The organism is Hymenobacter psychrotolerans DSM 18569, assembly GCF_900142395.1.
GTDB classification, from domain to species: domain Bacteria; phylum Bacteroidota; class Bacteroidia; order Cytophagales; family Hymenobacteraceae; genus Hymenobacter; species Hymenobacter psychrotolerans.
In genome coordinates this window covers 1-461,373 of record NZ_FRAS01000001.1, presented here as the reverse complement: position 1 = coordinate 461,373, position 461,373 = coordinate 1, and the positions used below count along the sequence as shown (strand labels likewise).

The 461,373-nt window shown below is 60.5% G+C and carries 378 protein-coding genes, 1 tRNA gene, 1 pseudogene and 1 riboswitch (1 of these 381 only partly in view); of the genes and pseudogenes, 191 read left to right on the top strand and 189 right to left on the bottom strand.

Annotated elements, in window-relative coordinates; genetic code table 11:
- Positions 1-94, top strand: partial view of an ArsR/SmtB family transcription factor gene (locus BUE15_RS01885; RefSeq protein WP_044014970.1) — the 3' end only. 215 nt of this gene lie to the left of the window's left edge; the window shows 94 of its 309 coding nt (coding positions 216-309); the start codon falls outside the window, past its left edge; it ends in the stop codon at positions 92-94.
- Between the two features lie 161 nt (positions 95-255).
- Here the strand turns inward: BUE15_RS01885 and hemA are convergent, their stop codons facing one another.
- Complete coding sequence (gene hemA, locus BUE15_RS01880) at positions 256-1,527, bottom strand: glutamyl-tRNA reductase (RefSeq protein WP_073280987.1); 1,272 nt, start codon at positions 1,525-1,527, stop codon at positions 256-258.
- 310 nt (positions 1,528-1,837) lie between these two features.
- Between hemA and BUE15_RS01875 the strand changes: the two genes are divergently transcribed.
- Positions 1,838-3,016: an ATP-binding protein gene (locus BUE15_RS01875; protein WP_073280986.1), complete on the top strand. Its 1,179-nt coding sequence runs from the start codon at positions 1,838-1,840 to the stop codon at positions 3,014-3,016.
- Here BUE15_RS01875 and BUE15_RS01870 read toward each other — a convergent pair.
- The 3 genes from BUE15_RS01870 to BUE15_RS01860 all read right to left on the bottom strand — a co-directional run bounded on the left by BUE15_RS01870 (position 3,013) and on the right by BUE15_RS01860 (position 5,773).
- The gene (locus tag BUE15_RS01870; RefSeq protein ID WP_073280985.1) at positions 3,013-4,140 is read right to left on the bottom strand and encodes a carotenoid 1,2-hydratase; all 1,128 of its coding nucleotides are present in this window, start codon (positions 4,138-4,140) and stop codon (positions 3,013-3,015) included. The genes BUE15_RS01875 and BUE15_RS01870 overlap by 4 nt on opposite strands.
- A gap of 48 nt (positions 4,141-4,188) precedes the next feature.
- Positions 4,189-4,941: a carboxypeptidase-like regulatory domain-containing protein gene (locus BUE15_RS01865; protein WP_073280984.1), complete on the bottom strand. Its 753-nt coding sequence runs from the start codon at positions 4,939-4,941 to the stop codon at positions 4,189-4,191.
- Between the two features lie 133 nt (positions 4,942-5,074).
- Positions 5,075-5,773, bottom strand: a complete 699-nt coding sequence (locus BUE15_RS01860) for a carboxypeptidase-like regulatory domain-containing protein (protein ID WP_139252081.1) — start codon at positions 5,771-5,773, stop codon at positions 5,075-5,077.
- A gap of 179 nt (positions 5,774-5,952) precedes the next feature.
- Between BUE15_RS01860 and BUE15_RS01855 the strand changes: the two genes are divergently transcribed.
- The 4 genes from BUE15_RS01855 to BUE15_RS01840 all read left to right on the top strand — a co-directional run bounded on the left by BUE15_RS01855 (position 5,953) and on the right by BUE15_RS01840 (position 14,166).
- Positions 5,953-7,719: an amino acid permease gene (locus BUE15_RS01855; RefSeq protein ID WP_396276079.1), complete on the top strand. Its 1,767-nt coding sequence runs from the start codon at positions 5,953-5,955 to the stop codon at positions 7,717-7,719.
- Positions 7,720-7,805: 86 nt separating this feature from the next.
- Complete coding sequence (locus BUE15_RS01850) at positions 7,806-12,446, top strand: AAA domain-containing protein (RefSeq protein ID WP_073280982.1); 4,641 nt, start codon at positions 7,806-7,808, stop codon at positions 12,444-12,446.
- Positions 12,447-12,514: 68 nt separating this feature from the next.
- Positions 12,515-13,084 carry a hypothetical protein gene (locus BUE15_RS01845; RefSeq protein WP_073280981.1) on the top strand — a complete coding sequence of 190 codons (570 nt, stop codon included), beginning with the start codon at positions 12,515-12,517 and terminating at the stop codon, positions 13,082-13,084.
- A gap of 107 nt (positions 13,085-13,191) precedes the next feature.
- Positions 13,192-14,166, top strand: coding sequence for a lipid A deacylase LpxR family protein (locus BUE15_RS01840; RefSeq protein WP_073280980.1), 975 nt, complete (start codon positions 13,192-13,194; stop codon positions 14,164-14,166).
- Between the two features lie 175 nt (positions 14,167-14,341).
- Here the strand turns inward: BUE15_RS01840 and BUE15_RS01835 are convergent, their stop codons facing one another.
- Together BUE15_RS01835 and dusB are read right to left on the bottom strand one after the other, a co-directional pair.
- The gene (locus BUE15_RS01835; RefSeq protein WP_084548752.1) at positions 14,342-15,304 is read right to left on the bottom strand and encodes a DMT family transporter; all 963 of its coding nucleotides are present in this window, start codon (positions 15,302-15,304) and stop codon (positions 14,342-14,344) included.
- 150 nt (positions 15,305-15,454) lie between these two features.
- On the bottom strand, positions 15,455-16,444 hold the full coding sequence (dusB, locus tag BUE15_RS01830) for a tRNA dihydrouridine synthase DusB (protein ID WP_073280979.1): 990 nt from the start codon (positions 16,442-16,444) through the stop codon (positions 15,455-15,457).
- 59 nt (positions 16,445-16,503) lie between these two features.
- Between dusB and BUE15_RS01825 the strand changes: the two genes are divergently transcribed.
- The 4 genes from BUE15_RS01825 (at position 16,504) to BUE15_RS01810 (ending at position 20,904) form a co-directional block, all read left to right on the top strand.
- Positions 16,504-17,547, top strand: coding sequence for a CPBP family intramembrane glutamic endopeptidase (locus BUE15_RS01825; RefSeq protein WP_073280978.1), 1,044 nt, complete (start codon positions 16,504-16,506; stop codon positions 17,545-17,547).
- An 82-nt stretch (positions 17,548-17,629) separates the two neighbouring features.
- Positions 17,630-18,577 carry a phosphatidate cytidylyltransferase gene (locus tag BUE15_RS01820; protein ID WP_211617567.1) on the top strand — a complete coding sequence of 316 codons (948 nt, stop codon included), beginning with the start codon at positions 17,630-17,632 and terminating at the stop codon, positions 18,575-18,577.
- Between the two features lie 136 nt (positions 18,578-18,713).
- Positions 18,714-20,003 carry a Glu/Leu/Phe/Val family dehydrogenase gene (locus BUE15_RS01815; RefSeq protein ID WP_073280976.1) on the top strand — a complete coding sequence of 430 codons (1,290 nt, stop codon included), beginning with the start codon at positions 18,714-18,716 and terminating at the stop codon, positions 20,001-20,003.
- Between the two features lie 220 nt (positions 20,004-20,223).
- Positions 20,224-20,904: a phosphatidylserine decarboxylase family protein gene (locus tag BUE15_RS01810; RefSeq protein WP_073280975.1), complete on the top strand. Its 681-nt coding sequence runs from the start codon at positions 20,224-20,226 to the stop codon at positions 20,902-20,904.
- Positions 20,905-21,084: 180 nt separating this feature from the next.
- Here BUE15_RS01810 and BUE15_RS22600 read toward each other — a convergent pair whose 3' ends face one another.
- The 4 genes from BUE15_RS22600 to ribD form a co-directional block, all read right to left on the bottom strand.
- The gene (locus tag BUE15_RS22600) at positions 21,085-21,474 is read right to left on the bottom strand and encodes an IS5 family transposase (protein ID WP_396276081.1); all 390 of its coding nucleotides are present in this window, start codon (positions 21,472-21,474) and stop codon (positions 21,085-21,087) included.
- A complete protein-coding gene (locus tag BUE15_RS22595; protein WP_073280973.1) occupies positions 21,471-21,848 on the bottom strand; it encodes a transposase in 378 nt (125 codons plus the stop codon). Before BUE15_RS22595 ends, BUE15_RS22600 begins: the two co-directional genes overlap by 4 nt.
- 27 nt (positions 21,849-21,875) lie before the next feature.
- Entirely contained in the window at positions 21,876-22,358 is a 483-nt protein-coding gene (locus tag BUE15_RS01795; RefSeq protein WP_073280972.1) for a GAF domain-containing protein, read from the bottom strand.
- A 114-nt stretch (positions 22,359-22,472) separates the two neighbouring features.
- Entirely contained in the window at positions 22,473-23,510 is a 1,038-nt protein-coding gene (gene ribD, locus BUE15_RS01790; RefSeq protein ID WP_073280971.1) for a bifunctional diaminohydroxyphosphoribosylaminopyrimidine deaminase/5-amino-6-(5-phosphoribosylamino)uracil reductase RibD, read from the bottom strand.
- Positions 23,511-23,599: 89 nt separating this feature from the next.
- Between ribD and prmC the strand changes: the two genes are divergently transcribed.
- The 7 genes from prmC (at position 23,600) to rfbA (ending at position 30,829) form a co-directional block, all read left to right on the top strand.
- A complete protein-coding gene (gene prmC, locus BUE15_RS01785) occupies positions 23,600-24,466 on the top strand; it encodes a peptide chain release factor N(5)-glutamine methyltransferase (protein WP_073280970.1) in 867 nt (288 codons plus the stop codon).
- A gap of 130 nt (positions 24,467-24,596) precedes the next feature.
- The gene (locus BUE15_RS01780) at positions 24,597-25,190 is read left to right on the top strand and encodes an acyltransferase (protein ID WP_073280969.1); all 594 of its coding nucleotides are present in this window, start codon (positions 24,597-24,599) and stop codon (positions 25,188-25,190) included.
- Between the two features lie 88 nt (positions 25,191-25,278).
- Positions 25,279-26,574, top strand: a complete 1,296-nt coding sequence (locus BUE15_RS01775) for a nucleotide sugar dehydrogenase (RefSeq protein WP_073280968.1) — start codon at positions 25,279-25,281, stop codon at positions 26,572-26,574.
- Positions 26,575-26,674: 100 nt separating this feature from the next.
- On the top strand, positions 26,675-27,700 hold the full coding sequence (galE, locus tag BUE15_RS01770; protein WP_073280967.1) for a UDP-glucose 4-epimerase GalE: 1,026 nt from the start codon (positions 26,675-26,677) through the stop codon (positions 27,698-27,700).
- A 37-nt stretch (positions 27,701-27,737) separates the two neighbouring features.
- Positions 27,738-28,793: a dTDP-glucose 4,6-dehydratase gene (gene rfbB, locus BUE15_RS01765; RefSeq protein ID WP_073280966.1), complete on the top strand. Its 1,056-nt coding sequence runs from the start codon at positions 27,738-27,740 to the stop codon at positions 28,791-28,793.
- Positions 28,794-28,885: 92 nt separating this feature from the next.
- Positions 28,886-29,893, top strand: coding sequence for an SDR family oxidoreductase (locus tag BUE15_RS01760; protein ID WP_073280965.1), 1,008 nt, complete (start codon positions 28,886-28,888; stop codon positions 29,891-29,893).
- 60 nt (positions 29,894-29,953) lie between these two features.
- The gene (gene rfbA / locus BUE15_RS01755) at positions 29,954-30,829 is read left to right on the top strand and encodes a glucose-1-phosphate thymidylyltransferase RfbA (RefSeq protein WP_073280964.1); all 876 of its coding nucleotides are present in this window, start codon (positions 29,954-29,956) and stop codon (positions 30,827-30,829) included.
- Between the two features lie 88 nt (positions 30,830-30,917).
- On the opposite strand, the gene chrA is transcribed toward rfbA, so the two are convergent.
- Together chrA and BUE15_RS01745 are read right to left on the bottom strand one after the other, a co-directional pair.
- Positions 30,918-32,126, bottom strand: coding sequence for a chromate efflux transporter (gene chrA, locus BUE15_RS01750; protein WP_073281172.1), 1,209 nt, complete (start codon positions 32,124-32,126; stop codon positions 30,918-30,920).
- 165 nt (positions 32,127-32,291) lie between these two features.
- Positions 32,292-33,269, bottom strand: a complete 978-nt coding sequence (locus BUE15_RS01745; protein ID WP_073280963.1) for an isopenicillin N synthase family dioxygenase — start codon at positions 33,267-33,269, stop codon at positions 32,292-32,294.
- Between the two features lie 132 nt (positions 33,270-33,401).
- On the opposite strand from BUE15_RS01745, the gene BUE15_RS01740 reads away from it, so the two are divergent.
- Positions 33,402-34,226, top strand: coding sequence for a hypothetical protein (locus BUE15_RS01740; protein WP_073280962.1), 825 nt, complete (start codon positions 33,402-33,404; stop codon positions 34,224-34,226).
- Positions 34,227-34,529: 303 nt separating this feature from the next.
- Entirely contained in the window at positions 34,530-38,057 is a 3,528-nt protein-coding gene (locus tag BUE15_RS01735; RefSeq protein WP_073280961.1) for a T9SS type A sorting domain-containing protein, read from the top strand.
- 410 nt (positions 38,058-38,467) lie between these two features.
- Here the strand turns inward: BUE15_RS01735 and BUE15_RS01730 are convergent, their stop codons facing one another.
- The 4 genes from BUE15_RS01730 to BUE15_RS01715 all read right to left on the bottom strand — a co-directional run bounded on the left by BUE15_RS01730 (position 38,468) and on the right by BUE15_RS01715 (position 43,968).
- Complete coding sequence (locus BUE15_RS01730; RefSeq protein WP_073280960.1) at positions 38,468-39,163, bottom strand: hypothetical protein; 696 nt, start codon at positions 39,161-39,163, stop codon at positions 38,468-38,470.
- A gap of 190 nt (positions 39,164-39,353) precedes the next feature.
- The gene (locus BUE15_RS01725; protein WP_073280959.1) at positions 39,354-39,938 is read right to left on the bottom strand and encodes a Riean_0653 family protein; all 585 of its coding nucleotides are present in this window, start codon (positions 39,936-39,938) and stop codon (positions 39,354-39,356) included.
- 299 nt (positions 39,939-40,237) lie between these two features.
- Entirely contained in the window at positions 40,238-41,005 is a 768-nt protein-coding gene (locus BUE15_RS01720; protein ID WP_073280958.1) for a T9SS type A sorting domain-containing protein, read from the bottom strand.
- Between the two features lie 845 nt (positions 41,006-41,850).
- A complete protein-coding gene (locus BUE15_RS01715) occupies positions 41,851-43,968 on the bottom strand; it encodes a hypothetical protein (protein WP_139252079.1) in 2,118 nt (705 codons plus the stop codon).
- A gap of 284 nt (positions 43,969-44,252) precedes the next feature.
- Here BUE15_RS01715 and BUE15_RS01710 point away from each other — a divergent pair, with 284 nt between their 5' ends.
- Positions 44,253-46,295 carry an OmpA family protein gene (locus BUE15_RS01710; RefSeq protein WP_073280956.1) on the top strand — a complete coding sequence of 681 codons (2,043 nt, stop codon included), beginning with the start codon at positions 44,253-44,255 and terminating at the stop codon, positions 46,293-46,295.
- 250 nt (positions 46,296-46,545) lie between these two features.
- Here BUE15_RS01710 and floA read toward each other — a convergent pair whose 3' ends face one another.
- Positions 46,546-47,547, bottom strand: coding sequence for a flotillin-like protein FloA (floA, locus tag BUE15_RS01705; RefSeq protein WP_073280955.1), 1,002 nt, complete (start codon positions 47,545-47,547; stop codon positions 46,546-46,548).
- A gap of 91 nt (positions 47,548-47,638) precedes the next feature.
- On the bottom strand, positions 47,639-48,106 hold the full coding sequence (locus tag BUE15_RS01700) for an NfeD family protein (RefSeq protein ID WP_073280954.1): 468 nt from the start codon (positions 48,104-48,106) through the stop codon (positions 47,639-47,641).
- Between the two features lie 131 nt (positions 48,107-48,237).
- On the opposite strand from BUE15_RS01700, the gene BUE15_RS01695 reads away from it, so the two are divergent.
- The gene (locus tag BUE15_RS01695) at positions 48,238-48,483 is read left to right on the top strand and encodes a hypothetical protein (protein WP_244535850.1); all 246 of its coding nucleotides are present in this window, start codon (positions 48,238-48,240) and stop codon (positions 48,481-48,483) included.
- Positions 48,484-48,553: 70 nt separating this feature from the next.
- On the opposite strand, the gene proS is transcribed toward BUE15_RS01695, so the two are convergent.
- Complete coding sequence (gene proS, locus BUE15_RS01690; RefSeq protein WP_073280953.1) at positions 48,554-50,029, bottom strand: proline--tRNA ligase; 1,476 nt, start codon at positions 50,027-50,029, stop codon at positions 48,554-48,556.
- A 197-nt stretch (positions 50,030-50,226) separates the two neighbouring features.
- Between proS and BUE15_RS01685 the strand changes: the two genes are divergently transcribed.
- Both BUE15_RS01685 and BUE15_RS01680 read left to right on the top strand, forming a co-directional pair.
- Positions 50,227-51,573: a hypothetical protein gene (locus BUE15_RS01685; protein ID WP_139252078.1), complete on the top strand. Its 1,347-nt coding sequence runs from the start codon at positions 50,227-50,229 to the stop codon at positions 51,571-51,573.
- A gap of 61 nt (positions 51,574-51,634) precedes the next feature.
- A complete protein-coding gene (locus BUE15_RS01680; RefSeq protein WP_073280951.1) occupies positions 51,635-53,188 on the top strand; it encodes an OmpP1/FadL family transporter in 1,554 nt (517 codons plus the stop codon).
- A gap of 81 nt (positions 53,189-53,269) precedes the next feature.
- Here the strand turns inward: BUE15_RS01680 and BUE15_RS01675 are convergent, their stop codons facing one another.
- Positions 53,270-54,238: a hypothetical protein gene (locus BUE15_RS01675; protein ID WP_139252077.1), complete on the bottom strand. Its 969-nt coding sequence runs from the start codon at positions 54,236-54,238 to the stop codon at positions 53,270-53,272.
- A gap of 129 nt (positions 54,239-54,367) precedes the next feature.
- On the opposite strand from BUE15_RS01675, the gene BUE15_RS01670 reads away from it, so the two are divergent.
- Together BUE15_RS01670 and BUE15_RS01665 are read left to right on the top strand one after the other, a co-directional pair.
- Positions 54,368-56,593: a S9 family peptidase gene (locus BUE15_RS01670; RefSeq protein ID WP_073280949.1), complete on the top strand. Its 2,226-nt coding sequence runs from the start codon at positions 54,368-54,370 to the stop codon at positions 56,591-56,593.
- Positions 56,594-57,919: 1,326 nt separating this feature from the next.
- Complete coding sequence (locus BUE15_RS01665) at positions 57,920-59,428, top strand: energy transducer TonB (RefSeq protein WP_073280948.1); 1,509 nt, start codon at positions 57,920-57,922, stop codon at positions 59,426-59,428.
- Between the two features lie 27 nt (positions 59,429-59,455).
- Here BUE15_RS01665 and BUE15_RS01660 read toward each other — a convergent pair whose 3' ends face one another.
- Positions 59,456-60,898 carry an aldehyde dehydrogenase gene (locus BUE15_RS01660; RefSeq protein ID WP_073280947.1) on the bottom strand — a complete coding sequence of 481 codons (1,443 nt, stop codon included), beginning with the start codon at positions 60,896-60,898 and terminating at the stop codon, positions 59,456-59,458.
- Between the two features lie 117 nt (positions 60,899-61,015).
- On the opposite strand from BUE15_RS01660, the gene BUE15_RS01655 reads away from it, so the two are divergent.
- Complete coding sequence (locus tag BUE15_RS01655; protein ID WP_139252076.1) at positions 61,016-62,770, top strand: YfhO family protein; 1,755 nt, start codon at positions 61,016-61,018, stop codon at positions 62,768-62,770.
- Positions 62,771-62,869: 99 nt separating this feature from the next.
- Here the strand turns inward: BUE15_RS01655 and BUE15_RS01650 are convergent, their stop codons facing one another.
- Together BUE15_RS01650 and BUE15_RS01645 are read right to left on the bottom strand one after the other, a co-directional pair.
- Positions 62,870-63,823: a glycosyltransferase family 2 protein gene (locus BUE15_RS01650; protein ID WP_073280945.1), complete on the bottom strand. Its 954-nt coding sequence runs from the start codon at positions 63,821-63,823 to the stop codon at positions 62,870-62,872.
- Between the two features lie 33 nt (positions 63,824-63,856).
- Positions 63,857-64,606, bottom strand: coding sequence for a class I SAM-dependent DNA methyltransferase (locus BUE15_RS01645; protein ID WP_073280944.1), 750 nt, complete (start codon positions 64,604-64,606; stop codon positions 63,857-63,859).
- Positions 64,607-64,820: 214 nt separating this feature from the next.
- Between BUE15_RS01645 and BUE15_RS01640 the strand changes: the two genes are divergently transcribed.
- The 4 genes from BUE15_RS01640 (at position 64,821) to BUE15_RS21415 (ending at position 68,866) form a co-directional block, all read left to right on the top strand.
- Entirely contained in the window at positions 64,821-65,360 is a 540-nt protein-coding gene (locus BUE15_RS01640; RefSeq protein ID WP_073280943.1) for a carbohydrate binding domain-containing protein, read from the top strand.
- A 110-nt stretch (positions 65,361-65,470) separates the two neighbouring features.
- Positions 65,471-66,004 (top strand): carbohydrate binding domain-containing protein, encoded by a 534-nt coding sequence (locus BUE15_RS01635; protein WP_073280942.1) that lies wholly within the window; start codon positions 65,471-65,473, stop codon positions 66,002-66,004.
- A 148-nt stretch (positions 66,005-66,152) separates the two neighbouring features.
- Entirely contained in the window at positions 66,153-67,376 is a 1,224-nt protein-coding gene (locus BUE15_RS01630) for a hypothetical protein (protein WP_211617563.1), read from the top strand.
- Positions 67,377-67,426: 50 nt separating this feature from the next.
- A complete protein-coding gene (locus BUE15_RS21415) occupies positions 67,427-68,866 on the top strand; it encodes a hypothetical protein (protein WP_139252074.1) in 1,440 nt (479 codons plus the stop codon).
- A gap of 56 nt (positions 68,867-68,922) precedes the next feature.
- On the opposite strand, the gene BUE15_RS01620 is transcribed toward BUE15_RS21415, so the two are convergent.
- Together BUE15_RS01620 and BUE15_RS01615 are read right to left on the bottom strand one after the other, a co-directional pair.
- Entirely contained in the window at positions 68,923-69,645 is a 723-nt protein-coding gene (locus BUE15_RS01620) for a glycosyltransferase family 2 protein (protein ID WP_073280939.1), read from the bottom strand.
- Between the two features lie 60 nt (positions 69,646-69,705).
- On the bottom strand, positions 69,706-70,497 hold the full coding sequence (locus tag BUE15_RS01615) for an SDR family oxidoreductase (protein WP_073280938.1): 792 nt from the start codon (positions 70,495-70,497) through the stop codon (positions 69,706-69,708).
- 195 nt (positions 70,498-70,692) lie between these two features.
- Here BUE15_RS01615 and BUE15_RS01610 point away from each other — a divergent pair, with 195 nt between their 5' ends.
- The 7 genes from BUE15_RS01610 (at position 70,693) to BUE15_RS01580 (ending at position 77,120) form a co-directional block, all read left to right on the top strand.
- Positions 70,693-71,235: a 3-hydroxyanthranilate 3,4-dioxygenase gene (locus tag BUE15_RS01610; RefSeq protein ID WP_073280937.1), complete on the top strand. Its 543-nt coding sequence runs from the start codon at positions 70,693-70,695 to the stop codon at positions 71,233-71,235.
- 36 nt (positions 71,236-71,271) lie between these two features.
- Positions 71,272-72,351 (top strand): amidohydrolase family protein, encoded by a 1,080-nt coding sequence (locus BUE15_RS01605; protein ID WP_073280936.1) that lies wholly within the window; start codon positions 71,272-71,274, stop codon positions 72,349-72,351.
- Entirely contained in the window at positions 72,348-72,995 is a 648-nt protein-coding gene (locus tag BUE15_RS01600; protein WP_211617561.1) for a hypothetical protein, read from the top strand. Before BUE15_RS01605 ends, BUE15_RS01600 begins: the two co-directional genes overlap by 4 nt.
- Positions 72,996-73,077: 82 nt before the next feature.
- Positions 73,078-74,328: a hypothetical protein gene (locus BUE15_RS01595; RefSeq protein WP_073280934.1), complete on the top strand. Its 1,251-nt coding sequence runs from the start codon at positions 73,078-73,080 to the stop codon at positions 74,326-74,328.
- Positions 74,329-74,354: 26 nt separating this feature from the next.
- A complete protein-coding gene (gene kynU / locus BUE15_RS01590) occupies positions 74,355-75,632 on the top strand; it encodes a kynureninase (protein ID WP_073280933.1) in 1,278 nt (425 codons plus the stop codon).
- Positions 75,633-75,867: 235 nt separating this feature from the next.
- The gene (locus BUE15_RS01585) at positions 75,868-76,506 is read left to right on the top strand and encodes a hypothetical protein (protein ID WP_170865164.1); all 639 of its coding nucleotides are present in this window, start codon (positions 75,868-75,870) and stop codon (positions 76,504-76,506) included.
- A gap of 14 nt (positions 76,507-76,520) precedes the next feature.
- A complete protein-coding gene (locus BUE15_RS01580) occupies positions 76,521-77,120 on the top strand; it encodes an alpha-ketoglutarate-dependent dioxygenase AlkB family protein (protein ID WP_073280931.1) in 600 nt (199 codons plus the stop codon).
- Between the two features lie 10 nt (positions 77,121-77,130).
- On the opposite strand, the gene BUE15_RS01575 is transcribed toward BUE15_RS01580, so the two are convergent.
- The 3 genes from BUE15_RS01575 to BUE15_RS01565 form a co-directional block, all read right to left on the bottom strand.
- Entirely contained in the window at positions 77,131-78,267 is a 1,137-nt protein-coding gene (locus tag BUE15_RS01575) for a putative sensor domain DACNV-containing protein (protein WP_073280930.1), read from the bottom strand.
- Between the two features lie 124 nt (positions 78,268-78,391).
- Positions 78,392-79,504 (bottom strand): TonB-dependent receptor, encoded by a 1,113-nt coding sequence (locus BUE15_RS01570; protein WP_073280929.1) that lies wholly within the window; start codon positions 79,502-79,504, stop codon positions 78,392-78,394.
- A gap of 36 nt (positions 79,505-79,540) precedes the next feature.
- Positions 79,541-81,037: a carboxypeptidase-like regulatory domain-containing protein gene (locus tag BUE15_RS01565; protein WP_073280928.1), complete on the bottom strand. Its 1,497-nt coding sequence runs from the start codon at positions 81,035-81,037 to the stop codon at positions 79,541-79,543.
- A gap of 688 nt (positions 81,038-81,725) precedes the next feature.
- Here BUE15_RS01565 and BUE15_RS01560 point away from each other — a divergent pair.
- Entirely contained in the window at positions 81,726-83,111 is a 1,386-nt protein-coding gene (locus BUE15_RS01560; RefSeq protein ID WP_073280927.1) for an FAD-dependent oxidoreductase, read from the top strand.
- A gap of 15 nt (positions 83,112-83,126) precedes the next feature.
- Here the strand turns inward: BUE15_RS01560 and BUE15_RS01555 are convergent, their stop codons facing one another.
- Positions 83,127-83,759 (bottom strand): hypothetical protein, encoded by a 633-nt coding sequence (locus BUE15_RS01555; RefSeq protein ID WP_073280926.1) that lies wholly within the window; start codon positions 83,757-83,759, stop codon positions 83,127-83,129.
- Positions 83,760-83,888: 129 nt separating this feature from the next.
- Positions 83,889-85,478, bottom strand: coding sequence for an RNA polymerase factor sigma-54 (gene rpoN / locus BUE15_RS01550; protein ID WP_396276078.1), 1,590 nt, complete (start codon positions 85,476-85,478; stop codon positions 83,889-83,891).
- Positions 85,479-85,767: 289 nt separating this feature from the next.
- Between rpoN and asnS the strand changes: the two genes are divergently transcribed.
- Together asnS and BUE15_RS01540 are read left to right on the top strand one after the other, a co-directional pair.
- On the top strand, positions 85,768-87,171 hold the full coding sequence (gene asnS, locus BUE15_RS01545) for an asparagine--tRNA ligase (RefSeq protein WP_073280924.1): 1,404 nt from the start codon (positions 85,768-85,770) through the stop codon (positions 87,169-87,171).
- Between the two features lie 48 nt (positions 87,172-87,219).
- A complete protein-coding gene (locus BUE15_RS01540; protein WP_084548749.1) occupies positions 87,220-87,918 on the top strand; it encodes a DUF4145 domain-containing protein in 699 nt (232 codons plus the stop codon).
- Here the strand turns inward: BUE15_RS01540 and BUE15_RS01535 are convergent.
- Positions 87,915-88,163: a hypothetical protein gene (locus BUE15_RS01535; protein ID WP_073280922.1), complete on the bottom strand. Its 249-nt coding sequence runs from the start codon at positions 88,161-88,163 to the stop codon at positions 87,915-87,917. The two genes, BUE15_RS01540 and BUE15_RS01535, sit on opposite strands and share 4 nt — an antisense overlap.
- Positions 88,164-88,266: 103 nt before the next feature.
- On the opposite strand from BUE15_RS01535, the gene BUE15_RS01530 reads away from it, so the two are divergent.
- Positions 88,267-89,193: a T9SS type A sorting domain-containing protein gene (locus tag BUE15_RS01530; RefSeq protein WP_073280921.1), complete on the top strand. Its 927-nt coding sequence runs from the start codon at positions 88,267-88,269 to the stop codon at positions 89,191-89,193.
- Between the two features lie 121 nt (positions 89,194-89,314).
- Here BUE15_RS01530 and BUE15_RS01525 read toward each other — a convergent pair whose 3' ends face one another.
- Both BUE15_RS01525 and BUE15_RS01520 read right to left on the bottom strand, forming a co-directional pair.
- Positions 89,315-89,767 carry a hypothetical protein gene (locus BUE15_RS01525; protein WP_073280920.1) on the bottom strand — a complete coding sequence of 151 codons (453 nt, stop codon included), beginning with the start codon at positions 89,765-89,767 and terminating at the stop codon, positions 89,315-89,317.
- Between the two features lie 189 nt (positions 89,768-89,956).
- Positions 89,957-90,649: a hypothetical protein gene (locus BUE15_RS01520; protein ID WP_139252071.1), complete on the bottom strand. Its 693-nt coding sequence runs from the start codon at positions 90,647-90,649 to the stop codon at positions 89,957-89,959.
- Between the two features lie 273 nt (positions 90,650-90,922).
- Here BUE15_RS01520 and uvrA point away from each other — a divergent pair, with 273 nt between their 5' ends.
- On the top strand, positions 90,923-94,060 hold the full coding sequence (gene uvrA / locus BUE15_RS01515) for an excinuclease ABC subunit UvrA (protein ID WP_244535849.1): 3,138 nt from the start codon (positions 90,923-90,925) through the stop codon (positions 94,058-94,060).
- Between the two features lie 112 nt (positions 94,061-94,172).
- Positions 94,173-94,595, top strand: a complete 423-nt coding sequence (locus BUE15_RS01510; protein ID WP_073280918.1) for a hypothetical protein — start codon at positions 94,173-94,175, stop codon at positions 94,593-94,595.
- Positions 94,596-94,699: 104 nt separating this feature from the next.
- On the opposite strand, the gene BUE15_RS01505 is transcribed toward BUE15_RS01510, so the two are convergent.
- The 6 genes from BUE15_RS01505 to queA form a co-directional block, all read right to left on the bottom strand.
- On the bottom strand, positions 94,700-95,341 hold the full coding sequence (locus BUE15_RS01505) for a DUF4142 domain-containing protein (protein WP_073280917.1): 642 nt from the start codon (positions 95,339-95,341) through the stop codon (positions 94,700-94,702).
- A gap of 203 nt (positions 95,342-95,544) precedes the next feature.
- Positions 95,545-95,781 carry a hypothetical protein gene (locus BUE15_RS01500; RefSeq protein ID WP_073280916.1) on the bottom strand — a complete coding sequence of 79 codons (237 nt, stop codon included), beginning with the start codon at positions 95,779-95,781 and terminating at the stop codon, positions 95,545-95,547.
- A 40-nt stretch (positions 95,782-95,821) separates the two neighbouring features.
- A complete protein-coding gene (locus tag BUE15_RS01495) occupies positions 95,822-96,397 on the bottom strand; it encodes a DUF4142 domain-containing protein (protein ID WP_073280915.1) in 576 nt (191 codons plus the stop codon).
- Positions 96,398-96,557: 160 nt separating this feature from the next.
- Entirely contained in the window at positions 96,558-97,271 is a 714-nt protein-coding gene (locus tag BUE15_RS01490; protein ID WP_073280914.1) for a TapB family protein, read from the bottom strand.
- A gap of 80 nt (positions 97,272-97,351) precedes the next feature.
- Positions 97,352-98,065, bottom strand: a complete 714-nt coding sequence (locus tag BUE15_RS01485) for a 2-C-methyl-D-erythritol 4-phosphate cytidylyltransferase (protein WP_244535848.1) — start codon at positions 98,063-98,065, stop codon at positions 97,352-97,354.
- A 128-nt stretch (positions 98,066-98,193) separates the two neighbouring features.
- Positions 98,194-99,246 (bottom strand): tRNA preQ1(34) S-adenosylmethionine ribosyltransferase-isomerase QueA, encoded by a 1,053-nt coding sequence (queA, locus tag BUE15_RS01480; protein ID WP_073280913.1) that lies wholly within the window; start codon positions 99,244-99,246, stop codon positions 98,194-98,196.
- Between the two features lie 183 nt (positions 99,247-99,429).
- On the opposite strand from queA, the gene BUE15_RS01475 reads away from it, so the two are divergent.
- From BUE15_RS01475 to BUE15_RS01460, 4 genes are all read left to right on the top strand, one after another.
- A complete protein-coding gene (locus BUE15_RS01475; RefSeq protein ID WP_073280912.1) occupies positions 99,430-100,692 on the top strand; it encodes an ABC transporter permease in 1,263 nt (420 codons plus the stop codon).
- Between the two features lie 195 nt (positions 100,693-100,887).
- Entirely contained in the window at positions 100,888-101,751 is an 864-nt protein-coding gene (locus BUE15_RS01470) for an LOG family protein (RefSeq protein WP_139252070.1), read from the top strand.
- A 176-nt stretch (positions 101,752-101,927) separates the two neighbouring features.
- Positions 101,928-102,572 (top strand): RBBP9/YdeN family alpha/beta hydrolase, encoded by a 645-nt coding sequence (locus BUE15_RS01465; protein WP_073280911.1) that lies wholly within the window; start codon positions 101,928-101,930, stop codon positions 102,570-102,572.
- Positions 102,573-102,632: 60 nt separating this feature from the next.
- Positions 102,633-103,808, top strand: a complete 1,176-nt coding sequence (locus BUE15_RS01460; RefSeq protein WP_073280910.1) for a lycopene cyclase family protein — start codon at positions 102,633-102,635, stop codon at positions 103,806-103,808.
- 15 nt (positions 103,809-103,823) lie between these two features.
- On the opposite strand, the gene BUE15_RS01455 is transcribed toward BUE15_RS01460, so the two are convergent.
- The 3 genes from BUE15_RS01455 to BUE15_RS01445 all read right to left on the bottom strand — a co-directional run bounded on the left by BUE15_RS01455 (position 103,824) and on the right by BUE15_RS01445 (position 106,305).
- Positions 103,824-104,564 (bottom strand): ABC transporter ATP-binding protein, encoded by a 741-nt coding sequence (locus BUE15_RS01455; RefSeq protein ID WP_073280909.1) that lies wholly within the window; start codon positions 104,562-104,564, stop codon positions 103,824-103,826.
- Positions 104,565-104,642: 78 nt separating this feature from the next.
- On the bottom strand, positions 104,643-104,864 hold the full coding sequence (locus BUE15_RS01450) for a DUF2795 domain-containing protein (protein ID WP_019948259.1): 222 nt from the start codon (positions 104,862-104,864) through the stop codon (positions 104,643-104,645).
- A 142-nt stretch (positions 104,865-105,006) separates the two neighbouring features.
- Positions 105,007-106,305 carry a DUF349 domain-containing protein gene (locus BUE15_RS01445; RefSeq protein WP_073280908.1) on the bottom strand — a complete coding sequence of 433 codons (1,299 nt, stop codon included), beginning with the start codon at positions 106,303-106,305 and terminating at the stop codon, positions 105,007-105,009.
- 314 nt (positions 106,306-106,619) lie between these two features.
- Here BUE15_RS01445 and ettA point away from each other — a divergent pair, with 314 nt between their 5' ends.
- From ettA to BUE15_RS01420, 5 genes are all read left to right on the top strand, one after another.
- Positions 106,620-108,287: an energy-dependent translational throttle protein EttA gene (ettA, locus tag BUE15_RS01440; RefSeq protein ID WP_073280907.1), complete on the top strand. Its 1,668-nt coding sequence runs from the start codon at positions 106,620-106,622 to the stop codon at positions 108,285-108,287.
- A gap of 126 nt (positions 108,288-108,413) precedes the next feature.
- A complete protein-coding gene (gene hsdR, locus BUE15_RS01435; protein ID WP_073280906.1) occupies positions 108,414-110,858 on the top strand; it encodes an EcoAI/FtnUII family type I restriction enzme subunit R in 2,445 nt (814 codons plus the stop codon).
- 144 nt (positions 110,859-111,002) lie between these two features.
- On the top strand, positions 111,003-112,424 hold the full coding sequence (locus BUE15_RS01430) for a class I SAM-dependent DNA methyltransferase (protein ID WP_073280905.1): 1,422 nt from the start codon (positions 111,003-111,005) through the stop codon (positions 112,422-112,424).
- A gap of 149 nt (positions 112,425-112,573) precedes the next feature.
- Complete coding sequence (locus BUE15_RS01425; protein WP_073280904.1) at positions 112,574-113,884, top strand: restriction endonuclease subunit S; 1,311 nt, start codon at positions 112,574-112,576, stop codon at positions 113,882-113,884.
- A 261-nt stretch (positions 113,885-114,145) separates the two neighbouring features.
- Positions 114,146-115,285 (top strand): Fic family protein, encoded by a 1,140-nt coding sequence (locus BUE15_RS01420; RefSeq protein WP_073280903.1) that lies wholly within the window; start codon positions 114,146-114,148, stop codon positions 115,283-115,285.
- A gap of 295 nt (positions 115,286-115,580) precedes the next feature.
- Here BUE15_RS01420 and BUE15_RS01415 read toward each other — a convergent pair whose 3' ends face one another.
- Positions 115,581-116,438 (bottom strand): hypothetical protein, encoded by an 858-nt coding sequence (locus BUE15_RS01415; RefSeq protein ID WP_073280902.1) that lies wholly within the window; start codon positions 116,436-116,438, stop codon positions 115,581-115,583.
- A 245-nt stretch (positions 116,439-116,683) separates the two neighbouring features.
- Here BUE15_RS01415 and BUE15_RS01410 point away from each other — a divergent pair, with 245 nt between their 5' ends.
- Both BUE15_RS01410 and BUE15_RS01405 read left to right on the top strand, forming a co-directional pair.
- Positions 116,684-117,325, top strand: coding sequence for a helix-turn-helix domain-containing protein (locus BUE15_RS01410; RefSeq protein WP_073280901.1), 642 nt, complete (start codon positions 116,684-116,686; stop codon positions 117,323-117,325).
- 178 nt (positions 117,326-117,503) lie between these two features.
- Complete coding sequence (locus BUE15_RS01405) at positions 117,504-117,920, top strand: hypothetical protein (RefSeq protein ID WP_073280900.1); 417 nt, start codon at positions 117,504-117,506, stop codon at positions 117,918-117,920.
- Between the two features lie 97 nt (positions 117,921-118,017).
- Here BUE15_RS01405 and BUE15_RS01400 read toward each other — a convergent pair whose 3' ends face one another.
- The 3 genes from BUE15_RS01400 to BUE15_RS01390 all read right to left on the bottom strand — a co-directional run bounded on the left by BUE15_RS01400 (position 118,018) and on the right by BUE15_RS01390 (position 121,171).
- Positions 118,018-118,659: a response regulator transcription factor gene (locus BUE15_RS01400; protein WP_073280899.1), complete on the bottom strand. Its 642-nt coding sequence runs from the start codon at positions 118,657-118,659 to the stop codon at positions 118,018-118,020.
- 264 nt (positions 118,660-118,923) lie between these two features.
- On the bottom strand, positions 118,924-119,886 hold the full coding sequence (locus BUE15_RS01395) for an SMP-30/gluconolactonase/LRE family protein (RefSeq protein ID WP_073280898.1): 963 nt from the start codon (positions 119,884-119,886) through the stop codon (positions 118,924-118,926).
- Between the two features lie 82 nt (positions 119,887-119,968).
- The gene (locus BUE15_RS01390) at positions 119,969-121,171 is read right to left on the bottom strand and encodes a family 43 glycosylhydrolase (RefSeq protein WP_073280897.1); all 1,203 of its coding nucleotides are present in this window, start codon (positions 121,169-121,171) and stop codon (positions 119,969-119,971) included.
- A gap of 681 nt (positions 121,172-121,852) precedes the next feature.
- Between BUE15_RS01390 and galK the strand changes: the two genes are divergently transcribed.
- Complete coding sequence (gene galK / locus BUE15_RS01385) at positions 121,853-123,022, top strand: galactokinase (protein WP_073281167.1); 1,170 nt, start codon at positions 121,853-121,855, stop codon at positions 123,020-123,022.
- A gap of 60 nt (positions 123,023-123,082) precedes the next feature.
- Positions 123,083-124,135, top strand: a complete 1,053-nt coding sequence (locus tag BUE15_RS01380; RefSeq protein WP_073280896.1) for a UDP-glucose--hexose-1-phosphate uridylyltransferase — start codon at positions 123,083-123,085, stop codon at positions 124,133-124,135.
- Positions 124,136-124,153: 18 nt separating this feature from the next.
- On the opposite strand, the gene BUE15_RS01375 is transcribed toward BUE15_RS01380, so the two are convergent.
- Positions 124,154-125,758, bottom strand: a complete 1,605-nt coding sequence (locus BUE15_RS01375) for a Na+/H+ antiporter (protein ID WP_073280895.1) — start codon at positions 125,756-125,758, stop codon at positions 124,154-124,156.
- A gap of 196 nt (positions 125,759-125,954) precedes the next feature.
- On the opposite strand from BUE15_RS01375, the gene BUE15_RS01370 reads away from it, so the two are divergent.
- From BUE15_RS01370 to treF, 3 genes are all read left to right on the top strand, one after another.
- Positions 125,955-126,362 carry a hypothetical protein gene (locus BUE15_RS01370; protein ID WP_073280894.1) on the top strand — a complete coding sequence of 136 codons (408 nt, stop codon included), beginning with the start codon at positions 125,955-125,957 and terminating at the stop codon, positions 126,360-126,362.
- 121 nt (positions 126,363-126,483) lie between these two features.
- Positions 126,484-127,575, top strand: coding sequence for a PAS domain-containing sensor histidine kinase (locus BUE15_RS01365; RefSeq protein ID WP_073280893.1), 1,092 nt, complete (start codon positions 126,484-126,486; stop codon positions 127,573-127,575).
- 54 nt (positions 127,576-127,629) lie between these two features.
- On the top strand, positions 127,630-129,195 hold the full coding sequence (treF, locus tag BUE15_RS01360) for an alpha,alpha-trehalase TreF (RefSeq protein ID WP_073280892.1): 1,566 nt from the start codon (positions 127,630-127,632) through the stop codon (positions 129,193-129,195).
- 6 nt (positions 129,196-129,201) lie between these two features.
- Here the strand turns inward: treF and BUE15_RS01355 are convergent, their stop codons facing one another.
- On the bottom strand, positions 129,202-131,004 hold the full coding sequence (locus BUE15_RS01355; RefSeq protein WP_073280891.1) for a M61 family metallopeptidase: 1,803 nt from the start codon (positions 131,002-131,004) through the stop codon (positions 129,202-129,204).
- Between the two features lie 169 nt (positions 131,005-131,173).
- On the opposite strand from BUE15_RS01355, the gene BUE15_RS01350 reads away from it, so the two are divergent.
- Both BUE15_RS01350 and BUE15_RS01345 read left to right on the top strand, forming a co-directional pair.
- Positions 131,174-132,598, top strand: coding sequence for a CehA/McbA family metallohydrolase (locus BUE15_RS01350; protein WP_073280890.1), 1,425 nt, complete (start codon positions 131,174-131,176; stop codon positions 132,596-132,598).
- A gap of 171 nt (positions 132,599-132,769) precedes the next feature.
- Entirely contained in the window at positions 132,770-133,432 is a 663-nt protein-coding gene (locus BUE15_RS01345; RefSeq protein ID WP_073280889.1) for an SOS response-associated peptidase, read from the top strand.
- 86 nt (positions 133,433-133,518) lie between these two features.
- Here BUE15_RS01345 and BUE15_RS01340 read toward each other — a convergent pair whose 3' ends face one another.
- The 3 genes from BUE15_RS01340 to BUE15_RS01330 all read right to left on the bottom strand — a co-directional run bounded on the left by BUE15_RS01340 (position 133,519) and on the right by BUE15_RS01330 (position 135,946).
- The gene (locus BUE15_RS01340) at positions 133,519-133,827 is read right to left on the bottom strand and encodes a hypothetical protein (RefSeq protein ID WP_073280888.1); all 309 of its coding nucleotides are present in this window, start codon (positions 133,825-133,827) and stop codon (positions 133,519-133,521) included.
- Positions 133,828-134,147: 320 nt separating this feature from the next.
- Positions 134,148-135,308 (bottom strand): S1 family peptidase, encoded by a 1,161-nt coding sequence (locus BUE15_RS01335; protein WP_084548746.1) that lies wholly within the window; start codon positions 135,306-135,308, stop codon positions 134,148-134,150.
- A gap of 50 nt (positions 135,309-135,358) precedes the next feature.
- The gene (locus tag BUE15_RS01330) at positions 135,359-135,946 is read right to left on the bottom strand and encodes an RNA polymerase sigma factor (RefSeq protein ID WP_073280887.1); all 588 of its coding nucleotides are present in this window, start codon (positions 135,944-135,946) and stop codon (positions 135,359-135,361) included.
- 132 nt (positions 135,947-136,078) lie between these two features.
- Here BUE15_RS01330 and BUE15_RS01325 point away from each other — a divergent pair, with 132 nt between their 5' ends.
- Entirely contained in the window at positions 136,079-136,321 is a 243-nt protein-coding gene (locus tag BUE15_RS01325; protein WP_073280886.1) for a hypothetical protein, read from the top strand.
- Positions 136,322-136,469: 148 nt separating this feature from the next.
- Positions 136,470-136,724: a hypothetical protein gene (locus BUE15_RS01320; RefSeq protein WP_139252069.1), complete on the top strand. Its 255-nt coding sequence runs from the start codon at positions 136,470-136,472 to the stop codon at positions 136,722-136,724.
- A gap of 71 nt (positions 136,725-136,795) precedes the next feature.
- Here BUE15_RS01320 and BUE15_RS01315 read toward each other — a convergent pair whose 3' ends face one another.
- From BUE15_RS01315 to BUE15_RS01280, 8 genes are all read right to left on the bottom strand, one after another.
- On the bottom strand, positions 136,796-138,595 hold the full coding sequence (locus tag BUE15_RS01315) for a hypothetical protein (RefSeq protein ID WP_073280884.1): 1,800 nt from the start codon (positions 138,593-138,595) through the stop codon (positions 136,796-136,798).
- Positions 138,592-140,832, bottom strand: a complete 2,241-nt coding sequence (locus BUE15_RS21410; protein ID WP_073280883.1) for a DUF4175 family protein — start codon at positions 140,830-140,832, stop codon at positions 138,592-138,594. The genes BUE15_RS01315 and BUE15_RS21410 overlap by 4 nt, the downstream gene beginning before the upstream one ends.
- On the bottom strand, positions 140,829-142,421 hold the full coding sequence (locus BUE15_RS01305) for a BatA domain-containing protein (RefSeq protein ID WP_073280882.1): 1,593 nt from the start codon (positions 142,419-142,421) through the stop codon (positions 140,829-140,831). The genes BUE15_RS21410 and BUE15_RS01305 overlap by 4 nt, the downstream gene beginning before the upstream one ends.
- A 468-nt stretch (positions 142,422-142,889) precedes the next feature.
- On the bottom strand, positions 142,890-143,399 hold the full coding sequence (locus tag BUE15_RS01300) for a hypothetical protein (protein WP_073280881.1): 510 nt from the start codon (positions 143,397-143,399) through the stop codon (positions 142,890-142,892).
- A gap of 35 nt (positions 143,400-143,434) precedes the next feature.
- The gene (locus BUE15_RS01295) at positions 143,435-143,974 is read right to left on the bottom strand and encodes a Riean_0653 family protein (protein ID WP_073280880.1); all 540 of its coding nucleotides are present in this window, start codon (positions 143,972-143,974) and stop codon (positions 143,435-143,437) included.
- Positions 143,975-144,325: 351 nt separating this feature from the next.
- Positions 144,326-145,198, bottom strand: coding sequence for a DUF58 domain-containing protein (locus BUE15_RS01290; protein ID WP_073280879.1), 873 nt, complete (start codon positions 145,196-145,198; stop codon positions 144,326-144,328).
- A 153-nt stretch (positions 145,199-145,351) separates the two neighbouring features.
- The gene (locus BUE15_RS01285) at positions 145,352-146,329 is read right to left on the bottom strand and encodes an AAA family ATPase (RefSeq protein WP_073280878.1); all 978 of its coding nucleotides are present in this window, start codon (positions 146,327-146,329) and stop codon (positions 145,352-145,354) included.
- A 35-nt stretch (positions 146,330-146,364) separates the two neighbouring features.
- Positions 146,365-146,988 (bottom strand): DUF4159 domain-containing protein, encoded by a 624-nt coding sequence (locus BUE15_RS01280; RefSeq protein WP_073280877.1) that lies wholly within the window; start codon positions 146,986-146,988, stop codon positions 146,365-146,367.
- 197 nt (positions 146,989-147,185) lie between these two features.
- Between BUE15_RS01280 and BUE15_RS01275 the strand changes: the two genes are divergently transcribed.
- A complete protein-coding gene (locus BUE15_RS01275; RefSeq protein ID WP_073280876.1) occupies positions 147,186-147,818 on the top strand; it encodes a porin family protein in 633 nt (210 codons plus the stop codon).
- Positions 147,819-147,895: 77 nt separating this feature from the next.
- Here BUE15_RS01275 and BUE15_RS01270 read toward each other — a convergent pair whose 3' ends face one another.
- From BUE15_RS01270 to BUE15_RS22450, 11 genes are all read right to left on the bottom strand, one after another.
- Positions 147,896-148,552: a hypothetical protein gene (locus BUE15_RS01270; RefSeq protein WP_073280875.1), complete on the bottom strand. Its 657-nt coding sequence runs from the start codon at positions 148,550-148,552 to the stop codon at positions 147,896-147,898.
- A 96-nt stretch (positions 148,553-148,648) separates the two neighbouring features.
- Positions 148,649-149,974 (bottom strand): TldD/PmbA family protein, encoded by a 1,326-nt coding sequence (locus BUE15_RS01265; RefSeq protein WP_073280874.1) that lies wholly within the window; start codon positions 149,972-149,974, stop codon positions 148,649-148,651.
- An 81-nt stretch (positions 149,975-150,055) separates the two neighbouring features.
- Complete coding sequence (locus BUE15_RS01260; RefSeq protein ID WP_073280873.1) at positions 150,056-151,702, bottom strand: TldD/PmbA family protein; 1,647 nt, start codon at positions 151,700-151,702, stop codon at positions 150,056-150,058.
- A 192-nt stretch (positions 151,703-151,894) separates the two neighbouring features.
- Complete coding sequence (locus BUE15_RS01255) at positions 151,895-153,547, bottom strand: TldD/PmbA family protein (RefSeq protein ID WP_073280872.1); 1,653 nt, start codon at positions 153,545-153,547, stop codon at positions 151,895-151,897.
- Positions 153,548-153,666: 119 nt separating this feature from the next.
- Positions 153,667-155,001, bottom strand: coding sequence for a TldD/PmbA family protein (locus BUE15_RS01250; RefSeq protein WP_073280871.1), 1,335 nt, complete (start codon positions 154,999-155,001; stop codon positions 153,667-153,669).
- A 96-nt stretch (positions 155,002-155,097) separates the two neighbouring features.
- Positions 155,098-156,747, bottom strand: a complete 1,650-nt coding sequence (locus BUE15_RS01245; RefSeq protein ID WP_073280870.1) for a TldD/PmbA family protein — start codon at positions 156,745-156,747, stop codon at positions 155,098-155,100.
- A 233-nt stretch (positions 156,748-156,980) separates the two neighbouring features.
- A complete protein-coding gene (locus tag BUE15_RS01240; RefSeq protein WP_073280869.1) occupies positions 156,981-158,450 on the bottom strand; it encodes a RagB/SusD family nutrient uptake outer membrane protein in 1,470 nt (489 codons plus the stop codon).
- 12 nt (positions 158,451-158,462) lie between these two features.
- Positions 158,463-159,668, bottom strand: coding sequence for a TonB-dependent receptor domain-containing protein (locus BUE15_RS01235; protein ID WP_244535847.1), 1,206 nt, complete (start codon positions 159,666-159,668; stop codon positions 158,463-158,465).
- Positions 159,669-160,003: 335 nt separating this feature from the next.
- Positions 160,004-161,038, bottom strand: coding sequence for a 5-methylcytosine restriction system specificity protein McrC (locus BUE15_RS01230; protein WP_073280867.1), 1,035 nt, complete (start codon positions 161,036-161,038; stop codon positions 160,004-160,006).
- Positions 161,039-161,040: 2 nt separating this feature from the next.
- Positions 161,041-162,360, bottom strand: a complete 1,320-nt coding sequence (locus tag BUE15_RS21240) for an AAA family ATPase (protein ID WP_170865163.1) — start codon at positions 162,358-162,360, stop codon at positions 161,041-161,043.
- 121 nt (positions 162,361-162,481) lie between these two features.
- Positions 162,482-162,607, bottom strand: coding sequence for a hypothetical protein (locus tag BUE15_RS22450; RefSeq protein WP_262987453.1), 126 nt, complete (start codon positions 162,605-162,607; stop codon positions 162,482-162,484).
- A 125-nt stretch (positions 162,608-162,732) separates the two neighbouring features.
- Here BUE15_RS22450 and BUE15_RS22150 point away from each other — a divergent pair, with 125 nt between their 5' ends.
- Together BUE15_RS22150 and BUE15_RS01220 are read left to right on the top strand one after the other, a co-directional pair.
- On the top strand, positions 162,733-162,873 hold the full coding sequence (locus BUE15_RS22150; RefSeq protein WP_211617559.1) for a hypothetical protein: 141 nt from the start codon (positions 162,733-162,735) through the stop codon (positions 162,871-162,873).
- Between the two features lie 196 nt (positions 162,874-163,069).
- Positions 163,070-165,562, top strand: a complete 2,493-nt coding sequence (locus tag BUE15_RS01220) for a M1 family metallopeptidase (RefSeq protein WP_073280866.1) — start codon at positions 163,070-163,072, stop codon at positions 165,560-165,562.
- A 56-nt stretch (positions 165,563-165,618) separates the two neighbouring features.
- Here BUE15_RS01220 and BUE15_RS01215 read toward each other — a convergent pair whose 3' ends face one another.
- On the bottom strand, positions 165,619-167,718 hold the full coding sequence (locus tag BUE15_RS01215) for a sigma-54-dependent Fis family transcriptional regulator (RefSeq protein ID WP_073280865.1): 2,100 nt from the start codon (positions 167,716-167,718) through the stop codon (positions 165,619-165,621).
- Positions 167,719-167,955: 237 nt separating this feature from the next.
- On the opposite strand from BUE15_RS01215, the gene BUE15_RS01210 reads away from it, so the two are divergent.
- The 5 genes from BUE15_RS01210 (at position 167,956) to BUE15_RS01190 (ending at position 173,387) form a co-directional block, all read left to right on the top strand.
- The gene (locus tag BUE15_RS01210; protein ID WP_211617557.1) at positions 167,956-169,257 is read left to right on the top strand and encodes a TolC family protein; all 1,302 of its coding nucleotides are present in this window, start codon (positions 167,956-167,958) and stop codon (positions 169,255-169,257) included.
- Positions 169,258-169,367: 110 nt separating this feature from the next.
- Positions 169,368-169,784 carry a universal stress protein gene (locus tag BUE15_RS01205; RefSeq protein ID WP_073280863.1) on the top strand — a complete coding sequence of 139 codons (417 nt, stop codon included), beginning with the start codon at positions 169,368-169,370 and terminating at the stop codon, positions 169,782-169,784.
- A 70-nt stretch (positions 169,785-169,854) separates the two neighbouring features.
- Positions 169,855-170,958: an HlyD family secretion protein gene (locus BUE15_RS01200; protein WP_084548741.1), complete on the top strand. Its 1,104-nt coding sequence runs from the start codon at positions 169,855-169,857 to the stop codon at positions 170,956-170,958.
- A gap of 108 nt (positions 170,959-171,066) precedes the next feature.
- The gene (locus tag BUE15_RS01195) at positions 171,067-172,638 is read left to right on the top strand and encodes a DHA2 family efflux MFS transporter permease subunit (RefSeq protein WP_073280861.1); all 1,572 of its coding nucleotides are present in this window, start codon (positions 171,067-171,069) and stop codon (positions 172,636-172,638) included.
- Between the two features lie 374 nt (positions 172,639-173,012).
- Complete coding sequence (locus tag BUE15_RS01190; RefSeq protein WP_170865162.1) at positions 173,013-173,387, top strand: carboxypeptidase-like regulatory domain-containing protein; 375 nt, start codon at positions 173,013-173,015, stop codon at positions 173,385-173,387.
- A gap of 80 nt (positions 173,388-173,467) precedes the next feature.
- Here the strand turns inward: BUE15_RS01190 and BUE15_RS01185 are convergent, their stop codons facing one another.
- Positions 173,468-174,493, bottom strand: a complete 1,026-nt coding sequence (locus BUE15_RS01185) for a hypothetical protein (protein WP_244535846.1) — start codon at positions 174,491-174,493, stop codon at positions 173,468-173,470.
- Positions 174,494-174,767: 274 nt separating this feature from the next.
- Here BUE15_RS01185 and BUE15_RS01180 point away from each other — a divergent pair, with 274 nt between their 5' ends.
- Positions 174,768-175,979, top strand: a complete 1,212-nt coding sequence (locus tag BUE15_RS01180; protein ID WP_244535845.1) for an alpha/beta hydrolase family protein — start codon at positions 174,768-174,770, stop codon at positions 175,977-175,979.
- 63 nt (positions 175,980-176,042) lie between these two features.
- Here BUE15_RS01180 and BUE15_RS01175 read toward each other — a convergent pair whose 3' ends face one another.
- The 5 genes from BUE15_RS01175 to BUE15_RS01155 form a co-directional block, all read right to left on the bottom strand.
- Entirely contained in the window at positions 176,043-176,417 is a 375-nt protein-coding gene (locus BUE15_RS01175; RefSeq protein ID WP_073280859.1) for a hypothetical protein, read from the bottom strand.
- On the bottom strand, positions 176,414-178,063 hold the full coding sequence (locus BUE15_RS01170; protein WP_073280858.1) for a TonB family protein: 1,650 nt from the start codon (positions 178,061-178,063) through the stop codon (positions 176,414-176,416). Before BUE15_RS01170 ends, BUE15_RS01175 begins: the two co-directional genes overlap by 4 nt.
- Positions 178,064-178,116: 53 nt before the next feature.
- Positions 178,117-180,555 carry a penicillin acylase family protein gene (locus BUE15_RS01165; RefSeq protein ID WP_073280857.1) on the bottom strand — a complete coding sequence of 813 codons (2,439 nt, stop codon included), beginning with the start codon at positions 180,553-180,555 and terminating at the stop codon, positions 178,117-178,119.
- Between the two features lie 105 nt (positions 180,556-180,660).
- Complete coding sequence (locus BUE15_RS01160) at positions 180,661-181,263, bottom strand: outer membrane beta-barrel protein (RefSeq protein ID WP_073280856.1); 603 nt, start codon at positions 181,261-181,263, stop codon at positions 180,661-180,663.
- 167 nt (positions 181,264-181,430) lie between these two features.
- On the bottom strand, positions 181,431-182,228 hold the full coding sequence (locus tag BUE15_RS01155; RefSeq protein ID WP_170865161.1) for a septal ring lytic transglycosylase RlpA family protein: 798 nt from the start codon (positions 182,226-182,228) through the stop codon (positions 181,431-181,433).
- Between the two features lie 399 nt (positions 182,229-182,627).
- On the opposite strand from BUE15_RS01155, the gene BUE15_RS01150 reads away from it, so the two are divergent.
- Both BUE15_RS01150 and BUE15_RS01145 read left to right on the top strand, forming a co-directional pair.
- Entirely contained in the window at positions 182,628-183,536 is a 909-nt protein-coding gene (locus BUE15_RS01150; RefSeq protein WP_073280854.1) for a DUF72 domain-containing protein, read from the top strand.
- Between the two features lie 55 nt (positions 183,537-183,591).
- The gene (locus BUE15_RS01145; protein WP_073280853.1) at positions 183,592-185,667 is read left to right on the top strand and encodes an IPT/TIG domain-containing protein; all 2,076 of its coding nucleotides are present in this window, start codon (positions 183,592-183,594) and stop codon (positions 185,665-185,667) included.
- A 34-nt stretch (positions 185,668-185,701) separates the two neighbouring features.
- On the opposite strand, the gene BUE15_RS01140 is transcribed toward BUE15_RS01145, so the two are convergent.
- Positions 185,702-186,649 carry a 3-oxoacyl-ACP synthase III family protein gene (locus tag BUE15_RS01140; RefSeq protein ID WP_073281162.1) on the bottom strand — a complete coding sequence of 316 codons (948 nt, stop codon included), beginning with the start codon at positions 186,647-186,649 and terminating at the stop codon, positions 185,702-185,704.
- Between the two features lie 158 nt (positions 186,650-186,807).
- On the opposite strand from BUE15_RS01140, the gene BUE15_RS01135 reads away from it, so the two are divergent.
- A complete protein-coding gene (locus tag BUE15_RS01135) occupies positions 186,808-187,380 on the top strand; it encodes a hypothetical protein (RefSeq protein ID WP_073280852.1) in 573 nt (190 codons plus the stop codon).
- 118 nt (positions 187,381-187,498) lie between these two features.
- A complete protein-coding gene (locus BUE15_RS01130; RefSeq protein ID WP_084548736.1) occupies positions 187,499-189,253 on the top strand; it encodes a PA14 domain-containing protein in 1,755 nt (584 codons plus the stop codon).
- A 60-nt stretch (positions 189,254-189,313) separates the two neighbouring features.
- Here the strand turns inward: BUE15_RS01130 and BUE15_RS01125 are convergent.
- A pseudogene (locus BUE15_RS01125) lies at positions 189,314-189,868 on the bottom strand (head GIN domain-containing protein); the annotation flags it as partial.
- Positions 189,869-190,184: 316 nt separating this feature from the next.
- Between BUE15_RS01125 and BUE15_RS01120 the strand changes: the two are divergent.
- Positions 190,185-190,655, top strand: a complete 471-nt coding sequence (locus tag BUE15_RS01120) for a nuclear transport factor 2 family protein (RefSeq protein ID WP_073280849.1) — start codon at positions 190,185-190,187, stop codon at positions 190,653-190,655.
- A 61-nt stretch (positions 190,656-190,716) separates the two neighbouring features.
- Positions 190,717-191,124: an alternative ribosome rescue aminoacyl-tRNA hydrolase ArfB gene (gene arfB / locus BUE15_RS01115; protein ID WP_073280848.1), complete on the top strand. Its 408-nt coding sequence runs from the start codon at positions 190,717-190,719 to the stop codon at positions 191,122-191,124.
- 131 nt (positions 191,125-191,255) lie between these two features.
- On the opposite strand, the gene mgtE is transcribed toward arfB, so the two are convergent.
- A complete protein-coding gene (gene mgtE, locus BUE15_RS01110) occupies positions 191,256-192,641 on the bottom strand; it encodes a magnesium transporter (protein ID WP_073280847.1) in 1,386 nt (461 codons plus the stop codon).
- Positions 192,642-192,964: 323 nt separating this feature from the next.
- Here mgtE and BUE15_RS01105 point away from each other — a divergent pair, with 323 nt between their 5' ends.
- Entirely contained in the window at positions 192,965-193,588 is a 624-nt protein-coding gene (locus tag BUE15_RS01105) for a redoxin domain-containing protein (protein WP_073280846.1), read from the top strand.
- Between the two features lie 74 nt (positions 193,589-193,662).
- On the opposite strand, the gene BUE15_RS01100 is transcribed toward BUE15_RS01105, so the two are convergent.
- Positions 193,663-195,090 (bottom strand): hypothetical protein, encoded by a 1,428-nt coding sequence (locus BUE15_RS01100; RefSeq protein ID WP_139252068.1) that lies wholly within the window; start codon positions 195,088-195,090, stop codon positions 193,663-193,665.
- Positions 195,091-195,514: 424 nt separating this feature from the next.
- On the opposite strand from BUE15_RS01100, the gene BUE15_RS01095 reads away from it, so the two are divergent.
- The 3 genes from BUE15_RS01095 to BUE15_RS01085 all read left to right on the top strand — a co-directional run bounded on the left by BUE15_RS01095 (position 195,515) and on the right by BUE15_RS01085 (position 199,119).
- Complete coding sequence (locus BUE15_RS01095) at positions 195,515-196,345, top strand: cyanophycinase (RefSeq protein WP_073280844.1); 831 nt, start codon at positions 195,515-195,517, stop codon at positions 196,343-196,345.
- Positions 196,346-196,496: 151 nt separating this feature from the next.
- Positions 196,497-197,792 carry an OmpP1/FadL family transporter gene (locus BUE15_RS01090; RefSeq protein ID WP_073280843.1) on the top strand — a complete coding sequence of 432 codons (1,296 nt, stop codon included), beginning with the start codon at positions 196,497-196,499 and terminating at the stop codon, positions 197,790-197,792.
- Positions 197,793-197,811: 19 nt separating this feature from the next.
- The gene (locus BUE15_RS01085) at positions 197,812-199,119 is read left to right on the top strand and encodes an SGNH/GDSL hydrolase family protein (RefSeq protein ID WP_073280842.1); all 1,308 of its coding nucleotides are present in this window, start codon (positions 197,812-197,814) and stop codon (positions 199,117-199,119) included.
- A gap of 74 nt (positions 199,120-199,193) precedes the next feature.
- On the opposite strand, the gene BUE15_RS01080 is transcribed toward BUE15_RS01085, so the two are convergent.
- The 3 genes from BUE15_RS01080 to polA form a co-directional block, all read right to left on the bottom strand.
- Complete coding sequence (locus BUE15_RS01080) at positions 199,194-200,222, bottom strand: YpdA family putative bacillithiol disulfide reductase (RefSeq protein ID WP_073281161.1); 1,029 nt, start codon at positions 200,220-200,222, stop codon at positions 199,194-199,196.
- A 70-nt stretch (positions 200,223-200,292) separates the two neighbouring features.
- Positions 200,293-200,712: a DoxX family protein gene (locus BUE15_RS01075; RefSeq protein WP_073280841.1), complete on the bottom strand. Its 420-nt coding sequence runs from the start codon at positions 200,710-200,712 to the stop codon at positions 200,293-200,295.
- A gap of 153 nt (positions 200,713-200,865) precedes the next feature.
- Positions 200,866-203,754 carry a DNA polymerase I gene (polA, locus tag BUE15_RS01070; RefSeq protein WP_073280840.1) on the bottom strand — a complete coding sequence of 963 codons (2,889 nt, stop codon included), beginning with the start codon at positions 203,752-203,754 and terminating at the stop codon, positions 200,866-200,868.
- Between the two features lie 194 nt (positions 203,755-203,948).
- Between polA and BUE15_RS01065 the strand changes: the two genes are divergently transcribed.
- A complete protein-coding gene (locus tag BUE15_RS01065) occupies positions 203,949-206,549 on the top strand; it encodes a T9SS type A sorting domain-containing protein (protein ID WP_073280839.1) in 2,601 nt (866 codons plus the stop codon).
- A gap of 20 nt (positions 206,550-206,569) precedes the next feature.
- Positions 206,570-207,202 carry a DUF1684 domain-containing protein gene (locus BUE15_RS01060; RefSeq protein WP_073280838.1) on the top strand — a complete coding sequence of 211 codons (633 nt, stop codon included), beginning with the start codon at positions 206,570-206,572 and terminating at the stop codon, positions 207,200-207,202.
- An 86-nt stretch (positions 207,203-207,288) separates the two neighbouring features.
- Here BUE15_RS01060 and BUE15_RS01055 read toward each other — a convergent pair whose 3' ends face one another.
- The 8 genes from BUE15_RS01055 to BUE15_RS01020 all read right to left on the bottom strand — a co-directional run bounded on the left by BUE15_RS01055 (position 207,289) and on the right by BUE15_RS01020 (position 218,252).
- Positions 207,289-209,715 (bottom strand): MG2 domain-containing protein, encoded by a 2,427-nt coding sequence (locus BUE15_RS01055; protein ID WP_139252067.1) that lies wholly within the window; start codon positions 209,713-209,715, stop codon positions 207,289-207,291.
- Positions 209,716-209,743: 28 nt separating this feature from the next.
- Entirely contained in the window at positions 209,744-210,874 is a 1,131-nt protein-coding gene (locus BUE15_RS01050) for a DUF4249 domain-containing protein (RefSeq protein WP_073280836.1), read from the bottom strand.
- Between the two features lie 276 nt (positions 210,875-211,150).
- On the bottom strand, positions 211,151-212,302 hold the full coding sequence (locus tag BUE15_RS01045) for a DUF4249 domain-containing protein (RefSeq protein ID WP_073280835.1): 1,152 nt from the start codon (positions 212,300-212,302) through the stop codon (positions 211,151-211,153).
- A 1-nt stretch (position 212,303) separates the two neighbouring features.
- Positions 212,304-215,072, bottom strand: a complete 2,769-nt coding sequence (locus BUE15_RS01040; protein ID WP_073280834.1) for a TonB-dependent receptor — start codon at positions 215,070-215,072, stop codon at positions 212,304-212,306.
- Between the two features lie 59 nt (positions 215,073-215,131).
- Entirely contained in the window at positions 215,132-215,890 is a 759-nt protein-coding gene (locus BUE15_RS01035; protein WP_073280833.1) for a hypothetical protein, read from the bottom strand.
- A gap of 406 nt (positions 215,891-216,296) precedes the next feature.
- The gene (locus tag BUE15_RS01030) at positions 216,297-217,136 is read right to left on the bottom strand and encodes a TPM domain-containing protein (RefSeq protein WP_073280832.1); all 840 of its coding nucleotides are present in this window, start codon (positions 217,134-217,136) and stop codon (positions 216,297-216,299) included.
- Positions 217,133-217,585 (bottom strand): TPM domain-containing protein, encoded by a 453-nt coding sequence (locus BUE15_RS01025; protein ID WP_073280831.1) that lies wholly within the window; start codon positions 217,583-217,585, stop codon positions 217,133-217,135. Before BUE15_RS01025 ends, BUE15_RS01030 begins: the two co-directional genes overlap by 4 nt.
- A gap of 88 nt (positions 217,586-217,673) precedes the next feature.
- Complete coding sequence (locus BUE15_RS01020) at positions 217,674-218,252, bottom strand: LemA family protein (protein WP_073280830.1); 579 nt, start codon at positions 218,250-218,252, stop codon at positions 217,674-217,676.
- Positions 218,253-218,456: 204 nt separating this feature from the next.
- Here BUE15_RS01020 and BUE15_RS01015 point away from each other — a divergent pair, with 204 nt between their 5' ends.
- The 8 genes from BUE15_RS01015 to BUE15_RS00980 all read left to right on the top strand — a co-directional run bounded on the left by BUE15_RS01015 (position 218,457) and on the right by BUE15_RS00980 (position 230,882).
- Positions 218,457-219,458 carry a sugar phosphate nucleotidyltransferase gene (locus BUE15_RS01015; protein WP_073280829.1) on the top strand — a complete coding sequence of 334 codons (1,002 nt, stop codon included), beginning with the start codon at positions 218,457-218,459 and terminating at the stop codon, positions 219,456-219,458.
- Between the two features lie 126 nt (positions 219,459-219,584).
- On the top strand, positions 219,585-220,955 hold the full coding sequence (locus BUE15_RS01010) for a hypothetical protein (RefSeq protein WP_073280828.1): 1,371 nt from the start codon (positions 219,585-219,587) through the stop codon (positions 220,953-220,955).
- A 176-nt stretch (positions 220,956-221,131) separates the two neighbouring features.
- Positions 221,132-221,524 (top strand): hypothetical protein, encoded by a 393-nt coding sequence (locus BUE15_RS01005; RefSeq protein WP_073280827.1) that lies wholly within the window; start codon positions 221,132-221,134, stop codon positions 221,522-221,524.
- A gap of 111 nt (positions 221,525-221,635) precedes the next feature.
- The gene (locus BUE15_RS01000; RefSeq protein WP_073280826.1) at positions 221,636-223,084 is read left to right on the top strand and encodes a hypothetical protein; all 1,449 of its coding nucleotides are present in this window, start codon (positions 221,636-221,638) and stop codon (positions 223,082-223,084) included.
- Positions 223,085-223,405: 321 nt separating this feature from the next.
- On the top strand, positions 223,406-226,873 hold the full coding sequence (locus BUE15_RS00995) for an acetate and sugar kinases/Hsc70/actin family protein (protein WP_073280825.1): 3,468 nt from the start codon (positions 223,406-223,408) through the stop codon (positions 226,871-226,873).
- Positions 226,874-226,976: 103 nt separating this feature from the next.
- Positions 226,977-228,464, top strand: a complete 1,488-nt coding sequence (locus BUE15_RS00990) for a hypothetical protein (RefSeq protein WP_139252066.1) — start codon at positions 226,977-226,979, stop codon at positions 228,462-228,464.
- Between the two features lie 133 nt (positions 228,465-228,597).
- Positions 228,598-230,058: a hypothetical protein gene (locus tag BUE15_RS00985; protein WP_073280823.1), complete on the top strand. Its 1,461-nt coding sequence runs from the start codon at positions 228,598-228,600 to the stop codon at positions 230,056-230,058.
- Positions 230,059-230,207: 149 nt separating this feature from the next.
- Positions 230,208-230,882: a hypothetical protein gene (locus tag BUE15_RS00980; protein WP_073280822.1), complete on the top strand. Its 675-nt coding sequence runs from the start codon at positions 230,208-230,210 to the stop codon at positions 230,880-230,882.
- A gap of 155 nt (positions 230,883-231,037) precedes the next feature.
- Here the strand turns inward: BUE15_RS00980 and BUE15_RS00975 are convergent, their stop codons facing one another.
- A complete protein-coding gene (locus tag BUE15_RS00975; RefSeq protein WP_073280821.1) occupies positions 231,038-232,174 on the bottom strand; it encodes a PepSY-associated TM helix domain-containing protein in 1,137 nt (378 codons plus the stop codon).
- A 137-nt stretch (positions 232,175-232,311) separates the two neighbouring features.
- Entirely contained in the window at positions 232,312-234,753 is a 2,442-nt protein-coding gene (locus BUE15_RS00970; protein ID WP_244535844.1) for a TonB-dependent receptor, read from the bottom strand.
- Between the two features lie 209 nt (positions 234,754-234,962).
- Between BUE15_RS00970 and BUE15_RS00965 the strand changes: the two genes are divergently transcribed.
- The 3 genes from BUE15_RS00965 to BUE15_RS00955 all read left to right on the top strand — a co-directional run bounded on the left by BUE15_RS00965 (position 234,963) and on the right by BUE15_RS00955 (position 238,066).
- Positions 234,963-237,143, top strand: coding sequence for a prolyl oligopeptidase family serine peptidase (locus BUE15_RS00965; protein WP_073280819.1), 2,181 nt, complete (start codon positions 234,963-234,965; stop codon positions 237,141-237,143).
- 63 nt (positions 237,144-237,206) lie between these two features.
- Positions 237,207-237,428: a hypothetical protein gene (locus BUE15_RS00960; protein WP_073280818.1), complete on the top strand. Its 222-nt coding sequence runs from the start codon at positions 237,207-237,209 to the stop codon at positions 237,426-237,428.
- 128 nt (positions 237,429-237,556) lie between these two features.
- Positions 237,557-238,066 carry a GNAT family N-acetyltransferase gene (locus BUE15_RS00955; RefSeq protein WP_073280817.1) on the top strand — a complete coding sequence of 170 codons (510 nt, stop codon included), beginning with the start codon at positions 237,557-237,559 and terminating at the stop codon, positions 238,064-238,066.
- 73 nt (positions 238,067-238,139) lie between these two features.
- Here BUE15_RS00955 and BUE15_RS00950 read toward each other — a convergent pair whose 3' ends face one another.
- From BUE15_RS00950 to BUE15_RS00910, 9 genes are all read right to left on the bottom strand, one after another.
- Positions 238,140-238,442, bottom strand: coding sequence for a DUF4286 family protein (locus BUE15_RS00950; RefSeq protein WP_073280816.1), 303 nt, complete (start codon positions 238,440-238,442; stop codon positions 238,140-238,142).
- Positions 238,443-238,585: 143 nt separating this feature from the next.
- Positions 238,586-239,035, bottom strand: coding sequence for a DUF6526 family protein (locus tag BUE15_RS00945; RefSeq protein ID WP_073280815.1), 450 nt, complete (start codon positions 239,033-239,035; stop codon positions 238,586-238,588).
- A 108-nt stretch (positions 239,036-239,143) separates the two neighbouring features.
- Entirely contained in the window at positions 239,144-239,524 is a 381-nt protein-coding gene (locus BUE15_RS00940) for a hypothetical protein (RefSeq protein ID WP_073280814.1), read from the bottom strand.
- A 64-nt stretch (positions 239,525-239,588) separates the two neighbouring features.
- Positions 239,589-240,836, bottom strand: coding sequence for an MFS transporter (locus BUE15_RS00935; RefSeq protein WP_073280813.1), 1,248 nt, complete (start codon positions 240,834-240,836; stop codon positions 239,589-239,591).
- Between the two features lie 115 nt (positions 240,837-240,951).
- Positions 240,952-243,399: a TonB-dependent receptor gene (locus BUE15_RS00930; RefSeq protein ID WP_073280812.1), complete on the bottom strand. Its 2,448-nt coding sequence runs from the start codon at positions 243,397-243,399 to the stop codon at positions 240,952-240,954.
- Between the two features lie 180 nt (positions 243,400-243,579).
- A complete protein-coding gene (locus BUE15_RS00925) occupies positions 243,580-244,149 on the bottom strand; it encodes a hypothetical protein (protein WP_073280811.1) in 570 nt (189 codons plus the stop codon).
- A 43-nt stretch (positions 244,150-244,192) separates the two neighbouring features.
- The gene (locus BUE15_RS00920) at positions 244,193-245,401 is read right to left on the bottom strand and encodes a YncE family protein (protein ID WP_073280810.1); all 1,209 of its coding nucleotides are present in this window, start codon (positions 245,399-245,401) and stop codon (positions 244,193-244,195) included.
- Positions 245,402-245,412: 11 nt separating this feature from the next.
- Positions 245,413-247,803, bottom strand: coding sequence for a TonB-dependent receptor (locus BUE15_RS00915; protein ID WP_073280809.1), 2,391 nt, complete (start codon positions 247,801-247,803; stop codon positions 245,413-245,415).
- A gap of 148 nt (positions 247,804-247,951) precedes the next feature.
- Positions 247,952-248,293: a hypothetical protein gene (locus tag BUE15_RS00910; RefSeq protein WP_073280808.1), complete on the bottom strand. Its 342-nt coding sequence runs from the start codon at positions 248,291-248,293 to the stop codon at positions 247,952-247,954.
- Between the two features lie 592 nt (positions 248,294-248,885).
- Between BUE15_RS00910 and htpG the strand changes: the two genes are divergently transcribed.
- Both htpG and BUE15_RS00900 read left to right on the top strand, forming a co-directional pair.
- Positions 248,886-250,718 (top strand): molecular chaperone HtpG, encoded by a 1,833-nt coding sequence (gene htpG / locus BUE15_RS00905; protein WP_073280807.1) that lies wholly within the window; start codon positions 248,886-248,888, stop codon positions 250,716-250,718.
- Between the two features lie 164 nt (positions 250,719-250,882).
- Positions 250,883-251,884, top strand: coding sequence for a toxin-antitoxin system YwqK family antitoxin (locus tag BUE15_RS00900; protein WP_084548731.1), 1,002 nt, complete (start codon positions 250,883-250,885; stop codon positions 251,882-251,884).
- On the opposite strand, the gene BUE15_RS00895 is transcribed toward BUE15_RS00900, so the two are convergent.
- Complete coding sequence (locus BUE15_RS00895) at positions 251,881-252,240, bottom strand: YraN family protein (protein ID WP_073280806.1); 360 nt, start codon at positions 252,238-252,240, stop codon at positions 251,881-251,883. The two genes, BUE15_RS00900 and BUE15_RS00895, sit on opposite strands and share 4 nt — an antisense overlap.
- Positions 252,241-252,511: 271 nt before the next feature.
- On the opposite strand from BUE15_RS00895, the gene lipB reads away from it, so the two are divergent.
- The 10 genes from lipB (at position 252,512) to porN (ending at position 262,790) form a co-directional block, all read left to right on the top strand.
- On the top strand, positions 252,512-253,273 hold the full coding sequence (lipB, locus tag BUE15_RS00890; RefSeq protein ID WP_073280805.1) for a lipoyl(octanoyl) transferase LipB: 762 nt from the start codon (positions 252,512-252,514) through the stop codon (positions 253,271-253,273).
- Entirely contained in the window at positions 253,270-253,686 is a 417-nt protein-coding gene (locus BUE15_RS00885) for a hypothetical protein (protein ID WP_073280804.1), read from the top strand. Before lipB ends, BUE15_RS00885 begins: the two co-directional genes overlap by 4 nt.
- 58 nt (positions 253,687-253,744) lie before the next feature.
- Positions 253,745-254,812, top strand: a complete 1,068-nt coding sequence (locus BUE15_RS00880) for an MraY family glycosyltransferase (RefSeq protein ID WP_073280803.1) — start codon at positions 253,745-253,747, stop codon at positions 254,810-254,812.
- Between the two features lie 11 nt (positions 254,813-254,823).
- On the top strand, positions 254,824-256,026 hold the full coding sequence (locus BUE15_RS00875) for a DUF4271 domain-containing protein (protein ID WP_084548729.1): 1,203 nt from the start codon (positions 254,824-254,826) through the stop codon (positions 256,024-256,026).
- Between the two features lie 74 nt (positions 256,027-256,100).
- Positions 256,101-256,931: a uroporphyrinogen-III synthase gene (locus tag BUE15_RS00870; RefSeq protein ID WP_073280802.1), complete on the top strand. Its 831-nt coding sequence runs from the start codon at positions 256,101-256,103 to the stop codon at positions 256,929-256,931.
- A 141-nt stretch (positions 256,932-257,072) separates the two neighbouring features.
- Positions 257,073-258,068, top strand: a complete 996-nt coding sequence (locus BUE15_RS00865) for a PorP/SprF family type IX secretion system membrane protein (protein WP_073280801.1) — start codon at positions 257,073-257,075, stop codon at positions 258,066-258,068.
- Positions 258,069-258,304: 236 nt separating this feature from the next.
- Complete coding sequence (gene porK / locus BUE15_RS00860; protein WP_073280800.1) at positions 258,305-259,324, top strand: T9SS ring complex lipoprotein PorK/GldK; 1,020 nt, start codon at positions 258,305-258,307, stop codon at positions 259,322-259,324.
- A gap of 96 nt (positions 259,325-259,420) precedes the next feature.
- Positions 259,421-260,227, top strand: coding sequence for a type IX secretion system motor protein PorL/GldL (gene porL, locus BUE15_RS00855; RefSeq protein WP_073280799.1), 807 nt, complete (start codon positions 259,421-259,423; stop codon positions 260,225-260,227).
- Positions 260,228-260,287: 60 nt separating this feature from the next.
- Positions 260,288-261,874 (top strand): type IX secretion system motor protein PorM/GldM, encoded by a 1,587-nt coding sequence (porM, locus tag BUE15_RS00850; protein ID WP_073280798.1) that lies wholly within the window; start codon positions 260,288-260,290, stop codon positions 261,872-261,874.
- A 43-nt stretch (positions 261,875-261,917) separates the two neighbouring features.
- Complete coding sequence (gene porN, locus BUE15_RS00845) at positions 261,918-262,790, top strand: type IX secretion system ring subunit PorN/GldN (protein ID WP_073280797.1); 873 nt, start codon at positions 261,918-261,920, stop codon at positions 262,788-262,790.
- An 87-nt stretch (positions 262,791-262,877) separates the two neighbouring features.
- Here porN and uvrC read toward each other — a convergent pair whose 3' ends face one another.
- From uvrC to porW, 3 genes are all read right to left on the bottom strand, one after another.
- Positions 262,878-264,686 carry an excinuclease ABC subunit UvrC gene (gene uvrC / locus BUE15_RS00840; RefSeq protein ID WP_073281158.1) on the bottom strand — a complete coding sequence of 603 codons (1,809 nt, stop codon included), beginning with the start codon at positions 264,684-264,686 and terminating at the stop codon, positions 262,878-262,880.
- Between the two features lie 171 nt (positions 264,687-264,857).
- On the bottom strand, positions 264,858-267,197 hold the full coding sequence (locus BUE15_RS00835) for a penicillin-binding protein 1A (protein WP_084548728.1): 2,340 nt from the start codon (positions 267,195-267,197) through the stop codon (positions 264,858-264,860).
- Between the two features lie 93 nt (positions 267,198-267,290).
- Positions 267,291-270,395 carry a type IX secretion system periplasmic lipoprotein PorW/SprE gene (gene porW, locus BUE15_RS00830; protein ID WP_073280796.1) on the bottom strand — a complete coding sequence of 1,035 codons (3,105 nt, stop codon included), beginning with the start codon at positions 270,393-270,395 and terminating at the stop codon, positions 267,291-267,293.
- Between the two features lie 252 nt (positions 270,396-270,647).
- Between porW and BUE15_RS00825 the strand changes: the two genes are divergently transcribed.
- The 10 genes from BUE15_RS00825 to BUE15_RS00780 all read left to right on the top strand — a co-directional run bounded on the left by BUE15_RS00825 (position 270,648) and on the right by BUE15_RS00780 (position 282,667).
- Positions 270,648-270,869, top strand: coding sequence for an AtpZ/AtpI family protein (locus tag BUE15_RS00825; RefSeq protein ID WP_073280795.1), 222 nt, complete (start codon positions 270,648-270,650; stop codon positions 270,867-270,869).
- Between the two features lie 141 nt (positions 270,870-271,010).
- Positions 271,011-271,385 (top strand): hypothetical protein, encoded by a 375-nt coding sequence (locus BUE15_RS00820; protein WP_139252065.1) that lies wholly within the window; start codon positions 271,011-271,013, stop codon positions 271,383-271,385.
- 33 nt (positions 271,386-271,418) lie between these two features.
- Positions 271,419-272,483 (top strand): F0F1 ATP synthase subunit A, encoded by a 1,065-nt coding sequence (atpB, locus tag BUE15_RS00815; RefSeq protein ID WP_073280793.1) that lies wholly within the window; start codon positions 271,419-271,421, stop codon positions 272,481-272,483.
- A 59-nt stretch (positions 272,484-272,542) separates the two neighbouring features.
- Positions 272,543-272,800, top strand: coding sequence for an ATP synthase F0 subunit C (gene atpE, locus BUE15_RS00810; RefSeq protein ID WP_044000749.1), 258 nt, complete (start codon positions 272,543-272,545; stop codon positions 272,798-272,800).
- A gap of 167 nt (positions 272,801-272,967) precedes the next feature.
- The gene (locus BUE15_RS00805) at positions 272,968-273,462 is read left to right on the top strand and encodes a F0F1 ATP synthase subunit B (protein WP_073280792.1); all 495 of its coding nucleotides are present in this window, start codon (positions 272,968-272,970) and stop codon (positions 273,460-273,462) included.
- Positions 273,463-273,569: 107 nt separating this feature from the next.
- A complete protein-coding gene (gene atpH, locus BUE15_RS00800; RefSeq protein WP_073280791.1) occupies positions 273,570-274,130 on the top strand; it encodes an ATP synthase F1 subunit delta in 561 nt (186 codons plus the stop codon).
- 5 nt (positions 274,131-274,135) lie between these two features.
- Positions 274,136-275,719, top strand: coding sequence for a F0F1 ATP synthase subunit alpha (gene atpA / locus BUE15_RS00795; RefSeq protein WP_073280790.1), 1,584 nt, complete (start codon positions 274,136-274,138; stop codon positions 275,717-275,719).
- A gap of 96 nt (positions 275,720-275,815) precedes the next feature.
- Positions 275,816-276,706, top strand: coding sequence for an ATP synthase F1 subunit gamma (gene atpG, locus BUE15_RS00790; RefSeq protein WP_073280789.1), 891 nt, complete (start codon positions 275,816-275,818; stop codon positions 276,704-276,706).
- 198 nt (positions 276,707-276,904) lie between these two features.
- Positions 276,905-278,617 (top strand): T9SS type A sorting domain-containing protein, encoded by a 1,713-nt coding sequence (locus BUE15_RS00785; RefSeq protein WP_139252064.1) that lies wholly within the window; start codon positions 276,905-276,907, stop codon positions 278,615-278,617.
- A 129-nt stretch (positions 278,618-278,746) separates the two neighbouring features.
- On the top strand, positions 278,747-282,667 hold the full coding sequence (locus BUE15_RS00780; protein WP_073280787.1) for a type IIG restriction enzyme/methyltransferase: 3,921 nt from the start codon (positions 278,747-278,749) through the stop codon (positions 282,665-282,667).
- Positions 282,668-282,807: 140 nt separating this feature from the next.
- On the opposite strand, the gene BUE15_RS00775 is transcribed toward BUE15_RS00780, so the two are convergent.
- The 3 genes from BUE15_RS00775 to BUE15_RS00765 form a co-directional block, all read right to left on the bottom strand.
- Positions 282,808-283,224, bottom strand: coding sequence for a hypothetical protein (locus BUE15_RS00775; RefSeq protein ID WP_073280786.1), 417 nt, complete (start codon positions 283,222-283,224; stop codon positions 282,808-282,810).
- Positions 283,225-283,339: 115 nt separating this feature from the next.
- Positions 283,340-283,969, bottom strand: a complete 630-nt coding sequence (locus BUE15_RS00770; protein WP_139252063.1) for a hypothetical protein — start codon at positions 283,967-283,969, stop codon at positions 283,340-283,342.
- A 115-nt stretch (positions 283,970-284,084) separates the two neighbouring features.
- Positions 284,085-284,807: an HAD family hydrolase gene (locus tag BUE15_RS00765; RefSeq protein ID WP_073280784.1), complete on the bottom strand. Its 723-nt coding sequence runs from the start codon at positions 284,805-284,807 to the stop codon at positions 284,085-284,087.
- 349 nt (positions 284,808-285,156) lie between these two features.
- Here BUE15_RS00765 and pafA point away from each other — a divergent pair, with 349 nt between their 5' ends.
- The 6 genes from pafA to rnk all read left to right on the top strand — a co-directional run bounded on the left by pafA (position 285,157) and on the right by rnk (position 291,240).
- The gene (gene pafA / locus BUE15_RS00760) at positions 285,157-286,866 is read left to right on the top strand and encodes an alkaline phosphatase PafA (RefSeq protein WP_073280783.1); all 1,710 of its coding nucleotides are present in this window, start codon (positions 285,157-285,159) and stop codon (positions 286,864-286,866) included.
- 87 nt (positions 286,867-286,953) lie between these two features.
- Entirely contained in the window at positions 286,954-287,538 is a 585-nt protein-coding gene (locus tag BUE15_RS00755) for an inorganic diphosphatase (RefSeq protein WP_073280782.1), read from the top strand.
- A 44-nt stretch (positions 287,539-287,582) separates the two neighbouring features.
- Positions 287,583-287,855, top strand: a complete 273-nt coding sequence (locus BUE15_RS00750) for a DUF6766 family protein (protein ID WP_139252062.1) — start codon at positions 287,583-287,585, stop codon at positions 287,853-287,855.
- Between the two features lie 57 nt (positions 287,856-287,912).
- Complete coding sequence (locus tag BUE15_RS00745) at positions 287,913-288,830, top strand: UbiA prenyltransferase family protein (RefSeq protein ID WP_073280780.1); 918 nt, start codon at positions 287,913-287,915, stop codon at positions 288,828-288,830.
- 436 nt (positions 288,831-289,266) lie between these two features.
- Positions 289,267-290,829: an FMN-binding glutamate synthase family protein gene (locus BUE15_RS00740; protein WP_139252061.1), complete on the top strand. Its 1,563-nt coding sequence runs from the start codon at positions 289,267-289,269 to the stop codon at positions 290,827-290,829.
- Between the two features lie 6 nt (positions 290,830-290,835).
- Positions 290,836-291,240: a nucleoside diphosphate kinase regulator gene (gene rnk / locus BUE15_RS00735; RefSeq protein WP_073280779.1), complete on the top strand. Its 405-nt coding sequence runs from the start codon at positions 290,836-290,838 to the stop codon at positions 291,238-291,240.
- Positions 291,241-291,302: 62 nt separating this feature from the next.
- Here the strand turns inward: rnk and BUE15_RS00730 are convergent, their stop codons facing one another.
- The gene (locus tag BUE15_RS00730) at positions 291,303-292,817 is read right to left on the bottom strand and encodes a bifunctional ADP-dependent NAD(P)H-hydrate dehydratase/NAD(P)H-hydrate epimerase (protein WP_073280778.1); all 1,515 of its coding nucleotides are present in this window, start codon (positions 292,815-292,817) and stop codon (positions 291,303-291,305) included.
- A 363-nt stretch (positions 292,818-293,180) separates the two neighbouring features.
- Here BUE15_RS00730 and msrB point away from each other — a divergent pair, with 363 nt between their 5' ends.
- Positions 293,181-293,639, top strand: coding sequence for a peptide-methionine (R)-S-oxide reductase MsrB (gene msrB / locus BUE15_RS00725; RefSeq protein WP_073280777.1), 459 nt, complete (start codon positions 293,181-293,183; stop codon positions 293,637-293,639).
- Between the two features lie 186 nt (positions 293,640-293,825).
- Complete coding sequence (sdaAA, locus tag BUE15_RS00720; protein ID WP_073280776.1) at positions 293,826-294,728, top strand: L-serine ammonia-lyase, iron-sulfur-dependent, subunit alpha; 903 nt, start codon at positions 293,826-293,828, stop codon at positions 294,726-294,728.
- Between the two features lie 86 nt (positions 294,729-294,814).
- Here the strand turns inward: sdaAA and BUE15_RS00715 are convergent, their stop codons facing one another.
- The 4 genes from BUE15_RS00715 to ispF all read right to left on the bottom strand — a co-directional run bounded on the left by BUE15_RS00715 (position 294,815) and on the right by ispF (position 305,715).
- The gene (locus BUE15_RS00715; RefSeq protein WP_073280775.1) at positions 294,815-301,420 is read right to left on the bottom strand and encodes a T9SS type A sorting domain-containing protein; all 6,606 of its coding nucleotides are present in this window, start codon (positions 301,418-301,420) and stop codon (positions 294,815-294,817) included.
- A gap of 499 nt (positions 301,421-301,919) precedes the next feature.
- Positions 301,920-303,329 carry a LutB/LldF family L-lactate oxidation iron-sulfur protein gene (locus BUE15_RS00710; protein WP_073280774.1) on the bottom strand — a complete coding sequence of 470 codons (1,410 nt, stop codon included), beginning with the start codon at positions 303,327-303,329 and terminating at the stop codon, positions 301,920-301,922.
- A 120-nt stretch (positions 303,330-303,449) separates the two neighbouring features.
- The gene (locus BUE15_RS00705; RefSeq protein WP_073280773.1) at positions 303,450-305,135 is read right to left on the bottom strand and encodes a M28 family peptidase; all 1,686 of its coding nucleotides are present in this window, start codon (positions 305,133-305,135) and stop codon (positions 303,450-303,452) included.
- A 100-nt stretch (positions 305,136-305,235) separates the two neighbouring features.
- Positions 305,236-305,715 (bottom strand): 2-C-methyl-D-erythritol 2,4-cyclodiphosphate synthase, encoded by a 480-nt coding sequence (gene ispF, locus BUE15_RS00700; RefSeq protein WP_073280772.1) that lies wholly within the window; start codon positions 305,713-305,715, stop codon positions 305,236-305,238.
- Positions 305,716-305,957: 242 nt separating this feature from the next.
- On the opposite strand from ispF, the gene BUE15_RS00695 reads away from it, so the two are divergent.
- The 5 genes from BUE15_RS00695 to BUE15_RS00675 all read left to right on the top strand — a co-directional run bounded on the left by BUE15_RS00695 (position 305,958) and on the right by BUE15_RS00675 (position 313,393).
- Positions 305,958-306,611, top strand: coding sequence for a TetR/AcrR family transcriptional regulator (locus tag BUE15_RS00695; protein WP_244535842.1), 654 nt, complete (start codon positions 305,958-305,960; stop codon positions 306,609-306,611).
- Positions 306,612-306,640: 29 nt separating this feature from the next.
- Positions 306,641-308,308, top strand: a complete 1,668-nt coding sequence (locus BUE15_RS00690) for a TolC family protein (protein WP_084548725.1) — start codon at positions 306,641-306,643, stop codon at positions 308,306-308,308.
- 95 nt (positions 308,309-308,403) lie between these two features.
- Entirely contained in the window at positions 308,404-309,525 is a 1,122-nt protein-coding gene (locus BUE15_RS00685) for an efflux RND transporter periplasmic adaptor subunit (protein WP_073280769.1), read from the top strand.
- 69 nt (positions 309,526-309,594) lie between these two features.
- Complete coding sequence (locus tag BUE15_RS00680; protein ID WP_073280768.1) at positions 309,595-313,020, top strand: efflux RND transporter permease subunit; 3,426 nt, start codon at positions 309,595-309,597, stop codon at positions 313,018-313,020.
- 94 nt (positions 313,021-313,114) lie between these two features.
- The gene (locus tag BUE15_RS00675) at positions 313,115-313,393 is read left to right on the top strand and encodes an acyl carrier protein (RefSeq protein WP_244535841.1); all 279 of its coding nucleotides are present in this window, start codon (positions 313,115-313,117) and stop codon (positions 313,391-313,393) included.
- Between the two features lie 84 nt (positions 313,394-313,477).
- On the opposite strand, the gene BUE15_RS00670 is transcribed toward BUE15_RS00675, so the two are convergent.
- Together BUE15_RS00670 and BUE15_RS00665 are read right to left on the bottom strand one after the other, a co-directional pair.
- A complete protein-coding gene (locus BUE15_RS00670) occupies positions 313,478-314,125 on the bottom strand; it encodes a YkvA family protein (protein WP_073280766.1) in 648 nt (215 codons plus the stop codon).
- Positions 314,126-314,290: 165 nt separating this feature from the next.
- Entirely contained in the window at positions 314,291-314,890 is a 600-nt protein-coding gene (locus BUE15_RS00665) for a C40 family peptidase (RefSeq protein ID WP_073280765.1), read from the bottom strand.
- Between the two features lie 306 nt (positions 314,891-315,196).
- Here BUE15_RS00665 and BUE15_RS00660 point away from each other — a divergent pair, with 306 nt between their 5' ends.
- Complete coding sequence (locus tag BUE15_RS00660; RefSeq protein ID WP_073280764.1) at positions 315,197-315,556, top strand: hypothetical protein; 360 nt, start codon at positions 315,197-315,199, stop codon at positions 315,554-315,556.
- 29 nt (positions 315,557-315,585) lie between these two features.
- On the opposite strand, the gene BUE15_RS00655 is transcribed toward BUE15_RS00660, so the two are convergent.
- Positions 315,586-316,320: an SDR family NAD(P)-dependent oxidoreductase gene (locus tag BUE15_RS00655; RefSeq protein ID WP_073280763.1), complete on the bottom strand. Its 735-nt coding sequence runs from the start codon at positions 316,318-316,320 to the stop codon at positions 315,586-315,588.
- 237 nt (positions 316,321-316,557) lie between these two features.
- Here BUE15_RS00655 and BUE15_RS00650 point away from each other — a divergent pair, with 237 nt between their 5' ends.
- Complete coding sequence (locus tag BUE15_RS00650) at positions 316,558-317,172, top strand: hypothetical protein (protein ID WP_073280762.1); 615 nt, start codon at positions 316,558-316,560, stop codon at positions 317,170-317,172.
- Positions 317,173-317,258: 86 nt separating this feature from the next.
- Here the strand turns inward: BUE15_RS00650 and BUE15_RS00645 are convergent, their stop codons facing one another.
- From BUE15_RS00645 to BUE15_RS00635, 3 genes are all read right to left on the bottom strand, one after another.
- Positions 317,259-317,699, bottom strand: a complete 441-nt coding sequence (locus tag BUE15_RS00645; protein WP_073280761.1) for a BLUF domain-containing protein — start codon at positions 317,697-317,699, stop codon at positions 317,259-317,261.
- Positions 317,700-317,837: 138 nt separating this feature from the next.
- Positions 317,838-318,380 carry a GNAT family N-acetyltransferase gene (locus tag BUE15_RS00640; protein WP_073280760.1) on the bottom strand — a complete coding sequence of 181 codons (543 nt, stop codon included), beginning with the start codon at positions 318,378-318,380 and terminating at the stop codon, positions 317,838-317,840.
- A gap of 87 nt (positions 318,381-318,467) precedes the next feature.
- Positions 318,468-318,540 (bottom strand) — tRNA-Thr (locus BUE15_RS00635).
- A 169-nt stretch (positions 318,541-318,709) separates the two neighbouring features.
- On the opposite strand from BUE15_RS00635, the gene BUE15_RS00630 reads away from it, so the two are divergent.
- The 4 genes from BUE15_RS00630 (at position 318,710) to BUE15_RS00615 (ending at position 321,041) form a co-directional block, all read left to right on the top strand.
- Positions 318,710-319,171 carry a hypothetical protein gene (locus BUE15_RS00630; RefSeq protein WP_073280759.1) on the top strand — a complete coding sequence of 154 codons (462 nt, stop codon included), beginning with the start codon at positions 318,710-318,712 and terminating at the stop codon, positions 319,169-319,171.
- An 83-nt stretch (positions 319,172-319,254) separates the two neighbouring features.
- Positions 319,255-320,001 carry an FkbM family methyltransferase gene (locus BUE15_RS00625; protein ID WP_073280758.1) on the top strand — a complete coding sequence of 249 codons (747 nt, stop codon included), beginning with the start codon at positions 319,255-319,257 and terminating at the stop codon, positions 319,999-320,001.
- Positions 320,002-320,015: 14 nt separating this feature from the next.
- Positions 320,016-320,300, top strand: coding sequence for a DUF4834 family protein (locus BUE15_RS00620; RefSeq protein ID WP_084548724.1), 285 nt, complete (start codon positions 320,016-320,018; stop codon positions 320,298-320,300).
- Between the two features lie 204 nt (positions 320,301-320,504).
- A complete protein-coding gene (locus tag BUE15_RS00615; RefSeq protein WP_073280757.1) occupies positions 320,505-321,041 on the top strand; it encodes a Riean_0653 family protein in 537 nt (178 codons plus the stop codon).
- A 17-nt stretch (positions 321,042-321,058) separates the two neighbouring features.
- Here the strand turns inward: BUE15_RS00615 and BUE15_RS00610 are convergent, their stop codons facing one another.
- Together BUE15_RS00610 and BUE15_RS00605 are read right to left on the bottom strand one after the other, a co-directional pair.
- Positions 321,059-323,689 (bottom strand): DUF5686 and carboxypeptidase regulatory-like domain-containing protein, encoded by a 2,631-nt coding sequence (locus BUE15_RS00610; RefSeq protein ID WP_073280756.1) that lies wholly within the window; start codon positions 323,687-323,689, stop codon positions 321,059-321,061.
- A gap of 98 nt (positions 323,690-323,787) precedes the next feature.
- Positions 323,788-324,687 carry a DMT family transporter gene (locus tag BUE15_RS00605; RefSeq protein ID WP_244535840.1) on the bottom strand — a complete coding sequence of 300 codons (900 nt, stop codon included), beginning with the start codon at positions 324,685-324,687 and terminating at the stop codon, positions 323,788-323,790.
- A gap of 128 nt (positions 324,688-324,815) precedes the next feature.
- Here BUE15_RS00605 and BUE15_RS00600 point away from each other — a divergent pair, with 128 nt between their 5' ends.
- A complete protein-coding gene (locus tag BUE15_RS00600; protein ID WP_244535839.1) occupies positions 324,816-325,331 on the top strand; it encodes a regulatory protein RecX in 516 nt (171 codons plus the stop codon).
- A 131-nt stretch (positions 325,332-325,462) separates the two neighbouring features.
- On the opposite strand, the gene BUE15_RS00595 is transcribed toward BUE15_RS00600, so the two are convergent.
- Positions 325,463-326,098, bottom strand: a complete 636-nt coding sequence (locus BUE15_RS00595) for a DUF4230 domain-containing protein (protein WP_073280755.1) — start codon at positions 326,096-326,098, stop codon at positions 325,463-325,465.
- A gap of 107 nt (positions 326,099-326,205) precedes the next feature.
- Here BUE15_RS00595 and BUE15_RS00590 point away from each other — a divergent pair, with 107 nt between their 5' ends.
- Positions 326,206-327,399 (top strand): hypothetical protein, encoded by a 1,194-nt coding sequence (locus BUE15_RS00590; RefSeq protein WP_073280754.1) that lies wholly within the window; start codon positions 326,206-326,208, stop codon positions 327,397-327,399.
- 13 nt (positions 327,400-327,412) lie between these two features.
- Here the strand turns inward: BUE15_RS00590 and BUE15_RS00585 are convergent, their stop codons facing one another.
- The 3 genes from BUE15_RS00585 to BUE15_RS00575 form a co-directional block, all read right to left on the bottom strand.
- A complete protein-coding gene (locus BUE15_RS00585) occupies positions 327,413-328,333 on the bottom strand; it encodes a 1-aminocyclopropane-1-carboxylate deaminase/D-cysteine desulfhydrase (RefSeq protein ID WP_073280753.1) in 921 nt (306 codons plus the stop codon).
- Between the two features lie 74 nt (positions 328,334-328,407).
- Complete coding sequence (locus BUE15_RS00580) at positions 328,408-331,014, bottom strand: YfhO family protein (protein ID WP_073280752.1); 2,607 nt, start codon at positions 331,012-331,014, stop codon at positions 328,408-328,410.
- Positions 331,015-331,139: 125 nt separating this feature from the next.
- Positions 331,140-332,024, bottom strand: a complete 885-nt coding sequence (locus BUE15_RS00575; protein ID WP_073280751.1) for an EamA family transporter — start codon at positions 332,022-332,024, stop codon at positions 331,140-331,142.
- A gap of 385 nt (positions 332,025-332,409) precedes the next feature.
- Between BUE15_RS00575 and BUE15_RS00570 the strand changes: the two genes are divergently transcribed.
- The 3 genes from BUE15_RS00570 to BUE15_RS00560 all read left to right on the top strand — a co-directional run bounded on the left by BUE15_RS00570 (position 332,410) and on the right by BUE15_RS00560 (position 337,186).
- Positions 332,410-334,908, top strand: a complete 2,499-nt coding sequence (locus BUE15_RS00570; RefSeq protein WP_073280750.1) for a bifunctional UDP-N-acetylmuramoyl-tripeptide:D-alanyl-D-alanine ligase/alanine racemase — start codon at positions 332,410-332,412, stop codon at positions 334,906-334,908.
- 187 nt (positions 334,909-335,095) lie between these two features.
- Complete coding sequence (locus tag BUE15_RS00565) at positions 335,096-336,490, top strand: alpha/beta hydrolase family protein (RefSeq protein ID WP_084548722.1); 1,395 nt, start codon at positions 335,096-335,098, stop codon at positions 336,488-336,490.
- Between the two features lie 75 nt (positions 336,491-336,565).
- Positions 336,566-337,186, top strand: coding sequence for an OmpA family protein (locus tag BUE15_RS00560; protein ID WP_073280748.1), 621 nt, complete (start codon positions 336,566-336,568; stop codon positions 337,184-337,186).
- Positions 337,187-337,259: 73 nt separating this feature from the next.
- On the opposite strand, the gene BUE15_RS00555 is transcribed toward BUE15_RS00560, so the two are convergent.
- Positions 337,260-338,120, bottom strand: coding sequence for a carboxypeptidase-like regulatory domain-containing protein (locus BUE15_RS00555; protein ID WP_211617554.1), 861 nt, complete (start codon positions 338,118-338,120; stop codon positions 337,260-337,262).
- Between the two features lie 258 nt (positions 338,121-338,378).
- Here BUE15_RS00555 and BUE15_RS00550 point away from each other — a divergent pair, with 258 nt between their 5' ends.
- Positions 338,379-338,645: a FeoA family protein gene (locus tag BUE15_RS00550; RefSeq protein WP_073280746.1), complete on the top strand. Its 267-nt coding sequence runs from the start codon at positions 338,379-338,381 to the stop codon at positions 338,643-338,645.
- A gap of 7 nt (positions 338,646-338,652) precedes the next feature.
- Positions 338,653-340,845 carry a ferrous iron transport protein B gene (feoB, locus tag BUE15_RS00545; RefSeq protein ID WP_084548720.1) on the top strand — a complete coding sequence of 731 codons (2,193 nt, stop codon included), beginning with the start codon at positions 338,653-338,655 and terminating at the stop codon, positions 340,843-340,845.
- A 14-nt stretch (positions 340,846-340,859) separates the two neighbouring features.
- Here the strand turns inward: feoB and BUE15_RS00540 are convergent, their stop codons facing one another.
- The 7 genes from BUE15_RS00540 to BUE15_RS00510 all read right to left on the bottom strand — a co-directional run bounded on the left by BUE15_RS00540 (position 340,860) and on the right by BUE15_RS00510 (position 348,098).
- Positions 340,860-341,570, bottom strand: coding sequence for an SAM-dependent methyltransferase (locus tag BUE15_RS00540; protein WP_073280745.1), 711 nt, complete (start codon positions 341,568-341,570; stop codon positions 340,860-340,862).
- Positions 341,571-341,637: 67 nt separating this feature from the next.
- Positions 341,638-342,414, bottom strand: coding sequence for an alpha/beta fold hydrolase (locus BUE15_RS00535; protein WP_073280744.1), 777 nt, complete (start codon positions 342,412-342,414; stop codon positions 341,638-341,640).
- A 61-nt stretch (positions 342,415-342,475) separates the two neighbouring features.
- Entirely contained in the window at positions 342,476-344,362 is a 1,887-nt protein-coding gene (locus BUE15_RS00530) for a sensor histidine kinase (protein ID WP_073280743.1), read from the bottom strand.
- Positions 344,363-344,565: 203 nt separating this feature from the next.
- Positions 344,566-345,180 carry a PH domain-containing protein gene (locus BUE15_RS00525; RefSeq protein ID WP_139252059.1) on the bottom strand — a complete coding sequence of 205 codons (615 nt, stop codon included), beginning with the start codon at positions 345,178-345,180 and terminating at the stop codon, positions 344,566-344,568.
- A gap of 6 nt (positions 345,181-345,186) precedes the next feature.
- Positions 345,187-346,245, bottom strand: a complete 1,059-nt coding sequence (selD, locus tag BUE15_RS00520) for a selenide, water dikinase SelD (RefSeq protein ID WP_073280741.1) — start codon at positions 346,243-346,245, stop codon at positions 345,187-345,189.
- A gap of 60 nt (positions 346,246-346,305) precedes the next feature.
- Complete coding sequence (gene mnmH / locus BUE15_RS00515; protein WP_073280740.1) at positions 346,306-347,340, bottom strand: tRNA 2-selenouridine(34) synthase MnmH; 1,035 nt, start codon at positions 347,338-347,340, stop codon at positions 346,306-346,308.
- A 44-nt stretch (positions 347,341-347,384) separates the two neighbouring features.
- Positions 347,385-348,098 (bottom strand): pyridoxine 5'-phosphate synthase, encoded by a 714-nt coding sequence (locus BUE15_RS00510; protein ID WP_073280739.1) that lies wholly within the window; start codon positions 348,096-348,098, stop codon positions 347,385-347,387.
- 154 nt (positions 348,099-348,252) lie between these two features.
- On the opposite strand from BUE15_RS00510, the gene BUE15_RS00505 reads away from it, so the two are divergent.
- From BUE15_RS00505 to BUE15_RS00440, 14 genes are all read left to right on the top strand, one after another.
- Positions 348,253-348,717, top strand: coding sequence for a GatB/YqeY domain-containing protein (locus BUE15_RS00505; RefSeq protein WP_073280738.1), 465 nt, complete (start codon positions 348,253-348,255; stop codon positions 348,715-348,717).
- Between the two features lie 99 nt (positions 348,718-348,816).
- Positions 348,817-349,347, top strand: a complete 531-nt coding sequence (locus BUE15_RS00500) for a CvpA family protein (RefSeq protein WP_073280737.1) — start codon at positions 348,817-348,819, stop codon at positions 349,345-349,347.
- Positions 349,348-349,410: 63 nt separating this feature from the next.
- Complete coding sequence (locus BUE15_RS00495) at positions 349,411-350,028, top strand: anthranilate synthase component II (RefSeq protein WP_073280736.1); 618 nt, start codon at positions 349,411-349,413, stop codon at positions 350,026-350,028.
- A gap of 4 nt (positions 350,029-350,032) precedes the next feature.
- Positions 350,033-350,809 carry an alpha/beta fold hydrolase gene (locus BUE15_RS00490; RefSeq protein WP_073280735.1) on the top strand — a complete coding sequence of 259 codons (777 nt, stop codon included), beginning with the start codon at positions 350,033-350,035 and terminating at the stop codon, positions 350,807-350,809.
- Between the two features lie 184 nt (positions 350,810-350,993).
- Positions 350,994-351,680 (top strand): CBS domain-containing protein, encoded by a 687-nt coding sequence (locus BUE15_RS00485; RefSeq protein ID WP_084548718.1) that lies wholly within the window; start codon positions 350,994-350,996, stop codon positions 351,678-351,680.
- Between the two features lie 12 nt (positions 351,681-351,692).
- Complete coding sequence (locus tag BUE15_RS00480; protein WP_139252058.1) at positions 351,693-353,168, top strand: POTRA domain-containing protein; 1,476 nt, start codon at positions 351,693-351,695, stop codon at positions 353,166-353,168.
- Between the two features lie 35 nt (positions 353,169-353,203).
- On the top strand, positions 353,204-354,097 hold the full coding sequence (locus BUE15_RS00475) for an NAD kinase (RefSeq protein WP_073280733.1): 894 nt from the start codon (positions 353,204-353,206) through the stop codon (positions 354,095-354,097).
- Between the two features lie 126 nt (positions 354,098-354,223).
- Positions 354,224-355,093: a DUF6089 family protein gene (locus tag BUE15_RS00470; protein WP_073280732.1), complete on the top strand. Its 870-nt coding sequence runs from the start codon at positions 354,224-354,226 to the stop codon at positions 355,091-355,093.
- Between the two features lie 37 nt (positions 355,094-355,130).
- Positions 355,131-355,895 carry a type IX secretion system protein PorG gene (porG, locus tag BUE15_RS00465; RefSeq protein ID WP_073280731.1) on the top strand — a complete coding sequence of 255 codons (765 nt, stop codon included), beginning with the start codon at positions 355,131-355,133 and terminating at the stop codon, positions 355,893-355,895.
- A gap of 70 nt (positions 355,896-355,965) precedes the next feature.
- Complete coding sequence (locus BUE15_RS00460; protein WP_073280730.1) at positions 355,966-356,712, top strand: isoprenyl transferase; 747 nt, start codon at positions 355,966-355,968, stop codon at positions 356,710-356,712.
- A 15-nt stretch (positions 356,713-356,727) separates the two neighbouring features.
- Positions 356,728-359,247 carry an outer membrane protein assembly factor BamA gene (gene bamA / locus BUE15_RS00455; RefSeq protein ID WP_084548716.1) on the top strand — a complete coding sequence of 840 codons (2,520 nt, stop codon included), beginning with the start codon at positions 356,728-356,730 and terminating at the stop codon, positions 359,245-359,247.
- A 38-nt stretch (positions 359,248-359,285) separates the two neighbouring features.
- Complete coding sequence (locus tag BUE15_RS00450; protein WP_073280728.1) at positions 359,286-359,963, top strand: OmpH/Skp family outer membrane protein; 678 nt, start codon at positions 359,286-359,288, stop codon at positions 359,961-359,963.
- Positions 359,964-359,999: 36 nt separating this feature from the next.
- A complete protein-coding gene (locus BUE15_RS00445; RefSeq protein ID WP_244535838.1) occupies positions 360,000-360,659 on the top strand; it encodes an OmpH/Skp family outer membrane protein in 660 nt (219 codons plus the stop codon).
- Between the two features lie 101 nt (positions 360,660-360,760).
- Positions 360,761-361,828: an RluA family pseudouridine synthase gene (locus BUE15_RS00440; protein ID WP_073280727.1), complete on the top strand. Its 1,068-nt coding sequence runs from the start codon at positions 360,761-360,763 to the stop codon at positions 361,826-361,828.
- A gap of 80 nt (positions 361,829-361,908) precedes the next feature.
- Here the strand turns inward: BUE15_RS00440 and BUE15_RS00435 are convergent, their stop codons facing one another.
- The 9 genes from BUE15_RS00435 to mazG all read right to left on the bottom strand — a co-directional run bounded on the left by BUE15_RS00435 (position 361,909) and on the right by mazG (position 370,073).
- Entirely contained in the window at positions 361,909-363,519 is a 1,611-nt protein-coding gene (locus BUE15_RS00435; protein ID WP_170865159.1) for a tetratricopeptide repeat protein, read from the bottom strand.
- 48 nt (positions 363,520-363,567) lie between these two features.
- On the bottom strand, positions 363,568-364,539 hold the full coding sequence (locus BUE15_RS00430) for a PstS family phosphate ABC transporter substrate-binding protein (protein WP_073280725.1): 972 nt from the start codon (positions 364,537-364,539) through the stop codon (positions 363,568-363,570).
- Positions 364,520-364,783 carry a hypothetical protein gene (locus BUE15_RS00425; protein ID WP_073280724.1) on the bottom strand — a complete coding sequence of 88 codons (264 nt, stop codon included), beginning with the start codon at positions 364,781-364,783 and terminating at the stop codon, positions 364,520-364,522. The genes BUE15_RS00430 and BUE15_RS00425 overlap by 20 nt, the downstream gene beginning before the upstream one ends.
- Positions 364,784-365,004: 221 nt before the next feature.
- A complete protein-coding gene (locus tag BUE15_RS00420) occupies positions 365,005-365,838 on the bottom strand; it encodes an energy transducer TonB (RefSeq protein ID WP_073280723.1) in 834 nt (277 codons plus the stop codon).
- A 213-nt stretch (positions 365,839-366,051) separates the two neighbouring features.
- Positions 366,052-366,882 (bottom strand): energy transducer TonB, encoded by an 831-nt coding sequence (locus BUE15_RS00415; RefSeq protein WP_244535837.1) that lies wholly within the window; start codon positions 366,880-366,882, stop codon positions 366,052-366,054.
- The gene (locus BUE15_RS00410; protein WP_317614834.1) at positions 366,879-367,340 is read right to left on the bottom strand and encodes an ExbD/TolR family protein; all 462 of its coding nucleotides are present in this window, start codon (positions 367,338-367,340) and stop codon (positions 366,879-366,881) included. The genes BUE15_RS00415 and BUE15_RS00410 overlap by 4 nt, the downstream gene beginning before the upstream one ends.
- 76 nt (positions 367,341-367,416) lie before the next feature.
- Positions 367,417-368,040: an ExbD/TolR family protein gene (locus BUE15_RS00405; RefSeq protein ID WP_073280720.1), complete on the bottom strand. Its 624-nt coding sequence runs from the start codon at positions 368,038-368,040 to the stop codon at positions 367,417-367,419.
- A gap of 65 nt (positions 368,041-368,105) precedes the next feature.
- On the bottom strand, positions 368,106-368,975 hold the full coding sequence (locus BUE15_RS00400) for a MotA/TolQ/ExbB proton channel family protein (protein WP_073280719.1): 870 nt from the start codon (positions 368,973-368,975) through the stop codon (positions 368,106-368,108).
- A gap of 258 nt (positions 368,976-369,233) precedes the next feature.
- The gene (gene mazG, locus BUE15_RS00395; RefSeq protein WP_073280718.1) at positions 369,234-370,073 is read right to left on the bottom strand and encodes a nucleoside triphosphate pyrophosphohydrolase; all 840 of its coding nucleotides are present in this window, start codon (positions 370,071-370,073) and stop codon (positions 369,234-369,236) included.
- Between the two features lie 168 nt (positions 370,074-370,241).
- Between mazG and glmM the strand changes: the two genes are divergently transcribed.
- On the top strand, positions 370,242-371,636 hold the full coding sequence (gene glmM, locus BUE15_RS00390; RefSeq protein ID WP_073280717.1) for a phosphoglucosamine mutase: 1,395 nt from the start codon (positions 370,242-370,244) through the stop codon (positions 371,634-371,636).
- 103 nt (positions 371,637-371,739) lie between these two features.
- Entirely contained in the window at positions 371,740-372,888 is a 1,149-nt protein-coding gene (locus BUE15_RS00385) for a cysteine desulfurase family protein (protein ID WP_073280716.1), read from the top strand.
- Between the two features lie 63 nt (positions 372,889-372,951).
- Here BUE15_RS00385 and BUE15_RS00380 read toward each other — a convergent pair whose 3' ends face one another.
- The 3 genes from BUE15_RS00380 to BUE15_RS00370 form a co-directional block, all read right to left on the bottom strand.
- Entirely contained in the window at positions 372,952-373,881 is a 930-nt protein-coding gene (locus BUE15_RS00380) for a DUF389 domain-containing protein (protein ID WP_084548714.1), read from the bottom strand.
- Between the two features lie 92 nt (positions 373,882-373,973).
- Entirely contained in the window at positions 373,974-375,161 is a 1,188-nt protein-coding gene (locus BUE15_RS00375; RefSeq protein WP_073280714.1) for a hypothetical protein, read from the bottom strand.
- Complete coding sequence (locus BUE15_RS00370; RefSeq protein WP_073280713.1) at positions 375,158-376,144, bottom strand: DUF2157 domain-containing protein; 987 nt, start codon at positions 376,142-376,144, stop codon at positions 375,158-375,160. The genes BUE15_RS00375 and BUE15_RS00370 overlap by 4 nt, the downstream gene beginning before the upstream one ends.
- Before the next feature lie 147 nt (positions 376,145-376,291).
- Here BUE15_RS00370 and BUE15_RS00365 point away from each other — a divergent pair, with 147 nt between their 5' ends.
- Positions 376,292-376,945, top strand: coding sequence for a hypothetical protein (locus BUE15_RS00365; protein WP_073280712.1), 654 nt, complete (start codon positions 376,292-376,294; stop codon positions 376,943-376,945).
- Positions 376,946-377,016: 71 nt separating this feature from the next.
- Positions 377,017-377,496 carry a PRC-barrel domain-containing protein gene (locus BUE15_RS00360; RefSeq protein ID WP_073280711.1) on the top strand — a complete coding sequence of 160 codons (480 nt, stop codon included), beginning with the start codon at positions 377,017-377,019 and terminating at the stop codon, positions 377,494-377,496.
- Between the two features lie 81 nt (positions 377,497-377,577).
- Here BUE15_RS00360 and hemH read toward each other — a convergent pair whose 3' ends face one another.
- Entirely contained in the window at positions 377,578-378,621 is a 1,044-nt protein-coding gene (gene hemH, locus BUE15_RS00355; RefSeq protein WP_073280710.1) for a ferrochelatase, read from the bottom strand.
- 224 nt (positions 378,622-378,845) lie between these two features.
- On the opposite strand from hemH, the gene era reads away from it, so the two are divergent.
- The 3 genes from era (at position 378,846) to BUE15_RS00340 (ending at position 381,641) form a co-directional block, all read left to right on the top strand.
- Entirely contained in the window at positions 378,846-379,745 is a 900-nt protein-coding gene (gene era / locus BUE15_RS00350) for a GTPase Era (protein WP_073281150.1), read from the top strand.
- A 185-nt stretch (positions 379,746-379,930) separates the two neighbouring features.
- On the top strand, positions 379,931-381,253 hold the full coding sequence (gene der / locus BUE15_RS00345) for a ribosome biogenesis GTPase Der (protein WP_073280709.1): 1,323 nt from the start codon (positions 379,931-379,933) through the stop codon (positions 381,251-381,253).
- Between the two features lie 148 nt (positions 381,254-381,401).
- Positions 381,402-381,641 carry a hypothetical protein gene (locus BUE15_RS00340; RefSeq protein ID WP_073280708.1) on the top strand — a complete coding sequence of 80 codons (240 nt, stop codon included), beginning with the start codon at positions 381,402-381,404 and terminating at the stop codon, positions 381,639-381,641.
- Between the two features lie 88 nt (positions 381,642-381,729).
- On the opposite strand, the gene BUE15_RS00335 is transcribed toward BUE15_RS00340, so the two are convergent.
- From BUE15_RS00335 to BUE15_RS00320, 4 genes are all read right to left on the bottom strand, one after another.
- A complete protein-coding gene (locus BUE15_RS00335) occupies positions 381,730-382,296 on the bottom strand; it encodes a hypothetical protein (RefSeq protein WP_073280707.1) in 567 nt (188 codons plus the stop codon).
- 149 nt (positions 382,297-382,445) lie between these two features.
- Complete coding sequence (gene murQ / locus BUE15_RS00330; RefSeq protein WP_073280706.1) at positions 382,446-383,246, bottom strand: N-acetylmuramic acid 6-phosphate etherase; 801 nt, start codon at positions 383,244-383,246, stop codon at positions 382,446-382,448.
- Between the two features lie 63 nt (positions 383,247-383,309).
- Positions 383,310-383,558 carry a cytochrome b5 domain-containing protein gene (locus tag BUE15_RS00325; protein ID WP_396276080.1) on the bottom strand — a complete coding sequence of 83 codons (249 nt, stop codon included), beginning with the start codon at positions 383,556-383,558 and terminating at the stop codon, positions 383,310-383,312.
- A gap of 23 nt (positions 383,559-383,581) precedes the next feature.
- Positions 383,582-384,766, bottom strand: a complete 1,185-nt coding sequence (locus tag BUE15_RS00320; protein WP_073280704.1) for a formimidoylglutamase — start codon at positions 384,764-384,766, stop codon at positions 383,582-383,584.
- A gap of 198 nt (positions 384,767-384,964) precedes the next feature.
- Here BUE15_RS00320 and BUE15_RS00315 point away from each other — a divergent pair, with 198 nt between their 5' ends.
- From BUE15_RS00315 to BUE15_RS00285, 7 genes are all read left to right on the top strand, one after another.
- Entirely contained in the window at positions 384,965-386,746 is a 1,782-nt protein-coding gene (locus BUE15_RS00315) for an AMP-dependent synthetase/ligase (protein WP_073280703.1), read from the top strand.
- 369 nt (positions 386,747-387,115) lie between these two features.
- Positions 387,116-387,592 (top strand): MarR family winged helix-turn-helix transcriptional regulator, encoded by a 477-nt coding sequence (locus tag BUE15_RS00310; RefSeq protein WP_073280702.1) that lies wholly within the window; start codon positions 387,116-387,118, stop codon positions 387,590-387,592.
- A gap of 145 nt (positions 387,593-387,737) precedes the next feature.
- On the top strand, positions 387,738-390,146 hold the full coding sequence (locus tag BUE15_RS00305; protein ID WP_073280701.1) for a 3-hydroxyacyl-CoA dehydrogenase/enoyl-CoA hydratase family protein: 2,409 nt from the start codon (positions 387,738-387,740) through the stop codon (positions 390,144-390,146).
- A gap of 40 nt (positions 390,147-390,186) precedes the next feature.
- Positions 390,187-390,555 (top strand): four helix bundle protein, encoded by a 369-nt coding sequence (locus BUE15_RS00300; protein WP_073280700.1) that lies wholly within the window; start codon positions 390,187-390,189, stop codon positions 390,553-390,555.
- A 46-nt stretch (positions 390,556-390,601) separates the two neighbouring features.
- On the top strand, positions 390,602-391,780 hold the full coding sequence (locus BUE15_RS00295; protein ID WP_073280699.1) for an acetyl-CoA C-acyltransferase: 1,179 nt from the start codon (positions 390,602-390,604) through the stop codon (positions 391,778-391,780).
- 330 nt (positions 391,781-392,110) lie between these two features.
- Complete coding sequence (locus tag BUE15_RS00290; protein WP_073280698.1) at positions 392,111-393,898, top strand: acyl-CoA dehydrogenase family protein; 1,788 nt, start codon at positions 392,111-392,113, stop codon at positions 393,896-393,898.
- Positions 393,899-394,045: 147 nt separating this feature from the next.
- Positions 394,046-395,470, top strand: coding sequence for a Glu/Leu/Phe/Val family dehydrogenase (locus BUE15_RS00285; RefSeq protein ID WP_073280697.1), 1,425 nt, complete (start codon positions 394,046-394,048; stop codon positions 395,468-395,470).
- A gap of 92 nt (positions 395,471-395,562) precedes the next feature.
- On the opposite strand, the gene BUE15_RS00280 is transcribed toward BUE15_RS00285, so the two are convergent.
- Positions 395,563-397,014, bottom strand: coding sequence for a hypothetical protein (locus BUE15_RS00280; protein WP_139252056.1), 1,452 nt, complete (start codon positions 397,012-397,014; stop codon positions 395,563-395,565).
- Positions 397,015-397,425: 411 nt separating this feature from the next.
- Here BUE15_RS00280 and BUE15_RS00275 point away from each other — a divergent pair, with 411 nt between their 5' ends.
- Positions 397,426-397,659, top strand: a complete 234-nt coding sequence (locus BUE15_RS00275) for a hypothetical protein (protein ID WP_139252055.1) — start codon at positions 397,426-397,428, stop codon at positions 397,657-397,659.
- Between the two features lie 67 nt (positions 397,660-397,726).
- Here BUE15_RS00275 and recG read toward each other — a convergent pair whose 3' ends face one another.
- The 4 genes from recG to mutY all read right to left on the bottom strand — a co-directional run bounded on the left by recG (position 397,727) and on the right by mutY (position 402,260).
- Positions 397,727-399,826, bottom strand: coding sequence for an ATP-dependent DNA helicase RecG (gene recG / locus BUE15_RS00270; protein WP_073280694.1), 2,100 nt, complete (start codon positions 399,824-399,826; stop codon positions 397,727-397,729).
- Positions 399,827-399,917: 91 nt separating this feature from the next.
- The gene (gldD, locus tag BUE15_RS00265) at positions 399,918-400,514 is read right to left on the bottom strand and encodes a gliding motility lipoprotein GldD (RefSeq protein WP_073280693.1); all 597 of its coding nucleotides are present in this window, start codon (positions 400,512-400,514) and stop codon (positions 399,918-399,920) included.
- A 127-nt stretch (positions 400,515-400,641) separates the two neighbouring features.
- A complete protein-coding gene (locus tag BUE15_RS00260; RefSeq protein ID WP_073280692.1) occupies positions 400,642-401,079 on the bottom strand; it encodes a single-stranded DNA-binding protein in 438 nt (145 codons plus the stop codon).
- 89 nt (positions 401,080-401,168) lie between these two features.
- Positions 401,169-402,260 (bottom strand): A/G-specific adenine glycosylase, encoded by a 1,092-nt coding sequence (gene mutY, locus BUE15_RS00255; protein ID WP_073280691.1) that lies wholly within the window; start codon positions 402,258-402,260, stop codon positions 401,169-401,171.
- A gap of 193 nt (positions 402,261-402,453) precedes the next feature.
- On the opposite strand from mutY, the gene BUE15_RS00250 reads away from it, so the two are divergent.
- From BUE15_RS00250 to BUE15_RS00240, 3 genes are all read left to right on the top strand, one after another.
- Positions 402,454-402,759 carry an HU family DNA-binding protein gene (locus tag BUE15_RS00250; protein ID WP_044014459.1) on the top strand — a complete coding sequence of 102 codons (306 nt, stop codon included), beginning with the start codon at positions 402,454-402,456 and terminating at the stop codon, positions 402,757-402,759.
- Between the two features lie 82 nt (positions 402,760-402,841).
- Positions 402,842-403,756: a tetratricopeptide repeat protein gene (locus BUE15_RS00245; protein ID WP_084548713.1), complete on the top strand. Its 915-nt coding sequence runs from the start codon at positions 402,842-402,844 to the stop codon at positions 403,754-403,756.
- Positions 403,757-404,077: 321 nt separating this feature from the next.
- Entirely contained in the window at positions 404,078-405,691 is a 1,614-nt protein-coding gene (locus tag BUE15_RS00240) for an Rne/Rng family ribonuclease (RefSeq protein ID WP_073280690.1), read from the top strand.
- 96 nt (positions 405,692-405,787) lie between these two features.
- On the opposite strand, the gene BUE15_RS00235 is transcribed toward BUE15_RS00240, so the two are convergent.
- Positions 405,788-406,462, bottom strand: coding sequence for a porin family protein (locus BUE15_RS00235; RefSeq protein WP_073280689.1), 675 nt, complete (start codon positions 406,460-406,462; stop codon positions 405,788-405,790).
- Between the two features lie 108 nt (positions 406,463-406,570).
- Between BUE15_RS00235 and gldB the strand changes: the two genes are divergently transcribed.
- Both gldB and BUE15_RS00225 read left to right on the top strand, forming a co-directional pair.
- The gene (gene gldB, locus BUE15_RS00230; protein WP_139252054.1) at positions 406,571-407,587 is read left to right on the top strand and encodes a gliding motility lipoprotein GldB; all 1,017 of its coding nucleotides are present in this window, start codon (positions 406,571-406,573) and stop codon (positions 407,585-407,587) included.
- A gap of 11 nt (positions 407,588-407,598) precedes the next feature.
- Complete coding sequence (locus BUE15_RS00225) at positions 407,599-408,816, top strand: glycosyltransferase family 4 protein (RefSeq protein ID WP_073280687.1); 1,218 nt, start codon at positions 407,599-407,601, stop codon at positions 408,814-408,816.
- 44 nt (positions 408,817-408,860) lie between these two features.
- On the opposite strand, the gene nth is transcribed toward BUE15_RS00225, so the two are convergent.
- The 4 genes from nth to BUE15_RS00205 form a co-directional block, all read right to left on the bottom strand.
- Positions 408,861-409,571: an endonuclease III gene (nth, locus tag BUE15_RS00220; RefSeq protein ID WP_073280686.1), complete on the bottom strand. Its 711-nt coding sequence runs from the start codon at positions 409,569-409,571 to the stop codon at positions 408,861-408,863.
- 160 nt (positions 409,572-409,731) lie between these two features.
- Positions 409,732-409,962 carry an anti-sigma factor gene (locus BUE15_RS00215; RefSeq protein WP_073280685.1) on the bottom strand — a complete coding sequence of 77 codons (231 nt, stop codon included), beginning with the start codon at positions 409,960-409,962 and terminating at the stop codon, positions 409,732-409,734.
- Complete coding sequence (locus BUE15_RS00210; RefSeq protein WP_073280684.1) at positions 409,901-410,536, bottom strand: RNA polymerase sigma factor; 636 nt, start codon at positions 410,534-410,536, stop codon at positions 409,901-409,903. The genes BUE15_RS00215 and BUE15_RS00210 overlap by 62 nt, the downstream gene beginning before the upstream one ends.
- Positions 410,537-410,826: 290 nt before the next feature.
- Entirely contained in the window at positions 410,827-411,249 is a 423-nt protein-coding gene (locus tag BUE15_RS00205; protein WP_073280683.1) for a hypothetical protein, read from the bottom strand.
- Between the two features lie 147 nt (positions 411,250-411,396).
- On the opposite strand from BUE15_RS00205, the gene BUE15_RS00200 reads away from it, so the two are divergent.
- Entirely contained in the window at positions 411,397-412,677 is a 1,281-nt protein-coding gene (locus BUE15_RS00200) for an MFS transporter (protein ID WP_073280682.1), read from the top strand.
- Between the two features lie 97 nt (positions 412,678-412,774).
- On the opposite strand, the gene BUE15_RS00195 is transcribed toward BUE15_RS00200, so the two are convergent.
- Both BUE15_RS00195 and BUE15_RS00190 read right to left on the bottom strand, forming a co-directional pair.
- On the bottom strand, positions 412,775-414,184 hold the full coding sequence (locus BUE15_RS00195) for an alpha/beta hydrolase family protein (RefSeq protein WP_084548712.1): 1,410 nt from the start codon (positions 414,182-414,184) through the stop codon (positions 412,775-412,777).
- Between the two features lie 62 nt (positions 414,185-414,246).
- Positions 414,247-415,728, bottom strand: coding sequence for an alpha/beta hydrolase family protein (locus BUE15_RS00190; RefSeq protein ID WP_073280681.1), 1,482 nt, complete (start codon positions 415,726-415,728; stop codon positions 414,247-414,249).
- Positions 415,729-416,125: 397 nt separating this feature from the next.
- On the opposite strand from BUE15_RS00190, the gene BUE15_RS00185 reads away from it, so the two are divergent.
- Positions 416,126-417,118 carry an aldo/keto reductase gene (locus BUE15_RS00185; RefSeq protein WP_073280680.1) on the top strand — a complete coding sequence of 331 codons (993 nt, stop codon included), beginning with the start codon at positions 416,126-416,128 and terminating at the stop codon, positions 417,116-417,118.
- 80 nt (positions 417,119-417,198) lie between these two features.
- Here the strand turns inward: BUE15_RS00185 and BUE15_RS00180 are convergent, their stop codons facing one another.
- The 5 genes from BUE15_RS00180 to BUE15_RS00160 form a co-directional block, all read right to left on the bottom strand.
- Positions 417,199-417,909 (bottom strand): DsbA family oxidoreductase, encoded by a 711-nt coding sequence (locus tag BUE15_RS00180; RefSeq protein WP_073280679.1) that lies wholly within the window; start codon positions 417,907-417,909, stop codon positions 417,199-417,201.
- 134 nt (positions 417,910-418,043) lie between these two features.
- Entirely contained in the window at positions 418,044-420,050 is a 2,007-nt protein-coding gene (locus BUE15_RS00175) for a LysM peptidoglycan-binding domain-containing protein (protein WP_073280678.1), read from the bottom strand.
- Between the two features lie 161 nt (positions 420,051-420,211).
- Positions 420,212-421,648, bottom strand: coding sequence for an Asp-tRNA(Asn)/Glu-tRNA(Gln) amidotransferase subunit GatA (gene gatA, locus BUE15_RS00170; RefSeq protein ID WP_073280677.1), 1,437 nt, complete (start codon positions 421,646-421,648; stop codon positions 420,212-420,214).
- A 14-nt stretch (positions 421,649-421,662) separates the two neighbouring features.
- The gene (gene tatA / locus BUE15_RS22550) at positions 421,663-422,064 is read right to left on the bottom strand and encodes a Sec-independent protein translocase subunit TatA/TatB (RefSeq protein ID WP_073281147.1); all 402 of its coding nucleotides are present in this window, start codon (positions 422,062-422,064) and stop codon (positions 421,663-421,665) included.
- Between the two features lie 17 nt (positions 422,065-422,081).
- Positions 422,082-422,300: a Sec-independent protein translocase subunit TatA/TatB gene (locus BUE15_RS00160; RefSeq protein ID WP_139252053.1), complete on the bottom strand. Its 219-nt coding sequence runs from the start codon at positions 422,298-422,300 to the stop codon at positions 422,082-422,084.
- A 383-nt stretch (positions 422,301-422,683) separates the two neighbouring features.
- Here BUE15_RS00160 and BUE15_RS00155 point away from each other — a divergent pair, with 383 nt between their 5' ends.
- Entirely contained in the window at positions 422,684-423,586 is a 903-nt protein-coding gene (locus BUE15_RS00155) for a GAF domain-containing DNA-binding protein (protein ID WP_073280676.1), read from the top strand.
- A gap of 233 nt (positions 423,587-423,819) precedes the next feature.
- Here the strand turns inward: BUE15_RS00155 and BUE15_RS00150 are convergent, their stop codons facing one another.
- The 7 genes from BUE15_RS00150 to BUE15_RS00120 form a co-directional block, all read right to left on the bottom strand.
- On the bottom strand, positions 423,820-425,211 hold the full coding sequence (locus BUE15_RS00150) for a murein hydrolase activator EnvC family protein (protein ID WP_073280675.1): 1,392 nt from the start codon (positions 425,209-425,211) through the stop codon (positions 423,820-423,822).
- The gene (locus tag BUE15_RS00145; protein ID WP_084548710.1) at positions 425,195-425,965 is read right to left on the bottom strand and encodes a lipoprotein insertase outer membrane protein LolB1; all 771 of its coding nucleotides are present in this window, start codon (positions 425,963-425,965) and stop codon (positions 425,195-425,197) included. Before BUE15_RS00145 ends, BUE15_RS00150 begins: the two co-directional genes overlap by 17 nt.
- On the bottom strand, positions 425,958-427,775 hold the full coding sequence (locus tag BUE15_RS00140; RefSeq protein ID WP_084548709.1) for a tetratricopeptide repeat protein: 1,818 nt from the start codon (positions 427,773-427,775) through the stop codon (positions 425,958-425,960). Before BUE15_RS00140 ends, BUE15_RS00145 begins: the two co-directional genes overlap by 8 nt.
- A gap of 113 nt (positions 427,776-427,888) precedes the next feature.
- Positions 427,889-428,899 carry a sugar nucleotidyltransferase gene (locus BUE15_RS00135; RefSeq protein WP_073280673.1) on the bottom strand — a complete coding sequence of 337 codons (1,011 nt, stop codon included), beginning with the start codon at positions 428,897-428,899 and terminating at the stop codon, positions 427,889-427,891.
- A 51-nt stretch (positions 428,900-428,950) separates the two neighbouring features.
- The gene (gene dut / locus BUE15_RS00130) at positions 428,951-429,385 is read right to left on the bottom strand and encodes a dUTP diphosphatase (protein ID WP_073280672.1); all 435 of its coding nucleotides are present in this window, start codon (positions 429,383-429,385) and stop codon (positions 428,951-428,953) included.
- Between the two features lie 92 nt (positions 429,386-429,477).
- Entirely contained in the window at positions 429,478-430,983 is a 1,506-nt protein-coding gene (locus BUE15_RS00125) for a polysaccharide biosynthesis C-terminal domain-containing protein (RefSeq protein ID WP_073280671.1), read from the bottom strand.
- Positions 430,984-431,037: 54 nt separating this feature from the next.
- The gene (locus BUE15_RS00120) at positions 431,038-431,829 is read right to left on the bottom strand and encodes an enoyl-CoA hydratase/isomerase family protein (protein ID WP_073280670.1); all 792 of its coding nucleotides are present in this window, start codon (positions 431,827-431,829) and stop codon (positions 431,038-431,040) included.
- Between the two features lie 198 nt (positions 431,830-432,027).
- Between BUE15_RS00120 and mscL the strand changes: the two genes are divergently transcribed.
- The 3 genes from mscL to BUE15_RS00105 all read left to right on the top strand — a co-directional run bounded on the left by mscL (position 432,028) and on the right by BUE15_RS00105 (position 434,137).
- The gene (gene mscL, locus BUE15_RS00115; RefSeq protein WP_073280669.1) at positions 432,028-432,450 is read left to right on the top strand and encodes a large conductance mechanosensitive channel protein MscL; all 423 of its coding nucleotides are present in this window, start codon (positions 432,028-432,030) and stop codon (positions 432,448-432,450) included.
- 133 nt (positions 432,451-432,583) lie between these two features.
- On the top strand, positions 432,584-433,570 hold the full coding sequence (locus BUE15_RS00110; protein ID WP_073280668.1) for a DUF3078 domain-containing protein: 987 nt from the start codon (positions 432,584-432,586) through the stop codon (positions 433,568-433,570).
- A gap of 108 nt (positions 433,571-433,678) precedes the next feature.
- On the top strand, positions 433,679-434,137 hold the full coding sequence (locus BUE15_RS00105; RefSeq protein WP_073280667.1) for a hypothetical protein: 459 nt from the start codon (positions 433,679-433,681) through the stop codon (positions 434,135-434,137).
- A gap of 389 nt (positions 434,138-434,526) precedes the next feature.
- On the opposite strand, the gene BUE15_RS00100 is transcribed toward BUE15_RS00105, so the two are convergent.
- The 5 genes from BUE15_RS00100 to BUE15_RS00080 form a co-directional block, all read right to left on the bottom strand.
- Positions 434,527-435,159 (bottom strand): hypothetical protein, encoded by a 633-nt coding sequence (locus BUE15_RS00100; protein ID WP_073280666.1) that lies wholly within the window; start codon positions 435,157-435,159, stop codon positions 434,527-434,529.
- A 236-nt stretch (positions 435,160-435,395) separates the two neighbouring features.
- The gene (infB, locus tag BUE15_RS00095; protein ID WP_073280665.1) at positions 435,396-438,434 is read right to left on the bottom strand and encodes a translation initiation factor IF-2; all 3,039 of its coding nucleotides are present in this window, start codon (positions 438,432-438,434) and stop codon (positions 435,396-435,398) included.
- A 122-nt stretch (positions 438,435-438,556) separates the two neighbouring features.
- Positions 438,557-439,852: a transcription termination factor NusA gene (gene nusA, locus BUE15_RS00090; protein WP_073280664.1), complete on the bottom strand. Its 1,296-nt coding sequence runs from the start codon at positions 439,850-439,852 to the stop codon at positions 438,557-438,559.
- 121 nt (positions 439,853-439,973) lie between these two features.
- Positions 439,974-440,444 (bottom strand): ribosome maturation factor RimP, encoded by a 471-nt coding sequence (locus BUE15_RS00085; RefSeq protein ID WP_244535835.1) that lies wholly within the window; start codon positions 440,442-440,444, stop codon positions 439,974-439,976.
- Positions 440,445-440,576: 132 nt separating this feature from the next.
- Positions 440,577-444,065, bottom strand: a complete 3,489-nt coding sequence (locus BUE15_RS00080) for a DUF7948 domain-containing protein (RefSeq protein ID WP_073280663.1) — start codon at positions 444,063-444,065, stop codon at positions 440,577-440,579.
- A gap of 196 nt (positions 444,066-444,261) precedes the next feature.
- Here BUE15_RS00080 and BUE15_RS00075 point away from each other — a divergent pair, with 196 nt between their 5' ends.
- From BUE15_RS00075 to BUE15_RS00065, 3 genes are all read left to right on the top strand, one after another.
- Positions 444,262-445,404 carry an endonuclease/exonuclease/phosphatase family protein gene (locus BUE15_RS00075; RefSeq protein WP_084548707.1) on the top strand — a complete coding sequence of 381 codons (1,143 nt, stop codon included), beginning with the start codon at positions 444,262-444,264 and terminating at the stop codon, positions 445,402-445,404.
- A gap of 110 nt (positions 445,405-445,514) precedes the next feature.
- Positions 445,515-447,062 (top strand): cysteine--tRNA ligase, encoded by a 1,548-nt coding sequence (cysS, locus tag BUE15_RS00070; RefSeq protein WP_073280661.1) that lies wholly within the window; start codon positions 445,515-445,517, stop codon positions 447,060-447,062.
- Between the two features lie 63 nt (positions 447,063-447,125).
- On the top strand, positions 447,126-448,148 hold the full coding sequence (locus BUE15_RS00065; RefSeq protein WP_073280660.1) for a M28 family peptidase: 1,023 nt from the start codon (positions 447,126-447,128) through the stop codon (positions 448,146-448,148).
- Positions 448,149-448,222: 74 nt separating this feature from the next.
- On the opposite strand, the gene BUE15_RS00060 is transcribed toward BUE15_RS00065, so the two are convergent.
- Together BUE15_RS00060 and BUE15_RS00055 are read right to left on the bottom strand one after the other, a co-directional pair.
- Complete coding sequence (locus BUE15_RS00060; protein ID WP_073280659.1) at positions 448,223-448,744, bottom strand: GNAT family N-acetyltransferase; 522 nt, start codon at positions 448,742-448,744, stop codon at positions 448,223-448,225.
- Between the two features lie 11 nt (positions 448,745-448,755).
- A complete protein-coding gene (locus BUE15_RS00055) occupies positions 448,756-449,661 on the bottom strand; it encodes a S66 peptidase family protein (RefSeq protein WP_073280658.1) in 906 nt (301 codons plus the stop codon).
- A gap of 99 nt (positions 449,662-449,760) precedes the next feature.
- On the opposite strand from BUE15_RS00055, the gene BUE15_RS00050 reads away from it, so the two are divergent.
- Positions 449,761-450,987 carry an alpha/beta hydrolase gene (locus BUE15_RS00050; RefSeq protein ID WP_084548706.1) on the top strand — a complete coding sequence of 409 codons (1,227 nt, stop codon included), beginning with the start codon at positions 449,761-449,763 and terminating at the stop codon, positions 450,985-450,987.
- Between the two features lie 134 nt (positions 450,988-451,121).
- On the opposite strand, the gene BUE15_RS00045 is transcribed toward BUE15_RS00050, so the two are convergent.
- The 4 genes from BUE15_RS00045 to BUE15_RS00030 form a co-directional block, all read right to left on the bottom strand.
- Entirely contained in the window at positions 451,122-451,643 is a 522-nt protein-coding gene (locus tag BUE15_RS00045) for a hypothetical protein (RefSeq protein ID WP_073280656.1), read from the bottom strand.
- Positions 451,636-452,667 (bottom strand): homoserine O-acetyltransferase family protein, encoded by a 1,032-nt coding sequence (locus BUE15_RS00040; protein WP_073280655.1) that lies wholly within the window; start codon positions 452,665-452,667, stop codon positions 451,636-451,638. The genes BUE15_RS00045 and BUE15_RS00040 overlap by 8 nt, the downstream gene beginning before the upstream one ends.
- 243 nt (positions 452,668-452,910) lie before the next feature.
- Positions 452,911-454,299, bottom strand: coding sequence for an O-acetylhomoserine aminocarboxypropyltransferase/cysteine synthase family protein (locus tag BUE15_RS00035; protein ID WP_073280654.1), 1,389 nt, complete (start codon positions 454,297-454,299; stop codon positions 452,911-452,913).
- A gap of 370 nt (positions 454,300-454,669) precedes the next feature.
- Positions 454,670-454,782: riboswitch (SAM riboswitch) on the bottom strand.
- Between the two features lie 350 nt (positions 454,783-455,132).
- The gene (locus BUE15_RS00030) at positions 455,133-455,420 is read right to left on the bottom strand and encodes a LysM peptidoglycan-binding domain-containing protein (RefSeq protein WP_073280653.1); all 288 of its coding nucleotides are present in this window, start codon (positions 455,418-455,420) and stop codon (positions 455,133-455,135) included.
- 247 nt (positions 455,421-455,667) lie between these two features.
- Here BUE15_RS00030 and BUE15_RS00025 point away from each other — a divergent pair, with 247 nt between their 5' ends.
- Complete coding sequence (locus BUE15_RS00025) at positions 455,668-456,084, top strand: lipocalin family protein (protein ID WP_073280652.1); 417 nt, start codon at positions 455,668-455,670, stop codon at positions 456,082-456,084.
- A 69-nt stretch (positions 456,085-456,153) separates the two neighbouring features.
- Here the strand turns inward: BUE15_RS00025 and BUE15_RS00020 are convergent, their stop codons facing one another.
- On the bottom strand, positions 456,154-457,245 hold the full coding sequence (locus tag BUE15_RS00020) for a lysylphosphatidylglycerol synthase transmembrane domain-containing protein (RefSeq protein WP_073280651.1): 1,092 nt from the start codon (positions 457,243-457,245) through the stop codon (positions 456,154-456,156).
- Between the two features lie 331 nt (positions 457,246-457,576).
- On the opposite strand from BUE15_RS00020, the gene dxs reads away from it, so the two are divergent.
- The 3 genes from dxs to BUE15_RS00005 all read left to right on the top strand — a co-directional run bounded on the left by dxs (position 457,577) and on the right by BUE15_RS00005 (position 460,991).
- Complete coding sequence (gene dxs, locus BUE15_RS00015; protein ID WP_073280650.1) at positions 457,577-459,520, top strand: 1-deoxy-D-xylulose-5-phosphate synthase; 1,944 nt, start codon at positions 457,577-457,579, stop codon at positions 459,518-459,520.
- A 5-nt stretch (positions 459,521-459,525) separates the two neighbouring features.
- A complete protein-coding gene (locus BUE15_RS00010; protein ID WP_073280649.1) occupies positions 459,526-460,275 on the top strand; it encodes a hypothetical protein in 750 nt (249 codons plus the stop codon).
- A gap of 167 nt (positions 460,276-460,442) precedes the next feature.
- Positions 460,443-460,991 carry a YceI family protein gene (locus tag BUE15_RS00005; RefSeq protein WP_073280648.1) on the top strand — a complete coding sequence of 183 codons (549 nt, stop codon included), beginning with the start codon at positions 460,443-460,445 and terminating at the stop codon, positions 460,989-460,991.
- A 43-nt stretch (positions 460,992-461,034) separates the two neighbouring features.
- Here BUE15_RS00005 and BUE15_RS21855 read toward each other — a convergent pair whose 3' ends face one another.
- Positions 461,035-461,190 (bottom strand): hypothetical protein, encoded by a 156-nt coding sequence (locus BUE15_RS21855; RefSeq protein ID WP_170865158.1) that lies wholly within the window; start codon positions 461,188-461,190, stop codon positions 461,035-461,037.
- Positions 461,191-461,373: the final 183 nt, after the last annotated feature.

Sequence of the window (461,373 nt, the reverse complement as noted above, 5' to 3'; positions counted from 1 at the left end):
GTTCAAAGTGGGTACCAAAATCTATTACTCGCTGTCCATTCCGAAGCTGCTCGATGTCATCGACTCGCTGGAAGAGTGCTGCGACACGATGTAGCAGCAACTGCTCCTTGTGCTCAAACCGAAAAAGACCGCCAGTTGACGGTCTTTTTTCGTTGGGATTAGCCGCCGCTCACGCAGTGCTCTGAACCTAAAAATGCCCTTGCTGTCTGACGGCAAGGGCATTTTGTTTGGAGCGGGACTACTCGGGCAATCCGGTTACGCGGTAGCGGGCTGGTTTTCTAGGTCAAACAGGTCGGTCAGCACGTCAATCAATTGGTCGGCTTCGCCCCGTTTGCAGGCGGCCTTGAGCTGCAGCACCGGCTGCTTAAGAATCTTCTGCATCAGGGACTTGGTCACCTCGTCCATGCGGCGGGCTTCCTCGGGGCTCATCTTCTTCTGAAAACGGTCCATTTCCTCCTGCCGGATGTGCTCCAGCGCGTTCTTGAGTCGCTGGATAGTCGGCGACACCATCATTTCCTTGGCCCAATCGTTGAGGCCGGCAATGCTTTCCTCGATGATGGCCCGCACGTGCGGCACAGCGGCCAGACGGCGCTCCAGAGCCGCCGAAGCCTTGCTCTGAATAGCGTCGATGTTGTACACCAGCACGCCCGGCACGGTTTCTACTTCGGCCTCAATGCTGCGCGGCACCGACAGGTCGATGAAGAACTTGTAGCTCAGCACGTCGAGGTGCTGCACCATCTCGCGGGTGAAGAAGGGAGTAGCGGCCGCAATGGACGATACTACCACGTCGGCTTCCTTCAGGCCCTGCACCAGATTCTCGAAATCCAGCACTTTCAGGCCGCACTCTTCGGCCAGCGCCTCGGCTTTCGAACGGGTGCGGTTGCAGATGGTCACGTCCTGGAACAGCTTGCTGTCACCGAAGTGGCGGCAGACATCGGCCCCGATTTCGCCCAGGCCCACCACCAGCACGCGTGGGTTGGCTACGTCGGCGGTCAGCTCCTCTACCAGCTCCAGAGCCGCGTAGGAAGTGGAGGCCGCGCCGTCGCGGAAAGTGGTTTCCTGCTGTACGCGCTTGTTGGTGAAGAATACGGTGTGCAGCAGGCGGTGCAAAAACGGCCCGGCGGCGTCCTCATCAGCCGACCACTGGTAGGCCTGCTTCACCTGGTTGCTGATCTGCAGGTCGCCGACCACCTGCGCGTCGAGGCCCATGGCCACTTCAAACAGGTGATGAACGGCCGCGTCGGCGTCGGTGAGCGTGTCGAAGTAGTTGGTATAGCTGCGGGCTGCGGGCAGGCCTTTCAGCTGGCCCAGCGCCTCAATGATAATGGAGCTATAGTCGAGGTCGGCGGAGTAGTAGACCTCGGTGCGGTTGCAGGTACTCAGCACCAGCAGGTCGGAAAGACCCAGGTCGTGGTGGAGCGTGTGCAGGAAGCGGCGGCAGGCGGCTTCGTCCAGTGCAATAAGCTCCCGGATTTCCAGAGGAGCTTTTTTGAACGACAGACTAACGGCCTTAAAGGGGTGAGGCATAGCGGGTGGCTACTGCAATTGTAGGGGGCAAAATTACGGCACAAATCGGTAGCGTGAAAACAGCCGGAAAGGTATCCTGGTTCGGCCGCTGGCGAAATGGCTTCTACGGGCTTCAAAAGCCCTTTTGCCGCAGATAAAGTGACAAAAATCATTCCGGCGGCGCGGTCCGGGCGGCGGCGGCGGGGCAACAGCGGCGGAATACTATGCGTTGTACCTTCGCCGGCACGGCCTGCTGCTCTCCCGTTTGGGGCGGAAGGCCGCCAGGTTGCTTCGGCGCTTTCGGGCGCTCCACCCGCGTTTTTGTATTCCTTTGATAGCCATATACGACCAGAAGTCCCGCATCAAGCTCCTGATAGTGGCGGTGGCGCTGCTGATTGCGGCGGCCACCATCATCTACACCAATGTGCTGGTGCAGCGCGTGTCGGAGCGCGAGCAGCAGCAGATTGACTTGTATGCCAAGGCCCAGCGCTTCATCATTAACTCAGAAGTAGACTCGAATACCAACTTCGTGTTCGAGGAAATCATCAACGCCAACACCACCATTCCCATCATCCTGACCGATGACGCCGGCAACATCGTGGACGGCAAGAACGTGGCCGTGCCCAAAGGGCTGTCGGAGAAGGCCGCTATTGCGTATCTGCACCGCGAAATCAAGGTGATGGAGCAACAGCACGCTCCCATTGTGGTGGAGCTTACCGGTACCCGCAACCGCATCTACTACAAAGACTCCGCGCTGCTCACGCAACTGCGCACGTACCCGTTGGTGCAGCTGGCCGTCATCGGCTGCCTGGGCGTAATGGCCTACTTCGCGTTCAGCTACTCGCGCCGGGCCGAGCAAAACCGGGTGTGGGTAGGGCTGGCGAAGGAAACGGCGCACCAGCTGGGCACGCCGCTCAGCTCCCTGATGGCCTGGCAGAGCTACCTGAGCGAGAGTGAGCGGTTTCGGGATGAGCCCATTGTGGAGGAGCTGAGCAAGGACATCCGGCGGCTGCAGATTATCACGGAGCGGTTCTCCAACATCGGCTCGGTGCCGGTGCTAAACCCCGAAAACATCCTGCGCACTACCCAGAATGCCATTGCGTACCTGCAGAGCCGGGTGTCGAAGAAGGTGACGTTTGAAATCAAGACCGACCTGCCCACCGACACGCCGGCGCTGGTGAACGTGCCGCTCTTCGACTGGGTGATTGAGAATATCTGCAAAAACGCCGTGGATGCCATGGATGGCCGCGGCAGCATTACGCTGCATCTGCGCCGCCCCGTCCGCGACAAAACCGCCATTGCCATCGATATTACAGACACCGGCAAAGGCATCCCGAAAAGCAAAATCGACAACGTATTTCTGCCCGGCTACACCACCAAAAAGCGCGGCTGGGGCCTGGGGCTGGCACTGGCCAAGCGCATCATTGAGAACTACCACGAGGGCAAGCTCTTCGTGAAGTGGAGCGAAGTAGGGCGCGGTACCACGTTTCGGGTGGTGCTGAAGGGCTAAATGCCCTCCGCTTTTTCCTTCTGCGACGCTATGGTTTCGGCGGCTTTGCGGGCTTTTTTGGCTTCCGGGCGGTTGGTGATTTCCACGTAGCTGTTGCCGGTTACGGGCTTGCCGTGGTGGGTGCCTTCTACGCGGCACATGCCTTCCCAGTAGTGCATCTTGATGCCGGCAAACAGCTTGAGCGTCAGTTCCTGCTCGGGCATAACGGGCGTCAGGGTCAGGTCGTAGCCTTTGCCGGGGATGCGCAGGCGCCACTTGCTGGGGTAGCGCAGCTTGGAGGTCGGGCTGGTCCAGTATTCGAGGGTTTCCAGCTGAAAATCAGCCTCATTCAGGTGGGTGTTTTGCGCATCGGCGCTGTAGTGCGAGCCGCCCCCAATGTGCTGGCCGGTGGCCCGGTTGTGCAGCTGATAGGCCATGATTTCCTCACGGGGCTCATCGAGCTGCACGCTGAACCAGTCCCAGCCCAGGTCTTTGGCCATCACGCTGTTGCAGTTCCATTGCCGGTCATACCACAGCTCGCCTTCCACCTCGCGGGTTTTGCCGCCCACTTCCATGGTGCCGGTGGCGGCCAGGCGCGGGTAGCTGTAGTAGCCCGCCTTGGCAGTGGGGCCGTACTGCTCGTAGCCGGTGCCGTTGTGCAGGAGCACGGCTTTGGCGGGCGTGGTGGTGAGGTTGATGGCCTGGCCCGCGTGGTCGGCCATGCGGGCCTGCAACTGGTAGCGGCCTTCCTGGCCGGTCAGGGTCCAGCGCTCAGCTTTTTTCTGCATACTGAGGCTGAGCGGCAAGGTAGGAGCCAGCAGCTGCGGCAGCCGCTCTACCTTATAGTCGTAGCGGAACTGCTTGGCCTGCGGGTCGGTGATGGCGAAATTCACCATCTGCCAGTCCTTTTTGCCGGTCACGTTGAAGTGGAAGAACACGTATTCCACCCCGAACGTCTCGCCGGTGGCTTTGTCGCGGAGGTGGCCGGTGAAGTACCACCACTCCAGCGAGTTCTGCTTGTGCACCGCTTCTTCCTGCGGCAGCTGGGCCCGCTCCGCAAACGTGTCGTGCTTATTGGTGGGCCTGAGGGCGCAGCCGGTGGTGGTGAGTAAGAGGACGAGGGTAGCAAGCAACAGATTCTTCATACCCCGGAATAAGGTTTTTGGGGCCGGAAAGGTTTGGCGCTGCTCAGGTTAAAAAGTCCGGAAAGGGCGTGAAATCCGATACCACAGGCTGCGTGGCGTGTACCAGCGTGATGATCTAACACCGCCGGCCACTATTATTAATTCCCCCACCAAGCCTTTCGTATCTGCCTCCAATTCAACTGTGGGGTAAGTGGCGGCCTGCTCCAGTGACATCACCTGAGTGACATATCCGACGAAGGAGTAGCTGACCTGTGTTGCAATTGTTCCGGAAACATTCAAGTCAAACGTGCCATCAGCGCTGGTAGCAACTCCAATAGTCGTGCCCGGCACCAGCACCGTCACGCCAGGCAGGCCTTCGCCGGATGCCTTATCCGTGACGCGGCCGCGCAGTATCTGGCGAGCTGTATCAGGAGCTTTCGGGGCAGCCCGCCGCAGCGCCTCCACTTTGCGCACGTCTTTGGCCTGAAAAACTTCGGCGGTTTGTAGCTGCTGACCCCGGCTTTCTTCGGCGGCTACTTCCCGCAGCCCCAGCACCGTAGCGGCCGCGGCCAGCCAGGTGCGCCAGCGCGGTGCCGGCGCCGGAGGCGGAAGCAGCGGCCGGCCCAGCTGGTCGGGGCGGAACCGGCCGCAGGGCGCGGCGGCGCGTTGGAGCAGCGCCAGAATTTCGGCGTCGGTTTTCTGGGTGAAATCCAGCACTACTTTGTCGCAGGCGGCGCAGTGGCGGCCCTGGGCGGCGGGTGTCATCAGGGCCCAGCTTTCGTGGCAGGGCTGCGGAACGGAGAGAGCAACGAGACGGGGCATAGCAGCGGGTTGTGAGGTCTGCCTGTTTGATGCCCACTTCATCGACATTCCATAAGGGCGTTGGAAAAATTTAAAAGAGGAGGGTTCCGGCAACCTGCCGGAACCCTCCTCTTTTAAGTCAAACCCTGCCTTGCTACTTGAGCGGGGGCTTCTGCGGGGGCTCGTGCTGCACAATGCGCCCCATAATCTGGCCCCGGCCGGGTACCGATTTCAGGCGCACGGTGAGCGGGGCCGGAGCCGGCGAGACTTTCACAGCTACCAGCTGCTTCTCAAACACGAAGGGGCTGGCCTGCACGCGCAGGCTGACGAGGCCGTTTTGCACGGGTGCCCACAGCTGCTGCATCGTGAAGCTGAAGTTGCCCTGCTCATCGGTTACGGCGCCGTAAGGCGTGTCGCCGATAAAGATTTCGGCGCCCGGCACACCCAGGCCGGTGGAATCGTCGAGGACGCGGCCCCGCACCGTAACCTGGCCTTGTGGGGCTTCGGCATGCGTGTCGGCTTGCTCGGTAGCGCGCGGTACTTCGCGGCGCGGCGAGAAGGCGGCGGCTTCTTCCGCGGCCAACAGCGGCTTCAGCCCTAGCAGGGCCACGGCGGCCAGCAGCCACTGGCGCCAGCGCGGCTGCGGCGCGGCTACCCGTGCAAACTGCCCGGCCCGGAAGAAGCCGCAGACGCTGCCGGCTGATGGGCGGGCCAGCCACGCCGTTACTTCGGCTTCGCTCATGCCGGAAAAGTCCACGACTTCGTGCTGGCAGCTGGCGCAGTGACGGCCATCGGCGGTGGGCGCCATGGCAGCCCAGGATTTGGGGCAGGGAGTTGGGACGGAGAAAGCCATAGGTCAGGGCAGAGGAAATGGAAAGGAAGACGCAGTTGCAGCTACTTACGCAGGCCGCGTCAGGCAAGCTACCGAAAACCGGGCCACGATGTCAACCGGCGCCTTTGCGGGAGCAGAAAGTAGCCTAGCCGCATTATTCTGTATCTTTTGCCCCTTATAACCTCTCTCGCCAGCCGATTTTGTCTACTCCGCTTCCTCCCTCACGCCTGAGCGGCCTGTTTCGCCGCAAAGAAGTATCCGACCTGCTCATCAACCCACCCGCCGACGCCGACCTGCACGGCACGCACCCCGGCGAGCATAGCCTGGCCCGACACCTCACCGTCCGCGACCTGACGGCGCTGGGCATTGCGGCCGTTATCGGGGCCGGCATTTTCAGCACCATCGGCAACGCTGCCCACGATGGAGGCCCGGCCGTGTCGCTGCTGTTCGTGTTTACGGCCATTGCCTGTGCGTTTTCGGCGCTGTGCTACGCGCAGTTTGCGGCCACTATTCCGGTTAGCGGCTCGGCCTATACCTACGCCTACGCCTCGTTCGGGGAGCTGGCCGCCTGGATTATCGGGTGGGCGCTGATTATGGAATATGCCGTTGGCAACATCGTGGTGGCCATTTCGTGGTCCGATTACTTTACCGGGCTCATGAGTGGTATCGGCGTCGATATTCCGATCTGGCTGACCATGGGCATGCAGAGCGCCCACAAGTATTACAACGAAGTGCTGGAGCTGATGCAGTCCGGCAAGCCGCTGGCTGAGGCCTCGGCGGCGCAGCTCGAAGGCTACAAGGCCTGGAGCGCCGCCCCGGAGCTGTTCGGCGGCCTGCGCCTGGTCATTGATCTGCCCGCCGGCCTTATCACGCTGCTCATCACGGCCGTGGTGTACATCGGCATCAAGGAATCCAAAAACGCCTCCAATCTGCTGGTGCTGTTGAAGTTGCTGGTGGTGGCTACGGTTATCGGGGTGGGCGTATTCTACATCAGCCCCGCCAACTGGACCCCGTTTGCGCCGAACGGCGTGGGTGGCGTGCTCAAGGGCGTGTCGGCGGTGTTCTTCGCCTACATCGGCTTCGATGCTATTTCTACCACCGCCGAAGAGTGCAAAAATCCGCAGCGCGACCTGCCCCGCGCCATGATTTACGCCCTCATCATCTGCACGGTGCTCTACGTTATTATCACGCTGGTTCTCACAGGTATGGTGAGCTACACGGAGCTGGGCGTGGGCGACCCGCTGGCGTTTGTGTTCCAGAAAGTCGGCCTCGACTGGCTGGCGGGCGTGGTGGCCGTGTCGGCCATCTTCGCCATGGCCTCGGTGCTGCTGGTATTTCAGATCGGCCAGCCCCGCATCTGGATGACCATGAGCCGCGACGGACTGCTGCCGCCGGTGTTTGCCAAGGTGCATCCCAGGTTTCACACGCCTTCGTTCAGCACCATCGTCACAGGCTTTTTCGTGGGCGTGCCGGCCATGCTGCTGAACATGGACCTGGTTATCGACCTGACTTCTATCGGGACGCTGTTTGCGTTTGCGCTGGTGTGCGGCGGAATCCTCGTCATTGATCCGCACGGCAAGTCCGATGCCCGCTTCAAGGTGCCCTACATCAACGGGCAGTATCTGGTGCCGCTGGTGCTGCTGGTGGGCGTAGTGCTGCTGTTCATGTACAATCAGGCGGGCATCGAGGAGTTCCGCAAGGCCCTGAGCAGCGGCTACGAAGAAGGCCGCCACTACATCCCGATGCTGGTGTTTTTCGTGGCCGGTTTACTGCTGGCGTGGTATTCGTTCCGCAAGCACCTTTCGCTGCTGCCCACGCTGGGCTTGCTCACCAACCTCTACCTGATGACCCAGCTCGGCATCAACAACTGGCTGCTGTTCTTCGGCTGGCTGATTATCGGGCTGGCCCTGTACTTCAACTACGGCTTCAAGAACTCGAAGCTGGGTCTGAAAAAGGCCGCGCGGTAAAGGCGAGGGTTGTATTCTTATCCGTCGAGTTCTAACTTGAATCCGGCAGGGCTTTGCGCAGGTGCAAGGCTCTGCCGGTTTTGCTTATGTCTTCTTCTGAATCGTTTGTGTTGCCTATTGAACGGGAGCGGCTGTTGGCCCTGCTAGCTTATACCAAAGAAAGCGTGCGGCTGCGTACCGCGCCGGTTGCCGATATAGCCAGCCACAGCTTCCACGCCCTGGAAACGCAGCTGGCCGGGCTGCCGGGCGTGTGGCTGCCGGCCCCAACCTCCGACGCAGACGCCGGGGGCGACGCCGACCTGTGGCTACGGGTGGAGCGCCTGAAAGAGCAGGCCCCACCCCCGATTACCGACCTGCGGCTGGCCCCGCTTACGGAACTCACTAACGACCCGGCGCAGCCGCCGGCGCTTCGGCTGCAGGTGCCCGCTCAGATGCTGGTTCGTTTGGGCCTGCTACCGGCCGCGGCCGCGGAGGTTCCCGAGTACGACCCGGTGGCACCGCAGCTACTGTTGGAGCTTCCCGAAGCCCCTCAACTAGCCGCTGCCCTGGACGAATACATAAAGCAGCACTGGCTGACCTGGTCTCTGAGCGAAACGCAGCGGCGGCGCACCATCGGCTGGTACTCGCGACTCTATGCCCTAAAGCAGCAGCTCGAAGGCGGCCTGACCGATACCGCGCTGGAGCTGGTGTGGGGCATGGGCGTGGCTGTGTGGCAGCTGCCCGGCGCCGTGGTGCGCTACCCGCTGCTCACGCGCTTGGTCGAGCTGGCTCTAAACCCCCACGATATGGCCCTGGAAGTGCGCCCCCGGCAGCTGACGAGCCGCCTGGAGGCCGACGTGTACGCCGCGCACGAGGTGGCTGGGCTGGCGCAGTTGGAACAGGACAGCCGCCCGCTGCTGGCCGCCGAACCCTACCTGTCGCCCACCGAGCCAACCACCTACCAGGAAGTTCTGCGCCGGGCCGCCACCGTGCTCGATGCCCAGGGCCGCTACCTGCCCGACGACGCGCCTAACCTCGCCCGGCTCCTGCCCAGCCCCACACCCCAACTGCAGGTAACCGACACGTGGGCTCTATATGCTCGCCCGCGCACCAACAATACTCTGCTGCAGGACCTGGAAGCCCTGCGGGCCCAAGTAGAGCAGTCGGCCATGCAACTGCCTGCCGCCGTAGCCGCGCTGGTGCGCGACCCGGCCACTTACCACACCGACCGGCCGCTGCCCTCGTTTCGCGGGTTGTCGCTGGTGGGGGAGTCGCAGCCGGGCGCGACCCCGCAGGAGCTGTACTTCCCCCTGCCGTTCAACGACGAGCAGGTGCGCATCGTGCAGCTGCTGGAGCACGCGCCGGGGGTGGTGGTGCAGGGTCCGCCCGGCACGGGCAAAACGCACACCATTGCCAACGTCATCTGCCATTATCTGGCCTTGGGCCGGCGTGTACTCGTCACGTCGATGAAAGACCCGGCCCTGGCCGTGCTGCGCGACAAGCTGCCGCCGGCGGTGCAGCCTTTGGCCATCAGCCTGCTGACCAGCGAGCGGGAGGGAATGAAGCAGTTTGAGCACGCCGTGCAGCGCATTGCCGAGGAAGTGCAGCGCCTCGACCCTGCCGCTACCAGCCGCCGCATCGAGCTGCTGGCCGCGCAGCTGGATGCCTGCCACAGTCAGCTGGCGCACATCGACCGGCGCGTAGGGCATTGGGGCCAGCAAAACCTGCAGCCGCTGGAGCTGGACGGTGAACGGGTGGAAGCGCAGGAGGCCGCCCGGGAAGTAGTAGCCGGGCTGGACCTGGCCGAATGGCTGCCCGACGCGCTGGACCCGACGCCAGCCTGCCGCCCCCAGTTCGACGACGCAGACATAACCGCGCTACGCACTGCCCGGGCCGAGCTGGGGGCTGACCTGCAGTACCGCACAGCGCAGCTGCCGGCACTGGCGGCGCTGCCCGAAGCACAAGAGGTGCTCCTTGTTCATCAGCAGCTTCGCAGCTCCCTGGCTCTGCAGGCGGCCGTAGCCAGCGGTGAGCTGCCGCCGTTGTCGGCCGGGGCCGACGACCCGCTGCAGCAGCTCACCGAAGTGCTGGCTCAGATAGCCGAGGTACAGGAGCGGCAGCACGCCACAGCGGCGCTGCCGTGGGCCGCCGCCCGGCAGGCCCGCCTCAATGACGCGCAAAACGACACGCTCTATGAGGTACTGGAAGCGCTGGGCGAAGAGCTCCGCGCCGCCTGGGCCGAGCGGCAGGCTTTTCTGGTGCGCCCGGTGCGCGTGCCGGCTGAGGCAGAGCGTGACGATGAGCTGCTTGGCGCCGTAGCCAACCGGGCGCAGGGGCGAAGTCCGTTTGGAGCGGCCGGCTGGTTTGGGAAAAGCGCGCAGAAGCAGCGGCTGGCGGAAATCAGGGTGCTCACGTCGGCGCCTGCCACGGCGGCCGACTGGGCACACGCCGAGCAGTACCTGCTGTTGCTGCGGCAGCTGCACGAGCTGGCGTTTCGCTGGAACGCGCTGGCCCCCGAGCTGGCGCTGCCGCTGCTGACCACCGCCGAGCCGGTACCTGCCATTCAGGAAGCCCTCCGGCTCTACGAAAGCTACGAGCAGCTGCGCGACACCCGCGCGGCCGAAATTCACCTCAACGCCGACCTGCAGCACCTGCTGCCCACCTGGGCACCGGCCCGCACCGCGGCGCAGCAGCCTGCCGTGCTGGAACAAGTGGCCGAGCTGCTGCGGCAGCACCAGGTCCGGTTGCAGTCGGAAGCCGCCTGGGCCGTGCGCGAGCAGTACGAAAACGCCCTGCACGGCACCACCGGCCCCATCAGCGAAGCCCTGCGGAGCTTTCTGGTCAGCGGCCTCGGGCAGGCCGGCCTGACCGAGGCCGCGCTGCGCCAGCACTGGGCCACGCTGACGCAGGAGCTGCGGCGCGTGCACACGCTGCGGCCGCAGCTGAACGTCGTGACCGAGCTGACCGAAGCTATTGCCCGTTCCGGCGCGCCGCGTTGGGCCGCTCAGCTGCGCGAACAGCCCGCCTCCGGGGCTACCGATGAGCTGCTGCCCGCCGATTGGCGTCAGCGGTGGCGGTTGCGCCGGCTCAGCTCCCATCTGCAGTCCCTGGATGCCCGCGCCGAGCTCCGGCAGCTGGCCCTCGTCCGTCTGCAGGCCGAAGCCACGCTGGCGCGCACCTATCAGGATATCATCGAGCAGAAAACCTGGCTGCAGCTGGCGCAGAATGCTACCCCGCAGGTGCGCAGCGCGCTGCAGGCCTACCGCAACGCCATTGTCAAGGTAGGTAAGGGAAAGGGCAAAAGTGCCGGCCGCTACCGCCGCGACGCGCAGGCGGCGGCCGCGGTGGCCAACGCCGCCATTCCCTGCTGGATTATGCCGCACTACCGCGTGTCGGAGTCGTTGCCGGCCGAGCTGGGCGCGTTTGATCTGGTCATCATCGATGAGGCCTCGCAGTCGAATCTGCTGGCGCTGCCGGCGTTGCTGCGGGCAAGCAAGGTGCTGATTGTGGGCGACGACAAGCAGGTGGGGCCGGGCTTCAGCGGACTGACGCAGGAAAAGGAATCGGAGCTGATGAGCCGGTTTCTGAGCACCCAGCCCGCGCTTTACCGGCCGCAGCTTTCACCCAGCCACTCCATCTATCAGCTGTTTCAGGTAGTCTTCTCCGATTCGCAGTTGCCGTTGCGGGAGCATTTCCGGTGCGTGGGGCCCATCATCGAATACTCCAAGCGCGAGTTCTACGACCATAGCCTGAACCCGCTGCGCTTACCCAAAGCCTCCGAACGGCTGGACCCGCCGCTGGTTGACGTGCTGGTGGAGGACGGCGTGCGGCTGGGCGACACCAATCCGGCCGAGGCGCGCTTCATCGTGGAGGAAATCAAAGCCCTGGTGGCCGACTCCGCGTTTGCCGGCCGTTCCATCGGCGTGATTTCGCTGCTGTCCGACAAGCAGGCGCAGCTGATCTGGGCGGAGCTGGAGCGGGAAATCGGGCTGGAAACCATGCTGCTCCACCAGATTGCCTGCGGCGACGCGCACACCTTTCAGGGCAAGGAGCGCGACATCATGTTCCTGTCATTGGTCGTTTCGGGCAAGCCGAAAGCCCTGGGGCACAAGGATGACGAGCGCCGCTTCAACGTGGCCGCCTCGCGGGCCCGCGACCGGATGTATCTCGTGCGTAGCGTGCAGGCTGATGAGCTGAGCCCGGCCGACCACCTGCGCCGGAAGCTGCTGGCGCATTTCGTGAGTCCGTACGCGCAGGACGAGCTCCGCGTAAGCAACCTGCGGGCGTTGTGCGAATCGGGTTTCGAGCGGGAGGTGTATGATTTCCTGACGGAGCGCGGCTACCGGGTGCAGCCCCAGGTGAAGGCCGGCCAGTACCGCATCGACCTGGTGGTGGAAGGCGACAACGACCAGCGCCTCGCCGTGGAATGCGACGGCGACCAGTACCACGGCCCCGACCGGTGGCACGACGACTTGCGGCGGCAGCGGGTGCTGGAACGGGCCGGCTGGCGCTTCTGGCGCTGCTTTGCCTCGGCCTGGGTGCGCTGGCGTTCCGAGGCCGAGCAGGATCTGCTGCGGCACCTGGCCGAACTTGGCATTGGCCCGGTAGCCGCTGCCGCGACGCCCAGCCAGCACACCGCTGCCCGCAAATACGTGGCCTTTCCACCGGAACCCACTGTTGTGGTATCCACTGCCGATGTAGCGCTAAGCCAGCTGCCGCTCACTTTTCCACCGCTTTTCGATAATTGAGTTGTTGAGGCTGTTCCTCATAACTATAGAACCGTCCTGCGCACCTCTGCGGCAACCTCACCAGAATAATGCTCCCACCTGAAGGCGAAACCATCCTGCTTACGTTGCGCCTGGCCGGCTCCGTACCGGCGCGGGCCGGCCGGAAGCTGCACGCCCAGCGCATAGCTGCTCAGCACGCCGCCACCTCCCCGGAGGCGCACCGCCGCGCCGAGAAGCAGTTTTTCGTGGGCTTTGATGCGCTGCTGGATGCCCGCACAGTAGGGCCCGATTATCTGGCGAAGGAAAAGGTGGCCGAAGCTATAGTTGGGGAATTGCTGATGCTGGAGGAGCAGGGGCTGCAAGTGCCGTGCTTCGTGCTGCTACCCAACCACCTGCACGCGGTGCTGCAGTTGCCGGCTGGCTCCGGCCTCTCGCTTTACAAAGCCGTGGACCTGCTGCACCAGCGCACTGCTGCCCAGGCCCGGCGCCTGCTGCGCGGCCAGCTCCCACCCGAAGCCGACTTCTGGCAAACCGGCTTCCACGAGCTGCCGATAGTGGATGAGCCGGAGCTGGCCCGCGTGCAGGCGTATCTGCTGGCTCATCCGCAACGGCTGCAGCTGCCCGAGCGGTTTCATGCCTGGCCCTACGTGCCGGAATAGTTGGTCAGGAAGGTGCCTGCGGAGTTGCGGTCTGATAAACCTGGCGGCCGGTAAGGCTGGCCACCCATGCAGATGCGTAGGTAGCTGCACACTTCTTTTCGGCCGATATGACGCGCTATTTCCGTGGGTTGTTTCTGGCGCTGCTCCTTGTAGCCGCGGCCCCGGCGTGGGCCCAGCGCCCCGACAGTACGCATACCAGCCCCGACCGGCTGCTGTTCTACACCTTCGCCAACGACGCCTTCTTCCGCACCGACTACTACTTCACCCAGGGCATGACGCTGGCGCTGGTGCTACCAGCCCTGCGCCACTCGCCGGCCAATTTCCTGCTGCGGCCAGTACCACTTGGTAGCACGCTGCACCACGGCATCCGGCTGCACTACGACGGATTCACGCCCCTGCGGATTCAGGACGACTTTATTCGGGTCGGGGACCGGCCCTATGCCTCGTATTGGTACGCCAGCTTCTTCCGGGTGGCCAGCCAGCCGAGCCGCCGCTACCGCCTCACTTCGGGCCTGAACCTAGGTTTCATGGGGCCGGCGGCCGGCGCGAAAGGTTTCCAGACCACCTTGCACGAGTGGCTGGACTCGCCTACCCCCCGCGGCTGGGACTACCAGATCCGCAACGACCTGGTGCTGGGCTACGAGGCGCGGCTGGAAACGCAGCTGTTGGCCGTGGGGCGCGGCGCAGAGCTGATTGGCGACGTCAACGCCTCCCTGAGCACACTATATACCTACGCCGGTGCTGGCGCCCGGCTTCGCGCCGGCCTGCTGCAGCCCTACGTCAGCAACCTGGGCGTGAGCCGCCAGCCCGATCAGCGGCGCGTCCAGCTCTACGCCGAAGGACAGCTGGAAGGCCGCATCATCGGCTTCAACGCCACGCTGCAGGGCGGCCTGTTGCGCTCCGACAACCCCTACACGTTGCCTGCCTCGGCGGTGCGGCGTGCGGTAGCCAAAGGCACCGGCACCGTGGGACTGGGCTACGCCGGCCTGCGCCTGACGGCTTCCGCCGTGTGGATTTCGCCTGAGTTCAGCGGTGCCCGCTCCCACCAATGGGTGCAGCTCGGGCTGGGAGTGGCGTTTTGAGTCGATGAAAACAGCCCGTCATTCCGAGCATGTGGCGCATTAAGCCAGTGTGCGCAGCCGGAGCCGAGGAATCTCGCTAGTGTAGCAATTTATACTACCACAACCTCAGCACGCCAGATTCCTCGGCAAGCTCGGAATGACGGGCTGCCTTGCTTAGTCATTCACCACCTGTCACTTACTTCGCCCGGTGAATGATGAACACGCCGGCCAGAATAATCACCATACCCAGCAGGTGCCACAGGTTGAAGGCCTCGCCATCGAGCACGCCCCAGGTAAGGGCCACGATGGGGATGAGGTAAGTGTTGGAAGCAGCGAAAAGCGTGGTGCTCTGCTGAATCAGCTTGTTGAAGAGCACCATGGCCACGGCCGTACTCATGGTGGCGAGCAGTGCAATGTAGCCCAGGGCCGTCCAGGCGCCCGGTATGGTCGCCAGCTTGTGCGTGAAATCGGAAAAGCCGAACAGGTAAAGCAGCCCCATCGGCCCGATGCTGAGCAGCGTGAGGCTGGTAACGGCCACCGGCGAAGGTCCGTGCAGGTGCTGCTTTATCACGTTCACGCTGATGCCGTAGCCGATGGTAGCCGCCACAATGTAGAGCCCGTACCAGGCGTTGGATTCGCCGGAAGGCGTGGCCTCGCCGCCGCTACCGCCCAGCAGCATCAGCACCACCGTGCCCACGAGGCCCAGCGCAATACCCAGCACCCGCAGGCTGGTGAGCTTCTGCCCGAACAGCACGGCGCCTACCACCAGCGTAAACACCGCCGTGAGGCCGTTCAGGACGCCCGCCAGCCCGGAGGCCAGCTTGGTTTCGGCGTAGGCGAAGAGGAACGCCGGAAAAAAAGTACCCACCACCCCGCTCAGCAGCAGCCACTTGTAGCGGCTGGAGTCGACGCGGCGCACGTTGCCGAGCGCAAACGGCAGCAGCAGTAGCGCCGCAATGCTCACCCGCGCCGCGCCCAGCTCCATGGCCGAAAACACCACCAGCCCCTTCTTCATCAGAATAAACGACGTGCCCCAGATGGTAGCCAGCACCAGCAGCAGCCCCCACGCCGAAGCCGAAATCCGCTGTGGTGGGGGCGGTGCCACGGGCGGCAGGGTAGGAGCAGTAGTTACGGCCGGAGCGGGAGGGGTGGGGGGCATGGGGAAAAGGAACTGGTTCCGGCGGAGCCGGAATAAAGAAAGAACGTCATGCTGAGCTTGCCGAAGCATCTCTACCGCAGTGGTAATCAGAAATTACTTTGGCGGTAAAGGTGCTCCGGCTAGCTCAGCACGACGTTCTGATGACAAAAGCTACCCGACCAATACCGGCTCGGCGGCAATGATTTCGTTCAGGATGCCGTGCACTTCGTCTACGGAGTCGGTTTCGACGAGGCGCATGCGCCACTGCTTGGCGCCTTCGAGGCCGCGGAAGTACTGGGCGTAGTGGCGGCGCATCTCGAAGATGCCCACGCGCTGGCCCTTCCACTCAATGCTCTTCTCAAAGTGCATGCGGCACATGTTCACGCGTTCCTCCACGGTGGGCGGGGCCAGCAGCTCGCCGGTCGCCACGTAGTGCTTCACTTCCCGGAAAATCCAGGGGTAGCCGATACTGGCGCGCCCGATCATCACGCCATCCACGCCGTAGCGGTTCTTGTACTCCACAGCTTTCTGAGGGGAGTCGATGTCGCCGTTGCCGAAGATGGGAATTTTGATGCGCGGGTTGTTTTTGATGGCCGCAATCAGGCGCCAGTCGGCGTCGCCCTTGTACATCTGCACGCGGGTGCGGCCGTGCACCGTCAAAGCTTCAATGCCAATATCCTGCAGGCGCTCAGCCACGTCTTCCACGTTTTTGGTGGTATCGTCCCAGCCGAGGCGGGTTTTCACGGTCACGGGCAGATGGGTGTTGCGCACTACGGCGGCCGTCATTTCCACCATCTTCGGCACATCGCGCAGTAGAGCGGCGCCGGCACCGCGGCAGGCCACCTGCTTCACGGGGCAGCCGTAGTTGATGTCGATGAGGTCGGGGCCAGCCAGGGTGCTGATGCGGGCGCACTCGCCCATCGTCTCCACGTCGGAGCCAAAGAGCTGAATGCCAATGGGCCGCTCGTAATCGAACACATCGAGCTTCTTGCGGCTTTTGGCGGCATCCCGGATGAGGCCTTCCGAGGAAATAAACTCGGTGTACATCAAATCGGCGCCGTTGGCTTTGCACACGGCCCGGAATGGCGGGTCCGACACGTCCTCCATGGGCGCGAGCAGCAACGGGAAATCAGGCAGGGCAAGGTCGCGGATGTAGACCACGGATAGAGGAGTTAGCGGATTTTACGCAAATTTACGACACTTCTAACTACCCGCGCCCCATGAAAGGTTTCGTGTCCAGCCGCCTGCATCCTTTTGCCAACCTGCTGCTGCTGGTGGGCCTGTTGCTGCTGGCCATGTGCGTGGCCGGCTTCGTGATGGCCGTGCTCAGCAACCTGTTTTTCGGAGTGGGGCTGCTCGAAATCGGCAATGTCACGAAAGACCCCTCCACCAACCCGCAGGGCTGGGGCGTTTCGATGCTGAGCCAGGGCGTGCTGCTGTTTGTAGGCTTTGGCGGGGCCGCGCTGGCCTTGCCGCTCCTCACCGGCTATTCCTGGAAAGAATACTTTATGCCGCGCCGCCCCATACCGGCCGTGTGGCTGCTGGGCGCGGCCGGGGCCGTACTTGTGAGCGTGCCGTTCATGTCGGGCCTGGTGGAGTGGAACGCCAACGCGCATTTTCCCGGCTTCCTGAAAGGTCTGGAAGCCGAGGCCCGCGAGCTGGAAGAACGGGCCCAGGAACTGACGCGCTACCTCACCCAATTCAACTCCGGTACCCGGTTCCTAGTGGGCCTGCTGGTTATTGCCGTGGTGCCCGCCATTGCTGAGGAGCTGGTATTCCGGGGGGTGGTGCAGCGGAATCTGGTGCAGTGGTTTGGCTCCCGGCACGTGGGCGTATGGCTGGCGGCGGCCATTTTCAGCGCCATTCACTTCCAGTTCTTCGGCTTCATTCCGCGCTTCGTGCTGGGGCTGGTGCTGGGCTACCTGTATGAGTGGAGCGGCAATATTCTGGTGCCCATGGCGGCGCACTTCACCCAGAATGCCTTCCAGCTGGTGCTGCTGTATGCCCAGCAGCGCGGCGCCTTCTCCTCCTTCGACCCCGACTCGACGCAGGCCTTGCCGTGGTGGCAGCAGCTTATTTCACTGATTCTGACCGGAGCCGCGCTTTGGCTGCTCTACCAGCGCACCCTGCAGCACACTACCGCCCAACTACCTACCGAGATGCACACGCTGGGCCGCGGCGGCGCGGCTATTACCAAGTCCACAACCCCGCCTCCCGCCGGCCGTACCCTCAGCCACGACGGCGTTGATATCAGCCGCGACTAACCGCGCATCCGGCTGGCAGCTACGCGGCCGCCTCCACTTCCCTGACCCAGGCGCGTGCCTACGTGCCGCTATTTCCTTCCCGTTGTCCGATCCTGCCTCTCCCGCTTCCGCCACTGCCACCGAACCCGTCGCGCCGGGCAAAAAACCAATGTCCAACCTCGGACAGCGCATTCTGTTCGGCGTCATCGGGGCCGTGCTGCTGCTGGGCTGCATCTGGTACAGCGCCTGGACGTTTGCCGTGTTCTTTGCGGCCGTGCAGATGCGCATGCTGTGGGAGTTCTACCGCATGATGCGGGAAGTGGGCTACAAGCCGGCGGCGCTGCTGGGCGGCGGCATCAGCCTCGTCATTTTTGCCGGAGTGCTGGGCATGGTAACCGTCAGCAACACCACAGATTCTATTGGCCAGGGCATGCACTATGTGGTCGGCGACGCCCGCTCGGCCGGCATCCTGCTGGCCGGCATCATTCTGCTCTTGCCCACCCTGCTGATTCTGCGCGAAATGGCCGCCTGGCCCCGCGAGAAGCAGGATTTCTCGCCCTTTTCCAATGTGGGCGTAGCGCTGCTGGGTCTGCTCTACGTGAGTCTGCCAATGAGCCTGCTGAGCGTGGTAGCATTTAATGACCTTGGCTACGACTACCGCCGGGTGCTGGCCCTGCTGCTGCTGGTGTGGTCGTCGGATATCGGGGCGTATGCGGCCGGTAAAACGTTTGGCAAGCACAAGCTGGCGCCCAAAATCTCGCCCGGCAAAACCTGGGAAGGCGCCATCGGGGGCTTCCTGCTGACGCTGGCCATGGGCTGGGCCATGGGCTACCTGCTGCCCGAACTCTCCCTGACGTACCGCCTCGTGGTGGCCGGCGTGGTAGCCGTATTCGGCCCGCTCGGCGACCTGGCCGAGTCCATGCTCAAGCGTAGTGTGGGCGTGAAAGACTCCGGCCGCATCATGCCCGGGCACGGCGGCCTGCTCGACCGGTTCGATGCTTTTCTGTTTATTCTGCCGGTGCTGGCGCTGCTGCAACTTCTGCTGGGGTAGCCGGTTGTTTTGCCGCCTCCTTCGGAATATGATAAACCCACTACCTTTGGTTTCAAATCCCCTGCAGCAGTCCTGAAATCCCCCCTTCAGGGCTGTTGTTTCATTCCAAATTTCCCACCCCAACCCCCAACCCCGTATGGCTGCCACCACGGTGTACAAAGAACCGGCTCCCCGCGTTGATGCCGAAAATCCCCTTGAATCCATGATGTCGCGCTTCAACGTGGCCACGGAAATCCTGGGCCTCGACGAAGAAACCTACGACGTACTCAAAGCGCCCGACAAGCAGGTTATCGTGCACATCCCCGTCACGATGGACAACGGCAAAGTGCGCGTGTTTGAGGGCTACCGCGTGGTGCACAACACCATCCTGGGCCCCTCGAAAGGCGGCATCCGCTACGATAAGAACGTGCACCTGGACGAGGTGAAGGCGCTGGCTGCCTGGATGACGTGGAAATGCGCCGTGGTTGACCTGCCGTATGGCGGAGCGAAGGGCGGCATCATCTGCGACCCGACCACCATGAGCGCCGGTGAGCTGGAGCGCCTGACCCGCGGCTACACCATGGCCCTGAAAGACGTTTTCGGTCCCGATAAAGACATTCCGGCGCCCGACATGGGCACCGGTCCGCGCGAAATGGCGTGGCTGATGGACGAATTCTCCAAAACGGTAGGCGCTACTTCGCCGGCCGTCGTGACAGGCAAGCCGCTGGTAATGGGTGGCTCGCTGGGCCGCACCGAGGCTACCGGCCGCGGCGTGATGGTATCGGCGCTGGCCGCCCTCAAGAAGCTGGATCTGGACCCTTCGCAGGTATCGGCGGCGGTGCAGGGCTTCGGCAACGTGGGCTCGTGGGCCGCGAAGCTGCTGAGCGAGCAGGGCGTAAAAATCAAGTGCATTTCCGACGTAAGCGGTGCCTACTGGAACGAGGAAGGCATCAACATTGAGGAAGCCGTAGCCTACAAGAACGCCCACAAAGGCCGCCTCGACGGTTTCCAGGGTGCCACGCTCATGGACAACGCCGACGACCTGCTGACCACTGACGTGGATGTGCTGGTGCCGGCTGCCGTGGAAGACGTTATTACGGAGCACAACGCCCACAAGATCAAAGCCAAGCTGATTGTGGAAGGCGCCAACGGCCCCACTTCCGCTTCCGCCGACCCCATCATCAACGAGAAGGGGATTATGGTAGTGCCGGACATTCTGGCCAACTCAGGCGGCGTAACCGTTTCGTACTTCGAGTGGGTGCAAAACCGCCAGGGCTTCAAGTGGACCGAAGAAATGGTGACCGAGCGCGCCGACCGGATTATGTCCGACGCCTTCGAGAAAGTGTACGCCACCAGCCAGAAATACAACATTCCGATGCGCATTGCCGCCTACGTGGTAGCCATCGACAAAGTAGCCCAGACCTACCGCTTCCGCGGCGGTTTCTAAGCTAAGCGGCGGTGCTGCTCAGGATTTCCTGATGCAAAGCGCGGCGTTTTCAGTGGCTAATTCGTACCATTGATAGGCCCGGACCTTACGGTTCGGGCTATCTTTGTAAAAAGAGTACCCTATTTTGCCACCGCAAGCAGGCGCCCCTGCTTCGCAATCCGACTGCTTAACCGGCCGCCGCTCCCTGCGCAACCCGTCTAATCGGCAACCTCTGCGATTCATGAAGATCCATAAAGAAGGACGACGAATACTGTTCTTTACGCTGCTGGCCCTGCTGGCCGTCAACCTGCTCCTGTTCCGGGTAAATGCGCGAAACCTGCTGTTCAACCAGATTTTCGCGGGGGCTTCGGTCATTGCGTTTCTGCTGTTGCTGCAGTTTTTCCGGAGCCCGGCCCGCCGCCTGTTCACCCACGAAGACCTGCTGGTAGCTCCCGCCGACGGCAAAGTAGTGGTGATTGAGGACGTGCACGAGCCGGAGTATTTCGACGACATGCGCAAGCAGATCAGCATTTTCATGTCGCCGATTAACGTGCACATCACCCGCAACCCGATTTCGGGAATCGTGCGCTACTTCAAGTACCACCCCGGCAACTACCTAGTGGCCTGGCACCCCAAAAGCAGCACCAAAAACGAGCGCACTACGGTGGTGGTAGAGTCGGAAGCGGGGCCGCTGGTGCTGTTCCGCCAGATTGCCGGCGCTATGGCCCGCCGCATTGTGTGGTACGTAAACGAAGGTGACGAAGTAAGCCAGGGTGAAGAGTTCGGCTTCATTAAGTTCGGTTCCCGCGTCGACATCTTCGTGCCCGTGGATACGGAGGTGAAAGTGCAGATTGGAGAGAAAGTGAAGGGCGGGCAGACGGTTATTGCGCAGCTGAAAACCGAAGCGCCAAGTCTATTCTAGACCACGGATTCCTGCGGAGTTCACGGATTTTGTGGCCGACTCCATTCCATATCGGCAGTTGCCGTCAGAACAAACCGAAAGAGCTTGCCAATAGGCAAGCTCTTTCGGTTTTAACCCTTCACGAAATCCGTACAATCCGGAAGAATCCGAGCGAATCCGTGGCCTAGGGCATACGGACAATTAGTCACACCAGCACAGGGCGGCGAAGAAGAAGCAAAAGCCGAGGAAGCTGGTGGCCGTTTTTTCATAGCGGGTGGCCAGGCGGCGAAAGTCCTTGAGGCGGTTGAAGAAGCGCTCCACCCGGTTCCGGCGGCGGTAGCGCATCCGGTCAATCAGGCGGCAATACGTGCGGTTTTTCTTGCTTGGAATCACCACTTCGGCCCCGGCTTGTTCGACTGCCTCGACGATGGCGTTGGTGTCGTATCCCTTGTCGGCCAGCACGTAACGCACCGGTCCCACGGCGTCGAGCAGCTCCAGCGCGCGGGTGCAATCGGCCTGCTGGCCCGGCCCCAGCAGCAAGGCGTGGGGCCGCCCGGCCTCGTCCACGGCCGCGTGCAGCTTCGTCGTCAGCCCGCCGCGGCTGCGGCCGAGGGCTTCGTCGCCGGTGCGCTTTTTTTTACCTGCCCGCTGGCCCGCTGATGTGCCCGCATGATGGTCGAATCCAGCAGTACGGCCTCCACGTCGGGCAGGCGCACGGCGGCAAACAGGCGCTGCCACGTGCCTTTCTGCGCCCAGCGCAAGGCCCGCTTGCGCACGGTGTCGTGCTTACCGAAGCGTGCGGGCAACACCCGCCAGGTGCCGCCGTGGCGCATCACCCATAGCACGGCGTTCAAAAACAGGCGGTTATCAGCCGCCGTGCGGCCCACATCGCCCGCTTTACCTGCCAACTGCGGGGAAAGTTTTTCCCAAGCGGCCTCACTCAGTTCATCTCCATCAAGTCCCATTCCCGCAAAGATAATTGTCCGTACGCCCTAGAACCAGCGCGCCGCCAGTGCCATGAGTTGCTCCAGCGCCTGCTGGTCGTCGTGGTCGAAGTCGTTGAGTTGGTCGCTGTCTACATCGAGCACGGCTACCACGTGGCCCTCTTTTAGAATGGGCACCACTATTTCCGACTTCGAGTCGGAGCTGCAGGCAATGTGGCCGGGGAACTGCTCCACGTCGGGCACGAGCAGGGTAGTGGCCTGCGCCCAACTGCTGCCGCACACGCCTTTGCCGTGCCGGATGCGGGTGCAGGCAATCGGGCCCTGGAATGGGCCCAGCACCAGCTCATCATCTTTCACGAGGTAGAAACCCACCCAGAAAAACCCGAAAGCCTGCCGAAGCGCCGCTACGGTGTTGGCAAGGTTGGCCACCAGGTCTGGCTCGCCGGTGGTCAGGGCCTCAATCTGGGGCAGCAGCTGGCGGTATTGTTCGGCTTTGGTGAGCGTCGTATCGAGGTGCAGTTCTTCGGCCATGAGGAAGAGAAAATCAGAAAGAATAAAGCAGGCAAGTCTGGCTCATTACTAGGCATGAGCTAAGGCTATAACAAAGATAGGGGCCGTTTGGCGGCCTGTACTCGGTCGGCCGGCTCAGTTCACGTACACAAACAGCTCATCGTCGCCGAGCCGGCAATGCTCGCGCAAGCCGCTCAGGCCCGGCTTCGGCGCCGATACGCCGCCGCCCAGCTGCCGGGAGCTGCGCAGCACCCGCAGCTCGTCCCAGAGCCCGTCTTTCAGCAACGAGTTGAGGACCGTAGGCCCGCCTTCTACCAGCACCGACTGCACGTTGCGCTGATACAAGCTGTTGAAAATCTGTGGGAACAGGTCTTCCGCCTCCGACAGCATCACATAGTCGACGTTGTCTTTGGCGGCCCGCTCGCGGTAGGTGTAGACCACCGTAGGCTGCTGGCCATTGAAGAGGTTGTGCGCCGGCGGTAGGCTCAGGTTTTTGTCGATGACCACGCGGGTGGGATTGGGGCCGGGCCATTCGCGCACAGTCAGGTGCGGGTTGTCGTGCAGGGCCGTGCGCGTGCCTACCAGAATAGCCTGCTCCTCGGCCCGCCACTGGTGCACCGCCACCCGCGCCAGCTCGCCACTGATAGGCACCGACTGATAATAGGGGCCCGCCAGATAGCCATCAGCCGTTTCGGCCCATTTCAGCACCACATATGGCCGCTGCTTCTCCTGAAACGTGAAAAAACGCCGGTTCAGCCAGCGACCTTCCTGCTCCAGCACCCCCGTTTCTACCCTAATGCCCGCCGCTCGCAGCTTCTCAATGCCTTTGCCGGCCACCAGCGGGTTAGGGTCGAGGTTGCAGACTACTACTTCCCGAACGCCTTTTTCAATGAGCAAATCAGCGCAGGGCGGCGTTTTGCCGTGGTGGGAGCAGGGTTCCAGCGTGACGTAGACGCGGCTGTGAGGCAGTAACGTCGGATCGGCTACGGCCGCCACGGCATTCACCTCGGCGTGCGGCCCGCCGTAGGCCTGGTGCCAGCCCTCTCCGATAATGCGGTTGTCGTGCGTAATCACGCAGCCTACCAGCGGGTTGGGGCGGGTATGGCCGGTGCCGAGCCGGGCCAGGTCCAGGGCGCGGCGCATCATAAGCAGGTCGAAATCGGGAGAGGGCATAGGCAGCGCACTAAGTCAGAATAATAAGCGAAATGTAACCCGAACTTTTAGCTTGTGCCACCCTGCGCCCATCCGTGTACCTTTGCTGCATGTCCACACTTCGCCAGCTCACTACCACCTTTGCCACTGCGCTGGAAGCGTGCTACCCCGCCCCGGAGGCCGCCAGCATAGCCGTGCTGGTACTGGAGCATCTGCTGGAAATCAGTCCGTTGCAGCGGCGCATGCAGGCCGATGCGCCGGTGCCGGAGGCGGTAGCCGAGCTGCTGCCGGCCATAGAAGCGCGGCTGCTGCGCCACGAGCCGGTGCAGTACGTGCTGGGCACGGCGCATTTTGCGGGTCTGGAGCTGGACGTAACGCCCGCCACGCTCATTCCGCGCCCCGAAACCGAGGAGCTGGTGCAGCTGATTGTGACCGAGCAGCGCGGCCGGAGCACTACGCTTTCCGTGCTGGATGTGGGCACCGGCAGCGGCTGTATTCCGGTGGCGCTGTGCCAGGCGCTGGAGCCCGCCCGTATCGTGGCCGTTGATATTTCGGAGGAAGCCCTGGCCGTGGCCCGCCGCAACGCCGCCCGCTACGGCTGCGAAATCGACTTCCAGCAGCTGGACATCCTGACGCAGGCACCCAGCGGCATTGCGCCGGGTACGCTGGATGTGCTGGTCAGCAACCCGCCCTACGTGCTGGAGCAGGAGCGGCCGCTGATGCGCGCCAACGTGCTGGACTACGAGCCTGCCACCGCCCTGTTCGTGCCCGACCACGACCCGCTGCTGTTCTACCGCCGCATTGCCCGGCTGGGTACCACGCTGCTGCGGCCGGGCAGGGCGCTTTACTTTGAAATCAACGAGCAGTTTGCGCCCGAAACAGCAGAGTTGGTGACTGGGCTGGGGTATAGCGAAGTGGAAATCAGGACCGATATTTTTGATAAAGCCCGGATGGTCAGGGCTACCTGGCGGTCCTGAGCCCGCCCCGCGCACCGGCCAGCAACCACTCCAGGCCGGGGTACTTGTGCTTCTGGCGGGCCAGATGCGGCAGATAAAGCCAGCTAAGGCCAAAAGCCTTACCTTTGCCGGCTGACTCGCCGTGCCCTTCATGATTCCTGCTTCTGCCTACTTCGCGCATCCCACCGCCGTCCTCGACGATGGTTGCCGCGTCGGCGCCGGCTGCCGGATCTGGCATTTCAGCCACCTGAGCCCCGGAGCCGAGCTAGGCGAGGGGTGCAGCCTGGGCCAGAACGTGTTTGTAGCCGACGGCGTACGCCTGGGGCGCAACGTGAAAGTACAGAACAACGTGAGCCTCTACACCGGCGTCGAGTGCCACGATGACGTATTCATCGGGCCTTCGGCGGTGTTTACCAACGTGCTGAACCCACGCTCCGCCGTGGTGCGCCGCCACGAGTACCAGCCCACCGTGCTGGAGCGCGGCGTCAGCATCGGGGCCAATACTACGGTGGTATGCGGTGTGCGGCTGGGCGAATATGCCTTCGTGGGCGCGGGCTCCGTCGTCACGAAAAGCCTGCCGCCCTACGCGCTGGCCTACGGCAACCCGGCCCGGCAGCGTGGCTGGATGAGCGCCTTCGGCCACCGGCTGGCGTTTGATGCGCAAGGCCGCGCCACCTGCCCGGAAAGTGGCGAGCAGTATCTCCTAACCGAGGGGCGGGTTTCCCGTATCAGCCCCGACTCATAACGCCGCTTTCGGCGCCGGCACCGGGCGCTGGTTTCCATAAAAGCAAGCACAAGACCTTCCGTCACCCAGATTCATAAGACCCTTCATCGTGTACGAGCAACTACTTCGCAAAGAGGCCAAGCTGGCCGTTATCGGCCTCGGCTACGTGGGCCTGCCTATCGCCCTCGAGTTTGCCCGCAAAATCAAGGTTATCGGTTTCGACATCAATGCGAAGCGCGTGGACATGATGCGCAACCACGTAGACCCCAGCGGTGAGCTGGAAACCAAGGATTTCGAGGGGTGCGACATCGAATTTACCGACTCGCTGGATGTACTGGGCGAAGCCCGCTTCTTCATCGTGGCCGTGCCAACACCTATCGACGAGCACGCCCAGCCCGACCTGCGGCCACTACTCGGCGCGTCGACCACGGTGGGCAAAGTCCTCAAGAAAGGCGACTATGTGGTGTTCGAAAGCACGGTATACCCGGGCTGCACCGAAGACGACTGCATTCCGGTAATGGAAAAGCTGTCGGGCCTGAAATTCCCGGAAGACTTTAAAGTCGGCTATTCGCCGGAGCGCATCAACCCCGGCGACAAAGAGCACACGCTGTCCAGCATCATTAAGGTGGTGGCCGGCTGCGACGAGGAGTCGCTCGACGTAATTGCCAAAACCTACGAGCTGGTGGTGAAAGCCGGCGTACACCGCGCCAGCAGCATCAAGGTGGCGGAAGCCGCCAAAATCATCGAAAACACGCAGCGCGACGTCAATATTGCTTTGATGAATGAGCTGTCGATGATTTTTGACCGCATGAGCATCAACACGTACGAGGTGCTGGAAGCGGCCGGCACCAAGTGGAACTTCCTGAAGTTCTCGCCGGGCCTGGTGGGCGGCCACTGCATCGGGGTCGACCCGTACTACCTGACCTACAAGGCCAAAGAGCTGGGCTACGACGCGAAGGTGATTCTGAGCGGCCGCACCACCAACGACAACATGGGCGCCTACATCGCACGCAAAACCGTGCAGATGATGATCAAAAAAGGCAAGGACGTTTCCAAGAGCCGCGTACTGGTGATGGGCGCCACGTTCAAGGAGAATGTGGAAGACATCCGCAACTCGAAGGTGGCCGACGTGATTCAGGAGCTGAAAAATTTCTCCGTCAACGTAGACATCGTGGACCCGCACGCCGATTCCGATGAGCTGCACCACGAGTATGGCTTCCGCCTGACGCCCGCCGGCGAAGTCCGCACCGACTACGACGGCGTGATTGTAGCCGTCAGCCACGCTCCCTACATGGCGCACGATGAGGCATACTTCCAGTCCATCACCAGCGAAAACGCGGTGCTGGTTGATATCAAAGGCCTGTTCCGGGGCCGGATACAGGAAATGCAGTACTGGAGCCTGTAATCAGAGAGTGAATGGTGAATGAGTGGTGTAGTGAATGCCGTTGGATGACGTCGTTCCTCTTCACTCATTCACTCCTTCACTCCTTCACTCATTAAACAATATGGAGCGCACGAAAATACTGGTTACCGGTGGAGCCGGCTACATTGGCTCACACGCAGTGGTTGAGCTGTACGAGGCGGGTTTTCAGCCGGTTATCGTGGATAATTTCAGCAACTCGCAGGAGTCGGCGGTAGCGGGCATCGAGAATATACTGGGCGTGAAGGTGCCGTTTCACCGCATCGACTGCAACGATGCCGAAGCCATGCGGGCCGTGTTTGCCGAGGAAGGCAGCCTGCGCGGCGTTATTCATTTCGCCGCTTTCAAGGCCGTCGGTGAGTCGGTGCAGAAGCCGCTGGAATACTACCAGAACAACGTAGGCTCGCTGCTGACGCTGGTACAGGTGATGCGCGAGTTTGGGGTAACGGCACTGGTATTCTCGTCGTCGTGCACCGTGTACGGCATCCCGGACCAACTTCCCGTAACCGAGCAGACGCCTACCAAAAAGGCTACTTCTCCTTACGGGGCCACCAAGCAGATGTGCGAAGACATCCTCAATGATGTGGCCGTTGCGCCCGGCAACGAGTTGAAAACCATTCTGCTGCGCTACTTCAACCCCATTGGGGCGCATGCTTCGGCCAAAATTGGCGAGTTGCCGCTCGGAGTTCCCAACAACCTGGTGCCTTTTATCACGCAGACCGCCGCCGGCCTCCGGCAGGAGCTGACCGTCTACGGCAACGACTACGACACGCCCGACGGCTCCTGCATCCGCGACTATGTACACGTGGTGGACCTGGCCAAGGCGCACGTAGTGGCGGTGCAGCGCCTGCTCGATGGCAAAGTCAATTCTGTGGAAACCTTCAACGTAGGTACCGGGCAGGGCAACACGGTGCTCGACGTCATTACGACATTTGAGCAGGTGAGCGGCCGCAAGCTCAACTACAAAGTGGGCCCCCGCCGCCCCGGCGACGTGCCCGCCATCTATGCCGATGTCACAAAATCGGTAGCCGAACTTGGCTTCCGGACTACGGCTACGCTGGCCGAAGCCCTGGAAAGCTCCTGGAAATGGCAGCAGGCGTTGATGAAATAAGTGACCGGCGCATACGAACATCAAAAATCAGTACACCATGAAAGTTATCATCACCGGCGGAGCCGGCTTCATTGGGTCGCACGTGGTGCGCCTGTTCGTGACCAAGTATCCGCAGTATGAAATTCTCAACCTGGATGCCCTCACGTACGCCGGCAACCTAGAGAACCTGCGCGACATTGAAAATGCGCCCAATTACCGGCTGGTAAAAGGCGACATCACCGACCAGGCCTTTGTTGATGAGCTGTTTGCCCGCGAAGAGCCCGATGCCGTGATTCACCTGGCGGCCGAAAGCCACGTGGACCGCTCCATCACCGATCCGCTGGCCTTCGTGAAGACCAACGTGCTGGGCACGGTGCACCTGCTGAACGCGGCCAAAAACCTGTGGAAGCCGCTGGGCTATGAAGGCAAAACCTTCTACCACGTCAGCACCGATGAGGTGTATGGCTCGCTGGAAATGGGCCCGGAAATGTTCACCGAGGACACTTCCTACGACCCCCGCTCGCCGTATTCGGCCTCCAAAGCTGCCTCTGACCACTTTGTGCGGGCCTGGTACCATACCTACCACATGCCCATAAAGCTGAGCAACTGCTCCAACAACTACGGTCCCAACCATTTCCCCGAGAAGCTGATTCCGCTGGCCATTCACCGCATCCGCACCAACCAGCCCGTGCCCGTGTACGGCAAAGGCGAGAACGTGCGCGACTGGCTGTTCGTGAAAGACCATGCCACGGCCATCGACGCGGTGTTCCACAAAGGCACCGTCGGCGAAACCTACAACATTGGCGGCGTGAACGAGTGGAAAAACCTCGACCTGATTCACCTGCTCTGCGATACGCTGGACGAGAAAACCGGCCAGGAAAAGGGTACGTCGCGCAAGCTCATCACCTTCGTGACAGACCGCGCCGGCCACGACCTGCGCTACGCCATCGACAGCAGCAAAATCATGAACGAGCTGGGCTGGAAACCGTCCGTCACGTTTGAGCAGGGCCTGAGCCAGACCGTAGACTGGTACCTGGAAAACGAGGAGTGGCTGGAGCACGTCACCAGCGGCGCTTATCAGGAATACTACCAGAAGCAGTACGCCGCTAAGTAATGTGCTGATTGATGATGGGTTGACGTGCTGAGTATAAGCACGCCAGCAAATCATCAGCACATCACCCCATCATCAATCAGCACACCAACAACGTGTACAATACTCCTTTTCACGACCAGCCGCTCGACAATCTGGCGTTTCTCGTAACCGGCGGCGCCGGCTTCATCGGGTCCAATCTGGTTGAGTATCTGCTCAAATACGGCGCGAAAGAAGTGCGCGTGCTCGACAACTTCTCCAACGGTTTTCGCAAGAATGTGGCACTGTTCGAGGGTAATCCGGCGCTGCGCGTCATCGAAGGCGACATCCGGGACCGGCAAACCTGCATCGATGCCTGCCAGGGCATTGACGTAGTGCTACACCAGGCCGCGCTGGGCTCCGTGCCGCGCTCCATCAACGACCCCATCACGAGCAACGACGTGAACGTGGGCGGCTTTGTGAACATGCTGGTGGGAGCCAAGGAAGCGGGCGTGAAGCGGTTTGTGTACGCCGCTTCCAGCTCTACCTACGGCGACCATAAGGCTTTGCCGAAAGTAGAGGACCGTATCGGCAAGCCGTTGTCGCCGTATGCCGTGACCAAATATGCCAACGAGCTCTATGCCGACGTGTTTGGCAAGACGTATGGCATGCAAATCATTGGCCTGCGCTACTTCAACATCTTCGGCCCGCGCCAGGACCCGAATGGGGCTTACGCCGCAGTTATTCCGCTCTTCATTGACGCAGTGCTGGAAGGCAAACGGCCGCGCATGAACGGCGACGGTGGCCAGACCCGCGACTTTACGTTTGTGGAAAACTGCGTGCAGGCCAACATCAAGGCGGCATTGGTGCAGAACCCGGAGGCTGTAAACCAGGTCTACAACGTGGCCGTGGCCGACCGTACGTCGCTCAACGACCTGTTCAACATCCTAAAGGAAGAAGCCGGCTCCGACATTACGCCCGAATACGGCCCCGACCGCGCCGGCGACATCCGCGACTCGCTGGCCGATATCAGCAAGGCCAACACGCTGCTGCAGTATCAGCCGCAGATCCGGATTCGGGAAGGCCTGCAGAAAACCCTGGCTTGGTTTAAGGAGAATCAGGCGTTTATTGCTGAGCGAAACTAGCACCAGTCTGCGCTCTGCCGTGTGCGCAGTCCAGATATCATAAAAAGCACGAACCCACAGATGAAAGGTATTATCCTGGCCGGCGGCTCCGGCACGCGCCTGCACCCGTTGACCCTGGCTGTAAGTAAACAGCTCATGCCCGTCTACGACAAGCCGATGATTTATTATCCGCTGTCGATTCTGATGATGGCCGGCATCCGGGAAATTCTCATTATCACTACTCCCCACGACCAGGAGCAGTTCAAAAAGCTGCTGGGCGATGGCCGGAACCTGGGCTGCAATTTCCAGTACGTGGTGCAGGAAGTGCCCAACGGACTAGCCCAGGCTTTCGTGCTGGGGGCGGACTTCATCGGCAACGACAAGGTGGCCCTGGTGCTCGGCGACAATATCTTCCACGGCGAAGGCATGGAAGAGCTGCTCAAGTCGAACAACGACCCCGAAGGCGGCGTGGTGTATGCCTACCATGTGCACGACCCGGAGCGCTACGGCGTGGTAGAGTTTGATGCCAACAACCAGGCCCTCAGCATTGAAGAGAAGCCCGCGCAGCCTAAGAGCAACTACGCCGTGCCGGGCCTGTACTTCTACGACAACGACGTGGTGCAGATTGCCCGCGACCTGAAGCCCAGCCCCCGCGGCGAGTATGAAATTACCGACGTGAACCAGGAGTACCTGCGCCGCGGCAAGCTGAAAGTGGGCATTCTGGGCCGGGGCACGGCCTGGCTCGATACGGGCACGTTTGAAAGCCTGATGCAGGCCGGCGAATTTGTGCGCGTACTGGAGCAGCGCCAGGGGCTGAAAGTTGGCTCCATTGAGGAGGCTGCCTACCGCCAGGGCTTTATTGATGCCGACCAACTGCGCAAGATAGCCGAGCCCCTGCGCAAAAGTGGCTACGGCGACTACCTCATGCGCCTGCCCGAGCAGCTGATGATGAAGTAGCCCGCTACAGTACGACCTATACACAGCTAAAGGCCGCCCATGGATTCCTGCCGGAGTCGTTGGGCGGCCTTTGTGGTTATTATTTGTTTCAAAACAATACGCCTGCCAGCAGGCCCGCCAGCACAATCAGGTAGGAGGGAATCTTTTCCCAGAGCAGCACCAGGAACGTAGCCCCGATAAGTCCCAGGTTGACCGGCGTATCGGGCAGGGGGTGGTAGAGCAGGAATACTGCGGCACATACCAGGCCGGCACTCACGGCATTAATGCCTTCCAGCGAGGCCTTCACCACCCGGTATTGCTTGAGCTGGTCCCAGAACCGAATCAGGAAAAAGATGAGCAGCGTGCCGGGCATAAAGATACCTGCCGCCGCCACCAGTGCCCCCACCACCTGGCCACCCAGGCCGTAGTCGCGCATGGCCAGCGCCCCGATGTAGGAGGCAAAGGCGAAGTTGGGACCCGGAAGTGCCTGCGTGAGGCCGTAGCCCGACAAAAACTCCGTCGGCGACAGATAGCCCTTAAACTCCACGAACTCGGCAAACAGCAGCGGTGCCAGCACCTGCCCGCCGCCAAATACGAGGCTGCCGTTGCGGTAGAAGTTCTCGAACAGCAGCACCGGCATGGCGCGGGTGTAGTGGCCAAGTACAGCTGCTGCTATGAACACGCCGCCCCACAGCATAAAATTCGCCCATTCGATATGCAGCGGCTGCTTCTGCGTCACGACGGCGTGCTTGCGGTAGCGGAACGTAGTAACGAGGCCGCCGCTCAGCAGCAGCAGCGGCAGCACCGACGGCAACTGAAACCGGTAGGCCAGCATAGCTGCTGCCACCATGAGGGCCACAGAGGTTTTGGTGTGGATTACCTTCTCGGAAATCTTGTAGGCCGAGTACGCCACAAAGCCTACCGCAATGGGCTGAATATACTGCACCAGCCGCGCCACCTGCTCTTTGTCGAGGTAGCTCATGGCCAGGCCCGCCCCCGTCATGATGCACACGGACGGCAGCATCCAGACCAGTAGCGTGAGGTAGGCCAGATTGGGGCCGCCCAGCCGAAAACCCACCGCCGTAATGGTTTGGGTAGAGCCCGGCCCGGGAAGCAGCTGGCACAAGGCCATGATTTCAAGTAGTTCGGCCGAGGTCAGGTAGCGCCGCTTTTCTACCAGCAGGCGCAGCATCATGGCCGTATGCGCCTGCGGCCCCCCAAACGAGGTGGCGCTCAGCAGCGCTACGTCTTTCAGGAAAATGATGCCCCGAAACCGACGGGTACGCTGCCCGCGTTGCCCACGGGGTGGCGGTGCCAGCGTAATTTCGTCGGGTGGGAGCACGGGCGGGGTGGAAAGCACGAACCTAATGTAACAGAAGCAGCGGGTTGCACCACTTGCCAGGGCCGGAATTATACCGGCTCTAGCATAAAAAAACCTCCGCCAGCCGAAGCCGCGGAGGTTTTCTCGTAAGGTAGGCGGTGCTTATTTCTTCTTGAGGCCCAGCTCAATCAGGCGCTCATTCAGGAATTCGCCGGCCGTAATGTCAGCCTCCTTTTTCGGGTTTTCATCCGTTACGCAGCTTTCCAGAGCCGCCAGGCTCATTTCGGAGCGCGGGTGCATGAAAAACGGAATGCTGTAGCGCGAAGAGTTCATCTTCTCGCGGGCTGGGTTCACTACCCGGTGAATGGTGCTTTTCAGCACACCATTGGTCAGGCGCTGCAGCATGTCGCCCACGTTCACCACAATCTGGTCAGGCAGAGCCGTAATCGGAATCCATTTGCCGTCGCGGCGCTTCACCTGCAGGCCATCAGCCGAGGCGCCCATCAGCAGCGTAATCAGATTGATGTCGCCGTGCTCAGCAGCACGTACAGCGTCAGCCGGCACCGAGTCGGGGTTTTCGATGGGGTAGTAGTGGATGGGGCGCAGGATGGAGTTGCCGTTGCGCACCTTGTCGTCGAAGTAGCTTTCGTCCAGGTTCAGGTACAGCGCAATGGCGCGCAGCACGTCTTTACCGGCCGCTTCCAGCGTTTTGTAGGTAGTACGCGAAGTATTGGCAAAGCTGTCTACTTCCTTGGGCCAGATGTTGTCGGGGTATTCGGCCCCGATGGGGTCGTTGGCATCATCCACTTCCTGGCCTACGTGGTAGAACTCCTTCAGGTCGCCGGTGTTGCGGCCTTTGGCATGTTCCTTACCTTTGCTCACGTAGCCGCGCTGGCCCGCCAGTTCCGGCTTCTCGTACTGCTGCTTCACATCATCGGGCAGCGAAAAGAAGGCTTTTACATCACTGTATAGCTTCTGGGTCTGCTCTTCGGTGAGGCCGTGGTTTTTGAGGGCTACGAAGCCGATGTTCTGGTAGGCTTCGCCAAGTTGTTGTACAAAGCGGGCTTTGCGCTCCGGGTCACCGGAGCGGAAGTCTGCGAGGTCGAGGGAGGGAATTTCTTCCAGCAGTTTTTCTTCCATCTTGGAAAATCACTATACTTTTAGACAATGAGTGCGTGCTGCGCAAGGTACTCAAAAAACTCAACGCTCTACCCGGGCCGGATGTTTCCGGACTGGGCCGGTAGCGGCCGTTTTACTTCCGGTTTTTCTTGTATGAAATCTTCTGTTTTGCTGCCGGCTCTGGCGGCACTGCTTGCTCTGGCCTCCTGCGACGCGGCTAAGATTCAGTCGGATACGTCTAACTCGGCTACCGCCGAAATGGTTACTACGTCGGCTGCCACTCAGGCCAAGAACGGCATCCGCCTCACGCCGTTCACCGATTCGCCCCGGTTTCCGGAGGCCCAGCTGACGCTCAAAACGCCGGTGGCCGGAGCCGTGGTGCCCAGCGGAGCCGTAGCCTTCGAGTACGGCCTGAGCAACTTCCTGCTGACCAAAATGACCGGCGGTATGCACGCGGGGCACCTGGCCAATTCCCAGAAGGGCCAGCACATCCACAACATCATCGACAACGAGCCTTACACGGCGCATTACGAAACGAAATTCACCAAAAACGTGGTGGACGGACAACACGTGGTGCTGTCGTTTTTGTCGCGCTCCTACCATGAGAGCCTGAAGCACCGCGGCGCCTACGATTTGCGCGTCATTACGGTGGGCAAGGCCGTGCCCGGCACTCCGGCTTTCGACGTGAAGGCACCGCACCTGTTCTACAGCCGTCCCAAAGACGTATATACTGGCCGCGACGCCGAGCGGGTCATGCTCGATTTTTATCTGGTGAATACCACGCTGGAGCCCGGCGGCACGCAGGTGCGCGCTACTATCAACGGCGCCGAGTTTATGCTGGACCAATGGGCGCCGTACATGATGGAAGGCCTGCCCATCGGAGAAAACACCGTGAAGCTGGAGCTGGTGGACGACAGCGGCAACCTGATTCCCGGCCCTTATAACTCGGTGACGCGCAGCTTCTCCATCCAGCCCTAATACTTCCTGCCGGAGCTATCCAGTGCCCAGACTGCCCATTTTCCGCTGGCCGGAGAATGGGCAGTTTTCGTGGTGGGAAGATGTGACGAGTACAATATTGTGGTATTCTGCTGTTCTGATGTTTATTTTAATGCATAGTTAATTCCTATAACTAGCGGTTTTATTAGTTTCACGCATCGGGACTTCTGTCCGCCCAGTACACTTACCACCCTTTTACCATTTTTCATGCAACACCTTTTACGCTTTGCAGGTAGGCCATCCGGCTTGCCTGCCCACACCCGTGTACGCATACTTGCGGCACTATTGCTCAGCCTCTGGCTGGGCGCGGCCCGGCCGGTTCTGGCGCAGGTTGATACTTACCAGTTTGCGGCCTCGCAGGGCACGTTCACCCCGCTGGTTGGCGGCACCGCCATTCCGGCCATGCTGGCCGATACGTACATCACCCCAACCGCGCTTCCGCTCGGGTTCACGTTCGTATTCGACGGCACACCCTTCACAGAAGTGAAAGCCTCGTCGAACGGCTTTCTGACCTTCAACGCCACAGGCACGTCCGGCATCACGACGCTGGCGGCAGCAGCCGCTACTAACCGTCCGCTGGTAGCCCCCCTCGGCGACGACTTGGACGGCCGGCCCGTAGGTGCTACGGCTGTAGCTTCTTACGCCACTACCGGTACGGCTCCCAACCGGGTGTTCACCTTCGAATGGCTGAACTGGGAGTGGCGCTGGAATGTAAACCTGGCGGTTATTTCCTTTCAGGTGAAGCTCTATGAAGGCACCAACCGGGTAGAGTTTATCTATCGTCCGGAAGCTAATCCCACCAATGCCACGGCTACGCTGGGTGCTTCCATCGGCTTGGCGGGTACAGGCACGGGCGCCGGCTCCTACTTGGCACTGAGCGATGCGGTAGCCTCGCCTACGACCAGCTCCACCACCGAAAACACCAACATCTTCACGATGCCGGCCAACGGCCAGGTGTACGCCTTCACGCCGGCCGCTCCGGCCGCCTGCCCAGCTCCGCGCGCCCTCATGGCTACTGTGCAGGGACTGGGCGCTACGCTCAACTGGACGGTGACGGGTGGCGGCGGCACGTTCCGCGTTGAGTACGGCCCGCAGGGCTTCACGCCCGGCACCGGCACGGTAGTAACCACTGCCACGCCTACCGCCACGCTCACCGGCCTGAACCCTACCACCACGTATGACTTCTACGTGACGCAGCTGTGCGGCGGCTCCAACGGCAACAGCCTGGTTTCCGGTCCTGCTAGCTTCACGACCCTGGCCAGCCCGCCTGCCAACGACGCCTGCACTGCTGCCGTTTCCCTGACGCCGGCTGCCGTATCGGCAGCCTGCACCAATGCTACCAGCGGCACGCTGCTGGGCGCTACCGCTACTCTCGGCCTGGCTGCGCCCGTTGGCACCGCCGATGATGACGTGTGGTACAGCTTCGTGGCGACTTCCCCGACCCACACCGTGACCCTGACGGGCTCCGGCGACTACGTGCAGCAGCTGCTGAGCGGTAGCTGCGGCACCCTGACCTCGGTAGCTTACTCCGACCCGAACGTGAAGATTTACACGGGCCTGACGGTGGGCACCACTTACTACGTGCGGGTGTACTCGTACAGCGCCACGCTGCCCACCGCTACGGCAGCACCCTTCACCATCTGCGTGACGACGCCGCCGCCGCCACCCGTTAATGACGACCCGAGCGGTGCTATTGCCCTGACCGTGAATGCCAGCTGCGTTCCGACTACCGCCACCAACGAAGAAGCCACCACCACCACCGTCAACGGCTACACCAACCCCGGCACCTCGCCCAACAGCTGCGGCATTGCCGCCTCGCCGAAAGACGTGTGGTTCACGTTCACGACGCCCGCTACGGGTGTGGCTTCCACGGCCGTGCGCGTCCTCGTGACGGGTGTGCCCGCCAGCCAGCTGCGCGCCTTCTCGGCCGCCAGCAGCGCCGGTCCGTTCACGCAGATTGGCTGTTCTTCTACGAGCTCTACCGTAGCGGCTCCGGCAATGGATCTGACGCAGCTCACGCCTAACACCACGTACTACGTGCGTGTGTCAGGCTATGGCTCTTCTGACACCCAGGGTGCCTTCACGATCTGCGTGACCTTCCCGCCCACTTGCGGCGACCCGCGCACGCTGACCTTCTCGAACACGACTCAGACGGCTACGCAGGTGAACTTCCTGCCCGGTGCTGGCCAGCAGACGTTCACCGTGACGGCTACGCCCGCCGCGGGCGGCACGCCCATCACGGCTACCGGCACGGCTTCGCCGATCCAGCTGACCGGCCTCACGGCCGGCACGCCCTACACCATCACGGTAGTGGGCACCTGCGCCGATGGCTCTTCTACGGCTACCCTGACCGGTACCGTGAGCACGCTCATCATCAACGACAACCCCGACGGGGCCGTGCAGCTCACGCTGGGCGCCGACTGCCTCACGCCCACCAGCGCTACGCTGGTAGGAGCTACCAGCACTACGCCGGTAGGCTACACCAACCCCGGCACGTCCTGCACACCTTCGACGGCCACGGCTCCGCGCGACGTATGGTTTAAGTTCACGACGGCTGCCGCCGGCGTAGGCTCTACCGAAGTTACGCTGACCACCACCGGCAACAACGCCAACGTACTGCGCGTGTTCTCGGCTGCCAGCAGCGCCGGTCCGTTCTCGGATGTGGCCTGCAAAAGCAGCACCGGCAGCACCGTAACCGCTGGTAGCCTCGTCGTGACGGGCCTCACGCCTAACACCACCTACTACGTATCGGTAGCGGGCTACACCAACACCACAGTGCAGAGCGCCTTCACCATCTGCGTACGCGGCAACTCCAGCTGCCCGCTGCCCGTGGGCCTCACGGCTGCCAGCACTACGGCCAATACGGCTTCGCTCACCTGGGCCGTTGCTGGTCCTACCCCGAGCGGTTCGTTTATCATCGAGTATGGCCCGCAGGGCTTCACGCCCGGCACGGGTGCCGGCACGGTGGTTACCAGCACTACCCTCAGCACCACGCTCACCGGCCTCACCGCCGACACGCAGTACTGCTTCTATGTAAGCCAGAACTGCGGCACGCTGAACGGCAGCAGCCAGCGCGTAGGCCCCGTATGCTTCCGCACTGATATTGCCCCGGCCAACAACGACGAGCCCTGCGTAGCTACTACCCTGACGGTAGGTGCCGCGCCGCTGAACGCTACTACCTTGGGTGCTACCACTACGCCCGTCAATGGCTATGACAACCCCGGTTGCACCACGGCCGGCACTCCCAAGGATGTGTGGTTCCGCTTCGTGGCCCCGGCTCCGGTGGCAGGTACTACTCCCAACATTGTAGTGAATGGCAACACGGCTGGTCAGGTACGTCTGTTCTCGGCGGCTACCTGCAGCGGTCCGTTCACGCAGCTGGCTTGCCAGCCCGGTGCCGGCCCCAACACGCAGGCTCCGGCCTTGGTGCTGCCCACCCTCACGCAGGGCAACACCTACTACGTATCAGTATCGGGCTACGCCTCCAACGATGCGCAGGGCCCCTTCACGATTGCCCTGGCTACGGCCCTGAGCAATGGCAAGGGTGAACTGCCCGGCGGCGAGGTAAGCGTATTCCCGAACCCAAGCCACAACGGCACGCTCAACCTGGCTATCCGGGGCGCAGGTGCCGTGAAAACCGCGCAGGCAGTGCTGTTCAACAGCCTCGGCCAGCAGGTACTCACCGAGACCGTAGCCGTGCGCTCGGGTGCCGTGCAGCAGGCGCTGCCGGTACAGGGCCTGGCCAAAGGCCTCTACACGCTCCGCGTGCAGGTAGGTGGCAACACCATCACCCGCAAAGTAGTCCTCGACTAAACGCGGCACCGCAAACGCCGGGGCGGCCTCGTCCCGGCGCAACAGAAAGCCCGCTGGCCTTGTGGCCGGCGGGCTTTTTTGTGTGCTCTGGCGTATGGCCGGTAGCGGCGAAGCGGTGGGGGCGCACCGGCACAGGGCTGCCGCATGCGGCGGATGGTTGCCGGGGAGCCGGAAGTGGCCCTCCGCATGCGGCGGGTGCTTTCCGGCAGGCCGGTGGTAGCTCTCCGCATGCGGCGGATGGGTTAGGGGAGGCCGCAAGTCGCCCGCCGCATGCGGCAGACGACCTCCGGCTCCTCGGCAAGCACCCGCCGCATGCGGCGGATGGTAGCAGGACAAGGCACTGGGAGTGGGAGCATGCGGCAGGCCAGTGGGCAGCAGTGGCCCGTCCGGTTGCCCCCGTACCGGTGGCGTTAGGCCATCATCTTAGGGGCCGCCTTCTTCTTGCCGCCGTTGCGGCTTTTTAGCAGGTGGTAGCCAAACAGGGCGCGGGCTTTGGCGGGCTCCTGGAAGAACTGAGCCAGCCCTACGCAATGCACCTGCCAGAGGGCGTCGCATAGCTCGCGCCAGTCGGTGCCGAGGGCGCTGATGGTTTCGGTTTCGGCCTGCCGGGTTTTGGTGCGGGCCGAGGTGGCCGTGGCCAGGGCCGCGAGCAGGGCATGGCCGTCGGTGCCGGCCTGGGCACCGAGGTCGGCGGCGTAGGCTTCCAGCTTCTTCACAAAGGCCTCGAAGCGGGTGGGCAGGTCTTTTTTAGCGGCTCCGGTGAGGTAGTCGAGGCCCTGGGGCAGAAACTCCCGCAGCGTGCCGGCCTGCTTGCGGTATTTGGGCACGAGCAGCACGTCGTGGGTGTCGCGCACGAATTCGTGGATGCGGGTAATTACCTCGTCCTGGGTGACGGTGCCGCCCTGCCCGGTGCCGGCCTGTCCGGCGCGGTCGGTCAGGCCCTTTTCCAGGTCCGCGACGAGCTGCTGAAACGGGGCGGTCAGCTTCTTGAGGGCCGCGCTGGGCGTGCCGGCCAGGGCCGTGGCCGTGTACTGGGCAAACTGCAGAAACACCGCCCGCGAGGCCCGGATATTAAGGAAATGATTCTCGTACTGTTCGTCGTACATGCGTGAAATAAATAAAGGAGGAGGGAGTACCGCGCGGCACCCGCCGCCCGGCCCCGGATAGGGCAATTGGAAAACTAAACGGCTGCTAAGGCGCGGCCAGGGACCCCGGCCGCCCCGCCCGCCTACTTATCAACCACACGAGTAGTAGTGTAGGCATAGCACTGGCTGAGTGAGGGGAAAGGAAATCAAGTTAAAATTTGACGTCGAAGCGGCCTTCGGTGATGCGCAACGTGTCGCAACCGGCCTTGACGAACGTCATCTGAAAGCGCCCCGCCGCTACCCGCGCCCCACCATCGAAGCGCGTGAGCGTGACCTGCCCGCTCAGTAGGCGAGCATCAGTGCTGTGAGCGTACACGCAGCTAGGATCGATATTAACAGCCGCCAAGCCATAGTTCTGCCCAGCCGGTATCTGGCCTTCGTTCACCAGTTGGAATTGCTGCCCGTCCGATAAATCACCTCGCAACGTCACTCCGATACTACCGAGTATATAATTTCTGTCCCGTGCATCTCCGGCAAAATAAAACCTATCGGCGGTGTTGCTACCTGTCCAAGAGCCAACAACTTGGATTAAACTAGGAGCCACATAGATAGTGCCGTTGGCCTTGAATCCTAGTGTTTGCTGGCCGCTCTGGGTTTCAGCGGGCAGTTCCGGCTCTTGGGGCCGGATGGTGTTCTTTTTGCACTGGCTTAAGCTCAGCAGAACCGATAACAGGAGGCAGTAGCGGAAGAATCGCATAGTAGTAAACGCAAAAGCCTGAAAAACAGAAAAGCCCATGCCACGGCCGGGCCAGTAGCAGGCCGGAGCAGTGTAGCAGGGGCAATAGGTGGCGGTAGGAGAAGCGGGGCGGAAAGTGTGGGGAAGATAGGAAGGTGGGGGAGGGAATACAAGCGTCTGCCGGATTGCTCTCATGACCCAACGCGTTAAGTAAGCGCAGCGGTAAATAGGTGCCTCAGGAGCAGATCGGCCCTGTGGCCCCGCCTGCTGCGTCAGCCTCCGGGCGTGACTGGGGCTGAACGGAATCATCTTACCCGTCTGGTGCAGGGTAGCGCCCTAACCCAACGCCAGGCTAACACCTACTCGGCCACCACGGCCAGCCGGCGCGTGGCCAGGGGCCGGCCGTCAGGAGTCAGCAGCGTGGCCGCGTACAGGCCTGGCGCCAGCCCGGCCAGCGGCACCACTACCTCCCCGCCGCTGCTGCCGCCGCGCAGTGTCAGCCGGCGCACGAGCCGCCCGGTGGCATCGGTCAGGTGCAGCGCGGCGGCGGTGCCGGCCGGCAGCTGGTAGCGCACGGTGGCCGTGGTGCTGGCCGGGTTGGGGAACAGCTCGAAGGTCAGCGGGGCAGCTGCGGTAAGTTGGGCAGGCGTAGCGGCCAGCAGCAGCGGCAGGCTGGGGCTCAGGTCGATGCGGGCGGCGTAGGCGCCGGTGTTGCCGGGGCTCTGGCAGCCCCCGGCCACGTACACGGCCCGCCCGCCGGGGTCGGCAATAAGGGTAGCCAGCTGGAAAGCATCGCACAGGGCCGTGGTGATGGGATAGAGCCGCAGCAGCCGGCCGCTGGCACTGATGTGGTGCAGCTGGTAGGTGGCCACGGGCGGGCGCGGCAGTTCCTCAGCGGCCAGGGCCAGCACCGAGCCGTCCTGCAGCTCCAGCATGCGGATGAACTGGAAGTACTGCCGGGGCAGGCCGCCGCGGTACACGTAGCTCCAGACCGGCTGCAGCTGGGCATTGACTTTGCGGAGAAAGGGCCGGCCCGTGTACACGTTCGGGGTCAGGGTGGTGTCGGCCGAAGCGGGCAGCAGCAGCCCCCCGTCTTGCAGCCGCAGCATTTTACTCAGGACATTCATGCTGCTGACTTCCCCATTGCCAGCTGGAGCAGGAAAAAAGGCCTGCTGTAGTGAATCTCCGGTAGTAGCGTTCAAGCGTAACAGCCGCATTTGTTGAGCCGGGGTGCGAGAGGATAGATAGTGTTGCGTCAGCACGATAAGGTCGCTGTTCAACAATTGTTGCATGTCTATCGGCTTTTCTCCATCAATCCCATAAGCGCGGTTCCAGATAAGCGCGCCCATACTATCTACTCGGCCAATGTGGGTAGGCTTCGCCGTAACAGGAGTAGGAAACCGATTAACGTACACACACAGGAAATACCCTTTGTTCGGAGCTCTTAGTAACCCTTGCGGGAAGGCATTTGCAGGAGGCAGGCCAGGATATTGTTGAATCGGGCTTTTAGTACCGGTCGCTGTAATACGCTGTACTCCCATGTAGCCGATAAGGGATGCGGTAGAACGCTGGCAGCCGACGTAAAGGAAAGTGCCATCCGTCTGTTGCAGAAATTCAACACCTCCGGAGAAGGACAGCATGCCCGGCCGTTGCCAGATGGTGTCGCCGGTGAGGGTGTTAAGCAGGTAATAATGGTTGCGGATGTCAATGGAATTGCCGGGTGAAGAATGAGCAAGTGAGGACCCAGCAATAAGAAGACGGTTTGCGGGCAGCGCGTAGCCTTCCAGCATATATTCAAGTTCCTGCTGATTCGGCACGGCTTTGTAGAGCCGCTCCCAGGTTAGACGCTGCGCACGAGCTGGCAACAGCAGGGTTAGCAGCAATAGGATAGAGGCAACGAAGCGCATCGGATAAACAGCTGGGATAGGCACTACATAACGGCCCCTAACCTGCATAATTCCGGGCACAAAACCTACCACTGCCGCAGGCGCCAGGCCAGGGCCACTTCGAAGTAGGGGTAGAGGTCGTGGGTGGTGCGGGCGAGGTCGTCGGGGGTGTAGCTGGTGCCCACGAAGGAGCCGGTGCCGGGGCGGTAGCGCGAGAGGGTGCGCAGCTCCTGCAGCCACAAACTGGCCGAGAAAGCCAGCGCGCCGGCGCGCCGCTCGTAGGCCACATCGGGGCCCTGCTGGCGGGTGAGGGCGCGCAGGTAGATGAGCGAGGTGCCGGCATCCTGCACCAGCGCGGCGCGGCTGTGGGTGCGCTGCTCCAGAAAGCGGTAGCCGAGGCGCAGGCTGCTGGCGCTGGCCACGGGCCGGCGGCGGCCGGTCCAGCCGTAGCGCAGGCCGCCGCGCAGGTCATGGGTGATGGTGGTATCAAGAGGGCTTTCCTTGAAGGCGGGCCAGCGCAGCAGCCCCACCCGATTTTCGCGGCGGGCATAGTCTACGGTGGCCAGCAGGCGGGGCGTGAGCTGGTACGTGAGGTTCTGCTGCTGCTCCAGCACCCGGCTGGCGCGGTTGCGCAGCTGCTCGCTGGCCCGGTCGCGCACCTGGTAGCTCACCCACAGGTGGTAGGTGCTCCGGATGCTGAACTTGCCCGGTGCCCACGTAAAGCCCGGCTCCCAGTGCAGCAGCCGGTCGGTGTAGTTTTCGGCGCTGAGGGCCGCCCGGATAAATACGAACTGCCGGTACTCGCCGGCCACGGCCAGGCTGGTGCGGAAGTTGCCGCGCCAGCGCCCGGTCCAGGTGAGGCGCAGGGCATGCTGGGCCTCGTCGCGGTCCTGCTGGTTGTCGCGGCTGGGGGCCGTCACGCGCAGCAGCTGGGCCGAACCGGTGAGCGACAGGGCGTGGCGCGGCGCGGGCAGCCAGGTCAGCTCGCCCTGCCACTGCGTGGTCTGCTCGTTGATGTCCTTGATTCGCTCCCGGGCCAGGGCGGCTTCATAGAGGGTAGATGTGAGGCTGCGGTTGTTGCTCAGGCCATAGGCGCGGTTCCGCTCGCGGTAGCCGAAAGCCAGCACGGCCTGCACCTTCTTGCTGCCCAGGCGCAGCTCTTGGCGGGTATCCAGCTCTCGCTGCCGGTAGCCCAGGTTCTGCAGCGTATCCGATTCGGCCCCGAGGCGGCGGTACTCAAAGGCCCGGCTGGGCAGCGCCAGCGCATTCACCGACCGAAACGACACCTTATCGGAGAGGCGGTAGGCCCATGTTACTTCCCCGGCCAGCGTGTCGCTCTGGATGCGCTGCACATTGCCGGGCACGTAGTCTTCGGCGCGGTGGGCGCGGTAGGTGCCGCGCAGCGTGCCGCTGGAGTATTCATCGAAAGTGTGCGCGTAGTAGCCTTCGGCCAGCAGGCGCTGCCATACGCGCGGCCCGAGCTGGGCGCGGGTGCCCAGCAGGCGCAGGGCCAGCGGCGGCGCGGCGGCTCCCCGCAGAAAAGCCAGCGTCGAGAAGTCCACGCCATACGCCACCCCGATATCCTGCCGGCCGTTGCGGGCGTCCTGCACCGCGCCCCCAAACCCAATCAGCCGCATCACCGACAGCGAATCGGTGGCCTGGCGGGGCAGAAAGCGGGGCAGGGCCTGCTCGTAGCCGAAGCGGGCCAGCCACAGGCCGGTGCGGGTGGCGTTGGCCCGGCTCTGCTCGTAGCGGATGAACTGCCCGGCGCGCCAGCCGCCGCCCAGGTCGAGGGTATGCAGGGCGTCGGCGGCATAGTCTTCGCGCACAAACGGCGGCTCCCCGCGTGAGTCGTAAATCCACTCGCTCAGGAGGCGGTAGCGCACCTGCTGGCGCTTATCGAGTTGCACGGTTCCCAGCAGGGCAGTGCGCTGGGCGTAGGTGCTGATGCCTACGCGCCGGGCCTGCACCGTAAGCAGCAGCAGAGAATCGGGCGGGGGCAACACGGTGCGGGCCAGCAGCGGCAAGGAGCCGGCATCTACCAGCGCCTGCGCCCGGCCCGGCCGCGCCAGGAGCAGCAGCCCCGCCGCAAGCAACAGGCCAAGGCCTGCCTGCCGCCACGTCACGCCTGCCCGCCTGCCGCCGGCGCACCCCGGGGCAGTGCCCGCACAGGCGGAACTTTTGGCGGCTAAAGGTAACTTCATGAAGGGCAGTCGAAAACAGGCGGTGGCACCGGAGCCTGGGCGTGGGCCAGTGTGGGCACACTATCGGGAAAGCAAGGTACTGCATCAGGACACCGGCTGCAACGGCCGGGCTATTTCCGGCATTCACCAAAATTTAACCCCGTCAGGAGGTTGGTATTCCTACCTTTGGGGTTCTTGTGGAGAGCCGCCGCAACTTAGCGGCCCTCCCTCACGTCTCAGTCAGTTCGAGACCATCTTTCCGGGTTTGGGCGGGAGCCGCAAGCCATTGTTTTGCCAGTCAGCTTATGAGTATTAAGAAATTACTGCTGTCGGTGGGGTTGGTCGTGGGAGTTGCGGGGAGCATGCAGGCACAGCATGCCGTGTGGGCTGCCAAAGTGGTGGCCGTATCATCGCAGAAGGCGGAGGGCAAAGAGGCCTTCTCGCCCGAAAAAGTATTGGGTGAGCCCAATGCCCAGCCCCTGGGCCAGGTCAGCAACGAGGCCTGGATTCCGCGCAAAGAAGGTACCTCCGAGTTCATCGAGGTGCGCTTCGGCAAGTCGCTCGTGGCGAAGCAGGTAACCGTGGTAGAGAACTTCAACCCCGGCTCGGTGGTGAAGATTGAGCTGGTGGATACCCGCGGCCAGAAGCACCAGGTGTACGAGAACACCAGCCCCGGCCCCATTCCGGAGCAGTTTCGGTCGTTGCAGGTTACGTTTTCGCCGGGTACCTACCGCACCATTGGCGTGCTCGTGACCATGAATACCAAGGCCGTGAACGGCGTCAACCAGATTGACGCTATCGGCATTGCCGACGTGGCCGAAACCATGGTAAAGAAGGAGTTTCGCAACGAAAATGAAGGAGTGAAATTCGACTCGGCCATGGTGAACCTGGGGCCGAACGTCAACTCCAAGTACGTAGATACGCACCCGGTTATCTCGCCCGATGGCCGCGTGCTGTTCTTTGCCCGTCAGGAGAGCCCGCAGAACGCAGGCGGTGCCCGCGACGTGCAGGATGTGTGGTACAGCACGCTGGCAAACGCGGCCAGCAAAACCTGGCACCCGGCCAAAAATATCGGTAGCCCCATCAATACGCCCGGGCCCAATGGCATGGCCTCCATCTCATCGGATGGCAATACGGCGGTTCTGATCAACGTCTACAACGAAGACGGTACCCTCGACCCCAAAGGCCTAAGCACCAGCAAGCGCACCAAAACCGGCTGGAGCCGCCCGGAGAAGGTGGTCATTGAGAATTTCTACAACGACGACCCGGAAAACGTGGATTACTTCCTGGGGCCCTCGGGCAAGGTGCTGCTGATGGCCGTGGACCGCAAAGACGGGCAGGGCGAGCAGGATATCTTCGTGAGCTTCCGCAACACCGACGGCAAAACCTGGAGCAAGCCCCGCAACCTCGGCCCCACGGTGAATACCAAAAAGCCGGAATTTGCGCCTTTCCTGGCCTCCGACAACAAGACGCTGTACTTTGCTTCGGAAGGCCACGGCGGCTACGGCAAGAGCGACATTTTCTACTCCAAGCGCCTCGACGACACCTGGACCAACTGGACCAAGCCCCGCAACCTGGGGCCCAACGTCAACTCTCCCGATTTCGACGCTTACTATGTAGTGTCGGCCGCCGGGGAAGATGCCTACCTCGTATCGGCCCGCAATGGCATGGGCGGCTCCAAGGATATTTTCCGCATTGGCCTTACGTCCCAGTTCAAGCCCGAAGTGGTGACGCTGGTGCGCGGCCGGGTGCTGGATGCAGCCACCAAAAAGCCGGTGCAGGCTGTTATTAAATACGAAAACCTGCTGACCGGCGAGGAAATTGGAGTAGCCGAAACCAACCCCGTGGATGGCTCCTACACCATTGTGCTGCCCTCGGGCGTGCAGTATGGCTACCGGGCTGAAGCCCCCAACTACCTGGCCGAATCCGACAACCTCGACGTGACGGACCGCCAGAAGTACTCCGAAGTGACGCAGGATTTGTTTCTGGTGCCCTTCGCGGTGGGCCAGACCATCAAGCTGAACAACATCTTCTTCGCCCAGAGCAAATACTATCTGCGCGAAAACTCCTACCCTGAGCTGCAGCGCCTTATCCGGACGCTCAAAGAGTACCCAACGGTAGAAATCAAGCTGGAAGGACACACCGATAACCAGGGCGACCCAAACCTGAACCTGAAGCTGAGCCAGGACCGCGTGAACGAGGTGAAGAAGTATATTGTTTCTAAAGGCGTTAGTGGCACCCGTATCACCACCGAAGGCTTCGGCGACAAAAAGCCCATTGCCAGCAACGACCAAGAGGAAACCCGCAAGCTCAACCGCCGCGTAGAGTTCCGGATTACCAAGAAGTAGATGGCCTCACCCCCCGGCCCCCCTCACCCATGGAGAGGAGGAGCCAGGCAACTCCAGCGCCATTACGTCGGCTGGCGCCTTCGCAACAGCTTGTCTGTTATCAAAATTGATAAAACGCAAAGTGCCCTTACCAGGAGGTAAGGGCACTTTGCGTTGAGGGGAGCGGTACTTGAGGCGCGAGCCGAAGGTGCTGCGCTGCCGCCGTCTGGCTCCCCCTCTCCATGGGAGAGGGGGCCGGGGGGGTGAGGCCCTACGACAGCCTCGTTTCGTCGCGGCCGGGCTTGCTGCTGCTGCTTTGGTTGCCGGGGTTGGCAATGGAGTCGCGCATGTCGGTGTCGGCCTGCACGTTGCGCATCTTGTAGTAGTCCATAATGCCCAGGTTGCCGGAGCGGAAGGCCTCGGCCATAGCCTTCGGAATTTCGGCTTCGGCTTCTACCACACGGGCTTTGGCTTCCTGGGTTTTGGCGCGGTTTTCCTGCTCCACGGCCACGGCCATAGCGCGGCGCTCCTCGGCTTTGGCCTCGGCCACTTTCAGGTCGGCGGTAGCCTGGTCTATCTGCAGCTTGGCCCCGATGTTTTCTCCTATGTCGATGTCAGCAATATCAATGGACAGAATTTCGAAGGCAGTGCCGGCATCAAGGCCTTTGCTGAGCACGAGCTTGGAAATCTTGTCCGGGTTTTCGAGCACCTCCTTGTGCGACTTCGACGAGCCGATGCTGGTCACGATGCCTTCCCCGACGCGGGCCAGAATGGTTTCTTCGCCGGCGCCGCCTACCAGCTGCGTGATGTTGGCGCGCACCGTGATACGGGCCTTGGCAATGAGCTGAATCCCGTCCTGCGCCACAGCGGCCACGTTGGGCGTGTTAATCACCTTGGGGTTTACGCTCGTCGTTACGGCCTCAAACACGTCACGGCCGGCCAGGTCGATGGCAGTGGCCTGCTTGAAGGTGAGCGGGATGTTGGCTTTGTCGGCCGAAATCAGGGCTTTGATGACGCTGGGAATGTTGCCGCCGGCTAGGTAGTGCGTTTCCAGGTCGTTGGCAGTCAGCTCCAGGCCGGCTTTGGTGCTCGTAATCATCGAGTTGACGATGAGCGACGGGGGAACCTTGCGCACCCGCATAAACGCCAGCTGAAACAGGCTGACCTTCACCCCCGAAAACAGCGCCGTAATCCAGAGGCTGATGGGGAAAAAGTACAGAAAGACCAGCAGAACAATGGCCCCGACAATGAGCGGAAAGAGAGGGAAGTCCATAGAACACGATGTAGCATTGGAGCTGGCCAACGCTGGGTGAAAAATCAGAAGTGACAGGCAATTCCTGCTCCTTAAGGCAACAAGCTAAGCCTTATACCACACTTTCCACCACAATCCGGTTTTGCTCGATGCGCAGCACGCGCACCTCGGTGCCGGCTGGCACAAACTCGCCGCGGGTAGTTACCTCCCGGCGGTTTTCCTCGAAGAGCACCGTGCCGGCCGGCCGCAACGCCGACAGAGCGCGGCCCGTGGTGCCGGGCTGCACATCGGGGAGGCGGGCATCCCGCACGTGCGAGTTGTTGACATCGGTGAGGGCGACGCGGGCCATGTTCTTGGGCTTGAGTCCTATATAGACCAGCAAGCCCGTAACGGCCAGCGACGAAACCAGCAGAATATGACCGGTGGCCGAGCCAAAGTCGCGGTACGCAAACCACACGCCCGCCGCCAGCAGCCCGAAGCCAATCAGCCCCACAATGGTGGTGCCCGGAATGAAGACGACTTCGGCGGCCAGAAAGAGCAGGCCAAAAAGCAGAAGCATTGCAACGGTAAGCCAGTCCATAGGAGAAAGGGAAAGTTGGTCAGGAAAAGATACGCAGAAAGCCCGCAGGAAAGGTAGAGAAGTGGCTATATGTTTTCCTGGTGCCGTGGCCCGGTACCTACCTGGCCCGTGCTTTTGCGTATCAGAGGCGCATGATGAAACAACGCGAAGTAACCGACCAGCACAATACCACCTGGACCTGCGTGCAGGCCTATGCCGCCGTAGAAAGCGCCGCCACCGAAGAAGCCATTGCCCGCAGCGAAACCGACTCCGGCGCCGTGCCGGTGGTGTGCACGCCCAGCGGCGGCGCCCAGACCGTGCGCCTGGAGCTCGAAAAAAACTGGCTCGATGGCCTCTCCGACGAAGAGCTTACCACCGCCATTTCGGCCGCCCGGTAGAAACCATTGCGCACAAAAAAGGCGTCCGGCTACTGTAACCGGACGCCTTTTTTGTGCTTAGCCGCAGGTGCTAGTAGGCCCGCGCGAAGTACACGCGGCGCTTGCTGGGCTTGCCGGTCAGGACGCAGGTGCCGTCCTCGTCGGGCTCATTCAGCGCGATGCAGCGGATGGTGGCTTTGGTTTCCTCCTTGATGCGCTCCTCGGTTTCGGAAGTGCCGTCCCAGTGGGCTACCACGAAGCCTCCTTCGCCTTCCAGCGCCTGCTTGAACTCTTCGTAGGTTTCCACGCGGGTGGTGTGCGTTTCGCGGAACTTCAGCGCGCGGCTGTAGATGTTGGCCTGAATGTCGTCGAGCAGCGTAGCCACACTGTTCACGATGTCGGCCAGGGGCAGGTTCATCTTCTCCTTGGTGTCGCGGCGGGCCACTTCCACGGTGCCGGCGTCCAGGTCGCGCATACCTACGGCCAGGCGTACGGGCACGCCTTTCAGCTCCCACTCGGCAAACTTGTAGCCCGGGCGCTCCGTGTCCCGGTCGTCAATCTTCACCGAAATGCCGCGCTCAATCAAGCCCATTTGCATCGGGCGGATACGCTCCAGCAGCTCATCGAGCTGGCCGGTTTTGTAGATGGGCACAATCACCACCTGAACGGGCGCCAGCCTGGGCGGCAGCACCAGGCCTTCGTCGTCGGAGTGCGCCATCACGAGGGCGCCCATCAGGCGCGTGCTCACGCCCCAGCTGGTGCCCCACACGTGCTCCAAGTTGCCTTCCTTGCTCTGGAACTGCACGTCAAACGCCTTGGCGAAGTTCTGGCCCAGGAAGTGGGAGGTGCCGGCCTGCAGCGCCTTGCCGTCCTGCATCAGCCCTTCGATGCAATAGGTGTCTTCGGCGCCGGCAAACCGCTCGTTTTCAGTCTTAACGCCTTTCACGACGGGCAGCGCCATCCATTCCTCGGCAAACTGCGCGTATACCTCCAGCATCTGGCGGGTTTCGGCTACGGCTTCTTCGGCGGTGGCGTGCGCCGTGTGGCCTTCCTGCCACAAAAACTCGGCGGTGCGCAGAAACAGGCGGGTGCGCATTTCCCAGCGTACCACGTTGGCCCACTGGTTGATGAGCAGCGGCAGGTCGCGGTAGCTCTGGATCCAGCCTTTATACGTGCTCCAGATGATGGCCTCCGACGTGGGGCGCACTACCAGCTCTTCCTCCAGCTTGGCATTCGGGTCTACGCGCAGCTTGCCCGGGTTGTCGGGGTCGGTCTGCAGGCGGTAGTGCGTTACAACGGCGCATTCCTTGGCAAATCCTTCCGCGTTTTTTTCCTCCGCTTCGAACAGGCTTTTGGGGACAAAAAGCGGGAAATATGCGTTCTGATGGCCAGTGCGCTTGAACATATCGTCCAGGGTGCGCTGCATCTTCTCCCAGATGGCATAGCCATAGGGCTTGATGACCATACAGCCCCGCACCGCGGAGTTTTCGGCCAGCCCCGCGCGCTTCACCAACTCATTGTACCACAGGGAATAATCTTCGCTCCGCTTGGGCAAACTTTTGCTCATGTTTCAGGTATCTTTGGTAAGTGGAAAAAGTTCCGGGTTTGGCCTAAGATTTGCGTTAGGAAATCCGGCACCGTTTCGGGGTCAAATTACGTTATTAAACCGGAGCCTTCCGCCACTGTCCGTCTGCTAGTTCAGGCAACCCTCTGGCATAGATGCCGCTCTTTCCTTTTGCCCGCCTTCTTTCCGTGTTAGCCGCCATGAAAAATTTCCTTCCCACTCTATTGCCCGCCCTCTCCCTGCTTGCGCTGGGTGGGTGTGCCGGCACCGCTGCTATTTCCTCCACGGAAAACGACGGCGTTTATTATTCTTCCCAGGACCGCACCACGCAGAATGCCCGGCCGGTAGCTTCCCGCTCATCGGCGGCCGAAACTACCACCGGCGACGAGCTCACCAACCCGGACTATGCCGGCGAAGGCAGCGCCTCCGCTTCGTCGGGCGGTACCGAGTATTATGACGAAGGTTACACGTATTCGTCGCGCATTCGGCGCTTTCACCAGCCCTACTACCGTGGCTTCGGCTACGGCTACAACGACTTCATCTATGCCGACCCCTTCTGGTACGGCGGCCCCGGCTACTACTCGGCCTGGGGGCCCAGCTACTACGGCGGCTACGACCCGTTCTGGGGACCGAGCTTCTACGGGGGCAGCTACGTGAACATCAACATTGGCTTCGGCTGGGGCCGTCCCTGGGGCTGGAACCGTTGGGGCGGAGGCTACGGCCGCGGCTTCTATGACGGCTACTACAGTGGCCTGTACGGCGGTGGCTACGGCGGCTATGGCTATGGCGGGTATGGCAGCTACTACGGCGCCGGTGGCTATGGTGTAGTAGGTGGCGGCGGCACGGTGCGCAACGTGCGTTATGGCCCGCGTAGCGGCCGCAGCGCCGAGGCAACCTCCACCGGCCGTGCCAACACGGCTACTTCTACCCCAGGTGGCCGGGGCCGCGTAAACCAGGGCGGTGTAGTGGCGCCCGGCGGTACTACTGCTCCTACCGGCGGTGTTGTAGGCTCAACTCCTGCGCCTACCACGCGCGGCAATATCCGCTCGGCCGAGGCCGTGCCCGGAGCCACGGAAAAGCCAGCCGTGCGCGGCAGCCGCGACATGCAGGTGGCCGACCAGGCGCCCGGCGCGGGCAGCCCTACGCAGAAAGCTCCTAACACCCGCTACCAGCCGCAGCAGGACGCTGCTGCCACCGGCGATGCTACCGCTCCTGGCCGCGCCGGGGGGGAAGGGCGCCGCTGGCGCGTAGCACCTGATGCTGCTACCGGCTCGCAGTCGGCACCAGCTTCCTCCGACTACTCGCAGCCGCGCCGCAGCCGGAGCATCTTCACGCCCAGCACGCCGCAAAGTGGCGGCGGCCAGACTGCCGACCAGCCAGTACGCCGCCAGCGTACGTTTGAGGCCCCTGCGCAGCGTAGCTACGAGCAGCCCAGCCGCTCGTTTGAGCAGCCTTCCCGCAGCTACTCGCCTCCCGCTAATATGGGCGGCGGCGGTGGCCGGAGCAGTGGCGGTGGCGGAGGAGGCGGCCGTGGCCGCGTCAACTAAGCCTGCTTTTTTAGAAGACTATCTGTGACAGGCCGCCCGGCGGCCGCCTTCCCATCCTCAGATGAAAAACGTTAAATACTGGCTTGCGCTGGCCTTTATGGGCCAGGCTAGCTACGGCTTTGCCCAATACGAAGTAGATGCGCTGCGCTTTTCGCAGACCCAGCCCAGCGGCACCGCGCGCACCCTGGGTATCGGTGGTGCCAGTTCGGCGGTAGGAGCCGACCTCAGCAGCCTCGTAACCAACCCGGCCGGCCTGGGCCTCTATCAGCGCTCCGAGTTCAGCTTCACGCCCGGCCTGGGCCTGGGCAGCACCGACAGCAAGGCTTTTGGCACCACCACCTCCGACTCGCGCAACAGCCTGCATGTAGCCAGCCTGGGCGCTGCCTTCGTGAACCGCCGGCCCGACTCGGATGGCAGCGACTGGCGCAACGGAACCTTCGCCATCGGCCTCAACCGCCTCAACGACTACAACCAGCGGTTCCGCTACCGAGGTACGCCGGGCCAAAACCAAGACATTTTACAAAGGTTTAATGACCCCAAGATTAGTGTAGCTAACGCCGATGACCAGTACATTAACGGATTCTATAATCTGGATGGACTGGCGTATGGTGCTTTTCTCACGAATCCTTTTACAGTCCCTGGACCAAACGGAAGCAATGTTGAAGTGCTGGGGCTAGCAGAAACTTTTGAGAACACCGGCCAGCTGCAGCAGGAAGAAACGGTGCTGACCACCGGCTCCCAGACGCAGTTTGACTTCGGCTACGGCGCCAGCTACCGCGACCGGCTGTACCTGGGCGGAGCCATTGGTATCGTGAGTTCGCGCTACAATTCCACGAGCGTAATTACGGCCTCCGAAGCTCAGCCCGATGGCAGCACGGCCTTCAACAGCCTCAACTACCGGGAGGTACTGGAAACCCGGGGCAGCGGCATCAACCTGCGGGTGGGCGCCATCTACCGCATCAACGATGCTGTGCGGGTAAGCGCCGCCGTGCAGACTCCCACCTGGATGCGCCTGACGGAAAGCTACAGTTCCAGCCTCAGCGCCACTTTCGACCGGCCGCTGGTCGTGGATGGGCAGAGCTACACCAGCCGCACCGCCACCTCCAGCCCCGGCGAATTCGACTACACCCTGACGACGCCCTTCAAAGCAACGGGGGGCGTAGCGGTTGTAATCGGGAAATACGGCTTCCTGAGCGGCGACGTGGAGTATCTCAACTACAGCAAGGCCCGCCTCGACAACGACAATAGCAACGACCTGGTAGGCGGCACCGACTACGACTTCAGCGCCAGCAACGACGCCGTGCGCAGCCTCTACACCTCGGCCGTGAACCTGCGGGTGGGCGGCGAGCTGCGCTTCGACATCTTCCGGGTGCGGGCCGGCTATGCCCGCTACGGCGACGCCTACAAGCAGAACGATTTCGACCGCACCCAGAACTTCTTCACCGGTGGGGTAGGGCTGCGCCAGAAAAACTTCTTCCTGGATGCCGCCGCCGTCTACGGCACCAGCAAGCGGTTCTACAGCCCCTACACCCTCAGTGAGGCCGGAGCCACGCCGGTGGTTAACATCGAAGGCAGCAAGTACACCACCACTGTCACGGCTGGTTTCCTGTTCTAGGCTCCAGTTAGCTGATTCAGCTTCCTACTGAAAAAGGCCGCTCCCAGGAGCGGCCTTTTTCATGGGACAAACTGCTATAGTCTACTTGGTGACGCGCACCTGCATGAGAATGGCGGGGACCGGCGCCGTTGCAAAGTCCTCAACCAGCAAGAGGCCGGTTTTGCCGGTCGTCGTGCGGAAAGCCACCACCTGGGCTTTGGAAAGTGAGCCGGTGCGGGTGCTGGGCGTGAAGGCCGTGCCCGCATCGAAGGCCGCCTGCAGCTCCGGAACGGTATCGGTGTTGCCGAAATCAGTAGCATTCAGGCTGGTGCGGCGAAACTCGGTGGCGCGTTTCCGGAGCCAGCCCGTAAGCGTAACTGTGGGGTCGGCGGGGGCAGCCAGGCCGGCTTGTCCGCCGGTGATAGGCTGGTAGACCAGGTCGATGGAGTCGCGGTTGGCAGTCTGGCTGGGGGAGGAGCCTACCGCAAACGCCGGCAGCACGATGCCCGACGACAGCATGGCGAAGCTGCGCGAGGTGCGGGCGCGCGGCGCTTGCAGGCGCATCGGGTAGCGGTGGAAAACCTGGGCCGAGTCGGTGTTGCGGAGCGTGAGCTGGTAGCCGCGCTGGCTGCTGCGGCCTTCCACGTCCTCCACCTGAAACGTCCACCGCTCGCGCCCGGTGGTGCTGCGTGTCACGGCTCTGTACTGAAACGCAATGGCCCGCTGGCCAGGCGCCAGCACAGAGTCCAGAAATACCAGCGGCTGGTTTTCCTTCGGCACCAGGTTTGGATCAAAAGCCGTAGCGACAGGGTAGGTGTACGGGTTGCGGGTGGGCGTGTAGTCGACCGTGATGCGCAGCCGCGTGAGAGCCGGGCCATTCACATTGTCGCGCGCTTCCGCAAACACCCGCGTCGTAAACGTGTCGGCCGGCAGGCTGCTCTGGCGGTTCGACGAAATAAAGGGCGGCGCCGTGCTGCCCACCAAATCGATGCGCGGACCGGGGTTGGGGTCGGGGTTGCAGCCGGCCAGCACCACCGGAAAAAGAAACAAAAGAAGCAGGCGAAGACGCATAGGTTCGGTAAAGGTCGGAGTTTCGGGCCGGATGTGGAAGACAGCCTTTCCGCCGGCCGCCGTGCAACCATGCAGGCGGCATTACCTACCTTAACGACTCCATTGCCTCCGTCATTTTCCTTGCCTCGCATGAAATTCCGCTCTTTTGGGCTGGCCCTGTGGCTGGCCACTGCCGGCCCCGCGCTGGTTCCGGCCCTGCTGACTACCACCCAGGCCCAGCAAAAACAAAACCTCACCCTCGAAGATATCTGGCAGAAAGGCACGTTTTCGGCCAAATCGGTGCCCGGCTTCAACTGGATGAAGGACGGGCGCTACTACTCCTCGCTCGACCAGGGCAGCCTCGTGCAGCACGACGTAACGACCGGCCAGGCCGTGCAGACGCTCGTGGCCGCCGCCGACCTCAAGCTGCCCGGCCAGGACAAGCCGCTGCCCGTCGATGGCTACAACTTCAACGCCGATGAGCAGCAGATCCTGTTCAGCACCGGCACCGAGGCCATCTACCGCCGCTCCAGCAAGTCCACGTTCTACATCTACAACCGCCAGACCAGGCAGCTCACGCCCCTGAGCAAAGCCGCCGGCAAGCAGCTCTACGCCACCTTCTCGCCCGATGGCAGGCGCGTCGCCTTCGTGCGCGACAACAACCTGTTCGTGACGGACCTGGCCACGATGCAGGAAACGGCCATCACCACGGACGGCGCTATCAATAAAATCATCAACGGCGGCACCGACTGGGTCTACGAGGAGGAATTCTCGTTTGCGCAGGGCTTCCAATGGTCGCCCGATTCGCGCTACGTGGCCTACTACACCTTCGACGAAAGCCAGGTGCCCGAGTACAACATGCAGGAGTGGGGCCCGCTCTACCCCAAAGACTACCGCTACAAATACCCCAAGGCCGGCGAGAAAAACTCCATCGTCAGCATTTCGGCTTATGATGTAGCGGCCGGCAAATCCACCAAAATGGACGTGGGCGCCGAAACCGACCAGTACATTCCGCGCATCCTCTGGACCCAGACCCCCGAGCTGCTCAGCATTCAGCGCCTCAACCGCCTGCAGAACAAGCTCGAAATCCTGCACGCCAACGCCAAAACCGGCCAAAGCAACGTCGTGCTGACCGACACCGACAAGGCCTACGTCGACATCACCGACGATGTGCGCTACCTGGCCGGCGGCAAGGAGTTCCTGTTCACCAGCGAAAAGGACGGCTACCGCCACCTCTACCTCTACAACATGAGCGGCAAGCTGGTGCGCCAGCTCACCAAAGGCAACTGGGAAATCACCGAAATCAACGGGTTCGACGAGAAAAAAGGCCTCGTGTACTTCACCAGCACCGAAGCCTCCCCGCTGCAGCGCCACCTCTACCGCGTCGATCTGAAAGGCAAAGGCAAAACCCGCCTCGGCGAAGCGGGCGGCGGCAACAACACCGTCAACATGAGCGCCGACACGCGCTACTTCCTCAACTACCACTCCGAAGCCGGCCAGCCCCAGGTCGTCAGCCTGCGCAACGGCCAGGACGGCAAGCTGGTGAAAACCCTGGAAGATAACGCCAGGCTGCGCCAGAAGCTCGGCGACTACAACCTCGGCAAGCTGGAGTTCATCAACTTCAAAACGGCCGAAGGCGTCGAGCTGAACGCCTCCGTGCTCAAGCCCGCCAACTTCGATGCCAGCAAGAAATACCCCGTGCTGATGTACGTGTATGGCGGCCCCGGCTCCCAGACCGTGAAAGATGATGCCGGCGGCGGCATTGCCTTCACCAACTACCTCTGGCACCAGCTGCTGGCCCAGAACGGCTACATCGTGGTGAGCGTGGACAACCGCGGCACCGGTGCCCGCGGCTCCGACTTCAAGAAAAGCACCTACGCCAACCTCGGCAAACTCGAAACCGACGACCAGGCCGCCGCCGCCCGCTACCTGGCCACGCTGCCCTACGTCGATAAGAGCCGCATCGGCATCTGGGGCTGGAGCTTCGGCGGCTACATGACCGCCCTGGCCCTCACCAAAAACGCCGACGTCTTCAAAATGGGCATCTCCGTGGCCCCCGTCACCAACTGGCGCTACTACGACACCGTCTACACTGAGCGGTTCCTCAAAACGCCCCAGGAAAACCCCGCCGGCTACGACGACAACTCGCCCGTGCAGCACGCCGACAAGCTCAAAGGCAAGCTCCTGCTCGTGCACGGCACCGGCGACGACAACGTACATTTCCAGAACGCCGTAGCCTTCACCGACGCCATGATCAAGGCCAACAAGGACTACCAGACCCTCTACTACCCCAACCGCAACCACGGCATCTACGGCGGCAACACCCGCCTGCACCTCTACCGCCAGATGACCGATTTCGTGCTCAAAAACCTCTAACCCCCGGTCCGCCCCCCGGTCCGACGGCGCAGCCGTCCGACCGGTCGCCGCACGCATCCTAAACAGTAAGCCCTCCGGCGTTAGGCTAACAGCCTACTGCCGGAGGGCTTACTGTTTAGGATGCGTGCGTTATATCCGTCGCGAAGTGAGTTGCGAAATGCATGTAGGGTGCGGGGCTTGCCCCCGCCCGCTGTTCGCGCCGACACACCGATTCTGTACAACAACAGGGAGAGGCAAGCCCCGCACCCTGCTTCAAAATAAGGACAAAGCCGCTCTGCAACAGTGTAGAGACGCGTATTCGCGTCTCCTCGTTGAACGACCCCAGTACAACCGGAACCAGGCGCTACTACGCCGATATAATCCCGCTGGCTATGTTAGAAATGTGCTTGAGAAATTGGAAGGGACCATGCACTGTAAAATGACTATCCTACTGAGCGTGTTTACTAATTTCATCTCCCAATTGCCGGTGAGGATATAGAGTACCTCTCCTGCAGAAATTGCAAATCGTAATTGATGTGTGGATCGGCTGGCAGATACACCACCTGTATAGTGTCGCCAGGGATATATCCGGGTTGCGATAGGGTGTGCCCCATATAAAGCTGCCCGTTGGCAGAGAAACGATAATAGTATCCCGTAATGCCCCTCATACCTATGTAGGGTTCAGTCAGTACTAGTGCTTTAGCTGAAAGCCCGGTGCGGGCCAGTTGCCCCTGTCGAACAGTTTTATAGGCACCACCAGCGAGCAGGTAAGCAAACGGAAATAGCATGGCCAACCACGGAATATGAATTCGGGATGGTCCGAGTTTTACCCACCAAAGTCCAGAAGAGTTAGGTTTCACAAGTTGGGTTGCTGAAGTGATGTATGTGCACGATAAAAGTACAAGAGGATGAAAGTAGATTCCCGCCGCACTCGCTCGGCTGCGCCGAGTGAGCCCTACGCCTGAGGGGCTGCGCCCCGAACCCGCCCGCACCACCCGCGCCCCATATACATCAACCAATCACCCACCACCTGCCAGATACCATAAACCGTCAGTCAGACACCATCTATCATCAGTCAGCAAGCATAAACCATCGGTCAGATAACGAAAAACGTCAGTCAGACATTATAAACCGTCAGTCAGATAACAAAAACCGTCGGTCAGCAAGCAGCTACCGTCAGTCAGCAAGCAAAAACCGTCAGTCAGGCAGCATCCACCGCCGGTCAGCACAATTCTTTCGCGGCTAAATGCCTATACTTGAGCCGTTGGCGCTACGCCGCTGGCTGAAAATTGCCGGCAGGGCACACGTAGCCTAGCCTTTTGTTCGTTTGTGCGTAGAACCCCAGCAATGCGAATACCCCGGCTACCCTCATTTCTTCTCGGCCTGGCCCTGCTGGCTGCCCTGCCCGCCTGCCAGCCCGATAAGCCCGCCAGCACCGGGCAGCACGCCCCCGCGCTGGCCGATTCCCTTGATTTAGACTCGCTTTCCGACCCCGTCGGCACCCTCGATACCACGCCCGTGCGCCGCGACTGGCACCGGCTGGCCCGTCCCACCCGCCGCAACGCACCCCTCATCGTGTACCGGAGCGTGCGCCGCGCCCCGGCCGGCCTCCAGGATACCGCGCCGCCCCCCGGCGAAGCCACCCTCTTCGACCTCGCCCGCAAAGCCAGCGAGTATTTCCAGATTGACCCCACCCAGGCCGCCGAAGTCCGCGGCCGCGACGGAACAATCGTCCGGATCAGTGCCGGCACGCTGGTTGATGCCCGGCAGAAGGCAGCCACCGGCCCCGTCTGGGTAGAGCTGAAAGAGTGCCTGACGCCCGCCGAAATGCTGCTCACCAACCTCAGCACCACCACCACCGACGGCCAGCCCCTGCAAACGGCCGGCATGGTGTTCCTGAAAGCCACCGCCGCCGGCCGCCCCCTGCAGGTAGCCGCCGGCCGTACCCTGCGCCTGGAGCTGCCCGCCACCAACGGCCGCCCGCTCCCCGACATGCGCCTCTACTACGGCCAGGCCGCCTCAGGCCCCGTCCGGTGGGAGCAGGCCCCCGAGTTGGCAGCCCCCGCCTCCGAATCCACCGAAACCATCTACACCGAGGCCCGCCCCATGCCCGCCTACGGCAGCGGCCCCGCCGACATCAACCGCCTGATCCGCTACCCGCAGGAAGCTCTGGCCAGCCGCACGCAGGGTGTGGTCTTCGCCTCGTTTGTGGTGGATGAAGGCGGCAAAGTCCTCAACCCCAAAATCCTCTACGGCCTCGGCCACGGCTGCGACGAAGAGGTGCTGCGCGTGCTGCGCCAGACCTCCGGCCGCTGGACGCCCGGCCAGCGCAACGGCGAATTCGTGAAAGTGAAAATGATGCTGCCCATCCGGTTTTCCTTCAACGAAGGCCAGCTCACCGCCCCCGACAGCACGCCGGCCGCTGCGCAGGAAGCCCCCGTTATGGCTGCCGCCTCGCTTCCCACTGGCGCCACGGAAGAGGAGCCCGCCGCCCCCGAGCCCACCGACCGGTACGTGTTCCACTGCAGCCAGCTCGGCTGGTTCAATGCCGACCGGCCGCTTTCCGGGGCCACCGGCAGCCACCAGGCCACCGCCCCCGAAACCGATGGCGCCACGTTTGTGCGTCTGGTGCTGCGCGGCGCTACGCCGTCTATTCTAGCCGGCCAGCCCACCGAAAGCGGCTATGCCTTCGAAAACGTGCCCGCCGGCCGCCGCGCCATTCTCATCGGCCTGCGCTACCAGGGCGGCACACCCTACCTGGCCTGGCAGGAAACCACCACCGGCCAGCAGCCCACGCCGCTGGAGTTCCAGGAAACGACCCTCGAAGAGCTGGAGCGCCGCCTGGCCCGCCTGTAGCAGTCGGTTCCAGCGGCCCCGCAGTCTTTATAGCTTCACCGTAACGCTCTGGGGCTCCGTGAAGAAGCGCAGCGCCTCCAACCCACCTTCGCGCCCCACGCCGGAGTTCTTCATGCCCCCGAACGGCGTGCGCAGGTCGCGGTGCAGCCAGCTATTGATCCACACAATGCCGCTGTGCAGCTCATGCGCTACCCGGTGCGCCCGGTTCAGGTCGCGGGTCCAGATGGTGGCGGCCAGGCCGTATTCGGTGCCGTTGGCCCAGGTCAGCACCTCTTCTTCCGAGTCGAACGGCGTGAGCGTTACCACCGGCCCGAAGATTTCCTCCCGGTTTACGCGGCAGTCGGGCGCCAGGCCCTCAAACACGGTGGGCTGCAGGAAGTAGCCTTCGGCGCAGCGGCCATCCAACGTGACGCGCTGCCCGCCGGCCAGCAGGGTGCCGCCTTCTTCGTGAGCCAGCGCAATGTAGCTCAGTACTTTCTCCAGATGCGCCTCGCTCACCAGCGCGCCCTGCCGGCTGCCCCCGTCCTGCGGGTCCCCGACGGTAAGAGCGGCCACGCCCGCCAGAAACTCCCGCTTGAACGGCTCATAGATGCTGCGCTCCACGAAAATACGGGAGCCGCACAAGCAAATCTGGCCCTGATTGGCAAACGAGCTGCGCAGGCTGGTGCGCACGGCCTCCGTCAGGTCGCAGTCGGCGAAGATGATATTGGGGTTCTTGCCACCTAGCTCCAGCGAGAGTTTCTTGAACATCGGCGCGGCCGTGCGGGCAATATGCTCGCCGGTTTTGGTGCCGCCCGTAAAGCTGATAGCCTTGATGCCCGGATGCTCGATAATCGGCTGGCCCGCGCCCGGCCCGGTGCCGTGCACGATGTTGAGCACTCCCGCCGGCAACCCTGCCTCTATGCACAACTCGCTCAGCAGAAACGCCGTGTAGGGCGTAATTTCTGAGGGCTTGGCCACCACGCAGCACCCGGCGGCCAGCGCCGGCGCAATCTTCCAGGTAAACAGGTACAGCGGCAGGTTCCAGGGCGAAATGCAGCCCACTACGCCCAGCGGGTGCCGCACCGTGTAGTTGAGCGCCACTCCTTCCTGGAAGTGGGTTTCGGAGGCAAAATGCTGCGCCGCTGTGCCAAAGAAGGCGAAGTTGCTGGCCGCACGCGGGATATCCACGCTGCGGGCCAGGCTTACGGGCTTGCCATTGTCCTGGCTTTCGGCCTGCGCCAGCCGCTCCAAATCCCGCTCTATCAGCTCACTGATGCGCACCAGCAGCTTGCCCCGGTCCTCAGCCGGCAGGCGGCGCCACGCCGGCAGCGCGGCCTGGGCGGCAGCCGTAGCGCGGGCCACGTCTTCCGCATCCGAATCCGGAATATGAGAAAACACCTGCCCGGTGGCCGGCTCGATGTTGGGCAGGTAGCGGCCGGCGGCGGGCGGCACCAGGTGGCCGTTGATGTAGTTCTGAAGCTGTAGCATAGCGGGGTGGGAGGGAAGGAGCAGCAAGGTAAAGCCAGCCGGTTTGAATAGCTACTTTTGCGTTACGCCGGCCGCTATACTGGGCAGGCTACTATTTCTTCGGCTACTTTGATTTCTATGAAAAACTGGCTGCGCCTGACGTTGGTCACGGGCTTTTACGGGCTGCTGTTTGTGGTTTTTACCTGGCCGCTGGCTACGCAGTTCACCACCGCCTTTCCCACCGTGCCGGGCCACGACTCGCTGCTCTACGCCTGGAACTTCTGGTACTTTCGCGAAGCCGTGATGAGCGGTATCAACCCGTTCCACACCGACTGGCTGCTGTATCCGTGGGGCTCTTCGCTCGTCATGCACGCCTATATGCCGCTGCTGGGCGTACTGAATTTGGTGCTCGACAACGCGCTGCTGACCATCAACATCGGGCTGCTGCTAAGCTATGCGCTATCCGGCACCGGTGCCTATCTGCTGTGCCGGCGCTGGGTGCGGAGTCCGGTGCTGGCACTGCTGGCCGGCGTGATTTTCGCCTACTCGCCCTACAAGCTCATGCGCCTGCCCGATCATTATAATCTGGTGCTGACGGCTACCGTGCCCTTCTACGTAATGGCGTTTCTGGATGCTTTTGCGTTCGAGCCCGGTCGGCTGCTGCCCCGGGTGCGCAGCTGGCGGGCCGTAGGGTGGTGCTTCGTGCTGGGCCTCATCACGCTGGCCTGCGACTATTACGTGACCTTTGGGCTGCTGTATTTTTCGCTGGCCTATGCGCTGTGGTACTGGCTGCGGCTGGGCTCCGTAAACTGGCGGCGCTGGCAAACCTGGCTCCGCCTGGCCGTGATTCTGACTGTCAGCCACATCCTCATCAAGCAGCTGCATCACTTTGGGGTGCCCGACAACGACGGGCCGTGGTGGGGCGGCGACGTGGTGAGCTACCTGATGCCGCCGCCCACCAGCCAGTTCCTCGATTTTGAGTGGGCTCAGCGCCTGTACCTGAACCCGAAGGTGTTCAACATGCCCGGCTCACTGGAAATGATTCTGTTTATGGGCTACTCGCTGCTGGCGCTGGGGCTGCTGCTGGTTGTGTGGCCAAACCGCCCGGCTTCTCTGCGCCGCCTGGATGCGGGTGGCCGGCCGCTGGCCTGGGTGCTGCTGTTTTTCGTGATGCTGACCCTGCCCACCCTGCGCATCTACGGCAAGCAGCGCCTCAATCTGCCCACGGGCCTGCTGCATTTCATTCCCTTCTTCAACAACATCCGTTGCCCCACGCGCTGGGTAATGATGGTGGGGCTGCTGCTGCCGGTGGTGTCGTTTAGTGCGCTGGAAGCCCTGTGGCGGCCCCGGCTGCGCCCTGCCCTGCAAACCGGACTTAGCGTGTTGCTGCTGGGTGTAGTGCTGTTCGAGTACTGGCCTAAGCCCATGCACCTTACGTCTACCGCCGACGTGCCCGCTGTGTACGACGAGGTGGCGCAGCTGCCGGGCACTACGCTGTTTCCAATTCCTTTCGGCATCATTGATGGCTACCGCAAGCTGGGCGAAGTGCAGACTGAGCAGTTCTTCTACCAGACGCGCCACCATAAAAAGCTGCCTATCGGCTACTTCTCCCGCATCAAGCCCGAAATCTTCGACGCCTTCCGGCAAGATACGGTGCTGGGCCGCCTGCTCACGCTCCAGACCCGGCCAGACACGCTGCCGCCGCCCTTGCCTACTACCACCCAGGTCCAGACTTTCCTGCGCACCTACCAGCCGGCCGCCTTCGTGGTGCACCCCGACTACCAGAATCAGCCTGTGCACCGCTACCTGTGCCAGATGCTGGCCCCGCTGGGCTACACCGAGCGGCAGATTGGCGGGTATCTGCTGCTGGCCAAGACAGGCAAGGCAGAGTGAGGCTGGCAGGGCGGGGCTATAGGAAATGAGAATACCAATAAATGCCAGCGCCACCCAAAATTCTCGGGTGGCGCTGGCATTTATCGGCCCAAAACAGGATTACCGCAACTGGCTGTCGGGAGGAGAGGTAGTAGGGATATTGGTGTCGGAAATAATGTACAGAGGCCGCTGGCGCACGTTGGCCGACAGCCGGGCAATATACTCGCCGATGATGCCGATGGCAATCAGCTGCACACCACCCAGAAACAAAATACTCACCATCAGCGAAGCCCAGCCCGGCTGGTAGTTGCCGCTCACAAAGCGTGCATACAGCGTATAGAGCATCACCACGAATGCTACCCCCGATACCAGAAACCCGCTGACAGTAGCTACTTTCAGAGGCACATCTGAGAAGCCGGTGATGCCGTCGAGGGCCAGCCGGATCATTTTGCGGTAGGTGTAGCCGGTTTCGCCGCCAGCCCGCTCCGCGCGGTCATATTCCACGAATGTCTGGCGGTAGCCAATCCAGGAAATCTGCCCCCGAATGAACTTGTTCTGCTCCGGCATCCGCTTCAGCGCGTCTACCACTTTGCGCGAAATAATGCGGAAGTCGCCGGTATCCACCGGAATCGAGATGTTGGTAATGCTGGCCAGAATGCGGTAAAACAGCTTGGCCGTCGTCTTTTTAGCAGCGCTTTCGCCCTGCCGTGAGCGGCGCTTAGCATACACCACCTCGTAGCCTTCCTGCAGCTTTTGGTAGAGCGGCACAATCAACTCCGGCGGATCCTGCAAATCCGCATCAATGATAACCACCGCTTCACCGCTGGAAAGATCCAGCCCGGCCGTCACGGCAATCTGGTGGCCGAAGTTGCGGCTGAAATCAATGTAGCGCACCCGCTCGTCGCGCAGGGCCAGGGTTTGCACCAGCTGCAGCGACTTGTCGCGCGAGCCATCATTGATAAAGATAAACTCGTAGCGCAGCCCCATCGGATCCAGAACTTCCCGTAGCCGGTCGTAAAGAGCCGGAATATTGGACTCCTCGTTGTAGATGGGAATGATGACGGAAAGGTCCAAGGCGGGACTAAGGTTAGGAAACAAGAAAAGCGCCTATGGTTTGCGGGCAATGGCAAATACGCTCACGCCGACCGGGAGGGGCGCGTGCTTGAGCAGGGTGTTTTCGGTTTTGAGCAGCCGGCTCAGGGCGCTGTTAATCCAGCCGGGAAACTGCTTCAGGTCGCCGGTATCGGTGGGCTCGGTTGTGGCGGGGCGGGGAAGTATTCGCTTGGCCAGCCGCATCATAGATGTCGGGAAAAAGAGCGTCGAGTTCCAGTACGAAGAGCGTTCCAAGTGTAAGCCAGCCTTCTGCAGTACACCCCGCAAATGCGCACCGGTATAGCGCCGAAAATGATGGTTTACCTCGTCGTGGCGGGTCCAGAGCATCTGAAAGGCCGGCACAAACACTATCATGCGGCCACCGGGGCGCAATACCCTGGACCACTCGCGGACGGCGCGCTCCTCATCCTCAATATGCTCCAGCACATCGGAGGCAATAAGCAAGTCAAATGAGGCATCGGCAAACTCCAACTGAGCGCCATCCATCACGGAAACATTTGGAATGCCTCGCTCCTTGGCCAACGCAATAGCGTTTTCACTGATATCAATGCCCGTAAGACGTTGGTAGCCATCAGCCTTGAGAATTTGCTGTAGCGGCCCGGCCGAGCAACCTATTTCCAGAATAGAAGCAGAAGCCGGAATCTGCAGGCTATGAATCAGCTTGCGGACAGCATCCCGGCGGCCCGTAAACCACCAGTGTTGCTCTTCCAACTGATGATATTTCTGCTCATAAGTAAGGTCCATCGTGCCGGGTGTGTTTTTTAAAGCCCGAAGATACAAGTATGAGTTTGAAGAGTTGATACTGCAGCGGATACGTAAGAAGCCTACAATACAACGATTTTTCGTGGACAGAGCTAGACTGATATTATGCACCCCATAGGAATATTGTAACTTTGGCGGCACGCGCCTTATCCATCTTTAAGGAGCAAGCCAGATTCCATTCTTTCCTGATTTTTTGATGAAACGCTTACTTTTCTGCCTATCTATAATAGGCCTGTCCGGGTGTGCTGACAAAGCTGAAGTTGACAGCAGCGTAATGATGTCTAATGATTTTGAATCCATTTATGGATGGTTGCCAGAGCCTCAAAATCCGACACTAACTACCGAGAAGGCGCATTCAGGCAAGTACTCTATCAAGGTAGATAACGTCTATGATTTCAGCATGACGTATAGAACCCCTCTAGGCCGGTTGCATAATTCGCGGATCAAGAAAATCAAGATTGAAGCCTGGGCATTTGTGCCAAGTGCAAAGACACCAGTTGCCTTGATTACGGTTATAGACCCTGCCGAAGCAAGTGACAAGTCGTTGCTATGGGAAAGCCTGGACCTGAACGTAGCCGTGAAAGGGGAGTTTGGGAAGTGGGTGAAGGTAAGCAAGGATATAACTGTGCCGGCTGAAGCAACCTTCAACAGCCGCTTATCCATTTACCTGTGGCGGAACGGTCCCGTGCCCGGCCCGACATACCTCGATGATATTGTTATTCGTCGCGAACCTTAATAGCGTGATTGGCAAAGCACCTGTGCCCGAGTTTCCTGGCCTCTTCTAGGTAAGGGCTCGGGTACTTAGCTGCTTTACCAGCTAGGTTTCATCCGTCTTATTGCTGGTTCATGGCAAAATTTGTGATTGTCTCCCTTGTTGCCGGTGGCCTGCTGTGTAGTTGCAGCCCTGAAAGCCCTGTTTCGGCAGACCTAATTAGTCAGAATGATTTCGAGTCGCTGAGCGGTTGGGTAGCTGCTGTGCCCCCAGGCCTGACCACGGAGCGGGCGCATTCGGGCAGCTATGCCGTTAAGGTCGATGCTGCCACAGAGTTTGGAGCCGGCTATACTACCACCTTGGCTGATGCCAAGCTGCAGCCCGGGCAAAAGCTGCAAGTGTCGGCATGGGCGCTGCGCACTTCTGGGGAGACCAATGCGGCTTTGGTAGTTCAACTACTTGACCCGGCCACCGGGCAGCAACTGGACTGGCATGGCCTGAGCCTAGTGGAGCAGATAAAAACATATAACCGGTGGATGCTTATTGAAATGCAGGTCCGGATTCCAGATAATGCCCCACCTCACAGCCTGCTGAAAGTGTATCCGTGGCGGTATCAGGCGGTGCAAGCGGCGTATTTCGACGATATACAGCTGCGCCGGAAAAACTGAACCAGTACCTGCTGAATGGTCAGCATCTGTGGCCATTCGCTCTTTTTGCTCTGCTGTGCGCGCACTATTCTCCTCGTTGCTTCTACCTGCCAACCTGCGGCAGCTGATTTACTGGCTACTAGCCGCCGAAGCTGCCTTATTCACGTTCATGCGGGGCGAGTTTGGTTACTACGGTAGTCCTGTGCTACTATACTTGGCGGGCGTTCTGGCTTGTGTGGCTACGTACCTGTACACCCGTCATCGGACGTGGACGTTGCCACAGGTGCCTGCCCGACCGCGCCCCTGGATTGCTATTCTACTTGCCATCAGTTTTGGTATATGGCTGTGCAGCGGAAAAATGCGGGAAGTTATCAGCAACTACCTGATTCAGATTTCTTCTTCCGATATCATTCCCGCGCTGAGTATTTACACTAAGCGGTTTTTAAACCACGAGCAGGTATATACTCCTTTTACGGATGAGCTTGGTTATTTTGCTCTGCCCACGTACCTGCCTGCTACCTGGCTGCCCTATCTGCTGCCCGAGTGGTTGCGCTTCGATTATCGATGGATGAGCAGCTTGCTGCTGCTGTTGGGTTTTGGCGCTTATGTGGCAATAGTGGCCCGCCTGCCCAAGTCTGCTCGCTATACGTTTCTGCTAACCTTCCTGCCTTTTGCCTTCACCTACGCCATCATCCGAACGGATGCCTCCATTTTTGGCTTCACGGTAGAAAGCATGATTGTAGGTTACTATTTTCTGCTGGTGGCGGGCATTCTGCTGCGTTCCTGGCCGCTACAGGTACTTGGGTTGCTGCTGTGCCTACTGTCCAGGTTTTCGCTGGCTATCTGGCTGCCGCTTTACTTTTTGCTGGTTTTCTTTCAGGAGTCGAAGCAGCGGGCATTTTTGATGGCAGGCGCCGTGCTGGTCGGGGTGTTGGCACTGTATATTGTGCCTTTCATGTCACAGGACTGGGGACTGTTTTTCCGGGTGCAGGCCGCCTACACCGATGTGGCCGTTGGCGAATGGCGACACCTCAATGACCAAGGGCTTCCGTACCATTTGTACAACGGAGTGGGCCTCGGTAACTTCTTTTTCCGATTTGCCGATGGCGAACTGGTCGACAGGATTCGGCTACTTAAAACAGTACATATAGCACTGCTACTGCTACTGACTGCAGCCGCAGGCGTAATTTACTGGCGCCAGCGACTCCTGCGCACTGACTATCGGATTTATGCGGTGCTGGTGCTTAAGCTCTACCTGATAACGTTCTACGCCTTTCTACAGGTTCCTTACAGCTACCTGGCGTCCGTTGGCATGTTTCTGTCGCTCTTTTTGCTGCTGCTGGTAGAAGGCAGCGGCCCGGGTGCTCTTGTCGAGAATAAGCATGGCTGCTAGTAACAGTGCATTTACTATAGTTTGGGCGAATAGTTGTTCTGATAACTGATATGTCAAAAATGCTTTCTGCAGCAAAAAGGGTATTGCTCTCTACCCGTATCAATGCATTTTGGATGTTTCTATTAGTATTCTTTATAAGCTTGATTCATGTGTCCACCTCTAAGTATTCTGTGCAGTATTATGACTCTGAGAATTATTGGTTCTTAGCTAAGTCGTTTGATTCCGAAAATGGCTTCTCTTTATATGGGTTTAAAGACTCTCTACGGGGGTACTTTTTTCCATTGCTACACTACCCTTTTGTAGTTTTTTCTCGTTGTTTTTTGGATAATAGTAATATAAGTGTTATAAAGTTTATTGGTTGCATTTATGCCGGAGTGACTTTTGGATTTGCTGCTCCAAAATTATGGGAAAAGGTTTCTGGGGGATATTTGTATTTCTGGCAGAAGGTGCTATTTTCAATGTTGTGCCTGTATTTTTGGAGGGACTATTTTAATTTCTTCCTCTCTGATTTTCCAGCTATTTTGGCCTTGCTATTGGCATTGATATCGTCTTATTATAACCGAAATATACTGTATGTGTTCTGCGCTGGAGCACTTGTTGCCGCCTCTGTATACTGTCGCCCAATTTATTTATTGGCAGTGCCATTTGTTCTATTATTAGTGCTTCATACCGATAGCATGCAGCAAGGTGTTCGTAGGTATGCAGATAAGGCCCTGCGGCTTGTAATTCTGGTAATAGCTTTTCTTTGTGTAGGGTATCCTCAGTATTTAATAAATAAAAAAAACTTTGATTCTTCTAAAATATTGCCTTTAGGGGAGAGTGAAGGTTATAAAGTAGGAAGTTCTAAGGATTTGTATTTATGGCAACTAAATCAGGGTCTGCAAATACAGCGTTATGAAACTAATGTTGGTAATCAATATTCTAAGCTTCAAGTCGTATTTGTTGACCAAGCTGGGTCTAGGATGTTAAGGGAAAATTATCTTCCCGAACTGGGGTCCTATGCGGAATATTTTTCCTTTGCCTGGCAGCATAATGCTGATATAGCCTGCCTTTACGCCCGCCACCTTTTCAATGGATTAGATTTGCTATACACCAGTCCGTATGTAAAAAACATTTATCAATCTAATATCTTCTTGTCTTGGCTACTGTATAGTGTCATATTTATCGCTCTTTGTCTATCCCTCAAGAAGATAACTCAGCTAAGCTTGCACCAATGGTTAGTGCTTGGGGCGCTACTCATAGTGTGTGCCGCTTCCGTGCCGATAGTAGTTGAAACACGCTTTTTTCTACCGTTGCATCTGCTGCTATATGCCATAGCTTGCTTTGGCTGGCCTTCGCGTCTTAGCCTTAAGCAGCAACCAGCTGAGCAGTGGCTGAAATATGGACTAGTATATCTTGTCTTTCTGTTAGGCTGCTTTACCCTATCGAGTAGTGTGCAGGCTACACTGGAACTGGGGCCACGGTTGCTTACAGAGAATCAGGTGCAGTAGTAAGCGCGTGACTCTTCCTCTGAACCGAAAGCTGAAGAATAGCGGCGTACAGATATCTACCCAAACAAGCCGTATTTGACAATGCAATAGATGGCACGAAACCCGTCGCGCCAGCCTATTTTCTTGCCTTCCGCGTACGTGCGGCCGTAGTAGCTGATGCCTACTTCGTAGATGCGCACGTCTTTCACCCGCGAAACTTTGGCTGTGACTTCCGGCTCGAAGCCGAAGCGCTTCTCTTGCAGCTTCAGGCCCTGCAGAATGTCGCGGCGGAAAAGCTTGTAGCAAGTCTCCATATCGGTCAGGTTCAAATCCGTGAACATGTTCGAGAGGAAAGTAAGCAGCTTGTTGCCGATGCTGTGCCAGAAAAACAGAATGCGGTGTGGGTTGCCGCCAATGAAACGGGAGCCGTACACCACATCGGCAAAGCCCTTCAGCACGGGCTTTAGCAGGCAGTTATATTCCTGTGGGTCGTACTCCAGGTCGGCATCCTGAATGATGATATAGTCGCCGGTGGCCTCGCGGATGCCAGTGTGCAGCGCAGCGCCTTTGCCTTGGTTAGTCGTATGGTGCAGCAGGCGCAGGCCCATTTCCGGGTGGCGGAGCGCATATGCCTCGATAGCTACCGCCGAATCATCAGTGGAGCAGTCATTCACCAGAATCACTTCCTTCCCGATATCATTAATCAGCTTTAACTCCCGCAACAGGTCCAGGATCTGGTGGATAGTGCGGGCCTCGTTGTAAACTGGGATGACGATGGAGAGGGTATTAACGGAAACCAAGGAAGGGCAGGCTTAACTGGGAATCAGTAAAGATAAATGACTGGGAGGCGCAATGAGGCGCTACAGGCTGCCGGTGCGGCCGCCATCCACGGGCACGTTGGTGCCGTTGATGTAGGCGGCGGCCCCGGATGCCAGGAAGGCTACGGCGGCGGCAGTTTCCTCCGCCTGCCCAAACCGGCGGGCCGGAATCAGCTTCAGCATGCCTTCTTCAATCTCCTCGGCCGATTGTCCGGTCTGGGCGGCTTTTTTCTCGATGAGCGAGGAGTGACGCTGCGTAAGGGTGGCGCCGGGCAACACGTTATTAACCGTAATACCATCGGGGCCCAGCTCGTTGGCCAGGGTTTTGGCCCAGCTGGCTACCGCGCCCCGAATGGTGTTCGACACGCCCAGGCCCGGCAACGGCTGCTTCACGGAGGTGCTGATAATGTTGATGATCCGGCCGTGGCGGCGCTGGCGCATGGCCGGCACGACTGCCTGGGTCAGGAGGTGGTTACAGATCAGGTGCTGCTCGAAAGCGGCCCGGAAGGCGTCGATGGGCGCGTCCAGGATAGGCCCGCCGGCCGGCCCGCCGGTGTTGTTCACCAGAATGTGGAAGCCTGCCGGATGCGCCGCCAGATACTCGTGCAGCCGCTGCGCCAGCTGCGCCGGTTCCGAGTAGTCTGCTACCAGATAGGTGTGTGGCTGGCCGTGGGGAGTAGGCAAGGCGGCGGCGGTTTCGCGCAGCCGGGCTTCGTCGCGGGCCAGCAGCGTGACGGTGGCGCCCAGGCGGGCCAGCTCCTCGGCTACGGCCCGCCCAATGCCCTGCGTGCTGCCGCCCACCAGAGCGTATTGCGAAGTAAGATCCAGATTCATGAAAGCGCGGTCGAAGTGAGCTTAAAAGTAGCAAAATACCCGGCGGACTGCGGCCTGACTAGCAGGAAACCGAGGCGCAGCCGGCTCCACTCCGGACCGGACAATGGAAAATTCGTGCGGGTTTTGCGTAAGTTCGGCCAAGCTGTCCGGCTTGCGGCCCGGCCGGCTATCCTTATACCCCAACCACCCTTCGCCATGCCCGTTGCCCGTCCTTTCAACTTCCAGAAGTGGATTGATGAACACCGCCATCTGCTCAAGCCACCCGTGGGCAACCAGCAGGTCTTCAAAGACAACCAGGATTTTATTGTGATGGTAGTAGGCGGCCCCAACGCCCGCAAAGACTACCATTTCGATGAAGGGGAGGAGCTGTTCCTGCAAATCGAGGGCGACATTGTAGTGAAGATTATTGAGGACGGTAAGCCAGTTGACATTGAAATTAAGGCGGGCGAAATGTTTCTGCTGCCGCCCCGCACGCCGCATTCGCCCCGCCGGCCGGCCGGTACGGTGGGGCTGGTGCTGGAGCGCTACCGCACGGCCGGCGAACTGGACGGCTTCCAGTGGTACTGCGAAAACTGCGGCCACAAGCTCTATGAGGAGTTTGCCGAAATCACGGACATCGTGACCCAGCTGCCCCCCATCATGAATGCCTTCTGGCAAAACGACGACCTGCGCACCTGCAAGCAGTGCGGCACCTACATGCCTGCTCCGGCGTCTGTAGCCGCGCCACCCGTCGAGTAACCTCCTTTTCCCACCCACCCAAGCCCACCCGCGGCAATGCTTTCTTCCGCTTCCCCTCACGCCGCCCACCCCGCTTCCGCTTTCCTCGCCGACACGCTTTCCATCGACATCCACACCCACATTCTGCCCGAACGCTGGCCCGATCTGCGCGAACGGTACGGCTACGGCGGGTTCATCCGGCTCGACCACCACAAGCCGTGCTGCGCCCGCATGATGCAGGACGACAAGTTCTTCCGCGAAATCCAGGACAACTGCTGGGACCCGCAAGTGCGGATGCGCGAGTACGACCAGTTTGGGGTGCAGGTGCAGGTGCTCAGCACCGTGCCCGTAATGTTTAGCTACTGGGCCAAGCCGCTCGATGCGCTGGACCTAAGCCAGCTGCTCAACGACCATATTGCCGATGTGGTGCACCGCTACCCTACGCGCTTCGTCGGCCTCGGCACCGTGCCCATGCAGGCCCCCGACCTGGCCGTACGGGAGCTGGAGCGGTGCATGAAAATCGGGCTGGCCGGCATCCAGATTGGCTCGCACGTCAACGACTGGAATCTGGATGCACCGGAGCTGTTCGAGGTGTTTGCGGCGGCTGAAGAGCTGGGTGCCTGCGTATTTGTGCACCCCTGGGACATGATGGCGCAGCAGAAAATGCCCAAATACTGGCTGCCCTGGCTGGTGGGCATGCCCGCCGAAAGCACGCTGGCGCTGTGCTCACTGGTATTTGGCGGCGTGCTGGAGCGGCTGCCGAAACTGCGCGTAGCCGTGGCCCACGGCGGTGGCACGTTTGCCAGCACCATCGGCCGCATTGAGCACGGCTTCCAGGTGCGGCCCGACCTGTGTGCCGTCGACAACAACGTGAATCCGCGCGAGTACCTGGGCCGCTTTTGGGTTGATTCGCTGGTGCACGACCCGCTGATGCTGGACTACCTGGTGAAGACGCTGGGGGCTGACAAAATCACGCTCGGCACCGACTACCCGTTTCCGCTGGGCGAGCTGACGCCGGGGGAATTGATTCATTCCATGCCTTTTCCGGATGAAATGAAAGCCAAAATGCTGGGCCAGAACGCGCTGGACTGGCTGGGGTTGCCGGAGCCCAAGGTGGCCCAAATTCTGGCGAGATGATGGATACTTGGTGCCGTATCTTTGCCTCAATGGCCTCTTCCAAACCTTCATTTACAACTCTTGCTTCATTCCTGCACAGTGCCTGCCAGCGGCGAACCGTATGGAGTTGGTATGGAGCCGCTCTGCTAGCTAGTGGCACAATGACCGGCTGCGACTCGGCGACTCCCAACCCTGACAAAGTGCTGGTGCAGGATAGTTTTGAGCCCGGAAACTCGGCCATAGCCGACCCGCAATACTTTAGCACGGAGCAAGCATATTCCTGGAAGCATTCTATAAAGCTAGGGCAAGGGCTGGAGTTTGGCACATTCTACAACGGCACTTGGGGCAGCTTGGGGCAGCATCGGCTACTACGGCTGCGCCTATGGGGCTGGTTGAAGAATCCGCAGCAGCGCTTAGCTTACCTGACCGTGGTAGCGCAACGGCCCAGTGATACTCCGGGTGGCCCGGCGGTGGTGAAAATCCGCCATCAATTCAACATATATGAAGTAATCCGCCGCTACCAGCAATGGGTACCTGCTTCGTTCACCGTGGAGCTTCCCGCTGATCTGCAGCCCACAGATGAAGTGGCTGTATACATGTGGGTGCCTGCAGGCCAGCCTGATGCGGTCTACATAGATGATTTCTCGCTTGAATACCTTGACTAATTCTGCCACGCCCCTGAGCGGACCCACCGACAATACCCCACTGACGTGGCGGCAATTGGCACTACTGCTAAGTGGGCACGCTGTGTTCCTGGTCATCGTGTACTCCGTGCTCTACACTCTGGGAATACTCGATTATGCTCCCGCTCCCGATACTATCATCAGGTGGGACGCAGGGTGGTTTGAATCTATTCGTACGAATGGCTATGTGTATGTTCCTGATGGGCAGAGCAATGTGCCCTTCTTTCCGTTGTTTCCCTATTTATGGCGCCTGCTAGGTGTTGAGGGACTAGGCATCAGTATCGTTAACTTCGGTTTGCTTCTGCTTGGGGCGGCTTTGCTGGGGCGAACTTTTGCGCTGCGCAAAGGCCAGATTCTGGTACTGCTGTCGGTGCCTTCTGTTTTTATCTGCCTTGTACCATACGCCGAAGCGCTGTTCTTCCTGTTTGGTGCAGTACTGTTATGTGGTCTGCATCGTCAGAAGCTGGGCCTTACCCTGCTTGGGCTGCTGGGTTGCTGCCTGTCGCGCTCAGCAGCTACCCTATTTTTACCGGCATTCATTTTGGCCGAGTCGCTGGCTTGCACGTCCCGGGCTCTACTGCCTCTGTTGGCATTGCGTCTTGGTACTGGTCTGCTGACCATTGCTGCCGCGTTGGGCATCGTTATGTTCCTGCATTACCAAGCCACTGGCGACCCTCTGATTTTTTTTGCCGCTCACGAGCAATGGGGGCATAAAATAGACTGGCAGTTGTATCCACAAATGTCCAGTTCCTCTGGGCTGATTATGGTCTGGCTTGATGCTATTGCCCTGCTGGCGGGATTAGTAGCAGCCTTAGCATGCCTGGGGTTAGGAATTCGTTGGATATGGAATTGGTTCCGGCAGGGGCCTGCTCCGGTTGCTCCTTCCAGAGCACTCACATTCTCAATGGGCTATGTACTGGCGGCCATCTGTTTTATTCTGTTTTATCAAGCCGGTAATACAGTCGGTAGCAGCCGTTACGTATTGGCCACGCCTTTCTGGGGAGCATTACTGGCGCAGCTCTCTCTCTGGTGGGAGTTGCCGAAAACCACTAGATGGAAAAGTGCAGCCCTGATGTCCGGCTTAGTATTGGCAGTAGCCGTCTGGTTCGGCTGGCCCACAAAATTTCCTGGGTTTGTGCCATTACAAGCCAGTTGGCTACTATTCGTGTGGGTAATTTACTTGATAGCCCATGTGCTCGCAGCATCCAAGAACTGGCGTTACAATCGTGAAGTTCAAGCGGCTTTGTATATATCCAACGTTGTATATCAGCTCTTTTTGCTAAACCTGTTTCTTGGAATGGTCTGGCTTGGTTAAGCTAGCTATACCGCATCTTTGCCCCGATGACTTCCTTCCAGCCCACCCCCGCTTTCGCCGCCCAACTTGATGCGCAGGATACGCTGCGCGACTTCCGCTCCCGCTTTCACATTCCGCCCGGCCCCGATGGGCAGGAAAGCGTGTATTTGTGTGGCAACTCGCTGGGCCTGATGCCCAAGACGGCCCGCGCGGCCGTGGAGCAGGAGTTTGCCGACTGGGAGCGGCTGGGCGTGGAAGGACACTTTCACGGCACCTCGCCCTGGATGCACTACCACGAAACCCTGACCGATGCCAGCGCCCGGCTGGTAGGCGCCAAGCCGGTGGAAGTGGTGGTGATGAACAACCTGACCACCAACCTGCACCTGCTGCTGATTTCGTTCTACCGCCCCACCGCCACCCGCTATAAGGTGTTGATGGAAGGCGGCGCGTTTCCCTCAGACCAGTACGCGCTGGAAAGCCAGGTGAAGCTGCACGGCTACACGCCCGAGGCGGCCATTGTGGAGCTGGTGCCGCGCCCCGGCGAGCATACGTTGCGCACTGAGGATATTGAGGCCAAGATTCGGGAGCTGGGCGATTCGCTGGCCACCATCATTCTGGGCGGCGTGAACTACTACACCGGGCAAGCCTTCGATATGGCGGCCATTACGCGGGCCGGCCACGCCGTGGGTGCCATCGTGGGCTTCGATTTGGCGCACGCGGCCGGCAACCTGGAAATGCACCTGCACGACTGGGACGTGGATTTTGCCTGCTGGTGCACCTATAAGTACCTCAACTCCGGCCCCGGCGGCACGAGCGGCGTCTACGTGCACGAGCGGTTCGCTAACCGGCCCGACCTGCCGCGCCTGGCCGGCTGGTGGGGCCACGACCCGTCCGACCGGTTTCAGATGAAAAAGGGCTTCCGGCCAATGCAGGGAGCCGCCGGCTGGCAGCTTTCCAACGCCCAGATTTTTCCGATGGCCATTCACCGGGCGGCGCTGGCGCTGGTGGAAGAAGCCGGCGGCATGGCCGTGTTGCGCCGCAAGAGTGAGCAGCTGACTACCTACCTGGAGTTTCTGATTCACAACCTGAATCTGCCCGCCAGTCAGCTGGAAATCATTACGCCGCCGGACCCCGCGACTCGCGGCTGTCAGCTTTCTTTGCTCGTGCACCAGCAGGGGCGGGAGCTGTTCGATTTCCTGGCTTCCAACGGCATCATTGCCGACTGGCGCGAGCCCAACGTTATCCGGCTGGCTCCGGTGCCGCTCTACAACTCCTTCGGGGATGTGCAGCGGGTAGGCGCGGCCCTGGCCCAGTGGAGAAAGTAACTGAGTAGCGGAGTAACTGAGTAAAGCTGCTACTTGCCTCTCATCTCCCCAACCTACTCAGTTACTCCGCTACTCAGTTACTCTTTCGTGCAATATTTCGGGCATCATTTCCTCCGATGCGCTGTTTTACGTTTTACCTACCGAACTTCGGTGGTTTCCTTTTGACCCCAGAGCCATGCCTGAAGAGTACGCGGAGAAAATGAGCCGCAAAAAATTGCCTGAGCTTCTTCTGTATGTGCGCAACCGCGCTGAATACCAGGAAGAAGCTGTTCTGGCAGCTCTCGACGAGCTGGAGCGACGTGGTGAGTCCCTGCCCGACGCTGCAGCCCTGCGGGCGGAGCTGCTACCGATAGTGGAGCAGCAACGGCAGCAGCAGTTGCTGCGGGAGCGGGAAAAGGTGCAGGCCGCCGCCGAGCAGAACCCTGCTGAGCCGGCAGTTGCAGAAGGCCCGGCCCTTTACTCGCCCGGCACGATTGTGCTGTTTTCGATGCTGCCCATGTCGATGATGATTGGTGGGGGCGTACTGCTGGGCATGAACCTGTTCCGGCTCGGGCGCAAGCGGGCGTTGCTGGGACTGGTGCTGTTCATCATCGTGTACATGCTGGTGGTGTCCAATGTGCTGGCCTGGGCCATGCTGCAGGGGCTGAACCCGTACGTGGCCATTGTGCTGTTCAATGTGCCGGCCGTGCTGGCGTATCTGCTGTGGTTCTGGCCCCGCTATGTGCGCACCACTACCTACCGCAGCCGCAGCCTGATACCGCCCATCGTCATCTGCTTTCTGGTGGTCTGGGGCCTGCAGAAGGCTATGCCCTACATCATCAAGCAGCAGCCGAAGGAGGTGCAGATGCAGATGGAGCAAATGATGAAGCAGTAGCTTCTGCGTAGCCTGTGCCGCTGCTGCCGCTTGCCCTGCCCGATGCCGAGGTGCTGCTGGACCCTCATTTCCTGCCGCCTGATACCGCCGACGCGCTGCTCATCGAATTGACGCGCACCATTGCGTGGCGGCAGGAACCCATCCGGCTCTTTGGGAAAGAGGTGCTGCAGCCGCGCCTCACGGCCTGGCACGGCGACGCTACGGCTCATTATCAGTATTCAGGCCTGGCGCTGGCGCCCCAGCCCTGGACCCCGGCATTGCTGGAGCTGCGTAAGCAGGTGGAAGCCGCTACTGCTACCCAGTTTAACAGCGTGCTGCTCAATCTGTACCGCGCCGGGCAGGATAGCATGGGCTGGCACGCCGACGACGAGCCGGAACTGGGGCCGGCGCCGGTTATTGCTTCCGTCAGCCTCGGCGAAACGCGCCGCTTTCGGCTGAAGCCCCGCGACCCGCAGCGTACGCCGCACGCCCCGGTTGCGCTGGATCTGGCATCGGGCAGCCTGCTCGTGATGCGCGGTGCCACGCAGCAGCACTGGCTACATGCCGTGCCCAAAACGGCCCGTCCCGTTGGCCCGCGCCTCAACCTGACTTTTCGGGCTGTGCTGCCCCGGTAGCTCCGCTGGGCTACAGCAGCAGCACATCGATGCGGTGGGCATGCACCATCTGCCGCTGCTCCGACCAGGTGAATACCGTGAAATACCCGTCCTGCGAGGCTACCAGCGCCAGCGAGTCGCGCTGGTCGTGCACGAATTGGGCGGCGGCCAGGTGGCGGGTGCCTCCGTTCTGGCCCGGATGTATTTCCAGCGCTTCGCCTCCTACCACAGGTGCCGTTACCACCATTTTCTCTACCGGTACGCTGGTGGCGGCCCGCATCACCTTCGCCCCGAATGCCAGCAGGTGGTAGTGCCCGGTGATGATGGTGGCCCCGTCTACGGCCGTGAAGCCGCCCACAATATCAATGGCCCGCAGCAGGGCTTCCTGCCACTCCAGGCTGTTTTTGCTGCGCTCCTTCTGGCTCAGAAGCTCCGCAATAGTGGTGTAGGGCGGCAGTACCGGGTAGTTCATCGGTTGCACGATGGAAGCGCGCCACCGCTCGGAGCCGGGCGGAACAACCAGCACCAGACCACCGCGGCCGTGGCTCCGCATGGCGCCGGCCAGCTCCACCAGCACATTGTCGGAAGAGTCGCCGGTGGGCAGCGTGAAGCCGGGCAGCGACTCCCGCAGTGCAGGGTGGTCGGCAACACCGGCACTTTCTTCCTCTACCACCTGAATCTGGTCGCCGCGCAAAATAGCCACGTTGATGAATTTGCCGAAGCCATCGGCCCGGCGGTGCTTGGCTACCAGCAGGCCGGGCTCCACCACTTCCAGCACAAAGCAAAGCGGCGGCACACTGGTGGCCGCGCCCCACACATAAAGGCCCTCAGCATCATGCCACACGCCCAAATGCGTACCGGGCTGCTCCACGGCCGGCGCCAGCTTGATCAGGTTCTGAGGAGTCAGGCGCCGGTGCCCGAACAGCAGGGGCCGGGCCGTATGGTCAGGTTGGAGCAGCGCCAGCGAAATGCGGGGCGGCCGGCCTTCTTCGCGCCGTAGACTGGCCCAGAACGCCACATCAATAATAGCTTCCACCAGCGGCCCTTCCGGTGGCGGAGCCAAGTGCGGAATATCGTGCTGGCTGGCCCGCGCCCGGTGCTGGGCAAAGTGCGCTTCGATGATGGGCGCCACCATGCGGGCTGCCAGATACGTAGGTTCGGAAAGCATAGGCAGGCGGCTGGTGGGCTCCGCAAATTACACGTTGGCCGGGACACACAAATGGCCGGCTTCCGCGAGGAAACCGGCCATTTGCAGGGAATGTTTCTGGCGCCCGAAAGCCCCGGCTTGTGGTCTACTTGATATCGAACAGCAGGCCCACGAATACCAATCGGCCAATGTTCGGGCCGCCGTACACCTGGGTGTTGGTGGCATCAAGGAGGTTGGAGCCGCCGGCCTGCACGGTCGTGTACAGCTTCGGAATAGCATAGCCAACGTAGGCATCCACGGAGCTGTAGTCCTGCAGCTCGCCCACCGCGAAGGGTAGCTCGTAGAGGTGGCCCTGGGCCCAGCGGTAGTTCACGGCATAGCTCAGGTGGTTGAAGGCCACGCCATTGGCACCTACGTTGTACTTGTGCTTGGGCGTGTTGAAGAAGGTCTGGAAGCCCTCAGGTAGGTTGCTCTTGTCCAGCACGTTCAGCGAGTAGTTGGCCGTGAGCGTGAGCGGGCGCACCACGCTGTAGCTCAGGCCCAGCGCTGCGCCGTAGGTGCGCACTTCCTGGCGGGCATTGGTCCAGACCTGCAGAATGCGGGTAGAAGAGGTAGCATCCTGGAAGGGTTGAGCCTTGCCCGACTCAGTAGCCAGCTGGGCCAGCGTAGGCCGGCTGCCGTCGCGGTTGCCGATGAAGCGCTGAGCCCCGATGAAGTCATTGTAGTAGCTCTGGTAGTAGTTGGCGTCAATAGCCAGCTTCTCGCTCAGCGTGCCTTTATAGCCAACTTCGTAGGTGCTCAGGCGCTCCAGCTTCAGGGCGGCAGCGCTGTACTCGTAGGGCGTCAGCACGGCGGGGTTGCTTTGTGCGGCCGTGAGAACCGCACGCGTACCGGCCCCGATGTTATAGCCCTGAAAACCATTGTCTACGTTGCCGAGCAGCAACACCTGGCGCACATCCAGCCGGATGTACTGGTCGAGCTGCGTGGGCGAGCGGAAGGCGCGGCCGTAGGAGGCGCGGAAGTTGTGCTGCTTGTTTTCGCCGGCCGAGTATAGGGCCGAAGCGCGGGGCGAAAAAGCTGCCTCAAAGTTCTTGAGCGCATCGACGCGGCCGGCAACGGCCAGTTTCAGGCGCTCATTAAGCAGCTTCTGCGTGAGCTGCGCGTAGCTGCCCAGTTCGTGGTTCTGAATGCGCGCATTGTCGTCGGCGTAGAGGTTGCCGTTGGAGCCGAGGCGGAACTTGCGGTAGGCGCCGCCCACAATCAGGTCGGTACCTTTGGCCAGCGGCAGGTTGTATTAGGCGTTGCCTTCGTTCAGCAGCGAGCTGGGGTTGAGGCGGGCGCCGGTGCCGGGCGTTGCATCGTTGATGATGCGCGTGCGCAGCTCCTGGAAGCGCGGGTCGGAGGGTTGCAGCTGCGTGGCCGCGGCAGCGGCCTGCGCCTGCTCCAGCGAGCCGGTAGCCTGGAATTTGGTCAGGTACGTTTCGTAGAAGCGGCTGGCGTAAGTTTCGCTGGGGCGGCTGGCGTTGTTGGTCGAAGAAGTCTGGATGAACGAGCCCAGAAAGCCCAAATCATACGACTGGCCCCCGAAATCCTGCAGCGACTGGCCCCGCAGAAACCAGCGGTTACCCTTGATTTCGCCGTGCAGCTGGTTGGTGCCGAACTCCTTGAACCGGTAGCGGCTGCTGCTCTGGTAGCTGGAGGTACCGCGGTTGTAGTTGAAGCCCACCGTCATCTTTACGCTGCTGGTCAGCAGGTACGACAGCGACGGGTGAATCTTCAGGGAGCGGGCTTTGTAGGCGTCGGCTACCAATTCCTTCTCCGTGAAGCCCGGCATGAATACCGTTTTGCCCCGCAGCGCGGCGGGCGTAGTGGCGTAGGCCGGCGAGGCCGGGTCGTTCGTGAAGGTGTAGCCGCCTACGTCGCCGTAGCGGTTCACGGCGTCGTAGCCCAGGGCCGAGCCTTCGGGGTTGTTGCGGGCTTCGATAAGTGTGCTGCTGGCGCTGTAGTTGTCGGCCAGCCAGTCGTCGGCCGTCAGGTAGAAGCCCACAACCTTGAAGGCAAACTTCTCGCCCAGCTTCTTGGCGTAGCGGAACTGCCCATCCAAAAGGCTGCGCTGCCCGCCGCGCAGCCGCACGCTCAGGCCTTCCGTCACGAAGGGGTCTTTGGAGTTGAGCAGCAGCACGCCGTTGAACGCATTGGCGCCGTACAGCGCCGAAGCTGGCCCGTGAATGATTTCGGTGCTTTCCACGTCCAGCTCGGGCAAACCCGTCAGGTTGCCCGCATTCACGTTCAGGCTCGGCGACTGAGTATCGAAGTAGTCGGTCAGCTGAATCAGGCGCTCCGACTTGGCCGAGTTGAAGCCGCGCGTGCTCAACGAGTTCATCAGCAGGCTGCTGCTATTCACGTCGATGCCTTTATAGTGGTTGAGGCCCACCTGCAGGTCGGCCGTCGGAATCCGCTCCACCTGCTGCGTGTTGAGCTTTTCCACCGTCACAGGGGCCTGCAGAATGCCCTCCTGTACCCGCGAGGCCGAGGCAATTACTTCGCTCGTAAGGGTAGAGTTGAGCTTTAGTGTCACCTGCACGGCATTGTCGGGCTGGGCCAGTGATACTTCGCGCGTCTCGTAGCCCACAAAGGACACCGACAGTACAACCGGCGGTGCCGAAAAGTCGGCCCGCAGCTGGAATTTGCCTTCCCGGTCGGTGCTGTTGCCGATGAAGGTGCCCTTGATGAAAACTGTGGCTCCCGGCAGCGGCTCACCGGCCTCGGTCTGCACAACGCCACTGACCATAACGGCCTCCTGTGCTCAGGCCGGCGCCACGCTAAACAGAAGAAGTAAAAGAAGAATGAAATGGTACTGTTTTCTCATTGAAAGCAGGCAAAAAAGAAGGGAGGAATAGAAGTACAGAAAGCGTAATCCTGCAAAAATATGGTAGTCATGCATAACAAAAAATATTTCCAATCTTTTGGAAGACAGAAGATTATTCTTACAAGAGTGACTATATTAAAATTAGATTAAATATAGCCGGAGAGATATGCCGATGAGCAAATGGCCCATTTTGCGCAACCAACCCGCATTCTGATTGCGGCTAAAAGCGGCATGAAAAAAACAGTTGTAAGCTGAAGAATAGAAGAATAAGTCAACCATCCGGATTAAGTGCATAACGGACAAGTAAGCAGCACTCATCAGGCAGGTATGCAGGACTGTTTCTGGGGGCTTTTGTGCGTGCTGGGTTGTGGTAGCGGGATAGAAGCCTGCTGATGGCGGCGCAGGGGCCGGCCGGTAGTGAAGCCATAAGCGGCCAACATGACGCGAGGGCTCGTACATCAGCGGCCGTATCAGGAGCCGCTGAGTACAGAACGTAGCATCTGTCGGTTCGGAAGGAGCCCTTGGGCCGGCGCAACGGGCGCGTAGTTGGCTGGCTGCTCAAACAAATCCGCCCCGAACGTAGTAGATTCGCTGCCCTCACCCACTGTCTATGTTCTCTACTTCTTCCTCTTCCCAGCCCGGTTCCGAGTCGTTCACGCTGATGGGTGCCGGCCTGGTTGGCTCACTGCTGGCCCTGTATATGGCCCGCCGCGGCTATACCGTAGACGTGTTTGAGCGCCGCCCCGACCCGCGGCTGGCCGGGCCCGTGGAAGGCCGTTCCATCAATCTGGCGCTGTCGGACCGGGGCTGGCGGGCGCTGGAGGGCGTGGGCATCGGCGACGAAATCCGGCGGGTAGCTATTCCCATGTATCGGCGCGTGATGCACGACGCGAAGGGCCAGCTCACGTTTCAGCCGTACGGGCAGGACAATCAGGCTATCTACTCGGTGTCGCGGGGCGGGCTGAACCGCACCTTGCTGGAGCTGGCCGAAGCGGAGCCGGGCGTAACGGTGCACTTCAACCAGCAGTGCCTGCACGTGGGCCTGAAGGAGCGCGAGCTGCACCTGCGCGACGCGGCCACCGGCCAGGAGCAGGTGCGGCCATTTCAGCGGCTGTTCGGGACGGACGGCGCGTTTTCGGCGGTGCGCACAGCCATGCAGAAGACGGACCGCTACAACTACTCGCAGAGCTACCTGGACTATGGCTACAAAGAGCTGAACATCGCGCCCGCCGCCGACGGTACGTGGCAGCTGGAGAAAAATGCGCTGCACATCTGGCCCCGCGGCCAGTACATGATGATTGCGCTGCCCAACCTCGACGGCTCGTTCACCTGCACCCTGTTCTTCCCCTACGAAGGCAAGCACTCCTTTGCGGAGCTGCAAACCCCGGCGCAGGTGGAGGCATTCTTCGCGGAAGTGTTTCCCGATGCCGCGCCACTAATGCCGGAGCTTACCGAAGACTTCTTCCAGAATCCCACCGGCTCGCTCGTGACGGTGCGCTGCTTTCCGTGGGCGTTTGACGATGACGTGCTGCTGCTCGGCGACGCCTCACACGCCATTGTACCGTTCTATGGGCAGGGCATGAATGCCGGCTTCGAGGACTGCACCGTGCTCAGCCAGCTCATGGACCAGCATGGCAACGACTGGCACACCATTTTTCAGGAATTTCAGCGGCAGCGCAAGCCCAACGCCGACGCCATGGCCGACCTGGCCATCTATAACTTCGAGGAGATGCGCGACCGGGTAGCCGACCCACGCTTTTTGCTGCAGAAGAAAATCGAAAGCAAAATATCGGCGCAGTATCCCGACCAGTGGCTGCCGCTCTATTCCCAGGTTACGTTCTCGCCCGATACGCCCTACGCCGAGGCGCTGGCCAATGGGCAGCGGCAGGAGCGCATCATGCGCAAGCTGATGAAGCATATTGAGGCCGAAGCCGACTTCGATAAGCCCGAAGTGCAGGAGTTGGTGCACCAAGAAATGAGCCGGACAGCAGAATAAGCCAAGCCTGCTGACTCAACTCAGCGCCAGCCCCACCCCAAACCCCAGTACCAGACTGGCACCCAGCCCGAAGCCGGCCCACACCTGCTCCGGTGTGTGCGCGTTCAGAGCCAGCCGGGCACTCATCACGGCGCCGGCCAGCACAATGCTGCCCGTCAGCCACCAGATGATGGGGCTGCCTGCCTCGGCACCCAGAAACAGCAGCCCCAGCAGCCCCACCGCGCCGCCCATGCCCACGCCGTGCGCCGATATTTTCCAGCGCAGCGAAATCAGGAGCGTGAGCAGTACGGCCAGGGTCATGCCGGCCATCATCTGCACCAGCAGCATGTCAAACGCCTGCGGGTAGCGTCCCATCAGCAGAGTAGCCGTGCCGAACCCAATGACGGCCAGCAGCAGAGGCAGGGGGCGTTGCCGCCGTTCCCGCAATTCCAGGCTGCTCACGTAGCCGCCCCACAGCAGCAGCGCCGTGCCCAGCGAAGGCAACACAAACGTGAACAGCAGCACGACGCCCAGCACCAGCCACCGGTCGGGCAGGGCAGGGCGCAGCACCACACCGGGCAGCTGGTAGCAGACCACATAAAACAGGTAGCCAGGTACAAGCAGCGGGTGGCACACCGACGATAAAATGGTGGCGAGCAGGCGGTTCAAGAACGCAATAGGTAGCAGTAGGGGAGCAGCAGTAGCCAAAGCTACCAAAGTGCCGGCCCGCTACCAAAGCAGCGGGCCGGCCGGAAGCAACAACTTCCGGCCGGCCCGACGTTCAATGTCTGCAGCAGGCTATAGCTCCTTGCGCAGCCGCGCCACCGGAATATTAAGCTGTTCGCGGTACTTGGCCACCGTGCGGCGGGCAATGTTATAGCCGCGGGCATTCAGCATTTTTTCCAGCTTGTCGTCGCTGAGCGGCCGGTCTTTCTTCTCGCCCTCAATGATTTCCTTCAGAATATGCTTCACTTCGCGGCTGCTGGCGTCCTCGCCCGAGTCGGTGGCTATGCCTTCGGAGAAGAAGTACTTGAGCGGGTAGATTCCGAACTCCGTCTGCACCGATTTCGAGTTGGCCACCCGGCTCACGGTGCTGATGTCCATGCCGATTTCGGTGGCTATGTCCTTGAGAATCATGGGGCGCAGCTTGCTTTCGTCGCCATCCAGGAAAAACTCGCGCTGGTAGCGCACGATGGAGTCCATGGTGCGCAGCAGCGTGTTCTGGCGCTGCCGGATGGCGTCTATGAACCATTTGGCCGAGTCCAGCTTCTGCTTCACGAAGGTCACAGCTTCCTTGAGCTTCTTGTCCTTCTTGGCGCCCTTGTCATAAGCCCGGAACATATCCGTGTAGGCCGGCGACACGCGCAAGTCCGGCGCGTTGCGCGAGTTGAGCGTGAGGTTCAGAATGCCGTTGTCGTTGGTCAGGATAAAGTCGGGGATGATGTACTGCACCTTGCCCATGCCCACCGGGCCCGTACCACCGGGCTTGGGGTTGAGCTTCAGAATCAGGGCAATGGCGTCCTTCAGCTCGTCGTCTTCCAGGTCCAGCCGTTGCTGAATGCGGGGGTAGTGCTTCTTGGTAAACTCGTCGAAGGTTTCATTGAGAATCCGCTCGGCGTGCTCGGTCACCTCATCCTGGGGGCGGCGCTCCAGCTGCAGCAGCAGGCATTCCTGCAGGTCGCGGGCAGCTATACCGGCCGGGTCGAAGCTTTGCACCACGTGCAGCACCGCCTCCACTTCCGCCACCGAAGCCTCAATGTTCTGGGCAAACGCCATGTCGTTGGCAATAGCCGACAGGTCGCGCCGGATGTAGCCGTCGCCATCAATGGAGCCGATGAGCTGGCGGCCAATGGCTTCCTGCTTCTCATCCAGGTCGGCGAAGCCCAGCTGGTCGAGCAGGTTGTCTATGAGCGAGCCGCCGGTATCGGCCAGAGGCATTTCCCGGTCGTCTTCGTCCTCGCCGGGGCCGTCGCCCTGCATTTTGTAGCCCGCTATTTCGTCGTCGTTGAGGTAGTCGCTCAGGTCCAGGTCGTCGGCACTTTCCGACTCTTTCTGTTCGGTTGGCTCGTCTTTCAGCGGCAGCTCTATTTCGGGCTGCTCTTCGCTGCGGCTGTCGTCAAAGTCCTCGTCCAGCGTGTTGTCGGGGTTGTCAAACTCCGCATCAGGGTCGTCAAAATCGTCGGTGTCGTCGCCGGCATCGTCGTCGCGGTCCTGGTCCTCGAAGTCGTCGTCCGCGTCGTCGCCTTCCTCCAACGCCGGATTAGCCTCCAGCTCCTCCTTGATGCGGGCTTCGAGCTCCACGGTCGGGATTTGCAGTAGCTTAATGAATTGTATCTGTTGGGGTGACAGCTTCTGCGAGAGAAGCTGTTTCATGTCCAGTCGTTGCATACTCTAAAACGCGTACGCCCCGCCTAGGTGAAAACGGGGTGTGGTAGCCAAATATATGCCTTTCTGTACTTGGGTTAGGGGGAAAATGTTGGCCCGGCGGGCTCGTGGCCGCGGCCGCAATCCGGCGCGGAGCCACGTGGCTGGCGGCGGCAGGGCAGCTACTACCGGGGCTGGGTCTGGCAGAAGCAGGTTATTCGGGTATTCGGCCCGACAAAAAGAGGAATTCGCGCTGCCAAATCTTCTACCTTTGCCGTCTTATCTATTTCAAACCCTGAGAACTGAAATCCTGATGTCCGACCTCCGAAAAACCAGCGTGCAGGAGCTGCTCCGCAGCACCGACCTGGACCGCGAAGTGCTGGTAAAAGGCTGGGTACGCACCCGCCGCGGCAACAAATACGTGCAGTTTATTGCCGTGAATGACGGCTCCGGCTTCAATTCTATTCAGGTAGTGGCCAACGCCGAGCAGTTTCCGGAGGAACAGCTGAAGGCGGATGGCGTGGAGAACGGTGCCGCTATTGCCGTACGCGGCAGGCTGGTGGCCTCGCAGGGCAAAGGCCAGTCGGTAGAGATTCAGGCTGAGGAAATTACGGTGTACGGCTCCGCCGACCCGACCACGTATCCGTTGCAGAAGAAAGGCCACTCGCTGGAGTTTCTGCGCGAAATAGCCCACCTGCGCCCCCGCACCAACACGTTCGGTGCGGTGCTGCGCATCCGGCACGCCATGTCGTTTGCCATCCACAAGTACTTCAACGACCACGGCTACTTCTACATCCACACGCCCATCATCACCGGCTCCGACGCCGAGGGGGCCGGCCAGATGTTCCGCGTTACCACGCTTTCCGACACCAAGCCGCCGCTGAGTGAGGCTGGTGAGGTAGACTATACCGCCGACTTCTTCGGCAAAGCTACCAACCTCACCGTTTCGGGGCAGCTCGAAGGCGAGGTGGCCGCTATGGCGCTGGGCAAGGTCTACACGTTCGGCCCCACGTTCCGGGCCGAAAACTCCAACACGGCCCGCCACCTGGCCGAGTTCTGGATGATTGAGCCGGAAGTGGCCTTCCACGACCTGCAGGACAACATGGACCTGGCCGAGGATTTCCTCCGCAGCCTCGTGCGCTACGCCCTGGAGCACTGCCCCGACGACCTGCAATTCCTCAACGACCAGTACGACAAAGAACTGCTCAGCCGCCTGCAGTTTGTGGTCGACAACGAGTTCAAGCGCCTCACCTATACCGAGGCCGTGGAAATCCTGAAATCGGCGAAGCAGAAGTTCGAGTTTCCTGTGGACTGGGGCACCGATCTGCAGTCGGAGCACGAGCGGTACCTGGTGGAAAAACACTTCAGGAAGCCCGTTATCCTGACCAACTACCCCAAGGATATCAAGGCGTTCTACATGAAGCTGGACGAGGACGGCCGCACCGTGCAGGCCATGGACGTACTGTTCCCCGGCATTGGCGAAATTATCGGCGGCTCCGCACGCGAGGATAGTATGCAGAAGCTCACGCAGCGCATGCAGGAAATGCACGTGCCCGAAGAAGACCTGTGGTGGTACCTCGATACGCGCCGCTACGGCAGCGCCCCGCACGCCGGCTTCGGCCTGGGCTTCGAGCGCCTCATCCTGTTCATCACCGGCATGGCCAATATCCGCGACGTCATCCCCTTCCCCCGCTTCCCTAAGTCGGCGGAGTTTTAAAAACTGAAAGGCTAAGTGTTGAACTTAGCCTTTTTACTTTTTCTCATCATGTATAAAATATCGTCTGAATTCATTGCAAGTACAGCTACTATAGGTGCTTTTATATTGCCTAAAGCGGTAGATGCTAACTGTCCACATTGTAATAGAAAAGTAACACTTACATGTGCATGGAAACAAGAGAGGAAATTATTGCCTGAGTTAATGCATGCAAGCTCTACTTGCCCAGCTTGTCACGAAATGGTGACTTTTATACTTGTTAATATGAATCTTAATGATGTCTATTATGAAGGAGGAGAACTATTTATATATCCAGCATCGCATAGGAGAGAGCCGTTAGACGAAATAGCAGGGGCACTTACTGAAAGATTGGAACGTGCATACACTGCTGCTATCAATATTTACAATTTAGGAGAGTGGAATGGAGCAGTAGTTGCATGTCGTAGAGCTTTAGAAGGGATTACTAAAGATTTGCTTCCTCACGATAAGAGAGATAAAAATCTATTTAAGCAAATAGAAGAGTTGTCTAACCATAGAGATTTTGCTAAACCGATACAAGAGTTAGCCCACTCACTTAGATCAGGAGGAAACTTAGGGGCTCACTTTGATTTGGAGAAAGAAGCTAATAAAGAAATTGCAACGCTGATGTTCGATCTATTAGATTCTATGATAGAATATATCTATGTGCTTCCTGAAAAGATAAAAAGCTTAGAGTCAAAGATTCAATCGTTGAATACAGATAACGGCTAGCAATAATTCCGCAGCTCCTTATCGTCCACGGCCAGCAGGTTATCCAAGCGCAGCTCGAAGCCATCCTGTAGGCGCAGGTATTCTACTTTGTCATGAATGTAGAGGTCCTGGATGATGCCGTGGTAGGTGCTGGGGGGCGTGTCGGGCTCGGTGCAGTAGGTGAGGGTGCAGGGCTGGCCGGTGGTGGCGCGGGCTTCCAGTTCGTCGTAGAAGCTGCAGCTGATGGGTTTGTAGGCAGTAGCCATAAGACAGAGGAATTAGTGAGGGGTAGGTCGTAATAACAACGCTTACATCAGAAAGTGATTATATTCTGCTTTCCCTTCACCCATCACCTTTATCCTCTGTTGTATGCAGAAACTGCTACCCTCCCTGTTTTCCCGGACTGTGCTTGGCTTGGCGGCGTTAGCGCTGGCCACCGGCTTTGCGCAGGCTCAGACTCCGGTAACCGCCACCATTGGTACCGGCACAACTGCCGGCTCTAACAACGCGCTGTTGAGCACCAGCACCACCAGCAACAAATACTCGCGTACCGTGACCATCTACTCTGCTGCCGAGCTACAGGCGGCGGGGGCCCGGGCCGGCTCTATCACCAAGCTGGCCTGGTATAAAGACGGGGCCGGCGAGTATACTTCCAACGATGCGCAGCTGCGCATCTACCTCAGGCGCATCACCGCCGCGGCCCTCTCCGCCAACCCGGTAGTGTGGGACACGGAAGTGGTAGGTGCCACGCAGGTCTACAGCAATACTGCGCTGAGCCTGCCTACCGGCACCGGCTGGAAAGATTTCACCTTTACAGCGCCCTTCGCCTGGAATGGCACCGACAATATTGAGGTGATGGTGGACTGGTTCCGCAACGGCACTCCCTCTGCCGATATTACCTGGCGCTATACGGCGGTTTCGGCTACCGGCGGCACCCACGCTACGCAAGTGAACAATGCCCTGATTCCGACCGTGCGGTGGGCCGCGAACCGGCCAAACGTGCAGTTTCAGGTGGCCATCGTGAATTCTACCTTAGCCCAGGCCCCCGCCGACTGGGTGCAGGTGGCACCTAATCCTTTCGCAGCCAACCTGAAGCTGCTGGTAGGGGCCGGCAGCCAGAATCAGCGCCTGGATGTGGCGCTGACCGACGTGCTGGGCCGCACGCATTACCAGCAACAGACTACTCCCGGCGCAGAGCGTGCCTTGCAGCTGCCGGCCAGTCTGGCGGCGGGCGTCTATTTCCTCACCGTCCGCAACGACAAGTGGCAGAAAACCCTGCGGGTGGTGCGCGAGTAGTGGTGCGGAATAAGCCAGACAAGAATGTCTTACAAACAGCTTAGCTGATTTTTCAAGTAAAAACGCCGGCTCATATGAGCCGGCGTTTTTACTTGAAAAGAAGTACACAGAAGTACAACACTTAGTGTTTGCCTTTGCCATAGCCTTTGCCATTTCCCGGGCCGCCATATACCTTCTTGGCTTGGCCGGGTGGCAGACCTTTGCCGTTTTCCAGACGCTTAACCTGGCCGGGCGGCAGGCTGGCCGGGTACATGGTTCGGTGGCGGCCCACTAGTGTCCAAGGCTGATTGCCTTTGTAGTCGATAGCCACCGGATGGAAAGAGGATGGCGTGTAGCCGCTGATGGAGCTTAGCCGCTGCCACTTGCCGTTGCGCTCCACAATGTAGCGCTGGTCGCGCAGGTCGTAGTAGCCGCCATACTCGGGCACGTAGTAGTATTGGGTGCCGGCTGGCACGGCCGGGCCCCAACTGGGCGGCGTGATATTGATGTTGACCTGGGCCTGCGCCGACTGCGTCAGCGCGGTGAGCGAAAGAGCCAGCAGGCCTGAGAGGGTAAGTTTGGGCAGAAGTTGCATGACGAAGAAATGAGGTGAACGGGTAGCAACATGAGCAGCAGGGCAAGAACAACGCCAGATGCTAGGGAGTCCGGCGTGGCCGGAATGCCGTCCTTAACGTGGGTTGTGCCTGTTATGTTAGTTGCTGCCCGGCGGGCAAGAAGAAGGGCTTTCCGCAAGGCGTGGAAAGCCCTTTTGTGTATCTATAGCCTACATCACCCGGCCTCGGCCCCGGTTGTTGGGGGCCGGCTGCCCACTCTGATTTGACGAGTTGCCTGGGCTTTGCTGCCCTCGTGGAGTATTAAGCAGGTTCTGCTCATTGCGGCCGTTGCTGCGCGTACCCGGGCCATTGCCGTAGCTATTCTGGTTGTTGCGGTAGTCGTTGCGGCCACCATAGTTCGGAGTGCTGCGGGTGTCGTGGTAGTCGTTGCGCACGTAGCCGCCTTGGTTGTGGGGCCGGTTGCCGTAATAAGCCGGACCATAGCTGCCGTAAGGAGCGGCGCTGTAGCCCCGGCCGGGCCAGTTGGCGCCATAGTAGCGGCCCGGCAACACACCCCAGCGCCCACAATAGGCTTGGTGGTCGCGCAGGTAGCCCCAGGGCTGGCGGCCCACGTACTCAATAACCACGGGATGGAAGAAGCGCGGGTCGTAGCCGGCATACGCCCGCGGGAGCACCGGCGAACTAACCCAGGCACCAAAGCCCGGATCATAAAACAGATACGACTGCGCATACAGGTCGTAGTAGCCGTCAATTTCCGGAATGTAGTAGTACTGCACCTGTGGGGACACGACCGGCCCCCAGTACGGAGCATTCACCCAGACCTGCGCCTGGGCCTGCGCGCGGCTGCCATATAGCATCAGGCCCAACGCCAGCGCCACCCCCGATTTGAGCAAAGTTTTCATGGAAGTAAAGCAGATAAAGAAATCCGGCAGCACCATTGCAAAACCTGCACCACAAATCGAGTGAGCAGTAAAGCCACGTGCCTATGGCCAGAAAGAACTTTCGCTTCCGGCGGGACAAATCGGGCCAAGGCGGTGTTACAGACCACCTGCCTCGCTGCGGCCGGGTGGCACTCCCAGGCCAGGCGGGCTAACCCTGCTGGCAAATAAACTATTGGGGGTAGCTGTCCGGGCGCGTTTTGCGTACTTTTGCAGACTTATTCGCTTCGCTGCTGCATGGCCAAAAAATCAACTGCTGCTCCTGTTACCGCTTCTTCTACTGCCCCCAAAGCCGAGGCAGCACCTGCGAAGGCTCGTTCGCCCAGAAAGCCAAAATCCGCCGAGGCTCCGGCGGCCAAAGCCTCTAAGCCCGCCCAGCCGACGGCGGCTGCCGTAGCCGATGGCCCTACTCACCACAGCACCGCCGCTGTGCAGGCAGTGCCGCGGGCCGGTGAGATAAGCGAGGCTGTGCTGGAAAGCCAGGCGCGCATCAGCGGGCAGCTGCTGGGCCCGGCTGATCTGGAGGCACCCTACATTGAGGTGTACGGGGCCCGGGAGCACAACCTGAAGAACGTATCGGTGCAGATTCCGCGCGGGCGGCTGGTGGTGTTCACCGGTATTTCGGGCTCGGGCAAGTCGTCGTTGGCATTCGACACAATTTATGCCGAGGGCCAGCGCCGCTACATGGAAACGTTTTCGGCCTATGCCCGCAGCTTTATGGGCGGGCTGGAGCGGCCCGACGTGGACAAGATTGAGGGCCTGTCGCCGGTTATCAGCATCGAGCAGAAAACCACCTCGCGCAACCCCCGCTCCACGGTCGGCACCATCACCGAGATATACGACTTCCTGCGCCTGCTCTATGCCCGCACCGCCGAGGCCTTCAGCTACGCCACCGGCAAAAAGATGATCCGGCAGTCCGACGACCAGATTATCAACTACATTCTCAAGCAGTACGACGCCAAAAAGCTGGTGGTGCTGGCCCCGGTCGTGAAAGGCCGCAAAGGGCACTACCGGGAGCTTTTCCAGCAGATTGCCAAGCTGGGCTTCACCAAGGTGCGCGTAGATGGCGAGCTGCTCGACATCACGCCCAAGATGCAGGTGGACCGCTACAAAATCCACGACATCGAAATTGTCATCGACCGGCTCGTGGTGAAGGAGGAGGACCGGTTCCGCCTCTCGGGCTCGGTGCAGAATGCCCTCACGCAGGGCAAAGGCACCATGCTCGTGCTCGACCCCGACAAGAAGACCGACAACACGCAGTTCTTCTCGCGCTTCCTCATGGACCCCGTGACGGGCATTGCCTACGACGACCCGGCCCCGAACACGTTCAGCTTCAACTCGCCTTACGGTGCCTGCCCCACCTGCAATGGCCTGGGCGAGGTGCAGGAAATAACCGAGGAAACGGTGATGCCCGATAAGAAGCTGAGCATCAGCCGGGGCGGTATCGCGCCGCTGGGCGAGTACCGCGACATCTGGATTTTCCAGCAGCTCAGCCTCATCGTCAAGAAAAACAAGGCCAGCCTGAGCACGCCGCTGGAAAAGCTGCCCGCCGAGCTGATCGAGCGCCTGCTGTTTGGCGTGCCCGAAGACGAGGACACTGACTCTAAAAAGGCCAGCTACGCGGAGCCGTTCGAGGGCATCATTCCGTTTTTGCGCCGTCAGATGGAGTCCGAGTCCGACAACATTCGGGAGTGGATTCAGCAGTATACGCAGGCCAAGGAGTGCCCCGAATGCCAGGGCTACCGGCTCAAAAAGGAGTCGTTGCACTTCAAGCTCGCCGACCGGCACATCGGGGAGCTGTCGGTGATGGATTTGAACGACCTGGCCGATTGGTTTGAAGGGCTGGAAGACCGGCTCTCCGAGCGCCAGAACCTGATTGCGCGCGAGCTGCTCAAGGAAATCCGCAAGCGCATCGGCTTTTTGCTGGAAGTGGGCCTCGACTACCTGAACCTGCACCGCTCCGTCCGGACGCTTTCGGGCGGCGAAAGCCAGCGCATCCGCCTGGCCACCCAGATTGGTACGCAGCTGGTAGGTGTGCTCTACATCATGGACGAGCCCAGCATCGGGCTGCACCAGCGCGACAACGAGCGGCTGATTAAGGCGTTGCAGCACCTGCGCGACCTGGGCAACTCGGTGATTGTGGTGGAGCACGACAAGGACATGATCATGCACGCCGACCACGTGCTGGACATTGGCCCCGGTGCCGGCATCCACGGCGGCCAGATTGTAGCGGAAGGCACCCCGACCGAAATATTCTCGTCGGGCTCCCTGACCTCGCAGTACCTGAGCGGGCAGAAGCACATTGAGCTGCGCAAGAAAAAGCGCGCCGGCGAAGGCAACGACCTGATACTGAAAGGCGCGAAAGGCCACAACCTGAAGAACGTCACGGCCAAATTCCCGCTGGGCAAGCTCATTGCCGTTACGGGCGTGTCGGGTTCGGGCAAGTCCTCGCTCATTCACGACACGCTCTACCCGATTCTGAATCAACACTTCTTCAACGCCAAGCGCGAGCCGCTGGCCTACGACAAGATTGAAGGGCTGGAGTTCATCGACAAGGTGATTGAGGTAGACCAGTCGCCGATTGGACGCACGCCGCGCTCCAACCCGGCCACCTATACGGGCGTGTTCACCGAAATCCGGCAGCTGTTTTCGTCGTTGCCGGAAGCCAAAATCCGGGGCTACGGGCCGGGCCGCTTCTCGTTCAACGTGAAAGGCGGGCGCTGCGAAACCTGCGAGGGCGCCGGCATGCGCACCATCGAAATGAACTTCCTGCCCGACGTGCACGTGCCCTGCGAAACCTGCAAAGGCCGCCGCTACAACCGCGAAACGCTGGAAGTGCGCTTCAAAGGCAAGTCCATCACCGACGTGCTCGACATGACCGTGGAAAAGGCCGTGGAGTTCTTCGAGTTCCAGCCCCGCATCCTGCGCAAGATTCAGACCCTGAACGAAGTAGGCCTGGGCTACCTCACCCTGGGCCAGCAGGCCACCACGCTTTCGGGCGGCGAAGCCCAGCGCGTGAAGCTGGCCACCGAGCTCAGCAAAAAGGACACCGGCAAAACGTTCTATATTCTAGACGAGCCCACCACCGGCCTGCATTTCGAGGACATCAACCACCTGGCCGTGGTGCTGCACAAGCTCGCCGACAAGGGCAATACCGTCCTTATCATCGAGCACAACCTGGACCTCATCAAAGTAGCCGACCATCTGATTGATATCGGGCCGGAAGGCGGCGCAGGCGGTGGTACCATAGTAGCGCAGGGCATGCCGGAGCAGGTAGCCAAGTCGGGGAAAGGCCACACCAGCCGTTTCCTGGCCGAGGAGTTGAAGGTCAGCAAGTACGCGGAAGAGAAGCCTGCCAGGTCAGACGCGGCCTAGCTAAGTACCGTTTTCCGGATAGCTAAGAGCTTCCTTTCGGAGCCAGCCCTACTACGGGTTGGCTTCGAAAGGAAGCTTTTCTATTTTGCGGCTTTCCCTTCACTCTTTCCGCATGAAACTACTGCTATTCCCTCTGCTCCTGGCAGCAGCCATTGCCACCGCGCCACCCAAGGCCGCCCCGCCGAAACCCACGCACTGGACCGGCACGTTCAGCAACGGGATGAAAGGAGCCACGATTAGCTTCGACGTGTCGGCGGATGGCAAAAAGCTTTCCGAGTTGACGTTTAAGGGCTACTGGCGCTGCGCCGGCAAGCTGGAGCTCACCACGGCCGGACCTACGCACAGCTTCCCCATTACGGCCGGAAAGGTGAGTGGCGTGGTACTGGACCCGCCGGGTGGCGGTGCTACGGCGTGGCGCTTCGAACTGGACGGACTGGTGGGAGAGAAGTCGGCGAAGGGCACGTTCCGCATGAACATCAATGCGCTAAGCTGCGACACGTATAAGCTGGAGTGGACTGCAGCGCCGGCCAAGTAGGAATACAGCAGGAACCTACATGGTCGTTAGCATGCTCAGTCAAACCAAAACAAGCCCGCTCCGCGGTGCGGAACGGGCTTGCCGGAATAGGGCCTGGCTGAAAATTACATCGAGCCGGAGTGTTGCTTGAACATGCTCAGGTGGCTTTCAACCACGGGCAGGGTTTTCGAGATGAAGCCCTGCAGGTCGGCATCCTGAGTCATTGCCTTATGAGCGGCCATGGTGTTAGCCGTTTTCTGGTGGTCCAGCGTCATCTGCTCCATGTAGCGCTTCTCCAGGTCCGCGCCCGACAGCTTCTGCATCTCGGCCGCAATGGCTTTGTGCTCGGCGTCCATGTCGGTGGGCAGCGTTACGTTCTTCTTCTGAGCAATGGGCTTGAGCTCCGCCGTCGACTTGGTGTGGTCGGTAATCATCTGGTTGGCGTGCTCTTTAGCCATGCCCGTCACGCCCTTGTCGAGAGCCAGCTTGCTGAGCTGGATTTCGTTCTGGTCGCTATGGGCGGCCGATTTCATAAACTCGGGGTCGTCTTTGTGCGGAGCAGTCGGGCCGTTGGGGTCAGCCATGGCGGCGCCACCGGCGGCGTTCATTGCAGTGTCGCCGTTCATCGAAGGCTCTGAGGCAACGCCCATCGTATCGGCACCTGCCACCGACTCGCCATTTACCATTTCATCGGCCTTGCGCTCATTAGAGCAGGCAGTAGTGAGGAGCAGGGTGGCGGCAGCAAGGCTTAAAAAAATGCGTTTCATGTGAGAGGTTGTGGGAGTGGAACAATACCAGCGCCGCCCGGCCAAAGCAAAGCTCCGGCTACTAAGAGAGGCGGCGTTGCCAGATTGAACGAGTTGGCTGACAGAAGGTTGCTAGTGTTCAGCTAGGCGGATGGCCGCTAAGCGCAACGCCCGGCCCCGGCATAGAACCGAAACCGGGCGTTGCATCAGGCCAAGCTGCAGGGCTACGGTTGTGTCGTCACCGAGTCGGTGGTGGCGGCGTTGGCATCGGCCGTGACGGTAGGGCCCGCATCGTTGTCGATAACGGTGGCATCTGCCTGTACGCCTCCTTCGGCGGCGGCGGAATCTATATCAGTAACCACGGTTCCGGCCGTGCCATCGGTGCGTTGTTCGGCGTTGCCGCAGCTGCCTAGGGTTAGTACAGCTGCCAGGGCTACAAGAGAGAAAAAGCGCGTTTTCATAAACGAAAGGTGTTTGGTGGTAAGAAATGCGGGAACGTTACTATTTAGGGAGCTTGTCGGCGAGGTTGTCAGCGGCTTCCAGATGTGCCTTAAGCGGGGCGAGGTAATTAGCCGCAAACGCCCGGATGTCACCGTCGTAGGCGTCGTCGCTCATGTCTTCAAACTCATCGACACTGGTTGTGTGGCTGTCTTCGAGAAGCTCCGCATACTTGCGGTCAAATGCCGGCCCGGTCAGGGCCCCTAGTTGCCCGAGGTGCTTGGCTTGTTCGGCCCCTAGGCCGGTTGGCAGCACAATGCTTTTCTGCCCAGCCAGCTGCTGCAGGGCCTTTTGCATGGTCGCATGCTCCCCGATAATCATCTGCGCCAGGTATTTCACATCGGGCGAGGAGGCCTTGCGCAGGGCCATCTGGCTCATTTCCGTGTCCAGCATGCTGTAGCTGGCGGCATTCACCAGAAAGCCGGCGTCGCGCTCCTGCTTGCTCGTCACGTCCTCATTGCCGATGCGCTTTTCGTTCTGAAACCGGGCCTCCGCCACCGGGTCTTTGTTGGTGCCGGAGCCGCAGGCGGCCAGCAGCGCCAAAAGCGGCGGCAGGGCAAATGAGGCAGAAAAGCGCATACATTCAGAGGTTTGGCGTGGCACGGAAACAGCTAGGCTATACGGCCGGCCCGGCTGCTGGTTCCGAATCGGGCGCAAGTAGCTCAACAGCAAAGAGCCACCCCTCCCCAGGGTGGCCCTTTGTGGCAGGCTGGCCTATGCGCAGTAAGCCTGGGTAGAACTACCGTAGGGGCGCCGTCGTGAGTAGGCTGTAGCCCAGTAGCTTGTCTTTGCGGTAGGTTTCGGAGCGCACAGCCCCCACGCCGGGCGCGTACCATTCTACCGTGCGCATCGAGAACGGAATAGCCAGATTGCCGATACCGGTCTTCATCAGCACATCCTGCGAAATTTTGGTGCAGGCAAAGCTACCTGCCTCCGTTTTGATGGTTTCTGTGCCCTCCACACGGCGGTTGCTGATGCTGATAGTAGTGGTGGAAATGGCCGTGCCGCTTTTCTTGTCGCGCATAGCTACCGTCATGGTACCGTTTTTCAGGGTGGAGCCGGGCTTCAGCTGGGCGGGCAGTTCCAGAAAGTCGCCGCTTACCTGCACATCCATATCCGCCTGCGGATTCTGGCCGGGTGCCTGCGGGTTCATTATAGCGCGCATATCGAGGCGTACGAGGCCGGCCTGGCATTCCACGGTATAGTCGTTGGAGGCACTGGGCTTGCCCTTCTTATCGAATACCTGCTGATGAATGAGGGCCGTGGTTTTGCCGCCAGCGGTGTTGGCTTCCCGCACTTCCTGCACCACCCGCCCGCTGGGCTGGTCGCGGCTGTCGAAGGTGGTTAGCTCGTATGTCCCGCCTTTGCGCAGGTCGTAGTACAGGCCACAGTCCTGGGCCAGACTCATGGGGCCCGTTAGCAGCGCCAGAGACAATAGAAGCAGCGTTTTCATAGGCCAGACCATAGACAACCAGAAGATACGCGAAGGTACTGTTCTGCTAGGTCGGGTGCTATAGCATGATAATGTGAGGGTTAGCTGCCGTTCTCCTCTGCCGTTCTCAGAAGCACCTCGGCCAGCAGCATATCTTCGGGCGTCGTGATTTTCAGGTTGCGGTAGTCGCCTTCCACAATATAAATCGGGTGCAGGTCTTCCACCACGCTGGCATCGTCGGTGAAGGTGTTCAGCTCCGGTAGCTGGTAAGCGCGGCGCAGCAGATGCAGCTCGAAGCACTGCGGCGTCTGGACCAGGCGCAGGCGGCTGCGGTTGAGGGCGTAGGAACCCTGCTGGCTGAGGTTGCGCACGGAGTCTTTGGGCACTACGGCGGCCACGGCCGCGCCGTGGTTATAGGCGGCGGCAAATGTGGCTTCTATCACGCGGGCTGGTGTCAGCGGCCGCACGCCGTCGTGCACGGCCACAGTTCCTTCGGTTTCCTGCCCCAGTTGTGCCAGCCCCTGCCGCACGGAAGCCCAGCGAGTAGCGCCGCCAGTGGCCAGCTCATGGGGTGGCACCGGGGCATGCTGCGCGCACAACTCCTGCCACGTAGCCAGCTGGTCTGCCGGGAGCACCACTATCAGCCGCCGAACGCCCAGCTCCGTAGCCGCAAAGCGGCGGAGCGTGTGCAGCAGCACCGGCTCACCGAGCAGCGGCAGAAACTGCTTGGGACGGTCGGCGCCCATGCGCGTGCCGCTGCCGCCAGCTACAATAATGGCAAAACGAGGCTGAGAAGAGGGAGGAGCAAGGGCCACGGGCAGCAGGATAAGAAGGAGGAAAGCAGGTTCGGCCGTAAAAGTAAACGCCCGGCCACTGAAAGCGGCCGGGCGTTTAAGCAAAGCGCAGCCGGCGGAAAGCCGGCCGCTTCAAAGCAGGTATCAGACTACAGAATCAGCATGGCGTCGCCGTAGCTGAAGAACTTGTATTTCTCTTTGATAGCCGTCTGGTACGCCTCAATCAGGAACTCGTGCCCGGCGAAGGCCGAAGCCATCATCATGAGCGTGCTTTCCGGCGTATGGAAGTTCGTTATCAGCGAGTTGGCAATCTTGAAATCGTACGGCGGGAAGATGAACCGGTCTGTCCAGCCTTCGTTGGCCTTCAGGCGCGAGTTGGCCGACACCGACGATTCCATAGCGCGCATTGAGGTAGTGCCTACTGCGCACACCCGCTTTTTGGCGTCGAGGGCACGGTTCACTATCACCGCCGACGAGCCGGGCACGATGAAGTTCTCGGAGTCCATCTTGTGCTTGGTCAGGTCCTCCACGTCTACCGTACGGAACGTGCCCAGGCCCACGTGCAGCGTTACCGGTGCAATTTCTACGCCCTTGATTTCCAGGCGCTTCATCACCTCTCGGGTAAAGTGCAGGCCCGCCGAAGGAGCCGCTACAGCGCCCGTGTTCTTGGCATAGATAGTCTGGTACCGCTCTTTGTCGGCCGGCTCCGCGTCGCGCGTGATGGACTCGCGGGGCAGGGGCGTTTCGCCCAGGTTGTGCAGCGCCTTGTAGAACTCCTCATCGGAGCCATCAAACAGGAACTTGATAGTACGGCCGCGGGAGGTCGTGTTGTCGATAACTTCCGCTACCACAATGCCTTCGTCGTCGAAGTAAAGCTTATTGCCTACCCGGATTTTGCGGGCCGGGTCTACCAGCACGTCCCAGAGGTGAATTTCCTTGTTCAGCTCGCGCAGCAGAAACACTTCAATCTTGGCGCCGGTTTTTTCCTTGTTGCCGTAGAGGCGGGCCGGAAATACCTTCGTGTCGTTCACAACAAACACGTCACCTTCACCGAAATACTCGATGATATCCTTGAAGACGCGGTGTTCAATCTTGCCGCTGTCGCGGTGTAGCACCATCAGGCGGGACTCGTCGCGGTTCTTGGCGGGGTGCTGGGCGAGAAGTGCTTCAGGCAGTTCAAACTTAAACTCGGAGAGCTTCATAGGGTCAGGAAAGGCAATAGCTGGGCAAGCTAAGAAAAATTTGGGTCGGCGAAAGTACGTAACTCCGGCGGATTTATCAGTACTTTTCGCCTCAAAATCAAAGAGTGAATACGCGAATGCCGTGCTTGTGGCTGCCCGCCCGTCGGCTTTTTCTGCTTCGCTCTTTCACTGCTCCGCTCCTTGATGAAAACCATACGCCTGACCCTGGAAAGCTTCCGATTTGCGTGGCAAGCTCTCAAAGCCAACCTGTTGCGCACAATTCTGTCGCTGCTGGGCGTCACGGTAGGTATCTTCGCCATCATTGCGGTACTGACAGTGGTGGACTCGCTGGAAGCCAACGTACGACAAAGTATGAGCTTCGTTGGCGACAAGGTCATCTACGTCATGAAGATGCCCTGGACCTTCGACCAGCCCGACTACCCGTGGTGGCGCTACTTCCAGCGGCCCGCGCCCACCGTGCGCGAGTTCCGGGAGCTGCAGCGCATGCTCAGCGACAACCAGAAAGGGGTGGCCGTGTACGCCGCTACCGGCGGCAATACGCTACGAGCCGGCTCCAACAGCCTGGAAGGCTGCGCCCTGATGGGCGTGTCGTTTGAGTACCGCAACGTGTCGGAGCTGCCTATTGAGGAAGGGCGCTACTTCACGCAGCAGGAAATGGATGCGGCCCGCAACGTGGCCGTAGTAGGGGCGGATATTGCCACCAGCCTGTACCCGAACGGTTCGGCGCTGGGCAAGGAGTTTAAGGCCAAGGGCACCACGTTCACCATCATTGGGGTGGTGAAGAAGGAAGGCAAGAAGATTCTGGACACGCCCAGCAACGACACCAACTGCGTTATTCCGTTCGGGGCCTTCACCAAGATATTCGCCCTGAGTACCAACGGCCTGACCGGCGTGACGCCCACCATTGCCGTGAAAGGCCGCGACGAAGACGTAGGCCTGCTCGACCTGGAGTATGAAATGAAGGGCCTGCTGCGCAACATCCGTAGCCTCAAGCCCCGCGAAGAAGACAACTTTGCCCTCAATCGCCCCGAAATGCTGACCAACATGGTGGGTAAGCTCTTTTCCGTTATCGGGCTGGCGGGCTGGGTGATTGGCGGCTTTGCCATGGTGGTGGGTGGCTTCGGCATTGCCAACATCATGTTCGTGTCGGTGAAGGAGCGCACCAACATCATCGGCATCCAGAAGTCGTTGGGTGCCAAAAACTACTTTATCCTGTTTCAGTTTCTGTTTGAGGCCGTGTTCCTGTGTCTGCTGGGCGGCGCGGCCGGTATTTTCCTGGTCTGGCTGATTACGCTCATACCCCAGGATGCCATGCCTCTCACGCTGTCGGCCTGGAATATTACGCTGGGCCTCACCGTGTCGGTGGTGATTGGGGTGCTGGCCGGCATCATTCCGGCTGTGCTGGCCGCCAACCTCGACCCCGTAATTGCCATTCGAAGCAAGTAAGACAGCCGAACCAATGGCTGGTGCGCTCTACAGATAGATATTTCACTGTATAGTCATTTACCGCCGACAAAGTCTTACCTTGCATGTCCGTACTTTTGGTCGCCCCGCTTTGGCGGGGCGGCTTTCTTTTTGCCAAATTCCCCCATTCTTCTGGTGGCGGGCGCGTTGCCCGGCACCTACAGTAAGTAGCAGACTATGACCAAGCTCAAGAAAACCAGCCGCACCAAGGTGGCCGAGGAAGTGCTGAATGCTGGCAGCGGCCAGACCATCATGCAGCCCAATATCAACGATAACAAGGTGAAGACCATCAGTGATATCCGGGAGCAGACGCACGGTGAGCGTACCGTTCAGATCGACGATGAGCAGCGCATCCGCAAAGCCTTCGTGGACAAGGACTGGAACGAAATCAAGATTGCCGACTCCTGGCAGATCTTCAAGGTGATGGCCGAGTTCGTGGAAGGCTTCGAGAAGATGTCCAAAATCGGCCCGTGCGTATCCATCTTCGGCTCGGCCCGCACCAAGCCCGACAACCCGTACTACCAGATGGCCGAGGAAATTGCGGCCAAGCTGGTGCGCCACGGCTACGGCGTTATCACGGGCGGCGGCCCCGGCATCATGGAAGCCGGCAACAAAGGCGCCCACTCCGAAGGTGGCCGCTCGGTAGGTTTGAACATTGAGCTGCCCTTCGAGCAGTTCAACAACATCTACATCGACCCGGACAAAATCATCAACTTCGACTACTTCTTCGTGCGGAAGGTGATGTTCGTGAAGTATGCCCAGGGCTTCATTGGCATGCCCGGCGGCTTCGGCACGCTCGATGAGCTGTTTGAGGCCATCACGCTGATTCAGACCAAGAAAATCGGCCGTTTCCCCATCGTGCTGGTGGGTACCAAGTACTGGCAGGGCATGTTCGACTGGATTCAGAAAGTGATGCTGGAAGACGAGCAGAACATTTCGCCCGAAGACATGCACCTCGTGCAGCTGGTAGACGACGCCGAGTCGGCCGTGAAAATCATCGACGACTTCTACTCTAAATACCTGCTCTCGCCGAACTTCTAAGCCCGGCGAAAGACCAGATTAACAACAATACAGCCAGCGGCATCTACGGAAGCTGCTGGCTGTATTGCTATTGGGCTACTGGTAAAGCCGAGCTCCTGGATTATTTCAGGAATAGTAGAATCAAGGTTGTTGAATTGGACTTATCTTGGTGAATTGTTTAAATGAAACCAAGGAATATGCAGCAAGAATCAACTGCTGAGCAAGTCAAGAAAGTGTTTATTGTGCCCCGGTGGGCGGGTGGCCCGCAAGACGATTGGTATCCGTGGCTGGGCGAGCAGCTGCAGGCGGTAGCCAGCGAAGACGGCATGCGCTACCAGATGCAGGCGCTGAACATGCCCGCCTGGGACCTGCCCGTAATAGACCGGGCCGAGGAGTATCTGCGGAAGGTGCTGCCGCCGGAGCAGCTGGGGCCCGATGTGCTGCTGGTGGGCCATAGCGTAGGCTGCCTGGCCATTCTGCACTACCTGGCGCGAGTGGCCGAGCAACACCCCAATGCGCGGCCGGTAGGCGGCGTGCTGTGCGTAGCCGGCTGGTTTTCCGTGGACAGCCCCTGGCAGGATATTCTCAACTGGATGGATACCCCTATCGATTACGAAGCTGCCCGCCGCCTGATTCCGCAGGACAAGCTGATGGTGCTGCTCTCCGACGACGACCCCTACACCTCCGGCTACCAGGAAAACGAGCACCTCTGGGAAGAGCGGCTGCACTCACGCGTGAGCATTCTGCCGGGCCGCCAGCACTTCAGCGCCCGCCTCGACTTTGATGTGCGCGACGCGGTACGCGACCTGGCTGGCGCCCTCTCGGGCATGGAAAGCCACTAGCCCGAAGTAGCGCAACTGCCCTAACTTGCAACGGCGGCCCTGTTCAGGCCGCCGTTTCTTGTGGCTACACCTCCTGTTTTTGACTATCTGATTGTGGGCGGCGGCGCGGCCGGCCTGAGCCTGGCCTACCATATCAGCCAGGAGCCCCGGCTGGCCGACAAGCGCGTGCTGCTGCTGGAGCCCGACGCCAAAGACCAGAACGACCGAACCTGGTCGTTCTGGGCCGACGAGCCGATGCTGTTCGATAAAATCGTAGCGCACGAATGGGAGCAGCTGGCCTTCCGCAGTCCGCAGTTCGAGCGGGTGTTCCGGCTGAAGCGGCACCGCTACAAGATGATTCGGGGGCTGGATTTCTATCGGTTTGTGCGCGCGGCGCTAGCGGCCAGTCCGCAGTTTACTATGGTGCAGGCGGCCGTGGAAACGCTCGAAAACACCCCGGACGGAGCCCAGGCGACCAGCAGTGCCGGTGCATTTGTGGCCCGTTATGCCTTCGACAGCCGGCCGCCGCAGCTGCAGCCGCAGCCGCAGAAACACCGCTACCTGCTGCAGCACTTTGTGGGTTGGGAGGTAGAAACCAACCAGGACGTTTTCGACCCGGCGGTGGCGGAGTTTATGGACTTCCGGGGCGAGCAGCACCAGCAGGCGCGCTTCATGTACGTGATGCCCTACAGCCGGCGGCGGGCACTGATAGAGTACACACTGTTTTCGGAGCAGATGCTGCCAAAGCAAGACTATGAGGCCGCTATGCGCGACTATCTGCAGCGGCTGGGCGTAGCGGAGTTTCGGGTGGAGGCGCAGGAAGTAGGCGCCATCCCGATGACCGACCACCCGCTGCCCCCCGCCAATGGCCCGCACATCATCAATCTAGGAACGCGGGCCGGCCGCGCCAAACCCAGCACCGGCTATGCTTTCAAGCGGATTCAGGCGCACTCGGCGCGGCTGGTGCAGGCGCTGGCCGCTACCGGTGCGCCGCCGCGCCACCTCACCGGCGACCAGTGGCAGTTTCACTTCTTCGATACGCTGCTACTCGACATCATGCGCCGCCGCGGCGAAATCACGCGCGACATTTTCTCCGACCTGTTTCGGCGCAATCCGGTGGAGCGCATCTTCGACTTTCTGGATGAGCGGACGACGTGGGTAGAGAACTTCCAGATCATGAATTCCGTGTCGCCGTGGCCTTTTCTGCGCTCTATCTGGCACGTGCTGCGGGGCCGACCCGGCCAGCGCGACCAATAGCCGCCGCTCAGCTGCTTACACGCGCAGAGAGGCTTCGCTTTCCAGAAAAGCGCGTGCCGCTGCCACCGTGGTGGGAGTGAGCGGCTCCAGGTGGGGCTGCGGATGAGACAGATTGAGGAGAAACCCTTCGGAAAAAGCCAGCAGGTTGTCGAGGTCGTGGGTGATGCAGAGCACGGTTTTGCGCTGTTCCGTCACCCAGGTCGTCAGCAAGTCGAAGACCCGGCGCCGGTAGTACACATCCAGCTGTTGGGTGGGCTCGTCCAGCAGATACAGGGGCGCGTCCTGCAGGCTGAGCTGGGCCAGCCATACCAGCTGCTGCTCCCCACCGGAAAGCAGCGTGAAGTCGCGCTGGGCAAGGTGAGCGCCGCCCACGCGGGCCAGAGCCGCATCCGCCAGCTGGTAGTCAAGCAGCGAGTAGGCACTGAGCAGGCCGTGGTGGCGGTAGCGGCCCATCACCACCAGCTCGCGCACCCGAATCGGAAAGCCCACCGTAGTGCGCTGCGGCAGATAGGCGAGGTGCCCGGCAGCGGCAGGGCGGGCTATCTGCCGCAGGTCCTGCCCGCCAAGGCGCACGGTGCCCGAGTAGGGGAGCTGCCCGGTCAGGACACGAAACAGCGTGGTTTTGCCGCAGCCGTTGTGCCCCACAATGGCCACGAACGACGGCTCCGGTACGGCGAAAAAAAGGTTGCGGAGCAGAACACGCTGTTCATACCCCGCAACCAGATTTTCGACAGAAAGTATTGAGTACTGAGACATGAGTAGTTAGGCAGTACCGCCTGAAAAACGGGCTTATGCCAATACTAACTACTCAGTACTGCATACTCAATACTACTGCTAGTATTCGTCTTCGTTGAACATGAAGTCCTCTTTGGTCGGATAGTCCGGCCAAACTTCCTCGATGTTTTCGTAAGGCTGGCCGTCGTCTTCCAGGGCCTGCAGGTTTTCCACTACTTCCATCGGAGCGCCGGAGCGGATGGAATAGTCAATCAGTTCATCCTTGGTGGCAGGCCAGGGAGCATCTTCCAGATACGAAGCGAGTTCCAGCGTCCAGTACATAGTGGTGAGGGCTACTTAAAAAAGGTGGTCGAATGAAAAGTCCGGCTATCAAAAATCCGGCCGGTCCGGATCAGGCTGACAACGTGGCTCGCTGAGGTGCCAGGTATGTGGCAGGCAACGTAAGATAAACGCTAAGGTTGCCCTACGCAACCAGCCGCTGCCGCAATAGCGTAATCAGCTCGTTTTTGGTTCGGATTTTCCGCTCAAACGCGCGGATTTTTCCCTGCAGCATTTGCCGGAACGCATCATTGGCCGGGGCGGCGTTCAGCTTGCCCAGGTTTTCCTCCAGCGTTTCCTGCTCCTGCTTGTCGTATTTGATGAAGTCGCGCAGGGCCTGCACCCGCATGTTCACCTGCTCCTCGGGCGAGGCACCGGCGTTTTCGGGGCGCTTGCGGATGTAGTGCTCCAGTGCGCTCATCTCAAACACTTTGTCGCAGGCCAGAATAAACTGCTCCCACACCCGGTCCGACTCTTCGCCGCGCACGGGGCCTACCTTTTTCCAGGCGGCCTGCAGCTCTTTGGCCCGCGCTACGGCTTCGTGCATGGGTTTGCCCAGCAGCTCCACGGCCTCGGCTACCAGGGCCCGCTTCCGGGTCAGGTTGTCGTCCATGAAGTAGTCTTTGGCATCCGTGCGCTTGCTGTCGATGTGCTGCTTGAGGCGCTCGAAAAACAGGTTGTGTGCCGCCCGGAACTGCGTCCAGAGCTCGTTGGCCTGTTTGCGGGGCAGCGAGCCGCCCACTTCCTTCCAGGCCTGCTGCAGCTCCTTGAGCTTGCCGGTGGTGTTCTCGAAGTCGTCGGAGTTTTGCAGCGCCTCCGACTTGCGGATCAGCTCCTTATACTGGTCGGCGGCCCGGTTCAGCATCGACTTCTTCTCGTTCTGGAAGGCCTTGCGCCGCTGGAAAAACTCGTCTACGGCCACCCGGAAGCGGGTTTCCAGCTCTTCGGTATGCTGCTTGTCTACGGGACCCGTCTTGATCCAGGCCTGGCGCAGCTCATGAATCTGCTCGCCGGCCGTGGTCCAGTCCAGCGTGTTCTGCAGCTCCTCGGCCTGCTGAATCAGGCTGATTTTGGTGGCTAGGTTCTTTTCGCGGTTGCGCGCCACGGTCACCTTAATGGCCTCTTCGGCCTCCGTCAGGCGCCGATGAATGGCCGTAAAGTCGCCGAGGCCATCGTAGGAAGCAATCTGCTCCTTCAGGTGCAGGGCTTTCATCAGGAAAGAGCCCTTGTTTTCGGCGGTTTCAATCTTGTGCAGCAGCTCGTCTACTTTGCCGCGGAAGGTTTCGAAGCGGTTCGCGAAGTATAGCAACGACGCATCGGCTGAGTCTTTTACCTGGCCAACCTGGCGGGCGGGCAGGTCCATGAACGGCCGCAGCCACACCTGGTCGCCCTCAATGTAGCCATAATGGCGGGCTTCGGCCAGCAGGTGGTCTTGTTGTTCCATAATGTGATAACGCGGAAGCGAATAGGTGGAGTGGGGAAACTGCGCGCGGGCAATACTCGGGGCGGAAAGATGTGCAAGTTTACAGCTTGTTGCAACATTCGCGGCATTCGGCTGCGGTAGCAAACTCCCGCGGGGCTGCCTACCTTTGGTGAGGCAGGGCCGCTGCCAGCGGATTTTTGTCCGAACGCAAGGCCGCCTCCCAAGGTTAGCCCGGCGTGTGCGCCTGCTGAAAACTGCCTGATAATAATGCTTTCCCACCATTTGGCCAGCAGGCTGGCCTGTGGTATCACCGCTACCATTCCAATTCTCTGCGCATGAGCGACCAGCCCACCATTATTTTCTCGATGGCCGGGGTAACCAAGGTTTACCCGCCCCAGAAACAGGTTCTCAAGAACATTTACCTCTCCTTTTTCTACGGTGCCAAAATCGGGGTGCTCGGCCTCAACGGCTCCGGTAAGTCCAGCCTGCTGAAGATTATTGCCGGCCAGGACAAGCAGATTCAGGGCGACGTGGTCTGGTCGCCGGGCTACTCGGTGGGCTACCTGGAGCAGGAGCCCCAGCTCGATGCCACCAAAACCGTACTGGAAGTGGTGCAGGAAGGCGTGGCCGAAACCGTAGCGCTGCTCAAGGAATTCGACGAAATCAACGAAGCCTTCGGGGCCGAGGATGCCGACTTCGACAAGCTGCTGGAGCGCCAGGGCACCGTGCAGGAGCGCCTCGACCAGCTCGACGCCTGGAACCTCGACTCCAAGCTGGAGCGCGCCATGGACGCCCTGCGCACGCCTGAGGCCGACGCCATCATCGGCAACCTCTCGGGCGGGGAGAAGCGCCGCGTGGCGTTGTGTCGCCTGCTGCTGCAGGAGCCCGACGTGCTGCTGCTCGACGAACCCACCAACCACTTGGATGCGGAGAGCGTGCTGTGGCTGGAGCAGCACCTGCAGCAATACAAAGGTACCGTCATTGCCGTCACCCACGACCGGTACTTCCTCGACAACGTGGCCGGCTGGATTCTGGAGCTGGACCGCGGCGAGGGTATTCCGTGGAAAGGCAACTACAGCTCGTGGCTGGAGCAGAAGTCCAACCGCCTGGCTCAGGAGGAAAAGACCGAGAGCAAGCGCCAGAAAACCCTGCAGCGCGAACTGGAATGGGTGCGCATGGCCCCGAAAGCGCGCCAGGCCAAGAGCAAGGCCCGTCTCGCCGGCTACGACAAGATGGTGAACGAAGACTCCAAAGAGAAGGAGCAGAAGCTGGAGTTGTTCATCCCGGACGGCCCGCGCCTGGGTTCCCAGGTGATTGAGGCCGAAGGGCTGCGCAAAGCCTTCGGCGACAAGCTGCTCTTCGAAAATCTGTCGTTCAACCTGCCCCAGGGCGGTATCGTGGGCATCATCGGGCCGAACGGCGCCGGCAAAACCACCCTGTTCCGCCTCATCACCGACCAGCTGCAGCCCGACGCGGGCACGTTCGTGGTCGGCCCCACGGTGCAGACCGCCTACGTAGACCAGCAGCACGACACGCTCGACCCCAACAAATCGGTGTTCGAAACCATTTCGGGCGGCACCGAAACCATGCTGCTGGCCGGCCGGCAGGTGAACTCGCGGGCCTTCGTGAGCAACTTCAACTTCCGCGGCGGCGACCAGGAAAAGAAAGTGGGCATGCTCTCCGGTGGCGAGCGGAACCGCGTGCACCTGGCCACTACGCTCAAGCAGGGCGCCAACCTGCTGTTGCTCGACGAACCCACCAACGACCTCGACGTGAATGCCATCCGGGCCCTGGAAGATGCGCTGGAGAACTTCGCCGGCTGCGCCGTTATCATCAGCCACGACCGGTGGTTCCTGGACCGTCTCGCCACCCACATCCTGGCCTTCGAGGGCGACTCGCAGGTGGTGTGGTTCGAGGGCAACTTCTCCGACTACGAGGAAGCCAAGAAAAAGCGCCTCGGCGACGTGGAGCCCAAGCGGGTACGCTACCGGAGCCTAAATTAAGGAATAGCTAGACAACTAAAAAAGCGCCGCCGGAAGCAGTTCCGGCGGCGCTTTTTGCTTTGCAAGCTGCTTGGATAACCCGGTGGGGAGCGTAAATTCGAAACCCGATCCGGCTATCCATCCGCTATGCTATCCAAAAAGAACCTCTCCGAGCGCGACATCTGTACTAAGTATATCACCCCCGCCATTGAAACTGCCGGCTGGAACCGATTCAGCCAGTATCTGGAGGAAGTTTCCTTTACCGACGGCAAAATCTACGTGAAGGGCAAGCTCACGGCCCGGGGCAAACAAAAGCGCGCCGACTACATCCTTTACTACAAGCCCAACATTCCCATTGCCATCATCGAGGCCAAGGACAACCAGCACGCGGTGGGGGCGGGCATGATGCAGGCCCTCGACTACGCCCACATCCTCGACATTCCCTTCGTGTTCAGCTCCAACGGCGACGGGTTTCTATTCCATGACCGCACCGCCACCGCTGGCACCGTGGAAACCGAGCTGGCCCTGGCCGACTTCCCGAGCCCGGCCGCGCTGTGGGCCCGCTACAAGCAGGCCAAGGGCCTCACCTCTCCGGTGGCTGCCCGCCTGGCCGAGCAGGACTACTACCTCGACGGCAGCGGCCGGCGCCCGCGCTACTACCAGCAGATTGCCATCAACCGCACCGTGGAGGCTATTGCCCGGGGCCAGAACCGCGTGCTGCTGGTGATGGCCACTGGCACCGGCAAAACCTACACCGCCTTTCAGATTGTACACCGGCTCTGGAAATCCGGGGCTAAAAAGCGCATCCTGTTTCTGGCCGACCGCAACGCCCTGCTCGACCAGACCAAAAAAGGCGACTTCAAGCACTTCCGCGACAAGATGCACGTCATTGAAAAGCATCAGGTCGAGAAGTCCTATGAAATCTACCTGGCCCTGTACCAGGGGCTGACCGGCTCCGAAGAGGAGCGCAACATCTACAAGCAGTTTTCGCCGGGCTTCTTTGATTTGATTGTGGTGGACGAGTGCCACCGCGGCAGCGCCAGTGAAGACAGCAGCTGGCGCGACATTCTCACCTATTTCAGCGGCGCCACCCAGATTGGCCTCACGGCCACCCCGCGCGAAACCGAGGACAGCAAAAACGTCGAGTACTTCGGCAACGCCCTCTACACCTACTCGCTCAGGCAGGGCATCAACGACGGCTTTCTGGCGCCTTACCGGGTGGTGCGCATCGCCACCAACATCGACCTAGACGGCTGGCGGCCCGATGACGGCAAGACCGACACCCGCGGCGAGCTGGTGGAAGACCGGGTGTACAACCTCAAGGACTTCGACCGCAAGCTGGTGGTGGCCGAGCGCACCGAACTGGTGGCCCGCAAAATCACGGAGTTTCTGCGCGGCCACAACCGCATGGCCAAAACCATCGTGTTCTGCGTGGACATCGACCATGCTGAGCGCATGCGCAGCGCCCTGGCCAACCAGAACCCCGACCTCGTGCGCGAAGACCACCGCTACGTCATGCGCATCACCGGCGACAACGAGCTGGGCAAGCAGCAGCTGGAAAACTTCACCGACCCCGCCTCGAAGTACCCCGTTATTGCCACCACCTCCGAGCTGATGACCACCGGCGTCGACGCCCAGACCTGCCAGGTGATTGTGCTGGACTCCAACATCAGCTCCATGACCAAGTTCAAGCAGATTATCGGGCGGGGCACGCGCATCAACGAAGACTACGGCAAGCTGTTCTTTACCATCCTCGACTTCCGCCAGGCCACCAACCTCTTCGCCGACCCTGCCTTCGACGGCGAGCCGGAGCGGGTGAAGGAAGTGCCCGAAGGCCAGGACCTCAGCAACCTGGAAAAAGAGGAAGCCGCCGACGACACCGCCGACATCATCGACGAAGTGTCGGGCGAGGTGGTGGAGTTTCCGGAGCCGGAGCCGCCCGTAGCCGAGGAGCCGAAGATTCGCTACCCCACCGACCCCGACGACGAGGACCCCGACGACACCGACCCGGGCGGCCCCGGCCTCAAGCGGCGCAAAATCTACGTCAACGGCGTGGACGTGACCGTGCTGCTGGAGCGCGAAGTGGTGTTTGATGAGCACGGCAAGCCCGTCACCGTCAAGCTCACCGACTACGCCCGCCAGAAGGTGCAGGAGCACTTTGCCACCCTCGACGACTTCCTCAGCACCTGGCACGGCTCCGACCGCAAGGCCGCCATTCTGCAGGAGCTGGAGGAGCAGGGCGTGCCCGTAGCCCCGCTGCGCGCCGCCGTCGGGCCCGACGTGGACTTGTTTGACCTGCTCTGCCACGTCGCCTTCGACCAGCCACCCCTCACCCGCCAGGAGCGCGCCCGCAACGTACGCAAGCGCGACTACTTCACCCGCTACGGCCCCCAGGCCCGCCGCGTGCTCGAAGCCCTCACCGACAAATACGCCGACCAGGGCCTCGACGACCTCGCCAACGTGAAGCTGCTCACCGCCACCCCCTTCACCCAGCTCGGCTCCCCGCTGGAAATCTTCCGCGAGTTCGGCGGCAAGCCCCAGTACCTGCAAGCCGTGCACGAGCTGGAGCGCGAGCTGTATAGGCAGGCGTAGGGCCTTTGTTTATCCTGTCATCCTGAGCAGCGCGAAGGACCTTATCACGTCAGTACAAGTCGTTGTTCTGATGATTATTCAGCCGTGATAAGGTCCTTCGCTCCGCTCAGGATGACAGACGTTTTCTGCTTTTCTTTTTTCAGAATGTCCAACCTCTCGTCCCTCTACAAGTCCATTGAGAAAATCATGTGGACTGATACCGGCCTCAACGGCGATGCGCAACGCATTGAGCAGTTCGCCTGGATGCTGTTTTTCAAAATCTTCTCCGACAAAGACAAGGAGCTCGAAGTCATGGACGACGCCTACCGCTCGCCCATCCCGGAGGCCTACCGCTGGGACGCCTGGGCCGGCAACGACGAAGGCATCACCGGCGACGAGCTGCTGGCCTTCGTGGACCGCGACCTGTTTCCGGCCCTGCGCGCCCTCGATATCAGCGGCGAGAACCGCCGCGCCCTCATCGTGCGCGAGGTGTTCGAGGGCAACAACAACTACATGAAGAGCGGCACCAACCTGCGCAAAGTGCTCAACAAGCTCAACGAAATCGACTTCAACCGCGCCAAAGACCGCCACGCCTTCGGCGACATCTACGAGAGCATCCTCAAGGGCCTGCAGAGCGCCGGCAAAAGCGGCGAGTTCTACACGCCCCGCGCTGTCACGCAGTTTATCTGCGACACGCTGGCCCCCCAACTCGGCGAAACCATTCTGGACCCCGCCTGCGGCACCGGCGGCTTCCTTACGGCGGCCGTCGAAACCCTCAAAAGCCAGACCCGCACCGTGGCCGACCAGCAGGAGCTGCAAAAGGTGAAAGGCTGGGAATACAAGCCCCTGCCGTTTCTGCTGGCTACCACCAACCTGATTCTGCACGACGTGGAGGTGCCCAACATCACTTTCCGCGACGTGCTCGACCGGCCCCTGCGCGACTATGGCCGCCGCGACGCCGTGGACGTGGTGCTGGCCAACCCGCCCTTCGGCGGGGTGGTGGCCAACGGCAACGAAACCAACTTCCCGGCCCAGTTCCGCACCAAGGAATCGGCCGACCTGTTTCTGGTACTCATCATGCACCTGCTGAAGGAGGGCGGCCGGGCCGGCGTGGTGCTGCCCGACGGCTCGCTCACGGGCGAAGGCGTGAAGCAGCGCGTGCGCCAGCAGTTGCTCGAAACCTGCAACCTGCATACCATCGTGCGGCTGCCCAACTCCGTGTTTCAGCCCTACGCCACGGTGGCCACCAACCTGCTGTTCTTCACCAAAGGCCAGCCCACCCAGGAAATCTGGTACTACCAGCACCGCCTGCCCGAAGGCCAGAAGTCGTACTCGAAAACCAAAACTATCCGCCGCGAGGAGTTCCAGCCCATTGAGGACTGGTGGAACAAGCGGGAAGAAAGCGAAGTGGCTTGGCGCGTCCCCATCCAGACCATCATCGACCGGAACTACGACCTCGACATCAAGAACCCCCACCAGGCCGAGGAAACCCACGAATACACCAGCGCCGAGCTACTTGAGCTGCTGGGCCAGAGCTTCGCCAAGAGCGAAGCATTGTTGAACGCGCTGAAAGGAGAGGTACTGTGAGCTGGAAAATAATTCGATTGGGTAGCTTCCTGGACGTACGCAAAGGCAAATTCAAGCCCAGTGACCCTGCCATTGCGGACTTAAAGCGGGTAGATAAGATTGACTTTTCGGGGAGGGTGCATCTTTCCACCAAGTCATCTAATACCGATATGATTCTCATTAAGCCGGGCGACCTGCTGATTTCCGGAATCAACGTGGCAAAGGGCGCGGTAACGGTATATGAGGGTGAGGAAGATGTGGTAGCCACGGTTCATTACTCCAGCTACACTTACGACGCGCAGAAGATAGACATCACCTTTCTGAAGCTGTTTCTGCAAAGCCCTGAGTTTTTTGATGCCATCCGCGAGCAAATTCCCGGTGGCATCAAAACGGAAATCAAGCCAAAGCATTTACTGCCGCTGGAAGTGGTTATTCCGGATAACCTAGAGGAACAGCGGGAAGTAGCGGCCCGATTCTTTGCGTTTCAGGCCCGGCAAAACGCAGTAGATGCGGAACTGGACCAGCAGCAAGCCTACCTCACCCAACTCCGCCAGGCCCTGCTGCGCGAGGCCATGCAAGGCCGCCTGCTCCCCCAAAACCCCACCGACCAACCCGCCGCCGAGCTGCTGCGGCAGCTGCGCGCCACGAAAGAAGCGGCAGCCAAACCCGGCAAGCGCAAGGCCGCCCCGCTGTTCACCGAGGAAGCCGAGCCGGTGCAAGGCCCGTTTGAAATTCCAGAAAGCTGGGTGTGGTGTAAGCTGGGAGAACTCTGCTTTGTAACTAAGCTAGCTGGTTTTGAATACACGAACCATTTCAAGCTGACTACGCAGGGAGATGTACCGGTAGTGAGGGCACAAAATGTTAAGCCAAATAATCTGCTTGAGGAAAACCTGCTTTACCTCAGCAAAGAGACTTCTCTCTTATTAGATAGGTCTGCTTTAAAAGGTCCTTCATTGCTAATCACATTTATCGGAGCAGGAATTGGTGAAGTAGCAGTATTTGACAAGAAAGAGCGTTGGCATTTAGCGCCAAACGTAGCCAAGGCGGAATTATACTTGAAGGATATGTCGCTCAAATACCTGATGTGGTTTCTGCTGTCAAATTTTGGTGTGGCAGAATTCTTCAAAATCACAAAAGCTACTTCTCAACCAAGTTTATCAATGGGTACAATTCGAGAAGTAAACATCCCCCTGTCCCCCCTGGCCGAGCAGCAGCGCATCGTGGCGAAGCTGGAGCAGCTGCTGGGGCACTGCGACGCCCTGGAGCAGCGCATCCGGGAAAGCCGCCAACTGGCCGGGCAGCTCCTGCAAACCGCCCTGCGCGAGGCCCTGGCCGGCCCGGCCGCCACCCCGGCGCTTCCGCCCCCCGAGGCCGCCCCCGCAGTGGCCGAGGCCCCCGCCGCCCCGCGCCGGGGCCGCCCCCGCAAGCCCGTCTTTCAGGAAGGCCAGCAAATGGATTTCGACGGCCTGCTGTTTGAGTAAGCCCCAGCCGCAGCGCGGCGGCAGGTATGTAGCCATCCACCTGCCCCGCCGAGTCAGCCGCGTAGCGGAGGCAGAAACGGCATCGTGCCGTGGCCACGAAAAACGGCCGCCCCCCGTGTACTGGTGGCAGGGTGCTACACGCCTGCCACCAGTACGCGGCCGGGCAGGAAAGTAACACAAGAATTGTTTTATTTACCTTTCAGGCCTGAAAAGGTAAATAGCGTGAAAGATATTTACCTTTCCTCTAACACGCTGAATCGTATGGAAATAGAAGACTTTCGCGCCGGCCATGTGGAGAAGGGGCGGGCCTACCACTACTTCGTGCCGGCCGCCATCAACCAGGAATGGACCTGGCGCACCGCCGCCCTCAACCCCCTGCTGGAGCGCGCAGCCGTGAAGCTGGGCGAGCTGAACTCCTACGCCCGGCTGGTGCCCAACATCGATCTGTTCATCCAGCTCCACGTTACGAAGGAAGCCGTGGTGTCGAGCCGCATCGAAGGCACTCAAACCAACCTCAACGAGGCCGTGCTGCCCAAAGAAGAAGTGCAGCCCGAGCGCCGCGACGACTGGCAGGAAGTCAACAACTACATCCGGGCCATGAACGAGGCCATCGAGGAGCTCAAGACTCTGCCCATCTCGTCGCGGCTGCTGCGCCAAACCCACCTGACACTGCTCAGCAGCGGGCGCGGCGAGCATAAGCAGCCCGGCGAGTACCGCCGCAGCCAGAACTGGATTGGCGGCCACAGTCTCGCCGACGCCACCTTCATTCCGCCCCACGACAAGTACGTGCAGGAGTTGATGGGCGACCTGGAAAACTTCCTGCACAACGACGCCGTGAATGTGCCCGCCCTTATCCGCATCGGTATGGCCCACTACCAGTTCGAAACCATTCACCCGTTTCTGGATGGCAACGGCCGCATCGGGCGCTTGCTCATCACGCTCTATCTCGTCAGCGAAGGTATCCTCGACCAGCCCTTGCTCTACCTGTCGGCCTACTTCGAGAAAAACAAAAACCTGTACTACGACAACCTAACCCTGGTGCGCCAGAAAGGCGACCTGGTGCAGTGGCTGAAATATTTTTTGGTGGGCATCGAGCAAACCGCCACCCAGGCCGTAGCCACACTCTCCAATATTCTGGTGCTGAAAGCCACCATGGAGCAGGATATTCACGCCACCTTCGGCAAGCGGGCCGGCTCCGCCCTGCGCCTGCTCAACGCCCTGTTTGCCGACCCGGCCATTACCGTGGAAAAAGCCGCCACCATTTGTGCCATCAGCTACAAATCGGCCAACGTGCTGGTGGCGCAGATGCAGACGCACGGCTACTTGCAGGAAATAACGGGCCAGAGCCGCAACCGTATTTTCCTGTTTGAGCCGTACCTGAAAGCCTTTGAAAGCAGCTAGCCCCCTGGCCGAGGCAGCAGCGCCGGGGCCGCCCCCGCAAGCCCGTCTACCAGCGCGGCCAGCAAATCAACTTCAACGACGGCCTGCGGTTCGAGTAGAGACGTGTATTCGCGTCTAGTCGTCCGCCCCCACTTAGCGGTATCAGGCGCCCCCGCGTCGGTCAACGACGAGACGCAAATACGCGTCTCTACAGCGGACGGCACCCACCGCTCGTCCCGCGCGAGCAGACAGCCCCGTCCGCACTACCGCGGGCGGGGCTGTCTGCTCGCGCGGGAGTAACAAGCTTCACGCCTGATCAGGGCTGCTTCTGTTCTGTAACGGGTGGGGTGGCTGCGGTAGTGCGCGAAAAGATAGTGAAGCCCAGGCCCATCGATAGCCAGGGTTTGCCCTGGTACGCCCACTCGTTCCGGTCGCGCCGGCCCAGCCAGTCCCAGCCGGTAAACAGGCCCACCTGCGCCCCGTTGAAATCAAGTACACCACCCAGTCCCAGGCCCAGTGCCCCCTTATCGGTGGCCTGCCGGATGCGTCCGTTCGTGTTGGCGCTGTCCAGGTTCACGATGTTCACGTTGAAGGAGCCCAGCACATGCACGAAATGGTCGCGCCGTCGGCTGATGCGCCAGCGCGGCCCCATCGAAAACCCCAGCGAAAAGTCCCGGCTGAAATCAAACTCATTGAAGCGCATCTTCACCGGAATAATCACGGTGCCGGTACTCACTTCAGGGGGCCCCCAGCGGGCATACACCCGGTATACTTTCTTCTCCAGATCGTTTTTGGATACAGTGAAGAACAGGGGTTCCGTCACGGCCGGTACCGTCACTTTTCCTTCTGCATTCTTCACGGCCGGTGTAATCTCCTTTACTGCAAATTCCGTGGTCAGGGCGCGGTTGTTACTCCAGATGGGAAACGTGATGATGTAGGCCGTAGGGGTGGCATCGACGATAGTAAACTCATAGTGTGCGCGGGCTATTTTTGCTGCATCACCCGTGGGAGTGCCGTCTAGGTTGCACGGTGTGACCGTGGTAGGTACGGTAAAGGCGTAGGTGTTGCCAATGGCCACGCTGACGGACGTGGTGGTTTGCGCCCGCCCCACCTGCGGCAGTAGCGAGGCCATGCCCATGCAAACGGACAGCAGCAAGAGGTACGCGTGTTTCATGGGGTATGAGAGTTAGGTGGCAATAGGAAAAAGCGCCCCGGGCCGGGCAGTAGCCGGGCTGGGTTTGCTGGTTCAAGATTCCACTGTGCCCGCGCATATCCCTCCGTGTCAGCACTGAATCTTTAGCCCCAATAACGCTGCGCGACTGGCAGCTTCTGTAGCGAATCAAAATTTTCCCTAATAGTCTGCTACAAAATCCGTAGCAGACCTCTTATTTTCCCAGCAGTCCGCTACAAGCTTCTCCAATGGCCCGCCCGCTTACCCACTCCCTGCCCTCCGATACGCTGGAAGCCGCCGTACGCGCGCACTTCGGGTTAAGCCAGGAGGAGTTGGCCCGCTACCTCGGCGTCACGCGGGGGCTGGTGGCCCACCTGGAAGCCGGCCGCCGCCCGCCCACGGCCGCCGTTAGTAGGCGGCTCGGGTACCTGGCGGCGCTGCTGCCGCCGCCCACCGGCCACGGCCCGGCCGCGCCGCGCTTTGGGGTGCCGGAGCCCCTGCCGCCCCTGGCCCTGCCCGCGCTGCCCGACCTGGGCGGCGCGCCGGACGCCGCGCCGCTGCGCCGCCGGCTATTGCAGGTGCGGGCCCAGGCCGCCCGCCTGCGGCTGGCGCTGCACCAGGCCGGCAAGGGCAGCGCGTTGCAGCAGCGGCGGGAGTGGGGGCTGGCGCTGCTGCGGGCCGCCCTGCCCCCGGCCGAGGCAACCGCCGCCGCCGAGCAGGCCCACCTCGGCCGCTGGCTGGCGGTGCTGGCCGCCGATATTGGCGGCAGCGCCGCCACCCCGGCCCGGCGCGCCGCCCAGGCGCTGGCCCTGCTGCGCGTGGCCGCCCTCGAAGCCGAAGCCGCGGCCCTCACGCCACTGCTGGGCCGCCAGGTGCCGGCCGGAGAGTAGCCGTGCCGGCGGCTGCCAGTGGCAATTGTCAAAATAGGATGTTGGCGGGGCTTGTCTGCTCAAAATGGGGCGGTACGGGAGCTGAAAGGAGGTTGATTTAGTGCCGGCTTATGATAATACTTGCACAAGCTCCACGGTTGGAGCCCTTTTTCTATTTTCCATTTTTTCCTTTATCCCGATGGCATTCCCCGTAAAGCTGCTCACCACCCAGGCCCAGTGCGACGACGTACTGGACGACCTGCAAACGGAGCTGAAAGATTTCACCGTGCGGCAAACCAACTATGACCACCGCGACGAAAAAGCCACCGACCGGGCCGCCGACCTTAACCAGGAAGCCCAGACCCTGGACCGCGATATTGCCGACCTCAACCGCGAGCTGGCCGCTATGGCTGCCGACAGCAAGCGCCGCCCCCGCGCCGAAGCCGACCTGCGCGCCTACGTGAAGCGCCGCGGCGACCTGGGTGCCCGCACCAGCCAGAACCCCGTCACGGCTTTCCGCCTCGCCGTGGATGCCCGCCAGGTGGCCGTGCAGGTACCCGAGCTGCAACAGGCCATTGCCGAAGTCACGGCCCACCGCGCTACCCTGACGGCCTAAGTAGGCGTCTCTACCCGCGTTTGCTGGCTACTCCGCCCGTTCCGGCACTGCCGGGGCGGGCGGTTATGTGTAGGTGCCCTGGCAAAGAAGTAGTGTTTTACATGCCCACCCAGCCTTCCCGCACGGCCTGCACCACCAGCCCCACCAGCGTTTTGGCGCCGGTTTTCTGCAGCAGGGCGCGGCGGTGGCTTTCCACGGTACGCACGCTCAGAAACAGCTTGTCGGCTATTTCCTGGTTACAGAGGTCGGCTACTACCAAGCGCAGCACCTCCACTTCGCGCGTGCTGAAGGGGGTAGGAGGGGTGCTGGTTCGGGACACGGTATGGGCGCTGGCTCTGCCTCCGGCTGCGTCGTTGGTGAGCAGGGCCGAGATAGTGGCAACCAGGGCGGCGGGCGCTACATCGTGGCAAAGCAGCGCGCTGGCCCCGGCCTGCTGCAGCTGCTGGCGCAAGGGTGGCGTAAGGCGGCGTCCGGTAAGCACCAGTACCGGCTGGCAGCTGCGGATGCCGCACAGCCGCCGCAGCTGCTCCGGCAGTGGCGGCCCGCCCAGCGCGCTATCCAGCACCACCAGCGCGTAAGCCTGCTGCCGGACCAGTGCCGGCAGCTGGTCCGGGTCGGGAAGCACGGTGCAGGCCAGCGCCGGCCAATGCTCCTCCAGGGTGGCCAGCAGGCCCTGGCGGTGCAGGGAAGGGGGCGCGGCTACCAGCACCGTGCCACAGTCGAAAACAGGAATAGCCATTGGCGCTCGGGTGATAAGGACACACAAACAAGCCTGCCCGACAGGCAGGAAACGGGCAGCAATAGCAATAGGCAGGGTAGAAAACGCCGGTCTATAAGGTGTAGTCGGCGCCGGAGCAGTAGGCTGCTAAAGTAACCCTGGTATGGGCAGCAAGCAATACCGTGTTATGGGTATATTTGGAAATTTTTATACAAAAGCAAGTATAAGGTGTGCCGCCTCTGGGCCAATCTGTCCGGCAACCTACCCGCCGGCTAAGCCAGACACCTACTGCACGCCCCGCACCCGCATCGGCAGCACGAACACCGCTTCCGAGGCCGTAATAAACAGCGTGCTCCGGTCGGCGCCCCCGAAACAGACGTTGCCGGTCCACTCTTCCGGCACCTCGATGTGCTGAATCTGGCGGCCGGCGGGGCTGAATACCATGACGCCCTTGCCCGTGAGGTACACGTTGCCTTCGCTGTCGAGGGTCATGCCGTCGGAGCCCATTTCCACGAACAGCTGGCGGCCGGAGAGGCGGCCGTCGGCGGCAATCTGGTAGCGGTAGGTTTTGTTGGCTTTGATGTCGGCCACGTAGAGCTGCCGGCCGTCGGGCGTGCCGATGATGCCGTTGGGCTGCTCAAGTGTATCATCTACCACGAACGGCTGGCTCTGGCCCTTCGGCAGGCAGTACACTTTCTGGCCGCCCAGGCTGGGGTCGGGGGCGGTGCGGGTCCAGTAGTCGCGCTGGTAGTAGGGGTCGGTGAAGTAGATGGCGCCGGTGCTGGGGTGCACCCACAGGTCGTTGGGGCCATTGAGGCGGCGCCCGTCCACGTCGCGCAGCAGAATCGTGCGCTTGCCGTTGGGCGCAATCGACCAGAGCTGGTTGTTCTCATCGGCGCAGGCCAGCAGGTTGCCCTGCGCGTCGAAGTACAGCCCGTTTGCCCGCCCCGACTTCGCCAGAAATACGCTGAGCTGCCCGTTGGTGTCGTACTTCCAGATCTTGTCGTTGGGCTGGTCTGTGAAGAACACGTTGCCGGCTTTGTCGGCGGCCGGGCCTTCCGTGAACTTGAACTGCCGCGCCACCAGCGTAGGCGTGGCGTCGCCGGCCGCCAGGTTGCGCCGGGCCGGCTCGCCGGTGGTTTCGGCTGGGGTAGAAGAGGAGGCGCAGGCGCCCACCACAAGGCCAGCCAGCAGCAGCAGCGCCAGCGAAGAACAGCTGATTGGGAGGGAAGAGAGCAGAGGCATCATCGGGAACGGAATAGGTGCACACTCCTATACAGACGCAAGCCCGCGCCTGCTTGTTGCCCCTGCCGCCGCCCGTGCCGGCCGCCTAGCGCAGGTTGCGCAGCGAAAACCGCCGGAACGTTACCGTTTCGGTTTCCTCGCCCTGCGCAATCAGCCCGACGCGTACGCCCCGGTCCCAGGGCGGCAGGTAGGTACCGTTGATGGCGTAGGCATCGGTGCGCAGCGGCTCCCACAGCTTGCCCTGGTTGAGGCTGTACGAGAAGCGGAAGCGGCTGCCGCCCCAGCACTCCAGGCGCAGCCCCAGCGTGGCGCAGGGTTCCTCGAAGAGCACTTCCAGCAGGCGATGCTTTTTGCCCATGCGCACCAGCCACAGCTGCAGCATATTGTCGCCGGCTACCAGGGCCAGCGCGTTGTACGGGTCGCCGACGGCGCCCAGGCCCGCGAAGGTGCCTTCGGTGAGGGTAGTGGCATCGAGCAGGACGCTGGTGCTGTAGGTGGCGGCGTAGGTGCGCCGGGCCACCACGGTGCCTAGGCGGGCGGGATTGGCGCCCAGTCGAAGCTCATTATCAGCCACTGCCAGGCGCGGCAGCGTGCCAATCGGCCACTGCCACTTCAGGCCCAGCGCGTCGCCCTCGAAGTTGTCGGCTACGTTCATGGTGCGCACATCTGCCAGGGGCGCGGCCTGCGGGCTGTTGTTCACGAAGTGGGGCCAGCCTTCGGCGTTCCAGGTAAACTCGCTCAGCAGGCCCTGGCGGCCCACAAACTCATGGCTGTCGGCGTGGTAGGCGTGGTGCAGCAGAAACCAGCGGCCGTCTTTCTCGGCCACGGTGCCATGGCCGGGGCATTTCCAGGTGCTGTTGTCGGTGAGGATGGGGTTTTGCGGGCACTTCTCCCAGGGGCCCAGCAAGGTGCGCGAGCGGGCTACTCCTTCGGCGTAGGTGCAGTACTTGCCGCAGCAGGCGTTGCCGGCGTAGAACATGTAGAAGTAGCCGTTGTGGCGCACCATGGCCGAGCCTTCCACCAGCGGACCTTCCCAGGGCGCGTCGTTGCGGAACAGCTCGTGCCGCTCACCGGTCAGCTGCAGCGTCTTTTCGTCGATGGGCTGGGCCCAGAGCGGGGTGGCCTCGCCGCGGCTGTTGCCGTCGTTTTTCCAGACCAGGTGCAGCACGCCGTGCTCGTCCCGAATCGGAAACCCGTCGATGGAGCCGGCTTCTTCGCCCACCAGCGGGCCGTGGTCGGTGTAAGGGCCTTCGGGGTGGTCGGCGCTGGCCACGGCCACGCACAGCATGCCGACGTGGCGCTGGCCCAGTACGTATCCCCGATTTGGGCAATGGTCGGGTCGGGGAAGTCGCCGGGCAGCACCAGCTGGTCGTAGACAACGGGAGCCGGTGCTACCGGCGCATTGGCAAAAAGCGGCTCGGGCCGGTCAACCAGCAAGCGGGCGTCCGGCAGAGGAATAGTAGTTCCGGGTTCCAGTTCGAAAGACAAAGCGGAGGGATGTAGTGAGGTAGGGCCCTGATAGGTCAGTTGGCGGCGGCGGGACTGATGCACTGTGCCGTCTGGGGGAGCCGTCGGGCAAAAGGCAGGCCAAAGCGCGGCTGTTTTTGGTACTAAGAAAAGAAAGTTTAGCCCAACTGCCGGGCTTGTGGGCTGCTTGAAAAATGCGGTAAGACCTTGTACAGGAACAAACTGTGAAAAAATTGAATGTGTTGCTCCTGTAATTATTCAAAGGTAAACAACACCGGAAAATTGACTCCTTCTCCTATCTGTTTTTTGCCCAACTCCCCTATTGCGTCGGTAGAAAGCACACCCAGCCCGATAAAACTCGCTCTGCAGGTGCCGGTTCAGGTGAGCCGGTACTCACCGTGGCGCAGCTCCTCCGTAGTGGCGGCGCGTTGGCCTTTCGCCCCGAATCTGCGTAGCTTCCATGCTGTTCGCGCTTTCCTTCACCCTGTCTCAGAGCCCGCCTATGTCTACCCCGTCTGCCGTTGCTGCCACTTTCGAACGTCATTTCGGCTATGCCGCGCCCTTGCTGGTGCGGGCGCCCGGCCGGGTCAATCTGATTGGCGAGCACACCGACTACAACCAGGGCTTTGTGCTGCCGGCGGCCGTTGATAAGGAGCTATACTTCGCGGTGAGCCTGAGCGAGAAAGCGCAAATCCGGCTGGTGTCGCACGACCTGAACGAAACCTGCGCCATAGCCCCCGACCAGGTGCACCGCACCGAAACCCAGTGGGCCAATTACCTGCTGGGAGTAGTGGCGCAGCTGCAGAAGCGCGGCGTGGCCGTGCCAGGCTTCGACTGCGTATTTGGCGGCAACGTGCCGATTGGCGCGGGTATGTCGTCGTCGGCGGCCGTGGAGTGCGGGCTGGCTTTTGCGCTGAACCAGCTGCTGGGCACCGGCATCGACAAGATGGAACTGGCCCACGCCGCCCAGAAAGCCGAACACGAATACGCTGGCGTCATGTGCGGCATCATGGACCAGTTTGCCAGCCTGTTCGGGCAGGCGGGTTCCGTGGTGCGCCTCGACTGCCGCTCCCTCGAATACGACTACTTCCCCTTCGATACCCAGGCCTGCCGCATTGTGCTCTGCAACTCCGGCGTGAAGCACAGCCTGGCCGATTCCGAGTACAACAAGCGCCGGCAGGAGTGCGAGCGGGGCGTGGAGATACTGCGCCGCCACTACCCGCAGGTGCAGAGCCTGCGCGATGCCACACTGGAACAGCTGGAAACGCACCGCGACGAGCTGGGCCCGCTCACGTTTCGCCGCTGCGCCTACGTGGTGCGCGAAAATGAGCGGGTGCTGGCCGCCTGCCGCCACCTGGAGCAGCACGACTTGGCTGCTTTCGGGCAGCAGATGTACGCCTCGCACGCCGGCCTGCGCGACGACTACGAAGTAAGCTGCGAAGAGCTGGACGTGCTGGTGGAAGCCGCCCGGCAGGTGCCCGGCGTGTACGGCGCGCGCATGATGGGCGGCGGGTTCGGGGGCTGTACTATCAATCTGGTGGCGCCGGAGCAGGTAGAGGCCTTTATCGGGCAGGTGGGCGCCGCGTTTGAGCAGCGCTTCGGGCGCGTCCCCGAAACCTACCAGACCACCAGCGTCGGCGGCGTGTCGGAGATAGGGCCGGGCGGGCGGTAGCCGCTGCGCCTTCCGCCCGCCATTCTATCCACCGTATCCCTCCTTTTCAGCCCAGCACCCATGACAACTTTCGACAGCACCGAGCACGCGCACCGCCGTTTCAATGCCCTCACCGGCGAGTGGGTGCTGGTGTCGCCGCACCGCTCCAAGCGGCCCTGGCAGGGCCAGCAGGAAACGCCCGAGCCCGAAGTGCGCCCCGCCTACGACCCCACCTGCTACCTCTGCCCCGGCAATACCCGCGCCGGCGGCATCCTCAACCCCGAATACACTTCCACATTTGTGTTTGAGAATGATTTCGGGGCGCTGCAGGCCGATGTGCCGGCCGGCAGTATTGATGAGGGCGGCCTGCTGCGGGCGGAGGCGGAATCGGGTATCTGCCGCGTCATCTGCTTCTCGCCGCGCCACGACCTGACGCTGCCCGAAATGGAGCTGCCCGCCATTCGGGAAGTAGTAGACCTGTGGGCGGCGCAGTATCAGGAGCTGGGCGCCCGCCCCGATATCAACTACGTGCAGATTTTCGAGAACAAGGGCCAGGTGATGGGCTGCTCCAATCCGCACCCGCACGGCCAGATCTGGGCGCAGCGCACCGTGCCCACCGAGCCGGCCAAGGAAACCGTGCAGCAGCTGGCCTACTACGAAAAGCACGGCCGCACCCTGCTCAGCGACTACCTGGCAATAGAGCTGCGCGACAAGCAGCGCGTGGTGCTGGAAAACGAGCATTTTGTGGTGCTGGTGCCGTTCTGGGCGGTCTGGCCCTTCGAGACGCTGGTGGTAGCCCGCCGGCCGGTGCAGGACGTGGCGCAGCTCACGGACGCCGAGCGCACGGCCCTGGCCGACGTTGTGCGCCGCCTCACCATCCGCTACGACAACCTGTTCCAGATTTCCTTCCCGTACTCAGCCGGCCTGCACCAGCGCCCCACCGATGGGCAGCAGCACCCCGAGTGGCACCTGCACCTGCATTTCTACCCGCCGCTGCTCCGCTCTGCCACGGTGCGCAAGTTTATGGTGGGCTACGAAATGCTGGGCAACCCGCAGCGCGACATCACGCCGGAATTTAGTGCGGAGCGCCTGCGCGGCCTCCCGGAAGCGCACTATAAAGCTGCGGCCGAGTAGGAGCGGGGCAGGTTGCACTTAGTGCGGCATGTGGCTGATTTTGGCTTCGTCGAGGTCGAGCTGGGCTTCCTGGTGGCGGAGCATTTCGTCCTCGAACCGGCCTTCGCGGCGGAGCAACAGCAGCTCTTCGCGCTGCACGCGCAGCACATCCAGCAGCACCTGGTGGTAGCGCTTCAGCGCCTGGCGCTTCGAGTCGTCGTAGTCCAGGGCTTCGAGCAGGTTGCCGGTGCGCTGGGCCTCGGCGTGCATGCGCTGGTGCAGGGACCTGATCAGCTCGTTTTCCCGCATGTCGGTGGTGTAGTGCTGGCCCATGTGCGCCAGCGCGGCGGCGCGCAGCCGCAGCCGGATGCCGGCTTCCTGCTCATCGGCCGGCATGCGGGTGTCGTTTTCCGAAACGCGGGTGAAGCGGATGATGGCCGGCAGCGTAAGGCCCTGGAACACCAGCGTCACGAGAATAACCACGAAGGTGATGAACAGAATCAGGTTGCGCTGCGGAAACGCCTGCCCACCCGACAGCAGCAGCGGCACCGACAGCGCCGAAGCCAGCGACACGACCCCGCGCATACCGGCCCACCCCAGAATAAGGGTGCCCTGCCAGCCGGGGCTGGGCTCCGAGGCCCGGATGCTGCTGAACCAGCGCGGCACAAACGCCGCCGGATACATCCAGGCCAGCCGAATCACAATCACAATTACGCTGATGACCAGGCTGTAGATGATGGCCTGCTGCAGCGAATAGGAGCCCAGCCCTTCTACCGCCACCGGCAGCTCCAGCCCAATCAGAATAAATACCAGCCCGTTCAGCACGAAGCCCACGCTGGCCCACACGCTGGTAGACTGCAGGCGGGTGTTGGCATCGAACACGCGGTGCGAATGGTACGACATCAGGAGCCCGCCACTGACCACGGCCAGCACGCCGGAAAAGTGAAACTCCTCGGCCAGCAGGTACATGGAGTACGGCGCAATAAACGTCAGGGCCGTGTTGATGCTGGGCGTGGTGGGCAGGTAGCGGTGAATGAAGTAGAACAGCTGCGCCACGGCCAGCCCCACCACCAGCCCCATGCTGCTGACCAGCAGAAACGTGCCCACCGCCTGCTGCCACACAAACGTGCCCGATACCACCGCCGCCAGCGCAAACCGAAACACAATCAGGCTGCTGGCATCGTTGATGAGGCTTTCGCCTTCCAGAATAGTAGTGATGCGGCGCGGTACTTTGATGCCTTTGAGCACGGAGGTAGCGGCCACGGCATCGGGCGGCGAGATAATGCCGCCCAGCAGAAACCCCAGCGGCAGCGTGAAGCCCGGAATCATGGCCCGCGACACGTAGGCCACGATGGTGGATGTGAAGAATACCAGCCCAAACGCCAGCAGCACAATGGGCCGCTTCCAGCGCCAGAAGTCGTGCCACGAGGTATACCAGGCGGCTTCGTAAAGCAGCGGCGGCAGGAAAATTAGAAAAATCAGCTCGTGGTCGATGACGATGCGCGGCAGGCCCGGCACCAGGCTCAGCGCCAGGCCGCCCAGCACCAGAAAAATAGGGTAGGAAATGCGCAGGCGCTGGCTCAGCATCACGAGCAGCAGCATTATAAACAGCAGACCCAGAACAAGTAGTACGTCTTCGTGCATAGGGAACGGGGCGCCGGAGCGGCCGGAAAACAGAGCAATTTGCCCGAAAAGGTAGCGGTTCGGCGCAAAGGAAACCGCCTGCTTACCTCGGGAGTATACAGTGCCGGCACCTTACAGGAAGTTAGCCGCCTGCCCGACTCACCGGCGGCCCGGTGGCGTATATTTGCAGCGTGGCGGCCGGCGCCGCAGGCACTTTATGCAGCTAGAGCCAATACTCGAAACAGAAGGACTGGTACTGAGCTACGACCACGAAAACGAGTGGTTGTATGCCGAGTGGCGGGGCGAGCACACCCGGGAAAGCTCCTGGGCCGCCTGCCAGCTGATGCCGCAGGTGATGCAAACCTGGCACTGCTCTGAAATCCTTAACGACAACAGCTCCATCACGCACCAGTCCACCGGGCTTTCGGCGCGGTCTTTTGAGTTGCTGGAGCAGATGCGGGTGGCCGGGCTGCGTTACATGGCGTGGGTGTATCCGCGGAGCTTCCCGGCTCGTACGTCTTCCGAAACGCTGCTGCAACCTGTTCGCAGTCCGCTGGTCGCTACCTTCGATGATGTCGCCTCCGCTTGTGTATGGCTGCAGCGGCGACAGGAACATCTGCGCTGATACGGCTGGTGGCGGGCCGGCACCTGTGGGCTGTCCTGCCACCAGCCCTGCGCAGCCACTGCACTATATCGGTTCCTGCCGTGCCGGTTGGGATTAAAACATCAAGTTGCGCGCCTGATTTATGGTAGATTTTGTTGCTCTGTTTCGTCCGCTTGCTGAGCGTAGCCAGCTGCTGTACTACATTTATCACCTGGAAACCCGGCGGTTTTTGTACGTGAGCCCGGCCTACGAAACAATAACCAGCCGCCCGGCCGCCGCCGTCAACGATGACCTGCCCGACCTGCTGGCCCTGGTGCACCCCGACGACAAGGCCTATGCTGACGGCTGCCTGCGGCACTTGCTGCGCGGCTCTTTTCTGGAAGATGTAGAGCTGCGGCTGCTCCATCCTGATGGCCGCATTCAGTGGCTGTGCTGCACGGCGGCCCGCGTAAGCGAGGCCGACGGCCGGACCTACCTCAGTGGCACCATACAGGATACCACCAGCGCCCGCGAATACCGGGAAAACGCGGACCGCTTCAACAAGAAGAAGAACGCTACGCTCGAAATCCTGTCGCATGACCTGGCCGGCCCCTTCGTGATGATGCAGCAGCTGGCCGAGTTTGTGGGCGAGAAAGTGGTGCCGCTGCAGGATGAGATGCTCGACGGCATGTTGCGCGTGATGAAGAATACCTGCCAGGACAGCGTCACGCTGATCCGGGACTTCGTGGACAACGAGTTTATGGAGTCGGCGAATGTAGACCTCAAGATTGAGCGGGTGGACCTGGTTGCTGAGCTGCGCGAGGTGCTGGAAGAGTACCAGCGCTCCGAGGTGAATCTGGCCAAGAACTTCCTGTTCCGCCCGGCCAGCCCCCGGATTTACGTCGAGCTGGACAACAACAAGGTGATGCAGGTAATCAACAATCTGGTGTCCAATGCCATCAAGTTTACGCCCGATGGCGGCCGGATTGAGGTCAGCGTAGCCGAAGAGCCCAGCCGCGTCCTCATCACCGTCGCCGACAGCGGCATCGGCATTCCCGAGCACCTGATGCCCGTGCTGTTTGAGCGGTTTACGCCTGCCCGCCGCCCGGGGCTGCGCGGCGAGAAAACCACCGGCTTGGGCATGTCCATCATCAAAAGCATTGTGGAGCTGCACAAAGGCCGGATTCAGTGCCAGAGCGTAGAGAATCAGGGTACTACGTTTACCATTGAGCTGCCCCGCGGCGAGCCGGCGTAAGCTGCTGCCGGCGTCGGCTCTTCACCTTTCCGGGCCCGGGCCGTTAAAGAGCAGATGAGAAAACTGCTCTTTACGCTCTGCGCCGGCCTGCTGCTGACCACTGGCGGGTATGCGCAGCCTACGCCCCGGCAGCTGTTGCCGGGCTTGTTTGAGGCGGTACAGCTCGGCCGGATATTTCCTGATAACAAGACCTTTGTGGACGCCGTGCCGCTGCAGTCCCCGGCTACTATCCTGGCCGCGTGGCAGCAGCAGAAAGACACGCCCGGCTTTAGGCTGGAGCAGTTTGTGCGCGCCCATTTCCGGGTGCCCGACGGTGCGGCCGTGGCCTACCAGAGTAATGTAGCCGCCGGCCTGCGCCCCCACCTCGATACGCTCTGGACCGTGCTGCAGCGCCAGCCCGAAACCCAAACGACGCTTTACAGTTCGTTGCTGCCGCTGCCCCGGCCCTACGTGGTGCCCGGCGGCCGGTTCCGGGAGGTGTACTACTGGGATTCCTATTTCACGATGCTGGGGCTGCAGCAGGCGGGCCGCACGGCGCTGGTTCGCAGCATGACCGACAACTTCGCTTACCTGATCAACCAGTACGGTTTCATCCCGAACGGCAACCGCACCTACTACCTCACCCGCTCGCAGCCGCCCTTCTTCGCCCTGATGGTGCAGCTGCTGGCCGAGGCCCAGTCCGATACGGTGCTGCGCCGCTACCAGGCCCCGCTGCTGCGCGAATACGCCTACTGGATGGCCGGCGCCGACTCGCTGGCGCCCGGCACGGCCACGCGCCGCGTGGTGCGCCTGCGGGGCGGTGAGCTGCTCAACCGCTACTGGGACGACAGCACCGAGCCGCGCGAAGAATCCTACGTGGAAGACGTGGAGGCGGCCCGCCACAGCAAGCAGCCGGCCCCGCAGTTCTACCGCAACATTCGGGCGGCGGCCGCTTCGGGCTGGGACTTCAGTACGCGCTGGTTTGGAGAGGAAGGTACACTGGCTTCTATTCGCACCACTGAGCTGGTGCCCGTCGACCTGAACTGCCTGCTGCTGACGCTGGAAGAAACCATAGCCCGCACTTACGCCGTACAGGGACAGCGCGCCACCGCCCGCCAATGGGAGCAGAAAGTCCGGCTGCGCCGCCAGGCCATTCAGCTGTATTGCTGGAACCCTGCTGCCGGCTGGTTCACCGACTATGACCTGACGCAGCGCCGCCCCGCCGCTATTCGCACGCTGGCCGGCCTGTTTCCGCTGGCCTTTGAGGTAGCTACCCCGCGCCAGGCCCGCCAGGTGGTCAGCGGTCTACAGCGCGACTTCCTGAAAGAGGGTGGCCTGCTCACCACGCTCACGGCCAGCGGCCAGCAATGGGACGCCCCCAATGCCTGGGCCCCGCTCCAGTATATAGCCGTGCAGGGCCTCCGGCGCACCCGCCACCCGGCACTCGCCGATACCGTCAGCAACCGGTGGGTACGCCTGAACGCGCGTGTGTTTCAGCAAACCGGTAAGTTGCTGGAGAAATACAACGTAATAGATACGCACCTGCCTGCCGGCGGCGGCGAGTACCCGCTGCAAGACGGCTTCGGCTGGACCAATGGCGTGCTGCTGAAATTTCTAGACAGCCAAAAAGCACGTCGCTAAGCCGGCCTACAGATTCTTGAGCCAGGCCTGGCGTAGCGCCAGTTGGGCAGGGGTGGGGTTGGGCAGGGCCGTCAGCTGGTAGCGCTTCACCTCCTCGTTGCCTAGCAGCTTGCACTTCACCTGTTTCTCCTGCCCGGCGCGCCGAATCGTGAGGGTGTATGCCTGGCCGGGTTGGCTGGCTTTGGTTTTGGCCAGGAAAGCGCGCATGCCTTCCCGGGTCACGGCCTCGCCCTGGTAAGCCACAAGCTGGTCGCCGTCGGCCACGCCACAGGCTTTCAGCTCAGGACCTACCTGCTCGAACACGATGCCATTTTCATCGGATTTGAAGCTGGTGCCCAGGCTGGCCAGCTGGCGGCCGGTGCGCAGAACCGGAGAGTACTGCACGCCCACTTTCGCGTAGTAGTCGGTCAGGGGCAGGGGCTGGGCCTGCTGCACGTAGCGCGCAAAAAAGTCGCCGATTTCGGGGTAGGTGAGCTGGGTAAAGTCCTGGAAGAATGTTTTTTCGGCGAAGGGCTTGGTGGGGCCGTAGCGCTTGGTGAGGTCCAGGATTACTTCGCGCAGCCCGCGCTTGCCACCCGACAGCTCCAATAAGCGCAGATCCAGCAGGGCCGCCGTGAGGGCCCCGCGCTGGTAGATGTTGCCGTACTGGCGCTGCCCCTCATCGGAGAAAGAGTTGAGGCCGAGGCGGCTGAGCGAGTAGGTGGTGTCGGCGTAGAGGTGGTCGTAGGCAATCTTGCTGCTCATCTCCTGCAGATACTTTTCCAGCGGCATCAGTCCGCCACGCAGCTGCATCATGCCGGCCGCCCACTCGGTCGTGCCTTCATACAGCCACAAATGCTCGGAGCCGGTGGGCTGCACGAAATTGAACTGCTGAATAACTTCGGAATGGATGTTGAGCGGCGTCACGACGTGGAAAAACTCGTGGGCCGCAATGCTGGTGATGCCCGCCGCCGACTCGGGCGTGAGCGGCTCCTCGCGCAGCACGTATTCTGAGCTGTAGGAATGCTCCCAGGCCCCGTTGCTCACGTCGTCGAAGTGGTAGAGGAAGGTGTAGCGCTGCACCGGCAGCTGCACCAGAAACTGCTGGGCGGCGTTCAGCATCTGCTGCATTTCCTTCAGCAGCGGCTCGGCCTGCACCTGGTCGGTTTTCGAGTAGCAGAACAGGTCTACCTCGGTGGTGCCGAGCATGGTTTTGGCCTGGGTGAGGCGGCCCAGCAGAAACGGCGAATCTACCGCGTGGTCGTAGGTGTTGGCCGTGTAGTAGCCCTGCGCATCGGCCGTCAGCGCCGTCCCGATTTTCCAGTTCTGCGGATAGTTCAGCTTGATGCGCAGCGGCCGCGCCTGCCAGCCCTGCGGATAGCCCAGAATGGTCTGGCCGTTGAGCAGGGCGTGGTCGGTTTCGAGCGACGAGCCGCACATGCGGTACACGGCGTGCTCCTTCACGGGCGTGTCCCAGGTTTCGGCAATGGTATAGCGGATTTCGCGCGTCTTCTCGGGTTTCAGCAGCTGCCACTGGTTGGTGGAAAGCTGCTTCACGGCCAGCGGCTTGCCCTTCTTGTCGAAGGCTTCAAACGTGCGCACGAAGCGGCCAATATCCATCACCTGATAGGTGCCCGGCGCGGTGGCCGCAAACTGGTACACCCCTTGTTCTTTGCTGAGGGCCGGCAGCTCCAGCTTCACCTGAAACTCGTTGCTGTTGGCGGCCGGGTCCATGCTGATGGTGTAAGTGAGCGGGGCCTGTGCCAGGGCTGCCGCAAGCGGAACAGTCAGGAGGGCGGCCAGGGCGGCGAGTCGGGAAAGGAGTTTCATAGGGCGGCAAGATACAGATACATCCAGGCGAAAGGATGCGGAAAGTCGGCCAGCGTTGCGCCCGGGGCCACAAAGCGCCTTTGCCGCCGGGAAAGTAGAGCGGTGCGGAGTGTGCCGGCCGGAAGCGGTATCTTTGGGCTTCGCTCTGCTACTACACACCTCTTACAACATGCTGAAACCCTTTACTCTGCTCCTGGCCCTGTGCGGCTGGGCGGCGCTGGCCCGCGCGCAAACTCCCGCCACCTACAACTTCTACTACGGCAACCTGCACGCCCACTCCAGCTACTCCGATGGCAACCAGGATGAGGCCCGCACCGGCTATGCCACGCCGTTGCAGAACTACAGCTTTGCCGATGCCTCGCTGCATTTCGACTTTCTGGGAATTTCGGAGCACAACCACAGCCAGGCCGGCATGCGGCTCGCCAACTACGCCCGCGGCCTGCGCCAGGCCGACAGCGCCACCGTCGATGGCTCGTTTGTGGCGCTCTATGGCATGGAATGGGGCGTTATTTCGGGCGGCGGCCACGTGCTGGTGTATGGCGTAGACCAGCTGTTGGGCTGGGAAGCCGGCAACTTCGACGTGTTTGTGCCCCGCAGCAACTACCAGGCGCTGTTCAAGGAAATCAACCGGCGGCCGGGCGCCTTTGCCATGCTGGCCCACCCCCAGACCGGCGACTACGGCAACCTGGCCAGCGGCACCTTCAGCCCCACTGCCGACAGCGCCGTGGTAAGTACCGTGCTGCGCTCCGGCCCGGCCACGTCCACCAACATCACGTATTCGAACCCCAGCACCAGCTCCTACGAAAGCACCTACCAGCGCCTGCTGGCCCGCGGCTACCACGTCGGCATCAGCCTCGACCACGACAACCACAACACCACGTTCGGGCGCACCACGCCGGGCCGCCTGGTGGTGCTGGCGCCTTCGCTCACCAAAGCCAGCCTGATGCAGGCCCTGCGCGCCCGCCGCTTCTACGCCTCCGACGACTGGAACGCGCAGGTAAACTTCATGCTGAACGACGAGCCAATGGGCAGCATCCTGCAGGGCGGCACCAACGCGGCCATCAGCGTGTCGGTTGCTGATACCGATAACGAAGGCGTCCGGTCCCTGACACTGATGCGCGGCGTACCCGGCAACGGCGTCAATGCTGTGGTGCTGGCCACTGCCCCGGCCGGTGCCGCCGCCCTCACATTCACCGATACCAACGTCCTGAACTCCAGCTATTACTACTATGCCATCATCGTACAGGCTGACGGCAACCGCATCGTGACGTCGCCGATCTGGTACAACCGCACGTCGGCTTTGTCCAGCGCGGCCGGGCAGGAGCTGGCGCGGCTGGAGGTGTTTCCGAACCCGGTAAGTGGTGGCAGCGCAACGCTGTCGTATGCCTTGCCGGCCTCGGCTTCCGTCACGCTGGAAGTGCTGGATGCGCTGGGCCGCCCGGTGCACACGCTGGCCCGCGCCGAGCGGCAGGCCGCCGGCCCGCACGCCTACGAGCTGAGCACGGCGCAGAGCCAGCTGGCCGCCGGCCTCTACACCATCCGGCTGACCCAGGACGGAGCCGCTACCTACCGCAAGCTGGTAGTGGCCGAGTAAAAAGCCTGCCGCAACTCCCTGATTCTGTAAAGCCCCGGCCCTGAGCAGCCGGGGCTTTTTGCTGCCACAAAACGCCTGCGCCGGCACTCGACGCCGAACCCGGGCTTTCAGAACAGCGTTATCAAAACGATAATTTCTCCTGCTCTCTGGCTTTCTGAACCCGCTTCGCTTATGTGTGGCCGCTATACTACCACTGCTCCCCGCCCCGTGCTGGAAAAACGCTTCGAGGCTACCTTCAAGGCCGAAGCTACGCCGAACTACAACGCCGCGCCGTCGCAGCAGCTTCCCGTAATTCTGAACACTGAGCCCGGCCAGATCCAGCTGCTGCAATGGGGCCTGGTGCCGGGCTGGGTGAAAGACCTGAAAGCGGCCCCCAAGCCCATCAACGCCCGCGCCGAAACCCTGGTCGACAAGCCGTCTTTCCGGCAGCTGCTGCAGCGCCGCCGCTGCCTCGTGCCCGCCGACGGCTTCTATGAGTGGCAGGTAACGGCCGCCGGCAAAGTGCCCCACCGCATTCTGCTGCAGAACGAGGAGCCGTTTGCCTTCGCGGGCCTCTGGGAGGAGTGGGTGGACCGGCAGACCGGCGAGGTGCGCCCTACGTTCACCATCGTCACCACCGAGCCCAACGAGCTGATGGCGTCCATCCACAACCGCATGCCCGTCATCCTGCAGGGCCGCGAGGCCGAGCTGGCCTGGCTGGACGACGCCGTGAGTTTGGCTGAGCATCAGCAGTTGCTGCAGCCATACCCCGCAGACCTGATGCGTGCCTACGCCGTAACCACCCGGGTCAATTCGCCGGCCAACAACGATGCCGACGTGCTGGCAGCCGCATAAGCAGCGGGTATGTAAGTTCGGTGTCACGAAAAAGCCCCCTGCCAGACATGGCAGAGGGCTTTTTACTGTGTCAGGGCGGTGGGCCGCTAGGCGGGCTTGGCGCTGGTATGCTTGTGGTCGTCCGAGGCAATGTCGTGGTCGTCCGAAACAGCATCGGCAGCTTTTTTGGCGGCAATAATGGCAATAATAGCTGCCCCCGCAATGCCAAGAATGAGTTGGGTGGTAGTGAAACGCTGCGACGCCTTTTTGAGCAGAATGCCGCTGTTTTTAATCAGGTCGTCGATTTGGTCGGATTCTCCCTGAAACACCTTGTAGCCGCTTTGCAGGGCGTTAATAATGTCTTCGGGCAGAATCTTCTCGATTTCTTTTTCCACGTTTGAGAGTTGGTTTGCCATAAAGCGCAGGATCGAAAGAAGATGGAACGAATAGAAGCCGCTGACGGCTCCGGAGGGACTATACGCGGAAACCGACGTCCGGGCTGTCCTGCCAGCGGGTTTTTCGGGTGAAATAGATAAAAAAATCAGCGCCCTCAAACAGCCCGCTCCAACTAGCTAAACGGTAGTCTGCGGTACGGTTCAGCTGCTCGCGCTGCCCGTATGGACCGTACTTCTACTGGCTGCGAAGCTGTGAGGGCCGCCGGCAGAAGCCGCCACAGAAAAGCCCGGCCATAAGGCCGGGCTTTTCATTTTTTGCCGGGGCGCAGCCGCGCAGCGTCTCACTCATACACCTTCACCACGAACACATAGTCCTGGAGCTTGCGGATCTGCTGGGGGCGGGAGCTGCCAGCCAACTGGTTGGTGCGCGGCAGGCTGTAGGCCTGCAGGGTGTTCATGGCACTCAGCGAGTCCACCAGCTTCATCAGATACGACGACTTGGTGGCGAAGGCCGCGCTTTGCACGTCCATTTGCCGGCCACTGATGATGCCAATCAGGTTGCCCCGGTCGTCCAGCAGCGGGCCGCCCGAGTTGCCCGGGTTCACCGGGATGCTGATCTGATAAAACGCCGAGTCGCCTTCGAAACCCGTACGGGCGCTCAGTGAGCCGTCGTTGTACACCTGGTCTTCGCGCGGGTAGCCCAGCGTGTAAATCTTCTCACCCAGCTCGGCCGTGCCGCGCTTAAACGAGTAAGGCAAACGGCCAAAGCCGGTGAAGTTTCGGTCTTTGATGCGCAGAATGGCCAGGTCGTGGGCTACGTCGGAGAAGACAGGCTCGGCCCGGAAGCGCCGCCGGTCACGGCCCTCAATCAGCACCGAGTCAGCCCCCTGGATAACGTGGTAGCTCGTGACCAGGTAGCCATCAGACGTAAGCGCGAAGCCCGTACCGCTGAATTTGCCCGGATTGATGGATGCCGGGGCCGCGCCTATCTGATTGATGGCTTTGTTCATCACGCGCTGGGTCCGCTTGATGCGGTCTACATCGCGCCGCAGCATGGTGTAGCCGTATTGTGTGGGCTGCTGGCGGGCTTTCCACCACTCCAGGCCCAGCAGCGTCGTGAATACGGCCAGCACCGCCACCGAAGCGGCTACCATCATGGTAGCGCGGTGCCCCTGCCAGAATTCGCGCAGCTTCTGCTCGGTGCGCGAAATATGCAGCTGCGGCATCTGTGGGTTGCCGGTTTCCAGCACTTCGTCATCGGCGGCCAGCTTCACGGCCTGCTCCGCATCCAGGTCGGCCTGGATGGCGCGCAGCTTGCGGCGGGCGCTCAGGCGCTGCCCGTAACTGCTTAGGGTAGAAGTCAGGTCCGTGAAATCAGCGTAGCGCTGCGCCAGCACAGGGTCGGCCGACAGGCGGCGCTCCAGATCGGTGCGTGCCGGAGCCGCCAGCTCGCCGTGCTGGTAAGCCTCAAATAAAGCGTAATAGTCAGCTTCCGTCATCATAGGGTGAGGCGGGTGGGTGAGGTCCGCATTGGCAGGTCAGGGGCAGTAGGTCAGAACGATTCTTCTTCCTTGTAATGGGTGAAAAACAGTTTTTTCAAACGCACCAGACACTTGTATTTCTGATTCTTGGCGTTGTCGGCGTTGGTGTAGCCAAACTCGGCCGTAAGTTGCTGCATCGACTTGTCGAGCAGGTAAAAGCCTTCCAAAAGCGAACGGCAGGGTTCCCCTAGTCGTTCCAGTGCCTCGCCCATCGTGGCAAAACGCCGGTCGCGCTCCTCCGCTTCCAGCAAATCGGCCTCCGCGCCGGTTTCCAGGTACGGCTCATGGTCGTCGAGGCGGCCGCCGAAGCGGGTTTTCTCGGCAAGCCGCTTGAGCCATAGCCGGCGGCAGACGGCGTAGAGGTAGGTTTTGATCTGGCAGCTAAGCTCGAGCGAGCCGTCGCGCACCTTTTCATAAAACACCATAACACCTTCCTGGTAAACATCCTTGGCCTCGTCTTCGGTGCCGCTGTTTTGCAGCACGTAGTGCGAAACCATGGGGAGGTGCAGCCGGTAGAGCTGAGCCAGGGCCCGGTCGTCGCCGCGGCGGATGGCCGCCACGAATTCGTCGTCGGTATAGGAAGCAGTGGCCTTCGCCATTCACTTTGGTCGTTAATACAAGGATGGAGGTGAAGTAACCCCGCCCGAAAAAATATTTATGCCTTGGGTTACCTTCTTTACTGAAGAGTATGAAGGGGGTTTTCAGACAAATTTTTCAAACTTACCACAACCATGAAGAACCTTCTCAAGGTATCTGCTCTGTTTTTCGCTGTAGCTCTGTCGTCTTGCGAGTCGAAGCCCGCTACTACCGAAGAAACCACCACCACCGAAACCGGCACCGTAGAAACCACTACTCCTGCTGCTACGGACACGACGGCTATGTCGGCTGACACCACGGCTGCTACTACCACGGCTCCCGCTGCTACCACCGAGGCTTCGTCGACCACCACGACCACCACGACCGAGCAGAAGTAATTTCCTGAGGCTGGCTTTTAGCCGGTCTGAGAGCAAAGGGCCCGCTTTTCATTTGAAAGGCGGGCCTTTTTGTGTGGTGCGTAATCACAGTGTCAAGAAATAATCACGAAATATTTAAGCATTCAATATTTAAAATGCAATCTTTGTGGTGAGTTTCTATCCTGAACTGCCCGAATACCCCATCCTAAAACGCAATCCTGTGCTGAGCACGCCATCCACTACCAACTCCGCCGACCCGCAACCCACTGAAAATGGTGGCGATACCGGGGCGGACGGCCTGGCATCAGCCCAGGGCGAGCTACTGCTGCCGCCAGTCACCAGCATCGTGTATAAGGTAGGGGACTACCTTATCGGAGACGCGGAAGACGCGAAACTCGGCGGCCACCCCGACATACGCTACTAGCCGAAATAGCCTGCAAAAGCAGAAACGGCCTTGGCGGGCCGTTTCTGCTTTTGCAGGCACTGGTCTGGGCGTTACAGCTTCTCTTCGAGCCACAAAAAGCCGGCCGCCAGCACAAACAGCGCCATAAACCACCCTATCGGCCAGGCATCGGTTGCTGTTTGCGGGGCCGGCGTGGCGCCAATGTGCGGTGGTAGGCGGCTGCCAGTGCGGGCCAGCTGAGCCCAGCCGTGCTGTTGCGGACCCAGCCAGTCGTGCTTATCAAAAATGTAGAGCCACTGGCTGGCCTGCCCGGGCCGCTCAAACTGCTGCCAACCTGCCTGGGTAGGCCAATACGTGGCAGTGCTCCATTCCGGCAGGCGGCTATCCTGCTGCAGCGCCAGGCGCGCCAGCGGCTGCCCGGCCGCATCGGCCGCAACCGGCGGCCGGGTAGCAACCGTAGCCGCGCTAAGCTGCAGCCCGAGCGGCAGGCCAGGCTTTGGCCAGGGCTCCAGCGCTGCCCAATGGCTTGCGGGCGGGGTAGGGCGGGCGGCGGCAGTCAGCAGGCGGCTCCAGTAGCTGTTGTAGAGGGCCGCTTTGTTTTGCAGCAGCCAGGGGTAGGTTTCAGGCAGCGTAGAAACCACCACGGTACCCAGGCGCAGGCGTTGCGCCGCCACTACCGGCCGCGCCGATTCCGCTACCGAAATCAATGCCCGCGCAGGGCCGGCTAGTTGCAGCGTGGCCGGCACTACGGCCGCGGCCGGGAGCTGGGCCAGCCGCTGCGGCCGTTCAGCAGTAGCCCCGGCCTGTGCCACGAGCCGGATGGTAGACGGAAGGAAGGCGTTTCTGGCGGTGGGGCCGGCATCAGTCAGCACGACCATTCCTAAGCCGGTTTGCTGCTGCGCCGCGCGCAGGGCCTGTGCTTCCGAGGAGGACAGGCTGGTCAGGGCTGCAGCATCAGCTACTACCACGTCGTAGCGGGCGAGCAAAGTGGGAGAGAGGCGGCTGAGGTCGGTCGGCGAGTGGTTGCTAAACTCCGTCTGGGTGAGGCCCCGGCTGATGCCCGCCCGCCACGCCACGGCATGCTGCTGAGCAGCCAACTGATTTTTCAGAAACTTCAGCTCGAACGAAGCGGTAGCCGCCAGCACCAGCACCCGGAGCGGGCGGGGCGGCTGTACTTCGGCCGGCACCGGCTCCCGAGCTACCAGCCGGCCGGTAGGGCCCGCCGACAGCATGGCTACCAGTCGGCCCGCGGTTTTGGGGGTGTAGCGTAGCCGGAAAGCGCCTTGTCCGGCAGGCAGCCGCACAGAATCCTGAACGGTGCCGGCCGCCTGCAGCCGGACCCAGACCGGCGCGCGACTTGCCGACTCAAAAAAACCTTCTATCAGCAGTGGCTGCCCCAGCGCCAGGCTGCGGTTCCAGTGGGCTGTCCGGAAGCCGGTGCGGGCCGGTGGGGCGTGCACCATCAGCTGCATGGTTGCCGGGGCCGGCAGTACGGCCGCTGGCAGGCCGGTGCCCAGCACGTGCAGGCGTTGCACCGCGGGCTGTTGCTCGGCCAGGGCTGCCAGCCGGGCAACAGCAGGCGTGTCGGAAGGAGCTGAGCCGGTGGCAACGAAATCAGGCTGGTAGCGCCAGATACGGGTGCCAGGGCCCAGGCGCCGCAGCAGGGCCCGTAACGTATCAGGCTGATACTGGTCGGTGAGTAGAATGGCTTCGGCCTGCCGGACCAGGCGGGTGGTGTGGGGCGGATAGGCCATGAGCCACAATGCCCCAATGGCGACTACGGTGGCCAGGGCCCGGGGAAGCCGGCGGCGCGGGTCGGGGCGGCGCCATGCGGCTACTGCCAGCGCCAGGCCTAGCAGCAGGCAACTACCCAGGAGCAGGTAAAATATCATAGAGCTTGCAGGTAGCGTTGGCCCAGCCGGTCGGGGCGGGGAGAGCGGAGCGGAGCAGCGGCCGGGGCCGGCAGCAGCGAAGTCAGGGCTTTTTCGGCCGGGGCGAAGCAGGTGGAGCACGCCGCGCGGCCGGCCCGGATGTCGGTAGTGAGCTGGCGCAGCGCCCGCACGGCCGGCAGGTAGGCACCGGGCCGCTGCAACGCGGCCTGCGCGACGGCCTGGCCGGCGCGCTCCAGCAGCAGCGCATCAGCGGCCGTGGCGGCCTGGCCGGTTTGCAGGGCCGCCAGCCGTTGTATAGCTGCCCGGATTTCCGGCTGGGTGGCCGGCGCCGGGACTTGCTTAGAAAGGCGAGGTGCCGCTGCCCCGGCCAGGTCGCCGGAGAGGCGCAGGGTCGCTTCGGGCAGCACTGGCGGCTCGTAGCCCGACTTGCGGACGTAGGCGCGGGTCTGCTGCTGCACCTGCTTGAGCAGCCGCAGGGCGCGGTACTCGAAGGGGCGGGCCTCAGCGGGTTTGGCCAGCCGCAGCCGCAATTCGGCTTCCCACATCTGGTTGAGCACGCCCCGCAGCTTGGCTTTCACGGCGGGCTCCAGGAAGTCGGCGGTTTCCGAGTCGTCGTGTTTGTGCAGGTAGGGGTCCATCAGGGCCTGCGGGCTGTTGGCGTCTTCGCCGGTGGCCTGGCCGGCGGTGCCGTGGTCGTGGCCGGCGTGGTCGGCCGGGTTTTCGTGCGCGTGGTCGTCATGGTCCGCGTGGTCGTCGGCGGAGTCTTTTTGCGCCGCGGGCGGGCCTGCCGTTTCCCCGATGCTGCCCTCAAACTCCTCACTCAGAAACTTGCCGTAGCGCAGGCGCAGAATCTTCTGGTCGTGGCCCAGGCTGTTGGCGCGGTCGGCGAAGGTGGCAGCCGGCAGCGTGGCGCGCTCGGCCATCAGCTTTTCGGTATCAATGATGATCTGGCGCTGGCTGCGGAAGTACGCCGGCACCACATTCACTCCCAGCGAGAGGTCGGTGAGGCCGTCCTGCACCGTAGTGTCTTCCCACTGCACGAGGTAAGTGTCGGAGCGGCTGAGGTGGCGGGCATTGTCGCGGGCACGAACGTAGAAATACACTTCGTCGCCGTAGGTGAGGCCCAGGGCCGGCAGCCGGAGCAGGGCAGCAAGTGTGGCCTGCCGCGGCTGGCCGCTCAGGCTGCCGCTCAGGTCCGTTACCACTTCCCGGAACTTCACGGCCTCGCCCTGGCCCTGCGCCACGGTTGCTACCAGCTGCGCGTCCAGCAGGCCGTAGTCGTCGTGTGCTGCCACTCGCACCGCTACCTGCGGGCGCTGCCCGAACTCAATGAGGGTGTAGGGCTTCGGCGTCTGGATCTGGAGCGTCGGGGCCTGATCGGGCAGGGCCTCCAGGGCGTAGTCGTCGGAGGTCTGCCCCGCAAAGCGCAGCCGGTACAGGCCGGACGCGGCCACCTGGGTTTCCACCACAAATTCCAGCGGCTGGCCCGCTACGGTCCGAAACGGCAGGCGCTGCCGGCCCAATTCGAGCACCGGCGCGCCGGCTTCAGCACCCGAAACCCGCACCGTCCAGCGCACCCGAGAGCCCACAGGGCAGCTAAACGAGAGACTGGCCGGAGCGAAAGCCGGGCGGCGGGTGTAGGCGGGCGGCGTCACCAGCACCCGGGTTTCGAGCAGGCGCGGCGGGGCTGCCTGGCCCGGTGCGGCCGCCGGCGCATCGGGGAAACGAACTGCCAGGGCTGCCGACGGCGGAGTGGAAGGGCGGTACAGCCCGCTGCCCGCCGCCAGCAGCACCAGCAGCGTGCCGGCCACAGCCACGGGCCGCCACGAAAACGGCAGCAGGTGCGGACGGGCCTCCTGCAGCTCCGTTAGCCGTGCCTGCACACGCTGGCGCTGCAACTGTTCCAGCAGGTTCAGGGCGGGGGCATCAGTGTGGTGCAACAGCAGGCCGGTGCTGTCTTCCAGCTCCGGATACAGCCGGTCGAGGCGGCGGGCCAGGGCGGGCAGGCGCGGCTGCTGAAGCCGGTAGATTCCGTAGCCAACGGCCAGTAGCAGCACCCCCAGTCCGGCGCCCACGGCGGGCCACGCGGCCGGCCAGTGCCGGGCCCAGGCCACAGCGGCCAGCCCTACCGCGCCGGCCAGCAGCAGGAGCGCCAGCGTGCGGCGGCGGGCTTCGCGGCGGGCAAGGTGCCGGAGCTGCTCGGGGCCCGACTGAGTGGTAGTGGTGATAGGACTCATGCGGTGGCAGCGGAAGAAGGCGAAGCAGATATACGACGGGCAACCCACCTTTCCAGCGCAAACAGCAGCAGCGCCGCCAGCACCGCCCAGCGGCGCAGCGCCAGCTGCTGCGGCGCCGGCTGAATCGTGGCGGGCGGCTGGTGCGCGGGACCGGCGGGCACCGCCGCTGCCCCCAGCTGCCGGCTGTCGAGGCGGCGCAGGTCGTGGGGGGCGGTGGCGGGTGGCGGCTCCGACTCGGTGCGCAGCACCTGCAGCAGCAGCGTCGGGAACACAGGGGTTTCGGGCAGACTGGTCCAGGCGGGGTGCAGGCGGGTGCGCAGCTGGTAGCGGCTGCCCTGCCCGAAAGCCTCGCGCAGCAGCATGGGCTGGCCGGTTCCCGCCGGCCACACCGGGGTTGCGCGGGCCGGGGCGCGGCTGGTATCCAGCTGCAACAGCTCGATGGCCGAACCGGCTTCCGCTAAGCCAGTTAGGGCGAGCCGGGCTTGTACGGGAGTGCCCTGGGCGGCTTCTTCCCAGAGGTGGCCGCCGCGCCGGGCCCGGGCCTGCCACGCCGGTGGGGCCGGCTGGCTGCTCAGCCAGAACAGCCAGTCGGGCCGGGAGGGAAGTGAATCGGTGGCGGCAACGGTGCGCAGCTCCAGCGGCCGGTGCAGGCCCAGCGCCGCTGCCCGCAGCGCGGCCCGCAGGTAGCGGCCCGATGACGCATGGGCCGCATCAGCGTACAGCACCACGCGTACCGGAGAAGTCTGAATGGGCACGGCCGGCCGGCCCGGCTGCCGCAGCAGGGGCCGGGGGCCGGGCTGATAGGCGAGGCCCGGCAGGCCGGCCACGCGCAGGGCGCCCGCCTGCCGGGGGCGCAGCACCTGCACGGTGCGAAACGTAGTGGCTTCCTCCTGACTGTGGCCGATGAGCAGGCGAAGCGTATCGGGGTGGGGCTGATAGGCCTGGGTTAGCCAGCGGGCCGAGTCCGGCAGTGGCACGGCCTGCCACGTCAGGCGGGCGGGCAGCGCGGGCCGGGCTCCCCCGAAATGCGCCAGGCCGGTACCCGAAAACACCCGCAGCGGCTGCACCGGAAACGAGTCGGCGGCCTGGCGGGCGCGGGTCCAGTAGTCATCGGCCGGCAGCGAATCGGCTGGTAGCAGGGCCCGCAGCTGGCTGAGCGAATCGGGCTGGCTCCAGGCCTGCGCGGAAACCGGCCGGAACCCCGGCGCAAACAGGCGCAGCGCGTAGCCCTGCCGCCGCAACGAGTCGATGGCGGGCCGCAGGGCCGGCAGCACCTCGGGGTGCAGGGTTTCGGGGGCCAGCAGCACGAGGCCCCGCACCGGCCGGGCCGGCTGGGGCCGCTGCCACACCGGGCCGGCCACGGCCAGGGCCAGCAGCGCCACTAGTGCCGCCCGCAGCAGCAACAGCCCCACCTGCTCCAGGCGCAGGTTGCGCAGGCGGCGGTTGGCGGCGGCTTCCAGCCAGCGCACACTGCCCACCCGCACCACGCGCCCCGGCCGCCGGTTCCAGAGGTGAATGGCCACCGGCACGGCCAGCCCCAGCAGGGCCAGCCAGCCGGCGGTGGCAGCAGAGAAAAAAACGGTGGGCATTGGTCAGACGGTGGGGCTTGGTGAGGGGCCGGGGTGTTTGTGAGAAGATGGAAAGCAGCTGCTGAAACGCCCCGGCCTGTTGCTGTACGCGCAGGAACCGGCCCCACGCGCAACCGGAGGCCGGCCTGCAGGAGCGCCATGCTTCGCCGAAAACAGTTGCTTTGGCGGCCGGGCACCGCAAAGTCGCGCCTTTTCGCCGCAAGGTTGCGGTGCCCGGCCGCGACTTCGCGGCAAAAAGGCGCCAGCTCGCGGTTCCGGGCCGCGTGGTTGCGCCCTTTTGCCGCGACTTCGCGATGAAAAGCCGCCAGCTCGCGGCTCCGGGCCGCGACTTCGCGGCACCTTACCGCAGGGTCGCGCCTTTTCGTCGCGGGCTCCCGCTGCCGCACCGGCCCTGGGCGGCACAAAGAGGCCCCCGCCCGGCACGGAGCCGAACGGGGGCGGTTTGCGGCCCGCAAGGGGAGCGGAAACTTACGCCGCGTCCGGGTTCGGGGTAGTAGGCTTGGTGGCTTTGGTGGCTTTAGCCGCCGCGCCGTTGCGGTACTGGTAGCGCTTGCGCATCTGCTGCAGGGGAGCCTGCACGGCGGCGGTTTCGCCGTTGTCGTTGCGCAGGTCTTCGTAGATGTCGTCGGCCGTCACCATCACATCGGCCCCGACGAGGCGGTACGTATCTTCCAGCCGCTGGCGCAGCGGGTTGAGCACGGCCAGGATTTCGCCCAGGTCCTGAAACAGGGTCACGTCCTGCTCGTACTCATCCAAATCGAAAGAGCGGCGGGTGAAGTCGAGGCTGGCGCGCACAGCGTCGCGGCCGGCCAGGGCGTAGGGCACCCCGTCGATACCAATCTTGCGCAGGCTCTGGCTCTCTTCGGGCTGTAGCGTAATCAGGAAGTCGAGCCGGCCGCTGAGCTCCTTCAGGGTTTGGATAAAGGCCGTTTTGTCGGCGGGCTTGATGGCGGCGGAAATGCGGTTGCCTTGTTTCATGGGGAAAGTGGGAATTGGTGAAAGGAAAAGCGCTGTTACAGTTTCTTGTCGAAGCGGCCGTGGGTGACGCGGATGGAGTCGCAGCCGGGCTTGTAGAGCGTGAAGTCGAAGGTGCCGGAGATGATGCCGGCCGTCAGGTCCAACTTGGTAATGGTGAGCGTGCCGCGCCGGTAAGTGGTGGTGTTGTCAGCACTTCGCCAAATACAATTCGTTTTTACATCGCCAAATCTGGCTATAGCTGAACTTGTATTCAGAAAGGAAAATGAGCCAATCCCCGTAATCTGCTTGGCCCATAGGGAGAGGGTTTGAAAGTCGGTAGCACCTTGGCCGTAGATTTTGTACGTGCTGATGTTAAGAATGCCTCCGTCAGGGAACCGGTCGTAGGACACGGTATAGTTAGCGGTGCCATCGTTTCCCTGCGGCGTCCAGGGCTGGCCGTTGACGAGGCAGCCGAAGGTGTTGGCTCCGGTCTGGGTGGCGGGTGGCAACCGCTCCAGCGGGCTGGGGTCGTCGTTCTTACATTTGGAGCACTGCGTGAGCAGCAGCAGGGCGGCATACAGGAATAGTTTGCGCATAAGGAATAGGTAGTATCGGCAACAAAAAAGCCCATGCCACGGCCGGGCCAGCAGAGGCCGGGGCAGTGTAGCAGGGGCAATAGGCGGTGGTAGGGGAAGCGGGGCGGAAAGTGCTGGTAAGGTAGCAGAACCGGAGAGGATTGCAATACGCCGATATAGGCTTTTGCAACAGGAAGCCGGGCAGCAGCTGGAGAGGCTAGCTTTTCATCCTGAGTGGGTTGCGGTGAGCACAGAGAAGTCTCGTACCATGTGGACTGCGCCTGGATATCGGGCGGGCGGGATAAGGTCCTTCGCAGGCTCAGGATGACAGATTACTCCACCAATCCACAACTCCACGGCCCCACCAATCCGTCACCCCGCCACGCGGCGGCGCAGGAACTCGCGCAGGGCCTGGGTGAAGGGTGCGGCGGTGCTGAGCTGGTGGTAGTCGAAGCCGTGGCGGCGGGCCTGGCGGGCGGTGTCGCGCAGCCACTCCTGTAGCTGCTGCTGCCAGGCGGCGCGCTGCTGGTCGGCGTTGAGCTGCAGGCGGCGGCCGGTTTCCAGGTCCTCAAACGTCACGGCCCCGCGGAAGCTGAACTCCAGCTCGTTGCGGGCCATCAAATGCAGCAGCAGCACCTCGCCGGAGGTGGCCCGCAGCCGCGTCAGCAAGCCCTCAATTTCGGTTCCTGATTCATACATATCACTCACGCAGATAGTGAGGGCGCGCTGGCGGCGGGCCGTGAGCGGGGCCAGCACTTCGGCCGACGGGAAAGTGCCGGCCGCCTCGGCCGTTTCGAGGGCGTGGTAGAGGCGGGGCAGCTGGCGGGCATCGGCGCGGGGCGGCAGGTGGCGCAGGCCGGCCGGGTGCAGAATGGTGAGGCCCACGGCGTCGCCCTGCTGGGTGGCCAGGTAGGCCAGTGCCGCCAGCAGCAGCCGGGCATAATCGAGCTTGGTGAGGCCGTTGTCGTCGGGGTGGTTCATGCTGGCCGTGGCATCCAGCACGAGGTGCACGGTCAGGCTCGTATCCACCTCCGATTCGCGCAGGTAGTACCTATCGGAGCGGGCGGCCAGGCGCCAGTCGAGGCGGCGCAGGTCGTCGCCGGGCTGGTAGGGGCGGTACTGGCTGAACTCCATGCCCGCGCCTTTGCGGCGGCTCAGGTGCTGGCCGTGCAGAAAGCCTTCGGCTGCCTGCCGCGCCGCCAGCGGCAGGTTCTGTAGGGCGTGCAGGTGTTCGGGCGTGAGCATGGGTTAGAACAGAGAAACAAGAACTTAGAGCTTAGAAAAGGGCGCAACTCACGCCTAAGGCTCATGTGTGAAAAATGTGGAAAAACTCAGTGTAACTCGCCTCATGAGGTGGGAGAGTTTCAGGTCTAAGTTCTTGGCTCTACTTTCTCAGCTCTATACAACAACGGCCTTCAGCAGCGCGGCTACGGCATCGTCGGAGGTGAGGTTTTCGGCTTCGGCGTTGAAGTTGAGCAGCACGCGGTGGCGCAGCACGGCCGGGGCCAGCGCCCGGATATCGTCGAGGGTGGCCGCGAACCGGCCCTGCAGCAGCGCGCGGGCTTTAGCGCATAGAATCAGGGCCTGCCCGGCGCGCGGGCCGGCGCCCCAGCGGCCGTAGTCCCGGATGAAGGGCACCTCCGACGTGGCCGGGCGCGTGGCCCGCACCAGCCGGTTCACGAAGCGGAGCAACTCGGGGCTCAGGCTCACCTGCCGTACCAGCTGTTGCAACTGCCGCACGTCTTCGCCGGCCAGCACGGGCCGTACTTCGGGCCGCGCGGTGCCGGTAGTGCCGCTCAGCACCGCCAGCTCCTCCTGCTCGGTGGGGTAGCCGATGCGGATGTAGAGCAGAAACCGGTCGAGCTGGGCTTCGGGCAGCGGGTAGGTGCCGCTCTGCTCGATGGGGTTTTGGGTGGCCAGCAGAAAGAACGGCTTGGGCAGCGCGTGCTCCTGGCCGGCGTAGGTCACGTGGCCTTCCTGCATGGCTTCCAGCAGCGCCGCCTGGGTCTTGGGCGGCGTCCGGTTGATTTCGTCGGCCAGCACCAGGCTGGCGAAGATGGGGCCGGGGTTGAACTTGAACGAGCGGCGGCCGGTGCCGTGGTCTTCTTCCAGAATCTCGGTGCCCAGAATGTCGGTGGGCATCAGGTCGGGCGTGAACTGGATGCGGCGGAAGGGCAGGTCGGTGGCCTGGGCGAGGGTGCGCACGAGCAGGGTTTTGGCCAGGCCCGGCACGCCTTCCAGCAGCGCGTGGCCACCGGCCAGCAGCGCCACCAGCACCTCATCGAGCACGGCTTCCTGCCCCACAATGATTTTGGCAATTTCCTGGCGCAGCGGCGGCAGCTTGGCGAGCAGGCGGGTAACGTCTTGTTCGGTCATATAGTCGGTAGTCGGGCGCAGCCGGATCGGGAGAGTTAGGCCGTGAGGGCGTAGAGCAGGATGTTGACGCCGAATTTGGTGTTGTCTTCGGCCAGAAAGCGTTTGTTGCGGAAGTCGTAGTCCCACTCGCAGCCGTAGTCCTTGTTGGAGTAGAGCACGCCCAGCCGGCCGTTGATTTCGATGCCCTTCAGGTAGTCGTGCACCAGGTCGTCGCCCCAGCCGTTGAGCTCGAAGCTGGTGGGCGGCGGCCCATCCGGAAACTTGAAAAACTGCGAGTAGATGGCGTGCGTCTTGGCTATCTTCTTCAGCGCGCCCGCCCCGAAACACTGCCGCATCTGCTCCTCGAAGGAGCGCGCAAACAGCCCGTCGATGTCGTGGTTGCAGTCATCGACGAACACGAAGCCGCCGTTGCGCACATACTGCGTGAAGTTCTTTTTCTCGGCGGCCGAAAACTGCACCAGCTTGTGCCCTGAAAGGTAGCAGAACGGGTAGCGAAACAGCTCTTCCGAGTCCAGGGCCACTACTTTCTCCTTCTGGTTCACCGGAATTTTGGTGTACTGAATCAGGGAGTGCAGCAGGTTGGTGGGCATCCGCTCGTCCACGCCGTCCCAGTCGCCGGAGCGGTATTGCAGGCGCACGAAGGTGAAAGGAGCGGGCATGAGCGGAAGTACGGACAGAAAACGGGAAAACGACGCACTGCAACAGACGCGCCCGGCGGTGCAAGGTGGCTTCTAGGGCCGCATCGGTCCAAAAAACTGTGCCCAAGGATTTCTATCCGGTTGAACAGTAAAAAGTTAGATGGAAATACTGTATCGGCAACCCGGGGTTTTTCGTTAGCAGCCAGTACACTCACCTCATGGCCACCCTCACTATGAAGACGATAAGACTCTTTTTCGCGCTGCTGCTGCTCCTGGCGGCCGGCCACGCGCAGGCGCAGATTGGCATCAAGGCCGGCATCAACGGGGCGGTGCTCGATGGCCAGAACATCGACATGGACACGCGCTACAAAACGACGTATCACGCCGGCATTTTCGTGCGGCTGCCGGTCATTGGGCCGCTGTCGGTTCAGCCGGAGGTGCTTTACTCGCTGCAGGGCTCCCAGTTCCGCTCGGCGCTGGCCAACTACGACACCAAGCTGCACTACCTCAATGTGCCCGTGCTGGCCCGCGTGAAAGTGGGCCCCGTGTTTGCCGAAGCCGGCCCCCAGTTCGGCGTGTTGCTGGGCGCCCGCGAAGACGGTACGCTGCGCATCAGCGCCGCCGACGGCTACGGCCCCGTAGACCGCTCAGCCGACAGCAACTACAAGAAAACCGATTTTGCCCTGGCCGCCGGTGCGGGCATCGAAGTCGGCAACCTGATTCTGGGCGCGCGCTACACGGCCGGCCTCAACAACATCAACGACGTGGACGACCTGAACGGTGCCAACGACCCGCGCCTCAAAAACCGCGTGATTCAGGGCTACGTCGGCATCCGCTTCGGCAGCGAGTAGAGACTGGCGTAGCTATGCAACGGCCTGCTTACGAAAGTGAGCAGGCCGTTTTTGTTGAATGGAAACCCAGAAGCGGCTTAGTTGGCGCTGCTGCCGGCAGGCTGGTTGTATTCCGTGATGATGCGCACCATATCCTGGTAGCGGTAGCCCTCGGCTTTGGCCTTTACCCTGGCTGCCAGCTCGGGCTTTGTGCTCAGGTATTCGCTGAGCTGCTCTTCAAACTTGCCGCGCTTCACCTCCGCCAGCTCCCCGTTGCGGCGCAGGTACCAGTGGTTTTTGGTGTACGGAATGCCCGCAATGGGCGTGAACACCGCGCCCGGCACCGGCAGGGGCACCGGCACCGATTTGGCCTCGGCAAAGTTGAACAGCTCCACCGGGCCATTTACGAGGCGGGCGGCCAGAATATGCAGGCTTTTGCCGTTCAGCTTGAGCGTTTCGGAGTACTGGCCCCGCACGGTCATGCTATGGATTTTATCGACGCTGATGAAGCGCGGCTGCGGAAACGGCCGCACTTCGGGGTGCGTGTTGAAGTAGGAAATGCTCTTCTCAAAGCCATTCACGCTGATGGGGAAATACGCCTTCACCTGCTTGCCTTCGGGCGTCATTACCTCGCCGGGAGCATAGGCGCTCCGGCTGCTGGTTTCGGCGGCCCGCACCGAGTCGGCGGGGGCTTGCTGGGCCTGCGCCGCTACGCTGGTGGCCAGCAGCAGGGCAGCCGAAAAAATAAGCTTCATAACAGTGGAAAGAGAATAACTAATGCAAGAAAACGGCTTTCATAGCTCCCAAAGAGCATATGAAAGCCGTAAGTTACAATCTGGAAGCCGACTCGCCTACACGGCGTCGGAGAGGCTCGTGAACGTGAAGTCGCGCACCTTCAGCGGGGGCACCATGTTGCCGCCCAGCCGCTGCGGCTTCCCGATGGCCTCGATGTTGTTGAGCATAATCACCGGGCTTTCGTTGAAGCGCATGTTCTTGATGGGGTGCTTGATTTTGCCGTTCTCGATGTAGAACGTGCCGTCGCGCGTGAGGCCCGTCACGAGCAGCGTCTGCGGGTCCACGTCGCGGATGTACCATAGGCGCGTAATCAGGATGCCCTTGGCCGTGCCCTTGATGAGGTCCTCGACGCTTTGGGTGCCGCCTTCCATCACGAAGCCGCTGGGGAAAGCCGTGGCGGGCTTCTTGTTCTTTTCGGCCCAGAAACGGGAGTAATACATATTCTTCATCACGCCCTTGTCTATCCACGTCATGGGTTTCACGGGCAGGCCGTCGCCATCGAATACGCGGCCGGGGGCGCTGGTATTCAGCGGGTCGGAGTAGATAGTAACGCGCGAGTCGAACATCTTCTCGCCCAGCTTATTGCCGCCGCCCTTCTTGCTCAGAAACGAGCGGCCCTCGTCGGCACTGCGGGCATCCAGCGCATAAATCAGGCGGTTCAGAATGCCTTCGTCGGACACCAGCGCGGCGGGCTCCAGAATCACGGTATACTTGCCGGGCTCAATGGCCTTGGCGCCCACCGAGCCGGCGGCTTTGTCGGCCGCGCGCTTGGTCATGGCCTTGGTGTCGAACTTGGTTACGTCCGTGAAGTCGCCCACGGCGTAGCCCGAGCCGGTGCCATCGGCCGTGCGCACCGTCACCGAAAAGTCGAGGTTGGTGAGCTGCTGGTAGCCTTCCAGCCCCTTGCTGTTGCGGATAGCCGTGAAGCTGGGGCCATCTTCGAGGTAGCCGGCGGCCGTGAGCTTGCGGCCTTCGCACAGCGCAATGCTGTCGGCCGCTACCTGGGCCCGGAAGTCGGGGCTGATAGCGGCGGTGCTGGCAGCGTAGGTGATGGGCGTCAGGAATTGCTGCGGGCCCAGCATCGGCACGTATTCCGGGTCTTCGGGAGCGAGGCGCGCAATTTCCTCGGCCCGCTGCACGCAGCGGCGCAGCGTGGCGTCATCAAACTGGTTGCAGGTAGCCACGCCGGAGCGTTTGCCGAAGCGGGCTTCCACCCCCAGGCTCACGTTGCTGGAAGAGCCGGCCGTGCTTACCGCGTTGCGGGCGTAGCGGATATTGCCGGTGGTGCTGCCGGTAAGCTGGGCGGCGCACTCGTCGGCGGTGGAGAAGCCAAGGACTTTTTTGAGAATAGCCTGCGCTTCATCTTTGGAAAGAATTGCCATATGTTGATTGCTGTGTAGTGATTGTTAGTTGTTGATTGATAAGTGTTTGAGCAATAGCAATCAACAAGAGGCAATCAGCATTTAAATTTTGCGGGCCGTATTGATGACGTTGACGCCGTTGAAGCGCGTGGTACTGGAGCCGTGGCTCACGGCCGACACCTGGCTGGGCTGGCCCTTGCCATCGAAGAACGTGCCCAGGAACCGGTAGTCGGAAGCGTCGCAGCTGCCGGCGCAGCTGTTCCAGAACTCCTGGGTGTTCGCCTGATAGGCTACGTCTTCGAGCATACCGGCAATCTTGCCTTTTTCGATGGCATAGAACACTTTACCGCCGAACTGGAAATTATAGCGCTGCTGGTCGATGGAGTAGGAGCCTTCGCCGGCAATGTAGATGCCCTTGTCTACTTTGCTGATCATCTCATCCACGCTCAGCTTGTCTTTGCCGGGCCGTAGGCTCACATTGGGCATGCGCTGGAACTGCACGCTGCTCCACGAGTCGGCGTAGCAGCAGCCATCCGACTCTTTCTGGCCGAGGATGTGGGCCTGGTCGCGGATTTTCTGGTAGTCTACCAGCTTGCCTTCCTTAATCAGGTCCCACTCTTTGGTCTTCACGCCTTCGTCGTCGTAACCTACCGCGCCCAGCGAGCCGGGCTGCAGCTTATCGGCTACGATGTTGACCTGCTTGGAGCCGTAAGGCGCGCCTTTGGCTTTCCAGTCGAGGGTGGCGAAGCTGGTACCGGCATAGTTGGCTTCATAGCCCAGCACGCGGTCCAGCTCCAGCGGGTGGCCCACGCTTTCATGGATGGTCAGGCCCAGGTGTGAGGGGTCGAGCACCAGGTCGTATTTGCCGGGTACTACGCTCTTGCAGGTGAGTTTTTCCTTGGCCTGCCTGGCGGCCAGGGCAGCATCTTCCAGCATGTCGTAGCGCTGCTTGTAGCCAATGACACTGGTGCCCTGCGGACCGGCCATTTTATCACTGGCGCGGGGCGTCAGGTACTCGTAGCCCAGTCCCATCGGCGAGGCCATGGAGCCGCGCGAGCGGAACTTGCCCGTGGTGCGGTCTACGACCGTTACATCAAACGTGGGCCAGATGCGGTGGATATCCTGGTCGATGTAGGAGCCATCGGTAGAGGCGAAATACTTCTGCTCGTTCACCTGAAACAGGGCGGAGTTGACGTAGCTGGCGCCGTTGTCCAGGGCTTTGCCGTTGGCGGCCAGCAGCAGGTCTACTTTCTCCTTTACGGGCACCTCGAAGAAGTTTCTTTCAATCGGGGTTTTCCACGACACCTCGCCGTAGCCTTTCTGCGGGGCCAGCTGCACCGGCGTTTTCTGCACTTTCTGGTTGGCTTTGGCAATGGCCACGGCCGTGCGGGCAGCTTCCGCCAGGCCGGCCTCCGTCACGGTATTGGTGGCCGCAAAGCCCCAGGCACCGTTTACCAAAGCCCGCACGCCCGCTCCAAAGCTTTCCGTGCTGACGATGTTCTGCACCTGCTTTTCGCGCGTAAACACGTACTGGTTGAGGTAGCGCCCAATGCGCACATCGGTGTAGCTGGCCCCGGTCGCTTTGGCGGCGTTCAGAGCCGCATCGGCCAGCCGCTTTTTCAGGGCCGGGTCGATGGTGTCGAGCAGCTGCTCAGGCTCCACAAAGATGCCGCCCATGCCGGGCAGGCTCGGGAGCAACAGGCTGCCGGCCGCCAGACCGGTAAGCCCCACAAAATCACGTCTTCTCAAAGTGCTGGGAGATGAAAATGGATAGGAAAGGAAGAGTGCCCGCCGGTGCCGGCAACCTGCTTGGCTGCCAGATGCCGCACCACCCGGAAAGGTTGGCCGATGCGGATGAATATTAGGAAATTAGGATGATAAAACAACGGCCTGCCGGGCAGATTCCAGCAGGCCGTTGTGGTAGAAGAACAGCAATTTCGCCTAGATTTTGCGGGCGGTATTGATGACGTTGACGCCATTGAAGCGGGTGGTGGCGGAGCCGTGGCTCACGGCCGAGCTTTGGCTGGGCTGGCCTTTGCCGTCGTTGAAGAAGCCCGCAAACCGGTAGTCGGAGGCGTCGCAGCTGCCGGCGCAGCTGTTCCAGAACTCCAGCGTGTTGGTCTGGTACGCTACGTCTTCGAGCATGCCGGCAATCTTGCCTTTTTCAATGGCGTAGAATACCTGCCCGCCGAACTGGGAATTATAGCGCTGCTGGTCGATGGAGAAGGAACCGTTGCCGGCAATGTAGATGCCTTTTTCCACGCCTTTCACCAGGTCGTCCACGCTCATTTTGGTGGCGCTGGGCCGTAGGCTCACGTTGGGCATGCGCTGGAACTGCACATCCTGCCACGACTGCGAGTAGCAGCAGCCGTCCGACTCTTTCTGGCCCACAATGTGGGCCTGGTCACGGATTTTCTGGTAGTCTACCAGCTTGCCCTCCTTAATCAGGTCCCACTCTTTGGTTTTCACGCCCTCATCGTCGTAACCTACCGCGCCCAGCGAGCCGGGCTGCAGCTTATCGGCCACGATGTTGACCTGCCTGGAGCCGTAGGGCGCGCCTTTGGCTTTCCAGTCGAGGGTGGCGAAGCTGGTACCGGCGTAGTTGGCCTCGTAGCCCAGCACGCGGTCCAGCTCCAGCGGGTGGCCTACCGACTCGTGAATCGTCAGGCCCAGGTGATGCGGGTCGAGCACCAGGTCGTATTTGCCGGGCACGACGCTTTTGGCCGTCAGCTTTTCCTTCACCTGCTTGGTAGCGCGCACAATGTCCTCGAGCATGTCGTAGGAATTGCGGTAGCCCACCACATCAGAGCCGGCCGGACCGGCAATCTTGTCGGCCGCTTTGGGCGTGAGGTACTCGTAGCCGAGGCCCATCGGGGCGCTCAGCGCCTGGCGGGAGCGGAACTTGCCCGAAGCCCGGTCGATGGCCGTTACGCCAAACGTGGGCCAGATGCGGTGAATATCCTGGTCGATGTAGGAGCCGTCGGTAGAGGCGAAGTACTTCTGCTCGTTCACCTGAAACAGCACCGAATTCACGAACGAGGCCCCGTTTTCCAGCGCTTTGGCATTGGCATTCAGCAGCAGATCCACCTTGTCTTTGATAGGCACCATGAAGGCATTCTGCTGAATGGGCGCTTTCCAGCTGACTTCGCCAAAACCCTGCTGCGGCGCCAGCTGCACCTTTTCCTTTTGCACCACCGAGTTGGCCTTGGCAATCTGCACGGCCAGCTGCGCGGCTTTGGCCATGCCCGCTTCCGTCACGATGTTGGTGGCCGCAAAGCCCCAGGTACCGTTGGCAATAACCCGCACGCCCGCGCCGTAGCTCTCGGAGCTGACGATGTTCTGCACCTGCTTTTCGCGGGTGAAAACGCCCTGGTTGAGGTAGCGCCCGATGCGCACGTCGGTATAGGTAGCGCCGGCGGCTTTGGCAGCGTTCAGGGCGGCATCGGCCAGGCGCTTCTTCAGGGCCGGGTCGTCGGCCGCATCCAGCAGGCGGAGCGGGTCTACGGCGAGTCCTTCGCCAAAACCGGGAATGCTGGGCACGAACAGGGCACCGGTAGCCAGGCCGGTAAGGCCCACAAAATCACGTCTTTTCATTGTCAATGAGTGAATGAGGGAATGAGTGGATGGGCGAATGAGGAATAAGTAGCCGAATGATTTCTTGTTGATCGAACGACATGCACTCATTCCTTCATTCCCTCATTCACTCATCGGAATTACACAGCGTCGGAAAGGCTCGTGAAGGTGAAGTCCCGGATTTTCAGCGGCGGCACGAGGTTGCCACCCACGCGCACCGGCTTGCCAATGGCTTCCAGGTTGTTGAGCATGATGATGGGCGACTCGTTGAAGCGGAAGTTTTTCACCGGATGCTTGATCTTGCCGTTCTCGATGTAGAACGTTCCGTCGCGCGTCAGGCCGGTGTAGAGCAGCGTCTGCGGATCGACGGGGCGGATGTACCACAGGCGCGTCACGAGGATGCCTTTGGCGGTGCCCTTAATCATGTCCTGCAGGCTTTGCGTGCCGCCTTCCATCACCCAGCCGCTGGGGCGCGGCAAATCCGGAATACCGGCTTTCTGAGCCCAGAAGCGCGAGGTATAGAGGTTTTTTACTACGCCTTTCTCAATCCAGGTGGTCTTTTTCTGGGGCCGGCCGTCGCCGGAAAACGTCAGCGAGGCCACGTCCACCATGGTTGGGTCGGAATAGATGGTCACTCGCTCGTCGAAAAGCTTTTCGCCCTTCTTGTTGCCGCCGCCCTTCTTGCTCAGGAACGAGCGGCCTTCGTCGGCGTTGCGGGCGTCCAGAGCGCTCATCAGGGCCTGTAGCAGCGAGGCATCGGTGTTGGCAACCAGGGCGGCTGGCTCCAGAATAACGGTGTATTTGCCGGGCTCCAGGGCCTTGGCATTGCGCGACATGGCCGCCTTATCGGCCGCAATGCGCGTGAGGGCGGCGGCGTCGAACTTGCTGGAGTCGTTGAAGTCGGCGGTGGCATAGCCCGAGCCGGTGCCGTCCGGCGTGCGCACCGTAATGCTGAACTCCAGGTTGGTGAGCTGCTGATAGGCTTCGAGGCCCTTGCTGTTGCGCTTGGCCACAAATCCGGCCTCATCGTTGAGGAAAGCCGCCGATGACAGCTTTTTCTCGTCGCAGATTTTCATGCTGGCTCCCACCTGCTGGGCGCGGTAGTCGGGCGTGATGCCGGCCGTGCTTTTGGCAAACGACTGGGGTGCGGCGGCGTACTGCTGCGGCCCGAGCAGGGGCATGTATTCGGGGCTCTCGGGGGCGAGGCGCGCAATTTCTTCGGCCCGCTGCACGCAGCGGCGCAGCGTGGCGTCGTCGAACTCGTTGCAGGTGGCCACGCCGGAACGCTTGCCGAAGCGCGACTCCACAGTCAGGTTTACGTTGTCGACGGCGCCGCTGGTGCTGATGGAGTTACGGGCCGAGCGGACGTTGCCGCCGGTTTCGCCGTTGAGCGTGGCTTCACACTCGTCGGCCTTCGAGAAGCTGAGGACCTTTTTGAGGATGGCCTGGGCTTCGTCCTGGGAAAGAATTGCCATTGTTGATGAGCTGAGGTTGGATTGACGTAGTGGGCAAGTGGGCGCCTGGCCTGCCCGGCCACCCCGGGCAGAACGGGAGCAGAGCAGGCCGGCGCGTTAGCCAATTTTGCGGGCAGTATTGATGACGTTGACGCCGTTGAAGCGCGTGGTGGCGGAGCCGTGGCTCACGGCCGACACCTGGCTGGGCTGGCCTTTGCCATCGAAGAACGAGCCGAACAGGCGGTAATCCGACTGGTCGCAGATGGCCGAGCAGCTGTTCCAGAACTCTACGGTGTTGGTCTGGTAGGCCACATCTTCGAGTATGCCGGCTATTTTGCCTTTCTCAATAGCGTAGAACACCGTGCCGCCGAACTGGGAGTTGTAGCGCTGCTGGTCGATGGAGAACGAGCCGCGGCCGGCAATGTAGATGCCCTTGTCCACTTTGCTGATCATCTCATCCACGCTCAGCTTCTCTTTGCCGGGGCGAAGGCTGATGTTGGCCATGCGCTGGAACTGCACATCCCGCCACGACTGCGAGTACGAGCAGCCATCGGAGTGGTCCTGATTCACGATGTGGGCCTGGTCGCGGGTTTTCTGGTAGTCCACCAGCTTGCCGTCCTTGATGATGTCCCACTCTCCGGTTTTCACCCCTTCGTCATCGTAGCCCACCGCGCCGAGGCTGCCTGTCTGCGTTTTGTCGGCCACGATGTTCACGAGCTTGGAGCCGTAGGGCGCGTTCTTGGCTTTCCAGTCGAGCGTGGCGAAGCTGGTACCGGCGTAGTTGGCTTCGTAGCCCAGCACGCGGTCCAGCTCGGTAGCGTGCCCGATGGTTTCGTGGATGGTCAGGCCCAGGTGGTTGGGGTCGAGCACCAGGTCGTATTTGCCCGGCACTACGCTTTTGGCCGTCAGCTTTTCCTTAGCCTGCCTGGCGGCCAGGGCAGCATCTTCCAGAATATCGTAGCTGTTGCGGTAGCCTATCAGGCCGGTGCCGCTGGGGCCGGCAATCTTGTCGGCGGCTTTAGGCATCATGTACTCGTAGCCAAGGCCCATGGGCGCGCTCAGCCCGTCGCGGGTGCGGAATTTGCCCGTGCTCCGGTCGATGGCCGTGGCACTGAACGTGGGCCAGATGCGGTGAATGTCCTGGTCGATGTAGGAGCCGTCGGTACTGGCGAAATACTTCTGCTCGTTGATCTGAAACAGGGCCGAATTCACGAAGGAAGCGCCGTTGTCCAGGGCTTTGGCGTTGGCGGCCAGCAGCAGGTCTACTTTCTCCTTCACCGGCACCTCAAAGGCGTTTTTCTCAATCGGGGTTTTCCACGACACCTCGCCGTAGCCCTTTTGCGGAGCCAGTTTCACCTGCTCTTTCTGCACTTTGGCGTTGGCCTTGGCAATCTGTACGGCCAGCTGCGCGGCCTTGGCCATGCCGGCCTCCGTTACGGTATTAGTAGCCGCAAAGCCCCAGGTGCCGTTGGCAATAACCCGCACGCCCGCGCCATAGCTTTCACCGCTGGCAATGTTCTGCACCTGCTTTTCGCGGGTAAAGATGCTCTGGTTGAGGTAGCGCCCGATGCGCACGTCGGCGTAGGTAGCGCCCGCCGACTTGGCGGCGTTCAGGGCGGCATCGGCCAGGCGCTTCTTGATGGCGGGGTCCACGGCTTCCAGCAGGCGGGCCGGGTCTACGGGCGAGCTGGCCAGCCCCGGGATAGAGGGCAGGAACAGGGCGCCGGTTGCCAGGCCGGTCAGGCCCACAAATTCGCGTCGTTTCAAAAGAATAGAAGTTTGGTGATGGAGTTGGAACGGAGAGGTAGTTTAGGCAGAATAGCGCCTATTCGCAACCTACTGACGCAACTGTCGTAGCGAGGCTGCATAGCTGCGGGCGGTTTCTGTGGCGGTGGCCGCAGCGGTTGCCCACTGCTCTGCGCACCGCCGAAGCTACAGGAGCCGGGCCTGCCCGCCCGAATCAAAAAAGAGGCCTTCGCCGGTGCGGGAAGGCCTCTTTTTTAGTTGCGCGTCATCAGGGCGTTGGCGGCCAGTTCGGTGTTCGGAATGGGCCACACGTACAGCGGGCTGCTGGGCGGCACCGCTCCCACCGAGCCCTTGCCCGGAATAGTGGCGTTCAGGCGCATCAGGTCGATGTTGCGGATGCCTTCCCCCAGAAACTCGATTCTTCTTTCCAGCAGAATAGCGTTGGTAGCTGCCGTGGCGTCCGCGAAGCTGGTGTACACCCCGGCCGGGTTCGAGCGGCCCCGTACGGCATTCAGCAGGGCCAGTGCCCGCGCATCAGTAGCACCTACGGTCCGCACCCGGGCTTCTGCCAGGCTCAGCAGCACTTCCGCATAGCGGATTACAGGCGCCTTGTCGGTGTAGGGAGAAGGTGTGGGGTACTTGCGCGACAGCAACGACTCCGTGCCGGCCGTGTTGGTAACCACAAAGCTGGTGCGGCGGACGTCGGTAGCGGCCCACGCAGGGTTGCCCAGAATGCCGGCCGGGTTCAGGCTACACTCGTTGGAGAAGTAGAAGCCCAGTTGGTTCTGCGTGCCCGGGGCGTTTTGGGCCGTGAAAGGGAATGACAGAACGCTCTCCGGCGTTTCCTGCGGCGTAGTGAACACCGTGGCAATAGTCAGGGTATGCGCAACGCCGGACGGGGCCGCAAAAGGTGCCGCCGCCGACACTATCTTGTTGGCTTCCTCAATCACCTTGGCATAGTTGGCCATCGTGAGGTAGACCCGCGTTTTCAGGGCAATGGCCGTGTTGCGGTGTGCCCGCGTTACGCGCAGCGAAGCATCGGTGTAGGTGAGAGGCAGGTTCTGCTCGGCATAGTTCAGGTCTTCCAGAATCTGAGCGTACACTTCGGCCACCGTGCTGCGGGCCAGGTCGTTGCCGGTATTGCCGGTTTCGGCCTGTAGCCGGAGCGGCAGGCCCGGTTTGCTGCCATTGCCATCCACGTAGGGCCGGGCATACAGCTGCAGCAGCGAGTAGTAAGACAACGCGCGCAGCAGCCGGGCCTCCGCCTTGTAGTTGACGGCGGTAGTAGTGGCGAAGTCGGCCGGGAAGGCCGGAGCCACAAACTTGCCCATGTTGGCGTCCATGCCCACCAGAAACACATTGATCTGGTTGATGGCCTGATAGGCGGCCGTCCAGAGGTTGATAACGTCGTTCTGCGACTGTTCCGTGACAGTGTGGTTCCACACGCTGGTGCCCGTCACCAGGTTCGAGGTTTTGTTGAGGAAGTCATCGGCCCGGATGTCGCCGTACACCTGGTAGCGGCCGCCCAGGAAGTTGCCCACCTTCAGGTAGCTGTAGAGCGAGTTTACCTGCAGTGCAATCCGGGCGGGCGTTTCAAATACCACCTGGTTGTTGAAGGTGGTTTGCGGAACCGGGTCCAGCAGCTCGTCCTTGCAGGAAAAGGTGCCCAGCCCAACAAGCAGGAAGCAAGCCGCTCCCGTAATCTTTTTCTTTATAGTCGTCATCAGACTGCTGCGTTAGAAACCGATATTGAGGCCTACCGTGAACGTGCGGGCCTGGCCAACCGAGTTGCGGTCGACGCCGGCGCCGGTGTTGCTGGCCGTACCAGTGGAGTTAGTGGAGATTTCCGGGTCGATGCCGGAGTACTTGGTCAGCAGGGCCGCGTTCTGCACCTGCACGTATACCCGGGCGTTGGCAATGCTGTATTTGCTCAGCAGATCCGAGTTCAGCGAGTAGCCCAGCGACACGTTCCGTAGCCGGACAAAGTCGCCCTTTTCCACGTTCTCCGACATCACCAGTCCCGAGCCATTCGAGACGTTGTCGCCGAATACCACGCGGGGCCACGAGCCACCCGTGTTTTCCGGGGTCCAGCGGTCCAGAATGTCGGCGTCGTTGTTCCAGAAGCGCTGGTCGTGCAGCCCCGACTTGGTGCCGTTGTAGATGTAGTTGCCGCCCGAGTACTGCAGGAAGATGCCCAGGTCGAAGTTTTTGAACGTGAACGTGTTGTCGAAGCCGCCATACCATTTGGGCAGGGTGGGGCCGTAGTAGTCGCTATCAGCGAGCTGGCTGGGGGCCCTCGATGCTACGCCGTCCAGCGTCGTCCAGCCGGTAGTGCCGGCGGGTGTGCCCTGGTGGTTGTACTGCACCGTGGTGAAAGTGCCGTCGGCGTTCTTGATGCGCACCATGCGCTGCCCATTGGCCGGGTTCACACCCAACGATTTCACCACCAGAATTTCGCCTACAGAGCGGCCCACTTCCGTGAAGTTTGCCGTTTCCAGGCCCGAGGTGGCGGTGCCAATGCGCTGGCCTTCTGTGGCCAGGGTCAGCACCCGGTTTTTCAGCGTCGTGATGTTGCCGCTAACCGTCCAGCTGAAGTTTTTCTTCTGGATGGCGTTGTACGTCAGGTTGAACTCGATGCCCGTGTTGCGCATCGAGCCCACGTTGCCCAGAATAGAGTTGATGTTGACGTTGGTAACGTCGCCAGGAACGCCGGCCGGAATACCTCTGGACGGCGCCTGTGGTACCCGCAGAATCAGGCCATCCACCAGGTTGTGGTAGTAGGAGAAGTCACCCCGCAGGCGGTCCTGCAGCGTCCCGAACGTGAAGCCCACATCGGTTTTCTTGCTGGTCTCCCAGGTAAGGGCCTGGTTGCCGGCCCCGCTGAAATACAGCGTCGGAACCGCGCCGTACAGGCCGGAGGTGTAGGTCTGCAGCGAAGTCATCGACGCCCTGGCTGTTGCCGACCTCGCCGTAGCTGCCCGTAAACTTGAGGAAGTTGAGTGCCTCACCGAAGGGAGCCGCTTTCCAGAACTCTTCCTCCGACACGATGTAGCCGCATGAAAATGCCCGGCTGTACTCGGAAGCCGAGCCGGGCATTCAAGTCGGAAAAAGGAAGGTGCAGAGCGGCCGCGGAAGGCTGGCCGAGTTCGAGAGCAACGGCCGTAGCTCCGGGGTTTGACGCGGGGCAGAATGTGCCTTGGAAGCGGGTTTGCAAACTCAAACAGCGGTTGCAGGGCAGGCCACCAGGTAGTGTGGCGCGGGGCCACCAGCTGGCCGCTCAGCTAATCAGCGAAAGCAGTGCCGCCGAAATCTGCGGCCAGGGCTGCGCCAGGTCCACCGTCACGATGCGGACGGGGTGGCCGCCGAGGGTGTAGCGCATATCCACCGCCTGAGCGGCGGCCGGATAAAGCAGAATGCCTTCCAGCTGCTGGCCGGGCACTGTGGGCTGGTTCTGCAGGTAAGCGTAGAGCTGGTAGAGGTGCGGCGAAATCAGCTTTTGCTGGTCGTAGCGGGTGCGCAGGGCCGCCGCGTAGTACTTGGTATCGAGGATGATTTTGCGGTCCGGGGATTCCAGCGACGTGTCCGTAATCATGGCCGGCAGCAGGGCCAGCGCCTCCTCCGACTCGGCCTCTGCCTGCCACTGAATCGTTTCGGAAGCTACCCGGAACCGGCGCTGCTCCAGGCGGTAGAAGTTGCGCACAAACTGCTCAAACAGCCGGGCCATCAGCACTTCGTCGCGGCGAAAGTCGCGGAAGCGGGAACGGCCGGAAGCCTCCGGTGCCGGCAAAGCACTGTGGTAGACCAACTCGCACACATTCAGCAGAAAGGCCGCCAGCCCGGTGGGCCGCAGGCGGCGCACGGCCCGCAGGCTGGCGGCGGAAAGTGGCAGCGGAGCCACGGCGGCCGGAAACCGGCGTAGCAGCTGTTTCAGGTCGTGGCGGAAAGTGGCGGGCAGGGTGCGGCTGCGGGCCAACTGGTGCAACGTGCCCAGCAGCAGCTGGTTGAAGGGCGTATCGGGGCTCAGCTCATCAAACTGGCACAGGCCCCGGCCCTGAGGCAGCAGGTTGCGCGCGAGGGTAGGGGCCAGCAGCAGCCGGCCGCGCAATTCGGGCAACTCTTCGGTGCGCTCGGTGTAGCCCACGGCCAGGCCCTGGCGCAGCAGCCGGCGGGTGCCCGTTAGCAACACATGGCCCAGCAACTCCAGCGGCCGATGGAATGAAGACGAGTCTATGGCCAATAGCTCCTCGCGCTCTGGCAACCGGTTCCAGGCGTAGCAGAGCAGGTAATAGAGGTTGCGGATCGGAATCAGCATGGCTACCGGGCCAGTAGTTTTTTCTTCTGGGCCGAAGCGCGGGCCGGCTGGTCGAGCCAGTATTCATCGAGCAGCGGCGCAATTTCCTGCTCCAGAATCAGGGTCAGCCATGCATCGGCAGCGGCTGGCTCTGCGGGCGGCGCGCAGAAGTAGCTGTGCCCGATCTGAAAGGCTGGTCCCAGGTCAGGGTCATCGGTGATGGTGTGGTTGAGGGCGCTGAGGCGTTGGGTGAGCCGCTCAATAACGGCGGCGGGCACGCCCTGGGCGGCCAGTAGGCGGTGCAGCGGCAACCCAAACTCCGGTACCGTTTCCACGAAGGCGAAGCGGCGGCGCAGCGCGTAGTCCAGCGGCGCTAGGCTGCGGTCGGCCAGGTTCATGGTTCCGATAACAAACACGTTTTCGGGCACAAAGAAGCGGGGCGCGTCGGCTGGGCTGTAGGGCAGGCGCACGGCGTGGGCGGGGCCGCGCTTGTCGGCCTCCAGCAGCAGCAGCAATTCCCCGAAAATGCGGCTTAGGTTGCCGCGGTTCAGCTCATCAATCAGCAGAAAATACGGCTGCTCCGGGTCCTGGGCCGCCCGCCGGCAGAAGCCGGGCAGCACGCCATCCTGCAGCCGGAACGTGCCCTGCGCATCGGGCCGGAAACCCTGCACAAAATCCTCGTAGCTGTAGCTGGGGTGAAACTGCACCAGCTCTGTGCGGCGCATGTCGGTAGTGCCCTGCTGCAGCCACGCCAGGCGCCGCGCCAGAAACGTTTTGCCGGTGCCCGGCGGACCCTGCAGAATCAGGTTGCGGCGGCGGCGCAACGCTGCCAGAGCCGCCTCAAGCCGGTCATCGGAAATAAACAGTTCCTGCCGCGCCGCTGCCTGGTCGTAAGGCGCGGCTGGCGGGGCATACGGCGCGGCGGGTTCCTGCACTTCAGCTGCCGGCTGAGCCGATGAGACTGGCAGCCTGCTCCTGGCGGAGGCTCCGCGGGCCGATTCGCGGCCGGTATAGAGCTCCTGCATGGCCTGCTGCGCGGCTACGTCGCCATCGAGCGGCGAATTGGCAAGGGTAGGGCGCTTGGTGGCAATGGTGAAATCGAGCTGCTCCAGCACCCGGTTGGTAGCCGCCCCGGCCGGCAGCGGCCACGCTGCCTCCGGCTGCCCGGTAGCCAGCTGATAAGCCAGCTTGGCCACGGCCCGCGGGGCGTAGCGCCGGCCCCGGTACACCAGGTCGTAGACGGTGCTGAGCGGCATGCGCGGCCCTTCGCGGTCCATCTGGCGCAGGGCCCGCAGCACCTGTTCGCGGGTGAGCTGGGTGGGGTCGAGGGTGGGAGTAGGCATTCGGCTAAAAGTACGGGCAAAACGCATTCGTGGCGCATTTGGCTCCACTCTACCGAAAGTTTGGCCCACAAAAAAGTCCGGCTGCGCCAGGCGGCCGGACTTGTTGGCGCAGTGAAAGAGCTTAGGAGCCTTTCTGCGTGGTTTTCTTTTTGCCGTCGGGCTTGTCCTTCACGGTTTCCTCGTTCTTCTTTTCGTCGCGCTTGGTGGCGGGGTCGGTATGCTGGGGCGTGGTGGTGGGCTGAGCCATGGGGGTGAGGGGCTGAAATGAACAGATGCCCTGGTGTACGCAGCCGGCTGCCCGGCGCTGCTGAATGCCGGGATTTTATAGCCCGATATGGCGCGGTTTCGGGCTTCTGCCTACCTTGGCACCCGTTGTATCCACTCAGTGCTGCTCACGGCCGCCACCGTTACGGCCGCTCAGCAGCGGGCCGTGGCCAGGCCAAGCAGGCCAAAGAGCCAGCCGCCGGGTTTCAGCAGACGCTGCGCAAAATGAAGGCGGGCACGCTACAGTAGTTTCCCGAGGAAGCCGTTGAAAAAGCTGGCAATAGGTAGGAAGATATATTTATATACATAGTACCTTGCTTTGCATACTACCGAATGATATGTTTGTAGCAGCAACCTCCGCTGCCCGGTAGGCTCAGCAGAAGCTGCAGCCTTCGCGCCGATGTAGTGACTTTGCCTTCCCTTTCTTTTCTATCCTACTTAACCTATGAAACACCTGCTTTCCGCCGCGGCCTGTTCGCTGCTGACCACTGCTGCCCTGGCTCAGCAAGCACCACCAGCGGCTCCCGCCAATCCTGCGCTGCAGGTGTACCGCGCTTCGGCCACCAAAACCAACAACCTGGTGCATACCAAGCTGGATGTGCGCTTCGACTATACCAAGCGCCACCTGCACGGCAAGGAGTGGGTGACGCTCAAGCCCCACGCCTACGCCACCGACTCAGTGCGGCTGGACGCCAAAGGCATGGATATCAAGACCGTGGCGCTGGTGAACGGCCAGCAGCTGCAGCCGCTGAAATTCGACTATTCCGACGGCAACAACCTGCGCATCTACCTGGGCAAGAAGATGGCGCCCGGCACGAGCTACACTGTGTACATCGAGTACACGGCCAAGCCCGATGAGCTGAAAGTGGCCGGCAGTGCCGCTATTTCCGACGCCAAGGGCCTGTATTTCATCAACCCCGACAGTGCGGTGGCAGGCAAGCCGGTCCAGATCTGGACGCAGGGCGAGACGGAGGCTTCGTCGGCGTGGTTCCCGACCATTGACCGGCCGAACCAGAAAACCACCTCCGAAATCAGCATGACGGTGCCCAGCAAGTATGTCACGCTCAGTAACGGGGCGCTTATCAGCCAGGCGCCCGCCGGCCCCGGCCTGCGCACCGATACCTGGAAGATGGAGCTGCCGCACGCGCCGTACCTGTTTATGATGGCCGTCGGCGACTTCAAGGTGCACAAGGAAACGTGGCGCGGCAAGGAGGTCAGCTACTATCTGGAGCCGAAGTACGCGCCCTTCGCCAAGCAGATTTTCGGCAACACGCCCGACATGCTGGAGTTCTTCTCGAACCGCCTGGGCGTGGAGTATCCGTGGAACAAGTACAGCCAGATTGTGGTGCGCGACTACGTGAGCGGAGCCATGGAAAACACCTCGGCCACGCTGCACGGCGACTTTGTGCAGATGACCGACAAGGAGCTCGTGGACCGCGAGTACCAGAACGAATCCGTTATTGCCCACGAGCTGTTTCACCAGTGGTTCGGCGACCTGGTAACGGCCGAAAGCTGGAGCAACCTGACCGTGAATGAGTCGCTGGCCGACTTCTCGGAAGGCCTCTACGCCGAGCACCGCTACGGTGCCGACGCCGGCGACGCGCACAAGCACCGCAACCTGCGCAACTACCTGGGCAGCCCGGCCGACGCGCAGAAGCAGCTTGTCCGCTTCCACTACGCCGACAAAGAGGACATGTTTGACCTGGTGAGCTACCAGAAGGGTGGCGCCATTCTGGACATGCTGCGCACCTACCTCGGCGACGACGTGTTTTTTGCGGGCTTGCAGAAATATCTGAAAGACAACGCCTTCGGCAATGGCGAGGCGCACCAGCTACGTCTGGCCATGGAGGCCGTATCGGGCCAGGACCTGAACTGGTTCTACAACCAGTGGTACTTCGGCACGGGCCACCCCGTGGTCAGCATCGATTATGCCTGGGACGCTGCCAGCAAGGTGCAGTCCGTGACGGTGAAGCAGAACCAGCCGGGCCAGGTGTTTCAGCTGCCCTTCGCCATCGACTACTACGTGAACGGCAAGCCCCAGCGCCAGCGTGTGGTGATGAAGCAGGCCAGCCAGACGTTCACCATGCCGCTGTCGGCGAAGCCTGATCTGGTGGATGTGGACGCGGAAAAGACGCTGGTGTGGAAGCAGACGGACAATAAGTCTTTGGCGGAGTTTGCGTATCAATATGCTCATGCTCCGTTGTTCGTAGCGCGCCGCGAGGCCCTGCTGGCTGCCGCAGCCAAGCAAACCACCGACCCGGCGGCTGTAAAGCTGTTGCTGGCCGGCCTCAACGACAAGTTCTATAACCTGCGCATGGCGGCCGCCGAGCGTCTGAAGCTCGACGACAAAACTGTAGCCAAAACGGCGGTGCCGGCGCTGCGCAAGCGGGCTGCCTCCGAGAAAGACCCTCATGCTTTGGCCATGATGCTGACGGCGCTGGCCAAGGCCAAAGACAAGCGCGACGAGAAGCTGTTTGTGCAGCAGTTGGGCAGCAGCCAGTCGTATGCGGTGCAGGCGGCCGCGCTGCAGGCGCTGGGTGCCGTCAATCCGAAGCTGGCCCTGAGCAGAGCCCAGGCCCTCGAAGGCTCCGAGCAAAGCAGCATTGCCCAGGCAGTGGTGGCCGTATACGCCCGCAACGGCGGCACAGCGCAGTGGAACTACGTGCGCGACAAGTTCGACGCGGCCAGCAACCAGGGCAAAGCCCAGTATTTTGAGAGCCTGGGAATGATGCTGGCGCGCCTCAACGAGCCAAAAGCCTTTGCCGAAGGTGTAGACCGCCTCAAAGCCATTGCCATCCAGTTTAAGCGCTACGGTGCCGACCAGCCGGTTATCAGCATGATGCAGGAGGCGCTGAAGGAGCAGGCGGGCAGCCCCGACCTGGCCGCTAACCAGCAGGTAGCCGACAAAGCCATTGCCGAAATTCAGGCCGCCAACTAGCCAGTTCAGCGACTAATGAAAACGCCTTTCCGACAGCCGTCGGAAGGGCGTTTTCATTAGTCGCCGGCTACTACCGTGCGCCGGATGCCCAGCTTTTTCATGCGGGCCTCCAGCGTTTTGGGGTTGATGTCGAGGAGCATGGCCGCGCCGTTGGGGCCGCTTACACGGCCGCCGGTGCGGTGCAAGGCCGCCAGAATATGGTCGCGCTCCTGCTCTTTGAGGGTTTTGAGTGGGCCGCCTGCTTCGGGAGCAGCCGGGGCCGCCAGCGCCGCGGCCGAAAAGCCCGCAAACTCCAGAAACGGCCCCTGGCTTACAATTACGGCCTGTTCCAGCACATGCTCCAGCTCGCGCACATTGCCGGGCCAGCCGTACTGGCGCAGCGCCTTCAGGTCCCGCTCGCGCAGGCCGCGCACAGGCTTGGCCATCTGCTTGGTGAAGCGCTCCAGAAAGTGCCGCATCAGGGGCTCGATATCCTCGGGCCGCTCCCGCAGGGCCGGCAGCCGAATCGGGAACACATTGAGGCGGTAGTAGAGGTCGGCGCGGAAATGGCCGGCCGCTACCTCGTCTTCCAGTACCCGGTTGGTGGCCGCAATAACCCGTACATCGGTCTGGATAACGCGCCGCCCCCCAATGCGCTCAAACTCCTTTTCCTGCAGCACCCGCAGCAGCTTGGCCTGCAGATCCAGCGGCAGCTCCCCTACTTCGTCCAGGAAAATGGTGCCGCCATCAGCCAGCTCAAACTTACCGATACGCCGGTCGTGGGCGCCGGTAAAAGCGCCTTTCTCATGCCCAAAAAGCTCACTCTCGATGAGCTGGGCGGGCAGCGCGGCACAATTGAGCTTGACGAGGGCCCGCTCGTGGCGCGGCGACAGGTTGTGTAAGGCGCGGGCCACCAGCTCTTTGCCGGTGCCGGTTTCGCCGGTAATCAGGACGGTGGTATCGGTGGGGGCCACCTGCGCCAGGCGGGTGTACACCTGCTGCATGGCGTTGCTGCCGCCCACAAAATCGTCGAGGCGGGCAGCGGCGGAAGTGTTTATCTCATCAATCAGGTAGGTGCGCTCCCGCTCCAGCTGCGTGCGCAGCGCATCAATCTGCTCGAAGGCAAACACGTTCTGAATGGCCAGCCGGATCTGGGGCACCAGGCTCCGAACCAGTTCCAGCATTTCAGTGGTGAAAGCAAAGGGCTGATGGCTGGCCAGGATGAGGGCCGCGGCCTGGTCGTCGGTCGTGTCGAGGAGCGGCGCGCAGAGCATGGAGCGGGTGCCGCGCTTGTCCCGGATGTGGCGCAGCATGCTGTACTGCCCGGCCAGCTCCTCGAATTCCTCTCCTACATAGACGGCGGGTTCCGAAAACAGCTCTGCTACGGCTTCTTTGGCCGTATGGATGTCCGGCAGGGCATCAGAGTGGCTCTCATTCAGCAGCATAAAGGTGCCGTCCGGCTGCTTGCGAAACTCTGCAATGGCCCGCACCGGCGAATCCGGCTCGCGCACCCGCACGCCGAAATAGTCGCAGGGTACCACCTGGTTAATCTCATTGGCAATAGCGCGGAATAGCTCCCCCCGCTCCTTGATGCTGAGCAGCGCGTTGGTGAGAGCCAGCTGCATGGTTTTTTCCTGCTCACGGCGCGCAATTTCCTCGAAGGCCAGCGCATTCGTAACGGCCACGGCTACCAGGCTGCCAATCTTCTCCAGCAGATCAGCATCCATTTCGGATAGCTCGGGCCGGCGCCGGGCCACCAAAGAGAGCAGCCCGGTGAGGCGCCCGCCGGTGCGCAGCGGTACTACGGTAAAGTAGCGCATCTGCCGGCTCATCAGCGTCGTGAAAGGCGGATAGTCGGGATATTGGGTGAGCAGCTCCTGCAGGTCGTACTGCCGCAGGTTGTAGGACTTGATGAACTGCTCAATAGGGGAGCCGGCTACCGGCGCCCGCTCAGACCGGGAGCCGGGTTGCTCCGGCAGCAGAATTTCGCCCAGATAGTCGCGCAGAAACACGCGGCGATACTGCAGATCCGCATCAAGCGTGATGATGGTAATGGCATCGAAGGGAAAAATCAGCCGCAGCTTTTCCGTCACGCTCCGGAATAAGTCTTCTTTGTTGCGGGTAATGGCAATGGCCTCATTGAGGTAAAGCAGCAGCGAGTCGTCTTGGTCCGGCATGGGCGTATATTACTTAAATATCAGGAATAAAGATAAGGCATTCCTCAAATAGCAGGATAAACAGCCGCTCAGGATAAAGTGAGTATGGTAGCGTAGAAAAAAATAATCTTCGTTTACTGCTTATTAAACACGTTTTAGAGGTGTATTAAAATGATTTTAATGTACTGGCACAGGGTTAGGTAAGGGGCAGGTACTACCAAGTCGTACATCAGTATGCTTTCCCGACCAACTTTTGCCGTGCCGCTTGTAGCCTTGGGGCTGCTGACAGCCGGCGCGGCCCATGCGCAGCAGGGGCCGATTATTGCCGATTCGCTGACCCTGGACGGCACAATTCGCTCCGTACTGGATGCCAACCCGGCCATTACTACTCTGGAAGAAGAGGTGAATGCCGCGACCAGCCGCGTAACGCAGAGCCGTGGCGGTTTCCTGCCCCAGATTACGGGCACCGCCACCTACACCCGCATCGACCCGGTGGTGAAGCTGCAGCTGAGCCCGGAAGGGCCGGCGTTTCAGTTTGCGCCCAACAACAACTACGACGCGCATATCACGCTGCAATACGGGCTGCTGGATTTCGGCAAGAAGGACGCCACCTACAACCTGGCCGAAAGCCGCCGCCTGACGGCCGTAGACCAGATCAACGTGACGCGCCGCGACCTGGCGTATTCGGCCGTGCAGGCGTACTACAACATCCTGTTCGTGCGGGAAAGCATCCGGGTGCAGGACGCCCAGATTGCGTCATTGCAGCAGCACCAGCGCGAGATGGAGAAGCGCGTGGAAGGCGGCGTCAGCACTCGTTTCGATGTGACGACCACGCAGGTGCGCATTACGCAGGCCCAGAACACCCGCATTGATCTGCAGAACCAGCTGCGCAACCAACAGGTACAGCTGGCGCGCCTGCTCCACAAGCCGGAATACGTGGAGGTGCCGGTGCGGGGCGTGTTTGCCTACCAGCCGCAAGCCATTGATCTGAACGGTGCGCTGGCGCAGGCTACGGCCAACCGCCCGGAAATCAAGCTGGCCCGCGACGCCGAGCAAACGGCCAACCTGAACCTGAAGCTGATTGAGCGCAGCAACCTGCCTCTGCTGGGCATTGGGGCACAACTGGGCGCCAAAAACGGCTACCAGCCCGACCTCGACCGAATCCGGCCGAACTCGGTGGGCGTGGTGCAGCTTTCGGTGCCGATTTATGATGGCAACAAAAACAAAAACCAGCGGGTAGAGGCCCTGGCCAACATCCGGGGCTCCCAGGCCCGCATCCAGGATACCGAAGAGCAAGTGCGCGCCGACGTACGGCAGGCGGCCAACAACCTGGAGTCGAGCACCGCCCGCTACGACAACGCCCTGCTGCAGATCAACCAGGCCACCGACGCCCTGACCCGCGCCAAGGCCCGCTACCGCTACGGCGTAGGCAACAACCTGGACGTGCTGGATGCCGAAACCTCGCTGGCGCAGGCCCGGCTGGCCCGGCTGCAGGCCATCTACAACTACACGCTGGGCCAGTACCAGCTCAAGCGCGCTACCGGCGAGCAAATCTGGTAGCCATGCGGCAGGTGAGGAGCTGCTTTTCTTAAGGCTATACTCTCTCGCCGCTGCGGTATCTGCTCAGGCTCATGCTTTCTAGTATTCCACCGTCCTATTCTTCCCCTCCTATGACCATTCTGTGCCCGATTGACTTCTCTGCCGCCACGGAAGCACTGGTACGGTACGCGGCAACCCTGGCGGCCGGTACGGGAGGGGAGTTGCGGCTGCTGCACGTGCTGGAGCCCGGCCCGCTGCCCGCCACCAACGATGTAGAGCTGGCCCAGCGGCTGGCCCTGCACCGTGAGGCCGCGCTGGCGGCCGGCGCCCGTGTCACGACGGCAGTAACGCAAGGCGACGCGGCGGCGGAAATAGTAGCCGAAGCCCGCCGCCACCCCGCCGCTATGATTGTAATTGGAGCGCACGGCCAGACGGGCCTCACCCGCTTCCTGATGGGCAGCACCGCCGAAACTGTAGTGCGCACCGCGCCCTGCGTCACGCTGCTCGTGAAACCAGGCTGCTCCCAGGCCTACCGCCAGTCAGCCTGAAACCAGCCTGCCCATGTAGCGCAGCTGCCACCTCTTTCCAAACAACGACAACGAACAACCAAGTACCCCTATGGCAACCCCCGCTCAACACGATCCGGCCGCCGCGCCCCAACCTTCTGCCGCATACGAGCCGGTGGCTGAGGAACAGGAAGGCCGCTCCAAGCGTCCCATTATTCTTATCGTTCTGGCTTTGGTGCTGCTGATAGGCGGCTACTTCGGCTGGCAGCGCTACCAGTTCGGCCAGACCCACGAAGAAACCGACGATGCGCAGGTAGAGGGCGACATTTACCCCATTCTGCCGCGCGTGAGTGGCCCGGTGCTGGAAGTGAAAGTAGACGACAACCAGTCCGTAAAAAAAGGCGACATCCTGCTGACCGTAGACCCCGCTGACTACCAGCAGCGCGTGAATGCCGCTGAAGCAGCTCTGGCCGCTGCGCAAGCCAACGTGGTGGCCGCCCGCGCCGCTGTGGGCACCGCCCAGGCCAACGTCAGCACGGCTCAGGCCACCATTGGCGTGAGCGACGCCAACCAGGCCCGCCTGCAGAAAGACCTGAAGCGGAGCGAGTTTCTGCGCAAAGAGGACATCATCCCGCAGAGCGAGTACGATGCCGTGCAGGCTAACCTCAAATCGACGAGCGCCCAGCGCAACACGGCCCAGCAGCAGGTGCAGGTAGCGCGCCAGCAGGTAGAAGCCGCCCGCCAGCAGGTGGCGGTGGCCGAAGCCGTAGTGAAGCAGCGCCAGGCCGACCTCGACAACGCCAAGCTGCAGCTGAGCTACACTACCATTGCGGCGCCCGTCAACGGCTTCGTTAGCAAAAAATCGGTACAGCCCGGCCAGTTGGTAGGGCCTAACCAGCAGCTGATGGGCATTGTGGCATCGGAAAAAACCTGGGTAGTGGCCAACTTCAAGGAAACCCAGCTGGCCAACATGAAAGTGGGCCAGCCGGTGGAAGTGGAAGTAGACGCCTACCCGAACCGGGAATTTGCCGGCCACATCGAGTCGCTGTCGGCCGCTACCGGCGCGCGGTTTGCGCTGCTGCCCCCCGACAACGCCAGCGGCAACTTCGTGAAAGTGACCCAGCGTGTTCCCGTCAAAATCGTGCTCGACAAAGTGGACCCGGAGCACCCGCTCCGCGCCGGCATGAGCGTGGTGGCAACGGTGAAAACCAAGTAAATTTTCTGACCTGAGCGCTACGAAGTGAGAACCAGGACTTTTGCGCAAAGCCCCGGCCGAGCGGAAAGTCTAAGTTCTCACTTCTCGTTTCTCACATCCTAGCCTCTCATGGAAACCGGATTTACCAAGTGGATTATCGTCATTACGGTGGTGATGTGCTGCTTGCTGGAGCTTATTGACACCAGCATCGTAAACGTGGCCCTGACCCAGATGATGGGCAACCTATCGGCCACGCAGCAGGAAGTAACCTGGGTAGTGGCATCCTATGGCATTGCCAACGTCATTGTGATTCCGATGACGGGCTTTCTGGCCGAGCAGTTTGGCCGCCGCAACTACTACCTGTTCTCAGTTATTCTGTTTACGCTGGCCTCTATGGCGTGCGGGCAGAGCACCAATATCTGGGAGCTGGTGGCCTTCCGCTTCATTCAGGGCATTGGGGGCGGTGCCCTTATGGCTACTTCGCAGGCTATTCTTATTGATACGTTTCCGCCCCGGCAGTTGCCCCTGGGGCAGGCGCTGTTCGGCATGGGCGTTATCATCGGGCCCACCATTGGCCCCACTCTCGGCGGCTATATCGTCGACAACTACGACTGGCCCTGGATTTTCTACGTGAACGTGCCGGTGGGCATACTGGCTGCCATTTTCACGATTATGTTCATTCGGGACCCGGAGCGCATCAAAAATGCCGTCCGCCGTCCGTTTGGCCAGATCGACTGGGCGGGCGCGTTTCTGCTGGTGCTGGGCGTTGGCTCGCTGCAGCTGGTGCTGGAGCAGGGCGAGTCCGAAGACTGGTTCGAAAGCTTCTACATCGTCAGCTTCACGGTGCTGGCCGTGGTTGGGCTGGTCGGGTTCATCGTGCGCGAGCTAACGGCCAAAGACCCGATTGTGGACCTGCGCGTGCTCACCCGGAGCCGCAACCTCTCAATTGGGGCTTTCCTGTCGTTTGTATTGGGTTTCGGGCTGTTTGCCTCGGTGTTTGTGTTCCCCATCTTTTGCCAGCGTATTCTGGGCTTCACGGCCGCCCAAACCGGCTTTATTCTGCTGCCCAGCGCACTGCTGTCCGGCATGATGATGCCCATTGTCGGGAAGATGATTCAGGGGGGCGTGCCTCAGAAAGTGCTGCTGCCCATTGGCTTCGGTATCTTCTTCGTCTTCTCGTACTGGATGAGCACGCAGCTTTCGCCCACTGCCGGCGAGGACGACTTTTTCTGGCCGCTGATGCTGCGCGGCTTCGGGCTGGCGCTGCTCTTCCTGCCCATCACCACCATGTCCTTGTCGGGGCTCAGTGGTAAAGATGCCGGGCAGGCAGCCGGCCTCACCGGCATGATCCGGCAACTGGGCGGCTCGTTTGGTGTGGCGCTGGTGGGCACGTATCTGGAGCGCTCCATTGCTACCAACCGCGTGGCCCTGCTACCCAACATCTCGCTCTACGACCCCGAAACGCAGCAGCGCCTGCAGGCTTTCACGGGTGCCTTCATGGGCAAAGGCTCCAGCCTGCTGCAGGCGCAGCAGCAAGCCTATGCCGCCCTGGAAGGCACCCTGATGAAACAGGTATCCATCATCACCTACGGCCAGATTTTCCTGCTCATCGGCTCGTTCTTTCTGATCTGCGTTCCGCTGGTGCTGCTTATCCGCACGGCGCGTCCCGGTGAGAAGGTAGACCTGAACGCGGCCCACTAACCCGCCGCCCTAAGTTGACACACATAACAGGCCGCCCCGGATTTCCGGGGCGGCCTGTTATGTGCAGGCAGGTAAAAACCCGTTCATCGGGCTGCAAGCATTTTTCGTCTCGCAAAAACGGACTTCTGTCCGATGAGTTGAATTTATTTAAGATAAAATATTCTGCATAAAATTAAAACATGGTAATATTGCGCTACTGAGAAGAGGCTAGAAGTCCAATAACTACTCTGTATAAGCTAATACAGCTATGCTAATGGTAGCTTATTCTCCTGATTCTCAGGTACCACGTTCTGCGCTCCTATTTCCTTCTTCCCGCCTTGTTGCTCCCTGTCCGCCTCCGTTCCGCTTTTGGCCGCTTTCTGTTTCTGGCCGCTGTGTCTTCCAGCCTTCTGTCGGGAGAGCCCGCCACAGCTAGTGGCAGCAACGGTTCTGACGCCAGTCCGGCCAGCACAAAGGCAACTGCCGTGCGAGGCCGGGTGCTAAACGAGGAAGGCCGGCCGCTGGTAGGCGCTACGGTGGTCTGGAAGGGCAGCCCCTACGGGGTAAGCACCGATGCCGAAGGCAACTACCTGCTGCCGCTGGCTGCCGGGCGCAGCGTCATCCTGTTCAGCTACGTTGGCTACGCCGATGACGAAGTAACCGTGCGTGGCGGCGGCACTCAGAACATCACCCTGCTTCCTTCCGAGCAGGCCCCGGCCGCTCCGGTACTGGCCGGCGGCGCCCGCCGGGCCCAGCGCGGTATCAAATAACCCGTTCCCTGCACACCCATGCAAAGACCCGCCAGCTACTCGCTGGCGGGTCTTTGCATGGGGGCCGGTAAGTGCCGCTGCTATTGGTACTGGATGTAGAGCGGTTTGGGGTTCAGCTCGGCCAGCACTTCCTTCGCCGTCATGATGTGGTGGGGCGCGGGGCGGGCATCGTACTCATAGAACAGCTTGAAGCCGGTGTACTGCACCATCTGCTTCTCGATGTAGGCTTTGTACGAGTCCTTTTTCAGCGTGGGGTTGCCCCAGCCGTCCATGTGCATCACCACCTGCACGCGCGGGTCTAGCTTGATGTTTTTGGTGTTCGTAATCATGCCCTGCGTGAAGCGGTGCACGGTCAGCACTTTCGGCGGGAGCTTGTTTTCGCTCACGATGCGCGCCAGGAAATTAATGGTATAGTTGACGTCCTTGGCGTCGTAGGTGCCGATTTTCTTGCCGGGCCGCACGCCCTTGGTTTTCATGGCAAATTCCGGGTCGATGCCCAGGTGCACGATGGGGTCTTTCAGCCAGGGCTCCAGCTTGTGCAGCTCATTTTCCAGGTCAGAAAGGCCCACCTGCACGTCCAGGAACACAATGCAGCCGTTGTCTTTGGCCCACTGAATCGTTTCGTCGATGGTGGCTTTGGAGTTCATCAGGCGGTACTTGCCGTCTTTGCCCGCGGCAGCCTGCGCCGTGATGGTTACGCTGTGCAGAGCCGGCTGCACCGGAATGCTGGGGTCAGCTTCCTGCCATTCCTTCTGCACCTTGCGGAACTTGGCCAGCATCTGCTCCTTCGGCTCCCGGCCCAGAATGCCCATGCCCTTCGCCCGGATGTTGCCATAGAAGGCCACAATCCGCTTGCCCGGCAGAATAGCGCCCGGCAGCTGCCCGCTGGCCTTCACGATGGAGTCGGCCTTGAGCGAGTCGCGGCGCATGGCCTCCCGCTTAAGCTGCAGCGTGTCTACTACCACGGGCTTCGCAACGGAATCAACGGCGGCGGTGGCATTCTCCGAATCGGTGCCGGAGCGGGAGCCGCAGCCCGGCAGAGTGGTGAGAGAAAGGACAAGACCTAACGAGGTGAGCCCAAGGCTGAGAGAAGAAAAATACCGCACTGAAAACTGAATGGGGGAAGGTGTTGCCGAAAGTTACGTCTTCCGATGCAGAACCGCATACGTGTGGGCATTTTGTTTGGCCTCTTCCACAGCAACTCGGCGGCCGGGCCTGAATTTCTGTGCCGCATCGGCTAAACCACTGAGGTTAATTGCTGTACCATTTCGGCCGCCGGCCTGCTGCGGAGGCTGAGCGCAGGGCGGATTTCTGGCGCAACCGAATTTTTTGGGTAAGCAGGTGTTATGGCTGTAGTTTCATCACCATCAGCTGATTCACGTGTTATTCAATAAAATCAACTCCTTCACTGGCCGTGCGCTGCTGCTTGTATGGGCAGTGCTGGGGCTTGCGGCTGGCAGCAGCTGCTCCAAGGAAGAAACGTCGCCGACCACCGAGAGGCCCGCAGCCCCTGACACGCATCTGGTCAGCAGCACCCTCATCGGCGAGTACAGCACTGCCGCGCTGGCCGGCCGGGTACCCGATATTCCGCTGGCGGGGGCGCTGGTGCGCTACCCCATTCGGGTGTACAAGCTCACGTATACCACCCGCACGCCGGGCGGACAGCCGGTTACGGCATCCGGCGCGCTGCTGGTGCCCGTCACTACGCAGGCACTGCCGCTGCTCAGCTACCAGCACGGCACTATCCGGCCAGACGACGAAGATCGGGCTCCTTCTTACTACAAGTCGAGCAGTGAGGTGTATTCGGCCGTGTCGGTGCTGGCCTCCACGGGCTACATTGTAGCGGCCCCCGACTATATCGGCTACGGCGCTTCGAAGGCCCAGCCGCACCCGTACGAGCACGCGTCTTCGCTGGCATCGGCGTCGTTGGATATGCTGCGGGCGGCGAAGGAGTTTTGCCGCAAGGAAAACGCCCCGCTCAACCAGAAAAATTATCTGCTGGGCTACTCAGAGGGCGGGTTTGCCACGATGGCGCTGCACAAGCTGATGGAAGAGCAGGCCGCCAGCGAGTTTACGGTGACGGCCAGTGCCCCGGGAGCCGGGGCCTACCACAAATCGGCCTTTGCCAGCTACATTCTGAACTCCACGCAGCCCCTGAATTTCCTCAGCAGCTATGTGTGGGTGCTCGATACCTACAACCGGGTCTACGGCATCAACCGGCCTTATACCTACTACTTCAACCAGCCCTGGGCCGGGCAATTGCAGGCGAATCCGTTCGGGGAGGTGCCGACGCAGGCCAGTGAGCTGTTCGCCGGGCCGTTCCGCGCAGGCGTGCTCAACCAGTCCGATACGCAACTGCTGGCTGCCTTCCGCGACAACGACATCTACGACTGGAAGCCCCGGGCGCCGCTGGCTTTGTTCCACGGCACCGCCGACGACTACGTGCCGTATTTCAATTCGCAGGATGCGTACAACGCCATGCGGGCCCGGGGCGCTACGCAGGTTGAGCTGCGCCCCATTCCGGGCGGCACCCATTTCTCGTCGGTGGCTACTTATACGCTGTCGGCGCTGGCGTTTATTTCGCAGTGCTGAGGGCGCTGAGGCCTTGGCCTGAGAGATGCGCAGATGCTCCGGGTGGCTGAGCAGGCCAAGCGCCTAGGCCGTGGCTTCGGCTTTGGCAGGGCTGACGGCAACACGGCCCCAGGCGCCAGCCAGCGCCGCCAGGCCACCCACCAGCCCGCCTACCAGTGCCGTAAGCAGCACCAGCAGCCAGCCGTGGCCGCCCAGGGGCAGCAGCTGGGCCACCCGATGGGCCAGCAACCCTTCGTTGCGTACGTTCAGCCAGCTGGCCAGCACCAGCCAGCCCAGCCCAATGCCGAGGAAGCCCGCCAGAAACGCCCTGCCGCCGCGCACCGGCCACGTGAAAGCCAGCACCAGACATAGCGGCGTAATCACCCACCAGGGTAGAAAAATCTGCAGGCCGGTACCCAGCACCAGAATCAGCAGCAGCAACCAGGCGAAAGACTTCATAGGGCAGCTGAGAAAAGAGAAGCAACGGAAGAATACCCCAAACGGGCGTAGCCGCCTGGGCTACCGGCCGGACTGCGCTGTATGCTGCCGGTGCTGCCGCGCGGCGCTACCGGAGCGGCCGGCATCGGAATAATGACCTGCTGGCGCACCGAAACCGGCTGGCCGGCTGCATTGCGGGCGGGAGTCCAGCGCGGCATGTCGCGCACGAGGCGCAGGGCTTCTTCGTCGCAGCTGCGGCACAGGGGGCGCACTATTTCCGTGGCCCCAATTCGGCCATCGGCCTGCACCACGAAGCGCACTTCCACAGCCCCGCGCAGGCCTTCCTGCTTCAGCACCTTGGGCTCGCGCAGCTTGTCGGTGAGGTAGTCGCGGAGGGCAGTGCCGCCGCCCGGAAAGCTGGCCTGGGTGGCTACCTGCCCGCCTTCAAACACGTGGTTGGGCCCGTACATCTGCACCGGCACCGTAAGCTGCACCGATACCACACGGCCGTTCTGCTTGCCCGGCTCGAAGCGTGGCAAGGCCCGCACGGCCGCCAGTGCGGCCGCGTTGCAGGCGTCGCTGAGGCCCCGCACCACTTTCTCGTCCGTCGCGCGGCCATCGGGGCGCACCACGAAATTCACGAATACCTGCCCTTCCGTGCGCCCGTCGCGCACTTCGGCCGGCAGTTGCAACGCCGCCTGCAGCGCCGGCGACACGCCGCTGATAGAGCCGCCCAGCGTTGGCATCTGCTCCACGTAGGTGTAGATTTTGTCTTCCACTACCGGCGGTGGGGTGGGCGCCGCCGGCGCGGGCACGGCCATCAGGTCGGAGCTGCTGGTGTTGAGGCTGAAGGTTATCGGGATGGTATAGTTTACGGAAACCACGCGGCCGTTTTGCTTGCCCGGCGTCCAGACGGGCATATCTTTTATGAGCCGCAGCGCTTCTTCGTCGCAGCCGGAGCCGATGCCTTTTACGACTTTGGCATTCGTGGGCTTGCCGGTGGGCGGAACAACGAATGAGACGAATACTTTGCCCTCTACCGCATTGGTGCGGGCCTGCGCCGGGTAGCGCAGGTTGGTGCGCAGGTACTGCTGCATAGCCTCCATACCGCCCGGGTACTGCGGCATTTGTTCCACGTATGTATACACTTTGGCTTCTGTCCCTTCCTCAACCGCTCCCGAACGGCCGTCAGGCCCGAAGCCCGCCAGGTCAGTCAGGGGCCTCTGGAACGCTACCGACAGGGAATAGCGGGTGGCTACGGCCTTGTCCTCGCGGCGGCCGGGGCGCCAGCGGGGCATGGCTTGCACTAGCCGCAGGGCCTCGGCGTTGGTGGCCGCGCTCAGGCCCCGGGCTACATACGTGTCGGTCAGGCGGCCGTCGGGGCGCACCACGAACCCAACCAGCACCACGCCCTGTATCCGCCCATCCTGCACATCTGCCGGCAGGCGCGCGCCCTTGAGATACTGCTGCAGCGCAAACTGTCCTTCCGCGTACTCCGGCTTGATCTGCACCTGATACAACTCATAGACGGGCTCTGCCGGGGCGGCTGGCTTGGTGGCCGTTTTGGCAGGAGCCTTCTTGACAGCAGTGCGCTGCTGGGCCGCCGCCGGGAGCAGTGGTAGCGCCGTCAGCAGGGCGGTGAGCAGAAGATGAGGTACGGAATGCACAGGGAATAAGGGCAAAAGGCGGAATTTCGATAGCGAAGATAAGCCGATAAGACTCAGCGTTCCAGCGTCCAGGCGGCGCGCACCCGCGGGTGGGGCTCGTCGGGGGCGCGCAGGAAGAGCAGCTCGTTGAGCTGGCCCACGCGCCAGGTTTCCAGCAGGTCGTCGTAGGCCGGAGAGCCGGGGTTGCCGCTCTGCCCGCCCGGAAACACGCCGTAGGCCCGCACCCGCGGCCCCAGCGCCACCACCATCCGCCACGACGGCCCGTTGCGCTCCGAAGTAGCATTCACGATGCCTGCTCCGCCGCCGCAGTCCAGATCCATGTGGCCGAAGCCGGGCAGCTGCGCCAGATGCAGAATGTCGGTGCTTTTCTGGTTTTTCCAGGCCCATTTCTCACTCAGCGGCCCGAATTTGCGGGTGAGCGAATCTGAGGCGACGCGGAAAGAAGCCAGCGCCAGTTGCGGCAGCGTTTCGCGCTCGGGCGTGCGCCGGTCGTCTATCCAGGGGCTGTTGGGTTCGCGCAGAATCAGGTTGTTGGTCCGGTCCCGGGACGGGCTGCGCATCTCCAGCCCGGTGGCGGCCAGCCCAAAATCATCGGTCCACAGGCGCTTCACGAGGGTGTTGTACCACAGCTCAAAAATGCCCGGCCCGATGGCCTGCGCCTCGTAGAAGTAGTTCCAGCGGCGCAGCGCATCGTAGGTGCGGCGCTCAGCGGGCGTTAGCTGCGCCGTTGGTAGCAGAGCCAGCAGGCGGGGCAGCATTAGCTGGGCGTTCAGGCCCAGGTTGTCGTTTTGGAGGCGGCGCAGGCTGTCCGGCGTCACGCGGGTCATGCGGGCCAGCCGCTGGTTGATGCGGTGCCCCCGTTCCCAGGACGCAAAATCCCAGCCCAGGTAATACGGGTAGTCGGGCCCCGCCGGAAACTGGTTGGCCGACGACACGAAGCCCCGCGCCGGGTTCCTCACGTGCGGGTTCCGGGCCTGCGGAATCCAGCCCTGCCAGTCGTAGGCCGGGTCGGTGCCGTCCAGCACAAACTTGCCCTGGTTCGGCCACTTCAGCGGCAGGCGGCCATTGGGCCAGATAGCAATATCATTCTGCTGGCTGGCGAAGATGAAATTCTGGGCCGGCGAGCCGTACGTAGTCAGGGCGGTGGTGTAGTCCTGGTAGGTGCGGGCGCGGTTGAGGCGGTAAAAGGCCAGCACCTCATTGTCGCCGTCGTGAGCGGTCCAGCGCATGGCGTGCCGAATAGGCGTCTGGGGCAGGAAGGGTTTTTCCGGCTTGTCGTACACGATGGGGCCGTGGTGGGTGTAGAGCACCGTATCGAGCCGGTCGGGCTGGCCGCGCACTTTAATGTGCTCTACCACGCGGCGCACGGGTTTCCAGCGGCCGTCGTGCCAGTATTCGCGGCGGGTATCGTCCTTAAACTTCAGCTGGTACCAGTCCAGCACATCGGCGCCTACGTTGGTCACGCCCCAGGCTACTTCCTGGTTGAAGCCGATAATGACCGTGGGGGCGCCCGGAATGGTCACGCCGTACACGTTCACGCCGGGCGCGCTCAGCTGCACCTGGTACCAGATGCTGGGCAGGTTAAGCTGCAGGTGTGGGTCGTTGGCCAGCAGGGGAAATCCGGAGGCCGACCTGGCACCGCTCACGGCAAAATTGTTGGAGCCCAGCTCGGGGTCGGGCTCGTTCTGTGGCGTGCTATTCGACATGGCCGCCTCAAACGAGGCCGGCGTGGGCAGTACCGTTTCCGGCGTGAAATCCAGCGGCGTCCCGACGGGCACGATTGGGTCTTCGCGGGTTGGGTAGCCGGGAAACAGGTCTTTCACCACGGCCGGCCCGTATTTGCGCAGCGCGTTGCTCAGGCGCAGGTCGTCGGAGCGGCCACTCAGGTCGAAGGCCATGTATTTGAGCAGCAGCGCGCATTTCAGCGGCTGCCACGGCTCGGGCGTATAGTCGAGCAGCTTGTACTCAAACGGCAGCGAAGCCGGCGTCAGGCTCTGGATATAGGCATTTACGCCGGCTGAGTAAGACGTCAGCACGGTGCGCGTGGTCGGGTCGGCCATCATCACCTTCAGCGACTTGCGGGCCCCGAAGCCCAGACCCATGCGCCGGAAAAACCGGTCGGTTTCCAGCCGAGCCGGCCCCACAATCTCCGAAAGGCGTCCTTCCGCCACATGCGTCACGAAATCCATCTGCCAGAGCCGGTCCTGTGCCGTGAGGTAGCCCTGCGCATAGTACAGGTCGTGGTCGTTCTGGGCGAAGATGTGGGGCACGCGCTTGTCGTCGAAGCGCACCTGCACGGGCTGCTGCAGGCCGGGCAGGCGCAGCGTTTGCTGGGCGGGCAGCGCGGCCGCGGCCTCCGCGTTGCGCCAGAACCCCCGGTACGGGCTCATAAACTTGCCGAACGGCGGCACCTCGCCGTGGCGGGTGTTGAGCACCCAGGTAAGGGCCAGAACCGTAGCCAGGGCCAGCACGGCCCGAATAGAATGCCACATAAGTGAGGAGCAGACGGATAAGTCGGCCACACAACATCCGACAAAAAAACGCGGCGCGCAAACCCGGTCAGGTCTGCGCGCCACGCTGTCTGGAATATAGGGAGGCTATTCTACGGCCTTGGCGCCTTTGTAGGGTAGAAAAATAGAGAAGCCTGCCCGCACATCCAGCGCCCCGGCGGCGGGGCCGAGGTTGCCGTCGTTGCGGCTGTAGCCCGCCGATACTTCTAGGGCCGCGCCGGGCGTCAGGAAGTAGTTGTAGCCCACGGCGGCGCCGTACGTCAGGTAAGAATTGGTCGTATTATCCCGGCTGCCATCGTAGTAGTTCGGGGCCCAGACGGTCTGCCCCATGATACCGGCGTTCAACTGCCCGAAAAACCGGTGCGGGCTAGTGCCGGGGATGTAATAGCGGGCAAAAGGCGAAATGCCATAGGTCAATACGCGGGTAGAGTAGTTGCCGCTGAGGTTACCGGGCTTGTAGCTGCTGTAGCCCAGTGGCAGTGTGGCCCCTAGCAGGAAGTTATCGGCCACGAACACGCCGGCCGACGGGTAGAGCGCAATTGTAAAGCTGCTGTTGCCGTAGTTTTTCTTGCCTTTGCTATAGCTGAGCTCCCCCAGATTGGCGCCAATGAAGCGGGCCCCTTTTTCGGTTTGCGCAGTGGCAGTAGCGGCCAGCGCGCAGCTCAGGCCTGCGAGAAGAATTTTCTTCATAAATGAGAAAGAGAAAGTAGATGATAGTCTGTAGGAAGGAGCAGAGCGAGGCCCTAATGGTTGCAGCGACGCGGCTTTTCTGCTTGCACGCTGCAAAACCACACTAAAAAGCCGCTGCCATACAGTGGCAACGGCTTTCTAAGGCGTGCAGGTATAGTAAGGAGATGCTAGAGGTTTTCGCCCTGCCGGACCAGGCCGGCAATGCCCCACTTCTGGAGGCGTAGGCGCACTTTCTCGGCTTCGGCGCGGTCCTGGTAAGTGCCCACGAGCACCCGGTTCAGGGGCTTGCCTTCTTTGGAGCCGGCGGCTACCGTCACGGTCAGGCTGTTGTCCAGCGCCAGAATCCGGGACTGCACTGCCTGCGCGTTGCGGGCGTCGCCGAAAGTGCCGGCCTGCACCACAAACGTGGGGTGGGGCTCAGGCACCACCACTACGTCGGCGGCTTCGGCGGGGCCCGGCAGAATAGAAGTAATAGCCGTGAGGTTGGTCAGCGAGTCAGTGGTGAGGGCCGCCAGGTCTTCGGGCGCATCGGCTGGGCCCAAGGGCGTGTCAGAAGGTACCACTTCCGCTACCACCGAAACGGCGCCGCGCTGCACGATACCCAAGGGGCGCGCCGCAATTTCCGATAGATCGAGAATGCGCTGGTGGCGGAACGGGCCCCGGTCGGAGACGCGCACAACCACCGACTTCTGAGTCTCTGGGTTCGTGACGCGCAGCTTGGTGCCGAAGGGCAGTGTTTTGTGGGCGCACGTATACTTGTTGCGGTCGAACCGCTCCCCGTTGCTGGTGCGGTGCCCCTGATGCTCGCGGCCGTACCAGGAGGCGCGTCCCCGCAATACCGCCGACCGGCGGGCCACTGCGGCAGGAGTCTTTTCGTCGTCGCTGGAACGGCTGGCAAGGGCCTCAGATGAGAACGACGACAACAGCGTAAGCACAACTGCCAGCATCAAGCCCGAGACATTCATTCGTAGAAGCAACTTCATCAGTACTCGTGTTGGTGAACGGGACAAATCTAGAAGTGCTGTGCAAACTCAGTACAAGGCGCTGGCTACTGCTGGTATGCAATAGCCTCTATATTTGTGTTTTTTAAAGAAAATTTGTATTTAACTTGCCGGCCGCACGAAAGCAAAATGATTGATTGTGTTTCCTTAAGACGGATTTTGCACTATTGAAGGACGCCAAAGCGAAGAGTATAAAATGAGACTATCCGCGGCTTAAAAAATATTGACGATTGGGTCCGGCTTCTGCGTCCCGGACGGTTGCAAAAGTCTCGGGATTTTTATAAGAGCAGCTTGCCTGCTCTGCCTGCATAAATCAGCGGCGATACGCCGGGCCGCGTCGCGCAATTTGCCGTAAGTTGCTGCATGGATTTTGGCCGTCTTTCTGACCTGCGCTACGTTGATTTCCGGTTGCCGCCGGACCACCCCAATACTGCTGCCATGCTGGCCCGCGCCCCGGCTCCGGAGCAGCAGGAGCTATTTATAGGATGCCCTATCTGGACTAATAAAGCCTGGCTGGGCTCGTATTTCCCGGCCGGCATCAAGGAGGCCGATTATCTGCACCATTATGCCCGGCAGTTCAACAGCCTGGAGCTGAACACGACGCACTACCGGATTCCGGATGCGCCCACGGTGCGCAAATGGCGCGATGCCGTGCCCGCGGGCTTCCGGTTCTGCCCCAAGCTGCCCCAGGTTATCAGCCACGACCGGGCGCTTTATAACACCGACGACCTGACCAACGCCTTCTGCCGCTCCATTCAGGAGCTGAACGACCGGCTGGGCTGGTGCTTTCTGCAACTGCCGCCTCATTTTGGCCCCGAGAACCTGAGCCGGCTGGAGCGCTACCTGCTCGATTTTCCGGCCAACATTCCTTTGGCCGTGGAGCTGCGCCATCCGGCCTGGTATTCCGATAAAACGGCGTTTGCCGCCGTAGCCGCTATGCTGGAGGCGCTAAACAAAACGCTGGTTATAGCCGATGTGGCCGGCCGCCGCGACGTGCTGCACATGCGCCTGACCACGCCCACTGCCTTTATCCGCTTCAACGGCCACGGCCTGATCAACTCCGACTACCAGCGGGCGGACTTCTGGGCCGAGCGGATTGCGGGCTGGTTGCAGCAGGGCCTGCACACCATGTACTTTTTCGTGCACCAGAAGGACATCATGCACACGCCCGTCTGGACGCAGTATTTCCTGGACCGCCTGCAGGCCCTGACGGGGCTGGCCGTGCCGCCGCCGCGCATCATTCCGCAGCCGGTGCAGGGAAGCCTGTTTTAGCGCCGGTGCCGGCCGGTCCCAAACGCGTACCTTACTCTGTCTGATTTTACTGCACATGAAGTCTTTTGCGCGTTTGCTGCTTGCCGCCAGCATGGCCTTGCCGGGAGTAAGCCTGGCTCAGGCGGTGCCTGCATCTGAGAGCCAGTGCCTGCTGCTGCCTCTCCCGCTACCCAGCCGTGCTACTCAGGCTGCTCTGGTGGTAGAAGCCGAGGTGCTCGATGCCCGCAGCTTTCGGGTGGCGGGCCGCATCTACACGGCGCACCGGGTGCGGGTGTTCAGCAGCCTGAAGGGCAGCGCGGCCCGCGAGCTACAGGTCCTGACGGAAGGCGGCACCATCGGCCTCGACCAGCAACTGCTAACGAACACGCTGCAGCTCCAGCCCGGGCAGCAAGGTATCCTGTTTCTGACGCCTTCCACGGTGCCGGGTCCTGAAGCTGACCAACCCCTCTGGGCGGTGTATGGCAGCGCGCAGGGCTTCATTCGCTACGACCTGAGCACGGGCATTGCCACCGAGCCGTTTCGGGACTATGGACTCGTCGCGGAGAGCTTCTACCAGGAAATAGCCGCCGCCACCGGCCAGCGCCGCCGCCTGCTACAGCCCAATCCAAAGCTGGAGGCAGCGCTGCGGCAAGCGGCCATGCCGGTAATGGCGCGCGGGCAGGCCCCGGTTATCAGTGGCTTGAGCCCGGCGAGCGTGCCGGCCGGTGTGGGCACGGTACTCACCATCAGCGGAGCGGGCTTTGGGACCACGCGCGGCAACGGTTTCGTGGAATTCCGCAACGCCGATAACGGCGGCAGCACCTTCATAAAGCCCCAGGAAAGTGAGTACGTCAGCTGGACCGATACCCGCATTCAGGTGCGCGTGCCGGCGCTGGGCCAGCCGGCCAGCCCGGCCGGCAGCGGCCCGGTGCGCGTCACCACCTCCGACCAGCAGCAAACCACCAGCCCGACCTCTATTGCGGTGCCCTATGCCGTGAGCAACGTGCAGGCCTCCCAGACCGGCGAGCTGGTGCGGCCAAATCCGGTAAACCGGAACGGCCGCGGCGGCTATAGCTTCCAGTTTGAGAGTGGCTTTGCGGCCAACACTGCCGCCGTGGCCGCCTGGCAGCGCGCCCTGGCCACCTGGCGCTGCCAGACCCGCATGAACTGGGAAACTGCTGCGCCGCTCCGGGCCGGCCGCGGTGCTGCCGAAGACGGAGAAAACAGCATCGGGTTCGATCAGGGCGCTGAGCTGCCGGTCGGTATTCTGGGCCGCACTACCAGCTACTACCGAGGCTGCTTCCGCCCCGATGGCCGCCTGACTTTCGCGCTGCACGAAGTAGACATGCAGTTCGATGACGGCGCCAACTGGCAGTTCGGGCCGGGGCCGGCCGCCGGGCTGCAGCTCGATTTTGAGTCGGTGGTGGTGCACGAGCTGGGCCATGCGCAACAGCTGGCCCACGTGATTCTGCCCGGCGCCGTGATGCACTACGCGCTGGCCCGCGCCCAAAACAACCGCACTATCAGCGCCAGCGACGTGGCGGGCGGGCGGCTGGTGCTCCGTACCCGTGGGTTTGTGGCGCAGGGCTGCGGGCCGGCTCCTATGCTGCCCGCGCCGCTCACGTCCCTCTCGGCCGGAGCCGAGGCCGGTGGCATAGCCGTCAGCTGGACTACTGCCGATGCCTGCTTCGTGGAGAGCTTTCAGGTGCAGCGCAGCCGCGACACCACCAGCTGGCAGCCGCTGGCCACCGTATCCGCCCCGGGCCTTTCCCGCTACCTGGACGCGCAGCCGCTGGCGGGCCTCTCCTACTACCGGCTACGGCTGCTGCACCCCGATGGCAGCGTGGCATTTACGGCGCCGGTTCCGGCTGTGGGCGGCGAGGCCGGAGCGGCCATCCCGGGCTTGTTTCCGAACCCGGTGGGGGCGGGGCCGTTGCGGCTGCAGTATCCGACTACTGCGGAAGGCCGCGTCAGCTTATCAGTCTATGATGCGGTGGGCCGCCGGCAGCGCAATGTGCTCCTGGACATCCAGCCGGGGCTGAACGTGCTGCCGCTTTCGTTGGCAGGGCTGAGCCCGGGCTGGTACCTGCTCCGCTACCTCGACTCTGAAGGGCGCACCGAAACGCTGCCGTTTCTAAAAACGGGCGAGTAAGCTTCCAATCAGATTGTTGAAACGGAAATAGGCGCTACCGTTCCAGTAGCATAGCGCCGTAGGAGTAGCCGCCGCCAAACACCGTAATAATCACCCGGTTGCCGGGCTGCAGCAGCGGCCAGGTGTCGCCGAGGCCGATGGCGGCGCCGGCGCAGCCCGTGTTGCCCAGCCGCTCGATGTTGGACACGGCCCGTTCGGGGGGCAGGCCCAACTGCTGCAGCACATTTTTGGTGATGCGCAGGTTGGCCTGGTGCGGAATCAGGTAGGTGAGGCTGTCGAGGGTGAGGTGCTGGCGCTCCAGCAGCTGGCGAGTCACGCGGGCCATGTACTGGCAGGCATACGTGAATACGTCGCGGCCGTGCGGCATCACAATGCCCCGCTCTACGGGTTTCAGCGTCACGGCCTCATCGGCTTTGCCGGCTACGGCGGCGCCGCCGGTCAGCACTTCCTTCACCAGCAAATCGGCCGGAGCCAAGCGGTCCTTGCTCAGTAGCAGCGCCGAGGCGCCGTCGCCCCAGAGGTGGCCCGCTACGGTGTCGTGCTCGTTGTTGTAGGCTGTGTTGTGCTCACTCACCACCACCACGGCCCGGCGGGCTTTGCCCAGCGCGAAATAGCCTTCTACAATTTCAATGGCATTCAGCAGCGACGAGCAGGCCGACGAGATGCTCACCACCGGAATATCATTGATGCCCAGGTCGCGCTGCACGGCGTGTGCCAGGGTATAGATAGTGTCATGCGGGGTGTAGGTGGCACCTACAATCAGGTCCACCTCGTCGGCTGGGAAAGCCGTGGCCTGTGCCAGCACCCGGCGCGTGGCCTCAATGGCCATGGTGTTGGTGTTTTCGCCCGGGCTGGCTTTGCGCCGCTCCCGAATTCCGGTACGCTCAATAATCCAATCAGCCGCAAGACCATTCAGATTGGTGAAATGCTCGTTGGTGATGACTTGGTCGGGCAGGTAGGCTGCCACCTGATGGATATACACGGAAGAAAAGCAGTTGGAGGGGCGGAAAAACACGGCAAGTTAAGCCGCTCAGCCGCACTGCGCCGCCATACTACAGCGGGTGGTCCGTACTTTGCACTCGGCTTGTTCGTTCAAACGCCAAAGCAAGGGGCCTTTTCTCCCCGATTTAGTGTAAGATTATGACGTTTCGTTTTAGGCGCTGCTGCGTGGTGCTCCTGCCTGCTATAGGGCTCCTGTTGCTGGCCCGGCCTGCCACCGCGCAGAAATACCGGACGGCGGCCGGGGTGCGGCTCAGCCCCGGGCTCTACGGCCTCACGGTGCAACAGAAGTTTCTGCCGAAAGCCACGCTGGAAGGCCTGGTGCTGGCTGGCCCGCGCGAAGTAACGGGCACTGTGCTGGCCGAACGGCACTTCGGAATTCTCGGCCCCAGCCTCAACTATTATCTGGGAGCCGGTGGCCACGTCGGCAACAACAAGAATACCGGGGCATTTGGGGGCGTCGATGCCATAGTGGGGGTAGAATACAAGATTCTGCTCAGCCGGCTCGTCATTTCCGCCGACTTCAAGCCCAGCATTGAGTTCAACTCCGATGACTGGGCGCGCTTCCCCACCGCATTTTCTCTGCGCTACGTGCTTGTGAAAGAGAAAAAGACGGGCCTGTTCGACGGGCTTTTCGGTGGAGACAAGGACAAGCCCAAGCAAAAAAACAAGCCGAAGAAAAGTAGCCCCCGCAGAGGGTTGTTCGATTGGTAGGCTTCCGGAAATGTTGTGTATAATGCAAAATATTAAATAAATATTTCAATAATTCAGGGAAAAGCTTACTTTCATAACGGAGTGTGTTGCGTTTCTGCCACCGTTATTGTTCTGCGCCATGCGAATCCCTGTCACTGCCGCCCGGGTGGCTGCCCGAATTATGGGGTGTCTGGTGCTGTGCACCGGTATAGTGCCGCAAGTGGCCGCGCAGCCGAGCGGCTGCGTGGGGCAGAGTCCGGGCGGGCAGCCGGCCGGCTCGGGGCTGTACGCGGAGTACTACGCCGGATATTTCGCCGATAACCAGACCTACTTCACGCAGAACACGCCGGGGCTGGTCAGGGTAGATGCGCAGGTGAATTTTCCCAACAGCGGCTTCGGCGACCTGACCTCCGTGGCGGCAAACACCCTGGCCGATCCGGACGACTTTAGTCTGCGGCAGCGCGGGAGCCTGGCCATCACCACGCCTGGCACCTACACCTTCTACCTGACCTCCGATGACGCCTCATACTTATGGATAGGCAATGAGGCGCTGGCCAGCCCAGCTGTGGCCGCGCAGGCCACCATTGCGCACGGCGGGCTGCATTCGGCCTCGGTTATCCGACAGGCCAGTGTGTATCTGGTGGCCGGGCTGCACAACATTCTGCTGCACTACGGTGAAACCGGCAGCGCCAATACGCTGGTGCTGGAATACCAGGGCCCGGACGCGCCGGTGCGGCAGGTAGTGCCGGCCAACGTGCTCTGCACGGCCGTGCAGCCCCTGCGCAATCTGCCAACCACCATTCTGTATTCTCCCAACAACCAAACCGTTACGCCGGGAGCCGGGGCTGTGTCCCCGGTGCCGGGCGTGGTGGGGGCCGGCCCGGCGCCTTATTTCGTGCTGGCAAATGCGGACCGCCTGCCTGCCGGTATCAGCATCAACGCCGCCACCGGCCAGTTGACGCTGGCCGCCAGCGTCGGCAATGGCTTGTACCAGGCCGATGTGCTGGTAATTGATGCAGAAGGAGCCGTGCGGTTCCGGCAGGTATACACGTTTGCGGTGGCCGTGCCGGGGGCCGCTGGCTGCACCGGCAACCGCCCCGACAACGGCCCGCCCACCGAAGGCCTGTATGCCGAGTACTATAGTGGCTATTTCGAGGATGATCCGGCCTTTTTCACGACGCACAACCCGGGCCTTATCCGGCTCGAACCACAGTTCAACTTTGCCAGCACCGACAGTTGGGGCGACCTGACCACCGTGGCGGCGGGCACAGCCAGTAACCCCAACCAGTACAGCGCCCGGTTTCGGGGGAGCTTCACCATCTTCAGCGGCGGCACCTACACGTTCTACCTCTCTTCCGACGACGCCTCCCGGCTCTGGCTCGATGACGCGGCCCGACCCGCTGCGCCGCTCAACAGCGCTGCCACTATCAACAACGGCGGCCGCCACCGCGACTCTACCGTAGCGGCCACCGTGACGCTGGCCGCCGGGCAGCACGATGTGCGGGTCCATTTCGGGGAAGATGGCGACCAGAACAGGCTGGTGCTGGAATACGAAGGTCCCGATGCCCCCACCCGGCGCGTAATGCCGGCAACCGTCTTCTGCTCGGGCAGTAGTGGGCGGCCGCTGGGCGTGGCGCGGGAGCGAAGAGTACGGCTGGCAGTGGCCCCCAACCCCAACCGGGGCAGCTTCGAAGTGCAGGTAAGCCAGCTGCGGCCCGGTGCCGTGCGCCTGCAGCTGCTGGACACGCGCGGGCGCATCTGCTACTCCACCCAGCTGCCGGCCGCCCCGGAGCAGCGCCTCAACCTGGAGCTGCCCGGCCTGGCCGCAGGCCTCTACCTGCTGCGCTTAAGCACTGCCGACGGAGCTGCTACCCATAAGATAGTAGTAGAGTAAGCGCCGGCCGCCAGGGCCTCCGGTGCTTACTCTACCAGTCTGCTATGCGTGCAACAGCTGCTATTCCTGATGTACGCGGCCGCGGCCGGCAATTTTGCTTTTGACGTTGGCCCCGCCGCGCACATACACGTCGCCGGAGCCGGCAATGCTGGCTTCGAGGCTGCGCCGGGCGTACAGGCGGCCGTCGCCGGAGCCGCTGATGCGGATGGCGCTGGCCTCGGTGCGCAGGTCGGAAGCGCGCACGTTGCCGGAGCCGCTGATGCGGGCTTCGTGCTGCGGGCAGGTGCCTGCCACCGTAATTTCGCCGGAACCCGATACTGTGGACTGCAGCTTGTCGGCGGTGAGCTTCGGCACCGTTAGCTGGCCCGAGCCACTGACGCCCAGGCTCAGCGCCTCAGCTTTCAGGTCACCTTCGGTCTTCAGCTGGCCCGAGCCGCTGACGCTAAGCTCCTCAATAGCAGGCACCGTAATGTATACCGTCACGGTGCCATCAAAACGGGTGGAATACGTGAAGGCCTTGCGTTCTTCGCGCTTGGTGCCAATGCGGAGCCGGCCGTTGTCCACGGTTGTTTCGAGGCGGGCCAGGTCGGCAGCGGAAGCGTCTATTTCTACGCGCTGCGGGCTGCCCTAGCGTACTATCACGCGGGCGGAATTGGATAAGCCAATCTTCGTGAAGGCAGCCACCTCACGGACTTCACGGACCGGTGCCGCCGCCAGCCGAAGCACTGGAGCCAGCAGAAGCAGCAGGAAAAGGTAACGCAGGTTTTTTATGGCAGGCACGGCGTACGAGTGAAACATCTTTCTGAAGAGATGTATGCTTGGCCGGAAGCGTTGCCTGCTGCCGGCTAAAATGCGCACCGGGCCGCGTGTCGGATATTTTTATGCAGGTTTATAGCCCGGTGGCCGCTTTCGGGCCAGCCGGGTTTCTGCTATGCACCCGCACGAAAAGCTCCTGCACCGCTTCTACCAGGCCTTCCAGCGCCGCGACTACGCGGGCATGGCAGCTTGCTATCATCCTGAGGCCACGTTTGAAGATGCGGCTTTCCGCCTGCAGGGCCCCGACATCGGGAAGATGTGGCGGATGCTCTGCGGGCAGGGCAGAGACATGCGCCTCGCCTACAACGATATCCGGGCCGACGACCAGCAGGGCTCTGCTACCTGGTATGCGCGCTACACCTTCTCGAAAACCCGGCGGCCGGTGCACAATCATATCCGGGCCCATTTTACGTTCCAGGATGGCCTGATCCGTACGCACCACGACCAATTCAGCTTCTGGCGCTGGTCGAGGCAGGCCCTGGGGCCGATAGGCTGGCTGCTGGGCTGGTCTGGGTTTTTGCAGCGCAAGGTGCAGGCTACGGCCGCGCAAAGTCTGGCGGCTTACCGCCCGCGGCTCAACCAATAAGCCAAGCCGCTGCGTATCAGGGGCTGTGCTGCGCGGCTTTCCACTGCCTTTTCTTTGATTTATGCTTCCGCCCGTCTCCTACTTTCTCCCTGAGCTTCAGTTCCAGACCAGCCGCAGCAGCGGCCCGGGTGGCCAGAACGTGAACAAGGTGGAAAGCCGCGTGGAATTGCGCTTCCGGCTGCCGGAGTCGCAGTTGCTCACCGAGGAGCAGAAGCAGACGCTGCTGCAAAAGCTGGCGTCGCGCCTTACCGCCGAAGGCGAACTACTGGTGGTGGCGCAGGAAGACCGGAGCCAGCTGCGCAACAAGGAAACGGCGCTGCGCAAATTTCACGAGCTGCTGGCCAAAGCGCTGCACAAACCCAAGGCCCGCAAAGCCACCAAGCCCAGCAAGGGCGCCGTGCGGCAGCGCCTCGAGTCCAAGAAAAAGCACGGCGAAAAGAAAGCCAGCCGAGGCCGGGTGGACTTTTAAGTGAATGAGTGAATGAGTGAATGAGTGAATGAGTGAATGAGTGAATGAGTGAATGAGTGAATGAGTAGCATCTTTGAAAGCCAGTTGGCCGGTTGCGTTATCCACTTCCACTCATTCACTCACTCAAAAACTCACAGCAATGTGCCGCGTAGCACCAGCGTGGCTACCGAGAAGTAGATGATAAGCCCCGTCACATCGACGAGGGTGGCTACGAAAGGAGCGGAAGAGGTGGCGGGGTCGAGGCCTAGGCGCTTAAGCAGCATCGGAAGCATGGCGCCGGCCAGCGCGCCCCACAGCACAATACCCAGCAGCGACACGCCCACCGTTATGGCTATCAGCTGCCAGAACGGCCCGAAATAACCAGGGTCTATCACCTTGGCCCACAGTACAATGCGCATGCCGCCCACAATGCCCAGGATAATGCCCAGCGCCAGACCGGCCAGAATTTCGCGGCGCATCACCTGCCACCAGTCGCTCAGGGCAAACTCGCCCAGGCTCATGGCCCGGATGATGAGCGAGGTAGCCTGGGAGCCCGCATTGCCGCCGGCCGAAATGATGAGCGGGATGAACAGCCCCAGCACCGCCGCCTTCTGCAGATCCTCCTCAAAATGGTGCATAGCCGACGTAGTCAGCATTTCGCCCAGCAGCAGAATCACAAGCCAGCCAGCCCGTTTCCGCACCATTTCCCAGATCGACGTATCGAGGTAGGGCTCGTCGAGGGCTTCGGAGCCGCCCAGCTTCTGAATATCCTCGGTGTCTTCCTCTTCCCGGATATCCAGAATATCGTCGATGGTCACGATGCCGAACAGCACGCCTTCGTCGTTCACCACGGGCAGCGCAATCCGGTCGTTCTTGCGGAACACGTCGATGGCGGCTTCCTGGTCCTGCATGGCGTTCAGCTTCACGTAGCGCCGGTCCATCAGGTCGCTCACGGGCCGGCCGGGGTCGGAAAGCAGAAACTCCCGGATGCGGATGTCGTCGAGCAGGACGCCACGGTGGTCGGTTACGTAAAGCACGCTCAGCGTCTCCGACTGCCCGCCGTGCCGCCGGATGTAGTCGAGCACCTGCTGCACGGTCCAGTTCTCGCGGATGGCAATGTAGTCGGGCGTCATCAGGCGGCCCACCGAGTACTCGGGGTAGCCCAGCAGTTCCAGCGTCACCTTGCGCTCCGCCTCCGACAGCGTCTGAATCAACTCCTTTACGAAGTCGTCGGGCAGAAATTCCAGCAGCGCCGTCCGGTCGTCCGGCGACATCTCATTGAGGATGTCCGATATTTTTTCCTGCGACAGATTTGCCAGAAAGTGCTTCTGCACGTCCAGGTCGAGGTATTCGAACACCTGCGTGGCCAATTGCAGCGGCAGCAACCGGAAAATAATAAGCTGCTCCCGCTCTTCTTCGGCCTCAATCAGCTCTACCAGCTCGGCCGGCTCATAGTGCTTGAGTATTTCCTTGAGCTTGAAAAACTCGCCCTCCTGAATCAGGGACGTAATGTGTTCGGTGGTCGGGTGCTGATTCATGTAAACTAAAGAAGGGCAGTGTCTCGCTAGGCAGGTGGGTTGGTGGCACGAACGGCGCGCAAAAATAGCCGGAATCCGTTGTCTTTGTAGTGCTGCCCCACAAGCACACCAGAAAAAAGCCGAATTCCGGAAGCCGGACAGTGCCTATACGGGAGTTGCCGTTCACTTCGGTTCACAGCAGCCCCTGCGACGGCGCACGAAAGGCTTTTCCCGGCTTGTGGAGGAATAAGAATAAGGTGCTTAGGTTTGTATTATTCTTTTACAAAATATGGTTTATATGCACGAATCAGTATATTACAGAACCATCTTACCCTGCTCGTTCTATGGCTCCCGATATAATGCCCGGCACCACACTGCCCGACTTTGAGTTGCCCGACCATACCGGCGTCATGCGGCGCCTCTCGCTGCTGCAGGGCCACGACCCGATGATTGTGACCCTGAACCGCGGCGTGTACTGCCCCAAAGACCGGCAGCAGCTGCTGGAGCTGGCGCGCTTTTATCCGCAGCTGCAGGTGGGCTTCGCGCAGCTTGTCACCATCACCACCGATTCGCTGCTGCTCTCTAACGACCTGCGACTGGGCGTGGGCGCGCACTGGACCTTTCTGCACGATGAGAAGCGCATTGTGCAGCACCGCCTCGCTATTCAGGAATATACCGACCCACACAACAACCCCATGATTCCGCACACCTTCGTGCTGGAACCGGGCCTGAAAATCTACAAAATCTACTGTGGCTACTGGTACTGGGGCCGCCCCAGCCTCGCCGACCTGCACCACGACCTGCGCGACATTACCAGCCGCCAGCGCCCCGACTACAAGATTGACACCCCCGAAATGCGGCAGCAGTGGGACAGCGGCGACCGGCACGGGTTTTTTCCCTACGGCCAGTCGTGGCATCAGGTGTTTGCCCGCATGGCCGGTGCCGTAGATCAGTACGGAAGGTCGTAGAAGCCCCTTTAAAACACCAACAGCCCCATTCTAACTATTGAATGGGGCTGTTGGTAGTATAAATCAAGATTTCGTCAATGCTGCTCGCACAGGAGGCGTGCTACATAGCGCTGACCGTCTGTTGTTTGACCCGTGAGCAGGTATACGCCGGCCGGCACACCAGCCAGTTGTAGGTGCTGCCCACCAGCCGTAGCCAACTCCCGCGTCGTCGGCCAGCGGCGCACGACGCACCCCAGCGCGTCCCGCAGGAGCACTTCGCCAATTAATGCTTGGTCGGCACGTAATTGCAACGTGCCGGAGCCTGCCACCGGGTTGGGCCAGGCCTGCAACGTGCGTACAGGCTGCTGGCGTGGGCTTGTAGTGCCAAGCACGTTCCAGTTGGCATGAATGCCCAGAAACAGGTCGGCGCCGCCCAGCGGGCCTTGCGTGGCGTAGCCGCTGAACACGTAGTTGCTGGTGCCCGGTGCTACCAGCAGGCTGCGCACGTATTCGCTGCCGCCGGTGCGGAAGAGCACCGTGTCGCGCAGCACCTGGCCGGTGGGCGTAATTTTGCTCAGGTACACGCGGTTGCCGAAGCTATTGAACCCGCCGGCCAGTACGAAGTTGCCATCGGCCAGGGGCTGGATAAGGTTCGGGCCGGCAAAGCCGCTGAAGCCGTTGGGGGCGGTGTAGCGGAGGGTTTTGGTCCAGATCGTGTCCAGCGCCGCCGTAAAGCGGACAAGTCGCCCATCCTGACAGGCTATATAACCAGCATTATTGGCAAGCGGGGCGATGCTATTAATAAGATCATACCCATTGCCATATAAGGGCTTACTTTGATCCACTACGCCTGATTCAGTCAAATGCAGGAATTTGCGGGCATTGCCAACAATTCCTTTAGTGTTGAGTAGCCAATAGCCGCCTTGCCCGGAATTGTCCTTGAATAAACCGCTGACGGCACCTACGTCAGTCGCATCATAATTGATGGTAGTCTGGGACACTACTTGTCCAGTTGCGCTTATTTTCATCCACTGCGGAAATGTATTCAAGGAGGCCGTTAGCACAAAGTTGCCGTCGTTACCGAGCAGCACACTGGAATAATAGTCATTCGTCGGGCCAATGGTTTTGCGGGTCCAGAGCGTGTCGCCCTGAGCCGAAAACAGTAACAGCAGCGCGTGCCCATTCAGCGGAGCCGAACTTTGAAGGGTAGTAGCGGTTACCAGCACCTGATTAGCAGCGTTCACGCAGGTATATTGCGGGATGGCAAAGGTGTAGCCGGGCAGTGTAACGCGCTTAGTAAAGATGGTATCTCCCACGGCGTTGAGCCGGGCCACGAACAGGCGCGGTGATACGCTGGAGGTGACGCGCTGGGAGCCCACCAACAGGTAGCCCCCTGTGCTCAGTGGCGTTAGAAGGCCTCCTTCCTCATTGCCCGCTGAGCCATATACCCGTTGCTGGCGCACCTGCGCATTAGTTGGCAGCCCCAACAGGACTGCCAACCAGAAGAAAAGTAGATAGCGCATATAATCAAGGTGTTACCTGCACGCGGCGCGTGCGGCGTAGGCCCGCGGGGCCAGTGAGTTCAAGTACATAGATGCCGGCCGGGACGCCGCTCACCGAAATGGCCGTGCTGCCGCAACGGCCCTGGCGCAGGGCCTGGCTGATAGTAGCCCGCTTTATGCGGGGGGGGGGGGTAATCGTGTACCATTGTTGTAAATGAAAAAGGGTGAGGTACAGCGTTCAACTGAACGCCGGGAAAGCCTCTTTGTCAGTAACTACAGTGGCAACAGGTGTGAAAGTGGGCAAGCGGCAGATAACAGAGCAATAGTATAGTCTTGCAAGAAGGATTATTTCCGCCTAACAATCAACTCTTTTGATCGGACGGCAGCTGTCCTGCAAGCGTTTCCAGGCCAACCCGTACATTTGGGCCGTTCCTCCGCGCTTTTTATGCCTCACCAGACGCCTGCCGACCCGCCGCTCGGAACCCTTGTCGCCCTCGGCGGCGGCGACGATGATGCCATGCTGGCGCTCCTTTGCGACTTGCTGCCGACGCCGGATACTGCCGTCGAAGTTATTACGGTTGCCTCCCGCGACGACATCCGCTCGGGCCGCGCCTACGAGCGGGCCCTGCGCGAGCTGGGCTGCACGGGTGTGCGGCACCTGCGCATCAGCGAGCATCATTCCCCCGATGCCCACGATACGCTGCGCCGCCTGAGCCGGGCCGGACTGGTGTTCTTTAGTGGCGGCGACCAGGAGCGCATCACCGATTTTCTGCATGGCTCTCAGTTTCTGGAGGTGCTGCGCGAGCGGTACCAGCAGGATGCCGGTTTCATGGTGGCTGGTACCAGCGCCGGAGCGGCCGTGCTGCCCGAGTACATGGTGATAGAAGGCCACGGCTGGCGGGCTTTGCGCAAAGGCGGCATGAAAACCAGCGCCGGCCTCGGGCTGCTGCCCCGGCTGCTCATCGACCAGCATTTTGTGGAACGCGGCCGTTTCGGACGGCTGGCGCACGCCGTGCTGGCCCACCCCATGTGCCTGGGCATTGGCCTGGCCGAAGAAACCGGCATCATCATCCGGGGAGGTACTGAGGCTGAGGTGTTTGGCGACGGCGTGGTGATGGTGGTAGACGGGCAGCAGCTGCGGGGCAACAACCTGGGCCGCGTAGGCCGGGGCGAGCCGGTGAGCGGGCAAGACCTGCGGGTGCATCTGCTGGTAGCAGGCCAGCGCCTGCAACTCCACAGCCGAAGGGTAGTGGCTCCCGGCACTGATGCTGCATAAGGCGTAGTGCCGCATATTTGCGGGCCGGTTCCCGCCGCACCCGAATCCGTACTCGCTTGCGGGAAAAATAGTCGGCACGCCGACTAAAAAACCGTTTTTCTCCCTACATTTAATCACATCAACTCACTTCTCACCTATTTCCCTCTTTTATATGACTCTAAAATCTCTACTCCTCGCGAGTGGTGCGCTACTCACGGGCACCGCTGCTTCGGCAGGCGGCTACCAGGTAACACTGGCCGGGCAGAAAAACAACGGCATGGGCGGCGTGGGCGTAGGACTTTCCCTCGACCAGGCGGCCATGTTCTACAACCCCGGCGCGCTAACCATGGTGAAGGACCGGGGCGTGCAGGTTGGTGTGAATGCTACTATGGCCCGCCAGGCCTTCCGCTCGCAGTATGGCGGCGCGCAGCGCGAGCTGAAAAACAACATCGTAACGCCTTTCAACCTGTATGCCGGCTTCGGCTCCGAGGACCGCAAGTTTGCCGCCGGTATTGCCGTCTACACGCCCTTCGGCAACAAGGTGGAGTACGCTGACGGCTGGGAAGGCCGCTACTCGCTGACCGGCATCGACCTGAAATCCATCTACGTGCAGCCCACCGTCAGCTACGCCGTAACGGATAAGCTGAGTGTGGGGGCGGGCATGGTGATTCTGGCCTACGGAGCCGTGAACCTGCAGAGAGACATTCCGGTGGAAGGCGCGGCCGGCTCCGGGCCGGCTCACGTCGAGCTCGACGGCAAAGCCACCACCAAGCTCGGCTTCAATGCCGGTATCTACTTCAAGCCTACCGAGAAGCTGAGCATTGGGGCCAGCTACCGCTCCAAGATTGACGCCAAAGTGGAAGGCGGCGACGTGAAATTCACGAACGTGCCGACTTCACTGGGCTCCCGCTTCACGGCTACCGAGTTTGATGCTACGCTGCCGCTGCCCGCCACCACCAGCCTGGGCATCGGGTTCATGCCGAACGAAAACCTGACGCTCGGTTTCGATGTGAACTACGTGGAGTGGAGCAAATACAAGATTCTGCAATTCGACTTCCGCGGCAACAACGGCGCCGGCGGACTGGTGTCGCCTTCCGGCCAGGTGGGCGGCTCCAACATCAGCACCTCGCGCCGCGAGTATGAGGATGCCGTAACGCTGCGCCTCGGGGGCCAGTACCTGCTGACCAGCGGCCTGACCGTTCGGGCCGGTGCTTCCTATGACTTCTCGCCGGTGAAAGACGGTTTCGTGACGCCGGAAACGCCCGACGCCGACCGGATCGGCCTGACGCTGGGCGCTTCCTACAAGTTCGGCAACTTCGGCGTGGACGTTTCCGGTCAGTTCATCGACCTGAAGAAGCGTACCCAGACCGAAGCTGACCTGGTGGCCAACAACACCGCCGACCGGGTTGCGGGTACCTACAAAACCCGCGTTCTGATTCCGGGCATCGGCCTGAACTACACTTTCTAAGCTCTTCCTGACAACTCCCATGTATACTCTGTTGAAACGTACCGCGCCCGCTCTGGCGCTGCTCGGTCTGGGACTGGCTGGCTGCCAGCCAGAGCTGGATGCCCCCGGTGCCGACAAAGGCTCCGCTGACTTCTCGCGCTACATTGCCGTCGGCAACTCACTCACGGCCGGCTACGGCGACAATGGCCTCTACCTCGAAGGTCAGCTGGCTTCGTATCCTAACCTGCTGGCAGAGCAGTTCAAAACCGTTGGCGGCGGTGACTTCGCCCAGCCGTTGTTCAACCAGCCGAACCAGGAAAACGGCTCCGGCTACCTGCGTCTGACAGGCTTCACGGCCACCGGCAACCCCATCACGGCCAACGTAACGACCAATCTGGCGGTACGCGCTATTACGCCACAGGCACTGTACACCCGTTACGATGCCCCTGTCAACAACCTCGGCGTGCCGGGCATTAAGCTTGCTGATATCCAGACTCCGGGCTACGGCAGCCAGGTGGGCAATGCGTACTTTGAACGGATTACGCCGGCGGCTAATCCGTTGCAGACGTACTTCCAGCGCGTGAAAGCGGAGGCGGCTACGGCTACTTTCTTTACCTGCTGGCTCGGCAACAACGATGTACTGGGCTATGCTACCGCCGGTGGCGCGCTCGGGCCCACGGCCATCACCCGCACCGACACGTTCCAGCTGAAAGCCAACCGCATCATCAATGTGCTGACGGCAAACGGCGCGAAAGGCGTGGTAGCTACCATCCCGAACGTGACCAACGTACCATTTTTCACTACGGTGCGCGTAGCGGCTATCAAAGCCACGTTTAAAGCCAGCAACCAGGCGCTGAGCCTCTACATCCAGACCAGTGCGGGTGTGCGCGAAGCCACCGACGCCGACCTGCTGACGCTCACTTCTTCCTCAGTGATTGGTACTGCCACTTCCGGCAATCCGTTCCCGGTAGGAGCAGGCATTTCGCCCACTGCAGCTAACCCGTTGCCCAGCCAGTTCGTGCTGGACGCTTCGGAGCAGACGCTGGTGCGCGATGCTACTACGGCCTACAATACGGCTCTCACGGCCAAGGCTAACGAGAAAGGGCTGGCTGTGTTCGATGCCAACGCTTTCTTCGCGCGTATTGCCGCTACCGGCATCGTATCGGATGCGGTGAACAACACGGCGGCTTTCATCTCCGGCAACCTGTTTTCGCTGGATGGCGTGCACCCCACGCCCCGTGGCTACGCGGTTATCGCCAACGAGATGATCAGCGCTATCAACTCCAAGTATGGCTCCAGCTTGTCGCAGGTCAACCCCAACAACTACCGCGGCGTACGTTTCCCGTAGGCTCTGAGTGGTTTGATACCAAAAAAAGCCCGTTCCTGATGTCCAAGAGCGGGCTTTTTCTATTGAGTGGTGTGCTAGCTGTGGCTGGGCAGCAGCTGCACCGGCTGCAGCACTTCCGGAAGCGGTGGGGCTGCCTCGCCGGCCAGGCGAGCCGCAATCAGCTGGGCGTGGTAGCGGCCGTTTTCGATAAACCAGCGGCTGGTGTTGAGGCCGCCGCACACGGTGCCGGCCAGGTACAGGCCGGGGCGGTTGGTTTCCAGGGTTTCAGCGTTGTGCGTGGGCGTCTGGGCGGCGTCTGTGTCGCAGGTGATGCCCAGAGTTGCCAGAAACGTGAAGTCGGGGTGGTAGCCGGTGAGGGCGTACACGTGCTGGGCGGGCAGACTGCGCAGGCCATCGGGCGTGAGCACCTCCACGGTGGTTGCGGTGATGCGCTGCACGGTAGTGTTGAACAGTGCCCCAATCCGGCCTTCCTTGATGCGGTTAAGCAAATCGGGCCTTATCCAATACTTCACCGACTCGCTGATTTCGGGGCTGCGTACCACCAGCACTGGCCGGGCGCCAGCCCGCAACAACTGCAGCGCGGCTTTGGCCGAGGAATTTTTAGCGCCGATGACTACCACATCCTGGTCGGCGTGGGCGTAGGGCTCTTTGTAGTAGTGCGTCACGTGGGGCAGGTCTTCGCCGGGCACGCGCAGGTAGTTGGGCACGTCGTAGAAGCCGGTGGCCACTATCACGAACTGCGCTCCAATCCGGCCTTTTTCCGTCACTACTTCGTAGCGGCCCTGCTCGCCTTCCAGCCCTACTACCCGCTCGTAGAGGCGTAGCGTAAGCTTTTCGGCCTGGGCTACGCGGCGGTAGTAGTCGAGGGCGTCTTCGCGCAGGGGCTTGTAGTGCAGCGTAGTCATGGGGTGGCCCCCGATTTCGAGCAGCTCAGGAGTGGAGAAAAACTCCATGTTGGTGGGGTAGCCGATGATGGAATTGACCAGCGCGCCCTTGTCGACCACGCAGGCCGTGAGGCCGCGCCGCTGCACTTCCAGGGCACACGCCAGCCCTACCGGCCCGGCCCCAATCACCACTACATCAAAAGAAGAATCTGGTATCATATCCTGTACTACCAACTCAGGGGGTCGGGGGTTTACGTCGGGCCGGGATACGCTAGGCTCGCGGCCCATGCTATCTGCGTTTTGAGGCCTCAAGCGCGCCCGTGCTCCACAACGCCCAGCCCATCAGCACGGGCTGAAAAAACAGCCGGGCCAAGCGCTTCTCATCGGTATCGAGGCCGAAAGCGGAAATATGGTGGGTGTACTGATGCACGTTGCCGGGGAAAACAGCGGCGTAGAAGGCGGCTAGCCCCATGCCCATCAGGACCCGGCTGCGGCCTTTCAGCAGCAGCAACGCCAGCCCCAGCCCGATTTCTACCACGCCCGAAGCCAGAACCGTGGTGTCTTTGTCCAAGGGCACGAAGTCGGGAACCTGGGCCTGAAATTCGCGGCGGGCAAAGGTGAGGTGGCCGGTGCCGGCTACTACCATAAACGAGGCCAGTACGCCGCGGGCTACGTTTTGCAGCGTGGTGGTATGAGTGTCGTATGCCATAAGGCTGCTTGCTAAAGGGAGTCGTATGCCAGGCTATACGGCCCCGCATGTCGCGAAGATGCCCGACTGCGTGGATGTGTAGTAGCTGCCTTCGTGCCCAAAACCAAATGATTCTGGCCTCCGGGGACGCCTCAGTGAATCAGTCATGTGGCTTTAGTGGGCCTGGAGCCAGTTGCGGCCGGTGCCTACTTCCACTTCCAGCGGCACGCCGTGGGGCAGCAGCAGGGCCGTAGCCATCAGCTCCTTGATTTTGGGCGTGATGTACTCTACTTCCTCTTGCACGGCGTCAAACACCAGTTCGTCGTGCACCTGCAGAATCATCTTGGTTTTGAGCTTTTCCTCAATCAGCCAGTCGTGGATATTGATCATGGCCTTCTTGATGATGTCGGCGGCCGTGCCCTGGATGGGGGCGTTGATGGCGTTGCGCTCGGTGTAGCCGCGTAGCGTGGCGTTGCGCGAGTTGATGTCGCGCAGGTAGCGGCGGCGACCCAGCAGGGTGGTAGCGTATTCCAGCTCCCGCGCCCGGTTGATGCTGTCGTCCATGAACTGCTTCACTGACGAAAACTCCTGGAAATACGTGTCGATGATTTCGGTGGCTTCCTTGCGCGAAATGCCGATGCGCTGAGCCAGCCCGAAGGCCGAAATGCCGTAGATGATGCCAAAATTGACGGTTTTGGCCTTGCGGCGCATCTCGCCATCTACCTCGTTCAGCGGCACATGGAACACCTTACTGGCGGTGCTAGTGTGGATGTCGAGCCCCTGGCGGAAGGCTTCAATCATGGTTTTGTCGCCCGAGAAGTCGGCCATGATGCGTAGCTCCACCTGCGAATAGTCGGCGGCCAGCAGCACGTGCTGTTCGTCGCGCGGCACGAAGGCCTTGCGGATTTCGCGGCCCTTCTCGGTGCGAATCGGAATGTTCTGCAGGTTGGGGTTGGTGCTGGAGAGGCGGCCGGTGGCCGTTACGGCCTGGTTGAAGCTGGTATGCACACGGCCGTCCAACTCGCACACCAGCTGGGGCAACGCCTCCACGTAGGTGCTGCGCAGCTTGGTAAGCTGGCGGTGCTCCAGAATCAGGCCCGCAATAGGCGCATCGGCGGCCAGCTGGCTCAGGATTTCTTCGCCGGTGGCGTACTGGCCGGTTTTGGTTTTCTTGATTTTACCGCTTCCCAGGTCCATTTTGTCGAACAGAACTTCGCCCAGCTGCTTCGGGGAACCGATGTTGAACTCCTGGCCGGCCTCGCTGAAAATCTGCTTCTCAATCTCCTGAATGTAGCCCTGCAACTCGGCCGAATACTCGCCCATGGCCGCCGAGTCAATCTTCACGCCGGCGTACTCAATGTCGGCCAGCACGGGCACCAGCGGGTTTTCCACCTCGTTCAACAGGTCCAGCAGGCCCACTTCCTTCAGCATCGGCTCGAATACATGTTTGAGCTGCAGCGTCACGTCGGCGTCCTCGCAGGCGTAGTCCGACACCTCGGCGGGCGGCAGGTCGGCCATAGTTTTCTGGTTCTTGCCTTTCGGGCCGATGAGCGCCGTGATGGGCACGGGCGTGTAGTGCAGGTAGGTTTCGGCCAGCACGTCCATGTTGTGGCGCATGTCGGGCTCCAGCAGGTAATGGGCCAGCATGGTATCGAAGAGCGGCCCGGCCACGCGCACGTTGTAGTGCTTGAGAATGGTGAGGTCGTACTTGATGTTCTGGCCGATTTTGAGGATGTTTTCCGCTTCGAAAAACGGGCAGAACTCGTCCAGCAAGGCCTGCGCGGCGGCGTGGTCGTCGTGCGGGACGGGCACGTAGTAGGCCTCGCCGGGCAGCCAGCAGAACGAAAGACCCACCAGCCGGGCCGTCATGGTGTCCAGGCCGGTAGTTTCGGTGTCGAAGCTGACTTCGGTTTGCTGCAGCAGAAACTCCAGCAGCGACTTACGCAGCTCCGGCGTATCGATGAGGTGGTAGTTGTGGGGCACGTCGGCCAGGGTGAGGCGCGGCCCGGCGGGGGCACCGAAGCTGCCCGTGGTGCCTTCTTCGGCCGCAATGCCCACCGCCGCATCCGCCGACGAGCCGAACAGGCTGCCCTGGCCTTCCGTGACTTTAGGCCGCCGCGCGCCGCGCGGAGTGGGCGCGGTGCTGCTCACGCCGGCCGGGCTGCCGCCCCCCAGCACGCGGGCTGCCAGCTGCCGGAATTCCAGCTCATCAAACAACTGCCGCAACGCCTCGGTATCGGGCTGGTCGATTACCAGCTTGTCGGCCTCAAACTCGATGGGCACGTTGAGGTGAATCGTGGCCAGCTCCTTGCTCATCAGGCCCTGCTCGGCAAAGTTGCGCACGTTTTCCTGCTGCTTGCCCTTCAGCTCGTCCACGCTGGCAATCAGGTTCTCCACCGAGCCGTACTTCTGAATCAGGGTCTTGGCCGTCTTTTCGCCGATGCCCGGAATACCCGGAATGTTGTCGGAGGCGTCGCCCTGCAAGCCCAGAATGTCGATGACCTGCTCGGGCCGCTCAATCTCGAAGCGCTGCAGCACGTGGGCCACGTCCAGCACCTCGGCGGCGTTGCCCATGAAGGCCGGCCGATAGATTTTCACGCAGTCTGTTACGAGCTGGCAGTAGTCTTTGTCGGGCGTCATCATGAACACCTCCCCGAAGCCCTGCGCCTCCGCCCGCCGCGCCAAGGTGCCGATAACGTCGTCGGCCTCGTAGCCATCCACCATCAGAATGGGAATGTGAAAGGCTTTGATAATCTGCTTGATATAAGGAATGGCCAGCCCAATATCTTCGGGCATAGCCTGGCGCTGGGCCTTGTACTCGGCGTACTGCTCGTGGCGGAACGTCTTCTTGGCGGCATCAAACGCCACGCCGATGTGCGTGGGTTTTTCCTTCTGCAGCACTTCCACCAGCGTGTTGGTGAAGCCCAGAATAGCGCCGGTATTGAGGCCCTTGGAGTTGACGCGCGGGTTCTTGCTGAACGCGAAATGGGCGCGGTAAATCAGAGCAAAGGCGTCGAGCAGGAAGAGCTTGTGGGGCTGGTTGGCGGAGGCGTCGGGAGTCATGGGGCGAAGGTAAGGAAGGCAGAAGCAGATGAATAGAGTGAAAGCAACTGCTGGCAATAACAGAGCGTGAACAAATGAAGTACGCATGCAAGCAACCTAATAGCTAAAGGCAGGGTCATGCGCTTGTAAGGTCAGGTATATGGCTTGCAAGAGAAGAATTTGCAAAATGCTCACAATCAAAATCTGAAGTTTATATGAAAACAAGCCTACTTATCAGATTCCATTTGGTCATGTTGCTGACAAGTGTACTACTATTAGCAAACAAGGCGCAGGCGCAAACAGCCGATCCTGCTTTCATAGCAGAACACTTTTACAAGGTCAGTGATGTTAGTGACGTGGCGCAGCAGCCGGATGGCAAACGCGTCATTGTAGGAGGTTTTGAATACGTCAATGGTCTGCCAGCCCGAGCCATTGCACGTTTGAATGCTGATGGCTCCTTAGATCAGGCTTTTCAGGCAAACGTTACCATCACTACGGCTTCATATCCACTGTTGAAGCGGCCAGCCCAGGTACGCATACTGCCGAATGGCAAGATTCTGCTGGCAACAATGGGTAATTCGCAGGATACGCTGGTTGTGAGCGGATTGAAGCGGGTGGAACTCATGCAACTAAATGCCGATGGGACTCCTGATCCTACATTTAATGTCGGTGCTGGTAGCCACAATGATAATTTTATTACTAATCTGCTGGTTCAGCCGGATGGGAAAATACTGGTAGCGGGACCCATTGCTTCATTCAATACTTCGGGACGCTTTCGACGTATTGTGCGCTTACTGTCTAACGGTGCCGTAGATGCTGGCTTCGATGCTGCCTTAGCTCCAATGCGAGAAATAAGTGCAGTAGCATTGCAGCCGGATGGCAAGATGGTTGTCAGCGCTGATTTCTACCGCTTTAATTCCAGCCAGACAGATACTCGCATTATCCGTCTGCAAGCCAACGGCAGTGTAGACAATACTTTTCAGTCATATACTACTACTGCACTTGTACAAAAGCTACAGGTACAAGCTGATGGTAAAGTAATAATGGCTGGAGTAGAAGGATTGAGTACTGGTGGACCCTATAGCAATGTGGTCATGCGGTTGCAAACCAATGGGCAACCAGACCCTTCCTTTGTCTTGGACCCAGTTGCTGCTGCGGGGGGGACCGTACAATTGAATTACTTGACGGATCTGCAACTACAGCAAGATGGAAAAATTCTGGTAGGGCTGTACGTGCCCAATCAGTACCGGCTGTTACGTCTGAATGCAACCGGTAGTATTGATCAAACCTGGCAGGTTAGTAGTGAGCCAAATTGGGGGCCTAAAACGATATGCGTGCAGCCCGATGGACGAGTTTTGATAGGTGGTAACATCACCCAGGCAGGAGGACAGCCTGGTGGGTTATTTCTGCTATCACAGACGGGTGCTCTTGATACCAGCTTCCGTCCATCCATTCAGATACCAGGTACAGTTTCCGCTATATCTCTGCAGCCGGATGGTAAAATAATAGTGGGTGGCAATTTTCACGAAATTGGCGCGACGGTAGCTGATAACTTAGCTCGGCTTAATGCAGATGGTACGCTGGATGTGGCCTTTACTAACCAGTGTGGTACCAATCGGCCTGTACACACTGTCAAAGTGCAGTCGGATGGAAAAATAGTCGTAGGAGGAGCGTTCAGCGAAATAGGAGGCTTTCAGCGCACAGCACTAGCTCGTTTACTTACTACTGGTAGTATTGACCCAGGATTTATCCCAAATACACTGTTCACTCCTTCATCCAGTCCTTATACTTTGACGACTGTTAAAACTGTTTTACCTCTTTCGGATGGCAGCGTCTGGGTAGGAGGTAACTTCCGAAATACGGCGGGAGGCTACGGCCTAGCAAAGGCTACTACGACAGGGGTGCCCGATCCTAGCTTAACGGTGCCATCGACGGGTCTCGTGAATACGCTGTGTCAACAGACGGATGGCAATATTGTAGTCGGAGGGTCCTTCACTGATTTTGGCGGTATTGCCACTCTTAACCTCGCCCGCATGTCTGCTAGTGGTATTACTGATACCGGTTTTATAGTGAGTGGAATCGATGACCCTTTCTATCAAGTGATGACAGCGTACCAGCAGCCCAATGGTAAATTGCTTGTAGGCGGATGGTTTTCCCCGTTGGCTGGGGTTAATAGTAGCCTGCGCCGGTTGGAGTTGAATGGCAATATTGATTATACGTTTGCCTCGAACTCAACGGTACGGTATGCGCGAACTGTTGCAATTCAGCCTAGCGGTGATGTACTGGTAGGTGGTGAGTATGTAGAATCGATAATATCAGGATCTGCCACGCCCTCGCGCGTAGTATGGGCAGGGCTAGGACTGGTATCTAACACAGGGCAGGTCGTCACAAATTTTAGTTCAGCGCAAGGTGCTGTCGGAGCAGCTTATAACCAAGCTTCTGTTGAAGCGCTAGTAAGGCAGCCTGATGGCAAGGTGCTCGTTGGAGGCTACTTTGCTATTGCTGGTGGACAGCCACACTTGAGCTTGGCACGACTAATGCCGCCGGCTGCTCTTAGTACTACAACCCAACATGTATTGGAGCAGGCAACCAGTGTCTATCCCAATCCTGCCAGGGATATACTGCAATTGGAATTGGCTGCTGACCGGCAGCCGCAACTCGTACAGCTACAAAACCTTACCGGTCAGGTAGTGTTCAAGCAGCAGGTGAAACAGGCCAAGCTGAGCATTTCAGTACAGCATCTGCCTGCCGGCGTCTACCTGCTGCGCGTTGACTACGCCGATGGCCCCGTAGTCCGCCGTGTGGTACTAGAATAGCACAGATCGTACTTTGCGCCATGAAGAATTTAATAGCACTAGCCGGCTGGCTTTGGCTGGGCGCTGGCTTAGTGCGGGCGCAACCTGCTGCAGTCCGACCAACTGCTGAAGAGCACGGCCGGCAAGTGGCAGTTTTCCAGATGGAGCTGAACGCCGAATACCGTGACTCTACCCGGACGCCGCTACCACGCGAAGCACGCCGTACGTTTGGCGGCCTGCCGTTCTATCCGGTGAGCTACGAGGCTTGCGTGGCGGCGCGGTTTGAAGCCGACTCGCTCGGAGCACCGTTTCAGATGCAGACCAGCACCGCCCGCCGCCCGCTATACCGCAAATACGGGGTGCTGCATTTCGCCTTCGAAGGCAAGCCGCAGCAGCTTACAGTGTACCAGAGCCTGGACTTACAGCAGAACCCGGCATACCGCGGCTACCTGTTCGTGCCCTTCACCGACCGCACCAACGGCCACGGCAGCTACGGGGGCGGCCGGTACATAGACCTGCGCCGCGGCCAGATCCGGCAGGGTAAGGTAGTGCTGGATTTTAACCGCGCCTATAATCCCTATTGCGCCTACCAGGCCGGCTACTCCTGCCCCGTGCCGCCCGCCGAAAACCGCCTGCTCGTAGTTATTGCAGCCGGCGTCAGGAGCGACCATTAGGAGCTGATTCTATGTACTTAAAAAGCACCGGCCCCGCCTGACTCAGGCGGGGCCAGTGCTTTTGGCCTGAAATCCTGGAAGGCTGGCTAAAGCACCGGTTTCACTTCCACTGTGAAGCTGGTGCTGCCCGCCAGGCCGGTAGCAGAAAGGCCCTGCACCACTACCAGGTAGCGGCCGGCCTGGTCGCCGGTGTAGAACTCCAGGGCCCGGGCGGTGCCGGCCGTTGTGTTGATTTCGGGGTTCCAGTAGAGCAGGTTGCGGAGGTCGGGGAGGCGACTTTGCTTCTCCTGTGCCGTCTCATAGCGCGGCGAGTAAAACTCGCGCTGCCACTGCAGGCCTTCATATTGCTGCACCAGCACGCGTGGGTCGGGCTGGAAGCCCTCTAAATCTCCCTTATAGGTCGTAAAGCTCACCAAGCCGCTGTACATGGATACGCCATGAAAGTAGCGACCATCAATAACATCGAGCTTCTGGATTTTGAGCGGATCCATGGCCATTATTTTATTGACGTTGAACACCGGCACGCCATCCAATAGTACCATGGGGTTTTCTGAAAACAAGCTGTTGTTCAGCTTATTCACCACCAGAAAGTGGAAGCCGTCTTTTCGGATACGCACAACTATGCCCGGCACGTATTCGCGCAGCACCTCTTCCATCACCTTGAAGCGCATGTACTTATCCAGCTGGTAAGACTCGTCGGGTTTGCCATAGAAGGCGATACTGTCAGCAGCTTGCCGCAGGTAGCGGTTGCGGTACTGAGGATAGTAGACGTTCTGTACCTGCGTCTGAACGTGGCGGCTGGTATAGTAGCTCTGGAAGCGCGGAAACAAGGAAAAGGCCGGCGCCACAGCGGCGGAGAAACGGGTAGAGAAAGGGCTGAGCAGCGTGATGCGGCAGGTACTGTCCTGCTGCGGGTCGGTTTGCAGCATCAGGTCTTGCGGGCCGTAGAAGTTGCTCATCTCGAACTGCACTATCCCGGCTTCGTCGCTGCGGGAGTTGCTGAGCCGTACGATGCGGCTCGGTGATGACAGGTAGGTGATGACGCCGGTGCGGGGAGTGGTAGTGCCGGCCTGCGTCAGTTGGGCCCGCACCACGGGGCCTACCGGCTCCGGCAGGTAGGCAAACGGTTTGGGTGTCGCAGCCAGCACCTCTTCCCACGCAAACCGGCTCCAGCCCTGGGTCAGCATCAGGTTGTCGGCGGCTTCGGAGGCTTCCGGGCCAGCCGTAAAGTAGTAGTCGGGCGTTTCGATGGTGCCCCGCAGCTCGGAGCTGAGGGCCAGATAGTGCTCGATAGAGGCTGTCGGGCCGCTGTTGAGCGAGTCCAGCCGGTACACGGCCATCGATAGGTTGGCGGCCAGCGGCTGATTCTGTAAATCGGTAGTAGCGAGCTGCAGGCTCACTTTGTCGCGGGCTGTGTACTGCGCTTTGTCGGGCCGGGCGGCAATGGCGAGGCGGCGGCTGGGCGGCTGGAAGTAGAGCCGCTCGCATAGTGGCCGCTGACTGGCATCGAAAAGAGTGAAATGCGAAATGCCGTCCAGCAGCTTCCGCCGGTCGAGGCTAACCGCAGCACGACCGTTCAGGAGCTGTATCTGGCTGGCAATGGCCGTTTTCTGCCGGGAGTGCACCAGCAGATACAGCGTTTGCGGCTGCGTGCCGGTGGCCTCTACCGTCAGCACGAGCTGGTCGGCTTCGGCCGGTTGCAGGCGCAGTACGTAGCCCTGTTCCTGCACTGCAGGGAGCCGGCGCGTAATTGTGGGACCCTGGCTGAGCGTAAGAACGGCAGTGTAAGGGCTGGCTCCTCCAACGGCTGGGGTCAGCAGGAAGCTGCCCATACCGTTGCGCAGCGTCTTGAAGGTAGCCACCACAGCCCCCTGCGGATTCAGCACTTTGCCCTGTGCGGCCACGCCCTTGCCTGTTCTGTCGGTTACTTTGAAGGCCACCTTGCTGCCGAGCCCTTTCACCAGATGGCCGCCTTCGGGGAAGAACTGAGCATCGGCAGCGGCAGAGTCCTTTGCAGCAGGCGCCCCCGAAATGGCAAACGTGTTGACTATCGTCACGACGCTCTGGAAATAGGCATCCGGGCTGAAATTTTTCATCCAGCTGGTGTAAGCCCGCACGGTGTAGGTGCCCGAAGCCAGGGTACCGGGCAGCACGAAAGAGCCTTGCCCGGTGGCATTTTTCAGGGCTACTTTGCCTTGCAGCACGGGCTGTCGGCGGGCATCGAGCACCTCCACGTAGGCCACGCTACTCAGCGTAAGCGGCCGGGAGTAGGTGCCATCTACGGCGTACACTTTCAGCCACATGGTTTCGCCGCTCAGGTACAGGGGCCGGTCGAGGTGCAGGAAAAGCTTCTCCTGCGGCCCGCGCCGCTCGTAGCGGTTCAGCTTGCCCGTAATGCCGCCCAGCGAGTCGAGCTGCGCCAGCGAAGTGCCGGCTGAGGCCAGCCATAGCAGCAGCCCCAGCAAAAAGCGGATACTGGCACTGCCGGCAACTGACGGGGTCCAACGTATCATCTGATCTGATGTGCGCATGGCAGGAATACTAAGGCCAGAAATCGGGCTTCACTGCGCTACCCTTTCGGCGACAGTCTATACACTCTTTGCTGGTTCCGAGCACGCCGCCCGGAACGTAATACAGAGGAATGTTTTCCGGATAGCTGAATACAGTACGGATATACCTCGACTCTATCGTGTCGGGAATACATTGGTCGTAGCCACTGGAAACTCGCCAGGTATAGGGCAGTTGGTTGCGCGTGATGAAGATGCGCTGCTGCTGCAGCGAGTGACACCCTACGTAGCCAATTACCGGTTCCGCCTCATCCGTGAGGGAGCGGACATTGCCTGTGAGCTGGGAGGGCAGCGGGTCGAAGAGCGTGCCGATATTTTCGGTGTTTTTCTGCAGCAGCTCCCAATACTGGTACTCCTCCTGGCTAAGCGCATACTGCTTGACCAAGATGCTGTAGCGGTTATAGAAACGCTCGTTGGTGGTGGCGTAAGAACGCAGCACGTAATTGGAAATTCTATCCTGAGTTAGGTTCGTGGTCTTGCTCAGCTTGATATCGGCTACCAACTCATTCCCCCAGCAAATACGCGGGTATACTACTGTATTAGGACGTAGGCCAGAGTTGAAATATTCCAGCTGTGGAAATAGGAGTGGGGTAATTTCCCAGGTTTCCTCACATTCCCAGCGGTAGTACTGCGAGCGGCCGGTATCGTCGTGGGTATTCACGCCAATGGTAAGGCCTGTAGTGGTTTTGCGCCAGGCCACACTGTCAATGGGGGGCGTGACTTTGGCCGGCACGAACTCAGAGGCATATTGCTGCCCCTTCTGCGTGCTGATGAAAAGCCGGTAGTTCTGGCTGGGAGAAAGGGTGAGGGCCTGGGAGGTGTAAGTGCCGGGGGCAGTTTCGGAGAGGGGGAAGCGGGGCCCGTCCTGCTGCTCGATGAAGAGCGTGGCGCCGGTCTCGCGGGGCGGGGCCGTGTTCTGGTCGAGGCGGTAGGTGCGCGAGAGCTGAATGAGGGAGCGGCCCCGGCTGTTGAGGTAGCCATCGACGACGAGGTAGTTGGGGGCGGCGCCCACACCCTCGGGCAGGTAGGGGTCGATGCAGCCGCCCAGCAGCAGCAGCATGCACCATGGCCACCACACGCGGCGCAAAGAGAAAAGCTTGAGCATTAGATGGGGAGTAAGAAGCCTGAGTAAGATAAGGTGCTTGCCGATAGGACGTACACTGATTAGGTAGCTGAGAGACATCAGGGCCAGAAATCCGGCTTAACAGGGCTGCCCCGCAAGCGGCAGTCTACACAGTCGCGGGTATAGCCAAGCCAGCCTCTTTTTACCCCATATATGGGGATGTACCCCAGCGTACCAAAAAAGATGGGCGCGGTTGCGGCACATAGCTGGCTGGGTATAGAATAGGATATGGCACTCATTAGGTACTTGGTGGGCTGCTTACTGCCAGAAGTTAGGCCGAACCGCTGTGCCACGCTTGCGGCAGTCCGCGCAGTCCAGGGTGGTGGAGGTGTAGCCCTGAATAGCGCCTGAACTGTAAAAAACCTGCTCGACCGGAACGGTGAATCCGCCTCTGAAAACCGCTAAAACATCCTTCATCAACACGGTGTCTGGCGGAGAGCAGCTTTCGTAGCCAGTGATATAAGGCCAGGTCCCGGGAAGCTCGGCCCGGCTGATGAAAATGCGCTTTTCCTGCCGTGAGTAAGCCCCGACATAGCCCAGCACTACTTCCCCCTCATCCGTGAGGGAGCGGATATTGCCCGTGAGCTGGGAAGGCAGTGGGTCGAAGAGCGTGCCGATGTTTTCGGTGTTCTTCTGCAGCAGCTCCCAGTACTGGTATTCCTCGCGCGTCTGAGCAAACTGCCTGACCAGAATGCTGTATTTGTGGCCGATACGCTCGGAAGTGCGGGGGTAAGACTGCAGCGGAAAGTCGGCAATCCGGTCTTGGCTGAGGTTGGTGGTTTTGGCCAGCCGGACTGCTGTCGAGGGGCTGTTTCCCCAGCATACATCCGGATACGGAACCGAGATAAGCCGCACATCCCCACCGCGGAATTCATACTGCGGAATGATGGTCGGAACGATTTCCCAGGTTTCGTCAAAGTCCCAGCGGTAGTACTGCGTGCTGTTCGTATCGTCGTGGCTGTTGACGTAAATGGTAAGGCCGTTGTCGTTTACCCGCCAGGTCACGCTGTCAATCGGGGGCGTGACTTTGGCTGGCATAAAGGCTGAAGCATATTCCTTGCCTTCGGCCGTGAGAATGTAGAGCCGGTAATTAGACTCAGTAGAAAAATTAAGTGGTATTGACGTGTAGGTGCCGGGGGCAGTTTCGGAGAGGGGAAAGCGGGGCCCGTCCTGCTGCTCGATGAAGAGCGTGGCGCCGGTCTCGCGGGGCGGGGCCGTGTTCTGGTCGAGGCGGTAGGTGCGCGAGAGCTGAATGAGGGAGCGGCCCCGGCTGTTGAGGTAGCCATCGACGACGAGGTAGTTGGGGGCGGCGCCCACGCCCTCGGGCAGGTAGGGGTCGATGCAGCCGCTCAGCAGCAGCAGCACGCACCACGGCCACCATACGCGGCGCAAGGAAATAAAGGGGTGCATCCTAGAATTTGAAATTGTAGGTGACCGTCGGGATAGGCTGCCCGAAGATGGACAGCTTATAGCCTCTTATCTGGCCGTTTTCCGATCTGAAGTAGACGGAATAGGGGTTTTTACGGCCCGTCAGGTTGTACACACCCACCGTCCAGGAGCTGTGTGCCAGCTTCTTAACCTTGTGGTTGCCTTCAATGTTCAGCGCTATGTCGGCCCGCAGATAATCCGGAACCCGGTAAGCATTGCGGTCCGAGTAATACACGCGCGACGAGTTGCCAACGTAGTATCGGGCCAGCGGCAGCGTAATGGGCCGGCCCGTGCTATACGTGAAGTTGAGCGAGGAGCTGAAGCGGCGGCTGAAGCGGTAGTTGCCGATGAGCGTCACGTCGTGCGGCTTATCGAAGTTGCTGGGGTAGTAGCGGCCGCCGTTTATCTGGTCGGCGGGCGTGCCGGCATTCACCTGCACCAGCGAGCGGGAGTAAGTGTAGCTTACCCAGCCGTTTATTTTGCCGGTCAGCTTCTTCACCAACACCTCTACCCCGTACGCTTTGCCCCGCGCATTCACGATATCCGTCTCAATGTGGTCGTTGAGAATCAGGGTAGCGCCGCTCTTGTAGTCCACAAAATCGTGAAGTGTCTTGTAGTAAGTTTCCACCGACGCCTCAATCGTGTTCGACTTCAGGTTGCGGTAGTAGCCTATCGAGTACTGGTCGCCGACCTGGGGCCGGATGTTGTAGTCGCTCAGCTTCCAGATATCGGTTGGCGAGACGGAGGCCGTGTTGGAAAGCTGGTGGATGTACTGGCGCGTGCGGTTGTAGCTGACCTTCACCGATGAGTTGTCGGTGAGCGAGTAGCGGGCCGAAACCCGGTACTCGGGGCCGTGGTAGGTTGCCATCACCTTGCCGGCGCTGTAGCGCAGCGTGTCCACAATCGTGTTTTCGGTGCGCGAGTCGTTGGAGGCGTAGCGGTACACGTCGCGCGGGCCCAGCGCATTAAACAGCGAGTAGCGCAACCCCAACGACACCGACAGGCGCTGGTTCAGGTCAATCCGGTCGGAGACATACAGCGCGCTTTCCACGCCCTGCTCGCGGGCCAGAACGTGCGGGGCAATCAAGGACGCGTCCCCCAGCGGCTGGAGGCTGCCCGGCTTCACGTGGTAGAGCTGCGAGCTGCCCCCGAAATCTATGGTATGCCGGGAGTTGGGATAGTAGCTGAAGTCGGCCCGGATGCTGCTTTGGTTGATGGCATATTCCAGCCGTGAGGCATTCACCTCGTTTTTCTCGCTCGTGATATCGTAGCCGTAGTGGCTGAAGGCCCCGGTCAGAACGCCGTAGAACTGGTTGGTGAAATTGTGGCGCCACTTCAGGCTGGCCGTCTGGTTGAGGTAGCGGTACGTTGTGTCGCTGGCCAGCCGAAACCGGTCGGTGCTGAGGTAGCCGGTGGCGTATATCGAGTTTTTGTCGTTGATTTTGTGGCTGATGTGCGCCGTCACGTCATAAAACGAAGCGGAGCTTTCCCGGAAGCTTTTATTGGAAAGGCGGCGCAGTATCCAGTCAGAATAGCTGCTGCGCCCACTGATGATAAATGCGCTCCGGTCTTTGATAATCGGGCCTTCCAGCGTGAGACGGCTCGTGAGCGGCCCAATGCCGCCCGAGCCCGAAAACTTCTTCTTGTTGCCTTCCCGGGTGCTGATTTCCAGTACCGACGACAGGCGCCCGCCGTATTTGGCCGGAATGGCGCTCTTGTAGAGCTCCACGGTCTGCAGAATGTCGGGGTTGAAGGCCGAGAAGAAGCCGAACAGGTGCGACGGATTGTAGATGGTAGCGTCGTTGAACAGAATCAGGTTCTGGTCGGTGGCGCCGCCGCGCACGTTCAGGCCGGTGCTGCCTTCCCCCACCGACTTCACGCCCGGCAGCGTCAGCACTACCCGCAGAATATCTGTTTCGCCGAACGCCGTAGGCACTTGGCGCATGGTTTTGATATCGAGCTTGTCGAGGCCCATCTGCATGCCCGACACGTTCTTGTCTTTCTCCGCCTCAATCACCACTTCCTTCAGCGGAGTAATGTCTTCTTCCACTTCAATTTCCAGCTTCGCGTTGCCGCGCAGAATCACCTGGCGGCGGGTGTTTTTGATGCCAAGGCCCCGAATTTTGAAGTCGTAGCGGCCGGCCGGCAGCGTAAGCGAATAGTAGCCAAACTGGTCGGTGCTGGTGCCAATGCTCGGCGACTCGGAGTAGATGGTGGCCCCAATAACCGGCTCCCCAGATTTTGAGTCCCGGATATGGCCGGCCAGCGTGACTTTGCCACCGGCGGCCTCGCCCTGGCCCAGTTCGTACACTTTGTATTCAGCAGCACTCACGTAGCGCGAGCGGCGGGCCTCCCGGTTCTGTTCCTGCTCATCATCGGGCCGGGTGCCGGCAATAGTTGCCCCGGGCGTAGCCTGCTGGAAGAACCCAGGCAGCAGGTCAGCCTCAATGGCCGTGCCTTTCGTGATAAACACCCGGTTTTCTCCGTCGATGGCGAAACGCAGCGCCGTGTTCTGGAGTGCCTGCTGTAGCACGGCGCGTAGCGGCTGTTGCTGCACTTGCAGCGTTATAAACAAGCTGTCAGCGGCGGCCGGATCGAAGTAAATCCGGCTGGCCGTCTGGGCCTCAAGCTGGCGGACAAACTGCTCAAACGGCACACGCTCGAAATTGCCGGTTACGGTTTTTTCAGACTGCTGCCCATAGCCAATAACGCTGGAAAGCAGGACAAGCAGCAGGGTGTAAAAGGATTTCATTTAAACAAGGAATACAGCGTGTGCTAAGATAAAGCGCGTTGATTGTTAAGTATATACACTCAAGTGCCTAAGGTGTTGTAATAGCGGGTCAGCTCTACCAAGGTGCTTTCGAACTGCGCCTTACTTAGCCGCAGATTGTTGGTTTGCATGTAAGCCTGCACCTCCTTCGCCTTGTCGGCAAACAGGCGTTTCACAGCCCCTTTCGACCTGACAGCGTAGTACACCCCATCCTTGCGCGCAAACAGGCGGTCGGCCGGAATAAACACTACATCGGTGTTGCGGTCCTTTAGCTGCTCCTGCAGCCGTTTGGCGCGTTGGGCCAGCACCTGCACGCGGCCCTGCTGCAGCACTTCGTAGAAGCCGGTGCGCAGTACATTGCCCTTGGTAGTATCGGCCACCAGCCGCACGAAATGGTGGCTGCCGATGTCGAAATAGCGGACTTTCTCGCTCACCATTCGCAGCAAAAGCGAGTTGCTGTTCTGCTGCAGCACCAGCTGGTCGAGCACCAGGTCGTAGGAAAGGGGCAGGTTCAGGAAGTGGTGTTCGTTGTAGAAGGCGCTGCCCTGCTGCCGCTCCGCCGACAGGAAGAACTGGTGGCCGGTACGGGCATGGTAGCGCCTGGAATAATCCGCGTACTCAACTCCGTTGTAGAGCTGCGGGTGGGCGGTAAAGGACGCATCGTATTGCTGCTGTGCCGCCGCAACCGAAGCTGCCAGTGCTGGCTCCGGCTCCGCCCCCGCCTGGCCTTTTGCAACAAAGCCGCAGGCCAGCAAACCGAGAAGTACAGGCAGCGAATAAATAGTAGAAGCCGGGCGCATAGCGTAGTGTGGTAGGAACAGCAACTGCTGGCCGATGAACGGCCTGATCGGGAGTCTGCGCAGCTAAAGCTGTGACAGACCGGATAGCCCTAGGAGCAGCACAAGTGGCAGGAAATCGACTAAATATAAGAACGAAGTGCAGATTTCCGGGAATGCCTGAGGTAAGGCCCAGGCGCTGGTAGCTGGCGAGCCAGTACAGGCATCGAACTACTTGCGTCAGGCATGGCAAATTCGCCTCTACTGATGGCTGGCCTGGCTGGTAGCAGTGCCTGTAAACCCTGTTTTTGCTGTTAAACACGTTCCGGCAATGGCTGGCTTCCTTAGCTGCTGTACCACTGCACCACTAACAATAAAAAAAGGCCCGGATATGCTCCGGGCCTTCCTTGATATATAGTAAAGTTGCTGACTACCAGTCGCCGGAGGCACCGCCGCCGCCGGAGCTGCCGCCCCCGAAACCGCCGAAGCCGCCGCCCCCGCCACCTCCAAAACCACCGCCACCGAAGCCGCCGCCGAAGGTGCCGCGGCCGCCGCTGAAGTCGCCGAAGATGATGGGCGGAACCATGCCGCCGCCGAAGCCCCGGTTGCGGCGCCCGCCGGCTCCGCCACTGCCGCCGCCACGGTTGCGCAGCAGCATAAACAGAATAAGCGCCCCTATAATCAGCCAGAACTGCCAGCCCGAGCCGCTGCTGTCGTTGCTGCGCTGGCGGGTTTTGGTAGTCTGGTCGGCTTTGTACTCGCCTTTTGCCAGCGCAATCAGCTGGTCGGTGGCCCGGTCGATGCCTTCGTAGTAGCGTTCCTGCTTGAAAGCAGGCACAATGGTATTGGAGATGATGCGCTTGGCCAGCGCGTCCGGAATGGCGCCTTCGAGGCCATAGCCAGTCTGGATGCGGGCTTTACGCTCCTGCTCCGCAATCAGAATCAGCACGCCGTTGTTGCTGCCCTTCTGCCCGATGCCCCAGCTTTCGTACAGCTGCTGGGCGAAGTCCGCAATATCATAGTCGCCCAGGCTGGGCACCGTCACCACCGCAATCTGCGACGAAGTAGAGTCGTTGTACGCTACCAGCTTCTGTTCCAGCGCTGCCACTTCGTTGGGCTGCATCATGCCGGCCAGGTCGTTGACGATGCGCGGAGGCGACGGCCGGGGCGGAATCTGCTGGGCCCAGGCGGGCAGGCGCGCGGCCAGCAGCAACACCAGCACCAGCAGCCGGAGCCCGTGGGTAAACCTGTCAGGAAGTTGCCGGGTCATAGGCGCGGGGTAGTGCTGCCAAACGAAATCGAGTCGTCGAGCTCGTTTTTGTCGGTGGCGGCGTCGTAGGGGAAATAGCGCCTGAGTTGCTCGCCTACCATCCGGATACCATGCTCCAGACCGGCCGCGTATTTTTCTGAGCGAAACTGCGTCAGTACGGTTTCTTTGGTGGTTTCCCAGAAGTCGTCGGGTACAGCTGCATTGATACCGGCGTCACCAATTACGGCAAACTGGCGGCTCTGCCAGGCCAGATAAAACAGCACGCCGTTGCGCTGGGCCGTGCGGTGCATGTTCAGGTCGGCAAACACCTGCGCGGCCCGGTCCAGAGGCTCGGGCGTGGGGCAGTGGTCTTCCAGATGCACCCGAATTTCGCCGGAAGTCTTGATTTCGGCCTGCCGGATGGCCTCCACCAGCGCGGCTTCCTGCTCAGCAGTGAGAGGGTTGGTCATAGTAAGCGACGGCCGACAACCACCGGCTGCCGGCTGCCATCGACTGAGAAATCAACGGGCAGCCAGCAGCCGGTAGCCGGCAGCACAATTAGAACTGAACAGTCGGAGCTTTCTGCGAAGCAGCATCGGCCTCGAAATAAGGCTTTTCGGCAAAGCCGAACATCCCCGCGAAAATGTTGTTCGGGAACGATTTCACGAAGCCGTTATAGTCGTTGGTGAGCGTGTTGAGCTTGTTGCGCTCTACGTTGATGCGGTTTTCGGTGCCTTCAATCTGGGCCTGCAGCTCTTGAAAGTTGGCGTTGGCCTTCAGCTCAGGGTAGTTTTCCGACACGGCCAGCAAGCGGCCCAGGCCCGCGCTTACCTGCGACTGGGCTTCCTGAAACTGCTTCAGGTTTTCGGGGGTGAGGTTGTCGGCGTTCAGCTGTACGCTGGTGGCTTTGGCCCGCGCCTCAATGACTTCCGTCAGGGTCGATTTTTCGAAGTTGGCGGCGCCTTTCACGGTGTTCACCAGGTTCGGAATCAGGTCGGAGCGGCGCTGGTAGGCGCTCTGCACGTTGCCAACCTGAGCCTTCACGGCCTGGTCGCGGCTTACCATGCCATTGTAGCCGCAGGACGACTGCGACAGCAGAATCACCAGACCGGCGAAGTAGAGCAGAAAACGTTTCATGATGAGTAGGGAGAGGGAAAAAGTGAACGTAGGAAAGGCAAAGTAAGGGCAACTGCAGCGCAGGTACTGCCGTCGTATACGGCGGTAGCTCGGCCATGCGCTATTTCGCCGTGGCAAAGTACGAATTCGGGCCACAGCGGTTGTATCAGCGGCCGCTCCCGCTGCTATTTGCTATTTTGCGGACTTACGCAACGCCTGTTGTTCATGAAAGCAGTAATTCCCGTCGCTGGGATTGGGTCGCGCCTGCGCCCTCATACGCACACCCAGCCCAAGTCGCTGGTGCCGGTGGCCGGCAACACGATTCTGGGCCACATCATCGACCGGCTCAGCGGGGCCGGGGTCGATGAGTTTGTGTTTATTATCGGCTACCTCGGCGAAAAGATTGAGAACTACGTGCGCCGCCACTATCCCGCGCTCCGCGCCACCTTCGTGGTGCAGGAGCCACGCGAAGGTATTGCGCATGCGCTTTGGCTGGCGCGGGAGCAGTTTCGGCACGAGCAGGACGGCATCCTGATTCTGCTCGGCGATACCATCGTGGATATTGACCTGCCGGCTATGATGAGCATGGCGGGCAACGTGCTGGCTATTAAGGAAGTGAAAACGCCTTCGCTGTTTGGCCTGGTAGAAACCGGCGCGGGCGGCCGCGTTACGAAAGTGGTGGAGAAGCCGCGCATTCCGAAGTCGAATTACGCGCTGGTAGGGCTGTACAAGATTGCCAACGCCGACTGGCTGGCCTCGGCGCTGGAGCGCATCATCGACCAGAACCAGCGCACGCATGGCGAGTTTCAGCTGACCGATGCGCTGATGCTTATGATTCAGGATGGCGCCGAAATGATTACTGTGCCCGTGGACAACTGGTTTGACTGCGGCCGTAAGGAAAGCCTGCTCGAAGCCAATGCCCGCCTGCTCAACCGCCCGGAATTCCTGAGCCGCCGCGAGTTTCCCGAGTTTCCCGATACCATCATCATTCCGCCCGTCAGCATCGGGAAAGACTGCCAGATTGCCGGCTCCATCATCGGCCCCAACGTGGCCATCGGCGACCGGACCATCGTCAAGAACACCATCCTGAGCGAGTCCATCATCGGCTCCTACAGCGAGTTGCGCTCCGCCGTCATGCACGACTGCATCGTCGGCTCCGACGCGCTGTTCAAAGGCACCCGCCACAGCCTCAACATCGGCGACAATACGGAAATAGACTACAGCTAGAAGCGAGCAACGGAGTAGCGGAGTAACTGAGTAATAGTGTTCTAATCCATCGCCATTACTCAGTTACTCCGCTACTCCGTTGCTCTTATGTATCCGGCAAGGGCAGATTGTCGTTACTTTAGCCCGATGCGCTACCTCTCTGCCTTTTCCCGCCTGCTGCCTGCCCTAGGCCTGTCTCTGCTGCTGCTGCCCGGTTGCTACTCCCGCTCCGATATGAAAACGGAGGAAGGCGCCGCCACCGAAACCACCGCAACGCCGCCCGTGGAAACCCCGGTTGCAGCCGCCGAGCCCAAAACGGCACCTGCTACCACTGAAGCTGCGGCTACCACCGCGCAGCCGTTGCAGGCCGTGAACGTGTTCCTGGAGGTGTCGGGCTCGATGGAGGGCTTTATGCCCAAGACCGGTGCCAGCGGCGAAAACACCAAGTTTCAGCAGCATGTGGCGCAGTTCCTTTCGGAGGTAAACCGTAGCACCGCCGTTCGGCAGAAAACCTTCTACCGCATCAAGGAGCGGCCTTATAAGGATTCGTACCAGCCCATTTCCGGAACGGTGCGCAGCGGTATTCAGCAGCCGGCCAAAAGCACGGACATACCGTCGGTGCTTGATACGCTGATGACGAATTACTACCGGCCCGGCACCGTGAGCGTCCTGATTTCGGACTTTATCTACTCCCCGAAAAACGCCGGGGCTATTCCCTACATCAAAACCGACATTGCCGACGCGCTTTCACGTGGTGGCGAAAAGCCGGATCTGGCTGTGTCGGTGTACGGGTACACGTCGGACTTCCGCGGCACCTATTACCCGGCGCTGGTAGCCTCGGGCAAGAAAACCAACTGCTGCGACACTGAAATTCCGTACTATATCTGGGTGGTGGGCCCCGCCAGCGCCGTGCGGCAGTTCGATGCGGTTCTGCTGGAAAAACAACCGGCCAAGCAAGCCCACTTCGGTGTCACGTACCCACAGCCCGTGTATTCGGTGCTGAATAAATTTCAGAACAAAGGCAGCTGGTACTACGGCGACGCCGGGGCCAGCAAGCGCAACGCCGATACCTACCGCGTTATATCGGTGAGCGAAGCCTCCGCCCAGCAGCCCGTGGAGTTTGTGGTAGGCCTAGACCTAGGCCAGTTGCCCGGCCAGTACCGTGACGTGGCCTACCTCAAGCAAAACCTGAAGCTGCAGGGCGTAGACACTGATGCCAAGCTGCTGGACGTATTTGCCGCCACCGACCAGAACCGCGCCAGCAGCGGCCCCGAAAGCAAGTTCACCCACTTCGCGAAAGTTCGCCTGACCAAGCAGCCCAAGGCCGCTAGGCCACTTGTGCTCCGTTTGCAAGACCAGCGCCCCGCCTGGGTGGCTCAATGGACCACCAAGAACGACGCCACGCCCGCGCCCAAAACCTTTGCGCTTAGCTCTCTGCTAGACGGCCTGGAAGCGCAGAGTGGCGCAGAAAAAAAGCCGATTTTCGAGGCGCCATTAACCTTACAGCCAGCGGAGTAGAAGCTGAAGCACTGGCCTACACCGGCAGCAGAGCATCATTTTTAGCGCAATTGGAATGGTTTTCGTTCATTAACGAAGTCGAACGCCCAGCTTCCGAGTTGGGGTCGTGCTTACAATTTCGTTCCGCCCTCATCGTTCAACGAATTGCCAACGGCTAGTTGGCCCTACTTCTTTCCATGAAAGCACTATTCCGCTCCATCTACGAACTCATCGGAGCCCCGCAGCCACCCGCCGACACGCCCGTGTACCGCGACGTGATTTTCCCCAATATCGGCCTGCTAAACATTGGCATTTCGCTGGCGCTGGTGGTCATATTCTACTATGTCATCAACCGGATGATGGGCGTGGCTACCTTCAATAAGGGTCGCCATTGGGCAATTTTCCTGATAATAAACGGCCTCATTGCTTTCGGATTGGCCATCAGCCAGGCGCACGCCCAGCAGGTCACGGACCACAGCTACATCTACTGGCTGGCTACCTGGAACGCCATCCTAGGCCTGTTCTGGTTCTTCATTCTCTCCCTGATTCTGCGCAAAGGCTCCACCAACGCGAGTACGACACCTTTCTAATTTTAGAAGTGAGGATTGAGAGCGTAGAACTTAGAGCCGTTAGGGTATCAGTTTTGGCATCCGAAAGATTCTCAGTTCTAAGCTCTAAGATCTCAGCTCTTCCTTCCCACCATGGCTAAACTCTTTTTATTCGGGATTGGCGGCACGGGCTCCCGCGTCATTCGCTCGCTCACCATGCTGCTGGCCGCGGGCGTTGACCTGCCCAACTGCGACCGGGTAGTGCCCATCATCATCGACCCCGACGCCCACAACGGCGACATGAACCGCACGGTGCAGCTGCTACAGAGCTACCAGCAGATCTATAAGCGCCTCGGCCCCCGCGAAGAAGGCTTCTTCAAAACCGATATCAGCACCCTGAGCGGCATCTCGCAGGATGTAAACGGCTCGGTGAAGGACACTTTTATCTTCGATTTCGGCGGCATCAACCAGAGCTTCCGGCAGTATTTAAGCTATGACGGTCTATCGGTTGACTCCAAGGGGCTGGTGGATCTACTATTCACGCAGGATAACCTGGAAAGCCCGCTGACCATTGGCTTCCGCGGCTCCCCTAACGTGGGTAGCATTGTGCTGAACAAGCTGGTGGAAAGCCCTGAAATGCGGTTTTTCGCCGACAACTTCCAGGATGGCGACCGGGTATTTTTCGTGTCGAGCATCTTCGGAGGCACGGGGGCAGCAGGTTTCCCGCTCATGCTCAAGAACCTGAAGGACACCAACACCCGCCTCAGCAACGCCCGCTACCTGCGCGACGCGCCCACCGGCGCCGTAACGGTGATGCCCTACTTCGCTCTGCAGAGCGAGGACAACGCCGTCATCGACTCCAACAACTTCCTGACGAAAACCAAGGCGGCGCTCAGCTACTACGAGCACAACCTCCAAGGCCTCGACGCGCTGTACTACCTCGCCGATACGCCCGATACGCCCTACGAAAACCAGCCCGGCGGCACCCAGCAGAAGAACAAAGCCCACGTAATTGAGCTGCTGGCGGCCCTGAGCATCGTGGACTTCATGCGCTACTCGCCCGCCGAACTGCGCACCGGCGGCCCGCACTTCCACGAGTATGGCCTACAGGCCGACGCGCCGGAAATCCAGTTCAGCCACCTGCCCGATGAGTCGCGCGAAATCATTGCCAAGCAGCTCACGCAGTTCCTGTACTTCACGCGCTACCACAAGCAGCACCTGCCCACGGACAAGGCGCCGTACGCCGACAACCTGAAGCTGGACTATGCCATGCGCAACGAGCCCATCTTCCGGGAACTGAACAACTTCCTGCACAGCCCCGATTCGGGCGTGGATCAGTGGCTGCAGGAGCTGGCCCAGAACCGCCGCGCCTTCCGTCCCTTCGACCTGCAAACCGACGACTTCAACGCCATGATCCTGGGCAAGCCCGTCGAAAAGAAGTGGAACGACTTCTTCAATAAAGGCCTCAGCCACAACTACCTCCTCGACAACCTCAACAAAACCGAGAAGTCCATCCAAGAGCCCGACAGCTTCCGCAAAATGCTGGAGCTGTTCTATGATGTGACTGATAAGGCGTTTGAGGAGAAGGTGAAGGTGGTATAAGAACAAAAAATCCCCTCCTCAGATGAGGAGGGGACGCGGCGGCTTCAGCCGCTGCTGGGGTGGTTGACCTCGTTGCTGATGTTGTTTAGTTGCTTCGCTAGGCCAGTATAATTTCTATTGTAGACCGTTATGCTGAGCGCAGCCGAAGCATCTCTACCTCTGGCTAATTACTGGCCTAGACATCAAAAACGAAGCGGTAGAGATGCTTCGACTTCGCTCAGCATGACGGCCTAGGAGGAACACGCTAGGCCACTCAACTACCCGTAACCTCGCCTCATCCGAGGTGAGAAACAAGCTTTCTAGAATAGATTTCAGCAGCACATGGCCAAAGTCCTTCGCTTACATAATAATGGCTCCCAGCAGGTTCAGGGCTGGCAGAAAACGGCGCCGGTAACGAGCACCGAAATCAACACCGTAACGGACCCGGCAGGGGGCAAATCCCGCAACCTGGCCGTGAGCATCCCGACGCCCTTTGCGCGGATGCACCTGTTTGAAACGGCTTTCGACTTCCTGGCCCGCGAAGGGCAGCGTAACCCCGGCTCGGTGTACCACGAGCTGACGACGCACTTCTGGGACCTACTGGAGCTGCTCTATAACTACCACCTCTACACCCAGGCCGGCCGCAAAATCACGCTGCGTCGCTGGAATGCCGAGGCAGAAATCCGCCGGATGCGGCAGGAGGAGGGCACGCGCCTGCTGGGCGAAACCCTGCAGCTGTACATGCAGGATGAGCGGTTCCGCGACTTCACCGACATGTACTTGGTGTACTATGAGTCGCCGGAACTAGCAGGTGGTACGCGCCTATTGGGCGGCACCTCACCGCTGACCATCCTCTTCACCGGCCCTGAAGTGCAGCCCCTGGACCTGGAGCGCCCGCAGGCCCGCGGCCACTACTTCGATAAGCAAACGGTGCTGCTCGAAGACCGTGACCCGCAGTTCCGGGAGTTCGTGTACGAGCTGTTCCTGGCCTACCCGCAACTGCAGCGCCGCGAGTTTGCCGGCAGCGTGTACGCGGGCCTCGACCGCAGCAAAATCAACCAGCTTCAGATGCAGGGCGACCGGAGCGCCCAGCAGTTTGCCGCCCGCTACCCGGCCCTGGCCGATGTGCAAGGAAACCTGGTGAGCGTGAAAGGCGTGCCCCTGCCCGGTCGCGCCGACCAGTCGGCCGTGACCAGCTCCGACCTGTTCATCCAGCCCACCCGCGAATCGACAACGGGCCGGCCGCGCCCGTTGGTGCTGCGCCCGAACCTCACGATGCCCGGCGCCAACTATCTCAACGGTCAGCCCTGGGACGACCGCACGCCGGTGCCGTATTACGATGAAGTTGCGCTGGAAAGCCGTGTGCTGCCCGGCAAGGGCTTTAAGTACCCTTACCTCACGGTAGGCGACTTGCTGGAAGACTCGCTGGTAGAACTGCCCTACGAGTTGAATACCCAGCGTTTTCACACCGGCAAAGTCACGTTCCAGTACGGTGCCGATGGCCAGGGTCGGGCACGCTTCCCGTACCTGTTGCCGCTGAAGCAAGCCTTCTTCGAGTACTTCACGGAGAACGAGCTGGCCGAGCTGCTCACCTTCACCATCGACCTCAGCCACGTGCGCGTGCAGCTGCGGGTGCCGGTGCAGGCGGGGCGTTTCATCACGTTTGAGCGCAGCTACTACGTGAACCCCCAGAACCCGAAGGATGCCCAGGGCCGCGAGATTCTGGAGAAGGGCCGCATCGTGAAAGCTACCGTGGGCGTGGGCGTGTTCCCCTTCTACAAGGTGCGCTACCAGCCCGAGTACAACGACCTTTACAAGGTAATGCTGGTGGACGCCGACAACTCGCCCACCATGCTCAGCCGCCGCTATGATCTGCAGTTCTTCGTGAACGGGGAGCGGATTACGGAGCAGGGTGCCGCCCGCCGGGCCACCCGCTACGAGCGTACCCAGAAGAGCATGGCCACCGCCGGCAGCACCTACTACGAGGTGACCGGTACTCACTTCGACCTAGTAGAGCTGACCTGCCCGCCCGCCACCATCGGCGCCGAGCCGGCCCGCGGCCTATTCGTGCCGCGCTGGCGCGAGCTGGACCGTGGTACCCGCCGCTTCACCTTCGCGGTAGACTTTGGTACCACCAACACCCACATTGCCTACGCTGATTCGCCCACGGCGCACCCCCGGCCGCTGACCATTGGCGAGGCTGATGTGCAGGTGGAATGGCTACATGCTCCGGTGGCCGATGCCGGCCTATCGGCCGCCCAGCGCTACCGCACCGGCGCCGGCCAGATCTGGACCTATATTGCTACCCTGCAGAACCGGGAGTTTGTGCCTTCCTTTATGGGTGAAGGCGGTTCGGTGTATGAATTCCCGATCCGGACGGCCGTTTGCGAAACTACGTCGTTTGCCAATGAGCCCGCCAAGGTGCTCAGCAACATCAACATCGGCTTCAGCATCAACACCGAAAATGCCTCGGAGCTACCCCAAAACCGCTTCATCACGAACCTGAAATGGTCGGCGGAGCTGGACCCGCAGGGCGTGTCGCGCATTGAGGCCTTCTTCAAGGAAATTCTGCTGTTGCTGCGCCACAAGGCAGCGCTGCACGGCGGCATTCTGGAAGATACCCGCGTAGTGTGGTTTGCGCCCCTGAGCTTCGATGGCTTCCTGCGCAATCAGTTCCAGCAGGTCTGGGACGAGTCGTTTCAGCAGGTATTCAAGGCCAAGCGCCCCACCATCTGCCTCACCGAATCGGTGGCGCCGTACTACTACCTCACGGCCACCAACCAGGTAGTGCCCAACCGCGACGAAAACGTGGTGAACATCGACATCGGTGGCGGCACGACTGACTTGCTGCTCTTCGCCGACCAGAAACCGGCCTACAGCACCTCGTTCCGCTTCGCCGGCGACGACCTGTGGGGCGACGGGTACGCCCGCGTGCAGGGCGCGCCCAAGCAGAACGGCCTGCTGCGCCTCGGCGTGGGCCACGTGGAAAGCCTGCCCGACTCCGAGCAAAACCAGGAGTACAAAGGCTACCTGCGCGCCGCCCTCAGCAACACCGATTTTGGCTCCGCCGACGTAACCAGCCTGCTGTTCAAGTACGATGATGCCCTGCGCTTTACCCAGGCGCTGGGCCTCGGCAAGGGCCGGCAGCTGCGGGTGCTGTTCTACCTGCACTACACCAGCATCATCTACCACACGGCCCAGCTCACCAAGCATCTCGGCCTGAAAACGCCGCGCTACCTCTGTTTCTCCGGCAAAGGCAGCCTCTACCTGCGCCTGCTGGCAGGTGGCAGTTCCTTGGTAGCTATTGAGAAGATTACGAAAGCCATTTTCCAAGCCGTAACCGGCACCGAGCCGCCTCACAACTTCCGCGTCATCCTGGCCGACAACCCCAAGGAAGCTACTACCAACGGCGGCGTGCTTTTCGAAGAAAAGTCGAACACGTCGGACTACGACAGCATCAAGCCGGTGAAATACAGCGGCGCTGTGGAAGGCACTGAGCTTAACCAGCAGCGCCTGAAACTGAACCAGGTAGATGCCACGCTGAAGGACAATGTGCTGGAAAACGTGCGCAACTACCTTACCCTCGTGCTCGAAGGCGACGAAGTAGCGCCCTACCTGCGCGAAGTTGGCGTAGACGTGGACCGTCAGCGCGTAAAGGACATTCTGCAGCGCGAAATTGAGGACAGCCTGAGCCTAGGCCTGCACCAGTTCCAGCGCCAGCTTTCCTCCGACGAAACCCTACCGGAAACCCTGTTCTTCCTGCCACTGAAACAGGCGCTCTACAACCTGAGCCGCGAGTTGCAGGCGTAGCACATTACTTGTCGTGTTAAAAGCTGGCTCTTTCCTCAAGTGTGAAGAGCCAGCTTTCAACTGTAGTTTAGCTTCCTCCTGCTCTCTACCCAACTAACGCCCTATGACCCTTTCCCGTCGCGCTGCTTCTTTACTTACCGGTCTCTTGCTTTTGGCGGCGGGCTCCCGTGCCCAAACACCACTAGGCCAGCCCACGCTGGATGAGCAGAAAGTGCAAATCTGGTGTGCTACAGTCCGCTACGTGTACGACGACAACGGGCGCGCTAACCTGAAGAGCCAACTGAACTGTGGTAGCTCATTGAAGGCATTTGAGAACAGCATTAAGGCGGATAGCCAGCGGGTGTACAGCGCGTTGTATCAGCCGCTGGAAGGCAAAGGCACGATGTACAAAGGATTGGGCTCCAATCCTTCCCGCCTGCAGAAGCTGACCACAGAAATCATCAACCGGCTGAAGTCGTCGCCGGCGCGGCGGGCTAACCCGGCCCGAATGCAGCGGCTGGCCACGCTGGAAGCGGCCCTGAACAACTATGTACAGAACGGTACGCCCATCGGTAGCCTTGCTGCTACTGAAGCTGCTGTGCCAGATGCCGCAGATACGGCCGCTAGCCTCGATGCCGGAGCACCGGAAGTATCCGGCGACGCCGGGCTGGCTGAAGCGGGCGTAGCTGAGCGCCAACCCGCCGCCGGCAGCGGAGCCGGGGAAAGCCTGATGAACAAGTTCTTTGGTCCGTTGGCGCTGATTTTGTCTTTGCTGAGCCTGGTGCTGTATGCGCTGATGCGCAAAAGCATCGGCGACTTCCAGAAAGAAATGGGCGCCCGTATCGACCGTCGGCGCGAAGAAATTTCGGCTTTGCAGAGCGCTCCGGTAGCTGGTGGCAGTGGCAAGCCTGCTGACCGCCTGAGTCCGGCACAACTTCGTGAAGTGGAAAAGCTGGTGCAGCAGCGGGTAGAAGCGGAGCTGAAGAAGAGGGGAGCCACCCAGGTTCAGCAGCCGACCGCTGCTACCGGCAGCCAACCAACGCAGCAGCCCGCTAGCCGGCCGGCAACGGGTAGCACGCCCACGCTGCAACCGGTAGCCCAGATTGAGCCTGAGCCGGTAGCGCCTCAAGTGGCCGAAGTCTATTCAACCCCTGTGCAGCCGGCTCCCATTCCTGCGTTGCCTCCCGTAACACCTGCCAGCCCGGCGCCGCTGGCCTCGCACGATGAATTCGACAGTCTGGTAGCGCCGGTACAGCTGCCTTCGCCCGAGTCGTACGGGACGCCGCAGCCCGTAAGCCATGCCCGCTATGTGAAGGTGCCGGTCAATGGGGCGTTCAACGAATACGACCTGTCCGACGAGCCCCAGCACGACAGCATTTATGAAATCCGCCTGAACCCGCAGCAGCCGGAAACCGCCACGTTCCGCGTGACCTCAAACCCGGCCGTACACGCCTACGCCATCCAGAGCGCTCAATATTCTTTGCGCGAGGCGTGCACCTACCAGCCGCCCAGCGGCCCGGCGTCGCATATCGTGACCGAGCAGGAGGGGGTATTGCGCAAAGTGGCCGGCAACTGGCACATTGAGCAGAAAGCTGCTATTCGGTTCGAGTAGAAAAAGCCGTCATTCTGACAACGGAAGGACCCTATTGCACCCGAATGAGCATCGTACCTGCGACTCATTCAGGCGCAGTGAGGTCCTTTTGCTTTCAGGATAGCAGCCCGGGAATAGCGTACTTTACAGTCCTATGCTTGAAATTATTCTTGAATTCGTCGTTGTAGCCGTGGTAGTGGGCCTGCAGATTCGCACGTTTCTGCGGATGCGGGCCAATGCGCAGCGGCTGGCCGCGCTGTATCCGCCCAAGGAAGCCTTGCGCGTGGAACACCGCATTGTGCTGCCCGACGGCCGCGACCTGCCCGACTACGCCGCCGACGCGCCACCCGAATCCTTCGCCTCCAACCTCATCAAGGCCGAAAACGCCTCGCCCGAGTTTCAGGAGATTCTGCTGGATACCAACGACTACCTGCGCCACAACAAAGGCGCCGCCGCCGACTTTGGTATTCTGAAAGATATATCGGAGCGGCAGAGCGAGGTGCTCGACAACTCCGTGCAGGCCAATGTAGCTACGCCGCTGTATCTGGGTCTGCTCGGTACGTTTCTGGGCGTGATTCTGGGTCTTGTGGGCATTGCCCGCAACGGCGTGTCCGACGAAAATGCCCTAACGCCCTTCCTCACCGGCGTACTCATTGCCATGACCGGCTCCTTTGTGGGGCTGCTGCTGACGCTGCTCGGCAACGGCGTGCTGCGCCAGGCCCGCGAGCAACTCGACCGGAAGCAGAATCAGTACTACACCTTCCTGCAGGCCCGCCTGCTGCCGGTGCTGCACGCCGATATGGCCAGCTCGCTCACCAACCTGAAGTCGGTGCTCGATGCGTTCAACCAGCAGTTTGTGGGCCAGGTGGAGCTGTTCAACCCGCTCATGGAGAAGGTGACGCAGAACATTCGGGTGCAGAGCGACTTCCTGGAGCGGCTCGATACCATCGGCTACGATAAGATGGCGGCCGCCAATATTCTCGTGTTTGAGAAGGTGCGCGAGTCGGCGGAAATGTTTGCGGCCTTCACCGGCTACCAGCAGCGCCTGAACGAGATGCTGCAGAACGGCTACCACTCGGCCGAAGCCGTGAACAGCATTCTGGACCGGCTGCGCGGCTTCGAGAAGGGCATCAACGACCTGGGCCAGTACATCGGCGGCAACAACAACTCGGTGCAGCTGATGCTGGATTTCTTCCAGAAGCACCAGGTGGAGCTGCGCAACCTCAAGGACCGCGCCGAGCAGCACATCGACCAGGCCGGGGTAGGGCTCGCCGACGTGATGAACCAGCGCCTGGCTCACAACGAGCGACAAGCCCAGCTGGCCTACGAGAAGTGGCAGCAATACTTCGACAAGCTCAATGCCGACAACATCTTCGAGAAACTATTGAAACAGCTGGAGCCTTTCCAGAACCTCAACGTGCAGCAAGCCGACCTCAGCCGCGACGTGACGGCTACCCAGCGCGAACTGATGCGCAAAGTGGAACTAGACTCGCAGATTCAGGCCAAGCTCCTCTCCGAGCTTTCCAACCTGAATACGGTGCTGGTGAAGGCCACGTCCAAGAATCGTTTTCAGCGGTTTATGGACAAGCTGTTCGGGGGCGTGCAGCCACAGTAACCCTACCCCAACCCCTCCCCGGTTGGGAGGGGCTCTAGTCCTGGTTTTCTAGTTGTAGTTTCTCGTTAGTAAAACGCCCTGTACAGCCTCCCGTAGTCGTCTGGTACCTCCTCCCCGCCGGGGAGGGGCGCGGGGGGTGGGGTCACGCCATGAACAACACCACCTCCAACAAACGCCAAAGCAACGACTTCTTCTGGCCCAGCTACGTGGACCTGATGACGTCCTTGTTTGTAGTGATGCTGGTGCTGTTTGTGTACAGCTTCAAGCTGTTCAAGGACCGGGAAGGGGAGCTGAAGCAGGCCAATGGCGAGCTGAAAGTGAAGGCCGCTGAGCTGGAGCAGATTACCAAAATTCGCCGCTCGCTGCAGCAACTGGAAGGCCAGTACTTCAAGTACGACCCCGCCAACGAACGGCACGAGCTGCTGGTACCGGTGCAGTTCAAGGCCGGCCGCGACGAAATCCAGGACAGCTACAAGCCTGCGCTCCTGCAGGCTGGCCGGACGCTGCGCTCGGTGCTCAAAAACATCAAAACCGACCAGCCCGTGCGCTACCTCGTGATAGTGGAAGGCATGGCCGCCCGCTACCCGCAGGGCGACCCGCGCAACACCCATGAGGAGCAAACCACCTACCAGCTCAGCTACCGCCGTGCCCTGAACCTGCTGAACCTCTGGAAGCAAAACGGCCTCAATTTCAGCCAGGACCGCAACATCGAGCTCATCATCGGGGGCAGCGGCTTCTACGGCACCGGCCGCTACCAGGGCCGCCGCGAAGGCGACAACAAACGCTTCCTGATTCAGGTGATTCCGAAGGTGGGGCGCATGTAATGAGGGGAATCAATAGGCTAAAAGGCCGTCATGCTGAGCTTGTCGAAGCATCTCTACCGCTTCGTTGTAACGAGTGAGTTACTAACGGTAGAGATGCTTCGACAAGCTCAGCATGACGGCCTGATGTATACCTAAAAAGTCCGGCTGAATCAGAATTACACCGTCTGCAGCCTGGGCTTCTTTTTCCTGGCTTTGTTGCGCCGGCCCCACCAGACTATAGTGCCCGTCACGGGCAGGCTGGCGCAAATCAGGCTCCCCAGGAAGGCCACTATCTTGCCCCCAAACCCCAGAATCTGGCCGACGTGCAGGTCGTAGTTCATGTCGGAGAACCTGACGCCGGCGCTTTTGGTGGCGTGGAAGCGCGACTCCAGCAGTTGGCCCGAAACGGGGTGAAAGGCGTACTCGTCGCGGTGATAGTAATGCAAGGCTTTCTGGTACGTCCAGCAAAACGCGGGGTCTTTGCCCGTGCCGGTAGGGCCCAGCAGAATCATTTCGTTGGTGGGCGACAGGCGGCGTACGGTACGGTACACTATATCGGGTAGGGGCTGCGCGGTAGCCGTGGCGGGTTGGAGCGGGTCGAGCTTGGTTTGCATGATTTCCTGAGGCGCCGGCTTGCCATCCACCACATACACAATGGACTCCAGCATCCAGGGGTAAATCATGAACAGCCCCGATAAGGCCAGCACCAGCCCGATGCTGGCTATGTAGAAGCCCAGCACGTTGTGCAAATCGTAGTTGATACGGCGCCAGCGGGCTCCCCACTTGATGGTAAAGCGCTGTTTCCGCTCCTGCTTGCGCTTGGGCCACCATAGCACCAGGCCCGTCAGCAACATCACTACAAAGATGGAGATGCTGATGCCGATAACCCATTTCGCTACAGCCTCGGGCAGCAGCAGGTGCATATGGATTTCCTGGATGATGGTGAAGAAGTGCGTGCGCAGGTTTTGCTCGTGCAACACCCGGCCCGTGTACGGATTCAGGTACACCTGAATCGGCAGGCCGGCCTCATCCAGAAAGAACACGGTAGCCGAGCGGGCGGGCCCGAAATACGTCACCCAGGAGGTTTCGGCCTTCACGCCGGGATGCGCGGCCAGCGCGGCGGCCTGCAGCTGCGAGGGCAGCACCGGCGCCGTAGTCTGCGCTTCTACCTTGCGCCACGGCTCGGTCAGGTCCCGGATGTCGTCCTGAAACACGAAGATGGCGCCCGTCAGGCTCACGATAAAGACCACCAGCCCGGAGGCCAGCCCCAGCCACAGATGCACTTTACCAACGGCTTTCCTGAACTTGCTCATAGCGAAAGCGGAAAAACTGCTCTGGCATCCTGAGTTGGCGAAGAACCTTCTCCCGTTGGTCCAAATCGATAATTCGATAGGTGTTCGACCAATGGAAGGCCCTGTACCAGCTCAGAATAACAGACAGTCAGAAATGTCTAGAACTTGTAGGCCAGGCTGCCGATGATGCTGCGCAGCTTCTGCGGGTTCATGGTGGTATAGCCGATCCAGTACTGCTGGTCGGTAAGGTTATCTATCTTGGCCGAAATGCGGTATTTGGGCTGGTCATAGAAGATGGAGGCGTTCAGCACGGTGTAGCTGGGCAGCGTAAATACGTTCAGGCTGGTGTTCTGAATGCGGTTTTCACTGGCGTAGTTGCCCCCGAAACCAGCGCCTAAGCCCTTCAGGGCGCCGGCCGGCTGGCGGTAGCTCACCCAGGCGTTGGCCAGGTAGGGCGAGGAGGCCGTGTTAGGGCGGCGGCCGTTTTCAATCTCGCTGGAGTTTTTCCACTCCGAGTGGTTGTAGGCAAAGCCGGCTACCACGTTCAGGCCCGCTATGGGGTTGGCCGTCAGGTTCAGCTCGGTGCCCCGGCTCAGCTGCGTGCCGTTCTGGGTTTGGGCGTTCGGAATGGCGTTGCTGGGCTCAGAGGCCGGGTTGGTGTTCGGCACCGGCGTGGAGCGCAGCAGGTCCTTCACCTGCACGTCGTAGTAGCTCAGCGTGGCGCTGATCCGGCCGCCGGCCGCATCCAGCTTCACGCCGCCTTCCCACTGGTTCGCCTGCTCCACTTTGGCCGTGCGCTGCTGCCGGTTCACGTCGATGTAGCTGCCGTCGGTGGGGTTTTTAAAGCTGTTCTGGTAGCTGCCGAAGATGGAAACCCGGTCTTTCACTGGCTGAAACACCACGCCAAACTTGGGCGACAGCGCAGTCTGTGAGTAGGCCGTGTTGGGGCCGTAGTAAAGGCCGCCTTTGTTTTCGAAATGGTCGAGACGCAGGGCGGCCAGTATGCTCAGCTGCTCGGTCAGGTTGAGCACGTCCGACACGAAGGCGCTGTACGTGTTCGATTTCGTGGTGACGAGGTAGCTGCCGCTGCCGCTACGGGCGTATTTCGCGGCTACCGCGGGGCCGTTGAAGCTGCGATACGCGTCGTTCGGCTGGTTCAGCAGCACCTTGTCGAAGTCGCCGCCGAGGAAATTCACGTCGGAGTCGATGCGCAGGAAATCCAGGCCCAGCACTACGCGGTTGCGCAACGAACCAATCTGGAAGTCCCCGTTGAAGTGTTGCTGGGCTTGCATGAGCAGGCGGCGGCTGTTGCCCGTCGATTGGTCGGAGCGCACGAGCGTGTCGGAAGCCGCGCCGGCCGGGCCGGGCAGCAGGTAGAAATAGGGCCCGAAGCCGTTGGAGTAGCTATGGCTGGACGTGAGGTAAGTGGTGGCCGTGAAGCTGGGCGAAATGCGGTACTGCACCTGCCCAAACAGGTTGGTGCTGCGCGAGTCCTGCGTCAGGCCCGGCCCCATGTACGACTGCCGGTAGTCCAGCGGCGCTTTGTCGGCCCGGTCGAAGCCCAGCGCCGCCGACGGGTAGTAGAAGAAGATCATCTGCTTGCCCACGCCCGAGCCTTTGTAAATCTCGGCGTCGAGGTTCACGGTCAGCCGGTCATTGGGGCGCCACTGCAGGCTGGGGGCCACGGCCAGGTTCTTGTTGAAGCCGGCGTAGCCCTTGCTCTGGAAGTTGTCTTCGTAGGTATAGGCCGTATTCAGGCGGATGCCCAGCGTTTTGGGCTGGTCGGCGGGCGTGTTGCTGTCCACCAGGTTCACGTCGGCACTCACGCGGTGGAAGCCATAGGAGCCGGCCGCCACGCTGACTTCGCCCCCAAACGTATCGGTTGGCTTCTTCGTCACGCGGTTCATCAGGCCACCGTACGAGGTCAGCGCCGAGCCAAACAGCGTGGCCGAGGGGCCTTTGATCAGCTCCAGCTTCTCCAGATTCACCGCATCAATGTCGCCGGTGACGTTGCCGGCCACGCCGTTGCGCAGCTGGCTCTGCAGCACAAACCCCCGCGAGGCATAGAAGGCGCCGCCGTCGCCGCCGCGGCCGGTGGCATCCCACATTTTCTGGAGGCCCGGCGTGTTGCGGGTCGCATCCTCCACCGTGAATACCAGTTGCTCGGTCAGCAGCTCCTTGCCTACCGTGGCGTACACCTGCGGGTTTTCGAGGTTGTTGAGCGGCATCTTGTTCACGTCCACGCTGGTCGGGCGGTTGAACTTGTTGGTGCGGTTGCCGCTCACCACTACTTCCTTCAGGCGCTCCGCGTTTTCAGCCAGCGAAAAGTCTACCGTGCTGCTCTGGCCCGCCACTACTGTAATGGTTTTCTCCTCGCCCTTCAGGCCAATGGCCGATACCACCAGCGTGTACTCGCCCGGCCGCACCCGCTCCAGCACATACTCGCCCCGGCTGTTGGTGATGGTGCCTTGGCCGCGGCCTTTCAGGCCAACCGTTACGGCCTCGGCAGGGGTTCCGTCGGAAGTGGTTACCCGGCCACGGATGGCCGAAGCCTGTTGCGCCTGGGCACTTAGGGTATACCCCAGCAGGGTAGTGGCCATTCCCAGGAGTCGAAGATGCTGCATGATTTTGCTATTTGGATCGTTTCTAAACAGCGCAAAGGAACGTGCTAATTTTTGTTTAGACAAATTCTTAATAAAATACATCTTGCTTGCGCCTGGGCGCGGCAGCGCCGGGGTTTCGTGGGGCGGGAGTTCAGTTGCCGGAATCCTGCTTTATATTCGGCCTCTCGCCCGCTTATTTCTTCCACATGCAAAAAGCTGCTATTCCTCTCCTGATTCTGACGGCGCTATCGGCCTGCCGCTCCACGCAAACCGGCCAGGCTGTTAGGGTTACATCAGGCAGTGCTTCTTCTCCTTCTATTCCTGTGCAGTACCCCGACACCAAGAAAATCGACCATAAGGACGACTACTTCGGCACCTCCGTCGCCGATCCATACCGCTGGCTGGAAGACCTGGACTCGCCGGAAACCAAAGCCTGGGTAGAGGCCGAAAACAAAGTCACCTTCGGCTACCTGCAGCAGATTCCGTTCCGCGACCGTATCCGGGAGCGGCTTACCAAGATGTGGAACTACGAGCGGTTCGGGATTCCGCAGGAGGAAGCCGGCCAGCTGTACTTCTCCAAAAACGACGGACTGCAGAACCAGGCCGTGCTCTACACCCAGCAGGACGGCCAGCAGGGCCAGCCCGATGTACTGCTCGACCCCAACAAGTTCTCGGCGGATGGCACTACCGCCCTGGCCGGCACCTACTTCTCCAACGACCACCGCTACATGGCCTACGCTACCAGCGGCGGCGGCTCCGACTGGCAGAAGCTGAAAGTGCTGGATCTGAAAACCCGCCAGCCGCTCGCCGATGAGCTGCAGTGGGTGAAGGTATCGGGGGCGGCGTGGTACAAGGATGGCTTCTTCTATAGCCGCTACGACGCGCCGAAAGCCGGCGAAAACCAGCTTTCCGGCAAAAACGAGTACCACAAAGTCTATTATCACCAGCTTGGCAAGCCCCAGAGCACCGACAAGCTGGTGTACGAAGACCCCAAAATGGCACTGGGCTTCCGCACCGTGGGCACCACCGAAGACGAGCGGTTTCTGGCGCTCTACCTCACCGATGGCAAAGCCGATGGCAACCGCCTGCTGGTGCGCGACCTGACCGACGCCAAGCAAGCCAACAGCTTCACCACGATTATGAGCAGCTACGAGCACAACAACTCGCTGGTAGGCAATATCGGCGACCAGCTGCTGGTGCTCACCAACTACAAGGCCCCGCGCTACCGCGTGGTGCTCATCGACCCGAAAAAGCCGCAGGAAGCCAACTGGAAGGAAGTACTGCCCCAGACCGAGGAGAAGCTGGAAGGCATCGACCACGTAGGCGGCTACCTGGTGGCCTCGTACCTGAAAGATGCCAGCAGCAACATCAAGGTATATACTGAGAAGGGCGAGTTCAAGCACGATGTAGCCCTGCCCGCCATTGGTACGGCCAGCGGCTTCGGTGGCCGCCGCGACTCCAGGTCGGTGTACTACGCCTTCACGTCCTTCACGTATCCCACCACCATCTACAAGTACGACCTGGCCTCCAACACCAGCACGGTGTTCCGGGCCCCGAAAGTAGAGGTGAAACCCGAAGACTACCTGACCACGCAGGTGTTCTACACCAGCAAGGATGGCATGAAGATTCCGATGTTTATCACGCACAAGAAAGGCGTGAAGCTCAACGGCCAGAACCCAACCTACCTCTATGCCTACGGCGGGTTCAATATCTCGCTCACGCCCAGCTTCTCGGTAGCCCGGATGCTGTGGCTGGAAAACGGGGGCATTCTGGCCATCCCGAACCTGCGCGGCGGCGGCGAGTACGGCGAGGCCTGGCACCAGGCTGGCATGACGCCCAACAAGCAGAACGTGTTCGACGACTTTATTGCGGCCGCTGACTACCTGAAAGTGCAGGGCTACACCAGCACCGAAAAGCTGGCCATTGCGGGCGGTTCCAATGGTGGCCTGCTCGTGGGCGCTACCATGACCCAGCGCCCCGACCTGTGCCAGGTGGCTTTCCCGGCCGTGGGCGTGATGGACATGCTGCGCTACCAGAAGTTCACCATCGGCTGGAACTGGGCCCCGGAATACGGCACCTCCGACAACTACGCGCAGTTCCAGAACCTGTACCGGTTTTCGCCGCTGCACAACCTGAAGGCGGGCACTGCCTACCCCGCCACCATGATTACCACCGCCGACCACGACGACCGGGTAGTGCCGGCACACTCCTTCAAATATGCCGCCGCCCTGCAGGCTGCCAACGGCGGACCTCGCCCGCAACTGATCCGGGTAGACGTGAATGCCGGCCACGGCGCGGGCAAAAGCACCAAGCTCCAGATTGAAGAGTGGGCCGATGTCTGGTCGTTTGCGTTCTACAACATGGGTGTAAACCCGTATAAGAAGTAAACCCGGCTTCGTATCTTCGCGGCCGCAACTCCCGTAATTGCCTCTGGCTTTTTGCTTTCAGATATGAAAAAAACGTTCCTGTTCGGTCTGCTGGCCGCTTCGCTGATGCTGTCTGCTACCTCCTGCAGCAACCCCGACCATAAAACGGATGAAGACGTGGCCGTGAAGCCGCTCGAATATCTCGCTCCGGCCGACACTACTGGCGGCAAAGTAGACCCCGCCACCCGCGAAATCAACGCGGTGAATGCTACCGAGGACATCAAGAAGATGCAGCCCGTCATGTAGCTTCGGCAGGAACATCGCCTGAAAATGAGCAACGACCCCATGGTTGTTGCTCATTCTTCTTTTCAGCCGGTTCATAATGGAAACCGGCACTTCGTACTTTCTTCGCGCACTGCTAACTGATGCCCGTTATGCTTATTCGCCGTGGCCGTGAGGCCGATTTGCCCCAGGTGCTGGCCCTGATTCAGGAGCTGGCTGAATACGAAAAGGCGCCCCACGAAGTCACGAACACGCTGGCCGACATGCAGCGCGACGGATTCGGGCCGGACCCTATCTTCCGGTTTTTTGTGGCCGAGCAGCCCGCCGACGGTACTATTGTAGGCATTGCGCTTTACTACACCGCCTATTCTACCTGGAAAGGCCGCATGCTCTACCTCGAAGACCTGGTGGTGACGGAGGCGCTGCGCGGCACCGGTCTGGGCCGCCGCCTGTTTGATGCCGTGGTGGCCGAGGCCCGCCATACCGGTGCCCACCGCATGAAGTGGCAGGTGCTGGAATGGAACGAGCCCGCCATCGGCTTCTACAAAAAGATTGGCGCCAACCTCGACCCCGAATGGCACAACGGCAACCTCAACAGCGAGCAGCTCCAGGCCTACTCCTGCGACCCTGCTATTGAGCAGTTGGTGCGCTCCGCCGGATAGCGCCACTGCACTACAACACAGAAGGCCGCTCTGTCAGGAGCGGCCTTCTGTGTTGTAGAACGCAAAATCGGGTTTAGCCAACCACCTCCAGCATGGTGCGGAAGGAGGCGTAACGGCCCCCGAATTGCTTTTCAATTTCGGTGCGCAGGGCAGGGGCCGCCAGCTCCTGGTATTCTTCCAGCTGCTCCAGGCTCACGCAGTAGTACTGGGCGGCGTACGTAATACCATCGTCTTCCTCATTGAGGAGGCGGCAAAGCTGGCTTTTCAGGAAAAAGCCGGTAGCCATTACTTCCGGCATGTGGGTATCGCGCATGTAGGCCACCCACTGGTCGGCAATTTCCGGGTCGAGGCTGGTCGTGACGTTGTAGAGAATCATAGGAAAGCAAAAAAGCAAGCCAGCACGTACAGGCGCCGAGCTCAGAGAGGTAAGTGGCAGGAAGCCTCAAAAGGCAGATGAGCGCCACAAAGTTCGCAAATCCGGCCATACTCGCTCCGCAGCCCACCGCTGTTTCCGCTACGTCACACCCGCAGGTGGTCGAACTGAAAGTCCTGGATGCGAGCCTGAATGTCTTTCGATGACAGTTTTTCGCGGATGGCGGCCTGTGTCAGGTCAGCCAGCTCGGCGTCGCCGGCGAAGCGGAGCGCCAGAATCTGGCTCAGCTGCAGCTGTGCCTCCAGCGGACGCAGGCTCTGGCCGGTCAGCTCGAAGTAGCGCTGGCGCATCTCCAGCCGAATAAGCCGGTCCTGGAGCTTCAAAGCATAATGCTGGCGCAGCATGATGAGCACGCCCAGGCCCACCACGGCCAGCAGCATAGCCGTAAACCACAGCCGCGAATCTTCGGAGTCGTCGCCGGACACGGCCAGGTAGCGCCGGATGCTGTAGAGCGCCACAATGAAAGCCGCCGGCAGCAGCACGAAGTGGTGCCAGGGATAATACATGGGCTTGTTTTTGGTTGGTTGCTCGGGCATAGGGTAGAGGGAAGGGTTGGAGTGAGAAATCGAAAGTGCTATAACGCCAAAACTCCGGTACAAGGCCGGAGTTTTGATGCGAGTGACAGTTGCGGGTGAGGACGGGCCCTAGCTTTTGCTGGCCTTTCTGGCCTCACGGGCTTTGCGCTTTTCTTCGCGTAGGACATTTTTTGCGGCACTTTCCTGGCGGCTGGCTTCTTTGGCTGCAGCCTGCTGGCGCTTCAGCTCCAGTTTCTGTTCTTTCATCTGGCGCTGCTGCTCGCGCATGGCTTCCCGCTGCTGCCGGATCTGCTCTTTGCTGGTACTGACGCTGCTGCGGGACGCCGCGGCCTGCTGCCGTTGCGCGTCCAGAGCCGCTTTGGCATCGAGGGCGCGCTGCTGTTGCATCTGCAGCCGCATCTGCGTCGAGTCGACGGGAGTCTGGGCCTGCGCGTGGCGGCCGCTCAGCAGGAGGGCGGCCACGGCGAATGAGGTAAGCAACTGTTTCATAGAGCGAGTTGAAAGCCACAGAGCTTTCAGATACTCATACGCTACTATGTTGCTCAGGTTGAGTTTATTCTTCGCTATAGTCGAGGTCTTTGCCGAAGCTTTCCGGCAGCGCACTCACCGCCCAGAAGGCAATCAGCAACGACACCGCGCCCAGCACGGCCGCACTGCCGATAAGCCCGAGCGGGCCGCGCATCGCCTGAAACAGCGGCACCAGCAGAATAACGGAGCCGCGGGCAAAGTTGGGCGCGGTAGTAGCCACGGTAGCCCGCAGGTTGGTGCCAAACTGCTCGGCCGCCACGGTCACGAACAGCGCCCAGAAGCCCACCGAAATGCCCAGTACAAAGCACACGGCGTAGAAAACCGTGGGCGACACGCCGCGCATGGCAAACAGATAAACAGCCACCAGCAGCCCGCAAAACACCAGAAACAGCTGCAGCGCCCGGTTGCGGCTACGCAGCAACTGGCTGAGCGTACCACTGGCAAAGTCGCCGAATACCAGCCCGAAGTAGCACCAGAACACGGCCAGCCCGGCCGTAACCGGGCCGGTAATGTTCAGGGCTTCACTGAACTCGGGCGCAAGCGTAATCAGAATGCCCACCACAAACCAGAGCGGCACCCCAATCAGCAGGCACTTGGTGTAGCGGGCCAGCCGCGCCCGGTTGGTGAACAGCGTCAGGAAGTTGCCGCGCTCCACCTCGCTTTTCTTCGCCTGCTCAAACAGCCCCGACTCGTACACGCCTACGCGCAGCGCCAGCAGCGCCAGCCCCAGGCCGCCGCCCACAAAGTAGGCATTGCGCCAACCCAGTATCTCGCCCACCCAGTAGGCCAGCATAGCGCCGCTCACGCCCACGGTGGCTACTATCATGGTGCCGTAGCCGCGCTTTTCCTTGGGCAGCGTTTCGGCCACCAGCGTAATGCCGGCGCCCAGCTCCCCGGCCAGCCCGATACCGGCAATCAGGCGTAGCCAGGCATACTGCTCAATGGTCTGCACGAAGCCGTTGGCCAGATTCGCCAGCGAGTAAATCAGGATGGAGCCGAACAGCACCGACAGCCGGCCGCGCTTGTCGCCCAGAATTCCCCACAGAATACCGCCCAGCAGCATGCCGCCCATCTGCATGTTGATGAGGTAAAGGCCCTGGTTGGTAATGGCTTCCGGCGCCGTGATGCCCAGGTCTTTGAGGCTCTGCACCCGCACAATGCTGAACAGAATCAGGTCGTAGATATCGACGAAGTAGCCGAGGGCCGCTACCACCACAATGGCGCTCAGCAGGCCGGTGGTTTTGGGAGCAGAAACGGTGGGCGTAGAGGGCATACAGGGCAGAAGTGAATTGACAGGCGCAGATTACGCAAATTTTCAACACGTCGTGCGCCGGCTGCCCGAAGCTGCTGCACTACCCGGAAGCGCCGCCACGCTCCACCTGCGCGGCTTATTTAAAGCTGAGCGGTACTACCAGCTTCACGCTCAGGCTGCGGCCCATATTGAACACGCCCGCCCGGCCGGCAGCATAGTTGAGGGCCGTGTATTTCAGGCGGCTCAGGTGGTTCTGGTAGGCTACATCGAACAGGTTGCTGGCCGCCAGATACACCGAAAACAACGTTCTGTCCTTGCGGCTCACCACATCGGTTCCGACGCCCGCGTTTACCAGCGTGTAGCCCGGCGTGCGGGTTTCAGTGTCGAAAGCAGAGAAGATGCGGTTCTGCGCGAAGTTGTGCTCCACTGTAGCCCGCGCATACAGGTTGTGCAGCCGGGAGCGGCCCACTTTCCGGAAGTTCACCCGCAGCTCCGACTGCAGCCGGTCGGCGGGAATGAAGGGCAGGTGTTGCTGGCCTTCCGGCTGATCAAACTCGATGGCGCGCACCATCGAAAACGAGTTTTCGAAGTGCAGCCAGTCGAGCGGGTGGGGGTGCAGGTCCAGGCTGACTTCGCCGCCGGCCAGTCGCGCATCGCCCTGCCCGTAGCGGAATACCCGGTCCCCGTCGGTGCTGAGCGAGTCGGAGCCGTTGGCGGCGGCAATACGGCGGGGAAAAATGTAGTTACTGATGCGGTTGCGGAACACATCCACCGTGAGCCCCACGTGCTCCGACGTGAAGGCCACGCCGCCGTCCAGCTGAAAGCTGGTTTCAGGCTTCAGCGCCGGTTCGCCCAGCTCGTAGCGGGTGGTGCCTTCGTGCACACCGTTCGAGCCCAGCTCGGCAATGTTGGGCGCGCGGAAGCCACGAGCCACGTTGGCTTTCACCAGCCACTTTTCGCTGATGTTGTAGGCCCCGCCCGCGCTGCCGCTCACGCTCCGGAACGTGCTTTTGAAGCCCGGAAACTTTTCCTCGCCGAAACCAGCCGGCACGGGCAGCTCATCGCCGTCCAGGTACAGCGCGTCGGCGTTGATGCGGCGAATATCGTAGCGCAACCCGCCGCTCAGGTCCAGCTTGCCGAAGCTTTTCTTCGTGACGGCGAACACGCCGCCATCCAGCAGCCGGTACGCTGGTATCAGAAACTCGACGCCTTTGTTGCGGTTTTGCTGCTGCATGCCGCTTACCCCGGCCGTGGTGTGCCAGCCGTTCAGCTCGGGCAGAAACCAGCGCAGCGCATAATCGACGGTGTGCAGCTGAAAGAACAGCGACTTTTCATCGTAGTCCAGCGGGTTGCCGAACTCCCGGCGCAGGTTCTGCTGCCAGCCTACGTTCAGGGTGAGGCGGTGCCGGCCCAGCACCAGATTGTTGTCGAGGCCGAGGCGCAGGTGGTTGATTTGCTGCCGGGGCACATCGAGGCCGTAGCCGGAGAAGCCGCTGCCGTGCACCAGCTCCTCGTCGCCCTGGCGGGTGGTTCGCACGAACCTGCCGGATACCGAGTCCCGCTCGCCCTCAATCAGGCCCAGCGTCTGGTTGAAGCTGTTGAAGGTGAGGTGGGTATAGCCCCAGTTCTTGTTGAGGCCTACGTAGCCGCTGCCGTTTAGCTCCCGGAAACCGGAGTTGTACACGCGCCCGTCGTAGCGGTTGCGGTAGTCGGCGGCCACTTTGCCCGAGCCGCGCACCAGCCAGTTGAAGCCGTTGAGGTTGCCGGCATTCATCACCGAGTAGCCCTGCTGGTAGTTGTTGGTCTGGTAGTTAGCGGCCACTGAGCCAATGATGCGCCCGTCTTCCACCGGCTCGGCCGGCAGGAAATTGATGACGCCGGCCAGCCCGTCGGAGCCATACAGCAGAGAGCCGGGGCCCTTGATGATTTCGGCCCGGTCGATGCTGTACTCGTCGATTTCGATGCCGTGCTCGTCGCCCCACTGCTGGCCTTCCTGCTTCGCGCCGTTGTTCAGCGTGATAACGCGGTTGGCACCCAGCCCCCGGATAACGGGCTTGCTGATGGCCGCGCCCGTCGTAATCTGGTTGAGGCCGGGCGTGTGCGCAATGGCATCTACGGCGTTGGTGGCGGCAGCCTGGCGCAGCCGCGTCTGGTCCACTACGCTGGTCGGGATGGGCGAGCGGCGCATTTCCGTACTGGCCGATACCCCCGTGACGACCACCTGCCCAATTTCGGTGGCGGCCGGCGTCAGGGCTACTTCCAGCGGCTGGCCCGCGCCGGTATCTACGGTGCGCACCACCGTGGTATAGCCCAGAAACCGCACCTGCATCAGAAAGCGCCCACTCGGCAGATTGGCGAAGCGGAAAGTGCCGTCGGCATCGGTTGTGCTGGCCTGCCGCAGGTCGGGGAAGACGATGGTAGCACCCGGCAAAGCTCCTCCGGTGGCGGCATCCGTGACGCGGCCCATTACCGGCGCTGTGGCAGGAGCAGTGCGCAGCGGGCGGGCCGGGGTAGCGGGCGTAGGTTGGGCCAGGGCGCTACCGGCCATCAGCAGTACACCGGCAGAAAAAAGTAATCGGGACATAAAGGCGAAGTGCGCGGAAGCCGATAAACGGCAGGTAAGGCGAAAAGGCTGCATGAAGGGCCGAAACGAAAGAAAACACCGGCCAGCGGCCGGTGCCTTCCCAGGAATTCTCCACAGCCAACAGGGAGAACAGGGGAAGAGCCGTTTGCAGACCGCCCTTCCCAACTCACTCAAATGCAATTAGCGGACGGCGGTGGGGAACGTCACTTCCACGTCGGTGTCGCCGGGCGTGGCAGTACCGTCTTTGGTGCCGGGCTGGTGGCGCAGCGTTATTTTCAGGTTGCCAGTAGTGCCGGTGGCGTTGGCCGCGCCCGTTACAGCCTGCGAGGCCAGCCCAATCGGGAGGTTGTTCCTGTCCTTATCGGTAGCCGTTATGGTCAGGTTGACGCCCGTGGGGGCGAAGACGAACACATGCTCGTCGCTCTCAGCCAGAATTTCGGCCGTGATGTTCTCAGCTGGCGTTTTGGTTTCGTCCTCCAGCTTGAGAGTGCCGGTATAGGTGGTGTTGGGAGCCAGCGTGAGCGTGGCCGGCGTGATGGTGCCGGCCGTGCCTCCGTCGCCGTCCGGGTCGCGGTACTGGATGGAAACGGGCGTGCCCCCGCCCTGCGGCGTCAGGGTATAGGTGACAGTTGTAATCTGCTCATTATCCGCATCGGGTTTGGGGTCTTCGTTGTCGTCTTTGCAGGCCGAGAACAGCGGGGCGCCCACCAACAGGGCCAGTACAGATCTGGTAAACAGGGAGTTTGTCATGGGTAAGCAGGAAAAGGGGTAAAACATAAGAGTGGGAGCGGGCTTAGTGGCCGTCTTCGCTGTCAACATCGGCCCCAACAAAGGCCAGGCGGAGCGGTGCGCCGGCTACCGGGAAGGTTTCGTGGTCGGCCAGGTTGTCTTTGCGCAGCATGTGCACTTTGCCTTGAAGTGCATTAGTGAGATACACGTAGCGGCGGCTGGCTACCAGATAGGGCGTGGCGATTTTAGCATCGAGCAAACCTGTGAGTGAGCGGCTGATTCTGAGCGCACCCGTTGCAGCGTCGAAGACGCTCAGCAACCCGTCTTCGTCCAGCACCAGCACGTTCGCGCCTTCTTCGTCCAGCGCCACGCGCACTAGCTTCGTGGCCGAACCGATCTGCGTGATGGTGTTGGCCGTCGGGTCGATGCGGAAGACGCCGTAGTTGTTGCGTGAGCCCAAGAAAGTGCGGGCTTTCTTCGCGTAGTAAATCGTCGACAGCCAGTTGGAGCCCGCGCTGGCCGGATATGGAATCAGACGTTGCTCGCCGGTTTGCTTCACCACCAGCACCCCGCTCGACGAGCCGAACAGTGCCTGCTGCCCGTCGCCAGCGTCGCCATGAATGCCCTGCGTGGCAACGGTGGGCGCGCTCACTACCGCGCCCTGCGTGTTTACCAGCTTCACCTGCTCCGGCAATGAGCCCGATACGGTGTTGTTTTTGTGCGTCACAGCGTAGCTGCCATTATCAAACAGAATCATGGCGCCGTGGTGGGCGGCCCCGGTCACGAATGTGCCGGGCGCTGCCACGGTGTGCAGCTGGCCTTCCTCCACGTGGCTGATAGAGGCATTGCCATCGTTGAAAATGCTGATCCTGTTATGTGAGCCGTACACATGCGAGGGAGTAGGGCCGGTTGATTTGGTGAGCCCCCATTTCGGGCTGCCTTTCACGTGCACATGGTCGTCGTGGCGGTCGATGCCGGTGTCGAAAAACTCCACCAGGTTATTGGTCGCGCTGACCACCGTGGCCCAGCGCCCCGTGGCAGAGGTGTATACCGCGCTGCCGCCGTGCGTGGCCTGGAACGTGGACTGCTCTTTCCGCGCAGGGTCCAGCAGAGTCACGACGTTGCTGGTTTTATCGGTGATGAGCAGGCGGGCGTAGGTGCTTTCGCTCTCAGGCTTGCTGTGCTCTTCTTCATTTTTGTCGCAGGCCGTAAGTGCAGAGGCCACAGTCAGCGTGAGCAGCTGGAGGAAAAAACGAGTGCTATAGGTTTTCATGAAACGGAAGATCAAAAGGTGAATCGTAGGCGCAGCGTCACGTTGCGGCCCATTTCGTCGGTGAAGTAGCGGTAGCGGTTCAGGTAGTCGCGGTACCGCTGGCTAAGCAGGTTGGCGCCTGCCACGCTGATTTGCAGCGGATGGCTGCCCCAGCGCAGCGTGCTGCCCATTTCCAGGTTCAGCAGGCCGTAGCCGGCCGGCGGGAGCAGCAGGTCGCGGGCCTCGTAGTTGTTGGGCACGCGGGTCTGGCGCGCTATGGCCACGCCGCCCAGCTGCACATACCGGCTGTGGAAGCGGCTGGCAGTTCTGGTGTCGGGCCAGTCGTAGCGCACGGTAGCTTCGGCCCGGTCAGCGGGCATCAGAATCTGCCACTCGTCGGCGCGGGTGTCGCGGGTGCGCACCATGGAGCCTTTCAGTCCCAGTAGCCACTGCGGGGCCAGCTGGTAGGAACTGCTCAGGTCCAGTCCCCGGAACGTGGCATCGGTCTGCAGGTATTGCCAGCTGATGTGCGCCCCCCGGATGGTTTGCACCAATGGCAGCAACGGCACCTGATAGATAAAGCCGGCAATGCGGTTCTGATACAGCGTCAGCTCACCGTTGAAGCGCGGATTGTTGTGCCAGGTGGCCGTCAGGCCCACGTTCAGCGCGGTTTCGGGTGTCAGCGGGGCGTTGCCGGGCACCAGGTCGTTGCCCAGCTCATACATACCGTTGTGCACTCCGTCGCTGAACCGCTCATTGGCAGCCGGCGCGCGGCGGGTCAGGCCGGTGGTCAGGCTGAGGGTGAGGTGCGTCGTCGGGTCGAAAGTGGCTCCCAGCGAAGCGGCCGGCGTGGCGTACCGAAACCGGCTCCGCTCCACGAAAAACACGCCCGTCGAGTCCCGGTCGCCGCGCCGTACGGCCAGGTCGCGGTAGTCGAGGCGCAGGCCACCTTCCAGCAGCCAGCGGCCTTGCTGCCATTTCTCAATCACAAAAGCGCCGGCTATCTGGTTGGTGTAGAACGGAATGAACTGCCGGCTTCCATCGGCATAGCGGTTGGCCTGGTAAGTGCCCGTCAGCCCGATGCTGCCCGTAAACTGATGCCAGGGTTTGTGCTCCCACAGCAACTCACCGATGGTGGTGCGGTTGGTGTAGCTCAACTCCGGCCGACCGGCCGCGGCCCGGTTGTCGTTGCGGGGGCGGGACTTGTCATATTCGTCGCGGAAATCGAGCTGCTGGCTGAGCGTGAGCTGCAGGCGTCCGGCATTGCCGGTCCGCACGAAGCCCGTGAGCTTGCCTATATCATGGCGCACCTGTTGGTAGGCCCGGTCGATGGCGTAGCTGAAGCCCGTGGTTTCCAGTGGCCGTTTCCGGCCCACGGCCAGCAGCAAATCAGACTGGTTGCCGGCGTGAGCAGCCGGCAGAATCCCGATGCGGCTGTTGAACTGGCTGTAGAAGACCTCAATGCCGTAGGTGTCTTTGCGCCAGCCCACGGAAGCCGCGGCGTTGTGTTCCGCAAACCCGGAGTTTTTCAGGTAGTAGCCCGGCGCGCGCATGGTGCCGGCCTTCCGGAAAGTGCCCTGCGCCCGCCAGCTCAGGGCCGGCAGCTTGCGCAGGTTGCCTTCCAGCGTGCCCGAAACGGCCCCCAGGCCGTTGTTGCTCATGCCCACCAGATTCAACTCACCACCAATTCCTGCCGAGTCGCGGAGCGGCTTGGGCTCCACCAGCACCACGCCTCCAATGGCATCGGAGCCGTAGCGGACACTGGCGGCGCCCTTTACCACCGTGAGGCGCGAGGCAATGAACGGGTCGATTTCCGGACCGTGCTCTACACCCCATTGCTGCCCTTCCTGCCGCACCTCATTGTTGAGAATAGTCACGCGGTTGGAGTGCAGCCCATGAATCATCGGCTTGAAAATGCCAGGGCCGGTCTGAATAGCCGTAACGCCACTCACGCGTTGCAGGGCTTCGCCCAGCGCCTGCCCGCGGGTTTGCTGCAGCTCCTGGCCAGACAGGGTGGCCGTAGTCTGGGTGGTGGGCGCGGCCATCCGTTCGCCCCGCACTACCGCGCCGCGCAACAGCACCGCATCCGGATGCAGGCGAAAGTCGCGCACTGCTGAGCTGGTCAGGCGCAGTTCGGCAGTTTCGGGGGCATAGCCCACGAAGCTGACCTGCACATGATATACACCCGCGCACAGCTGCAGATGATAGTGCCCATCAAGGTCAGACTGAGTGGCTTGCTGCGTTTCGAGCACCACGATGGTCGCGCCGGGCAGAGCTGCCCGCGACTCGTGGTCGGCTACGCGCCCACTAACGGTCAGGGTGCAGACCGGCTGCGCCCACGTTGGCAGGCCCGCTCCCAGCAGGAACAGCACCACAAGCCAACGCCACGCCGCCGCCGGAGCACCCGGAACACGGAAAAGCATAAGAAACAGGAAAGAGCCGCCGAGACTAAACCGGCCGCCATGATTTCTGCAGCACTATAAGGAGTGTTCAGACAATCAGCCTGCTACACGCAGGCGGCGCGGGCTTCGGCAGGCAACGCCGAAACCGCCAAGGGCAGCCACAGGTGGGTTAGCTCCGGCAGGGCGGGCCGCGCTGGTCGGCCGTAGACCGGGTGGCTGAAAGCCAGACGGACGTTTCGGGCGTGGCAGAAGCCGCCTGATAGGTAGCTACGAGTACCGGCAGCTCCACCGGCGGAGCCGGCTGGAAAGGCACATCGTAGAAGTGGTCGACGTCGCAGTGCTGGTGCTTGACACTCAGCACGGCTTTGCCTTTGAAGGCGCCCGGAATCTGGGCCGGCTCCTCCGTGGTGTGTTCGTGCGAGTGCAGATTCAGAATCCACGCCTCCGGCAGCAGCACCCGCGTAAAGCAGAGCAGCAGCAGCAGAGCCAGCCGGGAACGTAGAGTTTGCATTTGCAACAATGTGTCGAACGGAACAAATGTACAGGTAAAAATGAAACGGCCTTTTCAGATGGTGAAAATCATATCCAGCGCCAGATGAATAGTAATGCCGTCATAACAGGCGGATAATGAGCAGGAAATAGTGAGTTGGGACCTTTGTTGTGCTTCTTCCACTGGATATCTGTGCCATGAAAATTCTGTCTTTCTCTCTGCTTCGTCGTCTGGCGGCAGCCTTGCGCCCGGCTCCCAAAAGGCCCAGGCCTGACGCTTCCGAGGCTCTTTTTGTATGAAAACGGGCGCATTCTACTACCGCCCGGTGCGGTTTGGCTACCGCCGGCCCGCTACCGTGTTCCGCCCGGCAGGCCCCGCAGGCAGGAACCAGTGCGTTCCGGTGTTGGCCCAGCCTGAAACAACACCATATTGGGCAAAAGGCTCGTTGCTGGTTTCGGCCGCCTGATATAAGCCCGGGAGCCACTTTGGCTGCCAAACTGACAGCGCCGGGAGGGTGGAACAGCTTTTGACTCAACCCGCCAGACGGTGTTGGCTTCTGCGGAGGCTGGCAGTTCGTCCGGTTTTTTGTGTTCACCCTTACCGCTCACGTGCTATGCAAGAGAAAGGCAGCATCTCGATTCATACCGAGAATATCTTTCCGATCATTAAGAAATTTCTGTACTCCGACCACGAGATTTTCCTGCGCGAGCTGGTCAGCAATGCTGTGGACGCCAGCCAGAAGCTGAAAAGCCTGGGCCAGTTGGGCGAGTTTAAAGGCGAGCTGGGCGAGCTGAAAGTGAAGGTGAGCGTGGACAAGGAAGCCCGCACCATCACCATTTCCGACCGGGGCCTGGGCATGACCGGCGAGGAAATCAAGAAGTACATCAACCAGATTGCCTTCTCCGGCGCCACCGAGTTTGTGGAGAAGTACAAGGAGAAGGATGCCGCTGCCAAAGACCAGATTATCGGTCAGTTTGGCCTGGGCTTCTACTCGGCCTTCATGGTGGCCAGGGAGGTTGAAATCTTCTCCAAGAGCTACAAAGACGACACCGAAGGCGCCCACTGGGTGTGCGACGGCAGTACGGAGTTCAGCCTCGAAACCACCGAAAAAGCCGACCGGGGCACCGATGTGGTGCTGCACGTGGCCGAAGACTCCGACGAGTTTCTGGAGCCGCAGCGCCTGAAAGGCATCCTGACCAAGTACTGCAAGTTCCTGCCCATCGAAATCGAGTTCGAAGGCGAGGTTATTAACCAGACGGCTCCCATCTGGACCAAGCAGCCTTCCGAGCTCACCGACGAGGACTATGTTAAGTTCTACCAGGAGCTGTATCCTTTCTCGGAAGCGCCGCTGTTCTGGATTCATCTCAACGTAGACTATCCATTCAATCTGACGGGCATTCTGTACTTCCCGAAGGTGAAGGACGAGCTGCAGTTCCAGCGCAACAAGATTCAGCTCTACTCGCGGCAGGTGTTCATCACCGACGAGGTGAAGGACGTGGTGCCCGAGTTTCTGATGCTGCTGCACGGCGTCATCGACTCGCCGGATATTCCGCTGAACGTGTCGCGCAGCTTCCTGCAGGCCGACGCCAGCGTGCGCAAAATCAACACCTACATCACCAAGAAGGTAGCCGACAAGCTGAGCAGCCTCTACAAGCAGGACCGCGCTGGTTTCGAGGAGAAATGGTCGGATATCGGGCTGTTCGTGAAGTACGGCATGCTTTCCGACGAGAAGTTCTACGACAAAGCCAAGGACTTCGGGCTGGTACAGAACGTGGCCGGCAAATATTTCACCCTGAGCGAGTATCAGGAGTTTGTGCAGGCCAACCAGAAAGACAAGAACGAGCAGACCGTAGTGCTCTACACCACCGATGCTGAAGCGCAGCACAGCTTTGTGCAGGCCGCCACAGAGCGCGGCTACGACGTGCTGAAGCTGGACGGCCCGCTCGATTCGCACTTCATCGGTCAGCTGGAGCAGAAGCTGGAAAAAACCACTTTCAAGCGGGTAGATGCCGACACCATCGGCAAGCTCATCGAGAAGGAGGAAAGCACCGAAAGCGTCCTCAGTGACGACGACAAAACCAAGCTGCAGGACCTGTTCAAGCAGGCCATCAGCAACGAGCAGATGCACGTGCAGGTGGAAGCACTTTCGCCGCAGGATGCGCCGGTAATCATCACGCTGCCCGAGTTTATGCGCCGCATGAAGGATATGCAGCGCGCCGGTGGTGGCGGTGGCATGGCTATGTTTGGCTCGTTGCCGGACAGCTACACCGTGAGCGTAAATGCCAACCACCCGGTAGCGCAGCGCGTGCTGAGCGCGGAAACGGACGCCGCCCAGAAGCTGGCCCGGCAGGCGTACGACCTGGCCTTGCTGGCCCAGAACATGCTGAAAGGCGAAGCCCTGACGCAGTTTGTGAAGCGCAGCGCCGATCTGCTGGCCGCCGAGTAGTCTTAAAAAGTATCGATAGTTTAAGATGGTACAAAACCCTGGTGGCTTCTGGCTGCCAGGGTTTTGTTTTTGGCAGGTGGCTAATGGCCGGAAACCAACTCTGAGAAATAAGCCCGATTTCCCGGTGCTGCCCGGGGCACCAAATCCCTTTATCTTTACGTTCGATGCTGCGAAAACTGCCCGAATTCCTGCCCATGCGCTTTCTACGTCCGCATATTCTGTTCTTGGTCCTGCTTGTAGGCAGCGTGGGAGCCTGCTCCAAAAAAACGGTTTCCTTCAACAGCCGCCCGGAAGCCGCTACAGCGTCTCTCGTTGCCGATACACTCACGACCTCGCGCGACACCACCAAAACGCCCTCGCTGCTGGCGAAAAAGGCGGTCCTGACCAAGGCAGAAGAGAAAGCCGCCAAAGACAAGGAGAAGCTGGCGCAACGGCAGGGCAAGAAAAAGAAGAAGAACATCTTCCTGGGAGAGCGAATCAAGAAAGGCTTCACCAAGTCGGGGCCGAAGGGCAAAAACCAGGTGCTGGAAGTGTTTTATTACCTGAAAACCTTCGAGCAGCCCAACGCCTACGCGACTACCGTCTATTACTTCAATCCACGCAAGCGCAAGATTTTCCGCGCCAATACTGAGCTGAACCCCGCTACCGACAAGGTGCTGCACGGGCCGTACAAGAAGATGCAGGGTGGTAAAGTGGTGGAAACCGGCTACTTCGCCAAAGGCACCAAGCACCTGCGCTGGGAGCGTTTCAACCGCGACAATGTGCTGCTCAGCAAGCTCCACTACGAAATGGGCTTCCCGCGCGACGCCAATGTGACGTACTACGACGCAGCCCAGAAGCTGGTGAAGGAAGTGGTGCCTTACGTGAACGGCAAGCTGGAAGGCGACTACGTGCGCTACCAGGAAAACGGGCAGCGCGACTGGGACGGCAGCTTCGAGAACGGCAAGAAAGTAGGGGAGTGGACCAAGTACTGGGGCTTCCGCAACCGCCGCCACTACGTGTATGAGTACGGCGCCTCCGGCTACGACCCGGAAGTGACGGAGCCAGTGCTCATCAAAGAGTACAACCGCAATGGCGTGCTGGTGTATGAGAAAGACAAGTTTGACAAGCGCGACGCCGTGACGGACCGCCCCGGCAACACGCGCCCCGCTACGCGCCGCAACTAGTAGAAGGCATCTTCAAACTGCTCAATCCGGAACCCGCCGGCCACTGGCGTCACGGCCAGAATATCGAACCGGATGTCGCCGCGCCAGTCTAGGTCCAGCTGCACCTGCTCGGCCGCCAAGCGGAACAGCTGCTTCTTGCGCTCCGATACAAACGTTTCCGGGTAGCCAAACCGCCCGGAGGAGCGCGCCTTCACCTCCACAAACAGCAGCAGCTTCCGGCCTTGCTGCGCAATCAGGTCTACTTCGGCGCGGCCGTGGCGGTAGCCGCGAAACAGCACCTCAAATCCCTGCTGAAGTAGAAATCCGGCCGCCGCTTCTTCGCCGGCTCGGCCCAGTTCGTGCGCGCTGGTAGGCATATGGTCTGAAAGCAGGATGCCGTTCCGGAGCGGAGGGCCGGCAATTGGGTTTGGTGCTGAATCTAGTAACTTTGCGTGTTTTCCAAGAAAGCCTGTCTTCTCTGATGTGCCGTAGCAGGCGCAGAAAGCAGATACCGAAGGCACGCTTTACCTCCGAGTTCTACTGCCCATGTCTTTGTATTCTTCCTGTGCAGTTCCCGCTTCCTCTGCTGCCAGCCCGGTAGCTGCCGGTCCGGCTGTTCCTGCCGCAACACCGGGGCAAAATCGGGCAGTGCAGGTGCAAAAGCTGGGGCTGGCCGCGTACGAAGCCACCTGGGCGTATCAGGAAAAGCTGCTGGCCGAAACGCTGGCCCTGAAAGTAGCAAACCGCCACGCAACTGAGGCCGGTCAGGCGCCACAGCCCACCCCAAACACGCTGCTGCTCTGCGAGCATCCGCCGGTGTATACGCTCGGCAAGAGCGGCAAGCCCGAGCACCTGTTGCTGGATGAAGCTGGGCTGGCAGCGCACGGGGCCACTTTCCACCGCATCAACCGCGGCGGCGACATCACCTACCACGGGCCGGGCCAGTTGGTCGGCTACCCCATCTTCGACCTCGATAACTTCGTTACGGACATTCACCGCTACCTGCGGCTGCTGGAGGAGGCCATCATCCTGACGCTAGCCGACTATGGGCTGCAGGCGGGCCGTATTGCCGGGCTTACGGGCGTCTGGTTCGATTTTGAGGAAGGAGCTCCCAACCCGCGCAAAATCTGTGCAATGGGCGTGAAGTGCAGCCGCTGGGTAACCATGCACGGCTTTGCCCTGAACGTGAACACCGACCTGTCGTACTTCGGGCACATTGTGCCCTGCGGCATCACCGACAAAGCTGTTACCTCGCTGCAGCAGGAACTGGGCCGCCCGGTGCCGCTGGCGGAGGTAGAGTCCCGGCTGCTGCCGCATTTGGCCCGGCTGTTTGCTGCCGAGCTACTCGAAAGCTCAACTTCCACTACTTTATTGCCCTCGTCTTCTGCCGACGCAGGTTTGTCCCTATGAAAGAGCACATCAAGTTCGACCCGGTGGAGGGCGTAACTGTTGCCGTTCTGCCTGAAGCTGCCGCCGCTACGCAGGAAGGCAAAGACGGGTGGATGGTCTATCTGATCAACCACAACGAGCAGAGCCTGCAGAACGTCATCGTCAATTCGCACGGCTACGGCACGCAGCCCGACGGCAGCAGCGTAAAAACCTCTACGCTACGGCACGTTTTTGCGGAAGTAGCGCCCCGCTCCGCCGTGCCCATCGAGCCCATCGATCCGGCGTTGTTTCATTTAAACAACCAATACTGGGTAAGCTATTATCTGGGGGCGCAGATTTTCGACAAGAAATTCATCTTCGTACCCGATTCCATCGTAGCCGACAACCTGACGCCTATATCCCTGCTGGGCCGCGAAGGTGTCCTGCATAGCTAATGCCTTTTAGTAGTCGCCTGGTTTCAGGTCCGATTACGTACCCTCAAGTTGCCGCCTAATGACCCCTCTTGGAATTCAGTTGAGCTTGTCCTTTCTCTGGGCGTTCCTGGTGGCCCTGTTCGCAGTGCCTTCCATTATCTACATTGCTCACCTGAAAAACATGCTCGATACGCCCAATGTGCGTACCGTGCACGAGTCGCTCACGCCCCGGCTGGGCGGCGTAGCTGTTTTTGCGGGCTTTATGTCGGCCCTTACCATTTTCGCTGACCTCGGCAATGGTATCCAGCAGCTGCTGGCAGGGTGCATCGTGCTGTTCTTCGTCGGGCTGAAAGATGACCTGGTTTCCATTTCCGTGTCGAAGAAGTTTGTGGGCCAGTTGCTGGCTACCGGCATCGTCATGATTATGGCGGATGTGCGCCTGACCAGCTTCCAGGGAATTCTGGGTATCCACGAATTGCCCGTGGGCATCAGCTACGCCTTTACTTTCTTCGTGATTGTGGGCATCACCAATGCCATCAACCTGATTGATGGCCTCGATGGTCTGGCGGGCTCCATTGTGCTGATTGTCGTGAGCACCTTCGGCTACTACTTTGTGCGCTACGGCGGGGCCAGTTACGGCAACTACGTTTTTGTATCGGTGTGCCTGATTGGCGGCATCCTGGGCTTCCTGCGCTACAACTTCCATCGGGCCAGCATCTTCATGGGCGACACCGGCTCGTTGGTGTGCGGCTTCATCGTTTCGGTACTTACCATTCAGTTCATTGAAATGGGGCTGAAGGTGGGCCAGCCCTTCGGCTCGTCGTCGCCGGCGGTAGCAGCCGGTATTCTTTTCGTGCCGCTTTTCGATACGCTGCGCGTGTTTATCGTGCGCATGATGGCCGGCCGCTCCCCATTTGCCCCCGACAAAAACCACGTGCATCACCGTATTCTGGCCATGGGGTTCCAGCAAATCAGCACGGTCATGCTGCTGGGCCTGCTGAATCTGGTGGTTATTCTGTTTGTAATCAACTTCTCGGAGCTCGGCAATACCGTACTGATCGGCGCTCTGGTCGGTTTTTCCTTGCTTCTGAGCGTATTTCTGGGTGTCTACCGCAGCCGCAGTGCTGAGCAGCGCGTGGCTTCCTGACGGCAGTCCTGATGGAGAGCAGACGACTAAGCGTGGTATTGCGTGCCGGCTGGCGGCTTTGGCTGGTGCTACTGCTAGTGCTGCCGCTGCCAGCGGCCTGGGCGGCCGAGTATCGCCCGTTGCCGCCCGCACCCCGAAGTGGCCTCTCCAGCGACTGGCTGATTCATGACGAGGCGCGCAACCGGCTCGTGCTCTACCTGCCTGACTACCATGCCCCGGCGCACGCCTACTACCAGTGGCTCACGTTGCGGCCGCCGCAGCCCTTCGAAATTTCCTTTGCGGCTCGCGCCGGCCAAAGCCTGTTCCTGGACAACCGGCTGGTATTTACGGCCACTGCTACTGCTTCCTACACGCTGGATTTGGCAAAGCTGCTGCCCGCCGGATTAGGGCCCGGACCCCATTTGCTGTGCGTCTGGCATCCGCAGGCTTCGCCCAACCTCAGCTCTTTCACGGATGTGCGCCTGGCCCAGCAGGCTCCAGTCAGCAAAGCCAAAACCACTACCACGGCTGCCTTGGCTCAGCCACTGGCCCGCAGTCATCCCGGCGAAAACGTGTTCCTGCTTTTTCTGCTGCTTATCGGGTTGCTATACGGCAGCATCCGGGCCGCTTATCAGCCTGGGTTTGCCCGCATCTATCAGTTTGAAGGATTGTGGAGCAAGTCAGCCAGCGAGCAGGATTTTCTGGTGAAACCAACTGTCACATGGCTCAATATTCTGCTGGTGCTGGTCTTCTCGCTCTCGTTTGCGCTGCTTCTGGTCGCCATCCACACCAACGTGCAGCATATCATCATCCTGCGGCGCCTGTTCGACGTGCCGGAGTCGGCCCTGGTATCCCGTATTCTCCTTTACACTGCCTTGATAGCCGGCTTTCTGCTCGGCAAGTATCTGTTCCTGGAACTGATGGGCTATATCTTCGATGTGGGGGAGTTGGTAATGGTGCAATACCGGGAATTTGTTAGGACTATCCTGTTTCTTGGCCTCTGCCTGCCGTTGGTGATGCTACTCTATCTGGGGCTCAATCAGGCCTTGCCGGAAACAGTGCTTTGGGTCTCCAATGGAGTGGTTTCCTTGCTGTTGGTAGGAACCGTCATCCGGGTGGCCCGCACCATTCATCGCAGATCCTCCCTACTAAATCTGCATTTGTTTTCGTACCTTTGCGCCACAGAAGTGATTCCACTGGTCATTCTGCTGAAGCTGATTGTTTTTACGTACTAAGCTGCTGCTGTTCAGCTAGCACGGGCTGCCCAATTGGTTTTTTATCGCCCGAGACTTACCCTTTTCTTTACTATATGGCCGAGAGCAAAGACAAACCGGGGACGGGCCGTCATGCCAAGCGAATCTCCAGCATCCTTGTCACCCAGCCTAAGCCGACCAACGACGTTTCTCCTTACTTCACCATTGCCGAACGCTACGGCATCAAGGTGGATTTTCGGGAGTTTATCGACGTGCAGCCGGTTCCATACAAGGATTTTCGCAAAGAGAAAGTCAATATTCTTGAGCATACGGCTGTCATTTTCACCAGCCGTAACGCCGTAGACCATTTCTTTCGCATCTGCCAGGAAGCTAAACTGGAAATGCCGGCGGAAATGAAGTACTTCTGCATCTCGGAGCAGACCGCCAACTACCTGCAGAAGTATATCGTCTTGCGCAAGCGCAAGCTGTTTGTAGGGCTGCGCACGGCTGTTGATTTGTTCGAGGTCATCAAGAAGCACAAAAGCGAGAAGTTCCTGTATCCCTGCTCCGATATCCGCAAGGATGATATTCCGGAGTTTATGCGGGCCAACAGCTTCAAGTTCACGGAGGCGGTTATCTACCGCACTGTGGCCAGCGACCTGTCGGACCTGTCGGACGTTAAGTATGACTGCATTGCCTTCTTCAGCCCGTCCGGCATCAGTTCCCTGTTCATCAACTTCCCCGATTTCGAGCAGAACGGAACGCGCATTGCGGCTTTCGGGCCTACTACGGCCAAAGCTGTGCTCGATGCAGGCCTGGAGCTAGACATAGAAGCGCCGCATCCGAATGCCCCATCCATGACGGGCGCTATTGAGGCCTATATACGTCACCATCACGGCCCTGACATCGGGAAGGAGAAAAACAAGAGCGGAAAACAAAGCGCTTAAAGTCATAAACGGGGGAGCAGATATTCTGCTCCCCCGTTTGTTTTTTTAGCGGGATTTGTTGCACAGGCTTTTTTCCATACATTTGGAAACCACTTACGTTGTCCCACCCCACTCGTAACGCACCCAAAATCAGTTGTTTCTATGAAGGGAACTTTACTTTCCACCCTCTTGCTGACCACCGTTGCGGGCACTGCTCTCGCTCAGCAGCAGCCGCAGTTCACCCACTACGGCTTCAACGGCATGTACCTGAATCCTGCCTATGCCGGCATCAAAGGACAAGGGGAAATAACGGCCATCGGCCGTTATCAGTACTTCAACTACAAAGCCAGCTTCGATGATGGCGGCGAGCCCAAGACCTACATGATTACCGGCTCCTTGCCAGTACGCGTGCTGGGTGGTGGTATCGGCTTTCATCTTTACCGCGACGAAATTGCGCAGTTCGAAATGACGAACGCCCAGATTTCGTATTCGAAGCACTTTGAGCTAGGCGAAGGCAAACTGGGCATTGGTGTTCAGGGTATCTATAACTACCTGTCAAAGGGAGTCTATCGGGCAATCGACCCGGATGATGCCACTGTACCACGTGACGGTTCCGACAGCAAGATCGACGCAGGTGTTGGTGTATGGTATGAGTCGCCGACCTTCTACGCTGGTCTGAGCATGAACAACCTGCTCCGTTCGGAGTACAACTTCACGAGCGAAAGCACGAGCAGCAGCAATATGGCGAAATACATCGGCGAAAACCACTCCTACTTCACGGCTGGTTACAATATCGAAGCGTCTTCGTCCGTTGTTGTTACTCCATCCGTGCTGGTTAAGATGGTGATGCCCGGCAAGTTCGGCGATGATGGAAAGTTCACGTTCAAGAACAACTCGTACGAGGCAAATGTTCGGGCGACCTTCAATGACAAGTTCTGGGGTGGCCTAGGTTACCGCTACGACGAGTCGTTTACGGGCATGGCTGGCCTGGCTCTCGCCAAAGACAATGCTTTGCGCTTGGGCTACGCCTTCGACTTTGTTGCATTCAACCAAGATGCGCGTGCACTGAGCTCGCACGAGATTATGCTATCCTATCGCCTGCCCAAACCAGGCATGGCTACAAAACCGGCTATTCGTACGCCGCGATATAGCTTCTAGACTATTTGGCTGTGGTGGACCACCCCGGTGCCCTGATTACGTGGAGAAAGGATTTCTAGCTGACGCACACTAACTCTTTGCCTCTCATCGTTTAACTGGCAGTACCGCCGGTTCGTAGACAAACGAAAGGCATTGAGCGATAGGCTTGCGCACGAACGTAAGATTCGCTAGATTTGCCAGCTCACAAAATTGTAATCTTCGGATATCGCCGCCTTAACAGCCTTTTTCTTCCTCACATGAACAAGTTTCTCGTATTGCCTCTCGTTGCCATTTCGGCTCTGATTTTGGGGGGCTGTGGTTTTGGCAAAGGACCGCAAGGCGACCTAGTCGGAGCAGAGGACCGTCCCGAATTTAATCCTCAGGAAGTTCCTTATGGTATGGTTCCTTGCCCGGGTGGAACGTTCCACATGGGCCAGACTGACCAGGATATATCGGCGTCTATGGTGAACATGAATAAGCAGGTAACTATTGCCGGCTTTTACATGGACGAGACAGAAATCACCAACAACGAGTACCGTCAATTCATGAATGCCATCCGGCAGGATTCAATTGATGTTCTGGGGGAAGAGTACGTGATGACGGAACTGTACCCCGACACTACTGTGTGGGTACGGGACTTCACCTATCACATGGGTGACCCGCTGATGGAGTACTACTACACTCACCCGGCCTTCGACGACTACCCTGTAGTCGGAGTTGACTGGTTCGCCGCTAAGTATTTCTGCAACTGGCGCACTAAAAACAAAAATGCTGCAAACGAAGAAGCAGGTCTGGCTCCAACGCCAAACTTCCGCTTGCCTTCGGAAGCCGAATGGGAGTACGCTGCCCGTGGTGGCCGCGACTTGGCTACCTATCCTTGGGGTGGTCCTTACCTGCGTAACTCGAAAGGGTGCATGCTGGCCAACTTTAAGCCCGGCCGTGGCGACTATGCTTCGGATGGTTACGCTTACACTTCGCCGGTAGGGGCGTTCTTCCCCAACGACTTTGGCCTGTACGATATGTCGGGCAACGTTGCTGAGTGGTGCGACGATGCTTACATGGAAGCTTCGGTACCAGTCGTATGGGACATGAACCCGACCAACCCGGATGATAACGAGCCTCGCAAAGTAGTGCGTGGCGGCTCTTGGAAAGACATTGCTTACTTCCTCGAAACGGGTACCCGCAATTTCGAATACCAGGATTCCTCGCGTTCCTTCATCGGTTTCCGCACTGCCATGATTCAGATTGGCATGGGCACGAACAGCAGCCTGAACTAGTTTTAGCCGCTTACTGCAACATAATTCCCTCACCACCCGCGTTTCCTTTTTTGCTTTTCACCCAATCACCAAACTCTTCTTTCACAATCAACTCACATGGCAGCTAAAGGCGGTAATTTTTTCTTCGATAAGGTGATGCCGATGGTTTACGGCATTGGCGCTGCAGTCGTAATTGTCGGAGCTCTATTCAAAATTCAGCACTGGAAAGGCGCTGACACTATGCTCATTATTGGTCTGGGTACCGAGGCTCTCATCTTTCTGCTGAGCGCCTTCCAGCCCCAGCACAAAGACCCGGATTGGGCTCTGGTGTATCCTGAACTGTCGGAAGGATATGATCCTTCGGTGAACAGCAACAAGTTTGTAGAAGACAACAACAGCAAAGGTCTGACGCGCAAGCTGGATGACATGCTGAAGGATGCCAACGTAACGCCCGAGGCTATTTCGTCGCTGGGCCAGGGCCTGAACCGCCTGAGCACTACCACGCAGCAGCTTTCGTCGCTGGGCGACGCTACCAACGCTACGGAGGAGTACACGGCTAAGGTTCGCACGGCAGCTACCTCGCTGGAGCGTATCAACGAGGCGTATGCCAACACCGCTCAGGCTATGAGCGCCATGTCGGATGCCACGCAGGATGCTAAAGAGTATCACGTGCAGGTACAGAACGTAACCAAGAACTTGGGCGCTCTGAATGCTGTGTATGAAATGGAACTGCAGGATGCCAACACGCACCTCAAGTCCATGAACCAGTTCTACGGTACGCTGAGCCAGGCCATGCAGAACATGACGGACGCCAGCAAGGACACCGAAAAGTTCAAAGACGAAGTAGCTGCTCTGACGGGCAACCTGAACTCGCTGAACCGGGTGTACGGCAACATGCTGAATGCTATGCGTGCTACCAGCTAAGGCTGAGTAGTAACGCATCGAAATTTCGGTCCCACTCTTTATATAAGATAGGTAGACACAATGGCGGGAGGCAAAGAAACTCCGCGGCAGAAGATGATTGGCATGATGTACCTGGTACTGACTGCACTTCTAGCCCTACAGGTAAACTCAGCAATTCTGCTCAAATTCAAGTTCCTTGATGACAGCCTCTTCGGTATCAACGAAAAGGTGTCGAAATCGAACGATGGCACGGTAAAGGGCATTGCAGCACAGGTTGAAAAGAACCGCAACACTGCCGCCGACGTAGCCGTTTTGAAGCAGAGCGAAGAAATTCGTGAGCGTACCAAGCAGATGATTGATTATCTGCGCGGTCTACGCGACAAACTCGTGACAGCCACGGAAAACACCAAAGGCAAGAACGAGTACAAAAACATGAGCGCCGAAGACAAAGTGGCCATCACGATGCTCGGCGGTAAGAAAGATGGTGCTGCGTATGAAATGAAGAACAAACTCAATGAGTATTCTTCTTACATCCAGAAATTCGTTCCTAACGCAAGCCCTCTGGCTCTTGATGCTAAAGAGGACCCAATGGTGACGGATCCGGAGCAGCGTTCGAAGAACTTCGCAGAACTCAACTTCGAGAACACGCCGCTGGTAGCTGCTCTGGCTACACTGTCGCAGAAGGAAACCGAAGTACTGCGTTACGAATCGGATGCTCTGGCTGCACAATCGGCTAAAGTAGGTGGCAACATCATCGTATTCGACAAGGTTGGTGCTTTCGCCAGTGCCGAGTCGAACACGGTAGCCGCTGGTACCAAGTACAAAGCGGAATTGTTCCTGACGGCTTCAGCCACAGGCCTGCGCCCGACCATGACGCTGAATGGTTCGCCACTGGCAGTAGATGCTACCACTGGCAAAGGCAAAGTAGAGTTCACAGCCCGCCCGGGTGCATTTGATGCTGCCGGCAACGCCAAGGCTTCTTGGAAAGGTACCATCCGCTTCAAGCAGAACGGCCGTGACACCACGTTCAACGTGACCGTACCGTATACGGTTACCAAGCCGGTAATGCAGATTCAGTCGGCTTCGGTGCAGGCGCTGTACTTCAGGTGCGGTAACAAGCTGAGCGTACAGGTGCCCGCATTGGGCGCTCAATATGAGCCCAGCTTCTCTGCTTCGGGTGCTTCTACTATCAAAGGTTCGGCTAAAGGCGAAGTAACGCTGGTGCCTAACGCGAAAGAAGTAACACTGAACGTAAGCAGCGGTGGCAATCCTATCGGTTCGCAAACCTTCCAGGTTCGCCCGATTCCGAAGCCCGAAATCAAATGCATCGTAGGTGGCCGCGAGGCTAACGAGAAGCAAGGAACGCCCATCACGGCTGTGCGCAATCTGAGCCTGAAGGCTATTCCGGATGCAGGTTTCGCTACGTTCCTTCCGGATGATGCCCGCTTCCGTGTAACTCGCTATGAGGTGACGCTGGTACGTGGCAAGCGTCCGGCTATGCCTACCCGCACGGTTAATGGTCCTGATGTCAGCCTGAACGACGTAGTAAACTCGGCTCGCGAAGGCGACCGTCTTTATATCGAAGTAAAAGAGGTTCAGCGTATGAACTTCCAAGGCAACACGGAGCAGGTTAACGTGTCGAAACAGTTCAACGTGCCGTTGTTGTAATCAGTTGATGAACTAAAAGCGTCTGATTCGCTTTCCAGCATTTATGAATAAGGTTCTTTCTCTCGCTGCCCTGGCAGCTGGTCTTACGCTCTCACTGTCGGCTTCGGCGCAGGAGCAGGCTACTACTGCGAGCAGCAACGGCTCCTACCGTCCGATTCCGAATTCGGATATCATGTTCCGTAAAACGATTTGGCGGGCCGTAGATCTGCGCGAAAAGCAGAACAAGCCGATGTTCTCGGAAGGCAAAGAAATCAGCCGTGTCATCATTGATGCTGTGAAGCGGGGTGAGCTGGTTGCTTACCGCAATGACTCGCTGACGACGACTTTCACCGGCGCTGAGGTAACATCCAACATGTCGTACGCGGAATCTTCTGCCGGCTTGAGCGACGAAGAAAAAGCTGCTGGTTTCTCAGAGGATACCGGTGATGACTGGGGTGCTCCAAAGAAAAAAGGGGCTAAGCCAGTTGCCAAGACTCCAGCCGCACCACCGAGCTACGAGTACCGCTACAAGGACCTGTATCAGATGGAACTGAAGGAGGACATGATCTTCGACAAGAAACGGTCGCGGATGTATCATGATATCAAAACCATTACGCTACTGGTTCCTTCAACGCTGAGCTCTAATGCGTCCGGTATCGAAAAGCCTATCGGCACGTTCAAATACAGCGACTTGGTGAAGGTGTTCCGTAACAATCCGGACAAAGCCATCTGGTTCAACTCGCAGAACGATGCGCAGCACAAGAACCTTGCTGATGCCTTCGAGCTGTGGCTGTTCAACTCGTACATCGTGAAGGTGTCCAACCCGAACGACGCGCGTCTGGATGAAATATACGGTGGTCAGCAGCAGGGCATCCTTGCCTCGCAGCAGGCTGCTTCCGACCTCATCGAATACGAATACAACCTCTGGAGCTTCTAGAAACCCGGTTGTAATCAGAATATAAAAAGCCCCGACCATGCAGATGGTCGGGGCTTTTTGCTTTCAGCCTGGGCTGTGAATAGAATGCTAATCGGCCGAAGATTCCTGACTGAAGTAATCTAGTAGCACGCGGGCCTTGGCTTTGCCGATTTCCGCTGTCAGGTCGGCTTCGGAAAGCTCCTTGATTTTCTTCACCGACTTGTATTTGAGCAGCAGCTTTTCGGCGGTAACGGGGCCCAGTCCTTTCACGTCCGTTAGCTCGGTTTTGAGCGTCGCGGCGTCGCGGCGGCTGCGGTGGAAGGTGATACCGAAACGGTGAGCCTCGTCGCGCATGCGCTGAATCAGGCGTAGAGTTTCGCTTTTCTTGTCGATGTAGAGCGGCAGTGGGTCATTGGGAACGTAGATTTCCTCCAGCCGCTTGGCAATGCCGATGATGGGAATCTGGCCCCAGATGCCCAGGTCCTTCAAGGCCTTCACGCCCATGCCCAACTGGCCTTTGCCACCATCCACAACAATGAGCTGCGGCAGCGAAGCTCCTTCATCCAAGAGGCGGCGGTAGCGGCGCGTCACGATTTCATACATCGAGTCGAAGTCGTTGGGCCCGACGACGGTTTTGATGTGGAAGTGGCGGTAGTCCTTTTTACTAGGCTTGGCATTGCGGAAACACACCATTGCGGCCACCGGGTTGTCGCCCTGGAAGTTGGAGTTGTCGAAGCATTCGATGTGCTTCGGCAACTCCTTTAGGCGCAAATCCTTTTTGGCCGTCTCCATAATCCGAACCTCATTGAGGTCTTTGCTACGGTCGGACATGCTTTCCTTCTCCTTGCGCAGGTACAGCACGTTTTTGATGCTAAGCTCCAGCAGCTTGCGCTTATCACCAATCTGGGGCTGCGCAATGGCCACGCCAGGCAGCGGCAGATCGGGCACGGGCACGTTGGTCAGGATTTCCTTCGACTGGCTCTCGAACTCCTCACGCATCTGCATAATCATGGGCGCCAGAATCTCCTCATCGGGCTCGTCCAGCTTCTTCTGCACTTCGATTGACTGCGTGAGGATGATGGAGCCGTTCATCACCTTGAGGTAGTTGATAAAGGCCAGCTTCTCGTTGGATGCAATGCTGAATACGTCGATGTTGGACAGCGCCGCATTGACGATGGTGCTTTTGGCCTGGAATTCATCGAGCCGGTCGAGCTTGAGCTTGAACTGGTGCGCCTGCTCGTATTGCATATCCTGGGCGGCCTGCGTCATTTTCTCACGGAAATACTGCTTAGGCAGGCGTAGGTCGCCGTTGAGAATCTGCCGGATCTGGTGGATGTACTGCTGGTAGGTTTCCTCGTCTTCCTTGGCTTCACAGGGGCCTTTGCAGTTGCCCAGATGGTACTCTAGGCACACTTTGAACTTGCCAGCCGCTACATTTTCCGGGGAGAGGTTGTAGGTGCAGGTGCGCAGCGGATACAGCATCCGAATCATCTCCAGCAGTACGTTCATGGCCGTCAGGTTGGCATAGGGGCCGTAGTAGCGGCCGTCGCCGGGGCGCTTGTTGCGGGTCGGAATCAGGCGCGGGAAACGCTCATTGGTGAGCAGCAGGTACGGATAGGTCTTGCCGTCTTTTAGCAGGATGTTGTACTTGGGCTGGTGCTGCTTGATGAGGTTGTTTTCCAGCAGAAACGCGTCTGATTCGCTGTCCACAATCGTGAATTCGATGCGCTTGATGTTCTTAACCAGCTGCTGGGTCTTCTTGTTGTGGTCCTGCTTGGTGAAGTAGCTGCTCACCCGCTTGCGCAGGTCGATGGCCTTGCCCACATAGATAATACCCTCATCATCGAAGTATTTATACACCCCAGGGCGGTGGGGAAGCTGGCGGATTTGCTCTTGCAGGTGTTCTTTAGCAGCCATAGAATGCTGAATGAAGCAGATGGGATGGTAGTGCGCCAGCGGCAATGCGGCCATGCCGGCCACACCGTGCTGATGGTGGAAATACGGGGAAACCGGCCGCTGGTGCGAGTGTAAACAAAAAACGTGGCCGGTAAGTCCCGGCCACGTTCATACATGCAGAATAAAGAGGGCTTAAATATCCTGCTCGTTGAGGTCGTCCAGCTCTACCTGGTTGAGCTTCTGGTCATAAGGGATGGTGTCGCGCTGTGTGGCGCCGTTGTAGTAGCGCGAGCAGTTGATTTCCACGCTCAGCGTGTCGGGCTTGGGGAAAGCGCCTTTGCTGATGCCGATGCTCTTGTCGGCGTACACCTTCTTCATAAAGATGCCGTAGAGCGGCAGCGCCAGGCGGGCGCCCTGCCCATACGTGCCCGTGCGGAAGTGAATGCTGCGGTCTTCGCCGCCCACCCAGGTGCCGCACACCAAGTCGGGCGTGAGGCCCATAAACCAGCCGTCGGAGTAGTTGGAAGTGGTGCCGGTTTTGCCGCCCATCTCATACGGAAACTTAAAGCCGCCTTTCAGCACCACCGAAGAGCCGCCTTGCTCTTCCAGGGCGCCCCGCAGCATATACGTCATCAGGTAGGCCGTTTCCTCGCTCAGAGCTTCGCGGGTCTGCGGCACGAACTCGCGGAGCACGTTGCCGTTCTTATCCTCAATGCGGGTCACCATCATCGGGGAGGTCCAGATGCCTTTATTGACGAAGGTGCTGTAGGCGCCGGTCAGCTCGAAGATGCTGACATCGGAAGAGCCGAAGCCGATGGCCGGCACCGCATCAATAGGGGAGGTGATGCCGAGGCGCTTGGCGTAGCTGGCTACCACATCGGGGCCCAGCTTCTGCACCAGCCACGCCGTAATGGAGTTCATAGAGCGGGCCAGCGCCTGCCGCAGCGTGAATGTGCGGCCCGAGAATGTGCCCTCGTAGTTGCGGGGCGTGTAGGCAGGCCGGCCACGCTCGGCCGGGAAGGTCGTCGCCACGTCGGGGCGCTGGTAGCAGGGCGAGTAGCCCTGGTCGATGGCCGCCACGTAGACGAACGGCTTGAACGTGGAGCCCGGCTGGCGCTTGCCCTGCTTCACGTGGTCATACTTGATGTATTTGTAGTTGATGCCGCCCACCCAGGCTTTAATCTGCCCATTGAGCGGGTTCATAGCCATGAACCCGGAATGCAGCAGGCGCTTGTAGTACGCCAGCGAGTCCATAGGCGACATCGTCACCTCTTTCTCGCCGCCATTCCAGGTGAAGACTTTCATCTTGTACTTCTTGTTCAGATAGTATTTGATGGAGTCCTTGTTGCCGTCGAAGCGGGCATTGAGCGACTGGTAGCGCGCCGTGCGCTGCATGGCGGTGCTAAGGAAGTTGGGAATCACCCGGCCGCTTTCATCGCGCCAGGGCTGCTGGCCTTTCCAGTGCGCATCGAACCACTTCTGCTGCAGCTTCATATGCTCGGCTACGGCGGCCTCGGCGTACTTCTGCATCCGCGAGTCAATCGTGGTGTAGATTTTCAGGCCGTCCGAATACAAGTCGTGCTCGGTTTCCTTGGCCCAGCTGCGCAGCGTCTTGCTAAGCTCGGTCCGGAAATAGGGCGCTATACCATCGTTCTGGTTCTCGACCTTATAGTCGAGCTTGATGGGCTTCTCGATGCTGGCCGTGTACGTAGGCGCGTCGATGTAGCCGTACTTGTTCATCTGGCTCAGCACCCAGTTGCGGCGGCGCTTGGAGCGTTCCGGGTTGCGCACCGGATTAAACCACGAAGGCCCGTTCACCAAGCCTACCAGCAGGGCAGATTCTTCGAGCGAGAGGTTGCGCGGCTTCTTGTTGAAAAACGTTTTAGCGGCTACATTGATGCCAAACGCATTCGACCCAAATTCGGCCGTATTGAGGTACATGCGCAAAATTTCGCGCTTGGTATAGTTACGCTCGAGCCGCACCGCCAGAATCCACTCCTTGGTTTTGTTGATGACCATTCCCAGGCCGCGCACATCGTTCAGGCGGCCATTGTTGAGGTCTTCGCGGGTGCGGAAGAGTAGCTTGGCAAGCTGCTGGCTCAGCGTAGAGCCGCCGCCGTTCTTGCCGCCCAGCACAATGCCCGCCGCTACCCGTGCCATGGCTTTGGGGTCGATGCCGGAATGCTCCTCAAACCGAGCGTCCTCGGTGGCAATCAGCGCATCGATAGTGGTTTGGGCGAGTTCCTCGTAGCTGACCGGCGTACGGTTTTCGCGGAAATACTTGCCCATCAGTACCCCATCGGCAGAATACACCTCGGAAGCCAGCTCACTGCGCGGGCTTTCGAGAGTCTTCAGGTTGGGCATCTGCCCAAACAAGTCGGCAAAGTTGATACTGACCGCAAAAATAAACAGGACAAACGCCAGAATGCCACCGCCGAACAGCAGCCACAGGGTGCGCGTGAGGGCGGTGAAGCGTCCGGGACGCTGCGGTTTGCGGGAGTTTGTTTTGGTTTTGGTGGCAGGATAAGCCATTCGTTACTTCTGAATAAGGGGACAGACCCCCCGGCCCAGCTTCCTGCACCCGCTTATAGCACAGGGTAATGGGCCAGGCTGCCTGCCTCAGGACTATTTGGAGTAAGCCTGCTGGTAGAAACGCTGATACTCTTCTACGTCGCGTCGTTGCAGCAGCAGCGGCAGGTTATCAATACCGATGATGAGCGTTTGGTAACCCGCACCACGCAACCGGCTCAGCGGTGACTGAGGGCCGCGTAGTTTCAGGGCGTAGCTCTGGGCCACCTTCGCAGTGGGCAGCGCCTGCACCACCACCAGGGTAAGTGAGTCGCCCAGGGGCTGCTGCTGCACCTGCAGCTTGTTGGCCTGGTAGTAGCGGCCGTTGTAGGTAGTCAGCTGAGCCGGCAACCCGGCAACCGGCGCGGCTCCGGCAGGAAACACCAGCACAATGGCGTGGCCGTTGGCTGGGTTGGCAGTATACGGCGAAGCCGGAGTGGCGGGGGCGGGTGCAGAAACAGGCGGAGGCGGTGTACCGGCCGGGGCAGGAGTAGCCGCAGGGGCTGTGGCTGGCTCAGTGCTAGGCGTAGGGGCCGCGGAAGCAGGAGCTGCAGTGGCGGGCGCGGCTGTTTTTGGGGCTTTCGGAGGTTTCTGGCCGCGGGCACGGGCCTGCGCTGCCGCCATGCGCGCCGCTTTCACGGGGTCAACAGCCGGTTCGGTTGTAGCAGGGGCAGTCTTCGCCGGTTCTGCGGGCACTACCGGCGCGTCTGTGGGGGCAGCTTTAGCGTCCGGGGCTGTGGCAGGCAGCTTGGAGTTGGCCGCCGGAGGGGCATTCTTAGACGCAGCCGGAGTAGTTACGGGAGGCGCTACGCTGGCCGGCGTTTCGTTCTCGGCGTAGTAGATGCGCATGCGGTTATTCACCTCCCCGGGCCGGAATATCGATACCACCGGCTTCTGGGTAGAAGCCAAGGCACCTGTTATTCCGCCAGCTTCATACTTTTTGTAAGAGTTCAGCAGATTGCGCGCCTCATTGCCCAGGGGGGTAGAGGGGTAGTCTTTGGTGAACTGCTCTACGGCCGCTTTGGCTACCAGCGGCGGCTGCGTCCGGATGGCAATCAGCGTCCGCAGGAACGCTATCCGGTCGTTTAGGTCGTTTTCGGGGTAGCGCTTGGTGGTACGGGCCAGCACCGCAGTAGCCTTCTTAAACTCCTGGGCCTTGTAGAACACAAAGGCCGAATCGACGTGTACCGCTACTTCCTGATTCACGAGCGAGGTGCGCCGCAGATACTCCGGATCGGCAGCCAGGCGGGCATATGCTGTATTCGGGAATTCCTGCCGCAGGCGCTGCGCGTACACTTCGGCCTTAGCCAGCTCGTTCTGCTCTTTATAGATCAGGTAGAGGCTATAGTAGGCTTCGGGCAGGTGTTTGCTGGCCGTGAAGCGCGTGGTGAGTGTCTCGTAGGTCTGGGCGGCGGGTACCGGCTCACGCAACTGCTGGTTGTAGATGCCGCCCAACGTGAACAGCGCCTCTTCTACCAGCTGCTCCGAAGCCTTCATCAGCTCGGGTGTGAGGGGCAGCGCCTGCCGGTACTGCGCTACCAATGCGCGCTGCTGAGCGGCCGGATCTTCCACGGCCCGCCCCAGCTCGGAGGTAGCCCCGGCCGTGACGTTAGTTTTATTTGCTCCGGCAATACTTACCGGCACGTTGCCGCCCCGGTCCGTCACGGGCGAGGAGCTGGCTACGCTCACAATACGCCAATTGTCCTGCAAAGGCCGGTCGCCCCACTTCCGGATAAAGTCGCCGCGGGCCGTACTCAGGGAGGTCGGGTTGTCGAAATACCACTTCGCGCCGGTGCTGCCGTTGATGAAGTCCTCCGGGTCGATGCCGGTTTGCAGGTCGCGGGAGGCGCTGACGCCCGTTGCGGTCTGGCGGCGGCTCTCCTGCTCCTTGCGGGCGGCTAGTGCTTCGGCTTCCTTGCGGCGGGCCATCAGTTCAGCATCCGCAAAAGCCATCAGGCGGGTCCGCAGGGCCGCCGTGTCCAGGCGGGCCAGGGCCTGCAGGCTGTCCTGCGTTTCGATGATGGTATACTGCTGGGCGAAGTCCTTAAGAATAGCCGCCCGCTCGGCCGTGGCAGCGTAGCCCGGAGCCTCCTTGGGCAGGTTCTGCACTGTGCTGTCGTAGTAGGCGGCAGCAAGGCGGTACTTCTGCAGGTTTTCGTAATAGATGCGGCCGGCCAGCAGATACGTGTAGGATTTCTGGGCCCGATTGCTGGTAGTGGCCCGTGCCGACTGCTCCAGCAGCTTCAGGGCTTCGGGGTAGCGTTGCTGCCGGTAGTCGAGGCGCGCCATCTCATAGTAGATTTTGTCGCGGTACTCCTTGTTTTTGGTATCCTTGAGCAGTTTGGCGAAATACTTGTCTAAGCGGGCTTTGTCGGTGGTGTTCAGATCCGAAACCTGGCCCAGCATCAGCTTGGCAAAGAAGTCCAGCTCGTAGGGCGGGTTCTTCTTCAGAATACGGTTCAACTCAGCGTAGGCCTTTTTATCCTCGCCCTGGTTCTGGTACAGCTGCGCCAGAATGTAGCGCGTGCGCGACTGTTCGTTCTTCTGCTCGATGAGCGGAATGGCCTTTTCCAGGTTCTCGATGGCTTTGGCCGGCTCTTCGGTCTTGATGTAGTAATCGGCGCGGGTCAGGAACAGCTCCTTGGCACTGGCTTCGCGGCCCTCCTCTTTGTCGAGCAGGTCCGATACGGCTTTGGCGTTTTCAAGCTCCTTAGTAGCCACAAACGTGCGCATCAGCCAGATCAGCGCCTCGTGCTTGGCATCGGAGTCTTTGCTGATGCTGTTGACGTACTTGAACGTCTTGGCCGCGTCCTCATACTCCATTGTATAGAAGCGGCTCTTGCCGATGAGGATGTACGCGTCATCGGTCCAGTCAGAAGCGGAGCGGTGCTGAATCGGCAGGGAGGCTTTTTTCACCACATCCTCCATGTCCGTGGCCACGAGTTTCGCGCCGGCCTCGTCCATGGTCGGAAACAGCGGCAGCACCCGGTTGTAGTCGTTCTGGCGGGCGTTGTAGAGCTTGGTTTCCGTTTCGCGCATTTTCTCGCGAGCCAGAAAATAAGCGTTGTCGCGGGCCACTATGTTGTCGTAGGCATGGCCGATGAGGCCTCGGCGCTCAGAGGCGCAGCCCCCCACGCCGGCCAGCATAAGCAGCGCTGCCAAGGGCCTGGAGAGCGTACGGAAGCAAGAAGATAGAGTCAAAGCAGAAGTCGGGAGCATAGCTTACGAATACGCCAACGCCGAAAACCAGACGGTTTGTTCAGCTTGTGCGCGGCCTGGCAGTCATAACGACGCACATTGGGTAAAATTACGCCTTTTTCCCGGCCGCCGCCCGTAGCTTGCTCCGCATCGTTTGCCGTACACTACCAGCTGCCCGCTACAGGGCTGCTTTCACCTCTTGCCTCTGTTTCCACTATGGCCGTCTCTACGCCCGATCCGCAGCCGCCCCGCGGCAGTAATTTTGCCCGCTTTATGGGAGTAGGCTTTCAGATGCTGGCCACCATCGGCGCGTGCACCTGGCTGGGGCTTTGGCTGGATAAGCGCTTCGGCCTGGAGCCCTGGGGCACAGTGGGGCTCACCTTGTTCGGGGTATTTGCGGCCATGTATCTGGTCATCCGGGAGGTATCGGAAAAGTAGCGAAGCGGGTAGCCGCTGCTATGCTCCCGACGAAAGTAGGACAAACACGCGGTTGGTAGCGTTTGCCGCCGTACCTTTGCGGCCCCATCCTCTAAACGCCCCGCGTTGCTACGATTTTTTCGTCTGCTGCTGCTGCTGGTAGTGTTCCTCTATGGCACACTCTATCTGCTAGATGCTCGCTACGGCACGGCCGTGGTGCATCCGCTGGCGCCTTACGTGCTGGGGTTCTTCGCGGGACTAACGGCGCTTATCTATTGGTTTACGGCCCGGCTGGTACGCGCCAACGCCGATAATTTCATGGGTGCCTACTTCGGGTCGATGGTTGCACGCATGTTGCTCTCCGTCACGCTGGTGCTGGTGTATCTGTTTGCGGGCGGCGGAAGTGAAGGCCGCGACGGGCAGTGGACGTTTATCGGCTGCTTCTTTGTCCTCTATTTTCTCTTTGCCGGGTTTGAAATCTGGGCTGTTCTGAGTAACTTGCGCCCGTTTTCAAAACCGGGTGGAGCAGCAAAATAAACTTTTTGCGACTAAAACCTTAAAACGTTCTGAATGAAGCGCTTACTTGTAGCTATCTTCTGTTTCCTTTCGGTTGCCGCTTATGCCAATGAGCCTGCAGCAACAACCGCTGAGGCTACCGATAAGGAGGCATTCAGTCCCGGTGAGATGATTCTGCACCACATCGGCGATTCGCACGAGTGGCATTTCGCTACCATCGGCGACGAGGCCCATGGCACGCACCTCACTATTCCACTGCCGGTTATTGCATACCGTCCTGCTCAGGGCCTGAGCGTTTTCTCGTCGTCGCAGCTGGCGGAAGGCAAAGTATACGACGGCCTCAAGCTGGAGCATGAGCACCTCGTCGCGGAAGATGGCAGCAAGGTGTATGATTTCTCCATCACCAAGAACGTGGCTTCCCTCATGCTGAGTGCCGCTCTGCTACTCGTAGTGTTCACGGCAGTAGCCCGTGGCTACGCCAAGCGTGGTACGGGTGCTCCCAAAGGCATTCAGTCTTTCTTCGAGCCGATTATCGTCTTCATCCGCGACGAAGTAGCCAAGAAGTCTATTGGGCCGAAGTATGAGCGCTACATGCCGTATCTGCTCACCGTGTTCTTCTTCATCTGGTTCAACAACCTGATGGGCCTGATGCCCGGCGGCGCTAACCTGACCGGCAACATTGCCGTGACGCTGACGCTGGCCGTACTGACGCTGCTCATTACACTGTTCAGCTCCAACAAAAACTACTGGCATCACATCTTCGCTACGCCCGGCGTGCCGAAGGCGCTGCTGCCCATCATGATTCCGGTGGAACTCATTGGTATCGTGGTGAAACCATTCTCGCTGATGGTTCGTCTGTTCGCCAACATTACAGCCGGCCACATCGTTATCCTGAGCTTTATCTCGCTCATCTTCATTTTTGGTAGCGTAACTGTAGCTCCCGTCACGCTGGCTTTCGGCTTGTTCATCAACATGCTGGAGCTGCTGGTAGCTATTCTGCAGGCCTACATCTTCACGCTGCTGACGGCCATGTACATCGGTGGCGCAGTAGAAGAGCACCATGATGCCGACTACCAGATGGGTGGCGGCGACGGCGCTGATACGGCCCATACCCATTAACAACACCCGCGTTCATTTTCCTGATTTTTTCGTTTTCCACTCCCCACAAACCTTTTTTTATGCTTCTTTCTCTGTTGTTGCAGATTGCTAACGCCGCTGGTCTGGCTGTATTTGGTGCCGCTATCGGTGCTGGTCTGGTTGCTCTGGGTGCCGGTCTGGGTATCGGCCGCATTGGTGGTCAGGCTATGGAAGCCATCGGCCGTCAGCCGGAAGCTTCGGGCAAGATCCAGACTGCTATGCTGATCGTAGCTGCTCTGATCGAGGGTCTGGCCCTGTTCGCAGTAGTAGTCTGCCTGCTGATTTCGTTCAAACTCTAGGGATAGAGGTAGTACACGAGCAGCCCGCTGCGCGCGTCGCTTCAGCGCACGGCGTGGCGGGCTGTCTTGGTTTTCCCGGGTTGGCTGGCGGAGCCAGTTGCGTTGCACAGGCGCCCTCGGCCGCAACCGGGATTCAACGTATTCACCACTGATTTCTCTACTCCCTTATGCAAATTGTAACGCCCGAATTAGGCCTTATCTTTTGGCAGCTGGTGATTTTTGGTATCGTGCTGCTGCTGTTGCGCGCGTTTGCCTGGAAACCCATCCTGAGCTCGTTGAAAGAGCGGGAAAGCTCCATTGATGATGCGCTGCGCATGGCCGACCAGGCCAAGCTCGAAATGCAGCAGCTGAAAGCCGGCAACGAAAAGCTGCTGGCTGAGGCCCGGCTGGAGCGTGACCGTATTCTGAAGGAAGCCACGGAAATTTCAAACCAGCTCATTGAGACGGCGAAAACCAAGGCGACGGAAGAAGGCGGCCGCATGATCGTGCAGGCCCGCGAAGCCATTCAGAACGAGAAAAACGCCGCCCTGGCCGAGGTGAAAAACACCGCCGCCAAGCTTTCCATCGATATTGCGGAGCGTATTCTGCGCCGCGAGCTGACCGACCAACCGGCCCAGCAGCAACTCGTGGACTCGTACCTGAAGGAAGTAAAATTGAATTAGTCCGTTGGGGGTTGTCAGTTTTCAGTTGTCAGTTGCCGGGCGTCAAATCCAGGCACACCACAGCTAAAAACTGACAACTGACAACTAACAACTGACACCTACACGCAATGTCTGAACTACGAGTTGCCTCCCGCTATGCCAAATCGTTGCTCGATCTGGCCGAGGAGCAGGGTACGCTGGAGCAGGTAAAGCAGGACATGGAGCTGTTCAACAACACGTTGACCGAAAACCGTGACCTGCGCCTGTTGCTGCGCAACCCCATCGTCAAGCACGACAAGAAGCTGGCTATCCTGCGCGCCGTATTTGGAGGCAAAGTGTCGACTCTCACCGAGAAGTTCTTCACCATTGTTACCCAGAAAAACCGCGAAAGCGCGCTGGAATTCATCGGCTCCGAGTTCCTGAACCAATTCAACACCCTGCGCGGCGTGCAAATGGCCGAAGTCACGACGGCCACGCCGCTGACTCCGGCACTGCGTGCTGAGGTAGAGGCGCTGGTTCGCCAGCAGACCGGCCTGCAGCAGGTTATTCTCACCGAGAAAGTTGATGCTTCGCTGATTGGCGGCTTCGTGCTGCGCATCGGCGACCGGCTGATAGATGACTCCGTGAGCTTCCGGTTGCGCAAACTGCGCACCGAATTCTCGAAGAACCCCTACCAATCTCAACTATAATCCACATGGCAGAAGTACGTCCGGATGAAGTATCCGCCATTCTGCGGGAGCAGTTGTCCAACTTCAAAACCGAAGCCGAACTCGAAGAGGTTGGTACGGTGCTGCAGGTTGGCGACGGTGTAGCCCGCATCTACGGCCTGGCCAAAGCCCAGTCGGGGGAATTGCTCGAATTTGAAAATGGCCTGCAGGCCCTGGTGCTCAACCTGGAAGAAGACAACGTAGGTGCCGTAATGCTCGGCGACTACAGCGAAATCCGGGAAGGTGCTACCGTGCGCCGCACCAATAAGATTGCCTCCATTCAGGTAGGCGAAGGCATCGTGGGCCGCGTGGTCAACACGCTGGGCCAGCCTATCGACGGCCGCGGCCCCATCCAGGGCCAGACCTACGATATGCCCCTGGAGCGCAAAGCTCCCGGCGTTATCTTCCGTCAGCCCGTAACGGAGCCCATGCAAACGGGTATCAAGGCTATTGACGCCATGATTCCGATTGGTCGGGGTCAGCGCGAGCTGATCATCGGCGACCGTCAGACGGGTAAGTCAACGGTAGCTATTGACACCATCCTGAACCAGCGCGAGTTCTTCGAGCGTGGCGAGCCGGTTTTCTGCATCTACGTAGCCGTAGGCCAGAAAGCCTCGACCGTGGCGCAGGTAGTAAACGCCCTGACCAAGGGTGGTGCAATGGACTACACGGTAGTGGTGTCGGCTTCGGCTTCTGACCCGGCTCCGATGCAGTTCTTTGCTCCCTTCACGGGTGCTGCCATCGGCGAGTTCTTCCGCGACACGGGCCGTCCGGCCCTGGTTGTATATGATGACTTGTCGAAGCAGGCGGTAGCGTACCGCGAAGTGTCGCTGTTGCTGCGTCGTCCTCCCGGACGTGAGGCGTATCCCGGCGACGTATTCTACCTGCACAGCCGCCTGCTCGAGCGTGCCGCGAAGATCAACGCTTCCGACACCATCGCCAAGGACATGAACGACCTGCCCGAGAGCATCAAGCACCTCGTGAAAGGTGGTGGCTCGCTGACGGCTCTGCCGCTCATCGAAACGCAGGCTGGTGACGTTTCGGCGTACATCCCGACCAACGTAATTTCGATTACGGACGGCCAGATCTTCCTCGAAACCAACCTCTTCAACTCGGGTATCCGCCCCGCCATCAACGTAGGTATCTCGGTATCGCGCGTAGGTGGTAACGCGCAGATCAAGTCGATGAAGAAGGTGTCGGGTACGCTGAAGCTGGATCAGGCGCAGTTCCGCGAGCTGGAAGCCTTTGCCAAGTTCGGCTCGGACCTCGATGCCTCGACCAAGCTGACCATTGAGCGCGGCCGTCGTAACCTTGAAATCCTGAAGCAGCCCCAGTTCTCGCCCCAGCGCGTAGAAGACCAGGTAGCCGTCATCTACGCCGCTACCAACGGCCTGCTCGACCAGGTGCCCGTGAACAAGGTGCGCGAGTTCGAGAAGGAGTTCGTGCAGGTGCTGAACACCCGTCATCCGGAGGTGCTGCAGGGCCTGAAAGCCGGCAAGCTCGATGACACCATCACCGGTGCCATCCGTCAGGTAGCCAAAGACCTGTCGGCGGTATACGCCAGTAAGTAACCAGTTGATTGTTGGTTGTTGCTTGTTGGATGTTTGGCTTTCCAGAAGGCCCGTCCAGCAATCAACAATCAGCAACTAACAATCAACAATTGATAAATGGCTAGCTTAAAAGAAGTCCGCAACCGTATCGTATCGGTGCAAAGCACGCAGCAGATTACCAAAGCCATGAAGATGGTGGCGGCGGCTAAGCTGCGTCGTGCGCAGGATAACATCCTGCGGATGCGCCCCTACGCGCAGCGGCTCAACAGCATCCTGACGAACCTGACCGGCCTGGCCGGGGGCGAAGTGGTGAGCGAGTACGCCGTGCAGCGCGAAGTGAACCGGGTGCTGGTAATTGCCATTACCTCAGACCGTGGCCTGGCCGGCGCTTTCAACAGCAACATCTTTAAAGGGGTGAATGCGCTGGTGAGAGAACGGTACGCCGCTCAGGCGGCAGCGGGCAACGTGACGGTGATGGCCATCGGCAAGAAGGCGCACGACTACTTCAGCAAGCGCGGCCCGCTGCTGGGCAACTACACGCACGTCTTCGGCAAACTGTCGTTTGATACGGTGCGGGTAGCGGCTGAAGAGGCCATGGAAGGCTTCCGCGAAGGCCGTTTCGATGAGGTGGTGATGGTGTTCAACGAGTTCAAGAACGTGGCTACGCAGGTAGTGCGGGCTGAGCAGCTGTTGCCGCTGGTACCCGCCGAGCCGAACCCGGCCGCCACGACGACCTCGAACGTGGACTACATTTTCGAGCCCTCGAAAGAGGAAATCGTGCAGACCCTGATTCCTCAGTCGCTGAAGGTGCAGCTCTACAAGGCCGTATTGGAAAGCAACGCGTCGGAGCACGGCGCGCGCATGACGGCCATGGAGAAAGCCACCGAAAACGCCGGTGAGCTGCTCAAGTCGCTCAAGCTGACGTACAACCGGACCCGCCAGGCGGCCATCACGACCGAGATTCTCGAAATCGTGGGTGGTGCCGAGGCACTGGCTGCGAGCCGGTAAGCGGTATTCAGTAAAGCAAAGGCCTGACTCTTTGAGAGTCGGGCCTTTTTTTATGTGCCTGCCATCAAATATCTTACGCTCGCCTCTGAGTTGGCTGAAACTGCCGATAACTGCCGGAGGGCAGGTGTCGGTAAGAACAGGCGGCGGTCTGTGGGGCGGGCACTTTGCCACGCATTAACCTTATTATTCTCTTGCTCTATGAAACGTGCCGCTGTATGGGGTTGGCTGCTTGCTATAAGTGGGGTCGTTTGCCTGCCCCGGGCAGGCGCGTATGCGCAGGCCCCGGCCTGGCAGACTGCCCTAGCGGTGGGAGAGGGGGGCTTTTCCAGGGTGGAAGCCACCGCCACCGATGCCAGTGGCAGCTTGTATGTGGCTGGCTCGTTTTCGGGTACGGTGCGTGTGGGCACGACCACGCTGCGTAGTGCGGGCCAGTACGACATCTTCGTGGCAAAATGGAACCCGGCGACGGGCACATTCAGCTGGGCGCAGCGGGCCGGCGGCTCCGATAACGACAACGTGGGTGGGCTGGCCGTAAATGGGTCGAATGTATACGTGACGGGCTACTACTACAGTTCCCCCATGATAGTGGGTGGCGTGTCGCTGTCCCGCTACGGCGGCACCGGACCCGATGTGTTCGTTGCCAAGTTCACGGACCAGGGTAGCTTTGGCCAGGTGGCATGGGCGCAACGGGCGGGCGGCACCAACGTGGACTTTGCCGAGGGCATAGCCGTGAGCGGTACCAGCGTGTACGTGGTGGGCTCGGTGGCCAGCACTACGGCGGCATTTGGCTCCACCAGCCTGACGGGCAGCGGCGCCGACATATTTGTGGCCAAGCTCACCGACGCGGGCAGTACCGGCAGTTTCGTATGGGCCCAGCGGACCGGCGGTGCTTCCGGCGACGCAGCGCGGGCTGTGGTGGCCAGCGGCACAAGTGTGTACGTGGTAGGTGGGTTTGATAGTCCGTCCATCCGCTTTGGTAGCACCACCCTGACGGGCACTGGCGCCGACGAATTCGCTTTCAAGGCCTTTGTGGCCAAGCTCACCGATGCCGGCGCCTCGGCCAGCTTCACCTGGGCCAAGCGCTGTGGCAACCCCGGCCCGGCCAGCGCCTGGACCGTGGCCGTCAGCGGCGCGGCCGTCTATGTGGGCGGTACCTTCAACCAAACCAGCACTACGTTCGGGGCCACAACTCTTACCAATGCGGGGCCGGCCAGCACCAACGACGTATTCATCACCAAGTATCAGGATCTTGGCGCTGACGCCAGCCAGGGCTGGGCACAGCCCATCAGCGGACCTGCCGACGAGGGGCTGGCCGCGTTGGCCGTGCGCGGAACCGAGCTGTACGTGGCGGGCCGGTTTGGCGGTTCTGCCAGGGTAGGCAGCACTACCCTGACCGGCGCGGGCGTTGCCGACGTGTTTGTGGCCAGACTCACGGACCTGGGCTCGACCAGCAGCTTTGCGTGGGCCCAGCCGGCCGGAGGAACCGGTGACAACGATGCCCGGAGTCTGGCGCTGGCCGGTTCTCGTCTGTATGTGGGCGGGCACGTGACGCCACCGGCCTCTTTTGGCTCCCTGCAGCTTACCGACCCCGCTACCACGAAGGTGGGGTTCCTGGCTTCCCTCACCGACCCCGTCCTGGGGGTGGCCAGCGCTTCCCTGGCCGCCGGGCTGCGCGTGTGGCCCAACCCGGCCCAAACGGACGTGCGCGTGCTGGCGCCCACCCTGCCCGGCACGGCCCCGGCCACGCTCAGCCTGCTCGACACGCAGGGGCGCGTAGTGCGCACCCACACGGCCTCCGCCACCGACGCCGGCTGGCGGCCTCTGTCGGTGGCGGGCCTGGCACCGGGCCTGTACTACCTCCGTGTGCAGTGGGGGGCCGCCCAGACCGGCTGTTCCCTGGTGGTGGAGTAGGGGCGCGGCCGTCGCGGCCTGCCGCCGCGCACCTTGCGCCGGGCCGCGTCCGGCTGTGCCGCCGCCGCGTCAAGCCTGCCGGTCATTCCCGCGGCTACTTATTCCGGTGGCCCGTATCTTACGGCCTCTATGCTACAGCCCCGATACCTCTCGCCCGATACTGCTACGGCCGCGCTGCGCCGCCTCAAGCCCACCCCCGACGAGCTAACCGCCTTCCGGCAGCACCTGGCCGAGATGCTCCGGCACCTCGACCCGAACAAGATTGAGCGCCACGGCGAAACCCACATTCTCGACTTCCTGCGCAGCGTGAGCCGGCCCCCGGAGGGCGGCACGCGCTACGGCAACGTGCAGGACAAGCGCGACCTGGTGCTGCACCTCGGCGACACCGCCGACTCGCCGGTGGGCGTGGTGCTGGAAATCAAGGGGCCCAGGAACCCCAAGGAGATGCTGGCCCCCGACGACCTCAACCGCAAGGCCCTGCACCAGCTGCTGCTCTACTACCTCGAAGACCGCACCGACGACAAGGCCGACGACTTCAAGCGCCTCATCGTGACCACCGGCTACGAGTGGTACGTGTTCGACGCGCTGGACTTTCACCGCCTGTTCTTCAAGGACAAGGGCTTTGTGAAGGACTTCCAGACCTGGAAGGCCGGGGCCAAGGCTGCCACCGATACCGACTTCTTCTACAAGAGCATTGCCAGCAAGAAGCTGGCCGCCCTGGAGGGCGAGCTGCCCGTGGTGTACGTGGACCTACGCCCCGGCGTGCCCACCGCGCCCGCCCGGCTTACGGCCCTCTATCGCCTGTTTCACCCGGCCTACCTGCTCAAGGAGCCCCTCACCGGCCGGCGCGACCCCAATACCCTCAACCAGGAGTTCTACCACGAGCTGCTCTACCTCATGGGCCTGCGCGAGGACAAGCAGGCCGGCGTCCGCCGCATCGGGCGCTGCCCCGAGGACGCGCGGCAGCACGGTTCCCTGCTCGAAAACACCCTGCGCAAGCTCGAAACCGGCCACGGCCTCAACTACGTGCCCGAGGCCGACCGCCTGCGCTACGGCGACACCCCCGCCGCCCAGCGCGAGGGCGTGGCCCTGGCTCTCTGCCTGATGTGGGTGAACCGCCTGCTGTTTCTCAAGCTGCTGGAGGGCCAGATGGTGCGCTACCACGACGCCGCCCACGCCGCCGCCTTCCGCTTCCTGCACCCTCAGCGCCTCTCCGACTACGACGAGGTGCAGACCCTGTTCTTCGAGGTGCTCAACCGCGCCCCCGCCGACCGCACGCCCGACGTGCTGGCCGCCTTCCCCGAGGTGCCCTACCTCAACTCCTCCCTCTTCGAGCCCAGCGAGCTGGAACACCAGGCCCTGGACGTGAGCGGGCTGCGCGATGGGCTGGGGCTGGCCCCCTTCCCCGGCTCGGTGCTCAGCAGGAAGGGCGCCCCCGTCGTGCCCACCACCACCGCCCACACCAGCGCCGCCCCCCAGTGGAAGGCGCTGCCCTACCTGCTGCACTTCCTCGACGCCTACGACTTCGCCACCGACCCCACCACCTCCCACGCCGCCCCGCCCGCCGAGGCCCCGGTAGCGCCCGCCGCCCGGCCCCTGCTCTCGGCCGCCGTGCTGGGCCTGGTGTTCGAGAAAATCAACGGGTACAAGGACGGCTCGTTCTACACGCCGGGCTTCGTGACCATGTACATGGCCCGCCAGACCCTGGGCCGGGCCGTGGTGCGCCACTTCCGCCAGGCCCCCGACTTCCCGGAGCTGGCGCAGTGCGACACGCTGGACGATTTGCTGGATGCCGTGGCGCCCGCCAAGCGGCCCCGCCGCCGCGAGTACGCCGCCCACTTCAACACCCTCACCGTGCTCGACCCCGCCGTGGGCTCGGGCCACTTCCTGGTGAGTGCCCTCAACGAGCTGCTGGCCCTCAAGAGCCGCCTGGGTTTGTTTCTGGACGAGGAGGGGGCCGTGCTGCCGTATTCTCTGGACGTGGAGCACGACGAGCTGGTGGTCACCGATGCCGACGGCCTGCCCGCGCCCTACCGGGTGGGCTCCTTTGATGCCGAAACCGGCCAGCGCACCGTGGGGCCCGAGCGCACCCGCCTGCAGCAGGCCCTGTTCCGGGAGAAGCGCGCCCTGATGGAGCACGCCCTGTTCGGCGTCGACCTCAACCCCAACTCGGTGCGCATCTGCCGGCTGCGCCTCTGGATTGAGCTGCTCAAGCACGCCTACTACAAGCCCGATACCCAGTGGCGGGAGCTGGAAACCCTGCCCAACCTCGACCTGAACGTGAAAACCGGCAACTCTTTGCTGGCTCGCTTCCCGCTGGATGCCGACCTCTCGGAGGTGTTCCAGAAGGGTAAGTTCTCGCTCAAGGAGTACCGGGGGGCCGTGCACGACTACTTCAGCAGCCGGGGGCGCGACGACAAGAACCGCCTGCTGGGGTTCTTTCAGCAGCTGAAGGAGCAGTTCACGGCCGTGCTGCACAAGAAGGACAAGAAGCGCGAGGAGCTGCGCCTGGCCCGCAACAAAATCATCGTGCTCAGCACCCAGACTTCGCTGCTGCCCGAAACCAAGAAGCAGGAAGAAGCCCGCCACTTCGCGGTGCGGCAGCTGGAGCTGCGCGCCGCCCAGCTCCAGGCCGACATCGACGCCCACGAGCAGGGGGCCCTCTACCGCGACGCCTTCGAGTGGCGCTTCGAGTTTCCGGAGGTGCTCGACGAGGCCGGCCGCTTCCGGGGCTTCGACGTGGTGCTGGGCAACCCGCCCTACATCCGGCAGGAGGAGTTTTCGGCCCTCAAGCCCTATCTCAAGCAGCGCTTCGCCACCTTCGACGGCAAGGCCGACCTCTACGTGTACTTCCTGGAGCTGGGCCTGGGCCTGCTGAAGCCCGGCGGCGAGCTGTCGTACATCGCGCCCAACAAGTGGCTGCGGGCCGGCTACGGCGCGCCCCTGCGCCGCTGGCTGCCCGCCACCAATACCCTGGTGGAGTTCCTGGACTTCGGCGACCTGCCCGTATTCGCCGAGGCCACCACCTACCCGGCCATCCTCTCGGTGAGCCGGGCCGTGCCCACCCCCGACAGCCGCTTCCGCGCCGCGCTGCTGCCCAAGCTGCCCCCGCCGCTGCTCGATACGCTGGTGCTGGACCACGCCCGCCCGGTTACCCAGGCCGGTTTGCAGCCGGAAGGTTGGAACCTCGCCGACGATGCCAGCCAGGAGCTACTGACTAAGATGAAAGCTGCCGGTACGCCGTTGGGCGAGTATGTCGGTGGCAAAATATACTACGGCATCAAAACGGGCCTCAATCCTGTCTTCGTCATTAAAGAGGACGTTAGGAACAAGCTTGTTGCTGAAGACCCTAAGTCAGCGGAGATTCTGAGGCCATTTGCAGCAGGGCGTGATGTGAAGAGGTATCAGCCATTGGTGACAACGAACTATCTGGTTAGCTTACCTAGTGGCTGGACGAGGAAGAAGCTTGGATGGACAAAAAACAAGCGAGGAGTATACGCCATACCTCCCGTTACATCACCTAAGTATAAAACTCCTTGGGATGTGTTAGTTGCTCACTACCCTGCTGTTGCAGCCTATTTACTTCCACACGAAGCAGCGGCGGCGGCTCGTGCAGATAAAGGCCATTACTGGTGGGAGCTTCGTGCTTGCGACTATTACGATGAGTTCGAGAAGAACAAGATAGTCTATCAAGTATTTCAGGTTAAACCTGTCTTTACACTTGATACGCAAGGCACTTATGTCAATAACGCCACATACATCATTCCGGGAGAGGACTATTTTCTGCTAGGAATCCTCAACTCTAAGATTGGCTGGATGTTGATTGAAAATTACTGTACGCAGATTCAAAACGGCTATCAGTTGATCTTTGATTACTTCGGAAAGATTCCCATCCCCGCCGCCACGGCGGAGGAGCAGGCGGCGGTAGCGGCGCTGGTGGAGCAGGTGCTGGCCGCCAAAGCCGCCGATGCCGCCGCCGATACCCAGGCCCTGGAAACGCAGCTGGATGCGCTGGTAGCCGCCCTCTACGGCGTGGCGCTGCCCGCCTAAGGGGCCGCCCGCGCCAACCAAAACGGCCCGCCGCCTCTTTCGGGGCAGCGGGCCGTTTGGCGTTGCAATAGGATAGAATAGCGGGAGAAGCGAAAGGCCCGGCGGGCAGGCCGGCGCGGGCCTGCCGGGGTGGGCGCGGCCTACAGCGCGGCGCGGCGGGCCGTTACCTCGGCAATGGCCTGTTGCAGCTCCGGTACCTGCACCTGCACCTGGCGCACGTCCACGGCTTTCAGGAAGGCATCGGTGGGCTTGCGGGCCGTGGTGGTGGGGGCGTTCAGGTCCTGGGCGCGGCGCTGGGCCCGGATGAGCAGCCGGTTCAGCTCGGTGTGCTCGGTGGTGCCGGGCGTGAGGCTGGCCACCACCGGCGTGAGCCGGTCAATGGTGTCGTTGGCTTCCTTCAGGTTCTGGCTGCGGTCGGTGGCCCGGTCCGCCGACTGGTCGGCCTGCAAGTCGAGTAGCTGGTCGCGCACGGTAAACACGCGCAGCTCCAGATTCAGGGCGTTGAGCACGGTGTCGCACTCAGTCTGGGTGGTTAATAATTCAACAGGAAACGGCATAAAAAAAGGATATAGGTGGCGGAGTTGCCGGGCATAAGGTAAAGAAAAGGACCAGCCTGGCAAAGAGTGCGGCCGGGGGCATATCGAGCGTCAGGGGGGCGGCCCCATCAGGCGCCTATACCGCCAGGGCGGCTACTTCGGCGCGCAGGCCGGCTACGCGGGCGGCCAGCAGGTGCAGGGCGGCGGCGCGGACGGCGGGGGTGGGGTCGTCGCGGGTGAGGTCGTCGGAGAGGCGCGCCAGCCAGCGGGCATAGTGGGCCGCCTCGGCGGCCTCGGGCGGCGGCAGGGCGGCCCGGAGCAGCGCCAGCCCGTGGTGGCGGCGGGCCAGCCCGGCCATGCGGGCCTGCTCGGCGGCCAGGTGCTGGCTTAGCGTAAGCAGCCGCAGGCGCTGGTCGCGCAGGCGGCGGCGCAGCGTTTCCGGCTCGGGGGGGGCCGGGGCGTCGGGCAGGGGCGGAGCCAGCCGTTCGGGGGCGGGCAGCGGCAGCAGCGGGTCGTGCGGCGGGGGCAGCTCCGGCAGGGGCAGGCCGGTGCCCAGCGGTGGCGGCAGCAGGCGGGCCAGCAGCAGCAGGCGCGGCAGCAGCGCCCCGGGCAGCGGCTTGCGCCCCGCTTCCAGGTGGGTCACAAACCCCATGGACACGCCCAGGTAGTGGGCCAGCTGCCGCGTAGAAAGGCCCAGGCAGGCCCGCACCATGGCGGCCAGGCGCAGGCCGGAAGGCGCAGAAGAAGCGGGAGGGGAGGAAGGCATAGCGCAAGGTAGGCACCTGCCCCGGTATTCCGCAGGCTGCCTACCTGCCCCTGTAGCCAGGCCGGACCGCTGCCTGCCCGGAGCGGCCCGGCGCATAGGGGCCGGCCCTGCTTTGCTACAGCTTCATGTAGTGCCGCCGGGCCAGCTCCCTGCTGGGTTTGGGCGTGGCCGGGTGCCGGGCCAGCAGCTCGTGTACCTGCTCGGGCGTGATGCCGCGGAAGTCTTTGATGACGGTGAGCGGGGCCTGGAACTGCTCGGGCCGGAGGCTGGTGCTGACCCCGATGACGCGCATGCCCGCCCTGTACGCCGACTGCTCGCCGAGGATGGCGTCTTCGAAGACCACGCAGCGCTCCGGCGGCACGCCCAGCTGCCGGGCGGTTTCGGCGAAGGTGTCTTTGTGGGGCTTGCCCTTCGGCACGTCGTCCTTGCCCACCACCACATCGAAGTAGCGGCGCAGGTCGAGGTGGTCGATGATGTAGCCGATGGTGTCGGCGGCGGAGCCGGTGCCCAGGCCGATGCGGAAGCCGGCCGCGCGGGCCGCCTGCAGAAACGGCGTGAGGCCGGCCAGCTCGCGGCGCTTGTCCCAGTAGAGCACCCGGTAGAGCAGCTCGCGCTGGGCGGCGTACTCTTCCAGCTTCTTCTTCGGGACGGGGCTGGTGAAGACGGTTCGGAGGATAGTGGAGGCGGGCATACCGTTGAGGCGCTCCAGCAGCCGGCGGGCGTTGGTGGTCAGGCCCAGGTCGCGGAACAGGAGCTGAAAGGCGCGGGCCTGGTAGGGCGTATTGTCGATGAGCACGCCGTCCATGTCGAAGAGAAGGGCGTAGGGCTGGTCGGGCATAGCGAAAGAGTGCACCGCAGCAACGGCTGCGGCCGTGAAGGATTCTGAGAGCAAGTATACAAGAACGTCATGCTGAGCTTGTCGAAGCATCTCTACCGCTTCGTTGCAGAGGCCCAGGCCACTTAGTTAGCCAGCGGTAGAGATGCTTCGACAAGCTCAGCATGACAGAAACGGCGTTTTCGCAAATTTCCAAACACGCTCTGACAGCGCGAAGCCGGGCTTCGGCTTCTGCCTGTACGCGCGGGGTACGATTTGGCTGCCGGCGAAGCAATTCCGGTCGTTGGCCTCTATCTTTGGGGCCGCTTACGCGGGTAGCTGCTCCGGTGGCCCCGCTTCACTGCATTCCGATTTGAAAAAGAGCCTCTTATTGTTGCTGGCCGCCACGCTGGCGGGGTCTGCCTCCGGGCAGAAGAAAGGGAAGCCCCTGGCGCGGCCCAGGCTGGTAGTCGGCATCGTGGTAGACCAGATGCGCTACGACTACCTCTACCGCTACTGGGACAAGTACGGCAGCGGCGGTTTCCGGCGGTTGCTGGGCGAAGGCTTCAGCTACGAAAACACGCACTACAACTACGTGCCCACCTACACCGGGCCGGGCCACGCCAGCATCTACACCGGCACCACGCCCTCCATGCACGGCATCATCGGCAACAACTGGTTTGAGCGCGAAACCGGCCGCGGCACCTACGTCACGGAAGACCGGCGCGTGCAGTCGGTGGGCAGCACCAGCGAGCAGGGCCGGATGTCGCCGCGCCACATGCTGACCTCCACCATCACCGACGAGCTGCGGCTGGCTACCAACTTCCAGAGCAAGGTAATCGGGGTCTGCATCAAGGACCGGGGCTCTATTCTGCCGGCCGGGCACGCCGCCAACGCCGCCTACTGGTACGACGGCTCCAACGGCGCCTTTATCAGCAGCACCTACTACCAGCACACGCTGCCCGACTGGGTGACGAAGTTCAACGCCGAAAACCGCGCCGCCGCCTACCTCGAAAAGCCCTGGAACACGCTGCTGCCCCTGGCGCAGTACACCGAAAGCTCGCCCGACGACGTGCCCTGGGAGTCGGCGTTCAAGGGCGAAGCCAAACCCGTGTTTCCGCACGATTTGCCCACGCTGAGCGCCACGCTGCCGGGGGCCGTGCAAGGCGCGTTGCAGGCCACGGGGGAGAAGACAGGGCCTGCCCGCAACCTCGACCTGATCCGGTCTACGCCCTTCGGCAACTCGCTCACGCTGGATTTCGCGCTGGAAGCCGTGCGGGCCGAGCAGCTGGGCCAGCGCGGCCAGACCGATTTTCTGGCCCTGAGCTTCAGCAGCACCGACTACGTGGGGCACCAGTTCGGGGTGAATGCCATTGAAACCCAGGACACCTACCTGCGCCTCGACCAGGACCTTGCCCGCCTGCTTACCTACCTCGACAAAACCGTGGGCAAAGGGCAGGCGCTGGTGTTCCTCTCCGCCGACCACGCCGCGGCCCACTCGCCCGGCTTCCTGGCCGAGCACCACCTGCCCGGCGGCTCGGTGGGCCCGCGCCTCATGCAAGACTCCATTCAGCAGGCGCTGGTGCGCCGCCACGGCCCCGGCAAGTGGGTGCTGACCTACGAAAACCAGCAGGTGTACCTCAACCGCCCGCTCATCGCCGAGAAGAAGCTGAACCTGCGCCTGGTGCAGGACGAGGTAGTAGACATTGCCACGCAGCTGGCCGGCGTCAACCGCGCCATCACGGCCGACGACGTGCAGAAGTCGCACTGGGAAAGCGGCATGCTGATGTACCTGGAAAACGGCTACTACCCCAAGCGCAGCGGCGACGTGCTGGTAGTGCTGCAGCCGGGCTGGCTGGAGTCGTACTCGTACCCCGTCAACAAAGGCACCACCCACGGCTCGCTCAACAACTACGACACGCACGTGCCCCTGCTGTTCTGGGGCTGGCGCGTGAAGCAGGGCGAGTCGAGCCACCCGGCCAAAATCACCGATATTGCGGCTACGGTAGCCCGCTGGCTGCACATCCAGGAACCCAACGGCTGCACCGGCACGCCGCTGCTGGAAGTTCTTTCGGCCAAATAACCCGCCCGCCCGTAGTGCGGGTAGCCCCTGCGTCATACTCCTTACTTACTCATAACCTTAGGTGCAACCGGCACCTGCTTTTTCCTCATGGCTCATTTCAATCCCTGGCATGATGTGGCGCGCGGCAACGACGCTCCCAAAGTTGTAAACGGCATTATCGAAATTCCGAAAGGCTCGAAGGCCAAGTACGAGCTGGACAAAGAAAGCGGCTTGCTGAAGCTGGACCGCGTGCTGTTTTCGGCCGTGCATTACCCGGCCGCTTACGGCTTCATTCCGCAGACCTACTGCGACGACAAGGACCCGCTCGATATTCTGGTGCTCTGCTCGGTAGACATTGTGCCCATGTGCCTCGTGGAAGCCAAGGTTATCGGCGTGATGCAGATGATTGACGGCGACGAGGAGGACGACAAAATCATTGCCGTAGCGGCGCACGACATTTCCGTGAACCACTTCAACGACATTGCCGACCTGCCCCCGCACACGCTCAACGAAATGCAGCGCTTCTTCGAAGACTACAAGGCCCTGGAGCACAAGTCCGTAACCGTGGAGCGTTTCATGGGCCGCGAAGATGCCTACCGCATCATCGAGGACAGCATCACGCTCTACAACAAAACGTTCCCGAACGACGCAGCCGCCACGCCCGCCAGGCAGGCTACCGGCGTAGAGCTGTAGGCAGTCCGCCCGGCACTCAGCACAGCGCCTCTCTTCGCCAGCCGGTGGAGAGAGGCGCTGTGGCGTGTAGCAGGCTGGGCGGGCAGGTGCTCACGGGCTGGCACGACTACAACGACGAGCTGGAGCAGCTGAAGCTGCCGGCCCTCACGCTGGGGCAGTACCTCGGCTCCGGCCACTTCCCGGAAGCCACGTTTGAGAGCTGGGAAAGCGAGTTTCTGCAGATGGGCCTGTACGTGGGGCTCACCATCTGGCTGCGGCAGAAAGGCTCGCCGGAGTCGAAGCCCGTAGATGCCAGCCACGACGAAACGGGCAAGTAACGCCGGGGCCGTTGTACTTTTGGGTCCGCGCTTTTCCTTCTCTGCCCGCCCGGTTCTATGCGTCCAGATTCTCCTACGCCCGTTGGGGCCGCGTCCGCCGGTGCTTCGCGCCGTCCCAGCCGGCTGCGGCGCGCCACCGATGCGCTGCTCTACAGCAGCACGTGGCTGGCGCTGGCCGCGCTGGGCCTCACCTGGGCCACGTTCCTGTTCTGGCAAACCGCTATGCCGTGGCGGCTGGCCCTGATGATTTTCGCGGCCACCCTCTTCCTGTACAACATCGATAGTGTGCTGCCCTACAAGTTTCAGCAGCGGCTGGTGCTGAGCGGGCGCAAGCGCTGGATGCTGGAGCACCGCCGCGAGCTGTTTGCGCTGGCCCTGGCGGCTCTGGCGGTAGCTGCCACGCTGTTCTTTCTGGATGGCTGGCAGCCGCTGATGCTGTTTCTGGGGCATCTGGCCGCTATTTCCTTGCTCTACTCGCTGCCGCTGGCCCGGTGGCGCGGCCGGTGGCGGGCCCTGCGCGACCTGCCGCTGCTGAAGGTGTTCCTTATTGCCTATGTGTGGGCGGCCGTTACGGTCTGGATTCCGGCGCTGTACCTGGGCAAGGCGCTGGCCGCCCCGCTGGTAGTGGTGCTGTTTGCCCGCCGGTTTTTCTTTATTCTGGCGCTGGCTTTCGTGTTCGATATCCGCGACTATACCAAAGACCGCCTCACGGGTACGCTCACGTTTCCGGGCGTGTTTGGAGTGCGGGCTACCAAGCTGGTGGCGCTGGCGGCGCTGGCGGTGGCCAGCCTGCTGCTGCCCTGGGGCGTATCGGCGGCGCACCTGCTGGCCCTCACGCTGCCCGCCCTGCCCGCCGCCGCCGTCATCTGGTACGCCGACGAAACCCGCCCCGACTACTATTTCGCCCTGCTGGCGGATGGCATTATGCTGCTGCAGGTGCTGGCCGTCTGGCTGGCGGCGCTGTATTGGGGCTGAGCTGCACGCTATCCGCTGCCGCACGCCGCCCCGCCAGCTGCGGCAGCTGCGGCAGCTGGCGGGGCGGCAGCTGCGGCAGCGGATAGCGTGCAGCTTGTGGCAGTAATGCGTACCTTTGGGGCAAGTTCTTTCGCTCGCCAGGTTTGCCCCACAACAGGATATTTTCCTCTTTGCCAAAGTCGGTTGCCGGCTTTGTTGCGGCTTCGCACCACGTGTCTCTGCGTGATGTGCTGAACGGCTATTGCCTGGCTTTTTATACGGCGCCTAAGGTCTTCAATACCTAGGCCGGGTGTTTTCGGCCGCTGTGCCGGAGCCCTGGCCTCCCCACCCTCGTTTCCGGGTCCGTAGCAGTTCCGCCGCCGCACTTCTGTAGTAGCGCGCGGCCCCTTGCCGTACCTGCCAGTGTTGGTTTTCCGCTCAAAAATTCCCCTTAATCATGCTGTATTCTATCAGCGTAAGGCACACGGTGGCCTTACTGCTTCTTCTTGCTTATATTCTGGTAGCCGTAGCTGCCTTTTATCAGGTGCAGGCCCTGTGGGCGCTTCTGGTAGTGGTGCCCCTGCATCTGGCCTACCGGCAAAACGTCCGGCAGGCTACCCACTCGCTGCTGCGCAACTATCCGCTGCTGGGCTACCTGCGCTACCTGTTCGAGAGCATCCGGCCGGAGCTGCGCCAGTATTTCTTCGAGTCTGACCTGGACGGCCGGCCCTTCAACCGCCGGCAGCGCTCCATCGTGTATCAGCGGGCCAAGGATGTGCGCCAGACGGTGCCGTTCGGGATGCTCAGCAACAGCCAGGAAATCGGCTACGAATGGATTTCGCACGCCCTTTTCCCGACGCCGCTTCTGGATTCGGACCTGCGCGTAACGATTGGCGGCAGCCAGTGCCGGCAGCCGTACAGCGCCAGCCTCTACAATATTTCGGCCATGAGCTATGGCTCCCTGAGCAAAACCGCCATTCTGGCGCTGAGCGGCGGAGCCAGGCTCGGCGGCTTTGCCCACAACACCGGCGAGGGCGGCGTAAGTCCCTTTCACCTGGAAGGCGGCGGCGACCTGATCTGGCAGATCGGAACCGGGTATTTCGGGTGCCGCGATGCCGTGGGCGGTTTCAGCGAGGAGCTGTTTCAGGAGCAGGCCGCCCACCCGAATATCAAGATGGTGGAAATAAAACTGTCGCAGGGGGCCAAGCCCGGCCACGGCGGTATTCTGCCGGCCGCTAAAAACACGCCCGAAATTGCGGCTATCCGCAAAGTAGTGCCGCACACCACCGTGGCCTCGCCGCCTTCGCACTCCGCCTTCCACGACCACCTGACGCTGCTGTTGTTTGTGAAGCGCCTGCAAGCGCTGTCCGGGGGCAAGCCGGTGGGCATCAAGCTCTGCATTGGCAATGCGCAGGAGTTCGAGCGGCTGTGCCAGGAGATGCAGGCCACCGGCATCATCCCCGATTTTATTTCCATTGATGGCGCCGAAGGGGGCACTGGCGCTGCGCCGCTGGAGTTTTCCGACAGCCTGGGCATGCCGCTCTACGATGCCCTGGCCCTGGTGCAGCGCCTGCTGGTGCGCTACGGCCTGCGCGAGGAAACCTCGGTGCTGGCGGCCGGCAAAATCATTACCGGCATCGATATTCTCAAGGCGCTGGCGCTGGGCGCCGATGCCTGCTACAGTGCCCGCGGGATGATGTTCGCGCTGGGCTGCATTCAGGCGCTGCAGTGCGACTCGGGCCGTTGCCCGGTAGGCATTGCTACGCAGGACGCCAGCCTCTACCAGGGCCTCGACGCCGCCGACAAGCGCGTTCGGGTGGCCAATTTTCACAAAAACACGATGCACGCCACGCGGGAGCTGATGGAAGCCTGCGGCTTCCGCCGCCTGCGCGACGTCAGCCCCGGTAAGGTGTTCCGCCGCGTCGACCACGGCCACACGCTGAGCTTCCAGGATATCTATGGCCTGCAGGACACCGCCACGGCCACACCTGCTCACCTTTCTCTTCATCCACTCACCTAACCTGCCATGCCTCCCATTTATCTGACCAAGCTCGATTACGAACGACTGCTGCAAATTGTACAGACCGAACGCCTAAGCACCGGAAACCGGGTGATTGAGGGCCTGGGCCAGGAGCTGAAGCGGGCCAGGCTGGTGGCTTCGGATGAAATTCCGCCCGATGTCGTTACGATGAATTCGGTGGTGCGCCTGCGGGAGCTGAAAAGCGGCACCGAGCTGGAAATCACGCTGGTGTACCCCAGGGACGCCGACGCGGCGACACGCAAAATCTCTATCCTGGCGCCGGTGGCCACGGCCGTGCTGGGCTGCCGCGTCGGCGACGAGATAGAGTGGCCCGTTCCCAAAGGCACCGTTTCTTACCGGGTAGAGGCCGTTCTGTATCAACCAGAGGCCGCCGGCGACCTGTTCGTATAAACAGGTTCGTGCGGCTGGACTGAGCGGGTAGCACGCTCCAGCCTTCTCGCACGGCCACACCGCTAGCCATCCACCAATTCCTGCAGGGCCGGCCCGATGAAGCGCACCAAGTCGCTGGCAACGAGGCCGGCTTCGCCGGTTTGGGCAGCAGCTAAGTCGCCGGCGCGGCCGTGGGCAAAAACACCGAGCAAAGCGGCGTCGAGAGGGGAGAGGCGCCGGTCGGCACGCAGGGCCAGCAGCAGGCCGGTCAGCACGTCGCCGCTGCCGCCGCTGGCCATGCCGGGGTTGCCGGTGCTGTTGAAGTATACAGCGCCTTCGGGCGTGCCCAGCGCCGTGTACGCGCCCTTGAGCACGCAGTAGCAGCGGTGTTGCCCACAGAAGGCGCGCAGCTGTTCCAGGCGGTGGTAGTCGTCGCGGGCCGGCTCGCCGGTAAGGCGCTCAAACTCCTTGGGGTGGGGCGTAAGCAGACTGTCGGGGGGCAACAGAGCCAGCAGGTCGCGGTGCGTAGCCAGCAGGTTCAGGGCATCGGCGTCGAGCACCAGCGGAAGGTGGGGCGTGCGGTGCAGCAGCTGCCGGAGCACGGCGGCTGTGGCAGCTTCCTGCCCTAGGCCGGGCCCCATGCCCACAGCTGCGTAAGGTTGCAGTTCCGGTAGCTCCGTCAAGAACTCGCGGGCGGGGTCGGGCAGTGCCATAGCCTCAGGGGCCGAAATCTGCAGAATATCATAGCCCGCGGCCGGAATACGGACCGTGAGCAGCCCCACGCCGCCGCGCAGGCAGGCCTGGGCTGCCAGCACAGCAGCGCCCATTTTGCCATAGCTGCCCGCCAGTAGGAGCGCATGCCCAAACGTGCCTTTGTGGGAAAACTTTTCGCGCCGGGGCAGCTTTCTACGCAGAAAACCTGCGTCCACGAAATAGTTATCCACAGGCTCGTTGTGGATAAAGTTGGCGTCCAGGCCGATGGGTAGCACAGTCCATTCCCCCACGAAAGCGGCATTCTGAGGCAGCAGAAACGCCAGCTTCGGCAGCTCGAAACTGAGCGTATACCGGGCCCGCACCACGGCGCTGTCGGCGGGTTGCGGCGCATCGGCAAACAGGCCGGAAGGCACATCTATGGCCACCACAACAGCGCCAGACTGGCTCAGATGCTGCACTACGCGGGCTGCGAGGCCCTGCAGTGGCCGGCTGAGGCCGGTGCCGAACAACGCGTCCAGTACTACGGCCCCGGCGGGCAGCGCCGGTAAACTGTCGGCGCTAAGCTCAGTGCAGGGCACTTGCGGCGGCAGCCGCTGGCGGTTCAGCAGAAAGTCAGAGGAGTATCTATCCGAAGGCAGCAGCCATATCTGCGGCGAATAGCCGGCCGCGTGTAGCTGCCGGGCAATGGCCAGCCCGTCGCCGCCGTTGTTGCCAGGCCCGCACAAGATGTGCAGGGGCGTGGTAAAAGCAGGCTGCAATTCGTCGAGGAGCCAAGTGGTGCAGGCAGTGGCGGCGCGCTCCATCAGGGCATCGGAGCTGATGCGTTGCGCTTGCAGCGTGGCCTGGTCGAGGGCGCGGGTCTGGCGGGCAGGTAGGATTTTCATAGTACCTCCGGCATACGGTATCTTGCCGGCTGCCGATAGTCGCAACATCCGAATATGCCATGAATAAGTATGCACTGGGTCTGCTGACTGCCGCTGGCCCCGAGCCTCGGCACCATCAGCCAAAGCCAGCTGGATGCGCCGGATGGGTACGAGCTGCTGGCCGGGCGCTACGAAACGGAAAAGGAATTTCGGAAGGCGCCGCCCGTATTTCTGCGTTTTGCGCGGCAGCAGTGGCGCAACTGGTCGGTGCGAGACGTGCCGGAACAGCTCTAGACATCTTAGGGGCAGTGGTCGAAAACTTCCGGCCAAGCTGCCGCGTTTGCACTAAGAATCTGTTTTTTTCTGAACCAAGCTTCCAACGATATGCAAACCTGGAATGATGTTATCCGGCTGGCCAACCACGGCAGCCCCGCCCCCGACCGGCGCGTAGAGAAAACCGATGCTGAGTGGAAAGCCCAGCTCACGGCCGAGCAATACCACGTGACGCGCCAGCACGGCACGGAGCGCGCCTTCACGGGCGAATACTGCGAGGCGCACGAAGCCGGCCTCTACGCCTGCATCTGCTGCGGCGAGCCGCTCTACGACTCGCGCACCAAGTTTGAAAGTGGCACCGGCTGGCCCAGCTTCACGCAGCCCGTCAAGGAAAACGCCATCAGATACAGGAAAGACACCAGCTACGGCATGACCCGCGTGGAAGTGCTCTGCAACGTCTGCGACGCCCATCAGGGCCACGTTTTTCCGGATGGCCCGCCGCCCAGCGGCCTGCGCCTGTGCATCAACTCGGCGGCCGTGAAACTGGTAAGTGAGCCGCAAACGGCATAAACCCAGCCATTTTCTGCCCAAAGAAAATATTCCGCAAAACCGTCGTTGGCAAAGAGCCCAGCGGCGGTTTTTGCTTTGAGCCGTCTGCTGAAGAAAAACTACCGACTTTCGCACCCCCGTCGGCGCTCGTGCGTTTATCCGGCAGGCTTGCCTCCTGACCTTCACTTCCTACTTCCCCACCCCATTATGTCACTTCTCTTCACTGATTTTGCCTCCTGGCAGGCGCACTGCGCCGCTACCGGCGAGCCGCTCTACCAGCCGGTGCTGGCCTACGAAATCGAGCAGAAAGGCCGTTCCGAAGAAGAAATCTGGAACGGGCTGCAGCGCGCCTACGACGTAATGCGCGACGCCGTGCAAACCGGCCTCACCCAGGACATGACTTCCCGCTCGGGCATGGTAAACAACGGCGCCAAGAAAATTGCCGCCTCACCAGTCACGGTGCTTTCGCCGGAATTCAAGCAGCTTGTGACCCGGGCCATGGGTGCCAAGGAGGTGAATTCGTGCATGGGACGGGTAGTGGCAGCGCCTACAGCCGGCGCTTCCGGCATACTGCCCGGCGTGCTCGTAACGCTGCAGGAATTGCATCAGCTCACGGACCGGCAGGTGCTCGAAGGCCTGCTGGTGGCGGCCGGCATTGCCCTGATCATCGAGCAGAATGCGTCGCTGGCCGGGGCCGTAGGCGGGTGCCAGGCCGAAACCGGCTCGGCAGCGGCAATGGGCAGCGGCGCCATCGTGTACTGCCTGGGCGGAGATGTTGACCAGACGTTTGCGGCCGTTGCCATCACCATTCAGTGCATGCTGGGCCTGATCTGTGACCCGGTGGCCGGCCTGGTGGAAGTGCCCTGTATCGTGCGCAACGCCTCAGCGGCGGCCATTGCCTTCAGCTCCGCCCAGATTGCCATTGCCGGCGTCAATCCGGTCATTCCCGTTGATCAGTGCGTAGCGGCGCTGGGCGAAGTGGGGCAAAGCATGGAAACCCGCTACAAGGAAACCGCGCTGGGCGGCTTGGCCAACACCACCCGCGGCCGTGAAATCGAGAAAATGGTGCTCGTGCAGGATGTCCAGATTCTGCCCGACGAAGGAGAATAAACTCGCTAGCTTTCTGCTTTCCCGTAGTCACAAAAAAAGGGCCTTCCCACGTGGGAAGGCCCTTTTCGTTGCGGAAAGGCCGAAGCCTATTCTTTCGTGATGCGGCGCACATCGAGTCCGCCTTCAGTGCGGGCACGCAGCAGGTACACGCCAGCCGGCAGCTGCCGCATATCCAGCGTGGCTTTCTGCACGCCGGTGCGGCCGGCGGCCGAGGTGCTGAGCACCAGCTGGCCCACGGCATTGTAGACGTTGAGCTCCGTGGCGTTAGCGTAGCCGCTCAGCTCCACCGTGACGTGGCCGTCGGTGGTGGGGTTGGGGTAGACGCTCAGCGAGGCGCCGGCCAGCTGCTTGAGGCTGCTGTTGACCAGTAGCGGAGCCGAGGGCAGCGAGGCGCAGGTGGTGGTGGCGTTGGTCACCACGACGGTGTAGGAACCGAACTGGGCGGCCGAGTTGACCACGTACGTCTGGCTGGTAGCCCCCGCAATGGCCACCCCGTTCAGGTACCACTGGTTGCCCGTGGCGCTGGAGCTGCTGAGCGTGGTGGTGGCGCCGTTGTAAACCGGCGACACCGTCGGCTGAGCAGGACGGGCGTTGATGGTCACGGAGAACGTAGCCGTTGCAGCCGTGCAGCTACCGCTGGCCGCAATGGTGTTGGTCACGGTGTAAGTGCCGGCGGCGGAGGTGCTCAGGTCGATGGCGCCGGTGGTGGCGTTGATTACCAGGCCTGTGCCCGAAGCCGAGAACGTACCGGCCATGGCACCCGTGCCAAACACCGGAACTGCCGTGCCGGTAGCACCGGCGCAGTAGGTGGCGTTGGCGTAGGAGAAGGTAGCGGCCGGGGCCGTCGTGATGGTCAGCACCGTTTGGGCCGTAGCCGGGGCGCAGACCGTGCCATCGGTCGTGAGCGTAATCGTGACGCTGCCGGCTGCCGCATCAGCGGCCGAAGGCGTGTAGGTGGCGTTCAGCGTGGTAGCATTGGGCGAGAAAGTGCCCGTGCCCGTGCTGGTATAGGTGCCGGTGGTAGCCGAGCCGCCTACCGTGCCGGCCAGCTGATAGGCCGAGTTGGCGCAGGTGCTGGCCGTAGCGGGCAGCGAGGCCGTCGGGGTAGCCGACACGTTCACCTGGATAGGCGTACGGGTGCTGATGCACTCACTTGTTACCTGCCAGTTGTAGAAGTAGTAGTAGCTGGTCGAGTTACCCGAGATGTAGCCGTTGGTAACGCTCACGTTGCCGCTGGGCGAAGTGTAAGGGAAGCCACCCAGCGTGGATTCGCGCACCAAAGCGGGGCCGCTCACGGCAATCAGGCGCAAGCCGGTACCGGCCGGAATATCGAAGTTCAGCGCTACGGGGAAGGCCACAGTGCCATTGCCGGCCGGAACGGCTACCGTAGCCGTCAGGCCCGGCATCAGCACGCCGGCGTTGTCCTGCACCTGAATCACCAGGTTGCCGGCCACACCTGCCGGATATACGTCCAGCGAAATCAGGCGGAAGGGGCTGCGGGCCGTGAACACGAGCCCATAGTTGGTGGGGCTGGTGTTGGAAGTAGAAACAGGGGCCAGGCGGCCAGCCACTTCTACGCTGCTGCTGACACCTTCTACATAGAACTGCTGCGAGGCCGTAAGGGCCGGCGTGGTGAAAGTAGCGCCGGTAGGCGTGGTGGTAGAAGTCAGCGGGGTGCCGCCGGTAGCTACATCAAAGAAGCGGAGCGTGGTGCCCGTGGCCGCCGTAGCCGTCAGGGTGGCCGTGCTGCCTTCGCAGACTGCCACCGGAGAGTTGGTAGCCGTTACCTGCGGATTGGTTACGGTTACGGTCAGCACGTTGGAGGTAGCTACGTTCGAGTTGCAGCTCACCAGGGCCCGGTAATACGTGGTCTGCGTCAGCACCGGAGTGGTGAACGTGGTGCCGGTAGCGCCGCTGATGTCCGTGAAGGTTAAGTTGTCGGTGCTTTGCTGCAGCTGAACGCTGCCATTGGCCGCGCCGGTCAGCGTCAGGCTGGCAGTTCCGCTCACGCAGAAGATGGCAGTAGGGGCGGCCAGTACGCCGGCGGCCGGAGCCACCACTACCCGCGTAGGAGCAGGAGCCAGCAGGTCGTTGGCCGGGTTCACATCGCCCGTCATCGTAGCCGAAACAGCAAACGTGTAGGTGCCGATAGCCGTCATGTCCAGCGTACCGGGCAGGGTCACGTTTTGCGTGGTGCCGGCAGCCAGCGTGCCCGTGTTCAGCGTAGTCGTGAAGGTTTGAGCGGAGCCGCTCGGAAGCGTCACCACCACGCTTACCGTGGCAGGAGTCGTAGCGAAGTCCAGGGCCGCACCGCCCGCGCTGCGGATGGTAACCGTTACGGTTTCGGCCGGGCTGTAGCAGGTAGTGCCGGTGGCGGGGGCCACCAGCGCAACCGCTGCCAGGTCGCTGGTCAGGGGCTGGGCAAACTCGTCGGCGCCCAGGTCGGGGGTAGTGGCCGAGCGGGTTTCCCCGTCAAAGTCGATGGTCACGGATACAGGCGTACCGGCGTTGCTCAGTTCGATGGAGTTCGACACGTGCAGGTCGGTGGCCGACGTAAACATCGGCTCACTCGACACGGAGTTGGCATCCTGCGAAGTCGCAGTCCGGACATCAGCCAGCGTCGCCTTGTCGCTGGCAATGTAGGCCAGCACGCCGTTGTTGCCACTCACGTAGTAGTCGTTGTGGTTGATGGTGCCGAAGCTGGCCGCCGTGGTGGCGTACAGGGCATACGACTTGGAGCTGGCGCCACCGCTTATGCTGTTGGCCAGCACGTTGTTGCGCAGGTCCAGGCCCGTTACGGAGCTGGTGGTTACCAGCAGTGCCGCGCTGATGTCGGTGGTGCCCGTGCCGGTGAAGGCGCCGGTCAGGTTCACCGAGTTGTAGTACACCTTGGTGCCCGTGCCTCCGGCCAGCCGGATACCGAACGGGTTGTACAGGTTGGAAGTACCGTCGCCGTCGGTGATGATGTCCGAAATCATGTTGTTGCTGATTTCGTTGCCGGCAGTGTTGGTGGTGCTCGAAATGCTGATGCCATAAGCGCCCCAGCCGCCGGTGTTGGTCGAGCGCAGGCCACTGATGTAGTTGCGGCTTACTACTGCGTTGGCCACGTTGGCGCCCAGCTCAATGCCCGCAGTGGTAAAGGCAGTGGTATTCACCATGCCCACAATGCGGTTCTGGCTGATCTGGGGCGCGGCGGCGGCTACTACATCAATGCCGCGGAAGGTGACGGTGCCGGCTGCCGTGAGGCTGCCGATCTGGTTGCCGCTCACCTGCAGGCCATTGAGCAGGCCGGTGGCAGTGCCACGCGCATAAATGGCCGAGTAAGCCGTGCTGATGACGTTGTTCTGGATAACCAGGTTGTCATTGTCGGCGCCCGTGCCGGTGCCGCTGAGCGTAGCAGCGGCCGCGTAAATCCCGAAAGAGGTGCTAGACGTTGGGTTGCCGCCCACAATGTTCAGGTTTTTGATGGTGGCGTAGGTTGCGCCGGCCGCTTCGCCGAGGCTGGTGAGCCACACTACTGCCGACGTGCCGGGGGTGGTGCTGGTCAGCGTCAGGTCGCGCGAGTCAGTGCCGTTGGCCGAGCCGTCAATAGTCACGTAGTCAGCGCCGTTGAGCTGCAGCACGGCCGTGGCCGAGGCGCTGCCCGTAACGCTGGCCGTAACGCCCGTGTTGGGCCTGATGGTCAGAGTATGATTGGCGCTGGCATCAGTATTGGCATTGAATACTACCGGGAACGTTTCTCCCGTAGCGGCCGAGTAGGTGGCATCAAGCAGGGCAAACGTCACGGCACCGGACAGGTTGTTGTTGTTGTAGGCCGAGGCGGCCACCGTGAGGGTGGCAAAAGTGCGGGCCGGAGCCGGCGACGTGCCGGTGCCCACGTAATACACGCCGCTCAGGCTGCCCTGAATGAAGAACTGGCTGGGCGTGCCGCTGAAGGCCGTACCGGGAGGGTTGTTGCCGGAAGCGCCCACCGGGCCGCTGCTTATGTTGCCGGCGGCCGCGTTGTCCTGAGCCGCTACGTAGTACTGCACCACATCCAGGCCGGTTACGCCGCCAACGGCCGCGAAGTCAAACGTGAATGTGTAGACGCTGCCGCTCACGCTGGTGGCATTCACAAATACGTAGGCGCCGCTCGTGCCCTTGCGGTAGTAGAGGCGCGGCGCGTTGGCACCCGTCGCAATGCCGCTGGCGTCCGTAATGGTGACGTCGAGCGTGCGGTTGGTAGTGGCGCTGGTGGTGCCCAGGGCCGTGTACGTGATGGTCGGGCCGCTCAGGTCCTGCGGCGTGAAAGTGCCTTCATCGGCCCCCAGGTCAGGCGCGGTAGCATTGCGCGTGTCGCCGTCAAAGTCGGAGGTGATGTCGGTGATGGCCACGCCGCCGCTCTCAACCTGCGTCGGGACGGTGGTATTGATGTGCAGGTAAGTGGCGTCCGTGCCGGTGGTGCTCACGAAGGCCACATCCTCCGTAACGGAGTTGGACTCGCGCGGCGCAGCAAAGGCTTTGTAGTCGGCGATGGTCTGCTTGGCGTTGGTAGCGGCGGTAGTGCCCTCTACGTACAGCAGATTCGTAGCCGAAGGCGTGCCCGCGTAGTACAGGTTGTTGTTGGTGCTGGCGCCCAGGTTGGCTGGTACCGTACCCGCCGTGCCCGAAACGCGGCGCAGAGCGGCGGTGTAGCCGCCCGTGCCCGCTGCCACCGACTTATTGACAACTATGTTGTTGCGCAGGTTGAGCGTGGTAGGCGTGGTCGTGAGGTATACCCCCGACGTGCCGAACGTAGCGCCGCTGCTGCTGGCATTCAGATAGATGGTATTGAAGGACGCGTTGATGGTCGTGCCGACGTTGCAGAACAGGCCCACTACTGCGTTCAGGCCCGTGGCCGCTGGTGCCCGCAGGTCCCCGATCAGGTTGTTGTAGAGCGAGCTGGTGGTGCCACCAGCCACGTACAGCCCATACACCAGGGCGCTGGTGCCCGTCCCCGACAGATTGAAAATCCTGTTGCGGTAGATGTTGGTCGTAGTGGCCGAGGCAGAAATACCATACACGGTGCTCGAGGTGCCTGTGCTGCTCAGGCCGCTGATGGTGTTGTCGAAGGCGCTGAAACCGGCAAAGCCCGTATTGGTGAAATACATGCCGTAGATGGTGCCGCCGGCGCTGATATCCCGCACAATGTTGCCATTGAACTGCGAGGCCGCCGACCCGTAGGCCGTGTGGAGGCCATACACGGTGCCGGTGCCGGCCGTGATGTTGCGGAACGTGTTACCCGTACGCACTTGGGTTTCAGTGCTTGAAGTGTTCGAGTAAATGCCGTACAGCGCGCTGGTGCCCGCCACCGTCACGTTGCTGATGGTGGTGTTGCTGACGGTATGCGTGCCCGTGCCGGCGGTGGCGACGTTGTAGTAGCAGTACACCGAGCCCGAAGCGCCCGTGCGGGTTACGTTGCTGATCTGGTTGTTCAGAACGTTGATTACCGCGGCGCTCGTGTTGTTGTAGAGCAGGTAGGTGGTGCCGGTGTTCGAAAGCGTCGCCGTCACGCTGTTGCCGGTCATGTTCACCGTGGCCGGGGTGGCCCCGTTGTTAATCCCGTTCACCGTGGCCGACGTGGCCGTTGTGTAGGTCAGGGCCACCGTGTTGTTGGTGATGTTGACCGTGTTGCTGGCGGGCGTGCTGCCGGCACTGTTCTCAATGCCCGACAGCGCGGTTGTTGTGCCGCCGCTGGCCACGGTCACCACGTTGCTGGTGATGTCAATGTTGGCCGACGTGCCCGAGGGCGTGTAGATGCCGCGCAGCGTGCTGGTGACTGTGGAGGCGGCTACCGGCGTCGAGGCCGTGGCGGACGTGTAGTTGAGGGTGCTGTTGATGGTGTTGCCCACAATCCGGAACCCAACCTGGTTGGAGCCGCCAACGCCCCAGGCCGAGGCCGTGCTGCCAAAGTTGCCGACCGTGTTGCCGGCCGTGCCCCCGATTTCGTTGTCGGCATCCGCGAAGCCCGCTGCCGAGCTGCCCGAAAACTGAATGCCGGTTGCGGCGTTGCTCACCACGTTGCCGTACACCTTGTTGCCAGAGTTGGTGCCGGCCGCGCTGGTCACGGCCAGAGCCGTACTGGCGGTTGCCAGCGAGTTGGCCCCGTAGATACCGATGGTATTCGGGTTGGCTTTGTTCAGCGTTACCACGCAGTTGCGGATGACGTTGAACTGAGCGCCATCGGTAGCGGAAGCCCGGAACAGTGCGTAGCCGAACTCAGCCTGCTCTGCCGTCGTGGTATTGGTGGCGCTTTCGGCCAGGTCAATACCGTCGAACGTCACGTAGTCGGCCCCCACGAGCTTAATGATGGCATCCAGCGTGGTGCTGGTGCTGCCGGAAGCGGCCGTTACGAGCGGATTGGCCCCGGTACCGACCTTGCGGAACACGATGGGCGCCGAGCTGGTGCCGGTAGCCGTCAGCGTCAGGTTAATAGCCGACTCGGTGTAGCCCGCTGCCACGTTGATGGTAACCCCACCTGCTGGCACTCCGGCAGTATTCAGGTCAGCTACGGCCGCCGCGAGGCTGGCATAGTCGCCGGGTAGCGTGCGAACGGTCTGGGCGTGCGCGGCCGTAGCGCCCAGCAGCCCCAGAACGGCCAGGGCTGGCAGGCGCCGCAACCAGCGGCCGGTGCGCCGCGCCGCAGCCGGGGGAGGGCCTGCTGGGTTAGGCATGGGTAAAGGTGTGTGCATACAGGGAACAGAATGGTGAAAAAATGGGTGAAAAGTGGGAGGGAAAAGGACTGAGCCCGCGTAGGCCATGGCGCGAAAAGCGCATGGCTGCAGCAGAGCATCAGAGGGCAGGAAGAGGTAAGAAAAGCAGTTTCGCTACCAGCAGAGCCAGGGTAGAATGCTGTGGCAGCTCAGAAAGCTGCATTTTCAGGACGTGCACCGCGCCTTCGCTCAGCAAAAGCGGCGCTGCACAAGCAGATAAAAACAACACCAGCCACAGGCGTTGGGTAAGACGCACACTGGCTGGAAAGTACTATGAGTTGAGCTTAAGGGCCTGAAAAATACAGGTTCTACGGCACTATCCAAGTGCCTGAATGCAACATTCAGGCAATAAAAAAGGCCAGCCCCTCTCAGGGCCGGCCTTTTGATGAATCGGAGAAGCACTTAGCTTATTCGGATAATAGGCTTTGTGAAGTATATAAAAGCGGGTATGCGTTGAGAATTAGCGGCTTCGCGCCTTCCACATCTTCCGGAACGACTGCGGCGCTACCTCCAGCGCGTCGCGGCGCTTGTTCCAGCCTACCTGGCTGAGCAGGCGCAGCAGCACCCAGTTTTTGGCGCGGGCCGGCAGCAGGTCCAGCAGGCGGCGGTTCTTCATGGCCAGCAGCCACAGCCGGATGGCCGTGCGCTCATCTTTTTCGGTGAGCTGCTCCCGCACGGCCTGCTGCCGGTTCTGCAGCAGCAGATTATGAATCGGAATCTTGACCGGGCACACCGAGGTGCAGGCGCCGCACAGGCTGCTGGCGTAACTCAGGTGCTTGTTTTCGGCCATGCCGCTCAGGTGCGGGCTGATAACCGAGCCGATGGGGCCGGAGTACGTGGTTTCGTAGGTATGGCCGCCGATGTTCTTATACACCGGGCAGATGTTGAGGCAGGCCCCGCATCGGATGCAGTTCAGGGCCTCGCGCTGGGCCGGCTGGGCCAGTAGGTTGGTGCGGCCGTTGTCGAGCAGCACCACAATCATTTCGTCGGGGCCGTCCTTTTCTAGGGGCTGGCGCGGCCCGGTATAAATGGTGTTGTACACCGTCACTTGCTGGCCGGTGCCGCTGGTGCTCAGCAGCGGCCAGAACAAGTCCAGGTCTTCCAGCTTCGGAATCACCTTCTCGATGCCCACAATGGCAATGTGCGTGCGCGGAAACGTGGCCGACAGCCGGGCGTTGCCTTCGTTTTCAGTGACGCACACGGCGCCGGTGTCCGCAATCAGGAAGTTGCCGCCCGTAATGCCGACTTCGGCGGTGGTGTATTTGTTGCGCAGCAGGTGGCGGGCCGTGAGCACCAGTTTCTGGGCGTCGTCGGTGTACTCGATGCCGAGATGCTTCTCGAAGATGCGCGCAATATCGAGCCGGCTCAGGTGCATGGCCGGCGTCACGATGTGGTAGGGCCGCTCGCCGTTCAGCTGCACGATAAACTCGCCCAGGTCCGTCTCCACCGACTCGATGCCGTTCTGCTCCAGAAAGTGGTTCAGGTGGATTTCTTCGGTGGTCATGCTCTTGGCTTTCACCACCGTGCGGGCGTGGCGGCGCGCCATTATCTTCCCGATTTCCCGCAAAGCCTCGTCGGCGTTCTGCGCCCAGATGACTTTGCCGCCCCGCGCCGTGAAGTTGCGCTCAAACTCCAGCAGGTACTCATCCAGGCGGTTTATCACCGTGGATTTGAGGTAGGAGGCCCGCTCCCGCGCCAGCTCATGGTCGTGGTAGAAGCCCAGGCCGGTGCTCACGGCCGCGTTGTACTTGCCAATGTTGAAGCGGATTTTGCGCCGGTGCTCCAGGTCGAAGGCCTTGGCATCGGAATCGGCAAGAAACTGGGTGGCTTTGGAGGCTTTGTTGGCTGGGGTGGTCGTCGTCGGGTTCATGGCTTTCAGCAGTTAGACCAGCAGATACCGGCAAATATAAAAACCCGCCGGCCCCGGAAGGGCTCGGCGGGTTTTTGAAGTTCGCTGCAACAGGCAAAAGCCCCTCAGGCAGCGTCGCAGCTACTTTTTATTGGAGTCCACAACTACGCGCGTGTCGCGGTTGGCCAGTTCCCAGGCTGCGTGAAACACGAGGCGGGCCCGCTTCTCCATCTTCGGAAACTCAATCTTGTCGACTTCATCCCCGGCGCCGTGGTAGTCATCGTGCACGCCGTTGAAGAAGAACGCCACCGGAATGCGGTGCTTGGCGAAGTTGTAGTGGTCGGAGCGGTAGTAGAAACGGTTTGGGTCCTCGGGGTCGTTGAAGCGGAAGTCGAGGTCCATCTTCGTGTACTTCTCGTTGGAGTTGAGCACGATTTCGTGCAGCTCCGACGAGAGTTTGTCGGAGCCGATAACGTACACGTAGTCGCCTTTGCCTTCGTGGTCCTTGTCGGTGCGGCCTATCATGTCGGTGTTCAGGTTGGCTACCGTCTGCTCCAGCGGGAAAATGGGGTGGTCGGTGTAGTATTCCGAGCCCAGCAGGCCCTTTTCCTCGCCCGTTACGGCCAGAAACAGAATGCTGCGGCGCGGGCCGCGGCCTTCGGCCTTGGCTTTGGCAAACGCCTGGGCCATTTCCAGCACCGTCACCGTGCCCGAGCCGTCGTCGTCGGCGCCATTGTGCACTTCCCCGTCGATGATGCCGATGTGGTCGTAGTGAGCCGACAGCACCAGCACTTCTTCCTTTTTATCGGTGCCTTCGAGGTAGCCCAGCACGTTTTCCGTCACGAAGTCCTCGGTTTTCTTGGCGGCTTTCACCAGAAACTTGGCGGGCTTGAAGGTGCTGGCAGTTGGCTTGCCGGCCTTGTTCACGGCGGCGGTATACTTGGTTATACCGGCGGCATTCGTGCCCAGCAGCTTGTAGCCCACTTCCGGCGACACGAAAAACGCGGCCCGGCGTCCGCCCGGCTTGGCATCCTTAAACGAAATGCTGGGCCGGCTCACGTACTGCGACATCCGCGCCGAGAGCTTGCTGAAGTTGTTGTTGGGGTTGAAATCGACGAAAAACACCGAGCGGGCGCCTTTCTCGGCGGCCAGAGCGGCCTTGGCCCGGAAGTCGTTGCCCCATTTGCTGCCCGCGCCGTCTTTGCCCAGCAGCGCTTTGCCGTCGGCCGAAGTAGGCTCGCCGAGCATGATGAGCAGGTCCTTGCCCTTCACGTCTTTGCCGGCGTAGTCGGAGTAGCCGTCCTGCTCGATGCCGTAGCCCACAAATACGGGCTGCACCGAGGTTTCCTGCTGAAACGGCGAGGTGCCCATGGCGTAGAAGTCGGTCATCCACTTATAGGTCTGGCCGGCTACTTTAAGCGTGGCGCCGTCCTGCCAGGTGGTACGCTCCATGGTGAAGTGCTGCAGGAACGGGTTGTCCGAGTCTTTCACCGGTCCGGTCAGGCCCAGCTTCTGAAACTCTTTGCTGAGGTAGTCAGCGGCCATCTTCTGGCCTTTCTCGCCGGTTTCGCGGCCTTCGTAGGCATCCGACGCCAGAATGGTCAGGTGGGTGCGCAGGTCCTGCTGCGAAATGGTTTCGGCGTAGGTGCCGGCCCAGTCGGGCTGGTCGGGGGTAGCGGCCGGCGCGGCAGCAGCGGGTTGGGCCGCCGCCTCGGTTTTGGCTTTGCGCTTGGTCTTAACCTTTACTTTTTCGGGAGCCTGCTGGGCCACGGCCGCCGAAGCGAAGCCCATTGCCAGCGTCAGGGCCAGGAAAGAATGTCTGTTCATAGACGACGATTAGTGAATGCGTGAGAGAGCCAAAGGGAAACTGTGAGGAAGGCGCGGCTCACTGCAGCGCGCCTTCCTCACCTAGTCACTGTTTCGGCGGTTAGGGTTGCACAATCAGCACCGAAGCATAGGCGGCTACTCCTTCGCGCCGGCCCACAAAGCCCAGCTTTTCAGTGGTCGTGGCTTTGATGCTGATGTCGTTGGTTTCGATGCCCATCACCTCGGCCAGCACCTGCTGCATGTGCGGAATGTGCGGGTTCACCTTGGGGGCTTCCAGGCACACCGTAGAGTCGATGTTGGAGATGCTGTAGCCCCGCTCGCGCAGCAGGCGCACTACTTCGGCCAGCAGCCGCTTGCTGTCGATGCCTTTGTACTGCGGGTCGGTATCGGGGAAGTGAAAGCCGATGTCGCGCAGGTTGGCCGCGCCCAGCAGCGCGTCGCAGATAACATGAATGAGCACGTCGGCGTCGGAGTGGCCGAGCGCGCCGTGCGTGTGCGGTACCTGAATGCCGCCGAGCCAGAACGGCAGGCCTTCCTGAAGCTGGTGAACGTCGTAGCCGAAGCCGGTCCGGATTTTCATGCGCAAAAGAAGAGGAGAGGATCAGTTAAAAAGCCGGCCAGCACGGGCCGGCTACCGCGTAAAGGTAAGAGGCGGCGGCACGTGGCCCTCCACGCCCGCCCAAACCCCGCGTGGCCGGCCCGTGAAACAGAAAAAAACAGGCCTGGGATTAAGGTAAAGCAGGGCCTTCAACGTCAGCGGCTCAAATGGAACTATCCGGCACCAGAAAGCGCTAAGGAAAAATAATGGAAACTTTGGAAACAATGAAAGTTGCCGTCGTATCTTTGGGCCCGGAAGTGACTATGGAAATCAAGAACCGAATCTTACTGGCTGCCACGGAGCTGTTTACGCGCAACGGCATCAGAAGCGTATCAATGGACGACATTGCCACGCACCTGAGCATGTCGAAGAAGACGCTCTATAAGTGGTTCGACAACAAGGACCAGATAGTGGAAGGCGTGATGCGCCAGCACCTGAACCAGACGCAGGGCGAATGTGAGGTGCTGATAGGCAAAGCTCCTTCCGCCATTGGCGAGTGGTTTGGCATGCTGGACTGGATCCGCAGCCAGTTTGCCGGCATCCATCCGAGCATTTTCCACGACCTGAAGAAGTACTATCCCGCGTCCTGGCAGCTGTGGCTCGAACACAAAAACCACTATATCCTGGCCCAGATTATAACCAACCTGCGCCGGGGCATGTCCGAAGGGCTCTACCGCGCCGACCTCGACGTGGAAGTGCTGGCCCGGCTGCGCCTGTCTCAGATTGAGCTGGCCTTTAATGAAAACGTGTTTCCGCCGCAGACTTTCGACCCGCAGCGCGTGATTGTAACCGCACAGGAGCATTTCATGCTGGGCGTTGCCACGCTGGAAGGGCACCGCCTCATCAACAAATTCCGTCAGGTGACGGACGAAGTATAACCACTTTCCGCTCCAGTTTCAACACTCTCATGAAACGAACTATCAGACCCTTGCTGCTGGCAACGGTGCTCTGCGGACCTCTGGCGGCCGCACAGGCCCAGGTTGGCAGCGCCCCAACGGCCCAGCAGGTGGGCACCATGCCGCTGACCTTGCAGCAGGCCATCGACTACGCCGTGAAGAACAAGCCGACCCTTCTGGCTACGCGCCTGGGCGAGCAGACCGCCAAGGCCAAAGTAGGCGAGATTCGCGCGGCCGGCCTGCCGCAGGTGAACGTAGCGGCCAACGTAGCCGACAACTTCAAGCTGCAGAAGGCGTTGGTAGATTTCGGGGCACTGGGCGGCGGCTCCTCTGCCACGGCCCTGACGCCCGCCGACGTGGCGGCTGCCCAGGGTGGCCAGACCGTAAACCTGGGAACCGTGACGCTGCCCTCCGAGCCGGTGCCGCCGCAGGCATTTGCGTTCGGGCTGCGGTATGCCGGCAACACCAGCGCCTCCGTGTCGCAGCTGCTGTTCGACGGCGCCTACCTGATTGGCCTGAAAGCGGCCAAAGTGTACGAACAGCTGGCTCAGAAGCAGACCCAGCAAGCCGAAATAGACGTGGTGGAGCAGGTGAGCAAAGCCTACTACAGCACGCTGGTAGCGCGCGAGCGGCTGGCCCTGCTGGCCCGCAACGTGCAGCGCCTCGATACGGTGCTCTACCAGACCAGCGAAACTTTCAAAGCGGGTTTTGCTGAGAAGCTCGACGTAGACCGGCTGCGCGTACAGCGCAACAACCTGGTGGTGGAGCAGCAGAAAGCGCAGCGCCTCACCGACCTCAGCATTGCGCTGCTCAAGTTCCAGATGGGCCTGCCCCAGGAGCAGAGCGTAGCCCTCACCGATTCGCTCGGGGCGGCTGTAGTAGATGCCGGTGCTCTGCGCCGGCGCCTGGGCGTAGCCAGCGCTACCACCGGCGGCGGCGTAACAGGCCTGGGCGGCGTACCCGATGCTCCGGCTCCGGCCGGCACCACGCCCGACCAAACCCGCCAGGACCAGCAGACTGCCCTCAGCGGCGGCCGCACCAGCCAGCTGTCGGCGTCTTTCAACTACAACAACCGCATTGAGTTCAGCACGTTGGAGACTCAGCAGGCGCTTGCCGGCCTGGACCTGGCCAACCGCCGCGCTGGTGCTTACCCGCGCCTGCTGGCAACGGCAGCCTACGGTTTCTCGGGCTCGGCCAAAGAGGCCGGCGACCTGTTTGCCTTCCGCGGCCCCGGTTCGCGGGCTTCCAACGGCTTCCCCAACCAGAACTGGTTTGGCTTCGGTAACGTGGGCCTGAGTTTGCAGATTCCGGTGTTTGACGGTTTCCGCCGCAAGTACCAGGTGCAGCAGGCCCGCATTCAGCAGCTCACCATTGAGAAAGGCTTCGAGACGCTGCGCCAGAGCATTGACCTGCAGGATGCGCAAAGCCGCACCACGCTCATCAACGCGCTGGACGTGCTCGACAACCAGAAAGCCAACCTCGACCTGGCTTCCGACGTGGCCCGCGTGTCGCGCATCAAGTTTCAGGAGGGCGTAGGCTCCAATCTGGAAGTAGTATCGGCCGAAACCGCGCTGCGCGAAGCCCAGACCAACTACTACGCCGCCATCTACGATGTGCTGGTAGCCAAAGTAGACCGTGACAAAGCCACGGGTGAATTGTTTAATCAGGCCCGCAAGTAAACCGCTGGGGGTCAGAGGCCGGGAACCGGAAGCTTCTGATTCAGTTTCTACCATGTCTTCCGGTTCCTAACTTCTTGCTACTCTCTTCTTTTCCTATGAAATACTCTACCTCCGCGGCCGTTCTGGCACTGACGCTGCTCGCGGCCTGCGGCCAGAAAGATCCGGCTGCCGAGCTGGCCAAGCTGAAACAGGAGCAAGCCTCCAACCAGGCCAAGATTGCCGAACTGGAAGCCAAAGCCGGTGCATCCGGTGCCGCCGAAGCCGTTCTGACCACGCCCGTATCGGTGATTAAAGTGGCGCCGGAGAGCTTCACCAGCTACCTCGAAGTGCAGGGCCGGGTAGATTTCGACCAGAACGCTACCGTATCGGCGCGCGCGGCCGGCACCCTTACCAGCCTGCGCGTGCAGCGCGGCGACCGGGTGAGCAAAGGCCAGACGCTGGCTACCGTGGACGCTTCGGTGCTGGATGCCAGCATTGCCGAGCTGCGCACCCGCATGGACCTGGCCCGTGTGATTTACGAGAAGCAGGACCGCCTCTGGAAGCAGCAGATTGGCACCGAAATCCAGTATCTGCAGGCCAAAAACAATTACCAGGCGCTGCAGCGCAACATGGCTTCGCTCAATCAGCAGCGCGCCCTCTACAGCGTGGTGGCGCCCTTCAGCGGCACCGTGGATGATGTGCTGCCCAAGATTGGCGAAACCGTAGCGCCCGGTGCGCCTGTAGTGAAGCTGCTGAGCGGCGGCGGTACCGGCAAAATCATCGTGGACGTGTCGGAAGCCTATGCCAACCGCATCAAGGTGGGCGACAAGGCGCTGGTGCGCATTCCGGACCTGGGCACCGACGAAATGCCCGCTACCGTACGCGTCGTCACCAGCACCATCAACCCGACCAGCCGCACGTTTACCACCGAGCTGCGCCTGACCGGCTCCAAAGCCGGCCAGCTGCGCCCCAACATGGTGGCCAACGTCCGCATCCAGAACTACGCCAGCCAGAACGCTACGGTACTGCCCGTAGACCTGGTGCAGAAAGACGAACAGAACAGCTACGTGTTGGTGGTGGCTTCGGAAGGCGGCAAGCAAGTCGCCAAGAAGCGCATCATTCAGGTGGGCAACACCTACAATGGCAAAGTGGAAGTTACCAGTGGCCTGCAAGCCGGCGACCAGGTAATTTCTGCTGGGTATCAGAACCTGAACGAAGGCCAGGTGGTGAGCCTGTAAGCAGCATGAGAGCTGCTGCTCTTAGCTGAGGAAAGCAGGCCCGTCTACCACCCCCGCAACGACCATATCATGCAGGATATAGAAAAAGAGTTTGGGCCCACCAGTTGGTCCGTCGACAATAAGACCACCATTTACATCATCACGCTGTTGCTCTGCGTGGCGGGTATCTTTTCCTACATCAAGCTGGGCAAAGAGAAGTTTCCCGATATCGTGATTCCGCGCATCATCGTGGCCACGATTTACCCGGGCACCTCGCCAACCGACATCGAGAACCTGGTGACCCGCCAGCTCGAGAAGGAAATCAAGAGCGTGAACGGGGTGAAGAAGATTTCTTCGACCTCGAACCAGGACTATTGCATCGTGGACGTGGAGTTTGACTCCGGCGTAGACGTGCAGTATGCCAAGCAGCTCATCAAGGACGCCGTGGACAAGGCCGCCAACGAGCTGCCCAACGACCTGCCCTCGCCGCCTACCGTGCAGGAAGTAAACCTGTCGGAGCTGCCCATCATGAACATCAACCTGGCGGGTAACCTGACGACTACCCAGCTCAAGAAGTTCGCCGACGACTTCCAGGACAAGATTGAGGCGCTGCCCGAAATTACCCGCGTCGACATCATCGGCGCGCTGGACCAGCAGGTGAACGTGGACGTGGACCTGAACCGCCTGCGCGCTTCCCGTCTGAGCTTCTCGGATATCAGCGCCGCCATTGCCCGCGAGAACATTACGATTTCGGGCGGCTCGGTGAACGTCGGTGACCAGAAGCGCGCGGTGCGCGTGGCCGGCCAGTACGTGCGCGCCGCCGATATTGCCAACATTCAGGTGAAGAACCTGAACGGCGCGGCCGTGCGCCTCGGCGACATTGCCACCGTCACGGATGCCTTCAAGGACCGCGAATCCTATGCCCGCCTCGACGGCAAGACGGCCGTAACCCTGAACGTTATCAAGCGCCAGGGCGAAAACCTGATTGACGCCTCCGATAAGATCAAGGAGATTATCAAGGACTCGAAAGAGAGCCTGCCCAAGGAGCTGACCATCACCGTGACGGGCGACACCTCGAACGACACCCGCGTGACGCTTCACGACCTGATCAACACCATTATCATCGGCTTTATTCTGGTAACGCTGATTCTGATGTTCTTCATGGGCACCACCAACGCCTTGTTCGTGGGCCTTTCCGTGCCGATTTCCATGTTCTTGGCCTTCCTGCTGCTGCCCAGCTTTGGGTTTGCCCTGAACATGATTGTGCTCTTCGCCTTCCTGCTGGCTTTGGGTATTGTGGTCGATGACGCCATTGTGGTAATCGAAAACACCCACCGCCTGCTGCACGAGCACCCCAACCTGACCACCGCCCAGGCCGCCAAATACGCCGCCGGTGAGGTGTTCATCCCGGTGCTGGCCGGTACCCTGACGACTGTGGCGCCGTTTGTGCCGCTGATGTTCTGGCCGGGTATCGTGGGCTCGTTTATGTTCTACCTGCCCGTTACGCTGATTCTGACGCTGATGTCGTCGCTCATCGTGGCCTTCATCATGAACCCGGTGTTTGCCGTGAGCTTCATGGAGCGCGAAGACCACCACGCCGAAGACAACAAGCCCAAGCTGACCAAGAATTTCCTGATTGCCATGGGCGTATTGCTGCTCATTGCCATCATCGGCTACGTGTCGGGCTCAACGTTTGTGGGCAACCTCACGCTGACGGTTATCGTGCTCTGCTTCCTCGACAAGTTTGTGTTCATCCACATGATTGCCGGGTTCCAGACCAAGGTGCTGCCTCGTTTCCAGAACGGCTACGCCAGCGTGGTGCGCTGGGCCATCAACTGGCCCTGGATGATCCTGGGCAGCATGATGGTGCTGTTCGTGGTGGCGTTGTTCGCCCTCATGGCCCGCAGCCCCAAAGTAGACTTCTTCCCCTCCGGCGACCCCAAATTCGTGTACACCTACCTCAAAATGCCGGTTGGCACGCGGGTAGAGGTAACGGACTCGGTGGCGCGTGAGTTGGAGAAGCGCATCTACAGCGTCATCGGCAAAGACAACCCCGATGTGGAATCGGTGATTACCAACGTAGCCATTGGCGCCAACGACCCCAGCGAAGCCTCGGCTTCCGGGACGTCGCAGTCCAACCTGGCCAAGGTAGCCGTAGCCTTCAAGGAAATGAGCGACCGGAAAGGCCCGGCTACCAGCACCTACATGGACAAAATCCGGGAGGTGGTGAAAGGCATTCCGGGTACCGAAATTTCGGTGGACAAGGAAGCCAGCGGCCCGCCCACCGGCAAGCCGATTGCCATTGAAATAGCCGGCGACGACTATCCTACGCTGATTAAGCTCTCCAAAGACGTTACGCGCTACATCGAGTCCAAGAAGATTGGCGGTATTGAGCAGCTGCGCTCCAACCTGGAAGACCGCAACCCCGAAATTGCCGTGGATATCAACCGCGTGCGGGCCAACCGGGAAGGCATCAGCACGGCCCAGATTGGCTCCGAAGTACGCACGGCCATCTATGGCACCGAGGCCAGCAAGTTCAAGACCCCCGATGATGAGTACCCGATTCAGGTGCGCTACGCCGAGCCCTACCGCTCCGACGTGGACGCCATCCTGAACTCGCCGCTCACCTTCCGCGACGCTACCGGCGCCATCCGTCAGGTTCCGATTTCCTCGGTGGCCGATGTGCGCTACGGTACCACCTACGGCGGCATCAAGCGCAAAGACGTGAAGCGCGTCATCACTGTGTCGTCTAACGTGCTTAGCGGTTTCACCGGCCCCGATGTGGTGCGCCAGATCGAAACCACGCTCAAAGCCTACCCGACGCCTCCGGGCTACTCCATCAAGATGGGTGGCGCGCAGGAAGACCAGCAGGAAACCAGCTCGTTCCTGGGCGTAGCCGCCGTAGGAGCCATTGCCCTGATTTTCCTGGTGCTCGTGATGCAGTTCAACTCGGTGAGCAAGCCGGTCATCATCCTCACCGAAATCTTCTTCTCCGTGATTGGGGTAATGCTGGGCCTGGCCATTACGGGCATGAACATCAGTATCGTAATGACGGGCGTGGGCATTATCGCGCTGGCGGGTATCGTGGTGAAAAACGGTATTCTGCTGGTAGAATTCACGGATATGCTGCGCAGCCAGGGCATGCCGCTGCGGGAAGCCATTGTAATGGCTGGCCGCACGCGTCTCAACCCCGTAATTCTGACGGCCACGGCCGCCACCCTGGGTCTGATTCCGCTGGCTATTGGCCTGAACATCGACTTCTATGAGCTGTTCAACTCCGGCCACGCCAACTTCTTCATCGGTGGCGAGTCGGTAACGTTCTGGGGCCCGCTGGCCTGGACCATCATCTTCGGTCTGGTGTTTGCTACCATCATCACGCTGGTGGTGGTGCCCGTGATGTACCTGCTGACCGAAACACTGAAGCTGAAAATTTTCGGCCAACCGGCCAATACCGATGCAACCGATTCGTTGGAGCAGGACTCTACGGTTCGGCAGCGGGAGCTGACCGAAGCATAATATGCGTAGTTGGTAGTGGGCACGCAGGCTATTTGGCCTTGATGCTCAGGCGCCTGTGCCCACTACCACTCTCATCTTTTCCAACCCCAGTACCATGTCGTACTCAGTTATGATTGCCTCCACGACAACCTCCGACGCCAAATCTATCCAGCAGCAGGTGCTGCGTATTATCAGCAAGCGCAAGGCCATCAAGGCCCGTCGCCTGCGTATCAGCAGCAGCCTGAGCCGGGAGCTGGGCTTCGATACCGTAGATGTGGTAGATATTATTCTGGAACTGGAGCGCAACTTTCACATCACGATTCCCGATGAGGTGCCGCTAGCCACCGTCGGCGACTTTGTGAGCTACGTGGCGTCGCATACCAAGGCCGCCTAATACTTGCCCGCCATGCATAGCAAAGCGGCCCGGAACGATTGTTCCGGGCCGCTTTGTCGTTTCTGGCAGAATGGGGGAGTGGGTTTAGCGCACGTTGCCGCCTGTGTCACCGCCGCTGGGGCGGGCATCGGCGGAGCGGTTAGGCTCCCGGCTGCTGTCGGTGGTAGTGGCCGCCACATCGGCGTGGGACGCGGCCGGGGTGGCGGGCGTATCGGTTGGTGCCGTAGCCTGGGCCGGCTTCGGCTGGGCCGAGGGCTTGCTGGCGGCTTTCGGCGCGTCGTCCTCAATCACCTGCGCGTCCTCAATTACCTCGGGGCGGGTTTTCTCCCACTCCGAAAACTTATCCAGCTCTTCCTTGATGGTGGTGCTGAACCACGCTACCAACGCTACGTCATCGAGCAGTCCCAGCACCGGAATAACATCCGGAATCAGGTCAATCGGGCTCATGAAGTAAATCGTAACGGCCACGGCGGCCACTACGGTACCGGTTGGCAGGCCCGTATACTCACCTGAAACTGAAGCCCGAATCAGGCGGAACAGCGTCTGTAGCGTTTCCCAGGCTTCCTGGGCCAGGCTACCGATGTCGTTCTTGTCGCTGGCCTTCTGGTAGGCATCGTTCAGCAACTGCTTGATGCGGGTGGGCTTCTTGATGTACTCTTCGGCCTTGCCAACAAACTTTTTGAATAGCGGCGAAGCGGCTATGTGTTCGCCTTTGGGGTTTTGCTTATCCATGACGGGAGAGAAGAAAACGGGAGATGATGCACGCGGGCGCCGGCGGCACCGGGCTGCTGCCTGCCTATACTGTTTCGCCGCAAAATGGTTATGCACCCCCGAACTACCAACAAAAACGCCTCACCCGGGAGGAGTGAGGCGCTGAAAAAGCAGCAGGTGAGCCGGTTAATTGACGGCCACGCGGCCAGCGGCGTAGAAGTTGCGCTGGTAGTAGGCCTGGGTCAGAGAGCTTACCATAACGCCGCCATTGGTAGCGGAGTGGGCAAACTTGCCGTCCTTCAGATAAATGCCAACGTGGTAGATGGGCTGGCCCGGACCACGACGAAAGAAAACCAGGTCGCCGGTTTCCATTTCGGTTTTGGCAACACGCTTCACGCTCTGGAACATAGAGCGGGAGCTGCGCTGCAGTGTGATGCCGTATGCTTCTTTGAAAACCCGGGTCACGAAGCCCGAGCAGTCGGTGCCTTTCTTGGAGTTGCTGCCGTAGCGGTAGGGGGTGCCCATCCAATCAAGAACGGTGCGCAGCAGCGTGGTGTTTTCGGTGCGCTCCAGGTGTACGCCCAGGGCTTGGCCGTAGTAGTCGTAGGCAGCAGAGTCGCTGGCTGCGGTAGGCTTTTCCTCGTCATCGGAGAAAAGGCCGGAGAAGAGAGATGCTTCAGCTGTAACGGGGGCAGAAGCGGAAGTATCGGAGGCGGGAGCTTGTTCGAAGAGGAAAGAGAGGGCCATAGCGGCCGCGGCGAGGCAATACAGGGAAATATTCTTCATTGTCCGTCGTGGGGTGGCAAAATCGGTTGTCGGAAGCAGGCCGAGGGAACCGTTAAGTACTTCTTTCGTCGATAGAAGCGGATGGAAAAAAGAGGCAATAAATTCGTTAAAAGACGGCGAAAAAGAGCGGACTCTATCTTCGCCGATGGTTAAAGCTAGGACTAAAAATTTGAAACACCGCCTTTTTTGCGGTCGAGTTGTGTGATATTCTTCCTATAAGACAAATTATTATCCAGCAAGAACAACAAGGCGCGCAACCATATCGGCTATCTGTTGCGTATACTCCGCCCGGTTTTTTGCTTCCTCATGGCTCCTCCCCGCATCATCGAAAACTCGCCATTAGCCAGACTGGCGCGGCTCAAATTGGGCACCCAAAGCGTGGCTATGGTGCTGGGCAGCAGCATCCATTTAAGTGGGGCTACTAAAGAGGAGTTTCTAAGCGACCCTTACTGGGTAGCGCACGAAATGGAGCACATCCGCCAGTTTCAGGAACACGGCCGGTTGGGCTTCCTCGTGAAATACCTGCTGGGCTGGATGCGCCACGGCTACTACAACATTCCGTTTGAGGCCCAGGCCCGTGAAGCCGGCCGCCGCGACGCACCCTTGTATGCGCGCGGGCTGCCCCTGCCAGACCCCGCTACTATGCACCAGGGCGCGCAGAGCTAGCACCTCCCGCGGTATAGCAACCTCCTGTACTAGAGCGTAGCCAGCCGGCCACCATCAGCTACCAAGGTGGTGCCGTTGATGAAATTGGCTTCGGAGGAGGCCAGAAAGCAGATGGCCGCCGAAAGCTCTTCGGGCGTGCCCACCTGTCCGGTGATTTTCTCTTTGCCGCTCTTCACGTTGGGGTTGCTCCACAGCAGCGGCGTATCTACGGCGCCCGGCGCCACGGCATTGATGCGGGCATGCGTGTGCGGAATCTCCTGGCTCAGACCCCGCACAAAGGCCTCGATAGCGCCCTTGCTGGCCGCGTACGGAATGACATTGGGCGTAGTCTGGTGGGCGTGCACCGAGCTGACGGCCACAATGCTGCCGTGCTTCATGTGGGGCAGGCACAGCTGCGTAAGCCGGAACAGGCTGCGCACGTTCACCTGAAACAGGGTGTCCCAGCTTTTGGGGGCGAGCTTGAGCAGGGGCTCAAAGGTCATCATGCCGGCATTGCAGACCAGCACATCTATCTTCTTCCACACGGCCAGCGTTTTGCCGACAGCCGCAACCAGCTGCGCATCGCGGCCTATGTCGGTGCGGATGAATTTGGCGGTGCCGCCCGCGGCAGCTATTTCGCGCACTACCTCACGGCCTTCCTGCGTGTCGCGGCCGATGATGGCTACCAGGCCGCCTTCCTGCGCCAGCTGCACAGCTACCGCCCGGCCAATACCGGAAGTGCCTCCCGTAACGAAGCAAACTTTATTCTGAAAACGCTGCCGCATACCGGGAGTCTGGAGTGTAGATGCTGCCGCTTCTGTCGGCGGCTCCGTAGAAACGCCAGGCCGGTTTATAAGTTTAGCTGCCGGCCGGATTTCGGGCCGGACCTGGTCGGCCAGGCACACCCGACTGAAAGCCAGCGGCCAAAACCGAAACCTAAATCCGAGTTTTCTCGAATAGGGGGCAGGGGTTGTCGGAAGACAGCTCTGCTCGTTAGTTGTACTCTTAACCCACATATCGTCATGGACAACAAACAAAACCAGCCGAATTCAGGCGCCTCTTCTTCGTCTTCCAATGCCGCTAGCAAGCCGGCTTCGCAGTCTTCTACTTCGGCTTCCACTTCTTCGGCCAGCCAGTCGGGCAGTAATTCGGCTACTTCCGGCCGCCAGAACCAGCAGCCCGCCTCGGCCGCTACCAGCGCCAGCTCGCGCCAGCCGCAGCCCGAAGCCCAGAATAAGGCCACAACTACTCCATCGGCGGCCAGCACTACTGCTACCTCCGATGCCAACACCACGGAAAACAAAAGCAGCCAGCAGGACGGCCAGCGCAAGTCGTGGCTCGACCAGGAACAGTGGGCCAAGAGCGTAGACCAACTGCCCCAGTCCCTGAAAGACTTCGGCAGCAAAGCCATGGAGCAGGTAAACAGCCTCTCTACCACGCAAAAAGTGGTGGGCGGTGCCTTGCTCGTAAGCGGCCTGAGCTGGCTGGCTATGCGCGGCAAGAGCAGAAAAAGCTCCGTAACGGGCGACTCGCGCTACACGCCCACAGGCGAATCCAAGTGGAAGTCCGGCAGCGAATCAGTGTACCGCGGCTCCACCTCGTCGTTGCGCGACGATGCCAACGATACCGGCTTCTAGCACCCTAAGTAGGCACTGCTACATGTCAGGCAGTGCTGAGTAAGTATCAAAAAGCCCCGCTGGCTCTGTGCCAGCGGGGCTTTTTGTTATTGCATGAAGCCAGCCTCCGATTCGTCGCGCAGCATAAACGTGCGCATCAGTTCCAGCAGCATGGTATCGGCAGCACTCAGGCCCGGGGGCGACAGGTCCAGGTTTTCGGGAGTCCGGTAGCCCTCCAGCAAGGCATATTGCTCGTCGCTCAGGGTCTGGAACGCCATCGACCAGTCGGGAAAGCTGCGCTGGGGCACGTGCTTGTCGGCGAGCTTGATGAGGCCCGTATGGCGCGGGTCCTGCGCGATATAGCCGTAAAGGGTATGCACAGCCTCTTCGGGGCCTTCCAGCAACTGCACAATCTGTCCTTCGTGGTAGAGCAAAATTCCGGTAAGGTTGTGCTGCTCGTTGTGGTGGCGGGCTTTGTGGAGTATGCCCCGTAGTTCTTCTTCCGACAGCGGCCTGGTGGCAGTGCTACTATAAATAAGGTGGTGCATAGGCAGGAAAGACTGGCAATAGAGCGTGGCCTTTCCTAACGCATAACCGCAATCGGGAAGTTTCCCGGAGCCACTTAACCGCACGCGCAAGCACTTTCCCGCTACGCTTATTCGCCTGGAAGGCAGTACATAGCCTGGCTAGGGCCACCGCTCCAGCAGAAGGCCGGGCTGCCCTTTATAGATAGTGCGAGCGTATTCCTGATAGCCGTTTTTCTCTGCCATGCGCCTGGAGGCCAGGTTTTCGGGATGAATCAGACAAACGAGTCGGGGCGCCGCCAGATGAGCAGCTTCCCAGGACAAGGCCGCACGAGCGGCTTCGGTGGCATAGCCCCGGCCCTGGACCTGTGGGGCCAGCACCCACCCCATTTCCGGTATGCCGTTCAGCGCCGGCTCAATTATGCGGCGCCAGTCGGCAAACCCTACTGCCCCGATGAACGCCCCGGTGCTTTTTTCTTCTATGGCCCAGTAGCCGTAGCCCAGCAGCGGCCACAGGCCGGTGTGGCGGAGCATTTTCGTCCATACTTCCTCCTGCGACAGCGGCTGCGGCGATAGAAAACGGTAGAAGGCGGGCTCGGCCCACATGGCCACAAACGGGGCCAGATCTGAGGGAAGGTGCCCGCGCAGCAGCAGATGCTCCGTTTCCAGCTGTGGCACTACGAAGCTGGGAAGAGAAGCTGGCATAAACAGATAATAGCTTGACCAGTGCGCCAAAAAACAAAGCAGCCTCCGCAAATATAACATCTGCGAAGGCTGCTTTCTGACTATGCGAGCCTCTTATTGGACTCGAACCAACGACCTGCTCATTACGAATGAGCTGCTCTACCAGCTGAGCTAAAGAGGCATTTCCGAGGCGGCATATCCGTCAGGGGCAGCAAAGATAGAAAGCCGGCGGAAAACCACACAAGCGTTGGAAGTATTTTTTCTGCCGGCCCAGGGAAGGCCGCAATAACTACGGTTGCAGCTTTCTCGTTTTGTGGAGGAGCGCGCCCTAAACCGCCGCCGAACCTGCTATGAAAAAAACTTCCGATTCTACCCTTATGCCTGCCCTGCTGAGTGGCCTGGCTGGCGCGGTTGCCCTCAATGTGCTGCACGAAACGGTCCGCCGCCTGCGCCCCGAAGACGCGCCCCGCATGGATGTGCTGGGCATGCGCGGCCTGCGCAAGCTCCTGGCCAAAGCCGATGCGCCGCAACCCGATGAAGATACCGCCTACGGCCTGACCGTGCTCGGTGATGTAGTGAGCAATGGGCTGTACTACAGCCTGGTGGGTGCCGGAGACGGTGCGCTTGTGCGGGGCGTAGTGCTGGGAGTGGCTGCCGGTATCGGTGGGGTGATGTTGCCCGGGCCGATGGGACTAGGCGAAGCTCCGAGCAACCGCACGCCCCAAACCAAAGCCATGACGGTAGCCTGGTACACCGTGGGCGGCATTGTGGCGGGCCTGGTAGCGCAACGCTTCGGGAAGCAGCAGGCGTAGCGGCGGCCGTACCGGCAGCAGCGGCCACGTATGAGGTTCCGCTCCCAACAGTGCCGGCCCGACTTGCTACCTTTGCTGCTTCTATGAAAGCACTCCGTAAACTTCTGGTCCGCGCGCTTGGCTTCGAGCGGTACATCCGTTTCGTGAGCCGCGTGTACTTGCGGCTGGTAGGAGCGGGCTGGGGCCGGCAGAAATATCCGGAGCTGTTTTTTCTGGAGAAGATTATCCGGCCCGGTTTCGTGTGCCTGGATATCGGGGCCAACCTGGGCTACTACTCCGTGGCCCTCTCGCGGCTGGTAGGGCCGGAGGGGCAGGTGCTGGCCGTGGAGCCGATTCCGGATTTCCAGGCCATTTGGCAGGACAACGTGACGCTCAGCGGCTACCCCAACCTCACGCTGCTGCCCTACGCACTGGGTGGCCAGAACACCACCGTGCAGATGGGCACGCCCGAGCGCAACGGCCTGCTGCACCACGGCATGACCAAAGTAGCCGCCAGCAACCCCGATGAGCACTACGCCCGCACCTACGACGTGCCCATGCGCGTGCCTGATGACCTGCTGGCCCATCTGCCGCGCCTTGATTTCGTGAAGTGCGACGTGGAAGGCTTCGAGCACGAGGTGTTCCGGCATATGCAGGCCACGCTGCGCCGCTTCCGGCCGCTCATCCAAACGGAGCTGAATGGCCTGGAAAACCGCCGCGCCGTGGTAGCGGTGCTCGATAAGCTGGGCTATAAACCATTCGTGCTGTCGGAGCGTTCTGAACTCGTGCCGTGCTCGGAGGCGCAGCTAAGCAGCGCCGTTACGGCCGATTTTTACTTTCAACCTGTTTAAGCCCCGGCTAAACCATGCTGATTAAATTCCTGCTCATTTTCTTCCTGCTGGCGCTGGTGTTGCGCTTTGTGCTGCCCGTGCTGATGCGCTACCTGGTAGTTGGTTTCCTGCAAAAGCAGGCCCGCAAACAGGCGCAGCACTTCGGTGGTGCCCCGTTTGGAGCTGCTCCTAATGCTTCGCAGCAAAGCCGCGCCGCCAGCGGCGACGTACAGGTAGACTACGTGCCGCCCCGCCAGAAACCTGCGCAGCCCAAGGAGTTCAAGGGCGGTGAGTACGTGGACTTCGAGGAAGTGAAATAAGCCGGTCTGCCGTCATAGAAAAGGCCCTCTGCCAATGCGGTAGAGGGCCTTTTTTGTTCTGGCCGGCAACCAAACCGCCGGACATACCCAACTGCCGCCGTATAGTGCCACATTGCTTCCTGCAAACGCACAAAGCGAAACATTGCTATTGCTTGCCAGCTCGTTACCTTCCCAGTACTTCTCGCCTCTCTTTGCTTCTCCGGAATGCGCTTCCCCCACTACCTTCTCCTGCTATTGGTTCTGCTGGGCCTGAGCCAGTGCAAAAAGAAAACCATCCGGCCCCAGGAGCCAACGCTGCCCGCCGAAACCCAGAGCGGCCAGTATACACTTGGCTTCAAGGCCAACGGCACCGTGTACGTAGCCTCCGGCGTGACCCAGACCACCGGCTCTTGGAACAACACCGATGATTTTCATTTTGCAGCTGATACCAGAGATGGAAAGTATGAACTCACTGCTATAGGCATTATCCTAAAAGGCACATTAGCCGATGGAGAGCAGTTTAAACTGGTTACATCTGACCAGATAAGTAATGGCCAAAACTATGCTCTACCTAGAATATCACTGGCAGGTGGCTGCTACTACAGCGAGAATACAGGCGCCCGCCTACTGAGTGGGCAGGTCACGCTCACGCGCTTCGATGGCGGGGCACGGATGGCAGCGGGGCGCTTTCAGATGATACTCGTCAAGGCTGGCTGCGACACGCTGCGCGTGACCGAGGGTCGCTTCGACGTCAAATTTTAACGGGTAGCCACTACTACTTAAAACCCGATGCCTACCCGCACGCCCGTGCCTACGCGCTGCCCCGACTGCAGGCCGGTGTAGAAGTCCACGCGCATCACCTTGAACACGTGCTCCAGGCCCACGCCCAGCTCCACATAGTGGCCGACCTGCGCGGTAGTGAGGTAGTTGAGCGAGGCTACTTCCTGCCATTTCAGCTTCCGCAGCAGCGGGATTTTGTTCAGGAAGAAGCCGTTGAAATGGTGGTTGTAGTGCGCCTCCAGAAACCGGCGCTGCGTGCTGAAACGGTAGTAGTCGAGCAGCTGAAACTGGCTGAAGTCGGCGGCGAGGTAGGTGCGGTTGCCGCTGAAGTGGCGGAAATCCATGAACGACAGCTCGGGTGTGCCCACAAAGCCGCCGGCCGCCACTTTGTAGCTGCTCGTGCCCAATAGCCCCAGCCCAATGGTTTGCCGGATGCCCAGCTCCAGCAGCGTGTAGCGCACATCGGAGCCCAGCACGCCGCCCACGCCCTGCCGCCAGATGCCCACAAACGTCGGCAACTTCGAGCCGAGGTTAATCTTGCCGTCGGGCCGGGTGATGTAGCGCTGGCCGGGCCGGAACGAGGCCACCAGCTCCCAGGTGAGGGCCTGGTTGCGGCCGAAGCTGGTGCCGCCGGGCAGCTCCTCGTTCACCGGGTCGTTGAGCGTGAAGGCCACGCCGGGCTTGTCGCGCCACAGGTCAATGGTGGTGTTTTCCAGCTCCCGTCGGTCGTAGTAGCTCAGCGTGCCCTGCAGCGTCAGGCCGTTCAGCACCTCGGCCTGGTAGCCCAGCTGGCCCCCGTCGCGCCGGTAGGTTTTGGCGTAGTTGCGGTTGTTGAGCAGCGTGTAGTAGGAGTTGATGAAGGGCGTCAGCTGCGTGTTGGGGTCGAAATTATCAATGGTGCGCCCCACGCGGACCGACAGCCGCGACACGCGCACCGGGTGCAGCTGCCAGCTGCCCGCGAGGCTGGGGCTGACGAGCTTATTGCTGAAGCCATAGCGCACGGCCGGCGTGATGGAGTAGCTGCGCCGGTCATCGGTGCGCTGCGTGAACGTGGCTTCGGGGTTGATGACGGTGCCTTCCACCGTGTTGTAGTTCAGGATGTTGAACACCGGCGCCACGTACCACGTGCGCTTGCGGAAGGTATTGGAATAGGTGTAGCCGGTCAGCAGAAACTTGCTTATTTCCACCTCGTTGCGCACCCGGTCCAGCGAGTCCTGGTAAGGCCGCGAGTTGCGCACCACCTCGGTGCTGTCCTTCACGCGGTAGTCCTTCTGCTCTTCCTCGGTCAGCGGAATCGGGCGCACGTCGTCCCAGTAGCTGGAGTCCCGCTCGTTCACGCCTTTTTCCACCAGCATCACCTGCCCGCGCTTCAGCGGCCCGATGCTCAGCCCGGCCGTGTCGCGCTCCGCGGCTTTGGTCTGGCGGCGTACTTCGCGGTTCAGGCCGCTCAGCCTGGGCTTCTGCTTGCGGATTTCGGCGGCCGTTTCGCGCGCTACGGGGGCCTCGGCGGGTGCTGAGGCGGGAGCGGCCGGCAGGGCAGTGGGGGCGGGGCGGCTGGGGTAGGTGGGCTGCACTTTGTAGTTGCTGAGCACGGCCGTGAGGTAGCCGCTGCCCTTGAAGCCAAACGCCGTGAAGCCCACCGTAATCTTCTGCGACTGAATCACCCAGACGTGGGGCGCACCGGGAGCGGGGGCAAACAGCTGCTCGATGCGGAAATTATCGACGTAGTCGAGCTGGGCGTTTTTGTCGAGGTTGAGCGACACCGAGTGCAGCCGCCACGTGCCATCCACGATGTAGATGTGGCCCGAGGAAAACACCGGGTCGGTGCGGCGGCGCGGCGTAACCTTGATTTTGTGCACCAGCACGCCGCCCTGCTGGCTGCTGCCTTCCAGCTCGTATTTGTAGAACAGTAGCGCCCCATCGGCAATCGGCGAGACGAAGCCGCGCTCCGAAAAGCCGCTTTTCAGCACGTTTTCGTAGAAATTGAGCCCCGCCCCGCGCCCGGCCCGGTTGAAGCTGATGCCTTTCGTGTCGCCGCTCACGCGGGAGGAAATCATGCGCTCCTGCACCACATTGGGCTGCCGGAAGCTCAGCTCCGATACCGTTTCGGACAGGTAGAAAATGCCCGGCTTGATGTCGGGCCCGATTTTCACGAGGCCCAGAATCTTGCCCGGTACTTCCGCAAACCGCCCCAGCGCCTTGATGTAGGTGCGGGCTTTGAAGGCTGAAACTTCGCGCAGGTGGTAGCGCCGCCACTGCTGCGCCTGCTGAATGATGGCATAGGCCGGGTCCCGGTCGGAGGCGCGCACCACCACTTCGCGCAGCTTGTAGCTTTCGAGCTCCAGCGTCATGTTCAGCACCGTGGCTGTGTCGCCGCCGGCCACGCGCACGGTTTCGGTGCGCGGCTTGTAGCCCACGTATTGGTACACCAGCTCGTAGGAGCCGGCCGGCAGCCGCAGCTGGTAGTTGCCCTGTTCGTTGGTGGCGGTGCTGGTAGTCGTGGTGCGCACCGCCACGTTGGCGAAGGCCAGCCCGGCGCCCTGCGGGTCCGTGACGCGCCCCTTGATGATGCCGGCCTGCGCCGCCAGCGTGCTAAACAGAAGAAAGAGCGGCAGTAAATAACGGGGCATCTGGCAGATAAGAACAGTGGTTGCCAAGATAGATAGAATACGCCGCCGCAGGGTTGTATTGGCGCTGCTATTCGCGGTGGTTTTCGACCAACTGTCGGCTAAGTGGCCACTTCCTCTACCGCGGGCACTACCGGCACCGGCCGGCGCGCCTGCCGAAACGTGTAGGCGGCGTTGAGCGCCACTCCGAGTAGCACCAGAGCCATACCGGCATAGGAAGGCAGCCCGAACGTTTCGCCGAAAAACGTGAAGCCCAGCCCCAACGCGTATAGAATGCCCAGATAGTCGAGGCTGCTGATGCCGGCCAGCGGCCCGGCCTGGTAGGCTTTGGTTTTGTAGACCTGGGAAAGCTGCGTGAAAATGCCCGTTAATAGCAGCACGCCCCAGTCCTGCCAGCCCACCGGCATAGTCCAGTGCAGCAAGCAGTACACCGCGCTGAACGGCACGACAACCAGCTGCGAGTACAGTACAATCACCATCGGATGCTCGCGCCCGCCCAGCTTCCGGATGGAGTTGTAGGAAAGTCCCGAAAACACCGCCGACGCCACGCCCATGGCCAGATACAGCGGCTCGATGCGCGTATCAACGCCCTTCACCAGCACCACGCCCCCGAACGAAAGCAGGAAAAATACCCATTGCCAGGGCTGCACCTTTTCCTTCACGATGAAAATGCCCAGCACCGCCGTGAAGATGGGCGCGAGGTACTGAATGGTGACGGCCGAGGCCAGCGGCATGGTCTGGAGCGTGTAGAAATACAGCACCAGCGCCAGCGCCCCCGTCGTGCCGCGTGAAAGCAGATAGAAGCGGCTGTCTGGCCGGCCCCAGGGCTGCACCTGCGCCTGCCGCAGGGCCCCGTAGCTGAGGGCCAGCGAAAGCACCGAGCGGAAAAAGATGATTTCGAGGGGTGGCAGGTGCCGCAGCAGCTTCACGCACACATTCAGCAGCGCGAAAAACAGCGTGCTGAGCAGCATGTAGCGGACACCCGGCGAGAGCAACGGCATAGCGGAAACGGGTAATGCAGCAACAACCAGCCGGAGCCGCAGCGGTTTGCGCCAGCTGCCACGGCTTACCTGGCGCATAAAGGCTGAAAAAGCGCACTTCTGCCCCGCAATCCGCGTTACCTTGCTCTATGATGAACCGCAACCAGCAGGACAAAAAGCAGAAAACCTACACGCCCGGCGAGGCGCTCCAGAAAATAGCCGCCTTCTGTGCCTACCAGGAGCGCAACCAGAAGGAAGTAGAAGCCAAGCTGCGCAGCTACGGCCTGGACGAAGACGAAGCCGGCGAAATCATCATCCGGCTGAGCCGCGAAAAGCTGCTGGACGAGGAGCGGTTTGCCAAAGCCTTCGTGCGGGGCCACTACCGCCAGAAAAAATGGGGCCGCCGCCGCATTGTGCAGGAATTGAAGCAGAAAGGCATTTCCGACTACTGCATCAAGTCGGGTCTCAAGGAAATAGACGGCGACGAGTACTACCAGAATCTGGTGGACGTGCTGGAAAAGAAGGACCGCCAGGAAAAGGAGCGCAACCCGCGGGTGCGCCGCCAGAAAATCCAGCTCTTCCTCACGGCCAAAGGCTACGAATCCGACCTCATCAAAATGGCCCTCGACGACCTGGGCAAACCCCCCGAAGAAGACGAGGACTAGTAGAGTTGGTTTGCTGCGCTAATCAGAGCGTCATGCTGAGCGGAGTCGAAGCATCTCGCGTGCTGGCGTTGCACTAGTATTTACTACACTAGCAAGATGCTTCGGCTGCGCTCAGCATGACGTTCGGGTTTTCATTGCTGCGCCGGCCGCAGCGGGTTTTGCAGTTGCTTGGTGAGCACCACGCGGCGGCCGGTCATGGTTTCGAGCATGGGCTTGAGGATTTGCTGGGCGTTTTGCTCGGTCTGGGTCAGAATGCCCGACTGCAGCGCGGCGCGGCGCACGTTCTGCTCGGCGTATTTGTAGCCGGCGTCTACCAGCTCCGCATCCTGAAAAAAGCCGTTTTCGACGCTATATACGCGGCTGGCGCTGTGGTCTACCTGCCAGGTGCACAGCTCGGCGGCGGGCAGCGCCACGCGGACCACCGAGTCGCCTTCAAACACCACATCCTGCTCCCGCACCTTGCGTAAATCCAGGCAGCCCACGGCGTTGCCGGCCACAATGAGGGCCACTTTGGCGTCGGGCAGAAAGCGGTAGGTGCTCTTCTTGTACTCCACCACATCCTTGAACTGGTAGCGCACCAGCTCCAGCCGGCCCAGGCTCTCCACCTTCTGCAGCACCGTGTTGTGCGTCACGGTTACGCGGGGCGTGGGGTTGAGTGGGTTGTCGAAGTCGGAAAGGGCGGGACGGACTTTCGTCCAGAGAAACCAGCCCAGGCCCAGCAAAAACAGCAGAGGCACCAGGCGGCGAAGCAGCAGAGAAGCGGACATGCGGGGAGAAAGTAAGAGCAGAACCCAACCGTATACGCGAAGCCGGCAAGTTCTGCCGAAGCACCACGCTACACGCAAGCCGGGTCTGACAGCGTAGCTTTGCGCCGATGAGCCAGCCAGCCCTTTCTGCCCACCCAAACACTGCGCCTGATGCAGCGGCGCCGGTTCATGGCTGGCTGCACCGCTGGCACGGCTGGCTGCTGGCGGGCCTGTGGCTGCTGGTGCAGGCCTGGTGCTGGCACCTTTACCAGGGCCCCCGCTTCAGCGGCGACAGTAAGCAGTACCTCGAATATGCCACCCAGCTGGCCGAAACCGGCACGTTTGGGGAGGGGCACTACCGGCGCTACGTGGGGTATCCGCTGTTTATGAGCGTGTTTCTGAAGCTACGGCTGGGCTGGTGGGGCATCGGGCTGGCGCAGGTAGCCTTGTCGGGGCTGGCGGCGCGGGCGCTGTACGGCACGGCCCGGCGCCTGAGTGGCGGGCACTGGCTCACGGCGGCGCTGGCGGCGCTATTGTTCATCGGCTGGACTGATGTGCAGCGCGCCAACCCATTTCTGCTCACGGAATCGTTGTTTACCAGCCTGCTCGTGTTTTCGCTGTGGGCGGTGGCGCGGGTGCGTACGTGGCGCGGGGCACTGTTGGCGCTGCTCGTGCTGCTGATTACGGCTACCATCCGGCCCAACGGTTTCGTGGCTTTCGGGGCGGCCGGACTGGCGGCGTTGGGGTGGCTGCGGGCGCACGGGCAGCGGACGTGGCTGAGTGCCGGGTTGCTGGCGGGGCTGATGCTGCTGCCGGTAGCCTGGGTGGTGCTGAATGAGCTGCTGCGCACCTTCACGCTCATCGAAACCTACGAGCAGGGCCTCATCATCTTTGGCTATCCGCAGGCCGACTTACACCCAACGGCCCCGCTGCACCTGCCCGACCCGACCTCTCCGCCGCTGTGGCGGCTGTTGTTGTTCATCGGGCAGAACCCGCGGTGGTTTGCGCAGCTGGCGGCTCTCAAGCTCACGTATTTCATGGGCTTCCCGAAGCCGTACTATTCCGCTTTGCATTGCCTGATGCTGGCCGCCACGCTGCCGCCCATCTACTGGCTGGCCCTGCGCGGAGTGGCCCGGCGCACCGTAGCGCGGCCCGCCCGGGTCTATGCCGCCGCCGTCATTCTGCTGCAGGCCGTTGTCGTGATGATGACGGTGGAAGACTGGGACATCCGGTTTTCAGCGCCGGTATTGTCGCACTGGTTTCTGCTGGCGGCCCTGGGCGCGCAGCCGTGGCTGCGGCGGCTGGAAGCCCGGTTTCGGTAAGGATATTTTCCACTTACACACCTTCCGGCCACCACGCGCTACGATGCCCGAACCGCTGCCGGAACCCGGTCCAGCCCTGCAGCCCGCCGGTATGCACCGCCACCACCGTAGAACCCGCCGCGAAGTAGTCCTGCCGTAGCAAGTCCAGTACCCCAAACAGCAGCTTGCCGGTATAAACCGGGTCCAGCAGCACGCCGTGGCGGGTCTGGAAGGCGTGGATGAAGTCCAGCAGCTCCAGGGAAAAGCGGGCATAGCCGCCCAGGTGGTAGTCCGTGCGCAAGTCGTAGTTGGGGAAGGTGTGGCCGGTAGCAGCCTGCGTTAGTGCATCCACATCGGTGCGCAGGAAGCCGCCGTTTTTCAGGGCCGCAATGCCTACCGCCTGCTGGTGCGGGGCCAAGGCGGTGAGCAAGCCGGCCAGCGTACCGCCCGTGCCGCAGGCCACGCACAGGTAGTCGAAGGTGGTTTCCGCGGCCAGTTCCGTAACCAGTTCCGCGCAGCCCGGCAAAGCCAGCGCATTGGAGCCGCCTTCCGGAATGATATAAGCCGGGCCGGTTTCGCGCAGCAGCTCCGCCAGAAACGCCGGGTCCTGCTTGCGGCGGTACGTTTCCCGGTCGAGGTAGCGTAGCGTCATGCCGTCGGCCGCGGCCCGCGCCAGCGTGGGGTTGAGTGGCGGTGTCTCTTCGCCCCGAATGATGCCGATGGTGCGCAGGCCAGTGAGGCGGCCGGCCGCGGCTACGGCGGCAATGTGGTTGGAAAACGCCCCGCCAAACGTCAGCAGCGTATCATGCCCCAGCTGTTGCGCTTCCGTGAGGTTGTATTTCAGCTTGCGCCACTTGTTGCCCGGCAGCTCGGGGTGCGTCAGGTCGTCGCGCAAAAGCAGCAGCCGAATGTTGCGGCGGGCGGCTTCGGGCTCTTGTAGCGGTACAAGAATCATGGGTAGGCAGCAGGTCAGCCCACGAAAAAGCCCCACCGGTCCGGCAGGGCTTCTCGCAGCTAAGGTGAAAAATGCTACACGAAAGCCGGCTCATTGGGCGTGGCGGGCTGGCGCACCGTGTACACCAGCAGCCCCAGTAGCACCAGAATCAGCAGCACCGACGACACCATCGAAACCGTGTTGCCGATGGCGTATTCCGTGGGCTCAAACTTGAACTCGATGGTGTGGTTACCGGCCGGCAGCGGCATAGCACGCAGCACGTAGTTGGCCCGCAGGTGGGGCACCAGCTTGCCATCCAGGTACGCGTTCCAGCCATCGGCATAGTAGATTTCCGAGAACACCACGAAGGCATCGGCGGTAGCGGTGGCGCGGTAAGTCAGGGCGTCGGGCGAGTATTTGGTGAGGGCAATGGTAGAGCCGGGCGCCGCATAGCTGGTTCTGGCCACCGGAAACTTGGTAGCGTCCACCACGGCCGTAGTAGCCACGTTCAGGCCGGTCAGCGCCTGGATTTCCTGGTCCGGCGTCTGCACCTTCTGGATGTCGTTTACGAACCACGCATTGCCCAGCGCGCCGGGGTTGCGCTGCACCTGCTCCGGCTGGCCGGGCTGGCCTTCCTGCTGCGGCGCCTGCGCAGGCACTATCACGTAGCGCGTGTTCAGCATGTTCAGGACCTGGTTGTTGTTCTGCGAAATCTGCCGGTCAATCAGGTCCTGGTAGCGGCGCAGCTTGGCCCCGTGGTAGCCCCCGATGCTCTTGTGGAAGTACGACGTGTTGGCCTCGTTGAAGGGGTTGGCCACATTCAGCACCCGGTAGCTCAGGTCTTTGTCCTGCAGAATCTGCTGGTCGGCGGCGGAGGGCACGAACTGCTCGGCCACGGTTTCGCGCTGGAAGTTGGAGTCGTTGAGGTAGCGCTTGTCCACGCCCCACAGATCCACGAGCGTGAACAAGCCCACCAGCGCCGCCGCCATGCCCGCCGACAGCTTGCGCTGCAGGTAGAACCACAGCGTACCGGCCGCCAGCGCAATAAACACGATGGAGCGGAACACGTCACCGCGCAGCATGGCGGCGCGGTCCTGGCGCAGCGCGTCCAGCGGGAAGCCCTGCTGCTGCAGCTGCGCGTCAATCGGCGAGGCGAAATCAGCGCCCAGGCCCATCAGGAAAGCCAGTACGCACACGCCCACCGTAATGCCCAGCGCCAGCAGCAGCTTGCGCTTCAGGTCGGCGGTTTCGGGGGCGTCGGTGGTGGTTTTGGCGCTCAGCGCGGCCAGGCTGGGGTGGGTGCTGGCTCCGGCAACCGTAGTGGCCGCGGCGCGGCTACGCAGCACGCGCGCCAGCGCCAGGATGGCCAGCAGCGGCATAGTCAGCTGCGCAATCACCAGGGCCATGCTCACCGACCGGAACTTGTTGTAGCCCGGGAAATAGTCGAACATCAGGTAGTTGAAGCTCTCGAAGTTCTTGCCCCAGGCCAGCACCAACGACAGAATAGTACCCACCAGCAGCCACGTGCGCAGGCGCCGGTCGGCCACGAAAAGGCCCAGCACGAACAGGAAACACACAATAGCGCCCACGTACACCGGCCCGCTCGTAATCGGCTGGTTGCCCCAGTAGGTCGGCATGTGGGCCAGGTAGTCGCTGAGCTGCACCGGCGGCAAACCCAGCGCGGCCAGGGCTTTGCCTGTAGCCGAGTCGTCGGAGAGCTTGCTTTGCGAGGCCCCGCCGTAGAAGTTCGGAATCAGCAGCGTGATACTTTCGCCCACGCCGTAGCTCCACCCGAAGGCGTAGTCCCGGTCGAGGCCGGTACCGGCATCGTCGCCGGCCGGAGCCGCCTGCTGCCCGGGCGCCGTGGGAGCCGGCGTTTTCAGCTCCGATTTGCCCCGGATGCTGTACTTACCATACTCAATGGTGGTGTAAAGACGGCCGAAGCTCACGCCCACCGCCAGCAGCGCTGCCACGGCCAGGAGCCCCGTGCGGCCCAGAAAATCGGGCAGCCGGTTTTCGCGCACGGCCCCAATCAGCTCCACCACGCCAAAAATCAGCACCAGCAGCAGCAGGTAATAGGTAATCTGCAAGTGGTTGGCGCGCACGTTCATGGCCAGGCCCACCGCAAACAGGCCCGTGCCCAGCCACTTGTTGCGCCGGAACGCCACCAGCAGGCCCGCCAGCACCACCGGCGCGTAGGCCAGGGCCAGACTCTTGGTGTTGTGGCCGGCGGCCAGAATCACGAGGTTGTAGCTGGTGAAACCCAGCGCAATAGCGCCCACACCGCTCACCACCGGCGAGAGGCCCAGCGCCACGAACAGCACGTAGCCGCACAGCAGCGCCAGAAACAGGTTGGCTACCACCGCCGGCAGCCCCAGCGTAAAAATCTGCTGCAGATAAATGCTCAGGTCGCCGGTAAAGCGCGTGCTGATCAAATACGTGGGCATCCCCGAAAACATGGAGTTGGTCCACAGCGCCTCTTTGCCGGTGGCCTCGCGGTATTGCTGCGCCTCGTGGGCCCCGCCATTAAACTGCACGATGTCGTGCTGGCTCAGGGTTTTGCCATCAAACACGATGGGGGAGAAGTAGAGTACGGCCAGCCCCAGAAACAGCAGCACGGCCAGCAGATGGGGCAGCACCCGCCGCCACAGCGGCACCAACGGAGCAGGCGCCACGGCCGGCGCAGAGAAAACGGTCGTCATTCAGGAAGAAAGTAGTGGGCGAAAACTGCCCGAAGGTAACAAGGATTGGCGCTTTGGCGGATGCAGGCCAGCGGTAGGGGTGGAGCCTGCCATTTCCCCGGTTCTGTGCAGCAGCGGCCCGGCCGCTACCGACTGGTTCGGAAGTTATACAGCACCACCGACCCCAGAATTACGCCGTAGGCTGCGCCCTGCACCGCCGTAGCCGCCTCCCCGAAGTACAGAAACGCCAGCGCGAAGCTCACAATCGGGTTCAGATACATCAGAATCCCCACCGTGCCCGAGGGCAGCACGTTCAGCGCGTACAGGTTCAGAAACAGCGGCAGCACCGTAAACACCGCACTCAGCACCGCCGTCACCAGCAGCAGCCGGCCATCGGCCAGCCCCGCCAGCGGGTGCGCGCCCAGCAGCGGGGCCAGCGGCAGAATCACGGCCGCCGCCAGTCCCAGCTGCACCGTCAGCAGCGCCAGCCGGTCGTAGCCCTGCAGGCGGCGCTGCGTGATGAGGTAGAGCGCATACGTAAAGGCCACCACCAGACTCATCAGCAGCGTCCGTAGCTCACCCACGCCCAGCAGCGCGCAGCTCAGCGCACTCAGCCCGATGGCCGCCCACTGGTTGGGCCGCAGATTTTCGCGCAGCAGCAAAAAGCCCAGCAGCGCCGTCAGAATCGGGCAAATCAGGTACGCAAACGAGCCGGCCTGCACGCTCACCTCATTCACTACATAAATAAAGAGTAGCCAGTTGGCCGTCAGCAGCAGCCCGCCCAGCGCCGTGCTCAGCGCCACGCCCCGCCGCTCGGCGGCCGGGGCCGCCTGCCACTGCCGCCACGTAGCCCGCACCGCCTCGCGCCGCCCCAGCCCATGAATCAGCACGAGCAGCAGCAGCGACAGTAGCACCCGGAAAAACAGAATCTGCCCGCTGGCATAGCCGCCCAGCAGCCGCAGCGGAATCGGGAAGAACCCCCAGATAAGAAAAGCCGCCAGCGCGGCCAGATGATGACGGGAAAGTTTCAAGGAAGATGCTAAACGGTAAGCCCGCAGCAAAGGTACGCCAGAACCTCCCGGCCCGACGGCGGTAGCCGTCCGACCGGTCCCCATCCGCGCGGCCGGGGCAATGCCACGCAAACAACGCCCCACCAGCAACTCCCTGCACCCCGCCAGATAGCTCCTGCACCCAGTCAGGTATCTCCTGCAGCCCTCCACTTATCTCCTGCAGCCCGCCACTTGTAATCTGCAGCCCGCCACTTGTAATCTGCAAAGAGCCATCTGTCTCCTGTACCTTGCCATTTGTAATCTGCAAAGAGCCACTTGTCTCCTGTCACCTGTCACCTGCAGCCCGCCACCTGTCACCTGTCACCCCATTCACCTCATCACCCACGAGCCGTACCTTTGCCCCACCATGCTCGATTTCACTGCCGACCTGCCCGCCCTCACCGGCGGCACCCTGCTGCTGGCCCCCGCCAGCCCCGCGCCCGTTCAGTCCCTGCTGCTGGATAGCCGCCGCGTCGGGCAGGCGGCCGGCAGCGCGTTTTTTGCGTTGCGCGGCCCCCAGCACAACGGCCACCGCTACCTGCCCGAGCTCTACCGGCAGGGCGTGCGCCTGTTCGTGGTAGATAGGGCAGAGGAAATCCCCGACGGCCTGCTGGCGTATCCGGAGGCAGGGTTTCTGCTCGTCGAGGATGCCCTGGCGGCCCTGCAGGCCGTAGCTGCCGCCCACCGCCGCCGCTTCCGCCTGCCCGTGCTCGGCATCACCGGCTCCAACGGCAAAACCATCGTCAAGGAGTGGCTGGCCCAGCTGCTGGCCCCCGATGAGCTGCTTTGCAAAAGCCCGCGCTCCTACAACTCGCAGGTGGGCGTGCCGCTCAGCGTCTGGGAGCTGAACACCACCCACACCCTCGGCATCTTCGAGGCGGGCATTTCGGAGCGCGGCGAAATGGCGCGCCTTGCCGCCGTCATGCAGCCCACTCTTGGCCTCTTCACCAACCTCGGCACCGCCCATGATGCCGGCTTCCGCAGCCCGCAGGAGAAAGTAGAAGAGAAAATGCAGCTCTTCCGCAACGTCGATACCCTTTTCTACTGCCTCGACCACGACCTGATTCACGCCGCGGCCCGCCAGCACCTGCCCGAATACCGAACCTTCACCTGGAGCCGCCAGCATCCGCACCTCGCTCACGTAGCCGTGACGGTGGCCGAAGCCTCCGCCGACCGTACCGTGGTGCGCGTGAGCATGGCCCGCCCGCTGCCCCAGGAGCACACCTTCACGCTGCCTTTCGCCGACGAACCTTCCGTCGAAAATGCCCTGCACGCCCTGTCTGTGCTGCTGTGGCACCAGGTGCCCACTGCCGACATCCAGCACCGCCTCGACCGGCTGCAGCCCGTGGCCATGCGCCTGGAAATGAAGCAGGCCCTCAACGACTGCTACGTCCTCGACGACACCTACAACAACGACCTCGCCGGCCTTTCCCTCGCCCTCGATGCTCTGGCCCGCCAGCCCCGCCGCGGCCGCCGCACCCTCATCCTCTCCGATGTGCTGGAGTCCGGCCTTGCCGGCCCCGAGCTCTACGCCCGCGCCGCCGCTCAGCTCGCCACCCACGGCGTCGACCGGCTCATCGGCATCGGAACCGAAATCCGGCTCCACCAGCTCGCCTTCCACGACGTAGAGCTGGCCTTCCACGACACCACCGAAGACTTCCTGCGCCACTTCCGCCCCGACGACTTCCGCCACGAAACCATCCTGGTGAAAGGCGCCCGCCGCTTCGGCTTCGAGCGGATTGTGGCCGCCTTCCAGCAGAAAATTCACGGCACGGTGCTGGAAGTCAACCTCGATGCGCTGGCCTACAACCTCAACTTCTACCGCCGCCGCCTGCAGCCCGGCACCAAACTCATGGTGATGGTGAAGGCCTTCGCCTACGGCAGCGGCTCGGCCGAAGTCGCCAACCTGCTCCAGTTTCACCGCGCCGACTACCTCGCCGTGGCCTACACCGACGAAGGCGTGGACCTGCGCCAGCAGGGCATCAGCCTGCCCGTCATGGTGATGAATCCCTCGCCCGACGCTTTCCAGAAGCTGCGCCAGTACCATCTGGAACCCGAAATCTACTCCTTCGAGCGGCTGCACGACTACCTGCGCGCCGCGCAGGAGCAACCGCTGCCCGCCATTCACCTCAAGCTCGATACCGGGATGCGCCGCCTCGGCTTCGCCGAAGAAGACCTGCCGGAACTCGTGCAGCTCCTGCGCGAAAACGCCGCGCATCTGCGTGTGGCCAGTGCCCTCACCCACCTCGCCGGCGCCGACGAAGAGCAGCACAACGACTTTTCGCGCCGCCAGCTGGCCGCCTTCCAGCGCATGGCGCCCGTGCTCGAAGAAGCCCTGGGCTACCCGATTATCAAACACGCCCTCAACTCAGCCGGCATCCTGCGCTTCCCCGAAGCCCACTTCGACATGGTGCGCCTCGGCATCGGGCTCTACGGTGTAGAGGCCAGTGGGCGGGAGCAGGACGCGCTGCAGCCCGTCAGCACGCTGCGCACCACCATTTCGCAGGTCAAAACCCTGCCGCCCGGCGAAACCGTGGGCTACGGCCGCCGCGGTCAGGCCGCCGACTTCGAGCGGCGCATTGCCACCCTGGCCATCGGCTACGCCGACGGCTACGACCGGCGCTTTGGCAACGGCACGGGCGAAGTCGTCATTCGGGGGCAGCGCGCCCCGCTTATCGGCAACGTCTGCATGGACATGTGCATGGCCGATGTCACGCACATCATTGGGGCCCAGGCCGGCGACACCGCCGAAATCTTCGGGCCGCAGCTGCCGCTGCCGGAGCTTTCCACCCGCATCGGCACCATCCCCTACGAGCTGCTGACCAACGTGAGCGAGCGGGTGAAGCGCGTATTCGTAGCCGAGTAATTCGTCGCAAGTCAGGTGCGTTGCGGCCGGCTTTCTGCCAGGAAAGCAGAATTCAATTTGGCATCGTAGCAATACAAAATGCAGATATAATTATCTTGCGGGAAATATCACATTGCCCATTCTCAGGTAGTTGCCGAATTGAGGTTCTTCCTGTTGCGCTCTACGCTCTCTTGTCTACACCTGTTGTATGAAATTAACGCTACCCGTATTCCTGATACGCACATTTTTGGTTTTGCTGCTTGCCGCCGCCGCACTGCCCGCCACCGCCGCTCCCGCCCTCGACGGGCTCTGGAAAGGCCCGCTGACTGTGCCGGGTGGCCAGCTGGAGGTCGTGTTTCGGCTGGTCAGCCTCACCGATGGTTCCTATTTCGCCACGCTTGATGTGCCGCTTCAGAAAGTAAGCCAGCTCTCCGTAACCGTGGAGTTGAAAGGTGACACGGTAATATTTGCGGCCGAAGAAGCTGGCAGCAGCTTTGTAGGCCGGCTGGCGCCCGATGGCAAGCAGATAGAAGGCCAGTGGCAGCAGCCGGGCCTGCACTCGCCGCTTACGCTGTCTTTTGCCGCTCCCGCCATCAATACGGCACCCAAAGCCCGCCTTACGCCGCCCTACCGCGAGGAAGAAGTGGCCTATGCCAACGACGCAGAGAACCTGCGCCTGGCGGGTATGCTGACCATTCCGGCCGGCCCGGGGCCGTTTCCGGCCGTGGTGCTGCTCTCGGGCGCCGGCCCGCACGACCGGGAAGGCACCGTGGGGGGCTATGCCATGATGGGCGTACTCGGCGACTACCTCACCCGCCGGGGCATTGCCGTGCTCCGCTTCGACGACCGGGGGGTGGGCGGCTCTACCGGCGAACTGGCGCAGGCTACCACGGCCAGCCTAGTGAGCGACGTGCAGGCCAGCCTTAACTATCTGCGCACCCGCTCCGAAATCAATCTGGGCCAGATTGGCGTGATTGGACACGGCGAGGGCGGCAACGTGGCGCTGCTGGCCGCCGCACAGCCGCTGCCGCCTGCTTTCGTCGTGACGCTGGCTGCTTACGGGGTGCCAGGCAGTGAACTGGCGGTGCAGCAGGAGAAAGCCCGCCTGCGTTCCTTGGGATTTGCCGACGCCCAGGTTGACCTGTCGACCAAGCGCCAGCAGAACATGTTCGAAGTCATTCGGAACACGCCGGACGGAGCGCAGGCCCGGGGCATAGTAGCCAACCTGCTCCGCCAGATCTATACGGGTACCGGCAATGAGGCTGTAGAGGCCAGTGCCGCCGCATTTACCTCGCCCCGCTACCGCTATTTCCTGGATTTTAACCCCGTGCAACAGCTGCCGCAAGTGAAATGCCCGGTGCTGCTGCTCAATGGCACCGCCGACGTGCAAGTGGCGCCCGAGCCCAATCTGGAGGGATTGTCCCGAGGCCTGCGCAACAGCCAAAGCGTAACCAGCAAGAAGCTGCTCGGGGTGAACCACCTTTTCCAGCCCAGCTACGCCGAGTGGCCCATTGTGAACGGCAAGCGGCAAGGCAACTTCTCGCCTGCAGCTCAGGAAATAATTCGTTCCTGGATTGTGGCCCACACAGCTCCGGCAAAATAAGCTTCCCATTTTTCCCGCTGACCAGTCTGCTACCTACGCGGGCTGGTCAGCTTCTTTCTCCCAACCCCCTTTTCTATGAAAAAGCATTTACTTACTGCTCTGGCAGCCACCACGCTGCTGGCTTCGGCCTGCAACGACCTGAAGAAACCCGAAGAAAAAGACCAGCTCAGCGAAGCTACCACGGATACGGCCGTCGTGGCCCGCGACGGCGCCACAGTAGCCGACGCGGCTGCTGCTACCGTGAGTGCTGCCGATGCAGCCTGGGACATGTCCAAAGCCAAGCTGGCGGACGTGGCCTACGAAGAAATTGACCTGCCCGAAATTTCGGTGCGCGGCGACGAGAAGTTCGGCGTGTATGGTCTGGAGGAAAGCGTGCTGTTTGACACCGACAAAGCCGACATCAAGCCTACCGCAACCCGGGCGCTGTCGGAAATTGCTGCTTCCATTGGCCGTCGCCACGGCAAAAGCCAAGTGCGCGTAATGGGCTTCGCTGATTCGCGCGGCGACAAAAGCTACAACCGCGAACTAAGCGCCAAGCGTGCCGAGGCCGTGAAGAAATGGCTGGCCATGAACGGTGGCATGGGCGACGCCCGCGTCAGCATCGAGCCCATGGGCGAGTCGGCGCCGGTGGCATCCAATGCCACGGCGGAAGGCCGCCAGCAGAACCGCCGCGTAGAAATTGCGGTAATTAAGTAGCCGAACAGCGGCCAAACAAAAAGGGCGGGCTCCGAGTGGAGCCCGCCCTTTTTGTTTGGCTACTTATATGGGGTTAGTCCTTAATCATGTCTACTTCCGCCTTAATCATGGCGTTGTAGCGCTGGCCGTTGCTGGAGAGCGTGAGCAGGCTCCAGCCCTTGCCCATAGTGTAGCTCCAGGTGCGGCTTTCCTTGAACTCGAAGGTAGGACGCATAATCTGGCCGTAGGGCGTGTAGGTGTCCATGAAGTTGGTGGTGTAGAACTTGTCGCCGCTCACAATCCACTCCATGGCTACGAAGAAGCCTTCGGTCGGGGCCTCAATGTTATAAGACGTCAGGTCTATGGTATACCAGGCGCCTCCTTTGGGGGCCGACACTACCACGTTTTCGGTGAGCAGGTCGGTGTTGGGCGAGTTGTAGTTGCCATCAGCCTTGTAAATCCGAACCCGGAAAGGCTCCCGTGGGAAGCCGTTTTCGCCGATGTAGAAGGAGGCCGAGCGGATGTTGCCGAGCTTCTTGCCCTTGTCGTTCTTCACGAAGAAGGCGTACTGGCTGCCGGGCATCCCCTGAATCATGCCTTCACCGGGCGTACTCGATTTAGAACCCAGGGCCAGGTCTTTCACCTTGCCGCCCTTTACGGTCACGTTCTGCAGCTCGATAACGCGCTTGGGCACCTCAATGATGATGTCAGTTTGGGAAACCCCGCGCTTCACCAGCACCGCCACACGTTTAAAGCCCAGCGCCAGCACAATGAGGGAGTCGTGGGCGCTTTTCTCAGGCGTAGCCATCTGAAAAAAGCCATACTCGTTGGTCAGGGCTCCGGTTTGCTCTTCTTTGAGGCCAATAGAAGCAAACGGAATCGGTTCCTTGGTCTTCTGGTCGACGATGCGGCCGGAAAGACGGTTCTCCTGGGCCATGCCTAGGGCCGGAAACAATAGGAGAAAAGTAAAAAAGGCAAGTAGGCGTTGAAGCATATGTAGGCAGACTAGTGTTATATGCCAAAATTAAAGTGATAATGCCGATATGTGGCAAGTATTCTTCAAATATTTATAAAGATGCAATTGCGGAAAGGAATAGTTATAGGGCAATCTGAGCGGCCGTTCTGATTGTAAGAGTACCAGCCTTTCAATTTTTGGCCGAAACCTAAATGGGTGGTACCTTTGTTTAAAGCAAGTCTAAATAACTCAGCTGCTATGTCCACAGTCACCACCTTTCCTCAAACCGCTGCCCGCCGGAGTGTAAAAGACCTGCAGCTGGGTGAGAGCGGCACAATCTGCTGCCTGCAGGACCCGGAAATGGCGCTGAAACTGCTGGAAATGGGCTGCATTCCGGGCACCCGGGTGCGCCTCAACAGCCGGGCCCCGCTGGGCTGCCCTATCACGCTGGTGGTAGGCGAGGCGGCTGATTACACTTTGTCGTTGCGCGTAAGCGAAGCGGCCACCATTTTGCTGAAGGAATAGCGTTATAATGAGTAGTAGTGCCGGAATTAAAACTGCTCCTGCCGGGCAGGCGGCTTCGGCCGCCGCGCTGGAAACAGCGGCCTCCCGGCTGCCGGGGCAGGGACGCCTGACGCGTATCGCGCTTATCGGCAACCCGAACTCCGGCAAAACGTCCCTGTTCAACCAGCTGACGGGCCTGAACCAGAAGGTTGGCAACTTCCCCGGCGTGACCGTGGACCGCAAAACGGGCGTGAGCCAGCTCACGGCGCAGCACCGCGCCGAAATCATCGACCTGCCCGGTACGTACTCGCTCTATCCCAAGAGCCTCGATGAAAAGGTCATCACCGATCTGCTCTACGACCGGGGCTCGGCGCAGTACCCCGACTTCGTGGTAGTGACGGCCGACGCCAGCAACCTGCGGCGCAATCTGCTGCTGTTCACGCAGCTCGCCGATCTGGGCCTGCCGGCCGTGCTGGCCCTGAACATGATGGACGTAGCCGAGCAGCACGGCATCAGCATCGACCTGGAGGCTCTGCAGTACGAGCTGGGCGTGCCGGTTATTCCCATGAATGCCCGCAAAGGCATTGGCGTGACGGCCCTTAAAATCGTTATAGCTCAGCAGCTGAATGCGCCTACGGTGTCCTTTTACGAGCCGGAGCCCGAATTGCTGCCCATGATCCGGCAGATCCGCTACTATTTCAACCTGCACAACGACTATCTGGCGCTGCACTACGCGCACCAGTTCCGCCAGATCAGCTTCCTGTCGGCCGACGACAAGGCCTATATTGCCGAGCTGGTGGCCAAGTACGAGTTTGAGCCGATGGCCCGGCAGGCGCAGGAAACCATAACCCGCTACAACAGTATCAACGAGCTGCTGCTGAATGCGGTATCAGTGACGCGCACGGAGAAAGCCGAGCCCTACAGCAACCGCATCGACCGGGTGCTGACGCACCGGGTGTGGGGCTACCTGATTTTCATGGCGGTGCTGTTCCTGCTGTTTCAGGCCGTGTTTGCCTGGGCCAGCTACCCTATGGAGCTCATTGACGAGGGCGTAGCCTGGATCAACAGCCTGATTCAAACCAACTTCGACGGCCCGCTCATCAGCCTGCTGACTGAGGGCGTGCTGGCAGGCTTAGGCGGCGTGCTGATTTTCATTCCGCAGATTGCGCTGCTGTTCGCCTTTATTGCGGTGCTCGAAGAAACCGGCTACATGGCCCGTGTCACGTTCATGATGGACCGCATCATGCGCAAGTTCGGACTGAACGGCAAGAGCGTGGTGCCCCTGATTTCGGGTATGGCCTGCGCTGTGCCGGCCATCATGAGCGCGCGCACCATCGAAAACCGCAAGGACCGCCTCATCACCATTTTCGTAACGCCGCTGATGAGCTGCTCGGCCCGGATTCCGGTGTATACCGTGCTGATTGGGCTGGTAGTGCCCGACGAGCCGGTGCTGGGCGTTTTCAACCTGCGTGGTGTGGCCCTGATGGGGCTGTATCTGCTCGGTTTCGTGTCGGCGGTAGCCTCGGCGTGGGCCATGAAGCTGCTGATGCGCACCACGGAACGCAGCTACTTCATCATGGAGTTTCCGGTGTACCGCTGGCCCCGCTGGAAAAACGTGGGCCTGACCATCATCGAAAAGGTGAAGGCCTTCGTGTTTCAGGCCGGCAAAGTTATTCTGGCTATTTCGGTGATATTGTGGGTGCTGGCCTCCTACGGCCCCGGCAATGCGCTGGAGCAGGCCGAAAGCCGGGCCCGCACTGCCGCCGTAGCGCAGGCCCTGACGCCCGAGGAAACGGAAAGCCGCGTGGCTTCTCAGAAGCTGGAAAGCTCCTACGCCGGCCGCTTCGGCCACCTCATCGAGCCCGCCATCCGCCCGCTGGGCTTCGACTGGAAAATCGGCATTTCACTGCTCACCTCGTTTGCCGCCCGCGAAGTATTTGTGGGCACCATGAGCACCATCTATAGCGTGGGGCAGGATGCGAATGAGCTGACCGTGCAGCAGAAGCTGGCCGCCGAAAAAGACGAAAACGGGCAGCCGTTCTTCACGGTGGCCCGCTCGGCGTCGCTGCTGGTATTCTACGTGTTTGCCATGCAGTGCATGAGCACGCTGGCGGCCACCTACCGCGAAACCAAAGGCTGGCAGTGGCCGCTGCTGCAGCTGATCTACATGACAGGCCTGGCCTATCTGGCGTCGTTGCTGGTGTATCAGGTGCTGAAATAGGGGTAGCTGATCCGTCAGGCCCCTACCAGAAATACGGCGGGCTGCTTATGGATTTCGGGCAGGCCTGCTTTGCGCCAGCCCGCTACCGTATTGGTGCGCACGTATTCTTCCGGGCCCGTGAGGCTGGCCGCAATGCAGAGCCGGGTGCTGCCGCTGAGCTGCGCCAGCAGGTCTTCGAGCAGCTGCATGTTGCGGTAGGGCGTCTCGATGAACAGCTGCGTCTGGTGCTGGGCCAGCGCTACTTTCTCCAGCTGCTTGATAGCTGCCGCCCGCCGGCTTCGCTCGATGGGCAGGTAGCCGTGAAACGCGAAGCTCTGCCCGTTCATGCCCGAAGCCATGAGCGCCAGCAGCAGCGACGACGGCCCCACCAACGGGACCACCCGGATACCGGCCTGATGCGCCGCCCGTGCCAGCTCGGCGCCGGGGTCGGCAATGCCGGGGCAGCCGGCTTCCGAAATGACACCTGCATCCTGGCCACTGAGCAGCGGCTGCAGGGCCGCCTTTATCTGAGCCTCGGTACTGTCCTTGTCGATGACGCTGATGCGTAGCTCCTCAATCACCTGGGCGGGCGCTACGCTTTTGATGAATCGCCGGGCCGTGCGCGCATTCTCCACCAGAAAATAGGCCAGTGCGGCCACCCGCTCCGCCACTTGCGGGGGCAGCACCTGCGCGGCCGTATCATCGGCCAGAATGGTAGGAATGAGGTATAGGGTGCCGGTTTTCAAGAGCAGGGAGGGTTAAAAAGAGGAAGTAGCAGGCAGCTCAGGCTGGGCGCCGTTTGGGAGCAGAAACTCAGCTCTTGGCGAAGGCATCAACCAGCCCAAACACTTCGTCGGGCTTTTCGGCGTGCACCCAATGGCCGGCGTCCACTATGGTTTCTACCTGCGAGTTCGGGAACAGCGGCGGAATACCGTATAGTTTGTCTTCGGTGGTGATGTAGTCGGATTTGCCGCCCCGGATAAACAGTGCGGGCTTCATAAAGGGCTGCGGGGCCGTTATTTCGGCGCCTACGGCCAGCATGTTGCTGGTCAGGGCGGCCAGGTTCTGGCGCCACGCGAAGGAGTTGTCTTCCTGCCGGTATAGATTCTTGAGCAGGAACTGGCGCACGCCGGGCTGCCGGATATGTTGGGCCAGCGCCTCATCGGCCTGCTGCCGGCTTTCGAGCTGCGCCAACGGCACCGCATTCAGGCCTTCTATAATATCATCCTGATGCTCCATGGACGAGGCGCGCGGAGCAATGTCAATAACGATGAGCCGGGCCAGCCGGTCGGGGTGATGGAGGGCGAAGTGCATGGCTACTTTGCCGCCCATACTGTGGCCCAGTAGCGTAGTTTCGGGGTCTAGCTGCAGGCTGTCGAACAAGGCCAGCACATCCTGGCTCATGAGCTCATAGGTGTGCTCGGGCGTATGGAAGGACCGGCCGTGGTTGCGCAAATCGACGCTGATGACGCGGTGGCCGGCGTCGGCCCAGCGCCGGCCCAGCGTCTGCCAGTTGTCGAGGGTGCCGAATAGGCCGTGCAGGACGACCAGCGGCGTACCCTGGCCTTGTTCGCGGTGATGAAGCTGCATATGCAAAGGCAAAGTGAGAAGGGCAAAGGTCGGGAGTAGCGGGCAAACCTGCGCCGCTACGCTAGCTAACCGGTGGTGCCGGCAAGTGTACGTACGCCGTAGTGCCTTCGCCGGGCGCGCTCTGCAATGATAATGTGCCCTGCAGCCGCTCGGCAAAAGCCCGGCACAGCGGTATTCCCAGGCCGGTGCCGGAGCGGCTGTTGCGGTTGGCCGTCAGGGCGGGCACTGAAGCGTTGCTGCTGAGCAGGGTTGCAATCTGGCCGGCATCCATTCCGCGGCCGGAATCAGCCACGGAAAGCAGCACACCGGCACCGTCGGGAGCGGGCCGGGCCGAAAGGGCAATACGCCCGCCGGCAGGCGTAAATTTGAGCGCATTGCCCACCAGGTTGCGCAGAATTGTGCGCGTCATGTTGCGGTCGGCCCACACGCGCAGGTCTGCGGCGGCGAGGGTGCTTAGCTCAATCTGCTTGGCCTGGGCGGTAGTCCGGTACAGTTCTTCTATTTCAGCAAACAGCGAATCGACAGGCAAAGCTTCGGGCTGACTGACCAGTTCCCCAGTCTGGCTGACCGCCCAGTTGAGCAGGTTGTCGAGCAGGCCGTTGAGGCTTTGCGCCGATTGGCGCACCAGCGCCGGCAAACGGCGCAGGCCGTTTTCGTCGCCCTGCCGCAGATAGAACTCAATCAGCTCCGTAACGCCCACGAACGACGTGACGGGCCCGCGCAGGTCGTGGGCTACAATAGCGTAGAGCCGGTCTTTGGAAGCCGCTACTTCGCGTAGCTCGTGGGTGGCGTGCTGCAGGGCCGCATTGTTGGTGGCCAGCGCCGCCCGGCTTTTGCGGAGCTGGGTATACAGCACGCCCATGCCGCCCAGCCCCAGCACCAGCGCGCCCACCACGGTCCACAACTCCCGGTTGCGGTGCTGCTGCATCTCGCCGCGCTGGGTGAGCAGCCGGATCTGGCTTTCCTTCTCTTTGGTATCGTAGCGGGTTTGCAGGGCAGCCAGCGTATTCAGGCGCGAGAGGCTGTTGAGCGAGTCGTTCAGCTCCCGAAACCGCATTTCCCAGCCGAGCGCCTGCTGATACTGCTGCCGCCGCTCACTGATTTCGGCCATGATGTTGTACCCCTCACGCAAGCCTTCCTGGTAGCCCGATTGCCGGGAAAGCAGCAGGGCGCGGCGGGTCAGCGTTTCGGCTTCCGGCAGCTGGTCTTTGAGCAAAAGCACTACGGCCAGTAACTCCAGGTGGCCCGCCTCAATCCGCGGGATGTGCAGCGGCTCGGCCAGCGTAATAGCTCGGCGCAACAGTCCTTCAGCCGTATTGAGGCGGCCCTGTTGGTAGTAGAAAGTGCCCAGATGCGCCAGATACAGCGATTCTCCGGGCTTGTCGCCGCTGGTGCGGGCCATGTTGAGGGCCCGCCGGGTGTAGAGCAGCGCCTGCGGGTAGTTGCGCAGGTAGGAGTGCAGGTTGCCCAGATTGCCGAACAGCAGCAGCCGCGTATTAGCGCGGACACCTTTGGCGTACGCCAGCCGGAGGGCCTGGGTGTAGTTCTGCAGGGCACTTACGGTATCGTCGCGCTCGTGGTGTACGCCCCCAATGCTGGTGTAAGCGCGCACTATACCGTCGTTGTCGTGTAGCTGGCGGGCCAGAGTCAGAGCCTGTTGCTGCAGCTGCAGGGCATAAGGCGCGTCGGAGAGGTTGGCGTAGCAGCTGCCCAGGTTCAGCAGGCTGCGAAGCAGGCCCGGCGGGTCGGGCAGGGCAGTGGCCAGGCGCACTGCCTGTTCGCCGTAGGCCAGGGCTTGCGTTGGGCTGGTATCGTGCAGTTCGTAGCAGAGAGCGGCCAGCAGCCGGACCCGGGCCGTATCGGTGGGGTGAGCGGCCAGCTGGCTCTTGAGCCTGGTGATGGTTGCGGCGCTGGCTGGCGGTGCTGTGGCAAGTACGGGAAGCCCCACACTAATAAAGCACAACAGTAAAGCCCAGCGTAACACCCGCCCCATCAGGAAGAAATTCAAAAAACAAATATAGCTGCCGTGCGGCTACTTCTGGAATAGGTTGCTGGCAAGGACCTGCCAGGAGACGAGCAGTAGCTTTGCTGCATGGAGTTTAGGCGTCAGGTACTCGCTATAGGCCTTCCCTAAGCCGGCGCATGGCTGGCTTAGGAAGCGGGGCTGTGTGTTCGGATTATGCAAAACAGCTGCTGGCTGGTATGCAGGCTGGTGTTGCGCAGGAATTCAGCCAGTGGCCCCAGTTTCAGTAGCAGCGAAGTAAGCGTGAGCACCTGTCCGCCGCTAAGATGAAGCTGCAGGTACTCGTAGTTGCTCCAGAACAGGCGGCGCGATGTACAGCGCACATGCTCCACCCGCACCAGGTCGGAGCGGCCGAACGGAATGCGCTGGCCGCCTTGGTATACCTCCAGCACGTTCTGCTTGGGCTCGAAAACGACGGCCGTGGCCTGATTGTGCGCGTAATACTGCAGGTGCAGCAGCAGCGCCGGCGCCGCAAAGCCCAGCACCAGCGCCGAAAATACCAGCAGCAGCACCAGCTCGAACGTAGAAATGGCGTCGGCAAACAGGAACGAGGCCAGAAACGGAAGCCCCATGCTCAGGCACAGCAGCGGCCAGAACAACAGCGCCACCTGCCGCTGAAACGTGAGCGTGAACGTGTGGCGCTTGCCGGTAAACAGCCCCGTCAGCAGCCGCAGCCCTACCAGCAGCGCCATCACTACGGCCCCAAACTCCAGCAGGGGCCGTAGCAGTGCAAATGTCTTCACCGGCCCTTAGCGTACCTGAATCCAGGGCTCGCCAGCCTGATGCTCGCGCAGGGTACCAAACGGCTCCAGCGCCAGCCCGTGCCGCGCGAAAACCGCCTGCACTTCGGCCCGGCCGGCCGGCTCCACGCACACCAGCAAGCCCCCCGACGTTTGCGGGTCGCAGAGCCAGACGCGCTGCTCGTCAGAGAGGCTGCCGATTTTGTGGCCGTAGGAGTCCCAGTTGCGCACTGTGCCGCCCGGAATGGATTTCTGGGCGTAGTATTCGGCCGCTTCCGCCAGCAGCGGCACCTTGCTGAACTCAATGTCGGCAGTCAGCCCGCTGCCTTCGCACACCTCCGAGAGGTGGCCCAGCAGCCCGAAGCCCGTTACATCGGTCATGGCGCGCACGGCCTGCAGGCGGCCCAGCTCTTCGCCTATTTTGTTGAGCTGCATCATGCTTTGCGGGGCAATCTGCTCATGCTCGGGGCGCAGAATGCCGCGTTTCTGCGCTGTGGTGAGCATGCCCACGCCCAGGGGCTTGGTCAGAAACAGCTCACAGCCCGCCGTGGCGGTATCGTTCTGCTTCAGGTTCTTGATGTCGAGCAGGCCCGTGACGGCCAGTCCAAAAATAGGCTCGGGCGAGTCGATGCTGTGGCCGCCGGCCAGCGGAATTCCGGCCTCGGCGCAGATGCTGCGGCTGCCCTCAATTACGCGGCGTGCTACCTCCGGGGCCAGCTTATCAATGGGCCAGCCCAGCACGGCAATGGCCATGACGGGGCGCCCGCCCATGGCGTACACATCAGAAATGGCGTTGGCAGAGGCAATCCGGCCGAAATCGTAGGCATCATCCACAATCGGCATGAAGAAGTCGGTGGTGCTGATGATGGCCTGCCCGCCGCCAATATCATACACGGCTGCATCATCGCGCGAGGAGTTGCCCACCAGCAGCTGCGCATCGTGGGGCTGCGGAATGCTGGTGTGCAGAATCTGGTCGAGGACCTTGGGCGCAATTTTGCAGCCGCAGCCGGCCCCGTGGCTGTATTGCGTCAGGCGAATCTGGTCGGGAGAGGTTTCGGGTGTATTCATCGGAGAGGGAGTGCGGGGTAGGAGAGTGAGCCTGGGGCCAGTCAGTAGTTCAGCTTGAAATCAGCCGTTGAGCATGGCGGCCGGCCAGTTCTTTTGAGCGGCTGCCAGCACCAGCTCGGCATTTACGGCTGCGTCGCAGGTATCGGAGGGCACCCGGACGGCGGGGCGGCCGCTGAGGCCGTGGGAATAGGTTTTGTCGTAGTAGTCGAGCACGAGGCTGACCATTTTCTCCATATCGTCTTCGGCAATAGCGGCCAGCGCCTCTTTGGTGGCCAGCCCGCCCAGCCGCTTACGAATCCGCAGAACGGAAGACGCCAGCGCGCCGGCATCCTGGCGGCCATACTCTTCGGCGAGCTTGCGCACGCGCACTTCCCGCGGAATCTCCAGCAGCACGAGCGGAGCCTGCTGCATCTGCTGGAACAAGGGCGGCGGCACGTGCACGCTGCCAATCGTGCGGCTTTCGTCTTCCACCCATACCGGCTTTTCTGCCTCCATATGCGCCAGCTGCAAGGCCAGATCATTCTCGAACTGCTCCTGCGTGGGCTGGCTGGGCTGCCCGATGCTGCCAAACGCCGAGCCTTTGTGGCTGGCCAGTCCTTCCAGATCAAGCACGGGCTGCCGGGCGCTGAGGGCGTGCAGCACGGCGGTTTTGCCGGAGCCGGTGAGGCCGCCCAGCACCAGCAGTGGCCTAGGGCGCTCAAACTCCTGCAACACCCACCGGCGGTACTCCTTATAGCCTTTGTCGAGGAGCTGCACCTGAAACCCGGCCAGCTCCAGCAGCCACTGCACGGCGCCGCTGCGCATGCCGCCGCGCCAGCAGTGCAGCCGCACCTGCTTGCCAGGCGCCAGCTTTTGGGCCTGCTGCACCATCCGGCTCATTTTCGGCCCAAACAGGTCCAGGCCCAGCAGCACGGCTTTGTCGGGATTTACCTGCTTATACATCGTGCCGATACGTGCACGCTCCTCGTCTGAAAACAGCGGGAAGCTCACGGCCCCGGGAATGTGGCCCTGCGCGTATTCCAGCGGTGCCCGGGCATCCAGAATAGGCGCGCCGGAGTCGTCTTGCAGAAAATCCTGGATGGTAAGTCGGGGCATTATATAGGGCTGAGGATCCGGGGTTGATGCGTCAAGCTGCTTGCTTATACCAGCTGCCGGCGGTAGAGCTGAATCGTGTTTTCCAGGCCCAGGTACAGCGCGTCACAGATCAGGGCGTGGCCAATGCTGACTTCCTCCAGGCCGGGCAGGTTCTGCTTCAGATAGGCCAGGTTGTCGAGGTCCAGGTCGTGGCCGGCGTTCAGGCCCAGTCCGAGCTGCTGGGCCAGCACGGCGGCCGTCTGGTAGGGGGCCAGCGCGGCGGCGGGGTCGGTGGGGTAGAGGCGGGCGTAGTCTTCGGTGTAGAGCTCAATCCGGTCGGTGCCGGTAGCTACGGCGGCCTTCACCATCTCCGGGCTGGGGTCGAGGAAGATACTGACGCGGCAGCCCAGCGCCTTAAGCTCCTGTACCACCCCGATCAGGAAAATCTGGTGCCGCACCGTGTCCCAGCCGGCGTTCGACGTAATGGCGTCGGGCGCGTCAGGCACTAGGGTCACCTGCTCGGGCCGCACTTCGCGCACCAGGTTCAGGAAGTCGGGCGTGGGGTTGCCTTCGATGTTCAGCTCGGTGGTCACTACGGCTTTCAGGTCGCGCACGTCCTGATAGCGGATGTGCCGCTCATCCGGCCGCGGATGCACCGTAATACCCTGCGCCCCGAACCGCTCACAGTCGCGGGCGGCCTGCAGCAGGTCGGGGCGGTTGTGGCCGCGGGCGTTCCGCAGGGTGGCTATTTTATTTATGTTTACGCTAAGCTTGGTCATGCGTAGGAAGAATTAGCGGGGTGGTACGTAGCCAAAGATACGCACCCAAACCAGCGCCCTGCCGTTCCGGTTTCCGGGCGGCAGCTTTCGCGGCGGCCTTAGTACGTCGCCTTGCGGCAAAAAACGTAATCTTGCACCTCATTTCCCCTGACTTATGGCTCTGAAAGAAACCATCGACGCTGATATCAAGAAGGCCATGCTGGCCAAAGACAAAGTACGCCTGACCACGCTGCGCAGCATCAAGTCGCAGATTCTGCTGGCCGAAACCGCCGAGGGCCAGCACGGCGCGGCCCTCTCGCCGGAAGCCGAAATCAAGCTCCTGACCAAGCAGGCCAAGCAGCGCCGCGAGGCCGCCGAAACCTACCAGAAGCAGTTCCGCTCCGACCTCGAAGAAGTGGAGCTCAACGAGCTGGCCATCATCGAGGAATACCTGCCCCAGCAGCTTTCTGAGGCCGATTTGGTGGAAATCATTGTGGGCATCATTCAGCGCGTGGGCGCCACCGGCCCCTCCGACCTGGGCAAGGTGATGGGCGTAGCGGCGCGTGAGCTGGCTGGCAAAGCCGATGGCCGGGTGATTTCGCAGGTGGTCAGCAACCTGCTCAATAACACTAACCTGTAAAGCCTTCAGCAATAGGCTGCTGCAGGATAGGAGTGGCGCTCCGGTAGAAGGCAACTAACCTGCCGGAGCGCCAACCTCACTAGCTCGTCTTCGCCTTCTATGTCCGCTTTCGATATTCTGCTGCTACTTCCGTTGGGCATCGGGGCCGTGAAGGGCTTCCGGCGGGGGCTGGTGCTGGAAGTTGCCTCGCTGCTGGCGTTTATACTGGGCGCCATTGGCGGGCTGGTGCTGCTCAACGATGCCATTCCGCTGGTGCGGCACTATGTGGGCGAGGCGTTCGGGCTGCTGCCGTTCGTGACGTTTGTGCTGGTGTTCGTGGCCATTGTGTGGGGCGTGCATCTGCTGGGCAGCTTCGTGAAAAAAGCGGTTCACCTCACACCCCTCGGCATGCTCGACAACCTGGGCGGCGGGCTGGCGGGCGTGCTGAAGTGGGTGCTGGGCCTGAGCCTACTGCTGCACGGCGTTGGTATGGCGGGCGTGCAGCTGATTGCGCCCACGCTCCTTACCGATTCGCAGGTGCTGCCGCTGGTGCATCAGGCTACTCCCGTTGCGCTGGAAATTGTGGGGTTTATACTGCCGTTTGCCGGCACCCTGCTTGATCGGCTGCGGGAAGCTTTTACGGTGGTATAGCCGGGCAGCCTGCGTAAGTTGTTTACAGGATAAGCCACGCTGCTGCTTCGTTTCTGCCACTCCATGCGCCTGCTGCTACTCGATAACTTCGATTCATTCACCTACAACCTGCTGGACTATTTCCGGCAGCTGGGTTGTGAGGTGGAAGTAGTGCGCAACGACGTGCCGGCGGCGGCGCTGCAGGAGCACCAGTTCGATGCGCTGGTATTGTCGCCGGGGCCCGGTACGCCGGCTGCGGCGGGCAACCTGCTGCAGGTGCTGGCCGACTGGCACCAGCGGGTGCCGGTGCTGGGCGTGTGCCTGGGCCATCAGGCGCTGGGAGAATTTTTTGGGGCTACGCTAAGCCGGGCCGCCCGGCCCATGCACGGCAAAGTCACGGAGCTGCGCGTTGCCACCAACGACCCACTGTTCCGGGGCCTGCCCGCGCAGCTGCCCGTCACGCGCTACCACTCCCTGATTGTGAAGGACCTGCCGCCCACCCTGCGCGCACTGGCCCACACCGCCGATGCCGAGCAGGAAATAATGGCGCTGCGCCACACCACGCTGCCTTTGGTGGGCGTGCAGTTTCACCCCGAGGCGCTGCTTACCACGCACGGCCTGGCCATGCTGCGCAATTGGGTTCGGTATTGTATCATTGTAGAAGAGGGCAAGCCGGTTTCTCATCCTCCGGCGGCACGTTGAGACGATGGAATTGCAGATTAAAGCACACGACGATTTTCAGTACGTAGATGAGGGCAGTGGCTCCACGCTGTTGTTGCTGCATGGCCTGTTTGGGGCACTCAGCAACTGGCAGGAAGTCGTAGCCGAGTTCAGCCGCTCCTATCGGGTCATCATTCCGCTACTGCCCATCTATGATATGCCCCTGACGCAGGCTGGTGTACCGGGCCTGGTGAAATACGTGGAAGGCTTCGTACGGGCCATCGGCCTCGCCGAGCCGGTTACGGTGCTCGGCAACTCGCTGGGCGGCCACGTAGGGCTGGAATACACGCTCCGCAACCCCGAGCGGGTGTCGCGGCTGGTGCTCACCGGCAGCAGCGGCCTGTTCGAAGACAGCATGGGGGGCTCATTTCCCAAGCGCGGCAACTATGCTTACGTGCAGGAACGAGTGGCCTACACCTTCTACGACCCGGCCGTAGCCACGCCGGAACTGGTAGATGAAGTGTTCAGCATCACCAATTCCAACGTCAAGTGCCTGCGCATCATCAGTATTGCGCGCTCGGCGCAGCGGCACAACCTGGGCAAGGAGCTCGGCCGCATCAAGGTGCCTACGCTGCTGGTGTGGGGCCTGAACGACACAATTACACCGCCGCTGGTAGCGCACGAGTTCCACCGTCTCATCCGAAACTCCGAGCTGCGCTTCCTCGACCATTGCTGCCATGCCCCGATGATGGAGCGCCCGCAGGCGTTTAATGCACTGCTTCAGCAATTTCTTGTTCACACCGAAGGCGCTTTGGTAAGCTAAACTACCGGCGGAAGCAGGCTGTTTTTGGTGCAGGCGCTGGGCCGCTGCCATCTGGCCCGATGCTTGTGCAAAACCTTTTACCTAAAAATCAGCTTCCTACAGGCCAACCCAAGCTGCTTTTCGTATCTTCTTTCCGAAGGAATCTGACGGTAGCGCTACCGCTCCGCTTCCCAACGCCTCCGCCATGCACACGATGATTGCCGAAGACTTGCTCAACCAGATGATTCCGCCACTGAAGGTGTCGGATACCGTCGGGAAAGCGGCCAAGTGGCTGGAGGAATTCCATGTAGGCCAGCTGCCGGTGCTCGACAACCGTCGCTACCGTGGCCTGGTTACGGAAAGCGACCTGCTGGATTTCGAGCAGGACGATAAGCGCGACCAGCTGCTCGAGAGCCTGGCCCTGGGCTACGCCAATGTGCACGTGCAGCAGGACCAGCATTTCTACAGCATCATGGAAATGGCCATCCAGAATAAAGTGCAGCTCGTGCCCGTCCTCAACGAAGCGCAGGAATATATGGGCGTCGTGACTGTGAATGATACGCTGGCCGCTTTCGGGCAGCAGCCTGTGGCGGCCGGGCAGGGGGCCGTACTGGTGCTGTCCATGGAGGAGCGCGACTACTCCTTGACCACCATCAGCCGCTACATAGAGGAAAACAACGCCAAAATCCTGAGTGCCCACGTTGCGCAGGACGAGCTGGACCCGTACCGCATTCGGCTCACGCTCAAAGTCAATACCCCCAATCTCACCCGGATTGCGGCCACGCTGGAACGTTTCGGCTACACCATCACGGCGCAGTTCAACGGCATTGGCGAGCTGGGCGAAGACGAGCAGGAACGCTACAACGCGTTGCTGAAGTACCTGAGCCTGTAAGTGCCGTTCCTGATGAGCAACCGGCTCTGGCTGCTGGTAGTGCTGCTTGCCGTGGGTTTTGCCGCAAGGGCCGGCACCCACCTGCCCGCTGCTCCAGGCTATGCCTTGGCTTCCCCCGATTCTCTGCGGCGCGAAACCCTGGACAGCCTGGTACAGGCGCAGTGCCCCGGCTATCCGCTGCTGCGCGTTGCCTCGGTGCTGTTTGTCGGCAATAGCGTCACTAAAGAGCGTATTCTGCGGGCTGAGCTGGACTTCCGGGAAGGCGACACGCTGACGGCTGCTCGGCTGGCAAAGCAGCTGGAAGCTAATCGGCGGCGCCTGTTCAATCTGCAGCTGTTCCATCAGGTGCTGGTGCAGGTAGCCTGCCGCAACGGCGAGCTGGCGGTGCTTTTCAGCGTGCAGGAGCGGTGGTATACCTTTCCGGTGCCCATCTTTTCCCTGGCCGACCGCAACTTCCGCGCCTGGGCGAACCGCTCCGACCGGTGGAGCCGCGTGGATTACGGCCTGCACCTGACGCGCAACAATTTCCGGGGGCGCAACGAAGTAGTGCGCGGCAATCTGCAGCTGGGCTTCAACCGCAAGTATGAGCTGTTTTACGAGGCCCCCGGCTATGGCCGGCGGCGGCGCATTGGGTTCGGGGCCGGCGCCTCCTACTACCGCGCCCGCGCCCTCGACTACGCCACCGTAGCAGACCAGCTGGCTACGTTTCGGCCCGTTGCGGGCAGTCCGATAGAGCGGCAGTACTATACGGCCGGGCTGCGGTGGCGGCGCACCGTGCAGCTGCTGGCGGCGCTGGATGTGAGCTACCACCACGAGCAGATATCCGACTCCATCAACCTGCTCAACCCCGACTACTATCTTGGGCGCACCCGCCGCGAGTATTTCGATTTCGGCCTGAGTGGCACGCTCAACCAGCGCAACACTTTCGCTTATCCACTCACGGGCCGCTACGCCCAGGCTGCCCTGGTGTACCGGCACTTCCTGGCCGATGCCGCCCCGCCCCAACTGCTGGCGCGGGCCCGCTATGCTCGCTACCTGGCGCTGGGTGGGCCACTCTACTATAGTGCGGCAATACAGGGGCAATTGCGGTTCAGCCGCCGCCTCAGCTACGCCGACAACCGTGCCCTCGGCTACGAAGCTCTCGTCCGTGGCTACGATGCATACGTAATAGATGGTCGGCATTACGCGCTGCTGCAGCAGGGGCTCAGCTACCGCATTTTCGATGCCGGACGAGTGAAGCTGAAAGGAGTCAGCAACCCCAAAATCAATACCATTCCGCTGGTGCTGTATTTAAATACCTTTGCCGATGCCGGTTATGTGGGGGCGCCAACTGCCGCAGGCGGCAACTACCTGCCCCGGCGCTTGCTGGCGTCTGCCGGCGTGGCCCTGCACTTGGTTACGTACTACGACCGGGTGTTCACGGCCGAATACACGCGTAATCTGCGTGGGCAAGGCGGGTTTTTTCTTCGCTCCGAGTTTCCTATCTGACCACTTCGTCCCGTTGCTCGGGTTACGCTTTCATTATGAAAATAGCCATTCTTGGGAAGCCTTTTGATGACGGAAGCCTGCAGTTCGTGCAAGACTTGCTGGACGATCTGCTCCGTCGCCAGACTGAAATCAGCATAGCGGCGCCTTTTTATGAGCACCTGAGTAGCCGATTGGCTTTGCCCGAAAGCATCCGCACCTTTAGGCGTGGCGATTCGCTGCGGGGCGTGCAGTTTGCCCTCAGCATCGGCGGCGACGGAACGTTGCTGGACACGGTTACTTATGTAGGCAGCTATCAGATTCCAATCCTGGGTATTCATACCGGGCGCCTTGGTTTTCTGGCTACCATCACCCCCGACCGGATTGCGCAGGCCATGGACGCTCTGTTTAAAGGGCATTTCGTACTGGAAGAGCGCAGCCTTATACGGGTTGATACGGACCCGGAAGTGTTCGACGGTATCAACTTTGGCCTCAACGAGTTCAGTATCCTCAAGCGCGACACTTCTTCCATGATTGTCGTGCACACCTACATCGATGGGGAGTATCTTAACTCCTATTGGGCCGATGGGCTGGTAGTAGCCACGCCCACCGGCTCTACGGGCTACTCGCTTAGCTGCGGAGGTCCGGTAATGTTGCCGCAAACAAACAATTTCATTATTGCTCCCGTATGTCCGCACAACCTCAATGTGCGTCCCCTCATTGTCTCCGACCGTAGCGTGATTTCATTTGAAATAGAGGGCAGAAGCAACCAATTTCTGCTTTCTCTCGATTCACGCTCGGTAGCAGTTGATGCTGGAATACAGATTGCGGTTCGCCGTGAAAATTTCACAGTTCGTCTCGTAAAACTGAACCATGTTAACTTCCTGAGTACCTTGCGCAGTAAACTGAATTGGGGGCTCGACCGCCGAAACCCGGCCGGAACGCCGGTATAGTAGATATTCTTTTTCTACTATTTGTTTTTTTAGTTCCCGGTATCTCCTAATTTTGTCGCTGACTGTGAGTGTGCCTTTCTTGGTTTCATTCTTCATCACCTTTGATATTCTTAACCACCGCTCCATATGAAGCAAATTGTCACCTACACCCTAGCGCTGGTACTGGCCTTGCCGCTGGTAGCCACAGAAGCTAGTGCACAGCAGTTCAGTAAGCGAAAGCAGTACAACTCTGTGGGCCTGACCATTAATGCGATGAACTACTTCGGCGACATCACGCCCAAGCCCAGCGTTCCTAGCCTGCGCTTTGGTGCTACGCGCCTCAACGTTGGAGCCAGCTTCACTCACCGCTTCACGCCCCGGATTTCGGCCCGTGCCGCTCTGGCCTACGGTACCATCACCGGCGACGACTCCAAAGCAGCTGATCCGAACGACCCGGACGCAAAATACCGCTACAACCGCAACATGAGCTTCCGCAATAACCTGGCAGAGCTCTCCGTTGTAGGTATTTTCGACCTGATTCCGAACCGCAACACGTATGTGAAGCGTCCTGATCTGGTTCCTTATGTGTTCGGTGGTATTGCTGGTTACACCGGCAACCCCCAGGGTAACCGCAATGGCAGCTGGGTTGATCTGCAGCCGCTGAAGACAGAAGGTGTTTCCTACGACAAAGCCGGTATCGCCATTCCTTTCGGTGGTGGTGTGCGCTATAAAGTCAACAAAAGCTTCGACGTAGGCCTGGAAGTGGGCTTCCGTAAGACGTTCAATGACTATCTTGACGACGTAAGCACCGTGTATGTAGATCAGTCTACGCTCAGCTCGGATGCTGCCAAGTATTTCGGTGGCGGCAACGCTCTGAGCAACACGGGTGAATTCGCTAATTTCAACGCTCCCGGCAGCCAGCGTGGCAAGAGCGACGAGGATGATTGGTATGTAACTACGGGCATTACCGTAAACTACATCCTTGCTCCGCGCGTTAAGAGCCCCAAATTCCGCTAGTCAGTCTCACTGGCTAGTATCACCTACAGCCAGTCAGATGACCAAAGAGAATATCTTCAAAACACTCCTTGTCTGCTCCGTGCAGGCAGGGAGTGTTTTTTTTGCTCAGTCGGCCCTTGCGCAATACACCAGTGAAATAGGCGTGGGGCTGGGTGGCCTCAACTACAAAGGCGAACTGTCGCCGGGCTACCAGTTCAAGAACAACCGGCCCGCTCTGACGGCCTTTTACCGCAAGGATATTTCGGCGCCCATTACGCTGCGAGGTGGCTTCACGGCCGGGCTGCTACGGGCCGCCGACAGCAACGTGAATGGCGTCAATGGCCAGCCAGCGCCGCTGAATTCCTATCGGCAGGCGAATATGAAGGGCAGCCTGTACGAAGCCTCGGCCATAGTCGAATATAACTTCTTCAACTACCACTACCGAAAAGCCAAGGTCCATTTCACGCCTTATGTTTTTATTGGCTTAGCCGGGTTTTTGGCTAATACCACCACCGCCACCGATAATGCCGCGCTGCCTTCTCTCAACCAGAGCGGCAGCATGTTAGGACTGGCAGTGCCGGCTGGGTTTGGCTTCAAGTACGCTCTGTCTACGCACTGGAACCTGGGCCTGGAAGCAGGAGCGCGCAAAGCCTTCACAGACAAGCTGGATCATATTGATGGCCAAACAAGGGGCCAGATGGATCTGGCAGGCAACCGCCACGACCAGGACTGGTACTTCTATAACGGGATAAGTATTTCCTATACCTTCTATAAAATCAACTGCCCTCCGCAGTACAAGGACAACCCGAAGCTGTTGCGTTAGAAGCTTTTGTAGAAGGGGGACGAATGCAACCATTTGCGTAACTTGCGGCCTCTTTACGCAAAAAGTACCAATGGCCGTTCGGTCCGAAATAGACCCCCAGAATATTCCTGCCCACGTTGCCGTAATAATGGACGGCAACGGACGTTGGGCCAAGCAGAAGGGCGGCCTCCGCATCTTCGGGCATCAGAGTGCCATTACGGCCGTGCGCGAAACGGTGGAAGCTGCTGCCGAGTTAGGCGTGCGCTATCTGACGCTCTATGCGTTTTCCACCGAAAACTGGTCGAGGCCGGCGCATGAGGTAATGGCCCTGATGCAGCTGCTCGTGCACACCATCCGGCAGGAAACGCCTACGCTGCTCAAAAACAGCATCCGACTGCAGGCTATCGGTCAGACGGAAAGCCTGCCGGCGTCGTGCCAACGCGAGTTGGCGGAAGCTATGGAGCTGACCAAAGACGGCAACCGCATGACACTGGTGCTGGCGCTGAGCTACAGTGGCCGCTGGGACCTGACCCAGGCCGCCCGGCGTATGGCGGCCGATGCGGCCGCTGGTAAGCTCCGGCCGGAAGAGGTGCAGGAAAGCACGGTTGCCCAGTATCTGACTACTGCCGGCATGCCCGACCCCGAGTTGCTGATTCGTACCAGCGGGGAGCAGCGCATCAGTAATTTTTTGCTTTGGCAGCTAGCGTATACCGAGCTATATATAACTGACCTGCTGTGGCCTGATTTCCGGCGCACTCACTTTGAGGAAGCAGTAAAGGCCTATCAGCGCCGGGAGCGGCGTTTTGGGAAGACAAGTGAGCAGCTAACCGTTTCGTAAGGTTTCAACGACAGAATGAATTCTTCTTTGCATACGATGGGCCGGGTTGCGGCCGTAGTATTTACGCTTGGGCTCGGGTTTCCGTTGGCTGGCATGGCGCAAACCGCTCCGGCCGCGGCCGCTGAGGAGCCAAAACGCTATGAGTTAGGCGGTATTACGGTTAGTGGTGCCCGCTATCTGGATACAAATACGCTGATTGGCCTGACCGGCCTGCGGATTGGCGACCCTATATCAATACCTGGTGAGGAAATCGGCAAGGCCATTCGCAAGCTGTGGGACCAGGGAATCCTGGGCGACGTAAGCGTGTCCATTTCCCGTACGGAAGGGAATCGTATTTTTCTGGATTTCAACCTGAAAGAGCGTCCGCGCCTGTCGAAGTTCGAGTTTACGGGCATCAGCAAGGGCCAGGCGCAGGACCTCGAGAAGAAAATCAAGCTGATCCGGGGCAAGGTGGTAACGGATGCTTTGCTGAGCAACACCCGGACGCAGGTGCGCAAGTTCTACACCAACAAGGGCTTTCTGGATGCCAAGGTGAACATCACGCAGCTGCCTGACTCCAGCCTGTCGAACAGTGTTGTTCTGAAGATCAACGTAGACAAGGGCGGCAAAATCCGGATTAAGGACATTGCCTTCGAAGGCAACGAGTCTTACAAGGACAGCAAGCTGAAAGGCAAATTCAAGAAAACCAAGGAGAAGAAGTTTCCTAAAATCCTGAATTCCGGCAAGTTCCAGCGCGCTGAATTTGAAGAAGATAAGAAAAAGCTCGTCGAATTCTACAATGCTGAAGGGTACCGCGACGCTGTAATTGTGTCGGATACGCTGGTGCGCAACGGCGATGCGCTGGCACTGCGCATTACGGTGGACGAAGGGCCGAAGTATTACTTCCGCAACATCAGCTGGGCCGGCAACTACCTCTACGACGACAAGACCCTGGCTTCGGTGCTGGGCATCAAGGAGGGCAGCGTGTACAGCAAGGAAACGCTGGATAAGCGCCTGAACTACAACCCCACGGGCCAGGACATTACGTCGCTCTATATGAACGACGGCTACCTGTTCTTCTCCATTGACCCGGTAGAAACCAAGGTAGATGGCGACTCGATTGATATTGAGATGCGCATTACGGAAGGCGTGCAGGCTCGCGTTAAGGATATCAACATTGCCGGCAACACCAAGACTTCCGACCACGTGTTGCGGCGGGAGCTGCGGACGCTGCCCGGCGACAAGTTCAACCGTGAGCTGCTGATTCGTTCCCAGCGCGAAATTGCCACGCTGGGCTACTTCGACCCGGAGAAAGTAGGCATCAACCCCGTTCCCAACCAGGCCGACGGCACCGTAGACATCAACTATACCGTAGTAGAGAAGCCTTCCGACCAGATTACGCTTTCGGGCGGCTGGGGTGGCTATGCCGGTTTCATCGGTACGGTGGGTTTGGTGTTCAACAACTTCTCCCTGCGCAAAGCCGGCGACTTCCGGAACTGGACGCCCGTGCCCGCCGGCGACGGCCAGCGCCTGGCCCTGAATGTGCAGGCCAACGGACTGCAGTACCAAGCCTACTCGTTCTCCTTCACGGAGCCGTGGCTGGGTGGCCGCAAGCCCAATTCGTTGTCGTTCAGCCTCAACAAGAGCATTCAGCGCGTCGGAACGAGCTTCGATGCCAGCTCGGAGCAGTCGATTAAGGTAAACAGCGCTGCTATCAGCCTGGGCCGCCGCCTGCGCTGGCCCGATGACTATTTCACGCTGAGCAACTCGTTGTCGGTGAGCCAGTACAAGCTGAAGAACTACCCGTATTTCCAGGGTTTCAGCAACGGCAACGCCAACAACATCACGCTCAACACCACTCTCTCCCGCAATAGCATCGACAACCCGACGTACACGCGCCGGGGCTCGTCGCTGGCCATGAGCGTGAACCTGACTCCGCCTTACTCCGTGTTCAGCGGCTCTCACCCGAACGTGAACGAGTGGGTGGAATTCCACAAGTGGATGTTCGACGCCTCGTGGTTTACGCCTATTGTGGGCAAACTGGTGCTGAACACGCGGGCACACTTTGGCTTCATCGGCACCTACAACAGCTCCCGTTCTATCGGTCCGTTCGAGCGGTTTAAGCTGGGTGGCTCTGGCTTGGCGGCCGGCGGCGGCGGCAATTTCCTGGTAGGTACCGAATACATCGGTCTGCGCGGCTACTCCGATCCGAATGACCCGAACGCGCTGCCAACGGCCCGCTCGGGCGCCAGCGGCGGGGTTGCCTACAATAAGTATGTGATGGAACTGCGTTACCCGGTGTCGCTGAACCCAGCGGCCACAGTTTATGTTCTGAGCTTTGCGGAGGCGGGCAATGCCTTCAACAATTACACCGACTACAACCCCTATAAATTGTACCGTTCGGTTGGTTTTGGCGCCCGTGTCTTCATGTCGGCATTTGGTTTGCTAGGCTTCGACTACGGCCGGGCCTTCGATACTGTTCCTCGCACGAGCAGCACCCAGGCTACCCAGGACCGCAACCAGTTTCACTTCATCATCGGCCAGCAGATTCGCTAACCTACGCGGCGGCGGGCCAGCTTTATGTTTTTGCACTCATGAAAAAACTGCTTTCCACGCTGGCCACTTCGCTGGTGCTCCTGTTCGCTGCCAACTCCTCGGCCTCAGCTCAGAAGTTCGGGTACGTAGACTCTGAGTTTCTGATGGGCAAGATGCCTGCTTACGCGCAGGCCCAAACCGAGCTCAATACCTTGTCGACGAACTGGCAGAAGGAAATTGAGGCGCAGAAAAAGGACCTCGACAAGCTCTACCGCACCTATCAGGCGGAGGAAGTATTGCTGACCGAGCCGATGAAAAAGAAGCGGCAGGACGAAATCCTGAAGAAGGAGCAGGACATCAAAACCTACCAGAACAAGATTTTCGGCTACGAAGGCCAGCTGTTTAAGAAGCGGCAGGAACTGACCAAGCCGGTGCAGGACCAGGTGTTTGAGGCCATTGAAAAAGTGGCCAAGAAAAAGCAGCTGGCCATTGTGTTCGATAAGTCCGGTGACCTGACCATGCTTTACACCAACCCCGTGCACGACTACACGGAGTTTGTGATGGAAGAGCTGGGCCTGGCAACCGAAGACCGCAACCAGACGGCGCAGAAAGGTAGCGTGAAAACCGTGGCGACACCCAAAACGCCCGCCGCCGGCGACGAGGCCGATGTTGACAACGAGAAGGGGGCCACTGCTCCCGCTTCGCGTACTACCCGCCCGGCTGGCCGAAAAAACTAACTTTGCACTACTAACTTCCTCTGACGTTCCCTTTTGATGACTACCATGAACATGTTCCGCGTTGCATTGGCTGCGGCCGCCCTCACTTTCACTTCGGCAACGGCTGCCCTGGCGCAGGCTCCTACTACGGCAAGCACCACCACCAGCGGCCCCCTGAAAATCGGTTATACCAGCGTGGAGTACGTGCTGAGCCAGATGCCCGAAAGCAAGCAGATTGAATCTGACCTGAAAGCCTTCAGCACGCAGCTGGAGAACCAGCTCAAGAGCAAATACCAGGAGTACCAGACCAAAGCGGCAACCTACCAGCAAGGTGCTGCTACGATGGCAGAAGCAGTACGCACGGACAAGGAGAAGGAGCTGACTACTATGCAGCAATCCATCCAGGAGTTTCAGCGTAGCGCCGACCAAAGCCTGCAGCAGAAGCAGCAGACGCTGCTGAAGCCTGCGCTGGACAAGCTGCAGAAAACCATCGACCAGGTGGCTGACGAAAACGGCTACACCTATGTGCTGAACTCGGATGGCGCCAGCCCCGTGCTACTGCACGGCCCCAAGGATGGCGACATTTCGGACCTGATTCTGAAGAAAATGGGCGTAACTCCGGGTGCCGCTCCGGCTGCTCCTACGGCCGCCCCAAAAGCTGCTACCCCAGCCACGCCGGCTGCTAACACCAAAACGAAAACCAAAACGAAGAAATAAGGCTTTCTAAGCCCTTATCATTCGGCAACGAAGCCGGAGCCCTGTGCTCCGGCTTTCTTGTTTGTAGAAGCGCTCTGCTGAGCCTGCTAACTGCCCTCCCTATGACCTCCGCCGACCCGCATGAAGAAGACCTGTCCGCTCCATACGCATTGCCCGATGAGGACGACGCGGACGAAGGCGACGAACTGTACGAGCATCACCGCATTCAGGCCGACCGTCGGCAGGAACTGCTGCGCCTCGACAAGTTTCTGCTGAACCGGCTGCCCAATGTTTCGCGCACCAAAATTCAGACTGCCATTGAAGCGCAGGCGGTGCAGGTAAACGAGCGGGCAGTGAAGTCGAACTACCGCGTGAAGCCCGGCGACGTCATTACCATCACGCTGCCGGAGCCGCCGCGCGAGTTCAAGGTGCTGCCCGAGCCTATGCACCTCGATATCCGCTACGAGGATGAGGCGCTGTTGCTCGTGAATAAGCCCGCCGGAATGGTGGTGCATCCGGCTTTCGGCAACTGGAACGGGACGCTGGTCAATGGCCTGGCCCATCACCTCAACAACCTGCCAACGGGCCGCAACGGCGAAATCCGCCCGGGACTGGTACACCGCATAGATAAGGATACGTCCGGCCTGCTGGTAATCGGCAAGACCGAGTGGGCTATGACGCATTTGTCGCAGCAGTTTTTCCACCATACCATTGAGCGCACCTATCTGGCGTTGGTGTGGGGGATTCCCAAAGAGACGCAGGGCACTATTCGCAGCAACATCGGGCGGAGCCTGAAAGACCGGAAGGTACAGGCCGTGTTTCCCGAAGGCGACCAAGGCAAGCACGCTGTTACGCACTATAAGGTGCTGCGCACGTTTGGGCATGTGGCCTTGGTGCAGTGCAACCTCGAAACCGGCCGCACGCACCAGATCCGGGTACACATGAAGCACATTGGCCATCCGCTGTTCTCTGATGCTACCTACGGCGGCAACAAGGTGCTGTATGGCCAGCGTACCGGCGCCTACAAGGCTTTCGTGGAAAAAGCCTTCGAGCTGATGCCCCGCCAGGCGCTACATGCCAAGTCTCTGGGCTTCGTGCATCCCAACTCCAGCGAAACGATGCAGTTCGAGGCGGAGCTGCCTGCGGATTTCGCGGCTGTTCTGGCTCACTGGGAGCAGTATGCTACCTAGGTATCACGCCTTGGTGCATACCAACAAAAAGGCCCGCTACTTGTGTAGCGGGCCTTTTTGTTGGCGGAAGAATAACCAGGTTACTTCTTCTTGGCAGCCGTTTTGGCAGGAGCCTTGGCAGGTGCTTTCATCGAGTTGATAACCGAGTTGGCACTTTCGTTGGTCGGATCGAGGGCCAGCACTTCCTTGTAGTAAGGAGCTGCGGCCGTCTTGTCGCCCTTCTGGTAGTAGTAGTAGCCGAGGTAGCTGTTGGCCTCTACCAGACCGTCTTTGTACTTCGAAGGATCAGCCTTTGCCATTTCGATGTACTTCTCGTAGTGTGGCTTGGCCAGACCCTGCTTGGAATCCGGATCCATGTAGTAGTTCGCCTTGGCACGCATCAGGTAGCCAGGAACGTAGGTCGGGCGGGCTACCAGTACAGCGTTGTAGAGGCTATCAGCCTTGTCGTACTGCTTGTTGCCACCGTATGCCACGGCCAGACGGATCTGGTCGGTCAGTTCCGGCGTAGCATCAGCCTTCATCTTGGCCTGGTAGGCCTTGATGGCAGCCGGGTAGTTTTTAGCCAGCATGTAGCTCTGCGCCAGTTCATTCTGCAGCTCAGCAGCTTTCTTGGGGTCAGCGGCTATAGCCTTCTGGATGGCGGCAGTGCCTTCATCTGCGCGGCCAGCTTTGGAGAGCATCTTACCGTAGTACACGTAGTCTTCGGTGATGAGCTTGTCCGCCGGCTGCAGCTTCATGTACGATTCCATGGCCGTCACAGCTTCTGTGTTCTTGTTGGTTTCGAACAGCGAGTACGCCTTCAGACGGTTCATGGTCACGTTCTGCGGGTCGCGGGCCAGTACCTTGTCTATTTCCACCAGTGCTTCGGGATATTTCTTGGTCAGAAACAGAAACGAAGCATACTTGGCATCCGTGCCGGGCGACTTCTCAGCTACACCCTGGTACTTCTGGAACGTCGACAGAGCCTCGTCGTACTTGCCGGCGTAGAAGTAGGTTTCGGCAAGGGCATTGTAGGCAGGAGCATAGTTGGCATCAGCAGCAATAGCCTGCTCGAAAGCCGTGCGGGCATCGTTGTAGTTGCGCGAACGAACGTTCAGCTCCCCTTTACGGTAGCTGGCCAGCGCGTTCTTGGGGTCTGCCATCAGCGCGCGCTCGTAGCTGTTCATAGCTTCGCCGCCACCGTTTTCAGACTTAGCGTAGATGTCGCCGCGGGCAATCATCAGAGCTGCATCGTCTTTGTTCTTATTGAGCTTATGGGCAGCTTCTACGTAAGAAAGGCCTTTCGAAGCGTCCTTCAGATCCGACTCGGCGTAGGCCTGCGCAATCATCGTGTACACTTTGGGGTCTTTGCTCTTGCTGGCTTTCACGGCATTGTCGAACTGCACCTGCGCCTCAGCTGCTTTGCCCTGCGCCAGAGCAGCACGGCCGGCTGCCACCATCGTCATGGGGTCTTTGGGGTTGAGGGCAATGCGGTTGAAGTAGAAAGCAGCTGAGTCCGGCATATCGCGCATCTGATACAGACGGCCCAGTTCAAAGGATGCTTCGGGCGAGGATCCTTGACGGAGCAGCGCGGCGCGAGCTTCGCTGTAGCGCTCCAGTTCGATGGACTTCTGGGGCGTCTGGGCGAAGGCGGCAGAGCCGGAAACCGACAAGGCAACGAGGAACGAAAGATTCCAGGGCTTGAAGTTCATGAGCATTGGAAGTTGGAAAATGGGGTGTTGTGGAAAAGAAGCCGTATCCTACTTCTTGGAAGTAGTTACGATACGGGTTTGGCCAGTGGCCGGCATCAGGCCCGATTTCAGGACGATGAGCTGGCCTTTGGTACCTGCTACAAAGGATGCAAAACCGGTGCCAAGACCGGCGCGCCCTTCACGGCTGATGATATAGACGTCACGGCGCAGAGGATACGTTTTCAAGGCAAGGTAAGCCTGGTACGGTTGCAGATAGTCATCAGGAGAAGCAGGATTCGCTGATTTGCTGATGCTTGCAATCGTAACACGCTTCAGGAAGCGCTGTACGGCCGCATCATCCCGGTCGCTTATCCAGTTGGCACCTACTATCCCAATGGCATTAGGATGAGTTGCAACGTAATCCAGCAGTGCCGGGTTCGATTTGGCGGCATAAACCCGCTTCGTCAGGGGCACACCACGCGTAATGGAGTCCTGCACGTAGCGGGTGGTGCTGGAGCGGTTGGCGTCGAAAACCACATCTACCGTGCCCAGCTTATTGGTGCTGCTCACCTGCTTCCACTCCGCATTCTGGCCCGTGAAAATGGCTTTCAGCTGTGCCAGCGTCAGCAGAGAATCGGGGTTGGAAGGGTGCAGAATGATGGCCAGGCCATCGGTAGCAATGTGCGTAGTACGCGGGATAAGCAGTTGCTTTTCCAGCTTGGCCTTTTCGGGGGCCGTCAGGGGGCGGGCCATTACAATGGCGCGAACCTTACCGCTCATCAAATCCTCAGCTACGTACTCCTCAGCCTTGTATTCAGCGTCTATGTGCGCTAGAGTGTACAACTGCTGAAACGTGTCTACCTGCGACTTTAAGATAGGAGCAAACGTTTCGTCCACACTGATCTTGATGCGGCCGCTGGTAGGCGTGTCGTCGTCCGGGCCGTTGTTGGCCTCCGGATTGCGGTTGCAGCTGGCCAGCAACAGGGCAGGCAGGGCCAGCAGAAGGGCCGGGCGGCGCAGGTTAGCGAATGGTACGGTCATGCCTGGAGGAAGAGTTCTGGAAATGTTCCCGGTAGATGCGGACAAATCTAATGATTCCGTATAGTACGAATACGCCTCCCAGAATCCGGCGGGTATTCGGCGTAATGTCGAGCGGAATAGGAGCTACCCACAAACATACTCCCAATATCATGTACACGACGGTCATCAGGATAAGGAAGTAACGCATCAGCGTTTTGGGAGACGTCTGGTTCAGGCGCTCTTCAGTGGTGGGACGGTTGTACATGGTGGTTGATTCAGCGCGAAAAAGCTTGTTACAACTATAACACGAAATTTCCCTGTGCTGGTTCGCCTCAACGAAATGGGCCGGTAGTTATTGCCACAAAAAAAGTCAAAAATCGGCCGGTTCAAGCTGAACCGGCCGATTTTTGACTTTCCGGCGTTTCGCTACCCATGGGCCAGCTGGCTGGGCAGCATGAGCATCAGGCGCTTGGCTGCAGGAGCAAATTAATCGTAGCGAAACGTAATGGGCATGTTGTAGCGCACCGCCACCGACCGTTTGTTCTGCTGCCCGGGCACCCAGGAGGGCATATTCTTCACCACCCGAACGGCTTCTTCGTCTGTGCCGAACCCCAGTCCCTTCAGCACCTGCACATCGGCAATAGAGCCATCGGCCTGCACCGTGAAGGAGATGAAAACCTTGCCCTCGATATTGTTGCGCAGGGCCAACGATGGGTATTTCAGGTTCTTCTGCATGTAGCGCACCAGCGCCTCATTGCCGCCCACAAACTGCGGCATTACTTCCGCCGTGATGAAAGGCGCCGGTGGAGAAGCCGTTTTGGCGGTGCCCGAGTCAGCGCTGCCTTTGCCCGTGCCTACGCCGGTGCCAACGTCGGTGCCGGGCTTGCCCACGGAACCGGTGGAGGCATCCACGTCAACAACCGGCCCGATGTCAACAATGTCGGGCTTGGCAATTTCAGGCTTCGCCAGATTATCCTTCACTACCCGGGTGGGCACCTCAGCTACCGGCGGCCGGATGATGGGCTGCACCGCGCCGGCTGGTTCTGCTGGTTTCGTCGGCTCGAAAACGGGTGGCTTCATCGGCTCAATTACCCGGGGAAGGTCAGGCAGTAAGGGCGCTGCTTCTATCATGCGGGGAAACAGCCGGTCAAGCAACAGCGGGGCACACAGCAACAGCAGGCTCAGCGCAATACCCATAGCCGACGCGCGTGCCAGGTGCTGGTGATAGAGGCGGCGCAGCAGGAAGGCGCCGTAGGCTTTGTTTCGCCCCTCGAAGACCATGTCGTCGAGGGTGGCGGTGCGCAAATCGAGGGTTTTCATGGGAAATATGGGCTAAGGTGAAACGGATACACACAGCTATTCCCAAGCCCGGCCCATTCGCCTCAATCACAGTCACACCGCCTGGCTTTCATCGGTATAACGGGCCTGTATTTCTATATAGTATGCAAACCGTATAAATAATTTAGCAACAAAAAATCCCGAATCCGGCCGAAGCCAGATGCGGGATTTTAAGAAGAGCGAAACTCTGGTATCTTACTTGATGGCGAAGGTCACCGGTACAGTGTACGATACGCTAACAGCGCGGCCGTTCTGTTTGCCGGGAGCGAAGCGCGGCAGGTTTTTGATAACCCGCATAGCTTCTTCGTCGCAACCAGCACCAATACCCTTCTGGGTTTTCACGTCCGATACCTGGCCATCAGGACCAACTACGAAAGCAATGAACACCTTGCCTTCTACCTGGTTGCGGAGAGCCAGCGCAGGGTATTTGATGTTCTTGGCAATGTACTGCAGCAGGGCTTCCTGTCCACCAGGGAATACGGGCATTTGCTCCACGTACTGGTAAACCTTCTGCTCTACTACTTCCTCTACCACTTTATTGCCTTCACCAGCTTCCAAACCATTCAAGTCGATTGGGTTGTCGGTGTTGCCCTTTACCGTCACGGTAGAAACCACTTTGTCTTCCAGTTCCTTCTGATCCGGAATTTCCTCTACTTTTCTCACTTCCTCGTCTTTCTTAACGACGGGAGGCGTGAACTTGATAGTAGAGAGCTTGGGTGGCGGTGGTGGCGGCGCCTGAGGTGGCGGCGGTGGTGGTGGTGGCTTGGTTTGGTCCAGTGGAGGGGCATCCATCAGGACGTTTTCCTTCAGCATCTTGTCCTCTTCCACCACCTTTTCGTCGCGAAAGATCCGCGCAATCAGCGGAAAGCTCACCAACAGGGCGAAGACGGCAACGGCGATGAGAAGGGCGCGCGTGACGTGCTTGTTGTACAAGCGGCGCAACACATAGGCTCCGTAGGCTTTGTTCCGGCCCTCGAAGACGATGTCGTTGAGACTCGCCCGCGCTATTTGGGTGTTATCCATCATAGCCCGGAAGATTTTATGAGGTCTTCATCATCTTTCGAAACATCTACCATGGCGTACTTGCTCTGGTTGGTGATGTTCATTTCGTCGAGGATGTCCACCATGTTTTTGTAGTTGGACTTGTCGGAGGGCTTGATCAGAACCACCGTTTTGGGGTTCCGACGCTGACGCTCCAGCAGTACTTTCCGAATACCATCGGCAGAGTAGTCGGAAACCTTCAGTTCAGGTTTCACATCGGCTGCCAGCAGGCCTTCGTAGTAGTACAGCTTGTCATTCTCACTCATAACGATGGTGAAGGCGTCCGAAGCTTTGAGCTCACTCTGCTCTTCGGGGTTCTTTTCCTTCACCGGCATCGTGAGCTGCATCACGTTCGGCTTGTTGAACGAGGCGGTCAGGATGAAGAAGGTGAGGAGCAGAAAGGCCAAGTCCACCATTGGGGTCATGTCGATACGAGTCGACATTTTCTTAGCCCGCTTCTTCCCGCCTTTTCCACCCCCGCCGGAGTTCTGTTGTATTTCTGCCATGGCTTAGCGAGGATTAGCGTGACACCACCGGCTTGTTTTCCAGGTCGGTGATGAGGTTGAAACGGTTGATGTTCTTGTCCTGCAGAATCTGGATTACCTTCTTCACCGTCGCTACGTCGGCGTTGTTGTCGCCTTTGATGGCGATAAACGTCGGCTTGGCAATGGCTTCCTGGTTGGCTTTGCGGGCTTCCATCACCCAATCAATAATCTGGTTATTGAGCGAGTCGATAGGAATGCCCGGCTGATTCACCTTTTTGCGCTGCTCGGTGTTCAGGCTCAGCAAAGCGCCAAGCTGCTGCACCGGTACGCCAAAGGAGTTCAGGTTGGCAAAGTTCTTCTGCTGCTTCGCGTCGAAGGTGACACCGTATTTGGCGGCCATTTTCTCAAGCAGCAAGGGCTTGGCCTTGTCGCTCTCGAAGCCGAAGAAAACACGCTTGTCTTTGTCGATAAGCAGCCGAATAATGTTGCTTTCCGGCAGTTTGATGTCCGAGGTAGAAGAAGGAGTATCTACTACTACCACTTCCTCGGCCGCAAACTTGGTGGTGAGCATGAAGAACGTTACCAGCAGGAAGGCCAAATCCACCATTGGAGTCATGTCCAGCGAAGGATTCGTTCTATGGGGCTTTACTTTAGGCATGTGCTGGGCGGATTAGAGTATTCAGAAAACGAAACTTATAGCTTCCGTATTGCGACAACCGCAACTTAGGCCGTGTAAGTTTCCTTTTCGCCGTGCTGCGAGGCGAAGGTCTGAATAATGCTAAAGCCGGCTTCGTCGATGCTGTAGGTCAGCTCGTCAATTTTGCTGGTGAAGTAGTTGTAGGCGATGATGGCCAGAGCCGAGCCGGCAATACCGATAGCCGTGTTGATCAGAGCTTCCGAAATACCTTCTGCCAGAGCTACTGCGTCAGGAGTACCAGCCTGGGCAAGTGCCGAGAAGGCCTTGATCATACCGAATACCGTACCGAGCAGACCTACCAGCGTCGAAACCGAAGCAATGGTCGAGATGATAACCAGGTTTTTCTCCAGCATGGGCAGCTCCAGAGCCGTCGACTCTTCGATTTCCTTCTGGATGGCGAGGATCTTCTGGTCTTTGTCCATGCCACGCTCACGAGCCATTTCCTGATACTTGATCAGGCCCGACTTCACTACGTTGGCTACCGAGCCTTTCTGCTGGTCGCAGGCGGCAATAGCACCGGTGATGTCGTTCACGTTCAGCTTCTGACGGATGGTGCGCACGAAGCTTTCGATGCTCTTGGTGCCTTTGGCTTTGCTGATGGTGAGTAGACGCTCAATAGCGAAGATCAGTACCATCAGGAAAAGCGACATCAGGACGGGTACGATAACGCCACCCTTGTATACAATGCCGAGGTAGTTGCCGGGGAGTGCTGCGTTGGCGTTGTTGCCACCTACGAAGTTGCCCGAATTGCCCAACACAAACATGTAGATGGCAACGCTGACAAGGAAAGCCAGCGGAATAACGATGGCAGCAAATGCGGAGCCGCCTTTTGCCTCACCTTGTGTGGCCGGAGCGGTAGGCCGCACGTTCTTGTTAAGGGCATTCTTTTGTTCCATTGTTCCGGAGTGTTAAGGGAGATGGTGGTGAAAGGTAAACTGGTGTTGAAATGGGTAAGTGAACTTGAGAAAGCCTATAAGACAGCAGTGCCCCGCTCACCCGCACGCCTTGCCGAGGCAAATACGTGGGTCTGCTCGTGTGCGGGGCCCATTCGAAATTCAGACTATCCTAATGGCAAACCTAATTAAAAAAACGCAGTGTCGCCAAATGAAATCGGGGTTTAAACGCTTTAGAACGGGTAGGGCCCCGAAAAAAGGCTATTTCTTGGGTGTGGCAGGCTGCGCGGTGAGTATTTGCTTTTTGGCCTGCTCCCAATACACGTCCATCTGCGCCAGAGTCAGGTCGCGGAGCTGGTGGCCGGCCCGGTTGGCTTCGGTTTCCAGATATTGAAAACGGTGAATAAACTTACGATTGGTCCGTTCCAGCGCTTCTTCGGGGTTGATGCCGGCGTGGCGGGCGAAGTTGATCAGCGAGAACAGCAGGTCGCCAAACTCGGCGGCGGCCCGCTCCTGGTTGATGGTAGCCGGATCGGCGTGCGCAAATTCTGCTTTGAATTCCCCCAACTCCTCCTGTACCTTTTCCCACACCTGCTCCGGCCGCTCCCAGTCGAAGCCCGCACCACGCGCCTTCTCCTGAATGCGCATGGCCTTCACAAGGGCAGGTAGCGAGGTAGGTACGCCGCCAAGCACGGAGGTGTTGCCTTTTTCCTGCAGTTTCAGTTGCTCCCAGTTGCGCTTTACCTCTTCTTCCGTATCGGCATGCACGTTGCCATAGATGTGCGGGTGCCGGAAAATGAGCTTCTCGCACTGCGCGTTCAGCACGTCCGCAATATCGAACTGGCCGGTTTCGGAGGCTATTTTGGCGTAGAAGATCAGGTGCAGAAACACGTCACCCAGTTCTTTCTTCACGTCCGGCAGGTCGTTGCGGATGATGGCGTCGCTGAGTTCGTAGGTTTCCTCGATGGTGAGGTGGCGCAGGCTTTCCAGGGTCTGTTTCCGGTCCCAGGGGCACTCGGCGCGCAGGCGCTCCAGCACATCAAGCAGGCGGCCGAAAGCTTCCAGTTGGGCAGGGCGGCGGTCGGGGGTGTTGTAGTCCATTATTTCAAAGATACAACGCCGCGCCACACCTTTCCGTTAGGCGCGACGGACGGCGGCCCGCAGGCAGGACGGTAAGCCCAGCGGCAGGGCGTCCCGAACTACTACATGCATAGCGAAAGCAGGGGCGTTTCTCTACTTTTGCCCCATTCAAATAAACAGACTTGGCTTGTGGCACTGATTAAATCCATTTCGGGCATCCGGGGTACCATTGGCGGCGCCGCCGGCGACGGCCTGACCCCCATTGACATTGTAAAATACGCCGCGGCTTTTGGCACGTGGGTCCTCACTACCACCCAGAACAATACCATCGTCATCGGGCGTGATGCGCGCATTTCGGGCGAGATGGTGAGCCGGCTGGTAACTGCTACGCTGCAGGGCCTGGGCATCGACGTGGTAGACCTGGGCCTGAGCACCACGCCGACCGTGGAAATGGCGGTGCCCGCGAAAAAAGCGGGTGGCGGCATCATTCTCACGGCCTCGCACAACCCCAAGCAGTGGAACGCGCTGAAGCTGCTCAACGACAAAGGCGAGTTCATTTCGGATGAGGAAGGCAAGAAAGTGCTGGCCCTCGGCGACTCGGAAGCCTTCGACTTCGCGCCCGTGACCAAGCTGGGCCAGTACAGCACCGACGACACGTTCCTGCAGGAGCACATCAACACCATTCTGGCGCTGCCGCTGGTTGATAAGGCCGCTATCAAGGCCAAAAACTTCCGGGTGGTGGTGGATGCGGTGAATTCCACGGGCGGTTTTGCCGTGCCGATGCTGCTGGAGCAGTTGGGCGTGGAGGTGATTGAGAAGCTGTTCTGTGAGCCGACCGGCGACTTTGCGCACAACCCCGAGCCGCTGCCCGAAAACCTGCGCGACATTGCCCACGTCCTCGAGAAAGGCTCGTTCGACCTCGGTATTGTGGTGGACCCCGACGTGGACCGCCTGGCGCTGGTGAACGAAGACGGCACCATGTTCGGCGAGGAATACACGCTGGTGGCCGTGGCCGACTACGTGCTGCAGCAGAATGGCGGTGGCAACACCGTCAGCAACCTGAGCAGCACCCGCGCGCTGCGCGACGTAACCGAAAAGCACGGTGGCCACTATGCGGCAGCGGCCGTGGGCGAGGTGAACGTGGTGACCAAAATGAAGGAAACCAACGCCGTAATTGGCGGCGAAGGCAACGGCGGCATCATTTATCCGGAGCTGCACTACGGCCGCGACTCACTAGTGGGCATTGCGCTGTTTCTGAGCCATCTGGCCAAAACCGGCCTCAGCATGACCCAGTTGCGGGCCTCGTATCCCAACTACTTCATCTCGAAGAATAAGATTGAGCTGACGCCGGAAATCAACACCGACCAGGTGCTGGAGCAGATGCAGCAGCGCTACGCCAAGCAGCCCGTCAACACGATTGATGGCGTGAAAATCGAGTTCGACAAGGAGTGGGTGCACCTGCGCAAGTCGAATACGGAGCCCATCATCCGGATTTATGCCGAATCGGACTCGAATGCTACGGCTGACCATCTGGCCAACAAAATCATTGCCGATATCAAGGAAATTATTTCGGTGAAGAGCTAAGGCTGGTCACTGCAATTTTGCCCTGCGAAAGAAGGATTCCGGCTACCCCGCCGGAATCCTTTATTTTTGTGGCCGTTGCCACCCACAACTTACGTTGCCACCCATGACCGTTTACTTCGATAATGCCGCCACCACGCCCCTGGACCCCGAAGTGCTGGATGCTATGCTGCCTTTTATGCGGGACCATTTCGGCAACCCGAGCAGTATTCATGGGCATGGCCGGCAGGTGCGGGCGGCTATCGAGAATGCACGCAAAAGCATTGCGCACCTGATTAATGCGGCGCCGGCGGAAATCGTGTTTACCTCGTGCGGCACCGAAGCCGACAACTACGCCGCTTTCGGGAGTGTGCGGACGCTGGGGCTGAAGCACATGATTACGTCGCGGCTGGAGCACCACGCAGTGCTGCACACCACGCAGGCGCTGGAAAAGTGCGGCGACGCCCAACTCAGCTACCTCCGCCACGATGCGCAGGGCCGCCTGGATCTGGCACATCTGGAGGAATTGCTGGCTATGAACCCGCGCACCTTCGTGAGTTTGATGCACGCCAACAACGAAATCGGGAACCTGAACGACATTGCGGCCATCGGCGAAATCTGCGCCCGCCATGATGCCGTGTTCCACACCGACACGGTGCAGACGATGGGGCACTACAAGCACGATGTGCAGGCTCTGAAAACGCACTTTCTGGTGGGCTCGGCGCACAAATTTCACGGCCCGAAAGGAGTAGGGTTCCTGTACCGCCGCTCGGGCCAGAACCTGGAAGCGCTGATTCATGGCGGCTCCCAGGAACGCAACCAGCGGGCCGGCACCGAAAACGTATACGGCATTGTGGGGCTGGCCAAGGCGCTGGAAATTGCTTACCGCGACATGGCCGCGCACCAGCGTCATATTCAGGGGCTGAAAGACCGGTTTATTGAGCGGCTGCGGGCCGAAATAGAGGACGTGCAGTTCAATGGAACGTCGGCGGAGGCTGAGCACAGCCTCTACACGGTTCTGAGCGTAAGCCTGCCGCCCTCATCTATGAATGAAATGCTGCTTTTCAACCTCGACATCAATCATATATCGGTGTCTGGTGGCTCGGCGTGTACCAGCGGCGCACAGGCCGGCTCGCACGTGCTGCAGGCCCTGGGCGCCGACCCTGACCGGGGCACCATCCGCTTCTCCATGAGCAAATACAACACCGTGGAAGAAGTAGACTACGCCGTGGAGCAGCTCGCTAAAATGTTCCGCAAAGAGCCATTGAAAGTATAACAGTGCGCCATTCATTCGAAAAAGCCGCCTGTGCTACCGTAGCGCAGGCGGCTTTTTTATGTCTTATTCCAGAGGCCGACGGCGGTGCAGAATCTTCTGTTTGCTGTAGAAAATAATAAATCCGAGCACCAGCACAAAGGCTACATCAATGCCAAAACGAATGAGGCCCTCCACTGCCAGACTGGATATACCGACTGCAACCCCGGCCCCAATGAGGGCGGCTGCCGGCATCAGGATGAGGGCAATGAGGGCGCCAGCAATTACACTGCGCCGGTAGGCCGCAATAATCACAATGCCGGCCGCGGCCCCGCAAGCCGAAACCAGCAGGCTTTTGAGGGTGGGCTGCGAAATGCTATGCACTTCCGGATTGGCCATCAGTTCAGTTGCTGAGCTTTCGCCGCTGGCTACCAGTAGCCACATCGTGAGGCCCGCCGTCAGGATGAAAAGAAAGTACCCAATGAGAGTGGAGCGAAGGCCGCGCCATACCACGTGCCAGCGTTTCAGCACCACGCCCATTGGCAGGGCCGCAATAGGCTCGAAGCCCGGAGCAATGATGCTGGACGCAATAAACGCCACCGCCTGCGGCACCGGCTCCGATACCAGCCCGACTGCTGCCATGATGCCGCCAAGGGCCATCAGGGCCACATAGTTGGGGGTAGGGCGGCCCTGATGGCGCAAGCCGGCCTCTACTTCCTCCCAAATGGCTTCGTCCTTGTCGTTGAGGATTTTTTCGCCTTCCGCCGGCGCAATAATGCTGCTCAGCTCCGTAGTCGATACCCATAAATCCTCCGGTTTCGGAACGGCTGCTCCGGCGCGGCGCAGCACCTCATCGGCCCCGCGGTTGAGTACCTGCACCGTAGTAATATCGCCCGGTGGCTTGCGGGAGGCGCCCGGCAGCACGCTCACGCTGATGACATCGTCTAACTCAACAAGCTGTTGGCAGAGGCTTTCAGTGACGGTGGGTGGAACAGTGAGTTCGAGGCTGCGATGCATAAGGCGGCGTATGTGTGTAAGTACATACGCTAAACAGAAGGGGAGCAGTTACAGCAGCAGTTCGGTGCCCGAAATTTTGTGGGCGCGTTGCCTTAGTAGTTTCCATCGGCGCCGCCACCGCCGGAGTGGCCGCCCCCAAACTCGAAGCCAAGTGCCGGGGCCTGCGGCACCGTCGTTGTCTGGGCTACCACCAATGCCTCCAGGTTGAAGTGGGAGGGGTAGTCGTTGTCGGGGAGGGAAGTAAGGCCATGGCGAGCGGGGCGCAGGTAGCGCGCAGCCCAGGCGGCCAGGGCCAGCAGCACGGCCCCGGCCAATACAGCCGCTATTTCCGGTGGCATAATGGACCGGTAGTAGCGCAGCGTGAACAACGAAAAAGCGGCGGCAGCCAGTCCCGTCAGCAGCCAGATCCGGCTGGGGCGGCGCAAGCCTATGGCAATGTACACAAGCGGAATGACTGCAGTAAACAGGTAAAACAGCAGCGCAAACGGAATCTGCGCAGAAACGTGCTGGCCGCTAAGCTGGGCATTGCCTTCCCGCACGACGTAGTAGTTGCCGGCCAGGTAAAACGTAGCCAGCGCCAGGGCCTGCAGCAGCATCAGGCAGCGGCGGTAATACAGATAGTCAGGACGCTGGCTCAGCCGCTTCACCAGCCAGTAGGCTGCCGCGGAGGCCAGCATCAGTACAAACGGCAGCACCAGCCGGCCCGCCGGAACCTGCAGCAGCCAGTTAGCCAGCAGGAGTAGCAGCAGCAGATATGTACCAGCGGCCACCAGCCGGTCGGCGTAGCGGATGGTAGCAGCCAGAAACAGCAGAAACAGCGGCCCCAGGATCAGAAACAGGTAGCTGCTGCCCAGCGAAGAATCGTAGCGCGACGAATACGGCACCGCATCCTGCACCACATCGGCCAGCACCACCGAAAACCAGCCCAGCGCAATGTAGAGCAGGGCCTGGTCGGCGCCGGCGTGGTAGAGGCGGGAGCTGCGGATAAAGAACTCCAGCGCCGCCAGTGTCCCGAAGCCGCCCAGCATAGCCACGGTTCGGAAGTGGTCCAGCTCGGTGAGCAGCGCAAAAAAGCCCGCGCCACCACACGCTCCGATGCAGGCAAAAATGAACAGCCCGATGCGCAGAAACAGCCCCGGCCGGTAGAAATCGAGCGGGTAGGCCGCCTGGATGGCCAATTGCTGCTCCGGCGTAAGCAGGCTCCGGCGGCGCCAGCGAGACGCGGCGGCATGCATGGCTTCGTGCAGGGGCCAGGCAGGGTTGTAGGCTTTCCAGTTCATGTGCGTCGCAGAAATTTCTTGCCGTTGACGAACAGCAAAATGATGCCCACGGCCGAGAGCATCAGGTACAGCATGACGATAAGCACTGCCGCTTCGCCAGCTTTGGACAGTAGCCGGAAAAACAGATACGACGCGGTGAGGTAGCCATACAGCACGCCCATCAGCAGGAACAAGTACGACTTGGTTCGGCGCGCGTACCACATCAACGCCGCGCTCAGCGCCAGAATCAGGGGCACCATCACAACTTTGGGCAGAAATGGCTGCGGATAGAAGTCGAACAAAGCGGCTGTGGCGGCCAGCAGTGCCAGATTGGAGCCGAGCGAAATGTAGGTGAAGGCAAAGTGCGGCTTGCGGCGGCTGAGGTCCGCATGCAGCCCCACACCGGTCAGCGCCAGGCCCAGCAGTACCGCCATGCCACCGAGGCGCGTGGTGAAAAAGTTGTTGTCGGTGAAGGCCGAAACCGGGGCAATGCTCACGCCCACCCACGAGGCCAGGGCCGTAATGCCCATCGCCAGCACGCCCCGGTGGTCGAAGCGATACGCCAGCCCGAAAAACAGCACGCCCGGCAGTATGGTCGCCAGGCCATAGCGGCTGCCAAACACGTTGTACTGCACCTGCAGGTAGGTTTCCAGGGCCAGAAACAGCAGGCAGCCGAGCAGCAGCGCGTAATCGGGCACGAAGCTGGGCGCGGCGGCCTGCCCCCATGTGAACGGCTGCCGGTGCCGCGCCACATATCCGAAACTGGCCAGCATCAGCAGCGCCATGCCGCCAATAATGACGCCGTGCCCGATTTCGTCGAGGTGCTGATAAAGCAACACGCCCAGCCCGCCCGTGAGCAGCGTGATGCCCAGATACAGGGCCGCCCGCAGCTCCTGATGCAGCGAAAAAGGCCGCGCCCGTTCGTGCTGTGCAATAGCCGCCGCCTGTTCGGGGGGCAGCAGGCCGCGGGCCTGCAGGTCGGCAAGTAGCTGGTCGGAGTGCATAAGCAGGGTAGGTGAGGTGGCTGGTAGCTGCGCTAAACATAGCAGTTTGCTGATGATAGTAGCGCGGCACGGGTGAGGTAGGGCCCGTGGGCGTATCGTATTTTGGCCGGCTTTCGTATGGATTGCCCAACCCTGTTCCTCTCCCGTATGGCCGACATCAACATTCAACGTAAGAAAAGCTCCCCCAGCCCCTGGCTCCTGATTCTGCTGGTGCTGGCGGTGGTAGGCGCTGCCGCCTGGTACCTGCTCCGCCACGATGATCAGCCAGCCGATATGACGCCCCCTGCCGCCGTGGAAGAAGCTACCCGCGTGGCTCCCGATTCTACTACCGGTGCCGAAACCGGCCCGGCACCTGCCAACGAAGGCGTAAACAATATGGCCTCGGAAGCCGCGCCCGTGACGCCGGAAGTGCTGGCCGCCTTTGCCAAAACCAGCCCAGCAGAGCCCACCTACCCGCGCGAAGGACTCCGGCTACTGACTTCCGCCCTGGTGGACCTAGCTGACCGCGACGACCTGCGCGACGCGTCTGTCAGCGAAAAGCGCGACGGCCTGACCAGCGCCACAGCCCGCCTCTCGGAGCCCAATACCAGCGTACGGCCCGGGTTGGTGGCGGCGGCCGGCCTCATGCAGGCCATGCAGCAGAAACGCTATCCGGCGCTGGAACCGTCTGTGGCGGAGCTGGTAAGCCGGGCTACGCAGCTCTCAGGCCGCACCGAAACGGCCGCCGACCAGCAGCAGATGCAGGAGTTTTTCACCCGCGCTGCCGAAATAGTGCGTACGCTGAGTGAGCCGGCTTCGTAGAAGAAACCGGTACTGTATAGCCCTAACCCCATTCTGCCGTGGAACCAACGCCCATTCCTTCTGCCCAAGGTATGCACCTGCGCCGCCTGCGCGACCTAACCGACTACGAAGTAGCCGACGGCAACCCCGATGTGCGGGGCTGGACGGTACGTGGCGGCGACGGCCGCCCGTTTGGTGAAGTCACGGAGCTGATAGTAGAAGAGGAAACGCTGAAAGTACGCTACCTGGATGTAGAGCTGGACGCCAGCCTGCATATCAACGACCGGGAGCGGCACATCTTGATTCCCATTGGGGTAGCTGCGCTGGACGATGACGGCGACAACCTGTTTGTGCCTTCGCTCACGCTGGACTCGGTGCTGGACTACCCGCCGTATCAGGAGTTCCAGATTACCCGCGAATACGAAGAAGCTATGCTTCGGGCGTTGCGGCTGGAGTTGCCGGAGCACTTCACGGGCCCGTTCTACGAGCAGCCTTCCTTCGATGAGCAGCATTTCTACCATACCCGTCGCCCCGCCGGGCTGCCCGCCAGCTTCCGCCGCCGTGAGGTGTAGCTGATGCACTATAAACAGAAAAGGCCCCCGTGCGGAAGCAGGAGGGCCTTTTCTGTTTAGCTAGGTGCGCGGGCTAAGTTCTTAGTTCCGCCGAATCATATCGGCTACGGCCTGCACCCATTGCGGGTGCGAATTCAGGCTGGGCACCAGCTGCCAGTGCTGCCCGCCGGCTTCCTCAAACATTTCCTTGAATTCCTCGCCCACCTCAATCGTGGTTTCCAGGCAGTCGGCCACGAAGGCGGGGGAGAAAGCCAGCACGCTCTTGATGCCCTTGGCCGGCATTTCCTTGATAACCTCGTCGGTGTAGGGCTGCAGCCATGGGTCGCGAAGGCGGCTTTGCAGGCGGCTCTGGAACGTGGTGGTGTACTGCTCCGGCTGCAGGCCCAGCGCCTTACCCAGCTGCCGCGACGTTTCGAAGCACTGGGCACGGTAGCAGTAGCGGTTGTTTTTGTTGTAGCTGGCGCAGCAGGTGCCCAGCTTGCAGTAGTTTTTGTGGCTGCCCTTCAGCACGTGCCGCTCCGGAATACCGTGGTAGCTGAACACCACATGGTCGTAGTCGTGCTTGGCCATTTCTTCCTTGCCCAGCGTGGCAAACGTGCCAATAAAGCCGGGGTCTTCCACGAACGTGCTGATGAAGGAAATGCTGGGCACCACCCACCACTTGCTCACCAGGTCCATTACCTTTTCCTGCACCGAGCCCGTGCTGGCCGCCGCGTACTGCGGAAACAGCGGCAGCACGATAATCCGGTCCACGGCCGCGTCGCGCAGCTCCTGCAGGGCGCTTTCGATGCTGGGTTTCTGGTAGCGCATCCCGAAGGCCACCAGGTAGTCTTTGCCCAGCTTCTCCTGCACCAGCTTCTGCAGATCCAGGCCGTGGTAGAGCAGCGGCGAGCCGCGCTCCGTCCAGAGCTGCTGATAAATCTTGGCCGACTTGGGCGCGCGTAGCGGTACCACCAGCCCCTGAAACAGCGGGTAGCGGATGGCCGCCGGCATGTCAATCACGCGGGCATCGGTAAGAAACTCGTTGAGGTAGCGGCGCACGTCGCCGGTCTGGGGCGAGTCGGGCGTGCCGAGGTTCACGAGCAGAACGCCAATGCGGCCGTTGGTAGGAGCAGAAGTAGGCATAAAGGATAGCGCCGGAACAGAGCCGGCACGGCAGAACGGTGAAGAAAGAGAGTATCCTCCGGGTTGTGAGCTGCAAAGGTCGCACATCCATGCGCGAACTAAAACCTGATGTATCTCATCTTTCAGTTGGGGTACAGACAATCTTCCACCGGCTGATGTTTGCCGCCCCGATGGTCGGGCGCGCGAAAACCCGTACCTTTGCAGGCCAATTTTCAGATTCTGAAGTGAATACCGAACCTAAACCGCACCGCGCTGGCTTCGTGAGCATTATCGGCAAGCCCAACGTGGGCAAGTCCACGCTCATGAACGCCCTGATGGGCGAACGGCTCAGCATCGTTACGAGCAAAGCCCAGACCACGCGCCACCGCATCCTGGGCATCCTCAACGGCGAAGACTTCCAGCTCGTCTACTCCGATACGCCCGGCATTATTCAGCCCAAATACGAGCTGCACAACGCCATGATGTCGTTCGTGTACTCGTCGCTGGAAGACGCCGACGTGGTGCTGTTCGTGACCGATATCTACGAGAAGCACGACGAAGAGCCCGTAGTGGAGCGCCTGCGCAAGATGGTGAATACGCCCATTTTCCTGCTCGTCAATAAAATAGACCAGGCTGACCAGGCCGAGGTGGAAGCCAAGGTGGAATACTGGCAGGAGCACCTGCCCAACGCTACCCGCGTGCTGCCCATTTCGGCGCTGGAAAAGTTCGGCACCGGCGAATTGCTGGACTTGGTGCTAGCCAAACTACCCGAGCATCCGGCCTACTACCCCAAAGACGAGCTGACCGATAAGCCTGAACGGTTTTTCGCGGCCGAGATGATCCGGGAGAAAATCTTCAAGCTCTACAAAAAAGAGGTTCCCTACAGCTGCGAAGTGGAGATTGAGGAGTTTAAGGAGGATGAAAACATCATCCGGATGCGCTCCATCATCTACGTGGAGCGGGCCAGTCAGAAAGGCATCATCATCGGGCAGCAGGGCACGGCACTGAAAAAAGTAGGCACTTGGGCCCGTGAGGAAATGGAGAAGTTTTTCCAGAAAAAAGTGTTCCTCGAAATCCACGTCAAAGTGAACGAGAACTGGCGCACCGACCCGAAGGCCTTGAGCCGTTTTGGGTACAATCACTAGAAAGAGAACGTCATTCCGAGCGCAGCCGAGGAATCTGGCGTGCTGAAGTTGTGGTGGTAATTACCACACTGGCAAGATTCCTCGACTTCCCTCGGAATGACGTTCCAGATAAATCCGACCTCACACTCACTTAACTACTCCGGGCACTGCCGAACTTGGTCGGGCCGGCGGCTGGAGTCAGACACATGAAGAATACCATTGCAATTGTGGGGCGCCCCAATGTGGGCAAATCCACGCTTTTCAACCGCCTCGTCGGCCAGCGTAAGGCCATCATGGACGATGAAAGCGGCGTCACCCGTGACCGGCACTACGGCTACGGCGACTGGGTGGGCAAGTACTACACCGTCATCGATACGGGCGGCTACGTGCACAACTCCGACGATATTTTCGAAGGCGAAATCAACAAACAGGTAAAGCTGGCCATCGACGAAGCCGATGTTGTGCTGTTCATGGTAGATGCCATGGCCGGCGTGCACTCACTCGACGAAGAATTTGCGCACGTACTGCGCCGCTACCAGGGCAAAAAGCCCATCTATGTAGTAGCCAACAAGGCCGATACCAATTCCCGGATTCATTCGGCGGGCGAGTTTTACGCGCTGGGCGTTGGCGACGGCGAGATATTCGCGGTTTCCTCGGCCAGCGGCTCCGGCACCGGTGACCTGCTCGATGCCGTGGTGAGCCACTTTGAGGAGGAAGGCGTAGAGGAGCCCGATGCCGGCATCCCAAAAATTGCCGTGGTCGGCCGCCCGAACGTGGGCAAGTCGTCGTTCGTGAACCTGCTGCTGGGCACCGAGCGCAGCATCGTAACCGATATTGCCGGCACCACCCGCGACTCTATTCAGGCCCGCTATAATGCCTTCGGCAAGGAATTTATTCTGGTAGATACGGCCGGTCTGCGCCGCAAAACCAAGGTGCACGAAGACGTAGAGTTCTACTCGGTGCTGCGCTCCATCCGGGCGCTGGAAGAGTCGGATATCTGCATCGTGATGCTCGACGCTACCCGCGGCATTGAGGCCCAGGACCTGAACATCATCGGACTGGCCGACAAGAACCGCAAGGGCATCGTGATTCTGGTGAACAAGTGGGACCTGATTGAGAACAAGGAAACCAACACGGCCAAGGAGTTCGAGGACAAAATCCGCGAGAAAATTGCGCCTATCAGCTATCCACCCATTATTTTTATTTCGGTGCTCAACAAGCAACGCGTGCACAAGGCCATCGAAACGGCCATTGACGTGTACGACAACAAGCGCCGAAAAATTCCGACTTCGGAGCTGAACGAGGTGATGTTGAAGGAAATTGAGAAGTACCCGCCGCCCATTCAGAAGGGCAAGCTGGTGCGCATCAAATACGCTACCCAGTTGCCCACGCACAACCCCGTATTCGCCTTCTTCTGCAACCTGCCGCAGTACGTGAAAGAAAGCTACGCCCGCTACCTCGAAAACCGCCTGCGGGAACATTTCGATTTTACGGGGGTGCCAATCGGTATCGTATTTCGTAAGAAATAAGGGAGTTACCGACTGGGGTTGAGAAAATATCAAGTTTTTCCTGCTGAGTTAGGTTACCTTCTGGCAAACCGGATATAAAGCTCCGATTCTCAACCGTAAGGTCGAGGGTCTTCAACCCTGATTTTCACCCTCGTTTACTTTCAACACCATGAAAAAAGTACTGTTCCTCGCCCTGGCCGCTGTTTCTTTCTCTTTCGCTTCTTGCGACAGCAAAACCGAAAACGCTCAGGAAGCTCAGGCTGAGCAGGTAGAAGAAAACGCTGAAGCTAAGGCTGACGCTATGGAAGATGCCGGCGCTTCGGACGCTGCTGCTGACTCGGTAGAAAACGCTGGCGAAGCTAAGGCTGACGCTATGGAAAACGCTGCTGACGCGCAAGACGCTAAGTAGTCTGACGCGCCATCCGGCGCTCAACAAAAAGAGCCGCTTCCATCAGGGAGCGGCTCTTTTTTTGTAGCTGCCTGCCGGTATGCGGCACTCAGCCCAGGCGGCGCTGCAACAGGCTGTCCACTACGTCAAACAGCTTGCGCGGTGCGTAGGTACGCCACGGCATCTCATCAAGCTGCCCCCCGAAATTGATGTAGGAATCGAGGTTGTACTGGCGCATCTCGCGGGTTACGTGCTCCTGGAAGTTGACGGCCGCAATCCAGCCGTCCTCCACGTCCTCAAACCACTCTTCGTAATACGAGTCGTCGGAGCCGTGGAAGTTGAAGACACTTTCCCCGATAAGGATGAATTTGCGGATGCCCTCATGCGTCATCAGATCAATGATGTTGCGCTTAAGGTTCATGATGTCGTTTTCGATGGCATCGTTCCACTCCCCGATAAATTCGATGATGGCCAGTCCCAGGTCGTAATCGACGAACAGAATCTTCAGGAACAGTGTCTCCGAATCGAGGCTGTCCCACTGCGGATGGATGTAGTAGCCGTAGATAGTATTGACGTAGGAGTCGATGCTGTTTTCGGCTTCAAATAGGGGCGAGCGAGGGTCTTCCGTAGCAGAGTACTGGTCGATCCAGGCGTAGTGCGGCTCAATGGTATGCATAGAAAGGAAGCTGAGGCATAAGATTCTGCCGGGCGCGAAACCAATAAAAAGGTGCGCCAGGCATTCGTAATTGCCTTAACTGTGATGCCGGACGGCGGGTTTCCAAAACCGCCCGCAACTTCCCGAACCTGCTGCGTTATTCGCGTGGTTTATTGCCGGGCGGCCAGCGCGGCCCGCACGGAGCCATATTGTTGCAGCAGACGGGCCGCTTCGTCTTGCCCAATGCCCAGCTCGTCCATCAGCATTTTCTCGCCTCGGTCGACCAGCTTGGCGTTGGAGAGCTGCATGTCTACCATTTTGTTGCCTTTCACGCGGCCCAGCCGGATAAATGTAGCCGTGGTGAGCATATTGAGCACCAGCTTTTGCGCGGTGCCCGCTTTCAGGCGGGTGCTGCCCGTGACAAACTCCGGCCCGGTAGGCACTTCCACCGGAAACTCAGCTACCGCCGCCACCTGAGAATCAGCGTTGCACACGATGCAGCCCGTAGCCAAGCCGTGTTGCCGCGCCTGTTGCAGGCCCCCAATAACATAGGGTGTCCGGCCCGAAGCCGCAATGCCTACCACAATGTCCTTGTCCGTAATATCGTATGCCGTCAGGTCGCGCCAGGCTTGCTCGGCATCATCTTCGGCATTTTCCACGGCTTTGCGGATGGCGGTGTCGCCGCCGGCAATCAGGCCTACTACCAGCCCGTGGGGAACCCCAAATGTGGGGGGGCACTCCGAGGCATCCAGCACGCCCAGCCGCCCGCTGGTGCCGGCCCCGATGTAAAATAGCCGCCCACCAGCTCCCAGTCGTGCTACCGTAGCTTCCACCAGCGCCTCTATCTGCGGCAGCGCCCTGGCCACTACCTGCGGCACGGTTTGGTCTACGCTATTAATGCCCTCCAGCAACTGACGGGTGCTCAGCGTTTCCAGGTCGTTGAAGAGAGACGGGCTTTCGGTAGTGCTCATGGGGAAAGAGAAAACAATAGTGTTCGGGTACAGCCTGTATTGGCAAAAGGAGGATGCTGCGCTCTACGCAAGCCGCCCGATTACGGTGAATTTGTCGAAAACGTGCGGAGTGTGCGGGGCGTCGCGCTCCAGCTCTATTGTCAGGTCCTGGCCGGCCCAGTGCTCATAATGGTTGCCCCGGCGCCACAGGCGGGAGCGGGTCACATCATAAATCAGCCCCCGATACGCCACCCAGATGTCGTCGCGGTCCTGGCCGTTGCGCAGGGCCAGCTGACTGCGGGTATACGTGGGCAAGTCCGTGGTAGAAGTCATCATCTCAGGTGTACCAGGTGCTTCTAGCCCAGCAGGGCCTGCGTGAGAATCCAGCGGTTCGGCAAATCACCCTGGGAGGCATGAAAATAGTCTTCGTAGCTGCAGGGCACAATGCGCTTCACTTCGCCGGTCAGGTTTACCACCTCCATCCACCACCGTTCCGTCTGCTGCGACTTATAGAACACAATACGGTCGGGGCCATCTTCTTTGTCCTCGTCAAGGGAAGTCAGATCCGGCGGGCCGTGCAAACCGGCCGCGTAACGGATGAAGTTGGGGCCGCGGAAGTCGGTTTCGCGGCGGCGGTGGTAATAGCCTTCCACGAAATACCAGAGCATGGTAGCCAGCACAGAAGCTGCCAGACCATGTGTGTCGTGGTCGGGGCGGTAGCCGTAGAGGCCGAAGGAACTGAGCTGGTCGTTGCAGCCGGCGTACCAGGCCAGCTTGGCGGCCTCTTCGTTGGTAAGGCCAAACGGGTTGGCCGGATAATAGCCTGGCGCGTCGTTCCAGCGCAGGGCCGCAATATCAACGCTCACAAAGTCGGCCTGGCGCAGCAGCGGCTCCGCCTGCCGGATATCGTCGCGAATCTGGCCCACGCGCAGAGTTTCGAAGTGCAGCTTTTCCAGAGCCGCCAGCACATCAGGCGCTACCAGGTACTGCTGGTGCGCCAGTTGCGCAAAGTTGAACAGGAAGCTGGGCTCGTGCATGAGCATACGCCGCAGGTGGCTTTCTTCGGGCACCGCACAGTCCTGCTCGGCCATATCTACGCGCGCATCCACGGTGGCAAAGCTGATGGGCCGGTCGAGGGTTTCATAGGCCAGAAACTGCCCGTAGTCGAGGTCGTGGGAGCCGCCCAGCAGAACGGGCACCGTGTTGTGCTCCAGCAGCACCGCCACAAGCTCGCGCAGGCGCTGGTACGTGTCGTCGAGGGTGAGGCCGGGCCGCAGGTTGCCGAGGTCGGCAATGCGGGCCGGGCCGGTGCCTTTCTGCAGCTGATAGAAGCGGCGGCGCACTTCGTCGGCGCCGTGCAGGGCCGGCTGGCCTGCCGCGCTGCCGCGCCATTCATCCAGCCCGATAAGGGCTATATCAGCGCCCCGCCAATCGGGAAAAACATCCAGGAAAGCTGAAATATATCCTGCCAGGGCAGTCGGACTGGCAGCAGAAGCGGAAAGCTCTTCGCGGAGCGGATCAAAGAATATGGCCAGATTCATCGGGCGCGGAGAGATGCGGACACCGACAAAGCTACGCAAAAGGCGGCCACGGCCCTACCAGGTTTCTGGAGCGAATAGCAGCTTTCCCGCGAAAAAGTAGTTATTTATGCAGCGTTTCCAGCTTCCTGTCTTCCAACCACAGCAGCTGCCGACCCGTTGCTCTCTCTTGCTCGTCCCACCTAAGTGCACTCCTCTCACATGGACATCCGCCGTACGTTTGACATTCTGCCCCACCTGCAGCAGAAATACAACAAGCCTGATTGTTTCGCCTCCAAAACAGATGGCCACTACACGCCCATCAGCACCGATACGGTGGTGGAGAAGGTGAACCAGGTAAGTCTGGGGCTGCGCAGCCTCGGCATCGGCAAGGACGATAAAGTGGCAATCATCTCCATGAACCGGCCGGAGTGGATGTTTGCCGACTTCGGAATTGCCCAGCTTGGCGCTACCAGCGTGCCTATGTATCCCAGCATCACGGTAGAGGACTATAAATATATCTTCACCGATGCCGGCGTGAAGGCGGTTTTCGTGGCCGACAAAGCGTTGTACGACAAGGTCCGCGAAGCCACTCAGGGCCTGAACATTCCTGCGGACAACATCTTCACTTTCGACAAAATTGAAGGTGCGCGCCACTTCTCCGAGCTGCTGGAGCTGGGCAAGCAGGGCAACTCCGCCGACCTGGAGCCCCTGAAAGCCGCCGTGCAGCCCGACGACCTGCTGACGCTCATCTACACCTCCGGTACCACTGGCCAGCCCAAAGGGGTGATGCTGACGCACAACAACCTGCTCAGCAACTGCCGTAACGCCCAGCGCTTCGTGCCCGTCACCAAAGACGACAAAGCCCTGAGCTTCCTGCCGCTCTGCCACATCTTCGAGCGGATGGTGACCCACCTCTACCTCATCAACGGCGTCAGCATCTACTACGCCGAGAGCATGGAAACCATTGCCGACAACCTGCGCGAGGTGAAGCCTGAAATCTTCACCACTGTGCCTCGTCTGCTGGAGAAAGTCTATGATAAGATTGTCGCTAAAGGGCACCAGCTCGAAGGCGTAAAGAAGCAGTTGTTCTTCTGGGCACTGAACCTGGGCCTCAAATACGACAACCAGCAAGACCACGGGTTCTTATACAACACCCAGCTTTCACTGGCCAACAAGCTTATTTTTAATAAGTGGCGGGAAGCTCTTGGCGGTAACCTGCGCTGCATCGTGAGCGGCGGCGGGGCCCTGCAGCCCCGGCTGGCACGGGTGTTCTGGTCGGCCGGTATCCGCGTGATGGAGGGCTACGGCCTGACGGAAACCTCGCCGGTAATTGCCGTGGGCGGCTACGAGCCCGAAAACAACATGATTGGTACCGTAGGCCCGATTATCGACAACACACAGGTGAAAATCGCGCCCGATGGCGAGATTCTGACCAAGTCGGAGTCGGTGATGAAAGGCTACTACAACAAGCCCGAGCTAACGGCCAAGGAGTTCGACGAGGAAGGCTGGTTCCATACCGGCGACATCGGCGAGATGGTGGACGGTAAATTCCTCAAAATCACTGACCGCAAGAAGGAGATGTTCAAGACCTCGGGCGGCAAGTACATTGCTCCGCAGGTGATTGAAAGCAAGCTGAAAGAGTCGCCGCTGGTAGAGCAGTGCATGGTCGTCGGCGACGGCCAGAAGTTCCCCTCCGCCCTCGTTATTCCTTCCTTCGATGATCTGAAAGGCTGGTGCAAGCGCAACGGCGTAGACTGCAACTGCTCCAATGAAGAGCTTGTCAAAAACGAGAAAGTGGTGAAGATGTACGAAGACCTTGTGCACAAGTACAACACGGGCTTTGCGCAGTGGGAGCAGGTCAAGAAAATCGTGCTGCTGCCCCGCCTCTGGACTGTAGAAACCGGCGAGATGACGCCTACCCTAAAAGTGAAGCGCAAGATTATATCCGAGAACAACAAGGACATCATCGAGAGTCTGTATCATCAGAACGGTCAGCATTAACAAACCGGCCCCGTCACAGAAGTGGCGAGGCCGGTTTGTTTTTATATAGCTATAGCTGGGTGGTCGAGTGGCCTAGAACGATAAGAAAGAAGAACGTCATGTCGAGCGGAGTCGAGACATCTCGCGTGCTGACATATGATTACCGTTGCAACGTCAGCACGCGAGATGTCTCGACAAGCTCGACATGACGTTCTTGTATAGTCGTTCCTACCCCATTAACCATCAACTAGCCCCTTCTCCCAGAAGGATTGACAGGCCTAGCACATTTCACCACGTACAAGAGGGAGGAAAGGTCAAACTTTTTTTGCGTAACTTAGTATGCAAGCATAACATATTTCTGTATGTTTACCGGACTTGCTCCTACCCCTCATGACACCCGAAGAAACCGTCGATTATAATATTAAAGTAGCCTGGCACGCCATTTCGCGCATGTATAATACGCAGGCCGCCAAGCACGACATCACCACGAGCATTGGTTTCGTGCTGCTGAACATCGACCAGGAGAATGGTACGCCGGCCACCAAGATAGCGCCTTTGCTGGGCCTCGAAACCCGCTCTCTGACCCGTATTCTACGCAGCATGGAGGAAAAAGGCCTGATCTACAAACAGGCTGATACCCAGGACAAACGCTCGGTGCGCATCTTCCTGACCGAAGAAGGCCTGCGTGGCAAAGAAATTTCCCGCCAGACGGTGCGCCACTTCAACCTGAAGGTGCGCGAGAAAATCCCGCAGAGCGAGTTGAACGTGTTTTTCAAAGTAGTAGGCCAGATTACCGGCATGATTGAGGGCAAAACCCTCTACGACGATTTTACGCCGAAACCTTTGCGCGCCGAGTCGCCGGCCTAGGCCAGTAGCTCGAGGCTTTTTTACTCCTGAATTCGCTCCTTCACCGGGGCATTTCTGTAGTCATAAAGTCGGCATGACGAGTAGTTGGCTTGCCGGTTTTCCTTTCTGATTCTTTCATTTCTCACCCACTCATTCCTCCCCAAGAATGAATCGTACCATCAAAAAAGTAGCCGTACTGGGTTCCGGTGTGATGGGCTCGCGCATTGCGTGCCACTTCGCCAACATCGGTGTGCAGGTGCTGCTGCTCGACATCGCGCCGAAAGAGCTGCTACCCGCCGAAGAAGCCAAAGGCCTGAAGCTGGACAATCCGGCGGTGAAAAACCGCATTGTGAACAGCTCCCTCCAGGCAGCCGTGGCGGCTAACCCGTCGCCGCTGTACCGCAAAGCCGACTCCAGCCGCATCAAAACCGGCAACTTCGACGATAACCTCAAGGACATTGCCGGCTGCGACTGGACGATTGAGGTAGTGGTAGAGCGCCTCGATATCAAAAAGAGCCTGTTTGAGCGCGTGGAGCAATACCGCAAGCCCGGCACGCTCATCACGAGTAACACCAGCGGCATCCCGATTCACATGATGACGGAGGGCCGCTCCGACGACTTCAAGAAATACTTCTGCGGCACGCACTTCTTCAACCCGCCGCGCTACCTGAAGCTGCTCGAAATCATCCCGACCCCGGACACGGACCAGTCGGTAGTGGATTTCCTGATGCACTACGGCGACCTGTACCTGGGCAAAACCACGGTACTGGCCAAAGACACGCCCGCCTTCATTGCCAACCGTGTGGGCGTTTTCGCCATCATGGACGTGGTGCAGGTGATGAGCCAGCTAGGCCTGTCGGTGGAGGAAGTGGACAAGCTGACGGGTCCGGTTATCGGCCACGCCAAGTCGGCTACGTTCCGCACCTCAGACGTGGTGGGCTTGGATACGATGATCAACGTGGCCAACGGCCTTGCCCAGAACCTGCCCAACGACGAAGCCAAACACGTGTTTCAGCTGCCCGACTTCATCAAGAAGATGGCCGAGAACAAGTGGCTGGGCGACAAAACCGCCCAGGGCTTCTACAAAAAAGTAAAAGGCGCCGGCGGTAAGTCGGAGATTCAGGCCCTCGACCTGAACACGCTGGAATACAAGCCCAGCGCCAAGGTGAAATTCGCCACCCTGGAAGCCACCAAGCCGATTGAAAAGCTGGCGGACCGCTTCAAGGTGCTGGCTGCCGGCAAAGACAAGGCCGGGGACTTCTACCGCAAGACTTTCGCGGGCCTGTTTGCCTACGTGAGCAACCGGATTCCGGAAATCACCGACTCGCTCTATAAGATTGACGACGCCCTGCGTGCCGGCTTCGGCTGGGAAATGGGTCCGTTTGAAACCTGGGATGCTCTGGGCGTTCAGAAAGGTCTGGAGCTGGCGCAGGCCGAAGGCAAGACTGTTGCTCCTTGGGTACAGGAAATGCTGGCCGCTGGCAATGCTACCTTCTATAAGGTGAGCGAGCAGGGCGTGAAGCAGTTCTACGACATCGAGAGCAAGGCCTATAAAGCCATTCCGGGCGTCGAGAACTTCATCATCCTCGATAACCTGCGTGCCACCGGCAAAGTGGTGTGGAAAAACGCGGGTGCTTCGGTGCTCGACCTCGGCGACGGTATTCTGAACGTGGAGTTCCACAGCAAGATGAACGCGCTGGGCTCTGATGTAATTCAGGGTCTGCTGAAAGGCGTGGAGCTGGCCGAAAAGGACTTCCGTGGTTTAGTAGTCGGCAACGACGCGCCAAACTTCTCGGCGGGTGCCAACCTGGGCTTGGTATATATGTTCGCGCTGGATCAGGAGTACGACGAGCTGAACCTGATGATTGCCCAGTTCCAGCAGGCCATGATGCGGATGCGCTACAGCAGCATCCCAGTCGTAGGTGCTCCGCACGGCCTTGCCCTGGGTGGCGGCTGCGAGCTGAACCTGCACTGCGACCGGGTAGTTGCAGCCGCGGAAACCTACATGGGCCTCGTGGAATTTGGTGTAGGTCTGATTCCCGGCGGTGGTGGCACCAAGGAAATGACCCTGCGCACCGCGGCCAAATATGAAGAAGGCGAGCCCGAGTACAACCTGCTCCGCAACACCTTTATGACCATCAGCACCGCCAAAGTGTCGACTTCCGCAGCTGAGGCCTTCGACCTGGGATTCCTGCGCCGCGGCGACGAGATAGTAGTAAACAGCAACCGCGTTATCGCGCAAGCCAAAGCCGCTGCCATTGAGCTAGCCGAAGATGGCTACACCCAACCGGTTCAGAAAACTAACATCAAGGTGCAGGGCAAAGGCGCCTTAGGCATGTTCCTGACGGGTGTGCACGCCATGAAGGAGGGTCGCTATATTTCCGACCACGACGTGAAGATTGCCAACAAACTGGCCTACATCATGTGCGGCGGTGACCTAAGCAGCCCCACCGAAGTATCAGAGCAATACCTGCTAGACCTGGAGCGCGAAGCCTTCCTCAGCCTCACCGGCGAACGGAAAACGCTGGAGCGGATTCAGAGCATCCTTACCACTGGCAAACCGCTTCGTAATTAGAACTGAGAATTGAGAGCTTAGAACTTAGAGTTGTTCTGTAATGGTAAGTCGGCATCGGTTTCGGGATTTAAAAATCTGGCAGAAGGCGATGCTGATTACCAAGCTCACTTACCAATGCTGCGCCACGTTTCCGCCCGACGAACGGTTTGGGCTCACGTCGCAGATGCGTCGGGCCGCCGTTTCTATTCCTTCCAATATTGCTGAAGGAGCAGGCCGCGGCTCAGCGAAGGATTTCAGTCAGTTCCTCTCGATTGCTACCGGCTCGGCTTACGAGTTAGAGACACAGTTTCTATTAGCTGCTGAGTTCGGCTACCTGGATGAAAATCGACTGCAAGCTGCGGTAAGTGAGTTAGTGGAACTACAAAAGATGCTCTACGGCTTTCAAAAAAGTCTTCAACCTGAGAACTAACCACCAGAGTCTAAGCTCTACGTTCTCACCTCTAACTTCTAAAAACATGAACGCATATATCGTAGCTGGTTACCGCACGGCCGTTGGCAAAGCCACCCGCGGCGGTTTCCGCTTCACCCGCCCCGATGACCTCGCCGCCGACGTCATCAAGCACCTGGTAGCCTCCGTGCCTGCCCTCGACCCCACACGCATCGACGACGTGATGGTAGGCAATGCGGTACCGGAAGCGGAGCAAGGCCTGCAAATGGGCCGCCTGATTTCGCTGCTGGCGCTGCCCATGAACGTATCGGGCCTCATTGTGAACCGCTACTGCGGTTCCGGCGTGGAAACCATTGCTATGGCCGCCAGCAAAATCACGGCCGGCATGGCCGACTGCATCGTGGCCGGTGGCACCGAGAGCATGAGCATGGTGCCTACTGTAGGTTGGAAAACAGTGCCCAACTACAAACTCGCCCAGCAGCACCCCGACTACTACCTCGGCATGGGGCTCACCGCCGAAGCCGTAGCGCAGGACTACAAAGTGTCGCGCGAGGACCAGGACCAGTTTGCTTACAACTCGCACCAGAAGGCCATCAAAGCCATTCAGGAAGGCAAGTTCAAGGAGCAGATTGTGCCCATCACGGTAGAGGAAACCTACCTCGACCAGGCTACCGGCAAGAAGAAAAACCGCTCCTACGTAGTCGATACCGACGAAGGCCCGCGTGCTGATACCTCCATTGAGGCCCTGGCCAAGCTGCGTCCGGTGTTTGCTGCTAACGGTTCGGTTACGGCCGGTAACTCGTCCCAGACTTCTGATGGCGCGGCTTTCGTGCTTGTGATGTCGGAGCGCATGGTGAAGGAGCTGAACCTGGAGCCTATTGCCCGCATGATTACCTATGCCACCGAAGGCATCGACCCGCGCATCATGGGTATGGGCCCCATCAAGGCCATTCCGAAGGCGCTACGCCAGGCCGGCATGAAGCTCCAGGACATCGACCTGATTGAGCTGAACGAGGCCTTCGCTTCCCAGTCGATTGCCATTGTGCGTGAGCTGGATATTGACGAGAGCAAGCTGAACGTGAACGGCGGCGCCATTGCGCTAGGCCACCCGCTGGGCTGCTCGGGCGCCAAGCTCAGCATTCAGCTTTTCCACGAGCTGCGTGCGCGGGGCCAGAAATACGGCATGGTAACCGCCTGCGTAGGCGGCGGCCAGGGCGTAGCCGGCATCTACGAGTTGCTGAAGTAATGCGGTAGCGTATTCGGAGGTCGGTGGCGTACGCCGCCGGAAAGCGTGGCAGCGTTTATCCAACGGAAAACTCAACTGGCCTACGACACCGACCACCGGATGGGCTCCGTTTTCAGAACCAGATACTTACGTAAGCGGTTCTGCCTAATATGATTAGAAGCCCCGACCCGTGGGGTTTCTTTTTTAGAAAGTACTCGGCAAGCATAACATAATTTGTTATCTTTCGGTATCCCACATAGGAGGGGCTTGTGCTGGCCTGATAGTAGGTATGCCGAGCATCTCCTTTCCTTTTTGACTTCGATTTTTCCAACCCCAACATCTCACCCGGTCATGGAAGTAACCAACAAGCTTGTGAAAGGCGGCGAGTTCATCATCAAAGAAACCGCCGCGCAGGACGTATTCACCCCCGCCGATTTTACGGAGGAGCAGAACATGATGCACCAGACCGCTCTGGACTTCGTGGACAAAGAAGTGATGCCCCTCGTGGAGCGCCTCGACAACCACGAAGAGGGCCTGATGCGAAACCTGATGGAAAAATCGGGCGAGCTAGGCTTGTTTGGGGTGAGCATTCCGGAGCAGTACGGCGGGCTGGACATGGACTTCCCTACCTCCCTGCGCGTAACCGAAGCCGTTGGTGGCGGCCACTCGTTCCCGGTGGCTTTTGCGGCCCATACCGGTATTGCCATGCTGCCCATTCTGTACTTCGGCAACGAGGAGCAGAAGGCCAAGTACCTGCCTGGCCTGACCAGCGGTGAGCTGATGGGTGCCTACTGCCTCACGGAGCCCGGTTCCGGCTCCGACGCTCTGGGCGCCAAAACCAAAGCCATCCTGACTGAAGACGGCGAGCATTACGTGCTGAACGGCCAGAAAATGTGGATCACCAACGCCGGCTTCGCCGATGTATTCGTGGTGTTTGCGCAGGTAGATGGCGACAAGTTTACGGGCTTCATTGTGGAGAAGAATACGCCCGGCCTGAGCCTCGGCAACGAGGAGCACAAGATGGGCATCAAGGGTTCTTCGACCCGCCAGGTATTCCTCTCTGACGCCAAAGTGCCGAAATCAGCGGTACTCGGCGAGATTGGCAAAGGCCACCTGATTGCCTTCAACATCCTGAACATCGGCCGCATTAAGCTGGCTGCCGCTTGCCTGGGCGCTACCAAAATGGCGGCTACGCTGAGCGTGAAATACGCCAACGAGCGGGTGCAGTTCAAGCTGCCCATCAGCAAGTTCGGTGCTATCAAGTACAAGCTGGCCCAGCAGGCTGTGCGCATCTACGCCGTGGAATCGGCTATTTACCGCGCCGGCATGGACATTGCCCGCATGGAGCAGGAGTTGCTGGCTAAAGGCCAGAGCCACAACGAGGCCCTGCTGGGTGCCGCCCGCGAGTTTGCCGTGGAGTGTGCTATCCTGAAAGTAGAAGGATCGGAAGTTCTTGACTATGTGGTAGATGAGGGCGTGCAGGTGTACGGCGGCTACGGCTTCTCGGCCGATTACCCCATGGACCGCGCTTACCGGGATTCGCGCATCAACCGCATCTTCGAAGGCACCAACGAAATCAACCGCATGCTGGCCGTCGACATGATCCTGAAGAAGGCCATGAAAGGCGAGCTGGACCTGATGGGCCCGGCCCAAGCCGTGCAGCAGGAACTGATGGCTATTCCGGACTTCAACCTGGAAGAAGAAACTGGCCTGTTCGCTACCGAGAAAAAGACCATTGCCAAGCTGAAGAAAGCCATCCTGATGGTAGCAGGTACGGCCGTGCAGAAGTACATGAACTCGCTCGCTAAAGAGCAGGAAGTACTGATGAACATTGCCGACATGGCCATCAAGGTATACACCGCCGAAAGCGTGCTGCTACGCGTGGAGAAAGAAGCCGGTGTGAAAGGCGAGGAGGCCGTTTCGACGCAAATCGACATTGCCCGCGTGTACCTCTACGACACCGTAGACCAGGTAAACAAGTTCGGCAAAGATGCCATCGGCACCATGACCGAAGGCGACGAGCAGCGCCTGCTGGCTATGGGCCTCAAGCGCTTCACCAAAGCCGACCTCTACAACGCCAAGGAAGCCCGTCGTCGCATTGCCGAAGTGCTGATTGCCGCCAACGAGTACGCTTACTAGAACAGTTGTAGGCCACACGCCCTGACCGTGTGGGCTAATATCCAAAGCCGCTCCTGTTTTCAGGGGCGGCTTTGCTTTTTTTCGGCACAACGGATTGTCGGGCTATGCGTTTGCAGGTAGATACTCCACCTTCAACTCCCACTACATATGGCCAACGAACAGGTACAGGGTAAGGACTTTTACGAAAGCGTACTGCGGTTCTACGACCACGCGGCCAGCTTCTCGAAGCTCGACCCCGGCATCCTCGCCCAGATCCGGGCGTGCAACAGCATCTATAAGGTCAACTTCCCAGTTGAGGTCGATGGCCACGTGCAGGTATTTGAAGGCATCCGGGTGCAGCACAGCCACCACAAGCTGCCCAGCAAAGGCGGTATCCGCTACAGCGTGTATGTAGATGAGGAGGAGGTAATGGCCCTGGCCACCCTCATGACCTTTAAGTGTGCCCTGGTAGATGTGCCCTTCGGCGGCGCGAAAGGTGGTGTAAAAATCAACCCGCGCACTACCCCGGTAAATGTGCTGGAGCGCGTGACGCGCCGCTACGCCACGGAGCTGATCAAGAAGAACCTCATCGGCCCCGGCATGGACGTGCCCGCACCTGATTACGGTACCAGCGGCCGCGAAATGGCCTGGATTGCTGATACCTACATGACCTTCAAGTACGGCGACACCAGCGCCTTAGGCTGCGTAACCGGCAAGCCCGTAGGCCAGGGCGGCATCCGGGGCCGGACCGAGGCAACTGGCCTAGGCGTATTCTATGGCTTGCGCGAGCTGCTGCTGGACGAGCCCATGCTGAAAAAAGTAGGCCTGAGCAGCGGCGTGGCTGGTAAACGCATCATTGTGCAGGGTTTGGGCAACGTAGGCTACTACGCGGCGCATTTCTGCCAGCAGGATGGCGCCCTGATTACCGGCATTGCGGAGCGCGAGGGCGGCATCTACAGCGAGACTGGCCTAGATGTAGAAGCCGTGTTCAAGCACCGCCAGGAAACCGGCTCTATCCTGGGTTTCCCCGGCGCGAAAGACATTGCCGAGTCCTTGGACTTGCTGGAATACGAGTGCGACGTGCTGATTCCGGCCGCGCTGGAAAACCAGATTCATGAAGGCAACGCGGCCAAGATCAAGGCAAAAATCATTGCCGAGGGCGCGAATGGGCCGACTACCCAAGGGGCCGAGAAGATCCTGCTGGAGAAAGGCATCATCATCCTGCCCGACCTGTACCTGAACGCCGGCGGCGTAACGGTATCGTACTTCGAGTGGCTGAAAAACCTTTCCAACGTGCGCTTCGGCCGGATGGGCAAGCGGGCCGAGGAAGGAGCCATGCGCCGCCTGGTAGCCACCATCGAGCGGACGACCGGCAAAACCATCACGCCCGAAGAACGCCAGCAAATCGTGCACGGTGCCGACGAAATCGACCTAGTGCGCTCCGGCCTGGAGGACACCATGATTACCGCGTACCAGTCCATCCGCAAGGTGATGGATGAGGTGGAGGGCATCACGGATATGCGCACAGCGGCCTTTTACAGCGCTATTGAGAAGATTGGCGTGAGCTATCAGTCGCTCGGCATCTTTCCGTAACAATTCGGCTTATAACCGGCAAAGAGGCCGCTTCCATTCCGGAAGCGGCCTCTTTGCTTTCGATGAGCAGACAGTTGAGCGGCTGGCAGCCGTTATTTCACCACGATTTTGTTCAGCATAAGAGCTGCCGACTTTTTATTGGGCCGGCTAACGCCGATAAGCGTTTTGGCATCCAGCCAGGCCGTGAAGTCCTTCACGTAAGAAGGGTTCTGGTCAGCGGCTACATTCAGGCCTAAGGCCTTGGGCTCCTGCACCACGCCCGTCTGGGCATTCACGCGGCGCAAGTACAAATCTGACTTGTTCTTGATTTTCTCCCAGGTCACAAACTGAATATCCTGCCCAAACACCGCGGCCCGGTAACCGATGCTGCTGAACCCCTCGGCGGCCGGAGCTACCTGGTCTTTGCCGATGATGCTGTGCCAGGTGGGCGACTGAAACTCATTGTAGCCGAACAAGTGCAGTTCGCGGGTGTGGCCGGGCGAGTTGTCGCCGCCTTCTTCGTATTTCTTCTCGGCTACTACTACCAGCTGTTTTTCCTCAGTCAGCAGCAGGTCAGTGAGATATACGTCTTCGAGGCGTTTGGCGGCAGCGCCGCTGGCCTTGTTGGTTTCAGCGAGGTATTCGGGCGTGAACCGGAACTCGGGCGCAAACTTCATGTCGCCTTCGCCTGAGAAGTCAAACTTGACCACCTTCAGGCTATGGTATAGCCCTGATTCCCGTTCGTTGCAAATAGCGGCGGCATATAACGTGTTATCGGGCTGCAGAGCGAAGCGCGAGTCGAACACGTTCACCACTTTGCCCCCAAACACACCACCCACCGCCACCGACATTACTTTGATGTCGTTGCTGGTATTGAGGTAGCGCCGAACCGTGAGCTTCTTCATTTCGTCGCTCACCAGCGTCACGTACTGCGTGCCGTCGTTGCCGACGTGCAGCGTGGTGGAGAAAAAAGCGCCCTGGTCGCTGAAATCGTAGGACCGGTCCTTGAGTTTGGTGAGCTTTTCATCAAACACGCTGGCGCTGATGGACCGGATCTGCACGTCGCGGGTGAGGTAGCGCCAGGCCACCAGCTTACTGCCATCGGGCGAGAAGGCCACGCCGGGGCGCCGGTCGCGGGTGCCGGCTTCCACCAGCTTCTTCAGCGGCGCTTTTTGCCCATTGCTGAGGTCCACGGCCTGCGCCGACAGCGTCTGGGAGGCGCCATTTTTCTGATAAATTACCACAAGGGCCTGGCCATTGCTGCTGGCAAATCCATCAATTGCCTGCTCGGCAGTGAGAGGCAGAGCCGCCGTCCATTGGCGCTTCAGGTCGGCGTCGTAGCGCTCTACGGCGTATTCTGTGGCCGATTTGTGAGCCAGAATCAGAAAGCCGCCGTTGGGCAATGTCAGGGTTTTGCGGGGCACCCGCTGGTTGTAGCGGTCATCCGACTGCTCCGGGATATAGCTGAACGCAGCTGACTTTACTTTTTGAGCCCAAGTGCTAACCGGGGTGAGCAAAAGACCACAGGCCAGAGAGCCGGCAGCCAGCAAATACTTAAAACGCACGGCTAAAGTGGATTAGGTGAAAGAATGGACGAAAACCAAAAAAATGTATTCTCCAAAGGTATCCAACTCCGCGCGCTTGCCGTACACGCCCCGCAACCTCCCAGGCAAACGGTCGGCAGGTAACGATTTGTTCATGCTTCCATAATGCAGGGATTACCACTTTCGTGCCCGCTCTGCGTTTACTTTACCAGCAGAAAGTAGCTCGAAAGACCTTCTTTCACTGAAGTGAAGCTTGCTGCCTGATTTAATTGCTGCATCAGCAAAGGGTGGTTTTCGCAGCCAGAAGCATTGAACAAGGGTTTTGTCGCCCGAGGCATTTTCCTGACTCACAAAAATATGCCGACGAGGAGAAAATTGGCCTTAACTTTGTTCCGCCGCGCTTTCGCAAGACGGGGCAATTACCTACTCAATATGAAATCTTTACTTCGCTTCATTCTTCTTTTCGCTCTCATCATCATTGGTAAGGTTGCCAAGGAGCCAACCGGATTCTCCGACATGGCCAAGGCCGTGCGCTCGGTGCAGCTGACTCCTGTGCAGCCGGTGTCGCTGCTGCAGCATCTCAACGTCCAGTCCGGCGCCCCGGCGGGGGATTTCCAGTGGCGTGCCACGGAGCCAGTCGGCAATTCGGCGACCAGCTTTCAATAGTTTCCGGTAAGCAACCGTAGAGGGTTGCTTTTTTTATGCCCAGTCTGCAGCAACTGCTGGCTGGGTGCTAGCTGATCCGGCTCCAGTTGACAGCCGTGGCCGGCAGGCTCTCGATGTGCCGCCGAATTGGCTGGTTGTCTGGTTTGGCCAGGCCAGGGTCATCGTTGAGCAGGGCTTGCGCGGCGGCGCGGCTTTCCGTCAGGATTCGGCCGTCCTTGGCCAGATCGGCAATGAGCAGGTCCAGCACGCCGCTCTGCTGGGTGCCCATCAGGTCGCCGGGGCCGCGCAGCTTCAGGTCGATGTCGGCAATTTCGAAGCCGTTGTTGGTGCGCACCATCGTCTCGATGCGCGTGCGCGAATCCTTGCTCAGCTTGTAGCCGCTCATCAGGATGCAGTAGCTCTGCTCGGCGCCCCGGCCCACGCGGCCGCGCAGCTGGTGCAGCTGCGAGAGGCCAAACCGCTCGGTGCTTTCAATCACCATTACGGACGCGTTGGGCACGTTCACGCCTACCTCAATTACGGTGGTAGCCACCATAATCTGGGTTTTGCGCTCCACGAAGCGCTGCATCTCGGCATCTTTCTCCGCCGCCGACATGCGCCCGTGCACAATGCTGATCTGAAACTCCGGGAAGGCCCGCGCTATGCTTTCGTAGCCGTCCATGAGGTCCTTGTAGTCGGCCATAGCCTCGCTCTCCTCAATCAGCGGGTACACGATGTACACTTGCCGGCCCAGGTTGATCTGGTCGCGCAGAAAGCCGAATACCTTCAGGCGGTTCGAGTCGAAGCGGTGTACCGTTACGATGGGCTTACGCCCCGCCGGCAACTCGTCAATTACGGACACGTCCAGGTCGCCGTACAGCGTCATGGCCAGCGTACGCGGAATGGGTGTGGCCGTCATCACCAGCACGTGCGGTATCACGTGGGGGTTTTTCTGCCAGAGCTTAGAGCGTTGCGCCACGCCAAACCGGTGCTGCTCGTCCATGATGGTGAGGCCCAGGTTGCGGAACTGCACCACGTCTTCGAGCAGCGCATGGGTGCCCACCAGCATGTGCATTTCGCCGGAGCGCAGCTGCTCGTGCAGTACGCGCCGCTCGGCAGTACGGGTACTGCCCGTCAGCTTCCCGATTTTCAGGCCCAGCAGATCGGCGTATTGTTTAAGGCCCACGTAGTGCTGGTCGGCCAGGATTTCGGTGGGCGCCATCAGGCAGCTTTGCGCACCGTTGTCGGCCGCCATCAGCATGCTGATGAAGGCCACGATTGTTTTGCCCGAGCCTACGTCGCCCTGCAGCAGCCGGTTCATCTGCTTGCCGGAGCAAAAATCCTTGTAGATGTCGTGGATAACACGCTTCTGGGCCCCGGTCAGGTCGAAGGGCATTACGTTTTTATAGAAGTGCACCAGCGAAGGCACTTCCTTGAATATCTGGCCGGCCAACTCCACCTTGCGCTGGTCGCGCTGGCGCAGCAGCTTGAGCTGCACGTAGAACAGCTCTTCAAACTTGAGCCGAAACCGCGCTGCCTGTAGCAATTCGGTGCTTTGCGGAAAGTGGATCTGCTGGTAGGCGGTGGCTTTGTCCATCAGCCCGTATTGCCGCACCAAGTCATCGGAAAGGGTTTCCTGCACCTGCGGCAGCGCAATCTTGAGCAGGTCGGAAACCATGCGCGCAATGGCTTTGCTATCGACGCGGTGGTAGTTCTTGAGCTTCTCTGTGGTGTTGTATACCGGCTGCAGGTAGCTCTGGCCCGGCTTGGCCTCGGTTACTTCCTCCAGTTCCGGGTGCGCCATCTGGGGCCGGCTGTTGAACATCGTGGGCTTGCCAAACACGATGTACTCCTGGTGGTTCTTGATGATTTTCTCCAGGTAATTCACGCCCTTGAACCACACCAGCTCCAGCTCGCCGCTGGCATCGGCGAGCTTGGCTACCATGCGCTTTTTCGGGCCTTCGCCCACTACTTCGCGGTTGCGCAGAATGCCCTTCACCTGCACGTAGGGCAGGTCGTCGTGCAGGTCGCAGATGTTGTAGAACTGCGTACGGTCGAGGTAGCGGAACGGGTAGCGCTGAATCAGGTCGCCGTAGGTGAACAGGTTCAGCTCCTTCTGCAGCAACTGTGCCCGCTGCAGGCCTACCCCGCGCAGATACTCGATTTTGGTCTGAAAGAAATTACTCATTTAATAGCTGTTCGCTATTGGCTGCACGCTGTGAATCAAAAGCACTCCGGGCGGTAGGTGGCAGTTATTAGCTGCCGATTACCAGCTGTAACTATTGATATTTCAGCGTATTCAGCAGCTGCACAATGTCCTTTTTAACGTAGTCAATCACCGGAGCCAACGAGTCGTTGGCGGTAGCAGTGCGGAAATACAGCGCGCCGCGGAAAAAGTGCTTCGTGCTGTCGGTGGTGAAAAACTGGAACTGGCTCGGCACTTCGCCCTGCAACTCAAATACGGCTACGCGCATGCCGTTGGGCGTTTTGAGGACGTTTTCATCAATAGCCGTCGCCTTGATTTCGTGCTTGCTCGTGAGCTTGCGGGCGTCTTCCAGCAGCTTGGTGTAGAGCTGCGGCTTGCCGGCAATGTTGGAGTACGTAATCTGCACATTGGCCTGCAGCTTCGGATAATACACGTTGATCCAGTGTGGCTGGGCCAGATAGGAAGAGTCGCGCAGCACTTTCGCGTGCCGCGAATACTCGAACGTGTACGGATGGCCCGGCGCCAGCTGCTGATAAGCGTGCGGCGGCAGGTCAATGCGGTTGTAGCCCTTGGGCTTGGGCGTATAGTCGCCCTCAGAACCGGAAGAAGAACAGGCCGTAGCAAGAAGGCCTAAAGCTGGCAGGGCCAACAAAAATCGGGAGGAAGGCATTGGCAGCAATACAGAAGTACAACTCAAAGGTAACGCGAAACCACACGTAGCGGCAGCAGATAGTTCTGAGGGCGTAACGCAAAAAGCCCCGGCAATGTGCCAGGGCTTAGCGTAAGTAGGCGGCTTCCTAAAACGGCAGCTGGTCCAGCTCAGGCTCCTGCCGGAACGTCTGAGGGGCTTCGGCCGCACCCGAAGCGCCAGTTGCGCCGGTAGCTGAAGCTTCGCCGCTATGGGGCCGGCCGCCGAGCATGGTGATTTCGTCGGCCACAATTTCGGTGATGTAACGGGTCTGGTTGTCCTTGTCCTGGTACTGCCGGGTCCTGATTTTGCCTTCAACGTACACCTGCTGGCCCTTCTTGAGGTATTTCTCCGCCATTTCGGCCAGGCCGCGCCAGGCAGATATGTTGTGCCATTCCGTGCGCTCGATGCGGGTGCCCTGCTTGTCGCGGAAATACTCGTTGGTCGCCAGCGTGAAGTTTGCCACACTCGCACCGCCTTCCAGGTGGCGCACCTCCGGGTCTTTGCCGAGGTTGCCTACCAAAATTACTTTGTTGATTCCTGCCATGAGTAGAATAAGAAAATGGAGAAGTAAAACAGCTTTATCTTGCTTTAAAGATATTAATATTAACCCTAAAAACCAAATATATTAGCTGGTTATTTCATCTTATTGCTAATGTAGTTGGCAATCATGATTGGCTTCGGTAATTCTTCGATCTGGCCGGCAGAAAAAGCACTTAAGCCTGCCTGCAGCCGGCTGGCTTCCGGCAGCGGCTCCTGCAGCCAGACCGGATGAAACTTCGCCTCTACCTTCTGATGGCTGAGAATGTGCCGCAGCGCCTGAACCGGCTCCTCGGCCCGGCTGGTATCAAGTTGCCCGCCCAATGCTTCCACGGCCGACAGCAGCGTAACAGCTGGCAGTTCGCCCGAGTCGGTTTCCTGCAGGTGAAAGTCGTAGAGCCCTTCCCAGATGTCTTTCGGCCCCCGCTTGCGCATATACACCGTGTTGGCATAGCGAAGCACCAGATAGTGGAAGTAGCGGGTGCGGGCGGCTTTGGCTTTGCTCTTTACAGGCAGCTCGCTTACCAAGCCGTGCTGAAAAGCGTAGCACTGGCTCTGCAGCGGGCAAAACAGGCAGTCGGGTTTCAGCGGCGTGCATTGGATAGCACCAAACTCCATGATGGCCTGATTGAACTCAGCTGGTTGGTCGGCCGGAATCAGCGTGTCGGCTAGTTGCTGAAATACTTTGCGGCTGGCCGGCACGGCAATATCCTGCGCGAGGCCAAACACCCGGGCCAGCACCCGGAACACGTTGCCATCGAGCACTGCCACTCGCTCGTCGTAAGCAAAGGAGGCAATAGCGGCGGCAGTATACTGGCCCACGCCCCGCAGCTGAAGCAGCCCGGCGTAACTGTCCGGGAACCGGCCACCGTACTCGCTAACCACCTGCTGGGCGGTATGGTGCATGTTTCGGGCCCGGCTGTAGTAGCCCAGGCCCTGCCAGTGGCGCAGCACTTCATCCTGAGGTGCGGCGGCCAGATCCTGCACCGTTGGATAGGAATTGATGAAGGTGAGGTAGTAGGGGAGGCCCTGCTTCACGCGGGTCTGCTGCAGGATTACTTCCGATAACCAGATAGCATATGGGTCGCGGGTGTGGCGCCAGGGCAGGTCGCGGCGGTGGCGTGGGTACCAATCCAAGAGTGCCTGCGCAAAATAGGGGTGGGCAGAAGACGAAAGAGAATCGTTCAAGTCTTTGGAAAAGAATAAGTTGTATGGATTTAAGAAGCCCGTTTCTATTGCGGCGAAAACTATTGCAAAACCAAAAAAGGGGGCTACCTTTGTGGCCCCAATTCGCAAGCGAACAGCTTACCGGGCAAGGGCTTACGTCTTGAATTGGACTTTTTGCCCAGCATTCATTTTTCACCCCATAGTACCTACCAGCGTGACTAAAGCAGAAGTAATCGCCGAAATTGCCGACAAGACCGGCATTGAGAAAGCAGACGTTTCGGCTACCGTGGAAGCCTTCTTCAAAGTCGTGAAGGATTCGATGGCCGAAGGCAACAACATCTACGTACGCGGCTTCGGCAGCTTCGTAAACAAGAAACGCGCGAAGAAAGTCGCTCGCAACATCTCGAAAAATACGTCAATCATCATTGACGAGCATTTCATCCCGAGCTTCAAGCCGTCGAAAACGTTCATCGGCAAGATCAAGAACAGCAAGAAAATCAAAGAACTGGCCAACGCCTAAGCGTCTGGTTCAGATATAACGTACTGCTGGCGGCGCCGCTGGGTATCCTGCTCCCGGATGCCCGGCGGCCTGCTTTTTTCGGATGACTACACGCACCTCCTCGCATCAACTTATTCTGCTCGCCGTCGCTCTGGCGCTGGTAGCCGGGCTATTTTTGCTGCCCAAGGTGATTGTTAAGCCCAAGGACGGCAAAGGCGACCTGGCGCAGACGGCCACTGGCGGCGCCAACCGCGACAAAGGTGCTACCGCTGCTGCGGGCGCCGAACTCGACGAGCACGGCCACCCGGCCGGCAGCCACGATGAGCCCGGTGCTACGCCCGAGCAGCCGCACATGACGGTAGCTCCGGCGCAGCGCCAGGAAATCAATGGGTTGCTGGCCAAGTATGCGGCTGAGAAAGAGCCGATGGCCAAACTGCGGGTTGCCTCTGATCTGGCAATCAAGTACAAAGCAATAGAGAAGCACGACAGTGCCGGCTATTACTTTGAGCAGCTGGCGCAGGCCCGCCCCGGCGAACAAGCCTGGAAGCGGGCCGCTGATGCCTACTTCGAAGCGTTCAGCTTTGCGACCACGCAGGAGCGGCAGAAAATGCTGGGAGCCAAGTGCCAGGAGCTCTACGGAAAAGTGTTGAAAAACAATCCGGAAAACCTGGATGCCAAAACCAACCTCGGTATGGCGTTCATGGCCGGCGAAAATCCGGTGCAGGGCGTTGTGCTGCTGCGCGAAGTGCTGGCCGTCGATCCGAAGAACGAAAAGGCCATCTACAACATGGGGGTGCTGTCCATGCAGAGCAGCCAATTCGACAAAGCAGTAGAGCGTTTTCAGGAATTGACCAAGGTTAATCCTGAAAACGTCAACGGACAGTTCTATCTTGGCGTCGCTTTAGCCGAAACCGGCGCCAAAGAAGAGGCCCGCAAAGCCTTTCAGAAAGCGAAAAGCCTGAGCACCGACCCTGGCCTGACGGCCTCGGTGGATGAGCAGCTGCAGAAACTGAAGTAAAAACTTTTCAACTAACCCTTAACCTCATCAAACATGCCCTGCGGTAAAAAAAGAAAGCGCCATAAGATTGCTACCCACAAGCGGAAGAAGCGCCTGCGCAAAAACCGTCACAAGAAGAAGTAATCCCTTTCGGGGTCTGCTGGCAGGGTGTTTCGCCTAAGAAATACTGCCTGTCTATCTCTCATCTTGTATCCCCGAGAGTGGCTGATTGTTCGCTTTCCCCGAGGCTTGCAAGGGAAGCCGGTACCTGTGCGTACCGGCTTCCCTTTGCCGGTTTCGGGGCGGACACTACCGCCCGGGACTACCTAACAACCCAATCCATTGAGTAACGAATTAATCATTAATTCTACTCAGGAAGGAGAACGGATTGCCCTGCTACAGGACAAGCGGCTCATCGAATATCATTTCGACCGCAACGACACCAATTATTCGGTGGGCGACATCTTCCTGGGCACGGTCAAGAAAGTTATGCCCGGTCTGAACGCTGCGTTCATTGACATCGGGTACGAAAAAGATGCGTTTCTGCACTACGGCGACCTGGGCGAGCAATTTCCCTCGCTCAGCAAGTGGGTGCGGGGCGTACAGTCGCAGAAAACGTCGGTAGCCGCGCTCAAAACCTTTGGCCTGGAAAAGCCACTGGACAAAGTGGGCAAAGTAGCCGACACGCTTAAAAAGAGCCAGCAGGTGCTGGTTCAGATAGTAAAAGAGCCGATTTCGACCAAAGGGCCCCGCCTGTCCACCGATATTTCGATGGCGGGCCGCTATTTGGTACTGGTGCCGTTTTCAAACACCATCAGCGTCTCGAAGAAGATTGTCAGCAAGACGGAGCGCGAGCGGCTCAAGCGGCTCATTGCTTCCATCAAGCCCGACAATTTTGGCGTCATCATCCGGACCGTGGCGGAGGGCCGCGAAGTAGCGGAACTCGACCGGGACATGCAAAGCATGGTGGGTAAGTGGGAGCAACTCTTCCAGGCGTTGCGTATCGCCAAGGAGCGCGACAAAGTGCTGGGAGAGCTGGGACGCACGAGCTCCATGCTGCGCGACATGCTCAACGAGTCGTTTGATGCCATTACGGTGGATACAACGGCCCGCTACGAGGAAATCCGGGGCTACCTGGAGCAGATTGCGCCCGATAAGCTGGGCCTGCTGAAGCACTACACCGGCAAGGTGAAAGTGTTTGAGCATCTGGGCATTGAAAAGCAGCTGAAAACGCTGTTTGGCAAAACCGTGACGGTGCCCGGCGGTGGCTACCTGGTAATCGAGCACACCGAAGCCCTGCACGTCATCGACGTGAACTCCGGTAACAAGAGCAACCAGGAAAGCGACCAGGAAGCTACGGCTCTGATGGTGAATATGCTGGCTGCCAAGGAGGTAGCGCGTCAGCTTCGGCTGCGCGACATGGGCGGTATTATCGTCGTCGACTTCATTGATATGAAGTCGGGCGAAAGCCGCAAGAAGGTCGAGGACGTGGTGTATCAGATTATGAAACACGACAAGGCGCGCTTCACCATCCTGCCCATCACCAAGTTCGGACTGCTGCAGATTACGCGGCAGCGCGTGCGGCCGGCCGAGAAAATCGTGACCGGCGAGGTGTGCCCCACCTGCGGCGGAACCGGCAAAATATCGGCTTCCATCCAGGTTACCGACGAAATCGACAACAGCATCGAAGATTTGCTGGTGACGCAAAACCAGTCGGGTATTACGCTGCACGTGCATCCGTTCCTGCATGCGTACTACACCAAAGGCCTGGTGAGCCGGCAGATGAAGTGGTACCTCAAATACTACAAGTGGATCAAAGTCACGAAGGATACCAGCCTGGGCCTGACGGACTACCGCATTGAGGACGAGCACGGCGAGGAAATTGAGCTGCACTCGGCAGCAGCGGCCATGGCCCGCCTGCAGGACCGCGAAATCGAGATTGAAATCACCGATTAAAGTAAAGCGTAGTTGTCTGCGACAACTCCTCCTGAAAGAAGAAAAGCCCGCGCTGCAGCTTGCAGCGCGGGCTTTTTATCGGGGTTGAGGCAGCGGCTAGAATTTCAGGCCCAGGTCAAGCCGGAACTCGCTGTTCTTGAGCGAAACGTCTGAGAAGCCGCGCTCATCTTCGAAGTACTTTTCGATGTTGAGCAGGCCGCGGTGGTAGCTGATGCCGGCAAACACTTTGGTGCTCTGGCCCACCTGGTATTCTACGCCGGTGCCCACCAGCACGGCCGCGTCCGGTATAATGGCGTGGTCGGAGGCTTTGGTTTCGAGGTTGTTCTTGCCGGGGTCGGTGTAGCGCTTATTGCCGTTGATTTTGCCGGCAATAGCCGCGTTCAGGGAGCCGCCCAGCTGGAAATACAGCTTGGTATCAGTGGCAATATCGTTGGTAAAGAGCTTCACCGTAACGGGCACTTCAATGTACTGCAGGCCCAGCTTTTGCTCGTAGCGCTGGCTGGTGGCCGGGTCGAAGTAGCTGAACTTGCCGCCTTTGCCCGTGAGCATGAGGCCGGTGCTGAACGCGTAGTTTTGCCCGAAGAAGTAGTCTACCAGAATACCGCCCCCGATGGTGAGCTTACTGCCTTCGCGCTGGAAACCCAGTGTGTTCGGCGACTCAGTGCGCAGGCTGGTGATGGAAGGCGACAGTTTCAGCCCGATTTCAACCTGGGCCGAAGCCGTGGCGGCCGATGCTCCGACGAGCAGGGCGGCGAGAATCATTTTTTTCATGGCAGAAGCAGGCTAGAGTAGGCGTTGGATACGAAGCTACGTCGTCCGGCGTTTGGTTTTGGCTATTTTCGCCTCAAAGATAGAAGCGTGCACCACTTTCCCCCGATTATGCGTCCCGTTCTAGCCGCTGTACTTGGTTGCTGTATTACGTTGCTGGATGGCTGTGGCCGCGAAGAAAAGGCCTGTACGCTGGACCCGGCCGTAGCGAAAGTGTCGGCGACGGTACAGCTGAAACGGCTGGAAAAATCGTTTTTCCAGATCAGAACGGACGCGGATGCCAAGCGTTTCCTCGCGGAGCATCCGCTGTTTGCCACGCAGTTTCTGCAGCGGCGCCAGTTTCCGTCAGACGATGTGCTGGCCGCTACGCTCACGCGCCTGGCCACCAACCCCGGCCTGCAGCAGCTCGGCCGCCAGACCGACAGCACTTTTCAGGATTCTGAGAAGCTGAAAGGTGGGCTGGAGGGCATGTTCAAGCACATCCGCTACTATTTCCCGGACTTTCGGGTGCCGCCCGTGCAGACGTTCGTGTCGGGCCTGAGCCAGGATATGTTCGTGAATGATAGCCTGATGGTGCTGGGCCTGGACTTCTTTGTGGGGCCGAAGGCGCGCTACCGCCCCAATGTGCCCGAATATATCCTGCGGCGCTACCGGCCCGAATATATGCTGCCTACCGCTGCGCTGGCCATCAGCAGCAAGTACAACAAGAAGGAGCTGACCAACCAGACCATGCTGAGCGAAATGGTGCAGTATGGCAAGTCGTTGTATTTCGCCGAGCGGGTGCTGCCCTGCACGCCCGACTCGCTCCTGATTGGCTATACCGATAAAGAGCTGGTCGGAGTCCATTTTAATGAGGGGAAGATCTGGGCGCACATGCTCGAAAAAAAGCTGCTCTACAGCACGGCCCCGTTTACGGTGCAGAAATACGTGGGGGAGCGGCCGAATATTCCTGAAATCGATAAAACCTGTCCTGGCCGCATCGGGGCCTGGGTGGGCTGGCAGATTGTGCGCAAGTACATGGCCGAGCACCCCAACGTGACGCTGGCCCAGCTGATGGCCGATAAGAACCCGCAGCATATCCTGAACGAGTCGCGCTACCGGCCGCGGCCGCGCCGTGCCGAGCGGTAGAAACGGGAGCTATGCACGTTGCCGTTTTCAGCCAGTACCACACCAACCCCGATTGTCCGGCTACCAGCCGGCATTACTCGTTGCTGGCGCATCTGGCCCGTAAGCACCGCGTCACGCTTATCACGACGCGCACCTGGGAGCGGCAGCGCCTGACCCAGCAGTTTCCGTGGGTGCCGGAAGGAGTAGAGCTACGGGCGGCCGATGTGCCCTATGAAAACCGGATGGGCGTGGCCCGGCGCGGGCTGGCATTCGGGCAATACGCGGCCTATGCGCTGCGCGAAGGCCTGCGCATAGACAGGCCCGACGTTATCTGGGGCATCAGCACCCCGCTGACTGCGGCCTGGGCGGCGGCACAGGTAGCCGCCTGGCGCAAGGTGCCGTGGGTGTTTGAGGTGCAGGATCTGTGGCCGTCATTCCCCATTTCTATGGGCGCGGTGCCCAGCCGCTGGGCGCAGCGGCAGCTATTTGCGCTGGAAAAAAGCTTGTACTGCCGGGCGCAGCACATCATGGCCCTTTCGCCGGACATGACGAGCTATGTAGAGAACGTGCTGGAGGGCTCAGCGCCGGATGCCTCATCCAAAACAACCACCGTGCTTAACGGCACTGATCTGGAACTGGCTGCCACCGCCACCGATGCTGCCGTAGAAGCTTTGCGCCAGGAACAGGGGCTGGAAGGGTGCCGTGTGGTGCTGTACGCCGGTACGCTGGGCCGGGCCAACGATATTCCTACTCTGCTAGCCGCCGCCGAGCTACTATCGGCTCGGGTGCCCAAGCTGATCTGGCTGTTTCTGGGCCTCGGATACGATGAGCCACGGGTGCGGGAAGCGGCGGCGCGGTGCCCGGCCATCCGGCTGGTGCCGCCCCAGCCCCGCCACGCGGTTTTCAACTGGTTCCGGCTGGCAGAAGTGTCCGTAGTGTCGTTTCTGGGCATGCCGGTGCTGGATACCAATTCGCCAGCCAAGTTTTACGACAGTCTGGCCGTGGGCACTCCCGTAGTCGTGACTAATTGCGGCTGGACGCGGCAGTTGGTAGAAAAGCACGGCTGCGGCTGGTACTCGCCGGCTTCCGATGCCCCGGCGCTGGCAGCACTGCTTGGCCGCCTGCTGGAGCAGCCTGACCAACTGGCTGCGGCCGGCCAGGCCGGCCGTATGCTGGCAGCTACTTCTTTCGACAGGACAACGCTGGCAACCGAAGTAACGGCTATACTGGAGCAAGCCCGCGGACACTAAGCCGGTATTTGTGCTTCCATAAGCTGGTTTTATACCAAGTTATACTACTCGGTTTTTGGTAACCCTGCTGTGGCGTTTCTAGGGCTGTTTTTGGTGGGCGCTTTCGTGGGTTTGGATACCACTTCAGCGTAATATTTGCACCAGGCAGTAAGCGGACAGACCGCGCATTTGGGCTGGCGGGCCACGCAGATATAGCGGCCGTGCAGAATCAGCCAGTGGTGTGCCTTCGGAATAAGGTCCTGCGGGATGTATTGTACCAATTCCTTTTCCACGGCCAGCGGCGTGCTGGCCGTGCGGGCCACTAGTCCCAACCTGTGCGAAACGCGGAATACGTGCGTGTCCACGGCCATGGCGGGCTGGTTGTAGATAACCGATACCACTACGTTGGCCGTTTTGCGGCCAACTCCCGGCAGGCGTTGTAGCTCCTCTATGCTGCTGGGTACTTCGCCGCCGAAATCTGCCATCAGCATGCGGCCCAGGCCCGCCAGATGCTTAGCCTTGTTGTTGGGATAGGAAACGCTGCGGATGAAAGGAAAAATGTCCTCCACTGACGCCGCGCCCAGTTCGGCCGCCGTCGGAAACTGCTCCAGTAGCGCCGGCATCACCTGGTTTACGCGCTTGTCGGTGCACTGGGCGCTCAGCACCACCGCCACAATCAGCTCGTAGGGGTTGCGGTAAAGAAGCTCCGTTTCAGGCTGCGGAAAGTTGGTGGTGAAGTACTCCAGAAAGTGACGGTAACGCTCAGTTTTGCGCATGATGGGGCAGAGCCGGTAGGTAAATCTTCCGTGATGCTGTGGCAGGTGTAGCCACAGAAAAACGGCATGCCGCGAAGTTACCAGTTGGCAGACTTCGCGGCATGCCGCTCAAAACAAGTAGTAAAAATGCCGGCAGCTGCTTGGCTACCCGGACTAAAGTTTAGGCTGAGTGCAGGAACGTACGGGAGTATTGCAGAATGGCCTCGGTGCTGCGCTTGCCAGGCTTGTGGCGCAGGCTGTCGAGGGTTCGTTGGGCCAGAAGCAAATCAGCGCAGGTGGCCGCCAGTTCGGCGTCGTGCTGCAGGGCCTGCTCTATTTCTTGCTGCTCGTTAGCTGGCAATTCGTTGTATACGTACTGGAGCAGCTTCTCGTGGGTAAAGGTTTTGATCATAGAAAACGGATTGTGCGGCCATCTTCTTCCGCAGGTTGATCAGGGCGTAGCGCATCCGCCCCAAAGCCGTGTTGATGCTTACCCCTGTGGCATCCGCAATTTCCTGGAAGCTCATGTCGCCGTAATGGCGCATCACAAGCACTTCCTTTTGTGCCGCGGGCAAGTCCTGTATTAACTCACGAAGTCGCGCATATGTTTCCTCGCGCGTGAGAGCCGCCTCAACTCCTTCCTCGGCATGCGAGAGAGAGTTGAAGGCGTGGCTGGCCGTGTCGAGGTTGAGCAGGGGGCTGCGCTTCTCCCTCCGGAAAAAGTCGATGGCCAGGTTGTGGGCGATGCGGCAGATCCAGGAAGAGAATTTTCCCTCCTCGTTGTACCGGCCACCCTTCATGGTATGAATCGCCTTGATGAACGTGTCCTGCAGCAGATCTTCCGCCACGTCTTCGTCGCGCACAATCAGCATGACTGTGGTGAAAACGCGGGCTTTATGCCGTTCGAGCAACTGCGCGAAGGCCTCTTCATTGCCGGCAATGTAAAGGGATATGAGAGCGGAGTCGCTCGGCTGCATGGTTTCCATAAAGAACTACAGGTTAAGGAACGTAGAGCTTTAGGCCATATTGTGCAGTTGCCGTGAAAAAATCCGAAGATGAGCGAATGGTGAAGAACCCCTTGAACCAAATGTAGAGAACTGCCGGGCTAAACACAATGCCTTACACGCCTGAGACGAAACTTTTTTCTCATTTCTCAAAACCTTTCCATAGAACATTGATAATGAGAGGTTTTTTATTGCGCGTTGTCCTGTTTTTTTCGGTAAGTATCTGATTGCGGGGCTGAAAAAAGAAGTGTGCTGCGCAAAAATCTACCCTGCTACACACTTTCGTGCTGATGACGCCTAGCCAGCCAGGCAAACGCGGCACCTTCATCCGTAAAGATCCGGGCGTGGCAGTGCGCCCCGCTGACCAGTGGCGCTCCGCCTTCCTGATCGATGACGGCCAAGTGACTCGGCGACACGAGAAACGCCAGATATACCCGGCCCCCAAGACGCCCCACAAGCTGCGGCAGAAAGGTTTCCAGCACCCAGTGCGTGTCGTCTTCGGTGCTGGTGCCGCGGCGGCGCAGGTCCAGCAGCCAGAAGCGGCACCGCTGCGGGCTGGCTGCCGTTAGTACTGCTTCGTAGCTCTGGTGCAGCTCGGCGGAAGAAATGGGACGCAGCCAGCGTGCAACCAGCACGCGCAGGTCTTCGCGGAAAGTCAGCTCGGCAAAATCAGCAACTTGAACGGAGGTAGGCATAGGCTGGAAAGCAAGAGAAGACGGCGGGAAGAGGCTCCTGACTATCAATTTTACGAAGAAGCAACCGGCAAGCAAGAGAAGCGGCCCGAAGCTAGGAGGCGGGCAACTGGCCGGGCTACCTTTGCGGGGCCTATCCTGCTACGCCCTATGCCCGATTCTTCGTTACCACGCCATGATTCTTACGCGGCCCTGCGGCTGCCCGATTTCCGCCGTCTGATTTCCGCCCGAATTTTCCTGACCATTGCCACCCGTATTCAGGGTTTGGTGGTGAGCTGGCAGATATTCAAGCTGACAAACGACCCGCTGGCTCTGGGGCTGATTGGGCTGGCCGAGGCTATTCCCAGCATTACGGTGTCGCTCTACGCCGGGCACGTGGCCGACTCAGTGCGGCGCAAAAATATTATTGTGGCGGCCGTGGCGGTGCTGGTGTTCTGCGCCGCCGCCCTGTGGGGGTTCGCCTCGCCGGCCGGCATTGGGCTGCTGGCCAAAGACTCGCTGTATACGCTGCCGCTCTACAGCGTAATTTTTCTCAGCGGTATTGCCCGCGGCTTTCTGGGGCCGGCGCTATTTTCCTTTATGCCGCAGCTGCTGCCCTCGCGCGACAAGCTGGCCAATGCTGTCACCTGGAACAGTACCACGTATCAGGCGGCTTCCGTAATGGGGCCGGCCATTGGGGGCTACCTGATTGCGCATTTGGGCGTCGCCAGCTCCTATAGTGTGGCTACGGTGCTGCTGGGCCTGGCGCTGCTGCAGTTTCTACTGATTGCTTCGCGGCCGCTGCCACCTCTGGAAGGTGAAAAGCTGGGCCTGAAAGACAGCGTGCTGAGCGGCATGCAGTTTATTTTCCAGAACCAACTGGTGCTGGCCGCCCTGTCGCTGGATTTGTTTGCGGTGCTCTTTGGCGGAGCGGTGGCGCTACTGCCCGTCTTTGCCGTGGATATTCTGAAAGTAGGCGCGGCGGGCCTGGGGCACCTGGAGTCGGCGCCGGCCGTGGGCTCGGTGCTGATGGCCGTGCTGCTGACCTATTTCCCCCTCAAGCGCCACGCGGGCCGCAAACTGCTGTGGGCTGTGGCCGGCTTCGGGGTGGCTACCATCCTGTTTGCGCTGTCTACCAGCTTCTGGCTTTCGCTCTTCCTGCTGTTCCTGACGGGAGTTTTCGATTCGGTTTCCGTGATTGTGCGCTCTACGCTGCTGCACACCTACACGCCCGAATACATGAAAGGCCGGGTGTCGGCGGTAAACAACATTTTCATCGGCTCCAGCAACGAAATCGGCTCGTTCGAGTCGGGGGTGGCGGCGCGGCTGCTGGGAGTGGTGCGCTCCGTGATATTTGGCGGCGCCATGACGGTGCTGGTGGTCGGGATTACGGCTTGGCGCGCCGACAAGCTGCGCCGCCTCGACATGACCCCGGAAGATGTGAAGGCATAGCCCTTCTATACAGCTATAGCTAATCAGCCGCCTTACACTGAAAACGGCCCCATCAGCAGCAAGTCTGGTGGGGCCGTTCTGATACTATGCTTTTATCTCAGCGCTTTACGCGCGCCGCTATCCAGTTCCCGATAATCTGCAGCGCGGAAGGCGACATGGTTTCATCGAGCTGTCCGTATTCCGAGGGTAAGCCGGTTTTGGCGGTTTGCAGCAGGTGGTTCAGGCCCTCAAGCTGCTGAACCGTTACGTCGCGGTTGCCGCCGGCTTTCAGTCCTTGCTCAATGGCCGCTAGGTTGAGGTCGGCGGCTACCTGCAGGTCTTTGGTGCCGTTGAGGGCCAGTACCGGCGCTTTCACCTTGGCCAGCGCAGGCTGCGGGTTCAGGGTCAGGAAATGCCGGTACCAGGGCCCGGTCATCTGGGTTGCCATGGCCGTCAGAGCCGATTCCGTGACGCCGGGGCTCACCTGCTTCAGCAACGGCACCATGCGGGCTATGGCCGGTGGGTTGTCGGGGGTGGTGGCAATAATCTGCAGAATCTGCTGCTGCGTGCGGCGCACCTGGTTGAGGTGCACCGTATCGAGGCCGGCCGTGCGGAGCAGGTCTGACTGCTGGCGCACCAGCAGCTCGGAGCCACTGACGCCTACACCCGCCAACGACACGATAAAGGCGGGTGGCTGCGGCTGCGCGCCGGCCAGCAACGCAATAGTGCCGCCTTCACTGTGCCCAATCATCCCAACCCGCTTCGGCTGAATGCCGGGCTGAGTCCGCAGAAAAGCCAGTGCGGCCTGCGCATCGGTCAGGAAATCGGTGGTAGTAGCCGTCGGGAAGCTGCCCTGCGACTTGCCGGTGCCCCGGTCATCGAAGCGAAGCACGGCAATGCCGCGCCGGGTGAGGTAGTCGGCCAGTACCCGGAATGGGTGATGGTCCAGAATGGTGCCGTCGCGGTCCTGCGGGCCGGAACCCGATACCAGCACCACGGCCGGAAACGGGCCTTTGCCGGCCGGGAGCGTGAGCGTGCCGGCCAGCGTTTGGGTGGAGCGGGGATTCTGGAAGCTGACTTCCTGCTCGCGGTAGGGGAGCGGGGCTACCGGGTCCTGGGGGCGTTTGGGCGGCGGACCCGCGGCAGGAAGGCCACGGTCCAGGGTGAGCGGCCATTTGTCGGCGTTCTGTTTCCAGGTGCCGCTTAGCTGCCGCCCGTCCGCCGAAAGCCGGGCAGCGTAGCGCACTCCCAGAAAATCAGACCGCAGGATCAGGCTGTCGCCTTGCATTTCCACGCCGGAAAAGGTCAGGCCGTTTACCTTCTGCTTCGGTACGCTCAGGCTGGCGGTGCGAGAGGCCTGGGCTGGCTCCCTGATGCTGATGATAAGCTGGGTAGGATTGGTCGGAACCTGTAGGGTGCCGTTCCAGGGGCCATCCAGCGAAGGCGCTTTCTGGGCAACTGCCGGAACACTGCACCCCACCAGAACACCCAGCAACAGAAGCCGCCCTCCCGAATATATACGTTTCATCTGCTCAGAATAAAGAATCAGCAATCAGAAACGCAAGTATACAGCAACCAGTGCAGTCTTGGCTAGCGGCTGGCCTGCTGGGTTGCGGCCCGGGGCTTGCGGGCGGGCTTGGGCGTTTTGTCGGGAGCAGGCCGCTTCACCGTAACCGGAACCGCAGTAGGCTGGGTGGTGCGCTTGGCAATCCATTCGCGCATAATGTCCAGCGCCTTCGGCGAAAAAGTAGGCTGCTGCACCCCGTTCACAATGGCCCAGTCCTCCATTTTGGGTTGCAGCCAGTGGTTTACGCCCGTCAGCCGGTGCGTGGTCACGTCGCGGTTGGAGCGCAGCCCTTTGCGCAGCATTGCCAGGTTGTTGACGGCTTCTACCTGCAGGTCGTCGGCTCCGTTAATAGCCAGCACGGGGCACTTCACTTCGGGCAGCTTGCGGGTAGGCTCGAAGTCGATGAAATACCGCGACCAGGGCGAGGTGAGCTGCACGGCGCGGGCACGGGCCATGTGCGGGTCGAGGTCGGTGTTGCTCATGCGCAGCGTGGCGGCCACTTTGCCGCGGGCCTGGGCATCGTTGGGAGTTTGCCGGATAATATCAATCATTTCGGCGTGCAGCGCCATGGAGGCTTTCACCTGCGCGGGGCTGGCCCCAATAAGACGCATGATTTCCAGCTGCTGCCGCGTCAGCACGTGGCGGCCCGGCAGGCCGTAGCCCGCCATCGAGACTACAAAGGCCGGCTTGGCGGGGCCTGGGTCAGCAGCGGCCAGCAGTGCCACGTTGGCGCCCTCACCGTGCCCGATAAAGCCAATCTGCTGCGGATTGATAAGTCCGCGGCCCCGCATAAACGCCATGGCGGCTAGTGCATCGCCTACTAAGTCCTGGGTGGTGGCCGTCAGGTAGAGGCCCTGCGACTTGCCGGTGCCCCGGTCGTCGAAGCGGAGTACGGCAATGCCGCGGCGCGTGAGGTAGTCGCCCAGAATGCTGAACATGCGGTATTCCTGCTCGCCGGCGTCGCGGTCCTGCGGGCCCGAGTCAGAAATCAGCACAACGGCCGGAAATGGGCCGGGGCCCGCCGGCACGGTCAGGATACCGCTCAGGCGCAGCTTGGCGGCCGCATTCGTGAAAGTGACTTCGTCTTCGCGGTACGGAGGAGTGAGGCGCACTTTGCCTGCTACCATCTCCGACGACTTGGCGCGCTGCAGCTGCAGCAGCCCGCTGAGGCCCGGTTGCTTCCAGTTGCCGACCAGCAGGGCCCCGTTGCTTTGAATTTTGCCGCTGAAACTGCTGCCCGCCTGCTCAATCTGCAGGCTTAGCTCGTTGCCCTTCACCGTCACCTCTACCGGCATGCGGTAGATGCGCTGCTGCGGCACATCGAGGGCCGCATAGTAGCCGCCGTTGGTAAGTGGAATGATGGTAATAATCAGCTCCAGCTGCCCGCCAGGAACCTTCAGTGGGCCGCGCCACTGGCCGTTGAGTACGGGGCCATCGGCAGCAGAAGCCTGAGCAGCGAAAAACAGAGCACAGATCAAAAAGAAAGCGTATAAACTTTTCTTCATAAAGTGAAAAATAAAAAGCCTCTAATAACGCCTACTTACGAGAAAGGCCCGGAAAGTGTCAAAAACAAAGGTACTGCAACGGATTATTTTTTCTTTTGTTCAGCTTGCCGTACTGCCTTGCTGGGAGGGTGGTGCGGGCGCTGAAGTGCTGAGTTTGCATAGCTGGCACGCTCTATTGGTCGAAAAAGAAAAACCGCGTCGTCCGGCATTTTTCCGAAGGCTGCCGCTGGTCCGCGCTGGCATAGGGCTACCCGCACCCAAGACGCCTTGAACTCGGCCGTAGTCGGAACCGGACAGCCGTTTTACTTAAGCGCCCCCGAACCTTATGCCAATATTCGACTTATACTCTTCACGCCCGCCGGCAACGAAGCCGGCGGCTAAGGCTTACGTTTCAGTTATGGAGTACATAGAATTAGGAAATTCCGGTGTGCAGGTGTCGCGCATCGCGTTTGGGAGCTGGGCAGCTGGTGGCTGGATGTGGGGCGGTACCGAGCAGAACGACGCGGTAGGGGCTATCCATGCCTCCTACGACCTGGGCGTCACCAGCATCGACACGGCACCCATTTACGGGCAGGGCCTGAGCGAGCAGATAGTGGGCGAGGCCATCAAAAGCCTGCCCCGCGACAAGGTGCAGATCCTGACCAAGTTTGGGATGCGCTGGGACCTGGCCCAAGGCGACTTTGCCATGAAAACCAAAGACAATGCGGGCCAGGACCTTGACGTGTACAAGTACGCGGCTCCTGCCAGCATCATCCAGGAATGCGAGGACAGCCTGCGCCGCCTGGGCACCGACTACATCGACCTGTACCAGATTCATTGGCCCGATAAGACCACGCCCATTCCGGAAACCATGGAAGCCGTGCAGCGGCTGATTGAGCAGGGCAAAGTACGTGCGGCCGGTGTCAGCAACTACTCGGTGGCCCAGATGCAGGAAGCTGAGAAGGTGCTGCCGCTGGCCTCCAACCAAGTGCCCTACAGCATGGTGCGCCGCGATATTGAGCAGGATCTGGTGCCGTATTGCCTGGAGCAGGGCAAGGCTATTCTGGCGTACAGCCCTATGCAACTCGGTTTGCTGACTGGCAAAATCAAGCCCGGCCAAGCTTTTGATGAAAGTGACCTACGGGCCAGACACCCGCTGTTTGCGCCGGAAAACGTGAAGCGCGTGAATGCGTTTCTGGACAAAATCCGCCCGATGGCGGAGAGCAAAAGCGCAACGCTGGGCCAGCTGGTGCTACGCTGGACCCTGGCACAGCCTGGCATTTCGGTGGCGCTGGTGGGTGCCCGCAACCCCGAGCAGGCCGTGCAAAACGCCCGCGCCATAGACGTGCAGCTCTCACCGCAGGAAGTGAACTTCATCAGCCAGCAGCTAGACCAGATGCAGACCGCCTAAGATCAGGCAGTAAGCTCTGTTGACCACAAAAAAGCCCGCCTTCGCAATGAGGCGGGCTTTTTTGTATTCGAAAAGGCAGGTTAGCAGTTGCCGTCGATGTCGCAGGCGGCACCTGAAGCGGAGCCGGTAAGCTCCACAGGTTGTGGGCGAGATTCTTCCCACACGCGTGCCAGCACTTCGGCAAACAGCTCGGCTGGCTGAGCACCCGACACGGCGTATTTATCATCAAATACGAAGTACGGCACACCGCGCACGCCAATCTGCCGGGCCTGGTATTCGTCGTGGCGGACCTCCTGAGCAAACTCATCGGACGTCAGTACCTGCTCGGTGCGGTCGGCGGGCAGGCCGAGCTCCTGGGCCAGCCGGGTCAGAGTCGGCACGTCGTTGATGTCGAGGCCCTGCTCCAGATAGGCTTTGAACAGGCGCTCCTTGGCGGCATCCTGTAGGCCATGTTGAGCGGCCAGGTGCACGAGGCGGTGGGCCCGGAACGTATTGGCCGGCACGGCATGGTCGAAGTCGAAGGCCAGGCCTTCTTCGGCGGCGGACTGGGTCATGTTTGCGCTCATCTGCCGGGCCCATTCTTCGGTGTTGCCATACTTGGCAGCCAGGCGGCGGTACTGGTTTTCGCCGGGCACAGGGTTGGCTTCCGGGTCCAGCTCGAAGCTACGCCACGTAATTTCCAGGGCATCGGCATGGGGGAAGCTGGCCAGTGCCTTCTCCAGGCGCCGTTTGCCGATGTAGCAGAACGGGCAGACAATATCAGACCAGATTTCTACGGGTATCTTTTTCATAGGAAACTGTTTTGGCGAAGCTGTAAGCTCCGGCAGTACTAACCATCGGCTTGGCGCTACGGTTTCTGCGGGCAAAAAAAGCCGGGCCCGAAACGCATTCGGACCCGGCTGGGGCCTTGTGCTAAAAGCAGCGGCTAGCGGGCCACAATCAGCTTTTGGCCGGGTTTCACCTCATCGGAGGTGAGGTTGTTGAGGCGGCGTAGTTGTTCTACTGTCACTCCCTGGTAGCGGCGCGAGATGTTATAGAGCGTGTCGCCTTTCTGCACCAGATGTACCTTGTCGGCAGCGGGCTGGGGCACAGGTTTGGCTCTGGAAACTGCCGGGCGGGCCTTCGAGGGCGCCACTACCGCCACCGCGCGCTCCTCAGCCTCCTGAGTAGGCGCAGCCAGAGTAAGTTTCTGGCCTGGCACCACCTTTTCCGATTCTAACTGGTTCCAGACCATCAGCTGAGTTGCCGTCAGGCCGCGCTTCTCGGCAATCTTCGCCAGATTGTCGCCGCGGCGTACCGTGTATTCGGTCGGCAGGCTGTCGTCGGAAGCAGCCAGGATGGCGGTGGAAGCAGCAGCAGCAGTGGCGGCAGCTTCCTGCTGAATGGCCTGCGGATTGCGGCTCAGGATGGCGGCTTTCACCGGTTCCGCTGCGGCCACGGTTTTTACCATAGCCGCTCGGGCTGGCTTGTCCGGCTGGGCGCGGGCGGGGGCCGCTGGTGTGGCGGCTGGTACCGGCAGGCGGGCCGGAGTAGTGAGAGTACGCGCGGCAGCAACCGTGGGAGAGGCGGCCGGCGTCGCGACTGGTACAAATACCACCAACTGCTTGCCTGCCGTCAGGGGCCGGCCTTTACGCAACTCGTTCCAGCGGGTGAGTTGCGCGGTGCTCACATCATAGCGCCCGGCAATGGAGGCCGCCGTTTCGCCGCGGCGCACCGTGTGGCGCACGCGCCGAAAGCGCGGAGCCGGTGCGGCCTCTTCCTCACGCGGGGCCCCGCTGGCAGCCAGCGTGCGGGCCGGGAAGGCCTCCACACCCTGTAGGCGGGCCATCAGGGGCGTGAGCGGGGTGGGCTGATTGCTGCGGGGCCGACAGTAGTCGAACAGAGTGGGGCGGTCCACTACGGCCAGCTGAGGCCGCGACGCGGCTGGTATCAGCACAGTATAGCTGCGGTAGCCCTCGGGCAGCCAGCTGCGCTTCAGCTCCGGATTATAGCGGAGCAGCGCTAAGGAGTCGGTGAAGCCGCAGGCCTGGCTGAGCCGATGCAGGTCGAGGGCCCGGCCGCCTACGTGGAGCGTATCCATGGCTTCTGCGTAGCGGTAGTTCAGGTCCGGCGCATGCAGCTTATGGGCCTGCGCATACTGCATCGAGTACATGATAGCCGTGAAAGTAGGCACGTAGTTGCGCGTTTCCTTCGGCAGGTGCGGATACAGGTCCCAGAAGGTCTTTTTGCCGGTGCGGCGCATCACACGCTGCATATTGCCCGCCCCCCAGTTGTAGGCCGCCAGCACCAGCTCCCAGTCGTTGAATACGCCGTAGAGGTAGCGCAGGTGCCTGCAGGCTGCTTCCGTCGATTTTTCGGGGTGCATCCGCTCATCCACCCAGTCGTCACGGCGCAGGCGCAGGTCGCCGGCCGTCGGGCCCATAAACTGCCACAGCCCCGTAGCACCTGCGTGCGACTTGGCAGTCGGAATCAGCGCCGATTCTACCACGGCCAGATACTTCAGGTCGATGGGAAGGTTGTACTTGGCGAGGTACTTCTCGAAAAGCGGGAAATACAGGTTTTCGCGTTCCAGCACCCGCTGCATGTACTTGCGGTTGCGCTCCGTAAAATACGTCACGAACGGCAGCACCGAGGAGTTGAAGGAGTGCGGCGCGTCGGTTTCAAAGCAGCCGATACGGTCGGCATACAGGTCGCGCAGTTCCGGGGAGGTCTGCATCCATGCCAGCTTTGCCGAATCGAGAGGAGCAGGTAGGGCCGCCAGGGAGTCGGGCAGCAGCAGTGGCAGATCGGCCACCTGCGTGGAGTCATCGGGGCCAGAGAGGCGGGGGGCTTCCGGCAGCCGCTCGGGCAGCGCCTGGGCCTGGGCGGCGGGTGCCAGAGCGGCGCCCAACAAGCTGCCGCCCACTATAAAACGCAACAATTTTTTCTTCATCTCCTGGTCCGGGCTGTCGCGCGATAAAACGAAAATCCCTGATTCAAATCGGGTTAAATATACTCACTGCAAGTGCAACTCCAAGGCAGAAAGCCAAAACGTCGAGACACGGCCGTGTCTCGACGTTTTGGCTTTCTGCCTTACCTTAGCTAGTCGCCGGTTTAGGCTGGCGTAAGCGTCTCAGTCAAAGATTTGGCGAAGGCCAGCAGGTGTTCCTCGCGGAAAGCACCGCTCACAATCTGCAGGCCGATAGGCAGCCCTTGCGAGTCGTTGCCGGCCGGTACCGACACGGCCGGTACGCCAGCCAGCGAGGCCTGCACCGTGAAAATATCGGCCAGATACATGGCCAGCGTGTCCTTTTTGTTTTCCCCGAGGCGGAAGGCCGTGGTAGGCGTAGTAGGCAGCACCAGGAAATCGTACTGGCGCAGCAGCTCGTCGGTTTTTTCCTTGATGAGCCGGCGCACCTGCTGGGCTTTGGTGTAGTACGCGTCGTAGTAATCAGCCGACAGCACGAAGGTGCCCAGCAGAATCCGGCGCTGCACTTCCGGTCCGAAGCCCTGTGAGCGGGTTTTTTTGTAGAGCGAAGCCAGGTCGGTGGCATCGGGGGCGCGGTAGCCGTACTTGACCCCGTCGAAGCGGCTCAGGTTGGAGCTGGCCTCGGCCGTGGTCAGAATATAGTACGTGGGCACCATGTAGTCGAGGTAGGGGAAATCCACCGCGTCTACTACGTGGCCCTGGCCGCGCAGCTCGTCCAGCGTGCGCTCCAGTGCGCCTTTGATTTCGGGGTTGAGCCCTGGCCGTTCTACTGCGTCGCGGATGTACCCGATGCGGTAGTGCGGCGCCGGCTCCAGCAGCTGGCTGTAAGCGGGTACCTCGCGCTGGCTCACGGTGCTGTCGAAGTCGTCGGCGCCGGCCATTACCTCCAGTAGCAACGCCGCATCGTCCACGGACCGAGTGAGTGTACCAATCTGGTCGAATGAGGAAGCGTAGGCCACCAGCCCATAGCGCGAAATGCGCGAGTACGTGGGCTTGAAGCCAACGATGCCGCAAAACGCCGCCGGCTGACGCACCGAGCCGCCGGTATCGGATCCAATTGAGGCCAGGCACATGTCGGCCTGCACGGCTACGGCCGAGCCGCCCGAAGAGCCACCCGATACCCGCTCTTCGTCCAAGGCATTGCGCACCGGGCCGAAATAAGACGTTTCGTTGGAAGCACCCATGGCAAACTCGTCGCAGTTTTGCCGCCCGATAAAGATGGCGTCCTCATCGAGCAGGCGCTGCACCGCCGAGGCGGTAAACAACGACTTAAACCCGTCGAGAATGTGGCTGCTGCTTTGCAGGGCGTGGTCTTTGTAGGCCAGCACGTCTTTCAGCCCGATAACCATACCGGCCAGCTTGCCGGCCGTACCGGCCGCCAGCTTGGCATCTACTGCATCGGCCTGCGCGCGCGCTTCGTCGGGCCATACTTCCAGAAAAGCATTCAGGCGGCCGTTGTGCCGCTCAATGTTATCCAGATAATACTCCACGAGCTGACGGCAGGTCGTGGTGCCTGCCGTCAGCTCGTGGCGAACTTCCGTGAGAGAATGAAAGCGTCTCAAATTGAAGAAATCAGTTAGGACATTTGGTCAAGACGGGGCCGCGTAGCGGGAGCTTCCGGCGAAGCTGAGCCCGTAGCGGAAGGCGCTAGTGGGGCAACATATGTAGTGCCGGGCGACTCTGGTGTGGTTTCGGGAGCGGCGGTATACGCTGCATCGGGCAAGGGCTGATCGGGAGTCTGCGGGGCTGCCGGGGCAGCATAGTTCTGGTTGAACTGCTGCTGATACGGCTGCTGGGGCTGGCCGGCGTTTTCGAACTCGCTGCGAATCTCGCGGGAGGCGTCCTTGAACTCACGGATGCCTTTGCCGAGCCCACGGGCCAGCTCAGGAATCTTGTTGGCGCCGAAGAAAATCAGAATGACAACCAAGATGAGCATCAGCTCACTACCCCCAATGTCGCCAAGAAAAAGAAGTGGCATATACATGTCAGACGGGGTTAGCGGGGCTGGTTGGTATCGTTGGGGTTTGCCGGACGGTCGCGGAATTCCGGCTTTTCCTCTTTGGAGGCGTCCTTGAACTCGCGGATGCCCTGGCCCATGCCCCGGAACAGCTCCGGAATACGCTTGGCACCAAACAGCAAAATAATAACAAACAGAATCAGCAGGATTTCGGTGGTGCCGAAGTTGCCAATCAGGAAAAGCGAGGAAAGTGACATACACGGGAGGCAGAAGCCCGGTTGGGGTGAAATCCTATACTACGCATAACAACGTAGTATAGGATTGGTAAAGGTACCCCATAATTTTAAAAAAAGTGCCCACAGGCCTCGGTAGTACTTCTCGTGGGCGCCGTGGAAAAGCGCCGTGGGTATTATCTTTGTCTCAATCCGTTTATCGGAAAAAACGCTATGTTCATCTGATTTTTATACCTGTTTAACGGGTAAAGCAGCCTTACACCTGTTTACGCTTCCTTGTCTTAGCACGCCCCCTGCTATATATTTCCCCTTCCTGACTTCACGCAACCCGCCGCTTTATGCCTAAGCTGACATCCAGTAAACTATCAACGGAAACAGGCAGTCCTTCGGGCTTTTCGAGCTCCTCTGTGCAGTCTGCTGAGGCAGACCGGCTGGAAGCTCTGCGCAACTACCAGATTCTGGATACACCGCCGGAAGCTGCCTTCGACGACCTGGTGCGGCTGGCCGCCTACATCTGCGGGACTCCGGTGTCCCTGATGTCGTTGATTGATGCCGAGCGGCAGTGGTTCAAGGCGAAAGCCGGCGATATGGACATTGCCGAAACCCACCGGGATATTGCCTTCTGCCAATATGCTATGATGGCGGAAGATGTGTTTGAGGTACACGATGCACAGCTCGACCCTCTGTTCCGCCAAAATCCGCTCGTCACCAACGACCCCAACATTCGGTTCTATGCCGGGGCGGCCCTCATAACGCCGGAAGGTCTGCCCTTGGGCACCATCTGCGCCATCGATACCGAACCCCGGCACCTGACGGTGCAGCAGCGCGACGCTTTGCGCATTCTGGCCAAAGAAGTGGTGGCGCACCTGGAGCTGCGGCGCGCCCGGTTGCAGCTGGAGCAGGAAACCCAGAAACTGGAAGGGCTGCTGCGCCTCGCCAACGACAGAGCCCAGTCGATGTTCATGGTCAGCCGCAGCGAGATATTCGTGAAGCAGGACAGCCGGCTTGTGCGCGTACACACCGAAGACATCCGCTACGTAGAAGCCCTCGGCGACTATGTGAACATCTATACCTCGCGGGAGCGGTACACCGTCTACAGCACCATGAAGGAGCTGGAGGCCAAGCTGCCCAGCCGGGAGTTTGCCCGGATTCACCGCAAATACATTGTGTGCCTGGACCGTATTACGGCCATTGAGGGCGACTCGGTGCAGGTGGATGTAGGGCGGGTGCAGGACCGCAACGTGCCAACCCTTATTCCAATTGGCAACTCCTACAAAGCCACTTTGCTAAGCCGCCTGAACCTTATCTAGCAGAATAGGCGGCCTTTTCAGGCACCGAACGGCGCTGTTTGGCGCGGCAAAAAACACCTTCACCGAATACAGCGCCCGGGGCCCGGGACAACCCGCTATATTTCGGCGTGTTATTAGTAGGCACCTGCCGGGTAGCCGTAGTTTATGGCTGCTGGCAGGCGAAACCAGTAACCAAGTTTGTTTTCATAGCTCAGAAAGACACCGTACCGTGTGCGGTGTTTTTTTATGCGCTGTTAGCGACGCCCCAGCCAGTTCTCCGGGTTCAGGTTGGAGCTGTTGCGCCACACCTGAAACTGCACTTCCGAAGTGCCTTCGGGCGAAGTGTACACGGTGCCGATGGACTCCCGCATCTTAACGGTCTGGCCTTCAGTGACGCTTACATTGCGTAGCTTGGCATACACCGTGAAATACTCGCCGTGCTGAATCATGACGATGGTGTTCATGCCCGGTACGCTGGCCACGGTCAGCACCTTGCCATCAAAAATGGCGCGCACGGCCTCGCCGCTGCCCGTCTGGATATCGATGCCCCGGTTTTCCACCACCACGTTTTTCAACACCGGATGGTTGTGGCGGCCGAAGCGTTGGGAGATAAAGCCCTTCGCCACCGGCCAAAGCAGACGCCCCCGGTTATCCGCAAACGACGACGACAGCACAGCCGTTTCGGGCGTCAGGGTCACCCGGTCGGTGCGGACGGGCGCGGCCGGCTCGGCGGGTTCGGAGTAGGTGCGGGCCGGCGCATCGGCGGAGGCGCGGCCCGGTGCCGAGGCATTGGCCCGCTCGGCCCGTTCGCGGGCGGCGGCCTGCGCGGCGGCTTTGGCCCGGGCTACCCGGGCGGCCCGGGCAATTTCTTCTCGTACCCGCTCGGCAATCAGGTTGTCGAGGCGGCTGATGGCCCGCTGACGGTCGGCCAGTTCCTGCCGCAGCCCTTCTTCCTGCTTGCTGAGCTTGGTCACTACCTGGTCTTGCTGCGTTTTGAGCGTTACCAGGTTGTTTTTCTCGGCTACCTGCGTGTTCAGCAGCTGGCCTTTCTGCTCCTGCTTGGCTTTCAGGCCGGTTAGCTGCTGGGTCAGGCGCTGCTGCGTGCCCGTAATCTGGGCGGCCTGGGCTTTGCGCACTTCCGAGTATTGCCGGATGTAGCGCAGCCGCAGCATGAACTGGTTGAACGACTCGGCCGCAAACAGAAACATGATGCGGTTGTAGCTATTGGCCGTTTTGGAGCCGGCATAAATCAGGCGGCCGTATTCGGCTTTGAGCTGCTCCAGGTTCTGGCGGGTTTTCTGAACCTGCGTTTCGGTTTGCTGCACATCGGTTTCGATGTAGCGCAGCTCCGAGGAAATATTGCGGATAACGCCCTGCTGCACCGTCAGCTTCTCTTTCAGCGCGTTGAGCTGGCCGAGCGACGCTTCCTTTTGCCGCTGGGTCTGCTCCAGAATGCGGCTGGTTTCCCGGATGCGGCGCAAGGTGGCAAGCCGCTCGCGCTCCAGCTGCGCCTTCGATTTTTTAGTAGTGGTAGTGCGCTTGGTGGGTTGGGCGCGCTGCGCCAGCAGGGTGCTGTGCAGCCCCACTGTGCCCAGTTGCCCCGCCAGTAAAAGTGCCGACAGCCAGCGCTTACTTCTTCCGGGCATAGCCTTTCGGGATGGAGAAAGGGAATTGAAGCCGCTCTTTGTCTACGTCAACGGAGCGGTAGCTCAGCGTGACGGTGGTAGGCTTAGCCTGGCCCTGCTGAATCTGAAGCAGCGTGTTGTGGGCAAATGACTGCGGCATGCGCTCCAGCACCCGGAAATCAGAGTAGTCCACGGTTACCTTGTTCTGTGAGGCCGGGTCTTCCACGGTAAGCTGCTGCACGCGCGCTTTGCCTAGCTCAATAAGCTGCTGCACCAGCAGGTTGGCCTGCTCGTAATTCACGCGCTGCATGTCGCCTTCGGTCACTACTTTGGGCTCCGTGGCCGCGTCGATGGGGGGAAGGTAGTTGCCGAGCAGCAGGGCCTGCAGCATATCAAAGTTAACGGGCACGTTCAGGCGCTTGCTCAGATAGGCGTAGTCGCCGGCGTAGTATTCGCGGTGCAGCTTATCGAGTACCTGCACCGAGTCGCGGGTGATGTAGGCACGCACGCCTTCCAGCCCGATGAGCGAGGCCGAAATCCAGATAACGCTGTCTTTGCGGATGCGCACGTTGATGTTGGCACCCTGCTGGTTGCCCTGGTAGTCGAACTGCGCTTTGCCCTTGGCCGACAGAAAGCGGAACTCCACGTTGGTTGCGCGCACAGCCTCCGGGACGGGCCGCTTGGAAACCTCCGATTTGGTGGGGACGGACTTTCTGGCGCAACTGCCGAACACGGTAGCGGCCAGCAGCAGGCTTAACGCAATGCGTTTACTCATATAGCTTTTTGTCTTTGATTTTGCGGTCAATCAGGCTGGAAGCCCCACCGATTTTCTTGGCCCGCAGCCATTCGGCGTGGGCTTTGTCCTTTTCGCCAAGCTGAAACAGCACGTCGCCGTAGTGCTCAATGACGGTGGCGTCTTTGCTGGTCTGCAGCGCTTTTTCCAGGTATTGCCGGGCACCAGCGTAGTCTTTTTGCTTGTAGAGCACCCAGGCGTACGTGTCGAGGTAGGTGTCGTTGTCCGGAAACTGCTTCACCAGCTTGCCCGACATTTCCTTGGCGCGGTCCAGCTTTTCGCCCCGCACCGAGAGGAAGTAGCTGTAGTTGTTGAGGGCCTGCGCGTTGTTGGCATCGAAGGTAAGGGCCGCTTCGTAGGCGGCATCCGACTTGGCGTGCTCCTTCAGTTCGTGGTAGGCGTCGCCGAGCTGCGTATCAAACTGGGCCAGCAGCTCCGGGTTGTCGGTGGCCAGCTTGCGGCCATATTCCAGCGCTTTCACCCCTTTGGCAGCCTGTTTGTTCAGCACATATGCCACGCCGTTGTAGAACCACAGCGGAGACTGGTTGGGGAACAGCTCCAGGGCGCGCTCCGTATGCCGCAGCAGCGAGTCGGTCTGGTTCAGCTCGGCGTCAATCAGCACCACCTGCTGCCAGATCTGGTAGCGCGAGTTGTCGAGCTTGATGGCCTGCAGGTAGGTGTTGCGGGCATCTTCCTTTCGGTTGGTCAGGGTCTGGATGTCGCCAGCCACGGAGTAGGCTTTGGCTTCTTTGGGGTGCACGCGCACCGTAATAGCGGCCAGGTCCAGCGCCGTTTTCTCGATTTTGGGGTTGGGCAGCTGCTTGATGAAATCCACCAGCACGCGCACCTTGTCGTCGATGTCGAGCCCGGGGCTTTCGAAGGCCAGCTTAATCTGCTTTTCCGACTCGGCCGCGTTGCCCTGCTGCCGGTACACATCGGCCAGAATCATGCGGGCCTGCGGGCTGTCCGGGTCGCGGCGTAGCGCCTGCTCGGCTACGCGCACGGCATCGGGCAGGCGGTTGTTGGCGGCATACATTTCGGCCTGGGCCAGCACGTAGCGTATCTCGTCGGGGTTGGCCTTGATCAGAGCTTCGCCTTCCAGAAGCGCTTTGTCGAGGTTGTTTTGCTTGAGGTAGATCTGCTGCTTCTTGAACGACACCTCATCCAGCGGCCCAAACTGCTTTTCGGCGCGTTCCAGGGTGGCCAGCGCCTCATTCAGCTTGCCCTGCGCCAGATACAGATCGGCCAGGTTGAAGAGGTAGTAGCCCGAATCAGGTACATCCTGAATCAACTGCGCGTAGACCTTGGCCGCCTGGTCGTACTGCTTCTGCGAGGCGAAGGTCTGGGCCAGCAGCAGGTAGTAGTAGGGGTTCTTGGGGTCGAGCTTTACCGCCGACTGCGCGAAGTTGCCGGCATCTTTGAGGTTGCCGCTGAGCAGGTTGGTTTCGGCAATCTTGTAGCTGATGGCCGCATTGGTAGGGTTGAGGGCATACGCCTTCAGCAGCCGTTCCAGCGCCTTGTTGTAGTCCTCCAGAATCACATACTTCACGCCTTCCACGAAGAAAGCCTCACTGGCTTCGCGGTCTTTCTCCGAAAGCTGGCGCTGGCGGCCGGCGGCTTCCAGCTCCGCCCGCCGGGCCAGCTCCTTGCGCTCTTTGCGGCTGAGCTTGCGGGGCTTGGCCGCTTTAGCTGGCGGAGGGACAGAACCAGACTGGCTTTGCTGCGCCCAGCCGGTTTCGGGCAGGTGCAGCAAAGCCAGCAGAACAATAATCGAAGGGAAAACGCGACGCATGAAGGCAGGAGCGGGAACAAAGCCGCCGGTCAGAAAGGACAGAAGAAGGTTAAGATACCCAAAACGGCGGAATGGCCCCGCGCCTCTGCGTAACGTAAGCGGCTACAAAATTATCATACGCGCAGCGTATTGTAGTCCCCCAGGCTCAGGTCGTCGGGGGTGCCGGTTACCGTGGCGAAGTTGCCAATCATGGAGTTGGTTACGTTGGCGTGCTGCACCGTAGCCGACTGCTGCACAATGGAATTAGACACCACCGAGCCGCGCACGTTGCTTTGGTTGCCCAGCGACACGTGGGGCCCTACCACCGAATCGGTGATGACGGCGCCTTCCCCGATGTACACCGGCGGAATCAGCACGGAGTTCGTCACTTTGGCCGAGTCCGATACCAGGTTTTCGCCGCGCTCCTGCAGGTATTCCAGGTAGCGCTGGTTGGTGAACACCGTAGCGTCCTTGTTGCCGCAGTCGAGCCATTCCGTCACGCGGCCGGGCACGAACGTGGTGCCCTTGTTCTTCATGTTTTCGAGGGCGTTGGTGAGCTGATACTCGCCTTTGTCCATGATGTTATTGTCGAGCAGGTATTGCAGCTCGCTGCGTAGATACTCGCCGTCCTGGAAGTAGTAGATGCCGATGATAGCCAGGTCCGACACAAACTCCTGCGGCTTTTCCACGAAGTCCGTAATCTGGCCCTGCTCGTTGAGCTTCACCACGCCGAACGGCTTGGGGTCGTCTACTTTCTGCACCCAGATGGTGCCCGGCACGCTGGAGTCCAGCGTGAAGTCGGCCTTGAACAGCGTATCGGCGAAGGCCACTACCACCGGGCCGGTCAGGGCGCTTTGGGCACACAGAATAGCGTGCGCCGTGCCCAGCGGCTCGTCCTGGTAGTGAATCGTGCCCTTGGCACCTACCGATTCGGCAATCTGCAGCAGGCTCTTTTCCACCTCCGCCCCGAAGCGGCCAATGATGAAGGCTACTTCCTGCACCGGCTCGCCGCATACTTTGGCAATATCCTCCACTAGGCGCTGCACAATAGGCTTGCCGGCAATCGGGATGAGCGGTTTGGGAACGGTGAGCGTATGTGGGCGCATGCGTTTGCCCATGCCTGCCATCGGGACAATAATTCTCATCGGGAGGTTGGTTGTTGTAAGGTGGAGGTGAAGTGTAAGAATAAGTGGCGGTTACTGCACGCCGGTGCTGCCGTAGCCGCCCGTGCCGCGCTGGGTTTCGCTTAGCGCTTCGGCTGGCTGCCAGGCTACTACCTCGTGCCGGGCCACTACCAGCTGCGCGATACGCTCGCCATCCTGTACCACGAACTCGGTATCAGAAAGGTTTACCAGCAGCACTTTCAGCTCGCCCCGGTAATCGGCATCGATGGTACCCGGACTATTGACGATACCGATGCCGTGCTTGTATGCCAGGCCGCTACGGGGCCGCACCTGCATTTCATAGCCTACCGGTATTTCCATAAATAAGCCGGTCGGTACGAGGGCGCGTTGCAGAGGCTTCAACGTAATCGGCTCGGGCAGGTTGGCCCGCACATCGAGGCCAGCGGCGTGGGCCGTCTGGTACTCGGGCAGCGGGTGGCGGGAACGGTTGATAACAGGAATCTGCATGGAGCAAAGGTAGCGGGTGGAAGATGGTGCGCCCAATCCAATCAAAATGCGGCGCTACGTGCTGAATTTCAGGCTGAAGCGGTTCGGCTGGCTTATCGGCGGGCCAGCACGCGCTGGGGCTTCTCTACCAGCACCAGCAGGCCCACGAAAGCAGCACACAGCCCCAGATGCCACGCATGGCGCACCCAATAGTTTTCGGGCGCCACAAACCAGCCGAGTGCCACAATGCCCGCCGCCACCAGTAGCCACAGAAGCAACCGGCCCACCGGATAAGGCACCGGAAAGTGCCGCTCGCCCAGCCACCAGCAGATAGCGGCCATCAGGAAGTAGCAGACCAGCGTGGCCAGCGCCGAACCCATGTAGCCCAGCACCGGAATCAGCAGGATATTCAGCGCAATGGTGACAACCGCGCCGGCCGCCCCGATATAGGTGCCGTAATACGTTTTGTCGGTGAGCTTAAACCACACCGACAGGTTCCAGTAGACGCCCAGAAACAGGTTGGCCAGCAGCAGCACCGGCACCACGGCTATGCCTTCGCGGTATTCGGCCCGCTTCAGAAACAGCTCGGCCAGCAGCTCCAGGTTCAGGCTCACCCCCACGAAAATAACGGCGCAGCAGATCGTAAACCACTTCAGAACCATTGCGAAGGTGGCCGGCGAGTTCTTCTCGGTGCTTTGCGCGAAAAAGAACGGTTCAGCGGCGTAGCGGAACGCCTGAATCACGAGGCTCATGAAGATGCTGAGCTTGTAGCAGGCGCCATAGATGCCCACGGCCGTGAGGCTGCTCTTGCCCGGGTAGAAGTTGTCGGGCAGCCAGGTGGGCAGCAGAATCCGGTCCAGCGTTTCGTTTACCATGCCGGCCAGGCCCATGAGCATGATCGGGTAGGCGTAGGTCAGCAGCGGCCGCAGTGGTTCTAGGCTCAGGCCGAACCGGAAGGCGGCCAGCTCACGGCCCAGCAGCAGCAGCGTGAAGGCGCTGGCCGCCAGGTTAGCCAGAAATACATAGCCCACCCCAATGCTGGGGTCGTAGAGGCGGGCGGCTAGTGGCTGCAGGCTGCTCAGGTACTTGCCGGCCAGCACATCGGGGCACAGCACGATAAAAAACAGGTTCAGGCCCACATTCAGCAGGATGTTGGCCATGCGGATTCCGGCAAACTTCCTGGCCTTATTTTCCAGCCGCAGCCGCGCAAACGGAATGGCGGCCACCGCATCGAGGCCCAGAATAAGAGCCAGCCACACGGCGTACCGCTCGTGGCCGGGCGGCAGCCCCAGCAGCTCCAGCAACGGCCCGGCCTGCCACGCCAGTAGCCCGCTCAGCACCACGCTGCTCACCAGCAGTAAGCTCAGTACCCGGTCGTACAGCAGCTGTCGGTCGGTGCCGGGGCGGTTGGCAAAGCGGAAAAATGTGGTTTCCAACCCGTAGGTAAACACCACGTTCAGAAACGACACGTAGGCATACAGGCCCGTGACAATACCGTATTCGGCCGCCGCAAACCGGGCCGTGTACACCGGCACCAGCAGATAGGTGAGCACGCGCCCCACTATGCTGCTGATACCATACACGGCCGTTTGCGAGGCCAGCTTCTTCGCTACACTCATAAAGAGAATGAGGGATGAAGAAGGCAGGGGCACGGGGCACCGCGCCCTGCCTTCTTAGTGGCCTTTGAAGGCGGCCGGGCGCTTTTCGAGGAAGGCTTGCGTACCCTCTTTAAAATCGTTGGAGGCGAAGCACTGCCCGAAAGCATTGGCCTCTACCTGGTAGCCGTGGCGCTCATCGGCGTAGAGGGCATTCACGCTGTCGATAACCAGGCCCACGGCCAGCGGGGCTTTGGTCAGGATGCGGCTCAGCAGGTCCCGCGTGAAGCTCAGCAGCTCGGCGGCGGGCACCACATGGTTGACGAGGCCGAGGCGCAGGGCTTCGTCGGCCTTCACCATATCAGCGGTGAGCAGCAGCTCCAGCGCCTTGCCCTTGCCAATGAGCTGGGCCAGCCGCTGCGTGCCGCCGTAGCCCGGAATCAGGCCCAGGTTTACTTCAGGCTGCCCGAAGCGGGCGTTTTCGGCGGCAATGCGTAGGTGGCAGGCCATAGCCAGCTCGCAGCCGCCACCCAGCGCAAAGCCGTTGACGGCGGCAATAACCGGCTTGGGGCTTTCCTCGATCATGCAAAACACTTCCTGCCCCTGCTCGGAGGCGCGGCGGGCCAGCGGCTCCGTTTCGATGGCGGCCAGCTCGGCAATGTCGGCGCCGGCTACAAAGGCTTTTTCACCGCTGCCCGTTAGGATGATGCCACGCACGGCGGCATCGTCGAGTGCGGCCTGCATAGCCTGGCCGATTTCCATGATGGTAGCGGCATTCAGGGCATTGAGCTTGGCCGGGCGGTTCAGGGTGATGGTCAGGATGCCGGAGGCGGCATCAAGGTCATAAAGCAGATTATCGAAAGAAGCCATATAGAGCAGGAGGAAGTGAAAAGCGGATGCGGGCAAAGATAGCGCAAATCGTTAGCCCTGATAGTGCCCGCCTGCCGGCCAGGTAGCCGACCAGTATGCCGTGCCGCAGGCCTGGGGCAAAGCTGCGCAGTAGGTAAATTAGAAAAGTCTTATATTGAAAAAAAATTCTCTTTCATCCACCAAAAATCAATCACACACATGGGTTTCGTTTCTGAGTTCAAGGAGTTCATTTCTAAAGGAAATGTGCTTGATCTGGCAGTCGGTGTCATTATTGGCGGAGCTTTCGGCCAAATCGTAAAGTCACTGACCGATGATATTCTGATGCCGGTGCTTAGCCTGCTGACGGGTGGTATGGACTTCAAGGATTGGTTTCTGGCCCTGGACGGCAGCACCTACAAAACACTGGAAGAAGCCAAAAAGGCTGGCGCCGCTACTGTCAACTACGGGTTATTTCTGAATGCCGTGCTGGCCTTCCTGCTCATGGCGTTTGCTATTTTCTGGATTGTGAAGCTGGCCAACCGCTTCAAGAAGCCGCAGGAAGTAGTGGTAGCCGACCCCGGCCCAACCAAGGACCAGGTGCTGCTGATGGAAATCCGGGACGCACTGCGCACCCGCAACTAACACGCAGCCGTTGCCAGCTGCCGCTTATGCCAAGCCGGCCTTTCTCTGCTACCTGGCAGGGTAGGGGCCGGCTTTGCTTTTGGGTATTCACCAGCTTCTTCGCCTTATGAAACCAACTTTTTATCTACTTTCAATGCGCTGCCTGCTTCTGCTGCCGGGCCTCATCGGGTGGTCTGCTGGGGTGGCTATAGCCCAGGACCCGATTCCGAACCGGGCGCCTGCGCCACAGGCAGCCTACAAAATATCGGCCGAGGTTGACACCGCCCGCGGCTGGCGGCGGGGTGGGGCCGGCACGCTCAATTTCAGCCAGGTGAGCCTGAGCAACTGGGCTCCGGGCGGGCAAAGCTCTCTGTCGCTGCTTGGGCTGGGCAACATCTACGCTCACTACCGCGAAGACAAACATTCGCTGGATCTGGCGGGCAACCTGGTGTACGGGTTGCTGAAAGCCGGCAAAGCCAAAGTGCGCAAAAACGACGACCGGCTGGAGTTGAATGCGCGCTATGCGCGCAGCTTCGCCCCGAAGTGGTCTTACGCCGGCCAACTCAACCTCAAAACCCAGCTCACGCCCACCAACGACATCATTCGGACCGATTCGCTCTTGTCGAAGTTTTTTGCTCCCGCTTACATTCTGGCCTCACTGGGTTTCGAGTATAAGCCCAACGACGACTTTTCGCTGTTCCTGTCGCCGGCTACGGGCAAGTTCACGGTTGTCGCCGACCAGGCCTTGGCCGATGCAGGAGCTTTTGGAGTGCGGGAGGCGCGCCGCGGCCCAGACGGACGGCCCATAGCCGGCACCGGCGAAAGGCTGCGCGAAGAGTTGGGCGCCTACCTCAATGCCCGCTACCGCCGGCCTCTGATGACCAACGTTACCTACCAGACCCGGCTGGAGCTGTTCAGCAATTATGGTCACAATCCGCAGAACATTGACGTAAACTGGGAAAATCTGCTGGATTTTAAAATCAACCGGTTTTTCAGCGCCAGCGTAGCTACCACCCTCGTATACGACGACGACATTCTGGTGCCGTTAAACGTGGACGAGCAGAATGGCGACCCTACGGCCCGTGGCCGGCGCATACAGTTTAAAGAAACGTTAGGTATCGGGCTGACCTACAAGTTTTAAAGAATTTGAACTAACTTGGGAGCCCACCCGTTGCCGCGCCAAGGAACAGAAGCCACCCGCTTGTCTTTCTTTGGCTGGTATTCATTGCTTTTCCACCCGCTTCAGCGCATGAAAAAACTGATTGCAACCACACTGCTGGCCTCCGCAGGCCTGCTCAGCAAGCCTGTTCAGGCCCAGGTACCGCTCTCCACTTCCGAGGAGCAGGTGCGTAAAGCGAATGAGCAGGGGCCACGCAAAAATAAGCGCAAGGCTTCATCAGCCGATATTGCCAACATGCAGCGGCGCATGAACATGAACCCTGACGAGGCCAAGCGCGACCAGCAGATTGAAGTGCTGGAAGCCCGGGCCGGCGGTGGGTCCGCCAATACCAGCTTCGGGCGTGCTTCGGGGCCAGCCCGCCAGTACGAAAAAAGCTCGGGCGGCTTTACGGTGCGTAAGTTCAAGGCCAGCAAGCACAGCCGCAATGCCATGATGAAAAAGGGCCAGAGCCGTGCGGCTCCCGGTATCGACCCCAAAGGCAAGCCGCTCAAGCACAAAAAGAGAAAAAGCGGATTCCTGCCTTTCTAAGGAAACCTGCTTGCAATACAAAAAAAGCCCCGGCGCAGCGCTCCGGGGCTTTTCGCATCTTAAGCAGGTTCGAGGCCACCGTTCGCCCCCGAGGCTGCTAAAGAAGAACGTATAGGTGTGTGTTTGTCAGGACAATTGCCGTTTGGTAGGGTCCCAGCCGGGCCCCGGCAGAGCCAGCGGTGTATCAGCCGAAGCAGCGTGCGTGGTAGGTAGGCGGGCGCTGGCGTTCAGCGAGAGGTAGCATACGGGAGCCGGCAGATGGCAACCCGATGCCGCGGGCCGCGACGAAGATGTACCCAAAACAGCAGAGCGAGTAGGTATCATAGTAAGGTTTCGCTAGGGGAAATGGCCGCATCCGGGTGGTCTGGCTGCCACCGCAAAAGCCGGTACTAGAGCTTCGCCAAAGCCTGCAGGTCGATGTTGCGGGCTACCTGCTTCACGAACTCTGTGTCTTGCTGCCCATCAGATTCTACTGCCACAAAGAACCTGTCGCCCACTCCCAGTGCTACGCTGGCTTTGTGGTCTTTCTTCTGCAGCGTTTCCCAGCCCTTCACGTGCGCCACTCCCAGGTCGCACCCCCGCATCAGTTCCTCGTCGTTTTCCTGCGAAAACCCCGCCGACATCATGGCGGTAGCGCCGGCGTACAGCGCATTGGCCCCGTTGTAGTCCACCAGCTGCACCTTCAGGTGCTGGTTGCCTTTCTGGTAGGTCTGCTCGCAGGTGGAGTAGCTGATGCCGCCCATGTTAATGGATTCGCCCTCAGGCTTGCCTACGGGCAAAAAGCCGCCAATGCTGCCGGGCAGGTAGCGTTGCAGCTCTTTGTAGTTGAGTGATGCTGTGTCGCCACGCTCAGCGCGCATCGTGCGCCTCTTTTCGGCTGCTTCCAGGGCTTGGCCTATCTGTTTGGCGGCCTTGGCGCTGCTGCTAATGGCAGTGTAGGAGTTGCGAGCTTCCTCTACCTGGCCGCAGGCCGCCAACAGAAAGATTTCCGTGAGTACCAACAGAATGCAAGAGTTGTTCATAGCTGAATAGGTAGGTGAGAGCAGGAAACCTTGCGCCTGGCCCTCAGGTACTGACGCCCGGCCCGACGTCGGTAGAAGACGCTAGTGCGACGTTTAAATCATCCATGATTTTATATAAAAGTACCTTTCTGGCTCTCGGAGGTCAATAACATAATGATGTGACAGCCAGCCACAAAACAAAACGGCCCCTACTGCCGAAGCAGTAGGGGCCGTTGCCAGTATCAGGTGAACTACGCTTAGAGCGTCCGTTTCACTTCCTGTTCTTCGAAGCCCTCAATGTTGTCGCCTTCGCGCAGGTCATTGAAGCCCTTAATCGAAATACCGCATTCGTAGCCCTGGCGCACTTCCGACACGTCGTCTTTGTAGCGCTTGAGGTCCTGAATTTCGCCGGAGTACACCACAATACCGTCGCGCACAAGGCGGACTTTGGTTTTGCGGGTGAAGGTACCGTCCGTCACCATGCAGCCACCAATGGTGCCTACTTTGGTGATGTTGAATACCTGACGAACCTCGGCGTTGGCTACCACCACTTCTTTCACCGTCGGGGCCAGCATGCCTTCCATGGCATCCTTCACCTCGTTGATGGCGTTGTAGATGATAGAGTAGAGGCGGATATCAATCTGCTCCTGCTCCGCCAGCTTGCGGGCACTCTGCGAGGGCCGCACCTGGAAGCCAATGATGATGGCGTCGGAAGCCGAAGCCAGCAGTACGTCGGATTCCGAAATGGCGCCCACGCTCTTGCTGAGGATGTTCACGGCCACTTCCGGCGTGCTCAGTTTGAGCAGGGAGTCGGCCAGTGCTTCCACCGAGCCGTCCACGTCACCTTTCACAATAACGTTGAGCTCTTTGAACGAGCCGATAGCCAGACGACGACCAATCTCATCCAGTGTGATGTGCTTCTTGGTGCGCATGCTCTGCTCACGGGCCAGCTGCTGACGCTGCGTGGCCAGTTCGCGGGCTTCGCGTTCCGATTCCATCACCTGAATCTTGTCGCCGGCCTGTGGAGCGCCAGTCAGACCCAGCACCTGCACCGGAGTGGAGGGGCCAGCCTGCTTCATCTTCTTGCCGCGGTGGTCGGTCATGGCCTTCACGCGACCATAGTGCGGACCAGCCAGCACGATGTCGCCCACTTTCATGGTGCCCGTCTGTACCAGGATGGTGGTTACGTAGCCGCGGCCTTTGTCCAGCGAGGCTTCAATAACGCTACCAATGGCGTTGCGGTCTGGGTTGGCTTTCAGTTCCAGAATCTCGGCTTCCAGCAGGACTTTTTCCAGCAGGTCGTCGATGCCCAGGCCGGTTTTAGCCGAAACTTCCTGGCTCTGGTATTTGCCGCCCCATTCTTCCACCAGGATGTTAATCACCGACAGCTCCTCGCGGACTTTGTCAGGATTGGCACCGGGCTTATCAATCTTGTTGAGAGCAATTACAATCGGAACACCAGCGGCCTGCGCGTGATTGATGGCTTCCTTGGTCTGTGGCATCACCGAGTCGTCGGCCGCTACCACAATGATGGCAATGTCCGTCACCTTGGCACCACGGGCACGCATAGCGGTAAACGCTTCGTGACCCGGTGTATCCAGGAACGTCACACGCTTACCCGATTTGGTCATCACGTCGTAGGCACCAATGTGCTGCGTGATACCACCGGCTTCACCCTTAGCCACCGTGGCGCTGCGGATGTAGTCAAGCAACGACGTTTTACCGTGGTCGACGTGGCCCATGATGGTGACAACCGGGGCACGTGGCTGCAGGTCTTCCTCGCTGTCGGTAACTTCGATAACGGTATCCTCTTCCTCAGCGGACAGGAACTCCACATCGTAGCCAAACTCGTCGGCAATGACGGTAATGGCTTCAGCATCGAGGCGCTGGTTGATGGACACGAACATGCCCATGTTCAGGCAGACCTTGATAATCTCGTTCACCGAAACGTCCATCAGCGAGGCCAGGTCGTTGGCGGAGATGAACTCGGTTACTTTGAGGGTTTTGGCGTCCAGCTCGTTTTGAGCACGCTGGGCTTCACGGTCTTCCGCTACACCGGCACGCTTGTCGCGGCGGTATTTAGCGCGGTTGTTACTGTTGCCACCACGGCCACCGCTGAGTTTTGCCAGCGTAGCCTTGATCTGCTCCTGGATCTGCTTGTCGTTCTGCTCGGGGGTGAGCGGAACCGTAGGCTGGGTGCGCTGGCCGGGGCCACCGGGACGCTGGCCCGGACCACCAGACCGTTGGCCGGGGCCACCTGGGCGCTGGCCAGCCGGCGTAACCGGACGGTTGCCCTGATAACCGCCGCCCTGCTGAGAGCCTTGGCTGGCCGAACCCGGCTGCGTAGCGCCGCCTGGGCCAGGCAGGCGCTGGCGTTTCTTCTTATCAGCGGCCAGGCCGCTTTTGCGTACATCGGAAGAAGCAACCGGGCGCGCTCCACGGCCACCGCGCCGCGACGAATCCATGGGCAGCTCAATCTTGCCCAGTACCGTCAGGCCTTTCAGCTGATCGGCTTTGGCTACGATGGTACCGGCTTCTTCGCTGGCGGCATCGGTAACCGGGGCTGCTGGTGCTTCCGCAGCCGGAGCTGCAGCTACTGGAGCGGCTTCGGGAGCTGCAGCTGGGGCAGGCTTCTCGGCTGCCGGGGCAACAGGCGCGGCCGGAGCCGGCTTAGGCTCTGGAGCAGTTGCTACCGGAGCAGCCGGAGCTGCCGGGGCAGGAGTAGGTGCCGGAGCCGCTTCAGGAGCCGGGGCTGGCGCTGGTTTCTCTTCTGCTACCGGAGCAGCGGCGGCTTTTGGCTGCGGCTCTGCTGCCGGGGCAGGCGTGGGAGCCGGGGCAGCTTTGGGAGGCACCGGACGCCCTTTAGCGTCGAGTTCAATCTTGCCCAGCACCTTGAGGCCCGGCGCTTTTGGCGCTTCGGGAGCCGGAGCTGGGGTAGGAACCACCGGGGCCGGAGCTGGCGCAGCCTGCGCCACAGGGGCTGGAGCTGGTGCCGGCGTTTCTACTAGTTTGGGGGCCGGAGCTTTCGGGGCTGCAGGCTCTGCCGGACGGGCGTTGGCCGCCGCCTCCAGCTCACTCTGGCGCTTGGCCTGGCTGAGCTTGGCGGCTTCCAGCTTGTCTTGAGCTGAGGACGCAAATTCCTTGTCCAACAACGCCACCTGCTCGGAAGTCAGCTTGGTTGTAGGCTTGTTTTCTACCGGAAATCCCTTTTTCGTCAGGGTTTCCACGATAGTGCTCATCCCAACGTTCAGGTCTTTGGCTGCCTGACTAAGCCGTTTGGTTGCTGCTTCCGCCATTCTATGCTCGCGAACGATACTCTTATCTTGGTGCAAAGGTACTATTTTAAATGGAGCCAGCCGGTGTTAAATCAAGCCGGCTGGCTCGATCTAACGCCTTTGCCGGGCCGAAGCCCGCGCGCTCATTGCGCGTTGTCGCTGGCAGTGGAGGTTTCTGCTTCGTCGGTGCTCTCTTCTTCGCCTTCAAATTCGTTGCGGATGATGCGGAAAACATCTTCTACAGTTTCCTCTTCCAGCTCCGTACGGCGTACGATGTCTTCTTTGCTGACCGCCAATACCGACCGGCCAGTATCCAAGCCGATTTTCTTGAGCTCATCAATAATCCAGGCTTCCATCTCGTCCGAGAATTCGTCGAGGGCAATGTCCTCTTCGTAGTCGCCGGCATCCCGGAACACGTCGATTTCCATGCCTACGAGACGGCTGGCCAATTTAATATTGGCACCGCCCCGTCCGATGGCCAGCGAAACCTGGTCTGGCTTGAGGAACACCGAAACCCGGCCGGTTTGTTCGTTTATCTTCATCGACGTGAGCTTGGCCGGCGACAGAGCCCGCGCAATGTAGAGCTCCAGGTTGTCGGTGTAGTTAATCACGTCAATGTTCTCGTTTTCCAGCTCGCGCACCACGGCATGGATACGGGAGCCTTTCATGCCCACGCAAGCACCTACGGGGTCAATCCGGTCGTCGTAGCTTTCTACGGCTACTTTGGCCCGCTCGCCCGGTTCACGCACAATGTTCTTGATGGTGATGAGGCCGTCGTAGATTTCGGGTACTTCCTGCTCGAACAGACGCTCCAGGAAAGCCGGCGCGGCGCGCGACAGAATGATTTTAGGCGTGCCGTTAATGATTTCCACCTTGTGCACCACCGCCCGTACGGAGTCGCCTTTGCGGTAGCGGTCCTTCGGAATCTGCTCGCCTTTGGGCAGCACCAGCTCGTTCTCGTCTTTGTCGAGGATGAGGGCCTCGCGGCTCCACACCTGGTATACTTCGCCGGCAATGATTTCGCCTACCTGATCCTTATAGGTCTGGTAGAGGTTGTCACGCTCCAGGTCTTTCACGCGCTGAATCAGGGTCTGGCGGGCCATCAGCACGGCACGGCGGCCGAAATCTTCCAGCTTCACTTCTTCCGTCACCTGTTCGCCTACCTCAAAGTCGGGCTCAATCTTCTGCGCCTCGGCCAGCGGAATTTTATCATGGTCCCAGATATCTTCCGAGTTGTCGTCCACGATTTCGCGGTTGCGGTAGATTTCCAGGTCGCCCTTGTCCACGTTGAGGATGACGTCGAAGTTGGCGTCATCGGTGTACTTTTTGCGAATCATGGTGCGAAACACGTCTTCCAGGATGCTCATCATCGTGGGGCGGTCGATGTTTTTGCTCCGGGCGAATTCGGCAAACGATTCAATCAGGACGTTGCTGTTCATCTGATTTAAATTGTTAGGTATTGAGGTGTTGGCTGGCAGGCTGTTGGGTGAAAGCCCGTGGTAACGTAGCGGCGCTACGGGGTGTTTACTACGGGCAAACAGTTTCTAGCAGGCAAACATTCTATTTAAACGAAATGACAATCCGGGCTTCCTGAATGTCGGTGAACGGCACCAGCACGGCGGGGAGGGTCTTGGTTTTGCTTTTGTCTTTGATAACCTCGGCCAGCTGAATGCCTTCTGCTTCGATGGCTTCCAGCTTGCCGGTTTTCTCGGTGCCGTCCTGCAGTTTCAGGCTGAAGGTGCGGCCCACGTGCCGGGTGTACTGGCGCGGGTCGGTGAGGGGCTGGTCGGCGCCGGGCGAGGTTACTTCCAGCGAGTACGTCGCATCTTCGCCATAGGCTTCATCAATGCGCTTGGCCAGCCGGCGGCTCACCTTGGCGCACTCATCAATGCCCAGGCCCTGCTCACTGTCGAGCGTGACCGTGATTTTGGGCCGGATGGCGTCGGAAACGCTCAGGTCTACGACAAACAGATCGAAGCCGGCAAGGCTATCCTGGAGCATCTCCGCAATGCGGTTTTGATCGAAATTCATCTGGACTTGAACCGGGTGATAAAAGAAAGAGGGGACGCTACGTCCCCTCTTCACAATCAGAATACTGCGCAAATATAGGGCAAAAAACCGCCAAACGCAAGAGCTGCGCCCAGGCCCGCGGCCGTGCCGTAGTTAGCGCGTTATTTCCACCCAGCCTTTGGCCCGGCGGTTGTCGGTGTCGCGGAGCAGATAGTAATAGGTGCCATTGGGCAGGCCCTGCCCACTCCAGTTGTTGTGGTAGTCTTTGGTTTCGAATACCAGCGTGCCCCAGCGGTTGAACACCTGCAGCAGCGTGGGCTTGCAGCTGAAGCGGGGCTTGAACGAGTCGTTGAGCGAGTCGCCGTTGGGCGTGATGATGTTGGGCACCAGCACTTCGCCCACCACCACAGGCGCAAAAGCCGTTTCGACCACGCAGCCGGCATAGCGCGCCACCAGCTTCACGCTGTAGGTGCCAGGGTACTCGTATAAGTGCAGCGGGTTGGCTTCGGTGGAATGCGGGGTGCCGTCGCCGAAGTCCCAGTCGTAGACGCCGCCGGGCAGCACGGGCTCAAACTGACAGTTGAAAGGAGCCAGGCCGGTGTAGCGCGGTGAGGCGGAGCACTCGGGCAGGTTCAGGGAGACGTTGGCCGCCGAGGTAGGCGCCAGCACGACGGTGCGTGTGGCCGCGTTGGTACAGCCATTGGATGCGTAGGTGTAGACGAGCGGGAAAATACCGCCCCGGTTGTTGGTATTAGGCGGCGTAAACAACCCACCTGGCGAAACGCCCGTGCCACTCCAGGTGCCGCCGGCCGGGCTCATGCCGCGCAGCTGAAACGGAGCAGTCTGGTCGGCGCAGAGCGTGGTGTCGCGGCCGGGCCGTACTTCGGGCAGCAGGCTGACCACCACCGTTTGCGTGCCCACGCCACAGCCCAGCGTATCGGAAATAGAATACGTGAGTGTGTGCGTGCCGACACCTGCCGTAACGGGGTTGAAGATATTGCCGGTCATGCCCGGGCCGCTGAATACGCCACCGGCCGGAGTGGCTGTCATCGGGACGTTGCCCGAGTTGATGCACTTGGGTGGAACCGGGGTGATAGCAACGGGCCGCTCCGGCGTGACGGTGATTTTGAGGGGGCGGGTGCTGACGCAGACACCGGTGGAAGCCACCGAATAGGTGAGGATATTGACTCCCAGGCGGGCAGGGGCAGGTGTAAACTGGTAGCCGCCGCCCGGCAGCGCCGTAACGCCCGGCCCGCTCCAGATGCCGCCGGCCGGGGCACCACCCAGTACCACCGGTGCACTGCCGACGCAGACGTAACGGTTGGGACCCGGGTCGGCAAGGACGTTGCCGAAGTCAATCTTGAAGGCGGCGTTGTTGCAGTTTCTGGAGCTGTTGGTGGCCGAGTAGGTGCTGGCGCCCGGCGGTATCGGGAAGGCCGAAGTGCCGCCGCAGCCTCCACATACCGATTGGTAGACTACGCCTTTCTTATCGAAGCGCGAAGTGCCGCCGTCCACATGCTCGCCGCGGCCGCCCCGCTCCCCGAAAAAGCTGCCGTATTCCAGCGCCCGCATGCCGGGGCTGAACTGGGCCAGATAGAAGTCGGAGCCATCGGTGAGGGCCTGAATAGCGTTGGCCGTGACGGGCAGGCCGTTGGTGCTGCTGCCGTTGCTGCCCGTAGGGTCGTTGACGGTGCCGCCCCAGCCGCTGATATAGATCCGCTCACAATCATCGACCAGAAACGCGGAAAGGGAAATGTCGGGAAATAGCGTGCGGCCGCTGCCGAACCGGGTGCTGTAGAGGCTGGTGCTCAGCAAAGGGTCGAGCTTCTGAATAAACTGGCGGCCGTTTGCTATTCCGTAGAGGCCCGGGCTGATAGGCATAGCGCCCTGCGTCTGGCCCAGCAGATATACATTGCTGACCGCATCCAGCTGCACGAAAAAAACCTGGTCGTAGGCCCCGGTACCTATGTACGACGACTGCAGCACCGCTGAGCCCGTATTGCTCAGGTGCGTAACGAAGCCGTCGAGCACCCCCTGAAAACCAGACTGCAGGCTGCCGGTGGTGGTAGGGAAGTTGGAGCTAAGCGTGCCGCCCGCTACATATACCCCACGCGTGCCATCTACCTGCAGTGAGTACGCTGCATCGGAGCTGGAACCGCCCAGATAGGTAGACCAGACCAGGCTGCGCAGGTCCGCCGCCAGCTTCACAACCACCGCATCGAAGGTGCCGCCCTGAAAGCTGGTACGGTAGCCATTGGGGGTAGGGAAATTGAGGCTGGCCGTAACGGAAGCAATATAGATGTTGCCGTCGCCGTCGGTCGTGACGTCTCCCCGGAACTGGTCGCCGTAGTTGAAGACCGGGGAGCCGGGCATGCCGTCCACGGTGGCGGGGTCGCCGTTGGGTTGGGTGCCGCTTAGCCGGGAAACCACACCGTCGGTGCCGGAGCCGCCCAGATAGGTGCTGCCGAGCAAGGAGGCGCCGTTGGCCGAAAGCTTGGCAATGAACAGGTCGGCGCCGTTGCCGTAGCGGAACGGGGCGTACTCGTCATCGGGCGTAATCTGGGGGCCGCCGTTGTGGGAGTTGTCGTAGGCGCCGGCGGTGGTAGGGAAGTTGCCTGAGCCCGTAGAGCCCATTATCACCAGCTCGCCCCGCGGGTTCACCACCATGCTGTGCGGCACTTCCATATCGTTGCCCCCAAGGTAGGTAGCGTACAGGCGAGCTGTCGAGCCGTTTGCGGCCGTGTTGTACTTAATGATGCCTACATCGGTGGCACCGCTGAAGGAGGTGCGAAACGCGCCCGGCGAAACCGGATAGCCGTTGTCGAATACTGCTCCGCCCGCGTACATGTTGCCCTGCGCGTCGTAAGTAGCCGTGAAGCCCCAGTTGTCGGCAGTGGAGTTCGTAAACGAAGAAAAGATAACCGTTGGGTCGATGGTGAGCGGGTGGCGCCGGTCGTATTTGCCCAGCCGGAAGCTCACGGTAGTGCCCTGCAGCTCGAAGGCGCAGGCTACGGCCACCCGCTGCCCTCCGATTTCCTGCCAGGCCTTAGGGGCCTGCTCCGTTACGTGGCCCACACTAGTCTGCACCAGCAGGCTGCCATCGGCGGAGAGACTGAGCTTGTCGAGGCCGGTATAGCGAAGCCGGATGGCGGCGGGCCGTCCGCCCGGCGCCACCAGAAAATCGTATTCCAGCTTTTGGTCGGCGTTTTCGTAGAGTACGGCTTCAATCTTTGGATACAGACTGGTGTAGCGCAGGCGCCGGAAGCCGCGGGCGTTGCTGGCCCAGCGCTTGGGGTCGTTGCCCCGGAAATAGTTGTAGGGCGCCGGGGTAGCGGCCTCGCCGGCCAGAGTGGGGGCAGAGTTGGCGCCCTCAAACGTCACGGTGTACGCATGGCCGCGCACCTCATCGGAGCTGGGCTGGCCCGTGGCCGGAGTGCCATGGCGGGCGTGCCGGCTCAGGGCTTTAGGGTCTAGGAAACTATAGGTGAAGCCAGCCGGCCCCATGAACAGCCGGCCGCCGGGCAGCGCCGCCGCGTACCGGACGGGGGCGTCCCACTGGCCCTTGTTTTCAATAAACTCCAGCGAGGCCTTTTCGGGGGCAACCGGCCCGGCCGGCAGAGGCCCGGCAAAGACTTTTTGCATAGAAACTGCCGCCAGCAGTAAGCCGGAGCAAAAGATGCGTACAGTAGAAACAGACATAGATAAAAAGTAGACTGAGAAACTAAAAGTACAACGAAAACAGGTCTTGATTCTTGCGCAATAATCAGGCCCGGAGCCTAGCAGGCTTCCGCTTACCTTTGCGTATCACCGTCGGCCCTTGGGCTGCCCTATTTCTGCTGTGCGCCGTTCGTTTGCCTTCACCTGCACCTTGCTCATTATTGGCTGGCTCCTTGTGGCTATTGCCTGCGTGCAGGTGCCTGCCTACACCTTCTGGCCGGCGGCATTTGGCGCCCTCACTTTGCCCGTAGCGCTGGCCCTGAACCTGCTGGCAGTGTTTTACTGGTTGCTGCGCAACTGGCGGGTAGCGGCGCTGCCCCTGCTGGTAGCGGTGCTCACGTGGCCCCATTTCCAGCGCGGGCTGGCCGTGCATCCGCTACGGATTGCGCCCCTGCCTTCGGCGGCAGCCGACAGCATAGCCGGGCCACGCGTGCGGGTGCTCAGCTCCAACGTGCGCATCTTCAACGTGTATCCGCAGCTGCGCGACAAAGAGCTGGCTTCTTCCAAGAAGATGATTCAGTGGCTGGCCGACAGTCCGGCCGAGGTGCTGTGCCTGCAGGAGTTCTACAACGAGCCGCGCACGTCTACCAGCAAGGAAAAAAACGTGTTCAACTCCGTAGAGCGCATCGGGGCGCAGAGCGGACGGCAGAGCTTCCTGTCCCGGACGTTCACCAACGGGGCAGGCTCCGAGTTCGGCATGGCCATCTTCTCACGCTATCCTATTGTGCACCGCGGCACCGTGAACTTCGGCAAGCTCACCCAGAACCACGCCATGTGGGCCGACCTGCGCCTGCCCACCGGCGACACCATCCGGGTGTTCAACTTCCATTTGCAGAGCATGAGCATGGATGAGCGCGACATCGTAGACAGCTATTCCAGCAAGGCCGGCCTGAAGCGCCAGGGCATGGGCCTGATGCGCCGCTTCAAGCGCGGCATGGTGGTCCGCAGCTGGCAGATAGACACGCTGGTGCGGCGCTTCGAGGCCAGCCCGTATCCGCTGCTGCTCTGCGCCGACCTCAACGACCTGCCCTACAGCTACAGCTACGACCAACTCGCCGACCGTTTCCAGAACGCCTGGGCCGCCGTAGGCAACGGCGTGGGAGCCACCTACAACGGCCGCCTGCCCTTCGTGCGCATCGACAACCAGTTTGCCGGCCCGCAGTGGCAGATAGACGACTTCTGGGTGCACTACGAAATTCCGTACTCCGACCACTTTCCGACCATGGCCACTTACCGGCTGCGGAAACCGGCGCCAACCGAATAGAGGCGAAGGGAAAGGTACAGCAGTTTCCTGCACCGATTCCCGGCCCGGCGCCGTATCACCCCCGTTACTTTACACTTCCTCACCCCACCAACCTGATTACCTTTGCGGCCATGCAGCACCCTCTTTCGCTTTATAATACGCTTACCCGCCGCAAAGCCACTTTCGAACCCCTGAACGCGCCCTTCGTGGGTGTGTACCTCTGCGGCCCGACCGTGTACAGCGAAGCCCACGTGGGCAATGCCCGCGGTCCGGTGGTGTTTGACGTGCTGACCCGCTACCTGCGCCACCTCGGCTACACCGTCCGCTACGTGCGCAACATCACCGACGTGGGCCACCTGGAAGGCGACGCCGACGAAGGAGAAGACAAAATCAGCAAGCGCGCCCGGGCCCAGAAGCTGGAGCCTATGCAGGTAGCCGAGCAGTATACCAACCTCTACCAGAGTCACATGGAGGCCCTGGGCTGCCTGCCGCCCGACATCACGCCCCGCGCCAGCGGCCACATCATCGAGCAGATTGAGATGGTGCAGCAGATTATCGACAACGGCTTCGGCTACCAGGTAAACGGCTCCGTGTATTTTGATGTGCCGGCTTACAACGCCGCCGGGCGCGGCTACGGCAAGCTGTCCAACCGCGTGGTGGAAGAGCTGCTGGCCGGCTCCCGCGACAACCTCGCCGGGCAGGACGAAAAGCGCAGCCCCCTGGATTTCGCCCTTTGGAAAAAGGCTGATGAGCGCCACCTCATGCGCTGGAACTCGCCCTGGGGCGACGGATTTCCGGGCTGGCACCTGGAGTGCTCGGCCATGAGCCGCAAGTACCTCGGCGCCGAGTTCGACATTCATGGCGGCGGGCTGGACCTGATGTTCCCGCACCACGAGTGCGAAATAGCCCAGAGCCAGGCCTGCAACCATCCCACCAACGAGGCGCAGGTGTGGATGCACAACAACATGATTACGGTGAACGGAGCCAAAATGAGCAAGTCGCTCGGCAACTTCATCACTATTTCGGAGCTGTTCGAGGGCACCAACGCCACGCTGGCACAGGCCTACTCGCCCATGACGGTGCGGTTCTTCCTGCTGCAGGCCCACTACCGGAGCACCGTAGACATCACCGATGAAGGCCTGCAGGCCGCCCGCAAAGGCTACCGCAAGCTGATGAACGGCCTGCGCCTGCTCGATAAGTTGCGCGAAGCCAGCCTGTCGCCGGATGTAATAAAGGCCCGCACCGTGGAGCCCGTGGTCGAAGGCAAGACCCCCGATACCACGGCCGCCGATGCCGAGCTGCGTAAGCTGGTGGCGGACTGCTTCGTGGGCCTGAACGACGATTTGAACACGGCGCGCACCATTGCCAGCCTGTTCAATCTGCTGCGCAAGCTCAACGGTTTCCAGGCCAACCCGGCCACGCTGGCTACGGTAAGCGCTGCCGCCGTGCAGGAAGCCACAGAGGCCTATCAGACCTTGGTGCAGGACGTGTTGGGCCTCGTAGACGAGCCCCGCGCCAGCGCCGAAGACCTGCTGAGCCTCACGCTGGAGTTTTATCAGGAAGCCAAAGCCACCAAAGCCTACGACAAGGTAGACCAGATCCGGGCGGCCCTCAAAGCGCAGGGAATCGTGGTGAAGGACACCAAAGCGGGCATCGACTGGGCCTACAGCGAAGAGTAGGTCTGCGGTATGCCCACGGGCTTCCGGCAGGGCGTTCTATTCAAGAAAAGCACATTTAGTTAGATGAAACTCTTCCGTCTTGCACCGCTGGCGCTGGCTGCTCTGCTGGTGCTCACCGGCTGCCCCGACAAGAAAACCACTACCGAGGTAGAAACGCCGGACAAGCTGCCGGTTGCGCCCGTTTTCAATCCCGATTCGGCGTATGCCTTCGTGGCGAAGCAGGTGGCGTTTGGGCCGCGGGTGCCCAACACGGCGCCGCACGTCAAAACCGGCGACTGGCTGATCAGCAAGTTTCAGAGCTACGGCCTGACCGTGCGGGAACAGCCGTTTCAGGCTATGGCGTTTGATGGTAAGATGCTGAAAGCGCGCAATATCGTCGCGCAGTATCAGCCCCAGGCTGCCCGCCGCATTGCCATCTTCGCGCACTGGGACACGCGCCCGTTTGCCGATAAGGACGAGAAGAACAAGAATGCCCCGCTGGATGGCGCCTCCGATGGGGCCAGCGGCGTAGGCGTGGCGCTGGAAATGGCCCGCATTCTGGCGGCCCAGCCCGACAGCCTCACGCCCGCCGTCGGCATCGACTTTATTCTGTTTGATGCTGAGGACTATGGCTACGATTCGAGCACGCAAAGTGAGCTGACCAACCAGCTGGCGGGCTTGGAGTCGTCGGGTGGTTCGAGCTGGTGCCTGGGCTCACAGTATTGGGCCAAGAACATGATGCCCGCCGCTTACAAGCCCGAATATGGGATTCTGCTGGACATGGTGGGCGCGAAAAACGGCAAGTTCAGCCGCGAAGACCTGTCCCGGCAGCGGGCCCGCGACGTGGTGGACAAAGTGTGGAACATTGCCGCCCAGATTGGCTACTCCGACTACTTCCTGTTTCAGGACTCGCCCGGCATCACCGACGACCACGTCTTCACGAACCAGGCCGGTGTGCGTACCATCGACATCATCGACCACCTGCCCGTCGGCGACGACTACTTCCCGGCCTACCACCATACCACCGACGACAACATGAGCGTCATCGACAAACGCACGCTCAAAGCCGTTGGCCAGACGGTACTCCAGACGATTTACGGCGAGTAGAAACTAATCTGTTTTCATCAAAAAAAGCCTCAGCAACACCAGTGCTGAGGCTTTTTTGTGATAGGAATGTGCCGCTAAGCAAGCAGCTTATAGTAGATAACCGTAGGCTCCAGCGCGCCGCTGCCTACGCGGGCAAACTGCGGAATTGACCCGGCTGCCACGTAGCCCAGGCGTTGGTACAAAAGCTCGGAGGGCTCACCCTGGAGCGTGTCCAGTACCAGCGTGGTGCGCTTGTGCTGGCGCGCTTCCTGCTCAAGGGCGTGCATGAGCTGGCGGCCAATGCCCTGGCGCCGAACCCGGGAATGCACCAGTAGCTTCATCACCTCCGCGCGGTGTAGGCCGTTCGGTTTCTCAACCAGGTCAAGCTGCACGGAACCGAGCACCTGCGTTCCGTCGGTGGCCAGCAGGAGAATCCGGGCGCCTGCTTGTACGGCATCGAATACGTTCTGCCAGAAAAAGGTAGCCTCGACGGCCGGCAGCGGCGGCAAAAATCCCACGGAAGCGCCCGTGTCTACGGCGTCCTGTAGCAGCTCGGTTAGCTCGGGAAGGTAGGGCAAGGCTCCGGCGGCATCTACCCGGCGAATCATGAGGGCCATGTGTGGTGGGCTTAGATGTATTCGAGCTGAGCGCCCGTTTCGTCCACGGTCAGGCGTGCCGGGCGGCCACAGATGAGGGCCATATTCTGCGGCTCGTGGCCTACCGGGAAGCCGTGCGCCACCGGAAACCGGTACTTGTCGGCGTAGTGCTGGATGATTTCGTTGGGCGTCTGGCCGTATGGCACCGTGTTGTCCTGCGGATTGGTGAAGTGCCCCACCACGAGGCCCGCCAGGTCGCGCAGCTTGCCGGTCCGGTCTAGGTGCACCATCATCCGGTCAATGGCATACAGATACTCGTCAATATCCTCCAGAAACAGAATGCGCCCGGCCGTAGCCACCTCCGACGCCGTGCCGGTAAGAGTCTGCAGCAGGCTGAGGTTGCCGCCGACCAGCTCGCCGGTGGCCGTGCCCAGGCGGTTAAGCGGATGCGCGGGCACTTCGTAGCGCACCGCCTCCCCAAACAGCGCCCGCCGCAAGCTTTCCAATGAGGCTTCGCCGCCGGGCTGAGTGAAGAGCAGCGGCATCACGCCATGAATACTCTGGTGGCCCAGCCGCAGCAAATGGCAGTTGAGCGTGGTAATATCCGAGAAGCCGGCCACCCATTTGGGGGTATCGGCGAAGCGCGAAAAGTCAATCTGGTCGATGATGCGAGTGGTGCCGTAGCCGCCGCGCGCGCTCAGGATGGCCCTGATTTCGGGGTTGTCGAGTTGCTGCTGAAAGTCGCGGCGACGCACCTCGTCTTCGCCGCCAAACTGGTGGTAACGGATGTTGGTACTCTCGCCCAGCACGACGCGCAGCCCCCAGCTTTCGAGCACCGCAACGGCGGCGGCCAGCTCTTCGTGCGAGGCCGAGCGGGCAGTACAGACGATGGCCACCTGGTCGCCGGGGCGGAGGGGAGCGGGAGCAGTAGCGGGCATAGAGGAAACCAGTGCAAGTGAAGCCGTAAACTTACGGAACCCTGCTTCGCATTTCCACGTCCTGACCAGCATACATCCTCATTCAGTAAGTCATTCGCTATGAACAGATTCCTACTCGTGCTGCTGGCCTGGCTGGGCCTGCAGGCCGCCGCTTCGGCCCAGATTGATACCACCGGCGGCCGCTACTACCAGCCCATCTTTCCGAACGTGACGGTAACCAGCGGCGTGGTGTATGGCTCGGCCATCAACTTTCTGGGCGCCACGCAGCCGCTGGCCATGGACATCTATCAGCCCACCGGCGACACGGTGAGCCGCCGGCCGGTCATCATTTTCGCGCATCAGGGAGGTTTCGTGACGGGCAGCCGCACCGATGCCTACATGGTGGACGTGTGCACCCGGTTGGCCCGTCTCGGCTACGTCACGGCCAGCATCGACTACCGGCTGCTGTTCTTCCCGTTTGATACCGTCAATATTGCCAAGGCTTCCATCCGCGGAATGCAGGACATGCGGGCTGCCGTGCGCTTTTTCCGGCAGGATGCGGCCACCGCGCGCACCTACCGGGCTCACCCGCGCTACATAGTGGTGGGCGGCTCTTCGGCGGGTGGCTTTTGCGCCCTGCAGGTCGGCTACCTCGATAGGGATGCGGAAGTGCCGGCCTATGTGGGGCTTGCCAGTCTGGGCGGCATCGAGGGGCAAAGCGGCAACCCTGGCTACAGCAGTGCAGTGCTGGCCGTGCTCAACCTGAGCGGCGCCACCGAAAGTACCAGCTACATCGAGCCCGGCAACCCGCCACTGTGCAGCGTGCACGGCACCGCCGACAACGTAGTGCCTTATCTGAAAGGCCGGGTTGGCTCTTCGCTGCCGCCCAAATATGTGGTGGGCAGCGGCCTGCTGAATCCGCGCGCCACGGCGGTGGGCGTGCCCAACACGCTGCGCACCCTGCGCGGAGCCGGCCACATTCCCTTCGAAAGCACCAGCGCCAACGGGCTGGCCTACGCCGATACCACGTTCCGCACTATCCGGGACTTTCTGCGCCCCTTGCTGCGGCAGCCGGGCACGGTACTAAGTGCTGCCAACGCTACCAATATCAAAGGCCAGACCGCCAACGCATACCCGGTGCCGGCTTCCACCGACATCCGTCTGTCGGTGCCAGGTGGAGTGGTGTTCAGGCCGCAGGAAATGGAAATGCTGGATGCCACCGGCCGGGTAGTACGGCGTTTTCGGTGGGAAGAGGCCAACCAATTGCTGCTGCGCGAAGGGCTGAAGGCCGGAACCTATCTGCTGCGCGGCGAGCAACTGCCTCCTGTTCGGCTGTTGTTTGAGTAATCAAACCGAAGCTGCTAACTAGACTGTGTTGACAGAAAGCCCTTGGAACGTCATGCTAAGCTTGCCGTTCGGGTGAGCCAAACAGCACCTTTTGCGCCGCTGCTTTTAGCAAGGAGTGATATCAAAAACTGATACTACGCGGCAGACGCTGTACTTATACTCTGGATTTCGGCGCTTACAATCCGGAGTGGCCCGGTACGCAGCAGAAACACGCCGTATTTGCGCAGCGTATCGTGGTGGCGGATAAGGTGTGCTAGGGCCACATAGCCCACCACGTAGCCGTCCTCATCCGCCTCTTCCGAAATTTCGCTGAAATCGAGCAGATCAATAATCCGCTCCTCATCCGTGCGCAGATAGATTTCCAACTCCAGGTCGGCGAGCAGGTCTGCATCAGGAAAATCTGAGAAGACAGAGGCGGTAGGGGCTTCAGAGCTAGGACCAAGGGCACTGTCGGTGCCCACCAGCTGCGGCATGGTCAGCTGCACCGTCTGGCCGTTGGGCAGGCGCTGCAGGCTGCTCTGCGGCCGGATGGCCTGCCCGCGGCTGGCTGCAAAAGCGCGGTCTACGGCACTGCTGGCTTGTGCTTCGAAGCGGAAAATATGGGCTGGGCGGGCAAATTCCGGCCGCTCGGCCGCTGATATAACTTCACTATGCATACGTCTGGACGTAAAATCGTTCGAGGGTATGGGAGATTTGCGCGGTTTCAATCAGGAAACCGTCGTGACCGAATTGGGAATCCATTTCGGCATACACCGCCCCGGGGATGTAGCGCGCCAGCAGCTGCTGCTCCGCCGGCGGAAACAGCACATCGGAGGTAATGCCAATCACCAGCGTGCGGGCCCGTATCCGCGCCAGGGCCGCCCGAATACCGTTGCGGCCGCGCCCCACATGGTGCGTGTCCATGGTCCGGGAAAGCGCCACGTAGGAGTAGGCATTGAAGCGCGCTACCAGCTTGCTGCCCTGGTAGCGTTGGTAGGAACTGGCGCGGTAGTCGTGCAGCGCTTCTTCGTCGGGCTCTGTTTGCGTGCGCTGGTACGCGTCGTAGCTGCGGTAGCTGAGCAGCGCCACGGCCCGGGCGGCCTGCAGGCCGGCTGCACCACCGTCGGGCGCGGCCGCCGCATAGGTAGGGTCGGCCAGAATAGCCAGGCGCTGCGCCTCATTGAACGCAATGCCCCAGGCCGAATGCCGCGCGTTTGTCGCCAGCAGCACTAAGTTTTCGAACAGAGCCGGCCGCTGCACAGCCCACTCCACGGCCTGCTGCCCACCCAACGAGCCCCCGATTACGGTATGAATCCGGGGCAGCGCCAGATGCTCCCGCAGGGCCTCGTGCACCGCTACCAAGTCGCGGACGGTCAGGAGCGGAAACTCCTGATAGGCAGCCAGGCCCGTTGTTTCGTCCACAGAAAGCGGGCCGGTGCTGCCGTAGCAGGAGCCTACCACGTTGGCGCAGACAATAAACCAGTCGGCCGGGTCGAAATAGCAGCCGGTGCCAAACAAGCCTGCCCACCAGTCCAGCACGTTGGCATTGGCAGTAAGGGCGTGGCAGACCCACACCACGTTGTTGCGGGTGGGGGCGAGGTGGCCGTAGGTCTGGTAGGCAATATCTACTTGTGGCAGCACGGCGCCACTTTCCAGCCGCAAAGCGCACGGTAGCCGAAAGATGTGCGGTTCGTCGCTCATAGCTTGTCGAATGAAAAAGGGGCAGTATCTACCCCGGAATGCGGCCGGAGCACTGCTCCGGGCCACGTTGTTGCTAACATAGCCCGCAGGCTGAGCCGGCCTTGGCCAACTCAGCCCCGGCTATGGGCGGGCAGGTAGCGCTACTTCCCTCTCTCACAAAAAAAGGAGCGCCCTGCCCGCATACCGCCAGGCTGAAGGTGAAGCCGGCCGCCCTCTCAAAACGGCCGGTTCCCAACCCTCTCACTAGACCTCCAGCGTAGCGGTATGTTCGGGTTGCGGCTCAGGCAGCAGCGTGCTGCCTGTTGCTCCCGACTGGTGGGGCGCGGCCTGGCGTACGGCTTCAAATGCCTGCGCCAAATCAGCCCGGATATCTTCAAAATGCTCGATGCCTGCCGACAGGCGCAGCAGGGTAGGGGTAACCCCGGCGGCGCGCTGCTCCTCGTCAGACAGCTGCTGATGCGTGGTTGCGGAGGGCTGAATAATAAGCGTCTTGGCGTCGCCGACATTTGCCAGATGGCTTATCAGCTTCAGATTGTCGATGAAGTGCGTGGCCGTGTCCTTGCTGCCCCGGATGGCAAAAGTGAGCACTCCGCCGGCGCCGCGCGTCAGGTATTTCTGGGCCAGCGAATAGTAGGGGCTGCTTTTCAGGCCGGGGTAATTCACGGCTTCCACCTGCGGGTGCTGCTCCAGCCAGATAGCCAGGCGCTGGGCGTTTTCCACGGTGCGCTCCACACGCAGGCTCAGCGTTTCGAGGCCCTGCAGCAGCAGAAAGGAATTGAACGGACTCTGCGAAGGCCCAAAATCGCGCAGCCCTTCTACCCGCGCTCTGATGATGAAGGCAATGTTGCCGAACAGACCGCCTTTGCCGAATACCTCACTGAAAACCAGGCCGTGGTATCCTTCGCTCGGCTCCGAAAACTGCGGAAACTTCCCGTTGCCAAAGTCATAGGTGCCGCCATCCACAATTACGCCCCCGATGCTGGTGCCGTGGCCCCCGATCCACTTCGTGGCCGACTCTACCACAATGTGCGCGCCATGCTCCAGCGGCCGGAACAGGTAGCCGCCGGCTCCAAACGTGTTATCGACGATGAGCGGCAGGTCGTGCTTTTTGGCAATGGCCACAATCCGCTCGAAATCCGGAATACTGAAGCTGGGGTTGCCGATGGTTTCGAGGTAGAGGGCCTTGGTGTTGCTGTCAATCAGGGCTTCAAACTTTTCAGGCTGGTCGCCATCCGCGAAGCGCACTTCAATGCCCAAGCGCTTGAAAGCCACCTTAAACTGGTTGTAAGTGCCGCCATACAGGTGCGTGGTACTCACGAAGTTGTCGCCGGCCTGCAGAATGTTGTTCAGGGCAATAAACTGCGCCGCCTGCCCCGATGCTACCGCCAGCGCCGCTACGCCGCCTTCCAGCGCTGCAATGCGCTGCTCAAACACGTCGGTAGTAGGGTTCATCAGGCGCGTATAGATGTTGCCAAACTCCTTCAGGGCAAACAGGTTGGCGCCGTGCTCCGCGTTCTTGAAGACATAAGAGGTAGTCTGATAGAGCGGCACGGCGCGTGAGCCGGTTACGGGGTCCGGCTGCTGACCGGCATGAAGTTGAAGCGTCTCGAAATGAAGGGCTGAAGTAGCCATAATGGTCGTAGCGTTAAGGAAACAGGGAGGAAAGCGAAGCAGAATGAGCCAACAGGGCTACGGCAGGGCGTAGCCGGGGCCAAAGCCACAGCAGCGGCTGGCAACGCAGCACGAAAAACAGCAAGTGTGGAAAGGGAGCCGGCTGCTAAAAGCAGGCACAGCGTAGCCGAAAGGCTGAAGGAGGCTAGCTACCTGAAAAGCAGGTTAGCAACAGCAACAACACGTGTCCCAACAGCGCATTCGCCGCGCAGGGCTATGGGCTGCAGCAACTTCGGAAACGCGAAAAACCTGCGGCCGCGCGGTGTGCAGCAAAGCAACCGGGGCGGCAGGAAACGGCAGAACGAAAGCGAGGGTGTTTTCCATGGCACTCGGGTTATATGCCCCGTCGGCAAAAGCCGGTCGGGCAGGAATTGGCACCTTTCGCGCGGTCGAAGGTTGCCAGCGGGTCAGGGAGCCTGTTCTCTCGCCGCTTCTGTATAAATCCTATGAAAACTACCCCGCCGCGAGCGGGGGAGTACCGTGTTGGTGATACAAAGGTATAAGCGCAGTTTCCATATTCACAATAGTCGCCGCAAATATTTTGCTCTTAAGTGAATTTCAGCTGCCGCCAGGAATGGCAATAATGAACTAGTTGATAAATAGATGATTAACGATGTTGAGACGCCCTGTAGCAGTGCTTTCAAACAGCTCATTGCTTTGCTCCGGCTATACAGCACCGCTATGCAGGCACCTGATTATGTCACTAGCCAAAGGCAGTCAGAGCCTGATACTACAGCAAAAAAGCCGCTCCACTGGTGGGGCGGCTTTTTGGATATTTCTTATAGAGCGTGCGGCTAGGCCTTCGGCAGTGTCAGGACCTGGCCCACTTCGATGTGGTCGGGGTTGGAACCGATAACGCCTTTGTTGGCGTCATAAATCTGATGCCATTTGGCTGCATCACCGTAGTGGTTTTTGGCAATTTTAGAGAGGGAGTCGCCGCTCACAACAGTGTAGGTTTCGCCTTGGTCAGCGGCCGCATTTGCATTGCCGAAAAAGTCGGTAGCGCCGCTACCAGCGGGTTTATTAGCAGGCTCGACCGGCTTTTTTTCGCCTTCATTCGAGAGAAAATCAAACAGTCCCATGGTCGTGGTTGGTTTAGGAGAAGTGGGAGAAACAGCGGGAAGTAGCCCGGCGGCTCTTCGTCAGGGCTTCTTACGCCAAGGCCAACAATAAGTTATGGGATGCACGGTTGAGTATACACTTTTCGAAGTATTGAACAACTTACAGGTAGCTCCCGTAAGAAGCGCAACAGCGGCCACCAGGCTATCGGCTTCTGCGGCTGGCCCGGAAACAGGCTGTTGCATCTCCCAACCAACCATCAACCAACGTATGAAAACCCTCTCCCATCCCTTCCGCTTTCTGGCCAGCCTGCTCGTGCTGGTTGCTCTGTTCACGGCATCCTGCGGCAGCAAAGAAGGCAAAGTTGAAGGCGTAAATATGCTGTATGGCACCACCAGCAAAGTCTGGAAAACCGACAAGGAACTGGATGCCACCGGCGACAAAGTGAAGCAGACCGACGCGCAGGAGGACGAGCGTATCACGTTCTTTGCCAACGGCCAGTACAACATGACCTCGCCCGCTGGCGCCGTAAACGGTAAGTACGACTTCGACCAGGCCGGCAAGAAAATTACGATGACCCCCGATGGCGCAGCCCAGAGCAACTCCTTTGATGTAGTAACGCTCACGGACGACAAGCTGACGCTGAAAAGCGCTGCTGGCGCCGAACTGCGCTTAGAGAAAGAATAGCGCTAAGAATGCGCCAACAAAAAGGCCCTTCTGCACAATGCAGGAGGGCCTTTTTGTTGTGCCAGCTTTTCAGGAGGACATGACCTTTTGCGCCTCCCGCTTGCCGAAAATGCGCGTTACCCAGCGTGGCAGGAAGATGGCGCCCAGCACGAGGTAGAGGTAATAGGTGAGGATACGATACAGTAGCACCATGAAGTTGGTCATGGTGGGCGTGCCGATGAATTTGCCGAAGAAAGTGGGGAAAGCACCTTCCGCAATGCCGGCGCCGCCGGGGGTCACGGCAATCAGCAGAATGACTTTGTAGGTGAGGTTGCGGCCGAAAATCAGCCAGAACTCTGGCCAGGTTACATCAATAAACGCTGCAATCAGGCAGCCGATAACCAGGTAGCGTGCCGTCCAGACGAAAGCCGTGCTGAGAGAAGCGCGCAGCCAGTACACCAGCCCATTGCCGCGCAGCTGCCCGGAAGCCAGAATCAGCTCGTTGCCGAGCTTGTAGGCCTTGTTGCGCCAGCGCCGTAGTACCCGCACCGAAAACAGGCGCACCAGCAGCCGCTTCACCGACTGCGGATTGATGAAGATGGCATACATCATCAGGCCCGCGTACACCGTCACGAACACATAGCTCAGAACAAAGCCGATACGTAGGGTGGCAATCAGGCCGCCCTGCAGCGCCTCGTGCGGATACAGCGCGTCGCCCCCGATAAGGACTACCAGCGGCACGGCCAGCACATAATACAAGTTGTCGAGCATGGCTGTGGCCATGATGTAGGCCACCGATTTGCCCAGCGGAATGCCTTCCTTATGCAGCAGCACGGGCGCCACGGCCGTGCCGCCAACGGCTGAAGGAAGCACGCACGACGAAAACTCCCAGAGCATAATTACGTCCAGCGAAGCCCGCCAGCTCAGCACTTTTTCGGTCAGGTAGCGGATGCGGTACACGTAGCCGGCGTCGCGGGCCAGCAGAATCAGCACCATGAGCACCAGCCACAGGGGTTTGGCATTGGCCAGCGGGGCCAGGTCGCCGGGCTTGTAGCTGCGCCAGAACATGAAGCCCACCACGCTCAGCCCGATCAGCACCGGCAGCACAATGCGCGAAGGCCGAAGCCGGTCGAGTAGTTGCTGGTCCTGAGCTTGTTCGTCGGCGGGAATGGGCTGGGGCATGGGCAGAGGGCAGGTGAGGAGACAAAGGTACAGTTTCTGCCAAGGCAGCGGCCTGCCGTATTGGTGGCGGCCGGGTGCAGGGCGTTGGTGGCTGGCGTGTGGCAAAATAACGCACGGCAGTAGAAGGCCGTATGCGGCATGAGCGTTACCAAAAAAGCCGTCTAAGGCCTGCAAACCCCTTGGTTTGAGGGGGGCTACGCACCCGCTTACAGGCCGGAAAAATCGTACCTTTGCTGTATAGCGTGCTTGCCGTATCCGGATAGTCCTAACCTTTTGGGCTATTTCCCTGTTGCCTCGCTACTTAATTCCCACACGCGTCCCCTCTCTATATATGATCGTCGAACCCGGTGAATTGCTGGCAGCTATAGACTCGCCCGCCGACCTGAAAAAGCTCAGCCCGGACCAATTGGTGCAGGTCAGCCAGGAGCTCCGTCAGTTCATTATTGATTCGGTTTCGATCTACGGCGGGCATTTCGGTGCTTCGCTGGGAGTAGTGGAGCTGACGGTGGCCCTGCATTACGTCTTCGATACGCCCCACGACCAGCTGGTCTGGGATGTTGGCCACCAGGCATATGGCCACAAAATCCTGACGGGCCGCCGCGACCGGTTCCCGACGAACCGCCGCTACAAGGGCATGTCGGGCTTTCCCAAGCGCAGCGAAAGTGAGTACGACGCTTTCGGGGTAGGGCACAGCTCTACCAGCATCGGGGCGGCGCTGGGCATGGCCGTGGCTTCCGACTACAAGAAAGAGTTTGACCGCCAGCACATTGCCGTAATCGGCGACGGAGCCATGACGGCCGGTATGGCTTTCGAGGCGCTGAACCACGCGGGCGTCGAGAAATCTAACCTGCTGGTTATCCTGAATGATAACTGCATGAGCATCGACCCCAACGTGGGCGCGCTCAAGGAGTACCTCACCGACATCACCACTTCCCGCACCTATAACAAAGTGCGCGACGAGCTGTGGAACGTATTGGGTAAGCTCAGCAAGTTTGGCCCCAACCCTCAGCAGATTGCCCGCAAGGTGGAGTCGGCCATGAAGGCCACGCTGCTCAAGCAAAGCAACCTGTTTGAGGCGCTGAACTTCCGCTACTTCGGCCCCGTGGACGGCCACGATGTGCAGCACCTCGCGACCATCCTGCACGACCTCAAAAGCATTCCGGGCCCCAAGCTGCTGCACTGCGTGACGGTGAAGGGCAAAGGCTACGCCCTGGCCGAGAAAGACCAGACGCTGTGGCACGCTCCCGGCCTGTTTGATAAGGTGACGGGCGAAATACACAAGAAAACCTACGAGAAACCACAGCCGCCCAAGTACCAGGACGTGTTCGGCGAAACCATCGTGGAGCTGGCCGAGCAGAACGACAAAATCATGGGCGTGACGCCGGCTATGCCTTCGGGCTGCTCGCTCAACATTATGATGAAAGCCATGCCCGACCGCGCCTTCGACGTGGGCATTGCCGAGCAGCACGCCGTGACTTTCTCGGCCGGCCTCGCCACGCAGGGGCTGGTACCGTTCTGCAACATCTACTCCTCGTTCATGCAGCGCGCCTACGACCAGGTAGTGCATGATGTGGCCCTGCAGAACCTGCACGTGGTTTTCTGTCTTGACCGTGCCGGTTTTGCCGGCGCCGACGGCCCCACCCACCACGGCTGCTACGACCTGGCTTATATGCGCTGCATCCCGAACATGGTGGTTTCGGCCCCGATGGATGAGGAGGAGCTGCGCAACCTGATGTACACGGCCACGCTGCCCGAAAACGCCGGTCCGTTCAGCATCCGCTACCCCCGCGGCGAAGGTGTGATGCCGGAGTGGCGCAAGCCGATGAAAAAAATTACCGTGGGCACGGGCCGCGTGGTGCGCGAGGGCGAAGGCGTGGCGGTGCTCAGCATCGGCCACATCGGCAACTACGCCGTGAAAGCCACCGAAAAGCTGCGCGCCGAAGGCCTCAACCCCGGCCACTACGACATGCGCTTCTGCAAGCCGCTGGATGAGGAAATGCTGCACAACATTGCCCGGCACTACAAGGCTATTGTAACCGTAGAAGATGGCTGCGTGCAAGGTGGCTTCGGTACCGCTGTGCTGGAGTTCCTCGCCGACCACGGCTATACGGTTCCGGTGCGCCGCCTCGGCATTCCGGACCGCGTTGTGGAGCACGGCACCCAGGATGAGCTCTATAGAGAGTGCGGCTTCGACGCCGATGGTATTGCCCAGGCTCTGCGTGAAATGGCCGGCAAAGTAGCTGCCCAGGCGCCGGTAGAAACGGTGCTGCTGTAAAGTTTATGAATTTCGAAAGTACAAAAAGAGAGTATCGGCTATTGCTGGTGCTCTCTTTTGTTTCTCTGGCTACTAGCCTAAGTATATGGGCTCAGGTGCCCGAACGAGGGCTGTTTCCGCTGATGCCTGCGGTTACTGCTTTCACCCCAAAGGTGATTAAGGGAAATTTGCCGCGTAACAGTAAAATTTCAACCTGCACAGCCAAGATATTGCCTAAACCGTTCCATCGGAACGGTAAGTCGTACAGCCAACTTGCTGTCAGTTACGGCAAGAATAGCAGCGTCCTGTTTACTCTTCGGCAAAGGGCAGACACTGTTTGGCTGGCCATGAATACACACCTGGTCGATTGGGATGCCGCTGCAGAAGCACGGCGCTTGCCCGCCGTACAGGCGCATGTGCGCCAGTTGCAGGCCAGTTATCCGGCGTTTTTTGCTGCTATACCAGCAGGCTTTGAGGAAGAGCCATTCCTGCGCTTCAATGCTCAGATAGGTGAGAAATGGGTCTGCTATCAGCAAACCCGCCAGCAATATGCCTTCTACCGGGTAGAATTGGAGGACATTATTATCAAAGGACAGGCTGAGCCACAGTACCTGTTCAGTGTGAATTATAGCGGCCATGTATCTCACATGCCCAGTCTTTTGAAAATTAAAATTTCTAAAGCCAGAGGCGTCCAGGGCATGGTGTGGTATGATTACAGATGCTCGAAGCAGGGCGGGTGCGATGATATAACAGTAGATTACACCGTGAAGCAATAGCAAGCGGCAGCAACCTTTGATACTGAGGCCATAGCCAGAGAGGAACAAAAAAATATTTATTGATGTATGTACACTGATTAAAAAAATGTACATACATTTGTTTCAGTTCCGGCAGTGAAGCTGCTTGACAATATGTTCAGTGTCTCCAACCTCAACCGCTTACCAACATGGCTACTACCTCTTGGGTTCTCGACCCTACGCACTCCGAAGTACAGTTCAAAGTGAAGCACCTGGTTATCTCGACGGTAACGGGCTCGTTCAAGCAGTTTGAAGGCGAAGCCACCACTGAAGGTGAGTCGTTCGACAACGCCCGGGTGCGCTTCTCGGCCAAAATCGACAGCATCGACACCAACCAGGCCCAGCGCGACGAGCACCTGAAAAGCGCGGAGTTCTTCGATGCCGCAACGTATCCGGAGCTGACGTTCGTTTCGACTTCCTTTGAGAAGCAGAGCGAAGGTGAGTATAAAGTTACCGGCGACCTGACGCTGCACGGCGTTACCAAATCCGTGACGTTTGACGTGGAGTATGGCGGACAGGCCGGCGACTTCTACGGCAACCAGAAAGCTGGCTTTGAAGTGACTGGCAAAATCAACCGCAAAGATTTCGGCCTGACCTGGAACGGCGTGACTGAGGCTGGTTCCATTGTGGTGAGCGAAGACGTGAAGCTGTCGGCGAGCCTGCAGTTTGCCAAGCAGAAGGAAGAAGTAGCCGCGTAAGGAACCTCCTGAGCCGTTTCTTGGCCTAAGCATATAATAAACCTTATTCGGACAGTTTGGGGAATTTATCGGGCGCGTAGAGGCGCAGGGGACTGCGCACGCGTAGGTTGTGCAGCCCGCAGGCGACCACGATGACCGTGTCGCGCCGCCACTGGCCGCGCAAGCGCAGCGTGTCCTGTACCATGCGCAAGCGCTTCATTCCGGTGGGCATGCTCGATGACCACGCGTAAGGGGCTCAGCAAGTGGTTGTACAGCTGCTGAGCGAAGGTCAACTCCCGCTTCGGCGGCTTCTTGTGGGGCATCTCCACCACCACGCCGGCCGGGGTATGGCCCACCAGACCCAGGTCCTGACGCAGTACACTGCCTGGCGGCAGGCAGAGCG

Excerpts from the sequence above, each read along its gene's own strand:
- BUE15_RS00375 (WP_073280714.1), bottom strand. The coding sequence starts at position 375,161 with ATGAACTGGAAAGCCTACAACCCTGCCTGGCCCCTGCACGAAGCCATG.
- BUE15_RS01050 (WP_073280836.1), bottom strand. The coding sequence starts at position 210,874 with ATGCTCAAGCTTTTCTCTTTGCGCCGCGTGTGGTGGCCATGGTGCATG.
- BUE15_RS00925 (WP_073280811.1), bottom strand. The coding sequence starts at position 244,149 with ATGACAAACTCCCTGTTTACCAGATCTGTACTGGCCCTGTTGGTGGGC.
- selD (WP_073280741.1), bottom strand. The coding sequence starts at position 346,245 with ATGAATACACCCGAAACCTCTCCCGACCAGATTCGCCTGACGCAATAC.
- BUE15_RS00290 (WP_073280698.1), top strand. The coding sequence starts at position 392,111 with ATGGAAGTAACCAACAAGCTTGTGAAAGGCGGCGAGTTCATCATCAAA.
- BUE15_RS00295 (WP_073280699.1), top strand. The coding sequence starts at position 390,602 with ATGAACGCATATATCGTAGCTGGTTACCGCACGGCCGTTGGCAAAGCC.
- BUE15_RS00745 (WP_073280780.1), top strand. The coding sequence starts at position 287,913 with ATGCGTCCAGATTCTCCTACGCCCGTTGGGGCCGCGTCCGCCGGTGCT.
- BUE15_RS00600 (WP_244535839.1), top strand. The coding sequence starts at position 324,816 with ATGATGAACCGCAACCAGCAGGACAAAAAGCAGAAAACCTACACGCCC.
- BUE15_RS01495 (WP_073280915.1), bottom strand. The coding sequence starts at position 96,397 with ATGCGCTTTTCTGCCTCATTTGCCCTGCCGCCGCTTTTGGCGCTGCTG.
- BUE15_RS00910 (WP_073280808.1), bottom strand. The coding sequence starts at position 248,293 with ATGCAAACTCTACGTTCCCGGCTGGCTCTGCTGCTGCTGCTCTGCTTT.
- BUE15_RS01195 (WP_073280861.1), top strand. The coding sequence starts at position 171,067 with ATGGAAACCGGATTTACCAAGTGGATTATCGTCATTACGGTGGTGATG.
- BUE15_RS01335 (WP_084548746.1), bottom strand. The coding sequence starts at position 135,308 with ATGATGACGGAAGCTGACTATTACGCTTTATTTGAGGCTTACCAGCAC.
- BUE15_RS01860 (WP_139252081.1), bottom strand. The coding sequence starts at position 5,773 with ATGGCTTTCTCCGTCCCAACTCCCTGCCCCAAATCCTGGGCTGCCATG.
- BUE15_RS00660 (WP_073280764.1), top strand. The coding sequence starts at position 315,197 with ATGGCTCCTCCCCGCATCATCGAAAACTCGCCATTAGCCAGACTGGCG.
- BUE15_RS01235 (WP_244535847.1), bottom strand. The coding sequence starts at position 159,668 with ATGACTTCGCTGCAGACCTACACCTCCGGCCTGTACGGCGCGGTTCCG.
- BUE15_RS00685 (WP_073280769.1), top strand. The coding sequence starts at position 308,404 with ATGAAATACTCTACCTCCGCGGCCGTTCTGGCACTGACGCTGCTCGCG.
- BUE15_RS00050 (WP_084548706.1), top strand. The coding sequence starts at position 449,761 with ATGAACAGATTCCTACTCGTGCTGCTGGCCTGGCTGGGCCTGCAGGCC.
- BUE15_RS00670 (WP_073280766.1), bottom strand. The coding sequence starts at position 314,125 with ATGGATAAGCAAAACCCCAAAGGCGAACACATAGCCGCTTCGCCGCTA.
- porG (WP_073280731.1), top strand. The coding sequence starts at position 355,131 with ATGACCAAAGAGAATATCTTCAAAACACTCCTTGTCTGCTCCGTGCAG.
- mnmH (WP_073280740.1), bottom strand. The coding sequence starts at position 347,340 with ATGCCCCGACTTACCATCCAGGATTTTCTGCAAGACGACTCCGGCGCG.
- BUE15_RS01145 (WP_073280853.1), top strand. The coding sequence starts at position 183,592 with ATGAAGTCTTTTGCGCGTTTGCTGCTTGCCGCCAGCATGGCCTTGCCG.
- BUE15_RS00535 (WP_073280744.1), bottom strand. The coding sequence starts at position 342,414 with ATGCAGCTTCATCACCGCGAACAAGGCCAGGGTACGCCGCTGGTCGTC.
- BUE15_RS01575 (WP_073280930.1), bottom strand. The coding sequence starts at position 78,267 with ATGCTTTCCGAACCTACGTATCTGGCAGCCCGCATGGTGGCGCCCATC.
- gldB (WP_139252054.1), top strand. The coding sequence starts at position 406,571 with ATGCGTCCCGTTCTAGCCGCTGTACTTGGTTGCTGTATTACGTTGCTG.
- BUE15_RS21410 (WP_073280883.1), bottom strand. The coding sequence starts at position 140,832 with ATGAGTCCTATCACCACTACCACTCAGTCGGGCCCCGAGCAGCTCCGG.
- uvrA (WP_244535849.1), top strand. The coding sequence starts at position 90,923 with ATGGCCAAAAAATCAACTGCTGCTCCTGTTACCGCTTCTTCTACTGCC.
- BUE15_RS01085 (WP_073280842.1), top strand. The coding sequence starts at position 197,812 with ATGTATACTCTGTTGAAACGTACCGCGCCCGCTCTGGCGCTGCTCGGT.
- BUE15_RS01715 (WP_139252079.1), bottom strand. The coding sequence starts at position 43,968 with ATGAAGTTACCTTTAGCCGCCAAAAGTTCCGCCTGTGCGGGCACTGCC.
- BUE15_RS00315 (WP_073280703.1), top strand. The coding sequence starts at position 384,965 with ATGGACATCCGCCGTACGTTTGACATTCTGCCCCACCTGCAGCAGAAA.
- BUE15_RS00990 (WP_139252066.1), top strand. The coding sequence starts at position 226,977 with ATGACCCTTTCCCGTCGCGCTGCTTCTTTACTTACCGGTCTCTTGCTT.
- BUE15_RS00205 (WP_073280683.1), bottom strand. The coding sequence starts at position 411,249 with ATGCCTACCTCCGTTCAAGTTGCTGATTTTGCCGAGCTGACTTTCCGC.
- BUE15_RS01665 (WP_073280948.1), top strand. The coding sequence starts at position 57,920 with ATGCGAATACCCCGGCTACCCTCATTTCTTCTCGGCCTGGCCCTGCTG.
- BUE15_RS00300 (WP_073280700.1), top strand. The coding sequence starts at position 390,187 with ATGGTAAGTCGGCATCGGTTTCGGGATTTAAAAATCTGGCAGAAGGCG.
- BUE15_RS00285 (WP_073280697.1), top strand. The coding sequence starts at position 394,046 with ATGGCCAACGAACAGGTACAGGGTAAGGACTTTTACGAAAGCGTACTG.
- BUE15_RS01510 (WP_073280918.1), top strand. The coding sequence starts at position 94,173 with ATGAAACTACTGCTATTCCCTCTGCTCCTGGCAGCAGCCATTGCCACC.
- dut (WP_073280672.1), bottom strand. The coding sequence starts at position 429,385 with ATGCAGATTCCTGTTATCAACCGTTCCCGCCACCCGCTGCCCGAGTAC.
- BUE15_RS00440 (WP_073280727.1), top strand. The coding sequence starts at position 360,761 with ATGACCTCCGCCGACCCGCATGAAGAAGACCTGTCCGCTCCATACGCA.
- BUE15_RS01535 (WP_073280922.1), bottom strand. The coding sequence starts at position 88,163 with ATGGCTACTGCCTACAAACCCATCAGCTGCAGCTTCTACGACGAACTG.
- BUE15_RS01220 (WP_073280866.1), top strand. The coding sequence starts at position 163,070 with ATGAAACACCTGCTTTCCGCCGCGGCCTGTTCGCTGCTGACCACTGCT.
- BUE15_RS00995 (WP_073280825.1), top strand. The coding sequence starts at position 223,406 with ATGGCCAAAGTCCTTCGCTTACATAATAATGGCTCCCAGCAGGTTCAG.
- BUE15_RS01045 (WP_073280835.1), bottom strand. The coding sequence starts at position 212,302 with ATGCACCCCTTTATTTCCTTGCGCCGCGTATGGTGGCCGTGGTGCGTG.
- BUE15_RS01445 (WP_073280908.1), bottom strand. The coding sequence starts at position 106,305 with ATGGAACAACAAGACCACCTGCTGGCCGAAGCCCGCCATTATGGCTAC.
- BUE15_RS00135 (WP_073280673.1), bottom strand. The coding sequence starts at position 428,899 with ATGAGAATTATTGTCCCGATGGCAGGCATGGGCAAACGCATGCGCCCA.
- hemA (WP_073280987.1), bottom strand. The coding sequence starts at position 1,527 with ATGCCTCACCCCTTTAAGGCCGTTAGTCTGTCGTTCAAAAAAGCTCCT.
- sdaAA (WP_073280776.1), top strand. The coding sequence starts at position 293,826 with ATGTCACTTCTCTTCACTGATTTTGCCTCCTGGCAGGCGCACTGCGCC.
- BUE15_RS01120 (WP_073280849.1), top strand. The coding sequence starts at position 190,185 with ATGCACCCGCACGAAAAGCTCCTGCACCGCTTCTACCAGGCCTTCCAG.
- BUE15_RS00680 (WP_073280768.1), top strand. The coding sequence starts at position 309,595 with ATGCAGGATATAGAAAAAGAGTTTGGGCCCACCAGTTGGTCCGTCGAC.
- hemH (WP_073280710.1), bottom strand. The coding sequence starts at position 378,621 with ATGCCTACTTCTGCTCCTACCAACGGCCGCATTGGCGTTCTGCTCGTG.
- BUE15_RS01250 (WP_073280871.1), bottom strand. The coding sequence starts at position 155,001 with ATGGCAATTCTTTCCCAGGACGAAGCCCAGGCCATCCTCAAAAAGGTC.
- BUE15_RS01610 (WP_073280937.1), top strand. The coding sequence starts at position 70,693 with ATGCCCGTTGCCCGTCCTTTCAACTTCCAGAAGTGGATTGATGAACAC.
- BUE15_RS01270 (WP_073280875.1), bottom strand. The coding sequence starts at position 148,552 with ATGAAGCTTATTTTTTCGGCTGCCCTGCTGCTGGCCACCAGCGTAGCG.
- arfB (WP_073280848.1), top strand. The coding sequence starts at position 190,717 with ATGCTTCCGCCCGTCTCCTACTTTCTCCCTGAGCTTCAGTTCCAGACC.
- BUE15_RS00785 (WP_139252064.1), top strand. The coding sequence starts at position 276,905 with ATGAAACGTGCCGCTGTATGGGGTTGGCTGCTTGCTATAAGTGGGGTC.
- BUE15_RS00025 (WP_073280652.1), top strand. The coding sequence starts at position 455,668 with ATGAAAACCCTCTCCCATCCCTTCCGCTTTCTGGCCAGCCTGCTCGTG.
- BUE15_RS00560 (WP_073280748.1), top strand. The coding sequence starts at position 336,566 with ATGAAAAAGCATTTACTTACTGCTCTGGCAGCCACCACGCTGCTGGCT.
- BUE15_RS00425 (WP_073280724.1), bottom strand. The coding sequence starts at position 364,783 with ATGTACAACCGTCCCACCACTGAAGAGCGCCTGAACCAGACGTCTCCC.
- BUE15_RS01010 (WP_073280828.1), top strand. The coding sequence starts at position 219,585 with ATGCGCTACCTCTCTGCCTTTTCCCGCCTGCTGCCTGCCCTAGGCCTG.
- BUE15_RS00415 (WP_244535837.1), bottom strand. The coding sequence starts at position 366,882 with ATGATGGATAACACCCAAATAGCGCGGGCGAGTCTCAACGACATCGTC.
- BUE15_RS00950 (WP_073280816.1), bottom strand. The coding sequence starts at position 238,442 with ATGATTCTCTACAACGTCACGACCAGCCTCGACCCGGAAATTGCCGAC.
- BUE15_RS01795 (WP_073280972.1), bottom strand. The coding sequence starts at position 22,358 with ATGGCCGAAGAACTGCACCTCGATACGACGCTCACCAAAGCCGAACAA.
- BUE15_RS01265 (WP_073280874.1), bottom strand. The coding sequence starts at position 149,974 with ATGGCAATTCTTTCCAAAGATGAAGCGCAGGCTATTCTCAAAAAAGTC.
- BUE15_RS01780 (WP_073280969.1), top strand. The coding sequence starts at position 24,597 with ATGATTCCTGCTTCTGCCTACTTCGCGCATCCCACCGCCGTCCTCGAC.
- BUE15_RS00935 (WP_073280813.1), bottom strand. The coding sequence starts at position 240,836 with ATGCCCTCTACGCCCACCGTTTCTGCTCCCAAAACCACCGGCCTGCTG.
- BUE15_RS01455 (WP_073280909.1), bottom strand. The coding sequence starts at position 104,564 with ATGTCTCAGTACTCAATACTTTCTGTCGAAAATCTGGTTGCGGGGTAT.
- BUE15_RS00955 (WP_073280817.1), top strand. The coding sequence starts at position 237,557 with ATGCTTATTCGCCGTGGCCGTGAGGCCGATTTGCCCCAGGTGCTGGCC.
- BUE15_RS01215 (WP_073280865.1), bottom strand. The coding sequence starts at position 167,718 with ATGCCGGACCAAGACGACTCGCTGCTGCTTTACCTCAATGAGGCCATT.
- BUE15_RS01370 (WP_073280894.1), top strand. The coding sequence starts at position 125,955 with ATGCAGCTAGAGCCAATACTCGAAACAGAAGGACTGGTACTGAGCTAC.
- BUE15_RS01710 (WP_073280956.1), top strand. The coding sequence starts at position 44,253 with ATGAGTATTAAGAAATTACTGCTGTCGGTGGGGTTGGTCGTGGGAGTT.
- BUE15_RS00650 (WP_073280762.1), top strand. The coding sequence starts at position 316,558 with ATGGACAACAAACAAAACCAGCCGAATTCAGGCGCCTCTTCTTCGTCT.
- BUE15_RS01530 (WP_073280921.1), top strand. The coding sequence starts at position 88,267 with ATGCAGAAACTGCTACCCTCCCTGTTTTCCCGGACTGTGCTTGGCTTG.
- BUE15_RS01825 (WP_073280978.1), top strand. The coding sequence starts at position 16,504 with ATGAAAGGTTTCGTGTCCAGCCGCCTGCATCCTTTTGCCAACCTGCTG.
- BUE15_RS01720 (WP_073280958.1), bottom strand. The coding sequence starts at position 41,005 with ATGAATGTCCTGAGTAAAATGCTGCGGCTGCAAGACGGGGGGCTGCTG.
- BUE15_RS00005 (WP_073280648.1), top strand. The coding sequence starts at position 460,443 with ATGGCTACTACCTCTTGGGTTCTCGACCCTACGCACTCCGAAGTACAG.
- BUE15_RS00195 (WP_084548712.1), bottom strand. The coding sequence starts at position 414,184 with ATGAAACGTATATATTCGGGAGGGCGGCTTCTGTTGCTGGGTGTTCTG.
- BUE15_RS00175 (WP_073280678.1), bottom strand. The coding sequence starts at position 420,050 with ATGAAGAAAAAATTGTTGCGTTTTATAGTGGGCGGCAGCTTGTTGGGC.
- BUE15_RS00235 (WP_073280689.1), bottom strand. The coding sequence starts at position 406,462 with ATGAAAAAAATGATTCTCGCCGCCCTGCTCGTCGGAGCATCGGCCGCC.
- BUE15_RS01505 (WP_073280917.1), bottom strand. The coding sequence starts at position 95,341 with ATGAAACGCATTTTTTTAAGCCTTGCTGCCGCCACCCTGCTCCTCACT.
- BUE15_RS00190 (WP_073280681.1), bottom strand. The coding sequence starts at position 415,728 with ATGAAGAAAAGTTTATACGCTTTCTTTTTGATCTGTGCTCTGTTTTTC.
- BUE15_RS00305 (WP_073280701.1), top strand. The coding sequence starts at position 387,738 with ATGAATCGTACCATCAAAAAAGTAGCCGTACTGGGTTCCGGTGTGATG.
- BUE15_RS00765 (WP_073280784.1), bottom strand. The coding sequence starts at position 284,807 with ATGCCCGACCAGCCCTACGCCCTTCTCTTCGACATGGACGGCGTGCTC.
- BUE15_RS01410 (WP_073280901.1), top strand. The coding sequence starts at position 116,684 with ATGGCCCGCCCGCTTACCCACTCCCTGCCCTCCGATACGCTGGAAGCC.
- BUE15_RS01345 (WP_073280889.1), top strand. The coding sequence starts at position 132,770 with ATGTGTGGCCGCTATACTACCACTGCTCCCCGCCCCGTGCTGGAAAAA.
- BUE15_RS01740 (WP_073280962.1), top strand. The coding sequence starts at position 33,402 with ATGAAATCTTCTGTTTTGCTGCCGGCTCTGGCGGCACTGCTTGCTCTG.
- BUE15_RS00365 (WP_073280712.1), top strand. The coding sequence starts at position 376,292 with ATGGCCGACATCAACATTCAACGTAAGAAAAGCTCCCCCAGCCCCTGG.
- BUE15_RS00340 (WP_073280708.1), top strand. The coding sequence starts at position 381,402 with ATGAAAAAAGTACTGTTCCTCGCCCTGGCCGCTGTTTCTTTCTCTTTC.
- dxs (WP_073280650.1), top strand. The coding sequence starts at position 457,577 with ATGATCGTCGAACCCGGTGAATTGCTGGCAGCTATAGACTCGCCCGCC.
- BUE15_RS00770 (WP_139252063.1), bottom strand. The coding sequence starts at position 283,969 with ATGCCTTCCTCCCCTCCCGCTTCTTCTGCGCCTTCCGGCCTGCGCCTG.
- BUE15_RS00180 (WP_073280679.1), bottom strand. The coding sequence starts at position 417,909 with ATGAAAAAGATACCCGTAGAAATCTGGTCTGATATTGTCTGCCCGTTC.
- BUE15_RS01870 (WP_073280985.1), bottom strand. The coding sequence starts at position 4,140 with ATGAAGAATCTGTTGCTTGCTACCCTCGTCCTCTTACTCACCACCACC.
- BUE15_RS00920 (WP_073280810.1), bottom strand. The coding sequence starts at position 245,401 with ATGAAAACCTATAGCACTCGTTTTTTCCTCCAGCTGCTCACGCTGACT.
- BUE15_RS01835 (WP_084548752.1), bottom strand. The coding sequence starts at position 15,304 with ATGCCCCCCACCCCTCCCGCTCCGGCCGTAACTACTGCTCCTACCCTG.
- BUE15_RS00080 (WP_073280663.1), bottom strand. The coding sequence starts at position 444,065 with ATGCAAAAAGTCTTTGCCGGGCCTCTGCCGGCCGGGCCGGTTGCCCCC.
- BUE15_RS00715 (WP_073280775.1), bottom strand. The coding sequence starts at position 301,420 with ATGCCTAACCCAGCAGGCCCTCCCCCGGCTGCGGCGCGGCGCACCGGC.
- BUE15_RS00185 (WP_073280680.1), top strand. The coding sequence starts at position 416,126 with ATGGAGTACATAGAATTAGGAAATTCCGGTGTGCAGGTGTCGCGCATC.
- kynU (WP_073280933.1), top strand. The coding sequence starts at position 74,355 with ATGACTTCCTTCCAGCCCACCCCCGCTTTCGCCGCCCAACTTGATGCG.
- BUE15_RS00965 (WP_073280819.1), top strand. The coding sequence starts at position 234,963 with ATGCAAAAAGCTGCTATTCCTCTCCTGATTCTGACGGCGCTATCGGCC.
- BUE15_RS00875 (WP_084548729.1), top strand. The coding sequence starts at position 254,824 with ATGGAGAGCAGACGACTAAGCGTGGTATTGCGTGCCGGCTGGCGGCTT.
- BUE15_RS00460 (WP_073280730.1), top strand. The coding sequence starts at position 355,966 with ATGGCCGTTCGGTCCGAAATAGACCCCCAGAATATTCCTGCCCACGTT.
- BUE15_RS00580 (WP_073280752.1), bottom strand. The coding sequence starts at position 331,014 with ATGACGACCGTTTTCTCTGCGCCGGCCGTGGCGCCTGCTCCGTTGGTG.
- BUE15_RS01075 (WP_073280841.1), bottom strand. The coding sequence starts at position 200,712 with ATGGCATACGACACTCATACCACCACGCTGCAAAACGTAGCCCGCGGC.
- atpE (WP_044000749.1), top strand. The coding sequence starts at position 272,543 with ATGCTTCTTTCTCTGTTGTTGCAGATTGCTAACGCCGCTGGTCTGGCT.
- BUE15_RS01155 (WP_170865161.1), bottom strand. The coding sequence starts at position 182,228 with ATGAATGTCTCGGGCTTGATGCTGGCAGTTGTGCTTACGCTGTTGTCG.
- BUE15_RS00730 (WP_073280778.1), bottom strand. The coding sequence starts at position 292,817 with ATGAAAATCCTACCTGCCCGCCAGACCCGCGCCCTCGACCAGGCCACG.
- BUE15_RS00550 (WP_073280746.1), top strand. The coding sequence starts at position 338,379 with ATGTCCACAGTCACCACCTTTCCTCAAACCGCTGCCCGCCGGAGTGTA.
- BUE15_RS01415 (WP_073280902.1), bottom strand. The coding sequence starts at position 116,438 with ATGAAACACGCGTACCTCTTGCTGCTGTCCGTTTGCATGGGCATGGCC.
- BUE15_RS01660 (WP_073280947.1), bottom strand. The coding sequence starts at position 60,898 with ATGCTACAGCTTCAGAACTACATCAACGGCCACCTGGTGCCGCCCGCC.
- rfbB (WP_073280966.1), top strand. The coding sequence starts at position 27,738 with ATGAAAGTTATCATCACCGGCGGAGCCGGCTTCATTGGGTCGCACGTG.
- BUE15_RS00450 (WP_073280728.1), top strand. The coding sequence starts at position 359,286 with ATGAAAAAACTGCTTTCCACGCTGGCCACTTCGCTGGTGCTCCTGTTC.
- BUE15_RS00865 (WP_073280801.1), top strand. The coding sequence starts at position 257,073 with ATGAAGGGAACTTTACTTTCCACCCTCTTGCTGACCACCGTTGCGGGC.
- BUE15_RS01730 (WP_073280960.1), bottom strand. The coding sequence starts at position 39,163 with ATGTACGACGAACAGTACGAGAATCATTTCCTTAATATCCGGGCCTCG.
- BUE15_RS01325 (WP_073280886.1), top strand. The coding sequence starts at position 136,079 with ATGAAGAACCTTCTCAAGGTATCTGCTCTGTTTTTCGCTGTAGCTCTG.
- BUE15_RS01640 (WP_073280943.1), top strand. The coding sequence starts at position 64,821 with ATGAAACGCTTACTTTTCTGCCTATCTATAATAGGCCTGTCCGGGTGT.
- porK (WP_073280800.1), top strand. The coding sequence starts at position 258,305 with ATGAACAAGTTTCTCGTATTGCCTCTCGTTGCCATTTCGGCTCTGATT.
- BUE15_RS01565 (WP_073280928.1), bottom strand. The coding sequence starts at position 81,037 with ATGGTCAGTGGCGTTGTGCAGACCGAGGCCGGTGAGCCGCTGCCGGGA.
- BUE15_RS00825 (WP_073280795.1), top strand. The coding sequence starts at position 270,648 with ATGGCCGTCTCTACGCCCGATCCGCAGCCGCCCCGCGGCAGTAATTTT.
- queA (WP_073280913.1), bottom strand. The coding sequence starts at position 99,246 with ATGAAGCTCTCCGAGTTTAAGTTTGAACTGCCTGAAGCACTTCTCGCC.
- BUE15_RS00485 (WP_084548718.1), top strand. The coding sequence starts at position 350,994 with ATGCACACGATGATTGCCGAAGACTTGCTCAACCAGATGATTCCGCCA.
- BUE15_RS00385 (WP_073280716.1), top strand. The coding sequence starts at position 371,740 with ATGACCGTTTACTTCGATAATGCCGCCACCACGCCCCTGGACCCCGAA.
- BUE15_RS01470 (WP_139252070.1), top strand. The coding sequence starts at position 100,888 with ATGACCAAGCTCAAGAAAACCAGCCGCACCAAGGTGGCCGAGGAAGTG.
- BUE15_RS01005 (WP_073280827.1), top strand. The coding sequence starts at position 221,132 with ATGAAAGCACTATTCCGCTCCATCTACGAACTCATCGGAGCCCCGCAG.
- ettA (WP_073280907.1), top strand. The coding sequence starts at position 106,620 with ATGAGCGACCAGCCCACCATTATTTTCTCGATGGCCGGGGTAACCAAG.
- BUE15_RS01520 (WP_139252071.1), bottom strand. The coding sequence starts at position 90,649 with ATGAAAACTTTGCTCAAATCGGGGGTGGCGCTGGCGTTGGGCCTGATG.
- BUE15_RS00880 (WP_073280803.1), top strand. The coding sequence starts at position 253,745 with ATGACCCCTCTTGGAATTCAGTTGAGCTTGTCCTTTCTCTGGGCGTTC.
- BUE15_RS01025 (WP_073280831.1), bottom strand. The coding sequence starts at position 217,585 with ATGACCAACCCTCTCACTGCTGAGCAGGAAGCCGCGCTGGTGGAGGCC.
- BUE15_RS01205 (WP_073280863.1), top strand. The coding sequence starts at position 169,368 with ATGACCATTCTGTGCCCGATTGACTTCTCTGCCGCCACGGAAGCACTG.
- BUE15_RS00490 (WP_073280735.1), top strand. The coding sequence starts at position 350,033 with ATGGAATTGCAGATTAAAGCACACGACGATTTTCAGTACGTAGATGAG.
- floA (WP_073280955.1), bottom strand. The coding sequence starts at position 47,547 with ATGGACTTCCCTCTCTTTCCGCTCATTGTCGGGGCCATTGTTCTGCTG.
- BUE15_RS00480 (WP_139252058.1), top strand. The coding sequence starts at position 351,693 with ATGAGCAACCGGCTCTGGCTGCTGGTAGTGCTGCTTGCCGTGGGTTTT.
- BUE15_RS01405 (WP_073280900.1), top strand. The coding sequence starts at position 117,504 with ATGGCATTCCCCGTAAAGCTGCTCACCACCCAGGCCCAGTGCGACGAC.
- porM (WP_073280798.1), top strand. The coding sequence starts at position 260,288 with ATGGCGGGAGGCAAAGAAACTCCGCGGCAGAAGATGATTGGCATGATG.
- atpB (WP_073280793.1), top strand. The coding sequence starts at position 271,419 with ATGAAGCGCTTACTTGTAGCTATCTTCTGTTTCCTTTCGGTTGCCGCT.
- BUE15_RS00215 (WP_073280685.1), bottom strand. The coding sequence starts at position 409,962 with ATGATCAAAACCTTTACCCACGAGAAGCTGCTCCAGTACGTATACAAC.
- BUE15_RS01290 (WP_073280879.1), bottom strand. The coding sequence starts at position 145,198 with ATGCTCACGCCCGAACACCTGCACGCCCTACAGAACCTGCCGCTGGCG.
- BUE15_RS00245 (WP_084548713.1), top strand. The coding sequence starts at position 402,842 with ATGACTACACGCACCTCCTCGCATCAACTTATTCTGCTCGCCGTCGCT.
- BUE15_RS00370 (WP_073280713.1), bottom strand. The coding sequence starts at position 376,144 with ATGCACTCCGACCAGCTACTTGCCGACCTGCAGGCCCGCGGCCTGCTG.
- rnk (WP_073280779.1), top strand. The coding sequence starts at position 290,836 with ATGCCTCCCATTTATCTGACCAAGCTCGATTACGAACGACTGCTGCAA.
- BUE15_RS01355 (WP_073280891.1), bottom strand. The coding sequence starts at position 131,004 with ATGAAACTCCTTTCCCGACTCGCCGCCCTGGCCGCCCTCCTGACTGTT.
- BUE15_RS00610 (WP_073280756.1), bottom strand. The coding sequence starts at position 323,689 with ATGCCCCGTTATTTACTGCCGCTCTTTCTTCTGTTTAGCACGCTGGCG.
- gldD (WP_073280693.1), bottom strand. The coding sequence starts at position 400,514 with ATGCCTTCCTCCCGATTTTTGTTGGCCCTGCCAGCTTTAGGCCTTCTT.
- BUE15_RS00780 (WP_073280787.1), top strand. The coding sequence starts at position 278,747 with ATGCTACAGCCCCGATACCTCTCGCCCGATACTGCTACGGCCGCGCTG.
- BUE15_RS00625 (WP_073280758.1), top strand. The coding sequence starts at position 319,255 with ATGAAAGCACTCCGTAAACTTCTGGTCCGCGCGCTTGGCTTCGAGCGG.
- BUE15_RS00475 (WP_073280733.1), top strand. The coding sequence starts at position 353,204 with ATGAAAATAGCCATTCTTGGGAAGCCTTTTGATGACGGAAGCCTGCAG.
- BUE15_RS00570 (WP_073280750.1), top strand. The coding sequence starts at position 332,410 with ATGCTCGATTTCACTGCCGACCTGCCCGCCCTCACCGGCGGCACCCTG.
- ispF (WP_073280772.1), bottom strand. The coding sequence starts at position 305,715 with ATGAAAATCCGGACCGGCTTCGGCTACGACGTTCACCAGCTTCAGGAA.
- BUE15_RS01655 (WP_139252076.1), top strand. The coding sequence starts at position 61,016 with ATGAAAAACTGGCTGCGCCTGACGTTGGTCACGGGCTTTTACGGGCTG.
- BUE15_RS01160 (WP_073280856.1), bottom strand. The coding sequence starts at position 181,263 with ATGAAGAAAATTCTTCTCGCAGGCCTGAGCTGCGCGCTGGCCGCTACT.
- BUE15_RS00915 (WP_073280809.1), bottom strand. The coding sequence starts at position 247,803 with ATGCTTTTCCGTGTTCCGGGTGCTCCGGCGGCGGCGTGGCGTTGGCTT.
- BUE15_RS00585 (WP_073280753.1), bottom strand. The coding sequence starts at position 328,333 with ATGATTCTTGTACCGCTACAAGAGCCCGAAGCCGCCCGCCGCAACATT.
- BUE15_RS00420 (WP_073280723.1), bottom strand. The coding sequence starts at position 365,838 with ATGAAAACCCTCGATTTGCGCACCGCCACCCTCGACGACATGGTCTTC.
- BUE15_RS01450 (WP_019948259.1), bottom strand. The coding sequence starts at position 104,864 with ATGTACTGGACGCTGGAACTCGCTTCGTATCTGGAAGATGCTCCCTGG.
- BUE15_RS00495 (WP_073280736.1), top strand. The coding sequence starts at position 349,411 with ATGCGCCTGCTGCTACTCGATAACTTCGATTCATTCACCTACAACCTG.
- BUE15_RS00695 (WP_244535842.1), top strand. The coding sequence starts at position 305,958 with ATGAAAGTTGCCGTCGTATCTTTGGGCCCGGAAGTGACTATGGAAATC.
- BUE15_RS00320 (WP_073280704.1), bottom strand. The coding sequence starts at position 384,766 with ATGAATCTGGCCATATTCTTTGATCCGCTCCGCGAAGAGCTTTCCGCT.
- BUE15_RS00160 (WP_139252053.1), bottom strand. The coding sequence starts at position 422,300 with ATGTCACTTTCCTCGCTTTTCCTGATTGGCAACTTCGGCACCACCGAA.
- BUE15_RS01635 (WP_073280942.1), top strand. The coding sequence starts at position 65,471 with ATGGCAAAATTTGTGATTGTCTCCCTTGTTGCCGGTGGCCTGCTGTGT.
- BUE15_RS00975 (WP_073280821.1), bottom strand. The coding sequence starts at position 232,174 with ATGAGCAAGTTCAGGAAAGCCGTTGGTAAAGTGCATCTGTGGCTGGGG.
- atpG (WP_073280789.1), top strand. The coding sequence starts at position 275,816 with ATGGCTAGCTTAAAAGAAGTCCGCAACCGTATCGTATCGGTGCAAAGC.
- BUE15_RS01865 (WP_073280984.1), bottom strand. The coding sequence starts at position 4,941 with ATGCCCCGTCTCGTTGCTCTCTCCGTTCCGCAGCCCTGCCACGAAAGC.
- treF (WP_073280892.1), top strand. The coding sequence starts at position 127,630 with ATGAGAAAACTGCTCTTTACGCTCTGCGCCGGCCTGCTGCTGACCACT.
- BUE15_RS00145 (WP_084548710.1), bottom strand. The coding sequence starts at position 425,965 with ATGAGTAAACGCATTGCGTTAAGCCTGCTGCTGGCCGCTACCGTGTTC.
- BUE15_RS22595 (WP_073280973.1), bottom strand. The coding sequence starts at position 21,848 with ATGGGACTTGATGGAGATGAACTGAGTGAGGCCGCTTGGGAAAAACTT.
- BUE15_RS01600 (WP_211617561.1), top strand. The coding sequence starts at position 72,348 with ATGATGGATACTTGGTGCCGTATCTTTGCCTCAATGGCCTCTTCCAAA.
- BUE15_RS01000 (WP_073280826.1), top strand. The coding sequence starts at position 221,636 with ATGGCTAAACTCTTTTTATTCGGGATTGGCGGCACGGGCTCCCGCGTC.
- BUE15_RS00360 (WP_073280711.1), top strand. The coding sequence starts at position 377,017 with ATGCACCTGCGCCGCCTGCGCGACCTAACCGACTACGAAGTAGCCGAC.
- hsdR (WP_073280906.1), top strand. The coding sequence starts at position 108,414 with ATGCTATCCAAAAAGAACCTCTCCGAGCGCGACATCTGTACTAAGTAT.
- BUE15_RS00380 (WP_084548714.1), bottom strand. The coding sequence starts at position 373,881 with ATGCATCGCAGCCTCGAACTCACTGTTCCACCCACCGTCACTGAAAGC.
- BUE15_RS01560 (WP_073280927.1), top strand. The coding sequence starts at position 81,726 with ATGTTCTCTACTTCTTCCTCTTCCCAGCCCGGTTCCGAGTCGTTCACG.
- BUE15_RS00615 (WP_073280757.1), top strand. The coding sequence starts at position 320,505 with ATGCGCTTCCCCCACTACCTTCTCCTGCTATTGGTTCTGCTGGGCCTG.
- BUE15_RS01230 (WP_073280867.1), bottom strand. The coding sequence starts at position 161,038 with ATGCTGATTCCGATCCGCAACCTCTATTACCTGCTCTGCTACGCCTGG.
- proS (WP_073280953.1), bottom strand. The coding sequence starts at position 50,029 with ATGAGCAAAAGTTTGCCCAAGCGGAGCGAAGATTATTCCCTGTGGTAC.
- BUE15_RS01840 (WP_073280980.1), top strand. The coding sequence starts at position 13,192 with ATGACGCGCTATTTCCGTGGGTTGTTTCTGGCGCTGCTCCTTGTAGCC.
- BUE15_RS01425 (WP_073280904.1), top strand. The coding sequence starts at position 112,574 with ATGATTCTCATTAAGCCGGGCGACCTGCTGATTTCCGGAATCAACGTG.
- BUE15_RS00400 (WP_073280719.1), bottom strand. The coding sequence starts at position 368,975 with ATGGAACAAAAGAATGCCCTTAACAAGAACGTGCGGCCTACCGCTCCG.
- asnS (WP_073280924.1), top strand. The coding sequence starts at position 85,768 with ATGTCCGACCTCCGAAAAACCAGCGTGCAGGAGCTGCTCCGCAGCACC.
- BUE15_RS01630 (WP_211617563.1), top strand. The coding sequence starts at position 66,153 with ATGCGGGGCGAGTTTGGTTACTACGGTAGTCCTGTGCTACTATACTTG.
- BUE15_RS01300 (WP_073280881.1), bottom strand. The coding sequence starts at position 143,399 with ATGAAACAAGGCAACCGCATTTCCGCCGCCATCAAGCCCGCCGACAAA.
- BUE15_RS00060 (WP_073280659.1), bottom strand. The coding sequence starts at position 448,744 with ATGGCCCTCATGATTCGCCGGGTAGATGCCGCCGGAGCCTTGCCCTAC.
- BUE15_RS00895 (WP_073280806.1), bottom strand. The coding sequence starts at position 252,240 with ATGCCTACCAGCGCGCACGAACTGGGCCGAGCCGGCGAAGAAGCGGCG.
- BUE15_RS21415 (WP_139252074.1), top strand. The coding sequence starts at position 67,427 with ATGTCAAAAATGCTTTCTGCAGCAAAAAGGGTATTGCTCTCTACCCGT.
- BUE15_RS01165 (WP_073280857.1), bottom strand. The coding sequence starts at position 180,555 with ATGTGGCATTCTATTCGGGCCGTGCTGGCCCTGGCTACGGTTCTGGCC.
- BUE15_RS01475 (WP_073280912.1), top strand. The coding sequence starts at position 99,430 with ATGAAAACCATACGCCTGACCCTGGAAAGCTTCCGATTTGCGTGGCAA.
- BUE15_RS00065 (WP_073280660.1), top strand. The coding sequence starts at position 447,126 with ATGAAACTCTTCCGTCTTGCACCGCTGGCGCTGGCTGCTCTGCTGGTG.
- htpG (WP_073280807.1), top strand. The coding sequence starts at position 248,886 with ATGCAAGAGAAAGGCAGCATCTCGATTCATACCGAGAATATCTTTCCG.
- BUE15_RS01135 (WP_073280852.1), top strand. The coding sequence starts at position 186,808 with ATGACGTTTCGTTTTAGGCGCTGCTGCGTGGTGCTCCTGCCTGCTATA.
- BUE15_RS01400 (WP_073280899.1), bottom strand. The coding sequence starts at position 118,659 with ATGGCTATTCCTGTTTTCGACTGTGGCACGGTGCTGGTAGCCGCGCCC.
- BUE15_RS01200 (WP_084548741.1), top strand. The coding sequence starts at position 169,855 with ATGGCAACCCCCGCTCAACACGATCCGGCCGCCGCGCCCCAACCTTCT.
- BUE15_RS00605 (WP_244535840.1), bottom strand. The coding sequence starts at position 324,687 with ATGCCGTTGCTCTCGCCGGGTGTCCGCTACATGCTGCTCAGCACGCTG.
- BUE15_RS01490 (WP_073280914.1), bottom strand. The coding sequence starts at position 97,271 with ATGAAAACGCTGCTTCTATTGTCTCTGGCGCTGCTAACGGGCCCCATG.
- BUE15_RS00275 (WP_139252055.1), top strand. The coding sequence starts at position 397,426 with ATGAAATCTTTACTTCGCTTCATTCTTCTTTTCGCTCTCATCATCATT.
- BUE15_RS00970 (WP_244535844.1), bottom strand. The coding sequence starts at position 234,753 with ATGGCCACTACCCTGCTGGGGTATACCCTAAGTGCCCAGGCGCAACAG.
- BUE15_RS01095 (WP_073280844.1), top strand. The coding sequence starts at position 195,515 with ATGCCTCACCAGACGCCTGCCGACCCGCCGCTCGGAACCCTTGTCGCC.
- BUE15_RS00335 (WP_073280707.1), bottom strand. The coding sequence starts at position 382,296 with ATGCATACCATTGAGCCGCACTACGCCTGGATCGACCAGTACTCTGCT.
- atpA (WP_073280790.1), top strand. The coding sequence starts at position 274,136 with ATGGCAGAAGTACGTCCGGATGAAGTATCCGCCATTCTGCGGGAGCAG.
- BUE15_RS01390 (WP_073280897.1), bottom strand. The coding sequence starts at position 121,171 with ATGCTGTGCGTGGCCGTGGCCAGCGCCGACCACCCCGAAGGCCCTTAC.
- prmC (WP_073280970.1), top strand. The coding sequence starts at position 23,600 with ATGTCCACACTTCGCCAGCTCACTACCACCTTTGCCACTGCGCTGGAA.
- BUE15_RS00900 (WP_084548731.1), top strand. The coding sequence starts at position 250,883 with ATGCTGCGAAAACTGCCCGAATTCCTGCCCATGCGCTTTCTACGTCCG.
- BUE15_RS00435 (WP_170865159.1), bottom strand. The coding sequence starts at position 363,519 with ATGAACTTCAAGCCCTGGAATCTTTCGTTCCTCGTTGCCTTGTCGGTT.
- BUE15_RS01675 (WP_139252077.1), bottom strand. The coding sequence starts at position 54,238 with ATGCGTCTTCGCCTGCTTCTTTTGTTTCTTTTTCCGGTGGTGCTGGCC.
- BUE15_RS00045 (WP_073280656.1), bottom strand. The coding sequence starts at position 451,643 with ATGCATAGTGAAGTTATATCAGCGGCCGAGCGGCCGGAATTTGCCCGC.
- bamA (WP_084548716.1), top strand. The coding sequence starts at position 356,728 with ATGAATTCTTCTTTGCATACGATGGGCCGGGTTGCGGCCGTAGTATTT.
- galE (WP_073280967.1), top strand. The coding sequence starts at position 26,675 with ATGGAGCGCACGAAAATACTGGTTACCGGTGGAGCCGGCTACATTGGC.
- BUE15_RS00870 (WP_073280802.1), top strand. The coding sequence starts at position 256,101 with ATGGCCGAGAGCAAAGACAAACCGGGGACGGGCCGTCATGCCAAGCGA.
- BUE15_RS00470 (WP_073280732.1), top strand. The coding sequence starts at position 354,224 with ATGAAGCAAATTGTCACCTACACCCTAGCGCTGGTACTGGCCTTGCCG.
- BUE15_RS01175 (WP_073280859.1), bottom strand. The coding sequence starts at position 176,417 with ATGAAGTCTTTCGCCTGGTTGCTGCTGCTGATTCTGGTGCTGGGTACC.
- feoB (WP_084548720.1), top strand. The coding sequence starts at position 338,653 with ATGAGTAGTAGTGCCGGAATTAAAACTGCTCCTGCCGGGCAGGCGGCT.
- BUE15_RS00405 (WP_073280720.1), bottom strand. The coding sequence starts at position 368,040 with ATGCCTAAAGTAAAGCCCCATAGAACGAATCCTTCGCTGGACATGACT.
- BUE15_RS00260 (WP_073280692.1), bottom strand. The coding sequence starts at position 401,079 with ATGGCAGGAATCAACAAAGTAATTTTGGTAGGCAACCTCGGCAAAGAC.
- BUE15_RS01850 (WP_073280982.1), top strand. The coding sequence starts at position 7,806 with ATGTCTTCTTCTGAATCGTTTGTGTTGCCTATTGAACGGGAGCGGCTG.
- atpH (WP_073280791.1), top strand. The coding sequence starts at position 273,570 with ATGTCTGAACTACGAGTTGCCTCCCGCTATGCCAAATCGTTGCTCGAT.
- BUE15_RS01465 (WP_073280911.1), top strand. The coding sequence starts at position 101,928 with ATGCAGCAAGAATCAACTGCTGAGCAAGTCAAGAAAGTGTTTATTGTG.
- BUE15_RS00755 (WP_073280782.1), top strand. The coding sequence starts at position 286,954 with ATGGCTCATTTCAATCCCTGGCATGATGTGGCGCGCGGCAACGACGCT.
- BUE15_RS01745 (WP_073280963.1), bottom strand. The coding sequence starts at position 33,269 with ATGGAAGAAAAACTGCTGGAAGAAATTCCCTCCCTCGACCTCGCAGAC.
- BUE15_RS01810 (WP_073280975.1), top strand. The coding sequence starts at position 20,224 with ATGAAGATCCATAAAGAAGGACGACGAATACTGTTCTTTACGCTGCTG.
- BUE15_RS00775 (WP_073280786.1), bottom strand. The coding sequence starts at position 283,224 with ATGCCGTTTCCTGTTGAATTATTAACCACCCAGACTGAGTGCGACACC.
- BUE15_RS01500 (WP_073280916.1), bottom strand. The coding sequence starts at position 95,781 with ATGAAAACGCGCTTTTTCTCTCTTGTAGCCCTGGCAGCTGTACTAACC.
- rfbA (WP_073280964.1), top strand. The coding sequence starts at position 29,954 with ATGAAAGGTATTATCCTGGCCGGCGGCTCCGGCACGCGCCTGCACCCG.
- mgtE (WP_073280847.1), bottom strand. The coding sequence starts at position 192,641 with ATGAATCAGCACCCGACCACCGAACACATTACGTCCCTGATTCAGGAG.
- BUE15_RS01615 (WP_073280938.1), bottom strand. The coding sequence starts at position 70,497 with ATGAATCTGGATCTTACTTCGCAATACGCTCTGGTGGGCGGCAGCACG.
- BUE15_RS00590 (WP_073280754.1), top strand. The coding sequence starts at position 326,206 with ATGAGCCAGCCAGCCCTTTCTGCCCACCCAAACACTGCGCCTGATGCA.
- BUE15_RS00710 (WP_073280774.1), bottom strand. The coding sequence starts at position 303,329 with ATGAACCCGACGACGACCACCCCAGCCAACAAAGCCTCCAAAGCCACC.
- BUE15_RS01670 (WP_073280949.1), top strand. The coding sequence starts at position 54,368 with ATGAAATTCCGCTCTTTTGGGCTGGCCCTGTGGCTGGCCACTGCCGGC.
- BUE15_RS01540 (WP_084548749.1), top strand. The coding sequence starts at position 87,220 with ATGTATAAAATATCGTCTGAATTCATTGCAAGTACAGCTACTATAGGT.
- BUE15_RS00325 (WP_396276080.1), bottom strand. The coding sequence starts at position 383,558 with ATGACTTCTACCACGGACTTGCCCACGTATACCCGCAGTCAGCTGGCC.
- BUE15_RS00020 (WP_073280651.1), bottom strand. The coding sequence starts at position 457,245 with ATGCCCCAGCCCATTCCCGCCGACGAACAAGCTCAGGACCAGCAACTA.
- BUE15_RS00640 (WP_073280760.1), bottom strand. The coding sequence starts at position 318,380 with ATGCCAGCTTCTCTTCCCAGCTTCGTAGTGCCACAGCTGGAAACGGAG.
- BUE15_RS00140 (WP_084548709.1), bottom strand. The coding sequence starts at position 427,775 with ATGCGTCGCGTTTTCCCTTCGATTATTGTTCTGCTGGCTTTGCTGCAC.
- rpoN (WP_396276078.1), bottom strand. The coding sequence starts at position 85,478 with ATGCAACGACTGGACATGAAACAGCTTCTCTCGCAGAAGCTGTCACCC.
- BUE15_RS01395 (WP_073280898.1), bottom strand. The coding sequence starts at position 119,886 with ATGATGCCTCTGCTCTCTTCCCTCCCAATCAGCTGTTCTTCGCTGGCG.
- BUE15_RS00150 (WP_073280675.1), bottom strand. The coding sequence starts at position 425,211 with ATGCCCGGAAGAAGTAAGCGCTGGCTGTCGGCACTTTTACTGGCGGGG.
- BUE15_RS00805 (WP_073280792.1), top strand. The coding sequence starts at position 272,968 with ATGCAAATTGTAACGCCCGAATTAGGCCTTATCTTTTGGCAGCTGGTG.
- BUE15_RS22450 (WP_262987453.1), bottom strand. The coding sequence starts at position 162,607 with ATGGCTCAGCCCACCACCACGCCCCAGCATACCGACCCCGCCACCAAG.
- BUE15_RS01055 (WP_139252067.1), bottom strand. The coding sequence starts at position 209,715 with ATGATACGTTGGACCCCGTCAGTTGCCGGCAGTGCCAGTATCCGCTTT.
- mscL (WP_073280669.1), top strand. The coding sequence starts at position 432,028 with ATGGGTTTCGTTTCTGAGTTCAAGGAGTTCATTTCTAAAGGAAATGTG.
- BUE15_RS00040 (WP_073280655.1), bottom strand. The coding sequence starts at position 452,667 with ATGAGCGACGAACCGCACATCTTTCGGCTACCGTGCGCTTTGCGGCTG.
- BUE15_RS01645 (WP_073280944.1), bottom strand. The coding sequence starts at position 64,606 with ATGGACCTTACTTATGAGCAGAAATATCATCAGTTGGAAGAGCAACAC.
- BUE15_RS00645 (WP_073280761.1), bottom strand. The coding sequence starts at position 317,699 with ATGCACCACCTTATTTATAGTAGCACTGCCACCAGGCCGCTGTCGGAA.
- BUE15_RS01430 (WP_073280905.1), top strand. The coding sequence starts at position 111,003 with ATGTCCAACCTCTCGTCCCTCTACAAGTCCATTGAGAAAATCATGTGG.
- BUE15_RS00110 (WP_073280668.1), top strand. The coding sequence starts at position 432,584 with ATGCGCTGCCTGCTTCTGCTGCCGGGCCTCATCGGGTGGTCTGCTGGG.
- BUE15_RS01065 (WP_073280839.1), top strand. The coding sequence starts at position 203,949 with ATGAAAACAAGCCTACTTATCAGATTCCATTTGGTCATGTTGCTGACA.
- BUE15_RS00675 (WP_244535841.1), top strand. The coding sequence starts at position 313,115 with ATGTCGTACTCAGTTATGATTGCCTCCACGACAACCTCCGACGCCAAA.
- BUE15_RS01060 (WP_073280838.1), top strand. The coding sequence starts at position 206,570 with ATGAAGAATTTAATAGCACTAGCCGGCTGGCTTTGGCTGGGCGCTGGC.
- BUE15_RS00125 (WP_073280671.1), bottom strand. The coding sequence starts at position 430,983 with ATGAGTGTAGCGAAGAAGCTGGCCTCGCAAACGGCCGTGTATGGTATC.
- BUE15_RS00085 (WP_244535835.1), bottom strand. The coding sequence starts at position 440,444 with ATGAATTTCGATCAAAACCGCATTGCGGAGATGCTCCAGGATAGCCTT.
- BUE15_RS00565 (WP_084548722.1), top strand. The coding sequence starts at position 335,096 with ATGAAATTAACGCTACCCGTATTCCTGATACGCACATTTTTGGTTTTG.
- BUE15_RS01255 (WP_073280872.1), bottom strand. The coding sequence starts at position 153,547 with ATGAAAAGACGTGATTTTGTGGGCCTTACCGGCCTGGCTACCGGTGCC.
- msrB (WP_073280777.1), top strand. The coding sequence starts at position 293,181 with ATGCAAACCTGGAATGATGTTATCCGGCTGGCCAACCACGGCAGCCCC.
- BUE15_RS00210 (WP_073280684.1), bottom strand. The coding sequence starts at position 410,536 with ATGGAAACCATGCAGCCGAGCGACTCCGCTCTCATATCCCTTTACATT.
- BUE15_RS01340 (WP_073280888.1), bottom strand. The coding sequence starts at position 133,827 with ATGGCAAACCAACTCTCAAACGTGGAAAAAGAAATCGAGAAGATTCTG.
- BUE15_RS00120 (WP_073280670.1), bottom strand. The coding sequence starts at position 431,829 with ATGGCTTCTTTCGATAATCTGCTTTATGACCTTGATGCCGCCTCCGGC.
- BUE15_RS01525 (WP_073280920.1), bottom strand. The coding sequence starts at position 89,767 with ATGCAACTTCTGCCCAAACTTACCCTCTCAGGCCTGCTGGCTCTTTCG.
- BUE15_RS00930 (WP_073280812.1), bottom strand. The coding sequence starts at position 243,399 with ATGTCCCGATTACTTTTTTCTGCCGGTGTACTGCTGATGGCCGGTAGC.
- BUE15_RS21855 (WP_170865158.1), bottom strand. The coding sequence starts at position 461,190 with ATGAAGCGCTTGCGCATGGTACAGGACACGCTGCGCTTGCGCGGCCAG.
- BUE15_RS01280 (WP_073280877.1), bottom strand. The coding sequence starts at position 146,988 with ATGCCCGCTCCTTTCACCTTCGTGCGCCTGCAATACCGCTCCGGCGAC.
- BUE15_RS00225 (WP_073280687.1), top strand. The coding sequence starts at position 407,599 with ATGCACGTTGCCGTTTTCAGCCAGTACCACACCAACCCCGATTGTCCG.
- BUE15_RS01700 (WP_073280954.1), bottom strand. The coding sequence starts at position 48,106 with ATGGACTGGCTTACCGTTGCAATGCTTCTGCTTTTTGGCCTGCTCTTT.
- mazG (WP_073280718.1), bottom strand. The coding sequence starts at position 370,073 with ATGGACTACAACACCCCCGACCGCCGCCCTGCCCAACTGGAAGCTTTC.
- BUE15_RS01685 (WP_139252078.1), top strand. The coding sequence starts at position 50,227 with ATGAAAAATTTCCTTCCCACTCTATTGCCCGCCCTCTCCCTGCTTGCG.
- BUE15_RS01275 (WP_073280876.1), top strand. The coding sequence starts at position 147,186 with ATGGCCACCCTCACTATGAAGACGATAAGACTCTTTTTCGCGCTGCTG.
- BUE15_RS01680 (WP_073280951.1), top strand. The coding sequence starts at position 51,635 with ATGAAAAACGTTAAATACTGGCTTGCGCTGGCCTTTATGGGCCAGGCT.
- polA (WP_073280840.1), bottom strand. The coding sequence starts at position 203,754 with ATGACTCCCGACGCCTCCGCCAACCAGCCCCACAAGCTCTTCCTGCTC.
- BUE15_RS01305 (WP_073280882.1), bottom strand. The coding sequence starts at position 142,421 with ATGCCCACCGTTTTTTTCTCTGCTGCCACCGCCGGCTGGCTGGCCCTG.
- BUE15_RS01150 (WP_073280854.1), top strand. The coding sequence starts at position 182,628 with ATGGATTTTGGCCGTCTTTCTGACCTGCGCTACGTTGATTTCCGGTTG.
- BUE15_RS01315 (WP_073280884.1), bottom strand. The coding sequence starts at position 138,595 with ATGATATTTTACCTGCTCCTGGGTAGTTGCCTGCTGCTAGGCCTGGCG.
- nth (WP_073280686.1), bottom strand. The coding sequence starts at position 409,571 with ATGCGCAAAACTGAGCGTTACCGTCACTTTCTGGAGTACTTCACCACC.
- BUE15_RS00010 (WP_073280649.1), top strand. The coding sequence starts at position 459,526 with ATGAATTTCGAAAGTACAAAAAGAGAGTATCGGCTATTGCTGGTGCTC.
- BUE15_RS00310 (WP_073280702.1), top strand. The coding sequence starts at position 387,116 with ATGACACCCGAAGAAACCGTCGATTATAATATTAAAGTAGCCTGGCAC.
- BUE15_RS00630 (WP_073280759.1), top strand. The coding sequence starts at position 318,710 with ATGAAAAAAACTTCCGATTCTACCCTTATGCCTGCCCTGCTGAGTGGC.
- BUE15_RS00740 (WP_139252061.1), top strand. The coding sequence starts at position 289,267 with ATGCTGTATTCTATCAGCGTAAGGCACACGGTGGCCTTACTGCTTCTT.
- BUE15_RS00410 (WP_317614834.1), bottom strand. The coding sequence starts at position 367,340 with ATGTCGACTCGTATCGACATGACCCCAATGGTGGACTTGGCCTTTCTG.
- BUE15_RS01695 (WP_244535850.1), top strand. The coding sequence starts at position 48,238 with ATGATGAAACAACGCGAAGTAACCGACCAGCACAATACCACCTGGACC.
- BUE15_RS01375 (WP_073280895.1), bottom strand. The coding sequence starts at position 125,758 with ATGCACGAAGACGTACTACTTGTTCTGGGTCTGCTGTTTATAATGCTG.
- BUE15_RS01020 (WP_073280830.1), bottom strand. The coding sequence starts at position 218,252 with ATGAAACGTTTTCTGCTCTACTTCGCCGGTCTGGTGATTCTGCTGTCG.
- BUE15_RS00985 (WP_073280823.1), top strand. The coding sequence starts at position 228,598 with ATGCTTGAAATTATTCTTGAATTCGTCGTTGTAGCCGTGGTAGTGGGC.
- nusA (WP_073280664.1), bottom strand. The coding sequence starts at position 439,852 with ATGAACAGCAACGTCCTGATTGAATCGTTTGCCGAATTCGCCCGGAGC.
- BUE15_RS01420 (WP_073280903.1), top strand. The coding sequence starts at position 114,146 with ATGGAAATAGAAGACTTTCGCGCCGGCCATGTGGAGAAGGGGCGGGCC.
- BUE15_RS00430 (WP_073280725.1), bottom strand. The coding sequence starts at position 364,539 with ATGACCGTACCATTCGCTAACCTGCGCCGCCCGGCCCTTCTGCTGGCC.
- recG (WP_073280694.1), bottom strand. The coding sequence starts at position 399,826 with ATGAGTAATTTCTTTCAGACCAAAATCGAGTATCTGCGCGGGGTAGGC.
- BUE15_RS00505 (WP_073280738.1), top strand. The coding sequence starts at position 348,253 with ATGGCTCTGAAAGAAACCATCGACGCTGATATCAAGAAGGCCATGCTG.
- BUE15_RS01330 (WP_073280887.1), bottom strand. The coding sequence starts at position 135,946 with ATGGCGAAGGCCACTGCTTCCTATACCGACGACGAATTCGTGGCGGCC.
- BUE15_RS00655 (WP_073280763.1), bottom strand. The coding sequence starts at position 316,320 with ATGCGGCAGCGTTTTCAGAATAAAGTTTGCTTCGTTACGGGAGGCACT.
- BUE15_RS01725 (WP_073280959.1), bottom strand. The coding sequence starts at position 39,938 with ATGGGCTTTTCTGTTTTTCAGGCTTTTGCGTTTACTACTATGCGATTC.
- BUE15_RS00500 (WP_073280737.1), top strand. The coding sequence starts at position 348,817 with ATGTCCGCTTTCGATATTCTGCTGCTACTTCCGTTGGGCATCGGGGCC.
- BUE15_RS01035 (WP_073280833.1), bottom strand. The coding sequence starts at position 215,890 with ATGCGCCCGGCTTCTACTATTTATTCGCTGCCTGTACTTCTCGGTTTG.
- BUE15_RS01130 (WP_084548736.1), top strand. The coding sequence starts at position 187,499 with ATGCGAATCCCTGTCACTGCCGCCCGGGTGGCTGCCCGAATTATGGGG.
- tatA (WP_073281147.1), bottom strand. The coding sequence starts at position 422,064 with ATGCCACTTCTTTTTCTTGGCGACATTGGGGGTAGTGAGCTGATGCTC.
- BUE15_RS00595 (WP_073280755.1), bottom strand. The coding sequence starts at position 326,098 with ATGTCCGCTTCTCTGCTGCTTCGCCGCCTGGTGCCTCTGCTGTTTTTG.
- BUE15_RS01295 (WP_073280880.1), bottom strand. The coding sequence starts at position 143,974 with ATGCGCAAACTATTCCTGTATGCCGCCCTGCTGCTGCTCACGCAGTGC.
- BUE15_RS01080 (WP_073281161.1), bottom strand. The coding sequence starts at position 200,222 with ATGATACCAGATTCTTCTTTTGATGTAGTGGTGATTGGGGCCGGGCCG.
- porN (WP_073280797.1), top strand. The coding sequence starts at position 261,918 with ATGAATAAGGTTCTTTCTCTCGCTGCCCTGGCAGCTGGTCTTACGCTC.
- BUE15_RS00945 (WP_073280815.1), bottom strand. The coding sequence starts at position 239,035 with ATGCCCGAGCAACCAACCAAAAACAAGCCCATGTATTATCCCTGGCAC.
- BUE15_RS00960 (WP_073280818.1), top strand. The coding sequence starts at position 237,207 with ATGAAAAAAACGTTCCTGTTCGGTCTGCTGGCCGCTTCGCTGATGCTG.
- BUE15_RS00885 (WP_073280804.1), top strand. The coding sequence starts at position 253,270 with ATGAAAGAGCACATCAAGTTCGACCCGGTGGAGGGCGTAACTGTTGCC.
- BUE15_RS00030 (WP_073280653.1), bottom strand. The coding sequence starts at position 455,420 with ATGGGACTGTTTGATTTTCTCTCGAATGAAGGCGAAAAAAAGCCGGTC.
- BUE15_RS01090 (WP_073280843.1), top strand. The coding sequence starts at position 196,497 with ATGACTCTAAAATCTCTACTCCTCGCGAGTGGTGCGCTACTCACGGGC.
- uvrC (WP_073281158.1), bottom strand. The coding sequence starts at position 264,686 with ATGGCTGCTAAAGAACACCTGCAAGAGCAAATCCGCCAGCTTCCCCAC.
- BUE15_RS00510 (WP_073280739.1), bottom strand. The coding sequence starts at position 348,098 with ATGACCAAGCTTAGCGTAAACATAAATAAAATAGCCACCCTGCGGAAC.
- murQ (WP_073280706.1), bottom strand. The coding sequence starts at position 383,246 with ATGAGCACTACCGAAAGCCCGTCTCTCTTCAACGACCTGGAAACGCTG.
- BUE15_RS01015 (WP_073280829.1), top strand. The coding sequence starts at position 218,457 with ATGAAAGCAGTAATTCCCGTCGCTGGGATTGGGTCGCGCCTGCGCCCT.
- BUE15_RS00980 (WP_073280822.1), top strand. The coding sequence starts at position 230,208 with ATGAACAACACCACCTCCAACAAACGCCAAAGCAACGACTTCTTCTGG.
- BUE15_RS00200 (WP_073280682.1), top strand. The coding sequence starts at position 411,397 with ATGCCCGATTCTTCGTTACCACGCCATGATTCTTACGCGGCCCTGCGG.
- infB (WP_073280665.1), bottom strand. The coding sequence starts at position 438,434 with ATGGCGGAAGCAGCAACCAAACGGCTTAGTCAGGCAGCCAAAGACCTG.
- BUE15_RS00100 (WP_073280666.1), bottom strand. The coding sequence starts at position 435,159 with ATGAACAACTCTTGCATTCTGTTGGTACTCACGGAAATCTTTCTGTTG.
- galK (WP_073281167.1), top strand. The coding sequence starts at position 121,853 with ATGTCTACCCCGTCTGCCGTTGCTGCCACTTTCGAACGTCATTTCGGC.
- ribD (WP_073280971.1), bottom strand. The coding sequence starts at position 23,510 with ATGCCCTCTCCCGATTTCGACCTGCTTATGATGCGCCGCGCCCTGGAC.
- BUE15_RS01100 (WP_139252068.1), bottom strand. The coding sequence starts at position 195,090 with ATGCGCTATCTACTTTTCTTCTGGTTGGCAGTCCTGTTGGGGCTGCCA.
- BUE15_RS00445 (WP_244535838.1), top strand. The coding sequence starts at position 360,000 with ATGACTACCATGAACATGTTCCGCGTTGCATTGGCTGCGGCCGCCCTC.
- BUE15_RS00705 (WP_073280773.1), bottom strand. The coding sequence starts at position 305,135 with ATGAACAGACATTCTTTCCTGGCCCTGACGCTGGCAATGGGCTTCGCT.
- BUE15_RS01380 (WP_073280896.1), top strand. The coding sequence starts at position 123,083 with ATGACAACTTTCGACAGCACCGAGCACGCGCACCGCCGTTTCAATGCC.
- BUE15_RS01845 (WP_073280981.1), top strand. The coding sequence starts at position 12,515 with ATGCTCCCACCTGAAGGCGAAACCATCCTGCTTACGTTGCGCCTGGCC.
- der (WP_073280709.1), top strand. The coding sequence starts at position 379,931 with ATGAAGAATACCATTGCAATTGTGGGGCGCCCCAATGTGGGCAAATCC.
- BUE15_RS00055 (WP_073280658.1), bottom strand. The coding sequence starts at position 449,661 with ATGCCCGCTACTGCTCCCGCTCCCCTCCGCCCCGGCGACCAGGTGGCC.
- BUE15_RS01815 (WP_073280976.1), top strand. The coding sequence starts at position 18,714 with ATGGCTGCCACCACGGTGTACAAAGAACCGGCTCCCCGCGTTGATGCC.
- BUE15_RS00035 (WP_073280654.1), bottom strand. The coding sequence starts at position 454,299 with ATGGCTACTTCAGCCCTTCATTTCGAGACGCTTCAACTTCATGCCGGT.
- BUE15_RS01605 (WP_073280936.1), top strand. The coding sequence starts at position 71,272 with ATGCTTTCTTCCGCTTCCCCTCACGCCGCCCACCCCGCTTCCGCTTTC.
- BUE15_RS00620 (WP_084548724.1), top strand. The coding sequence starts at position 320,016 with ATGCTGATTAAATTCCTGCTCATTTTCTTCCTGCTGGCGCTGGTGTTG.
- BUE15_RS01240 (WP_073280869.1), bottom strand. The coding sequence starts at position 158,450 with ATGACGACTATAAAGAAAAAGATTACGGGAGCGGCTTGCTTCCTGCTT.
- BUE15_RS01030 (WP_073280832.1), bottom strand. The coding sequence starts at position 217,136 with ATGACCCGGCAACTTCCTGACAGGTTTACCCACGGGCTCCGGCTGCTG.
- BUE15_RS01285 (WP_073280878.1), bottom strand. The coding sequence starts at position 146,329 with ATGACCGAACAAGACGTTACCCGCCTGCTCGCCAAGCTGCCGCCGCTG.
- BUE15_RS00665 (WP_073280765.1), bottom strand. The coding sequence starts at position 314,890 with ATGAAGAATATTTCCCTGTATTGCCTCGCCGCGGCCGCTATGGCCCTC.
- BUE15_RS00105 (WP_073280667.1), top strand. The coding sequence starts at position 433,679 with ATGAAAAAACTGATTGCAACCACACTGCTGGCCTCCGCAGGCCTGCTC.
- porL (WP_073280799.1), top strand. The coding sequence starts at position 259,421 with ATGGCAGCTAAAGGCGGTAATTTTTTCTTCGATAAGGTGATGCCGATG.
- BUE15_RS00835 (WP_084548728.1), bottom strand. The coding sequence starts at position 267,197 with ATGGCTTATCCTGCCACCAAAACCAAAACAAACTCCCGCAAACCGCAG.
- BUE15_RS21240 (WP_170865163.1), bottom strand. The coding sequence starts at position 162,360 with ATGCCTACTCCCACCCTCGACCCCACCCAGCTCACCCGCGAACAGGTG.
- BUE15_RS00940 (WP_073280814.1), bottom strand. The coding sequence starts at position 239,524 with ATGAAACAGTTGCTTACCTCATTCGCCGTGGCCGCCCTCCTGCTGAGC.
- BUE15_RS01105 (WP_073280846.1), top strand. The coding sequence starts at position 192,965 with ATGGCTCCCGATATAATGCCCGGCACCACACTGCCCGACTTTGAGTTG.
- BUE15_RS01040 (WP_073280834.1), bottom strand. The coding sequence starts at position 215,072 with ATGAAATCCTTTTACACCCTGCTGCTTGTCCTGCTTTCCAGCGTTATT.
- BUE15_RS01365 (WP_073280893.1), top strand. The coding sequence starts at position 126,484 with ATGGTAGATTTTGTTGCTCTGTTTCGTCCGCTTGCTGAGCGTAGCCAG.
- BUE15_RS00690 (WP_084548725.1), top strand. The coding sequence starts at position 306,641 with ATGAAACGAACTATCAGACCCTTGCTGCTGGCAACGGTGCTCTGCGGA.
- cysS (WP_073280661.1), top strand. The coding sequence starts at position 445,515 with ATGCAGCACCCTCTTTCGCTTTATAATACGCTTACCCGCCGCAAAGCC.
- BUE15_RS01350 (WP_073280890.1), top strand. The coding sequence starts at position 131,174 with ATGCTGAAACCCTTTACTCTGCTCCTGGCCCTGTGCGGCTGGGCGGCG.